The following is a 461373-nucleotide window of genomic DNA, read 5'->3' as shown; positions in this document are numbered from 1 at the left end:
CCAGTTGTGTGCGACGAACTGCTGCAGCGAGCTCTGGTGGCCGTTGGTCACCATCAGGGACGCCAGGTCCTTGATCGGGGTGTCCAGGTCGAAGACGGAGAAGTCGATGTCCGTCGCGTAGCCCATTCCGGCGAGGCGCGTCACCGGGTTGGCTGCCGCCTCCTCCTGGGCCTGCCGTCGACGGTCCACGGCCGCCTGATGGGTCTCGCCCAGGATCGGTGACACCAGGAACAGCACCTTCACGGAGTCCGGGTCGCGACCGTGCGCCTCGGCACGGGCTCGGACGTCGTCGCGGTACGCCTTCATCTGCTCGACCGTGGTCGCCGAGGCGATGATCGAGTCGGCGTACTTCGACGCGTAGGCCCGGCCCTTGTCCGATCCGCCCGCCTGGACGATGACCGACCTGCCCTGCGGGGAGCGAGCCGAGTTGATGGGTCCCCGCGACTTGTAGAACTCCCCGTGGAAGTCGACCGGGTGCACCTTGGCCGGGTCCGCGAAGATCCCGTCCTGGTCGACCACCATTGAGCCCGGCCCCCAGGACTCCCAGAGCTTGATGACCAGCTCGGTGAACTCCTCGGCCATGTCGTAGCGGATGTCGTGATCAGGCTGGGCGTCGTGGCCGTAGTTCTGTGCCGCACGGTCCGAGCTTGCGGTCACCATGTTCCACCCGGCCCGGCCCCGGGAGACATGGTCCATCGTCGAGACGAGCCGTGCGAGCAGGTACGGGGGGTACTCCGTGATCGCCAGCGTCGCGACGATCCCCAGGCGCGAGGTGTTCTGGGTGAGGATCGAGGCCAGGACCGACGGGTCGAACTTGGGGACCGCGTACGCGTTCTCCAGGTAGAAGTCGTGCTTGCCCTGCCAGGCGTCGGGCACGAACGACGAATCCTCGATGATGAAGTAGTCGAAGCACGCGCGCTCCAAGGAGCGCGCCATGTCGACGTAGAAGTCCGGGAGCATTCCCTCGGACTTGTGGGTGCCGATCCACTGGTCCTGCCAGCCGTGCACGCGGTAGCCGTTCATGAACCAACCCAGGTGGAACTTCTTGGCTTGCAACCCGGCCTCCCGATCTCTCCATGCGACGACGGCGTCCGGTGCTGCCGCCGACCTTGGTAACGGGAAACTAGACAGGCAGCGTGACACCGGCGGATCACGACCGTTCCGCGGCGATTGCGCCGTCCGGGCAGTTCTGTCGACGGGGTCGCAGCGGCGCAATGGAGGGTTTACTGCGCGAACCTGACCGGGAAATCCGCCGCTTCTTGACTGAGGGAGTCAGCATTCGTCTGCTGCTGTGGAGGACTAATCATGACGGTCGTTGTTGTCGGTAACCCCAAGCCGATGTCGCGTACCCGAGCTGCCGCCGAGCTGATCGCTCGCGAGCTCAGCGGGAGCGCGCCGGTTGCAGTTGTCGACGTGGTGGATCTCGGGGCCGGGCTGCTCGGATGGGGTGACCCCAAGGTGGCCGCGGCCAAGGCCACGGTGCTGGGTGCCGACTCGCTCGTGGTGGCGTCACCGACGTTCAAGGCCACGTACACGGGTCTCCTCAAGCTGTTTCTCGACCAGTTCGGGCAAGGCGAGCTCGGCGGGATCCCGACGTTCCCCGTAATGCTCGGGGCCGGACTTCAGCATGCGCTCGCGCCTGAACTGACCCTGCGTCCGGTACTGGTTGAGATCGGAGCCAGCTGTCCCGCGCCGAGCCTGTACCTGATCGACTCGGAGTACGCGACCTCGCCGGACCTGGCCACGTGGCTCGAGTCGGCCAGGAAGTACGTCCCGGCGGTGACGCCGTGATCCGAGCATCCGACAGGCGGTTCGACGACGTCTTGCTTCGGCAGGCGTTCGGCTGCTTCCCCAGTGGCGTGACCGCCTTCTGCGGGATGTTGGACGGCGTCCCGGAGGGGATGGCCGCCAGCTCGTTCACCTCCGTCTCGCTGGATCCGGCACTGGTATCCGTCTGCGTGGCGAACACGTCCTCGACCTGGCCGCGGCTGGCCGAGGCAAGTCGCCTGGGGCTGAGTGTGTTGGCCAGCGAGCATCGTTCGGTGGCGCGTTCGCTCGCATCGAAGAACGGTCACCGCTTCGACACCGTCGACTGGGTCGCGACCGACAGTGGGGCAGTTTTCGTGCACGGCGCCACGCTGTGGCTGGAGTGCTCCATCTACGACGTCGTCGTGGCAGGCGATCACGCGATTGTGCTGCTGAAGATCGAGGCGCTCGACATTTACCCCGATGTCCCCCCGATCGTCTTCCACCGCAGCAACTTCCACGAGCTCACATCGAGCGCATGAAAGCGGGGACGCCGATTCGGCGCCCTGCCGGTCCGGGCATGTGACGACGGACCAAGCGACGCCTCCAGGATTGCCGTCCTGGAGGCTTTCGTATGCCTGAGAGCGGACCGGGTCGAATCGGGGTCGAAACCCGGTGGTTGGCTCCCACTGCCTCCTATAGCCTCTGAAGCCCGTCCTAGCAGGTCACAGTCGTTTCAACCCCGCGTAAGCAAAGGCCAAGAGGTGCGTCGGATGTTCCTGACGATCAGTACGAGCGGTACCCCAGAACGTCCCGCCACCGACCTCGGCTTTCTGCTGCACAAGCACCCCGACAAGGCGCAGACGTTCTCCACCTCGCACGGCACGGCGCATGTCTTCTACCCCGAGGCATCCGCCGAGCGCTGCACGGCCGCCCTGCTGCTGGAGGTGGATCCGGTGGCGCTGGTGCGGCGCGGCAAGGGCAAGGGCCGCGGCGGCGCGCCCGATTCGGCGCTCGCGCAGTACGTCAACGACCGGCCGTACGCCGCGTCCTCGTTGCTGTCCGTCGCCATGAGCACCGTCTTCAAGAGCGCCCTGCGGGGTGTCTGCGCCGCGCTGCCCGAGCGGGCCGAGGCCGCGATACCTCTGCGTATCGAGGTGCCCGCGCTGCCCGCGCGCGGTGGCGCCGAGCTGGTCCACAAGCTCTTCGGGCCGCTGGGCTGGACATCGGTGCAGGCGCAGCCGGTGGCGCTGGACGAGCAGTTCCCCGAGTGGGGCGACTCGCGTTACGTACACCTGGTGCTGGAGGGGGAGCTGCGGCTCGCCGACGCGCTGCGCCAGCTGTACGTCCTGCTGCCGGTGCTCGATGACGCCAAGCACTACTGGGTCGCGCCCGACGAGGTGGACAAGCTGCTGCGGGCGGGCGAGGGCTGGCTGGCCGAGCACCCCGAGCAGAAGCTGATCACGAGCCGCTATCTGTCCCGGCGCTGGGGGCTGACCCGGCAGGCGATGGAGCGGCTCGAGCTGGTGCGGCTCGCGGAGTCCGACGACCTCGAGGTCGAGGACGTGGACAACGCCGTGGACGAGACGACCGACACCGAGGAGAAGCCGGTGCCGCTCGCCGAGCAGCGGCGGGAGGCGATTCTTCAGGCACTGCACGGTGCCGGGGCGAGCCGCGTGCTCGATCTGGGCTGCGGTCAGGGCCAGTTGGTGCAGGCGCTGCTGAAGGACGTGCGCTTCACCGAGATCGTCGGAGTCGATGTGTCGGTACGCGCGCTGACCATCGCCGGGCGCCGGCTGAAACTGGACCGGATGGGCGAGCGGCAGGCCGCACGGGTCAAGCTGCTGCAGGGCTCACTCACCTACACCGACAAGCGACTGGCCGGATACGACGCCGCCGTGCTCAGCGAGGTCATCGAGCACCTCGATCTGCCGCGGCTGCCCGCCCTGGAGTACGCCGTGTTCGGGTCGGCCCGGCCGCGGACGGTGATCGTCACCACGCCCAACGTCGAGTACAACGTCCGCTGGGAGACGCTGCCCGCCGGGCATGTGCGCCACGGCGACCACCGCTTCGAGTGGACGCGCGCCGAGTTCCGCGCCTGGGCGCAGACCATCGCTACGCGGGACGGCTACGGCGTCGAGTTCGTCCCCGTGGGGGCCGACGACCCCGAGGTGGGGCCGCCGACCCAGATGGCCGTGTTCACCAGGACCGACAAGACCGAAGCCGTGAAGGAGGCGAAGGCAGCATGACCAGTACCACCACGAACACCGCGCCGGCGAGGCGCACGCTCCCGGTGACCGACCTGTCCCTGGTCGTCCTCATCGGCGCCACCGGATCCGGCAAGTCCACCTTCGCCCGTAAACACTTCAAGCCCACCGAGGTCATCTCCTCGGACTTCTGCCGCGGCCTCGTCGCCGATGACGAGAACGACCAGAGCGCGAGCGGCGACGCCTTCGACGTACTGCACTACATCGCGGGCAAGCGGCTCGCGGCCGGGCGGCTGACCGTCGTCGACGCCACCAGCGTGCAGCCGGAGAGCCGCAGGCAGCTGGTGCAGTTGGCCCGCCAGTACGACGTGCTGCCGATCGCGATCGTCCTCGACCTGCCGGAAGAGGTGTGTGCCGAGCGCAACGCCGCACGTCCCGACCGGGCCGGCATGCCCCGCCATGTCATCCAGCGCCACCGCCGCGAACTGCGCCGCTCACTGCGCGGACTGGAGCGCGAGGGCTTCCGCAAGGTCCACATTCTGCGCAGCGTGGAGGAGACCGAGGCCGCCGAGGTGGTCCTGGAGCGCCGCTATAACGACCTCACCCACCTCACGGGGCCGTTCGACATCATCGGTGACGTCCATGGCTGCCGTTCCGAGCTGGAGACCCTGCTCGCCACGCTCGGCTATGTGGACGGCGCACACCCCGAGGGGCGTACGGCTGTGTTCGTCGGTGACCTCGTCGACCGGGGGCCGGACAGCCCCGGCGTACTGCGGCGGGTGATGAGCATGGTCGCGTCCGGCAACGCGCTGTGCGTGCCCGGCAACCACGAGAACAAGCTCGGACGCTGGCTCAAGGGCAGAAACGTCCAGCACTCGCACGGACTCGCCGAGACCATCGAGCAGTTGGAGAAGGAGGACGACGCCTTCCGCGAGCAGGTGCGGGAGTTCATCGACTCACTCGTCAGTCACTACGTCCTCGACGGGGGCAAGCTGGTCGTCTGCCACGCGGGCCTGCCCGAGAAGTACCACGGGCGCACCTCCGGCCGGGTCCGCTCGCACGCGCTGTACGGCGACACCACCGGCGAGACGGACGAGTTCGGCCTGCCCGTGCGCTACCCCTGGGCGGAGGACTACCGAGGACGGGCCGCCGTGGTCTACGGCCACACACCCGTGCCCAACACCTCATGGATCAACAACACCATCTGCCTGGACACGGGGGCGGTCTTCGGCGGAAAGATGACCGCGCTGCGCTGGCCGGAGCGCGAGCTCGTCGACGTACCGGCCGAGAAGGTCTGGTACGAGCCGGCCAAGCCCCTCGTCACCGAGGCGCCCGGCGGCCGTGAGGGCCGGCCGCTGGACCTCGCCGACGTGCAGGGGCGGCGGGTCGTGGAGACCCGGCACATGGCCCGCATCGGCGTGCGCGAGGAGAACGCCGCTGCGGCGCTCGAAGTCATGAGCCGTTTCGCGATCGACCCCCGGCTGCTCGCCTACCTGCCGCCGACGATGTCGCCGACCGCGACATCGAAGGGGGACGCCCGCGGCCCAGCCGCTCATGGACCCTTTCTGGAGCATCCGGCCGAGGCCTTCGCGCAGTACCGCGCGGACGGCGTCGCGAAGGTGGTGTGCGAGGAGAAGCACATGGGCTCGCGGGCGGTGGCGCTCGTCTGCCGTGATGCCGAGGCGGCGCGCGAGCGCTTCGGGGTCGAAGGACCGACAGGCGCGCTGCACACCCGTACCGGGCGGCCTTTCTTCGACGACCCGGCCGTGACCGAGGAGATCCTCGCCCGGCTGCGTACGGCTGTTACCGAGGCCGGTCTGTGGCAGGAACTCGACACTGACTGGCTGCTCCTGGACGCCGAGCTGATGCCTTGGTCGCTCAAGGCGTCCGGGCTGTTGCGCTCGCAGTACGCAGCGGTCGGCGCCGCATCCGGCGCGGTCCTGCCGAGCGCCACCGCGGCCCTCGAAGCAGCGGTCGCGCGCGGCGTCCCGGTGGACGGACTGCTGGCCAAGCAGCGCGAACGCGCAGGTGACGCGGCCGCGTTCACCGATGCGTACCGGCGCTACTGCTGGACGACCGAAGGGCTGGACGGGGTGCGGCTCGCTCCGTTCCAGATCCTCGCCGTGCAGGGGCGTTCGCTCGCCGCTGTGCCGCACGACGAGCAACTGGCGTGGCTGGACCGGCTGGTGGAGCACGACCCCACGGGCCTGCTCCAGGTCACCCGCCGCCTGATCGTCGAGACCGGCGACGATGCCTCGGTCGCGTCCGGTGTCGACTGGTGGCTGGAGATGACCGGCAGGGGCGGCGAAGGCATGGTCGTCAAGCCGCTCCAGGCCCTCGCTCGGGACGAGAAGGGCCGGCTCGTACAGCCCGGCATCAAGGTCCGCGGCCGGGAGTACCTGCGGATCATCTACGGTCCCGAGTACACCCGCCCGGAGAACCTGGAGCGCCTGCGCAACCGGTTCCTCAACCACAAGCGCTCGCTCGCGCTGCGCGAGTACACGCTGGGGCTCGAGGCCCTGGACCGGCTGGCCGAGGGGGAGCCGCTGTGGCGGATCCACGAAGCCGTCTTCGCGGTGCTGGCACTGGAGTCGGAGCCGGTCGACCCCCGGCTGTGAACCCGCCGCACGGCTTGCGGGGAGGCACTGCCGGCGCCTCCCCGCGGGCAGGGCGCGGCGGGCTCGCGGGTGCGGGTCGTCGCGCCTCCCGGGCAACCCGCCCGGGCGGACGCGGCTCGCCGATGGGCGGGACGACTCCGGCTGCCACGGGCGCCGCGCAGGCCGGACGATCGCTGCGCCGGGCCGACCCGACGCGCCCCGCAGACGGGGCGATCCCGTCCCGGTCGGGCCGGCGAGTGCCGCCGGGTGGGCCGTTCCGGGGCCCGTGGCCGGGACCCGCGGAGCTCGTCCCGTACTCCCGGCGGCGGATTCGGCAGATGAGTGGGCCATTCGCCGGGTGAACCGGGCTCCGCGCGGCGAGTATGGGGGCATGGGATTCCATGTTGACTCCGAGACCGGGCGGCTGCGCCAGGTCATACTGCACCGGCCCGATCTTGAGCTGAAGCGCCTCACTCCGAGCAACAAGGACGCTCTGCTCTTCGACGATGTGCTGTGGGTGCGCCGTGCCCGGGCGGAGCACGACGGCTTCGCGGACGTACTGCGCGACCGCGGCGTCGAGGTGCACCTGTTCGGCGACCTGCTGCGCGAGTCGCTGGAGATCCCGGAAGCCAGAAAGCTCGTTCTGGACCGGGTCTTCGCCGAGAAGGAGTACGGGCCGCTCGCCACCGATCACCTCCGGGCCGCGTTCGACGAGCTGCCCACTCAGGAGCTGGTCGAGGCGCTGGTCGGCGGGATGACCAAGCGGGAGTTCCTCGCCGGTCACACCGAGCCGACATCCGTCCGCTTCCATGTGATGGACCTGGACGACTTTCTCCTGCGCCCCCTCCCCAACCACCTGTTCACCCGCGACACCTCCGCCTGGATCTACGACGGCGTCTCCATCAACGCGATGCGCTGGCCGGCCAGGCAGCGCGAGACCGTCCACTTCGAGGCGATCTACAAGCACCACCCCCACTTCACCGGCCCGCTGGCGGGAGATTTCCACCACTGGTCGGAGGGACAGGACGACTACCCCTCCACCATTGAGGGCGGTGACGTCCTGGTCATCGGCAACGGCGCGGTGCTGATCGGGATGAGCGAGCGCACCACTCCGCAGGCCGTGGAGATGCTGGCGCGCGGGCTGTTCGCCGCCGGTTCGGCCCGGACCATCGTGGCGCTGGACATGCCCAAGCGGCGGGCTCTCATGCATCTCGACACCGTGATGACGATGGTCGACCGCGACACCTTCACCCAGTACGGGGGGCTCGGCATGCTCCGCTCGTACACCATCGAACCGGCCGAAGGCCCCATGGCGCTCAGGGTCTCCGACCATCCGCCGGAGCAGATGCACAGCGCGATCGCCGCCGCGCTGGGCCTGAAGGAGATCAGGGTGCTCACGGCCACCCAGGACGTGCATGCGGCGGAGCGCGAGCAGTGGGACGACGGCTGCAACGTCCTCGCCGTGGAGCCCGGCGTCGTCGTCGCATACGAGCGCAATGTCACCACCAACACCCATCTGCGCAAACAGGGCATCGAAGTGATAGAGATCCCCGGCAGCGAACTGGGGCGTGGCCGGGGAGGCCCCCGCTGTATGAGCTGTCCGATCGAGCGTGATGCCGTCTAGCGGTCCCGGGGGCAGGCAGTCCCTGGGCTCCGTATAGCAATGCAGGGCCTCGTATATACTTCCACGGTCATCGCGTCCGCGACCCAGGAGCAGCCACCATGGCGATACATCTCGAAGGCCGCCACTTCCTCAAGGAGCTGGACTTCACCGCCGAGGAGTTCCGCGGCCTGATCGACCTGTCCGCCGAGCTGAAGGCTGCCAAGCGGGCGGGTGCCGAGGTACAGCGGCTGCGCGGCAGGAACATCGCGCTGATCTTCGAGAAGACCTCCACCCGCACCCGCTGCGCCTTCGAGGTCGCGGCCGCCGACCAGGGCGCGTCGACCACCTATCTCGATCCGTTCGGCTCGCAGATAGGGCACAAGGAGTCGGTGAAGGACACCGCGCGCGTGCTCGGCCGGATGTACGACGCCATCGAGTACCGCGGGCACGGCCAGGGTGTTCTGGAGGAGCTGGCCACGCACGCCGGAGTCCCCGTCTACAACGGGCTCACCGATGAGTGGCATCCCACCCAGATGCTCGCCGATGTGCTGACGATGACCGAGCACACCGACAAGCCGTTGGACCGGGTCGCGTACGCCTATCTCGGTGACGCCCGCTACAACATGGGCAACTCCTACCTGGTCACCGGCGCGCTGCTGGGTATGGACGTACGGATCGTCGCGCCCCGACTGTTGTGGCCGGACGAGACGATCGTGGCGCTCGCGCGCAGGCTGGCCGCCGTGTCGGGCGCCCGCGTCACGCTCACCGAGGACGTCAAGGAGGGCGTGCGCGGGGCGGACTTCGTCGCCACCGACGTGTGGGTCTCGATGGGGGAGCCGAAGGAGGTGTGGGACGAGCGGATAGCGCTGCTCGGCCCGTATGCGGTGACGATGGACGTGCTGCGCGCCACCGGCACTGCGGATGTGAAGTTCCTGCACTGCCTGCCGGCCTTCCACGATCTGGGCACCAAGGTCGGCCGCGAGATTCATGAGCGGCACGGCCTGACCGAGCTCGAAGTCACCGACGAGGTCTTCGAGTCGGACCACTCCGTCGTCTTCGACGAGGCGGAGAACCGTATGCACACGATCAAGGCGATCATGGTCGCCACCCTCGCCGGGCCGGCCGCCGGGGAGCCTGCCGACGCGTCCGCCGACGTACCCGCCGAGACGCGGCAGCCGTAATTCCGACGCCGATGAGTGGGGTTCGGGCTCGCATGCCCGAGCCCCGCTTTTCGGTCGTCAGCTCCGTGACGGGAGTGTGAACCAGACCGCCTTGCCGCCGTCGGTGGGGCGGTGCCCGCAGGCCGAGCTCAGCGCGCGGATCAGCAGCAGACCGCGGCCGTGCTCCTGCCAGGGGCCGGGCCCGGAGTCGTGCGCGGACCGGGTCAGATTCCCCGGCGGGGCCGGGTCGCCGTCGTGGACCTCCACCTGGCAGCCCGTCGGCAGCAGCTCCACCACCAGCTTGATGGGGGTGCCGATGTGGGTGTGCTCGACCGCATTGGCGACGAGCTCCGCCGTCAGCAGCTCGGCCGTGTCGCTGTCCGGGGACACCTCGATGTCCGCCAGCGCCGTACGGATCAGGGCGCGGGCGATCGGCACGGCGGCCGTGGTGTGCGGCAGGGCGATGCGCCAGGAGGCGGGGCCGGAGGCTTCGAGCAAGGTGCGGGGTTTCCGTTCGACGGTGCGGGGCGTGGTCCTGTCTTCAACCATATGAAGCACAAGCGGGCAAACAAGGTGCTGAGGCCCGACCTGGGTGCGACCTGTGCCACAACTGGGACGGGAACTTTGCCCGGATACAAGTCGGCTACAACCTGCGTATCGCGCACTCGTGACGGAAGTCACGTATGAGTGATAACTTCAAGAGGCAGGCAGCCGACCGCCCGCTGAAGGAGGCCACACTCCATGAGCCCCTTTTCCGGCTCCGCACAGCGCACCCAGGAATGGCGCCATCTGCGGCTCACCACGGACGACGGGGTCGCGACCGTCACACTCGCCCGCCCCGAGAAGCTCAACGCGCTCACCTTCGGTGCCTACGCCGACCTCCGCGATCTGCTGGCCGAGCTGGCGCGGGACCGTTCCGTCCGGGCGCTGGTGCTGGGCGGGGAAGGGCGCGGATTCTGCTCGGGCGGCGACGTCGACGAGATCATCGGCGCGACGCTCTCGATGGACACGGCCCAGCTTCTCGACTTCAACCGAATGACGGGACAGGTCGTACGGGCGCTGCGTGAGTGCCCGTTCCCGGTGATCGCGGCCGTGCACGGCGTGGCGGCGGGCGCCGGTGCGGTTCTGGCGCTGGCCGCGGATTTCCGTATCGCGGACCCGTCCGCGCGGTTCGCGTTCCTCTTCACGAAGGTGGGGCTGTCGGGCGGCGACATGGGGGCGGCGTATCTGCTCCCGAGGGTCGTCGGGCTCGGCCATGCCACCCGGCTCCTGATGCTCGGCGAACCGGTCCGCGCGCCCGAGGCCGAAAGGATCGGCCTGCTCAGCGAGCTGACTGAGGAGGGCCGGGCGGACGCCCGCGCAGCCGAACTGGCCCGCCGCCTGGCGGACGGCCCGGCCCTTGCGTACGCCCAGACGAAGGCGCTGCTCACGGCCGAACTCGACATGCCGCTGGCCGCGTCGGTCGAGCTGGACGCGGCGACGCAGGCGCTGCTGATGAACGGCGAGGACTACGCGGAGTTCCACGCGGCGTTCACGGAGAAGCGCACGCCGAAGTGGCGGGGGCGCTGACGATGTCACGCCGTCCGACCGTTCCCCACCCCGCCCCATCCCGTAACCGGGGGCAAGCCCCCAGACCCCCGGACGCCCTTCGGGCGGGTCCTCAATCGCCGGACGCGCTGGAAAATCCAGCCCCGCCGGCGTTTGAGGGGTGGGGGTCCCCCCACGCCCGCAGGGCGTTGGGGGAGGGTCCGGGGCGGAGCCCCGGTTACGGGAAGAAGCGGGGTGGGGAAACGCCCACCGCGCCCCGGGCGGCCACGACCACCCGCTCCCCGGCCGAGCAGGGGATCCGGGTCCCCGAGCCCGGCCGGACGACGGCCACCGCGGCCGAGGCACGCCGACGCGCCCTCCGCGTCGCCGTCATCGGCGGCGGACCCGGCGGGCTCTACGCCGCGGCACTTCTGAAACGGCTCGACCCCCAGCGCGAGATCACCGTCTGGGAGCGCAACGCCCCCGAGGACACCTTCGGCTTCGGTGTCGTCCTCTCCGACGAGACCCTCGGCGGGATCGAGCACGCCGACCCCGTCATCTACCGCGCGCTCCAGGAGCAGTTCGTCCGCTGGGACGACATCGACATCGTCCACCGCGGCCGCACCCTCACCTCCGGCGGGCACGGCTTCGCCGCGCTCGGGCGGCGCAGGCTCCTGCACGTACTGCACCAGCGTTGCGCCGAGCTCGGCGTGCGGATCCTCTTCCGCACCCCCGCCCCGCCCGCCGCCGCGCTCGCCGCCTCGTACGACCTGGTCATCGCCGCGGACGGAGTGAACAGCCTCACCCGCGAGGCACACGCCGACGCTTTCGCGCCGCACATCACCACCCACCGCTGCCGCTACATCTGGCTCGCCGCCGACTTCGCCTTCAACGCCTTCCGCTTCGAGATCGCCGAGACCGAGTACGGCGCGATGCAGCTGCACGGCTACCCCTTCTCCTCCCACGAAAGCACCGTCATCGTCGAGATGCGCGAGGAGGTCTGGCGCGCGGCCGGGCTCGACGCCTGCGACGAGCAGGAGTCGGCCGACCGCTGCGCCAAGACCTTCTCCGACGCCCTCGGGGGCCGGCCGCTCCGTGGCAACAACTCCAGCTGGATCGCCTTCCGTACCGTCGTCAACGACCGCTGGTCCCACGGCAATACGGTCCTGATCGGCGACGCGGCCCACACCGCCCACTTCTCCATCGGCTCCGGCACCAAGCTCGCCGTCGAGGATGCCCTCGCGCTCGCCGCCTGCATCCAGGAGCAGCCGACGCTGGACGAGGCCCTCGCCGCGTACGAAGCCGAGCGCCGCCCGGTCGTCGAGTCGACGCAGCGCGCGGCCGCCGCCAGCCTGCGCTGGTTCGAGGAGGTCGCCACCTGCCTCGACCAGCCGGCCCGGCAGTTCGCCTTCAACCTGCTCACCCGCAGCCGCCGCGTCACCCACGACAATCTGCGGCTGCGCGACCCGGCGTTCACCGACTCCGTCGAGCGCGACTTCGGCTGCCCGCCCGGCACACCCCCGATGTTCACGCCCTTCCGGCTGCGCGGACTGACCCTGCGCAACCGGGTCGTCGTCTCGCCCATGGACATGTACTCGGCCATGGACGGCGTCCCCGGCGACTTCCACCTCGTCCACCTGGGCGCACGGGCTCTCGGCGGCGCCGGCCTGGTGATGACCGAGATGGTCTGTGTGAGCGCCGAGGGCCGTATCACCCCCGGCTGCACCGGCCTCTACACCCCGCAGCAGGGCGCGGCCTGGCGTCGCGTCACCGACTTCGTGCACCAGCAGTCGCCCGGCACGGCGATCGGCGTCCAGCTCGGCCACTCCGGCCGCAAGGGTTCCACCAAGCTGATGTGGGAGGGGATCGACGAACCACTCCCCGAGGGCAACTGGGCCGTCTCGGCCGCCTCACCTCTCCCGTACCGCCCCGGCGTCAACCAGGTCCCGCAGGAGCTCGGTAGCGCGGGACTCGACGAGATCCGCGAACAGTTCGCCGCCGCGACCCGGCGGGCCATGCACAGCGGCTTCGACCTCCTCGAACTGCACTGCGCCCACGGCTATCTGCTCTCCGGCTTCCTCTCTCCCCTCACCAACCGGCGGACCGACGCCTACGGCGGCCCGCTCGCCAATCGCCTGCGCTTCCCCCTCGAAGTCTTCGACACGATCCGGGACATCTGGCCCGACGACCGGCCCATGACCGTCCGCATCTCCGCCACCGACTGGGCGGCGGGCGGCACCACCGCCGACGACGCGGTCGAGATCGCCCGAGCCTTCGCCGCCCATGGCGCCGACGCGATCGACGTGTCCACGGGGCAGGTCGTGCCGGACGAACAGCCGGAGTACGGCCGCTCGTACCAGACCCCGTACGCCGACCGGATCCGCAACACCCTCTCCGTCCCCGTCATCGCGGTCGGCGCGATCTCCTCCTGGGACGACGTCAACTCGCTCCTGCTCGCGGGCCGCGCCGACCTCTGCGCGCTGGCGAGGCCGCATCTGTACGACCCGCACTGGACGTTGCACGCGGCGGCCGAGCAGGACTACGCGGGACCGGGGGCGATCTGGCCGGATCAGTACCGGGCAGGCAGCCGCAGACCCCCGACCGGTCGCACGGACGCGCCCAGGCCCCGGCTCACTCTGGACTGAGGCACTCGTGACAGCGGCACGGATCGGGATGCGGGCCGCCGTGATACGTACGCCGCCCGTCCGCGGCGATCCGCTCCAGCATCGCGGCGTGCTCCTTGGCCTGCTCCCGCGTCATCGGCGGTGCGTACGCGAATTCCGCGTACCGGCGCAGCACGGCAGGGCTGTGGATGAGCTTGGCGCGGAAGGAGTGCAGATGCCGGGTCGCCGTGTCGATGGTGATCCAGCGGCCGTTGTGCCGCCCCCGCCCGACCGTGGTCAGCTGTTCGTGCCCCATGCCCGGATAGGTGGACACGACATACACCTTCGCCCCGCCCTTGTACGCCTTGGTGCCCGGTCGCAGCTCCTGGCCGCCGTCGCCGTAGCGCCGCCACAGCACGACATTGGCGACAACCAGCCACCGCGGCTCCGGTATGCCGGCAGGTGTGCCGGGTATGTCCTCCGGGGTCTCGCTCATGCCCGAATACGACGCGGGCGCACCGTTTCCGGTTGCACGACGGCACGGTTGTACGAAGCCACGGTTGTAAGAAGGCCGCACCGTTCACGGTTGTACGAAGGCCGCGCCCGCGTCCCGCAGCAGCGCGTGCAGGCGCGCGAAGACCTCCGCGGACCGGCCGCCCGGCCAGCCCTGCGGCAGCAGTTCGGGCGGCAGCCCCGGATCGATGTACGGCAGCCGCCGCCAGGAGTCCAGCGCCGGCAGATAGTCCCGGTACGCCTCCCGCGCGGGCACCTCGTCGCGCGCCTCCCACGCCCGCAGCACCGGCTCGTGCAGATCCAGGAACTCCTCGTGCTCCTTGGCGATCGCGCCGAGGTCCCACCAGCGCGCCACCGCCTCCGCCGTCGCCGCGAAACCGAGATGCTCGCCGCGGAACAGCTCGACATACGGGTCGAGTTGGAGCCGGTGCAGCGTGTGCCGTGTCTCCTCGTACAGCCGCGCGGGCGCGATCCACACCCCCGGTGCCGCCGACCCGAAGCCGAGCCGCCCCAGCCGTGAACGCATCAGATGGCGCTTGTGGCGCTCGGCCTCGGGCACCGAGAAGACGGCGAGCACCCAGCCGTCGGAGAGCAGCGGGGACTCACGGGTGTAGATCCGCCGGTCGCCGTCGTCGAGCAGCTGACGGGCGTCGGCCGACAGGGCGTAGCCGGCCGCACCGTCCGGCGTGCGCTCGGGCACCAGCAGGCCGCGGCGTTTGAGCCGGGAGACCGATGAGCGCACGGACGGCGCGTCGACGCCGAGTACCGCAAGCAGACGGATCAGTTCGGCCACGGGAAGGGGACCCGGCCGCCTGCGTCCGTACGCGCCGTAGAGGGTGACGATCAGGGAACGGGGAGTGTGCTGCTCGGCCACGTGATCACTTTAGGGCCCGTAGGCGGAAGCGTTGCAGCTTGCCGGTGGGGGTGCGCGGAAGGGCGTCGAGGAAGACGATCTCGCGCGGGCATTTGTACGGTGTCAGCCGTTGCTTGACCGCTTCGGTGAGCGCGGTGACGGTGTCCTCGCCGGCCGGGATTCCTTCGCGCAGGACGACGTACGCCACCGCGATCTGTCCTCGCAACTCGTCGGGGTGGCCGACGACCGCGGCCTCCGCCACGTCCGGATGCTGCAGCAGCGCGTCCTCCACCTCCGGGCCCGCGATGTTGTAGCCGGCCGAGATGATCATGTCGTCGGCGCGGGCGACATAGCGGAAATAGCCATCGGGTTCACGCACATACGTGTCACCGGTGAGATTCCAGCCGTCGTGCACGTACTCCAGCTGTCGGGGGTCGGTCAGATAGCGGCAGCCGACCGGGCCACGCACGGCCAGCAGCCCCGGCTCTCCGTCCGCGACCGGGTTGCCGGTGCGGTCCACCACGCGCGCCTGCCACCCCGGCACCGGAATCCCGGTGGTCCCCGGTCTGATCGCCTCGTCCGCCGCCGAGATGAAGATGTGCAGCAGCTCGGTGGCGCCGATGCCGTTGATGATGCGCAGCCCCGTCCGCTCCTGCCACTCCTGCCAGGTGGCGGCCGGCAGATTCTCACCGGCCGACACGCAGCGGCGCAGCGAGCGGATGTCGTGCTCGTGGAGGCTGCCCAGCATCACGCGGTACGCGGTCGGCGCGGTGAACAGAACGGACACCCGGTGCGGGGCGATCGCGGACAACAGCTGGCTGGGGCCCGCCTGTTCGAGCAGCAGCGCCGATGCCCCGGCCCGCATGGGGAAGACGACCAGACCGCCGAGCCCGAAGGTGAACCCGAGCGGCGGGCTGCCTGCGAAGACATCGTCGGGCTCGGGCCGCAGCACGTGGGCGGAGAAGGTGTCGGCGACGGCCAGCACATCCCGGTGGAAGTGCATACACCCCTTGGGGCGGCCGGTCGTGCCCGAGGTGAACGCGATCAGCGCAACGTCGTCGGCCGCCGTCCGGACCGCTTCGTACGGTTGCGGCGCAGCGGCGGCGGCAAGCTGCACCAGATCGTCGGGGGAGTCGCCGCCGTACGCCGTGATCCGCAGCCCCGGCACCTCGGCCTTCGCCAGGTCGTCGAGCGAGCGGATGTCGCACAGGGCATGGCTCACGGCGGCGATCTCGCACACCGTGGCCAGCTCCTTGGCCCGCTGCTGGGCCAGGACGGTGACCGCCACCGCACCCGCCTTCATCACGGCCAGCCAGCAGGCCGCGAGCCATGGCGTGGTGGGCCCGCGCAGCAGGACACGGTTTCCGGGGACGACGCCCAGGCCCGAGGTGAGCACATGCGCTATGCGGTCGACCTGGTCGCGCAGCTCTCCGTACGTCCAGACCTCGCCGCCGCCGGTGCGGAAGACGGGCCGGTCCGCGCCGAAGCGCTCGATCGTACGGTCCAGCAGCTCGGCGCCGCAGTTGAGGCGTTGCGGGTAGTGCAGATCGGGCAGCTCGAAGAGAAGTTCCGGCCACTGCCCGGCGGGCGGGAGATGGTCGCGCGCGAATGTGTCGAGGTGGGCCGAGGGTGACAGCTCCATGGTTCGCCCCCTTGTCGTGGTGGGGTCGCGAATCGAGCGTATCGTGAAGGTGACGACAGTCAACAGTCCGCGATACTGTGCTTTCCCAGGGGCACCCACGGGCCCCCGGCCGCACGAAATGGGGGCACGTATGCCCGTATTTTCGCTCGATCCGGCACAGACCGCCTGGTGTGCGCAGCTGCGCACCCTGGCCCGCGAGCGGCTGCGACCGCTCGCGGAGAAGGCGGAGCCGGGCCGCGTCAACCGCCCCTTGGTCGCCGCGCTCGGTGAACTGGGCCTGCTGCGGCGCCTGTTCGGGGCCGGTGCGCTCGAGCTGTGCCTGCTGCGCGAATCGCTGGCATACGGCTGTACGGAGGCCGAGACCGCCCTCGCCCTCCAGGGTCTGGGCAGCTACCCCATCGTCCAGGCGGGCACGGCCGCGCAGCAGGAGCGCTGGCTGCCCGAGGTGATCGCCGGGCGCGCCGTCGCAGCCTTCGCGCTCAGCGAGCCGGACGCAGGCTCGGACGCAGCGGCCCTCGCCCTCAAGGCCCTTCCGGATCAGGGGGGTTGGCGGCTGAGCGGCGAGAAGTGCTGGATCTCCAACGCCCCCGAGGCGGACTTCTACAGCGTCTTCGCGCGTACGACCGAGGGCGTGGGCGCGCGCGGCGTGACCGCCTTCCTCGTCCCCGCCGACCGGCCGGGGCTGACCGGAACCGCCCTGGACATGCTCTCGCCGCATCCCATCGGCGCACTGACCTTCGACGGCACCCCCGTGACCAGGGACGATGTGCTCGGTGAGATCGACGGCGGCTTCCGCGTCGCCATGAACACCCTCAACCTGTTCCGCCCGAGCGTTGGCGCTTTCGCCGTCGGCATGGCCCAGGCGGCGCTCGATGCGGCCATCGCCCACACCGCCCGCCGCACCGCCTTCGGCGGCCCGCTCAAGGACCTCCAGTCCGTCGCCCACCAGGTCGCCGAGATGGCCACCCGCACGGAAGCCGCCCGGCTGCTCGTCCACGCGGCGGCCGCCGCATACGACGAAGGGGCCGCCGATGTGCCGAAGCGGTCCGCGATGGCGAAGCTCCTGGCGACCGAGACCGCCCAGTACGTCGTGGACGCCGCGGTCCAGCTGCACGGCGCCCGTGCGCTCCAGCGCGGCCACTTGCTGGAGCATCTGTACCGGGAGGTGCGCGCCCCGCGGATCTATGAGGGCGCAACGGAGGTCCAGCGCACGATCATCGCCAAGGAGCTGTACAAGGAGCTGTACGCGAAGGAGTCGCACGCGTCGTCGCACGCAACCGCCGAGGAGCCCAACGCATGAGCCTGCACCGCCACAATCCGGCCGAGCTCTCGCCGCCCACCGGCTTCTCGCACGCCGTCACCGCCACCGGATCGAGGCTGGTGTTCCTGGCCGGGCAGACCGCGCTGGACACCGGCGGGAAGGTGGTCGGCAAGACCCTGCCCGAGCAGTTCGAGACGGCGCTGGCGAATCTGCTGTCCGCGCTCGCGGCCGCCGGGGGAGCACCGCAGGACCTCGCCCGCGTCACCATCTATGCGACCGACGTCGCCGACTACCGCGCCAACGCCCCTGAACTGGGCCGTATCTGGCGGCGGTTGGCGGGCCGCGACTATCCCGCGATGGCGGTGATCGGTGTCGTACGGCTCTGGGACGAAGAGGCCCTGGTGGAGCTGGACGGCACCGCCGTGCTCCCCTGACCGTGCCCCCGCTCACTGATCCGGCCTGAGCGACCGGACAGGACCTATGGCATAACATCGTTATTCCGCGAGGGGAGCCGCCATGCCGGACATCGAGCTCAGCGCAGGGACGATCGCGTACGAGGACACGGGCGGCCCGGGGCCCGTCGTCGTCCTGCTGCACGGGCTGGTCCACGACGCCACTGTCTGGCGCAAGGTGATCGCGGACCTGGGGCGCGATCACCGCTGTATCGCCCCGACCCTGCCCTACGGCGCTCACCGCACCCCCATGCGCCCCGACGTCCCGCTCAGTCCCGACTCCGTCAACGAGCTGATTGCCGAGTTTCTGGACCGCCTGGACCTGAGCGAGGTGACCCTCGTCGAGAACGACTGCGGCCGCGCCCAGACCGTCGCAGGACGGCACCCCGCCCGGCTCGCCCGGCTCGTGCTCATCTCCTGCGAAGCCTTCGACAACTACCCACCGGGCGCCCCCGGCAAGATGATCTCGCTTGTGTGCAAGGTGCCCGGCGGCATCGGGCTGATGGCCCGCATCCTCGCGCTGAAGGCGCTGCGCCGGCTGCCCATCGGGCTCGGCGCGCTCACCAAACGACCCGTACCCGACGAGATCGCCGGCGGCTGGCTGCGTCCGCTGCTGACCGACAAGGCCATCAGGGCCGACTTCAAGGGCTACAACGCGGGCGTACGCAAGACCGAACTCCTCGAGGCGGTCGAGGGGCTGCGGAAGTTCGACCGGCCCGCGCTGGTCGTGTGGGCGACGGAGGACCGGATGATGCCGCGCGAACACGGCAGGCGGCTGGCCGAACTGCTGCCGCGGGGGCGGCTGCTGGAGATCGAGGACAGCTGCACGCTCATCGCGGAGGACCAGCCCGAGGCGCTGGCCACGGCGCTGCGCGAGTTTGTCGCGCAGGGGACGGGCGGCGGGTCCTGAGCGACGGCGGCGAGATGGCCGGGCGGCGGGTCCTGAGCGACGGCGGCGAGATGGCCGGGAGGCGGGTCCTGAGCGACGGCGGCGCAGACAGCCCGCTGCGGGGCGTGAGCGGTTGGCCGCGACGCCGACCGGCTGCGTGGCGTGACCGGTTGCCCGCGAAACGACCGGCTGCGGGACGCGATCGGCCGGTGCGTGATCGACTGGTGGCGTGTCTGTGCCGGGTTTACCGTCGATGAGTGGACGGAACCGTCTACTGACCCTCGTGTGAGGGCACGATGCGCCATGGCGACCCCGCAGCCGACACCCACACCCCCCGCCCCCGCCGCGAAGAAGAAGAGCGGCGGCAACGGTATCGCCCTTCTCGTCATCGCCTCGTGCCAGTTGATGGTGGTCCTCGACATCACCATCGTGAACATCGCGCTCCCGCACATCCAGAGCGCGCTGGACTTCTCCACCACGAGCCTGTCCTGGGTGGTCAACGCCTATACGCTCACCTTCGGCGGCCTGTTGCTGCTCGGCGGCCGCACCGGTGACATCCTGGGACGCCGCAGGGTCTTCATCTTCGGTGTGCTGCTGTTCGCGCTCGCCTCCCTGCTCGGCGGCCTCTCGCAGAACGAGGGCCAGCTTCTCGCCTCCCGTGCCCTGCAGGGCGTCGGAGGCGCCATCGCGTCACCGACATCACTGGCTCTGATCACCACCACCTTCACCGAAGGCCCGGCACGCAACCGGGCGTTCGGCGTCTTCGCCGCGGTCTCCGCGGGCGGCGGCGCGATCGGTCTGGTGGCGGGTGGCATCCTCGTCGAATGGCTCGACTGGCGCTGGGTGTTCTTCGTCAATGTGCCGATCGCCGCGCTCATCGTGCTGGCGACGCCGCGTCACATCAAGGAGTCCGAGCGCCATCCCGGCCACTTCGACCTGGCCGGCGCGCTGACGTCGACGCTCGGCATGGTCGCGCTGGTCTACGGCTTCATCAGGGCTGCGCAGGAAGGCTGGCGGGACCCGTGGACAATCGCGTCGTTCTGCGCCGCGATCGTGCTCCTGTCCACGTTCATCCTGGTCGAGCGGCGTTCCAGCCAGCCGATCACGCCGCTGCACATGTTCGCCGACCGTAACCGGTCGGGCACATACGGAATCATGCTGAGCCTCGCTGCGGCGATCTTCGGCATGTTCTTCTTCCTGACGCTCTTCGTGCAGAACGTCCTCAACTTCAGCCCCCTGCAAGCCGGACTCGGCTTCCTGCCGGTGAGCGCGATCATCGCGGTCGGCGCCGGCACCGCTTCCCAACTCCTGCCCAGGTACGGCCCGAAACCCTTCATGGTGACCGGCTCGATCCTGGCCGCGGCGGGCCTGTCCTGGCTGACCCTGACCGACATCAACTCCACCTATCTGGGCAGCATCCTCGGACCGATACTGGTCTTCGGCCTCGGTATGGGCTTCAACTTCGTCTCGCTGACGCTGATGGCCGTCTCCGGAGTGCCCAGGGAAGAGTCGGGCGCGGCATCCGCCATGCTCAACACCACGCAGCAGGTGGGCGGTTCGCTCGGCCTGTCCATCCTGGTCACGGTGTTCGGCACGGCCAGCCGCAACGAGGCCCACGACCAGGTCCCGCAGTTCCTCGCTCAGGCCACCCCGGCGGAACGCCTGCGCTTCGAACGCACCGGCGTGCTCCCACCGCCCTTCAGCGACGAGGTCCTCACCTCCGGAGTCTCGTCCGCATTCATCGTGGCCGCCATCTTCGCGGTGATCGCCCTGGTGATCGCCGTCCTGGCGATCCAGGTGCGCCCCTCGGACCTGGAACGCCTGAAGGGCGGCGTCACCCCCGGCCAGGCCTGAGCCCCGTGCCCGCAGGGTGCGCACCGCTGCGTCACGGCGGGAGGTGATCGTGTGCGTGCCGACTCCCTTTCGGCGGGGCTCGCTGTTCTTGGTACGGACACGAGGTACCTCTTCGCGGACCCGGCCTACTGCCGGATCTCCGGCGAGGCGTGGGCGGGTCTCGAGGGCCGGCCCATCGGCCCGCGGGCCGAGCTGAGCGTGGGACCGGCGGCACTGCTGGCCGCGGTCCTCGCCGACGGGCACCCGCGTACGCATGTGACGCCCGTCAGCCGTTGCACCTGGTACCGGCTGGTGACGCACGGGGAGGTGGCCGGCCTTGCAGGGCTGCTCACCGAGACCGTTTCCACAGCGGACCGGATCGGAACGACGCTCGACGAGCAGACCACGTGCCAGGAGGCCGTCAACTACCTGCACGCGTCGGTTGCCGACGCCGTAGCGATCGATCTGCTCCCCGAGCCGACGCACCGCGCCGCCGTGGCCGGCCGCGGCGACCTCCTTCCCGCCCATCCGTTTCGTACCGCTCTGAGCGGCCGCCCTTTCCTGGACGACCGGACGCTCGCGGTACCGCTCATGGTTCACGGCCGCGTCCTGGGCGCCGTGCACCTCGTACGGAGCCACGGCGGCTTCTCCGAACGCGACCTGCTGATCACCCGGGCGGCGGTCTATCGGGCCGCCGTCGGCATCGACCATGCCCGCATCCTCGCCGAGGCGCAGCGGACCGGTGTCGAGCTGCAGCGTGCCCTGCTGACCGACCCCGGACTGCCGCACCCGAACCTCGAGTTGGCCACCCGCTATCTGCCCTCCGGCTCGAGCACCCTGGTCGGCGGGGACTGGTTCGAGACCGTACGTCTCCACTTCGGCCGGACGCTGCTGGTGATGGGCGACGTGATGGGCCACGGCGTGGAGGCCGCGGTCGACATGAACAGCTACCGCTCGACCCTTCGCAGCGTCGCGGCCGCCGACCTCCCGCCGCACCGGGTGCTCAGCCAGCTCGACCTCAACATCGCCGAGGCCATCGCCCGCCGCCCGGCCACCTGCCTCCTCGTTCGCGTGGACCCGGCCCGCGGCCTGTGCTCCTTCTCCAGCGCCGGCCATCTGCCCCCGGCCCTGTTCAGCCGCGAAGGCAGCGCGGAGCTGATCGACGTCCCGGTCGGCCCACCCCTCGGGACGGGCCTCGGAGGCTACGGGATCGCCTCCCGCAGCCTCGGCCCCGGCGACACGCTCCTCCTGTTCACCGACGGCCTGATCGAACGCCGCGGCGAGGACATCGACTCCTCCCTGGCCCGCCTCGCGCGCGTCCGCCCCGACCTCTCCGGAACGGCCGACGATCTGGTGGACGAGGTGCTGGCGGCCCTGGACGCATCCCATGCGGAGGACGATGTCGCCGTGATGGCGGCCCGCATCCGCAGACGGCCACCGCCGGACGGTGGCTGACGGCTCCGCCGGCCTGAAATTGCGTCAGGAAGAGCCAAACCCGGCTCGGCGTGGCGTGCCGCCCAACGGGTGATCATTGGCCCCCAAGCCACTCGAAGAGCCCATCATGTCGCCCGAATGCTGTGCTCTCCGCTGGTGCGAAGTCCAAATCGGGCTGACGGTGGATCACGTCGCCACTGCGATCCGATGAGCCGACGATGTGTCAGCCAGCGCAGTAGCGGCGAAAGGAATACGTCCCCATGCGCTCAGCTCGCACCCTGTTCGCCACAGCAGCCGTTACCGCGGTCATCGCCGCCTCCGCCCCCGTTGCGAACGCCATCATCTCCGAGGACTACGGGCAGGACAGCTCCTCAAGCAGTGGCTACGAGAAGTCCGACAAGGAGGACTCCGACAAGTCAGAGAAGGGTGGCTACGAGAAGTCCGACAAGGAGGACTCCGAGAAGTCGGAGAAGGGTGGCTACGAGAAGTCCGACAAGGAGGACTCCGAGAAGTCGGAGAAGGGTGGCTACGAGAAGTCCGACAAGGAGGACTCCGAGAAGTCGGACAAGGGAGACCACGAGGAGTCGGCCAAGGAGGACCACGAGGAGTCGGCCAAGGAGGACCACGAGAAGTCGGACAAGGAAGACCACGGAAAGCACGAGAAGCCGTGGGGTGGTGTCCACACCGGTGGTGGCGCCCTGGCCATGACCAACGACTACGGGCATGACGACTCATCCGACAGTGAGAAGTCCGACAAGGGAGACCACGAGAAGTCGGACAAGGAAGACCACGGCAAGCACGAGAAGCCGCACGGTGGTGTCCACACCGGTGGTGGCGCCCTGGCCATGACCGTGTCCGAGGACTGGGGGCAGGGCGAGAAGTCCGACAAGGGTGGTCACGACTCCTGGAAGAAGGAGAAGCCGCACGGCGGTGTCCACGCCGGTGGTGGCGCCATGGCGCTGTCCGGCAGCAGCCTCGCGGCCGGTTCTCTGCTGATGCTCGGTGGTCTGGGTGCTGGGGCGTACATGCTGCGCCGCCGCAACGCGACGGGTGGTGCCGCGGCCTGACGGGCGCGACCCACCAGCAGGTCGCGCAGTGTCGCGGCCGCCGTCTGCCAAGGACGGCGGCCGCGGCGCTGCCGTTTTCCGCCACCGCGGCCCGCGCCCCACAGCCCCGCACGGCAGCGCGCCCCGCAGCCCGTTCAGCCGCCCGCCCACTCGCGCCCACTGGTGCCCCTACGAGAAAGACGCGCTCCCATGGCCGCCCCGCAGCCTTCCAGTCCTCTCGCGCCCCGGACCACATTCGCCTCCCGCAGCCTCGGCCGCGCCCTGCTGTGGCCCGCCGCAGCGGTCGGGCTGGGCTTCCTCATGATCTACAACACCTTCGACCCTTCGGCGGAGAGCAGGCCGACGGCCCCTCCTGTGGTGTCCGCGCCCACCACCCCCGGACCTGCCGCCGCCCCCGCCGCTGCTCAGCTGGCACTGCCGCCGTCCCCTCCGACGCGGCTGTCGATCCCGGACATTGCCGTCGACGCGCCCTTCATCGCTTTGGGCATCGGCGCGACCGGACAACTCAACGCACCACCGGTCAACGACACCAACCTGGTCGGCTGGTTCCTGGGCGGAGCGACACCGGGCGAGCGCGGCACCTCGGTCGTCGCGGGCCACGTCGACACCATGACCGGCCCGGCCGTGTTCTTGCAGCTCAGCACCCTTAAGCCGGGCAGCAAGGTGGACATCACGCGCGCGGACGGCAACGTCGCCACCTTCAAGGTCGACTCGGTCGAAAGCTTCAGCAAGGCGAACTTCCCCGACCAGCGGGTCTACGCCGACACCCCGGCCCCCCAGCTTCGCCTGATCACCTGCGGGGGCGACTACGACAGGAAGGCGAAGGACTACAAGGAGAACGTGGTGGCGTTCGCCCACCTGGATTCCGTCAAGCGCGCCGCTCCCTAGGTCCCGTCCGGCCGGGAAATGCCGCTTCCTAGATGTCCCGGAAAATCTCGATCTGCGCGCCCACCGAGTTCAGCCGCTCCGCCAGCTCCTCGTAACCCCGGTTGATCACATAGACATTGCGCAGCACCGATGTGCCCTCCGCCGCCATCATCGCCAGCAGGACCACCACCGCGGGGCGCAGCGCCGGCGGGCACATCATCTCTGCCGCGCGCCACCGGGTGGGGCCCTCGACCAGGACGCGGTGGGGGTCCAGCAGTTGCAGGCGGCCGCCCAGGCGGTTGAGGTCCGTCAGGTAGATCGCGCGGTTGTCGTAGACCCAGTCGTGGATCAGCGTCTTGCCCTGGGCGACCGCCGCGATGGCCGCGAAGAACGGGACGTTGTCGATGTTCAGGCCCGGGAAGGGCATGGGGTGGATCTTGTCGATCGGCGCCTCCAGCTTGGAGGGGCGCACGGTCAGGTCCACCAGGCGGGTGCGTCCGTTGTCCGCCGCGTACTCGGGGGAGCGGTCGTGGTCGAGGCCCATCTCCTCCAGGACCGCGAGCTCGATCTCCATGAACTCGATCGGGACGCGACGGATGGTGAGTTCGGACTCGGTGACCACGGCCGCGGCGAGCAGGCTCATCGCCTCGACCGGGTCCTCGGAGGGGGAGTAGTCGACGTCCACGTCGATCGTGGGGACGCCGTGGACGGTGAGCGTGGTGGTGCCGACGCCCTCGACCTTGACCCCCAGCGCCTCCAGGAAGAAGCACAGGTCCTGGACCATGTAGTTGGAGGAGGCGTTGCGGATGACGGTCACTCCGTCGTGCCGGGCGGCGGCCAGCAGCGCGTTCTCGGTCACCGTGTCGCCGCGTTCGGTCAGCACGATCGGGCGGTCGGGCGCGATCGATGGCTCCACCTTCGCGTGGTAGATGCCCTCGGTCGCCGTGATGTCCAGTCCGAACCGGCGCAGCGCGATCATGTGCGGCTCGATCGTCCGCGTGCCCAGGTCGCAGCCGCCCGCGTACGGCAGCCGGAAGCCGTCCATCCGGTGCAGCAGCGGACCGAGGAACATGATGATCGAACGGGTACGGCGCGCGGCCTCCGCGTCGATCGCGTCCATGTCGAGCTGCGCGGGCGGCACGATCTCCAGGTCGAGGCCCTCGTTGATCCAGCGGGTGCGCACCCCGATGGAGTTCAGCACCTCCAGCAGGCGGAAGACCTCTTCGATGCGGGCCACCCGGCGCAGCACCGTACGGCCCTTGTTGAGCAGTGAGCCGCAGAGCAGCGCCACGCACGCGTTCTTGCTCGTCTTGACGTCGATGGTGCCGGAGAGCCGGCGCCCGCCGACCACCCGCAGATGCATGGGACCGGCGTAGCCGAGCGAAACGATTTCACTGTCGAGCGCCTCGCCGATGCGTGCGATCATCTCAAGGCTGATGTTCTGGTTGCCGCGCTCGATGCGGTTCACCGCGCTCTGACTGGTGCCGAGTGCATCCGCGAGTTGCGTCTGTGTCCAGCCCCGGTGCTGACGGGCGTCACGGATGAGCTTGCCGATGCGTACGAGGTAGTCGTCTGCCATGGGTGCACGCTATCTCAGATATGAGATGGCGGTGTTGGTGGGATGGACCGGATGGGTGAGACCTTGGACGGGTGATGTCCGACGGTGTGTCAGATCTGTCGGAAGGTCAGCCGGGTGATCCGCGCCAGGCTGCCGCGTCCTCGCCGGGCCGCGTCGGCCGCCTCCCGCGGCGACGCGGGCGGCATGGCAAACCCTTGCGTGACGTCTAACACGGGAGTGACCTGTCTCACTGAAGGTAGAGCTCGTCTCATCGAAGTTGGAGCGATCCGGATCAGGATGCCTTCGCGCTGTCAGGGGGAGAGCCGCCGCTGCTGGTTCTGAGCCGTGCGGCGTTGCTTGCTGGCCATGATCTGCAGGTTTGCGATCGACACCGAGATGTCGTGGATGTCCATGAGCTCGGTCCAGATCTCCTTGGCGCCTATGCCCTTGTTGATCATTGCGGCGATCAGTTCCTGGGCCTGGTCGTCGAGGGCGGTGCGTCGTCGGCGTGTGCTGCGAGCGGGGAAGATTGAGGAGTTCAGGACGCGGCGAACCAGCCAGCGGGGGACCTCCCATTCTGCCGAGATGGCGCGGACGGTCATGTTCCCGTCCAGCGCATCGTGCTGGATGAGAACTGTTTGGTCGACCCGGTGACGGGTGAGAGCTTTGTGCTGGTGGAGGCGGAGGGTGCGAGGACTCGGCTTAGCCCGGCCTCGGGGAGAACTGGCATCTGAGAGTGCGTGCTGCAGGGCTGCCGTGGAGCGTCCTGAGACAGCAGCGAGCCGTTCGATTTGGGGTTTCCCGACCCAGAAGGGCGGTCCGCAGAGGAAACAGTGCAGGTAGCTGGGCTTGAGGTGGTTAGCTCGGGCCAGCCGTCGGATGTATGGGTCGGTCATCTCGCCGAGCTGCGGGCGGACATTGACGGGGAGCCGGGCGATGCGGTCGGGCAGCTCAGATGTCACCGACTGGTCGCCGTCGACAGAGCTGAAGCGTTCTGGGCGGTGTGGTCCAGTGGAATCGCTTCCAGGGACTTCTTGGTGATCTTCTCGGTGCCGGTGAGGATCGCGTCGATCGCAGCCCCGCGGATGGCATGGGAGAGCGCCCCGATCATGCCGCCAGTCCGTTCGTGCAGGTAGCGGTCGAGCGTGACGAGTGTTCCGGGGCGATGTTGGTGCAGCAACAAGGTGTTCTCCAGGGTTGCGACCAAGCCCTGCCACTCGGTGCCGTAAGGGAACGCGTGGGTGGGGATGAGCGTGAAGCGTCCAGCGATCTGGGCCCCGCGAGTTCCGGAGAGCAGGTTGCCGTGCTCGATGTTGATGCCGGCATAGATGAAGGTCGCGGGGATGCGTTCAGAGAAGTACTTGAGGGTGTCGGCGACTTCGGCTCCGGTGCGGCTGGTCAGCGAGACGTTGTGCAGTTCGTCGACCAGGACCAGGCCGGTCCGAGCGTCGGTGCAGACGCCGACGACAGCCTCGATGAGGTCGGTGATGTTCGAACGGCGGTGGACTGGAAGACCGAGGAAGCGGGCGAACTCGGCGGCGACCATGCGGGCGGTCGCGGCGGGCGGGACGGTGATATAGATGACCGGGATCCGGCCAGGGGCATGTGGGTGGCGGGCGCGGTCCAGGAGTTCGTGGGAGCGCCCGAGCTGGGTGATGGCGATGGTTTTGCCGGTTCCGGCGGGCCCGGAGACGATCAGCCCGCGGCGGGCGCTGATCGCGTGCCGGTTCAGCAGCACCAGACGTCGCCCGCAGGTCACGGTGTGGCGGACGATGGAAGTGGCGACCACGAGCAGCCGGGCGTGGTGATCGAGCCGGGCCTCGTGGTCGATGTCCCGTTCAAGATCCGAGAGTGCGGCGCGCGCATCGGCGGTCAACAGCATTGGCGGGGAGGGTGGTTCGGCGGTGAAGCGGTGCCAACCTTCGCGCGTGGTCAGGTGGAGCCCGGCTTCGTCGTCCGCAGTCTCCAGAGCCGTGCCTGCTGCGGGGCTCGGATCGGTCACTTTCGCCTCCATGGATCTTCCAGCGGATCAAACAACCCCAGCGGGATCACCTCGGCGAGTGGTTCGTTCCCGGCCGTGGATGTCTCCGGCTCGGCGGGCGGTGCAGGATCCGGCCGGGGAACGGAGGTACTGGGACCTGCGGCCCGGGTGCGGGCGGCGACCCGCTTCTCCCGGGCAGTACGTTTCGGATTCGCCGGCTGATCGGGCCCGGCATGGGCCTTGGCCAGGAGGGCGGAAACCGCGTCGGCGATCTCGGCTTCGGTGGCCTTGGGCAAGCCTTGGCTGGCGTGGTCCCAGGCCAGTTCGCCGAAGGGGACGGGAACCCGCCGCAGGTGCTTCCAGGTGGCCTGGATCCACTTGCCGTCGGCGTGATGGTTGCGTACCCAGATCCGGGACACGTCGTAGGGGTCGTGATGGATCTCCCAGAGCCCCTTCTTCGCTGTGACGCCGGAGTGCTGCCGACGGAAGGGGGTCAGCTCAGGGCTGTCGTAGGTGCGGCGCTTGATCTTGATCCCGTAGTCGTTGACCACCCGCCAGACGGCAGGCAGCAGTTCGACGTAGTCGTCACCGCTGAGCGCGACCGGAACGTAGCCGCAGGCCTCGACGAGGGCCGCGTACTTCTCGTTCGGCGTGAACGACCTGCCCGGGTGGGACGGATCGCGCAGCCCATCATGCTGGCGGTTTTGCCACTTGGCGACGAGCCACTCGTCCAGCAGCTCCTGCAGTTCCAGCAGAGACCACAGCGGCTGCTTGTCCAGGTTCCGGCCGCGGCGATCGGTGTTGCGCCCCGTGAAGCCCGAGAGGAACTGAGTGAACAGAGTGCCCACTGAGTTCAGCATCTTCTCGATGTGCCCCTTCTCGAAGGGCGAACCCTTGTGAGCAGGCTGGACATCGATCTCCAGGAACCGGCAGGAGGCGAGGAAGTTGCGGGAGATGAAGGCCTTGCCGTGATCGCAGACAATCATCTCCGGCACGATCACCGGCCGCGCAGCCGCGTGCTCCAGACGCTCGTCGATACTCAACAACCGCCGGTGCGGCAGCACCGAACGGGACATCCGCAGAGCATCGATCCAGCCCGGCCGCATCACCTCCGGCGTGACCGTGCGAGCCAGCAGCACGCTTGCATCCACCGACTTCGTCGTGGGCCGCAGCACCGCTGCGGTCACTGTTCGCGTCGCGACATCGATCATGCCGGTGAGCTCGACCTTGCCCGTGACGCCATCGTCGAGGCGGACCAGCACATCCAACGGTGTGGAGTCGATCTGCATCACCTCGCCGGGTGCGAAGGCCGGCAATTCGCCGAACGGAGCTTTCGCCCCGTGCGCCCGTGACCTGCGGGTCACAGCGGAACCGGTGTCGGCGTACACGTGAACGTCCCCACCCGCGTACGGATGAAAAGGGACAGTTGTTGATGCGGTGAGACCTGTTGCCCGCCACTCTGCTGCTTGATCGATGTGGGATGGCGGAGGGCGGTTGACGGTGGTCTTGGATCCGCATCGCTGGCTGGAACTGCGGCGTTTCCGTGGCCTGTTGGAGTCCGGGGCGATAAGTCTGTCGGAGATCGCCAGGGAGACGGGGCTGGACAGGAAGACGGTCCGCAAGTACCTCTCTGCACCTGGTCCGGCGACTCCTCCGAGGCGGTCGGCGAACGGGCGGTCACGGGCGAGGGCAATCGACGAGTTCGCGCCGCTGGTCGACTCGATGCTGCGGGCCGAGGTCCTGATGAAAGCGGCGGTCATCCACGAACGGCTTGCCAGCGAGTACGGGTTCACCGGCAACTACCAGCGGACGAAGCTCTACGTCCAGGATGCCCGTCCCAGGATCGCCGAGGAACTCGGCATCACGCCGAAGGAACTGGCGGGCATGCACCGCCGCTTCGAGGTCATCCCGGGCGCCCAGGCCCAGGTGGACTGGGGCGACGAGGGAAGGACCCTCGCCCACATGGGCATCGGCAAGGTCTACTCCTTCCACATGACGCTGTCGTACTCCCGTGACCCGTTCTGCTGCTTCACCACCAGCCAAGACCTGCAGTCGTTCTTCGACTGCCACCGCCGGGCGTTTTCCCACTTCGGCGGGGTGCCCATGACGATCGTTTACGACCGCACCAAGACCGTCGTCCGCCGGCATGTCGCCCCCGGCGAGGCGGTCCCGCTGCATCCGGAGGCGGTCGGCTTCGCCGGCCACTACGACTTCGACATCGATGTCCTGGCCGCCTACCGGCCCACCGGCAAAGGCCGCGTCGAACGCCAGGTGCTGATCGTCCGAGATCACGTGCTGTCCGGCCGGGCTTTCTGCTCCGTCGAGGAGATGGACGCCGCGTTCGCCGCGTGGGTGCCGCTCCGGCGGGCTCAGATCCACAAGACACACCGGGAGGTCATCGGCGAGCGGGCGGCCCGCGACCACGCGGCCCTCAAACCGCTGCCGCCGACCCCCTATCTGGTGGCCGAGCGGCACCTGCGGCCGGTCGGCAAGGACTGCCTGGTCGCCTTCGGCGGCAACCTCTACTCGGTGCCCGCCCGGCGCGTCCGCCCGCGCCAGCTGGTGGAGATCCGGGCCACGAAGTCGCAGGTCATGCTGCACTCCACCGTCCCCGGCACCGACGGCGACACGCTGCTGGCCATGCATGCGCGGGTGGTCGGCCGCGGTGTCCGCGTTGTCGAGGAACAGCACTGGGACGGCCTGCCCACCGGCAAGGGACGCCGAACCACCACCGGCGACATCCCGCCCCGGCCCCGCCCGCAGCCCCGAGGTGAAGAAGCCGGCCCGTTGCAGGCCCTGCTGAACCGGGCCGCCGCCACCCGGATCGAGGTCGGCCGCCGTCCGCTGTCGGTCTATGACGAACTGACCGGCACCCGCCCCTTCACCACCAGCCGACCGACGAAGGAATCCTCTTGAGCGAGCTGACCGGCAACCGCATCCGCACCACGGCCGGCAAGCTCGGCCTGCCCCACCTGGCGGAAACCATCAACGAGTTCACCCGGCGCGCGGACGAGGCGAAGATGGGCTACCTCGACTTCCTCGACCTGGTCCTCTCCGAAGAACTCGCCGTCCGTGACGACCGCCGCTTCCGCACCTGCCTGCGGACCTCAAAGCTGCCGCACCACAAGACGCTCGACGAATACGACTTTTCCTTCCAGCCCGAACTCGACCCGCGCAAGGTCAAGGACTTGGCCACCTTGTCCTTCGTCGAGGCCAAGGCGAACGCGGCCCTGCTCGGTCCGCCCGGGGTCGGCAAGACGCATATCGCCGTCGCTCTCGCGGTCGCGGCCTGCCGGGCCGGCTACTCGATCTACTTCACCAGTCTCGACGACATGGTCCGCAACCTCAAAGCCGCCGAAGCGACGGGCCGGCTGACCAGCAAGCTCGGTTCCTACCTTCGGCCGAGCGTCCTGGTGGTCGATGAGGTCGGCTACCAGCCCCTCGAACGAGCGGAAGCGAACCTGGTCTTCCAGGTCATCTCCAAGCGCTACGAGAAGGGCTCGATCATCCTCACCTCGAACAAGACCTTCAGCGAATGGGGCCAGGTCTTCGGCGACGAAGTCCTCGCCACCGCCATCCTCGACCGCCTCCTGCACCACTGCGAAGTGATCGCCATCAACGGCCCCAGCTACCGACTCAAGAACCGACTCAAGGCCATCGAGCGAGAGAACGAAGTGGCCTGACAGCTGGGGACGTTCATCTGTACGCGGCTGGGGAGCTGAGGCCGTACGCCGACAACCGGTGGTGTGGGTGCCGGAAGTGAGTTTGTCCAGCAACCGGTAGAGCGTGGCGCGGGAGGGCAGCTGGGTCCCCCGGCCCTCGTCACTGCCCTTGAGGATTTCGCCGGTCCGCCACAGAAGGAACGTGCCCGTGCGGGTGGAGGCGTCCACGGCCTCGCTGATCGCCTGTCGCATCGCCGCGACCACCGCATCATCCACGGTCCCGTACTTGGGCGTCTTGCGCACTGGACGATGATCCGCCAGTCCGAGAACCCCGCTCGTTTCGTAGCGACGACGCTTCTTGCCGACGGTGCTTGCACTCACCTTGTGCCCGCCGACAGTCAGTTCGGAGGCCTTGGCCCACTCCCGCGCGGTGAGCGACCGGGTAGGGCTGTACTCCGGTTTCGCCTCCGTGCCCTGCGGGGCATCCGGCGGCAGCCCGTGCAGGACCTCCAGGATGTGGCCCTCCCACCACAAGGCCTTCTCCAACACCGGCTGCGGCAACGTCTCTAGCAGGGACACCGGCGGCAGGGGCATTCGGCCGGAACTGTCGACGACCACGAAGTCGTCGTCGGCGAACAGCAAAGCCGGCGGCACTGCCCGAGGCTCGCCGCACATGTCCGAGAGAGTGATCGAGCGGCCCGAGACCGCCAGCACCACGCGGATCTGCCCGTCGAAACGCACCCGTTCACCGACCGCGAGACCTTCTGGGCGAAGCAAATGGCCCATCATCGCCCCTTTGCCGTCTGAACCACGCTGTCCGACGCCAGCAGCTGCGAGGCCACATCCGCCTCCAGCACGCGGTGCCACAGCAGGTGGAACAACACCGGCAGCACCAGGAGAGGGTCGCCGGCCTCCACGGCTCCCGCCAGCAGCGGAGTCGGTTCGTCGAAGACACAGACCAGCCGGTCGGCAACATCCCGACGCTGACCACACCGACGCCTGCGATAGCGCGACAGCCATCGCATGTTCGCCATCAGCACCGGATCCGGGACACCGACGTGTACGAACTGCCAGCCCACTGCCCGACAGGCCCGCTCCGTCGCCTCGAAGGCACCCGCGGTTGCTTCGTCGATCCGGTCACCGGCGCGGACATCGACGACCTGGCCACGGCCGTCCGCGAGCCGCACGAAGTAATCCGGGGCATGACGACGCTTGCGTGAGCCGTCATTCCAGTGCAGCCAGAAGGGTTGTGAGGCGATCCCCCTCACATCCGGATCGGCGTCGAGGAGGATCAGCCGGTCGCGCTCCAACCACGACTCGTACCCGATGTGGTCACCCGTCGTCGCCGACCAGTGCCAGCCCGCGAAGCTCTCCCCGCCTTTGGCCCATCGGAACGAACGCACCGGGTCCACCCGCTCGAAGCGCGAGTTCCAGCTGGCCCTCAGAGGACGACGAACCCGCGTGTCGCCCTCGTAGAAGTCCAGGTCAAACGAACCCAATGCCGAATCCGCGTACGCATCCGCGAGCTCTCCCACCAGCCACCCCTGCCAACCCCGTATCCACTCACACTGTGAAGAGTCAGACTCTCCAGGCCTTGTGGGATCCAGCCAGGTCAGATGCAGTGGAACCCCTCGCGCGAGTGAAGGGCCACTCAAACTTCGGTGAGACGAAACCGTCAGTCATCCGTGTTCGATGAGATCGATCAGCCTTCGATGAGACAGCACAGGGAGGTCCGGGCATGACCGGACAGCGGTCATGTACTAGAGTTATCTCGACATCGAGATATCTGCCGAAAGGCGTACCGCAGCCGCCATCCGGTAAGGGTTACCTAACTAAGTCTTACCTTAGCGGATCGGCGAAGAGCCGTGGCGGCAGCATTGAGGTAGTACGCGCACATTGATGAAGGAGACTGTCGTGTCGGCGAACAGCTTCGACGCCCGCAGCACGCTGCGCGTGGGCGACGAGTCGTACGAGATCTTCAAGCTGGACAAGGTCGAGGGCTCCGCCCGCCTCCCTTACAGCCTCAAGGTTCTGCTGGAGAACCTTCTCCGCACCGAGGACGGTGCGAACATCACCGCCGACCACATCCGGGCGCTCGGCGGCTGGGACTCCCAGGCGCAGCCCAGCCAGGAGATCCAGTTCACGCCCGCCCGCGTGATCATGCAGGACTTCACCGGTGTTCCCTGTGTCGTGGACCTCGCCACCATGCGTGAGGCCGTGAAGGAGCTCGGCGGCGACCCGGCGAAGATCAACCCGCTGGCCCCGGCCGAGCTGGTCATCGACCACTCCGTCATCGCCGACAAGTTCGGCACCAACGACGCCTTCGCGCAGAACGTCGAGCTGGAGTACGGCCGCAACAAGGAGCGTTACCAGTTCCTGCGCTGGGGCCAGACCGCGTTCGACGAGTTCAAGGTCGTCCCGCCCGGCACGGGCATCGTCCACCAGGTCAACATCGAGCACCTGGCGCGCACGATCATGGTCCGCGGTGGCCAGGCCTACCCCGACACCCTCGTCGGCACCGACTCGCACACCACCATGGTCAACGGTCTCGGTGTGCTCGGCTGGGGCGTCGGCGGCATCGAGGCCGAGGCCGCGATGCTCGGCCAGCCGGTCTCCATGCTCATCCCGCGCGTCGTCGGCTTCAAGCTGACCGGTGAGCTCAAGCCCGGCACCACCGCCACCGACCTGGTGCTCACGATCACCGAGATGCTGCGCAAGCACGGCGTCGTCGGCAAGTTCGTCGAGTTCTACGGTGAGGGCGTCGCCGCCACCTCGCTCGCCAACCGCGCCACCATCGGCAACATGTCGCCGGAGTTCGGCTCGACCGCCGCGATCTTCCCGATCGACGACGAAACGATCAAGTACCTGAAGCTGACCGGCCGCAGTGAGCAGCAGCTCGCGCTGGTCGAGGCGTACGCCAAGGAGCAGGGCCTCTGGCTCGACCCGGCCGCGGAGCCCGACTTCTCCGAGAAGCTCGAGCTGGACCTGTCGACGGTCGTCCCGTCCATCGCCGGCCCGAAGCGCCCGCAGGACCGCATCATCCTGGCCAACGCCGCCGAGCAGTTCACGCAGGACGTACGCAACTACGTCGACGACGCCGACGAGGCGGGCATGGAGTCCTTCCCGGCTTCCGACGCCCCGGCCGCCACCAACGGTGTGCCGACCCGGCCCACCCTGGTCACGGCCCCCGACGGTTCGACGTACGAGATCGACCACGGCGCCGTCACCGTCGCCGCGATCACCTCCTGCACCAACACCTCGAACCCGTATGTCATGGTCGCCGCCGCGCTGGTGGCCAAGAAGGCGGTCGAGAAGGGCCTGACCCGCAAGCCGTGGGTCAAGACCACGCTCGCCCCTGGCTCCAAGGTCGTCACCGACTACTTCGACAAGGCGGGGCTGACCCCTTACCTCGACAAGGTCGGCTTCAACCTCGTCGGCTACGGCTGCACCACCTGCATCGGCAACTCCGGCCCGCTGCCGGAGGAGGTCTCCAAGGCCGTCAACGAGCACGACCTGGCCGTGACGTCGGTCCTCTCGGGCAACCGCAACTTCGAGGGCCGTATCAACCCCGACGTCAAGATGAACTACCTGGCCTCCCCGCCGCTGGTCGTCGCGTACGCCCTCGCGGGCTCCATGAAGGTGGACATCACCAAGGACGCGCTGGGCACCGACCAGGACGGCAAGCCGGTCTTCCTGCAGGACATCTGGCCGACCGAGGCCGAGGTCAACGACGTCGTGGCCAACGCCATCGGCGAGGACATGTTCAACAAGTCCTACCAGGACGTCTTCGCGGGCGACGCGCAGTGGCAGGCGCTGCCGATCCCGACCGGCAACACCTTCGAGTGGGACCCGCAGTCGACCTACGTCCGTAAGCCCCCTTACTTCGAGGGCATGACGATGGAGACCACCCCGGTCTCGGACATCAGCGGCGCCCGCGTGCTGGCCAAGCTGGGCGACTCGGTCACCACCGACCACATCTCCCCGGCCGGTGCGATCAAGGCCGACACCCCGGCCGGCAAGTACCTCACGGAGCACGGCGTCCAGCGTCGCGACTTCAACTCGTACGGCTCGCGCCGAGGCAACCACGAGGTGATGATCCGCGGCACCTTCGCCAACATCCGCCTGCGCAACCAGATCGCGCCGGGCACCGAGGGCGGCTACACCCGCGACTTCACCGTCGAGGGCGGCCCGGTCTCCTTCATCTACGACGCGTCGCAGAACTACCAGGCCGCCGGCCTCCCGCTGGTGATCCTGGCGGGCAAGGAGTACGGCTCGGGCTCGTCCCGCGACTGGGCCGCGAAGGGCACGGCGCTGCTCGGCGTCAAGGCCGTCATTGCCGAGTCGTACGAGCGCATCCACCGCTCGAACCTCATCGGCATGGGCGTCCTGCCGCTGCAGTTCCCGGAGGGCGCTTCCGCGGAGACTCTCGGCCTGACCGGCGAGGAGACCTTCTCCGTCTCCGGCGTGACCGAGCTCAACGACGGCTCCACGCCGCGTACGGTCAAGGTCAGCACCGACACCGGTGTGGAGTTCGACGCGGTGGTCCGCATCGACACCCCCGGTGAGGCGGACTACTACCGCAACGGCGGCATCATGCAGTACGTGCTGCGGAATCTGATCCGCAAGTAAGCACGGCAGTGCGGCAGAAGGGCCGCACCCCCGGTGACGGGGGTGCGGCCCTTCCGTATGCGCCGGCCGATCGGTTACCGGATCAGAACAGCTTGTTGTAGATGTTGAAGCCGGAGCCGACCTTGGTGCGGGCGCTGAACGGGGCGGCGGCGTTGCCGGTGCCCTTGTACAGCCACAGGGCGCCCGCGGCGTCGCGCGCGACGACGTCCGCGCGGCCGTCCAGGTTCAGGTCACCGTTGGCGATGATCTTGTTGTAGGTGTTCCAGCCGGAGCCGACCTTGGTGCGGGCACTGAACGGGGCGGCGGCGTTGCCCGTGCCCTTGTACAGCCACAGCACGCCGGACGCGTCCTTCGCGAGAATGTCCGCGCGGCCGTCACCGGACAGGTCGCCCTTGCCGGTGATGTGCGTGTAGATGTTCCAGCCGGAACCGGCCTTCACACGCGTGGACAGGGTGCCGGTGCTGGTTCCCTTGTACAGCCAGAGCACACCGGACTTGTCCCGGGCGAGGACGTCGTCCGACGAGGTGCCACCGAGGTTGCTCGGGGTCAGCACCAGGTTGTAGATGTTCCAGCCCTTGCCCACCAGCTTGCTGCCGGTGTCGTTGCCGAAAGCGACGTAGCCGGCGTTGTCCCAGGTCCAGGCGCCGTCGGACTGGCCGTCGGCGTTGAGGTCGATCGCCGCGGCGAGCCTGATCGCGTCCCAGCCCCCGTCGATGAAGCTGCGGGTGGCGAAGCCCCCGCTGCCGTTCGGGCCGTAGACGTAGGCGTTGGTGTTCTTGTCCACACCCCAGAGGAGGAACACCGGGGCGGTGCCGGCCTGCGCCGCGGCGGGCGCGTTCGACGGCTCGACCGCGGAAGCGGCGATGTCGGCGCTCTTCGGCGCGGGCGCCGAGGTGTCGGCCACGGCGGACCCGGCGGACGTGCCGACCAGGGCAGCGGCTATGGCTGCGACGGTGAGACGCGACAGGACACGCCCGCGCTTACGGCCGGGAAGATTGGCCACGTATTTTCTCCATGTGCGTGATGAGGCGCGATGAACCTCACGAGTTCACCGCTGGATCATCGAGATCTTTGCACAATCTCTTTACCCGTCAATCGGTTTGAAGTGGAGTCAAGGCGTCCAGTGCCGTCACGGAAGGTGCAAACAGCCCCGCACTCGGCAAAACCGGGCGCGGGGCTGCGTCAGTCTGTGACGAACCCGTCGGTGTCAGGAGATCAGCTCCACCTCCGCGAGCGTCGCCGAACTCGTAGCCACCAGCCGGTACTTGGCGTACGAGCCGGGCGCGGCCACCGTGAAGACGCGCGTCTGCCGGTCCCAGGCGAAGCTCTGTCCGGACCGCTTGTCCAGGTCCTTCCAGACCGTCCCGTCCTGCGAGCCCTGCAGCACCCAGCCGGCCGGGGCCTTGGCCCGCGCCGACGAGGTGAGCGTGTACTGCACCGCCCGGGTCTTCGACGCCACCGGCAGCTCAACCGTCTCGAACGTGGCCTCCGTCGCGGAGGCGTTGTCGAAGAGCGGACCGCCGGTCGTGATCGCATCGTGGCGCGGCGACGGAGCCTTGTCGTCCTGGGTGATGGAGACCGGGGCGGCGTTCTTGCCCGTGCCCCACGAGGACGGCTTCGAGCCCATCGTGAACTCCAGCGTGCCGCCCCGCGCGATCAGCTGATGCGGCAGGGCAGTGGAGTTCCAGGACCTGCCGTTCACCTTCAGCCCCTGGACGTAGACGTTCTTCGCGCTGTTCCCGGGAGCCTTGATCACCAGGTCGCGGCCGCTGTCCAGATGGACGGTCGCCTTGGTGAAGAGCGGCGACCCGATCGTGTACTCGCCGCTGCCCATCACCAGCGGGTAGAAGCCGAGCGCGGAGAAGAGGTACCAGGCCGACTGCTCGCCGTTGTCCTCGTCGCCGTGGTAGCCCTGCCCGATCTCGCTGCCGGTGTAGAGGCGGGAGAGCACCTCGCGCACCTTCTCCTGGGTCTTCCAGGGCTGCGACGCCGCGTTGTACATGTATGTGACGTGGTGGGCGACCTGGTTGGAGTGGCCGTACATGCCCATCCGGACATCGCGGGCCTCCGTCATCTCATGGATGACGCTGCCGTACGAACCGACGAAGTCGGGCGAGGCCGTCTCGGGGGTGGAGAAGTAGGTGTCGAGCTTCTCGCCGAGTGCGGAGCGGCCGCCGTAGAGATTGGCGAGGCCCCGGCTGTCCTGAGGTGCGGTGAAGGCGTAACCCCAGCCATTGGTCTCGGTGTAGTCATAGCCCCACACCCGCGGGTCGTACGTGCCGGACGGGACCCGCCAGTCGCCCTTCAGGTCGCGGCCCTGGAAGAAACCGGCCTTGGAGTCGAAGAGCTTGACGTAGTTCCGGGCCCGGTTGAGGAAGTACTCGGACTCCTCCTGGTAGCGGGCCTTCTTGGTCTTCTTGTAGAGGGCCTGGCCCATCTTCGCCAGTCCGTAGTCATTGAGGTAGCCCTCCAGCGACCAGGACAGCCCCTCATGGGTCTCGGTGGAGGCGTAGCCGAGGAACGGCGAGGTCTCCATGCCCTTGCGGCCGACGCCCGAGGTGGGCGGCACCACCGTCGCGTTCTTCAGCGCCGCCTCGTACGCGGCCTCGGCGTCGAAGTCCACACCCTTGACGTACGCGTCGGCGAAGGCCACGTCCGAGCTCGTGCCGGTCATCAGGTCGGCATAGCCGGGCGAGGACCAGCGCGAGATCCAGCCGCCGTCCTTGTACTGCTGGACGAAGCCGTCCACCAGCTCGCCCGCCTTCTCGGGGGTGAGGAAGGAGTACGCGGGCCAGGTCGTCCGGTAGGTGTCCCAGAAGCCGTTGTTGACGTACACCTTGCCGTCGACGATCTTCGCGCCGGTACGGGTCGGGGTGTCGGGCCCGGTCATCGGCGAGAACGGGCTCGCGTACTGGTGCTTGGGGTCCGCCTTGGTGCCGGTGTTCTCGAATCCGGAGTTGGGATAGAGGTACAGGCGGTACAGGCTGGAGTAGAGCGTGGTCAGCTGGTCGCGGTTCGCGCCCTCGACCTCCACCCGGCCGAGCAGCTCGTCCCAGGCGTCCCGCGCCCGTTCCTTCACCCGGTCGAAGCCGGTGCCCGCCGGGATCTCGTCGGCGAGGTTCTTCTTCGCCTGGTCGACGCTGATGAGCGAGGTGGCCAGCCGGAGACCGACCGTGCGGTCCTTGCCCGCGTCGAAGCGGAGATGGCCGCTGACCCCTTCGGCGGCCGACCCGGTGACCGGCGCGTCGAAGACGCCGTACACGAAGAGCCGCGTCGCACCCGTGGACAGCCCGCTCTTCACGTCCGAGAAGCCGGTGAAGGAGCTGGTGGCCGGGTCGAGGGTGAGTCCGCCTTCCTTGGTGACGTTGTCGAAGATGACGCTCGCGTCGTCACCGGGATAGGTGAAGCGCATCATCGCCGCATGGTCGGCCGGGGTGATCTCGGCCTTGAGGCCGTTCTCGAAGGTGACCCCGTAGTAGTGCGGACGCGCGGTCTCCTTCTCGTGCCGGAAGGGCAGGGCGCGCTTTGTCCGGTCGGTCTCCGGGGTGCCTGCCGCCGCGGACGGCATCAGCTGGAAGGTCTGCCGGTCGCCCATCCACGGGCTCGGCTCATGGCTGGCGCTGAAGGCCTGCAGGGTCGGCAGATTGTCCGCGTTGTTACCCCGCGCGTACTCGTACAGCCAGCTCTTGGACCCGGCACTGGTCACCGGGGTCCAGAAGTTGAAGCCGTGCGGCACGGCGGTCGCCGGGAAGGTGTTGCCGCGGGAGAAGGAGCCGCTGGAGTTGGTGCCGCGGACGGTCGAGGCGTAGTCCGAAAGATGGGCCAGTCGCTTCTGAGGAGCTTTGGGCGCGATCGCGATGTCGTCGATCCAGCCCTGGAACTTGCCCGGACCCTTGGGGGAGTCGTACGCGACCAGGATCCGGTCGACCGTCTTGCCGGCCGCGACCGTACCGATCCTGGACGCGACCTGGTTCCACTGGTTGACGTAGAGCCGCTTGGCGGCGCCCTGGCCCTGAGGGGTCAGCAGCCCGCCGTGCGAGTCGAGAGCCCGCAGATCACTCAGATAGGTGCCATCGGTGAAGGCCAGGTCCACCGACACATTCGTGGCCGGGTAGTTGAGATCCGTCTCCGGCAGGGACGGGAAGATCCGGTACGAGAGCTCGGTGTCGCGGCGGACTGCCGTATTGACGTCGAAGACCTTGTTGTACGAGTAGGCCCGGCCGGCCGGCTTGTGGGTGCCGGCGTACCTCAGGGCGCGCTTTCCGGTGAATCCGGCGTTGGACTTGGCGGTGGGGGAGCCGTTGGGTCCGCGGTCGACCAGGCTGCGCATGTCGTCGGGCGTGGGCGTGCTGGTGTCGCCGTTGGAGAACTGCACATCGGCGAGCTGGGTGATGTCCGCGCCGTTGTTCTTGGTGATCTCCAGCCGGTAGTGCGCGTACGCCGTGGCGTTGGCCCCGTCGGCGATGTCGTACGGCTTGGTCTGAAAGCGCTTGTCGAAGGTCTCGCCCTCCCGGGTGTCGAGCACCTTCCAGTCCTTGCCGTCGGCCGAGCCCTTGAGGGTCCAGTCCTTCGGGTCGCGCGAGTCGTAGTCGTTCGCCGAGGTCAGGGCATAGGTGACCACCTTGACCGGAGTGTCCGTGTCGAACTCGATCCACGCCGTCGGCTGGAACCCCAGCCATTTGGTGCCCGGTTGCAGATCGACCAGGTTCTCCTTGGTCTCGCCCGCGCCGGTGTTCTCGTCGCTGGCGCGGAGGTCTATCACCTTATCGGTGACATTGCCCGGTATGCCGCTTGCGAAGCCGCCGTCGACGCCGGACGAGCGCTTCGTGCCGTCGGCGCCGACCTCCACGGTATTGCGCCAGTCCGGCTGGGCTTCGTCCGCCTCGAACGACGAGGTGAATTCCGGGTCCGCCGAGGGGGATTGGGCGGACTGTGCGGGCAGGGCGACGGCCGCCGACTGGGCCGTCATCACGAGCAGTGAGGCGGCCGCCACCAGGGCCGCCGCGTGGATTTGTCTCTGCCGAGGTCGGGGTCTGGGCTGCATCCCGGGCCTTTCCTCCAGTTGGGAGCCGTTGGAAAACCGCGTTGGACAACGTTGTCAGGCGCATGCGCAGGCTCCAGTAGGGAGGTAAGTGCCAGACGGTGTCAAGGGTGTTGACGGGGTGGGGCGGCCGGATTCAGTCGTTCAGGGAAAGGACTGTGATCGGATGGGCGCGCGCGAGGCTCAGATATCCGCGAGGTCTCAACTCGGGAAAGACTGCCGTCCAACCTTGCTTTCGATCTTGCTCCGTCGGCGGGAAGTGGACTATACCTGTCGGCACCCGCATAGCTCTTCCACAAGGCAGCGGGCCAGGGGGGACGACAACGACGGGCAGGCGTGTGCACCGACTGCCTGCCGTCCGCGTTCCGTTCCCGCTGCCAACCGTGCACGACCCAAGCTTCACTGAGTTTCCCCCCGGGAAAACACAGCAACTGACCGCGGTGGCGGGGCCCTTCGCTGAGGCGAGAAGGACGGGCGACCGGTACACCGCCTGAGTCCTGTAGAAGGCGAGGACTTGAGCATGGGATCCACCTCCGCCCCCGACAATGAGGGCCTCGGCCGTCGTGATCTGATCAAGCGGTCTGCCGCACTCGGTTTGATCACCGTTCCGACGATGAGCTTCCTGTCCGCGTGTGCCTCCGGCGGCGGGGGCGGCGAAGACGGCGCTGCCAAGGGGAAGGTCAGCAAGGACAACCCGTTCGGTGTGGCCAAGGGCAGCAAGGTCGACGTCGTCGTCTTCAAGGGCGGCTACGGAGACGACTACGCCAAGGCGTGGGAAGCAGCTTTCGACAAGAAGTGGGGGACCAAGTCCTCCCACCTGGGAACCCAGGAGATCACCGGGAAGCTGCAGCCGCGCTTCAACGGAGGCAACCCGCCGGACGTCGTCGACGACTCCGGCGCTCAGCAGATCAAGCTGGACGTGCTCTTCAAGAGCGGCCAACTCTCCGATCTGGCGGCGGTCCTGGACTCGCCCTCCATCGACGACCCGAGCAAAAAGGTCCGGGACACCCTGATCGCGGGCACCGCCGAACAGGGACTCCAGGGCGGCAAGATCGTCTCGCTCAACTACGTCTACACCGTCTGGGGGCTGTGGTACTCGGGCAAGCTCTTCAAGGAGAAGGGCTGGACGGCGCCCAAGACCTGGGACGAGTTCCTCGCCGTCTGTAAGTCGGCCAAGGACGCGGGCATCGGCGGTCTCGCCCACCAGGGCAAGTTCCCGTACTACATCAACGTCGCCATCATGGACCTGATCGCCAAGCTCGGTGGTCTGGACGCGATGAAGGCGATCGACAATCTCGACCCCAAGGCGTTCGTCGGCAGCAATGTCGCCAAGCAGGCCGTCGAAGCGGTCTACGAAGTGGTCGAGAAGGGCTATCTCATGCCCGGCACCAACGGCCTGACGCACACCGAGTCGCAGACCCGCTGGAACCAGTACAAGGCCGCGTTCATCACCTCGGGTTCGTGGCTGGAGAACGAGCAGCTCAAGCAGACTCCGGAGGACTTCGACATGAAGTTCCTGCCGATGCCGGTGCTGCCCGGCAGCAAGCTGCCCTTCGAGGCGATCCGGGCCGGAGCCGGCGAGCCCTTCATTGTCCCGGAAAAGGCGAAGAACAAGGCCGCGGGCCAGCAGTTCCTGCGCTCCATGCTCTCCAAGGAATGGTCGACGATCTTCGCCCAGAAGGCGAACTCGCTGACCATCCTCAAGGACGGTGTGGACCCGAACGTCCAGCTTCGCCCGGGCACCAAGTCAGCCGTGGACGCCGTGAAGGCGGCGGCCGACAACACCTTCAACTACCTCTACCCCAACTGGTACAGCCAGATGGACACCGACATCCAGAACGCATCCAACGAGCTCATGGCCAAGCGAATCCAGCCGGCGGAATGGCTGAAGCGGGCCCAGGCAGCGGTCGACAAGGCGGCGAAGGACCCGAACGCCAAGAACAACCGCCGCGACTGAGCAGCCTCACCCCGCTCACCCCGGAACACCAGGGACAGGACGCCATGCGAAAAGGGCAGTACCGGTTCGTCACAGGGTTTCTTCTGGCACCCTTGGCGCTGTATCTGATCTTCGTGATCTGGCCGTATGTGCAGACGATCGGGTACTCGTTCACCGACTGGAAGGGCCAGTCGCAGACCTTCGGATTCGTCGGTATCGACAACTACACCGCTCTGTTCGATGACGACGTTTTCCTGAGCGCGATCTGGCACAACATCGTGTTCCTGGTGTTCATTCCGGTGATCACCATCCTGCTCGCCCTCTTCTTCGCCTTTATGGTGAATGCCGGCGGGCGGGGTGGTGCCGGAGGCGTCAAGGGCGTCCGGGGGTCCGGCGTCTACAAAATCGTCTACTTCTTTCCCCAGGTCCTGTCCCTGGCGATTCTCGCGGTGCTCTTCGGCGCCGTCTACCGGAGTGACGAAGGCGGCCTGCTCAACGGTCTTCTGGTCAAGGCCGGACTGGTGGACGCCGCGAGCCCGATCGAGTGGCTCAACGAGCCGGACCTCGTGCTCTGGTGCCTGATGGCCGTGGTTGTCTGGCACGGCGTGGGCTTCTATCTCGTCCTCTTCTCGGCGGCCATGCAGTCCATCCCCAGGGACATCTACGAAGCGGCGCTGCTGGACGGCGCGGGCCGGGCCCAGACCTTCTTCCGGGTCACCCTCCCGCTGCTGTGGGATTCGGTGCAGACGTCCTGGGTCTACCTCGGCATCACGGTCATGGACCTGTTCGTGCTGGTGTCGACGATGACCTCGGGGCAGTACGGAGGCGGCCCCGACCACCACAGCGAGGTCATGGCCACCGTACTGATGCGCAACTTCCTCTACTTCGGCAACAGCGGCTACGCCTGCGCCATGGGTGTCGTCATGCTCTTGCTGACCTTGATCCTTTCCGTCGTCACGCTGCGCGCCACCCGCCGCGAGCGCATCGAGTTCTGAGCAGGGGACGAGCGATGACCACACCCACCAAAGAGCCCGCGTCGACGGGCCAGGTGCCCCGGCAGCGCGCCGGAGGGCGGTCCGTCCCGCACGGCGCCCCCGCCAACGAGGGCATCACCCTCAAAGTGTTCTCCCACGGCTTCCTGGCCCTGTGGGCCGTGATGATCGTGCTGCCGCTGCTCTGGCTCGTACTGAGCTCGTTCAAGACGGACGCACAGATCGGCGGATCAGCCCTCAGCTGGCCGAGTGAATGGTCCCTGGACGTCTTCGGGCGGGCCTGGGACAAGGGCATCGGCGACTACTTCACCAACACCCTCATCGTGCTGGTCTTCTCGGTGCCCTTGACGATGCTCTTCGGCTCCATGGCCGCGTACGTCCTCGCGCGGTACGAGTTCCCGGGCAACCGGCTCATCTACTACTTCTTCGTCGGCGGGGCCATGTTCCCCGTGTTCCTCGCACTCGTACCGCTCTACTTCATGGTGCAGCGGTTCGGCATGCTGAACACGTATCAGGGCTTGATCCTCGTCTACGTCGCCTACTCGATGCCGTTCACCGTCTTCTTCATGCACTCCTTCTTCCGCACGCTTCCGACGGCTGTGCACGAGGCGGCGGTGATCGACGGAGCCTCGCACACCCGGGTGTTCTTCCAGGTCATGCTGCCGATGGCGAAGCCGGGACTGCTCAGCGTGGGGATATTCAACACACTGGGCCAATGGAATCAGTACATCCTCCCCATGGTGCTGATGCAGCCCAAGGACAACGCTGATCCGGAGCGCTATCTGCTCACGCAGGGCCTGGTCCAGCTCCAGCAGCAGCAGGGATATGCGACGGATCTGCCCGTGCTGTTCGCGGGTGTCACGATCGCCATGGTCCCGATGCTGGTGGTCTATCTCTCCTTCCAGCGGCAGGTTCAGGCCGGTCTGACGTCGGCGACGCTCAAGTAGGCCCCCGAACCCCGGCCCGTGACGGGCCGGGGTTCCATGCGGATTTATAGTAGCCATGTACATAGTAGCCATGTACTGTATCTGTCATGAGTGCAGCATCCGAGGGCCCCACGCCCGGCTTCCTGGTCTGGCGACTGTCGATGAAATGGCGGGTCGCCGTGGACCGGGCCGTCGCGCCGCTGGGTCTGACCCACGCGCAGTACTCACTGGTCGCGTCCCTGCTCGGCATGCAGCGCTCCGGGCTGCGGCCCAGCCAGCGTCAACTGGCCGACCACACCGGCCTGGAACCGCTCTATGTCTCGAAGCTGGCGCGCACTCTGGAGACCGCCGGTCTCGTGGAGCGCGTCCCGGACCCTGCCGACACGCGCGCCGTCCAGCTGTCGCTCACCTCCGAGGGGCGTGAGGTCACGCGTCGTGCGATCACCGTCGTCCAGCAGCTGCTCGATCAGCTCATGGAGCCCCTGGGGGGACTGCACGGTTCACGTGCCGAAGCCTTCTCGCGCGAACTGGCGCTCCTGCTCGACGCACCACTCGACCTTCTGACCGAGGAGTAACGATGTCCACAGCCCCGACCCTCAACGGCCAGGTCATAGGCCAGGCCCACTATGCGACGCGAGCCCTGCTGGAGAGCGTGCTGGCTCCCACCGGCACCACGTTCAATCAGTCGGTGGCGCTGAACGCCGTCGCGGGCGGCGGTGCGGCCGTCGAGCACGGCGCCCTCGTCGCCCGGATGACCGGAACATTGAAGATCGACGAGTCGGCGGTCCTGGCGACCATCGGCGAGCTCGCCGAGTCGCAGCTGCTTCAGACCCTGCCCGGTGACACGTCCCGCCTTCGCCTCACGGAAGCGGGCCGGGCGCTGAACGGGCGGATCCGGGCGGCCGTCGCCGAGATCACCGAACGGCTCTACGGCGGCCTGCCGGCCGAGGACCTGCAGACCGCGGGCCGACTGCTGACCCTGGTCACGGCCCGGGCCAACGCCGCGCTCGCCGACGCTTAGTAGTGCTTCGTGAACTCTGCCGATCTTGCCGGGCTCGCGTGCCCAGACCCCGCTCACTGATCCGGCCTGATCCGAAAGGCAGGCCCCCGGGGGATGTCCGGGGCGGCGGCGCGCGGATGCCCGCGCCCGTCGCGCCGGCACCGCGCCGGGCTGGGCGGCGCTGCGTGCCTCGACGTGTGCCTGCCGTCGCGCCGCACGTCCGGGTGCCCGCGTGCACCGCCACCGTGCGCCTGTCCCGCCCTTCCCGTGCGCCCGCTGCGCGCCCCCGCCGTGCGCCTCCCGCCCACCCGCGCCATCCTGAATTCACCCCCCGGATGGCCCCACGCCCCCACCCCGCTCATCCGTGGTTGTCACCGCTCAAGGTCTTGACGCGATAAGCCCCGGGCATTGAGCTTAGAGTTCACAAGTTGGAGAAACGTCGGGGTCTCTTCGTAGTGACCCCGACCGGGGGCGGTCGTCGCGCCGCCCACCGGGGGCAGGAGTGGATGAGTCGATGGAGACTCCGGGATCGCAGACATCTCTGCACCGGGCCAACCTTGAGCGGGTCGTGCGCGCCGTGCGCATGGCCGGCTCGCTCACGCAGGCGGAGATCGCGAGGAGTACCGGCCTCTCCGCGGCCACGGTCTCCAACATTGTTCGCGAATTGAAGGACGGCGGAACCGTCGAGGTGACGCCCACCTCCGCAGGCGGCCGCCGGGCCCGCAGCGTCTCCCTCAGCGGTGACGCCGGCGTCGTCATCGGCGTCGACTTCGGCCACACCCACCTGCGCGTCGCCGTCGGCAACCTCGCCCACCAGGTGCTGGCCGAGGAGTCCGAGCCGCTCGATGTGGACGCCTCCTCCGCGCAGGGCTTCGGCCGGGCGGAACAGCTGGTCAACCGGCTGATCGCAGAGACCGGCATCGGCCCGGACAAGGTGATCGGCGTCGGCCTCGGCGTGCCGGGCCCCATCGACGTGGAATCGGGCACGCTCGGCTCCACATCGATTCTGCCGGGCTGGACCGGCATCAACCCCAGCGAGGAGCTCTCCGGGCGGCTCGGCGTGCCCGTGTACGTCGACAACGACGCGAATCTCGGCGCCTTGGGCGAGCTGGTCTGGGGCAGCGGCCGAGGGGTGCGCGACCTCGCATACATCAAGGTCGCCAGCGGTGTCGGCGCCGGTCTGGTGATAGACGGCCAGATCTACCGCGGCCCCGGCGGCACCGCCGGCGAGATCGGCCACATCACGCTGGACGAGTCGGGCCCGGTCTGCCGCTGCGGCAACCGCGGCTGCCTGGAGACCTTCACCGCGGCCCGCTATGTACTGCCGCTGCTGCAGTCCAGTCACGGCGCCGATCTGACCATGGAGCGCGTGGTCCAGCTGGCCCGTGAGGGCGACCCAGGCTGCCGCCGGGTGATCGCCGACGTCGGACGGCACATCGGCAGCGGCGTGGCAAATCTGTGCAATCTGCTCAACCCGAGTCGCGTCGTGCTGGGCGGAAATCTCGCCGAAGCGGGAGAATTGGTTCTCGGACCGATCCGAGAGTCGGTATCCCGGTACGCGATTCCCAGCGCGGCACGCCAGTTGTCCGTCCTCCCCGGGGCGCTCGGAGGGCGTGCCGAGGTACTGGGCTCACTGGCCCTCGTACTCAGCGAAATGGGCGATTCGACCCTTCTGGACAGCTCGCTCCCAGCCGGGGCACCTGTCTTCACTTAGATAACGAATGGCACCGTTGTCATCTCGTTAAGGATTTACTCCTTGACGCTGGCGGCGGGGCCGAGTTGACTTCCAGCCACCTCGGCCGCAGCGACGCGGCCTCGTCAGGGAGGTTTCGAAGATGAACACGCGTATGCGTCGTGCCGCCGTAGCTGTAGCCGCCACCACGATGGCTGTGTCCCTCGCCGCCTGTGGCAGCGCCAAGGAGTCGGGCGAGACGACGAAGTCGAGCGGCGCGGCCAAGGGCGACAACATCAAGATCGGTCTGCTCCTGCCCGAGAACCAGACCGCGCGCTACGAGCAGTTCGACAAGCCGCTCATCGAGAAGAAGATCAGCGAGCTGACCAACGGCAAGGCCCAGGTCGTCTACGCCAACGCCAAGCAGGACGCCACCCTGCAGACGCAGCAGATCGACACGATGATCACCAACAAGGTGGACGCCCTCATCGTCGACTCGGTCGACTCCAAGGCCATCGCCGGCGGCATCAAGAAGGCCAAGGAGGCCGGCATCCCCGTCGTCGCCTACGACCGCCTGGCCGAGGGCCCGATCAACGCCTACACCTCGTTCGACAACGAAGAGGTCGGCCACGTCCAGGGCAAGGCCCTGCTGGCGGCCCTGGGTGCCAAGGCCAAGGACGGCCAGATCGTGATGATGAACGGCGCGATCACCGACCCGAACGCCGCCCTGTTCAAGAAGGGCGCGCTGGCCGAGCTCAACGGCAAGGTGAACGTCGGCAAGTCGTACGACACCAAGGAGTGGAAGCCGGAGAACGCCAACGCCAACATGGAGGCCGCGATCTCGGCCCTCGGCAAGGACAAGATCATCGGCGTCTACTCCGCCAACGACGGCATGGCGGGCGGCATCATCACCGCCCTCAAGGCCGCCGGCTTCTCCCCGCTCCCGCCGGTCACCGGCCAGGACGCCGAGCTCGCCGGTGTGCAGCGCATCGTCGCGGGTGAGCAGTACATGAGCGTCTACAAGCCGTACGCCCCGGAGGCCGCCGCGGCCGCGCAGATGGCCGTTCTGCTCGCCAAGGGCGAGAAGCTCGACTCCGTCGCCCAGGCGGACGTCGACAGCCCGACCACCAAGAAGATCCCCTCGGTGCTCGTCCCGGTCGTCTCGCTGACCAAGGACAACATCAAGGACACGGTCGTCAAGGACGGCGTCTACACCGTCGCCCAGATCTGCACCCCGAAGTACAAGGCCGCCTGCGACGCGATCGGCCTGAAGTAGGTTCCCCCGGCCCGGAGGGTCTCATCGCCCTCGGGGTCGCACGGGACTTACCACCCCTGGAAGCCTGTCCGGCGTTCCGCCCCTTCCAGCCCCCGCTATCGAGGCGGGGCGCCGGACAGAAACGCTTCTCCACAACTGTTCGCTTCTGCTCAGCCTCCGCGCCCGGTCCCCCGGCGCGGAATCCCCGCCGGTCAGGCGGCGAAGGAGATGGTTCACGTGTCCGCTACGCCCGTGCTGGCGTTGCGCGGGGTCTCCAAGCGATTCGGTGCCGTTCAGGCGCTCACCGACGTAGAGCTTGAGGTCCACTCCGGTGAAGTGGTCGCCCTGGTGGGCGACAACGGCGCCGGAAAGTCCACGCTGGTCAAGACGATCGCCGGCGTGCATCCCATCGATGAGGGCGTCATCGAGTGGGACGGAGACGCCGTTTCGATCAACAGGCCGCACGACGCCCAGAACCTGGGTATCGCGACCGTCTACCAGGACCTCGCGCTGTGCGACAACATCGACGTCGTCGGAAACCTCTACCTCGGCCGGGAGATCCGCAAGCGCGGCGTCCTCAACGAGGTGGAGATGGAGCGCCGCGCCCGGGAGCTCCTCAACACGCTGTCGATCCGCATCCCCAGCGTCCGTATCCCGATCGCCTCGCTCTCCGGCGGTCAGCGCCAGACGGTGGCCATCGCGCGTTCCATGCTCGGTGAGCCCAAGCTCGTCATCCTCGACGAGCCCACCGCCGCCCTCGGTGTCGAGCAGACCGCCCAGGTCCTCGACCTCGTCGAGCGGCTGCGCGAGCGTGGCCACGCCGTGATCCTGATCAGCCACAACATGGCGGACGTCAAGGCCGTCGCGGACAAGGTCGCCGTGCTGCGCCTCGGCCGCAACAACGGTGTCTTCGACGTCAAGTCCACCTCGCAGGAAGAGATCATCTCCGCCATCACCGGCGCCACGGACAACGCCGTGACCCGTCGTGCGGCGCGCAGCACGGAGGTTTCGAAGTGAACACCGAAAAGACCTCCACCCCCACCGACGCGCCCGTCGTGAACCCGGAGGCCGCGCACGACGCGGTCACGGCGGTCGACCCCCGGCTGCTCGTACGTGAGCAGGGCCTGAAGGGCTACGTCTCGGAGTTCCGGCGCAAGCTGCACGCCGGTGATCTCGGCTCGATCCCCGTGGTCATCGGCCTGATCATCATCTGCATCATCTTCCAGAGCCTGAACTCCAACTTCCTCTCGGCGCAGAACCTCAGCAACATCGCCGTGACGATGGTCGCCACCGGCATGATGGCCGTCGGCATCATCTTCGTGCTGCTGCTCGGCGAGATCGACCTGTCGGTCGGCTCGGTCAGCGGTGTCTCCGGCGCGATCGTCGCGGTGCTGACCGTCACCCACGGGATGAACGAGTGGCTCGCGGTGATCATCGCGATCGCGAGCGGCGCGGCCATCGGCGCCGTCCACGGCTTCTTCTTCGCCAGGATCGGTGCGCCCGCGTTCGCCGTCACCCTGGCCGGTCTGCTGTTCTGGCTGGGCTTCATGCTCCAGCTGCTCGGCGAGAACGGCACCATCAACCTGGACAGCGACGGCGTGGTCGGCAAGCTGACCACGTACTACTTCTCGGACGTTGCGGCCGCCTACGGCCTTGCCGCGGTCGCGGTCGCGGGCTTCTTCCTGTCGTCCTACTTCGACAACCGCCGGCGCGCGGAGGCGGGCATCCCGTCCCGGCCGCTGAGCGACACCATCTTCCGTACGGTGGTGCTCGGCGTGATCGCGTTCGCCGCGGCGGTCATGTTCAACCAGTACAAGGGCCTGCCGCTGGCGCTGGTCCTGTTCCTGGCGGTGCTGGTTCTCACGGACTTCGTGCTCCGCCGCACCACGTACGGCCGCAAGATCTTCGCGCTCGGCGGCAGCGTCGAGGCCTCCCGGCGTGCGGGTATCAACGTCACGGCCGTCCGTATCTCGGTCTTCGCGATCGCGGGCACCTTCGCCGCCATCGGCGGCCTGTTCTGGGCCTCGAAGATCGCGGCGGCCAACCAGAGCGCCGGCGCCGGCGACCTGCTGATGAACGTCATCGCGGCGGCCGTCATCGGCGGCACCAGCCTCTTCGGCGGACGCGGCCGGACCTGGAACGCGCTGCTCGGTGTCATGGTGATCGTCTCGATCCAGTACGGGCTCGCGCTGGAGGGCATCGCAACGCCGATCCAGTACATGATCACCGGCGGCGTGCTGCTGGCGACCGTGGTGATCGACTCCATCACCCGCAAGACCCAGAAGACCGCGGGCCGCGCCTGACCACGGCTCCGCAGGAGTGCCCGGCACCGTTCGCGGTGCCGGGCACCTCTGTGTTTCACCCGATGGCGTGATCGTGATGTAGATCGCACCGCCCGCCGACCGGGGTAGCAGGCGGAACATTAGACTCGGCAGACCGGCAAGCTGGACCGCACAACTGCAAGGAGGCACGGGTGGCGTTGCTGACCCGCATCACGGGACCGCGCGATCTGGACCGGCTCGGCCCGGAGCAGCTGGAACGGCTGGCAGCCGAGATCCGGACCTTCCTCGTCGACGCGGTCTCCAAGACCGGCGGTCACCTCGGTCCCAACCTCGGTGTGGTCGAGCTGACCATCGCCCTGCACCGTGTCTTCGACTCGCCGAAGGACAAGGTCCTCTTCGACACCGGCCACCAGAGCTACGTCCACAAGCTGCTCACCGGCCGCCAGGACTTCTCCAGGCTCAAGATGAAGGGCGGCCTCTCCGGCTACCCAGCGCGTGCCGAGTCCGAGCACGACATCATCGAGAACTCCCATGCATCCACCGTCCTCGGCTGGGCCGACGGCCTCGCCAAGGCCAACGAGGTGCTGAAGAAGGACGATCACGTCGTCGCCGTCATCGGCGACGGTGCGCTCACCGGCGGCATGGCCTGGGAGGCGCTGAACAACATCGCGGCCGCCAAGGACCGCCCGCTGGTGATCGTCGTCAACGACAACGAGCGCTCGTACGCCCCGACGATCGGCGGCCTTGCCAACCACCTCGCCACGCTGCGTACAACCGACGGCTACGAGCGTTTCCTGGCCCGCGGCAAGGACATCCTGGAGCGCACTCCCGTCGTCGGGAAGCCGCTGTACGAGACCCTGCACGGCGCCAAGAAGGGCCTGAAGGACTTCATCGCCCCGCAGGGCATGTTCGAGGACCTCGGCCTGAAGTACGTGGGCCCCATCGACGGCCACGACATCGAGGCCCTGGAGTCCGCCCTGGCCCGCGCCAAGCGCTTCGGCGGCCCCGTCATCGTCCACTGCCTCACCGAGAAGGGCCGCGGCTACCAGCCCGCCCTCCAGGACGAGGCGGACCGCTTCCACGCCGTCGGCAAGATCCACCCCGACACCGGCCTGCCGATCGCCAGCTCCGGCCTCGACTGGACCTCGGTCTTCGGCGAGGAGATGGTCGAGCTCGGCAAGGAGCGCAAGGACATCGTCGCGATCACCGCCGCGATGCTGCAGCCGGTCGGTCTCGACAAGTTCGCCAAGGCGTTCCCGGACCGCGTCTACGACGTCGGCATCGCCGAGCAGCACGGCGCGGTCTCCGCCGCCGGCCTCGCCACCGGCGGACTGCACCCCGTCTTCGCCGTGTACGCCACGTTCCTCAACCGCGCCTTCGACCAAGTGCTGATGGATGTGGCCCTGCACCAGTGCGGCGTCACCTTCGTACTGGACCGCGCGGGCGTCACCGGCACCGACGGCGCCTCGCACAACGGCATGTGGGACATGTCGATCCTGCAGGTCGTCCCCGGGCTGCGGATCGCCGCCCCGCGCGACGCCGACCAGGTCCGCTCCCAGCTGCGTGAGGCCGTGGAGGTGGACGACGCGCCCACCGTGGTGCGCTTCTCCAAGGGCGCGGTCGGCCCGGCCGTGAAGGCCCTGGGCAGGGTCGGCGGCATGGACGTCCTGCGCAACGCGGACACCGACCGGCCCGACGTCCTGCTCGTCTCCGTCGGCGCGCTCGCCCCGATGTGCCTGGAGATCGCCGACCTGCTCGACGCCCAGGGCATCTCGACCACCGTCGTCGACCCGCGCTGGGTCAAGCCGGTCGACGAGGCGCTCGCGCCGCTCGCCGAGCAGCACCGCGTCGTCGTCACCGTCGAGGACAACAGCCGTGTCGGCGGCGTCGGTTCCGCGGTCTCACAGGCCCTGCGCGACGCGGGCGTCGACGTACCGCTGCGCGACTTCGGCATCCCGCCGCGCTTCCTCGACCACGCCTCCCGCAAGGAGGTCATGGCGGAGATCGGCCTGACCGCCCCGGACATCGCCCGGCAGGTCACCGGCCTGGTCTCCAAGCTGGACGGGCGGTTCGAGAACGAGGCCGTGGAGCCCGCGCGCGACTGAGCGGAAGCCACCGGGCCCGGTTTCCTGTCGCCGATGGGCCGGTCGGTCACCCTGTATGGGTGGTCCGACCGGCCCATTCGCGTGAAATCCACCCGTACGGAGCTCAGTCGGGCCGCCAATGTCCGAATCATGGCGTTCACGACGAGTGCGTGGAGGTACGCCGGTGAGTACGCAGCAGGACACGGGCCCGCGCGGGAACGGGCTGTTCAGGACCAAGACGGTCGAGCAGTCGATCCGCGACACCGAAGAACCGGAGCACGCCCTCAAGAAGTCCCTCTCGGCATGGGATCTGACGGTCTTCGGCGTCGGTGTCATCATCGGCACCGGCATCTTCGTCCTCACCGGGAAGGTGGCCAAGGAGAACGCGGGACCCGCGACCGCCCTCGCCTTCGTCGCCGCCGGCATCGTCTGTGCGCTGGCGGCCCTGTGCTACGCCGAGTTCGCCTCAACCGTCCCGGTGGCCGGGTCGGCGTACACCTTCGCGTACGCCTCCATCGGTGAGCTGCCCGCCTGGATCATCGGCTGGGACCTCGTCCTCGAATTCGCGCTGGGCACGGCCGTCGTCGCGGTCGGCTGGTCCGGCTATGTGCGCTCTCTGATGGACAATGCGGGCTGGCATCTGGCGAATGCGCTGGAAGGCCCCGACGTACCAGGCGGGACCTTCGACCTCCTGGCCTTCCTGCTGGTCCTGGTGCTGACCGCGATCCTGGTGGTCGGCATGAAGCTGTCCGCCAACATCACCACGGTTGTCGTGGCCATCAAGGTGACGGTGGTCATGATCGTGATCATCGCGGGGCTGTTCTTCATCGTGGGCGACAACTACTCGCCGTTCATCCCCGAGGCGGTGACCCCGAAGGGCGGGCTGGGCTGGGAAGACGCCCCCATGGTGCAGCTGATTTTCGGTTACAAAGCCACCAACTTCGGCGTCATGGGCATCTTCACCGCCGCCTCCGTCGTCTTCTTCGCCTTCATCGGCTTCGACGTCGTGGCCACCGCCGCCGAGGAGACCAAGTTCCCGCAGCGCGACATGCCACGCGGCATCCTCGGCTCGCTCCTCATCTGCACGGTGCTGTACGTGGCCGTCTCGCTCGTGGTCACCGGCATGCAGCACTACACCAAGCTGTCGGTCAGCGCGCCCCTCGCCGACGCCTTCAAGGCCACCGGTCACCCCTGGTACGCCGGCGCCATCAGCTTCGGCGCCGCCGTCGGCCTCACCACCGTGTGTCTCATCCTGCTGCTCGGGCAGACGCGCGTGTTCTTCGCGATGAGCCGCGACGGTCTGCTGCCCCGCTTCTTCTCCATCACACACCCGCGCTTCAGGACCCCGTACCGCCCGACCATCCTGCTGGGCGTCCTCATCGCCGTCATCGCGGGCTTCACCAGCATCAACGAGCTCGCGACCCTGGTGAACATCGGCACTCTCTTCGCGTTCGTCGTCGTGGCCGTCGGTGTGATGGTCCTGCGCCGCACCCGCCCCGATCTGCCCCGCTCGTTCCGCACGCCGTGGGTGCCGTTCATCCCGATCCTGTCGATCGCCGCATCGTTCTGGCTGATGCTGAACCTGCCGGGCGAGACGTGGCTCCGCTTCGCCGTCTGGATGCTGATCGGCTTCGTCGTGTACTTCCTCTACGGGCGCAGGAACAGCCGCCTCGGCAAAGTGGGCCAAGAGGCCACGTACTGACCGGCGTCCGGCTCCCGGACCGTTTTGCCCGGCCCCGTGCATCTCGCTGCGACGAGGTGTACGGGGCCGGAGACTGCGTCCCGCCGCGCGAGTGGCCCATGTCGGCGCCTCTCTATGTGCGTTCGCCCCGCGGCTGAGGGGTGGACGCCCGCACGCTCCGCGGCCCCACGCACTCGGCGCCGTACGCCTCCACCCGCCGTCTCAGCTCCCTGTCGGCGGTGACCACCACACACGGCCGGCCCGGCTCGCGCTCTGCCACGAGCTCCACGATCCGGTCGTCGCCGCTGCCCGGCGCGGACTCGACCCGTACGCCCGGCACACTCTCGACTCCGCGGGCGGCCCCCTCCACGACCAGGACGATCTCGGCAGGGCCGGGATGCCCGGGGAGCCCGGAAGCCTCGAATCCGGCCAGCCGGTCCCGCAGCCGCTCGGCGGCCCCGCGGCGGTCGCGCCACCACCCGTCAGGGACCGAACCGATCACATTCGCCGCGTCGACGATCACCAGTGTTCGCATCAGAAATCCCCAAAAATTCCCTGCCCGGCTGGGTGTTATTGTCGCAGGACTTCATGGAGCGTTGTACTCGGCCGCTCAGTGCGGTTCTCATCAGGAAAGGTGGCCGGTGAGCCATGGCGTTGGGGCCTGCGCGAAGATCCAGGCGAGAAGCGGGCCGGACTCGCGAGGTTTCCACCCCACTGCGGAAGCACGTCCCGGTCAGCACTGCGGAGGACGGCAGTCCGACGGCCACCGGCTGGCTGCTGCTCGGCAAGGACGGCCGGCTTACGGCGTACGCACCCACCCCGGGCGGTGTGCTGCGCTGGACCGAGACCAGGCCGGCCGGTCCCCAGTGGTCGGGACCCGAGCTGGTCGCCAAGGCTGAGGGCCTGCTGCCGTATCTCTCGCTCGCCCAGGGCGCGGACGGCTATGTGCACCTCTTCGGTGTGCTGCAGACCCCGGCCGGCGGTGGCCAGGTCCGTACGGACGTCGTCCACTCGATCCAGTACCAGTCGGCCCGTCCGGTCAAGGAGTGGCAGCCGCTGGGCACCCCCTATCCGAATGACCTGGGGCTCGCCGCGCAGATAGGCCGTCCGGCGGCGGTCGTTGACGGCGTGGGCAATGTCCATGTCTTCGTACGCAACGCCGGTGGCGGGGTGTGCGGACGCAGCCAGACCACCACCGGCGCGTGGAATCCCTGGGCCGACCTCAAGGGCAGCGGGGCCCACGGCCGACTGGCCGCCGGCGCGGCCGCCGGAGGCCGCGCCGAGATTCTCGCGCCCGCCCGCGACGGCATCATGCGCTGGGTGCAGGACGGCGACGAGCCCCTGTTCACCAGGGACGCCGACATCCCCTCGCAGGTCCAGGACGGCTCGGTGTCCGCCGTGCCGACCGGCGACGGCCGGCTCACGTTCTTCTGGCGCGACGACAAGTCCGCCGAGGTGCACGCCTGGCGGCAGGACAATGTGCCCGAGCCACTGGGCGGCGGCACGGGGTCAGGGCCGGTCGCGCTGCTGCGGGCCTCCGTGGACGGTCACGACTGCACGCTCATGGCCCACCGGGACGCCGACGGTCGGCCCGCCCTGGCCGCCTACCCGACGGAGACCGAGTCCGCGGGTGCGGTCTGGACCGGCACCGGAGAGGCGTGCGTGGGCGCTCCGGCGCTCGCCGTCGATGCGGACGGGCGCGTGGTGCTCGCCGCGTTCGGCCCGGACGGCAGCCTGCGGATCACCCGGCAGAAGACGAACGAGTCCGGTCTGGCCATGGAGGCCTGGACGAGGCACTGAGCCGGACCAGGCGATGAGCCGGACCAGGCACTGAGCACACAGCAGGCGGCCCCGGCACCGATATCGGTGCCGGGGCCGCCTGTTTGACGCGTTACGCCGGGACGCTCGCGACGCCCTGCGCCAGGAACGGCTTGCCGTTCACCCGCTGGGAGACACCCTCACGGTCCAGGTACGGCGTGATGCCGCCCAGGTGGAAGGGCCAGCCGGCACCCGTGATCAGGCAGAGGTCGATGTCCTGGGGCTCGGCCACGACACCCTCGTCCAGCATCAGACCGATCTCCTGCGCGACCGCGTTCAGCACGCGCTCGCGGGTCTCCTCCTCGGTCAGGACGACATCGCCCTGCTTGAGGAGGGCGGAGACCTCCGGGTCCAGCTCCGGCTTGAAGTTGTTCTCCGCGGAGTAGACGTAGAAGCCGCGCTTGCCCGCCTTGACGACGGCGGCCAGGTTCTCGGAGACCGTGAAACGGTCCGGGAAGGCCCGGTTGAGGGTCTCGGAGACGTGCAGGCCGATCGCCGGGCCCACCAGCTCCAGCAGAACCAGCGGCGACATCGGCAGACCCAGCGGCTCGACGGCCTTCTCGGCGACCTCGACGGGGGTGCCCTCGTCGATGACGTTCTGGATCTCGCCCATGAAGCGCGTCAGGACGCGGTTGACCACGAAGGCCGGGGCGTCCTTGACCAGCACTGCGGTCTTCTTCAGCTTCTTCGCGACACCGAAGGCGGTGGCGAGGGACGCGTCGTCCGTCTTCTCACCGCGGACGATCTCCAGCAGCGGGAGGACCGCGACCGGGTTGAAGAAGTGGAAGCCGACCACGCGCTCCGGGTGGTTCAGCTTCGATGCCATCTCGGTGACCGACAGCGAGGAGGTGTTGGTGGCGAGGATCGCGTGCGCCGGGGCGACCGCCTCGACCTCCGCGAACACCTGCTGCTTGACGCCGATCTCCTCGAAGACGGCCTCAATGATGAAGTCGGCGTCAAAGAAGCCCTCGGCCTTGTCCAGCACACCGGTGACCAGGGCCTTGAGGCGGTTGGCCTTGTCCTGGTTGATACGGCCCTTGCCGAGCAGCTTCTCGATCTCGGCGTGGACGTAGCCCACACCCTTGTCGACGCGCTCCTGGTCGATGTCGGTCAGCACGACCGGCACCTCGAGGCGGCGCAGGAAGAGCAGCGCCAGCTGCGAGGCCATCAGACCTGCGCCGACGACGCCGACCTTGGTGACCGGGCGGGCGAGCGACTTGTCCGGCGCACCGGCCGGGCGCTTGCCGCGCTTCTGCACCAGGTTGAAGGCGTAGATGCCGCTGCGCAGCTCGCCGCCCATGATCAGGTCCGCGAGGGCGGCGTCCTCGGCGTCGAAGCCCGCCTGCAGGTCGCCGTTCTTGGCGGCGGCGATGATGTCCAGCGCGCGGTAGGCGGCCGGGGCCGCGCCGTGCACCTTGGAGTCGGCGATGAAGCGGCCGCGCGCGACGGCCTGGTCCCAGGCCTCGCCACGGTCGACCTCGGGACGCTCGACCGCGATGTCGCCCTTGAGGACGGACGCCGTCCAGATCAGCGACTGCTCCAGGAAGTCCGCGCCCTCGAAGATCGCGTCGGCGATGCCGAGCTCGAAGACCTGGGCGCCCCTCAGCTGCCTGTTCTGGTTGAGCGAGTTCTCGATGATCACCGAGACCGCGCGGTCCGCGCCGATCAGGTTCGGCAGGATCGCGCAGCCGCCCCAGCCGGGGACGAGGCCGAGGAAGACCTCGGGCAGCGAGAAGGCCGGGATCGCCTTGGAGATGGTGCGGTACGAGCAGTGCAGGCCGACCTCGACGCCGCCGCCCATCGCCGCGCCGTTGTAGTACGCGAACGTCGGGACCGCGAGAGCGGACAGCCGCTTGAAGACGTCGTGGCCGCCCTTGCCGATGGCGAGCGCGTCTTCGTGCCGCTTCAGCAGTTCGACGCCCTTGAGGTCGGCGCCGACGGCGAAGATGAACGGCTTGCCGGTGATGCCGACGCCGACGATCGCGCCCTCAGCCGCTTCCTTCTCGACCTGGTCGATGGCGGCGTTCAGGTTGGCCAGCGACTGGGGGCCGAAGGTGGTCGGCTTGGTGTGGTCCAGGCCGTTGTCCAGCGTGATGAGCGCGAACTTGCCCGCGCCCGCGGGGAGGTCGAGGTGGCGTACATGCGCCTGCGTGACGACCTCGTCCGGGAACAGCTCGGCCGCGCCCTTCAGGAGTTCAGTGGTGCTCACTTGTTGCCTCCGTCGAAGTGCGGGTTCTCCCAGATGACCGTCGCGCCCATGCCGAAGCCGACGCACATGGTGGTGAGGCCGTAGCGGACCTCCGGCTGCTCCTCGAACTGCCGCGCCAGCTGCGTCATCAGACGCACACCGGAGGAGGCGAGCGGGTGGCCGAACGCGATGGCGCCGCCGTACTGGTTGACGCGCGCGTCGTCGTCCGCGATGCCGTAGTGGTCCAGGAACGCCAGGACCTGGACGGCGAACGCCTCGTTGACCTCGAAGAGGTTGATGTCCTCGATCGACAGGCCCGCCTTGGCGAGGGCCTTCTCGGTCGCGGGGATCGGGCCGTAGCCCATCACCTCGGGCTCGACGCCCGCGAAGGCGTACGAGACCAGGCGCATCTTGACCGGCAGGTTGTTCTCGCGCGCGAAGTCCTCGGAGGCGATGATCGACGCGGTGGCACCGTCGTTGAGACCGGCGGCGTTACCGGCGGTGACGCGGCCGTGCACACGGAACGGCGTCTTCAGACCGGCCAGGCTCTCCAGCGTCGTGCCCGGGCGCATCGGCTCGTCGGCGGTGACCAGGCCCCAGCCGGTCTCGCCGGCCTCGGGGTTGGTCCGGCGTACGGAGATCGGCACCAGGTCCTGCTGGATCTTGCCGTTGGCGTACGCCTTGGCGGCCTTCTCCTGCGAGCGCACGGCGTACTCGTCGGCGCGCTGCTTGGTGATGTGCGGGTAGCGGTCGTGCAGGTTCTCCGCGGTCATGCCCATGAAGAGGGCGGACTCGTCGACCAGCTTCTCCGACACGAAGCGGGGGTTCGGGTCGACGCCCTCACCCATGGGGTGGCGGCCCATGTGCTCGACACCACCGGCGATGGCGACGTCGTACGCACCGAAGGCCACGCCGCCCGCCACCGCGGTCACGGCGGTCAGGGCGCCGGCACACATACGGTCGATGGAGTAGCCCGGCACCGACTGCGGCAGACCCGCGAGGATGCCCGCGGTCCGGCCGATGGTCAGACCCTGGTCACCGATCTGCGTGGTCGCGGCGATGGCGACCTCGTCGATCTGCTGGGGGTCGAGGTCCGGGTTGCGCCGCAGCAGCTCCCGGATGGCCTTCACGACGAGATCGTCGGCACGGGTCTCGTGGTAAATGCCCTTCGGGCCCGCCTTGCCGAACGGGGTGCGGACGCCGTCGACGAAGACGACGTCCCTGACGGTACGAGGCACGATGGCTCTCCTCCAGGGTGCGGGGTGGCACTGCTGCGGGCGCGCGGCTAAGCGCGCGCTTCCTGGACTCATGCTACTTGCGGGTAACCAGCCTGCACACCCCTGGGGACGGGAGCGGTACGTCACACGTACCGAGGGCAAGCCCCAAGACCCCCGGACGGGCTCAGAGTGGGCCCCTCCGGCGGATTGAGGCGCTGGGGGTCCCCCACGCCCGCAGGGCGTAGGGGGCTGGTCCGGGGGCGGAGCCCCCCGGGAACAGCCGTCAACCCGGGCCCCGTTACGCAGGCGTCGCCGTCAGCGCGTCCGTCAGCAGCGGGGCCACCAGCTCGATCTGCCACGCGCGTGCGCCATGCCCCGCCAGCGCCTCCGACACCGCCTCCAGCGTCGGCTCGAACGGCGGCTCCCAGCAGACCCGGCGCACCGTGTCGGGCGTGATCAGGTTCTCCTGCGGCATGCTCAGCTCCTCGGCGAGTGCGGAGACCGCCGCGCGCGCCGCGGAGAGGCGGGCCGCGGCCGCCGGGTCCTTGTCGGCCCAGGAGCGCGGCGGCGGCGGGCCGTTGAGCGGCTGGCCGGGCTGCGGGAGTTCGGCGTCGGCCAGTGCCCTGGCCCGGTCGACGGCCGCCTGCCACTGCTCCAGCTGACGCCGCCCCATCCGGTGGCCGAACCCGGGCAGCGCGGTCAGCGCGTGCACAGTCGCCGGCACGGTAAGCGCCGCCTCGACGATCGCGGCGTCGCTCAGCACCTTGCCCGGCGATACATCGCGTCGCTGCGCCACCTTGTCGCGGGCCGTCCACAGCTCCCGTACGACCGCCATCTGACGGCGACGGCGCACCTTGTGCATCCCGGACGTACGACGCCAGGGGTCCTTGCGCGGGGGCGGCGGCGGGGCCGAGGCGATCGCCTCGAACTCCTGGCGGGCCCACTCCAGCTTGCCCTGCCGGTCCAGCTCCTTCTCCAGCGCGTCGCGCAGATCGATCAGCAGCTCCACGTCGAGCGCGGCATAGCGCAGCCACGGCTCGGGAAGCGGACGGGTGGACCAGTCGACCGCCGAGTGGCCCTTCTCCAGGGCGTACCCGAGGACGGACTCCACCATCGCGCCGAGCCCCACCCGCGGAAAGCCCGCGAGCCGCCCGGCCAGCTCGGTGTCGAAGAGCCGGGTGGGGACCATGCCTATTTCGCGCAGGCACGGCAGGTCCTGGGTGGCCGCGTGCAGGATCCACTCCGTACCGGCGAGGGCTTCGCCGAGCCCGGACAGGTCGGGGCAGCCGACCGGATCGATGAGCGCGCTGCCTGCGCCCTCGCGGCGCAGCTGTACGAGATAGGCCCGCTGCCCGTAGCGATAACCGGAGGCACGCTCGGCGTCAACGGCGACGGGGCCGCTGCCGGCGGCGAAGGCGGCGATCACTTCGGCAAGCGCGTCGTCGTCGGCGACCACCGGCGGAATGCCTTCACGGGGCTCCAACAAAGGGATCGGCGCCGATTCGACGTCGTCCGGGGGAGCGCCCCCGGTGGTTCGCAGTGCGGTCTCTGCTGCGGTCTCTTGGGCGTCGGTCACGTGTCAAGGGTATCCGTGAACTGACGGCGCCCGTCGACGGAACGTTCCGTCGACGGGCGCGAATGGGCAGGGGAACGATTCAGTGGATGATGCCGGTGCGCAGGGCGACGGCCACCATCCCGGCGCGGTCGCCCGTGCCGAGCTTGCGTGCGATACGGGCGAGGTGGCTCTTGACGGTCAGCGCGGACAGGCCCATCGAGACGCCGATCGCCTTGTTGGACTGGCCCTCCGCAACCAGACGGAGCACCTCGACCTCACGGCCGGAGAGCTCGCGGTAGCCGCCCGGGTGGCTCGGGGCACCCGGGGGGCGGCGGTGCATCCGGCCGGCCGCGGCGCCGATGGGGGCGGCGCCGGGACGGGTCGGGTGTCCGATGTTCGTACGCGTGCCGGTGACGACATAACCCTTGACGCCGCCCGCGAGTGCGTTGCGAACGGCGCCGATGTCGTCGGCCGCGGAGAGGGCGAGGCCGTTGGGCCAGCCCGCGGCTCGGGTCTCGGACAGCAGGGTCAGCCCGGAACCGTCGGGCAGGTGGACGTCGGCAACGCAGATGTCGCGCGGGTTGCCGACGCGGGGACGGGCCTCCGCGATGGACGAAGCCTCGATGACGTCACGTACTCCGAGTGCCCACAGGTGGCGGGTGACGGTGGAGCGGACGCGCGGGTCGGCCACGACGACCATGGCCGTCGGCTTGTTCGGGCGGTAGGCGACCAGGCTTGCGGGCTGCTCGAGAAGAACGGACACCAGGCCTCCTGGGGGGAAGGTGCGGGACGGAGCCGGCTCGGGGAAAGCCGGGGGCGAACCGTGCAGTTAGGGTCACAGACCTCTTCGGCAGCGAACCCGCCCGCCTTTAGAGAATGATCACGATTTGGTTAGTAACAATTGGGGCAATTAGGACGCGTGATCGATCATCCTACGAACGAGCTGTCTGGCGGACGCGCGCGAGGCGCGCCGACGGGCGTGCGCGCCCGCGTGCGCGCGGCGGCCGAGGTGGCCGCGACCGGGCGACCGCGGTCGACGGCGTTCCCCCGCTCAGTCTCCCCGTTGTTGCCCCGGGTCTTCGGTCACGGACGCTGCGGACCCCGCCGCTGCGGAAGCGAGACCACACCCGTCCCCGCGTCCGCAGGACCGGCCGGCGACGGCGGCAGCCCCGCGATCTGACAGAGCAGATCGCACCAGGCCGCAAGGTGCGCGGCCGAGTCGGGAACCCCACCCCGGCCCTCGCGCGGCGTCCATGACGCCCGGATCTCGATCTGCGTCGCCGGGCGGCGCTCGGCGAGTCCACCGAAATAGTGAGACCCCGCGCGGGTGACGGTGCCGCTCGGCTCCCCGTACGAAAGACCGCGCGCCTCCAGCGCGCCCGTCAGCCAGGACCAGCAGACCTCGGGAAGCAGTGGATCGGCCGCCATCTCCGGCTCCAGCTCCGCGCGCACCAGCGTCACCAGCCGGAAGGTGCCCTGCCAGGCCTCATGACCGGCCGGATCGTGCAGCAGCACCAGACGCCCGTCCGCCAGATCGTCGTCACCGTCGACGACCGCTGCCTCAAGGGCGTACGCATGCGGGGCGAGCCGTTGCGGCGGGCGCGTAGGGTCCACCTCGATCTCCGGGCGCAACCGCGCTGCCCGCAGCGCCTCGACCGCCAGCCGGAACGCGCGCGGGACGGTATTCCCCTCCGCGCTGTCCGTGTCCTCAGCGCCGTTGGAATGATCGGAAAAATGTCCCTGAGCCGCAGCCATGCGGGGAAGAGTAGGCGGAACGGGGGCTTCGCGCAGGGAGGGACACCCGGCCCGGGGCGGCCACTTCAGGTGTACGTGCGAAGATTCTGGACGTGAGCGCGAACGACAGCCCAACGGGCCAGCCGACAAAGACGTACGACTCCGCCTTCATGAAGGCGTGCAGGCGTGAACCGGTGTCGCACACGCCGGTCTGGTTCATGCGTCAGGCGGGGCGCTCACTGCCCGAGTACCTCAAGGTCCGCGAGGGCATCCCGATGCTCGAGTCCTGCATGCGGCCCGAGCTCGTCACCGAGATCACGCTCCAGCCGGTGCGCCGGCACAAGGTCGACGCCGCGATCTACTTCAGCGACATCGTCGTACCGCTCAAGGCCATCGGCATCGACCTCGACATCAAGCCGGGCGTCGGCCCGGTCGTCGCCGAGCCGATCCGCAGCCGCGCCGACCTGGCGCGCCTGCGAGATCTGACGCCCGGGGACGTCTCGTACGTCACCGAGGCCATCGGGATGCTCACCGGAGAGCTGGGCCCCACGCCGCTCATCGGTTTCGCGGGCGCGCCCTTCACCCTCGCGAGCTACCTCGTCGAGGGCGGCCCCTCGCGCAACCACGAGCACACCAAGGCACTGATGTACGGCGACCCGCAGCTCTGGGCCGACCTGCTCGACCGGCTCGCCGAGATCACCTCCGCCTTCCTCAAGGTGCAGATCGAGGCGGGCGCGAGCGCCGTCCAGCTCTTCGACTCGTGGGTGGGTGCGCTGGCCCCCGCCGACTACCGCCGCTCGGTGCTGCCCGCCTCCGCCAAGGTCTTCGACGCGGTGGCCTCGTACGGAGTGCCGCGCATCCACTTCGGCGTGGGGACCGGCGAACTGCTCGGCCCGATGGGCGAGGCGGGCGCGGACGTCGTCGGCGTCGACTGGCGCGTTCCGCTGGACGAGGCCGCGCGCCGGGTCGGCCCGGGCAAGGCGCTCCAGGGCAACCTGGACCCGGCGGTCCTCTTCTCCTCGACCCGGGCGGTTCAGGCCAAGACCCGCGAGGTGCTGGACGCCGCGGCCGGGCTCGAGGGGCACATCTTCAACCTGGGCCACGGCGTCCTGCCGACGACCGACCCGGACGCGCTGACGCGTCTCGTCGAGTACGTCCACGCGCAGACCGCGCGCTGAGGGGCCAACCACTGGGGGGCGGTGCCCCGCAACGCGCATGCCGGTGGCAGGGTGCACAGAAAATTTACGACCCCTGATGAAACGCCGCGGGTGGGTCAGGCCGTCAAGTAAGTGAAGGAATGACCACGGGAGGGAGCCGCGTGCGGGGCTTGTTGGGACGGGGAATCGTGAAGCGGGCCACAAAAGAGGTAACGGGGGCGAACCCTTGCACGTGCAAGACTCCCCGACACTGACGCTGCCCCGTGTGCGGCCTGCGCCGGCGCCGGCTCCCACCACGGCGCCCCGGCGCGTCGGCCGGTTGTCCGCTCTGGACGGCATGCGGTTGCTGGCCGCGCTGATGGTGGTGGCCTACCACTACATGGCGCTCTACGGGGGCTGGACGACCCGCGGGGAAGCACTCTTCCCGGGCGCGTTCCCCTATACCGCCTACGGCTGGCTGGGCGTCGAGCTCTTCTTCCTGATAAGCGGCTTCGTCATATGCATGAGCTGCTGGGGCAGGTCGCTGGGGGACTTCTTCGTCTCCCGGGTGAGCCGGCTGTACCCCGCCTACTGGTTCGCCGTCCTGGCCACCACCGCCGTACTGCTGCTCATACCCGGTGGCGGGAATCCGCTGCCCGTGGCGGACGTGCTGACCAACCTCACCATGCTTGAGGAGCCGCTCGGCGTCCGCAAGGTCGACGGGGTGTACTGGACGCTCTTCGCCGAACTGCGCTTCTATCTCCTGTTCGCGCTGATGGCGTGGCGGGGCCTGACCTACCGACGCGTGCTGGCCTTCTGCAGCGTCTGGGCCGCGGCGGGCATGCTCTTCGCCAAGTCAGACGACTCGGTGGTCCGGCTGCTGATCATGCCGGACTACTGCTGGTACTTCATCGCCGGAATGGCCTTCTTCCTGATGTACCGCTTCCGGCCCAGCCTGCTGCTCACCGGCATTGTGCTGGTGTGCTTCGGAGCGGCCCTGCCCTCCGCGCACGACACCTGGAGCCGAAGCCTCGGCTACTTCAAGCAGAGCATCCCCTTCTGGCCGGTCGTCGCCGTCCTTGCCGTCTGCTTCGGAGTGATGGCCCTGGTCGCGACCGGGAAGCTGGACTGGATGAAGTGGCGCTGGCTGCCGTACGCCGGGGCGATCACCTACCCGCTCTACCTGCTGCACCAGTACGCCGGCTGGGAGCTCATCAGAGCGCTGGGACACCGGCTGCCGCCGTACACCGTGCTCGCGCTGGTGACCGGAGGCATGCTGGTGGCCTCCTGGCTGCTGCACCGGCTGATCGAACGACCGGTGAGCCGGCTGCTGCGCCGTCGGCTCACCGGCGCGCTGTCCGAGGCGACCGCGCGCGGCGAGAGACGGCTGGGCCCGGCGGGGCGCTGACCTGCTCTTCCCCCCTGCCCGTAACTCGGGCTGCCGCAGTTACCCGTGGACCGCCCTCGTCGCCCTGCGCGCAGCCACCAGTACCGGGTCCCAGACCGGCGAGAACGGCGGCGCGTAGCCGAGGTCCAGCGCCGTCATCTGCTCCACCGTCATGCCTGCGGTCAGGGCGACGGCCGCGATGTCCACCCGCTTCGCGGAGCCTTCGCGGCCGACGATCTGGACGCCAAGCAGCCGGCCCGTACGCCGCTCCGCGAGCATCTTCACCGTCATCAGGGCGGCACCGGGGTAGTAGCCGGCGCTGTTCGTCGACTCGATGGTGGCGGTGACGTACTGCAGGCCCACCTCGCGGGCGTCCTTCTCGCGCAGCCCGGTGCGGGCGATCTCCAGCTCGCAGACCTTGCTGACGGCGGTGCCCACGACGCCCGGGAAGGTGCCGTAGCCGCCGCCCACGTTCGCGCCGATGACCTGGCCGTGTTTATTGGCGTGCGTGCCCAGTGGAACATGGCGCTCGCGGCCGGAGACCAGGTCGAGTACCTCCACACAGTCGCCGCCCGCCCAGATGTTCTCGTGCCCGCGCACCCGCATCGCGAGGTCGGTGAGCAGCCCGCCGTACACCCCGAGAGGCAGACCGGCGGCGTCGGCGAGGGTGGTCTCCGGCTCCACACCGATGCCGAGGACCACGACGTCCGCCGGGTACTCCGCGTCCTCGGTCGCCACCGCGCGGACCCGGCCGTCCTCGGCGGTGAGGATCTTGGTGACCTCGGCGCCGGTGACCGTCGTGATGCCGAGGCCGTCCATCGCCTCGTGCACCAGGCGGCCCATGTCCGGGTCGAGGGTGGCCATCGGCTGTTCGCCGCGGTTGAGGACGGTCACCTCGTAGCCGCGCTTCAGCATCGCCTCGGCCATCTCGACGCCGATGTAGCCCGCGCCCACGACGACCGCGCGCCGGCCCTGCGTACGCGCCAGGCTGTCAAGCAGCGCCTGGCCGTCGTCGAGCGTCTGCACACCGTGCACGCCCGGCGCGTCCATGCCCGGCAGCGGCGGACGGACCGGTCGCGCGCCGGTCGCGATCACCAGCTTGTCGTAGCCCGTCCACGTCTCGTCGCCGCTCTCCAGGTCGCGGGAGCGCACCCGGCCGCGCGCGGTGTCGATCTCCGTCACCTCCGTGCGCATGCGGAGGTCGATCACGCGCTCGCGGTGCTCGGCAGGCGTACGGGCGATCAGATCGTCGCGCTCGGGCACGTCGCCGCCCACCCAGTACGGAATCCCGCAGGCGGAGTACGAGCTGAAGTGGCTGCGCTCGAACGCGACGATCTCCAGCTCGTCCGGGCCCTTGAGCCTGCGTGCCTGCGATGCGGCGGACATGCCCGCCGCATCGCCCCCGATGACCACCAGTCGCTCTGCTCCCATGGGGAACACGCTACGGGGGAGCGGCCGTTCAGTCCTGCTCGGGACCCGGTGCGGGGGCCGGCGCCGCAGCTGCGACCCGGCGCTTCGGCAGCCGGGGCCGCAGCACCCAGCGCCACAGCGCGTACAGCGCGGCGATGACCGCGGCGAACGGCGCCACCGCGCCTATCGCCACCGCGATCCACCGGCCGGTCGCCAGCAGTGCGTCCCAGCCGCCGCCCAGCGCGTCCAGGAAGCCCGGACCGTCGTCCTCCTTCGTGTGGCCCTTGTTCTCGCTCTCGGAGAGCGACAGGGTGATCGTCGCCAGCGTCGTACGGTCCTTGAGCGCCGCCTGCTGCGCCAGCAGCGACTCCAACTGCGCCTGGCGGCTGCTCAGTTGACCCTCCAGGGTGACGACGTCGCTGAGCTTGTCCGCCCGGTCCATCAGCGCCCGCACCCGGGCCACGCTCGCCCGCTGCGTCGCGATACGGCTCTCCACATCGACGACCTGGTCGGTCACGTCCTTGGCGTCCGCCTTGCGGGAGATCAGTTTTCCGGCGCCCGCCAGCTCGGCAAGGACCACGTCGTACTTCTCCTGCGGGACGCGCAGCACGATTCGCGAGGTCACGTGGGTGTCGTCGAGCCGCTCGGTGGACTCGTTGGAGACATGGCCGCCCGCGGTCTCGGCCGTCCTGCGCGCCGCGGCGAGAGCCTTCGAGCCGTCCTTGACCTCCACCTCGAGCTCGGCGGTGCGGATGATGTGAGTCGGCAGCAGCGGCTGCTTCGGCGGTGTCTGCCGCGCGCCGGAGTTCTGGTCGGCGGCGTAGCCGGAGCCCGCGCCGCCCTCCATGGCGGGCTTCGCGGCGCTCTTGGCGTCCGCGGTGGACTGGGCGTCGTCCGCACTGCAGCCGGCGAGGGCGAGTGAGGCGGTGAGAAACAGCGCTGCGACCGTACGACGTGCACGCATACAGGCCCCCCGGGGACAGGTGGTGAGTGTTGCCGGTTCGACGTACGAGTCCACGGCGTGGGTTGCCGACTTTCGATCCCGAAGCGGTCACGGTCAGGACTCGGTACGGGGTTTGAGAGAGTTGGCGCATGAACGCGGACACACGTACGGGTCATGTCGTCGTCATCGGCGGCGGCATCGCCGGCCTCGCGGCCGCCCACCGGCTGGTCTCCGCAGGGGTGCGTGTCACCCTGCTGGAGGCCACCGACCGCCTCGGCGGCAAACTTCAGGCAGGCGAGATCGAGGGCGCCCCCGTCGACCTCGGCGCCGAGTCGATGCTCGCCCGGCGCCCGGAGGGCGTCGAACTGGCCCGCGCCGTCGGCCTCGCCGACCGGCTCCAGCCGCCCGCCGCCACCACCGCGTCGGTCTGGACGCGCGACGCCCTGCGCCCCATGCCCAAGGGGCACGTCATGGGCGTGCCTGCCGACCCGGCGGCGCTCGCCGGACTGATCTCGCCGGAGGGCGTCGCCCGCATCGAGCAGGAGCGCGACCTCCCGCCGGCCGAGCTCGGCGACGACGTCGCGGTCGGCGCGTATGTCGCGGAGCGCCTCGGCCGCGAGGTCGTCGACCGGCTGGTGGAGCCGTTGCTCGGCGGGGTGTACGCGGGCGACGCCTACCGCATCTCGATGCGCGCCGCCGTCCCCAAGCTCTTCGAGGCGGCGAAGACCCATGACTCGCTGCTCGCGGGAGTACGTGACATCCAGGCGCAGGCCGCCGCCGAGCCGCAGAGCGCCGGGCCCGTCTTCATGGGCATCGAGGGTGGCATCGGCGTGCTGCCGGGCGCCGTCGCCGACGCCGTACGCGAACGGGGCGGCGAGATCCTCATGGAGACGCCCGTCCTCGGTCTCACCCGCGGCGCCGACGGCTGGCAGATCCGCACCGACCAGCTCGTCATCGCCGCCGACGGCGTGGTGCTCGCGGCCCCCACCTGGTCCGCCGCCGCGTTGCTGGCCGCCGAGTGTCCGGCCGCGGCGGCCGAGCTCGGCCAGGTCGAGTACGCCTCGATGGCGCTGGTCACGATGGCCTTCCGGCGCAGCGACCTGGCCGGGATGCCGGACGCCAGCGGGTTCCTGGTACCGCCCGTGGACGGCCGCACCATCAAGGCGTCCACGTTCTCGACCCGGAAGTGGGGCTGGGTCGACAAGAGCGCGTCCGGCCTCTTCGTACTGCGCACCTCGATCGGGCGCTACGGCGAGGAGGAGTGGCTGCACCGCGAGGACAGCGAGCTCGTCGGCGTATCGCTGAGCGACCTCGGTGCGGCCACCGGGCTCGCGGCCAGACCCGTGGCCACCGAGGTGACACGGTGGATCGGCGGGCTGCCGCAGTACCCCGTCGGGCATCTCGCCCGGGTCGCCCGGATCCGTGACGAGGTCGCCAAACTCCCCGGTCTCAGGGTCTGCGGGGCCGCGTACGACGGCGTCGGCATCCCCGCCTGCATCGCGAGCGCGCGGCGCGCGGCCGACGAGATCATCGCCACGGCCACCCTGGTGCGGGGCACCGGGGACGACGCGGGAGAATAGCCTCATGAGTGCGCCCGAAAAGATTCCGAACGCAGGCAAGAAGGCCAAGGACCTCAACGAGGTCATCCGGTACACCCTGTGGTCCGTCTTCAAGCTGCGCGACGTGCTGCCCGAGGACCGGGCCGGTTACGCCGACGAGGTCCAGGAGCTGTTCGACCAGCTCGCCGCCAAGGACGTCACCGTGCGTGGTACGTACGACGTCTCGGGGCTGCGCGCCGACGCCGACCTCATGATCTGGTGGCACGCCGAGACCGCGGACGAGCTGCAGGAGGCGTACAACCTCTTCCGCCGCACCAAGCTGGGGCGCGCGCTCGAGCCGGTCTGGTCGAACATGGCGCTGCACCGCCCCGCCGAGTTCAACAAGTCGCACATCCCGGCCTTCCTGGCCGACGAGACGCCGCGCAACTATGTCTCGGTCTACCCCTTTGTGCGCTCCTACGACTGGTACCTGCTGCCCGACGAGGACCGCCGGCGGATGCTGGCCGACCACGGCAAGATGGCGCGCGGCTACCCGGACGTGCGGGCCAACACGGTGGCGTCGTTCTCGCTCGGCGACTACGAGTGGATCCTGGCCTTCGAGGCGGACGAGCTGTACCGCATCGTCGACCTCATGCGCCATCTGCGCGCCTCCGAGGCGCGTATGCACGTCCGCGAAGAGGTCCCGTTCTACACGGGGCGGCGCAGGTCGGTTGCGGAGCTGGTGGCGGGGCTCGCCTGAGCGACTCCCGGCCGGGGGTCCGGGGGTTGTCCCCCGGGGGATGCAGCACCGGGCGGCGCAGGTCGGTTGCGGAGCTGGTGGCGCGGCTCGCCTGAGCCACGAAAAGCCTGACGGCCGGGTCCGCGCAGTGCGGACCCGGCCGTCCCCGACCCGGAAGATCAGACGGTGTGCGGCAGCTTCGGCCGAGCCGCACGCCGGTCCAGCGACACCGGGTCCGGCTCCGGGTGCGGCGCGCATGCAGCGCGCCGCACCGGCGTCTCACCGCGCAGCAGATAGTTCTCCAGGTAGGCGTTGACGCACTCGTTGCTGCCGCCGCCGATGCCGTGCGTGCCGGCGTCCTCCTCCGTGATCAGCACGGAACCCTTCAGCCGGTGGGCCAGCTCGAGCGCCCCTTTGTACGGCGTCGCCGCGTCCCGCTCGGCAGCCAGGATCAACGTCCGCGGCAGCGCACCCTTCTTCGTACGGACGTCCAGCGGCTGCTGCCGGGGCGCGGGCCAGAAGGCGCACGGCAGATTCATCCAGGCGTTGTCCCAGGTCTCGAACGGCGCCCGGCGCGCGAGCTTGGTGTTGTCGTGGTCCCAGATCTCCCACGCGGTGGGCCAGGGCGCGTCGTTGCACTCGACCGCGGTGTAGACGGCGTTGCCGTTCTCCGCTTCCGGTGCCTCCTCCGGCCGCGGCGCGGCCTGCGCGATCAGCGGCTTCTCATTGCCCTTCAGATACTCGGTGAGCGCGGTGGCCCGCGACACCCAGTAGTCGTCGTAGTAGCCGGCGCCCAGGAAGGCCGCGTGCAGCTGGCCCGGACCGACCGTGCCGCCCGCCGGCTTCAGCGCGAGCTGTGCCCGCGCCTTCTCGTAGCTGCTCGCCACCGCCTCGGCCGTCGCGCCCAGGTGGAACGTCTTGTCGTGCTTGGCGACCCAGGTGCGGAAGTCCGCCCAGCGCCTCTCGAAGAAGAGCGACTGGTCGAGATTGTTGCGGTACCAGACGCGGCCCGGCTCGGGGTTCACCGCCGAGTCGAAGACCATGCGGCGCACATGCGAGGGGAAGAGGGTTGCGTACAGAGCCCCGAAGTAGGTTCCGTACGAGGCGCCCATGAAGGTCAGCCGCTGCTGGCCGAGAGCCGCGCGGAGCACATCGAGGTCGCGGGCGTTGTTGAGCGAGGTGTAGTGGCGCAGCGCCGGACCCGCGGTGCGCGCGCAGCCCTGCGCGTACGCCTTCGCCTGCGCGATCCGCTCCAGCTTGTACGAGGACGACGGATACACCGGAGCCAGGGTCGGCGCCTTGGCGAAGTCGGCCGGGTCCTGGCAGGACAGCGGGGCGGAGCGGGCGACGCCGCGCGGCGAGTAGCCCACGATGTCGTAGGCCCGGGCAATCCGGCTCCACTCGGGGAGCTGCGCGGCGAGCGGGAAGCTCATGCTGGAGGCGCCGGGGCCGCCGGGGTTGTAGACGAACGCGCCCTGGTACTCGGCCGGCTTGCCGCTCGCCTTCACCCGGCTGACGGTCAGGGAGATCTGACGGCCCGACGGATCGGCGTAGTCGAGCGGGACCTCGACCGAGCCGCACTGGATGGGAGAGGGCAGCATCTCTGTTTTGGGGCAGTTGCCGAATGTGATGCCCGCGGCGGCGGCGCGCTCGGCGGCGACGGCGGTGCCGTGCGACTGGGCGTTCGCGTTGGTCGTGCCGCCGGCGGGCGCGACGGCCAGGGCGGAGATGACCAAGGAACTGAGGCTCGTCACGGCCCCGTACATCGCAACTGCTCTCATCGGGTTCCCTTCGTGCGCACGGCGGCCGTATGGCCACAGGACAAAGGGATCCTTGGCGGATCAGTTGATCATGTAAAGGACAAATGTCCGGTGTCGAAGTCAATGACTCCGATGCGCCATGCGCGCCCTGCGGCCGCTGGCGAGTGCCGCTCGCAGGTGCGGATCGTCGAGGGCGGCGACGCCGCGCAGCGCGACGGCGGTGAGCGTGCCCCGGGTGGTGGAGAGCGTGCCGAGGAGGCGCTGGCCGTCGGGTGAGGCCCAGCGGGAGTACGGATGTACCTCGATCCGCGCGATGGCCAGACAGCCCAGGGTGAGGAGGAGGGGAAGCGCGAACCAGCCGAGGAGCGGTGCGTTCGCGCTCTGCTCCAGTGGGAGGAGCAGCGCGGCGGCCGCGAGCGCGACGGTGAGCGCGGCCGCGCCCTGTACGGCACGCACGGCGGAGGCCACCGAGGCCCTGGCAGGGTCCGGGACGGCGAGCCCGGCGCTGACGAGCCGGTCGGCCAGGGCCCGTACCGCGTCGGCGGCGGATGCGGCGGCCCGTACGGCACCTATCCGGGCCTGACCCGCGGGCCCTATCGCGCCGATGACCGAGCGCTCCAGGTCGTCCTCGCCGTCCGGGACGACGACCGTGGCCCAGCCGGTGTGCGCGAGCAGCAGCGTGCGGCGGCGGTGCATCGAGACGAGGGTGAGCTCGGTGACCCGGTGCGGGCCGCCGGCCAGGAAGGCCGCTTCGTACAGGTTCAACTGCCGCTCGTGCACCGACCCTTCGGGTGGGCCGGGGCGAGCGGCTTCGGCGGCGGCGAGGCAGAGCCGGGCGCAGCTGATGCCCGCCGCGACCCAGGCCACCAGCAGTAAGGGAACCCAGAGCATGGCCGAGTTCTACGCGAGATGTCCGCACCAGTGCCATGGGCTGTTCACCATGCGGACCGTGGCGTTATGGGTTCGTGACGCCGGCGCGGGGGCGGGAGGCCGCGGGCGGCAACGAGAAGGAGGGGGCCGGGGTGGGTGTGACGGCGTCGGCGGGCGACGGCGTCACCCCCGGTACGGGCGGCGGCGGTCCGGTGGGGCTCGCGGTCCCGGTGCCGGCCGCCTGGGCCGCGATGGCGTCGAAGTCGACGAGCCCGGTCGCCTCCAGGATCTTGATGTGGTCGAGCACAGTGGTGTTGGCGTCGTCGGCGAGAGCGCGCACGAGCGTGTTGCGGGTGCTGTTGCGGATGTCGGCGACGAGCGAGAAGACCTTGCCGTGGGCGCGGCGCAGGACATTGGCGAACTTGGTCTCGTATTCCTGGCCGCGCGCGGCGGAGAACTCCCTGAGCCAGCCCTGCTGTTGGGTGTTCGGCTGGTTGGGCAGCTCCATGTTGAGCCGGGCCGCGACCTCGCGGACGCGGGCGTCGAGGTAGGTGTGCCCCTCGACGAGATGCTCACCGGCCGCCTTGATCGCGACCGTGGGGGCGCGGCCCACGGCCTGCTGGCCCGCGGGGAGTTCCCACAGGCCGGCGAGTCTGACACGGACGATGAAGTCCCGGTCGGCGGCGGAGAGCGGGCCCCAGGGGGTGGGGACGGAACCGGCCCGGAGATTGGCCTGGGCGGTGCTGGAACGGTCGTCGTAGGACCAGATGGGGAACAGGATCGCGGCGATGGTCGCCGTCAGGGCGACGACGATCAGGCCGGTGCCGGCGAGGGAACGCATGGTGCCTCCTGCGTGCGGTCCGCACGCTAGTCGGCACCGGGGTGATCCTGTGGGCTGTTGGGCGAAGTACGGGGTCTAGGAGCTGCTGCCGCCACCGCAGCTGGATCCGCTGGAGCTGGAGCAGCTCGATCCACTCGACCCGCCGCAGCTCGATCCGGACGACCCGCCGCAGCTGGACCCGCTGGAGCAGCTCGATCCGGAGGAGCCGCCACAGCTGGATCCGGAGGAGCCGCCGCAGCTGGAGCTGCCGCAGCCGGATCCCGGGCTCGAGCCCGCGCACCACGCGGCGGTGGAGTCCGTGTACGACGACGAGGAGCTGTCGCCGGACACCGGGAATCGTGCCGCCGCGATCAGCTGCGCCTGGAGCGCGGGGTCCGGCACTCCGCGCAGACCGTGCGCGGCGACGAGATGGGCCGGCGAGAACACCTGGGCGTGCTGCACCCCGTACGAGCGCAGGGCGTCCCGCCCGGCCGGAGTGATCCGGCGCTTGGAGCGCTTCGCCATGGCGAAGCCGATCACGATGCCCGCGATCAGTGCGGGGAAGACCATGGCGAAGAACGGCGGGGAGAAGTCGTCCGCGCCGCCCACGGCGTCGTCGATGAAGGAGACGACGGTGAGAACGATGGAGACGGGGAACGCCAGCAGGCTCAGGATGCCCTGGGTCAGACCCCACACCGTCAGTGCGCGGTTCTGTCCCGGCGGCGTCATCAGCCCGCGAGCGGCGAGACCGTCGCCGACCTCCTGCACGGCGGGGTGGCGCATCACCGCGCGCCGCAGTGCGTGCAGTGCGCCCGTCGGCGCGGCGGCCAGCTGCTCGAACACGGCGCGTTCCACGGGGTCGTGGGCGAGGGCGTGGCGCACGGAGACGATGCCCGGGCCCCCGATGACCAGCCGGCCGTCCGCGTGCAGAGCGGCGAGCGCGGAGTCGGTGACGCGGGCGGGGCCGCCGCTGAGGAAGGCGGCCTCGTAGACGTGCTGGATCTGGGTGGTGGCGGGGTGGCGGGGGCGGGGTGAGGACGTGGCGGAGCGGATGATCAGGGCGGCGGACGAGGCGCCGATGGCGACATAGACGAGTACGGCGAGCAGGACCATCGGGGTTCACCTTCTGACGAGCGCGGCGCGGGCCGCGCGTACGATCCGTGCGGAGCGCCGCGGGGGGTGCGGGGCGGCGCGCTCCTCCCACCAACGGGTCAGCGCGCGCCGGGCACTGTCGTCCTCGGGACGCCCGGCGACAAGCAACTGCTCGGCGAAGTCGAGCGCGTCCTGGCGGTAACCGGCGCGCATGGGGCGGGTCTTGGCGTATCCGAGGAAGGCGTTCCGGTACCCCGTGCCGAGGATCTCGGGCAGCTCGGGGGCGACCTTGGCGACGACGTCGGCGCGCTTGGCGGCGAGGGCGCGGATCTGTACGCGCAGGCGCCCGGGATTGAAGCCTTCGGGGGCGGGGGTGCCGGCGACGAGAGCGGAGAGCAGCGCGGCCTGCGCGAGCGCGACCCGCTCGCGGGCACCGGGTGAGCTGTCCGCCGCCTCTCCCTGGACCTGGGGGCGGGCCTCCGGCCCCGCACTTGCGCCGGCTTCGCCGCGCGGTCCGCTGTCCGTGCCTTCAGCGGCGCGGGCTTCGCCGTGCGGGACAGCCGTCGGTGCGGTGCCGCGTGACCCCGCCGTCACCGTCTCGCGGATCGTACGCAGTTCCGTCGCCAGTTCGGCCGCGGGCGGGAAGTCGTCGTCCCGCTCCAGCAGGACGCCCGGCGGAGACACCCGCGACCGGAGTTCCCGCAGGACGTCGAGGACCGGCTCCGTCACCGGGTGGGCGTGCGTGTCGTGCCAGACGCCGTCGCGTTCGACACCGCCCGCGACGTGGACGTACGCGATCGCCTCGACCGGGAGTTCGTCCAGCGCCTTCGACGGGTCCTCGCCGAAGTTCACGTGGTTCGTGTGGAGGTTGGCCACGTCGATCAGCAGGCCGACGCCCGTCCGCTCGACCAGTTCCGCAAGGAACTGGCCCTGGGTGAGTTCCTCGTCCGGCCAGGAGATCAGCGCCGCGATGTTCTCCAGCGCCAGCGGCACCGGCAGCGAGTCCTGGGCGATGCGGACGTTCTCGCAGAGGACCTTCAGCGCGTCCCAGGTTCGGGGGACGGGGAGAAGGTGACCCGCCTCCAGTTGGGGGGACGCGGTGAGCACGCCTCCGGCACGTACGAACGCAATGTGTTCCGTGACCAGCGGCGCGTCCAGCGCCACCGCCCGCTCCGCCAGGTCCGCGAGCCGCTGCTGCGACGGGCGGTCCGCGCCGCCCAGGCCGAGCGAGACGCCGTGCGGTATGACGCGGGTGCCGCGGGAGCGCAGCCGGGCCAGCGCGGCGGGCAGATGGCCCGGGCAGATGTTCTCCGCGACGACCTCGACCCAGTCGACGCCTTGCAGCTCCTCGACCGCGTCCGCGATTTCGGGCCGCCAGCCGATGCCGATTCCGAGTTCCATGTGTCCCCTCCCCCTGCGCCGTGTGACGGTGCGTGCAGGGCTCATGGCCCCGCCGCACGGCGGTGAATCCAGGGGAGGGGACGTTCAGAGGTTGATTTGAGGTTCCGCAGGCGTCCGGCGAGCCGGAGCGGGCCCTCTGCTACGGACGGTTGGTATTGATCGCTGTCGGTGCTCCGGGCTGCGTCGAGGGCCGGGACGTGTACGACTGGTCCTGCCCGGTCGGCGTCGCGGGCGCCGGGGCGGGCGGCAGATTCCCGTTCGGCGGCGGCGGACCGGTCGGGCTGGCCGTCGCACCGCCCGCGGCCTCGTTGGCCATGGCGTCGAAGTCGACGAGACCGGTCGCCTCCAGCATGGTGATGTGGTCGAGCACCGTCTGGTTCGCGTCCGTCGCCAGCTGACGTACCAGCGTGTTCCGCGTGGTGTGCCGGACCTGTGCGACCAGCGCGAAGACCTTGCCGTGCGCATTGCGCAGCAGGTTCGCGAACTTGCGCTCGTAGTCCTGGCCACTCGCCGCCGACAGCTCCCGCAGCCAGCCCTGCTGCTGCTCGTTCGGCTGGTTCGGCAGCTCCACGCCGAGCTTCGCCGCCACGTCGCGCACCCGCTTGTCCAGGTCGGTGTGGCCGACGACGAGATGGTCACCCGCGTCCTTGATCGCCTTCGTCGGCGCGCGCTCGATCGCCTGCTGTCCCGCGGGTAGCTCCCAGAGCCCGGCCAGCCGGACCCTCACGAGGAAGTCGCGGTCCGTGGCCGACAGCGGCCCCCATTGTGTCGCCACGCTTGCGGCATTGAGGTTGTCCTGACCGGTGCCGGAACGGTCCGCGTATGACCACACGGGAAACGCGAGCGCCCCCACCGTGGCGACCAGAGCCGCGATGATGAGTGCTGTTCCGTTGATGCGCCGCAACAATGTGCCTCCAGAGCCGAGATGCGTTTCACGGCAACCAACCGCCGACCGAAACGGCGTTCAACCTAATCGGCGGTACTGGAGGGTACGTAACGGGGGGTCGCTTTGTTCAGCCGCGCAGCGAAGGATGATCCGCGACCACCGTGCAGGACCCCGGAGCGATCTCGTTCGGGGCCAGGATTTCGCATTGTGCTCTCACCTGCTTACATTCCGTGTTCGGTCCTGGCTGCCGCGGACTCCACGGGGTGTGACGCTGGTGCCTCGGATGGGGACGCGCTCTGAACCCGAGCCCCTGTGACTGGGTGCTTCAGGAGCCCCCTTGGCTTCCTGATGGAGACGTCAAGCGCGGGAGTCAGGCAGTTCGGTCCGGCCGTTTCCCGTTCGACGCACGGGTGACAGGCAGGGGAAGCCCCCGGGTGGCTGTGCCGACAGCAAGCGCGACCGAAACGGCCGATGGAGAGCGCAGCGCCTCACGTTTCCGCGCCGCAGGTCAGACAGTGACCGGCGATCTCCAGCACGGCGCCCCGTCCCGATCCCAGCGCCTCCACCACCGTGGCGAGCCGGGCAGTCACTCATGACACAACCGCGAGGCGTGGCTCGATGGCGCGGGCCACCTCATGGCCGTACGTCGCGTCGATGCGGGCGATCAGGTCCGAAGGGAGCAGCTTGTACTCCTGCGTACCGACCGACTCGAGGACGGTGGTGGCCAGGGCGCAGCCGAGCTGTGCGGCCTGCTCCTGCGGCAACTCCCATGCCAGGCCGGCGAGGAAACCGGCCCGGAAGGCGTCGCCCGCGCCCGTGGGGTCGGCGATCTCGTCCGTGGGTACGGCCGGTACGTACAGTCGGGGCTCGCCGGAGCGGGCCAGCGACACCCCGTCCGCGCCCAGCGTGGTGATCCAGGTGCCGACCTGGCCGAGGAGGTCCTGCTCACTCCAGCCGGTGCGCTCGAGCAGCAGGGCGGCCTCGTACTCGTTGGTGAACAACAACCGTGCCCCGTCGACCAGTTGACGGGCCTGATCCCGGTCGAGCCGGGCCAGCTGCTGGGAGGGGTCGGCGGCGACGGGGACACCGAGACGGTGGGCCGTGGCGGTGTGCCGCAGCATGGCCGCGGGGTCGTCTGCCCCGACCAGGACGAGCGCGGGCTCCCCGGTCTGTGCGGCGATCTCCGCCAGATCGATCCGGGGGGCCTCGGCCATGGCGCCGGCGTAGAAGGTGGCGATCTGGTTCTGGTCCTCGTCGGTGGTGCACACGAAGCGCGCGGTGTGCAGGGTTTCGCTGACCCGCACCGCGGACGTGTCGACGCCGTTCGCCCGCAGCCAGGCGCCGTACTCGGCGAAGTCCAGGCCCGCCGCGCCGACCAGGACCGGGTTGAGGCCCAGCAGGCCGAGGCCGAGGGAGATATTGGCCGCGACACCGCCTCGGTGCACCTCGAGCCGGTCAGCGAGGAACGACAGGGAGACCCGCTCCAGTTGCTCCTTGAGCAGCTGCTCGGCGAAGCGTCCGGGAAACACCATCAGATGGTCGGTCGCTATCGATCCGGTGACGGCGATACGCACGGAAAGCACTCCTTGAATCTGGGTCCGGGGTGGGGGACGGAACGGCTCAGGTGGCAGGCGCCGCGCGGGGAAGCGATGTGCGGCTTCCCCGACCGCACACCGCTGGTTGTTGTCGCCGGGGCTTCCCGGCGACGCTTGGGCCATCAGCCCGCGTCAGCCGCCTTGCGCAGGGCGTCGGCGCGGTTGGTGCGCTCCCAGGTGAAGTCCGGCAGCTCACGGCCGAAGTGACCGTACGCGGCGGTCTGGGCGTAGATCGGGCGCCGGTGACGCGGCCCTCTGGTGACCACCAGAGGGCCGCGCGTTTCTGACGCTTGGTGTTCGCGCCCTGTTACTGCACCGATCCGGTCTTGCGGAAGACCCAGTAATCGGCCCCCTCTTCCGCGAGGTAATTGGCATCCTTCAGCTTGAATTCCAGCGAGGCCACCTTGCTGACCTCTTGCGACCGAGCGAAATCCTCAAAGCCGGTCTCAGCGGCGTAAGTTCCGCGGGTGGACACCACGATCAGCCCATCTGGCCGGGCATACTCGATCAGCGTGAGCAGCGCTGTGGGGCGGACATGGCCAAGAGTGAACACGCCGCTGCTGACGACAATGTCGTACTGGTCGTCCAGACGCTCATCGCGCACGGGAGTCGACAGGTCCACGCCGCCGTAGACCTTCCGGTACGCATTGGTCTTCGCGGCCTCCTCGGCCATGTTCTCCGACAGATCGACGCCATCGATCAGGTAATTGCCCTGGGTGCTCAGGACCCTGCCGACAAGACCCGTACCGCAGCCGGCGTCGAGAATGGTCGCTGCCGGTGCTGCCGGTGATCCATAGGCAGAGGCGAGCAGGTGCACGAAATTGGCTGCAATCTTTGGTGCAACCCACTTCTGATCCGCCAGGTCCACGTCGTACTGCGTCGCCCAGTCCTCGTAGTAATTCTTCAGCCCGGGAGCATCGTCGAAGAAAACGTGAGACTGCTTGATCATATCGAAGGAGCTACTCATTGGAATTGCCTCCCTTTCAGATTGGTCAGTCAAGGTGACTGTTCTTGCCTCGTGCCGTTACGTCACTACGGGCACGTCTGATGATTCTGGTCTTTCCATGCTGCCGGCGCTGCTGCCGCCGCCGCTTCGGCCGCTGTCTCTCGATCGTGAATTCCTCACATCGAACACCATGTACAGCCCGAGCCCGGCGAGAATGCAAAGGCAGCCGCCGATCTCCGTCCAGGTGGGTATCCTCTGCTCCACCAGCAGACTCAGGATGGCGCCGAAAATCGACTCCGTGGCGAGCAAAGGCCCGACCAAAGGCACCGGAATTCCCTTTGCTGCCTTCACCCAGATGTAAGTGCCCCACCATGAGCCGATGACGCCCAGGAAGATGCACCACATGATGATCTTGAAGAGAGGGTACGGAGCGAAGGTCTCATCCGGCGTGGAGGCAATGGCGAAGGGAAGCAACAGCATGGAACCGCCGCCTGCCCCCATCGCCACCAGAGCCGCCCAAATGGTGGGGTCCGGCTTGGTCGCCCAGGTTCGCTGTGACTGGGCGTTGCGGACCACGAAGTAGGACCAGGTCAGCATGGCCAGAATAGCCAGAACCACCCCGACCATCGAGCCATCCGAAGGCTCACCCTGGATGAAATCGGAGGCGCTGAGCAGAATAATGCCGGAGAGAATCAGAACGACCGGGGCTACGAGCTCACGCCACGCCAGGCGCTTTTCCGCAAAGTTACCGGCAATCGCGATCGTGATCGGTGACGATCCGACGATCATCGCAGTGATGAAGCCGCTGTCCATGGTTGCGGAATAGGAGACGCAGATATAGAAGACGAAATACCCCACGAAACCTATATGCAGACCGAAGAGGATCCTCCGGATCGGCATCAGCTTGAGCTCGCTCCAGCCTCTGCACAGGACGTAGAGGCCGCACAGGCCGAACAAGCTATACCGGCCGGTGACCAGTAGCAGCTCACTCGCAGGCTTGACGGCGGCTGGGGCGATAAAGGCGAAGGCCCAGAGTAAGGCGGCCGTCAGCGCGGCGATTACATTATTGCGTGAGCTTCCCACTACGGTGCCGCTTCCAGTGTGCGAGCTTCACCGAACTTGAAGCCGTTCTGCGACAGCCACTCCGGGTTGTATATTTTGGAAATGTACTTGTTTCCGCTGTCCGGCAGGACCGTGACGATCGTTGCCGGCTTCGTCATCGATCGGGCTACCTGTACAGCGCCCCACACATTCGCCCCCGAGGTGCCGCCGCAGATGAGCCCCTCGCGTTGCGCCAAGTGCTGACACGTGTCGAAGGCATCGGCATCGGTGAACTGAATCACGTCATCAACGACCGAAAAATCCATGCATTTCGCTAGATGATCCTCACCTGCGCCCTCGACGAAGTAAGGCGCGATCTGCGAAGGATCAACAACGCCCTCGTGGAAGTAGCGGTGATAAATCGAACCAACCGGATCAAGCAGGACGGACTTCACGGCCGAGTTCTTCAGCTTCAGGAACCTCGAAGTGCCGGAGAGCGTGCCCCCTGTGCTTCCTGACGCAACGAATGCCGTCACCGACCGCCCGAGCGCAGACCATATCTCAGGGCCTGTCGAATTGAAATGGGCCTCCGCGTTGAGTGGGTTGTCGTACTGATTGAGCATGAATGAATTCGGCGTCTCGGCGTGGATGCGTCTCGCGTGCGTCACGTAATGCTCTGCCGTATCCGGTGGAGCTGAAGTCGGGCAGACGATCAGCTGCGCTCCCATCGCGCGCAGTGCGCCCTGTTTTTCCTTGCTCACCTTGTCCGGCATGGTCAAGATCGCACGGTAGCCACGCGTTGCCGCCAGTGCAGCAATCGCTGCGCCCGTATTGCCGGAGGTATTCTCGACGATCGTTGCCCCCGGCTTGAGAAGACCGTGGCGCTCGGCATCGTCAATAATGTAGCTAACGATTCGATCCTTGATGCTACCGCTCGGACTGAAGAATTCGAGCTTTGCAAGTATTCGAACATCGGCCGGAACATCGAAGGTCTTCAGTTCAACAAGCGGTGTGTTGCCAATGAACGATTGGATCTTCATGCCAGCTCCTTACTGCGTGCGACTCGGGCGAGAATGTGGCCAAGCATGACGGACGACGCGAAGGAGTTCGGATCGGTCGATCTCCCTCGCGTCCTGAACGTCACTTTCGAGATTTCTTCGACGCCATCGGCGGAGCAGTGTCAATTAACAGAGTCCGGAATCCTCACAGAATCAAGTATGGCGACCGTGTGGCCGACCCTTTCGCCCTTCTCCACCAGAGCCAGAGCCTCCACTGCTGATATCTCGTAAGGCACCAGCGACTTTTCAATCTCCAGAGCCTGCGCACCGGCTGCCGCGGCCGAGATGCCCTTGAAGGTGTCGCGCAAAATGCTCACCGGGTAGAAATGGAACGGTCCCAGTCCTTCCCGCTCCCACTTGGCGTAGCCGCCGACCACCTCGTGCGGCTCAGACTGAACCTTCCACGTGTAGGTCAGGATGCTGCCGTTGTAGCCGGCGGCTCCGGCCAGGGCCAAAGCTTCCGACAACGGAATACGCCCACCAATGGACGACAGTAGGCGACCTCCAACCCGAAGGATCGACCGTGCTTGCTGGAGAGCCAGATAGTGCAGCGTGATGAGGTTCTTCTCGACGAAGCTCGGAATCTCCTCGCTCCGCTTGGCAATGAATGTCGAACTGGTTTGGCCATCAGAAAGATCGCCGCTATCCGACATGGGGATATTCGGGAGGTTTTCGTAGATCACATCGACATTCGACAGCTTGTCTGCAACAGGGGAGAGGATGTCTCCTGCTCCGCCGATCAGTTCGACGTCTTGGTCCAAGAGGTTGCTCTGAATGTTTTCACGTGCATGCGCAAGAACGTCCTCGTGGAGATCGGTGAAACCAACGGTGCGTGCCTTCAGAATTTCCACGGCAGCCAGCACATCCAGGCCTGCACCCGTTCCGACGGTGCAGAATCGCGGCGCAAAGACACCCATCTCTGCAAGCGTCTTGAAAGCCGGTACAGCAACGCTCGCGACCCAATCGGCGCGTGGCTCGTCCGCCTTGGGCAGATATGAATGATCCGAGAGCTTGAGTCCGATGGATGACCTGATCCGTGCCGTCTCCTCGAGCTGGAAGAACTCGGTCGGCGACACTACCAGTTCGGCAAGGCCGGTTTGGATGCCCATCTGTTCTCCTTCGACGTGACTGCAGCAGCTATCTCTACAAGAAATCCCGGTCCTCATGTCAGGGAACAACCGGCGGACCCAAGAACCGGTCGGCACCGGAGGCCGGATCAGCGGCAAATGACATCAGTCGAGGCTGACCCGGACATGGGGAATTCTGTCCCTTTTGGCGGACAGCGCCCTTGCTGCGGAAGTGACTTCACTATCGTCGGCGTCGGCAAAGCTGTACAGGGCTGCCCTGTTGTCTATCGCAAGGCAACAGGACCGCGGTTTGACGTCGTGGACGTCCGTACGTCAGCGCTTCCGGGCCGGATCAACGCTGAGTGCCGCACCGTCGGGGCCCGGGAGGTGGAGCAGCCAGGTCTCCTCGGTGCCCTCGACGGCAGGGGCTGGGGATGCTGCAGCGGGCTCGTCATGAGGGCTGTTGGATTCAACCCCTTCGGTGTCGCTGGATTCGCTCACGTTGTGAAGCTCCCTGCAGGAGGTGAGGGGGGAGATGGATCGGCCTGCTGCAAGTCTATGCGGTCGACAGTGGTGTCGATCAGTGATCTCCAGGGGGAAGACTGCTAGAACTTCCCCTCAAAATCGGGGATTTGCCCCGACTGTGATCACGCTCGCTGTCGCTCCGACTGCTTGATGTGTACGGTGATTGGAATCTTCATGCAACGCGCCGGGCTGCTGGTCACTGTGGCTCGTGTCACTCGGGAGGGATGCCGATATGGGGCCCAAGGTGCCGCAGGGCTTTCGTGGTCTGGCCATGAACATGGGGCTCAAGGATGTCGACGACGACTTCACCGTCGTCGTCTCCGAAGTGCCCGCACGGTCTGCGGCGGTCTTCACACGGTCGCGGTTCGCGGGCCCGAGCGTCGTGCTGAGCCGCGGGGACGCGCCCTTGCAGCGCAGCCGGGGCATGGTCGTGCTCTCTCGGAATGCCAACGTGGCGACGGGCAGCGCCGGGGCCTCGCACGCCGCCGAGGTGCGCAGCAAGGTTGCCGCAGCCGTGGGGATCGCTCCCGAAGAGCTCGTCATCGGCTCCACCGGAGTGATCGGCCGGCCCTACCCCATGGAGAGCATCCGTGCGGGACTGTCCACCTTGACGTGGCCGTTCCCCGATGCGGACTACGCCGCCGCCGCCAAGGCGATCATGACGACCGACACCCGGCCGAAGTACAAGACGGTCCCCTGCGGCGATGCGGTACTCACCGGCATCGCCAAGGGCGTTGGCATGATCGAGCCCAATATGGCCACCCTGCTCACGTTCTTCTTCACCGACGCGGACATCCCGGCCGACCAGCTCGACGCCCTGTTCCGGCGGGTGATGGACAAGACGTTCAACGCGCTGAGCATCGACACGGACACCTCGACCAGCGACACCGCGGCGATCTTCGCCAATGGCCTGGCCGGCCCGGTCGATCTGGAGGAGTTCGAGCAGGCGCTGTACGAGTGCGCCCTCCATCTCGTCCGCGACATCGCCTCGGACGGTGAAGGCGCGTCCAAGCTCATCGAGGTCCACGTCACCGGAGCCCGCGATGACGCTCAGGCCAAGCGCGTCGCCAAGAGCGTGGTCAACTCGCCCTTGGTCAAGGCGGCGGTCCACGGCGCGGACCCGAACTGGGGCCGGGTCGCGATGGCGATCGGCAAGCTCGATGAGGAGTTCGACATCGAGCCGCCACGGGTGCGTATCCAGTTCGGTGATCTGGTCATGCACCCGGAGGAGCCGAGTGACGCCCTCCTGGAGCAGGCCGCCCGCTACCTCTCCGCCGATGAGGTGGCCATCCGGTGCGACCTCGGCATCGCAGACGGGGCGTTCACCGTCTACGGCTGCGATCTCACCGAGGGCTACGTAAAGATCAACTCTGACTACACGAGCTGAGCTGTCGTGCCAAGGGCCCGCGGGGCGCCTTCGATCGATGTGCGGAGCCGACACGCCCCGCGGCCGCGGGGCGATCCATCCGATGCCCGGACCTTCGGTCGTCCGCGGGCAGATCCCGACGCAGCAGTTGCATCAGGTAAGAGCTCAGGGGGGAGCTTTATGACCAACCAAAGCCAAGGGAAGTGGTGTTGCCGGCTGCCGTGTGGCAGGGCTGCCACCGCACGGCAGGTGAAGTGCGACGGAGCAGTGCCCCGTCGCACGGGGCGGGCTGCCGCCCTTGCCGCCGGACAGCGGCTGAGATCCTTCGCGGCCGGCCCGGCCCGCGGTGCCGGGCGGACGGCGGTCCGGGCATGACGATCTCCAGGAACGGGGCGGAAACCGCCGAGAGCCTGCGCCTGCGGGCCGAGGACCTCTTCAGGTCGGGCAGTGCGGACGAGGCCCAGGTGTTGTTGATCAGAGCTCTCGCCGAGGCCGACCGCGAAGCCGGCACTTCCAGGGCGGTACTCCTGGAGCGCATGGGGCGCTATCTCGATGCCGCCAGCACCAGTTGGGCCCACGACTACTTCGAGCAGGCGCTGGCCGAACTGCACGAGGACGAGCCGTTCCACAGCCGGATCAAGGTGTTGTGCTCGGCGGGCTTCGCCTATGTGCAGCAGGGGCGCCCGGACGACGGAATGCGGCTGCTGAACGAAGCGATCGCCCTGACCAAGGGAGCCGGCGACGCGGAGCTGGAGACGACCGTCTACACGATCGCTGCCGAGACGCTGATGGCGCTCGGCAGCCTGGACGAGTCGCTCGACTGCACCCGTCGGGCCCGCCGCGCGGGCATGGACTCCGGGCACCACCACCTGGTGATCCGCTCCTATTTCAATGAGGCCCGCGCCACGTATCTGCGTACCGGCAGTGTCAGTGATGCGATGCGCATTCGCAGAGTCGGTCTCAAGTACGCGGCCGGGCTTGGGCAATTGGAGACCGAAGAGGGCAACACCCTGCGCCTGGCGCTGATCGAGGACCTCATCGAGGCGGCCAACTGGCCCGAGGCGGACAAGCTGCTCGGACCGGAGATGAGCAGTGGCCACGGCTCGCTCAATGAGGTCGAGGAGACTCTCGTACGCTGCTGGCTTTCGACCTGGCAGGGCCGACGGCCCGCGACGGTGCCGCCCTTCACCGAGCTCGTCGAGTCCAGCAGTCCGCTGCATCAGGCCTATCTGCTGTGTCTCGCACTCTCCGGCGCGGCTCGGCTGAAGGACTACCGGAGCGTGGAGGAGCTGACCGGACGGGCTCTGAGACACGCCGAAGGCTTCCTCGCTCCACCCAGCAGCGGTCTCTACATCATCGACGCCCTGGCCTCGGCGATCGAGGCGCAGAGCGGCCGACGGCACACTGTGATGCACCCCGAGTGCGCTCCGCAGCGGCTGCTCGACGTGGTGGAGCGGATCTACCCGGAGACCCGTCGTCGTGTGGCCGCTCGCTACGAACTCACCGACGGGGTGGTGTCCCAGGCGCGCGCTCTGGTGGCCGCACCCGACGAAGCGGCACAGCACTGGGATCACGCGATCCTCGTGTTCCGGCGCACTCATGCGTGCGCCCGCCTCGTCCCCGCCTTGCTGGGCCGGGCCGCGCTGTGCGAGCCGGGTGATCCGCATGCCGAGATGCTGCTGGACGAGGCCGAGCGCATCGCCGAATGGATGCAGGCCAGGCCGTATCTCGAACGGATCACCCAGCTGCGGGGCGCGGCAGGCCGGTCCGAGCCGACAGCCGCGGCGCTGACGGGGCGGCAGCTCGAGGTCGTCGTGCTGCTGGCAGACGGGCACACCGACCGGGAGATCGCCGAGGGGCTCGGGCTCAGCGTGCGCACGGTGAATGCGCATGTCGTGCAGATCCTCACGCGGCTCGGAGTGCGTAACCGGGCCGAGGCCGCGGCGTGGTACTACCGGGCCGGCCCGACTCGGGAAGCCTGACCGCTGCGCAACTGATCAGGCTGGAAATCGCCTGGGGCATGGACGGTTCTCCTCCAAGTAGGACGGTTCCTCTCCAAGCCGAGGGAATTCTCTCCCATGTTGACGGGGATTCCCGGATACGACGAGGCGGGCGGCACAAGGCCCGGCAAATGGCGTGCCGCGCGCGGGGACTGAAAGCGAGCCGAAAGCGAAGGGGAAGCGGTATTCGCGGCTCGTCACCCCTCTGACCTGCGGTCCGACAGAATCACATCCTCCGCAGAGGCGCAAGCACTTTCCCACACTCCGAGACGTGGGGTCGGGCTAGGTAGAACTACCGATGTGGCTTTGCCCGTTGGTCGGATAGAACTTCGTTGTGTTGCCGTGATGTCGCAACGGGGCCGGTGTCCGCCGTATCAACATGGATTGCGGAGGCGTTGTTCCGCTCCTGGGTGTCGCTGACGCCCCGTGGGCGATTCTCTGCCCAGGCCCGAGCCGGCCGGCATGAGGGCGGCACATTTCTCACCGATTCTCCTGGCGTCACCTCCTCGGCATGCATTCACCGAGAGTGCGATTCACCGCGCCCGAGCCACTGTTTCCACGGATTTCCTGAAGAAGAATTGGAGTGTCATGTCCCGCATTTCCACCGCCCCTGGTGACCAGCCGACCGCCGCGCACGCCCTGCTGAAGAGGCTGAGCGAGCACGGGGTGGAGAAGGTGTTCGGGGTCGTCGGCCGTGAGGCCGCGTCGATCCTGTTCGACGAGCAGGACGGGGTGGAGTTCGTCCTGACCCGGCACGAGTTCACCGCGGGCGTCGCGGCCGACGTACTGGCCCGCATCACGGGCCGCCCGCAGGCCTGCTGGGCCACCCTGGGCCCGGGCATGACCAACCTGTCCACCGGTATGGCCACTTCGATGCTGGACCGGTCCCCGGTCATTGCGCTGGCCGCGCAGTCGGAGTCGCACGACATCTTCCCCAACGACACCCACCAGTGCCTTGACCTGGTGAAGATCGCCGAGCCGATGTCCAAATACGCGGCCGAGCTGGAGCGCCCCGCGGAGATCACCGACCTGGTCGACTCCGCGGTGGCCGCCGCGATGACCGAACCCGTCGGCCCGTCGTTCATCTCGCTCCCGGTCGACCTGCTCGGCTCCGCCGACGGTGTGGACCTGACGCAGGATCACGGGCCCGCCCGCACCCCGCAGAAGCCGATCGGTGCGGTCCAGCCGGGCTGGGAGCAGGACGCCGACCGTGCCGCCGAGCTGCTGTCCGGCGCCGAGCACCCGGTGTTCGTGGTGGGTGCGGCCGCGATCCGCTCCGGCGCGGTGGACGCCATCCGCGCGCTGGCAGAGCGGCTCAACGTCCCGGTCATCACGACCTACATCGCCAAGGGAGTGCTGCAGCACGGCCACGACCTCAACTACGGCGCGGTCACCGGCTACATGGACGGCATCCTCGGCTTCCCGGCCCTGGAGACCCTGTTCGGCCCGGCCGACGTCATCCTTACCCTGGGCTACGACTACGCCGAGGACCTGCGCCCCTCAATGTGGGAGCGCGGCCTCGAGAAGAAGACGGTGCGTGTCTCCCCGACCGTCAACCCGGTACCGCGCGTCTACCGTCCCAGCGTTGACGTGGTCACCGATGTACTGGCCTTCGTCGAGCACATCGACGCCGCGACCGCCGACCTGCCGGCCAAGGTTCGCCACGACATCACGCCGCTGCGCGAGCGCATCGCCGAGTTCCTCGCCGACCCGCAGGAGTACGAGGACGGCATGCGCGTGCACCAGGTCATGGACTCCATGAACACGGTCATGGCGGAGACCGCGGCACCCGGTGAGGGCACGATCGTGTCCGACATCGGCTTCTTCCGGCACTACGGCGTCCTGTTCGCCCGCGCCGACCAGCCCTTCGGCTTCCTCACCTCTGCCGGCTGCTCCAGCTTCGGCTACGGCATCCCGGCCGCGATCGGCGCGCAGTTGGCCCGCCCCGGACAGCCCACCTTCCTCATCGCCGGGGACGGCGGCTTCCACTCCAACAGCGCGGACCTGGAGACCATCGCGCGTCTGGGCCTGCCGATCGTCACCGTGGTCGTCAACAACGACACCAACGGCCTGATCGAGCTGTACCAGAACATGGGACACCAGCGCAGCCACGACCCGGCCATCAAGTTCACCGGCGTCGACTTCGTCGCCCTGGCCGAGGCCAACGGTGTGGAGGCCACCAAAGTCGCCGGCCGTGAGGAGCTCCTTGCCGCGCTGCGCAAGGGCGCCGAACTGGGCCGCCCCTACCTCATCGAGGTGCCCATCAACTACGACTTCACCACGGGCGGCTTCGGCGCCCTGAAGATCTGATGGCTCACCACGGCACACTCCCGCCCGCCCTGGGCTTCCTGGCCGCCGCTCACGCGGGCGGCGGCCGGGCCCCCGAGGGCCCCGTCGCCACCCGGGCGCTGCGCGCCGAGGTCGGCGAGGCGCTGTCCGTCCAAGCGTTCTCGGCGACCGTGCTGCACGGCCCCGGCGCCGACCCGGGCCGCGCCTGGACCCGGGTCGGCGACACCGTCGTCGTGGTCGCGGGGGAGTTCTACAACCAGGACGAGCTGCGCTCCGTCCTGCCCGACGGCGATGCGCCCGACGGCGACGCCGGGCTCCTTGCCGCGCTCTTCGACCGCTACGACCTGCACGCCTTCCGGCTGGTCAACGGACGATTCGCGGCCGTGGTGGCGAGCGGTGCCCGGCTGTGCGCGGCCACCGATCATGCGGGCTCCGTCCCGCTGTATCTGCGGCCCGCTCCCGGGGACATCCACATCGCCACGGAGGCCAAGGCGCTGGCAACAGAGGCCACGCCCAAGGGTGCCTCGCTGCCCGGGACGCGCCGGGTGCCCGGACTGCCCGGCGTGCACCAGGTGCCGGCCGGGACGGTCCTGGAACTGGCGGTGGACTCCGCCGGCGCAACCCTCCACCGCACCTGGCAACCCCCCAGCGCGCGCCGGATCCTTCCCGAGGATGAGGCACGCCGGGCCGTTCGCAGCGCCCTGGAACTGGCCGTCGGACGCCGACTGGCCGCGGGGGTCAAGCCGTTGGCCGTGCTGTCCGGGGGCATCGACTCCTCCGCGGTGGCCGCTCTCGCCGCCGCCCGCGGCCCGATCGACTCCCTGTCCATGGGGACCGACCTCTCGGACGAGTTCCCGCAGGCCCAGGTGGTGGCCAGGCACCTGGCCACGGACCACAGCGAACTCGTCATCCCCATGGACGAGTTGCTGCGCCAGCTGCCGCACACGGTGTGGGCGGCGGAGACCCTCGACGCGGACATCATCGAGTACCTGCTGCCTCTGGTCGGCCTGTACGGCAGACTGCCGAACACACCCCGGCGCATCCTCACCGGTTACGGGGCCGACATCCCCCTCGCCGGCATGCACCGCGAGGACCGGCTGCCGCAGCTGGACAACGCCGTGGCCCACGACATGGCCACCTTCGACGGACTCAACGAGATGTCGCCGGTGCTCGCCGCCGTCCACGGTCACTGGACCAGCCACCCCTACTGGGACCGGGACGTCCTCGATCTGCTGGTCGGCCTGGAAGCCGGACTGAAACGCCGTTACGGACACGACAAGTGGGTCCTCAGAAGCGCCATGACGGACCTGCTTCCCGAGGAGACAGTGGCCCGCCCCAAGCTGGGCGTGCACGAAGGCTCCGGGGTCTCGGTCGCGTTCACCCGGCTGCTGTCCGACAACGGCGTACCCGACCGGGACATCGCCACGGCGAAGGCGCTCGTGGTCCGCGAACTGTTCGACCGGACCGTGGCCGACGGCGGCCACCCCGACCACGTGAGCACCGAGGGCGCGATCCGCACCGCTCTGCACCGGCTGCGTCAAGGAGCGGCATGACCGAACCCACCCAGCGCATCGACTCACACGTCTCCCCGCGCTACGCGCAGATCCCCACCTTCATGCGGCTCCCGCTCGATCCGGCCCCGCGCGGCAAGGACGTCGTCGTCATCGGAGCGCCGTACGACGGGGGCACCAGCTACCGGCCGGGAGCCCGCTTCGGACCCCGCGCGATCAGGGCCGAATCGGGTCTCATCCACGGAGTCGGCATCGACCGGGGGCCGGGCACCTTCGACCTCATCGACTGCGTCGACGCGGGTGACATCGACCTCACGCCGTTCAACATGCACATCGCCATGGAGACCGCGCAACTCCACCTCACGCGGCTGCTCGAGCACAACGGCGCATTCCTCATGCTCGGCGGCGACCACTCGCTCACCCTGGCGGGCCTGCGTGCCGTCGCCGACAAGCACGGGCCGGTGGCGGTGCTGCACCTCGACGCGCACTCCGACACCAACCCGGCGTTCTACGGCGGCGAATACCACCACGGCACCCCCTTCCGGCACGGCATGGACGAGAAACTCATCGACGCCGAGGCGATGGTGCAGATCGGCATCCGCGGACACAATCCGCGGCCCGACTCACTCGACTACGCACGCGGCCACGGCGTACGCGTGGTGACCGCCGACGAGTTCGCCGACACCGGCGTCCGCGGCATCGCCGAGCTCGTGCGCGAACGCGTGGGACAGCGCCCCGTGTACGTCTCGGTGGACGTCGACGTCCTCGACCCCGCCTTCGCCCCGGGCACCGGAACGCCCGCGCCCGGCGGCCTGACCTCGCGCGAGCTGCTCGGGCTGCTGCGCTGCATCGGAGACCTCACCCCGGTGGGCTTCGACGTGATGGAGGTGGCGCCGGCCTACGACCACGCGGGCATCACCTCCGTGGTCGCCACGGAGATCGGCGCGGAACTCCTCCACCAGTACGCGCGGGCCCACGCCCCTGTCCCCACGACGAACGAGAACAACCGGGAGACACCCCGATGAACGAACCGAACGCGCCCGTGCTCGACTGCAGCGCCCACCAGGACGTCCTGCGGGAACTCGCCCGTGAGCTCCCGCGGACACCCCGGGCGGACCTGCCCGCCTTCTTCACCGCGGCCGAGCAGATCACCGACCGCCTCCCGGCCGAACTCACCGCCAGATTGGTGGAGTTCAACGACAAGGGCCACCAGCGCGGCTTCCTGCTGCTGCGCGGCCTGCCGGTCGAGGACGACGCCGACCTGCCCGCTACGCCGACCTCCTCGCCGGTGCCCGAGGACCGCCCCCTGCTCGCCATGGAGGCGATGCTCGCGCTGGTCGGCCGCGTCCTGGGACTGCACACCGGCTATGCGGAGCTGCGCGCCGGTACCGTCTACCACGACGTGTACCCGGCGCCCGGCGCCCATGACCTGTCCTCGGAGTCCTCCGAGACCCTGCTGGATTTCCACACGGAGATGGCGTACCACGCACTGCAGCCCAACTATGTGATGCTCGCCTGCTCCCGCGCCGACCACGAGCGCAGGGCCGCCACGCTGGTGGCCTCCGTACGCAACGCACTGCCGCTGCTCAGCGACGAGGCGAAGGCCGGCCTGTACGAGGTCAAGATGCCCTGCTGCGTCGACCTGGCGTTCCGGGGCGGCGTCGAGGACCCCGGAGCGATCGCGAACGTCACCCCGCTGTACGGCGACGAGAACGATCCGCTGCTCGGCTACGACTGTGAGCTGCTCGCGCCGGTCGAGCCCGCACATCACGAGGCCCTTGCCGCCCTGTCCAAGGCGCTGGACGAGGTCACCGAGGCCGTGCACCTTGAGCCGGGCGACCTGCTGATCGTGGACAACTTCCGTACCACGCACGCACGGACGCCCTTCACTCCGCGCTGGGACGGCAAGGACCGCTGGCTGCACCGCAACTACATCCGCACCGACCGGTACGGACAGCTGTCCGGCGGTGAACACGCCGGAGACGTAGTGGCGTTCAGCCCGCGCCGCTAGGCCCTGTCCGGCCGATCTTGCCGGGCTCGCGTGCCTGGCACGCACTCCCCCGTAGCCCTTCGGGCACGGGAGGTGCCCCCATCGCATGGGCTCCATCCTCCGCCTTGCATCTGACGCACCAGACCTCGCTCACTGATCCGGCCTGATCGACCGGACAGTAGGGCCTGTGTCGGAAATGACCGCACCGGCTTCCCCCTGTCCTGCTCCGCAGGAGTCCGACCCCTTCCCCCGCCCGAAGGCGGGGCCATCCACGGAAGTAGCCCGATGAGCACCGAGCGGATCACCCTGCACACCTACGTGCAGTCGGCGGACGTCCCATACGCCGCATGGGCGCGACTCCTGCGGCCGGAGGACCTCTACCTCGACGAGCACTGGCTGCGCGTCGCGGAACGCACCGCCGGCTGTCCGATGCGCTACGCGCTGCTCCACCGAGGCGGGGTACCCGTCGCCGGGCTGGCCACCGCCCTCGCCGACAAGAGGGCGCCCTGGGTGCTGGCCCGCCCCGACACCTTGCTGGAGTTCAGCGCGAAGGACGGGCGCCCCGGGGCCGGGGAACTCCTCGAGGCGCTGCCGGGCACCCCCGCCGACGCCCTGCTCCCCACCCTGGTGTGCGGCGGGCGGCACATGGGGCGCAGCCGGGTCGTCGCTCGGCCGGAGGTGACGCACCCGGACGTGGAAGCCCTGGTCGCCTGGGCGGAGGAGCTCGCCGTCGAGCAAGGCGCCGCCTCGGTGGCGTACCCCTTCGTCGAGGAGAGCGACAAGGTGTTGCGGCAGGTGTTGCGCGAACGCGGGTACCTGTCCCACGAGTCCGGCCGCTACAGCATGCTGAGCGTGCCCCCAGGCGGCTTCGACGACTACCTGCTTCAGGTGTCCGCGCACCGCCGCAGTCGCATCCTGACCGAGCGGCGCCGGATCAGTGAGGCCGGCATCCGTATGCGGATCGAGCTGCTGCGCGCCGAACTGATTCCGCGGCTGGGCGAGTTGGAGTACCAGTTGATGGAGAAGTACGGCGTCGCCTGGTCGCCCGAGCAGACCGGACAGGTGCTCGGCGAGATGCTCGCCGAGTTCGGCGAGGACGTACGGGTGGTCCTGGCCGAGGGAGACGGGGAAGTGCGCGGCTTCGCGACGATCCTGCAGTTCCGCGGCCACTGGTACGCACGTCAGAGCGGCTTCGACTATGCGTACCAGGACAAGCTCGGCAAGCTCCCGCTCTACTTCGAGACGGTCTACTACTTCCCGGTCGAGGAAGCGGCCCGGCTCGGCATCTCCACCATCCACTACGGACTGGGCAGCGAGGGGGCCAAGCTGTCCCGCGGCTGCACTGCCGAGCCCCAGTACTCCTATCTGCTCCCCGTCGGCCCGCTGGGCAAGACCCTCCGAGGATGACCATGCCTGACAGTCCCGTGTTCGCCTTCGTCGAGACCGGCAGAGGGGCCGTCGGCCTCCAACCCTTGCTGTGTGCAGCCGAGTTGGGCCTGCGTCCACTGCTGGTGACCGCCGACGTCAGCCGCTACGCCACCTCCGATCAGGCCCGAGCGCTCATCGACCGCACCGTGCACGCGATCGTGCCCGCCGACACCGCGGACAGCGCCTCGGTGACCGAGGCCTTGCGCCCGTATGCCGAACGCAGCGAGCTCGCCGGTGTGATGGCGGTCATCGACTATCACGTCCCCGTCGTCGCCGAGACGGCGCGGGCGCTGAGCCTGCCCGGCCTGTCTCCGCAGGCGGCGCACATTGCCCGCAACAAGCTGCGCACTCGCCGGACCTGCGCCGAACTCGGCGTCCCCACACCGAAGTTCAGCCACGTCCTCTCGGCCGGCGAGGCCGTGCGGGCCGCCGGCTCGATCGGCTTTCCCTGCGTCGTCAAGCCGCTCACCGAGTCCGCCAGCATCGGCGTACGACTGTGCCGCACCGCCGACGAGGTGGCTGAGCACTATGTCGCCCTTACCGCGGACGCCCTCGATGCGCGCGGTGGAGCCAAGCCGGACGGCGTACTCGTGGAGGAGTATCTGATCGGCTACGAGCTGAGCGTCGAGGTCCTCGTCACGGCCGAGGGTCCGCAGCTCATCGGCGTGACCGACAAATCGCTCGACGCGCACCCGCACTTCGCGGAAATCGGGGAGACCTTTCCCACCCAACTACCCGACGCGGTCAGGGATGAGGCCGCACAGGCCGCGCTCGACGCCCTCAAGGCGATCGGCCACGACTTCGGTGCCGCGCACGTCGAGATCAAGGTGACCGCCGACGGTCCCCGTCTGGTCGAGATCAACGCCCGCATGGGCGGTGCACAGATCGGACGGGTCATCCACGAGGCGTCCGGGATCGACCTGGTGCGGGAGGTGATCCGGCTGCATCTGGGCCGGCGGCCGGACCTGACCGTGCGCCGCCGCGCCGCCGCGGCCTCCCGCTACCTGACGGCCCCGGCCGACGGCGTACTGCGCGGCTTCGCGGGCCAGGAGCTGGTGGAGCGGTTGCCAGGCGTATGCGCCGTCGACCTGTACGTCACCGCCGGCGCCGTGGTGCGCCGGGTGCGGAACAACGCCGATGTGCTCGGGCACCTCGTCGTACGCGCCGACACCCCGGCCGAGGCGGCCCGCTGGGCGGACACGGCCGCGCTCATGCTGACGGCGGAGGTCGAGCAAACGCCATGCTGACCTCACTGCGCGCAGCCTTGCCGAAGGGCCGGTCGGTGCCCTGGTTCGCGGGGGCGACCTTCGCCAACTCCCTGGGCATGGGCATCTATTACCCCTTCTCGTTGCTCTTCTTCCAGTCGGTCCTCGATACGTCGCTCACCCGGATCGGCCTCGCCCTCACCCTGTCCGCGCTGCTCGTCCTGCCGCTGCTGCCGTACGTGGGGCGGCTGATCGACCGGATCGGGCCGCGTCGTGTGCTGTTCGCGAGCACGGCGGTCCGAGCGGCCGCCTTCGCGGGCTATCTGTGGGTGGACTCGTTCGCGCTGTTCGCCGTGTTGAGCGTGCTGGTCGCGCTGAGCATGCGGGCCGAGCAGACCGCCACCCCTGTCCTCGCGACGGTGCTCGCGGGCGATGAACCGCCGGGCCGCTGGATGGCCCTGTCCCGGGCCCTGTTCAATGCCGGGTTCGGGCTCGGCGCGCTGGCCGTCGGGCTGACCGCGTCGGCGTCGCCGGAGATCCTGCAGCGGGTCGGCATCGCCAACGCCCTGTGCATCGCACTCGCTTGTCTGCTCTACCTTCGGCTGCCGCGCTCCGGGACGTCCGCTCCCCAGGGACGGGCGGCTCTCGGCAAGGCCCGTCCATGGCGCAGTCGCCCGTTCTGCCTGACCGTCGTGGCCGGCGCCGGGCTGTGGATCGTTGCGGTGAGCGTGGAGACGGCGCTGCCCGTCCATCTGCTGCGCGGCGTGGGCGCTCCGCCCTGGATGGCCGGCGTGCTGTTCACCCTCAACACCGTGCTCCTCGCCGTCTTCCAGGTTCCCGTGGCCCACCGCACGGAGCGCGTGCGGCCGCAGACGCTGGTGGCGGTCGGCGCCGTACTGCACATCGCCCTGCTTGCCGCACTGGCCGTCGCGGGCCACTTCGCCCCGGGCGCCCTGACCGCGCTCCTGGTCACGGCGATGGCGCTGTACTCGTTGGGTGAACTCCTTGCGTCACAGGCCGTGTTGACGCTGCTGACGGCACTCGCCCCGGTGGGGCAGCGGGGCGCCTATCTGGCGTTCAACCAGATGTTCATCGGCCTGGCCAACGCGCTGACACCATTGTTGGTGACCTCAACCCTGGACCGTGGCCCCGGCACGCTGTGGTGGGTGCTCACTGCCTGCTCGCTGCTGGTCGCCTGCCTGATGGCGGGGACGGTGCGGGCGGGATCCTCGGGAAGCGAGCAGGCCGGGGAAGATGCCGGTCGAAAAGCGGCCGACAGGGACTCGGCCTCTGCCGCGATCTGAACCGTTTCCGCGCGGAGCCGGGCGGTGAGGCCCCACCGGACTACCGTGTCGGCCCGACTCGGGAAGCCTGAGCGGTCGGCTCCGTGTTCACCTGGCAGCTCTGTGCGGTCGGTTCCGTGTCCCCCGAGGAGGCCTGCGTGGTCGGCTCCGTGTCCCCCCGGGGAGCCGCCTCCGCCTGGCGGGCGCCACCGCGGCATGCTGCGATTCCCGCCACGCAGACCAGCACCACCCCGAACAGCTGTTGGGGATCGGGTATTTGGGCCAGGGCGATCGCTCCGATACCGGTACCGACGGCTGGTTCCAGGCTCATCAGGGTCCCGAAAGCCCCTGCGGTGAGCCGACGCAGGGCCAGGGTCTCAAGGACGTGCGGGATGATCGGCAGCAGCACCGCGGCCGCGGCCGAGATCAGCAGTGCCCGAGGGCTCCACCAGCTGCCCTCGGCACCCCAGCCAACGGCCAGACCGGTGAACAGGGCGGCCCCGGTGGTGGACAGGGCAATGCCCTGCTGACCCGTGAAACGGTCGGCGACCTTCTGCGTCAGGACGATGTAGCCGGCCAGGCCGACCGCCGCTCCGAGGGCGAAGCCGATGCCGACCCAGTTGGCGTCGGCGGCCCACGGCCGGGTCAGGAGGAGGACGCCGGCCAGCGCGATGACCGGCCACAGCAGGTCGGCGGGACGCCGTGAGCCGAACAGTGCGACGGTCAGGGGCCCGAGGAACTCCACTGCGCTGACCGTGCCCAGCGGCAGCGAGTCGATCGCCTGGAAGGAACAGAGCGTCATGGCGGCACTGGCGGCGCCGAGCGCGGCGGCGGCCCCCAGATCCCGCGCGGGCAGGGAGCGGGCCCACGGCCGGGTCCACAACAGCAGGAGCAGGGCGCCGAAGCTCAGTCGCAGCCAGGCCGTCCCCGCGGGCGGCACCTGGTCGAAGAGCAGGACCGCGACGGCCGCCCCGGACTGGACGCTGATCATCGCGCACAGCGTCGCGGCGGCCGCGGGCAGTACCGATGAGGTGGCGGACTTACCGGCGAGCGCCCTGCCCGGCGCGGGATCCGTCACTGTTCCGTAGCCGTCGCCCGCACCAGGAACGCGGTCTCCGCGTAGAAGAACTCGCCCACGCGCGCGGACTCCTGGACGGAGGCGACCCAGCGGTCGATGTCCGCGACGGAAAGTGGTCCGGTGCGGTTCTCGGCACGCTCGCGCAGGGCGCCGGATATCTGCTCGATGCGGTGCCGGGCGAACCCTGTCAGCTCGGTCGCCGTCGTCACATGGGTGTCCAGGCCGGCCACCGTCAGCGGGCTGTACTGCACGAGGGAGGCTACCTTCCGCCCCATCCACGCATCGCTGAACTCCATCCACTCCTCGGGGAATTCGGCCCAGCCGTGGCAGACGGCACGGGTGAGTTCCCGGTCTCCGCCGTGGATGATCAGCGCGTCGTAGTCGGTGTGCGAGAACACCGCGGAGCCCCCGGGCCGCAGCAGCCGCGCGGCTTCACTGATCAGGGCGGCGGGGCTCTCCAGGAACTCCAGGACGTCGTGGCAGACGACCGCGTCCAGCTCGCCGGGCTTGTGCGCGGTCGGCTTGTTCAAGTCGTGCACCGTGATGTCGGCGGTCGGACCGAGCAGCTCCCGTGCGGCTGCGACGGCCTCCGGGTCGACGTCGCAGCCGAGCAGCTGGGCCGTCGGCTCGAGTTCAGCGATCGCCCGCAGTGTCCCACCCATGCCGCACCCCAGGTCCAGGACGCGTTGTCCGGCCCGCGGCGCAAGACTCGTAGCCAGCGCGCGGTGAATTGAGTGGCCAGGCAAAGGCATACCGAAGGGCTCCGCTCATGAGGTTCAGAAAGGGGGACCGGCACAGTTCTACGGGCTGAAGTGCCTTTCGTGCATCGGTAGTTCTACCTAGTCATGCGGGTATCTCGACATGTGGAACAATCTTGCGTGGCCAAGGGTGCTGTGATTTCGTCACATCGCTCGTCGGGCCGCGAACGACACTCGGACCTGTGGGCCTTTGTCTTGGGTTTCCTGCCAAATTCGACTACGTAGCAATTATGTGGATGACGTGTGAGCAAACCCTCGTTGTCGCCGGTGAATGAGCTGGTAATTCGCCGTCTCTGAATTGATGATGGGTTCGGTCAGTGCTGCCTGAACCCTCTTGATGCGCGACCTAATTGCCATGAGTTTCTTCAAAATTTGACCGCTGTCCATCGGGGGATGCGGCGCGGGAGGGGGGGAAGAATTGTGGACAGCCATGCAGGAGGTCGGCACGCACCCGCGGACCACGTGCACGCATCCGTGGACCACGGCGTGGTGTACGCCGGTTTCCGGGCCGTCGCACTGAGGCAGCCCGACGCGACGGCGGTGATCGGACCCGACGGGACCGCGGCGACGTACGCGACGCTGCTCGGCGCGGTTGAGGCCGCGGCCGGGAAGCTCACCGCGGAGCTCGACCCCGGTGAGGTGCTGGGTCTCGCAGTCGAGGACTCGTTAACCTTCGTCGCCGCATACCTGGCCGCCGCCAAGCTGAACGTGGTGACGGTCCTGCTGGACAGCAAGCTTTCCGCCGAGGAACTGGCGTACAGCACCGGCAAGTTCGACTTGACCCGGCTGGCCGTGAACGGCACCGGCCCCGGCGCCTTCACGCTCGCGCCGGTCCAGGGCGCACGGCCGGCTGCCGCGCGTGCCGCGAACGGCTACGCACCCGGCGACTTCGTGGTGCACTGCACGTCCGGCTCGACCGGCCGGCCCAAGGGCATCGTGATGAGCCAGGCAGCCATCGAGGCCAGAGTCCACCTGTGGGCCGGCGAAATGGAACTGGATCCGGCCGACGTGGTGCTGTGCGCCCTGCCGCTGTGGCACTGCCACGGCATCGACGTCCTGACCCTGCCGGCTCTCCTGACAGGTGCCACGGTCGTGTTCGCGCACGGTGGCCGACTGACCGGCCGAGGTCTGGCCCGGTGCATCGAGCGCCATGGGGTCACCGTGATGAGCGGCCTGCCGGTCATGTACCAGATGCTCACCGAGGCGCGCGGGATACCCGCCCCGGCGCTGAGCTCGCTGCGGCTCGCCATCTCCGGCAGCGCCCCGTTGGCCACGTACACCCAAGAGAGCTTCAAGGAGCGCTACGGGCTGCCGCTGCGGCAGGTGTACGGCCTCTCGGAGATCGCCGTCATCTGCTTCGACCGGCAGTACGTCGGCAACGGCTCCATCGGCAAGCCCATCACCGGTGTGGAGTACCGGCTCGACCCGGTGACCACACAGGACGCGACCGGACCCGCGTACGAGCTCTCCGTACGCGGCCCAGCACTCGCCCGGGGCTACTACCGCGATGCCGATGCCACCGAGGAGATGTTCGACGACGGATGGCTGCGCACCCGCGACCTCATCCGGGCCGAGCCGGACGGCTGGTACGTGCTCGGCCGGCACTCGACCTTCATCAACGTCGCCGGGAACAAGGTCGGCCCGCTCGAGGTCGAGGCCGCCCTGCGCGAGTGTCCCGGGGTGCAGGAGAGCGCCGTGGTCGGCATCCCGGACGCCCGGACCACCGAACACATCGCCGCTCTGCTGGTCACCGGCCAGGGATTCGAGCTGGACGCGGTGCGACGACGGCTCAGCGAGCGACTGCGCTCCTACCAGCTGCCCCAGCGGTACGCGATCGCCGCGACGTTGCCACGGACGCCGCTCGGCAAGACCGACTACGCCGCGGTGCGGCGGCTCATGGACAGTGAAGAGAGGGATGCCAAGTGACCAGTGGCGTAACGGAGGACGCCGTGCTCGACGGTGTGTGGGAAGAGGTGCTGGTCGACGTCCCGGAACGGCTCGACGCGACAGCGGACGGACTGCATGCCGCGCTGGTGGCCAAGTCGGCGGTGGAGTACGAACAGGACGCGAGCCCCGTGTTCGCGCTGCTCAAGCAGGCCCGCGCCACCACAATGCTGATCCCGTCGGCCTGCGGGGGCCGTGGGGCGTCGGCCGTGGACGCGGTACGTTTCCAGGCCGCGCTCGGCGCGCTCGCGCCCTCCGCGGCCATCGCGACGACCATGCACCACTACAAGATCGCCTCCCTCGGCCAGGTGGCCGCCGCCGGGGACGAGCGGGCCGGCACCATCCTCGCGGAGCTCGCCAGGGACGCCCAGCTCATCGCCTCGGGCGGCGCGGAGTCCATGCCCGGACGGGATCTGCGGAGTCTGGGCAGCCAGGCCGTGCGCGGCGCAGACGGGTATCGCATCACCGGTCTGAAGCGCCCCTGCTCGCTGTCCACCAGCATGGACACGATGTCCCTGATGGTCGAGCTGCGTGCCCCCGACGGCGCGCCCGAGGGCTATGCACAGGCCTTTGTGGACGCCCGCGCGCAGGGGGTGGCGCGCGAGCCGTTCTGGCACAGCCCCATCTTCCGGGCGGCGGAGAGCCACGCCGTGCAACTGACCGACGTCCGGGTGCCGCAGGAGCGGGTGTTCCCGCTGGTCGGCGAGACCGGCCGCCGCTTCGCCACCGACTGCTACACCTGGTTCCAGCTGCTGATCAGCGCCTCGTACCTGGGCGTTGCCTGCTGCCTGGCCGAGGCCACGCCGAAGGAACGACGGGCCGGCTCCCGAGCCTGGACCGAAGCCGCCGCGGGGATCCGCCGCCTCGAAGCCGGGCTGCTCGACGCGGCACGCGCCATCGACGACGGTGCACCCGCCGCCGAGCAGCTCAACCTCGCTATGCAGGCGCGCGATCAGGTCGAGGACGAACTCGCCGGACTCGGCAACCTCCTGCTGCGCGCGGCCGGCGGCGGAGTGTTCGCTCGCACCTGCTTCTACGCCATGCTCGCCGGCGCACTCAACGCGATCGCCTTCCACCCGCCGCAGCGCGGTGCCCGGGAGGGCATCGGCCTGGAACTGCTGACCCCGGACGTAAAGGGCCGCGACTGAGATGTACACCCGAGACCACTTCAGCCTCCCGCTGCCGGCCATGCGCGAGTTCGTACAGGCCAAGTCCTTCGGCGTACTGGCCACTTACCACGCAGGGGAGGTCTTCACCTCTCCACTGCCCATCGACCTGCGCTCCACCGACGAAGGGGAGCTGTTCGTCGCCGGACACGTAGCCCGGGCCAACGGCATGGCCGCGGCCTTCGGGACCGGCGCTCCCGCCACGATCACCGTGCTCGGACCGGACACCTACGTCCCCGCCGAGTGGTTCGGCACCCGCAGCCGGATCCCGACCTGGCTGTACTGCGCCGTGGAGATCAGCGGCAGCTTCGAGCTCAGCGACGGGGCGCAGACCCGTGCCGACGTGGAGCTGCTGATCGACCGGCTGCAGAAGCGCGCCGTCGAGGGCTCGACCTGGACGCTGGACGAGATCCCCGCGAACCTCAGCGAGGGATACCTCAAGAACATCGTCGGCTTCCGGCTGCGCGACCTGCGCCTCAAGTCGTGCTTCCGGCTCAACCAGCGCAAGGGCGGCATGGACACCCTGGCCGCGGCGCTGCGGGCCGACGGCGACAGCGCCGTCCGGGAGCTGGCGCAGCTGGTTCTGGAGCCGCCGACCGTCAACGGCGGGTGTCCGGTCTCATGACGGAACAGGACTCTCTGGGGCGACTGCTTGCCCTCGAACCGAGCGGCCGCGTCGCCATCGAATGGTGCGGACAGCGGCTGACGTACGCAGAACTCGCCGCGGCCGTCGACGATCTCGCGGGTACCCTCGTGGAGCGCGGCGCGGCACGGACCCATGTGCTGGTCTTCGGTCCACTGAGTCCGGCCTACGTCGTCGGGCTGCTCGCCGCCCTGCGGTGCGGCGCGGTCCCCGTGCCGGTCGACGCCGGTCTGACGCCCGGCCAGTACGCGTGGGCCGAGCAGCTGGCACAGCCGTTGGTCATCGTCAGCAGCGATGTCTCCACGGTCGCGCACTACCAAGGGGCCGTCGAGCCCGGTGAGTTGCTGCTCGAGGCGGCGACCGGCCGGGTCGTCATGGACGTCGCCGCCCGGCGCGAGCCGCGCGGCGCACGGCGCTACGCGAGCTCCGATGCCGGCTACCTCATACCGACGTCCGGATCGACGGGCGCCCCCAAGGCGATCGTGGGCAGCCGCACTGGTCTGCACGCCTTCCTCTCCTGGTTCACGGCAGAGTTCGGGCTCGGCGGCGAGGACGTCTGCGCCGCGCTCACCCGGGTGAACTTCGACCCGTCACTGCGCGAGCTACTCGCGGTGCTCAGTGTCGGCGGAAGGCTCTGTCTGCCCGCTCCCGACGCCCAGTTGGACCTGCGGGAACTCGCCCGGCACCTGGTGGCGAGCAAGGCCACGACGGCGTTCCTCGTCCCCTCGCTCGCGCGGCGGATCGCCCACGTCCTGCACACCGAGTCGCTCCGCCTCGACCAGCTGCGGCTGGGCTTCTTCGCCGGTGAGGTGCTGCCGCCCCGGGTCGTCGCACAGTGGGCCGAACTGGCTCCGCAGGCCGAGCTCGTGAACCTGTACGGCATGACCGAGGGGACCTTGGCCCAGCTGTTCCGGCGCGACGTCCAGGGCACCGCCGACAGCCCCACGCAGGGGCTGCCGGTCGGGCGTCCCCGGCCGGGGATATCGGTGGCCATCGACCGGCCCGACGCCGACGGGCGCGGAGAGGTGCTCATCACCTCTCCGGCGCCGGCGCTGGGGGCCCTCGGCGAAGGCGTCGGCCCGGAACCCGGGACGTTCCAGGTGGTTCCCATGGGCACGGTGCTGCGCACCGGCGACAGCGGATTCCTCACGTCCCAGGGGGAGTTGATCATCGCGGGCAGGCTCGGAAACGACCTGAAGGTGTCCGGCCGGCGCGTCTCCTTCCACCGGTTCGTGGACGAAGTGGAGACATTGCCGGACGTACGCCAGTGCGTGGTCGTCGACCGCGACGGGCCGCAGGCCTTCCTCTCCGTCGCCGATCCGGCTGCCGGGCGGGCGACGTCGCTCACCGCGGCCGTGCACGAGATCGCCCAGCGCCTCGGGCTGCCCCGGCCCGGTGTCCATCCGCGGGGGGAGCTACCGCTCCTGCGCAGCGGGAAGGTGGACCGGGTGGCGCTGGCCGCGTCGCTGACCGATGTGGCGGGCACCGCGAGGGACGAGGCCCCCGGGAACACCACGGCCCAGCAGGAGGCCGATGTCACCGAGACCCTGCGCGTCCTGCTCGGCCTCGATGCCGGTATCCCCGCGACGACGCCCTTCGTCGACGCGGGCCTCACCTCGCTGGACCTGATGGAGTTCGTCCTGGAGGTCAACCAGCGCCTCGGGGTGAACCTTTCGGTCCAGGACTGCTTCAGCCACCGCGACATCGCCTCGCTCGCCCGGGTGATCGAGCGGGCGCGCGGAGCGGTCGTGCCCGCCGGCCCGCCCCCCGGCCCGCGTACCGGCACCCGTACCGACCCCGCCGAGGACTCCGGCAGCCATCCGCTGTCCACGCGGCAGCAGGCGTACCGGTCCTTGTGCATGACGGACGGCAACGCCAACTGGTGCAACATCTCACGGGAGATACGGTTTGACCGGACCGTGACGCCGGCCGAAGTGCAGGCCGCCGCCGATGTGCTGCTGACCCGGCACGACGTGCTCGGCCTTGCGCTCACCTCGGACTGGACACGGCAGACGCACACGCCGGCGGCCGGCCTGAGCTGCCCGGTCACGCTGTACCGCGGCGCACGGCCGGACGGCTCGACCGCGGTGGATCACCGGGCGCGGGTCCAGCAGGCGCGGGTCGAGGCCGTGTCGGAACTCCTCGACCCCACCGCCGCACCGCCCCTGCGCGCCGTCGTCGTCCAGGGCGCCGAAAGCACCTCCGTCCTGGTGGTGGCGCACCACTTCTTCATCGATGGCCTGAGTCTGGACCTGCTCGCCGGTGAGCTCCGCTCGATCCTGTGCGGACAGCCGCTCGGCGACGCCCCACCACCTCGGGGCTACCGCGACTACTGCCGGGCGACCGAGCGGGTCGAGGAGGCGCACGCACCCGAGGCCGACTACTGGAACGACCTCCTCAACGGCGCCGCACAGGTCGAACTGCCCGCGGCGCGCGGCACGGACGCACGCGTCGGAGCGCTGGTCTCCCGCCCGTTCGGGCTCACCGGCAGCCGCGCCGCCCACCGGATCGCGGCGGCGAGCGGCGTCTCGGTCTTCGCCGTCATGCTGGCCGCCTTCGAGGCGGCCGTCGCGCGGACCTTCGGGCTCGACGCGCCAACCGTGATCGTGCCCGTTCAGGTGCGCCAGGGCGCCCGCACCAGCACCACCGGCATGTTCACCAGCCAGCTCATCGTCCGCGCCGAGGGGCCGGACGGACTGCCCGAGCGGACACGGGAGTTCGCCCGCCAACTGGACGCCGGTACGGCCGCCAGTTCCTGGGAGTTCGACCAGCGGGCGGCCGGCGCCGGCCTCGCCGACGCGGACTGGTTCCCGTTCTCGACCGTGCTCTTCAACCAGCACCCCAAACAGCGTGGCCTGCGTGTCCGCGACCTGGGGGACTGGCAACCGCGTTCGCTCGGACGGGAGTTGCGCTACCAGCTGCAGGGCGAACTGCAGATGTCGGCCGCCGAAATGGCGCTGACCTACTACTACCGGCAGGAAATCGCCATGGACCGGCCCGATGTGATCGACCGGGTGCACGCGAACGTCCTCGCCGCGCTGTGCGAAGCAGAGCTGTGCGAAGCAGAGGGGACCACGGGTGCGTAAGGACATCGTCACACCGACCGATCGCGAGGCACAGCTGCTCGCCCGGCGGGCCGGCCGGACACCGGTGTACGTCTACAGCCGCGAGGCCCTGCGCGCCACCGTCGAGCGCGTCCGCGCGGCCTCGGTGCCGGGAGCGGGCCTGTACTACTCGCTGAAGGCCAACCCGCATCCGGGAGTCGTACAGACGCTGGCCACGCTGGTGGACGGCTTCGACGTCTGCTCGCTCGCGGAGCTGGAGACGGCCCTGAACGCCGGCATGGCGCCGCACAAGGTGCTGTTCACCGGCCCCGCGAAGTCCGGTGAGGAGGCCGCCGCGGCACTCGCGGCGGACGTCATGGTGAGTGTCGAATCACCCCGCCAGGCAGGGCTGTTCGCCAGGACGGCGGCCGAGCTCGGTGTCACCGGCCGGGCCGTCATCCGGCTGAACACGCCCTATCCGGGGCGCACTGCGGGTGCCGACCCGTCGCAGAACCAGTTCGGTGTGGCGCACCAGGACCTCGCCGAGGTCGTGGACATCCTGCGTGCCTCGCCGCTGTCCGTCGCCGGGCTGCAGTTGTTCTGGGGCTCGCAGTACGCGGACGCCGACGTCATCCTCGCCGCGCGCAAGACCATGGAGGAGCAGGCACGGGCGTGCGTGGACCGGTTCGGTCTGCAGGTCGAGTTCGTGTCCATCGGCGGCGGTATCGCCATGCCGTGGTGCGACGCCGACCCGGAGGTGGACTGGGCGGGGCTGGCCGCGGCCGGCCTCGACGCGGTCGCGGTGGACGGAGCGGACGCCGAGGACCGGCTGCCCCTCGTCTGCGAGTACGGGCGGTCCATCGTCGGGCCCGCCGGAAGCCTGCTGACCACGGTGCTCGACATCAAGACCATCGGCGACCGCCGCTACGTCCTCGTCGACGCCGGGATCAACCACGTGTTCATCGCGAGCCGTCTGATCGCCGGGGCCGGCCGGGGTGAACCGCGGGTCCGGATGGTGGGTGCGCGGCCCGACGCGGCGACCAGCCCGGCCTGGGTCACCGGCCCGCTCTGCTCGCAGCTCGACGTGCTGGCCGAGGACGTCCTGCTGCCCGAGGTGGAGGTCGGTGACCTGCTGCTGTTCGAGGGCGTCGGCGCGTACGGCCCGACGTTCAGCCCCAGCGGATTCCTGAGCCGCGACAAGGTGAGAGAGATCGTCTTCTGACATGCGCGACACCATGACGCAGACTTCTCCGGTGGGGCCCGCGCAGCCGGCACTGAGCCCGATCCAGCGCGCCTACCTGGTGGGCGGCCAGGACGGTCTGGAACTGAGCGGGCCCGCACGCTACTACCTGAGCTGTGACCTGAGCACGGACCGTGTCGCCCAGGTCGGTGCCCGGCTGCGCAGGCTGGTGCGGGACAACGACATCCTGCGCATCGGCGCGTCTGCCGGTCTCTCCCTGCATGCCCTGCCGCAGGACGCCGCGCGGCACGTCGACGCGGACGTCCGCTGGGTCGAGACCGCCGACTTCGACACCGCGAACGACGCGGTCCGCCGGGCTTGCACGGCTGAGGACTTCGCCTTCGGTGACTGGCCGCAGCTCGAGGTCACGGTGGTGCGCACAGTGGACCGGGCCCGGCTGCACCTCGTCTACTCGCTGTGGCTGATGGACGCGGCGTCGCTCGCGGTGTTCCTCACCGAACTGGTCGCCGACCACGCCGGTGCCGGCGCCCAGGGCGCGCGGACCCCGGCGGTCCGGGAGCAGACGTCGCGGCGGCCGCGGCGTGACCGCTCGCCACGCGACGAACGCTTCTGGCGCGAGCGGGCGGCGGCACTTCCCGACCCCGCGGAACTACCCCTTGGACCCGAGTGGCGCCAGGCCGGGCCACGGGTGACCCATCGCATGGTCACGGTCGACGCCACGGCGGGGCAGCGCGTCTGCGACCGGGCGAGTGCCCACGGGCTGACCCCCGCGATGGTCTACCTCGCGGTCTACGGCGTCGTCCTGGGCCGGCTCGGCGGCGGATGCCCCCACACGATCACGGTGCTGCGCACCCGGCAGACCGCCCCGCCGACCGCCGCCACCCTGGGCAATCGGGGCACCACCATGCCGTTGGAGATCCCGGCCACGACCGGCCGGAGCTTCGCGGACATCGCGCGGGCCGTGCAGAGCAGCTACCTCACGCAGGCGATGCACGGGTCGCTCAGTGGCGCAGAGATCGCACGGCTTGCCGACCCCGCGGCCGACCTGCGCCGGCTCACCCACCCCTTCGCCTTCACCGCCATCGAGGCCGACGGCGCGGGCGAGGCCGCCCTGGGGCTGCGCCGCCGCTGGGACGAGGTCCAGTTGCGGGTGCCGCAAGTGCTCATCGACCACCAGGTGATCAGGGAGTCCGACGGCACCGTCCGGCTCGGCTTCGACTGGCGGGCGGACGCCTTCGACCCCGGCTTCGCCGAGGACTTCGTGGCGCGGTGCGCGGACTTCGTGGGCGAGCTGGCCGCGTCGGACGAGAGCTGGACAAGTCCTCCGGTACGCACCCCGGTGCCCGCAACGGCCCGAACTGCCGTCGCCGTACCGGCCGTTGGTGTCCCGGTGGCCGAGACCTTGCAGGGCCGCTTCCTGCAGTGCGCCGCCGCCAGCCCCGAAGCACCCGCGGTCCACGACGCGCTGGGCAGCCTGAGCTATGCCGAACTGGCCGACCGGGCCACAGCGGTCGCGGATCTCCTGAGCGCCACTGGTGCCGAGAGTGGGGACCGGGTCGCCGTCCAACTGCCGCGGGGTCGCGGTCAGGTGATCGCCATCCTGGGCAGCCTGCTCGCCGGGTGCGTCTACATTCCGCTGGACCACGGCACGCCGCACGGCCGCCTCGACAGCATCGCGCGCCGCGGCGACATCCGGTTCGCGATCACCGAAGGGCAGCCGGCCACCGACGAGCGCTGGACCGCACGCGGGGTGCACCCCTTGCCGCTGCCGTCCGGCCCGGCCGCGCCCCGGGAACGTACGGGATACGCGGCCCCCGGTCCCACGGCCTATGTCATCTTCACCTCGGGCTCGACCGGCGAACCGAAGGGCGTGGTCCTTTCGCACGCGGCGGTCCTCAACACGATCGACGCAGTGAACGAGGAGTTCGGTGTCGCGCGGACCGACCGGGTGCTCTCCGTGTCCTCGATCGGCTTCGACCTGTCCGTGTACGACGTCTTCGGCCCGCTGCTGCGCGGCGGCTCCGTGGTGATGCTTTCGGAGGAGAGCGCCAAGAGCCCCGCACAGTGGGCCGACCTCGTCGAGCGGCACGGGGTGACCCTGTGGAACTCGGCGCCGGCGCTGGCCTCGCTCTTCGCGGAGGAGGGGCGCGCCGTACCGTCGGTGCGGGCCTTCCTGCTGAGCGGGGACTGGATCCCGCTGACCCTGCCGGGGGCCCTCGAGCAACTTGCGCCCGGCTCGGCGGTGGTCAGTCTGGGCGGGGCGACGGAGGGGGCGATCTGGTCGATCTCCCACCGGGTGACCGAGGCGGACCGCGCGGGCCGCTCCATCCCCTATGGCAGGGCCCTGCCGGGCCAGGACATCCTGGTCCTCGACGCCGAGCGGAACGTCTGTCCGGCCTGGCAGATCGGCGAGATCCACATCGCCGGGGCCGGGGTCGCCGACGGCTACGCCAACGACCCCGTGAAGACCGCGGCCGCCTTCCTCGCCGACCCGGTGTTCGGCAGGATCTACCGCACGGGTGACCGCGGCCGGCGCCAGCCCGACGGGGTGGTCGAATTCCTGGGGCGCACCGACAACCAGGTCAAGCTGAACGGCCACCGGGTGGAACTCGGGGAGATCGAGCACCGCCTGGAAGGCGCACCCGGCATCCGCCGCTGCGCCGTGTGCGTCCGGGGCGACGGACGCCGCAAGAAGCTCGTCGCCTACGTCACCCTCGCCGCCGACGCCCCGGACAGCTGGCGCGACGACGTGTCCGCGATGATCAAGGACACGCTGCCGCACTACATGCTGCCCGACGCCCTGGTCCCGCTCGACAAACTCCCGCTGAACGGCAACGGCAAGCTGGACCGCCGCAGGCTGGCGGCGCTGCCGCTCGCGGACACCGCGGTGGGCGGGTCAACTCCCTTGGCCCAGACCGCCGTTGCGCAGGACGTGCTCGGCCAGGACCTGTACAGCCATGACGTCGCCCGCTGCTGGCAGGAAGTCCTCGGCGAGACCCCCGGCCAGGAGTCCTTCTTCGAGGCGGGCGGCGGTTCGTACGACGCCATCCGGCTGCTCTCGCTGCTGCGCAGCAGGTTCGGTCATACGGTGCCGTTCGGGGACTTCATGGCACACCCCACGGTGGCGGGCCTGGCCGGCCTCTGCCGGGGAACCCGCGCCGCGGGAACGCCGGGCATCTGGACGCACCAGCCGCGGGCCGGCGCCACACCCCGGCTCCGGCTGGTCCTCTTCCCGCCGGTGGGTGGCGGTGTCACCTGCTACTCCGACCTGATCCGGGAGCTCACGGGCGATATCGACGTGCATGTCGTGGGCCTGGACGCGCCGTTGCCCACCGCCGCCGAGGGCGGCGACTCGCTCGCCGGGCTCGCCCGGCGCTGTCTGCGGGAGCTGCCCGGGCAGGCCCTGACCGACGGCGTGCCTCTCGTCTTCGCCGGGTGGTCCTTCGGCGGTGCCCTGGCATTCGAGGCCGCCCGGGCCTGTGACAGGGCCGTGGCGCGCGTGGTGGTGGTGGACACCCCCGCCTCCGGGGCGACCCACCGCCGGGCCGCCGGGCCGGGCGAACCGGCGATCGAGGGGTTCCTGAGGGACGTACAGGAGACCAGCGGCGTACGCATCGATCCCGCGCAGGCGGCCGAGGACCCGGAGCTCAGGACCAGGTTCGCGGTCTACCGGCAGAACCTGACGCTGCTGCGCGAGTGGACACCGCTCCCCGCCGACGTGCCGCTCGTCGAGTTCCGGGCCGCCGAGGCGCCCGCGGAACCGGACGACGCCGCCTGGGCCGAGATCGCGCACCGGGCGGAGGTCGCGGTCCTGGCCGGTGGGCACTTCGACATGTTCCGCGGCAACCACACCCACCGGGTCACAGACGCGATCGAAGGAGCGAAGAGCAATGACCGGATCTGATGTACGCGCCGCGATCCACGAGGAGTTGGCGGCACACGGCTTCCCGTCTCTGACCGACCGGCCCGAGCTGGACCTGATCAGCGCCGGGGTCAACTCGGCCGCCCTGATCCAGATCCTGTCCGCCCTGGAGGACAGGTTCGACATCGACCTGGAGATGGAGCCCCTGTTCGCCCAGCCGGCGACGGTGGCCCGCCTCGAGGCCGAGATCACCCGCATCGCCCGGCTCACCCGCCCGTCCGGCTGATATCAGGCCGTCCGGCGAGCCCGCACCAACTCACCCAGAAGGAAAGCAGCATGTCCGAAGACCTCGCACACCAGCAGCTGACCCCGTCCGGTTTGGGCGCACTGCTCCCCTGGAACCCGGAGACCTCCGTCCAGGACCTCGCCCGGCAGGCGAGGCGGGCCGCGCTCGACAGCGGCTGCGCCCTGGTCAGGGGAATGGACCTGGACGAGGACGACTTCAAGCTGCTCGTTCGCTCGCTCGGCGACCGCGTCGACCACAAGTTCGGCGAGGGGCAGGCCGACCTGCTCAAGCTCAACGCCTCCCGGGACAAGGGGAAGGTGGTGACGGGCCGCGGGCCGCTGCCCATCCACACGGACGGCCTGCTGGTGGGCGAGCGCGTCGACCTGATCATTCTGTACGCGGCCGACTTCTCCGACGCCCCGGGCTCCGGCGAGACATACGTCAGCGACCAGCTGACCGCGTGGGACGAGATGCCCGAGCATCTGCGCCAGGTCCTCGAGGAGCACGAGCTCGAATATCTGGTGACGGAGCGCGGGTACTTCCCCAACGTTCCCGAGGACTGGTACACGATCCCGGCGACCCGCGACTACGGCCGGGTGAAGTCCCTGAACCTCGCGACGGCCTTCCCCCGGGACATCGAACAGCGCTCCTGGGAGGTCCGGGTCAAGGGCATGGCGCCGGAGCGGTCCGAGGAGTTCTTCGCCGAGCTCGACGCCTTCCTGCGCTCCGAGCGCTATGCCTACACGCACCGCTGGCAGGTGGGGGACCTGCTGGTCATCGACAACCAGCGGACGCTGCACGGCCGTACCGCCATCGGTGAGGGCGGCACCCGCGTCCTGTTCCGCGGGCAGCTGACCCTGTCCGACGCGGCCTAGGACCCGGCCCGTGCGACAGACCGTGAAAGTGGTGGGCGTCGGTGGCTCACCGAGGCCCGGATCGACGGCCGAGCAGGCGCTGCGCGTGGTGCTGACCGCCGCCGAGCGGCTCGGCGCCGAGGTCCGGCTCATCGGTGGAGTGGAGCTGATGATGCCGCTCTACGCCGGGCAGCGGGCGCCGAGGTGATCGAGGAGGTGCTGTGCGCTCCGCACGAGGTCGCCGAGTCCTTCGGGGACCCGTCGGCGGCGGTCACGCTGTTCCCGGAGGAGGAGCGCGGCCTGGCCGCGGCGGTGCCGGCGCGCCGCCGGGAGTTCGCCGCCGTACGCGTCTGCGCCCGGGCGGCGCTGGCGCGGCTGGGGGAGACGGCCGGGCCGATCCCGCCCGGTACCCGGGGCGCGCCGGTCTGGCCGGGGGCCACGGTCGGGAGCATGACCCACTGCCCGGGTTACCGGGCGGCCGTCGTGGCCCGGTCCGCGGACGTGCGCGCGGTGGGCGTGGACGCCGAGCCCAACCTGCCGCTGGCCAGCGAGCAAGTACTGGATCTTGTGACCATCCCTCAGGAACGCTCCTGGATCGCGGACTTGTCTGCGGCCCGGCCCGAGGTGTGCTGGGACCGGCTCGTGTTCAGCGCCAAGGAGAGCGTCTACAAGGCGTGGTATCCGCTCACCGGCCTGTGGCTGGGGTTCGAGCAAGTACGGGTCGAAGTCGACGCCCGCGCAAGGACCTTCACGGCGCACGTGCTGCGGTCCGGCCTGTCGGCCGGTGGCCGGTGGCCAGGTCCGTTCCGGGGGAGCTGGACCGTGCGTCGCGGCCTGCTGCTCACCGCGGTCTCGGTGCCGGGGCCGGCGGCTGCCCGGCCGCTCCCCTGGTGCAAGTCGCCTGAACCGACCAGCAGTTCCCGCTAGATCCATCCGTCCCGGTTCGCCTTGAGCCGGGCTCCCGTCGGACCCGGCAGCCCGCCGGGCCCACCGTTGTCTCTCCTGGAGGAGTCGTCCGTGCTCAAGCCCCGACAGCCCGTGCCCGTTCTGGATGTACCCCTGGTCGGAGGGGGCCGGTGGGTCCTCGCCGACCAGCAGCCGGACAAGTTCAGCCTGGTGGTCTTCTACCGGGGGGTGCACTGCCCCATGTGCCGGGCCCATGTGACGGAACTCGACGGTCTCATCGACCAGTTCGCCGAGGTCGGCGTGGACCGGGTCCTCGCGGTGAGCGGAGACGACGCGGGCCGCGCCCAGCGGGCCGTCCAGGAGTGGAACATCACCCGGGTGCCGATCGGCTACGGGCTCGGCATGGAGTCGATGCGGGAGTGGGGCCTGCACCTCTCGAAGGCCATCAAGGAGGGCCAGCCCAACGAGTTCAATGAGCCCGGCCTGTTCCTCGTCCGCCCGGACGGCACCTTGTACGCGGCGGTGCAGACCACCATGCCCTTCCTGCGCCCGCACCTCGACGAGGTCGTCGAGACGGTCCGCTGGATCAATGAGAACGACTATCCGGCCCGGGGCGAGCTGTGAGCCGCGGCGAACAGGCACCGGCCGCCGCGACCCCCGCGATCGCCCCGACCGAACTCAAGGAGCTGCTCGACCGGGACGCCCCGATCGACCTCGTCGACGTCCGTGAGCCCCACGAATGGGAGATCGTGCGCATCCCCGGCGCCCGCCTGGTGCCCAAGGCCGCCTGGCTGGACGGGTCGGCACTGGCGTCCTTGAGCGCGGACCGCAGGCCCGTCTTCTACTGCAGGACCGGGGTACGCACCCGCGCGGTACTGGCCGCGGTGCTCGCGGCCGGCTTCACCGATGCCGTCCACCTGGAGGGCGGCGTCATCGCCTGGGCGCGGCAGATCGACCCCGGCCTGCCCGAGTACTGAGCCCCGGAGCCGCGACGCGCACGCTTGATATCCGATGAATACCCCTGTTTTGCCGTCAGTTGTACAAGGAGAAGACGTGACGACGACTGAGGTTGTGACGCAGAGCATCGCCTGTGAGGTGCTGCCCGGAGCGGTGGCCCTGGTGGAGTTCTCGCAGGCGCATGAACAGAACCCGTTCAGCCGGGCGAGGATGCGCGAGCTGACCCGGCTGATGCTGGACCTGGACGGCGACGACGGCGTGCGCTGTGTCGTCCTGTACGGCGGAGCAGGCCGGTCCTTCGGCGCCGGTGGTGACTTCAATGAGGTGTCGGAGTTCTCCGGCGGCGACGAGGTCGATGCCTGGATCGACGACATCACGGACCTGTACAGCACCATCGCCGGGATATCCAAGCCCGTGGTGGCCGCCATCGACGGCTTCGCCATCGGCGTCGGGCTGCAGATCGCGCTCTGCTGCGACCTGCGCATCGGCAGCAGCGCGTCGAAGCTCGTGATGCCAGAGTTCAAGGTGGGTATCGCCTGCAACTTCGGCGGCTACATGCTGGAGACGGTGGTGGGCCGCAGCGTGATGCAGGACATGCTCTACACCTGCGCCGAATGGCCCGCCGAGCGGGCCCTGGCCGACCGTCTCCTGCACGAAGTGACGCCCCCCGAAGAGCTCTTGGAGCGCGCCCTCGACCACGGCCGGCGCATCGCCCAGTACACCGCGGCCGCGGTCCAGTCGACCCGCGGCCGGGTCAACGGCCCCTACGTCCAGGGCCTTCGACGCGTGCGTGAAGAGGGCAAGCGATCCCACCGCACCGCGTTCTCGGCGGGCGAAGCCCAGCAGCGCATGCGCCGCATCATCGGAAAGGCCTGACCATGGCTCCGCTCAGCAAGTGGTGCGTCGTCACCAATGCCTCCGCGCCCGACCTGGCCGCGGCGGCGGTCCACGCCGAACTCGGCGATCTGCACGTGTACCACCGGGGACCCGCGGGGACGGCCCTCCCCGACAATCCGCCGTTCGTCCTCGACGTCGGCACCCTGACGCCGCAGGCCGGCAGCCGGGACCCCATGACGTCCTGCACCCTGCGCATCGACCCGGATGCCGTCACCGTCCGTGTGTCCGCACTCAACGAGAACCCGGTCTACTACGCGGCCAACCGGATGCGGGGCCTGTTCGCGTACTTCACCGACCTGCTGCTCGCGCCGCTCGTCCTGCCCGCGCTCGGCCTGCCCGTCGTGCTGACCGGCGCCGCCGCCGGCCACGAGCGCGGCACGCTGCTGCGCGGCGTGAGCCGACTGCCGGACGGCATCGTGTCCCGGACCCGGTACACCGCCGGCCAGTGGCTGACGGACGCCGCCGACACCCACGACCCGCTCGGCGACTTCCGCGACCCGTACCGCGACGATCCACTGACCGCGGGCGAGGCCCAACTCGAAGCCCTGACCGCAGAGATCGAGCGCATCGACGCGACCACCCCGGCGGGCACGGGCTACGCCACCCTGCTGTCCGGTGGCATCGACTCCGGCACGGTGACCCATCTCGCGGCCACCGCCGGGCTGTCCGTCACCCCGTACAGCGTGGGCACCCCGTGGGGCGACGAGCTCGCCGATGCGGCCGAGCTCTGCACGGAGCTCGGCATCGGGCTCGAGCCGGTGCACCTGACCGAGGACGACATCATCGCCTCGATCCCGGAGGCCGTCCGCTGGCTGGGCGTCACCGAACCCGAGGTGGTGGAGGTCGCGTTGACGGCCACCTCGGTGCAGCGCCTCGGCGCCGTCCCGGCCGACCGGGTGCTTCTGACCGGCTATGGCAGCGACCTGATCAACGCGGGGCTCTACCGCCCCTTCGACCACCACGACGAGCTGATCGACCAGGTCCTGTCGGCGGTCGACCGCACCCGCCGCAGCAACGAGCTCTCCAACCGGATGCCGCTCGCCTACGGCACCCGTGCCCATCACCCCTTCTGGGCCTGGCCCGTGATGCGGGTGGCGCTGGAGACCACGCCCGAGTGCAAGGTGCGGGCGGGCCGGGAGAAGTACCACCTGCGCACCGCGATGGGCCGCCGCGTGCCCGAGCCGATCGCCTGGCGCAAGAAGATCGCCGTCCACCACGGCGGCGGTCTGCAGGACGGCGTGATGCGACGCCTCGAGAAGGAGACGGGCAGCACGGACCGGCAGGCCGTGTACCAGGCCTGCTTCGCCGAACTCCTGGACCGGGCGGCACAGGGAGAATTGGAGCCCACCGATCCCTGGGCGCTTTTCGAACGGGCCGTACGTCGTTTCCGTGAATTTTCTCCGAATACTCGCGGTTGAGTGAATCCTGGAATGTGGGATTCACCGAGGCTCATGGGACAGGCACCTCAACTCCCTTGAGATGCAGTAATGTTGACGCTAAATTCCCCGGTGAGCAATTTCACATGAGGGTTAGATTAGTTGCTCGGCTGTGGCAGGATTCTCGGCCGGAGTGCCTCTGGTGCATTCCGAAATACGAGATGTGAATCCACCGCATGCGAATCCATCGCTTAATTCAGTGGGAAGGGCCTAAAGGGCCCTGACGAGTCTCCTTCGTGACCGATTCAAGGAAGACACAGCTATGCCGTATTCAGTAAGGGAAGCCAAGGCCTCGCCGATTCCGCTCCGGGCGGACGACCTCGCGCAAGGAGCCCTCGGCGAGTTCGAGTTGCAGCGCCGGCCGCTCACCCGGTACGAGGCCGCCGAGATCATGCGCCAGATCAAGGACTCGCCCGACATCACCGGCTACAGCGCCGCCGAGTGGACCGGGCGCAGAGACATATTCGCTCTGGTCAGCCCCAAGACCGGCAAGCTGGCCGGCGCACTGCTCGTGCACCATCTCGTAGGCCGCTGGAGCGAGATAGCCGTGGTCTTCCTTTTCGAGGAGTACCGCGGCCGGGGCCTCGGGCGCCAGCTGCTGCAGGGTGCCCTGCGCACCCTGAAGTCGGCCGACCGCAAGCTCCTGCTGTTCTTCTGCTCGCCGGGCATGGGGCGGCTCTCCGCGGAAGCGGGGTTCGACATCCTCGCGGACGAGGCCGAGTTCACCCGCGGTTCGCTGCGGCGAAAGCTCTTCCTCTCCGTCCTGTACAAGGCGCAATGGCTGTGCAGCGCCTACCGACTGCGTGAAATCCGCCGGAAGCGGCGGGAGTTCGCCTGCTCCTTCGAGTTCAAGGTGGCCGTACTGATGCGACAAGGAGCCCGGTGAAGATGACCGACACCACGCGCGAGGACCAGGTCTGGGAGGGCTGGCTCACCGGTGGCAGCTCGCTCCTGGAGGAGATCAACGCCTCGGTCCGCTTCGACTACCGGCTGGCCCAGCAGGACATCGACGGCTCGATCGCACACGCCCACATGCTCGCCAAGTGCGAGGTGATCTCCCCGGCGGAGGCGGAGCAGATCGTCGCGGGTCTGGAGCAGATCAGGGGTGAGATCAAGTCGGGCGACTTCACCTTCGACCCCGGTCTCGAAGACGTCCACATGAACGTGGAGGCCCGGCTGCGGGACCTCATCGGGCCGACGGCGGGCCGGCTGCACACCGCCCGCTCCCGCAATGACCAGGTCGCGGTCGACGCCAGGCTGTGGGTGCGGGACGCGATCGACCGCCTTGACGCACTCCTGGTCCGGGTGATCGAGGTCATCGCGGACCGGGCCGAGGCTCATCACGCCGATGTCATGCCGGGCTTCACCCACCTCCAGTGCGCGCAGCCGGTGACCATCGGGCACCATCTCCTCGCCTACGGGGAGATGTTCCTCCGGGACCGCGACCGGCTTCGCTCGGCCCGCCGCCGCCTCGACGAGTCGCCCCTGGGAGCGGCTGCCCTCGCCGGCACGGGCTATCCGATCGACCCGTACGACACCGCGCGCCGGCTCGGCTTCCGGGGCGTGACCCACAACTCGCTCGACGCCGTCTCGGACCGGGACTTCATCCTCGACTACCTGTCCGCAGGAGCCACGCTCGCCGTGCACGTCTCGCGGCTCGGCGAAGAGATGGTCATCTGGAGCACTCCGCAGTTCGGATTCATCAAGCTTCCCGAGGACCTCTGCGCCGGATCGTCGATCATGCCGCAGAAGCGCAACCCGGACCTGCCCGAACTGATGCGGGCGAAGTCCGGCCGGATCTTCGGCGATCTGATGGCGCTGCTCACCGTCATGAAGGGGCTGCCGCTCGCGTACAGCCGGGACATGCAGGAGGACAAGGAAGCCCTCTTCGACGCGGCCGACAACCTCGAACTGAGCGTGCGGGCGGTCGAGGCGATGCTGCGCGGCATCACCTTCCGGCCGGAGAAGACCCGCAGCGACGCGGCCCTCGGCAACACGGTGGCCACCGATGTCGCCGACTGGCTGGTGGCGGAGCGGGGCCTGCCGTTCCGTGAAGCGCACAGCGTCGTCGGCGGTCTCGTCAAGTGGCTGGGCGTCCAGGGCCGCGAGCTCAAGGACTCCTCGCCGGCCGAACTGGCTGACTTCGACGCCCTGTTCGAGGCCCTGCCCGCCGAGGTGCTCACCGTCGAGTACGCCGTCGCACGCCGTACCTCCCCGGGTGGCACGTCCCCCGTCCTCGTACGCAAAGCAGCTGTGGAACTGCGTCGGCGCAACGCCGAGATCAACTAAAGGAGCTTTCATGTCCAAGCGTGTTGTGCTGGCCTACTCGGGCGGCGTGGACACCACCGCCTGCATCCCCTACCTGCGCCATGAGATGGGCGCCGACTTCATCGTGGCGATGGCCGCGGACCTGGGACAGGGCGACGAGCTGGCACCGATCCGGGAGAAGGCCCTGGTGGCGGGCGCCGACGTCTCGATCGTCGTGGACGCGAAGGAGCGCTTCGTCAGCGAGTTCGGCTTTCCCGCGATCCAGGCGAACGCCCTCTACGACGGGCAGTACCCGCTCTCGTCGGCGCTGGGCCGCCCGCTCATCGGCGAACTCCTCGTGGAGACGGCCCACGAGTACGACTGCAACGCCGTCGCGCACGGCTGCACCGGCAAGGGCAACGACCAGGTCCGGCTCGACCTGACGGTGGGTCTCCTGGACTCCGGCCTGGAGATCCTCGCACCGGCCCGGGTGTGGTCCTTCAGCCGAGCCGACACCATCGCCTACTCGGAGAAGTACGGCATCGAGCCGCACGTCTCCAAGGAGAAGCCCTGGGCCATCGATCTGAACATCCTCGGCCGCAATGTCGAGGCCGGCCTGATCGAGGACCTCTCCTGGGAGCCGACCGAGGAGGTCTGGTCCCTGACGACGGCTCCCGAGGCGGCCCCGGACACCGCGGGCTACGTCACCATCGGCTTCGAGGGCGGCATCCCCGTCACGCTCGACGGTGAACGCTTCGCACCGCTGGAGCTCCTCGGCCGGCTCAACACGCTCGGCGGCCGGCACGCCGTGGGGCGGATCGACATGCTGGAGAACCGCGTGGTGGGCGTCAAGTCACGGGAGCTGTACGAGGCCCCGGGCATGCTGCTGCTCATCCGGGCCCATCAGGAGCTGGAGAACCTCACGCTACCGGTGGACGTGCTCAACCAGAAGCGTCAGCTGGAGGCGACGTACAGCAAGACCGTGTACGACGGCCTGTGGCACGGCCCGCTGCGCGCGGCCCTGGACGCCTTCGTCGGCTCGACCCAGCGCACGGTCACCGGTGAGATCACCCTGAAGCTCTACAAGGGTGGCATGTCCGTCGCCGCGCGGTCCGCCGAACGCTCCATGTACCGCCATGAGTTGGTCACGTACGGCAATGACTGCACGTTCGACCAGAGCAGCGCGGAAGGGTTCATCGACATCTTCAGCCTGCCCAGCCGGGTGTGGAACAAAGTGAACGGCTGACGTGGTGGGTTCACTCTCTACGCTGCCCCGTGAGCAGAACACCGGCGCGTTCCGTGCCGCGGTGGGGCCCATCGTCATCATCGGCGTCTTCGGAATGACGCTGGGCATCACCTACCCCCTGTTGTCCCGCATGCTGGAGGAGCGGGGCGCGTCGGGCACCGTGATCGGGCTGAACGGGGCGATGACCCCGCTGGGCATGGTCCTCACCGCCGCGTTGATCCCCGCACTGGTGCGCCGGCTGGGGGCCCGGCGGCTGATGGTGGCCGCAGCGGTCGGCAGCTCGGCGATCCTGGGCCTGTTCGCCGTGACGGACAGCCTGGCGCTGTGGTTCATCCTCCGTGCGGTGCTTGGCAGTTGCGCGGTCGCCATGTTCATCCTGAGCGAGACATGGATCAGCGAGAACGCGGACGTCACCCATCGCGGCCGGCTGCTCACCGCGTACACCTCGGTGCTCGCCCTGGGGTTCTGTGTCGGCCCGGCGATCCTCAGCGCCTCGGACAACTCCGAGGCGCTGGCCCTCACCGTGGCGGTGGTCTGCCCACTGGTCGCGCTGTGGCCGCTGTGGACCGAGAAGGCCCGGGTGCCGGACATGGGCGCCTCGGGCCGGGTGCCGGTGGGATCGTTGACGCGGCAGCTGTCGGTCCTGCTGGTGGCGGTCCTGGCGATCTCCGTCTTCGACGCCGTCACGCTCCAGTTCCTGCCCTTGTACGCGGACTCGGCGGGCCTCCCGGCCGGACAGGGCGAGCTGGCCCTCACGGTGCTGCTCGTCGGCCAGATGACCCTGCAGTTCCCGCTGGGCTGGCTGGCCGACCGCCTCGGCGGCCGCACCGCGCTGCTGCTCTCCCTCACGGTGGGCACGGCGGGCGCGCTGCTGCTGCCCGCGGCCATGGGCTGGGGGATCTGGCTGTGGCCGATGGTGGCGGTGTGGGGCGGCATCGCCTTCTCGGGCTACCCCCTGGTGCTGAGCATCCTGGGCGCCAACCTCGACGGGGAGAGCCTGCTCCTCGGCAACACGGCGTTCGCCATCGTCTGGGGAATCGGCGGCATCCTCGGACCCCCTTATGCCGGTGCGGCCATGGATGTGTGGGGCTCCCACGGCATGCCCTGGTCGCTGGCGGCGCTGTGGGTCCTGGCCATGATCACCACGGTGGCTGCCTTCCTGCGGCGGGCCCAGGTGCGCTGAGGCCCGGGTGGGCGAAGGCGTGTCTTTGGGGCCGGCCGCTTGGAAGCTATCCACGGATCGAGAGGTATGGACAATCATGCGAGAAACAGCGCAGAGCTCTGAAGCAGCCCAGCTTTCCCCCAGGGGTACCGACCGCAGACCGGCCGTTGGCGCTCCGGCGACGTTCGGACAGCTGCTGCGGGCTCGCCGTCAGCACCTGGGGCTGTCGCTCGCCCAGCTGGCCTCTCGGGTGCACTTCGACCGAGGTCACGTCAGCAAGGTCGAGACGGACAAGCGATCGCCGTCGGTGAACTTCGCGGAGGCCTGCGACCGAGCGCTGAACGTCGGCGATACGTTCACCACCATCGCCACGGCTCTGGAAGCAGCCGCTCGGCAACAGCAAGGATGGGTTCATCCCGCCCAACTACCCGCAACGAAGCACAACTTCGTCGGACGACAGCATTACCTGAACCGGCTCGACAAGGTGCTGCGTGCCGATGAGCAGTCCCTTGCGGTACCTGTCGCGGTCATCGATGGACCACCGGGCGTGGGGAAGACCGCACTGGCGGTTCAGTCGGCACACCGGGCCGTCAACGACGGGCACTTCGCCGACGGGCAGCTGTTCGTCGACCTGCAGGGCCCCGGGTCAGGAACCGCGGCCGCACCGTTCGACGTCCTGGCGGACCTGCTTCGCGCTCTGGGCGTGCCCACCGAGCACATCCCGGCGGATCTGGAGCAAAGAGCCGCCACCTTCCGTTCGGTCCTGCACGGCCGCGAGGTGCTGCTGGTACTGGACAACGCCGCGGACGCCCAGCAGATCCTCCCCCTGCTGCCCGGCTCTCCGGGATGCGCCGTCGTGGTGACCAGCCGCTCGCGACTGCCCGGGTTGATATCCCTGGTGGGCGCCGTCACGCTGACCTTGCCGGAGCTGTCGCGGCCGGAGGCGGCCCTGCTGATCCGTTCGATCATCGGCGACGTGAGCGCCGAAGCCGACCCCGCCGCCGTGGCCGTGCTGGCCGAACGCTGTGGGCATCTCCCGCTGGCGCTGGTGCTGGCCGGCGAGCACGTCGTGAGCCATCGCCACAACACCGCCGGCACTCTTGCCACCGATCTGAAACCTGAGCAGGCCCGGCTGGACCTCGCCGCGGGCGACGTCGTGCTTCGTCATGCGTTCGACGCCTCCTACATCACGCTCGACGAGTCAACTGCTCGCATGTTCCGGCTCCTTGGCCTGCTCCCCAGCCATGCGATCAACGCCGCCGCTGCCGCGGCGACTGCGGGTGTCGGCCAGGATGAGGCTTCGCTGTTGCTGCGCAATCTCGCCGGTGCACACCTGATTCGGCAGCATGACGAGCGCCACTATCAGTTGCCTGACCTGCTGCGCGCGTACGCAACTGGGCTGGCGCAACACCTGGATTCCGAGTCCGAACGCACGAAGGCGCTGCGCCGGGCGGCTGATTTCCAGGGAAAGCCGGCGTTCGTGGGTTCCAAGCAGCATGCGTACGAGCCCGAGTTCCGAGAGGTGCTGTACGCAATGTGATCGAGACCGGGAAGCCGGCTGAAGCGTGGTCGCGGCTGCAACCCGGTCACCGTTCTCGCAGCCGAGCGCGGATGCGGGCACGACCGACGCGCGCCGAGGCAGGTTCGGTTACTTGTCGCTGCGGCGCGTCCTGGGCTGGTGGAGGAGTGGGTCACGCCCGTGGTGGATGCGGCAGAGACCTGATGCGCTCGATCCCCTCGACTGCAACCGTTTTCCCGGGCGCGATCTCCGTGAAACCCGCGTCCCGCACCACCGGCAGCCCGCTGACCGTGAGTTTTCCCCACCGCGCGGGCTCGGCGGTGCGTACGGACAGCGGAAAACCGGCCTCCCGCCACGCCTTGCGGTCCGCCTCCGACAGTTCCCACCAGGCCAGTTGCGCACCGTGCCCGGCCTGCGCCATCGCCTTGCCGGCCGACATGTCGACATCGGGGCTCAGCCAGAGGACCGGCCCCGCGAGGTCGGGCGCGGCCGGCGGCTCGGGGTCGTCCAGGTCCGTGCCCGAGACCTGCAGCTTGGCCAGCTCCTTGGGCCAGCCGTCCAGCGGGACGGGCGGGAAGACCCGTACCTCGGCGGCCTCACCCGTCACCGTGATGCCCTCCAGCGCCGACGCCTTGCGCCACTCGGCGCCCCGCGCCCGCCGCACCACCTTGCGGATCCGGGCGTCCTGCCAGTCCCGCATCGCCTGCGACCACTGGCCGTCGCCCAGCGATCGCTCGTCGCTGAGGATTTCGAGCACCGCGCGGGCCGCGGTCTCCAGCGCGTCGGTACGCGCCGGGGGTTCGGCCTTCTCGATGCGCACCACCAGCGGAAGCACAAACTGGGGGGCCTCGTCGCGCGCGATGTTCTCGTGCCGGAAAGGGCTGTCGGACGGACCGCCGGAAGGACCGCCGGAAGGACCGTCGGACGGACTGGCGGAGGGGCTGCCCGGGCGGGTTTCTTCGCTGCTCACACCAGCCAGTCTGCCAGCCGCCCTGTCCCGCTCTGCCGGGACTGTTGGCGGAACGAATCCCTCCGGGCCACGATGCACCCCATGAAAAGTGATCTCTTCGCCACTGAGAACATGGCGCAGCAGGCGACCGCGCCCGGCATGACCCTGCAGAACGCCAAGTCGATCAAGTACGCCGTCAACGGCGAGATGCACGCGCGACAGGGATCGATGATCGCCTTCCGCGGAAATCTCCAGTTCGAGCGCAAGGGCCAGGGCATCGGGGGCATGCTCAAGCGCGCCGTCACCGGCGAGGGCCTGCCGTTGATGGCGGTCCGCGGCCAGGGTGAGGCGTGGTTCGCGCACGAGGCCGCCAACTGCTTCATCGTCGACATCGACCAGGGCGACGCCCTGACCGTCAACGGCCGCAACGTCCTCTGTTTCGACGCCAGCCTCTCGTACGAGATCAAGATGGTGAAGGGCGCCGGCATGACCGGCGGCGGCCTCTTCAACAGCGTCTTCACCGGCTACGGAAAGCTTGCTGTCATCTGCGAGGGCAACCCCATCGTCATACCCGTCACCGCCCAGCAGCCCGTGTACGTCGACACGGACGCGGTCGTCGGCTGGAGCGCCCAGCTGAACACCTCGCTGCACCGCTCGCAGTCCATCGGCTCGATGATCCGCGGTGGCTCGGGCGAGGCCGTCCAGCTGATGCTCCAGGGCGAGGGATTTGTGATCGTACGTCCCAGCGAGCTCACCCCGCAGAAGGCGTCTGCCAACTGAAACTCCGCCGCCGCGGGCGCCCTGGCCTGTGCGCGCTCCGCGGCGCGGACGTCTCGTCGGACGCGAGTTAACCTCGTACACATGGACGAGCCGTACTGCGAGACAACGGCCCCCGCGCCCGTAGCGGCCGGTGGCCCGCCGTGGGCCGAATGCGTGCTCTGCCGGAAGCCGACGGAGTATCCGGAGTCGGTCAGGGGCGCGACGCTCTGCCCCGTCTGCGAGTGGCAGGAGGCCCAGCGGACGGCGTGCTCGGGCTAGCGGGCCGAGCGGGAAGTAAGCCGCCGGCCGACCCTAGCCCCGCATAAGGTCCGAGACCTTCACAAAGCGATAGCCCCGCTTGCGCAGTTCGGGGACGATCCTCCGCACCGCCTGCTCGGTGACAGGTGCCGCGCTGCGCGTGCAGTGCATGACCACCAGCGACCCCGGCCGGACCCCCGCGAGCACCTGCTCGGCAACCGCGTCGGCGTCCGTCGCGAAGGCGTCGCCACTGACCACGTCCCACTGGACCGCCGTCACCTGCACGGGGGCGAGAGCGCGCAGGGCGGCGTCGCTGTAACAGCCGCCGGGGAAGCGGAAGTACGGCACCACATTGCGCACCCCGGCCTTCTTGAACGCGGCGAAGGCCCGCTCCACGTCGGCCCGCATGCTGTTCTTCTCGACGACCGGCAGGCCGTAGCAGGGGGACTTGAAGGCGTAGTGGCTGTACGAGTGATTGGCGATCTCGAAGAGCGGGTCGTTGCCGATCGCCTTCGCCTGGTCGGGGTACTCCTCGGCCCAGCGGCCGGTCATGAAGACGGTCGACGGGACGTTCAGCTTCCGCAGCGAGGCGATCAGGCCGGGGTTGTCGAAGCGCTCGCCGCGCGCCGCCCGCGGCCCCTGGCCGGCGGTCATATCGGCGTCGAAGGTGAGCGCGACGGTCTTCGGCGCCGTATTACTCGTCGCCTTGGGGGCGCGCTCGAAGACGGGCGTCATCCCACTGGGCCCGGGTGCGATCGTGGGAACCTTCTTCTTCGTTGGCTTCTCGATAGGCTTCCCCGGCTGCGGCGCTGCCGGAGCGGCGGCCGTGCTGCCGGGTGCTGCCGTGGATGCGGGGTTGGCTTCGCTGCCGACGCCGCTTCCGCAGCCGACGAGTACGGCTCCCATGGTGGTCACGGCAGTAATTCGTACGAAAAAGGTCACAGGCGGAACGTATCCGATCAATCCGACTATCGGAGCGCGGCTCTCCCGCGTCGGGTCCGGGTTCCTCCGGGTGTGTGAAAGGAAGGACATGGCTGTGCCCCCTGCGGCCGGTGTGCTCGCCCGTATCGCGGAGCTGCTTCACGATGTGCCGGACGACCGGGGAGGGGCGCTGTGGCGGCTCTCCGAGGAAGGGCGGCAGCTGGACGCGAACATCATCCGCATGCCGGCAGGCGCCCGGGTCGCCGGTCATTCGGACCCGGAACTCGATGTGCTGCTGTGCGTGCTCAGCGGCAGCGGACGGCTGGAAACGGACGGCGGGCAGCAGCCGTTGGAGCCCGGCTGTGTGGCCTGGCTGCCGCACCGCACCCGGCGTTCACTGTTCGCCGACGAAAACGGACTGGTGTATGTGACGGTGCACAGCCGTCGTCCGGGGCTCTCCATCCGCAGCGCCGCCGGGCCCGAGGGCGGCGAAGCGGCCTGTCTGCTGAACCGGATCTGCCCGGGCTGTGACCGTCCCGCCGAGGACATCGCTGCACGTTACTGCAGCCGTTGCGGCACCCAACTGCCCTTGTAGGGCTCTGGCTTACGGTCCGTCAGAGGATTTTTTCCACACCGTTGATGAGTACAACTCACGCCCCATCCGTATCAAGGGTCGGACGCGTTTCCCGGTTTCCGTCGGCAACCGGTCTCCGTACCCCCCTACAGGAGGCGACGAGTTGAGTCACAGGAGAATTTCGAAGCGGAAGGCAATTCTCGCGGGAGCAGGAGCGGTGGGCGTCGCCGCCGCGGCCATCCTGCTGCCGAACGCGAACGCCTCGCAGTCCGGATCCGGATCGGGATCCGAAGCACGGTCGGCCCCCGAGAAGCTGAGCGCCGCATCGGCGGCACAACTCGTCCAGCAGCTGGGTGAGAAGCTCGGCGAGGCATACGGCGGGGCGTACTACGACGCCGACAAGCAGCAGCTCGTCGTGAACGTCGTGGGCAACGACAACGACCTGGTCGTCCAGGTCAAGAAGGCCGGCGCGGTGGCGCGGAGCGTCGAGAACAGCGTGGGCGAGCTGAAGGCCGCCGCCGGCACGCTGGCCCAGAAGGCCACCATCCCCGGAACGGCGTGGGCCGTCGACCCCAAGACCAACCAGATCCTCGTCACGGCGGACCGTACGGTCTCCGGCGGCAAGTGGGACAGACTCGAGACGGCAGTGAAGTCCCTGGGCGACGGTATGGCCCGGATCAAGAAGTCCGCGGGTGAGTTCAAGCCCCTCCTCGAAGGCGGCGACGCCATCTTCGGCGGTGGCGCCCGCTGCTCGCTCGGCTTCAATGTGACGACTCAGGACGGCAGCCCCGGCTTCCTGACCGCGGGCCACTGCGGGGTCGCGGCGAAGCAGTGGTCGGAGGCCGCGAACGGCCAGCCCATCGCTACGGTCGAGGCGGCGACGTTCCCGGGCGACGGCGACTTCGCCCTCGTCAAGTACGACGACCCGGCGACCCAGGCCGCGAGCGCGGTCGACGTCGGCAACGGGCAGACGGTGCAGATCAAGCAGGCGGCGGACGCGGCGGTCGGGCAGCAGGTCTTCCGGATGGGCAGCACCACCGGTCTGAAGGATGGCTCGGTGACCGGGCTCAACGCCACGGTGAACTACCCGGAGGGCACCGTCACCGGGCTCATCCAGACCGATGTCTGCGCGGAGCCGGGTGACAGCGGCGGCTCGCTCTTCACCCAGGACGGCAGCGCGGTCGGCCTCACCTCGGGCGGCAGCGGTGACTGCACCCAGGGCGGCGAGACGTTCTTCCAGCCCGTGACGACGGCATTGGCGGCGGTCGGCGCCCAGATCGGCGACGGCGCCGGTCAGGGCAACGGCGGCGGTCAGGGCAACGGCGGCGGTCAGGACAACGCTGCCGGTGGCGCCGATGACAACGCCGCCGGTGGCGCGGCGGACGACAACGGTGGCGGTGCTGCGGACAACAACGCTGCCGGTGGCGCCGACGACAACGGCGGCGCGGCCGACAACAACGGCGGCGGTGCCGCGGACAACAACGGCGGCGCGGCGGACGCGGGCGCCGGCGGTGACCACAACGGCGGCGCGGCCGACGACGGCCTGGGCCAGATCAGCCCGAGCGACAACAGCGGCCAGAGCGGCTGACGCCGACAGCAGCGAGAGGCCCCGGACGTCGGCGGATGTCCGGGGCCTCGTGGTGCGTCGGCGTCAGGCCGGCGCCCTGCCCGTCTCGGCCGGCCGTGACCGTCAGTCGTCCTCGGTCGCGCAGTCGGGAGTGTCCAGGCCCGCGCCGTCCAGAGTGGCGGTCAGCGCTTCGAGGTCGGCGCGCAGCTCACGGATGCGCTCCAGGGGCATGCCGGTGGCCGCGGCGATCCGGCGCGGTACGCCCAGCGCCTTCTCGCGCAGCTCGGTGCCGGCGGCCGTGGGCCGGGCGGTGACGGAGCGCTCGTCATCCGGGCTGCGCCTGCGCTCCACGTAGCCCGCCGCCTCCAGGCGCTTGAGCAGAGGCGACAGGGTGCCCGAGTCGAGGCGCAGATGCTCGCCGATCTGCTTCACCGGCAGCTCGCCGTGCTCCCACAGCACCAGCATCACCAGGTACTGCGGATAGGTGAGGCGCAGATCCTTCAGCACGGTCCGGTAGACGCTGTTGAAGGCGCGGGACGCGGCGTGCAGCGTGAAGCAGATCTGGTAGTCGAGGCGGAGGAAGTCCTCGTCCGGCACGGTCGTCAACGTCGTCTTCTCCATGAGGCCAGCGTACTCCGCGCGCCATTAAGTTGTGCACAACTGAATTGTGTGCTGTAGTAGTGGCAACGGTTCTCCACGGACGCAGAGGAATGCAACTCATGGACGCGCTCTACACCGCTGTCGCCACTGCCAACGGTCGCGAAGGCCGCGCCGTCAGCTCCGACGGCCACATCGACCTGCCGCTCGCCCACCCCCAGGCGCTGGGCGGCAATGGACAGGGCACCAACCCCGAGCAGCTCTTCGCCGCCGGGTACGCCGCCTGCTTCGCCAGCGCGATGGGCGCCATAGGCCGCCAGGAGAAGATCGACGTCAAGGACGCCTCGGTGACCGCCGAGGTCAGCATCGGCAAGGACACCGACGGCGGCTTCGGCCTCTCCGTGATCATGCGGGTCGAGCTGCCCGACCACCTGCAGGGCGAGGCGGGCCGCGACCTGCTGGAGAAGACCCACGCGTACTGCCCCTACTCCAAGGCGACCCGCGGCAACCTGCCGGTCGAGCTCGTCATCGAGTAGTCACTCGTCATCGAGTGGTCAGTGGCGGCTGCCCGGGTGGGACTCCCGGGTGGCCGCTTTCTGCTTCACGTCCCTCCAGCGGCCGCCGCGTGTACGCGGCAGCTGCCCAGCGCCTGCCCGTCCAGCGCGTCGGAGAGGCGGCGGATGCCGCTGAGGCCGTGCTGTACGTCGCGGGCAACAGGTATTCAACCGGCACCACGGTGTACGTCGACGGTGGAGGAACCATCGCCTGACAAGGGACTCGCTCGGAGTTCCAGGTTTCCGCTCTCTTCAGCGGCGCGGCGGGCTGTTTCGTACCAGCCCCGGGAGCCGCGGTCGTCGCCGAGCTTCATCAGGGAGTCGGCGATGAGCGCGGCAAGCATGGCGGTCATCTCGGTCAGCCGAATCTGAACCGACGTGGTCTGCCTCTCCGTGGAGTGGCCCTCCACCTCAGCTAGTTCGAGCAGAAGCTGGGCGAGCATCTCCGCGGCGTGTGCTTGTGCGGCGCCCTTGCCGCTGGTGTCCGTGCCCTGGAGCACAAGGAGGAGGCCGCGGCGGTCGCGCTTGCTGCTCGCCGCGTACAGGCGGTCCTGGAGAGCGGCGAGACGTTCACCCATACGGGCGATCTCCGCCAGGCCGGTGGCCTTGTCGGCGGGACCGCCCGGGGTGGCGTCGGTGGGCGTACGACCCGACGTCGATGTGTTCGCCGTCCGAGATGCGCCCCAGCGCTGGCGGGGGACGATCTGCGGGAGCGCTCAGCACCACGGCCCGGTGACCGCGAACGTCGTACCGGGCGTATAGCAGTTGACGTACATGGTGTTTTCGTCCGGCGAGAAGGTGACGCCCGCGAACTCGCCCCACTCCGGCTCCTCGGGCGTACCGATGTTCTGAGCGCCCCGCGCCATCGGGTAGACCTCGCCGCGCTTCGTCAGCCCGAACACATGCTGCGCGCCGTTCCCGTCCTCGCACACCATCAGCCCGCCGCTGGGCGCGAGGCAGATGTTGTCGGGCGACTCGCCGGGCAGCTGGATGTCCGTATCCGGACCGAAGACGATCACCAGCGTGAGCCGGCGCCGGTGCGGCTCGTACTTCCAGACCTGCCCGAAGTGGTCGGCCGCCGAGCCCGCCTTGCTCACGGCGAAGCTGGAGACGAAGTACACCGAGCTGCCGCCCCAGTAGCAGCCCTCCAGTTTCTGCGCGTGCGTGATGCCCTTCGGGCCGAAGTCCTGCAGCCTGATGGGCGTCTGCTTCGCCTGGCTGTCCGGTACGGGCACCCACTCGACGCGGTCGAAGCTCGCGCCGGTCTCCTGGATCGCCGACAGATCGGGCACGCCCGGCACTCGCATCGCCTCCAGGGCGCCGCCCGCGCGCAGTGAACCGGTGCCGCCCAGCGGTTTGTCGGGCAGGAAGCGGTAGAAGAGCCCGAACGGCCGGTCGAAGGCGTCCTCCGTCTCGTACACGATCCCGTGCCTCGGATCGACGGCGATCGCCTCGTGCTGGAAGCGGCCCATGGCGGTGAGCGGCACGGCTCCGGTACGGCGTGGATCGGCGCCGTCGACCTCGAAGATGAAGCCGTGGTCCTTGGTGTAGCCGTTGGTACCCGCTCGGTCCTCGGTCTCCTCGCAGGTGAGCCAGGTGCCCCACGGGGTTGGCCCGCCCGCGCAGTTGACGGCTGTGCCGGCGATGGCGACCCGCTCGGACAGGACGCTGTTACGGCCGTCCAGCTCGAGTGTCGTACAGCCGCCCTTGCCCATCGGGTCGTAGGTCAGGCCCTCGACCGTCGGGACGCCGATCTTGGCAGTGACGCGGTTCTCGTGGTTGCGGACGAGGTGCACGCGCCCACGGCTGCCCGCGAAAGCACCCATGCCGTCGTGGTTGCTGGGGACCTTTCCTTCGCCGGAGCGCAGCTGATCACCCTCGCGGGAAAGGACCCGATAGCGGAAACCTTTCGGCAGATCGAGCAGCCCGGCCGGGTCGGGGACGAGCGGGCCGTACCCGCTGTGGCCGCGGGCCGCAGCAGTGCCCGCGAAGAGTTCGGAGAAGGCGCCGGTGAAGGCGATTCCGGCGCTCAGCGCACCGGTGCGTGCGAGGACTTGACGTCGTGTTGCGGACTCTTCGGAACGTGAAGACATGAGGCAACTCCCTGTGGGGTACCTCCCATGCCGAAGGCTATGGGGGGGAGGACAGGAGATGTGACCCGCACGTGTGTATCACGCACATCGGTGACACGTAACCATGCGGGCCACTGCGCCTCGTGTTGTGGCCGGGCCGTGCGAGGGCCGGGTGTCAGGCGAGTTCGGCGCTCAGGGTGATCGTCGTACCGGCGAGCGCCTGGCTCACGGGGCAGTTCTTCTTGGCGTCCTCGGCCAGCTCGAGAAAACGGTCCTTGTCCAGGCCCGGGACCTCGCCGCGCACGGTGATGTGGCTGCCGGTGATGCCCTCGCCCGGCACGAAGGTGACGTCGGCCTTGGTCTCCAGGCGGGTCGGCGCGTGGCCGGCCTTGGCCAGGATGTTGGAGAACGCCATCGAGTAGCAGCTGGAGTGGGCGGCCGCGATCAGTTCCTCCGGGCTGGTCTTGCCGCCGGGCTGCTCGGTGCGGGCCGGCCACGAGACGGCGAAGGTGCCGTTGCCGGAGGAGTCGAGGGTGACCTCGCCCGAGCCCTTGAGGAGATCGCCCTCCCAGATGGTGTGGGCGGTACGCGTAGCGGCCATGATGCTTCCCTTCGGTCGGGGTGACGGCCCCAAACCTACTGCGCCACCAGACCCTTTGCGTCCCGAGCCAGCGCCGTCAGCCGGGAGATTGCCCGGAAGTACTTCTTCCGGTAGCCGCCGTTCAGCATCTCTTCGCTGAAGAGCCGGTCGAAGGCCATCCCGGAGGCCAGCACGGGCACCTCGCGGTCGTACAGCCGATCGGCGAGTACCACCAAGCGCAGTGCGGTCGACTGGTCGGGAATGGGCTGCACATCGGTGAGGCAGACGGCGCGCAGACCGTCGGTGAGCGCCCCGTACCGGCTCGGATGCACCTTCGCGAGATGCTCCAGCAGCTGCGGGAAGTCGTCCAGGGACGCGCCGTCGGTGGCGTACGCGGTCTTGGTGACCTGTTCGTCGGAGTACGGGGGAGGGGCCTCGGGCAGCCCCCGGTGGCGGTAGTCCTCGCCGTCGATCCGCAGCGGGCGGAAGCGCGCCGAGAGCCCCTGGATCTCGCGCAGGAAGTCGGCGGAGGCGAAGCGGCCCTCGCCCAGCTTGCCGGGCAGCGTGTTGGACGTGGCCGCCAGCGCGACGCCCGCGTCGACGAGCTTTCCGAGGAGCGTCGATACGAGGACGGTGTCGCCCGGGTCGTCCAGTTCGAATTCGTCGATGCAGAGCAGCCGGTGTCCGCTCAGGGTCTGCACGGTCTGCTGGAAGCCGAGCGCGCCGACCAGATTCGTCAGCTCGACGAACGTGCCGAAGGCCTTGAGCGAAGGCTCTGCCGGGGTGGCGTGCCAGAGGGAGGCGAGCAGATGCGTCTTGCCGACGCCGTAGCCGCCGTCCAGATAGACGCCGCGCGGGGCGGCGGGGGCCGTGGGCTTCTTGGCGAACCACCTGCGCCGGCCGGAGCCGCTCGCGTGCGCCCCGCCCAGGCCCGAGGCGAAGGAACTCAGGACCGTGACAGCCTCGCGCTGGCTGGGCCGGTTCGGGTCGGGGACGTAGGTCTCGAAGCGCACCGAGTCGAAGCGCGGCGGCGGCACCATCTCGGCCACCAGCCGCTCGGCGGGGACATGCGGCTCGCGGGCGCAGAGGGAGAGCGGGGCCGCTTCGGTTATGGCACTGGTCGACACAGTTCCCAACTGTAAGGGCCGTGGAAGACTGCATCGCATGCGACGCCTGCTCCCTGTGACCGACCAGACAGCCGCCGAGGACCGCGAGTGGTCCGTGGACGAGCTGGCCGACGCCTATACGTATCCGGAGGGCACCGGGTCCACCGGCCCGGCCTGGCTGCGGGCGAACATGGTCTCCACGCTGGACGGGGCCGCCCAGCACGAGGGCCGCTCGCAGGCCATCTCCTCCGAGACGGACATGCGGATCTTCGGTGTACTGCGCGGGCTCGCCGATGTGGTCGTGGTCGGCGCCGAAACGGTCCGGCTGGAGGGCTATCGTCCCGCTCGTGCCCGCGAGGTCTTCGCGGAGCGGCGGGCCGCGGCCGGTCAGGGCCCCGCGCCCGCGATCGCCGTGGTCAGCGCCTCGCTCGACCTCGACTTCTCGCTGCCGCTGTTCGCCGAGCCGCTGGTGCCGACGTTGGTGCTGACCGGGGCCGCGGCGCCCCCGGACCGTATCCGCACCGCCGAGAAGGCGGGCGCGGAGGTGGTGATCGCCGGGGACGGACCCGGCGTGGAGCCGGCCAGGGCGGTCCGGGCGCTGGCGGAGCGCGGCCTGGTGCGGCTGCTCACCGAGGGCGGGCCGCGGCTGCTGGGCCAGTTCGTTGCGGCCGGGGTGCTGGACGAGCTGTGTCTGACGCTGTCGCCGACGATGACGGCGGGGGAGGCACAGCGCATCGCCGGCGGCCCGGCGCTGGCCGTTCCGGAGAGGTTTGCCGTGGCTTCGGTGCTGGAGGAGGCGGGGTTCCTCTTCACCCGCTACCGTCACATCTGACAATCGGCGGAATTGGTCGTTCCGGTTAGCTTCGGCCGGGCACACTTAGTCTCGCAGACCCCCGTCAGGCACGGGGCAGGATGGTTTCCGCAGAAGGGCTCCTGACGTGTTCACAAGCGTATTGATGATCGAGAAGCCCCTGACCTCCGAAGACGTGGAATTCGTCACCACCCTGCACGGCCGCGAGGCCGTCTCTTTCGTCGTGCTGATGCAGCCCCGCGGGGACCAGGATGTGCTGCTGCGCGCCATTGACGACGTGGCGCTCGGCGAACTGAAGGAGGCCGTGCGCGAGGGCGAGGAACCTGAAGGCGTGGCGGCGAAGGCCCCCGCCGAGCGCGCCCTGGACCACTCCGTCGCCGCCCTGCGAGCCGCGGGCTCCGAGGCCGTGGGCCGGATCGTCGAGGACCATCCGCTGGACATGCTCAAGTCCGTGGTGGACGAGGTGGGCGCCGACGAGGTGATCGTGCTGACCGCGCCGCACTATGTGGAGGAGTTCTTCCACCGGGACTGGGCCTCCAGAGCCCGTCACAAGGTCGGCGTACCGGTGCTCAAGCTCTTCGCGCACAGCGAATAGGCTGGAGCCTCGCACGTACTCGCAGCGCACCACTCGTACATCTTGGGGAGACACACGCATGGCACCCGCCGTCCCTAGCGCCATGGAACGCCCGCACTTCATCGGCATCGGGGGCGCCGGAATGTCGGGCATCGCGAAGATCCTCGCGCAGCGTGGTGCGAAGGTCGCGGGCAGCGACGCCAAGGAGTCGGCGACCGCTCAGGCGCTGCGGGAGCTGGGCGCCACCGTCCACATCGGGCACGCGGCCGAGCACCTGGCGTCCGACGCCAGCTGCGTCGTCGTCTCCAGCGCCATCCGCGCCGACAACCCGGAGCTGGCGCGCGCCGCCGAGCTGTCCGTCCCGGTCGTGCACCGCTCCGACGCGCTGGCCTCCCTGATGACCGGCCTGCGCTCGATCGCCGTCGCGGGCACGCACGGCAAGACGACCACCACCTCGATGCTGGCCGTGGCCCTGACGGAGCTGGGCCTCGACCCCTCGTACGCGATCGGCGGCGACCTCGCCGGGCCCGGGACGAACGCCCGCCACGGCGAGGGCGAGATCTTTGTGGCCGAGGCCGACGAGAGCGACCGCAGCTTCCAGAAGTACGACCCCGAGGTCGCGATCGTCCTCAATGTGGAGCTCGACCACCACGCCAACTACGCCTCGATGGACGAGATCTACGACTCCTTCGAGACCTTCGTCGGCAAGGTCGTCCCCGGCGGCACGCTGGTGATCTCCGCGGACCAGCCGGGCGCTGTGGAGCTGACGCAGCGCGTCCGTGACCTCTCCACGCTGAAGGTCGTCACCTACGGCGACTCCGCGACGGCGGACGTCCGCGTCCACAAGATCACCCCGCGCGGCCTCACCAGCGAGGTCACCGTCCTGCTCGACAACCGCTTCCTGACCTTCACGGTCTCGGTCCCCGGCAGCCATTACGCCCACAATGCCGTGGCCGCCCTCGCCGCCGGCGTCGCCCTGGGCATCCCGGCGCACAACCTCGCCTCGGCGATCGGCAAGTACACCGGCGTCAAGCGCCGCCTCCAGCTCAAGGGCGAGGCCGCGGACGTCCAGGTCATCGACTCGTACGCCCACCACCCCACCGAGATGACCGCCGACCTGGAGGCGATGCGCGGCGCGGCGGCGGACTCCCGGCTGCTGGTCGTCTTCCAGCCGCACCTCTTCTCCCGCACCCAGGAACTGGGCACGGAGATGGGCCAGGCCCTCGCACTGGCCGACGCGTCGGTGGTCCTCGACATCTACCCGGCCCGCGAGGACCCGATCCCCGGCATCACCAGCGCCCTGATCATCGACGCCGCACGGGCCGCGGGCGCGGACGTGACACCCGTCCACGACAAAGCGACCGTCCCCGACGTGATCGCGGGAATGGCGAAGCCCGGTGATCTCGTTCTCACCATGGGCGCGGGCGATGTCACGGACCTCGGTCCGGCGATCCTGGCCCGCCTGTCGAACTGAGGCGAACCGAGGGAGCCGTTCTCATGACGTACGACGTCGAAAAGCCGGACGAGCAGTGGCGCGTGGAGCTGTCGCCCGCGGAGTACAAGGTGCTGCGGCAGGCCGGCACGGAGCCCGCGTTCGTCGGTGAGTACACGGACACCAAGACGGCGGGCGTCTACTCCTGCCGCGCCTGCGGTGCCGAGCTCTTCCGCTCCGACACAAAGTTCGAGTCGCACTGCGGCTGGCCGTCCTTCTACGACCCGAAGGACACGGACGCGGTCGAACTGATCGAGGACCGCACACACGGGATGGTCCGCACGGAGGTGCGGTGCGCGCGGTGCGGGTCGCACTTGGGGCATGTCTTCGAGGGGGAGGGCTACCCGACGCCGACGGATCAGCGGTACTGCATCAACTCGATCTCGCTGCGGCTGGCGCCGGACGAGGGCTGAGGTCCGCGCTTCTCCACGCGCAGAGCGAATGGCCGGCCCTGACGTATGAGGTGCACAGGGCCGGCTCACCGCCGTCGGCGCCCCGTGCGGAGACGTACATGAATGTGGCTAAACTGCACGCGACCACACTGCGTACGCGCCAGTAACAAGACACTTTCTGTCACGGGGAACGAGGGGCTGCCGCTACCGGAGGTAACGCGGCTCCTTGAGCAAGGAATTCATGTACCACAACCTCAAATCGAGAATCGCGACGATCATCGTCGCGCTGTGCCTCCTGCTCGCAGGAGGCGCGGGAACCGCCGGCAATGCTGCCGCCGCGGAACGTGAGGACAAGCCGAGTCTGGCGGAGATCGCGGCGAAGGTTTCGCGATACGCGAACTGTGACCGCCTGCCGCTGCTGGAAAGGCCGGGCTGCCTCAAGGACTTCGCCGGGAAGGCCGTCAAACTCGGCATCGGCACGGCCCTGTTCCTGTACATCACGCAGGACGCCATGAAGGACCACGGTGCGAGCTTCACGGCTCTGAACAAAGAGCTGAAGGCTCTCGGCGAACTGAAGCCGGGCGACCTGGCGGACCCCACCAAGGCCCCCGATCCGGAGCAGCAGTTGAAGCTCCTGGAGCAGGCGGTCAAGACTTTCAAGGCCGCCAAGCCGCACCTCGACGGCCTCGGCTCCGACATGGCCAAGGCCGACCGGCTGCTGGGCGCCCAGAGCGATTCCCTCCTGGCGCTGGCCATCCTGACCATCACGGTGGGCGACCACTACCCGGACTACGAGCCGAAGAAGTACCCGGCCGCCAAGCCGGTGTTCGACTTCAAGAAGGACCTCGCGGACATCAACGCGGCCTTCGACAAGATGAACCGGGGCTTCGCCCAGATGGACCGCGGCCTGAAGGAGATGAACGCGGGCGTCGCCGAGGTCAACAAGGGGCTGAAGCAGGCCAACAAGGGCGTCTCCAAGGCCAACAAGGGCATGAAGGAGCTCAACGAGGGCATCGCTCAGGCCAACAAGGGCGTGCAGGAGGCGAACAAGCACGTCGCCGGTATCAAGAAGGGCGCAGAGAAGCTGCGCGAGATGCCAGGCATCGACTTCGACTTCTCCCACATCGGTGACACCTGGGGCTCGGGCTCGTCGGACGACGCCGAGCAACAGCGAAGGATGTCACTGCTGCTGGATCTGCTGCCCGGCATCGGCGACGGCAAGGGCATCGTCGACGCGATCACCGGCAAGGATCTCGTGACCGGTGAGAAGTTGAGCACGCAGGAGCGGGTGCTCGGTTCGCTGTCGGTGCTGCACTGGCTCAGGGCGGGCGGCAAGGCCCTCACGGCGGAAGAGGTCGGCAAGGCCCGCAAGAGCGGCGGCGCCGTCCCCTGCAACAGCTTCCCAGGTGGCACCCCGGTGCTCCTGGCGGACGGTTCCCATGTGCCCATCGAGCAGGTGCGGGTGGGTGATGAGGTCCTCGCCACCGACCCGGACACCGGCCGTACGGAGGCCGAACCGGTTACCGCTCTGATCACCGGAGAGGGCGCGAAGAACCTCGTCAAGGTTGATGTGAAGGCCGACGACGGCAAGAGTGACGGCACGTCCTCCGTCACCGCCACCGACGGTCACCCCTTCTGGGCCGAGGACCTCGGGGAATGGACCACCGCGCACGACCTCAAGGCCGGCATGTGGCTGCGTACGAGCGCAGGCACGCACGTGCAGATCAGCGCCGTCGCGGCGTGGACCGCGCAGAACCAGAAGGTTCACAACCTCACCGTCGCCGATCTGCACACCTACTACGTGCTGGCGGGCAACACCCCGGTCCTGGTGCACAACACGGGCCCTGGCTGCCGTGTGACGACGGAGACTCTCGATGAGGCCTGGTCGACGTGGAACACTCCGGCGAATCTTGAGCATGTAATCGACCCGCCCAAGCACGGGTTCGGGGCCTTGGTCGCGAAAGCCGGAGGGCGTGAAGAAGCGCTGCGTGGGATCCTGGACAGCCTTCGCGGTGCGACAGACCTCCCGGTCGCGGGAAAATACGAGGTGAACCGACTCATCGCGGGCGAGGTGGTCACGATCCGAGGAGCCGTGGTGAACGGAGTACCCCGGCTCGGCACGGCCTTCATTCCCGCGAAGTTCACGGGCAACTAGCGTCCGCTCTATCCGAAGGCACTGTGCCATGCCGATCGCAATGGATCCCCGCCCCCTGACCCCGGGGGAGAGGGCTGTCATCAATCTGATCCTCGCCAACGAGTTCCCCGGAGCGGCCGAACTGCGAACCCAGGTCGGCTTCGCGCGGGTGGTTGCGCAATGGGCAGCGGATTCGGCGAGCGTCGACCTGGAGGTGCTGGAAGGCGCTCCTCGTTCGCCGGCTGCCGCGGGCGTCATCCCTGTGGACGCGACCGTCGTGGACGAGTCGGGATCACTCTTCGGCGAGATCCTGCTGTGGGCCACCGATGGATACCTGTCGGCGATCGAATACGCCTGGTACGGCGATGAGCCGCCCAGCGCGCTCCCGGATATCGGGCTCATCTCCACTGAAGCCCGCGCTTAGGCTCCTGTCCGGCCGGGCTCCCGGCTCACATGCCGGGCCCGGCCGCGTGCCGCTTGGCTTTCTGCCGGTGTCGCCGGACGAGGGCTAAGGGGCGGGCTGCCCGGCGTCAGGTCCGGGTCCCCGGTACCACCAGGCCCGATTCGTACGCTGTCACCACCGCCTGGGTGCGGTCGCGCAGGCCCAGTTCTGCCAGGACGCGGCTGACGTACGTCTTCCGTGTCTCGTCGCTCACGTGGAGACGGGGCGCGATCTCCGGGTTCGACGCTGTGCGCCTTCCCGCTCCTCACCCAGCTGATCTCGGACCCCCACTGGCAGGAGCGCGCCCAGCGCTACGGCCCGGCGTCGGCGGGGTGGCGCGCTGCTCAGGTGGGACGCCTGAGAGCGACGCGCGGTGAGCGGAGGTTCTCCACGAGCCAGAAAATCAACCTTCCCTTACACTGAGTGACAAAGGGTGGTCGCGAGAGACCGGACATTCCGTGCGCTATCAGCGGTTTTTGGTACCAGTACTCATCCTGTTCCTTGTGATGCTGCCCGCGGTCAACGCGTCGGCACAGGGTGATGAGGTCCCGCGCGGCCCGACGTTCGGTGCACGCTTCCTGCAGGCTCTGATCGAGGGTATTCAGTTCGGCGTCATCATCGCGATCTGCGCGGTCGGGCTCTCCCTGATCTTCGGCACCGTCCATCTGATCAACTTCGCGCACGGTGAGCTCGTCACGATCGGCGCCACTTTCGCCTTCTTCCTCAATGTCTCCGCGTCCGGTCCGGGGTGGCACCTGATCCCCGCCACCCTCGCCGCCGTCGTCTTCGGGGCCCTGCTGGGCGGGGCCATCGAGCGGGGCGTCATGAGGCCGCTGCGGGCCCGGGGCACTGGGCTGATCAACCTGTTCATCGTCACCATCGGACTGTCGCTGCTGCTGCGGCACGTCGTACTCGTGGTCTACGGAGCGCGGCCCGGCTCCTACGCCCAGTACGACGTCCAAAAGGCGTACGACCTCGGTCCCGTCGGCATCACCCCGCGGGATCTCACCGTCACCCTGCTCTCGGTGGCGGTGCTGCTCGCCGTCGCCGCGATGCTGCAGAAGACGCGCATCGGCACGGCCATCCGTGCCGTCTCCGTCAACCGGGACCTCGCAGAGGCCTCGGGCATCGACGTACAGCGCGTGGTGCTCGTGGTGTGGATGCTCGGCGGTGGTCTCGCGGCCCTCGGCGGAGTCTTCTTCGGGCTGGAAGAGGTCGTCACCTGGGACATGGGCTTCAAGCTGCTGCTGCTCATGTTCGCCGGGATCATCCTCGGTGGACTGGGCTCGGCGTACGGAGCCATGCTGGGCAGCATTGTCATCGGCATCGTCGCCCAGATGTCCACCCTGTGGTTCCCGATCGACCTGCAGTACGCCTGGGCGCTGCTGACGCTCATCATCGTGCTGCTCATCCGTCCGCAGGGGATCCTCGGACAGCGGGAACGGGTCGGGTGAGGGGTGCGCCATGGACTTCTCGGTAATCTTCTCCGACGCCATCCGGTCCGGCATCGGGCCCATCGCCGCCATCTACGCGCTCGCCGCGATCGGGCTCAACCTGCACTTCGGCTACACCGGACTGCTGAACTTCGGTCAGGTCGGTTTCATGCTTGTCGGCGGGTACGGGCTCGCGATCACCGTGGCGACCTGGGGCGGCCCCATGTGGCTCGGCATCCTGGTCGGGCTGGCCTCCGCCGTCGTGCTGGCCCTGCTGCTCGGCCTGCCCACCCTGAGGCTGCGTGCCGACTATCTCGCCATCACCACGATCGCCGCCGGGGAAACACTGCGGCTGTTCTACCGCTCCAGCTGGGCCGAGCCGACCACCGGCGGTGTGTTCGGCCTGCAGCGGTTCGCCAACGACTTCTACGACTTGAACCCGATCCCGCGCGGCAGCTACGGCTTCTGGCTGGTGAAGTTCAATACCCGGGACCTGTGGGTGCTGATCGTCGTATGGGGCCTGGTGGTGGTTGTCGCAGCGCTGCTCGCCCTGCTGATCCACAGCCCGTGGGGCCGGATCATCCGGTCCATCCGCGACGACGAGGACGCCGTACGCAGCCTCGGCAAGAACGTCTACGCGTACAAGATGCAGAGCCTGATCATCGGCGGCGTGATCGGTGCGGCGGCCGGCATGATGCAGACGATCCAGGTGCAGTCGGCGAGCGCGGACAGTTTCGATCCCGGCGTCACCTTCTTCCTCTACACCATCCTGGTGCTGGGCGGAGCCGGGCGGATCATGGGCCCGATCGTCGGCTCGGTCCTGTTCTGGTTCGTACTGACCTTCCTGGACAGCGGGCTGCGGCAGGCCATCGACGCGGGCTACGTCTCGGCCGACGTGATCAGCCCGGCGGAGGTCGGCGCCGTGCGCTTCGCCCTGGTCGGGCTCGCCCTCATCCTGCTGGTCGCGTTCAGACCGCAGGGCATTCTCGGCAGCAAGAAGGAGATGTTGCTCAGTGCCCGCTGACACCTCCCCCATGCCCCGGAAGCCGCCGCCGCCCCCCGCGGTTCCCTCTGCGGTCGGCAGCCGGCTCGCCGGGCTCCGGCCCGAGCCCGGGGTGCACAAGCCCGACCCGCTGCTCGTCATGGACGACGTGACCCGCACCTTCGGCGGACTCGCCGCGGTACGGGTCGACCATCTCGAGGTGCAGCGGGGAACCATCACCGCGCTCATCGGCCCCAACGGTGCCGGAAAGACAACGCTGTTCAACGTGATCAGCGGTTTCGACCGGGCCAGCTCAGGCCGCTGGTCGTTCGACGGACAGCCGCTCGCCGGCCGCCCGGCACACAAGGTGGCGCGCACGGGTCTGGTCCGTACGTTTCAGCTGACCCGGACGCTCGCCCGGCTCAGCGTGCTGGAGAACATGCTGCTTGCCGCGACCGGGCAGCGCGGCGAGCGGGTGATGACGGCACTGCTGCGGCCGATGTGGCGAGGGCAGGAGCGCGAGATCGTGGGGAGGGCCGACGAGCTGCTCGAACGGTTCAGGCTCGCGCGTCTGCGCGACGACTATGCAGGCACGCTCTCCGGCGGACAGCGCAAACTGCTGGAACTGGCGCGTGCACTGATGGCCCGGCCGGTCATGGTTCTGCTCGACGAGCCGATGGCCGGCGTGAACCCCGCCCTGACCCAGTCGTTGCTCGGACACATCACCCAGCTGCGGGACGAGGGGCTGACCGTGTGCTTCGTCGAGCACGACATGGACGTGGTGATGGGCATCAGTGACTGGGTGGCCGTGATGGCCGACGGCCGCCTGGTGGCCGAGGGACCGCCCTACACGATCGGCAGGAACACCGCCGTCGTGGACGCCTATCTGGGCAAGCGGCACGACGAACCGGGGGCAACCGGGTAGGAGGAGTGGCCGATGTCCGCGAACGAGGAAGGCCCGGTGCTGGTGGCCGACGAAATCGTCGCCGGGTACCTGGCCGGAGTCGACGTGCTGCGCGGGTGCAATATCGAGGTGCGGCCCGGCGAGCTGGTCGGCGTGATCGGGCCCAACGGCGCCGGCAAGTCGACCCTGATCAAGACGGTCTTCGGCCTGCTGCGGGTACGCACCGGGACGGTACGGCTGCACGGTGAGGACGTCACCAACCGGCCGGCGCACCAGCTGGTCAGCCGGGGCGTGGGGTATGTACCGCAGCTGCAGAACGTCTTTCCCGCGCTGACTGTCGAGGAGAACCTGCGGATGGGCTGCTATCTGCGGCCCAAGGCCTTTGACCGGCGTACCGGGGCGGTGGAGGAGCTCTTCCCGTTGCTGGCCCAGCGCCGCAAACAGAAGGCCGGCTCGATGTCCGGCGGCGAGCGGCAGATGCTCGCCATGGCGCGCGCGCTCATGATGGAACCGGAGCTGCTGCTGCTGGACGAGCCGTCGGCCGGCCTGTCCCCGATCCATCAGGACCATGTGTTCGAGCGGGTCAAGGAGATCAACGACGCGGGCGTCGCCGTGCTGATGGTCGAGCAGAACGCCCGCAGGTGCCTGCAGATCTGCGACCGTGGCTATGTGCTCGACCAGGGCCGCAACGCGTACACCGGCACAGGCATGTCTCTGCTGCACGACGAGAAGGTGATCGAGTTGTACCTCGGCACCCTCGCCCGCGTCCGCTGAATCCTCCTCGGAGGGCTTGTTGGTGCTTGGGTCACTGCTGGCCCTTGCTCACTTCGGTGCGCAGAGTCTGCAGCTGGCCCTTGTCGTTGTAGGTGTACACCTCGATCGTCGCCTGACCGGGTTCGCCGGCGTCGGTGAAGTCGAGCGGACCGCTCACGCCGTCGTAGTCGATGTCCTTGCCGGCTGCGATCAGCTTCTTGCACGTGGCGAAACTGTTGCACTTCTCGCCGTCCTTGGTGACGCCGACCATCTCCTTCGCGAACTTGCCCGGGTCGTCGGACTTCGCCTGCTCGGCGGCGAGCGCGATGGTCGTCACACAGTCGAAGACCTGCGGTGCGAACTGCAGCTCCTTCAGACTCGGTGCAAACTTCTTCAGCTCCGTCACGAACTGCTTGTTGGCCGCCGATGCCGGTGCTGTGCCCTTCATCCCGGCGAGCCTGGCGGGATCCTTCGGGGAGACCAGTGAGGGCAGCTCCTCGCTGCGCAGCCCGTCGGCTCCGTACACGCCGATCTGATCGGGCCCGAGACCTGCCTCAATGAGACCCTGCAGGATCTGCGCGCCCTCCTCGAAGGAGATCACCACGGTGGCATCCGGCTTGGAGTCCTTCACCTTCTGCACGACCTGGTCGTAGTTCGTCGCCTTCGGGTCGTAGGTCTCGGAGACCACCACGGTCGCGCCGCCCTTCTCGAGCGCCTTCTTGGTGGCGTCGAGCAGTCCCTTGCCGTAGTCGTCGGCACGTGCCACCAGGGCCACCCGCTTATGGCCGTCCCCGAGGACGGTCTTCGCCAGGATCGGCCCCTGCAGCGCGTCGCTCGGCGCGGTACGGAAGTAGAACCCGCCGTCGTCGTAGTCGGTGAACGTGGGCGCGGTGTTCGACCCCGAACACTGGACCACGCCGTCTCCGGTCACCCGGTCGATGAACGCCAGGGACATGCCGGAGGCCGCCGCGCCGATGATCGCGTCCACGCCGGAGTTGAGGACCCGGTCGGCGGATTGTGCGGCAACTGCTTCCTGCCCGGCCTCGTCGCCCGAGACCACAGCCGGTATCGGCTTCCCGAGCACTCCGCCGTCGGCGTTGATCGCTGCGATCGCGAACTTCATCGACTGGATCTGCGGTGGGCCGAGAAAGGCCAGCGGTCCCGTCTCCGGCAGGACGTAGCCGAACTTGAGCTGACCGTCCCCGTCCTTCTCGGGGGCAGCCGCCCCGGAACTGCCACTCGTGCCGCAGGCCGCCAGCAGGAGCACGGCCGCGCTGGTGAAGATCGCGGACCGCCGTATCGACGTCTTCATGTCCGCCTCCTCTCAGTAGAGGCTGGCGGCCGACAGGCCGGCCTTCCGCCCGCCTTCTGATACGAGAGTAGAACGATCAGGGCCATGGGGCAGCCGGGGCGGGAGAGGAGGCCGAGAAGGGTGAAGCGTCAACGTTCTGCGGCGCCCCGTCGAGCACGTCGGAGGCCCGGACGAAGTCCGGGGGAGGCGGACGACAGCCCGGCCTGAGCCCGCACCGCTACGAGCGCTTCAGCCCGGCGACGGCCCACTTCGCCTCCGTGGACAAGGGGCTGAGCTCCTTGCGGAATCGTTTGCCGATCAGCTTCAGGAGGGTCTTGCCGTGTGCCATCGCCACCCTGGCGAGCTCCACGTCGCCCGACCCGACCGCGGCCAGGGCGAGCCGCAGGTGCTCCTCGGTGATCATCCCGCCGAGGCCGCGGCGGTGCCAGTGCTCCGCGGACGTGTCCTCGGCCGGCCCCTCGACCCCCAGGTCGAACACGAGCTGCTCCGGAACGGGTTCCGGCTCGGGCTTGTCCAGGCCGAGCGCTGCCCGGACCCGCTCCAGCGTTCGCCAGGCCCCCGCGAGGTCACCCGAACTCCGCTCCAGCCGGGCCAGGGTCTGGCCCGTGGCTGCCCGGTCCCACGCCGTGTCCTGCAGGGACACCAGATTGCGTTGCGCCCGCGCGGCCTGGGCGAAGTCACCGGTCAGCTCCAGCTCACGGCTCAGCGCGCGCAGCCGTTCCGCGTCCGGTCCCGTGTCGTCCAGCATACGGATCAGCGCGACCCGTACATGCTCCGTCAGACCCTGACGGCGAGCCAGGCCGATCCAGGTGAACTCCGGCTCACTCGCCACGTCCTGGCCGAAGCACTCGGCGTCCAGCGAGCGTGCCCACTCCGCGGCCCCGGCGGCATCCTGCGGCAGTTCCCACAGTTCACAGCGGGTGTGCAGACTCGTCTCTCGGACCGCGTGCAGCAGCGGCACATCCTCCGCAAGGCCGTGCACGGCCACCAGCACGACCGCGAGCCGCAGCTCCTCGCTCATCGATCCGCCCCCGGCCTGATGCGTCAACAGGCAGCGCAGCAGCGGGAGATCGTCGTCCCGGCGGTCGTATTGCGCGGCCCGTAGCACCGTTGCCCGGCGCACCTCGTCCCCGGCCACGTCTTCCCACGCCGCGCGATCCGACCGCATGCGTGCCAGATCGGACCGGCCCGGCGCGAGGACGGTCTCCCCCAGCGGCGTACGCGCCCGCGGGTCGAGCAGTTCGTACGCCAGCAACTCATCGGCGTTGAGGAGCACATGGCCGGGTTCGGTACGCAGCAGAGCGCCGCGCAGCCGGGCGATCAGCTCGACGGGGGAGCGCGCCTCAAAGCCCAGTCCAGCACGCAACTCCGCGCGCTCGGCGTCCAGTTCGGGTGCGTACGAGGAGCGCATCTCCTCCTCGGTCTCGCCGATCTGGGCAAGAAGCCGCTCCTCGCCGTCGTCGTCCGGCGCCAGATCCACGTAGTCGTACCAGCCGGGCAGTCCGACGATCACCTCCAGCGCCTCGTCGACGCTGTCGCCGAGCAGCCCGGCCCGGCCCTCCGACGAGGCGTAGAGCACGGGGCCGCCGCCGCAGACGAAGAAGGTCCCGCCGGTGTCGTCCCCGGCTATCGGCTCCAGTGACGCACCGGACGCGAGCCGGACCTCCTCGCAGTGACGGGCCCGCCGAAGGTCGAAGTTGAAGGTGAACGCGGCCAGTTCGGCCAGACGCTGCTGCTGCCGCAGCAGCTCAAGGGCACGTTCGGTCATGCGCCCAGAGACTACTTGGGCTGCAGCAGATCCCAGCGGTTGCCGTAAAGGTCCTCGAAGACCGCGACCGAGCCGTACGGCTCGTGCCGCGGCTCCTCCAGGAAGCGGACGCCCGCCGCCGTCATCCGGGCGTGGTCGGCCGCGAAGTCCTCGGTGTGCAGGAAGAAGCCGACCCGGCCGCCCGTCTGTGCGCCCACGCTCGAGCGCTGGATCTCGTCCTTGGCGCGGGCCAGCAGCAGCGCGGTGCCGTGCTCCGTCCCGCGCGGGCGGACCACCACCCAGCGCGAGCCGTCCCCGCGGTCGGTGTCCTCGACGAGTTCGAAACCGAGGGCGTCGGTGTAGAAGGCGATGGCCTCGTCGTAGTCGCGGACGACGAGGGTGACCAGGGCGATGAACGACATGCGCTCCACGTTATACGTATGACCATGATCGATCAATGCGATGGAACAATGCGGCCCATGCATGCGCCACCGCCCCCGCAGTACCCACCGCACGTCCTGTACCGCGCCCGCGCCCTGGCCGTCCCCGGCCGCCGCGTCATCCTGGGCATCACAGGAGCCCCAGGTGCCGGGAAGTCGACCCTCGCCGCGCATATCGTCGACTCCCTCGACGGCCTCGCCGTCCTCGTCCCCATGGACGGCTTCCACCTCGCCCAGGCCGAGCTCGAGCGCCTCGGCCGGGCCGGCCGCAAGGGCGCCCCCGACACCTTCGACGCCGCCGGGTACGCCGCCCTGCTCGCCCGGCTGCGGACCCCCGCCCCGGACACCACGGTTTACGCCCCCGCCTTCGACCGCGCCCTGGAGGAAGCGGTGGCCGGCAGCATTGCGGTCGCCCCCGACGTCCCTCTCGTCGTCACCGAGGGCAATTACCTTCTCCACGACGAAGGCCCCTGGGCGCAGGTCCGCCCGCTCCTCGACGAGGTCTGGTACCTGGAGATCGACGACGCCGTACGCGTACGCCGCCTGGTCGACCGGCATGTGCGGTTCGGCAAGCAGCGCCCGTACGCCGAGCGCTGGGTCCACGACTCCGACGAGCCCAACGCCCGGCTGGTCGCCCGCGGCCGCAACCGCGCCGATTTCGTGGTCACGCAGGCCCTGTAGGGGGGAGTTGGCCGACCGGTTGCGTACAGTGCCCGACTCCTTGGTACGCGGTCTGTACGCTCGAATCCTCGAAGTCCTGGCACGCGAGCGGAAGGCGGCTGACGTGGGGTTGTTCCGGCGAGGGCCGAAGCGCGACGGACGCGATGCGCCCCGGGACCCGGAGTTCTCGTTCTTCTCGGTCGCCGAGGGCACCCGCTTCCGCGCCCAGGTACGGGAGGCATTCGCCGAACAGGGCCTTGAGGTGACCGTCTACGCGGACGTGGTCTCCGACAGCGCGGGGCGCCAGTTCGGACTCGTCAATCTCGCCGCGGTCCTGCACAACGACGACCGCGGGCCGCGGGCCTGGCCCGAGCTCGTCCGTCAGCACGTCGGGATGGTCCTGCGCACCATGGACGCGCCCTCCGCCCTGGACACCCTGCCCACCGAGCAGATCCGTGCTCAGCTCTACCCGCGCGTCGTCGGCCCCGACGGCTTCGACGCCAAGAACTTCGGCTACGCACGCACCCTTGCCCCCGGCCTGTACGAGATCATCGCGCTCGACCTCCCGGAGAGCGTCATGATGCTCACCGACGAGGCCCTGGAACCCCTCGGGGACCTCCAGTACCTGCGCGACCAGGCGCTGTACAACCTCAGGGGCCTGCCCGTCGAGGGCCACGAGACCGTCAAGGACTCCGGCGGCATGCGCTTCGAGGTGGTCCTCGGCGACTCCTTCTACACCGCAAGCCGGGTACTGGCACTCGACAGCCTCGTAGGTCAGGTCACCGGCCAGCCGCTGACCGCCGACGGGGCGCTGGTGGCGATGCCGTTCCGGCACCAGCTCGCCTTCCACGCCATCCACGACGCCGGCGTGATCCCCGCGCTCAACGCGATGGCCTCCTTCGCAGCCTCCGGATACGCCGACACGCCCGGCGCGATCAGCCCGTACGTCTACTGGTGGCGTGACGGCACGCTCACCCAGCTCAGCGACCGCGACGAGGACGGCGAGAGCCTGCGGATCGTGGTCGGCGAGGAGTTCCAGGAGCTGCTGGAGCGGTTGGTGGCCAGGGGGCAGGACTGAGCCCGCGGCAATGGAAACTGAGCCCGGGGGGCCGGCTCGCGCGCCCCGTTGCCTGCGGGCAGGATGGCCCCATGCCGACCACACCCCCGCCCTTCACCGCCGACGACTACCGGGCCCGGATGGCCCGCGCCGCCGACTCCGCAGCCGCTGCGGGGCTCGCGGGAGTGCTCGTCGCGCCCGGCCCCGACCTGGTGTATCTCACCGGCTACCGGCCCGCTGCCACCGAGCGGCTCACCCTCCTCGTCCTCGCCTCCGGCCAGGACCCGGTGCTCGTCGTGCCGACCCTGGAGGCCCCGGACGCGGAGCGCGCGCCAGGCGCGTCCGCCCTCACCCTGCGGGACTGGACCGACGGCAAGGACCCGTACGCCGCCGCCGCGCCACTCCTCGACGTGGAGGGGCGGTTCGGGATCAGCGACAACGCCTGGGCGATGCATCTGCTCGGTCTGCAGCAGGAGCTGCCGGAGACCTCGTACGTATCGCTGACCGAGGCGCTGCCGATGCTGCGGGCGGTGAAGGACGCGGCCGAGCTGGAACGCCTCGCCGCGGCCGGCGCCGCCGCCGACGCGACGTACGGGGAGATTCTCAAGGTCCGCTTCTCGGGGCGCAAGGAGACGGACGTCGCGGCCGATCTCGCCGCGCTGCTGGGGCAGTTCGGCCACTCGCAGGTGGACTTCACGATCGTCGGCTCCGGTCCGAACGGCGCCAATCCGCACCACGAGGCCGGTGACCGGATCATCGAGCGGGGCGACATGGTCGTACTCGACTTCGGCGGCCTCAAGGACGGCTACGGCTCGGACACCTCCCGTACGGTCCACGTCGGCGAGCCGACCCCCGCCGAGCAGCACATCCATGACGTCGTGCAGGAGGCGCAGCGGGCCGGAGTCGAGGCGGTGAAGCCGGGCGCGGCCTGCCAGGAGGTCGACCGGGCGGCGCGCGAGATCATCGACGAGGCGGGGTACGGCGACCTGTTCATCCACCGCACCGGTCACGGCATCGGCGTCACGACGCACGAGCCGCCGTACATGATCGAGGGCGAGACGCGGCTGATGGTGCCAGGGATGTGCTTCTCGGTGGAGCCGGGGATCTATCTGCCGGGGCGCCTCGGCGTGCGGATCGAGGACATTGTGACGGTGACGGGGGAGGGTGGGCGCCGCCTGAACACGACGTCGCGCGAGATGGCGATCGTGGCGTAGCGGAGGGTGGGGGCGCTAGGCGCCTGCGGCGGGCCCACGCGGCGGAGCCGCAGAATCGGACACAGCCCCCGACCCGCCCTCCCCCAGAGTTTCGCCCCAGACCCTGCGCCTCAATCGCCGGCGGAAAACAAGCCCCGCCGGCGATTGAGGACACGCGGCCGAAGATCGCGTTCGGGGGTCTGGGGGCTTGCCCCCAGTTCGGGAAGCGGCGGGGCGGGGAAACGTCAGCCGTCCGCCAGGACCACGCATGACTCCGGCGGCAGGCGCAGCAAACCGTCCGCGCCCGGCGGTTGGACCCCCTCCCACGCCGCCAGTACCCGCCCGCCCCCGCCCAGCGGAATCGCCGCCGGCTCCTTCGCGAGGTTGACCGCGACCCGTAGGTCCCCGCGCCGGTACGCCAGCCAGCGCGCCTGTTCGTCGTACGCCACCTTCACCGCGGCCAGATCCGGATCGGTCAGATCGGGCTGCGTGCGGCGCAGCGCGATCAGCTCGCGGTACCAGGACAGCAGCCGCGCATGCGGCTCCCGCTCCCGTTCGGAACGGTCCAGGCAGGAGCGGTCCCGGGTCGCCGGGTCCTGCGGGTCCGGGATCTCCTCGGCCGCCCAGCCGTGCGCCGCGAACTCCCGCCGTCTGCCGTTGCGTACGGCCTGTGCGAGCTCAGGATCCGTGTGGTCGGTGAAGAACTGCCAGGGCGTACGCGCGCCCCACTCCTCGCCCATGAACAGCATCGGGATGAACGGACCGGTCAGTACCAGCGCGGCCGCGCACGCCAGCAGCCCGGGGGAGAGCGTGGCCGAGAGCCGGTCGCCCAGCGCGCGGTTGCCGATCTGGTCGTGCGTCTGGGCATAGCCGAGGAAGCGGTGCGCGGGGGTGCCCGTCACCTCGACGGGGCGGCCGTGGCTGCGGCCGCGGAAGCTCGAGTACGTACCGTCGTGGAAGAAGACATGGGTGAGGGTCTTGGCGAAGGCGGCGAGGGGGGCGGCCGCGAAGTCGGCGTAGTAGCCCTGGGACTCGCCGGTCAGCACGGTGTGCAAGGCATGGTGGAAGTCGTCGTTCCACTGCGCGTGCAGTCCCAGGCCACCCGCCTGGCGCGGCGTCGTCGTCCGTGGGTCGCACAGATCCGACTCGGCGATCAGGAACAGCGGCCGCCCGAGCTCATCGGAGAGCGTGTCGACGGCCGCCGACAGCTCCTCCAGGAACGACAGCGCCCGTGTGTCGGCAAGGGCGTGCACCGCGTCGAGCCGCAGCCCGTCAAGACGGTGGTCGCGCAGCCACGCCAGCGCGCTGCCCAGCAGATACGCGCGGACATCGTCCGAGCCGGGGGCGTCGAGGTTGACCGCCGAGCCCCACGGAGTGTGATGGGTGTCGGTGAAGTACGGGCCGAAGGCGGGCAGATGGTTCCCGGACGGCCCGAGGTGGTTGTGGACCACGTCCAGGACCACGCCGAGGCCATGGCCGTGCGCCGTGTCGACAAAGCGCTTGAGCGCCTCGGGCCCGCCGTACGGCTCATGGACCGCCCACAGCGACACGCCCTCGTAGCCCCAGCCGTGCACTCCGGGGAAGGGGCACAGCGGCATCAGCTCGATATGGGTGATCCCCAACTCGGCCAGTTCACCCAGCCGTTCGGCCGCCGCGTCCAGGGTGCCCTCGGGGGTGTACGTGCCGATGTGCAGCTCGTACAGCACCGCGCCGCCGAGCCCCCGCCCCGCCCACGCGTGCCGCCACTCGTACGCGCCCTGGTCGACGACCGCGCTGGTGCCGTCCGGGCCGTCCGGCTGGCGCCGCGACCGCGGATCGGGCAGCACCGCCCCGCCGTCCAGCGCGAAGCCGTACCGCGCCCCGTCGCCCGCATCGGCCTCCGCGCTCCACCAGCCCGGGCGCCCTTCCTCGCGCGCCATCGGGCGCTCCGTCCCGTCCAGCCACAGCGCGACCCGGTCCTCGGCCTGTGGCGCCCACACTTCGAAAAGCACTGGCGGTCCCCTCGTCGTCGATGCCGACTCCCATCCTGGCAAGATCCGGGTCTAGAGGAGGTGTCGTCAGGGCCATTAAGGTCACGGGCCATGACCATGCCGCCGCTGCCCGCCTTCCCGCCCGGCTTCCTCTGGGGCGCGTCCGCCTCCGCGTTCCAGACCGAGGGAGCCGCCGACACCGACGGCAAGGGGCCTTCCGGTTGGGACGCCTTCGCAGCCCAGGGCCGGATCAAGGACGGTGCCGACGCCTCGCGCGGCACCGGCTTCCACGCCCGCTATCGCGAGGACGTCGCGCTGCTCGCGGGGCTCGGCGCGGACGCCTTCCGTTTCTCGGTCAGCTGGCCGCGTGTGATCCCCGGCGGCAGCGGCCCGGTGAACGCCGCCGGGCTCGACTTCTACGACCGGCTCGTCGACGAGCTGTGCGCCCACGGCATCACGCCCGCGCCCACGCTCTACCACTGGGACACCCCGCTCCCCCTGGACGAGCAAGGCGGCTGGCTCAACCGGGACACGGCCGCCCGTTTCGCCGAGTACGCCTGCGTCGTCGCCGAACGGCTCGCCGACCGCGTACCGATGTGGATCACCATCAACGAGCCGGCCGAGGTCACCCTCCTCGGCTATGCCCTCGGCGAGCACGCACCCGGTAAGCAGCTTCTCTTCGACGCGCTGCCCGCGGCCCACCATCAGCTGCTCGCCCACGGCCTCGCCGTCCAGGCGCTGCGCGCCGCCGGCGCCGAGAACATCGGCATCGCCGTCTCCCACTCGCCCGTACGCACCGCGGGGACGAGCGAGGAGGACCGCTTCGGCGCCGAGCTGTACGACACCATCACCAACTGGATGTTCGCCGATCCGATCCTCACCGGCCGCTACCCCGACGAGAACTTCGCCGCCCTGATGCCGGGCCCGGTCGCCGAGGACCTCGCCGTCATCTCCGGCCCGCTCGACTGGTACGGCGTGAACTACTACCAGCCGATGCTCGTCGGCGCACCCTCCACGGACGCCCTCGGAGACTTCGCCGGTGTCGGCCTGCCCGCCGAACTTCCCTTCGGGGTGCGGGAGATCGAGGCCGACGAGCGCACGGCCTTCGGCTGGCCGGTGGTCCCCGACGGACTGCGCGAACAGCTCGTCCTGCTGAAGGACCGCTTCGGCGACCGGCTGCCGTCGCTCTACATCACCGAGAACGGCTGCTCGTACGACGGAATCGAGGACCGGCGCCGTATCGACTTCCTCGATGCCCATCTGCGCTCGCTGCACCAGGCAATCGACGCGGGTGTCGACGTACGCGGCTACTTCACCTGGTCGCTGACCGACAACATCGAGTGGGTCGAGGGCGCCTCCCAGCGCTTCGGGCTGGTGCATGTCGACTACGAGAGCCTGGAGCGCACGCCGAAGGCCTCGTACGGCTGGTACCGGGACGCCATCGCCGCCCAGAAGTCACGGCACTGAACGGTCACGGCACTGAGCGGATCTTCCAGACCAGCACCCCACCCAGGACCGTCACGACGGCGGAGGTCAGATACAGCCCCCCGTATCCGCCCGCGTACGTCACGATCGGCGCGGCCAGCGCCGGACCGAGGACCTGGGGGGCCGAGTTGGCGATATTGATGACGCCCAGGTCCTTGGCGCGGTCCCCGGCGCGCGGCAGCACCTGGGTGATCAGCGCCTGGTCGACCCCGATGTACACGCCGAAACCAAGACCCAGCAGCAGTGCGGCGCCCATGGCCACCGGCCAGGTGTGCGACAACGCCAGCAGCAGTGAGGCCATGGCCATCACCACCGAACTCACCGACACGAGCGCCCTGCGCCGCCCCCACCGGTCCGAGACCACTCCGCCCCCGATCGCCGTCACCACCGCACCCGCCGTGTAGAGCAGCGTCAGAATCAGCACACCCTCGTCCGGATCGGCGTAATGCACCGCGTCCTTGAGGAAATACAGCAGATAGAGCGTGCCGGTCGCGTTGCCGAGCATCACCAGGAAACGGGTCACCCATGCCCAGGCGAAGTCCGGGTTGGCCCGCGGGCTCACCCAGAAGTCCGCCGCCCGCACCGACTCCCGTGCGGACGGCGGCACTTGAGGGTCGTGGGTGAGCAGGACGAACGGCAGCGCGCAGAGCACCGTCAGCGCGGCCAGCAGCAGATAGCCCGCCGCAGTGCCCGTCACCACCATCGTCACCAGCAGCGCTCCGACCACCAGGCCCAGTGTCGGGGGTATCCCGATGAACCCGGAGACCGCGGCCCGCTGCCCGATCGGTACCTGGTCGGGGACGACGGCACTGGCGCCGGCGAGCATCGCATTCAGCCCGAGCTGCGCCAGACACCAGCCGATCGTCACCCCTACCACCGTGGTCTGCGCCGCCGTCACCGCGAGCCCGGCCGCTCCGGCCGCCGCCCCGCCCAGAATCCAGGGGCGACGGCGGCCGAAACGGCTGCCCGTACGGTCCGACAGCGCGCCCGCCAGCGGATTGGCGACGACGGCGACAAGCGCACCGATGCCGGTGGTCCAGCCGAGCGCGATCTCCTTGCCCGACGGGTCGATCGCGTCGATCTGCTCGGCGAGAAGGACCTGGATCGGGGTGAGGAAGGCCATGAACAGACCGAGGTTGGCCAGCACCAGAGCGGATATCCAGCCGCCGCCGACGCGGACCTGTGGCTCGGAGTGCAGCTCTTGCGTTGTCATCGGGGCTCGCCATTTCAGCTCGGGGGTGTCCGGAGCTTACGGACACCCCCGCTCCTGATCAATGCGGCCGTAGGACCTAACCGGCGATGAAGTTGATCCGCTCACGGACGATCGGATGACCGGCCTTCGCGAAGTTCGCGGCCATCGGGAAATTGCCCTGATCGGTGGCACCCCCGATGAACTGTGCGCCCCGCTCGGCCAGGAAGTGCGTGCACTCCACGAGCAGGTCGTACGCATAGCCGTGGCCGCGCTGCTCCGGCACGACGCCGATGAAGCCGATGCACGGCCCCGACGGATTGTGCGCCGGGATGTGCAGGCCGACCAGCTCCCCCTCCGGCGTGCAGGCGAGCTGCCACCACTCGCGCGGCGACGGGTACCAGTGGAAGAAGTCCAGCTCCTCCTGTGCCGCCTGGTCCACACCCCCTTCGGCGATGGCGTGCAGCGCGTGCGCGTCGAGTGTCGCGGAGTGGACCCGGCGCAGCACGTCGAGAATTACGGCGTCGTCGGGCTCGGTCCTGAACCGGAGCCGCCCCGGCCGCTTCGGCAGTCCGCAGTCCGGCGTCCACCGGTACTGATATCGCTCCACCAGGATCTTCATCCCGGCCGCGGCCGCGGCCCGCATCCTGGCCTCACCGGCTGCCAGGGTCACCGGGTCGGCACGCCAGCCGGCGGGCAGGTTCAGTTCGTACTCGACCTGGCGAGGGGAGGTGCGCAGCAGCTCGGCGCCCGCCTCCTCCTCGCCCTCGGCGAAGTCGAACCAGTTGATGTTGACGGGGGATTCGTCATCGGGTCCGCCCCACCAGGCGCCCCGTGCGACGACTTTGCCGTCGCGCAGCGCAATCCGCTTCCATTCGGGCCGGTGCGTGGCGAGCGCCAGGGCGCGGCCCACATCCAGCGGGTCGGGCAGGGTGTCGAAGAGATGCGCGTCGCTCTCGGAGAGCGCGCGGATGACCAGTTCGGTCATGAGAGAAGTCCTCCGGAATGAGATCTCGGACGAGATCTGCGGTGTGCGCTCCCGGTCAGACTGTGAACGCGCGGTGGACGGGGCGGGAGCGCGGGGATCGGGTCATCTGCACTGCTCTCGCCTCCTTCCGTCGGGTCCGTGGCGTCGCGATCACGCTAGAGGATCACTGAGGAACCGTCCAGTGCTCATCTCGCGACCACGGCAGGCGAAACTGCGCTTCGGCGCAGGTCACGCAGTCGCTCGGGACGGAAGGAACGCCGGTTGTTCTGGACACCCATGGCCCTTCGGCCCGACAATCGCGTACGTGACGTCCTCCTACGAGTTCAACACGTATCCCGCGCGGCTCTCGGATGCCGAGCGCGACCGTGTGCTCGGTGTGCTCAGAGAGGGCGCGGCCCAGGGGAAGTTGTCGCACGACACCTTCATACGGCGGATGGAACTCGCCCTGGTCGCCCGCCGGTCCGACGAACTGCGGGCGCTCACCGCGGACCTCGGCACCGATGGCCGCTGGTCACAGCATCTGTACCGGGCGGTGGGCAGGGTGTCCGCCTTCTCCGAACGGCTCCGCCGGGCCTGGCAGGCCGAGAAGCTGCCGCCGCTGCTGCTGCCGGAACCCGGCCCGTACCCCCTGCGGATCGGCCGCGACCCCGGCAACGGGCTGCGGCTGAGCCATGACACCGTCTCGCGCCTGCACGCCGAGCTCGGCAGGCAGGGCAACCTGTGGATCCTGCGCGATCTGGGCTCGACCAACGGCACCACGGTCAACGGGCGCCGGGTGACCGGATCGGTCGTCGTGCACGACGGCGACATGGTGGGCTTCGGCCGGATGAGCTTCCGCCTCACGGCCCGCTGAATCCCGCCCCGCAGCACCGGAAACACCTAGGTGCGCTCAACCTGCCCTGCGGCTGAGCAGCGCCACCGGGCGGTCGGCGAACAGCTCGGCCAGCGGCACGGACCCGCCCCCGAACTCCCGCTCCGGAGCGAGCAGATCGGCCCATCGGCCGTCCGGCAGTGACAGTTCGGTGTCCGCCCAGCCGCCCGCCTGCGCCAGTCGTCGTGAAAGCCGCGTCACGGCCGTGACCACCTCGCCCGTGCGGCAGAACGCCACACAGTGGTCGGCCGCGGGGCCGCTCGCGCTGAGCGGTGCGTACGTCCCCGACTCGCCGAAGACCTCGGGCCGTTCCCCGCGCAGCCGCAGCGCCGCCTCCGTGACCGCGGTCTTCTCGGTCGGCGGACCCTCGCGGAACGGCCGCCGGTTGTCCGGGTCCACCAGGGCCAGATACTCGCGCTCCGTGTCCTGGTACAGGTCCGGCACCCCCGGCATCGTCAGGTGCAGCAGCGTCGCGCCGAGCGAATTGGCCCGGGTGTACGGATCCAGCTCACGGGCGAAGAGCGCGACCGAGTACAGGGGCGGCCCCGCGGGCCCCGCGCCCACGAACTCGGTGACGGCCCGCTCGTACGCCGGGTCCGGCTCGGTCCAGGTGGTGTGCAGCGCCGCTTCGCGCACGGCCTTGAGCAGCGCCGTCTGCAGCCTTTCGCCGTACGGGATACCGAAACCGACCGCCGTCTGCCAGGTCACCCACGCCAGATGCGGATCCGGCGCGCTGCCGCCCTCCACGCGTCCCGACTCCGCCGTGATCTGCCCCAGGAAGTCCGCCCACCGCTCCGGGCACTCGGAGAGCACGGCGATCCTGGCCCGCACATCGGAGCTGCGCTTGGTGTCATGCGTCGTCAGCACCGTCCCGGTGGCGGGCCAGTCGCGCGCGATCCGGGTGCAGTACGCATGGAACCGCTCCGGATCCACCGCCGGACTGCCCGGGTCCCCGCCCACCTCGTTCGCCGAGATCAGCGGCGCGTAGCGGTAGAAGGCCGTGTCCTCGACGGACTTGGCGCGCAGGGCGGACGACGTCTGGGCGAAGCGGGCCCGGAAGGCGGCATGGTCGGGACCGTCGCCGAGCCGCCCCAGCGCCAGGTCCCGCACCACCTCGACGGCCGAGGACTCCTCGGCGACCGCGAACGCCGCCTTCGCTCCGGCGGCCGCCCGCAGCGGCAGCGCGTCCTCGCCGCCGACGCGGTACGGCCGGTAGACGGGCACCCGCACCAGCAGCTCGCGCACCGCTGCCCGCAGCGCCCACGGCGCGTGGTCGCGCAGGGTGGGATCCGCCGCGCAGACGCGTTCCGCGAGGCGGGTGAGCGTCGCGGTCTCGGCGGCCAGATCATGGGTCACCACCTTGTACGCGGCGCGGCGCACCGTAGCCTCCCAGTAGCCGCCCCGGTCGCCTGCCGGACCCGCGAACTCCCGGTACAGGCGAACCAGTTCGGCCGACCCCGTCGGGTCGACGAACAGTCCGTCGAGGTGCCGCAGCGCGTCGTATCCCGTCGTGCCGGCCACCGGCCAGCCCGCCGGCAGATGCTCCTCACCCGTGAGGATCTTCTCGACGACTGTCCAGCACGCCCCGTCCGTCGCCTCGTCGAGCCGCCGCAGATACCCCTCGGGGTCGGCCAGCCCGTCCGGGTGGTCCACCCGCAGGCCGTCCACGACCCCGTCCCGTACCAGCTCAAGGATCTTGGCATGGGTGGCTTCGAAGACCTCCGGGTCCTCCACCCGTACCCCGATCAGGTCCGAAATGGTGAAAAAACGCCGGTAGTTGAGCTCTGTACGGGCGAGCCGCCACCAGCCGAGCCGGTACCACTGGGCGTCGAGCAGTTCGGGCAGCGGCAGCTTCGCGGTGGACTCGCGCAGCGGGAAGCTCTGCTCCCCGTAGTGCAGCACATCCCCCTCGACCCACAGCGACTCCAGCTCGTCCCCGAACCGGCCGGCGAGCACCGGCAGCAGGACCTTCCCGCCGCCCGCCTCCCAGTCGATGTCGAACCAGCGCGCGTACGGGGAGAGCGGACCCTCGCGCAGCACCTCCCACAGGGCCCGGTTGTGACGCGGCACGGCGGCCATGTGGTTCGGGACGATGTCCAGGACGAGCCCAAGACCGTGGCCACGTGCCGTGCGGGCCAGCTCCCGCAGGCCCGCCTCGCCGCCCAGCTCCTCGCGCACCCGCGTCGGGTCGACGACGTCGTAGCCGTGCGTCGACCCCGGCACCGCCTCGAGGACGGGCGACAGATGCAGATGCGAGACCCCGAGCTCGGCGAGGTACGGCACCGCCAGCGCGGCGGCCGCGAACGGAAAGTCCGGCTGCAGCTGCAGCCGGTAGGTGGCGGTGGGCGTCATGCGAACGTACGTACCCACCTTGAGGGCATCTGTGTCATCGGCCCGTGCGCCGGTACCCGCCGTTCGGGCTAGGGCCCGTCTTTTGGATCAGGCCGGATCAGTGAGTGGGGGTTCCCCCCACGCCCCCAGGGGCGTAGGGGGAGGGTCTGGTGCATGCAGACGCAAGGCGGAGGATGGAGCCCACGCGATGGGGGCACCTCCCGTGCCCGAAGGGCTACGGGGGAGTCGGCGACTGACGACAACGCAGCAGATGCCGGGTGTCCTGACGACCGGACGGGGACCTACGCGGGTCGCCGCAGCACCGTCAGACTCCGGCCCACCAGCCGCACCCGATCCCCGGCCGCCACCTTCGGGCCCTGGCCCGGCGGGACGCCTTCCTTCTGTGCCGTGTCCACGACGACCTGCCACTGCCGCCCGTGATTCACCGGCACCGCGAAGTCCAGGTCCTCGGCGCTCGCATTGAACATCAGCAGGAACGAGTCGTCGGAGATCCGCTCACCCCGGGGCCCGGGCTCCGAAATCGCATGCCCGTTCAAAAACACCGACAGCGCCTTGGCGTGCGCCGCCTGCCAGTCCCGCTGGACCATCTCTTCACCCTCGGGGGTGAACCACGCGATGTCGGAGAGCTCGTCGTGCGTCCCCTCCACCGGGCGCCCGTGGAAGAAGCGCCGCCGCCGGAACACCGGGTGGTCGCGCCGCAGCCACACCATCGCGCGGGTGAAGTCCAGCAGCGTGCCGTCCTCGTCCGCGCCCGGCTCCGGCCAGCGCACCCAGGACACCTCGTTGTCCTGGCAGTAGGCGTTGTTGTTGCCGCCCTGCGTACGCGCGAACTCGTCGCCGTGGCTGAGCATCGGCACGCCCTGCGAGAGCATCAGCGTCGCGATGAAGTTGCGCATCTGCCGGTCCCGCAGATCGACCACTTCGGGGTCGTCCGTGTCGCCCTCGACGCCACAGTTCCAGGACCGGTTGTGGCTCTCGCCGTCGCGGTTTCCCTCGCCGTTCGCCTCATTGTGCTTCTCGTTGTACGAGACCAGATCGTGCAGCGTAAAACCGTCGTGGCAGGTGGTGAAGTTGATGGAGGCCAGCGGGCGCCGGCCGTCGTCCTGGTAGAGATCGGACGAGCCGGTCAGCCGCGAAGCGAACTCCGCGAGCGTCCGCGGTTCGCCCCGCCACAGGTCCCGTACGGTGTCGCGGTACTTGCCGTTCCACTCGGTCCACAGCGGCGGGAAGTTCCCCACCTGGTAGCCGCCCTCGCCCACGTCCCACGGCTCGGCGATCAGCTTCACCTGGCTGACCACCGGATCCTGCTGCACCAGGTCGAAGAACGACGACAGCCGGTCCACCTCATGGAACTGCCGGGCCAGTGTCGCGGCGAGGTCGAAGCGGAAGCCGTCCACATGCATCTCGGTCACCCAGTACCGCAGCGAGTCCATGATCAGCTGCAGCACATGGGGGCTGCGCATCAGCAGCGAGTTCCCGGTGCCCGTGGTGTCCGTGTAGTAGCGGGGATCCTCGGACAGCCGGTAGTACGAGGCGTTGTCCAGGCCCCGGAAGGAGAGCGTGGGGCCCAGGTGGTTGCCCTCGGCGGTGTGGTTGTAGACCACGTCGAGAATGACCTCGATGCCCGCCTGGTGCAGGGCCCGCACCGCCTGCTTGAACTCCAGCACCTGCTCGCCGCGGTCGCCCCAGGAGGCATAGGCGTTGTGCGGTGCGAAGAACCCGATGGTGTTGTAGCCCCAGTAGTTGTTCAGCTTGGAGTCCACCAGACGGTGGTCGTTGACGAACTGGTGGACCGGCATCAACTCGAGCGTCGTGACGCCCAGTTCGGTCAGATGGGAGATCACGGAGGGGTGCGCCAGACCGGCGTAGGTGCCCCGCAGCTCCGGCGGCAGCTCCTGGTGCAGCATCGTCAGGCCCTTCACATGGGCCTCGTAGATCACCGTGCGGTGATAGTCGGTACGCGGCGGACGGTCGTCGCCCCAGTCGAAGTACGGATTGACCACGACCGATGTCATCGTGTGCGGCGCCGAGTCCAGGTCGTTGCGCGAGTCCGGCTTGCCGAAGTGGTAGCCGTACACCGACTCGCCCCAGTCGATGGAGCCGCTGACCGCACGTGCGTACGGATCGAGGAGCAGCTTGGCGGAGTTGCACCGCTGCCCGCGCTCGGGCTCGTACGGGCCGTGGACCCGGAATCCGTACCGCTGACCCGGCATCACGCCCGGCAGATAGGCATGCCGCACGAAAGCGTCGGTCTCACGCAGCTCCACCGCGGTCTCCGAGCCGTCGTCGTGCAGCAAGCACAGCTCGATGCGCCGCGCGGCTTCGGAGTACACCGCGAAGTTGGTTCCGGCGCCGTCGTACGTGGCACCGAGGGGATACGCCTGTCCCGGCCAGACCTGCATAGATATGACTCTTCCACTTCTGATCCGGGTGCTGGGGGGCACTTGGCCCAGATCCTCACCGAAAGTATTGCCGCTAAGTGGCCTCGGTGACCGCGGACGACGCGGTCAACATCGGGTTCCTTGATTCGCCCCCGCATCGACCGTGGCAGCAACCACTATGAATCCGCTCACTCCGGCAGATCTCGCCTGGCAGAACGGTAGGAATTGGCAAGGGAGTTGGGAAAGTACACTGCCCATCCTGCTGCACCGCCTCCCACAGGCGGAGTAGTCTTCCTTGATCGTTGGGTGGGGGCGGAGAAGGCGGTGCACGGGTGAGCTCGGGAGGGCTGGAGCTACCCCCAGGTGACGCAGGTCACGAGGGGGGCTCCGCCGATGTGCCGCCCGGAGCGGTATCCCTCGCCAGACCGATGGAGATCGGGGCGGAACTGGACTGGGGCGCGGACGCCTGGAGCGAGGTCCGTACGCGCGCGCAGCGTGCCGGGCGGGCCTACATCTGGCTGAACCTGGTGGAGCAGCGGCTGCGGGCGGTGGTGGCCGCGGTGCTCCGCCCGATCTACGAACCGGTGCACGGCGACGACTGGGTGGTGGCCGCGGCGGGCCCGGCCGGGCAGGAGTGGGTGCAGCGGGCGGTCGCGGTGCGGGAGGTCTCGCGCCGCAAGGGCTATCTGCTCGACCCGGCGGACGACAATGTCCTGTCCTTTCTGACCCTTCCTCAGCTGCGTGAGCTGATGGTCCAGCACTGGCCGTGCTTCGAGCCGTACTTCGACGACCGGCGTGATGTGGAGCTGGCGCTGGACGAGCTGGAGGTCGCGCGCAATGTGGTCTCCCGCAACCGTGCGCTGAACGAGACGGTCCTCGCGCAGGCGGAGCGGGCCTCCGCGCGGCTGCTCGAGATACTCGGCAGCGGTGCGGGTGTCGCCGCAGCGGACCGGCTGCCGGTCGACGCGGTGGAGGATCTCGTCGGCGACCGCTACGCGGACGTGGTCTCGGTCCACCCCGACCGGGTCAGGCTGCAACGGCAGCTCCCGGCCGAAGACCTGTTCGGGGGCGCGCGGCGCCTCGACGCGATCGGCATCGGCCTGAACCTCCTGGTCCAGAACTTCTCCGGCCGCCGGCTGGTCCGGCTCGCGGAGTCCGGCTGCCGGGTCCGCCTCATCTTCCTCAACCCGGCGAGCAGCGCGGTCAAGCGGCGTGAGCGGGAACTGGGCCTCAAAAAGGGCGAGTTGAGCCGCACGGTGGAGATGAACATCCTCCATATGCGCCGGGTCCGCTCCAAGCTGCGGGACCCGGGGGCCTTCGAGATCCAGGTCTTCGACGAGACCCCGCGCTTCACGGCCTATCTGGTCGACGGCGACGGCCCGGACGGCCTCGCCGTCATCCAGTCCTATCTGCGCCGGGCCCGTGGCATGGAGGCGCCGGTGCTGGTACTGCGGGGCGGCGGTCGGGCGGTCGTGCGTGCGGGCCACGACAGCGAGCACGGGCTGTTCCAGACATATCGCGAAGAGTTCGAGTCCGTGTGGGCGGACTCGCGGCCGGTTTCCTGAGTTGTCAGTGGCGCGTGGGAGGGTGAATACCCACGGGGGATGCACCACGGGGAGCACCACAAGGGAGGGGGCCACGATGGCTTGGCACGGGGAACCGCTGGTCGGCTTCGATCTGGAGACGACGGGTACGGAGCCGCTGGAGGCACGGATCGTGACGGCCGCGATCGTCGGGGTCCGGCCGGGGGAGCCGGTGCGGCGGCTCGGATGGCTGGCGGACCCGGGGATCCGCATCCCGGCGCAGGCGTCCGCGATCCACGGCATCAGCAGCGAGCGCGCGACGGCGGAGGGCCGTCCGGCGCGGGACGTGGCGGACGAGATCGCTCAGACGCTGACGGGGTACTGGGCGCAGGGCGTGCCGGTCGTGGCGTACAACGCGGCCTTCGATCTGACCCTGCTGACGGCCGAGTTGCAGCGACACGGCCTGCCGTCGCTGAGCGCCCGCCTGGGCGGCCGCGAGATCGGCCCGGTGATCGACCCCTACACGATCGACCGGGCAGTCGACCGCTACCGCAGGGGCAAGCGGACGCTGGAGGCGGTCTGCACGGAATACGGCGTGGTACTGGAGTCGGCCCACGACGCGAGCGCGGACGCACTGGCGGCGGTCCGGGTGGCGTGTGCGATAGCGGAACGGCACGAGGCGGTGGCCTCGCTGACACCGGCGGAGCTGCATGAGCGCCAGATCTCGTGGTACGCGGAGTGGGCGACGGACTTCCAGCGCTTTCTGCGCCGCAAGGGCAGCGCGGACGCGGTGGTGGACGCGTCGTGGCCGGTGCGGGAGCGGGTGCCGTCGGCGGGCTGAGGGTGCCTTGCGCCTGCGGCGGGCTTTCAAGCCCCGCCGCAGGCTTCCGCCCTCGCACCGTCAGAACGCTTGCCAGCGCACCCTCTCCGCACCCTCACGCAGTGACCCGACCCGCCGAGCGAACTCCTCCCGCGCCGCCGGGTTCGTCGGGGCATGTTGCGCCACCCACGCGCAGCTCGCCGTTTCGCGCGCGCCCCGCAGGACCCCGCAGCCCTCCCACTCGCGCACGTCCCACCCGTACGCCGCCGTGAACGACTCGTACGCGTCCGGCGCAAGGCCGTACCGGTCGCGCGTCAGCGCCATGACCACCAGGTCGTGCTCCCGGAAGTCCGACGAGAACGTCTCGAGGTCGACCAGGACAGGCCCGTCCGGGCCCACGTGAACGTTGCGGGGGAGCGCGTCGCCGTGGATCGGGCCCGGTGGGAGGTGGGGCGTCAGCGCGGACGCCGCCGCCGCGAAACCGTCGCGGCGGGCGCGCAGATACGCCGCGTCCGCCGGATCGATCGCGTCCCCCGCCAGCCGCAGCCACCGCTCCACACCCCCCAGCAACTCTCGCCGCGGAAGCGGGAAGGCAGGGGACGGCAGCGCATGAACCAGCCGCAGCAGCCGCGCCAGGTCTGCCGGCTCCGCCGCCCTCACCGCGTCCGGCAGCCGGTGCCACACCGTCACCGGGTGCCCCCCGACCAGGCGCGCCTTCGGCTCCGCAGGCCGGACCGCCGGCACACCCGCCTCGGCCAGCCACGCCCCGACCGCCAGCTCGCGGTCCGCCCGCGCCAGCAGGTCCGCGTCCCGGCCGACTTTGACGACCACCTCGCCCGCCCCGAACACCGCGTTCTCGCCCAGCGCCAGCAGCGTCGCGCCGACAGGCAGTCCCGCAGCGGCCAGTACGTCGCGGGCCTGTGTCTCATCCATGGCGACAGAGTCTCGCATTCATGCAGGTTGCCTTGACGAACCGACGGACCGTCAGCACGATGACGGGGGCCGCCGGGGCCGGAACAGGATGAGCCGCCCGAAGGAGTCGAATCCGTGACATTGGCGAGCCTCACACCACGGTCCGGAAAGCCAAGGCCCGCAAGGGCCCGCTCTACGAGGCCAGGGCCACGGGCCGGAAGGCAGCCGGATCACGGAACCTGGTTCCTCGTACTCCCCGCCCTGATCCCGATCCTCGTCCTCAGCGTCGGCCCCCTGCTCTACGGCATCTCACTCGCCTTCACCGACTCCCAGGCCGGCCGCACCGAACCCACCGAGTGGATCGGGGCGCTCAACTTCCAGGACCTGGTCCACGACACCCTCTTCTGGGACTCGTTCAGGATCGGCCTGCTCTGGGCGCTCGGCGTGACCGTCCCCCAGTTCGCGCTGGCCCTCGGCCTCGCCCTGCTGCTCAACCAGAACCTCCGATTACGCTTTCTCGCCCGCGCCCTCGCGATCATCCCCTGGGCCATGCCGGAGGTCGTCGTCGGCATCATGTGGCGGCTCGTCTACAACCCGGACGCGGGCATCCTCAACGAGACCATCCGCGACCTCGGCCTCGGCGACGGACGCGACTGGCTCTCCGGACTTGCCACCGCCCTGCCCGCAGTCGTCCTCGTCGGCATCTGGGCCGGTATGCCGCAGACCACCGTCGCCCTCCTCGCGGGGCTCCAGAACACCCCGCACGAACTCCATGAAGCCGCCGCCCTCGACGGCGCCGGCACCTGGCGCCGCTTCCGCACGGTCACCTGGCCCGCCCTCAGACCCGTCGCCCTCGCCATCACCGCGCTCAACTTCATCTGGAACTTCAACTCCTTCGCCCTGGTCTATGTGCTCACGGGCGGCGGACCCGGCGGCCGCACCCGCCTGCCCATGCTCTTCGCCTACGAAGAGGCCTTCCGCTACGGCCAGTTCGGCTACGCCGCCGCCATGGGCTGCGTCATGGTCGCGGTCATCTCGGTGATGCTCGCCCTCTATCTCGTAGGACGGCTCAAGGGAGGCGATGAGAAGTGACGGCCCTCCGCACCAGCAGGTCCGCCCGCGCAGGCCAGTACCTCGCGCTCCTGTGCTATCTCGTCTTCCTCGCCTTCCCCTTCCTGTGGTTGCTGTCCACCGCCTTCAAGCCGCCGCGCGAACTGGGTTCGCTGCACCCGGCCTGGATCCCCGAGGACCCGACCCTCGACAACTTCCGGCAGGCCTTCGACGAACAGCCCCTTCTCCAGGCTGCCGCCAACAGCCTCGTCGCGGCTCTGGCCGCGGCCATCGTCGCCGTGGTGATCGCGACCCCCATGGCCTACGTCATGGCCCGCAACCGCACCAAGCTCTCCACAGCCGCCACCGGCTGGGTCGTGGTCAGCCAGGCGTTCCCGTTCGTCCTGGTGATCATTCCGCTGTTCCTGGTCCTGAAGAATCTGCAGCTGATCAACACCCTGTCCGGCCTGATCATGGTGTACGTGGTGTGGGCGCTGCCGTTCGCGCTCTGGATGCTGGTCGGGTACGTACGGGCCGTGCCCCGCGAGTTGGAGGAGGCCGCGGCCGTCGACGGCGCGAGCCGGGTCCGCACCCTTGTCTCGGTCACCGCGCCGCTGCTCGCGCCCGGCATCGTCGCGACCGCACTGTTCGCCTTCATCACCGCATGGAACGAGTTCTTCTTCGCGCTCGTCCTGCTCAAGACCCCCGAGAAGCAGACCCTGCCGGTCGTCCTCACCCACTTCCTCGGCGCGGAGGGCGTCGCCGACCTCGGGCCCCTCGCGGCGGCCGCGTTCCTCGCGACGCTGCCCTCGCTCGTCATCTTCGCCGTCATCCAGCGGCGGATCACGGGCGGGATGCTGGCCGGGGCGGTGAAGAGCTGATGCGGGTACGACTGCTCACGGCCGCGGCCGCCGCCCTCACCCTGCTGCTGACCGGCTGTTCGGACGACGGCAGGGACACCGATGGGAGAGTCACGCTCCGCTTCCAGTCGCTGGCTTGGCAGAAGGAGTACGTCGACGCCAACAGGGAGCTGGTGGCGGAGTGGAACGCGCGTCATCCCGACATCCAAGTGAAGTACGTCCAGGGCAGCTGGGACAGCGTCCATGACCAGCTGCTGACCGCCTTCGAGGGCGGCGAGGCGCCGGACATCATCCACGACGCCTCCGACGACCTCGCCGACTTCGCCTACGGCGGCCATCTCGCCGATATCGGCGAGCTGCTGCCCCAGCGCCTCAGGTCCGACATCCCGCGGCAGAGCTGGCAGACGGCGACTTTCGGCAAGGGGGTCTACGGCGTGCCCTTCCTCCAGGAACCGCGCGTCCTCATCGCCAACAAGAAGATCCTTCACTCCTCCGGGGTGCGGGTGCCGACCGCTCGGCAGCCGTGGAGCTGGGAGGAGTTCCGGCAGGTCACCAAGGCAATGACGCAGAAGATGGGGGAGGGGAAGTACGGCATCGCCTGGCCGCTCAAGGAGCCGGTCTCGGCCACTCTCAATCTCTCGCTCTCCACCGGCGGCCAGGTCTTCCACCGCGGCGCGGACGGCAAGGTCCAGGTCCGCTTCGAGGTGGCCGACCAGGTGGTGCCCCGAACCATCAACGCACAGGTCAACACCGACGGTAGCGCATCGCGCACCACTCTCGGCTCGGGCGGCTCCGACACCCTGCCCGGCTTCTTCGGCGGCAAGTACGCGATGGTCCCGCTCGGCTTCTCGTACCGGCAGCAGATCGTGCAGCAGGCGCCCAAGGGCTTCGAGTGGACGGTGCTGCCCGCCCCGGCCGGGGACGGAGGTCTGGCTCAGGGGGTGAGCCCGCAGACGCTCTCGATCGCGGAGGACAGTCCGTACAAGAAGGAGGCTGTGCGGTTCATCGACTTCATGCTGGAGCCGCAGAACATGGTGCGGCTCGCGAAGGGCGACTGGATGCTGCCGACCGGCACGCGCGCGCTGGCGGACCCCGCGCTGCACACCGAGAAGGACGGCTGGGCCACCGGCGCGGCGCTCGCACGGGATCTGCGGTCCGCGCCCGCGCAGTCGGTGCGGGGCTATCCGGAGTGGAAGGACAAGGTGGCGACGCCCGCGCTGCAGGAGTACTACAGCGGCGCGATCGACGAGAGCGAGCTGCGTAGACGGCTTGTGAAGGACGGGAATCACGTGCTGGCGCGGTATCAGCGCTGACTGCAATCGCCGGAGGGGCTGGAAAATCCAGCCCCTCCGGCGATTGAGGAGCGGGGCGGAGCCCCCGCAGTCAAGCCTCGCCGGCGAATGAGGAGCGGGGCGGAGCCCCGACACCGGGCCCCGCCCCCTCACCCCCGTGTCAGACCCGCACCGGGTCCGGGCGGTCGTCGTCGTGGCGTGGCCCCGCCACCGGGACCGGAGCCGCCGCCGACTCGTCGTGCGTCAGATCCGGCAGCCACCGCAGCCACTTCGGGAAGTACCAGTTCTTCTCGCCCAGCAGCGCCATGATCGCCGGCAGCAGCACCCCGCGGATGACCGTCGCGTCGATCAGGACCGCCGCCGCGAGGCCGACGCCCATCTGCTTCATCGACTGCATCGACAGCGTGCCGAAGATCGCGAACACCGCGACCATGATGACCGCCGCGCTCGTCACCACGCCCGCCGTCGTCACCACGCCATGGGTGATCGCATCCCGCGTGTCACGCCCCTGCACCTTCGCTTCGCGGATCCGGGACACCACGAACACGTGGTAGTCCATCGAGAGTCCGAACAGGATGACGAAGAGGAACAGCGGCAGCCACGTGATGATGGCGCCCACGCCCTCGGCGCCGACCAGCGACGCTCCCCAGCCGTGCTGGAAGACCGCGGTGAGGATGCCGTACGCCGCGCCCACAGACAGCAGGTTGAGCACGATCGATGTGATCGCGATCGTCAGCGACCGGAACGACAGCAGCATCAGGATGAAGGCGAACACCACCACAAAGGCGAAGACGGGTGTCACGGCCCCGGTGAGCTGGTCATTGAAGTCCTTCGAGCCCGCGACCTGACCGGTGATCGGCGCCTGGAGCCCGTCGATCTTGCCGAGTGTCGCCGGACGAACCTCCTTGCGCAGGATGTCCAGGCTCTTCTCCGCCTTGTCCTGGTCGGAGCCGCCCACCAGCGGAACGTATACAAATGCGATGCCCTGCGCGTCGTGCCGGACGACTTCGATGGGCCCCCGGGACGCGCCCGAACTCACCGCCTGCTTACGGAAGTCGTCGATCCCCTGCTTCACCGGCCCCGCGTTGATGTCGTCCGCCTTGACGATGACCACCGCCGGGTCCGCACCGCCCGGGAACGCCTCGTTGATCCGCCCGTAGGTCGCTACGATCGGCACCGAGTCGCCGAACTCCTGGTCCAGCGTGAGGTTCTGCGTCTTCATGCCGAGAGCGGGCAGTGCGATGGCGACCAGCGCTCCCGCGGCCACCACCAGCGACACCGCGGGACGCTTCAGTACGCTGCGAAGGACCCGGGTCCACACGCGGCTGCCGTTGTCGGTGCCGTTGCCGCCACGCTTCTTGCGGTTCAGGAACGGGATGCGCCCCTTCTCCACCCGCTCGCCGAGCAGCGAAAGCAGCGCCGGCAGCACCGTGACCGAGCCGACCATCGCCACGGCCACCACGATCAGCGAGGCCAGGCCCATCGACTCGAACGTGCCGATGCCGGTGAAGAGCATGCCGGCCATAGCCACGCACACTGTCACACCGGAGACGATGACCGCCCGGCCACTGGTCGCCGCGGCGATCTGCATCGCGGTGTGCGCGTCGTGTCCCGCGGCCCGCTCCTCACGCTCGCGCCGCAGATAGAACAGGCAGTAGTCGACGCCGACCGCCAGACCCACCAGCAGCATCACGGAGCTTGCGCTGTCGCTCATCGGCTGGAAGTGGCTGACGACGCCCATCAGCCCCGTCGTCGCCATGATCGCGGTGATGGCCAGAGCCACCGGCAGCAGTGCGGCCACGAGCGCACCGAAGGCGATCAGCAGAATGCCGAGCGCGACCGGCACCGCCGAGAGCTCCGCCTGCTGGAAGTCGTCGCCGAAAGCGTCATCGAAGGTCTTTCGCATGCTGGCGCCGCCGATCTCCTCGATCCGCAGCTCCTTGTGCTTGTCCTGGACCTTGGCAACGGCCTTGAGTACGGGCTCGATCCGGTCACCCGCCGTCTCGGGGTCCCCGCGCACATCGAACTGGACGAGCGCGCTGCGCCCGTCCTTCGAGATGCTCTTGGTGTCGTACGGAGACGTCACCGCGGTGACCGCACCCGTGTCGCCGACCGCTTTGACCACCTCGTCGACGGCCGTGCGGAATCCCGCGTCGGTGGCTTTCACCGAGCCGTTGCGCGCCTGGACGAGCACCGTCTCGCCGGCCGGCTCCTCGACACCCGCCTTCGCCGTGATCTTCGCGGCCTGGGTGGTCTCACCCTTCAGCTGTTCGTCGTCCTTGAGCTTGACGGTGCCCACAGCCGAACCGGCCACCATGGCAAGAAGGACGAACAGCACCCAGATCCCCACGGCGGCCCAGCGGTGCTGCGCGCTCCATCCGCCTGCCCGTGCGGCTACTCCGCGCGGACCCCCTCCTGCATTCCCCATGACAGCCTTGCCCCCTCGAGCGTGACGTCGGTCAGGCACCGTCGTCTCCGCTAAGAAACTACGGGCACATTCAGGCCGTCTCCTCCTGCTCGCCGGTGACCTCTCGGGTCGCTCTCTACTCCTTTGGGACCGGTCGCATCCCCGAAAAGAAGGATCGAAGCCCCTTACATCTAAAGGTGGTTGGGGGGTGAAGTCGGATATGTGAGGCCCTGGCCGATTTCTTATTACGAAACCTTGTTGAGTAAGTCACAGCTGTATGAAGGTCTTGATCTGCGCGCGTCAATCGGTCAGGGTTTCGAGTCGGCCCCCGGAATTATTTCGTCCGCGAGCCATTCCCCCCACAAAAACTGAATGACGAGGAGTCCCCTCTTCATGGCAACTCACAAGCGCGCGAGCAGGATCAAGCTGACCGCGGCCATAACTGCCGTGGCTGCCGCAGCCGGAGTGACCGTACTCGGCACGTCCTTCGCGGGAGCCGCGACTCCCGCCGAGGGCACCGTCTACGGCGCGAACGCCGAAGGCGCCGTCGCCGGCAGCTACATCGTGATGCTGGACCAGAAGGCCGACAAGCAGGACCTGGCCGAGGAGTACGGCGGCAAGCTGCAGCGCAACTACAACTCCGCCATCAACGGCTTCTCCGCCAGCGGCCTTTCGGAGACCGAGGCCAAGCGCCTCGCCGCCGACCCGGCCGTCGCCAAGGTCGTCCAGAACAAGAAGTTCTCGATCAACGAAACCCAGGACAACCCGCCGTCGTGGGGCCTGGACCGGATCGACCAGGCCGACACCGCAGGCGACAAGAAGTACACCTACCCGGACAGCGCCGGTGAAGGTGTGACGGCGTACGTCATCGACACCGGAGTCCGCATCTCCCACAAGGACTTCGGCGGCCGCGCCGCGCACGGCTTCGACGCCGTCGACAACGACGACTCCGCGGACGACGGCAACGGCCACGGCACCCATGTCGCGGGCACCATCGCCGGGTCCACGTACGGTGTCGCCAAGAAGGCGAAGATCGTTGCCGTCCGCGTCCTCGACGACAACGGTTCCGGCACCACGGAGCAGGTCGTCGCGGGCATCGACTGGGTCACCAAGAACCACAAGGGCCCGTCCGTCGCCAACATGAGCCTCGGCGGCGGCGCCGACGAGGCGCTCGACGAGGCCGTCCGCAAGGCGATCGCGTCCGGCGTCACCTTCGCCGTCGCGGCGGGCAACGAGTCCACGGACGCGAGCCAGGGCTCCCCGGCGCGCGTCAAGGAGGCCATCACCGTGGCGTCCTCCACCGAGGACGACAAGCAGTCGGACTTCTCCAACTTCGGCGAGATCGTGGACATCTACGCTCCCGGCTCGGAGATCACCTCGGCCTGGAACGACAGCGACGAGGGCACCAAGACCATCTCCGGCACCTCCATGGCGACGCCGCACGTCGTCGGCGCCGCGGCGGTCTACCTCGGCGCCCACCAGGACGCGACCCCGGAGCAGGTGTCCAAGGCGCTGACCGACGGCGCCACGCCCGACAAGATCAGCAACCCCAGCGCGGGCACGCCCAACAAGCTGCTGAAGGTCGTCGAGTAACCCAAGGAGCGAGTCGCTGAGCCGGCGGTCGCCGTGCCCTCCCCCACGGGGCACGGCGGCCGCCTTATGGTGTGCCGATGACCACGAGGTATGCGGCACTCCTGCGCGGGATCAACGTCGGTGGCCACAAGAGGGTCCCGATGGCCGAACTCCGCGAACTGCTGAAGGAACTGGGCCACGGTGACGTGGCCACGTATCTGCAGAGCGGCAACGCCGTCTTCTCCAGCGAGTCGGACGACGAGAAGGCGCTCGGCAGGGCTCTGGAGCGGGCTATCGAGAAGCGCTTCGGCTTCGCCGTCGACACTCTGGTGCGCAGCCACGAGTATCTGAGAGCGGTGGCCGACGACTGCCCCTTCCCGGCCGCCTCGCTGGAGGGCAAGCAGCTGCATGTCACGTACTTCTCGGAGCCGGTCGGCCCCGAGCGGCTCGCGTCGATCGACCCGGCGGCATTTGTGCCGGAGGAGTTCCGGCTCGGCGACCGCGCGCTGTATCTGTACGCGCCGAACGGCCTCGGCCGCTCCAAACTCGCGGAGGCGCTGGGAAGGCCGAGCCTGTTCAAGGGCATCGTCGCGACCAGCCGCAACTGGAACACCGTGGTGAAACTGGTGGAGCTGACCCGTGACTGACCCCACGGAAGCCGTCAGCGCCGCCATGGAGGCGGAACTGAGCCTCCTCGACCCGGCGGTGCGCCTGTCGCCCAAGCGGCTGGCCGGCCTGCTCCACCCGGACTACCGGGAGTTCGGCACCTCGGGCCGGATCTGGGACCGCGACTCGATCATCGCGGCCGTCACCGGGCTGGACTCACCATCGCCGCGGCCGGTCACCACATCAGGTATGAAGGGCGCCCAGCTCGCGCCCGATGTGGTGCATCTGACCTTCGACACCGACTCGGGCACGCATCGGGCCCACCGCAGCTCCCTGTGGCGGCTGACGATGGACGGCTGGCTGCTCTATTTCCACCAGGGCACGCGGTTCACGGGCGAGGCCGGCATCATCCAAGGGCTCTGACGTCCTCATCGGTGAGCCGGACCGACGCCGCCCGCAGGTTCTCCTCCAGATGTCCGACGCAACCGGTGCCCGGCGTCGGACACAGCACAGGCGAACGGTGCAGCAGCCAGGCCGGCGCGATCTGCCCCCTGCTCGTACCCGGGCCCGGTCAGCTGGACCGTACCCACGTCTCGTACACATGTGCTCCACGGCGGCGAGGCGACCGCGCTGTCGCGTTCTTTCAAGACCGGCCGGGACTCCCGGGCATAGCTTCCCGGGCATGAACAGCATCCACTCGCACCTGACCGTCTGCGCCGCCGAAGCGGCCCGCGTAGCCCGCGGCGTCCGCGCCGAGTCGCTGTCCGAGCCCTCCGTCTGCGCGGACTGGAAGGTCTGGGACCTCGTCAACCACCTCGTCCTGTACTCCTCGCACGGCCTGGAGCACCGCGCGCTGCGCAAGCAGCTCCCCGAAGAGCTCACACAGCACGACTTCACCGCGGACTCCGACTGGGCACGGCAGTACGCCACCCAGCTCGACCGTGCCCTCGCCGCCTGGCGGGACCCGGCGGCCTGGGAGGGCGAGGTGGACCTCGGCTTCACGAGGATGCCGGCCTCCGAGATCGCCTCGCTCATCGTCAAGGAACTCGCCCTGCACGGCTGGGATCTGGCCCGCTCCACGGGCCAGGACTTCAAGGTTCCTGACGAGACGGGCGAGTTCGTCCTCGCTGTCGTCGACGAACACGCCGAGGTCTATCGCCAGTACGACGGCTTCGCGGACCCGGTGGCGACGGCGGACGGCGCGACCGCCTTCGAACGGGCCCTGGCGAGGAGCGGCCGCGACCCCAAGGGCGCCGACCCGAAGGCCTGGGCCTAGGCGCCTAGGCCGACGCCGCGACGAGCGTCCGCGTCCGCGCCTCGTCGTAGCGCTCCAGCAGCAGCCGCGCCAGCTCAGGGGCGGGACCGAGGACATCGGCCAGTACATCGGCGTCCCGGGCGCCCTGAGCGATGCGGTCCGGGAGGCGGCCCGGCGCGATGACGTAAGGGGCCACCGCCACCCGCTCGCAGCCCTCGGCCCGCAGTTGCCGCACGGCGTCCTCGGTGCGAGGAAGAGATGCGGAGGCGAACGCAGGCCGCACGGCGCACCAACCGGTGTGCCGCAGCTCCCGCGCGATTTCAGCGATCACTGCGATCGCCTCCGGGTCTGTGGAGCCCGCCGAGGCCAGGACCAGCCCCGTCGAGCGCTTCTGGGCCGGGCCGAGCCCGGCCTCGTACAGCCGCCGCTCCAGCGCGGACAGGAGAAGCGGGGACGGGCCGAGCACCTTGGCCTGATGGATACGCAGGACCGGGGGAGCGGCCCGCAGCACCGCGGGGATGTCGGCCTTGGCGTGGAAGGCGCGGGTCAGCAGCAGCGGCAGCGCCACCACGTCCCGTACCCCCTCGGCCGCAAGACGCTCCAGCACCCTCGGCACGGACGGCGCGTTGAAGTCCAGGAAGCCCCTCTCCACGCGCAGCCCCGGCCGCAGCGACCGGGCACGCTCCACCAGGGCGTGCACGGTCGCTGCGTGCCGCGGGTCGCGGCTGCCGTGGGCGATGACGAGGAGGACGGGGTTGTGCATGAGGTGGCTCAGTTCTTGACCAGGAGTCCGCGACTGCGCAGGACGCGTCGCTCCAGCGGGGCGAAGAGGAGCAGCTCGATTCCGATGCCGACGACGAGGATCAGCAGGATCGCGCTGAGGACCCAGGACATGTCCTGGAGTTCGCGGCCCTGTTCCAGCAGCTGCCCGAGCCCCACGCCCAGATCGGCGGCGTTGACGATGAGTTCGGCGGCCATCAGCGAGCGCCAGGAGAACGCCCAGCCCTGCTTGAGGCCCGCGATGTACCCGGGCAGCGCGGCGGGGAGCAGCACATGGCGTACGCCCTGGATTCCGGTCGCACCGATCACCCGTCCCGCCCGGAGGTACAGCGGCGGGATCTGGTCGACACCCGAGACGAGGCCGTTGGCGATCGACGGCACGGCACCGAGCAGCACGACGGCGTAGATCGTGGCGTCGGTCAGGCCGAACCAGATGATCGCGGCAGGCACCCAGGCGACGGACGGCAAGGACTGCAGGCCGGACAGGATCGGCCCGATCGCGGCCCGTACGACCCTCACCCTGGCCACGATCAGCCCCAGCGGCGTGCCGACCGCGACGGAGATGAGGAAACCGAGCGCGCCGCGGGACAGGCTCGTCCACACATAGCCGAGGAGTGTGCCGTCGAGCCACTTGTCCTGGAGCGTGCGGCCCACATCCGCCGGGCTCGGGAGCAGATAGTGCTCCTTCACCTCGAAGTGGTAGGCGAGCTGCCAGGCCACCAGCACGATCGCGATGGCCACGATCGGCGGTACGGCCTTGGACAGCAGCGTCTTGCCCAGCGGCACACGCTGGGTGGCCTGTGTGTCCAGGGCGTCGAGCCCCGCCTCCAGACCGGCGAGCTGGTCGGGTTCGGTGTCGGTCGGCTGCTGCTTCATGTCAGTGCTGGCCATGTCGGCGGATCTCCCCCCGGAGCTGTTCAGTGATCTCGACGGAGAGATCGGCGACTGCGGAATCCTCGATTCGGCGGGGGTGCGGGATGCCGACCTCCCATTCGCGGGCGATGCGGCCCGGGCGGGACGAGAGCAGTACGACCCGCTGCGCGAGCCGGACTGCCTCACGCACGTTGTGGGTGACGAAGAGGACGGACAGGTTCGTCTCCCGCCAGATGCGGGTCAGTTCGTCGTGCAGGACGTCACGGGTGATGGCGTCGAGTGCCGCGAACGGCTCGTCCATCAGCAGCAGCTGACTGGCCTGCGCAATTGCGCGGGCCATGGCCACACGCTGGCGCATGCCGCCCGAAAGCTCGTGCACCCGCTTGCCGTACGCGCCCTTGAGGCGTACGAGCTCCAGCAGCCGTTCGGCCTCGGTCCGCCGCTCCGCCTTCGGCAGACCGCGCATCTTCAGTGCGAGTTCGATGTTCTTCCCGGCGGTGAGCCAGGGGAACAGCGCGTGCTCCTGGAACATCAGGGCCGGACGGCCGCCGGGGACGTCGATCTCCCCGGCGGACGGCCGGTCGAGCCCCGCGACCAGGTTGAGCAGGGTCGACTTTCCGCAACCGGAGGCCCCCAGGAGGGTGACGAACTCGCCGGGTGCGACATCGATGCTGATGTCGTCCAGTACGAGCTGCTGGGCGCCCGGACGGCCGAAGGACTTGGAGACATGGGTGATACGCGCGGCGTATGACACCGCGATCTCGTCGTCGACGGCCTTGGTGAGCGTGCTGGCCATGAGCGTCACCTCCTGAGAGCGTGCGGTTGCTTGCTTACTTGGCGCCGAGACCGGCGTCGTCGACCTCGGGCTGTCCGGCAGCCTTCAGCACCTTGTTGAGCAGGCGCAGGTCGTAGATGCCGTCCAGGGCCGGCTCCTTCAGCAGCCCCGCCTTGACCGCGTGGTCGGCCTCACTGCGCAGCGTGGAGGCCAGCGGGTCGTTGAGGATGTCGACGTTCTTGAACGCGGGGTCGAGGACCTCGGCCGGCAGCGCCTTGCCCGTCTCCTTCTCCAGTGCGGCGTTGACCGCCTTCTTGGCGTCCTCGGGATTGGCCTTGATCCAGGCGTTGGTCTTGACCGAGCCGCGCAGCACGGCCTCGACGACGTCCGGGTGCTCCTTGAGGAACTTCTGGGAGACGATCAGGTTCGTGATGACGAACTTCTTGTCCGGCCAGAGGGTCTTCTCGTCGAGCAGGACCTTGCCGCCCTCGGCGACCAGCTTGGAGGCGGTGGGCTCGGGGACCCAGGCGCCGTCGATGTCGCCCGACTTGAAGGCGACCGGGGTCACCTTGTTGTCCGTACGGGCGATGGAGACGTCGCCCTTGCCGGACGTCGCGTCGACCTTGTAGCCCTTCTCGGCCAGGTAGTTGAGAAGCGCGACATCCTGGGTGTTGCCGAGCTGCGGCGTCGCGATCTTCTTGCCCTTGAGATCGTCCAGGGACTTGATCTTCTTCGGGTTCACGACGAGCGAGACACCGCCGGAGGCGGAGCCGCCGATGATGCGCAGGCTCTTGCCCTTGGACTTGGTGTAGCCGTTGATCGAGGGCGAGGGGCCGATCCAGCCGATGTCGATGGCACCGGAGTTGAGCGCCTCGATCTCGGCGGGGCCGGCGTTGAAGACGGCGGGCTTGACGGTCGTGCCGCCGAGCTCCTTCTGGATCAGGCCGTCCTTGCCCAGACCGACCAGGGCGGTGGCGTGCGTGACGTTGGCGAAGTAGCCGATCTTCACTTCGGAGGCCGAGAGCTTCTTGGCGTCCGCGTTGGCGGCCGGGGCGGCGTCGTCGTCCTTCTTGGCCTCGGAGCCGTAGCCGCAGGCGGTGAGCGCCACGGCGAGCAGCGGCAGGGCGGCGGCAGCGGCGAGACTGCGGCGCAGGGTCGTACGGGTGGCAGGCACGGGAGGCATTTCCTCTCGGAGGCCCGGTTCTTACGTCACGTCGGACGCGGCCGGGATGTCGGCGGTCTTCGTTTGTGCAGGGCGCGGGGGGTGAGGGCGCGCAGGCAGTGCGCGTACGTCATCGCGCACATCGCGCCACCCCGCCCGTGCCCGCGCCGAGGGCGCCGCTGCCGACGCGGCCGCCCTCCTTCGCGAACGTCGCGTAGAAGTCCGTGGTCATCAGAAGTCCCAGCCCTCGTCGTCGGCCTCGTCCTTGACCGGCTCGGGGCTGGCGAAGGACTCGCCGACCATGCCCGCGGTGAGCGTGGTGCCGTCGGCCGGGTCGATCAGGATGAACGAGCCGGTGCGGCGGGAGTCGGCGTACGAGTCGAGCGGCAGCGGCTCGGCGGTACGGATCTTGACGCGGCCGATGTCGTTGGCGACCAGCTGCCCGGGGTGCGGGTGCAGGGACAGGTCGTCGAGGGTCAGCCGGGACGGGATGTCCTTGACGATCGCCTTGACCGTGCGGGTGCCGTGCTTGAGCAGCACCCGGTGGCCGACGGTGAGCGGCTGGTCGGCGACGTGGCAGACGGTCGCCTCGACGTCCTGGGTGGTCGGGGGCGCGTCCTTGCTCGGCACGATCAGGTCGCCGCGCGAGATGTCGATGTCGTCCTCGAGCAGGAGGGTCACCGACTGCGGGGTCCAGGCGACGTCGACCCGCTTGCCCAGCAGGTCGATCCCGGCGAGCTTCGTCGTGCGGCCGGACGGCAGCACGGTCACGCTCTCGCCGACCCGGAACGTACCGGCCGCGATCTGACCTGCGTATCCCCGGTAGTCGGGGTGCTCGGCGGTCTGCGGGCGGATCACGTACTGCACGGGAAAGCGCGCGTGGCAGTGGGCCAGGTCGTGGCTGACCGGCACGGTCTCCAGGTGCTCCAGGACCGTGGGGCCGCCGTACCAGTCCATGTTCGCGGAGGCGTCCACCACGTTGTCACCGGCGAGCGCCGAGATCGGGATCGCGGTGATCTCAGGGACGCCGAGCTCGGAGGCGTACGCCGTGAACTCCTCGGCGATCGCGGCGAAGACGGACTCCTTGTAGTCGACGAGGTCCATCTTGTTGACGGCGAGGACGACGTGCGGGACGCGCAGCAGTGCGGCGACGGCGGCGTGGCGGCGGGTCTGCTCGATGACACCGTTGCGGGCGTCCACGAGGACTACGGCCAGGTCGGCGGTCGAGGCGCCGGTGACCATGTTCCGCGTGTACTGCACGTGGCCGGGGGTGTCGGCGAGGATGAACCGGCGGCGCGCGGTCGCGAAGTACCGGTACGCCACGTCGATGGTGATGCCCTGCTCGCGCTCTGCGCGCAGGCCGTCGGTGAGGAGGGCGAGGTCGGGGGCGTCCTGGCCGCGGCTCTGGGAGACACGCTCGACGGCCTCCAGCTGGTCGGTCAGGACCGACTTGGAGTCGTGCAGCAGCCGCCCGACAAGGGTGGACTTGCCGTCGTCGACAGAGCCCGCGGTGGCGAAGCGCAGCAGGGTGGTCGCCGACAACTGCTCGACCGACAGCGGCTCGGTGGGTTCGGTGGTGCTCGTCATGACTAGAAGTACCCCTCGCGCTTGCGGTCTTCCATCGCGGCCTCGGACATCTTGTCGTCGGCGCGGGTTGCGCCTCGCTCGGTGAGACGCGAGGCGGCGATCTCGGCGATGACGGCGTCCAGCGTGGTCGCGTCGGAGTCGACGGCGCCCGTGCAGGACATGTCGCCGACCGTGCGGTAGCGGACGAGCCGTTTTTCGACGACCTCGTTCTCGCGCGGGCCGCCCCACTCACCGGCGGTCAGCCACATGCTGGACCGCTTGAAGACCTCACGCTCGTGCGCGAAGTAGATCTCCGGCAGCTCGATGTTCTCGCGGGCGATGTACTGCCAGACGTCCAGCTCGGTCCAGTTGGACAGCGGGAAGACGCGCACATGCTCGCCCGGCGCGTGCCGGCCGTTGTAGAGCTGCCACAGCTCCGGGCGCTGGCGGCGCGGGTCCCACTGCGAGAACTCGTCCCGCAGCGAGAACACCCGCTCCTTGGCGCGGGCCTTCTCCTCGTCCCGGCGGCCGCCGCCGAACACCGCGTCGAAGCGGTGGTGCTGGATGGCCTCGGTCAGCGGCACGGTCTGCAGCGGGTTGCGGGTGCCGTCGGGACGCTCGCGCAGCTTTCCGCTGTCGATGTAGTCCTGTACGGAGGCGACATGGAGCCGGAGCCCATGTGCGGCCACCGTACGGTCGCGGTACTCCAGCACCTCGGGGAAATTGTGTCCGGTGTCGACATGCAGCAGCGAGAAGGGGATCGCGGCGGGCGCGAACGCCTTCAGCGCGAGATGCAGCATGACGATCGAGTCCTTGCCGCCGGAGAAGAGAATCACCGGCCGCTCGAACTCGCCCGCCACCTCGCGGAAGATGTGCACCGCCTCGGACTCCAGAGCGTCCAGGTGTGACAGGGCGTACGGGCTGTCGGTGCCTTCGCTCACAACGTTGACGCTGGTCGTCATCCGGCGCACCTTTCGTTCGCTTCTCCGCCCGCGCGGCGCAGAGGCGCGGCTTTCGTCTGAATCTGCGGCCCGGCGGCCGCCCCGCCGCGGTAGCGGCTGATGTCACGGCCGTCGCTCACAGGAGACCCCTCTCGGTGAGCAGCGCATGCAGCGCCGACGCGGACTCCTGAACGCTCTGCTGGTGCGACTCGATCCGCAGATCCGGGTTCTGCGGCTCCTCGTACGGGTCGTCGACACCGGTGAGACCACTGATCTCGCCGGCCGCCTGCTTGGCGTACAGGCCCTTCACATCGCGTACGGAGCAGACCTCCACCGGAGTCGCGACATGCACCTCCACATACGGCGTGCCCTCAGCGGCGTGGCGCTTGCGGACGGCCTCGCGGCTGTCCTCGTACGGGGCGATCACCGGGACCAGCGCCTTGACGCCGTTGGACGCCAGCAGTTCGGCCACGAAGCCGATCCGCTGGACGTTGGTGTGCCGGTCCTCGCGGCTGAAGCCGAGGCCCGCCGAGAGGAACTCGCGGATCTCGTCGCCGTCGAGCACCTCGGTCCGGTGGCCGTCGGCGCGCAGCCGCTCCGCCAGCTCGTAGGCGATGGTGGTCTTGCCGGCGCTCGGCAGCCCGGTGAGCCAGATGGTGGCCCCAGTCACGCGCTTGTCTCCCAGAATCGTCATCCGTGCAGCCCGCATTCGGTCTTGCCCCGCCCGGCCCAGCGGCCGGCCCGGGCGTCCTCGCCCTCCAGCACCCGGCGGGTGCAGGGTGCGCAGCCCACGGAGGCGTAACCGTCCATCAGCAGCGGGTTGGTGAGGACACCGTGCTCGGCGACATAGGCGTCCACGTCGTCCTGCGTCCAGCGGGCGATCGGCGAGATCTTGACCTTCTGCCGCTTCTCGTCCCAGCCGACGACCGGGGTGTTCGCCCGGGTCGGGGACTCGTCACGGCGCAGACCGGTCGCCCATGCGTCGTACGACGTCAGGCCCTCTTCGAGGGGCTTGACCTTGCGCAGGGCGCAGCACAGGTCGGGGTCGCGGTCGTGCAGCTTCGGGCCGTACTCGGCATCCTGCTCGGCCACCGACTGGCGGGGCGTGAGCGTGATGAGGTTGACGTCCATCACGGCCTCGACGGCGTCCCGGGTCCCGATGGTCTCGGGGAAGTGGTAGCCGGTGTCGAGGAAGACGACGTCGACGCCGGGCAGTACACGGGAGGCGAGATGGGCGACCACCGCGTCCTCCATCGATGAGGTGACGCAGAAGCGCGGGCCGAACGTGTCGGCCGCCCACTTCAGGATCTCCAGTGCGGAGGCGTCCTCGAGGTCCCGCCCTGCCTGCTCGGCGAGCTTCCGCAGATCGGTTGCCTGAGTCGTCGTCATATCTCCTGCCCTCCACCGTCGTTGCGCTGAAGTCCGCGGGTCAGCAGCCCGAGGAACTTCAACTGGAAGGCTCGATTGCAGGCTGCGCATTCCCAGGCGCCGTGGCCCTGCTCGTTCGGACGCAGGTCCTCGTCGCCGCAGTACGGGCAGTAGAAGGGCGCGGCACGCTCGCTCACGACAGTGCCTCCTCGGACGCGCGAGCGGCCCAGGTGGCGAAGCGTTCGCCGTCCTCGCGCTGCTCCTGGAAGCGGTTGAGGACCCGCTCGACGTAGTCCGGAAGCTCATCGGCGGTCACCTTCAGACCGCGGACCTTGCGGCCGAAGCCGGGCTCCAGACCGAGCGCGCCGCCCAGGTGCACCTGGTAGCCCTCGACCTGCTCGCCCTTGTCGTCCAGGACCAGCTGGCCCTTGAGACCGATGTCCGCGACCTGGATACGGGCACAGGCGTTGGGGCAGCCGTTGATGTTGATGGTGATCGGCTGGTCGAACTCGGGGATCCGGCGCTCGAGTTCGTCGATCAGCGAGGCGCCGCGCGCCTTCGTCTCGACGATCGCCAGCTTGCAGAACTCGATACCGGTGCAGGCCATCGTGCCCCGGCGGAACGGCGACGGCTTGACCTGAAGGTCCAGCGCCTCGAGACCGGAGACGAGCGAGTCGACCTGTGCCTCGTCGACATCCAGCACGATCATCTTCTGCTCGACGGTGGTGCGCAGCCGGCCCGAGCCGTGCGCGGCCGCCAGCTCGGCGATCTTGGTGAGCGTGGCGCCGTCCACCCGTCCGACACGCGGCGCGAACCCGACGTAGAAACGTCCGTCCTTCTGCCGGTGCACGCCGACGTGGTCGCGCCACTGCTGTACGGGCTGCTCCGGGGCGGGTCCGTCCACCAGCTTGCGCTGGAGGTACTCGTCCTGAAGGACCTGGCGGAACTTCTCCGCGCCCCAGTCGGCGACCAGGAACTTCAGCCGGGCGCGGGTGCGCAGCCGGCGGTAGCCGTAGTCGCGGAAGATCGAGATGACGCCCTCGTAGACGTCGGGCACCTCGTCGAGGGGGACCCAGGCGCCCAGCCGCACACCGATCTTGGGGTTGGTGGAGAGACCGCCGCCGACCCACAGGTCGAAGCCGGGGCCGTGCTCGGGGTGGTTCACGCCGACGAAGGCGATGTCGTTGATCTCGTGCGCGACATCCAGCAGCGGCGACCCGGAGATCGCGGACTTGAACTTGCGCGGCAGGTTGGAGAAGTCCTTGTTGCCGATGATGCGGCGGTGGATCTCGTCGACGGCGGGGGTGCCGTCGATGATCTCGTCCTCGGCGATCCCGGCGACGGGCGAGCCGAGTATGACGCGGGGGGTGTCACCACAGGCCTCGGTCGTCGAGAGACCGACCTCTTCGAGCCGCCGCCAGATCTCCGGGACGTCCTCGATCCGGATCCAGTGGTACTGGACGTTCTGCCGGTCGGTGATGTCGGCGGTGCCGCGCGCGAACTCCTGCGAGATCTCGCCGATGACCCGCAGCTGCTCGGTGGTCAGCCGGCCACCGTCGATGCGGACGCGCAGCATGAAGTACTTGTCGTCCAGTTCCTCCGGCTCCAGAATCGCCGTCTTGCCGCCGTCGATACCGGGCTTGCGCTGGGTGTAGAGCCCCCACCAGCGCATCCTGCCGCGCAGGTCGGCGCCGTCGATCGAGTCGAAGCCACGGTGCGCGTAGATCGTCTCAATGCGTGTCCGCACATTGAGACCGTCGTCGTCCTTCTTGGTCTGCTCGTTGGCGTTCAGCGGCGTCATATGGCCAACAGCCCACTGGCCCTCGCCGCGGTGGCGTCCGGCCTTGCGGCGGGGCGTGGCGGGGGCGGGCTTTTCGGTGGCGGCCATGGGTGTACGTCCTTCGAGACTGCAGGAGGGCGGCTCTGAGCTGCACACTCGCGCTGAGGCGCGGCGGTGCGCAGGGGGATTGGGGGGTCCGGAATGCTCGGCTGTGCTGGGCTGTCAGCAGGCCGGACAGATGGCGCTGGACATGCGGCCGAGATCGACGTGTCGCCGACTCACCAAGGCAATTCCAGTTCCAGACATGACGGAAGCGTGTCACGGCGATCCGACGACAGTCCACCGCAATCCATAATGTGGACAACACTGTCCCGCATCGCGAGACAGTGTGTTGTCCGTCACTCAGGTCCGCTTCAGCGGTGGGCGCCGGGCCAGGGTCCGGGAGTGGGAGTCTCGGGCTCCTCTTCCACCTTGGTGTCGAAGAGAGTGAAGCCGCGCCGCAGATAGTTGTCCATCGCGTGCGGGCCGTCCTTGGAGCAGGTGTGCAGCCACACCCGCTTCGTCGGCGGCAGCCCCGGCCAGCGCTCCCCGAGGTCCCAGGCCCTGGCGACTGAGTACGACAGGAGATGACCGCCGATCCGGCGGCCCCGGAAGGAGGGGATCAGCCCGAAGTAGACGATCTCGACGGAGCCCGCGTCCTGTGCCTGAAGCTCCACATAGCCCGCCGGGGTGCCCTTCTCGTACGCCACCCAGGTCTCGGTGCCCGGCCTGGCGAGCTCCTGCTCCCACTGCGCACGGGTCATGCCGAGCCGGTCGTTCCAGTGGATGTCGCCACCGACGGCCGTATAAAGAAACCGGCTGAACTCGGGCGAAGGCACCTCGGCGCGGACGATGCGCAGATTTCCGCCGGGCTCGGCGGCAGGCCGCTGATCCGCGGGCGAGGTCTGTTCCAGGGACCAGGTCGTGACAGTGATGCTCATGAGCCCCAGGGAATCATGACGTCACGATCCGGCCAATGCCGAGCCTCGGTTCCCTCGGCGTCGGGCGCGAGCTGGGGCCGGTGTCCGGGGGCGGGGCCGGCCCTGGCCGGGCAAGGTTCATCGGCACCCGGTGCGGCCAGCCACCGCCGGGTGGCATGCGGCGTGCCCGCACCCGTCGGCGTCAGTCCGCGTCGGTGCGCTTCAGCCCGCGTCAGTCCGCGTCCCCGCGGGCGGTCCGTACCGCCGGGGCCATGGAGTCGGGGAGCAGGTCGTCGGGCCGCTCCGGACGTACCAGCTCCACCTCCACCTCCTCGGTGAAACGGTACGGGCGGTGCGCGAGTACCTGGGCCAGATGACGCCGCAGGCGCGACATCTCGGCCCGTACCGTCACCGTCCGCGTCGGGTCTCCGAAGACGTCCTGCGCCAGTTGCGCGGCGCTGCGCCCGTCCCGGTGCACGGCCAGGACGTACAGCAGCTCGGCATGGCGGGGGCTGAGCTCCTTCACCCAGCTGCCCGCCTCGCCCGACACCGTGAGCGACGGGGACCGCTGCCCGCTCAGATCGAGCACGACGCGGGTCGCGACCGCGGAGTGCTCCGTCACCCGCAGCAGCCAGCCGCCGGGCAGCGGCTCGGCCGTGCACATGCCGAGCGCCGGCAGCCAGAGCCGGCCGGAGCCGATGGACTTCGGCAGTGCAAGACGCCCGGGCGGCTGCATGCCGATCACCGCGGCCGGCCAGCCGTTCACATCCACCGCCAGCGCCTGGCCGGTCAGCCGGCCGAGCAGCGGCGACGCCACGCTGCGCAGCCTGTCGAGCGCCGCGAAGTGCCGGTTGCGCAGCTCGGCCTCGGCGAGCCGGGTGACCGACGTGACGAGCGTGAGCGTCGCCGGGTGCATCGCCGAGAGCGGCCCGCTGACATCGACAACCCCGATCAGCCGCCCGTCGCGAGGATCCGTGACCGGGGCCCCGGCACAGGTCCAGGTGTGATGGCTGGAGACGAAATGCTCGGCGGAGTGCACCTGCACCGGCCGCCGGGACACCAGCGGAGTGCCCACGCCGTTCGTGCCGACCTGGCCCTCGTTCCAGTCGGCGCCGAGTACGAAGCCGTGCGAGTCGCCCTTCCGCAGCACGCTCGACTTGCCCTCGCGCCACAGCAGCCGCCCCTCGGGGTCCGCCACCACCATGATGTGCTGCGCCGAATCCGCGATCGAGACCAGGCCGTCCCGCAGCACGGGCAGCAGCTCCCGCAGCGGCGAGGCGTGCCTGCGGCGCTCTATCTCCTCCAGCGGCAGCAGCCCTGCCCTGCGGTCCCGGTCCGGATCCATACCGCCGCGCAGCATCCGCTGCCACGACTCCTCGATGTCCGCGCGCGGGCCGACCCGCGAACGGCGGCCGCTGAGCGCCGCATCCCGTACCCCCTTCAGCAGTCGGGTTGCCTCCGCGGTGTCCATGGCGGCGAGCCTGGCCATGTCGAGCGTTGTGTTCTGCACTGGGGTCCTCCTGGCGACGCCAGCGTCCAAAGCGGGGGGGCTGGCTCAATCCTGCCCCTCTCCGCCTGCCTTGCGTGGTGATACGGCAGACAAGGCTGCAACCCTTTGCAACCCTCGCGAACGCGTGTGCGTGTGTACGAAAGTGACGGTGCGCCGGTTCGCCGGTGAGTCATGCACCGCACTGCCCGCACTCCGGGGTGCATGACGGAGAGCGGGGTGGTGCCGTGTCGGCGCAGCACCACCCCGACATTCATCCAGGGGCCTCGGACAGGGGTCGGGCGGGGGTCTCAGACAGGGGTGTCAGACCACCGCCCGCGCCCGCTCCACGACCGACGCCAGATCGAGCGTGTCCGGCAGCGTCCCGAAGGCCGTGCCCCAGTCACGCCCCAGCCGTGACGCACAGAACGCGTCCGCGACCTCCGGCGGCGCCCAGCGCACCAGCAGCGAGCCCTGCAGCACCAGTGCCATCCGCTCCACCAGCCGGCGCGCCCGCGCCTCGACGCCGTTCAGATCGGCCAGCTCGGTCAGCAGGTCCTTGATCGCCCCGTCCAGCCGGTGATCGGCGCCACGGGCCTTGCCGACCTCCTGGAGGAAGGCGTTCAGCGCCTGCGGCTCCCTCTGGAGCGCGCGCAGGACATCCAGCGCCTGGACATTGCCCGAGCCCTCCCAGATCGAGTTGAGCGGCGACTCGCGCAGCAGTCGCGGCAGCCCCGACTCCTCGACGTAGCCATTGCCGCCCAGACACTCCAGGGCCTCCGCCACCGTCGGCGTACACCGTTTGGTCACCCAGTACTTGGCGGCGGGCACCGCGAGACGCAGAAAGGCCCGCTCCTCCTCCGTATCCGCGTCGTACGCGGCGGCGAGCCGCAGCCCCAGTGTCGTGGCCGCCTCCGACTCCAGCGCCAGATCGGCCAGTACGTTGCGCATCAACGGCTTGTCGATCAGCAGCCCGCCGAACGCGCTGCGGTACGCACTGTGGTGGATCGCCTGCGCCACCGACTGGCGCATCAGCGCGGCCGACCCGATGACACAGTCCAGCCGGGTCGCCGCCACCATCTCGATGATGGTGCGCACCCCGCGCCCCTCGTCGCCGACCCGGCGCGCCCACGTCCCGTCGAACTCCACCTCGCTCGACGCGTTCGACTTGTTGCCCAGCTTGTCCTTCAGCCGCTGGATCCGGAACACGTTCCTGGTCTCGTCCTCAAGCACCCGCGGCACCAGGAAACAGGTCAATCCTCCGGCCGCCTGGGCGAGTACCAGAAAACCGTCACTCATCGGAGCGGAACAGAACCACTTGTGACCGGTGAGCAGATACTCCCCGTGCCCGGCGAGCGGCTCGGCCCGCGTCGTGTTCGCCCTGACGTCGCTGCCGCCCTGCTTCTCCGTCATCCCCATCCCGAACAGGGACCCCGCCTTCGCCGCGGCGGGCCGCAGCCCCTCCTCGTACACCTGAGAGGTCAGCCGCGGCTCCCACTCGGCCGCCAGCGCCGGGTCCGTACGCAGCGCGGGTACCGAGGCGTGCGTCATCGAGACCGGACAGCCGTGCCCGGCCTCCGCCTGCGTCCAGAGCAGGAACCCGGCCGCACGCCGCACATGGCCGGCCGGCCGGCCCCAGGCGTTGGTCAGCCCGGAGGTGACGGCCTTGCCGAGGAGCCGGTGCCAGGCCGGATGGAAGTCCACCTCGTCGATCCGGTTGCCGTAGCGGTCGTGGGTCTTGAGTTTCGGCGGATTCTCATTGGCCTGCGTGCCCCACTCCTGGGCCTGGGCGGAGCCTGCGGTGGTGCCGAGTCCGGCGAGCTCCTCCTGTGCCTCGTCGAGGAGTTCGGGCGCGACGTGCCGCTCCACGGCCTCCGTCAGGGCCCGGTCGCTGGAGTAGACGTCGTACCCCACCAGGGGCGGAGCCTGGTTGGTCACTGTGTGGGTGGTAGCTGCCATGCCGATACGGTAAGGAGGTGCAGGCAGCAAATGAAACACCCGAGCGGCCATCGGGCCGACTCCACCGGGCCCGAGTCCTCTACCGCAACGTCTCCAAGCGGAAGATGGCATGGCTGCTGCTGAAGGACACGGTCAACTCCGCCATCGAGTACCGCATCCTGGGCCTCGCGGCCGAGGCGGCGTTCTTCACGCTGCTGTCGCTGCCGCCGCTGCTCCTCGGCATGATCGGCCTCCTCGGATATGTCGACGGCTGGACGAACACCAACACCGTCGCCTCCATCGAGGAGAACATCCTCAACGCCGCCCGCACGGTCCTGTCCGACCGAGGCGTCCACGACATCGCCGAACCGCTCCTGACGGACGTCACCAAGGGCAAGCGGCCCGAGCTCATCTCCATCGGCTTCGCCATCGCGCTCTGGTCGGGATCGCGGGCGGTGAACGTCTTCATCGACACCATCACCGTGATGTACGGGCTCGACGGGCAGCGGGGCATCGTCAAGACCCGGCTGCTCGCCTTCCTCCTCTACATCGTCGCGCTGCTGATCGGCGCGGTGGTGCTGCCGCTGGCGGTGGTCGGTCCCGACCGGGTGGTGGAGTTGCTTCCCTGGGGTACGGAAGTCGTCGCCGTCCTGTACTGGCCGGTCGTGATCCTGCTCTCGATCGCCTTCCTGACCACGCTGTACCACGTGTCGGTCCCGGTGCGGTCGCCGTGGATCGAGGACGTGCCGGGCGCGCTGGTGGCGCTCGGCATGTGGGTCCTCGGCAGCTTCCTGCTGCGCATCTACCTCACCAGCACGGTCGAGGGCCCGACGATCTACGGCTCCCTCGCCGCGCCCATCGCCGTCCTGTTGTGGATCGGGATCTCCGCCTTCGCGGTCCTGGTGGGCGCGGCGGTCAACGCCGCGATCGACCGCGTGTGGCCGTCGGTGGCCACGGCGGCGGCACGCGCGGCGAACGAGCGCGCGCGGGCCGCACATGCGGCGCAGCTCCTGGCACGGACCGAGGCGGTCAGGGTCTTCGGGGAAGGCGAGTCCGAGGACGAGGAGGGCGGGGACATGCCGTCGGAGTTCCCGGAGCGGTGGTCGCGCTTCCTGCCGCCGGACGATGTGAAGTCGAGGCTGCACACGGGGCGGGAGCAGGGCAAGGAGACGAAGGAGTAGGGGGCGGGGGAAGAGCCGGCGCGGGGTAGGCAATCCGGATCCATGCCCGGGGCGTACGGGAGCGATTAGCCTCGATGTCATGTACGAGGAACGGGCGTCGCGTCTCGAAGGCGCCGTCGTCTGGCCCCGGACGGAGGACGCCACGGCCGCCCGTACAGGTGCGGTACGCCCGGTCCTGCCCGACGGCTGTATGGATCTGCTCTGGGCCGACGGCCGCCTCCTCGTGGCGGGACCGGACACTCATGGGTACGTCCCCGACGTGTGGCGCGTGCGGTACGTGGGGGTGCGTTTCGCGCCCGGCACCGCGCCCGCCTTCCTCGGCGTACCGGCGTACGAGCTGCGTGACCGGCGGGTGGACCTTTCCGATCTGTGGGGCGCGGCCGAGGCGCGCCGCCTCACCGAGCGGATCGACGAGGCCGCGGACCGGGCGGCGGGACTGGAGGCCGTGGCGCTGCACAGGGCGGCGGCGGCCGGACCGCCGGACCCGCTGCTGGCCGAGGTGGTCCGCCGTCTGGACGCGGGCGGCACGGTCGCAGGCGCGGCCGACGCGGTCGGCGTCGGCGCCCGTCAGCTGCACCGCCGTTCCCTGGACGCCTTCGGCTACGGGCCCAAGACGCTGGCCCGGGTGCTGCGCCTGCAGCGGGCGCTGACGCTCGTACGGGACGGTGTGCCGTACGCCGAAGCGGCCCTCGGCGCGGGCTGTGCCGACCAGGCGCATCTCTCCCGTGAAATGCGCGATCTGGCCGGAATCACGCTCGGGACCTATGTGGCGTTGGCGAACAGCGACACGGCGCAGCCGTCGGGGTCCAGGACGAGCGCGTAACGCTGTCCCCAGTCGGCGTCCCAGGGCTCGAGGTGGCCCTTGTATCCGGCGCCGGTCAGCTCGGCGTAAAGGGAGTCCACCTCGGCGGGGCTGTCGCAGAGGAAGGCGAGCCCCACGCGTTCGCCACCGGTGGGCCGGGCCCACTCGGGGTCGAAGGAGCGGATGGTCTCCTCGGTGTCCCAAAGCACGCGCAGCCCGCTGGGAAGCGTGGTCTCGGCGTGGGGCGCGGTGTCGGCGTCGGCGGGGATGTCCAGGCCGAGGCGGCGGTAGAAGGCGAGAGAGGCGGCCATGTCGGCGACGACGAGGCCGATCGCGTCGAGTCGTGGAGTCATGACCTCACCGTAGGCAGGGCCGGGACCTGCGGTCTTGAACGAATCGGACGTCCGGGGTCTTGTACGACCCGGTTCTCGGGGGGCGTCACAGTTTCGTAAGGCGGGCCGGGCCGTGGACCGCGTGCCGTTCAGAGGACACTGGCGGTATGCACAACATTCTGGTCGTCGACGACGATCCGACCGTCGCCGAAGTCGTCACCGGCTATCTGGAACGCGCCGGCTTCACCGTGGACCGGGCCGCCGACGGGCCCCAGGCGCTCCGGATCGCCGCCGACCGCGCGCCGGATCTGGTCGTCCTCGATCTGATGCTGCCGGGCATGGACGGCCTCGAGGTGTGCCGCAGGCTCCGGGCGGGCACGCTCGCCGCCGTACCGGTGATCATGCTGACCGCGCGCGGCGACGAGGACGACCGGATCCTCGGGCTCGAAATCGGGGCGGACGACTATGTGACCAAGCCGTTCAGCCCGCGCGAGCTGGTGCTGCGTGTCGAGTCCGTGCTCCGCAGGGGCGGCGCGGCGGCCGAGCGGCGGACCGGGCCCCGGCTGGCCGCGGCGGGCATCGTGCTCGACCCGGCGGCCCGGCGGGCGACCAAGGATGGGCATGAACTGGGTCTGACCCTGCGGGAGTTCGACCTGCTCGCGCATCTGATGCGGCACCCGGGGCAGGCGATCGGCCGGGAGCGGCTGATGCAGGACGTATGGGGCTGGGAGTTCGGCGATCTGTCCACCGTCACCGTTCATGTACGGCGGCTGCGCGGCAAGATCGAGGACGATCCGGCCAAGCCGCGGCTGATCCAGACGGTGTGGGGTGTGGGCTACCGCTTCGACGTGCCGCAGAGCCGCAGCGCGCTGCCGCGGGAAGAGGCCTGATCACCGTGAGCGACATGCTTCTCATCGCCCTCTTCGCCTTCCTCGGGGCAGGCGCCGTCGGCCTCGTCGGCGCGCTGGTCCTGCGCCTGTTGCGCCATCGGTCCGTTGCCGTCTCCCTCACCGTGGTCGCCGCCGTCGCGGTCACCGCCATGCTCGCCGGGACCCTCGCCGTCGCCCAGGCCATGTTCCTGTCCGCGCACGACCTGACCGTGGTCACCACCGTCGTCGCGATGGCGGCGGTCGTATCGCTCGCCACGGCGCTGCTCCTCGGGCGCTGGGTGGTCGCGCGCAGCCGCGAACTCGCGCTGGCGGCACGTTCGTTCGGCGACGGCGGCGCCTTCGCCGCCCCCGACGGCGCGTCCACCGCCGAACTGGCCGCCCTCAGCCGCGAACTCGCCGCCACCAGCGACCGGCTCGCCGAGTCCCGCGAACGCGAACGCGCCCTGGAGACCTCCCGCCGCGAGCTCGTCGCCTGGATCTCGCACGACCTGCGCACCCCGCTGGCGGGGCTGCGAGCGATGTCCGAGGCCCTGGAGGACGGCGTCGTCCAGGAGCCGGAGCGCTACTTCCGCCAGATCCGTACCGAGGTCGACCGCCTCAACTCCATGGTCGGCGACCTCTTCGAGCTCTCCCGCATCCATGCGGGCACCCTGGCTCTCACCCCGACCCGGATGTCGGTGTACGACCTGGTGGGGGAGGCGCTGGCGGGCGCGGACCCGCTCGCGCGCGAGCACGGCGTACGCCTCGTGGGCGACCGGGTGGAGCCGGTCCCGGTCGAGGTGGACGGCAAGGAGATGACCCGCGTCCTGGCGAACCTTCTGGTCAACGCGATCCGCCGGACGCCTGCCGACGGCACGGTCGCCGTCGCCGCGGAGCGCCGCGAGGACCGGGTGGTCCTCTCCGTCACCGACGGCTGCGGCGGCATCCCCGAGGACGACCTCCCGCGCGTCTTCGACACCGGCTGGCGCGGCACCCAGGCCCGTACGCCCCCGGCAGGCGCGGGTCTTGGCCTCGCCATCGTCCGTGGCATCGTCGAGGCGCACGCCGGGCACGCCGACGTACGCAATGTCACGGGCGGCTGCCGCTTCGAGGTGTCGCTGCCCGCCGCTGCCGCCCAGAGCGGCTGAGAGCGGCTGAGATGGGCTGAGATCACATGCGAGAGCCCGCCGGTGATGCCCCGGCGGGCTCTGGCAGTGGTGGCGCTGTGCGTCAGCTCGCGGCAGCGGTCGTACGCGAGGCCGTGCCCGTCCCCTCGGCCGCCGTGCCCTTTCCTTCGGACGCCGCGACGGCGCCCGAAGGCAGAAGCCGCTCGGCGAGATGGCCGAAGGCCAGCCCGAACAGGGCCCAGAAGGTCACCTGGACGGCAAGCGTGGCCAGCCGGAACTCCCAGATCACGGTGGCCGGGAAGTCCTTCGGAACCTCGTTGAACGACGGCAGGAAGGCGAAGGCAAGACCGGTGGCGACCACGAATGCGGCCGCGGCGGCGGCGGTCGCATTCCAGTTGCCGAGCCGGGGAGCCAGCCGCTTGCCGAGGATCACCGCGGCGACCGCCAGCAGGACGCTGAGCAGGATCATCAGGAAGTACAGCGTTGTCCGTTGGCCGATCGTCTCGGGGTCACCGACGGCAGGCGGGTTCGGCGGGTACTTCAGATACGGCACGACGTACACGCTCAGCAGCGCGCCGAGCGCGACCAGCGCGGCCGTGGCGCGCGGTCCGAACCGGCCGATGCGGCCGAGCGCGACACAGAACGCGAGGGCGGCGATGCCGCCGATCGCGAGGCCGAAGACCAGCACACCGGTGGCGAGGCCGGCCGTGGACTGCATGGCACGGCTGACGAGTTCCTCGCCGCCGTGCTCATGGCTGTGGGACTCCTCGAAGGCGATGGCGGCGTCCACGGGGGACTCGCCGAGCGTGTACGCGACGGCCAGTGCGAAGACACCCGCGATCAGGCCCGCGATCATGCCGCGGACCAGCAGGGCTCTGACGGATATGGAGTTCATGAGTCTTCCCCGGGAGGTATCAGTGGCAGGGGAAGCCGAGCAGGTGGCGTCCGTCGTGGACCCACTCGTGCACGTTTTCACCGGAGATGACGGAGACGGCGCCCTGCTCGGCGCCGACGAAGTAGAGCAGAACCAGCATCAGAATGCCGAAGAAAAGTGCCCACGGGGCGATCGCCTTCAGCGAGATGGGGGTGATGACAGGTGCGGCGGTGGCGGGCGCGGCAGACTGTGCCATGGCAGAACCTCCTGGGGGAACACGCGTCCCGATCGTGGTGCCTCAGACGAAGGTGCTGGGTCTGACTTCCCGCTTTTCCCACAGGGGAACGGGTTCACAGTGGCGCGACCGTGCCGGATTCTCACCGGACTTCCGTCACACCGTCGTCATGTCCACGAGACCGTACCGCCTGCGGGCCCGCACCGCTACGGCGCACGGGGGCACGCGTGGGCGCCTGAACGGCCGTGATGTGCTTGCGTCATGGCCCACTTGGGGAGAGGAACGTACGCGATGACGGTACGGGTGATGTTGATCTCACCTGCGACGACCGCGGCGCTGCGGGAGGTCCGCTTCGAAGGTGACGGCCCGCTGGACGAGGCGGGGGTGCGCCGCGCCCGCGCCGCGGCGGGGGCGTTGCCGCGCGCGGACCGGGTCCTGAGCGGCCCGTCCGCGCGCTGCCGGGAGACGGCGGCGGAGCTGGGCGCGCAGCCGCAGGTCGCGGACGAACTCGGCGACTGGGACATGGGCCGTTGGCGCGGGCGCCGTCTTGAGGAAGTGAGCGCGAGCGAGCCCGAGGCGGTGTCCGCCTGGCTCGGTGACCCGTCGGCCGCGCCGCACGGCGGCGAATCGCTGGTGGCGCTGTGCGCGCGGGTTGGCGACTGGCTGGACTCGCTGGACGCGGGGCGGGTGCTGGCGGTGGTGGAGCCGACGGTGGTCCGGGCGGCGGTGGTGTGGGGCCTGGGCTTGGCGCCGGAGGCGTTCTGGCGCCTGGATGTGGCTCCGCTGACGCTGACGGAGCTGAGCGGGAGGGCGGGACGGTGGAACCTGCGGTGCGGACGGCGGCTGTCACCGGAGCCGGGGCCGCCCCTTCCCTGAACCCGGGGCTCCGCCCGGGACCCCCAACCGGGGCTCCGCCCCCGGCCCCCGCTCCTCGATCGCCGGAGGGGCTTGAAAATCAAGCCCCGTCCGGGGGTCCGGGGCGGAGCCCCGGTTGCAAGCCCGCCGCAGATGTCCACGCGGATGTCGAAGACCGCACACCCACCCGCCCCATCTCGTGAATGATGGCCCCGGCATGCCGCGAACCTTCCCTCCCCCCACCCGCAGCGCGCCCCGCGCCCGGTGGAGCGTGCGGAGCGCTCGAGCCGGTGTGTTCGCCATCGCGAGCGCGGGCCTCGCCGGGGCCGGGCACCATGTCGCCTCGGGCGAACCCGTCCCCTGGCGGCTGCTGTTCCTCGCCGCCGCCACCGCCTTCCTCGGCGCACTGCCCTGGACCGCGCGGCCCCGCTCCCTCGCCGCCGTCGTGAGCGCGACGTGCGCCGCCCAACTGGTCCTCCATGAGGTGCTGGCGCAGGCCGGACCCGACCGGCACGGCGCCCACGGCACCGGCCACCCCATTCCCGGCGAGCACGGCGTACACCCGGGCGCGGCCGTGATGCTCCTCGCTCACACGCTGGCCGCCGTGGCCGTGGCGGTGCTGCTCCAGCAGGCGGACGACCAACTCGACTCGCTCCCACGGCTCCTGGACCAGCTCGCGGCCACCGTCCGCGCCACGGTGGCACGTTGGCTCGGGCGGCTGCGTACGCATCCCCGCCCCGGCCATGACGCCACGCGCGCCGGAGGCCGGCGGCGCAAGGCCGCGGGGATGCCCGCGTATGCCGTCCTCGCGCATGTCATGGTCCGCCGCGGGCCTCCCGGTCATGGGCAGTTGCCGTCCCACCCATGACCGTTCGCTTCGAGGAGTTGACCCACGACCATGCCTACCTTCCCCCTGCGCGCCGCCACCCGGCGGACAGCGTTCGCGGCCACCGCGGCCCTCGCCACCGTGCTCGCCGTCGCCGGACCGGCCGCGGCCCACGTCGAGGTGAATGCCTCCGACCCCCGCGCCCTGGCGAAGAACGTGACCCTGACGTTCACCTCCGAGGCCGAGTCGGACACCGCCGGCATCGCCAAGCTCCAGATCGTCCTGCCCGCGGGCATCACCCCGGACGCGGTGAGCCTGAAGGAGGCTCCGGCGGGCTGGAAGCTGACGCCGTCCAAGGGCGGCTACACCGTCGGCGGCAAGGCGCTGGCCACCGGCACGGATGCCGTGCACAGCATTACGGTCACGCAGCTGCCCGATGCCAAGTCGCTCGCTTTCAAGACCATTGAGACCTACGGCGACGGCAAGATCGACCGCTGGATCGAGCTCCCCAGCGGCGGCGCGGAGCCGGAGAACCCGGCTCCGGTCCTGACCCTGAAGCCCGCGGCCCCGGGCGCGACCGCGAGCACGGCCGCGCCCTCCCCCTCATCGACTCCCCCTCCGCCGAAGGCCGCCCCGGCGCCGAGCCCGAAGACGGCCGAGAAGGCCGAGAAGGACGACGACGCCGGCAGCGGGGTCGTGATCGCGGTCGTCGCCGTGGTGGTCGTCGCCGCGGGCTTCACCGTGTGGTGGTTCAAGCGCCGCGCGGGCACCGGCTCCGCCTGACGTGCAGAAACGGGGGCCGGGCGCGGCACACTCCATGCCCGGCCCTCTGCTACGGCAGCGGCTGTTCCGTCCAGATGACCTTGCCGTCGGACGTGTACCGGGTGCCCCAGCGTTCCGCGAACTGCGCGACCAGGAACAGGCCCCGGCCTCCCTCGTCCGTGATCGCCGCCTGGCGCAGATGCGGTGATGTGCTGCTGTGGTCCGAGACCTCGCAGATCAGGCTGCGGTCACGGATCAGCCGTACGCGGATCGGGCCCGTGGCGTACCGGATCGCGTTGGTGACCAGCTCGCTGAGGATCAGCTCCGTCGTGAACGCCTCTTCGTCCAGGCCCCACTCGGCCAGCGTGGCGGTCACGGCCGCCCGGACCTGGCCCACCGCCGACGGGTCCGACGGCACCTCCCATTCGGCCACCCGGCCGGAGTCGAGTATCTGTGTACGGCCCACGAGCAGCGCGATGTCGTCGCGCGGGTTGTCCGGCAGGAGCGCCTTGAGGACCGCCTCGCAGGTTTCCTCCGGGGTCCGGTCGGCGTTGTCCGCCAGAGTGTCGCGGAGCAGCGCCAGACCGTCGTCTATGTCGCGGTCGCGGTCCTCGACGAGTCCGTCCGTGTACAGGACCAGACGGCTGTCCTCGGCCAGGTGCATGTCGAGGGTCTCGAAGGGCAGCCCGCCGAGTCCCAGCGGCGGGCCGCCGGGCACATCGGCGAAGACCGCGGCGCCATCCGACTGGACGATCACCGGAGGGAGGTGGCCGGCCCGCGCCATCGAGCAGCGGCCGCTGACCGGGTCGTAGATCGCGTAGAGGCAGGTCGCCCCGGTCACTCCCGCGTCCGTGGCTTCCCAGCCGTCGTCCGCCTCGTCCTGGTCGATGCGGGTGACCAGCTCGTCGAGGTGCCACAGCAGCTCGTCGGGCGGCAGATCCAGGCTGGAGAAGTTGTGGACCGCGGTGCGCAGCCGGCCCATGGTCGCCGCGGCGTGCAGACCGTGGCCCACGACATCGCCGACCACCAGCGCCACCCGCGCGCCCGGCAGCGGGATGATGTCGAACCAGTCCCCGCCGACGCCGCCGAGACCGCCCAGAACGGCCTGCGCGGGCCGGTAGCGGTAGGCGACGTCGATGGCGCTCTGCTCGGGCAGGACGCGCGGCAGCAGGCTGCGCTGCAGGGTCACCGCCATGGTGTGCTCGCGGGTGTACCGGCGGGCGTTGTCGACGCTCACGGCCGCCCGGGCGACCAGCTCCTCCGCGAGCGACAGGTCCTCCTCGTCGAACGGCTCGGGCTTCTGGGCGCGCCAGAACATCGCCACGCCCAGAATCACGCCACGCGCCCTCAGCGGCACGGCGATCATCGAGTGGATTCCGTGCTCGACGAGTCTGCGGGCCCGCTTCGGGTCCTGCTCCTGCCAGCCGGAGAAGGCGGCCAGATCCGGCTCCAGGACCGCCTCGCCATTGCCGATGCCGAAGGTCAGCCGGGTGGACGGCGCAAAGCGGATCAGCTTGCCCAGCGGGTAGAGCGCGGTGTCCTCCCGCAGACCGCTGAAGGCCATACGGCGCATCTCCGGGACGGCGTCCAAGGTCGGCGTCGGCTCCTCGCCCCGCAGCACCGCCTCCACCAGGTCGACGGTGACGAAGTCGGCGAACCGCGCTGCGGCGAACTCCGCCAGCTCCTCGCAGGTGCGCACCACATCGAGGGTGGTGCCGATCTCGGTGCCCGCGTCGTAGAGCAGCTTCAGCCGCGCCCGCGCCACATCCGCCCTGCCGCTCACTGCCTGCAGCTCGGTGGTGTCCCGCAGCGTCGCCACGCTGCCCGGCGGCCCGCCGTCCTGGTCGGTCGGACGCTGGTTCACGGCGAGCAGCCGGTCCCCGACCAGGTGCACCTCGTCGGTGACGACCCGTCCGGAGGCCATCAGCCGGGCCGTGGCCGGGTCGAGACCGAGATCGGTGACCGCGGTGCCTTCCACGTCCGCCGGCAGGTTCAGCAGCCTGCGCGCCTCGTCGTTGGCGAGCAGCAGCCGCCCGTCGCCGCCGACGATGAGCACGCCTTCCCGTACGGCGTGGAGCACCGCGTCGTGGTGCTCGTACATCCGGGTCATCTCGGCGGGGCCGAGTCCGTGGGTCTGGCGGCGCAGCCGCCGGCTCACCAGCGCCGTGCCTCCCGTGGTGACCAGCAGCACTGCCCCGGCGGCGCCGAACAGCAGCGGGAACTGGTCCTGGGCGACGCCGCTGACATGCTCGATGGTGATCCCGGCGGACACCAGGCCGACCACATCCCCGTTGCGGCCGATGACCGGCACGACGGCCTGCACGAGCGGCCCGATCGTCCCGTTGATCTTCTCGGTGACGATGCCGCCGCCCAGCGCGGGCTGCACATTGCCGACGAACTTCTTGCCGATGCGGTCGGGCTTGGGGTGGGTGTAGCGGATTGAATCGGTGTTGAGGACGACGATGAAGTCGACCTCGGAGCGTTTGCGGGCCTCTTCGGCGAGTGGCTGGAGCACCACGGTCGGGTTGGGACTCTTCAGTGCGGCCTCGATGCCGGGCGCATGGGCGAAGGTCTGGGCCACGGCGACCGACCGGTTGCGGGCCTCGCGCTCGCTGTCGGCCCGGGACTGCAGCACAAGGGCCACCATGGCGGCGGCGACCAGCAACACCACGATCGCCACCTGCAGGAGAAAGACCTGACCTGCGACAGTTCGCATCCTCAGAACCGAGCGCGGGCGGCCGTAGCGTGCGGCCATGTCCTCTTTCTACACCTCCCGCATACGCAGAGCTATCTGCGCACCGTAGAGCGCGGACGGCGCATGCGCGACGCGTTCGCGACAACTTTCGTCGCCGGGCCGGGTGTATTCCCCACATGAATGAGTCCCCTGCACCGCCTGGACGGCGCAGGGGACTCACGAAACCGGCTCCCGGAACCGGGTCTGGAAACGCGGGCTCAGAACGGGCTCAGGCCAGACGCAGCACCGTGCTCAGGACCTCGTGGAGCTCCCGCTCGGGATCGGCCACGGCCTCCTGCGACCGCCACGCCACAAAGCCGTCCGGACGCACCAGCAGCGCGCCGTCGGCCGTCGTGCCGTGCAGCTCGGCCCAGTCGACGTCGCCTTCGGGGACCAGATCGGCGTCGCGGCCCGTACCGATCGCGTATGCGTCCACTCGTACAGACAGCCGCTCGGCGACCTTCCGCGCCGCCGCCCGCCACGCCGTGCCCTCCGCGCTGAGCAGCACGAACGACCGCTCGTAGAGGTCGAGCGTGGACATCCGCCCGCCCGCCCTCGTCACCCACATGTGCGGGGACCGGGTGCCCGGGGCGCCCGTCAGCTGCATCTGCTCCGGCACGACCGGCAGACCGGGGTCGACGCCCAGGACCGCGCCGTGCGGATAGCCGTATCCCATCGCCACCGAGAGGATGCCGCCCGGCCGTCCGCCGCCGCCGGCGGGGGTGTTCGCGGGCGCGTAACCCGGGTGGCTGTGCTCTGCCGAGCGGACAGAGGCGCGCTCGCTCGTCACCCTGGCCACCGGCTGCCGCTCCTCGCCGTACGTGTCGAGCAGCCCGGGGGCCGCCGAGCCGTTCAGTACCATCGCCAGTTTCCAGGCCAGGTTGTGCGCGTCCTGGATGCCGGTGTTGGAGCCGAACGCCCCGGTCGGGGACATCTCGTGGGCCGAGTCGCCGGCCAGGAAGACCCGGCCGCCGGAGTAACTCTGCGCGACCCGCTCGGCGGCGTGCCACGGAGCCTTGCCGGTGATCTCGACGTCCAGTTCGGGCGCGCCGACCGCCCTGCGGATGTGCTCCGCACAGCGCTCGTCCGTGAAGTCCTCCAGCGTCTCGCCGCGGTCCGGGTGCCAGGGTGCGTGGAAGACCCACTGCTCCCGGTTGTCCACCGGCAGCAGCGCCCCGTCCGCGTCCGGCTTCGTCAGGTAGCAGACGATGAAGCGCCTTTCGCCCAGCACGTCGATGAGCTGCCGGGAACGGAAGGTGATGCTCACGTTGTGGAACAGGTCGCCGTGGCCACTCTGCCCGATCTGCAGTTGCTCTCTGACAGGGCTGCGCGGCCCGTCGGCCGCGACCAGATAGTCCGCCCGAATGGTGGTGTGCTCGCCGGTGTCCCGGTTCTTCACGACCGCGGTGACACCCGTCGCGTCCTGGTCGAACGAGAGCAGTTCGGTGGAGAACCGCAGGTCGGCGCCCTGCTCGCGGGAGCGGGCCATCAGCACGGGCTCGATGTCGTTCTGGCTGCACAGACACCAGGTGGTCGGGCTGAAACGCTTGAGCGCGCCGCCCGGGTCGATCTCCTTGAACAGCCACTCCTGGTCGTCGCCGGTCAGCGAGCCCGCCTGCAGGATTCCGTGATTGTCCGCCAGCACCGCCGCGGCCTGCCGGATCTCCAGCTCCACTCCGGCACCCCGGAACAGCTCCATCGTCCGTACGTTCATGCCGCGCCCGCGCGGGTGCGTCGAGGTGCCCGAATGCTTCTCGACCAGCAGAGGTCTGATGCCGTGGCGGCCCAGAAACACCGAGGTGGACAGGCCCACGAGGGACCCGCCCACGATGAGGACCGGTACGCGATCGGCACTTTCCGCGAATTCTCCGACGTGCTGTTCCATCCGTAGCTCCAGCTCCTGCCGCCCTTGGGGGATGAAACTTCCATGCCCTGTGCGGCACCGGTTGCCTCGCCCATTCACCCGCTTGGTTCTCAGCTCTCGCGCCAGTCGAAGTACCGGACCACGATCGTTTTCGTGAGCGCCCCCCGGTCTCGGGAGGCGGACCGTCCGTATCCGCAGGGCCGTTGACCCGCGCGGTGTCGCAAAGGAGTGTGAGAGATGACAACCCTGTCGGAACGGATATCGCAGTCCGCCTTCGACGGCTCCAGGCTTCGAGTCGTTCTGCTGCTGGACCTTCACGACGGTGCGCAGAAGGAGTTCCTCGAGGCATACGAGCATCTGCGCAATCAGGTCGCCTCGGTCCCCGGCCACATCAGCGACCAGCTGTGCCAGTCGATCGAGAACCCCTCGCAGTGGCTCATCACCAGCGAATGGGAGAGCGCACCGCCCTTCCTCGCCTGGGTGAACAGCGAGGAGCACGTCGAGACGGTCCAGCCGCTGCACAGCTGCGTACGGGACACCCGCTCGCTGCGCTTCAGCGTTCTGCGCGAGACCGGAAAGGCCCACGTCTCCTCACCCGAGGAGCTCAAGGGCCGTCTCCAGGCATCGCCCCGGCTCGGCGACGGAGTCGTCCGGCACGCCCTCACCTTCACGGTCAAGCCGGGCAGCGAGAAGAAGGTCGCGAAGATCCTCTCCGGGTACACCTCGCCGGCGGCCCGCGTCGACGAGAACACCCGGCTGCGCCGCACCTCGCTCTTCATGCACGGCAACCGAGTGGTACGGGCCATCGAGGTGCAGGGCGACCTCCTTGCGGCACTGCGCCATGTGGCCAGGCAGCCCGAGGTCAGGGAGGTGGAGGAGGCCATCAACCCGTATCTGGAGCAGGACCGGGACCTGCACGACCCCAACTCCGCCCGGATGTTCTTCACTCGGGCCGCACTGCCCGCCGTACACCATGTGGCGGCCGACGGGCCGTACTCGGCCGAGCTCAAGCGGCACGCGCTGTACTACCCGGCCAAGGAAGGCTGCGGCATGGCGCTGGCCCGGCTGCTCGCCAAGCAGGACGCGGCGGCGGCCGACAGCCCCGACAGCCCCATCGCGAGCAGCACGATCTTCCAGCGCGACGACATCGTCGTCCGGCTCATCGACGTGAACGGGCGGCTCGACGACCGGCCCGCCCTGGCGCTCGCGGTCTCCGGCCCCCGTAAGGCGGCCACCCTCGCCCGGCTGCTCGAAGGCGGAGCGGACGGTGTGCTCGGCAACGAGAAGGAGATGTCGCGATTCCTCGCGGACTCCGACATGCAACTGATCACCGACCGGAGCGCGCCGCCCGAGTCCTGAACGAAACGTCCGGCCCGGCCGCGCGGCGAAGCCGTCGGGAGCACTGCACCAGGAGGAACCAGTCATGACCACGCATCCCCCACGCATCGTGGATCTCAGTGAGACCCAGCCCAACCGCAGACGCGGCGGAGACCTGCGCGCCATGCTCACCCCCACCGCGGTGGGCGCAACCAGCGGATTCATGGGCCTTGCCATCGTGCAGCCCGGTGAATTCATCGGCGAGCACTACCACCCGTACTCAGAGGAGTTCGTGTACGTCGTGAGGGGGCTCCTCGAGGTGGATCTGGATGGCGAGACGCACCCGATGCGGCCCGACCAGGGCCTCCTGATCCCCATCAATGTGCGCCACCGGTTCCGCAACGTCGGTGACGTGGAGGCCCGCATGGTCTTCCATCTCGGCCCGCTCGCCCCGCGCCCCGAGCTCGGGCATGTCGACACCGAGGTCACCGAGCCCTCGGAAAGCGCCGAGCAGGGCAGGCCGCCGGAACGGACTGGGGCCGTTTCGTGAACCGGCGGGTGGCGGTGACCGGGGTCGGTATCGTCGCCCCCGGAGGAGTAGGCGCCCCGGCGTTCTGGGACCTGCTCGCAGCCGGCCGTACGGCGACGCGCGGGATCACGCTCTTCAACCCGGAGGGCTTCCGCTCGCGCATCGCCGCCGAGGTCGACTTCGACCCCGCGGCCCACGGTCTCGACGAGGACCAGGTGGCGCGCCAGGACCGGTACATCCAGTTCGCGCTGGTGGCTGCCCAGGAGGCGATACGCGACGCCGGCATCGACCCGGAGAAGGAAGACCCCTGGCGGATCGGGGTGTCTCTGGGCACCGCGGTCGGCGGCACCACTCGCCTTGAGAACGACTACGTCAAGGTCAGCGCGTCCGGCGCCCGTTGGGACGTGGACCACCGCCCGGCGGGAGCGCATCTGCACCGCGCGTTCTCGCCGAGCTCCCTGGCATCCGCGGTGGCCGAACAGGTCGGCGCGCACGGCCCGGTGCAGACCGTCTCGACGGGCTGCACCTCGGGACTCGACGCGGTCGGCTACGCCTTCCAGTCCATCGAGGAGGGCCGGGTCGACGTGTGCATAGCCGGCGCGTCGGACTCGCCCATCTCCCCGATCACGGTGGCGTGCTTCGACGCGATCAAGGCGACCTCGCCCAACAATGACGACCCCGCCCATGCCTCCAGGCCGTTCGACGCCAACCGGGACGGGTTCGTCATGGGCGAGGGCGGCGCCGTCCTGGTCCTGGAGGAGCTGGAACACGCCCTCGCCCGCGGCGCGCGGGTGTACTGCGAACTCGGGGGCTACGCCACCTTCGGCAACGCCTACCACATGACGGGACTGACCCCCGAGGGCCTGGAGATGGCCCGGGCCATCGACACCGCGCTCGACCACGCCCGTATCGACCGTACGGAGATCGACTACGTCAACGCGCACGGCTCGGGCACCAAGCAGAACGACCGGCACGAGACGGCCGCGGTGAAACGCTCACTGGGCGACCACGCCTACAAGACGCCCATGAGTTCGATCAAGTCCATGGTGGGCCACTCGCTGGGCGCCATCGGAGCCATCGAACTCGTCGCCTGCGTCCTGGCGATGGCGCATCAGGTGGTGCCGCCGACAGCGAACTACGAGACCCCCGACCCCGAGTGCGACCTGGACTATGTGCCGCGCACCGCCCGCCCGCGGAAGCTGCGCAGCGTGCTCTCCGTCGGCAGCGGCTTCGGCGGATTCCAGTCCGCGGTTGTCATGACCCGACCCCAAGGGAGGACATCATGAGCTCCCGACAAGCCCGGCAGACGGTCGTCACAGGCATAGGTGTCATAGCCCCCAACGGGGCAGGCACCGAGGTCTTCTGGAAGTCGACACAGGCCGGCATCAGCGTCCTGGACCGGGTCACCCGCGAGGGATGCGAGCAGCTGCCCCTCAAGGTCGCGGGTGAGGTGCGCGACTTCGATCCCGGTGCGCTCATCGAGGAGCGCTATCTCGTCCAGACCGACCGGTTCACGCACTTCGCCATGGCCGCGGCCGATCTCGCGCTCGACGACGCCCGGCTCAGCCGCGCGGACTGCGAGGACTCACCGTTCGCGGTGGGTGTGGTGACCGCCGCCGGATCCGGCGGCGGCGAGTTCGGACAGCGCGAACTGCAGCGGCTGTGGGGCCAGGGCTCACGATTCGTCGGCCCGTACCAGTCCATCGCCTGGTTCTACGCCGCGAGCACCGGCCAGATATCCATCCGGGCCGGCTTCAAAGGCCCCTGCGGCGTCGTGGCCAGCGACGAAGCAGGCGGACTCGACGCGTTCGCCCATGCCGCGCGGGCGATACGGCGCGGAACCGACGCGGTTGTGGTCGGCTCGGCCGAAGCGCCGCTCGCGCCGTACTCGGTCGTCTGCCAGCTCGGCTACGAGGACCTGAGCACCTGCGAGGACCCGGCGCGCGCCTACCGGCCCTTCACTCCCGACGCCTGTGGCTTCGTGCCCGCCGAGGGCGGCGCGATGTTCGTGGTCGAGGAGGAGAGCTCGGCGCGCCGGCGCGGCGCCAGGGTCCGTGCCCTGGTGGCGGGCCACGCCGCGACCTTCACCGGGCCCTCCCGGTGGGAGCAGTCCCGGGAGGGACTCGCCCAGGCGATCCGGGGGGCACTGGCCGAGGCCCGCTGCGCGCCGGAGGAGATCGACGTGGTCTTCGCGGACGCGCTCGGCGTGCCGGAGGCCGACCGCGCCGAGGCGCTGGCGATCGCGGACGCGCTGGGGACACACGGCAGGCGCGTACCCGTGACTGCGCCCAAGACCGGTACCGGACGGGCGTACTGCGGAGGGCCCGTGCTCGACACGGCAGCCGCGGTGCTGGCCATGGAACACGGTCTCCTGCCCCCCACGCCCAACGTCTTCGACGTCTGCCACGACCTCAACGTCGTGACCGACCGGGCCCGTCCGGCGGAGCTGCGCACGGCACTGGTGCTCAGCCGCGGCCTCATGGGCTCCAACGCGGCGCTGGTGCTGCGCGGCACCACCGACACACCCGAGTAGAAGGAGAGTCCCTCATGTCCGACCGACTGACCATCGAAGAGCTGGCATCCCTGATGAAGAAGGGCGCCGGCCTCACCGTCGACCCCATCGACCTCGCAAGCCGGCCCACCTCCCGCTTCGACGAGTTCGGCCTCGACTCGCTGGGCCTGCTCGGCATCGTCGGCGAGCTGGAGAACCGGCACGGCCGCCCGCTGCCCCCCGACGCGGACCGCTGCAAGACCCCGCAGGAGTTCCTCGACCTCGTCAACAACACCCTCATGAGCGGAGCCTGACGTGCCCGGACACACCGAGAACGAGATCACCGTCGCAGCCCCCCTGGACCTCGTCTGGGACATCACCAACGACATCGAGAGCTGGCCCAGCCTGTTCACCGAGTACGCGTCGGTGGAGATCCTTAAGCGCCGGGGAGAGACCACCACCTTCCGTCTCACCATGCACCCCGACGACAACGGCACGGTCTGGAGCTGGGTCTCGGAGCGTACGACCGACCGCCCGGGCCGGAGCGTACGCGCCCGCCGGGTCGAGACGGGCCCCTTCCAGCACATGGAGATTCACTGGGAGTACTCGGAGGTCCCGGGCGGCACGCGCATGCACTGGACGCAGGACTTCGCGATGAAGCCGGACGCCCCGGTCGACGACGACTGGATGACCGACAACATCAACCGCAACTCCAAGATCCAGATGGCGCTCATCCGGGACAAGATCGAGCAGCGCGACCGGGAGAGCCGCGCCGCCGGCGTCACCGCCAACTGAGCCGATTGAAGGAAAGGAAGGAAGCCCCACGATGCACCAAGCTCTGATCGTCGCCCGTATGGCGCCGGAGTCGGCCCCGGACATCGCCAAGCTGTTCGCGGCCTCCGACAGCGGCGAACTGCCGCACCTCGTCGGGGTCACCCGGCGCAGTCTCTTCCAGTTCGGCGATGTGTATCTGCATCTGATCGAGGCCGAGCAGCCTGCCGGCCCCGCGATCGCGAAGGTGACGGAGCATCCCGCGTTCAAGGACATCAGCGACCGGCTCCAGGCCTTCGTCAGCCCGTACGACCCGGAGACCTGGCGCAGCCCGAAGGATGCGATGGCCCGTCAGTTCTACAGCTGGAAGCGTGACTGACCCGCCTGACGCCCTGACCGACGAACGCCCCGGGCCCGGCTCTTCAGCCGGGCCCGGGGCGTTCGCTCCCTTTCGTACGTGCGCTCACTCCCGCTCAGCCGCGCACGACGGCCTCGAAGGCGTGCAGATACGGGTTCACCGGACGGATGTCGCCGACCAGCAGACCCGCCTTCGTCATCCGGTCCACCATGCTTGCCCTGGAGTGCTTCGCACCGCCCACATTGAGCAGCAGAAGCAGGTCCATGGCCGTGGTGAACTTCATCGAGGGGGTGTCGTCGACGAGGTTCTCGATGACGACCACCCTGGCGCCGGGACGGGCCACCGCGACGATGTTCCCCAGGGTCCTGCGGGTGGACTCGTCGTCCCACTCCAGGATGTTCTTGATGATGTACAGATCGGCCTCGACCGGGATGTCCTCGCGGCAGTCCCCGGGGACGATACGCACCCGCTCGGCCAGCGAGCCGCCGGTACGCAGCCGCGGGTCCGCCTTCGCCACCACGTCGGGCAGATCGAGCAGGGTGCCCCGGACGTCCGGGTGTTTCTCCAGCAGGCTTGCCAGCACATGCCCCTGCCCGCCGCCGATGTCCGCGACCACGCGGACCCCGGTGAGGTCGAGGAGCTCGGCGACATCCAGCGCCGACTGCATGCTGGAGGTGGTCATGGCCCGGTTGAAGACATGGGCCGACTCATGGGCGTCCTGGTGCAGATACTCGAAGAAGCCCTTGCCGTACAGCTCCTGGAAGACGCTGCCGCCGGAACGTACCGCCTCGTCGAGCCGCGGCCACGCGTCCCAGGTCCACGGTTCCGTGCACCACAGGGCGATGTAGCGCAGGCTGCCCGGATCGTCCTCGCGGAGCATGCGGGACATGTCCGTGTGGGCGAAGGTCCCGTCCTCGGTCTCGACGAAGACGCCGTAGCAGGACAGGGTGCGCAGCAGCCGGCGCAGGGGCTGGGCCTCGGTGTTCAGCGCGGCCGCGAGCTTCTCGGCCGTGGTGGGGGTCTCGCCGAGCGCGTCGGCGACGCCGAGCCGGGCGGCAGCCCGTACGGCGGCCGCGCCGGCCGCCCCGAAGACGAGCTCCCGCAGGCGCATGGCCGGCTGATGGGTGGCCACCGCCTCGGGGGGCGACCCGACGAGTGTCTCGGGTCTGGGACTTACGGTGGTCATACCGCCTCGATTCTCCTGGTGAAGGGGAACACCGGTCAGCACATCCCTGTGGGTTCGGAGGCCTCGCACATGTTGTCGAGGAACGTGTTGCCCGTGCCGCCGCCCTGGTTGACCAGGTCCGCCGTCTTGTTGCCGCGCACGTCGTTGTGCCTGATGACGTTGTCGGTGTTCGTGGCGCCCACGAAGCTCTGGAACAGCACGATTCCGCCGGAGAGCGGGGACGCGCCCACGTTGTTCAGGACCGTGTTGTCGCGCACGACGGTCGCCTCGGCACCGGTGAGGACGATGCCGGAGCCCTGAATGGCGGGGAGACGGGGGGTGGCAGGACAGAACTTGTTGTTCTGGTTGATCGCGTTGCCACGAACGGTCATGTCGCCGGCCGCGGGCTTCGACTCGTCACCGACCACGAACAGTCCGGCGCAGTTGCCGGTCATCTCGTTGCCGCGGACGGTGAGGTTGCGGACCCGCCTGACGGTGGCTCCGATCCGGTTGCCCGTCAGCAGGTTGTTCGCGACCTTGCTGCCGTGGGTGTCGGTGGCTCCGCCTTCCTCCTCGACCGTGTTCGCGATGAAGATACCGGCGTCGCCGTTGTCCCGGACGGCGTTGTTACGGAACGTCGCCCGGGTGGAGTGCTGCTGGCCGATGCCCCAGACGCCGTTCTTCTCGGCGGTCACCTGCCGGACGGTCAGCCGGTCGGTGTAGGAGGACCAGATGGCCGTCTTCGTGAAGCCCGAGACGGTGAGCGAGCGGATGGTGACGCCGTCGACGGACTGGGCCGCCGTGCCCGTCACGCAGATGCCGTTTCCGGCCTGGGCGCAGGTGTTCGCGGCGGCCGTGGTGGCCGGCGCCGGCATGATGACGGTTGCCCCGCCGCCAAACCCGCGCAGAGTCAGATTCGCCTTGGTCACAAGGACACTTTCACGGTATGTGCCGGGCGAGATCACAATGGTGTCTCCCGGCTGTGCGGCGTTCACCGCTTCCTGGATCGATTCGCCCGGATGCACCGCGTGCCTGGCCGCGCCGTAGGACGGGGCGGCCGCGCCCAGCCCGGAGACCATGACGACTGCGATGCATGTGAGGCATCTGATCTGTCGTTTCGTCATGAGGCGAAGTTATGGGCGATCTTCGGCGCTCGCCACACGGGGTGAGCATATGGATACATCCCGTGCGCGAGTGGCCCAACCCGAGGCCGTTTCAGCGCCTCCTCTAGGGTTGCCTCCCATGTGGCCAGGAGAGCAGGGCCCCGGGGGCGGGCAGCAGATCAATCCGTACCAGCAGCAGGGGCAGGCGCCTTGGGGTGCCCCGACCGCCCCGATGGGTACGCCGCCAACTCCTCCCGGCGGCCGCGGGAGAACAGCGCTCGTCGCCGTCGCCGCGGCCACCGTGGTCGTCATCGCCGCAGCTGTCACCGGCTTCCTGGTCCTGGGCGGCGACAAGGACGACACGGCGGACCCGGACCCGGCCAAGTCCACCTCGGCCGCCCCGCCGACCGGCCCGACCGGCGACAACCCGCGCGGCGTCGAGGACGCCAAGCCGCTCGTGCCCGGCTGGAAGGTCGTGGTGAACCCCAGGAGCGGCATCGCCTTCGACGTGCCCCCGGAATGGGGACTCAAGTCGCGCGACTGGGCCAGCTATGTCGCGGACGAGAAGGACCCGGAGGAGAAGCCCCTGGTCGGCTTCTCGGGCCCGGCGATGCTCAAGGAGAAGTGGTGCACGTCCGACGACAACAAGGACGGCAGTCCGGAGGACACGCCTCTGGCCAGCGCCGGCTCCAGGAGTGAACGGGGCGCCAGGACCCTCGACGAGGCGGCCCGCGACAACGCGTCCCTGTGGGTCTACGGCGCCTACACCCAGCCGGACAAGGCGAAGGTGAGGACGGGCGCGGTGGAGCCGTACACCACCAAGTCCGGCATCACGGGCAGCCTGGCGTCGGCCGAGTCCTCCGGCGTGGCGAAGAAGGGCAAGTGCGACACCGACGGCAAGGCCACGGCCTTCGCCTTCAAGGACCCCAAAGGCGACTTCAAGTCGTGGACCTTCCTCGGCGCGAAGGGCGTTCAGGGCGAGGTGCCGGACGCGACGGTGCGCCGGATCCTGAGCACGGTACGCCTGGTCGCCGGTTCGTCCACGTCCTGAGCTCGTTCATGCCGTGACCTCGTGCCATGAGCCTGTCCGTGAGCTCGTCCGTGCCGTGAGCTCGCGCAGGGCAGCACGGACGGCGGAAGAGATGTTGCCGCCCTGATCGCCCGGGGAGACGCTGACGAGGATGCCGCCCGGTCTCAGCGTGCGTGGGCTCGACCGCGCCGGTCGTGGTGTGCGGAAGGAGCCCGTGGGATGAGGGTCATGCTGAGAGCCATTCTGGATACTCCGGCGGCAAACGAAGCGATCAAGAACGGCACGATCACGCAGCTCCTGGACTCGGCGATCGAACAACTCAAGCCCGAGGCCGCGTACTTCAACCCCAGCCATGGCTGCCGGTCGTGCACCCTCGTCTTCGACATGCAGGACAGCTCACAGCTGCCGCTCATCACGGAAGCCCTCTTCATGGAGCTCGGCGCCGAGATCGAGATCCAGCCGGCGATGAACCGCGAAGACCTGAGGAAGGGGCTGGAGGCACTGCAACGGCAGAGCTGACGAGGTGGACAGCGGTGCGGCGCACGCTTGGAAAGAATCCGCGCCCAACGCGCGTCAGTCAACGGCACGCCAGGTCAACGATCAGATGATCTCAAAGAGACTGCCTAGTCGCCTATCTCGACGCGTACCAGGAGGTCGCCCCGGCCGCCCCCTCTGAGATGGGCGACACCGAGGTTCGCGAGGCGGAGCGTCTGGCCGTCGCGGACGCCCTCGGGAATGCGGACCGTCTTCCGGCCGTCCAGAGTCTCCAGAGGAAGCGTTCCGCCCGTCGTCGCCGTAGCCCTCGGGATCGTTAGGGTGCAGTACAGGTCGTCGTTGATGCGCTGGAAGACCTGGTGGGGGAGCTCCACGACTTCGACATACAGGTCGCCCGCCGGGCCGCCGCCGGGACCGACCTCTCCCTCGCCGGCCAACTGGATCCTGGTTCCGTTCTCGACACCCGCCGGGATCCTGACGGTGAGCGTGCGGCGGACGCGGACGCGGCCGCCGCCGTCGCACCCGGAGCAGGGGCGAGGCAGGCGTGTGCCGTAACCCTGGCACTTCTCGCAAGGATGTGTTGCGGGAAGTCGGCCGCGAAAGCCCCGAGTTTCTGTCGCGAGGCCAGTGCCACCGCAGGTGTTGCACTGTCTCGGCAGTGTCCCTTTCGCCGTGCCCACGCCCGAACAAGTCGGGCACACGGCCGCGGTGTCGAGCTCTATGTCCTTCGTCGTGCCGAGCGAGGCCTCCTTCAGTTCGAGTTCGAGCCGGATCAAGGCGTCGTGGCCTCGGCGAGTACGTGACCGGGGATAGCTCTCCTTCGTCTGGAGACCGGCGTCAGCGCCGCTCTCCGGTACTTCGTGCGGCTCGGTCGTCGGCGGCTCGGTCCTCGCGCGCCCGAAGAGCCCGCCCAAGCGGTCCCTGATGGTCCTGCCCTCGGTGCCGGTCGTCTCCCCGGCGGGCGGAGCCTGTGGCCGGGGCGGGACGGGTGGGTCCTGCACGGGCACCACCTCGGCGTCCCCGGCGCGCTCGCGCACCCCCATCGCCCGGGCGATGGTGACGTGGTACTCCATGTTCGCCCACATCTGCGGGCGCTGGTTCACTCCGGCGCGCTGCAGGGACTCGTACACGTAGTCATAAAGCTCGGTGACCGTGATCCGGCCGTCCCGGTTCAGGTCCGCCGCTCCCGTGCGGAGTCCCTCAATCACGGCCCCCGTGAAAAGGGACAACTGCGGCCCTTTGGACCTGAGGCCCTCACCCTCCCAGGCGTACTCGGTCCGGCCGCTCGCGGTCAGGACAGCCCTGCCGCGGCCGCCGAGTTCGTCGCGTACGTGGATCTGGCCGTCTTGCTTCGCGCCGGGCAGGAAAGCTCCGCTGAAGCTGCAGTCGAGCAGGACGACGATGGTGCGGGCCCGGCAACGTTCCATGCGGTCGTGTAGGAAGGCGGCCGGGATCGCGGTGGAGGCGAGCAGGTTGCGGTCCGTGTCGCGCGCGGCGAAGTACAGGTGGCCGGCCTCGTCCTTGATGCCGTGGCAGGACACGTAAAGCAGGAGTAGGTCGTCGGGGCTGCGGTTCAGAAAGAAGCGTTCCACCGCGCGCATCACTTGATGGGCTGGGGCGTCCCTCACCTGCTCGGTGCCGAAACCCCCGATGCGGGGGTCGGCGAGCACGTCGGAGAGGGCCGCGCAGTCCTGTCCGGGGGAGTTCAGCGTACTGAGCGCTCGGTCGTCGTACGTTCCGGTCGCGATGAGGAGAGCGTCCCTGTTGCCCGTGCCGAGGACATTGTCGGTCATGTGAGGCCCACCGGCAGGATGGAGCTGCGCTTGCATGTCCCGATCGATCTGGTCGCCGACACCCGATGCGCTCGAATCGACAGTGACATCGACGTCCGAGCCTCCCACCGGAGCCTCCGCCGCCGGAGCCGAAGCCACCCGCACCGCCGTACTCCGCAACACCTCCAACGCCTCCGTGCTCACCAGAGCGAACGGCTCCCCCGACCCGCCGAGCCCCCAATCCCCCACGCCGTCTGCCACGGGCACCAACGCCCGGAACGCCCGCGTCGTCGCTCCCGCCCGGGCTTTGATCCCCTCCCCGATCCGGCTCAGCATCTCCGCCGCCTCCAGCGATTCCGTCCGCGGCAGGGTCTCCAGCAGAGCCCGCCTCGCCCCCGGCACGAACGCGTACAGACCCTCCGCGACCGAGACCGGTTCCAGCAGACCGCTCAGCAGCACCTCGGCGAGATCGCTGGGACGTGACGTCATGGTGATGTGCTGCTGGATCAGCCGCATCACGGGCAACGCCGGCGCCGACAACGCGACGTGTGCCGCCAGGTCGACCGCTCCGGGCGAGGCCGCCGACTGGAAGCGCAGCAGTCGCTCGGTGATGGGCAGGTGGCCCTCGGCAGTGAGGGGCTCTTCGTGCGGTGTCGGGTGCGCGCTCACATGTACGACGGCCGTGTCACGACGGCGCCCTCCCGACGCCATGAGCAGTCGCGCCCAGTCGCCGAGCCATTCCGGTGCCAACTCCAGGACCGGGACGGGGACATGGCCCGGTTGCCTTGGGGGCCGGCCGTCGTGCGGCATGAACCGCAACGCCGTGTTGGGTGCAGCCGGGTGGGACAGCACGGCCGTGCCGGGAGTCGCCGGTGCCGCCGTGCGCCGCCAGAGGCGTTCGGGAAGCGGCTGCAGGATCGCGGTGGGGCTGCAGCGGGCCCACCGATGTAGTAGGGGGGCGGTGTGGCCGGCCCACCAGTGCGGGCCCGCGCAGTCGCTGAGTACCAGCACCACTTGCCGTCCGGTCGGGTCGAGCAGGGCCGCCGGGTTCCGCACCGGGCTGCTCGGGCCCGAGCGGATTCCTAGGTGCATCCCGTTGTCAGTGAGGTGCCACACACGTAGGTCCCGGAACGCGCCCGTCCGCTGCATCGCCTCGTGCAGCTCCGACACCAGAGGATCCCAGATCGTCATGGTCGGCCCTGCGTCCACGACCAGGGCGAGGCTCAGGAAACGCTCGCTGCCGGGGACCATGACCGGCGCCCAAGGACGCAGCCCCGGGTGCCGTGCCGCCAGCGCGGCGGTGGCGTCCTCGTTGAGAATCAGGCGGCGTCGGTCGGGGACGCGCCGCTTGAGCGGGCGCAGTGCCCGCTGGATCGCCAGCTCCCCCCGTAACACCTGTGCGGCGGGGACCAGGACCTCCTCGGCATCGACTCCGGCCCTCCTGCGTGAGACGTGCAGGGGACGACGAGCTTCGTCGACAGGAGCCGGGGCCGCCGCCTCGGTCTCGGGCGTCGGCTCTTCCACTCTCGGTGTGCCAGCCCTCGTGGCGCACGGCGCCCCCTGCGCAGGACCCAGGAGCATCCCAGTGCCGACGTCCCCGGAGTTCGGCCCGTCGGGCGCCTCCGATGGCGTCCCGCCGCCCGGAATCCGCTCGGCGAGCCAGAGCATCTCCGCCAGCTCTAGAGGCGTGACGGGCGGGCCCAGCGCTTCGAGGGCGTTTCTCAGGCGGTCAAGCGTCATCGCCCGGTGCCGTCTCACCGCTCAGGAACGGCATCACCTGGTCCGCCAGTTCCATCACGCTCTCGGGCCGGTCGTGCAGGGCGGCGTGGTGGCACATGTAGATCGCGTTGAGGAGCTGGTCGTTGGCCAGCAAGCCGGTGCCGCGCCGCTGGAAGAAGTGTTCGATGATCTGCTGAGTGGTTTCGGGTAGTTCGTCGTCCCCGTCGAGGACACCGCCCAGGTGTTCCCGCACGATCGCCGTGAGCTCTTCGATGTCGGCGGGCTGCTTCATTTGGAGGGACACGCAGCGGCGGAGGAAAGCGGGAGGGAACTCCCGTTCGCCGTTACTGGTCATGATGACGACCGGGAAGGCGCGGCAGGTGACCGTACCCTCGCGGATCTCCACGCGGTCCCTCGTGCTGTCGGCCGTCATCACCTTGGCTGAGGGGTTCGCACGCCGGGCCAGCTCGACGATGTCGTACGACCCCTTCTCGAAGATCGTCAGGAGGTCGTTCGGAAGGTCGATGTCACTCTTGTCGATCTCGTCGACAAGGAGCACGCGTGGACGGTCGTACGGCAGCAGGGCCGTACCGAGGGGGCCCAAGCGAAGGTAGTCGCCGATGTCGTTGTCCGTGTCGATTTGCGGGTGTCGGCCGGAACTCCCCGTGCCGCGCGAGCGTTCGGCGGCGAAGAGCCGGGTCAGAGGGTCGTACTCGTAGAGGCCCTCGCGCAGGGTCGCCCGGCTCGTGATAGGCCAGTGCAGCACCTTGCCGAGGCCAAGTTCGTGGGCCACCGCGTAGGCGAGAGACGACTTTCCCGTGCCGGGTGCCCCGGTCACCAGCAGGGGCCTCCGCAGATAGAGCGCCGCGTTGACCTGGCGGATGGCCTCCACACCGGGCCGGTAGCTGACTGCGGCGTGCTGGTTGCCGGTGTCGGCGGCTGGGCGAGGCAGCGGCTCGCCGCCATGGAAGGCGCGCCAGGGCGGTGGGGCAGGCAGTCGGTCGATCCCGTCGTGCGGGGTCCGCGTGCCGGTGTAAATGAGCCAGTCGTCAGGCGTGGCCGGGCCGTTCGACCGTTTCGGGGTCTCGTAGGTGTCGGGCATGTCATGCGCTCCCCATGGCCAGCGGAGGATCGGGCCTCCGCTCCGGGTCGTCCCAGAACAGTGTCAGCCGCAGCCCGCAGTGGTTGGGGTGTCCCGCCTGCGGGGAACGGGCTTCCTTGCGCAACTTCATCACTTCGAACGGGAGTTGATCCGCGGCGATCGAGCCCACCGTCGCCGTGAGCCGGTCCAGGAAGTCCTCGGGTTCGCAGTGCGTGTGGACACCGCCACAGTCGTGCCGACGCCACAGCATGATGGGAATCCCCGTGTCCAGCGCGGCCGAGAGCCAGTCGGCGCGGGGCGAGGCGGCGTAGGCGAAGGCGCACAGATCGTCGTCATCCTCGATCCAGTCGTAGAACTCCTGGTAGCCATAAGGCAGTCCGCAGCCGACCTGCTCCGGGCGGGTCTCACCGCGTGTCCGCAGCGTCGACCAGCGTTTGCGCGTCAGCCGGGACACGGTCAGCGGCTTGAGACGGTCCATGTGACGGATTACGACGGGCACGGAGCGCATGGGGCGAGGCCGGGGAGCGCCTGGCTCGTGAATGTGCCATTCCTCGAAAGGCTCGTTCATCAGCCCCTCGGGCACGACGAACTCGAGCATCCACTCGAAGTCGTGGACGTTCCGCATCTGCTCGGCCAGGTGGGTCTCGACCTTGGTGCGCACCTGATCGCGGCGGACTCTGACGGGCCCGGTCTGGCCGATCTGCGTGCCGTCGACCACTGTACATACGGTCAGTTCGAGGCTCGCGCCACGAGTCATGGGGTCCAAGCGCACCATGACTGAACCGGTCGGTGGGCCCGGCCGTGCGAGGGGTTCGCCCCAGTCTGCCGCCTCCTGCGGCACCCAACGGCGTACCCAGGTGTCGATCCGTGCTCCGATTCGTGACGGGACACTCGCCCTGATCTCGCGCAGTAGGCGCAGCAGCCGGTCTTCGCCCGTCATCTCCTCGCCCACGAAACGGATCGCCGCCCAGACAGATCCGAAGGGCGGAAGTGGCCGTATGAAGGTCGGGAAGGCGCGCTTGACGGCCAGCTTCGCCCGGCCCTCGTCGACCTGCACGTGCTCGAAAACACGTCGCAGTTCGCGTCGTGGCCGACTCGGCAGCCAGTCGAGCTCCAGCAGGTCGTCGAGTTCCTCCCAATGGCGGCGGATCGTGTCGAGAGGCAGCATCCGGCCGAGGTACCCCTGCTGCTCACCCCCGAGCACCGCATCAGCGACCAAGCCCACTACGAGGCCGGTCACGGGGTCGTAGACTGCGGCACCGCTGAATCCCTCGTCGAGACGCTGCAAGTGGGCCTGCGCGACGTCCATCTCCAGCCACTCCTCGCCCTGAAGGCGGTCCTGACTTGTGTGCAGGGTGACGTGAGTGCCGACGTCCTCGTGGCCGAAGGGGAAGCCCAGCGCCCGGAGTTCGTAAGTGGCGCGCCCGTCCCTCGGACGCAGCATGTCGAGCGGAGCGAACGGGCAGGCAGGGACGGACAGCGGCGCCTCGAGTTCGAGTACCGCTATGTCGCCGCGGTCCCCGAGGCGTTGCCAGTCGCCGGACCACGCAACGGAAGCAGGGAGAGAGTCAATCACTCCGGGAAACGTCACCGAGACCTTAGCCAGACCCTGGACGACATGGGCGCAGGTGATCAGCCGCGTTGCGTCGACCAGAAGGCCCGCGCCAAGAGGTCTGCCGTCCGTCGCTCCGATCCGGGCACGCCATTGCATACTCGTCATTATTCGCCCTGCGAAGCCCCTTGTGACCAGGTCAGCTTGACGATCAGGTGGCCCTCTGCGGTGGTTTTGGCGATGACGGCGCCCGCCGCAGCACTGAGTTTGACGCCGAACTCCAAGGCGATCTCGTCGGGGTGGAGTGCCTCGTCGCGGAAGGTCCGAAGGGCGGACACGGCGGCACCTCGCACGTTGTTCAACGCCGACTCGAAGCGTCCCTCGACGTCGTGGACCTCTCCTTCACCGCGGCGCGCCACAGACCTGAAACCGGGGTCACGGGAGTCCACTTCCACCACGACCGGGCCCTCGTCGGAATCCCAGCGCATCAGTTCACTCATGGTGCCCGACTCCCCTTGTCGACTCGTGCGGGAGAAAGGAACGTAACAGCCGGTGTCGTCGCGGGTGGCGGGGTTCGATCAATCAAGGTTCAGAGAAGGGAATTTGATGGGCAGGAACCGAGTGGCCGACCCCTTCTCGGCCTGTCGTGTTGGTCAACTCAACTGATACCTCCTGCAGTTGATCCAGCACCTTTGCCAGCACCGGATCACCGCCCGACCCCATCCGTACGGCCCGAAGACGTTCCGCGACGGCGGCTCACCCTCGGCCGCCAGCAGGTCCAGGCGGCGGTGGGGGTACAGCGGCTGGTCCAGTAGGGCTTTGTCGGGTGGTGTCGTAGGGGTGCCATGGAGCGGGTTCTCGGCAGGCACGGGCGGGGATGTCGGCGAGCAGGTTCGACTCCGTGCGAGCCGCTGTCAGGTGCGCCGCAATTCCATTGCGTCGCCGGCCCGTGGACCCCTAGAGTCGGTGCTGTTCGAGCGGCGACCCGCGGTTGCCGGGGGTGACTTGGCTTGGTTTGGGAGGTGTGTCTGATGACTGTCATTGCGATGGGCGCTGTCCTCATCCAGAAGTTCATCAATTCCACTCCCGTGGTCTCCGGCTGACCTCCCGTTTCCCTTCCGCGCCCGTGTGCGCGTGCCGGGGCCACCCTTGTGAAGGGTCACCCCTTGTCTTTCTCCTCTCTTCAGGCATCCCCGCACCCGCTGTCCGGCTACGGCTGGGACGAGGGCTGGGACGCCGCATTCGCTCCGTACGCCGAGCAGGGGCTGCTGCCCGGCCGGGTTGTACGGGTCGACCGCGGTCAGTGTGATGTCGTCACCGCCGACGGGCTGATCCGCGCCGACACCGCGTTTGTCACCCCGCACGATCCGCTGCGGGTCATCTGCACCGGGGACTGGGCAGCCGTCGACCCGGACGGCGACCCCCTTTTCGTACGGACGTATCTGCCGCGCCGTACCGCCTTTGTTCGCTCCACCTCGTCGAACCGCTCCGAGGGGCAGATCCTCGCCGCCAACGTCGACCACTCGATCATCGCGGTCTCGCTCGCCGTAGAGCTGGACCTCGGACGCATCGAGCGGTTCCTTGCGCTGGCGTGGGAGAGCGGTGCGCAGCCGGTCGTCGTGCTGACCAAGGCGGATCTGGTGCCGGACGCCACCGGACTCTCGTATCTCGTACAGGACGTGGAGGCGACGGCGCCGGGAGTGCAGGTGCTGCCGGTCAGTTCGGCGACGGGCGAGGGCATCGACGTGCTCGCGGCGGTCGTCTCGGGCGGGACGAGTGTGCTGCTCGGCGTCTCCGGCGCGGGCAAGTCGACGCTCGCGAACGCGCTGCTCGGCGAGGACGTGATGGATGTGCAGGCCACCCGCGACATCGACGGCAAGGGCCGGCACACCACCACGACCCGCAACCTCCTCGCCCTGCCCGGCGGAGGCGTGCTCATCGACACGCCCGGGCTGCGCGGGGTGGGCCTGTGGGACGCGGAGGTCGGCGTGGGCCAGGTCTTCTCGGAGATCGAGGAGCTCGCGGAGAAGTGCCGCTTCCAGGACTGCGCGCACGAGTCGGAGCCGGGGTGCGCGGTGCTCGGCGCGATCGAGGACGGTTCGCTGCCGGAGCGCCGGCTGGAGAGCTACCGCAAGCTGCTGCGGGAGAACCAGCGCATCGTGGCGAAGACGGACGCGAGGGTGCGTGCCGAGATCCGCCGTGACTGGAAGCGCAAGGGCGCGGAGGGCCGCGCCGCGATGCAGGCCAAACGCGGCCAGGTGCGCTGATACGGGGATAGCACTTCAATCGCCGGACGGGCTGGGGTTCAGCGCGTCCGGCGATTGATGCCGGGGACCTGGCACGGAGCCCCGGCACGGAGCCCCGGTTACAGGAACGGCCGCTACTCCAGGCCCCAGCTGTGGATCTTCTTCGGACGGATGCGGATCAGCTCCTCGCTGAAGTGCGGGCCCAGTTCGTGCGGGCCCGTCAGCAGTTCCGCCTCGCCACGGATGTCCACGCCGCGGACCTTCCACGGGCGCAGGCTCACGATGTCGTCGACCACCAGCGCCACCTTCGGGTTGGCCTGCAGGTTGCGCCATTTCTTCGTCGTGCCCAGGGCGTAGCCGCCGATCAGGATCGTCCCGTCGGCCTGCGGGAAGAACCCGACCGGGTTCGCCTGCGGCTGGCCGCTCGGGTCGACTGTCGCCAGCCTGCCCAGTCGTTGGGACGAGAGATACGCGCGCTCGGCCTCGCTGAATTCGGTCATGCGCCAAGCCAAACACGCGCACCTCGCGGCCCGCATCGGATCATCGACCTAGGACAGGCGACCACCCCGTACAGCGGGGGCGCCAGGATCGGCGCAGCCCCAGAGGCCAGCCACCAGAGGTCAGCCCCCGATCACCGCACCCACCCACGCCCCCACGACCAGCAGACAGGCGAACAGCTCCGCCAGCACACTCGTCCCCACGGCACGCATCACCGCCCGGGTGGAGGCCACCGCTGGCCCGTGCTCACCGAGCCGCCGCCGTTCGGAGCCGTAGATCCCCCCGATGAATCCCGGTATCGCCCCCACCACGGGCACCAGCAGAAAGCCGATCAGCGCCCCCGCCCCCGCGGACACCACCATCCGCCGGGTGACGCCGACGCCGCGCGGCCGGCGCGGCGGCAGCTCCCACACCACCACCTGATCGATCAGCAGCAGCACCGTCGAGCCCACCAGCAGCGCCCAGGCGAGCCCGGACTGCTCATGCATCGACCACCAAAGGATTGCTGCCCACACCAGCCAGCGTCCCGGCACACCGGGAACGAGCACTCCGAACAGGCCCAGCAGCATCACCAGGCCCACCAGCAGGAGCTGCCACACGCCCATCTGCCAAGGGTGCAGGATCCGGCTCATTCCCGCAGGTCGCGAGCCACCCAACCCTGTGCGTACGCATGCCAGCCGAGCTGCAGCCTGGTCGTCACACCGGTGAGTTCCATCAGACCCTTCACCCGGCGCTGAACCGTCCGCAACCCCACGTCCAGCTGCTTGGCCACGCTTGCGTCCGTCATCCCGGCGAGCAACAGCGAAAGGATCTCCAGATCCGTCGCGTCGGGCCCCGGTGCCGCCTCCTGGGACACGCGGCCGCCCGCGCTGAGCCGCAGCGGCAGGGCATCTCGCCACACCGCCTCGAACAGGCCCGTCAGCGACTCGAGAAGCCCGCTCGCATGGACGACGAGAGCCGCTGGCTCGGCCCCGTGCCCGGTCAGCGGCACCATGGCGAGCGCCCGGTCCGCGACGACGAGCTTGGTCGGCACGCGGTCAACCACCCGCACCTGTTCGTCACGGCCCAGCGCCGCGGTCAGCTCGGTGATCCCGGCGGGCAGCGAGAGCACCTCGCGCTCGACCACCACGCGGTACGTCACGCCGCGCGTCGCCGCCTTCACCTCCGCCTCGTTGTCCGTCAACGTGACCACGACCGGTTTGCCGGTGACGAGCGCGCAGACCTCCTCGGTCGCGCCCAGCTGGAGCTGTACGAAACGGTGCGCGACCGCCCTCGCGCCGGTCACCAGCTCGACCAGATCGTGCACGGCCGGCTCGGCGGCCTCCGCCCGGTACTCCTGCGCCAGCACAGCGGCCGCCAGCTCTGCCTGCTCCAGCTCATGCCGCTGCTGCGTCAGCAGCGCACCCAGCGCCACGCCGGGCGGCGCCGCCACCCAGCGCCCGGTGCGTGCCGGGGATTGTGCGGCAAGTCCCTGCTGTTCCAGTCGGCGCAGCGCGCGCTCCGTGTCCGTCTCCGGCAGGGCGAGCCGGTGCGCGAGATCGGTGACCTCGGCCGCCCCGAGCGCGACGAGCGCGCGGTACGCGGACTCCTGTCTTTCATCGAGGCCAATCGCTCCGAGCATCTGACGCCACCCCTCCCCGGACGTGCGCTTCTTCGGCCGCAGTCGGCCGCACTGGCGGAAACCGGCCACGGCGCCTTTCCGCCGCGCACATCATCCCTGCTCCGCCGGTCTCTCTGCCAATGGCCTGGCACCCTCAAGACCGAACTGGCCTACACGAACGGCAATTCCGTCACCCGGCAGACCTCTTGCCGCACGTATGTCTTTTGGGTTGCCCCGTTTTCTTCCCGCCCGTGCGGTGGACAATAAGGGCATGAGTCAGCAGGGGGAGAGGCCGCCCACCGAGGACGACTGGTGGAACCGGCTGTATGACGAATCCGCCCCGGACACGGGTCCCGCGGCCTCCGGGGGTGACACGCTGGACGACCGATTCGACTCCGCGTCGGACGCGGTGACCTCGGACGACACGGCGGCCCCACCGAAACCGACCCCGGACGAGCGGCGTGCCCGGGCCTGGTGGGAGGCCTACCCGAAGGCCCCGCCGGGCACCCCGACGCCGGGCACGCAGGGCACTGCGCATACGCCGGGCACGCCCCGCACTCCGGACGCGCCGGACCGGCAGACCGCCTCCGGCACCGCGAACCCCTCCGGTCGGCGCCCCGCGCCGGCGCGGCAGCGTGCCCCCTGGGAGCCACCGGACGCCCCCGATCGGCCACCCGCCTTCCCGCCGGCTCCGCCGCGCCCCGCTGCCCCACCCGCTCAAAGCCCCGCTCCGGACCCGGAGTCGGCACCAGCACCCGCGCGTCCCCACGTCGCGTACGTCGGCGACGGCCCGCCCACCTACGACGCCGAGCCCACCGCCCTGCCCCCGGCCCAGCCCCAGGAGTTGGACGAGCTCGTCGCCGACACCGTGCTCGACGGCGCCCGCTACGGCACGTACACCCTGCGCGCCGCCTCCATCCGCGGCGACTCCGCCCGCTACCGCGGCCAGCCGCGCCGCGACGCACTGCTCACCGCCCGCTTCGGCACCGGCGACGCCGCCCTCGTCCTGGTCGCCGTCGCCAGCGGCGCCCGCGCCGCCGAAGGCGCCCATCTGGCCGCCGCCGACGCCTGCCGCTGGATCGGCGGAGCCGTCGGCCGCAGCCACGCCCGCCTCTCCGAGGACATAAGGGCGGGCCGCCGCGGCGATCTCAAGTCGGGGCTGAACCGGCTCACCGACCGCAGTCTCGGCAAACTGCGCGCCAGCGCCGCCGAGCTCGGCGTGGAGCCGGAGGAGTACACCGCCGATCTGCGCTGTCTGCTGCTCTCCGCCGACCCGGAGTGCCGCACCCGCGTGTTCTTCGGCGTCGGCCGCGGCGGTCTCTTCCGTCTCCGCGACGGCGCCTGGCAGGACCTGGAGCCCGCGGTCCCCGAGCCCGCGGCCGTCACGGGCGCCCCCGTCGTGGGGTTCGGATCGCCGCCCGCCGAGACCTCAGAGGGCGACCGCCTCACCATGGACCTGGGGATCGCGACGCCCCCGTCCCCGTACATCGAGGCGCCGCCCCCGCCACCCGCCGAAGCCTTCCGCTTCCGCGCCTCGGTGGCCCGTCCGGGAGACGCGCTGCTGCTGTGCAGCACCGGCCTGGCCGAGCCACTGCGGGGCGAGCCCGCGCTCGCCGACGAGCTGGCGGGGCGCTGGGCCACGAACGAGCCGCCGGGCCTGGCCACGTTTCTCGCCGACACTCAGCTGCGGGTGAAGGGCTACGCCGACGACCGTACGGCTGTCGCAGTCTGGGAGGCGTAACCACTCCGGCCATGGGTTGATGGATGAGCAGGCCCCGTAGCCGAGAAGGGTACGCATTCCATGGCAAAGCAGAGTGTGGCGGAGCAGTTCGTCGACATCCTCGTCCGCGCCGGCGTGCAGCGGCTGTACGGAGTCGTCGGCGACAGCCTCAACCCCGTCGTCGACGCGATCCGGCGCAACTCCGCCATCGACTGGATCCAGGTCAGGCACGAGGAGGTCGCCGCCTTCGCGGCCGGCGCGGAGGCCCAGCTCACCGGAAAGCTCGCGGCCTGCGCCGGCTCCTGCGGCCCCGGCAACCTCCACCTCATCAACGGGCTGTACGACGCCCACCGCTCCATGGCGCCCGTGCTCGCCCTCGCCTCGCACATTCCCTCCAGCGAGATCGGCCTCGGCTACTTCCAGGAGACCCACCCCGACCAGCTGTTCCGCGAGTGCAGTCACTACTGCGAGCTGATCTCCAACCCGCAGCAGATGCCGCGCCTGCTGCAGACCGCCATCCAGCACGCGATCGGCCAGGGGGGCGTCAGCGTCGTTTCGCTCCCGGGCGACATCGCATCGCAGTCCGCCCCCGAGAAGTCCATCGAGCACGCTCTGGTCACCTCCAGGCCGACGGTCCGGCCGGGCGACGCCGAGATCGACAAGCTGGTGCGCATGATCGACGAGGCGGACCGGGTCACCCTCTTCTGCGGCAGCGGCACGGCGGGCGCACACGCCGAGGTCATGGAGTTCGCCGAGCGCATCAAGTCCCCGGTCGGGCACGCGCTGCGCGGCAAGGAGTGGATTCAGTACGACAACAAGTTCGACGTCGGCATGAGCGGTCTGCTCGGCTACGGCGCGGCCTACGAGGCCACCCATGAGTGCGATCTGCTGATCCTGCTGGGCACGGACTTCCCGTACAACGCCTTCCTCCCCGACGACGTCAAGATCGCCCAGGTCGACGTCAGGCCCGAGCACCTCGGCCGCCGCTCCAAGCTGGACCTCGCCGTCTGGGGCGACGTACGCGAGACGCTGCGCTGTCTGACCCCGCGCGTGCGCCCCAAGACGGACCGCAGGTTCCTCGACAAGATGCTGAAGAAGCACGCCGAGGCACTGGAGGGCGTCATCAAGGCGTACACCCGCAAGGTGGAGAAGCACATCCCGATCCACCCCGAGTACGTAGCCTCGGTACTGGACGAACTCGCCGACGAGGACGCGGTGTTCACCGTGGACACCGGCATGTGCAATGTGTGGGCGGCCCGCTACATCTCACCGAACGGCCGCCGCCGGATCATCGGCTCCTTCAGCCACGGCTCGATGGCGAACGCCCTGCCGCAGGCGATCGGCGCGCAGTTCATCGACCGCAACCGCCAGGTCGTCTCGATGTCGGGCGACGGCGGCTTCACCATGCTGATGGGCGACTTCCTCACCCTCGTCCAGTACGAACTGCCGGTGAAGATCGTGCTGTTCAACAACTCCTCGCTGAGCATGGTGGAGCTGGAGATGCTGGTCGCGGGCCTTCCGTCGTACGGAACCAGCAACAAGAACCCGGATTTCGCGGCGATCGCGCGGGCGGCGGGGGCGTACGGGGTGCGCGTCGAGAAGCCCAGGCAACTGGCGGGCGCGCTCAAGGACGCCTTCCGGCACAAGGGCCCTGCCCTGGTGGATGTGGTCACCGACCCGAACGCCCTGTCCATCCCGCCCCGGATCAGCGCCGAGATGGTGACCGGATTCGCTCTCTCCGCCAGCAAGATCGTGCTGGACGGTGGCGTAGGCAGGATGGTCCAGCTGGCTCGCTCGAACCTGCGGAACGTGCCGAGGCCTTGACACCTCCTCCGTTGGTTCACATTTCGACATGAGTGACGCTCCGCGGTCGGGGCATGCATTTCTGTGAACGTGTGCTACATAAGGGGTCTTTCCGGAGAAGGGGCTGTTTCGACGTGCGGGTGGGGATGATGACTGGGCGTCAGGGAGGGGCCGGGCCTGACGCGAGCGCGCAGGGCGGGGAACCTGGGGCGGCGGAGGGAGCACCGTGCGGTCAGCTGCGCCGCAGGCTGGGCTGCGCGGATCTCACGGCTGTTCCTGAAGTACGACGTGCTTTACGGGAGTTGTTACGGCACTGGGGGAAGCAGGACACGACGGACGTGGCGGAGTTGCTGGCCAGCGAGCTGGTGACCAACGCTCTGGTGCACACCGCTCATGGCGCGGTCGTCACGGCCACCGTCGCGGCTTCCACGCTGAGGGTGGAGGTACGGGACTTCATGGCCGGGTTGCCGGTGCCGCATGTGCCGCCCGCGCATCTGGACACCCACGGCAGGGGGCTCATCCTGGTGCAGAGCCTCGCCGACGCGTGGGGCGTACGAACGCATGGAGTGGGCAAGGTGGTCTGGTTCGAGCTGCACGAAAGGCCGGCCTGACAGTCGCAGGCCGGCCTTCGCGTGAGTCTTGCTGACCGCGCGCCTTCGCGGGAATCTTCCTGACCGGGATCTTCCTGACCGGGATCTTCCTGACCGGAATCTCCTGACCGTGCGCTCAGCCGAACTGCCGCTCCAGATCTGTGAGCTTCTGCTCCAGCGAGTCCAGCCGCGGCAGCGCCTGGGTGTCGTCCTCGGCGGTGAGGTCGATCGTACGCGGCTTGGCGTTATCGCCCATCTTCACGGCCTGGAGGGAGGGCCGGGAACGAAGCGGCAGCTGTCCCGGCTCGGTTATGGCAGGCTCCGCAACGGACCCGACGCCACCGGAGAGGGCCTGCGTCGAACCGCTTGCGGAGCCCAGGGCGGGAAGCTCCGAGGGCAGCTCGGTCATACGGTGGCGCCCGCGTCCCCAGGCCCGGTGCTGCCGGTTGAGCGCCCTGATCTGCGCCCGTTCCATCTTCTCCCGGTCCCGCCTGCGCAGGCGGTTCTGCTCCTTCAGCTGCCGGTCCTCGCGGACCTCCTCAACCGCCTCGTCAAGGGTGCGTACGCCTTCGAGGAGCATCAACGACCAGGCGCCGAAGGTCTCCCGGGGAGCGCGCAGCCAGCGCACGACGCGGATCTGCGGCAGCGGCCGGGGCACCAGGCCCTGCTCGCGCAGCGCCGCCCGGCGGGTCTGCTTGAGCGCCCGATCGAACAGGACCGCGGCCGACAGCGACATCCCGGAGAAGAACTGCGGGGCGCCGTCATGGCCGAACCCCCGTGGCGCGTGTACCCAGTTGAACCACGCGGCCGCGCCGGCGAAGAGCCACACCAGCAGCCGCGAGCCGAGCGCCGCGTCGCCGTGGCTGGCCTCGCGCACCGCGAGCACCGAGCAGAACATGGCCGCGCCGTCGAGGCCGAAGGGGACCAGATACTCCCAGCCCCCGGTGAGGTTGAGATTCTGCTGGCCGAAGCCGACGAGGCCGTGGAAGGAGAGTGCCGCGGCCACCGCGGCACAGCAGAACAGGAGCACATAGGAGGCCGTGCCGTAGATCGCCTCCTTGCGCCTTCGGCGCTCCTCGCTGCGTTCCCAGGAATCCTCGGACGAGGCCTTGTCGTCGGCGCGCTTGCCGCGCGCGAGCACCGTCACCGCGACCAGGCACCCCAGGAGCATCACGCCGCCAGGAAGCAGCCACAGCGATATGTCGGTCAGTCTCATGGGCGGTGTCCCTTGCATCGCTTGCGTCGCGGTAGAGCGTTTCGGCCGCCATATTGGCCGAAGTCGTAGCGCGCTCAAGGGGTTTCGGGGCAAGAGAACGCCAATGGGGCCACATGGCATACGGATAGGTGCGATCTCGTCGAACTACCGTGTGAATAAAGGGAGTTGGTTCGATTTTCTCACCCGGTCGGGTGGCGTGACGCAGGTGTGCTGGAGATCAGTTGCCCGGCCGCAGCCGACTCACCCGGTCGGCGTCACAGGTGCGCGGACAGGTGAGGCAGGTGTCCTCGGGGCGCACGGTGTAGAAGAGGCAGCAGCCGGCCCGGTCCCGGGTCGGCAGCAGCTCACCGTCCGGCCCGCTGAGCTCACGGAAGCCGGGCGTTCCGACGTACGGCTTGGTGGCGCCCGGCAGCAGCCGCTCAAGCTCCGTAATGGCCCGCGGCTCCTCGCCGAGGCGGTGTGCGATGTGCCACAGGCCCTCGACGACCTCGTCGGTCGCCATGCCCCACACCGCGCGCCTGCCGCGCCGCATCCGTGAGCCGAAGCCGCCCAGGACGGGCGCGATGTGCTCGGCGACGGCGCTTCGCACCTCGGCGCGCAGGGCCTCCTCATGCGGTACGACCCGGGCGCCCGGCAGCTGAGCGGCGGGGTCGCCGGGCAGACAGGTGAACTCCGTCACTCGTACCGCCATCCGGCCCGTTGCGCGCTGGATGGAGACGTCGTGGGCGGGCAGGCGCGGCACCCGGCGGTGCAGAAACCAGGGGACCGTGAAGAGCAGGCAGGCGGGCCACGCATAGCGGTGCAGACCCATGCTGGCGATCACATCGGGGCGGGCCTGCCGGCCGTGGTCCCGCAGGATCTGAGCGTGGTCCCAGTCGAGAAAGGCATCGAGGGCGGGCCCGCCGTCCGCGAGCTCCCCGGCGCTCACCCAGCCGCCGCCGACCGGCGCCCGCTCCCCGTCGCCGAGCTCCTGAATACGCAGCCCCGGATGGACCTCGGTCAGGCGCGCATAGGTGTCCCCGACGGGCGAGGCAAGGGCGGGCAACAGGGCAGGAACGGTCATGCTGGGGACCACCGAATCGCGATCGTTAGCAGGTTAGCCTTACCTTACCCGACGCATTCCATGTTTGAACTGCGGCCCCGCCCGCCTATGGTGCACAGGGGCCCCGCGCACGCGAGCCGGGCCCGGCACCTGGCCGGAGGAGGACCCGAGTGGAGCAGGCCCGAGCGCGCGATGCCGCGACGCCGCTGCCGTACGCGTCCGCGCACGTCCCCGAAAAAGGGGGCCGCGGGCAGCCCGCCCGTCCCCTCATCCCGGAACAGGCCCGCGGCGAACACACCCACAGCGAGCCGCCCGCGCCCCGCACGGTTCAGCGCCACTCGGTCCGCGGCCAGATCCTTAAAGCCCTGCGCACCGCACTCGTCGACGGCGAGCTGGTCCCGGGCGAGGTCTACTCCGCCCCGGTCCTCGGCGAGCGCTTCGGCGTCTCGGCTACTCCGGTACGCGAGGCGATGCAGCAGCTGGCGATCGAGGGCGCGGTCGAGGTGGTCCCCAACCGCGGCTTCCGCGTCGCGGTACGCAGCGCCCGCGAACTGGCCGAGCTCGCCGAGGTCCGCGCCATGATCGAGGTCCCGGTCATGCTCCGCCTGGCCCGCACGGTCCCCGCAGCCCGCTGGGCGGCGCTGCGCCCCCTGGCCGACGCGACGGCAGCAGCGGCGGCGACGGGCGACCGCGCGGCGTATGCGGAGACGGACCGCGCCTTCCACCGCGCGGTGCTCACGCTGTCCGGCAACCAACAGCTGGTGATGGTGGCGGACGACCTGCACCGCCGCTCCCAGTGGCCTCTGACGAGCGCCCCGGTGGTGCGGAGGGCGGACCTGGTGGCGGACGCGGCGGAACACATGGCGCTGCTGGAGGCGTTGGTGGCACAGGACGTGGCGGTGGTGCAGTCGCTGGTGCGGGAGCACTTCACGGGCGCGGAGGCCTGACGGCTAAGGTCGGTTGTGCCCGTCAACCGACCGTCTTCGTGAGGTAGTCCATGTCGTCCCCTTATCCAGACCAGCTGGTCCAGCACTTCGGCCGGGACGGACTGCGACGGTTCGGGCGGGGCAGTACGCAGGGCGCGCGGCTGCCGGAGGTGTCACGGACTCTGCTCGAGGAGACGGGGGTCCCGCGGAGCGTGGCCCCGTACTTCCTTGCACCGGATGCCGATGAGCCGGTCGCGCTGGGCGTCGTCGCCGCTCGTATGGAGCTGCCGCGGCCTCCGGTGGAGCTGGAGGACTGGCCGCGGGTCGGCGGCGACGGCCTGGCACATCTGTGCGTACGGCCGGACGGGGCGGTGCAGGCGGTCGTGCTCCAGGACGTCTGTGACGACATGTTCGTCAATACGGATGTGTCCACGCTGAATGCCTCGCTCCTCGCGCTGGACCGGGCGCTGCCCGCGATCGCGGCTTCGTCCGGGCTGTCGGATGCCGCCGGAGTCTTCCGCGAACTGTCCACGGAACTGCGACGGATCGACGCGGCAGCCTTCGCCGAGCGGGAGAGCTGGTGGCCCCGAGTCCTCGACGACGTCCGGCACACACTCAACTTCCCCTTCTCCGCGGCCTTCGAGTACCTCGACAAGGCAGGCAACAAGCAGATCGTCACTGAGGCGACAGGGCCGGGGCAGCCGCATCCGGAGGAATTGATCTGGCGGCGGCTGTCCGGGGACGGCGTGACGTCGGGCCAGGTGCGCCGTGTGTACTGCGAGCTGGAGCCCTGCCTGATGCCCGGCCACTACTGCGCGGTCTGGCTCCAGGAAACCTTCCCCGACGCCGAGTTCACGCACAGCTTCGACTACGGCGACACCGCCGAGTCCCGTGAGGAGGGACTGAAGGAGCTGATCACATACTCGGCAGAGCAGGCGAGGGGCCAGTGACCCGCTGGGAGCGACCTGCGGCCGGCCGTGAACCCGCAGCAGCGGCCCTGCTGGGCTGGTTGGCCGACCCTCACGCGCCGCGCCTGTGCCTGATATCAGGCGGTGCCGGGTGCGGTAAGTCGGCGCTCCTGGCCTGGCTGGTCCACCATGGCCGCAGGCTTGGTACGCCGGCGGAGCGCGCAATCCACGCGGTGGTCCCGCTTGAGGGGCAGAGCGTACGGGGAACGGTGTGGGCGCTCGCTGACCAGCTAGGGGTGGTGGCCCGGGCCCCGGGGGAGCTGGTGGAGGCGCTGGGGGCCGACACTCGCCGTACCGTGGTAGTTCTGCCTGACCTGGACTCGAGCCACTCGCCCGAGGCCTTGACCGAACTGGTCCTCATGCTGGCTGAGTTGGCTCATGCCCGGCTGATCGTCGAGGTGCGTTCAGGGAGCCGCGCTCATGAACTCCTCACAGGAAATCGGGCCGCGGAGCTCGACCTGGACCTGGAGCAGTGGACGGACTGGGCGCGCTATGAGGCGTGGCGGGCGGAGTCGGGGGAGAACCGGGCTCCGGCTCCTGAACCCCATGAACCTCTTCGGGTGGACCTGGACGACCCGGCGGCGGTCTGCGCGGCCGACGCTTTGCTTGTCAGCGCTGCTTACGAAAACGAATCGGACGACCACGGGGGTCTCCGTGCAGCGTGGTTGAGGGCGGGCCAGTCCCTGATCCGCGACCAGGCCCCGCCGGACCGCGCGCTGGTCCTGCTCACCGCACTGGGCGACGGCGCCGACCCGCGCCTGGGACCTGCTCTTGCCTCACTCGCCGAAGCCGCGCCATGGCGTGCGGTGTGGTCGCGCGGTCGGGGCGATCTCACTCCGCCCTGGCCGGGCCCGGTAGCCGCGCTGGCAAGTGGCTCCGGCCCCCTCGACGGCCAACTGCTGACGGCCGATCACCTTGGCACCGTCCGCCTGCTGAATGCGGCTGACGCATCGGCGAACGACCGCCGGACGCCGCTTTCGGGACGGATCGCGGCGATGGCAGAACTGCCGGACGGCTCGGTCCTGGTGCTGGATGGGTCAGGCCGAGTACGCGCGGAACGCGCCTGGGTGGCCCGCCCGGCGGGATCCGGCATCGAGGCGTTACTGAACGATGGCCCCACGCAGACGGAGCGCCTCACCGAGGCAATGGAGAAGTACGAGGTCACGGCGTTGACCGCGGTCGGGGGAATGGCGGCCGTGGGCGACGCAACGGGCACGGTGCGCGCCTTCGACGACGGCAGCGCAGCTGTCCGCATGCACAAGGGACGCGTCACGGCTCTCGCCGCGCTTGAAGTGCCGCTCGGCGAGAACGGGACAACGGCACCTCTGATCTACAGCGGGGGAGCGGATGGGACGGTGCGCGTCTGGTCGCCGGGTGACGAACCTCTTGCGACGCCAGTCACCGAAGCCCCGTGCCCGGTGGTCGCCCTGGCAGCAGCGTTCACACCGGACGGTCCGGTGCTGGCAGTTGGCTGGCGCGACGGCCGGGTCGAGTACCGCGCCCTCGAGTCGGGCAGGACATCGACCTTTTGCCCGGGTTCACCAGTGAGGGCTCTATCGGCAACAGCCCGAGGAGACCTGATGATCGGCACGGACGAGTCCTTGATCTGCCTACGGCCCCAGTAGGTGGCTCGTCCGACACCCTTGCAGTCACTCAAAGTTGACGATCACTCATTCGATTGCAAGAGTGAAGGGAGTTGACTGCGAGGGGGGCGTGTCACGTGGGGAAGCAGCTGCCTGACGAACTCGTCGAGGTCCTCGATCTCATAGGTATCGAGTGGCCTCAGATCGACGAGGACGAGATCAAGGCGTCGGCGAAGGACTACCGGCATCTGGCGGAGGGCATCCGCGACGCGGTCAAGGAAGGCAACAACGCCTGCTCGAACATCGTCGCCGGCAAGAGCAAGGGCAAGACGGTCACGGCGATCGACAAGCGCTGGGGCAAACTCACCACGAAGGACCTAACGACCTTCGCCAAGGGCTGCGACGACCTGGCGGGGGCGCTCGACGACTGCGCGGACCTGATCGTCGGCTGCAAGATCGCGGTCATCACCGAACTCAGCACGACCGCCGCTGCCGCCACCGCAGGGGTCATCGGCATGTTCTTTACGGCCGGCCTCAGCGGGCTCCTGAGTGCGGCTGCGATCGCAGCCGCGCGCATCGCGATCCACGAGGCCATCGACTACGCGATCGACGAGATCACGACGATCGTCTCCGAGAAGATCGAAGCCAAGATTCTCTCGGAGATCGAGAAGCTCTTCACGGACCGACTCGGCTCGGACGATGACGCGGACGTGAAGGCTGTGGGAAGCGCCCTCATGGCCCAGGACCTGGTCATCGAGTTCGACGAGTTCGACAAGGCGTCCGGCGACTACAAGAAGACCGCCAAGAACTTCGACGAGAAGAAAGGTTCCTTCAAGGAGGGTGGCGGCAAGCGCCGTTCGTCTCTCAAGAAGGACAGCCGCTTCGCCAAGCTGGGCACCGCCATGGACAAGGCGGAGGACGCGGTCGAGAAGAAGTCCGACGAGATGGTCAAGACGCTGGAGGACCACGGCGGCAAGATCGACAAGAGCAAGCGGAGCCACGAGGAGCACGAGAAGCGGCGCAAGCGGGAGTTCGAGAAGTGCGGGGACGGCAAAGAAGTCCCGATGTATCTTCTCAACGCTGACGGAAGCGTCAAGGAACTGCTCCCCAACGGACAAACGCGAAACCTGTCTCCCAATGATTCATCGGGAATTAAGGACATACTTGAAGGAGGGACTGCCGCCTGGCGGCCTCAGACCCCGAAGGAGAAGAAGGAGTATCCGGTTCCCCTTGGCCGTAAGGGGCCCAAGACTGTCTCCCAAAAGATCGCACCGGGAAGTACGGATCTCTCGCGGGCCACTGAGATTGCTCGCTTCGCCAAGGGTGACTACAAAGGGACAAATTTCGCGGCGGGTAGGTATGTAAGCCCTGACACAGGGAAGGAGATGATCCTGGTTGGGGATAGTGGAGGGCCGCATTCGGAGAGGTCGATCGGGTATCCGCTGCTCAAGCATAATCGGGAGTCTGGACTTAAGGAGATTTATACGGAGCGGGAACCGTGCCAACTTTCACCGAAATGTGACCAATGGTTAAATATGTATTTTGACCCCGACCTGAAGGTAACTCACTCTGCTGATTATGATCAATCGGAGAAGAACCTCTACAGGCGGGACAGAGAGCATAGGGAGTACATGGGAGAGCTTGAGAAGCGGCATAAGAGCCAGGGCGCTCCCTGACGAGCTCGGCGTGAATGGGTGGGTGAAGTGAATGCTGGCGAATTTGTCTCCAGAGGAAGTGCGAAATACCTTCGGTCTTCTCGGAGTTGTCTACTATGCGGAGCCTGCTGGCTCTGGCTTGCATGCGGATACGGCCGATTTCCTCGCACGGATAGGGCTTCCGGATAATTCAATGTTCTCTCCCAAGGCAGACATTGATGATGTCGAGCGCAGCATGAAGATGCTGCCTAGCCTGAAAGAGGTCTTTGGAGCGGATGGGCCTGATTGTCCACCAGAGTCGGAGGGTTGGGAGGTCCTGGGGAGGTTTGTGTACGCGCTGGTAGCCATTGATCCGCAGGACGGAAGAGTCTACGCCTTCCCGGAAGGTGAGGAGTTCTATGTTCCCTTGCATGCTGACGTCTCGTCGTTCGTTCATTCGCTGATTGTTCTTGAACAGGGAGGGTACAAGGGGATCCCGAATGATGAAGAATATAGATCGCGGGCTGCCGTGGTGAATCGCATGCAGGAGCGGATCGTTGCAGTCGACCCAACTCCCTTCGGTACTGCGGAGAGTGAATGGGTAAGAATCTTCGAGGAAATCACCATGGGGATGTGGGGCTGATCCAGGCTCACAGCTCGATCCGGTCGCGGATCCAGCGGGCGAGGTCGGCCTCCTCCTTGGGTAACTCCTCGCCATCCGGCCATGGGTGGAGCGCGAGTACTCCCATGGTGAGGTTGCCATACGGGCCGTTGTCCGGGGCGTGGCCGACGACGAGGCCGTGGTTGTTCCAGCGCCAGATGGTGTAGGGCGGGTCCGTTGCCAAACAGTGGTCACCGTCGCGGGCTGTGCGCAGGGGCGGACCCAGTTCGGCAGTGACGACGGACACTGCCTCGGCGAAAACCGCTTCGCCCTGTGCCGTCGTCGGGGCGGTCGCGAAGAGCCAGTCGGGCTGCTCACCCCACTCCTGCATGAGGTCCGCCCAGTCATCACTGCCGTCCGCGTTTTCCGGGTATGTGTTCGCGAAGGTCAGGACGAAGGTCGACTCCGGGTCACCCATCGAGGCGAAGTAGTTGCTGGCCCACAGGACATGACCGCTTCTGGTGCGCTCGGCGCAGTCCACGAGGTCCGAGGACTTCCAGCCGAGTTGCTTGGCGACCTCGTTCAAGCCGTCCTTGGGGATCGGCTCCATGCAGGGGAGGCTGAGCAACTCCTGTATCGCCGCTGGGGTCAGCGGCAGCCAGGCCATGGACTTCAGGGCGGGCTCAGGCACCGGCGGTGTGGGTGATGAAGGCGGTCCAGGCGGTGGGGGAGAGGGCGAGCTGGGGGCCCGTGGTGTTCTTGGAGTCGCGGATGTGGATCGTGGTGGGGCAGGTGGCGACCTCTACGCAGTCGTCTCCGTCGCCGCTGCTGTGGCTCGACTTGTGCCAGGCGAGGGCGACTTCGACGCAGTCTCCGTCGCCGCCGCTACTGTAGCTGCTCTTGAACCAGGCCAGTTCGGTGGTGTTCACAGCGCTCCTCGCAGTCGCTCCAACAGGCCCACGGAATCCTCGGAAGTGAGGGCCTGTGAGCGCAGTTTCGCATACCGCATCTGGAGCACACTGATCTCTTTTGGGTCGGAGAGGAACTGGCCGCCGCGCTGGCCCTCGCAGTACCCGAACCACTGGTTGTCTGGAGTCTCTAGCAACCGAATAGGGCCGCCCATCCCTGCGTGTGCCTCCCGCGCCAGCGGCATCAGCTGGATCTCGATGTTCCGCAGTCCGCCGACGCTGAGTACATGGTCAATGAGGTCGCAGGTGGCATCGACCCCGCCTGTGCGGCGCAGGAAGATATGTTCTTCGAGGATGAAACTGAACGCTGTGTTCGGCCTGTCCCTGAGCAGGCGTTGGCGTTCCTGACGTGCCTCCATCTGGGCATCGACCTGTTCGTCGGCGAGTGGCGGGACCCGGTTCTCGAACAACGTCCGCGCGTACGCCTCCGTCTGCAACAAGCCGGGAATCAACCGGCACTCGTACGTATCGAGGCTGATCGCCAGCCCCTCCAGCCCCGCCCACTGCCGGAACCACGACGCCAGTCCCGGATTGCGCGACAGATGCCGGGCCATCGCCCGCAGCACCCCGAACGCCTCCAGTTCGGCCTCCGCCCGGTCGATCAGCAGCTTCGGCGGAAAGCGTCTGCCCTGCTCCACCGAGCCGAGGAAGCTCGGCGAGTACCGGACCTTCGGGGCCAGTGACTCCTGCGTGTACCCCGCGTGCTTGCGGAAGGTCTTGAACGCGGCGCCGAACGCCTTCAGGCTGTCGGACGGTTCGGGTTCGGTGTAGTCGGCCGTCATGCACCTTATGGTCACGGTCAGTTACTGGCCCTGTCCATACCGCGAACTCGTACGCTCACTCAGCGTACGAGTTGCGTCGCTGGTCATCCGGGGTACGCGCCCGGCACGGTGACCGCATGCCTGCTCAGACGAAGCCTCAAAACCCCGTCACCGTACGTGTGTTCGCGCAACGGTTCAGCTCCACGCGGCTCGGCGCCCGGCTCGCGCGGCATCTCGCCGTGCAGCGGCTCGACGCCTGGGGGATTCCGTACGACACCGACCTGTCGGACGCCGCCGCCCTCATCGTCGCCGAGCTCGCCGCGAACGCCGTCACCCATGGCCGCGTGCCCGGACGGGACTTCGAGCTGCGGCTCACGCTGACGGCGGACACTCTGCGGATCGAGGTCTCCGACGCCCGCGGTGAGAGACGGCCGAGAGAGGTGCAGCCCGAGGGGGAGTCGGGGCGTGGGCTTCTCCTGGTCGCGGCCCTGGCCGACCGGTGGAGCGTGCACGATCGCGTGCCCGTCGGTAAGACCGTGCGCGCGGATGTCTGCCTGCTGGACTAATCTGTACGGCCATTGACGAAGTCCGAACAAATGGGGGCCGTTCATGTCCGCGGAGTTGCCGGAGTCGTCCATACCCGACGAGGCGTGGGAGAGGTTCCAGCGGGAGAGCGAGGGGCCCGCGCGGCTCGCGGCGCCCAAGGAGCCGTCTGCGCGGGCGCGGATGGTGGCCGAGCGGCTGCGCAGGGCGGACGAGGAAGCCGCGCGGCAGCAGGGGAGGGCGCGCGGCCGGGGGAGGAAGGCGCCTCTGCGGGCCGAGCCGGACGCCTGGCGGGCCTGGCAGACGCGAGGGACGCGGCGCCCGCGGCGGAGCAGGGTTCCGGGGATCGCCTGGGTGGTCGTGGCGGTCGTCGTCGTACTTCTCGTCATGAACCCGCAGCGGACGCTCTGGTGGCTTTACTGAGCCCGGTGCTCAGCTCGGCGGTGGCTCCAGGCCCGTCAGCAGCGAGGCGACGTCCAGGCCGGTCATGAGGTACTGCTCGAATGCCGGGTTGTGCAAGGCCCACGGCGAGCGCCGGAGCCTGACCCGGTCGATCGCCCCCTCGCTGTCGTGGCCAAGCTCGATCAGCGTCTGCGCGGCCACCAGGCCCGAGCGGTTGTAGCCGGAGTAGCAGCGTACGAGCACGGTGCGCCGGGCGCGTATGGCATCGGCGGCCAGCACCGCCAGCCGGCGGACGCTGTCGATCTCATCGGCCGTCAGCCAGCTGTCGGGGATGGGCGCGATGTGGTGCTCGACGCCCCCGGGCGGGCCGTGGCCCTCGCGTGTGTACAGGCTGATCACCATGTCGAACTCGCGGTCCACGACGACATCCTGGTGCCGCTGGTCACCGTCCGACCAGACGTGGCCGCCCATCCACAGACCGGTTGTGATCTCGTCCCAGCGCGAGTGCGGCTCCGGAACGTGACCTTCCCTGCGGCGCGTTCTCATGGTGCCTTCGTTCCGCTCATGCCGCCGGTTCCGGCTGCGCCGAGGACGTCTGGACCGGCACCGTCGGGGCCAGTTGCGCGCCCAGCCACACCGGTACGCCACCCAGCAGCCGGAACAGTCGGCCCGCCTCGGCCCGCAGGCGGCTTGCCTCGGGTTCCGGTTCGCAGTCGGCCAGCGCGGCGAGCGCGGGGGCCGTACCGATGAGATAGCCCAACTCCTCGCGGATCCGCAGCGACTCGGAGAAGCCGTGCCGGGCCTCCGCCAACTCGCCTTCCCGCAGGGCGAGTCCGGCCTGGTGGTGCCAGGTGAAGGAGAGCAGCAGCGCATCGCCCTGGGCGGTCGCCCCCTCGTGCGCGCGGCGGTAGGCGGCGAGGGCGGCCTGCGGGGAATCGGCGATGTGCTCGGCGACGAGGCCGCGGCGGAAGTCGAGCAGCGGGCGGCCGGGCGAGGTGGGGGCGAGTAGCGCCGCGGCGCGGCCGAGCGCGGCACTGGCCTCGTCGGCGCGGTCGCGCACGCCGAGCCGGGTCGCGGCGTACGCCAGCCGCCCGCGCTCGCAGGCCGCGCCGCCGCGTTCGTCGTCGTCCCTCGCCACCGCCTCGGCGTTGCGCAGCGCGTCCTCGGCCTCCGCCCAGCCCTCGCCGGTGAACAGACAGCGCTCGACGAGCAGTCCGGCGCGTTCCAGCGCGGCGGCGGGATCTGGGGCATGGGGTTCGAGCAGGGCCGCTGCGTCGGTCCAACAGCCGCGCGAGCGCAGCCGCCATACCGCGGTCTGGAGGGGATCGTCACCTGCAGTGGTTCCGGAACCAGACATGGCGGTATGCGCCACTTGCCCTCCCCGAGCACGCCATTGAGCTGTTGAGTCTGTCGCATCTCAGCATGGATAGGTATGCCTGGCCAAGGGGTCAGGTGAATGAATTCACAATCGAGGGGCCGGGGGGACACTTGTTCGGCCCGGCCGATGGCTTCGCGTGCGAGTGCTCCACCCGTCAGTCGTCGAAGCGGTGCCGGGAGGCCTCGATGTGACCGAGGTACTGGTGGGTCCAATCGCACAGTCCGTCGATCGTCACCCGCAGGGCCTGGCCCGGCTCGGTGAGGGCATACTCGACCCGCGGCGGCACGACGGGGTGCACCGTCCGCTCGACCAGGCCGTTGCGCTCCAGCATGCGCAGGTTCTGGGTGAGCATCTTGTGACTGACGCCCTCGATCTCGTTCCGCAACTCGCTGAAGCGCAAGGTGCGTTCACCAAGAGACTCGATGATCAGGAGCGCCCACTTGTTGGCGACGTCCGAGAAGATCTCCCGCGCCAGAGAGTCCGCACGCCTCAGGTCCGCATCCTCGGGCGAGCCGCTGAACTGCTTGGTCACCATCAGGTTCCCCAGTCACCGAAAAGTGCGTTCTTCCATGTCAGCGGTCACTCTCCTACGGTTCCTGAGTAACCACAAGAGAGCGGCACTCATGCCAATGGAGGCAGGCAGCATGGCCATCACCCTGGTAAACCCCAGCGGACTGCCGGAAATCGACGCCTACCGGCAGGTGTCGATCGCGACCGGGTCGAAGCTGGTCTTCATCGCCGGGCAGGTCGCCTGGGACGTCGACGGTGTCACGGTCGGGGAAGGCGACCTCGCCGCTCAGGTCGAGCAGTGCTACCAAAACATCGGCACCGCCCTGGCCGAGGTCGGCGGCTGTTTCGACGACGTGGCGAAACTGACTGTCTACGTCGTCGACTGGACCCCCGACAAGATGCCCCTGCTCATGGAGGGGCTCGGTCGGGCGGCCGCGAAGCTGAGGGTCACCGCGACTCCCCCTGCCTCGCTGCTGGGCGTTGCGGCACTGGACGTACCCGAGCATCTGGTCGAGGTCGAAGCGACCGCGGTCATCGACTGAACAGGACGCGGTCCCGGGGCGCCGCCCGTCTCAGCTCATCCGCAGTGCCAGGAAGAAGTCCAGCTTGTCCTCCAGGCGCGACAAGTCGCGGCCGGTCAGCTGCTCGATCCGCCCCACCCGGTACCGCAGCGTGTTCACATGCAGATGCAGCCGCGTCGCGCACCTCGTCCACGACCCGTCGCAGTCCAAGAACGCCTCCAGCGTCGGAATCAGCTCCGCCCGGTGCCGCCGGTCGTAGTCGCGCAGCGGGTCCAGCAGCCGGGCCGTGAAAGCGCGCCGCACATCGTCCGGGACGAACGGCAGCAGCAGTACGTGCGAGGCCAGCTCATGGTGGCCGGCCGCGCAGACCCGGCCGGGGCGGGCCGCCGCCACCCGGCGGGCGTGGCGGGCCTCCTCCAGCGCCCCGCGCAGGCCCTCCGCCGAGCTGACGGCCGCGCTGACGCCCAGCGTGAGCCGCCCGTCGTCGGCGAGACCGGCCGAGAGGGGGGCGCGTACGGAGGCGAGCAGCGCGTCCGCGTGCAGTCCGGCTTCGGTGGACTCGATGTCGGGCGCGTCCGGGTCGGCGGGGTCGACGGGTACGGCGGGCAGCGGTACCAGCGCGATCGCCTCGTCGCCCGTGTGGGCCACCGCGATCCGGTCGGCGGAGTCGGTTCCGGGCGACGCCGGATCGACCAGGATCTCCTCGAGCAGTGACTGCGCGACCGGTCCGGCCTCGATCCTCGTGCCCGCCGTGGCTCCGGCGGTGGTGTCCTGGGCCCAGTCCACCCGGGCCACCACGACCTGCCAGTGCGGCGCGGTGCCGAGGCCGGGCAGCAGTACCGGAGCCGCGACCCGCAGCCGGGCCGCGATCTCGGCCGGTGCCGCACCTGTCTGGACCAGTTCCAGTACCTCCTGGGCGAGCCGTCGCCGTACCGTACGGGCCGCCTCGCGCCGGTCCCGCTCGACGGCGATCAGCTGGGTGACGCCCTGCAGCAGATCGAGCCGGGCGGCCGGCCAGTCGCCCGCGTCCGCCTCCACCGCCAGCAGCCAGTCCGACAGGACGCTCTCGCGTACATCCCGGGCGGCGGGGGCGGCTCCACGGCCGGTGTTACGGATCGGGAAGAGGGAGTACGTGGCTGAGCCCACGGTCGTCCGGTGCGGTCCGCGGCGGCCGGTGCGGATGGCGGCCAGATGCTCGCCCGCGAGCCTGGCGCCCGCCCCGGCGGGCAGCGGTTCGCCCGCGCCCGCGATCTGGCGTCCGGTGGGGGAGAGCACCCAGGCCCGAAGGTCCAGGTCGGAGCCGAGGAGGTCGAGCACGACCTCGGGGCCGCCGCCCGCCGGTCCCGATGTCATCAGCCGTCTGTGCCTGTCCACAACCGCCGCGAGATCCCCGGCCCGCTCGCCCGAGACCTGGCGTACGACATACTCTGTGATCGTCGCGAATGCAACGGACTCATTAACTGCAAAGAGTGGCAGTCGATGGCGCGAACACGCCTCGATCAGATCTCCGGGAATGTCCCCCAGCTCGGCCTCGCCGGCTGCCAGACCGGCCACCCCGGCGCCCGCCAGGATCCGGACGAACGGCTCGGAGTCGGCGGCGCTGCGCCGCCAGGCGAGCCCGGTCAGCACAAGTTCGCCGCCCGAGAGATAGCGGCTCGGGTCCCGCAGGTCGGTCGTCATCACGCCACGTACGCCGCGGTCCAGCTCGTCGTCGCCGCCGAGCAGCCGCAGTCCCAGCGCATCGGTTTCCAGAAGTGCGCGCAGCCGCATCTCGTCGCCGCCGATCTGTCTCGTTGTTGCCGGTGGCCTGTGGCCATGGTTTTCATGGGAAAACGGTGAGGTTACTGAGCCTCGCCTTTCGTTCGAATCTACAAGACAGGACAGGCGACCAGCCAACTCCTTCATGGTTTCGGTGACTGCACCGGGCGCGACACGGCTTGTGTACTGGGGCCACAGAGCGTTAACGGCACATGAATAACCAGTCGAGGGCCGACCGTCCGGGCCCGTTGCGACGAACGACCCCCGATTCAGAAGAAGTGAGAGCCACTCATGGACTTCCTTCGCCCCGCCAGCTGGGAGGAGGCGCTCGCCGCCAAGGCTGAGCACCCCACCGCTGTACCCATCGCGGGCGGCACCGATGTGATGGTCGAGATCAACTTCGACCACCGCCGGCCCGAGTACCTCCTGGACCTGAACCACATCGGCGAGCTGAACGAGTGGCAGGTCGGTGACGACACCGTCCGCCTGGGCGCCTCCGTTCCGTACACGCAGATCATGGAGAATCTCCGGGCCGAGCTGCCGGGTCTGGCGCTGGCGTCGCACACTGTGGCCTCCCCGCAGATCCGCAACCGCGGCGGCGTCGGCGGCAACCTCGGCACCGCGTCCCCCGCCGGTGACGCCCACCCGGCGCTGCTCGCCGCAGGCGCCGAGGTCGAGGCCGAGTCCGTGCGGGGCAGCCGCCTCATCCCCATCGACGAGTTCTACACCGGCGTGAAGCGCAACGCGCTCGCGGCGGACGAGCTGATCCGCGCCGTCCACATCAAGAAGGCCGACGGACCGCAGCAGTACTCCAAGGTCGGCACCCGCAACGCGATGGTCATCGCGGTCTGCGCCTTCGGCCTGGCCCTGCACCCCGAGACCCGCACGGTACGCACCGGCATCGGCTCCGCGGCCCCGACCCCGGTCCGCGCGAAGGCGGCTGAGGAGTTCCTGAACGCCGCGCTCGAAGAGGGCGGTTTCTGGGACAGCAAGAAGATCATCACCCCGTCGATCGCCAAGCAGTTCGCGGAGCTCGCCTCCGGCGGCTGCAACCCGATCGACGACGTGCGCGGCACCGCGAGCTACCGCCGCCACGCGGTCGGCATCATGGCCCGCCGGACCCTCGGCTGGACCTGGGAGGCCTTCCGCGGCAACGAGAGGAGCGCACAGTGCGCGTGAACTTCACGGTCAACGGTCGTCAGCAGGAAGCCGACGACGTGTGGGAGGGCGAGAGCCTTCTCTACGTACTGCGCGAGCGCATGGGCCTGCCGGGCTCCAAGAACGCGTGCGAGCAGGGCGAGTGCGGTTCCTGCACGGTCCGCCTGGACGGTGTCCCGGTCTGTTCCTGCCTCGTTGCCGCGGGTCAGGTCGAGGGCCGCGAGGTCGTGACGGTCGAGGGCCTGGCGGACTTCGCGAAGCAGCGTGCGGAGCAATCGGGTTGTGCGACCGGCGCCTGTGGCACCTCGCTCCAGGAGGCCCAGCAGTGGAGCGCGCAGGGCACCGACTCGCAGACCGGTGAGGGCACGGAACTCTCCCCGATCCAGCAGGCGTTCATCGACGCAGGAGCTGTCCAGTGCGGCTTCTGCACCCCCGGTCTCCTGGTCGCCGCCGACGAGCTGCTTGAGAGCAACGCCGAGCCGTCCGACGCGGACATCCGCGAGGCGCTCTCCGGCAACCTCTGCCGCTGCACCGGTTACGAGAAGATCCTCGACGCGGTCCGCCTCGCGGCCGCCCGTCAGGAAGAGGCGGTCTGACGATGGCGCAGCATCCACGAGTCGCCGCCGTTCCGGCCGGCACTCCCACCAGCATCTCCCAGGGTTCCAACACCAAGGGCGGCATCGGCGAGTCGACGCTCCGACCCGACGGCACCCTCAAGGTCACCGGTGAGTTCGCGTACTCCTCGGACATGTGGCACGAGGACATGCTCTGGGGCCAGACGCTCCGTTCCACCGTGGCGCACGCCGAGATCAAGTCCATCGACATCTCCGAAGCCGTGGCCATGCCCGGCGTGTACGCGGTGCTGACGTACGACGATCTGCCGGCCGCGATGAAGAACTACGGCCTGGAGATCCAGGACACCCCGGTTCTCGCGCACAAGAAGGTCCGCCACCACGGCGAGCCGGTGGCCCTGGTCGCCGCCGACCATCCGGAGACCGCGCGCCGGGCCGCCGCCAAGATCAAGATCGAGTACGTCGAGCTGCCGCTCATCACGGACGAAGCCTCGGCCACCGCGCCGGACGCGATCCTGGTTCACGAGGGCCGCGACGACCACCACATCGGTCATGTCCCGCACCCGAACATCGTGCACCGCCAGCCGATCGTCCGGGGCAACGCCGACGAGGCCGCCCGGCGTGCCGACGTGATCGTCAAGGGCGAGTACACCTTCGGCATGCAGGACCAGGCCTTCCTCGGCCCGGAGTCCGGCCTGGCCGTGCCTTCCGAGGACGGCGGCGTCGAGTTGTATGTCGCCACCCAGTGGCTGCACTCCGACCTCCGCCAGATCGCCCCGGTCCTCGGCCTGCCCGAGGAGAAGGTGCGGATGACGCTCTCCGGCGTCGGGGGCGCGTTCGGCGGCCGCGAGGACCTGTCGATGCAGATCCACGCCTGCCTCCTGGCGCTGCGCACCGGCAAGCCGGTCAAGATCGTCTACAACCGGTTCGAGTCCTTCTTCGGACACGTCCACCGGCACCCGGCGAAGCTCTACTACGAGCACGGCGCCACCAAGGACGGCAAGCTCACGCACATGAAGTGCAGGATCGTCCTGGACGGCGGCGCATACGCGTCGGCCTCCCCGGCGGTCGTGGGCAACGCCGCGTCCCTGAGCGTCGGCCCGTACGTCCTCGACGACGTCGACATCGAGTCGATCGCGCTCTACACCAACAACCCGCCCTGCGGCGCCATGCGCGGCTTCGGCGCGGTCCAGGCGTGCTTCGCCTACGAGGCCCAGATGGACAAGCTCGCGGCGAAGCTGGGCATCGACCCGGTCGAGTTCCGTCAGCTGAACGCCATGGAGCAGGGCACGATCATGCCGACCGGCCAGCCGGTCGACTCCCCGGCCCCGGTTGCCGAGTTGCTGCGCCGCGTCAAGGCCAGGCCGCTGCCGCCCGAGCAGCAGTGGCTGGCCGCCGGCGAGGAGGCGGACGTGCGCGCCCTGCCGGGCGGCCTGTCCAACACCACGCACGGCGAAGGCGTCGTACGAGGCGTCGGCTACGCGGTCGGCATCAAGAACGTCGGCTTCTCCGAGGGCTTCGACGACTACTCCACCGCGCGGGTGCGCATGGAGGTCGTGGGCGGCCAGCCGGTCGCGACCGTGCACACCGCGATGGCGGAGGTCGGCCAGGGCGGTGTCACAGTCCACGCGCAGATTGCCCGCACCGAGCTCGGCGTCACGCAGGTGACGATCGCACCGGCCGACACCCAGGTCGGCTCCGCCGGTTCGACGTCGGCATCGCGCCAGACGTACGTCACCGGCGGCGCGGTGAAGCACACCTGCGAGAACGTCCGCGAGAAGGTCCTGGAGATCGGCCGCCGCAAGTTCGGCTCGTACCACCCCGCCTGGGCCACCGCCGAGCTGCTGCTCGAAGGCGGCAAGGTCGTCACCGACGGCGGCGAGGTTCTCGCCGACCTGGTGGACGTCCTTGAGGACGAGGCGGTCGACCTGGAACTCGAGTGGCGCCACCGCCCCACCGAGGCCTTCGACCTGGTCACCGGCCAGGGCCACGGCCACGTCCAGTACTCCTTCGCCGCGCACCGCGCGGTGGTGGAGGTGGACACCGAGCTCGGCCTCGTCAAGGTCGTCGAGCTGGCCTGCGCCCAGGACGTCGGCAAGGCGCTCAACCCGCTGTCCGTCGTCGGCCAGATCCAGGGTGGCACCACCCAGGGCCTGGGCGTGGCGGTCATGGAGGAGATCATCGTCGACCCCAAGACCGCGAAGGTGCGCAACCCCTCCTTCACGGACTATCTGATCCCCACCATCCTCGACACGCCGACCATCCCCGTCGATGTGCTCGAACTGGCCGATGACCACGCGCCGTACGGACTGCGCGGCATCGGCGAGGCCCCGACCCTCTCCTCGACCCCGGCCGTCCTCGCGGCGATCCGGAACGCGACGGGTCTGGAGCTCAACAGGACGCCGGTACGCCCCGAGCACCTCACCGGCACCTGATCCACAAGCTCTCCGGGCGGTGCGCCGCGCCACGGAACGTCACTCCCCTGGCCTTCGGCATGGGGAACCCCACCCACCGCCCGTCCGCGCCGCCCGGAGAAACCAAGTACCGCACCGCTCGCGGTCCTTGCCGCAGTACCGCGCAGTACCCCAGCACCACAACCCAGTTCGTCTCGGGCCGTCCCCCGGGTCGTGCAGCAATGCAAGATCCCAAATCCCGCAGCCTCGTTGCTCACGCGGGTGCCCCTGTGAACCTTGGGAGTAGGCACCATGACCCAGCAGTCCCTTGAGACCAAGACAACGGCGGAGGACGCCGGCGCAGGTACCCGCCAGCCCGCCGGCAGGTCTTGGCTCGACCGGTATTTCCACATAACCCAGCGCGGGTCGACCATCGGTCAGGAGGTACGTGGCGGCATCACCACCTTCATGGCGATGGCGTACATCATCCTTCTCAACCCGGTGATTCTGTCGGTGCCTGATGCGACCGGCCACAAGCTCGACGGCGATCAGCTGACCACAGCCACCGTCTTCGCCGCGGCCGCCACCACCATCGTGATGGGCTTCATCGGCAATGTGCCGCTGGCCCTCGCCGCGGGACTGAGCGTCTCCGCCGTCATGGCATTCCAGGTCGCGCCCGAGATGACCTGGGAAAACGCGATGGGCATGTGCGTCATCTACGGCGCCATCATCGTTCTGCTCGTCGTCACCGGCCTGCGCGAACTCATCATGAACGCCATCCCCCTGGCGCTGAAGCACGCCATCACCATGGGGATCGGCCTGTTCGTGTGCCTCATCGGCCTGGTCCAGGCCGGCTTCGTCACCTCCATGCCGGGCCCCGGCGGCATCTCGGGCGCCAAGCCGATCCAGCTCGGCACGAGCGACATGCTCACCGGCTGGCCGGTGCTCTGCTTCGCGGTCACCGTCCTGCTGATCTTCCTGCTGCAGGTGCGCAAGGTCCCCGGCGCGATCCTCATCGGCATCGTCGGCGGCACCGTCTTCGCCGCACTGGTCCACCAGTTCGCCGGACTCGACAAGAAGGCCTGGGGCGGACTGAACGCCCCGGAGATCTCCGGCTCCATCGTCAGCACCCCTGACTTCGGCCTCTTCGGCAGCGTCTCCTTCGACGGCATCGGCAGCGTCGGTGGGATCACCGTCGGCGTCATCGTCTTCACCCTGGTGTTGGCCGGCTTCTTCGACGCCATGGGCACGATCATCGGCATCGGCCAGCAGGCCAACCTCGCCGACGACAAGGGCAAGATGCCCGGCCTCAACAAGGCCCTGGCCATCGACGGTGCGGGCGGCGCGTTCGGCGGCCTGGCCGGCGCTTCCGGCCAGACCGTGTTCGTCGAGTCCACCGCGGGCGTCGGCGACGGTGCGCGCACCGGCTTCGCGAGCGTGGTCACCGGCCTCGCCTTCACGCTCTGCCTGTTCTTCACCCCGCTGGCCCAGATCATCCCGACGCAGGTGGCCGCCGGTGCGCTCGTCGTCATCGGATCGATGATGCTGACGAATGCCAAGCACATCGACTGGAACGACCAGGCGACCTCGATCCCGGTCTTCCTGACCACCGTGCTGATGCCCTTCACGTACTCGATCACCGCGGGCATCGCGGCGGGTGTCATCGCCCACGTCCTGATCAAGACCGTGCAGGGCAAGGCGCGGGACGTCGGCTGGCTGATGTGGGTGCTGTCCATCGTGTTCCTGGCGTACTTCGCCCTTCACCCGATCGAGGGCTGGCTGGGAGTCAAGTAGGGCCTGGCTCTCGGATCAGCCCGGCAAGATCCGGAAGACAGGCCCTGAGTCCCGCCGCCCACCCACACCCCCTGAGGAGACCGACATGCTGGACATCGCCGACGAGCTGAACCGGTGGGTCGAGCAGGGCCGTGAGTTCGCCGTCGCCACCGTGGTGGCCGTCGGCGGCAGCGCGCCCCGGCAGCCGGGCGCCGCACTCGCCGTGGACAGCGAGGGCACGGCGATCGGGTCGGTCTCCGGAGGGTGTGTGGAGGGGGCGGTGTACGAGTTGTGCCAACAGGCGCTCGAGGACGGCGAGAGTGTCCTCGAGCGGTTCGGGTACAGCGACGAGGACGCCTTCGCGGTCGGCCTGACCTGCGGCGGCATCATCGACATCCTCGTCACGCCGGTACGCGGCGGGGTCTTCCCCGCCGCGCTGGCGGCCGCCGCGGGCGGGGAGGCGGCGGCCCTCGCCAGAATCACGGACGGCCCGTCCGATGTGATGGGCAGCGCCCTGCTGGTCCGCCCCGACGGTTCGTACGAGGGATCGCTGGGCGGCCACCCGGAACTGGACCGCACGGCGGCGGCCGAGGCGGGCGCGATGCTCGACGCGGGCCGCACGGGCACGCGGGTCATCGGCGAGGACGGCAGCCGTTGCGGTCAGCCGCTGACGCTCCTTGTGGAGTCCTCGGTGCCCGCCCCGCGGATGATCGTCTTCGGCGCCATCGACTTCGCGTCGGCGCTGGTACGGGTCGGGAAGTTCCTCGGATACCACGTCACCGTGTGCGACGCCCGTCCCGTCTTCGCGACGCGGACGCGCTTCCCGGAGGCGGACGAGATCGTCGTCGACTGGCCGCACCGGTATCTGGAGTCGACGGAGGTGGACGGCCGTACGGTCCTCTGCGTTCTGACCCACGACGCGAAGTTCGACGTGCCGCTGCTCGAACTGGCGTTGAAGCTTCCCGTCGCATACGTGGGAGCGATGGGCTCGCGCCGCACCCACGAGGACCGCAACAAGCGCCTGCGCGACGTCGGCGTCACCGAGCTGGAACTGGCCCGGCTGCGCAGCCCGATAGGCCTCGACCTGGGCGCGCGTACGCCGGAGGAGACGGCGCTGTCGATCGCGGCGGAGATCGTGGCAAACCGCCGTGGTGGCTCCGGGGTCTCCCTGACGGGAGCGCACACCCCGATCCATCACGACGGCCAGGACCCGCCGACGGGCCGGATAGCCTCGGTGGCCTGATCCGCGTGAGCCGTGCACGAACCTGATGGCGTACGAACCCAGTTGCACCTGAACCTGATCCGCGTACGGCCGCAGCTGCACCCGAACCCGATCCGCGTAGGCACCGCTTGCACCCGAACTCAGACGATCGGGAGATCCGCCAGCAGCCGCTCGCCAAGGTCCGTACGCGCGTACAGCACCACCCGTCCCACCCGCGACCGGCTCACCAGCCCTGTGCGGTGGAGGACCGCCAGATGGTGCGAGACGGCACTCGGGGTGACGCCTGTGCGGCGGGCGAGTTCCGTCGTGGACGCAGGGCCTGTCAGGAGTGTGAGCAGCTCCGCTTTCGGGCGGCCGATCAGGTCCGGCAGCGCACCGGACGAGCGCGGCGGGCGGGTCTCCCAGAGCGTGCCCACACCGCGGGCCGGATACGAGACCGTCGGCGGCTCGTCGGGGCCGACCGGGCTGATGGCGTGCCGGGCGAACAGCGTCGGCACCAGCCACAGCCCGCGCCCGGCCACCGACGTCGCCAGGTGCAGATCCCGGTGGACGAACATGCTCAGTTCGCCGTCCCGCCACACCGCCGTGGCATCGAGCGAGGTGAGCACCGCGGCCGCGCCGTCGCGGGCCAGCATCTGGGCCCGGTGCAGCATGTCCGCCTCCAGGACGGCGCGCATCCGCGGCCAGTGCGGGGCGATCGCCAGCTGCCAGTACGCCTCGACCGTGTCCGCGATCGCATCGCGCAACCGGGCCGGGTGGTGCGCCAGTTCGGCGATACGGGGCGCCAGCGGGCGGTCCGCGTAGGCGGCGCGCACATCCGCAAGGGCTTTGCCGGAGTCGGTGGCGCGTACCCGGCGAAGTTCGTCGGCCACGTCCGGCAGTGGCGAGGTGGGACGGGGAGTGATGAAGTCCGGGATCCAGCCGCTGCCGCCGACCGCCAGTTCACCCAGCAGATCTCCGTCGAGGTCGTCCGCAGCATCGAGCGCGGCGCGCGTCTGCCGTACCCAGGGCAAATGCAGCACGTACCTCTCGGGACGCCGCAGCGCCCACAGGCTGGTGGCCGTCTCCAGCAGTGGTGAGCACGCGAAGCGCATGTCGGCGAGGTCGTCGACCTCCAGGCGGTAATTGAGCATTGAGCCCCAGCCTAAATGTGTGTCGGAGGCGGACCGGACCGCGTTGGGTGGGAGCCATGCCCTCGACACTCTCCCGGGCGGCGACCGTGCTGCCGCCCCGCGGTCCGCTGCGCCCCTACGCGGCCACCACCCTCGCCGACTGGTTCGGCAACGGCCTCTTCCTCACCGGCGCTGCCCTGTTCTTCACCCGCGTCGTCGGGCTCACCCCCGCCCAGGTCGGCATAGGTCTGACCACCGCCGCGCTGCTGGGCCCCGCCGTGTCGGTGCCGGCCGGACGGTTCGGCGACCGCTATGGCCAGCGCCGCGTCTGGATGGCCACCGCCCTTGTCGAAGCGGGCTGTTTCGCCTGCTACATGGCCGTCGACTCCTTCGCCGGGTACCTCGCCGTCGTCTGCGTCATCGGGCTCGCCCAGAGCGCCTCACGCCCCGTCAAGAGCGCATACCTCGCCCGGATCGCCGACAAGGCGGCCCTGGTCGCGGCCAGCGCGTACAGCAGGGTGATGGTCAACATCGGTTTCTCGCTGGGCAGTCTGAGTGCGGGCGTCGCACTCGTCCTCGACACTCGTGCCGCCTACACCGCGCTGGTAGTGGGCAACAGCCTCTCGTACTTGGTCGTCGCCGCGGTACTCGCACGGATGCCGGACGGCCATCCGGTCGCCGCGGGGACGCCGGGCGCGCGCGGGCGGGCCGCCCTGCGCGACGGGCGCTACCTCGTCCTCGCCGCGCTCTCCGGGCTGCTGTACATCCAGGCGGAGGTGCTCAACCTCGGCGTGCCGCTGTGGATCGCCGAGCACACCCGCGCGCCGCGCTGGTCCTTCGCCGCGCTCATGCTCCTCAACACGGCCCTCGCGATCCTGTTCCAGATCAGGGCGGCGCGCGGCTCCGACACCGTGGCAGGAGCCGCCCTCGCGGGCCGCCGGGCCGGATGGGCGCTGCTGGGGGCGTGCGCCGTATTCGCCTGCACGGCGACGCTGCCGCCCGGCTGGGCCGTGGCGGTACTCGCGGTCGGCGTCGTGCTGCTGACCGCCGGCGAACTGCTCTCCTCGGCGAGCGGTTGGGGGTTGTCGTACGGACTGGCCGACCCGGCACGTCAGGGGGAGTACCTCGGCGCCTGGAGCTTCGGCCAGGACCTGGCCAGGGCGACGGGTCCGCTGGTGGTGGCGGTGCTGGTCACGGGCGGTGGCCCGGCGGGCTGGCTGCTGATCGGTACGGCCTTCCTGGCGGTGGGCACCGCGATGGTCCCGATCGGCCGCCGGGCCGCTGCCGCACCCGTTGCCCTGCCCTGAATCAATTCGCGTGGGTTCACTCGCGGCGGGTGGCGACCACCAGCCGGCAGCGAGGACTTCCGTCCGCCCGCCGTCCGAACTCCGCCAGCGGCTCCAGCTCCACCGAGAACCCCGCGCGGCCGAGGTCGGCCAGCACGTCCCCAAGCCGCCACGTGCGGTAGTACATGACAAACTGCGGCCGCCACAGCAGATTCCGTACGCGCATCGCCGCGTCGAACCCCCAGAGCTCCCAGTACGGCAATGAGCCGATCCGCGGCGGGGCCGGCACGGGGAAGACGAAGCGGCCGCCGGGCCGCAGCGCCTTGTGGACCTGGGCGAACAGCTCCGGCCGCTCCTTGGGCAGGAAATGGCCGAACGCCCCGAAGCTCGCGGCCAGGTCGAAGGCCCGCTCGAACGGGAGGGCGCGGGCGTCGGCCCGTACCCAGCTCACCGTCACGCCGTCCGGCACGTCCGGCAGGGACCGCGCTGCCTCGGCGAGCATGCCCGCGCTGAAGTCGACGCCGGTGACCTCCTCCTCGCACAGCTGCCGCAGTACACCCACTCCTGCGCCGGTGCCGCAGCAGACGTCGAGACCCGCCCGGAAGGGGCCCAGCGGCTTGACGGCACGTGCCACCGCGCCGAGAAGCCGGTCCGGCGTACGGAAGGGAGTCTCGTCGAACTTGGGCGCCAGCAGGTCGTAACCGTGCTCGGTGGAAGAGAGCGCCTGAGCGGCCAGTTCGCGGAAGGTGGGGCCCGAGGGAGTGAACATCACTCCATCTTCCTCCGTATACGTGGGGGGTCCGTACGCATCCGGTACGGGGCCTTGGCAGGCAGGGGAGGCAGCTTCATGGCCGGCAGTAATGTCACCGCACTCTTTCGTGCATCCACCGCTCACAGCCCGTCGTACTTCACGCTGAACCGGGCGGGCGGCGGGGCGGCCGGCGAGATCACCGACTTCTGCATCCCCTGCAACCCGTACTTCCCGACCCCCGCGATGTTCGACCAGCTGGGTCGCAGTCTGCGCGAGATCCTCACCTACTACCCCAGCAGCGCGGACACCATCACCGCCGAGCTCTGCCAGGTCCTCGGACTCAATCCGCAGACCGTCGCCATGGGCAACGGCTCCACCGAACTGATCACCTGGATCGACCACTTGCTGGTCCGCGAGTCCCTCGCCGTGCCGGTGCCGACCTTCGGGAGATGGACCGACCAGCCGATGGAGACCGGTAAGCGCGTCGACATGCTGCTGCTGCCGGAGGCACACGGCTTCGGCCTGGACCCGGCATCCTTCGTGCAGTTCGTACGCAGCCGTGGCTCGCGGACCGCGGTCATCTGCAACCCCAACAACCCCGACGGCGGCCTGCTGCCCAAGCAGCAGGTGATCGCGCTGCTCGACTCCCTCCAGGATCTGGACCTGGTCGTCGTCGACGAGTCCTTCCTCGAGTTCGCGGACGCGGAGCAGGAGGCGAGCGTCGCCGCCGAGGCCGTCATGCGGACGAATGTGATCGTGCTGCGCAGTCTGGGCAAGAACTTCGGGCTGCACGGGGTCCGCTTCGGCTATCTCGTCTCCAATCCGACCCTCGCCGGGAAGATCCGGTCCGCGCTGCCCAAGTGGAACCTCAACTCCTTCGCCGAGACCGTGGTGTTCATGCTGAAGGAGCACCGGCAGGAGTATGCCGAGAGTCTGCACCAGGCCCGCCGGGACCGGCAGGAGATGACCATGCGGCTCTCCCAGCTGCCGGGCCTGACCGTGTACCCGTCGCAGGGCAACTTCCTCTACGTACGCCTGCCGGAGGGTGTGGACGGGACGGTCCTGCGGGACCGGCTGCTCGCCGAGCACGGCGTGCTGGTGCGTGAGTGCAGCAACAAGGTGGGCAGTTCCAGCCGCTTCATGCGGCTGGTGGTGCGGCCGCAGCAGGACCAGATGCGGCTGATGTCGGCGATGGAGCAGGTGCTGTACGGGCGCGCCCCGGTGCCGGAGCCGCGGCCGGAGCCGCTGGCGCCGATGCTCGCACAGACGCCTGAGCCGCAGCCGCAGCCGCAACTGCGGGCACAGGTGCAGCAGCCGGGGCCGATGCCGATGCTGGCGCTGGCCCAGGAGCCGGTCTCGGCACGGGGGCTCGGCCCGGTCCCGTCCGCCGAGCGGCCCGCCGCGAGCGCCCTGACCGGGGTGCCGGCCGGCGGGATGGCCGGCGGGATGGCCGGTGGGATGGCCGGTGGGATGGTCGGCAGTGCGGGCGGCGGGATGGTCGGGGCGGCCAGGGCGGCGGTGGGGGGCTACACGTCAGGGACGGCGGCGGTGGACCGGCTGATCGCCGGAGCGTAGGGGTTGTGACGCCCTTCGGGCGTGTCCTCAATGGCCGGACGGGCTGGAAATTCAGCCCCTCCGGCGATTGAGGAGCGGAGGTTCGGGGCGGAGCCCCGACAACGGCCCGGGCAAATCAAGCCCCGTGGGGGTCCCCCGGACGAAGTCTGGGGGAGATTGAGGCGCCGGGGGTCCCCCACGCCCGCAGGGCGTAGGGGGCGGGTCCGGGGGCGGAGCCCCCGCCCGGGGTCCGGGGCCGAGCCCCGGTGGGAGTCACCGGCCCCGTGGCTAGAGACGGAACGTCGGGTTCTGGGACCGGACCTTGTGCACAGTGGAGCAGGACCCGACCGCCCCACCGCCCCTAGCCTCGCCCCAACAGCAGCCTTGGCAGCAACGAGGGGCGGTCCCGGTGAACTGGCTCATCCACGACTACCGCGAGAGCGATCTCGCGGCAGTGGTCCACCTGATCGACACCACGGCCGAGCTCGGGCAGGAGTCGGTCTTCTCGCTCGCCGAGTGCATCGGCGCGCTCACCTCCCGGCAGCCCGCCGTCGTAGCCGTCCACCAGGGCGTCCCGATCGGCGCTGCGCTCGCCTGCGTGGCCGGTGAACGCGCCTGGGTGATGCGTATCGCCATTTCCTCCGCCTGGCGCGGCCGGGGTCTCGCCAGCGCCCTGCTGGTCGAACTGGAGCGACGGCTCGTCGCCGCCCGGGTCGGTCGTATCGCCTATGTGCTGCCCGAGGAGGAACTGCTCGGCGAGGGACTGCTCAACGCGGGCTACACCCGGCAGCCCGCCGTCGCCTACTTCGAGAAGGTCGAGCCGCTGCACGGACCCGCGGCCAGTCTGCTCGAAGACCTCGGCGGCCGGTTCCTGCCGAGCGACCTGTGGGCCGAGGTGGCGGGCATGGAGGCGGAGAAGGACCTGATCGAACGGCGCGTCGTACTGCCGCTGGCGCAGCCGGAGCGGGCCGCCAGGCACGGGGTCAGGCCGCCGCGGGCCATCGCCCTGTTCGGTCCGCCCGGGACCGGCAAGACGACCTTCGCCCGGGGCATCGCCGCCAAGCTGGGCTGGCCCTTCGTTGAACTGCTCCCGTCCCGGCTGGCCGACGAGGGCAATCTCGCGGCCGCCCTGCGAAGCGCCTTCGCCAGGATCGCGGAGCTCGAGCGGGTCCTCGTCTTCATCGACGAGGTCGAGGAGATCGCACCCGTGCGCACCGAGCCCGCGCAGCCCGGCGGGATGCACGGGGTGACCAATGAACTGCTCAAGCTCATACCGGGTTTCCGGGAGCGGGACGAGCGGCTGCTGGTGTGTGCCACCAACTCCGTACGCTCGCTCGACCCGGCGTTCCTGCGCCCCGGCAGATTCGACTATCTGATCCCGATCGGCACCCCGGACACGGCGGCGCGGGCGGCGATCTGGTCCCGGTACACCGGTGGCCGGCCCGATGCGGATGTGTCGGTGCTGGTGGCGGCCAGTGAGCTGTTCACTCCGGCCGATATCGAGCATGCGGCCCGGATCGCGGCCCAGGCCGCCTTCGAGCGGGACCTGGAGACGCTCGGGACCTCGTCCCGGGCCACCGGCGAGGCACGGGTGCTCGGCGCGAGCACCGAGGACTATCTGGCGGCCATCGCCCAGTGCCGGCCGACGGTGACGCCCGCGATGATCGAGGAGTTCGGCGCGGACATCACGGCCCACGCCCGGGTCTGACGTAAGACTTCCGTCATCGACCGGGCCGCCTTTCGCGGCGCGAAGTCCCGTTGAATGGACGGGCCCGGGCACACCGCCCGGGCGGACATCGGGAGGACGTCGTGGGACGCGTGCGGTTGTTGCTGAAGAGGCCCGTGGTCATCTCGGTGCTGGTCGTCGGTGTGATGGCGCTGGGCCTCGGGCTCTATTGGTTCCAGCCGTGGAAGTTGTGGGTCGACGAGACGGTACGGGACGAACTCCCCGCTGCCGCCGCGGCTGAGGCGGCCGGGGTGCCGGGGACCGCGGCGACGGCCGCCTCCGACCCGCAGACCCTGGCGTCCGGCACGCTCATAAGCCATGAGCACAACACCTCGGGCTCGGCCCGGATCGTCCGGCTGCCCGACGGCTCCCGCATTCTGCGGCTGGAGAACCTGGACACCAGCAACGGTCCTGATCTCCGGGTGTTGCTGACGGACGCCCCCGTGAAGCGGGGCACGGCGGGCTGGCGGGTCTTCGACGACGGCAAGCACGTCAGCCTCGGCAAGCTCAAGGGCAACAAGGGCGACCAGAACTACGCCCTGCCCCGGGACCTCGATCTGGCCGGCTACACGAGCGTCAGCATCTGGTGCGGCCGCTTCGACGTCTCCTTCGGCGCCGCCGAGCTTGCCCCGCCCGCGTAGTCCTGCGTCCCCAACTTCCCTGATTCCGGGCCGAGTTGTTCGCCGGCATGGTGCTGTCCGACTACCCCCTGCTGCTGCTCGACCCCGCCAAGCGTGCCGCGTACGACAAGCTCGTGGACTGGCTCAAGAGCGAACCGGTTCAGAGGAAGATCATGGAGCGTACGCAGCGCCGGCCGGTCGATCTCGCCGTGCCACGGGACCCGCGGCTGCGCGAGCCGGTCGGCAATGCGCTGTACTTCCCGGACAAGCCGGCGGTCGTCGACCGTCAGGTTCTACCGGGGCGAGTCGCTCACGGTGATGCGGTTCGGCGGACGCGTACTCGCCGAGCGCAGTGTCACCTACGACGGGCAGCGCGACCTGGACCGCCTGCGCGGATTTGTGGCCGCGGACGACTTCGGTGACAGCACCGCCATCTGGTCCACGCTCGACCACGCCTACCAGGAGGTGGCCACCGTCGTACACGACCGGCCGGGGCAGGCCGTCTCCATCGTGTTGATGACGGACGGCGAGAACAACGCCGGGATGGACCTCGACGCCTTCATCCGCCGGTACGGCGCACGGCCGCAGGCGGCTCGCGCGGTGCGCCCGGCGCGGAGCGCACGCGTCCGGGTCACGTGCGCGACGGAAGGCCTGCGCAACCAGGTCCCGCAGCGGGCGTTCTCGGCCCGCTGCCTCGGCAAGGTCCAGGACTGGAACGCCGAGGACGCGGTCCTGGAGGTACAGGCCATGGCGATCTTCCGGTAGCGGCCCGGTCCGCGCGCTCTCCTGAGGCGCACACGGCGGGCGTGAGTGACGATGGACCGGGAGGCCGCCATGGACCAGAGCTACGAACTTGTATTTCAGGCGCCCGCCGGGGAGGACGACGTGGTGATCGTCCGGAGCACCGGACGGTCGGGCGCGGGCGGATATCCGATCTACCAGGACGAGACGGGAATCGTACGCGCGGAGATCAGCGACCGCGGAGAGGTACGGATGCTGGCCAGCGGAGGCCACCAGGTGCCCGGGACTCCGGTGAAGGTGCGCTCACTCAGCTCGTGACCCGGAGCCCCCCGGTCGGGTGGGGCGCAGCCCGATGCATCGCCCCTCACTCCAGCCGGCAGCCCGGAGTGGGTGGTGACCGGCGGTACCAGCCTGTCCTCACCGCTGATCACCCCCGTTTGCGCCCTGGCGCCCTGGCCGGCCACCCGGGCCCGAACCGACTGCGTCGGACTCCTCAAAGGCTCCAGCGCAGCACCGCTCCCAGCCCGCCCGCCGGGCCGGGCATGCCCTCGGGGACCAGCAGCACTTCGGCGTCGGCCGCCGCGGCGGACCGCAGCAGCGCGTCGTCCGCGCGTGCCTGCATGGGCTTGGCGACGCCCATCGCCTGCGCCTGGCCACGCTGCACGGCGACCTCGTCGACGCCGGGGCCGATCCACACGTCGCGGCCCGCGTCGGATGCGTCCTGTGCGAGCAGCAGCGTCGCCACCTGGTGGCTGCGGGCCGCGTCCACCACGGCGGGAATCCCTTCAGCGGCTTCTCCGCGACCGGTGTCGACAGAGGCCTCGCGGTGCTCGCCCGGCCTGCCGCGTCCGAAGCGGAAGCGATCGAGCGCGTTCTGGAGCCGGTCGCGCGCGTAGTTCTCGCAGGCCTCGGCGATCTGCCGGTCGAGCACGTCCTTCGAGGCGCCGGGGGACCTGCTGCCGTTCTCGGCCTCGACGGTCACGGCCCGGATGCGCTCCGGCAGCCGGTTGTGCACGGCCCTGCGCTCGCGGGCGTCGCCGGCCAGCACCAGCAGCTGTGCGCCGCTCTCGGGCCACTGCCTGGCAAGCTCGCCCGCGATGACGTCGGCGGTCTCGTTCCAGCTGTTCTCGACCTTGTTCCGGTAGTGCCACTCGTACCGGTCCGCCGGGATGCTGCGGTGTCCTCGGCCCTGCCCCTCCTTGCCGTTCGCCTGGCCCACGCTCTCCCGGCCGTGCGCATCGCGCAGCTCCAGATCGGCGCCGGTGCGGTCGATGTACGCCACCATGCACGGCGGCGCGTCACCCCGCAGGCCGGTCAGCGGCGCAACGTGCGGCAGGATCGACCAGCTCGCCTCGATGCTGGTCGGCGACATGGCGAGCGGAATGTCGAGCACGACCTCGGCGCCTGCGGCGAAGACCGCGCGGCCGGGAGGTGCCCCGGAGACCGGCTGGTCGGCGAGCCTGCCGATCACGGCCCTGACGGTGTAGGGATCGGCACCGGCGTCTATGAGCTGCGATGCCACCGAGCGCTCGCGGAGCTTCTGCAGCTTCGCCGCGTCCTCGGTCGTGCGCGTGGTCTCAATGAAGACGGAGGCCCATGGGCCTGGACGATCGAAGAGCGGCTTGAGAAAACCGAGTTCCATGATCTCCCCCAAGCTCGGGGCTGGTGGGTACTACCAGATTACGGCCATGTGTCCGTAGTGCCCTCCTGGTCGCCGAAGTGCGAGGTGGTCTCCGCCCGGTCGAAGACGGGTCGGCCCGGGCGGCGTACCTGCGCAGCGGCGAGTGATCGGCTCAGGTCCCGTCGGCCGGGGAAGTGTCGAGTTCCGCCCAGATGATCTTGCCTTCGGTGGTGTAGCGGGTGCCCCAGCGTCGGGCCAACTGCGCCACGAGGAACAGTCCGCGCCCACCCTCATCGGTGGTGCGCGCATGACGCAGCCGCGGGGAGGTGCTGCTGCTGTCGAAGACCTCGCAGATCAGCACGTCCTGCCTGATCAGGCGTAGCCGGATGGGTCCAGGCGCGTAGCGGATGGCATTGGTGACCAGCTCGCTGACGATCAGCTCGACGGTGAAGGCCAGATCACCGAGCCCCCATTCCCCGAGGCAGCGCATGGCCAGGGCGCGGGCCTCGGCAACGACCGCGGGATCGGACGGCAGATCCCAGGAGGCCACCTGATCCGCGCCGAGAGCGTGCGTACGGGCGAGAAGCAGTGCGATGTCATCGTCGGCAGGACCTTTGAGCATCGTGTCCAGGACAGTCGCGCACAGTCCGTCCAGTGGCAGGTCCGGACTGGCCAGCGCCGCGCTCAGCCGCGCAAGACCGACGTCCACGTCCCGGTCGCGGGCCTCGATCAGGCCGTCGGTGTACAGCGCGAGGACACTCCCCTCCGCCAACTCGAATTCGGCGGACTCGAACGGCAGACCTCCCAGTCCGAGCGGCGGGCCCGGCGGCAGGTCGGGGAAGGTCACCGACCCCTCCGGAGAGACGACCGCGGGCGGAGGGTGGCCGGCCCGGGCCATGGTGCATCTGCGGGTGGCCGGATCGTAGACGGCGTACAGACAGGTGGCACCGAGTACGGCGGAGGCCGGACTGTCCTCCTGCGACGGCTCCTCGCCGATGAGACTGAGCATCTGGTCGTCCAGATGGGCCAGCAGCTCCTCGGGCGGCAGGTCCAGGTCGGCGAGGGTGCGGACGGCGGTGCGGAACGGGCCCATGGAGGCGGCGGCGTGGATTCCGTGCCCCACCACGTCACCCACGACCAGGGCAACCCGCGCTCCGGACAGCGGGATCACATCGAACCAGTCGCCGCCCACCCCGCCGGCGTGGGCAGGGAGGTAGCGCGATGCCACCTCAAGGCTGCTCCGCGTGGACAGTTTCCTTGGCAGCAGGAAGCGTTGCAGGGCAAGCGCCGTGTTGTGCTCCCGGGTGAACCGGCGTGCGTTGTCGATGCCGACGGCCGCTCGCGCGACGACATCCTCGGCGAGGAGCAGGTCATCCTGTTCGAAGGGGCCGCGGCTCGGCCCGCGGACGAAGGTGGCGACGCCCAGCGCGTGGCCACGGGCGTCGGCTCTGACCAGCATCAGCGAACACTGGCCGAGTCCGTGGTTCTCCCCGGCGGCGCGCGGGTCGCCGGCGAGCCATCCGCCGGTGTCGTCGTCCAGGGCGGGGCACAGGTACGACGTGCCGTCAACAAGGCAGCCTGCGCCGGGCGAAGACGGCAAAAAGGCCACGGTATGCCCGGTCTCCGCGATCGGCCCCCGCAGGTCCGCGGTGGAAACGCGCCTGCCCGCCCGGCGCAGCGTTTGCGTGCCGGGAAGAGGTCCGCGGCGCAGGGACTCACCCCACAGCACCGGGTCCAGCAGGTCCACGGCGACGAAGTCGGCGAGCCCGGGTACGCAGCTGTTCGCCAGCGCCTGTGCGATGTGGATGACATCCAGGCTTTTGCCGGTCTGTGTACTGACCTCGTTCACCAGGGCGAGCCGCTGCCGAGCCCGCCAGCGGTCGGTGACATCGATGACCATGTAGCAGACCCCCCGTACCCGGCCGAGCGTGTCGTCGAGCCGGAAGAACGAGGTCGAGTAGGCGTGCTCACGCTCCGGATCGGCCCGGGTACGCCCCCGGTACTCGATGTCCACCGCGGGCTTGCCCGTGTCCAGGACCTCCTGCATACAGGCTTCGATCGCCTCGGCGTCCAGTTTCGGCAGCACGTCGCGGAGCCGCTTCCCCAACCGCTCCTCACGAGCGACTCCGCCGATGCGCTCCAGCGCGTCGTTGATCCAGACGTAGCGCAGCTCCGGACTCATCACGGCCATGCCCACCGGCGAACGGGCGAGGAACTGCCCCACGAGCGAATGGTCCACCTCCCACCACGGCTCCTCATCGGCGTTGTTGCCCTGGAGCGTGGCGAAGGGGGCCAGGCCGTCCTGCCCGGCGGTGTCGTCGGAGGTGTTCATCAGCCACCTCATCCATGAGAGGCCGGCGCCTGCGTAAGCGCATTCGTGCGACTCCTCCAGCATCTCACCGCGGTACGGGTCTCGGCCCGCATCGAGGACGCACGTTCACGCCATGGCATGGTGTGAACTCTGACGGTCACCTCGTACAGGTCGGACGGCTTGGCCGCTGGGCGGTTTCCACCCGGGCGCAGCCCGCCGTCCGCGCGAGAACGGGCGGTTCAGTACCGAAAAATGGCCATAAAAAGAGCTAAATTTCGGGTCCATGACGCAGCAGCAGACCGGCCTCGTCGGCAGCACCTCCGCCCCGGAGCGCGGCCCGGCCACAGACGGCCCCCAGCGGCACGACCCCTCGCCCGTCGAATCTCGCGCAACAGCCCGCGCCCTCGCCTGGGCGGCACGCCGCGCCGGCAGCTGGACGGCAAAGAAATCGATCGTCGTGCTCTACGCGGTCTGGACCCTCACCCGGCTCGGCATGCTGCATCTGCTCATCCAGGACAGCATCGGCGTCAGCAATGTCTCGGACGAGGCCAACTTCCTCTACCCGCACTGGTACCAGCAGCTCACCGACGGCTCCTTCCCCGTCAACGATGTCACCTGGCAATATCCGCCGGGCGCGGGGCTGGTGTTCTTGTTCCCCGCACTGCTGCCGTTCCTCGGCTACTTCCAGGCGTTCCTCGTCCTCACGCTCGCCACCGACGCGATCGTCACCCTGGCGCTGGCCCGCAAGGGCCGAGGTCTCGCCGGGGCATGGCTGTGGACCGGCGGACTGCCACTTCTGCTGAATGTGCCGCACGGACGGTTCGACATCCAGGTCACGGCCCTCGCCGTGCTGGCCCTGCTCAGCGCCCGGCGCCGCCCGCGCCTCGGCGGGGTGTTCGCCGCGCTCGGCGCCATGGTCAAGGTCTGGCCGGTGCTCACCCTGATCGGCATGGAACGCGGGCGCACCAGCCGGCAGGTCTGGCTGTCCGCTGCCGCCGCGGCGGGCGCGCTGCTCGCCGTACTCGCCCTCGGCTTCCGGCACAGCCTCGGCTTCCTGCAGCAACAGGGCGCCAGGGGTGTGCAGATCGAGTCGCTGGGCGGCACCGTGCTGTCACTGATGCGGGCGTCGGGCATGCCCATCTGGATCGAATCCCGCTACGGCGCCCTGGAGTTCAACGGCATGCACGTGGCGACCGTTGCTCAGCTGTCCATGATGCTCACCGCCGCCGCCTTCGGCTGGCTGATGCTCTGGCGGGGCAGGGCCACGCGGTGGACCACCGCGACACCGTTCGACGCCGCACTCGCCGCCGTCCTGCTGTTCACGGTCACCAGCAGGGTGATCAGCCCGCAGTATCTGGTCTGGCTGATCGGCCTGGCCGCGGTCTGCCTCACCTCCCGGCACACCACGCAGCGCCCGGTGGCGTTCGCGCTGCTGGCAGCGGCGGCCGTGACCGCGCTGGCCTTTCCGACCTACTACCTGGAGGTCATGGACGGCTCGGTGCTGGGCAACACACTGATGGTCGTACGCAACGGACTGCTCGTCGGCGCGGCGCTGCTGTCCTGCCGCCGCTTGTGGAAGGCCACGACTGGCGCGAGCGGCACGACGGACGCGACCGGTACCGAAGACGTAGCTGTAGCTCTTCCTCCCGCCCGGGTTGACACTCAAAAAGAGTGAGTGGTTAAGTACTCACATGAAGACGGAACGACAGCGCCATCTCTCCACAGCGGAGGAACGTCGCGAAACGGTGTTGCGCACCGCCATCGGGGCCTTCGCGGCACGGGGCTACTTCGGCACCACCACCACGGAAGTGGCCAAGGCGGCCGGCATCTCCCAGGCGTATGTCTACCGGCTCTTTCCCAACAAGGAGTCGCTGTTCACCGCGGTCGTCGACCACTGCTTCGTCAGGGTCAGGGCGGCACTGGAGGGCGGCGCCGCCGAAGCCAAAGGCAGTGCGCCCGAGGTGGTACTCGCTGCCATGGGTGACGCGTACGCCCGCCTGATCAGCGACAACGACCTCATGCTGGTGCAGCTGCACGCCCAGGCTGCCGCAGTCTCCGAACCCGCGATCCGCGAGGCCGTACGAGCGGGATACGCCCGCACGGTCGAGTACGTCCGCGGGGCCTCGGGGGGCAGTGAGCAGCAGGTCCAGGAGTTCTTCGCCGTCGGCATGCTCTGTCACCTGATCGTTTCCATCCGCGTCGATGAAGTGGACGCGCCCTGGACGCGCACGCTCGCGGCGGGGATCACGCACTACTGACAGTCGCCCTGCAGGGCGGCCACCTTGCCAAGCGCGGTCCGGTGGCCGCCTGTTTTCAGACCACAAGAGTGAGTGGTTAACCACACATAGGAGGGGTCGTGAAGTCGACCATCCCGGACAGGCCCCCCACGGGGGCCGGCGCCCCGTCGGCCGCGCGCAGCGGGGCCGCCCTTGCGGTCCTGGCCGGTGCGCAGTTCGTGATCACGCTGAGCACGTCCGTCGTCAACGTCGCCCTGCCCCCGATCCGTGACGGGGTCGGTCTGTCCGACAGCGGCATGTCCTGGGTCGTCAACTCCTACGGACTCGCCTTCGGAGCACTTCTTCTGCTGGGCGGGAGGGCCGCCGACCTGGTCGGCCGGCGCCGGGTCCTGCTCGCGGGCCTCACGCTCTTCACCGTGCCTCGCTCGCCGCGGGCCTGGCCACCACGCCGTGGCTGCTGATCGGTGCCCGCACGCTCCAGGGCATCGGAGCCGCTGCCGTGGCGCCTGCCGCACTCGCCCTGGTCATGCAGCTCTTCCCGCCCGGTCCTGGCCGCGGCAGAGCGCTGGGGGTGTGGGGCGCGGTCTCCGGCGCCGGCGGCGCGGCCGGAGTCCTGGCGGGCGGACTGCTCACCGAGAGCCTGGGCTGGCCCTGGATCTTCTACGTGTCCGGGCTGGGCGCCGCCGCCGTGCTCGCCGCAACCGCTGTGCTGGTGCCCACCTCACAGCCTCCCGCCCAGGCCGCAAGGCGTCTCGACCTCGCCGGAACGCTCGCCGTCACCATCGGGCTCGTCACCCTCGTCCACGGCCTCACCTCCGCCCGGCGCGCCGGCTGGAGCGATCCCGTCGTGCTGGGCTTCCTCATCGCCGCAGCCGTCCTGCTCTCACTCTTCGTCCTGGTCGAACGGCGCCACCCCGCCCCCCTGATGCCGCCGCGGCTGCTCTCCGAAGGACTTGTCGCACCAGCCAACCTCGTCATGACGCTGCTCGGCGCCGTGTGGGTCGGACTGTTCTTCTTCCTCCCCCTCTACCAGCAGCAAGTGCTCGGCGCCGGTCCGCTGGAGGCAGGACTGTCACAACTCCCGCTCGCAGCAGCGAACATGCTCGGCTCGTCCCTCGCCCCCCGCCTCGCCCGCCGGCTGGGACCGCATGTCACCCTCGCCGCCGGTCTGCTGACTCAGGCCGCCGGGCTGCTGTGGCTGGCCCGTATCTCCGCGCAGGGCACCTTTGTCACCGATCTGCTCGGTCCCACCCTCGTGATCGGCCTCGGCCTGGGAATCGCCTTCGTCCAGCTCACCGGCGCCGCTGTCACCGGTGTGCGGCCCGCCGACGCCGGCCTGGCCAGCGGCCTCGTCAACACCACTCGGCAGATCGGCGGCGCCGTGGGCCTGGCGGTACTGAGCACCCTCGCCGCCTCGACCACAGCCACCGCCCGGCACCACCACACCTACGCCCAGGCGCTCACCGAGGGCTACCGGACCGCGTTCCTCGTCTCGGCGGCCCTCATCGCCGCCGCGGCCGCACTCACCCCCCTCCTCGCACGCCGATCGACCCGACAGGCCGACGCGGACGACAAGCCGGCGGCGCCCGGTCCCGCTCTGCCGCACTCCGAGCCCCGGAGTTCGCGGTGAACCACCGCGAACCCGAACCACCGCAAGAACACCTCGATTCACCTCGAAACACCGATGAAGGAGAACGCACCATGAGCACGCACCCGCCCGGCGACACGCCCGCCCACACCATCGACGAGAACGCCCCCGTCATCGTCCGTCTCTCGACGACGATCAACGCCTCGCTCGCGGACCTCTGGGACCTGCACACGGACATCGGCTCCTGGGCCGAGTGGCACCCGGACATCGACCGGGCCGACTTCGAGGGCCCGCTCGCCCCTGGCGCGTCCTTCACATGGCTGACCGCGGGCCTCGACATCACCTCCACCGTCCACGAGGTCGTGCCTGGCCGGCGCATCGTCTGGGGCGGCCCCGCGCACGGCATCGACGGTGTCCACCTGTGGACCTTCGAGGAGACCGACGGCGTGGTGACCGTCCGCACCGAGGAGTCCTGGAGCGGCGCACCGGTCGAAGCCCAGCCCGTCGCCCTGGAGCAGGCGCTCAGGCAGTCCCTGGAGAGCTGGCCCGGCCACCTGAAGGCCGAGGCCGAACGCCGGTAGCAGCGCGGCGGCTTCGGTCCGGAGCGGTCCGGAGCGGTTCCGGCCGCGGTCGTCCCGCCCGCGCACAACACCGCACCACCACCATCACCGAGAGACGAGGTCTTCACGATGACCAGCAAGCCCTACCTGACCGGCCACTACACCCCCGTCACCGACGAGATCACCGCCACCGACCTCACCGTCGAGGGCAACCTGCCCCCCGAGCTGACCGGCCGGCTGATCCGCAACAGCCACAACCCGAAGCCGGGCATCACCCCGACCCACTGGTTCAAGGGCAGCGGCATGGTCCACGGGATCCGGCTGCGCGAGGGCCGCGCCGAGTGGTACCGCAACCGCTGGGTGCACACCCCCGCCCTGGACGGCGCCCCGTACATGACGGAGAGGGGCCCCGACCTGACCGCCAGCACGGCCGGAACGCACGTCATCGAGCACGGCGGACGGCTGCTCGCGCTGTGCGAGTCGAACCTTCCCTTCGAGCTGACGGCGGATCTGGAGACCGTCGGCGCCTACGACTTCGGCGGCAAGCTGACCTCCGCCATGACCGCGCACCCCAAGGAGGACCCGGCCACCGGCGAGCTCCACTTCTTCGCCTCTTCGCCGTTCCCGCCCTTCCTCATCCACCACGTCGCCTCGCCGGACGGCCAGGTCCTCCAGAGCCAGGAGGTCCCCGGGGCGAGCGCCGCGCTCAAGCACGACTTCGCCATCACGGAGCACTACGTCGTGTTCCTGGAGGGCTCGGTCACCTTCGACATGTCCGAGCACTCGGGCATCCCGTACAGCTGGAGCGACAGCCAGGAGGCGCGCATCGGCGTCATGCCGCGCGGCGTCGGCGGCGCGGACAAGGTCCGCTGGTTCGACATCCTCCCGGGGTACGGGATGCACTTCGCCAACGCCTACGAGGACGCGAACGGGCGCATCGTCGTCGAGGGCCCGACCGTGGGCCGCGAGGGCTGGCAGCGCTCCTGGAACTGGTGGGTCGGCGCCCCGGACCGCGGCGCCGAGCCCAACTCCGGCTCCCGCACCCGGCGCTGGACTGTCGACCTCGCGGCGGGCCGGGTCAAGGAGGAGCAGATCGACGACCTGACCGTGGAGTTCCCGACCATCAACGAGGCGTACACCGGCCGAGAGCACCGCTACCAGTACGCGCTCTCCTTCCCCGACGACCTCGGCATCGGCAACCACACCCTCGTCAAGTACGACCGCCGCACCGGAGGCCGCCAGCTGCTGCCCGTCGGCAACGGACAACTCCCCAGCGAGGCCGTCTTCGTCCAGGCCGAGGGTGCCACCGACGAGGACAACGGCTATCTGCTGACCGTGGTCAGCGACCTGAAGGCGAACGCGTCGAAGATGCTCGTCCTGGACGCCTCCGACCTGTCCGTCCCGCCGATCGCCACCATCCATCTGCCCCGCCGCGTCCCGGCCATGATCCACGGCTCGTGGATCCCCGACACCGCTGGCTGACCCGCCCGTCACCGAAGCAAGGCAGGCGTCGGACGCTGCGAAGCATCCGGCGCCTGCTTCCTGTCGGCGCCGGGCCGCTACGGACCCGTCGGCGGCCTGAGCGCGGCGTATGTTCCCGCGCTTGCCGCCAGCAGCATCACGCAGCCCGTGAAAATCAGCCCGGCTTCGCGCAGCCCGAGCCAGGTGGCCATGGCGCCGACACCGACCACGGGCAGCGAGATCCCGGCGTAGGCGACGACGAAGAACGCCGAAATGGTGCCGCCCCGATGCTGTGCCGGGGCCGCGCCGCTGATCAGGGTGAGTGCCGCGCGAAAGGCCAGTCCCTGGCCTGCGCCGCCGAACAGGGCGCCCAGGACGAGCAGAGCCAACGATTCGGCGATCAGTGAAGACGCCACCAACATCAGGCCCACGACGAGGATGGCGCACCCCACGGGGAGCGCGAGGCGCGCGCCGATCCGCTGCGTCAGGGACTGCCCGACGGTCGAAGCGAGGAACACGGAGAACACCACCGCGCCCGTAACAGCCAGGTTGTGCACGCCCAGCGTCTGCGAGGCAAAGCTCGGCGCGACCGCCGTGAACAGCCCGAGAAGCGCGAAGCCGGCGAAGGCTGCCACCGCCGCGGGTGCGAACACACCCTTCACCTCTGGCGGCACCCTGACTCCCTGCGGCTGCAGAGGCGGCCATCGCTTCGGCTCCGCCACGGTCTCCGGCAGGAACCAGGTGATTCCAGAGGCCACCGCCACCAGCCCCAGGTGGACCCAGAACGGCAGCATCAGCGGCCAGGGCGCGTACTGCGCGAGCAGCCCGGAGAGCAGTGGCCCGCAGCCCAGACCGCCCATGTTCGCGGCGGTGGCGGCGAACCCGGCCCGCGCCTTCTGCCCGGGACCGGCCAGCTCGATGACGGCCGCTGTCGCCGCGCCGCTCAACAGGCCGGCCGCGAAGCCGGAAAACAGCCGCCCTGCGAAGAGCAGCGGCAGACCGCTCTCCAGGAGGAAGCATCCCGCGCTCGCGGCCGACGAGGCCATGGCGATCAGGAGCACCGTTCGGCGGCCGACCTCGTCCGAGTAGTTTCCCGCCACCAGCAGCACGGTGATGACCGCGACGGCGTACACGGCGAAGACAACGGTCACCATCAGCTCGGAGAAGCCGATTTGTTCCTGGTAGAGCCCGTACAACGGTGTGGGCAGGGTGGTCCCGGCCATCCCGATGGCGAACACCACGGCCGCTGCCACATAGCCCGGTCGCCGACCACCGCCTGCGTTCACTGCGCCCTTGCGAACGATCACGCGCTCACCCTACGAGCGCCCCCTGGCTGCCGTCGCCAGGCACGAGGCGGCGCGCGCCCGAGTGGAACGGCCCCGCCCCGGATCCGCCCAGCGGATCCGGGGCAGGGCCGTGTTCAGGCCGCCTCGGGGAAGTGGCAGGCGACCTCCCGCGGCTCGCCCGGTGTGGCGATCCGCAGCAGTGGCGCCTCGGTGCGGCAGATGGACTGGGCCTTGGTACAGCGCGGGTGGAAGGTGCAGCCCGGTGGGGGAGCGGCCGGGCTGGGCGGGTCGCCCAGCAGCGTGATGCGTTCACGGGCCCGCTCGGCCGCGGGGTCGGGCAGGGGCACCGCGGAGAGCAGCGCCCGGGTGTAGGGGTGGGCCGGGGCGGCGTACACCCGTTCCTTGTCGCCGATTTCGACGATCCGGCCGAGGTACATGACGGCGACCCGGTCGCAGACCCGCTTGACGACGGAGAGGTCGTGGGCGATGAAGAGGTAGGCCAGGCCGAGCTCCTGCTGGAGGCGTTCCATGAGGTTGACGATCTGGGCCTGTACGGAGACATCGAGGGCGGAGACGGGCTCGTCGGCGACGACCAGCCGGGGGCTGGTGGCGAGCGAGCGGGCGATGCCGATGCGCTGTGCCTGGCCGCCGGAGAACTCGTGCGGATAGCGGTCGATGTGCTCGGGGATGAGTCCGACCAGGTCCATCAGCTCGGCCGCCCGCTTGCGTGCGTCCGTCGACGAACTCCCTTGCGCCAGCAGGGGGTCCGAGATGATCCGGGCCACGGTCTGGCGCGGGTTGAGGGAGGAGTGCGGGTCCTGGAAGACCATCTGGAGTTCGCGGCGCAGTGGCTTGAGTTCGCGCTGGGACAGATGGCTGATGTCGTGGCCGTCGAAGGTGATCGAGCCGGTGGTGGGTTCGAGGAGCCGTACGATCATGCGGCCGGTGGTGGACTTGCCGCAGCCGGACTCCCCGACCAGGCCCAGCGTTTCCCCGGCGGCCACGTCGAAGCTGATGCCGTCGACGGCTCGCACGGGATCCCTGCCGCGGCGCTTTCCCGGGAAGGCCATCGTCACGTCCCGCACGCTGAGGAGTGGCCGCACGTTGAGGAGTGGCTGAGCTGTACTGGTCATGAGGCGACGCCTTCGTATGCGGGGAGGTGGCAGGCAGCCGGATGCTCGGCCGGTCCGGAGAGCAGGGGCCGTTCGGTCTCGCAGCGCAGCCGCTCGCTCTCCGAGGCGCCTGCCGCCCGGGGGCAGCGGGGCGCGAACGCACAGCCGGGGGCGGGTGCCAGCAGGGACGGCGGGCTGCCGGGGATGGCCCGTAGCGGTTCGTCGTCGCTGTCGTCGAGCCGGGGCAGGGAGTCGAGCAGCCCGCGGGTGTAGGGGTGGGCGGGGGTTGCGAACAGGGCGTCCACCGGGGCTTGTTCGGCCGCGCGCCCGCCGTACATCACCAGCACCTCGTGGGCGACCCGGGCGACCACCCCGAGATCGTGGGTGATCATGACGACGGCGAGTCCGCGCTCCTCCTGCAGCCGGGCGATCAGCTCCAGGATCTGGGCCTGGACGGTGACGTCGAGGGCGGTGGTCGGCTCATCCGCGATGAGGAGTTCGGGCTCGCAGGCCAGCGCCATGGCGATCATCACGCGCTGGCGCATCCCGCCGGAGAACTGGTGCGGATACTCGCCCGCCCGGCGTTCCGGCTCGGGGATGCCGACCTCGGCGAGCATCTCCACGGCTCGCCTGTGGGCCACCGCACGGCGGGAGTTGAAGTGAACCCGGTGGTGTTCGGCGATCTGCTCGCCGACCGTGTAGTACGGGTGGAGGCTGGAGAGCGGATCCTGGAAGATCATGGCCATCCGGCGGCCCCGCAGCCGGTTCAACTCCCGTTCCCCGAGTCCCAGCAGCTCCTGTCCTTCGAGGCTGATCGAGCCGGTGACCTCGGCGGCGGTGTGCAGCCCGAGCACCGCCATCGAGGTGACGGACTTGCCCGAACCGGACTCGCCGACGATGCCCAGGGTGCGGCCCCGGTGGACGTCGAAGCTGAGCGAGTCCACGGCCCGCACCGGCCCCCGCTTGGTCGCGAAGGTGACACTCAAGTCCCTTACGCTCAGCAGAGATTGGCTTGAGCTCATCAGAACCTCACCCTCGGGTCGACGACGGCGTACAGCAGGTCGACGGCCAGGTTGGCGACGACGATGAAGGTGGCGGCGAGCAGCGTGACCCCGAGGATGACCGGCTGGTCCCCACTGGAGAGCGCGCCGTAGAAGAGCCGGCCGATGCCCGGGAGTCCGAAGATGGACTCGGTGATGACGGCGCCCGCGAGGAGCCCGCCCAGGTCCATGCCGAAGATGGTGAGGATCGGCGTCATGCCGGCCCGCAACCCGTGCTTGACGACGACCGTGCGACGCGGCAGGCCCTTGGCGCGGGCAGTGCGGATGAACGGCTCCGCCATCGTCTCGATCATCGAACTGCGGCTCTGGCGTGCGTACATGGCCGCGTACAGAATGGCGAGCGCCAGCCACGGCAGGAGCAGGTTGGTCGCCCAGTGGACGGGGTCGCTCCCGAAGGACACGTACTGCGGATAGGGGAACAGCCCCGCCACCCGGATCAGCCCGTAGATGAGCATCATCGAGGTGAAGTACACGGGCATTGAGGCGGCGCCGACCGCGCCGACCATCAGGACCCGGTCGAGCAGGGTGTCCTTGCGCAGGGCGGCGGTGACTCCGGCGGTCAGACCGAGCAGCAGCCACAGCACCGCCGCGCCGAACGCCAGCGAGGCGGAGACCGGAAGCCGGTCCATCAGCAGGCCCCAGACGGACTCGCTGTTCTCGTACGAGTAGCCGAGGCAGGGAAAGCCGCAGTGCAGCGCGTACTGGCCGCTGCCCAGGGTGCGGCCGGTGAAGATGCCGCTGAGGAAGTCCCAGAACTGCACCCAGATCGGCTGGTCCAGGCCCATGTGGGCGCGGATCGCCGTCAGGCGTTCGGCGCTGCACGACTTGCCGCAGGCCGCGGCGGCCGGATCGGAGGGCAGGACGTAGAAGATGGTGAAGGTGACGGCGGCGATCGCGATCAGCACGCCGACCACGCCGAGCAGCCGGCGGCCGAGGTAGCGGGTCATGTGCGGCTTCCTCTCGGGTCGAGGATGTCCCGCAACGCGTCTCCGAGGAGGGTGAAGGCGAGCACGGCGAGGAAGAGGCAGATGCTCGGGATGACGAAGTACATGGGATCCGTGTCGTAGAACGCGACGCTCTCGGCGATCATCTGGCCCCAGGACGGGGTGGGCGGGCGGACGCCGACGCCCAGATAGCTCAGCGCCGCTTCGGTGGCGATCATCCCTGGGATGATCAGGGTGGTGTACGCGATGACGGGCCCGGCGACGCCCGGGAGGATGTCGCGGGTGAGGATCCGCCAGGACCCCGATCCGCCCACCCGCGCGGCGTCGACGTACTCGCGGTGCTTGAGCGAGAGCGTCTGGCCGCGGACCACGCGGGCGATGCCGGGCCAGCCGAACAGCCCGATCACCGCGGTCATCAGCACGATCCGGTTGACGTCCTTGGCCACCGACATCATCGCGATCATGAAGATGAGGGAGGGGAAGGACATGGTCAGGTCCATGATCCGGCTGAGGACCGCGTCGGTGCGGCCGCCGAAGTAGCCGGCCGCGATCCCGGCCGCCGTGCCCGCGATCACGACGATCGCGGTCGCGGTGAAGGCGATCAGGAGGGAGACCTGGGCGCCGTGCACGACCCGGGCGAACAGGTCGCGGCCGGTGACGGGTTCGACGCCCAGCCAGTGGTCGGCGGAGATCCCGCCGAGCGGTCCGAGCGGCAGCCCGCCCAGGTAGGGGTCGACGGCGGACTTGTCGAACTCCTCGGGCGACCAGCCGCCCAGTGCGCTCAGCAGGGGCGCGGCTGCCGCCATGACGACGAAGAGCACGACAATGACGAGGGAGATCTTGACGGAGGTGCGGCGGCGTAGTTCCGCGCGGGCCAGCTGCCAGGGGCCGCTGCCCGCCGGAACCTCCACCGGTGTGGTTGCGAGGGCCATGATCTTTACGAGCCCTCAGCCCTGGCTCTTGGACGGGTCCTTGAGGCCGACTGTGGCGTAGTCGAGCTGACCGCCGAAGGAGGTCTGACCGTAGGCGCCGGCGATGTTGCTGCCGAGCACCAGGGGCCAGCGGCGGACCAGGACCGGTACGGCGGGGGCCTTGGCGAGGATCTCGCCGTCCAGCTGCTGCCAGGCGGTGTTGGCCTGCTTGGCGTCGGTCATGGCGGCGATTTCGTCCATCCGCTTCATGGTCGGCTCGTCGCGGAAGAGCGAGTGGTTGCCGGAGTTGCCCTTCTCCTTGATGTAGCGGCCGTCGAAGACGAACGGCAGGAACGTGGAGCCGGACGGGTAGTCGGGGCACCAGCCCGTGTACGCGATGTCGGTGCGGTTCTTGGTGTCGCCGATCGTCGCGTAGAACGCCGACGGGTCGACGGTCTCGATGGTGACCTTGATCCCGGCCTTGCCCAGCGACTGCTGGATCGCCTCGGCCCGCCCCTTGTCCCCGGTCGAGACGGTCATCTTCGTCTCGAACCCGTCCGGCTTGCCCGCCTCCTTCAGCAGCTGCTTCGCCTTCTCGACGTCACCGGTCGCGGGGATCTTCAGAGTGTCCGGTTCCTTGCCGGCGAAGAGGGTGGCCGGCATGTAGGCGGTGGACAGGTCGTTGAAGGCGGGGCCGCCCGAGGCGGTGAGCACCGAGTCCCTGTCGAGCGCGTACTGCACGGCCTGACGGACCTTCACATCGTTGAACGGGGCCCGCCCGGTGTGCATTTGGACCATGTCCGTGCAGTTGGTCGACTCGGCGATCAGCCGCTTGCGTACCTCCGCGTCGGGCAGCACCTTGGCCGCGCTCTCCGGCCGCAGTGCACCCCAGGAGACGGCGGAGGCGTCGGCGCCCTGGCTGGCGATCAGCCGGTCGTCGATCTGGTTCGCCTTGAGGCCCATCACCATGACCAGCTTGTCCGGGTACGCCTTGCGCACCTGGTCGGTCGAAGCGTCCCAGCTGGTGTTGCGCACCAGCACCAGCTTCTTGCCGCGCTGGTACGACTCGATCTTGTACGGGCCCGAGGAGAACGGCCGGTTGTCGTACTGAGGCCCCTTGTCCTTGCCCTTGGGCACCGGGGCGAAGGTCGGCATGACGGTGGCGTTGGGGAACTCCGCGAAGGGCTTGCGGAGTTCGAAGACGATCGTGTGGTCGTCGGGCGTCTTGATGGAGGCGAGGTGCTTGCCCTCGGCCGGACCCTGGTAGCCCTCGGCGCCGGCCAGGTAGCGGGCGGCGTAGTCGGCGCCGCCGGGCAGGTCGGGGGAGAAGGACCGCTCGACGTTGTACTTGATGTCCTGTGCGGTGACGGGCGTGCCGTCCTCGTACTTGACTCCCTGCTTGAGATGGAAGGTCCAGGTCTTGGCACCGTTGGAGGAGGTGCCGAGGTCGGTCGCGAGGTCCGGGACGAGTTCACCGCCCGCCGTGCCGGGGGCTGCCTTGTAGGTGACCAGGGTGCGGTAGAGCAGCCGGGTCCCGAACTCCATATCGCTCATCACCCAGTTGCGGGCCGGATCGAGATGGGTGAAGTCCTGGTTGGACAGGACCGTGAGGGTGCCGCCCTTCTGCGGAGTGCCGCCGACCACGGCGCCCTGGTTGGCGGTCGCCGGATTCTTGCCGTTGGTGCTTTGGCCGCCGGCCGGGTGCTTGGAGCCGGAACAGCCGGCTGCGCCGAGTGTGATCGTCGCCGCCAGGGCGGTTGCGACGGCGGTAAGGGTGCGCTTGTTCATCTGGTCACTCCGAGAGAGAACAGTCGGCCAGCCGAGAGCTGGAATGTGACCGGTAAAATAGTAATGTGAAATTGCACTGACAAGGTGTTGGCGAGTCCGTTACGCACCTGTGTCCGAATTGGGGGCCGCTGGAGGGGTCAGCGGGTCCCTGGTTTCGGGCGGATCGCGCGAAGCCTCTTGGCAACGTCAGTGCAATGTGAAATATTACTGCCGTGCCCACGAGAAACACCTCCGACGTCATCGTTGTCGGTGCGGGCGTGGTCGGCGCGGCCTGCGCCTACTACGCAGCCCGCGCCGGCCTCTCCGTCACCGTCATCGACCGCGGCCCCGTCGCGGGCGGCAGCACCGGTGCCGGCGAGGGCAACCTCCTGGTCTCCGACAAGGAACCCGGACCCGAACTCGAACTCGCGCTGCTGTCCACCGGGTTGTGGCGGGAGCTGGCCGAACTGCTCCCGCAGATCGAGTACGAACCCAAGGGCGGCCTCGTCGTCGCCTCCGGGGAGGCCGGGATGCGCGCCCTGCGCGACTTCGCGGCAAGACAGGAGAAGGCCGGTGTGCAGTCGGAGGAAGTCCCGGGGGACCGGTTGAAGGACCTGGAGCCGCAGCTGGCCACCGGCCTGGCGGGTGGCTTCCACTACCCGCAGGATGCGCAGGTCATGCCGGCCCTGGCGGCCGCGCACCTGCTGCGCGAGGGCGGCGGGCGGGTGCGCCTCAGGCTCGGCGAGGAGGTCACCGGCCTGCTCACCACGGCGGACGGACGGGTACGGGGGGTGCGTACGGTGGCCGGCGACGTGCATGCCCCGTACGTGGTCAACGCCGCCGGCACCTGGGGTGGCGAACTGGCCAGGCTTGCGGGCGTCGAGCTTCCCGTGCTGCCCCGCCGCGGTTTCGTTCTCGTCACGGAACCGCTGCCCCGTGTGGTGCGGCACAAGGTGTACGCGGCGGACTATGTCGCCGATGTCGCGAGCGGTTCCGCCGAGCTGCAGACCTCGGCCGTGGTCGAGGGCACTCCGGCGGGCCCGGTCCTGATCGGTGCCAGCCGGGAACGGGTCGGCTTCGACGTCACGTTGTCGACCGAGGTGCTGCGCCGCCTGGCGGCGCAGGCCACCGCACTGTTCCCGGTGCTGGCCGGGGTACGGGCGATGCGGACGTATGTGGGGTTCCGCCCCTACCTGCCCGACCATCTCCCTGCCATCGGCCCCGATCCGCGAGTGCCCGGCCTGCTGCACGCCTGCGGTCACGAAGGCGCGGGGATCGGGCTTGCCCCGGCCACCGGGCTGCTTGTCGCGCGCTCCTTGGACGGCGGTGAACTGCCGCTGGACATGGGCCCGTTCCATCCCGGCCGCTTCGAATCCGCCGCTTGACCCATCTGCTACGAGAGGAGGCCCGCAGTGGCCCGTACCCCCGCCGACCTGGTCGGGGCGAACCCCGGCCCGTCGTTCGAGATCACGATGGACGGCAGTCCGCTCACCGCCCTTCCCGGGCAGTCCGTCGCCGCAGCCCTGTGGTCCGCGGGCATCCTCGCCTGGCGCACCACGCGCAACGCCGGCCGCCCGCGGGGTGTCTTCTGCGGCATCGGGCAGTGTTACGACTGCCTCGCCACCATCAACGGGGAGCCCAACCGCAGGGCCTGTCTGGTGCCGGCCCGTCCCGGCGACGTGATCACCACCCAGGAGGGACACGGCCATGCCCGCCTCAGCGTCTGACCCGTACGACCTCGTGGTGATCGGAGCGGGATCGGCCGGTCTCGCGGGGGCCGTCACCGCCGCTGAACTCGGCCTGTCCGTCGCCCTGTTGGACGCATCGCCGCAGCACGGCGGACAGTTCTACCGGCATCCGGCGCCCAGCCTGGCGGCGGCGCGGCCCGAGGCCCTGCACCACGACTGGGCTGCCTTCGCCGAACTGCGCAGACGTCTGGAGCAGAGCGACGTCAGCCACCTGTCCGGACACCATGTCTGGGCGGTCACCAAGGAGGACCACGGTCTGTGGGCGGTGCACGCCGTCACCGGGGCCGACGGCACCGCGGAGCGGTCGGCGCGGGTGCGGGCCCGTACGGTCCTGCTCGCGACCGGGGCGTACGAGCGCCAACTGCCCTTTCCCGGCTGGACCTTGCCGGGTGTCGTGGGGGCCGGGGGGGCGCAGGCCATGCTCAAGTCCGGCCTGGTGCTGCCCGGTAAGCGCGTTGTCGTGGCGGGCAGTGGCCCCCTCTTGCTCGCGGTCGCCTCAGCGCTGGCCGCCGCGGGCGCGCGAGTGCCGGCCGTGGTCGAGGCATCCGGCTATCTGCGGTACGCCCGCCGCCCCGGTGCGCTCGTCACCAACCCGCACAAGCTGGCGGAGGCGGCGGTCCACGGTGCGGCTCTGCTGCGGCACCGGGTGCGGCTGCGGCTGCGCAGCGCGATCACCCAGGTGCATGGCGCCGACCGGGTGGAGGCCGTCACCGTCGCCCGGCTCGACCGCGACTGGCGTCCCGCAGGAGAGGCGGGCCGGCGGATCGAGTGCGACGCGCTCGCTGTGGGGCACGGCCTGGCCCCGCAGATCGAACTGGCCACCGCACTCGGCTGCGCCACCCGCCCGCTGGCTGACGGGACATCCGCCCTGGCCCTGGACGGCCTTCAGGAAACCTCGGTGCGTGGCCTGTGGGCGGCGGGGGAGACCGGGGGAGTCGGTGGCGCGCAACTCGCCCGCGCGGAAGGGGAGCTGGCCGGTCTGGCGGCAGCCGCCAGACTGTACGGGCATGCCATCCGCGAGGGGCGCGTCCGCGAGCTGCAACGCCGCCGGGACCGGATGCGCGCCTTCGCCGACGCGATGACCCTCGCCCATGCCCCGGCACCGGGCTGGACGGGCTGGCTGACCGACGACACGGACGTGTGCCGCTGCGAGGAGGTATCCGCCGGAAGCATCCGCGAAGCCGTCACCGACCTCGGGGCCCGGGACGCACGTACCGTCAAACTCCTCACCCGGGCCGGTATGGGCTGGTGCCAGGGGCGTATGTGCGGGACGGCCGTAGCGTGCCTCGCGGCCCGTGAGGGTGACGTGGAACCATCCGCTGAACGCCGTCCGTTCGCCGTGCCTGTCCCGCTCTCGGCACTCGCCTCGCTCGAAGAGCCCGCCGAGACGGGGCCCGCCGAGATCCGGCCCGATACCGCCCCGGCCGCCGGCCACTGACCCGCGGTCCGCCCCCTTGTGGGCGCCGCATCCCCACCAGTAAAATGTCACACATTACAGAAAGGCTACCGGCATGACCGCCACCTCCTGGAACAGCACCCGCCCTTGGCGCGGGATCATGGTCGCCACCGCGCTGCCCCTGCGTGACGACCTGTCCGTCGACTACGACGCGTACGCCGAGCATGTCGCCTGGCTGATCGAGAACGGCTGCGACGGCGTCGTGCCGAACGGTTCGCTCGGCGAGTACCAGACCCTCACCGACGAGGAGCGGACCCGGGTGGTCCGTACCGCCGTCGAGGCGGCGGGCGACGGCGCGCGGGTGATGCCCGGTGTCGCCGCCTACGGCAGCGCCGAGGCCCGCCGCTGGGCCGAGCAGGCCGCCGAAGCCGGCTGCGGCTCGGTCCTGCTGCTGCCCCCGAACGCCTACCGCGCCGACGAGCAGGCCGTCCGCGCCCACTACGCCCAGACCGCCAAGGCCGGGGTGCCGGTCGTCGCGTACAACAACCCCATCGACACCAAGGTGGATCTGACACCCGCGCTGCTGGCCGAGCTGCACGCCGGCGGGCACATCGTCGCGGTCAAGGAATTCACCGGCGATGTCCGCCGGGCCTACGAGATCGCCGAACTCGCCCCGGAACTCGACCTGCTCATCGGCGCGGACGACGTCCTGCTGGAGCTTGCCCTGGCCGGCGCGGTCGGCTGGATCGCCGGCTATCCCAACGCCTTCCCCGCCAGCTGCGCCGAGCTCTACCACGCCGCCGTCGCCGGCGACCTCGACACCGCCCTGCCGCTCTACAGGTCCCTGCACTCGCTGCTGCGCTGGGACTCCAAGGTCGAGTTCGTCCAGTCCATCAAGCTGTCCATGGACATCGCCGGCCGCCGTGGCGGCCCGGTCCGCCCGCCGCGCGTTCCGCTCACGGGAGAGATCGAGGCCGGAGTCCGGGCCGCCACCGAGAAGGCCGTCGCCGACGGTCACCACTGACCACGGGAGCCCACGCATGCGTACCCGCCACGTCTTCCACGCCGTCGACTCCCACACCCTCGATCCGGACGACCCCTTCCCCGGAGGTTTCCTCCTGTGACCAGCCTCGTCTCCCGTAACCCGGCCGACCCCACCGACATACTCGTCAACATCCCGACTCCGGGCGCGTTCGCGGCGGTTGACGCCGTCGAGCGGGCCCGTGCCGCCCAGCCCGGCTGGCTGATCGGTGGCGCGGCCGCCCGTTCGGCGGCGCTCACCGCGGTCGCCGCCGGCATCGAGGCCGCTGCGGACGAGCTTGCCGAACTCGCCGTGCGCGAGGTGGGCAAGCCGCTCGCCGAGGCCCGCGCCGAGGTCGCGCGGACCGCCGCGATCTGGCGGTACTACGCCCAGGCCCCGTACGAACCCACCGGCGCCGTCCACGAACCCGCCGCCGGCCCCGGACTCCTCCTCACCCGTCGGCGCCCGCACGGCGTCGCGGGCCTCATCACACCCTGGAACTTCCCCTTCGCCATCCCGAGCTGGAAGGCCGCCCCGGCGCTCGCGGTGGGCAACGCGGTCGTCCTCAAGCCCGCTCCGGAAGCGACGGCGTGTGCGCAGCGCCTGGCCGAGATCGTCCAGCAGAGCCTGCCGGCAGGGGAGTTCACCGTGCTGCCCGGCGGGGCGACCGAGGGCAACGCCCTCGTCTCCGCCGCCGATGTCGTCTCCTTCACCGGCTCGACAGCCGTCGGCCAGGCAGTTGCACGTGGCGCCACGGCCCGGGGCATCCCGGTCCAGGCGGAGATGGGCGGCCTGAACGCTGCTCTCGTCCTTCCGGACGCCGACATCGAGCAGGCCGCGGCCCACATCGCCGCCTCCATCGCCGGATACGCGGGCCAGAAGTGCACCGCCACCAGCCGCGTGATCGCCGTCGGCGCGGCCATCGACCCGCTGCGCGAGGCACTCTCCGAGGCGCTGCGGACCGTCCAGGTCGGCGACCCGGCCGACCCGTCCACCGTGTGCGGACCGCTCATCGACGAACGTGCTCGCGATCAGGTCAGCAGTGCCTGGGGCGGACCCTCGGTACTCGCGGGCGGCACCGTGCCCGACGGCCCGGGCTGGTACGCGGCCCCGACCCTGGTCGAGAAGGTGTCCCCGGGCCACCGGCTGCTGCGTGAGGAGGTCTTCGGGCCCATCGCGACCCTGCTGCCCGCCGACGACCTCGCCCATGCCGTACGGATCACCAACTCGGTCCCGTACGGCCTGGTCACCTCGGTCCACACCGCGGATCTGGACACGGCCCTGAACGGACTGGATCAGCTGGACACCGGGATGATCCGGATCAACGCCCCGTCCACCGGCGTCGACTTCCACCTGCCTTTCGGCGGCGCCAAGGCCTCCAGCCACGGGCCGCGCGAACAGGGTCACGCGGCTTTGGAGTTCTACACCTCCAGCCGCACGTACACCCTGTCACCTGTGAAAACCACGTGACATTGTACGGTGGTGATCGGCTCCGGGATGAAGGGATCACCACCGTTATGGGTCACCTGAAGCAGCGCGACCTCAACGCCACCCGCGAGCGGCTGCGCGACCAGGTCGCCCACGCCCTGCGGGCCGCCCTGATCTCCGGCGAACTGCGGCCGGGCGAGGTGTACTCCGCGCCGGGGCTCGCGGAGGACTTCGGCATCTCCGCGACGCCCGTGCGCGAGGCGATGCTCGACCTGGCCCGGGAGGGCCTGGTCGAGCCCGTCCGCAACAAGGGGTTCCGGGTCACCGAGGTCAACGAGCGCGATCTCGACCAGTACACCGAGATCCGTGCCCTGATCGAGATCCCCACGGTCGGCCGGATCACCCGGTCCGCCGCTCATGAGGAACTTCAGGCGTTGCGGCCGGTCGCCGAGGAGATCGTCCGGGCCGCGCGAGACCACGACCTCATCGGCTACCTGGAGGCCGACCGGCAGTTCCACCTCTCGCTCCTCGCCCTCTCCGGCAACGAGAGGCTCGTCGAAACCGTCGGCGACCTGCGCAAGCGATCCCGCCTGTACGGACTCACCGCCCTCGACGAGCGAGGCGGGCTGATCCCCTCCGCCGAGGAACACCTGGAACTCCTCGACCTGATGCTCGCCGGCGACGCGAAGGGAGCGGAGAAGTGCATGGCCAAGCACCTGGGCCATGTCCGCTCCCTCTGGGCCAAGAGCGAGGCCGCGGCGAAGTCCGCCCGCCGCGGCTGAGCCGAGGACAGCCCTCGGCTGAGCCGGGGGCACAGCCCTTCATAACGTGGAGTTATGCGGACCTGGGGGCTCCCCGCCGGCAGCCGGCCGTCCCATGCTGATCGGTGCAATGTCACACGTCATACGTCAGGCCGCGCCCCTGGGCTGTGAAAGGGATCCATGAACCCCGCGTACGCGACCGTCGACCACGTCTTCACCGTCCCCCTGGACCACTCCGCCCCGGGCGGGCCGGACATCCAGGTCTTCGCCCGTGAGGTCGTCGACCCGGCCCGCGTCGGCGAGGGACTTCCCTGGCTGCTCTATCTGCAGGGCGGCCCGGGCGGCAAGTCACCCCGTCCGTCGGCCGGTTCACCCAGCTGGCTGCCCCAGGCGCTCAAGACCCACCGGGTGCTCCTGCTGGACCAGCGCGGCACCGGCCGCTCCACCCCCGTCACCGCCAGGTCCGCCGCCCGCTTCGCTTCCCCCGCCCAACTCGCCGCGCATCTGAGCCACTTCCGTGCGGACTCCGTGGTTGCCGACGCGGAACTGATCCGCCGTCAACTCTGCGGTGAACAGCCCTGGGAGACACTCGGCCAGAGCTACGGCGGCTTCCTCACCCTCACCTACCTCTCCCAGGCGCCCGAGGGACTGCGGGCCTGCTACGTGACCGGTGGCCTGGCCGGACTCACCGCCACCGCCGACGACGTGTACGCCCGCACCTACCCGCGGGTGCGGGACCGCGTTCTCGACTTCTACGCCCGCTACCCCGACGACGCCCCCCGCCTCCGCAAGATCGCCGATCTCCTCGCGACCACCGAGGTCCATCTGCCCAATGGAGACCGCCTCACCACCCGCCGCCTGCGCACCCTCGGACTCGCCCTCGGCATGGGCGACGGATTCGAGCGGATCCACTGGCTGCTCGACGAATCCCTGGATGCCGACGGCGAGCCGAGCGACACCTTCCTCCACCAGGTGATGGCCCTCACCGGCTTCACCGACAATCCGCTGTTCGCCGTGATGCAGGAGACGCTCTACGGCCAGGGCGCGGGTTCGAGCGGCTGGGCCGCCTCGCGGGCGCTCGCGGGCCTCCCCGAATTCGCCGAGGACGCGGATCCGCTCCTCCTCACCGGAGAAATGATCTACCCGTGGATGTTCCGCGACATCACGGGTCTGCGCCCCTTCGCGGACGCCGCCGACCTGCTGGCCGAACGTGCCGACTGGCCGCCGCTGTACGACGTCCAGCGCCTCGCCGACAACCGGGTCCCCCTCGCCGCGATCGTCTACCACGACGACATGTACGTGGACGCCGCACTCTCCCTGCGCACCGCGCGCGAGGTCGGTGCCACCCGTGTCTGGGTCACCAATGAATGGGAGCACGACGGCGTCACCGCCTCGGGCGGCCGGGTGCTGGCCCGCCTGATGGACCTGGCCGGGGGCCGCGCATAGGGCCGCGCGGGCCCGCTCCGAAGCCGCTGAAGTGCGAGCCGGCCCTGGATGGTCGAGATTGGGCAGGGCGGCGCGCAGCGGGACCGCGGGGGCGAGCGGGACCGTAAGGAAGGAGCGGCGGATGAGCCGGAACGCAACGGGCGCCCAGTGGCAGATGCGCTACGGCGACCAGACCGCCGTCGTGGTCGAACTGGGCGGCGCGCTCCGCCACTACGCGGTGGGTGCGCGAACGGTGCTGGACGGGTTCGACGCCGACACGCGGATTACCGGCGGCCGTGGACAACTCCTCGTGCCCTGGCCCAACAGGGTGGGCGGCGGCCGCTACACCTGGAAGGGACAGGAGCTGCAACTTCCGCCGACCGAGCCGGACAGTGGCAACGCGATCCACGGTCTGCTCCGCTGGTCGGCATGGCGGCTGCTCGACCAGCAGGAGGACCGGGTGACGACGGGCACCACACTCTTCCCGCAGCCCGGCTACCCCTTCCTTCTGGGAGTGTCCGCCGAGTACCAGCTGGGTCCCGAGGGGCTGGCTGTCGCCGTCACCGCGACGAACCTGGGGGAGGCGGTGGCACCCTATGGAGCAGGGCAACACCCCTACCTGACGGTGGGAACCGACCTGGTGGACGAAGCGCTGCTGACCGTGCCCGCACGGTACCGGCTGCGCACCGACGAGCAAGGTCTGCCGGTCGGCAGCGAACCGGTCCAGGGCACGCCCTATGACTTCCGGGCACCCCGGCCCATCGGCGAGCAGCCGCTGGATACGGCGTTCACCGAACTCGACCGGGACGCCTCCGGTCGCGCAGTCGTCCGCCTGGCGCATCCCTCCGGACAACACGGGATCGACGTATGGCTCGGCGAAGGCACCGGATTCGTACAGGTGTACACCGGCGACACGCTCCCCGAGCCCGAGCGGCGACGCCGCGGTATCGCCGTCGAAGCCATGTCCTGCCCGGCGGACGCCTTCCGCAGCGGCAGAGCGGTGACCGCTCTGGGCCCGGGCGCCCAGCACGTGCTCCGTTGGGGCCTCACCCCCTGGGGGCCCACGACATGAGGCCGACAGGTGCTCATCGCCATCTGCCTCTACGGCTGGCGGCAAGCCTGGGGGTCGCCCAGCGCCACTCCCTCATGAGTACGGCCCAAGACGCCTGTGACTGACGACGAGATCCTCCTCGGCATCGGTTTGACCGTCGTCCTCGCCGTCGGCTCGCAGATCCTGGCGAGCCGGCTGCGCATCCCCGCCCTGATCGTGCTGCTGCCGGCCGGATTCACCGCGGGCGCCCTGACCCACGTCATCCACCCGGACCAGTTGCTGGGGCCGGACTTCTCCGCTCTGGTGTCGCTTTCCGTGGCGGTGATCCTCTACGACGCCGGTCTCGGACTCGACCTACGACATCTCGCCGGTCGCACCCGGGGGGTCGTGGTCAGGCTGCTGTTGCTCGGTGTGGTCATCACCTGGGCGGCCACCGCAGGAATCGCCCCGGTAATGTTCGGCATGCCACTCGAGGTGGCTGTGATGCTGGGCGTGATCCTCGTCGTCTCAGGTCCGACCGTCGTCGGTCCGCTGCTCGAGCATGTGCGGCCGACGGAAAAGATGCGGCGCATCCTGATCTGGGAAGGGTCGCTGATCGACCCGATCGGCGGCATCCTCGGGGCACTCGTCTTCCACGCCATCGCCGCGAGCCAGATCGAAATCGGTAAGGGATTCCAGCTCGGACAGCTCCTCATCAGCCTGGCCGTAGGCCTGGTGGGGGGCGTGGTGGGAACCGCGCTCCTGTGGCTGACGCTGCGCACTCTTCGCCTCGGCGAGACGCTCGGCACGCTGGCGCAACTGGCCACAGTGATCGCCGTGTCGGCGGGCTGCGACATCGTCCGCGACGACACAGGCCTCATCGCCGCGATCGTCGCCGGGCTGGCCGTCACCAACCTCCGCGGCTTCGACATGCCCACACGCAGGCCCTTCTTCGAGACGCTGGTCCAGCTGATCATCGGCCTGCTGTTCATTTCCATCGCGGCCACCGTCACCCCGGCCTCCCTCAAGCCCGTACTCCTTCCCTCACTCGGGCTCATCGCCGTCCTCGTGCTCCTGGTGAGGCCGCTCGTTGCCTACGCCTCCACCCACCGGATGGGCCTCACCGGAGGGGAACGTGCCTTCCTCGGGTGGATGGCCCCGCGCGGCATCGTCGCGGCCGCTACCGCGTCGACCTTCTCCGCCAGCCTCGTCGACAAGGGGCTGGACGGTGCCTCCAAGATCCTTCCGACCACCTTCCTTGTCATCGTGGGGACGGTCCTGCTGTACGGGCTGACTGCCGGGCCGGTGGCCGAGCGACTCGGAGTCGTCAGATCGGCACGTGCACGGCCTCTGCTGGTGGGGGGCGATCCATGGGTGATCGACCTGGGGAGGGCCCTGCGCTCCGCGGGGCTCGACGTGCTGATGTGGGCAGGACAGGAGCAGCAGCGGGAGTCGATCAGCCGGGCCGGGATCGAGCTTGCGCCGGGTGAGCTACTGGCGGCGGCGACCGACCCCGAGGCGCGGCTCGAGGGGGTCACCGCAGTGTTCCTGCTCACCGAAGACGACGATTTCAATGCGCTCGCCTCGGTCGTCGTGCGGGACATGGCCGAGGGCCGGGTCTACCGTGTCGGCCCGCCCCACGAAAGTCATGCCGTCCTGGCCCCCTACACGGGCGGCGACATCCTCTTCGGCCGGGGACTGGTCCGCCACACGCTGGCCGAGTGGTACGAGCAAGGCGCCCGGTTCGCCGTGGAGTCCGCCGGGGATGCCCCACCGTCCGGGCGCAGCACTCTTTTCGTGGTGCGGGCCGACGGTCGGCTGGACCCCGTCACTGAGGCTCACGTACCCATTGCGGCCGCAGGGGACAGTGTCGTGCTCCTCGGCCCCGCGCCGGCGATGCCGGTGCACGGCGACCCGAGCACCGGCAAGTGACCGTCGGAGAAGGGGGTGGATCCGCTACGTGGCACCCGGCGGAGCCGAAGTCCCGTTTCCGCCCGCCCGGTTCAAGGCCGCGTCCAGGGTGATGGCCGCGTCGATAAGAGCGAGATGCGTGAAGGCCTGGGGAAAATTGCCCAGCTGCCGCCCGGTCAGGTCGATCTCCTCGGAGTACAGGCCGAGGTGGTTGGCGTACGTCAGCATCTTCTCGAGGACGAGCCTGGCCTGGTCGATCCGTCCGGCCCGCGCGAGTGCGTCGACGTACATGAACGTACACAGGGAGAAGGTTCCTTCGGAGCCGCGCAGGCCGTCGGGCGACGCCTCGGGGTTGTACCGGTACACGAGACTGTCGGACACCAGCTCCTGGTCCATGGCGTCCAGTGTGGAGATCCACATGGGGTCGTCCGGGGTGATGAAGCCGACGGTGGGCATGCGCAGCAGCGACGAGTCCAGCACGTCACTGCCGTAGTGCTGGACGAAGGCGCGCCGCCCGGAGTCCCAGCCCCGTGTCAGGATCTGCGCGTAGATCCTGTCGCGTTCGCTGCTCCAGCGCTCGAGTTCGGCCGGCCTGCCACTTGCACGGGCGAGCCGCACCGCCCGGTCGAAGGCGACCCAGGACATCACCCGCCCGTAGGTGAAGTGCTTGCGGCCTCCGCGGGTCTCCCACAGGCCCTCTCCGGCCTCGTCCCAGTGATCGGAGAGCCAGTCGAGAAGCGTGCGCAAGGACGTCCAGCCGCCGTGACCCAGCTGGATGCCGCGCTGATGGGCGAAGTAGATACTGTCCAGCGCCTCGCCATAGATGTCGAGTTGAAGCTGCGTCGCCGCACCATTGCCTATCCGCACCGGACTTGAACCCTGGTATCCCTCCCAGTGTTCGAGGACCTCCTCGCTGAGATCGGCGGAACCGTCGACCCGGTACATGATGTTGAGCGGCCCCGTGCCGCTGTCACTGCCGGACTTCTCCTGGACCCGGTCGCGCAGCCAGCCGATGAACGCTGTTGCCTCCTCGGTGAAGCCGAGCCCCAGGAGGGCGTACACGGAGAAGGAGGCGTCCCGGATCCAGGTGAACCGGTAATCCCAGTTCCGCTCGCCTCCCAGCTGCTCCGGCAGCCCGGCGGTGGGTGCCGCCACCAGGGCTCCGCTGGGGGCGTAGGTCATCAGTTTCAGCGTCACCGCCGAACGTTCCACCGCCTCCCGCCATCGGCCGGAGTAGCGGGACTGGCGTAGCCAGAGGCGCCAGTACCGGACGGCATCGTCGAAGAGTTGCTGGAACTCGGCGGCGCTGATCACCCGGGGCGGGCCGTCAGCGGCGGACTCCAGGACGACGCCACGCTGCTGGCCGGCCTCCAGGGTGAGTGAGAACTGCAGGTCCTGGTCGGTCATGCGGATGTTCCCCAGGCGTGGGTCATCCGGTTCGCGGACGACGTGGATCGTCAGCTCCGTACCGTCAGTGGCGAATACGGCCCCGTTCTCGGTGATGCGCAGCTCGTGCGGGGTACGGCCGTAGTCGAATCGCGGAGCTATGTCCACGTCGAACGTCATGCTTCCCCGCACACATCGCAGCATGCGCACCAGCCGGTGGCGACGGGTGGCCGTCTGCCCGGTCACCGGCATGAAGTCGATCACCTCGCCCGCTCCCGCCTCGGTCATGAACCGGGTGACGAGGACGGCGGTGTCGGGCAGGTACAGCTGCTTGGTGGCATAGGTCCGGTGCACCGGGGCGACCTTGAAGTGCCCGCCCTTGCGCCGGTCCAGCAGAGCGCCGAATACGCTCGGAGAGTCGAAGCGCGGGCAGCAGTACCAGTCGATCGTTCCCTCGGTGGTAACCAGTGCTGCGGTCTGCAGGTCCCCGATCAGACCGTGGTTCTCGATCAGCGCGTATTCGTCCATGGCGGGCCCTTCCGGCCCGAGCGGGCCTGCTTGGCCTGACGTGGACCCCCGGAATATCTCGGGACGGATCGGGATGTGTGAAACCGTTCCGCCGTTTCGGGAATCCGGTGCACTCCAACAGCTTATGCAGAGACTTCGTCGTGGGCTCGTTGGGCCATGGCCGGTTGAAGCGTGTGAGGAATACTGGACGCCGTTCAGAATTCAGGAGCAGAGTATCGACGACCGTGCAGCGGACTAGAACCCGAATACCTGCGTCCAGGTCCAGTCGTCGGTGACCAGGCCGAGGCCCATGGTGGTCAGGGAGCAGTTGAGGATGTTGTCGCGGTGGCCCTGCGAGTTCATCCACGACTCCATCACGTGCTCAGCGGAGTTCTGCCCGCGGGCGATGTTCTCTGCGCCGGGGGACGTGTAGCCCTGTGCGCGGGCCCTGTCGGCGAAGTTGCGGCCGTCCTGGCTGCGGTGGTCGAAGTAGTGGTTGGCCGACATGTCCTCGCTGTGCAGCTGGGCGGCGCGGGCGAGGCGGTCGTCGAGCTTCACGGGCCGGCAGCCTGCTTCGGCCCGCTCGGCGTTGACGATCGCCAGGACCTTCTCGGCCGGGGTGTTCGCGGGATTGGCCTTCGGCTGCTGCTTCGGCGGCATCGGACGTGGCTTGGCGGTGGTCGGCGCCGGAGAGGACTTCCTGGGCGACGCGCTGGGACTCGGCGAGGCGGACTTGCTCGGCGAGGGGGATGGGGACGCCGTGGCAGTGGGCGACGAGGAGGTGGCGGGTGCCGAGGGCGTTGCGGACTCCGACTCGGCGGCGGACGCCGACCGCACCGTATCCCGCTCCTCGTCCGGCGACAGCATGGTCATCCCGGCGACCGTGCCTCCCGTGACCAGCAGGGCGACAGCGGCGGCCACGGCAGTAGCACGCCGCCGCGTCTGGGTTCGGCTTTGTATTCGGCGGCTCTGGCGATCGTGCAGCCGGCCTCCGCCCACCATCCCGATGACGGCGGCGCCGGTGCCAGGTGCTCCGGACCCTCCGCCAGCGCCCGTGTGGCCCGCCATGCCCCTGTGCAGGCCCGCGCCCGGGTGGCCGACCGGAGCCGCGTGGCCGACCGTGCCGAAGACCGCCGTCTCGCTGGGCGCCCCAGCACCCCCGAAGAGGCCCAGGCCCGCGAGACCCCCCAGCACCCCCGCCACCGGCACCAGGCCGAAGCCCACCAGCAGCCCCTCGGCAGGCACCAGTCCTGCTTCGAACCCCGAACAGACCGTGCAGTCACGCGCGTGCCGCGCGATCCGCTTGCGCCACAGCGCCGACGGGATGCCGTCCCAGGCCAAGATCACCTCGTCGAGGAGCACACAGCGGGGCACCGCGGACAGCGCCCGTACCACCACCCGGGCCGTCTCCAACTGCGCCTTCATCCGCTGCACGCGCACCGCGGTGTGCTGCCGCGACAGCTCCAGCGCGGCGGCCACCTCGGCCCGCCCCAGCTCGCCCGCAGCCTCCAGCCACCACAGCGACAGCAGCGCACAGTCCTCGGCATCCAGCCACCGGGTGGCCTGCGCCACTTCCCGCCGCTGACCCTCCAGACCGAGCCGCACGATCGTCAGGTCCACGAAGTCCGCGCCCGGGTCGGCCAGGTCGTACGCGTCCTGCAGACCCGAACTCGCCGGCACGGCACGGTGCTTCTGCCAGTGGCCGCGTATCTGGTTCATCGTGATGGCCACCAGCCAGGACCGGAAGCCGTCCGGGTCACGCAGCGATCCGAGACCGCCGAGCGCGCGGATCATGGTCTCCTGCACCACGTCGTCGACGTCGGCATGCCCGTTCAGCGCCCGGCCCACGATGTTGTACACCAGCGGCAGATACGCGGCGACAAGCTCGTCCTGTGCATGTTGGTCGCCCCGCCGCGCCGCCTCGACCATCGCGCCGTCGTGTTCCCTGCTCACGCCCACGGCTGTCCACTCCCCTTCACGGTCCTTGCTTTTCCCGTCTGACACAGGGGAGACCGTCGGCCCGGGCGCGCGATAACAGAAAGTGCGCCGAGAGCCCGGGCGCACGCTACTCGAACGAGTCCCGAACGGGTAACGAGAGGCGGAGGATGTGACGCAGTCGTACACACTCCGCGGCTGTCCGACGGCGGTTTGCCGCGACCCGATTGTTGGTTAGGGTCACAAGTAAAGGCTTACGGCTCCCGCGGAGTCCTACAGGCCAGGAGCGGGTGTCCGCGGGGCAGTTGTGGTCGCTGGAGGGTGGGTCGGACACGGACGGGGGGCTCGCGTTGGATCGCCTGGCCGGAGCGGACCTGGAAGTCGGCCCAGCCCAGTTCGTGCTTGACGGGTTTGTAATCTTGCTCGGTCCAGCCGCGCAGCCCGTACAGGCTGACGATCCCGGCCCGGTGGGCGTGTGACCGGCCGACCGGCGCCCGCGGTGCTGCCCCCATCGCTGCGCGTGTGGCTCGTGCTGATCGCGGCCCTCGCCGCGCTGGTGGTCGTCGTGCTCGGGGTCCTGTACGCCGGCCACAGCGAGCCCGGCACGGTGGACAGGTGGATCATCCGGCCGACGGCGGACAGTGTGGGGCCGCCGTGGCGGGACGTAGCTCTGGCCACGGACTTCTTGGGGGAGCCCGTGGGAGCGGCGACGCTGGTCGTGGCCGCCGTGACGGGCTGCCTGCTGTTGCGGCGTCCTCGCGCAGCTGTGCTCATCGTTGCCGGCGTCAGCCTGACCGTGGGGGCGTCGACGCTGCTCAAGTCCCAGGTGGGACGCACCATCCACGGCGAAGACAACCTGTCCTACCCGAGCGGGCACACCGCCTTCTTCACCGCGCTCGCCCTCATAGTGGCGCTGCTCGCGACCGGACGGCTCTGCCTCGGCAGGACGGCCGGCATGTTACTCGTGCTCGCCACGGCGCTGGTTGCCGGCGCCGCCATGGGCTGGGCGCAGGTCGCCCTGGGCGCGCACTACCCGACCGACGTCCTCGGCGGCTGGTGCACCGCGTTGGCGGTGATACCGGCGACCGCATGGTTGGTCGACCGGATGGCCGACCGGCTGGTCGATCGGATGGCCGACGCCGGTCGGCGGGAGCGCCGCTGACGTTACGTCACGTCACGCCAAGCGGCGGAATACGGGCTTCACCGGCCGCCCGGCCAGCCAGGGGGTGGGGTCAGCGGCGTCCAGTGCCTTCCGGTACACCGCACATGCCTGGGCCACCACGTCGACGGTGTGATCGATGTCGGCGTCGTCGAGCGCGCTGCTCACCACGAACGACGGGGCCAGCACCCCGCCCGCGAGGAGCCGACGCAGGAACAGGGTGCGGTACTGCTGCGACGGCTGCCGGTTCTCGTCGAGGGTGGCGAAGACCAGGTTGCTGGCCCGGCCCCGGACGACGATGTGGTCGCCGACGCCCATGCCGGCCGCGGCCTCGCGGACACCGGCGGCCAATCGCTCGCCAAGGGCGTGCAGCCGCGCGGTGATGCCCTCCTCGACGTAGGTGGTGAGCACGGCCATCGCGGCGGCCAGCGAGTGCGTTTCCGCACCGTGCGTGGTGGACAGCAGGAACACCCGGTCGCCGGAGTGACGCAGCCCGCCCCGCTCCATCAGGTCGCGGCGCCCGGCCAGCGCGGAGACGGCGAACCCGTTGCCCAGCGCCTTGCCGAACGTGGAGAGGTCGGGGACGACGCCGTACAGGCCCTGGGCGCCCGCCTCGGACCAGCGGAAGCCGGTGATCATCTCATCGAAGATCAGTACGCATCCGTGCCGGTCGGCCAGCTCGCGCAGACCGGCGAGGTACCCGGGCGGCGGCTCGGTGTGGCCGGCAGGTTCGAGGATCAGGCAGGCGACCTCGTCCTGGTACCGGGTGAGCAGCTCCTGAGTGGCGGCCAGATCCCCGTAAGGGAACGCCACGGTGAGCTCGGTGGTCGCCGCCGGAACACCGGCGGACATCGGCGTGGTGCCGATGAACCAGTCGTCGACGGAAAAGAACGGATGGTCGCCGCAGATGGCCACCCGCGGGCGCCCGGTGACGGCGCGGGCGAGTCGCACCGCGGCGGTGGTGGCGTCGGAGCCGTTCTTCGCGAACTTCACCATCTCGGCGGTCGGCACCGTGGCCAGGAAGCGTTCCGCGGCTTCGACCTCCACGATGGACGGCCGGACGAAGTTGCTGCCGCGGTCGAGTTGCCGCCGCACCGCCTCGAGCACACGTGGGTGGGCGTGGCCGAGGCTGACCGACCGCAGGCCGGAGCCGTACTCGACGTAGCGGTTGCCGTCGATGTCCCACACGTGGGCACCGCGGCCGTGGCTGATGACCGGGGCCAGGTTTTCGGGGTACTGGTCGTCGCCCTTGGCGTAGGTGTGCGCGCCCCCGGGGATCATGGCGTGCAGCCGCTCGTTCGCCATCCGCGACCGGGGCAGGAGGAGCTCTTCGGTGTCTTCGGTGTCCACGCCAACCTCAACTCTCTTTTTGCTGCAGGACCTCGGCGAGGCTCGGTGCCTCCCGGTCCCGCTTGGACATCGATATGACCGGCAGCGGCCAGGGGATGGCGAGCTCCGGGTCGTCGAAGGCGATCGTCACGTCCTCGGCCGGATCGTGCGGGCGGTCGATCTGATACGAGACGTCGGCGGTTTCGGTCAGCGCCTGGAAGCCGTGCACGCACCCCGCCGGGACGTACAGGGTCACCTGCGTCTCGCCGGACAGCTCGAAGAAGGCCAGGCTGCGGTATGTCGGAGAGTCCGTCCGCAGGTCCACGACGACGTCGAAGACCCTCCCGTACGAGCACCGCACCAGCTTGGCCTCGCCGGCGCCGGAGCGCAGGTGCAGGCCGCGCAGCACACCCTGGGCCGAGCGGGACACGCTGTGCTGGACGAAGGCGTCCGGGTCGAGGCCCACCGAGCGGACCACGTCGGCGTCGAAGGTGCGGCAGAAGAAGCCGCGCTCGTCGGCGTACGGCGTTGGCTCGAACAGGTACGCGCCGACGATCGCCGGGACTTCGACCGCTTTCATGGAGCCTCCCGCATGGCGTGGGCGTGGGCGTGGTCGGCCGCCGGGAAGAGGGCCGTGGTCAAGGCGGTGAACTGGTGCTCGAGGCGCCGGGCGGCGACCAGGTTCCGCTCGGTGAGGGTCCGCCGCAGCTCCGCCGATCGCTGCTCCAGCGCCCGGAACTGCTCGAGCAGCAAGTCGGCGTCGACCTCGCGAGCCGGGTGGCAGTACGCGTCCAGCCCCATCTGAGCCATGAGCGCGTCGCTCTTCGCCGCATAGCTGAGGGCGAGCGTCGGCGTGCCGACCTTCAGCGCGCAAATCAGGTTGTGGTACCGGGTCGCCACCACGGTGTCGGCAGCCGCCATCTCCTTCATCAGGTCGGCCAGCGAGGCCGCCTCGGCAGCGGTGACCAGCGGCGAGTCCACCGCGTTGAGGATCGCGGCGACCACCGGCACGTCGACCTCGTCGCCGGTGAGCAGCCGGACCGGCCTGCCGTCCTCGACCAGCGCGCGGACGAAGCGGGTCGTCCCGTGGAGGTAGCGCCGGTGGATCTCCTCCGCCCGGGCGCGGTCGTCGTTGCCGCCGTGGAAGGCCATGACGCCGACGCAGACTTGGCCCGGCGGGGCTGAGAGCTTGTCGGGTCCGCTCGCCGGCAGCGTCGGCAGGGCGAATGCGAGGTCCGGGTAGACCTCGTCGCGCGCGGTGTCCACGCCCATCGCCCGCATCGCGTCGCGGGACAGGGCGTCCCGGTACGACCGGTAGGTGGCCAGCCGCGCCGACCAGCGCACCAGGGTTCGGGTCGGCCGGTTGCCGATCGCGGCGGCGCCGACGCCGACCAGCGCGACCCGGGTGCCGAACAGCCGGCCGGTCGCGCACAGCAGGAACAGCGAGTACGGGAAGCCCCACGGCCGCAGCGGCAGCGTGGCCTCCAGGACGCCCATGCCCGGCACGATCACCACGTCGTGCCGGCGCACCCAGGCAGCGGTGCGGAAGACATCGACGAGTTTGCCCAGGCCCTTGCCCGCGATCGCGCCCGCACGCGACGCGGTCCGGTACTCCCCGCGGTACCAGTGCAGCCGCGTCGCGGGGATCGCGTACCGGGTCGCGACGACCTCGGGTCCACCGCACAGCGCGTCCACGACCGCCTGCGGGTGCTCGGCGCGGAGGTACCCGAGCACGGCCTCGAGCGACCCGTCGTTGCCGAGGTTGCCGGAGCCGAGCAGGCCGAACACCCCCACGCGCAGCGGAGTTCCGTCCGCGGACGTCATGCCTGCCTCCCCTCGCGTCCCGCGACGAGGGCGTCGACGCAGACGGTGTGCCGGCCCGGGTCGACCGGGGCGCGGTCCTCGACGCGCTCGCCGGCGCCCGGCCGGACCCGGCTGGTCATCCATGCGGCCAGGTGGCCGTAACACGCGCGCCGGTCGGCCGGGGACAACGGCGCCCGCCGGATCGCCGAGGCGAAGCCCCAGACGTACTCGGCGAGCAGCCGGGGCGTCGGGTGCAGCGGGCCCGCCCGGCGCGGGTCCAGGTTGACGCAACGGGAGCGCTTGGAAGGGTTCGCCCGCTCGGCGCGGGTGGGGTGGTCGCGGCGGAAGTAGAGCAGCTCCGGCACCTGGTGGAAGGGCCCGTGCAGGGTGATCTCGGCGACGAACGTGCGGTCCGCGTGGTGGTAGCTGTCGTGCGGCTTCACCCGGCGCAGCACGTCGGCCCGCATCACCCCGTAGAAGTCGTCGCCACCGGGCTCGAGCAGCAGGCTGCGGAAGCGCTCCGGCGCGTGCGGCGAGTCGGTGGCCAGCCCGTACTCGTAAGGGACCTTCACCTGGCCGGCACCGTCGATGACCGCCTGGCCGCTGTGCGCGAGGATCACGTCCGGCCGCTCGTCCAGCGCCGATACGCAGCGCCGCAGCAGGTCGCGGGCGTAAAGGTCGTCGTGCGAGGCCCACTTGAACAGCGCGCCGCGGCACTCGGTGAACACGTAATTGTGGTTCGGGGCGGCGCCGATGTTGCGGGGCAGCCGGATGTAGCGGATACGCGGGTCCTGCGCGGCGTACTTGCGGCAGATCTCCTGAGTCCCGTCGGCCGAGGCGTTGTCGGAGATGACCAGCTCGAAGTCCTCGTAGGTCTGGCCGAGCAGGGCGTCGAGCGACTCGGCCAGGTACTCCTCGCCGTTGTACACGGGCAGGCCGATGCTCAGCCTGGGTTGGGCGGTCATGGCGTCCTCACTTCGGGGATGGGGTTGTGGTGGCGCTCGCGGAGGGCGGACCGCAGCTGCAGCCACCACACGGCCGAGGCGCAGACGGTCGCGGCGGCGACGCCCCAGGCCGAGCCGACCGTGCCTGCCACGGCCGCGCCGCCGAGCCCGCCGCCGACGTAGCAGGCGGAGGCGAACAGCTGGCAGCGCAGGCTGCGCCGGGCCGCGGCGAGCGCGCGCAGCCCGGCCGCCGCGCCGGTGCCGAGTCCGGCGCCCGCAACGCCGAGCGTGGCCGGCACGATGAGTGCCGAGGCGGACTGCCAGACGCCGCCGAGCACCAGCTCGCCGGCCCGGTCCGGCACCAGCAGCAGCGCCGCGCCCCAGAGCAGTGCGGCGGCGGCCTGCCCGCCGCCGAGCACGAGGCAGAACCTGGCAAGGCGGTGCGGGGCTCGCTGCAGCACCCGTGCCGCCTCCGCGACGGTGACCAGTGAAAGCCCCATCAGCACGGCGAGGAACGGGCCGAGCAGCAGCTCCGCGCCCCGGACCGCACCCACCGCGCCGACCCCGACGATCGCGCCGAGCCCGTACGCCCGCAGCTGGCTCGCGCCGCTGAGACTGACGTTCTCGACCAGGTAGCGGTAGCCGAGATCGCGCTGCTCGCGAAGCCACCCGGGCGCCCCGGTCAGCCGGGGCAGGATGCCGGACTGGAGACAGCCGTACACCGCGGCCACCGCGGCGGACGCGCCCCAGGCGAGCACGAAGGCGGCCACGCTGCCCACGCGGGCCGCCAGGAGCATGGCCGGGACGAGCGCGACGCCCCACACGAGATCGTTGACGAACGCCTTCCGCCCGGTGCCGGCGGCGAAGAACGCGAACCGCCAGGCGTCCTGCAGCAGCAGCGCCGGCAGTACGACGCCGAGGCAGGCGAACGCAGGCCCCACCCGGCCGCCGAGGCCGAGCCCGATCAGCAGACACACGGCGCCGAGGGCGGCACCGACGCCGAGGGCGGCACCCGACGACCGGGCCGCCGCCGCGCGCCAGGACTCCTCCGGCACGCCGCTGAAGCGGACCACGAGCGGGTCGGTGGCCAGCCCGCGGGCGACGTTGAGCACCACGCCGTAGGTCAGCCAGGCCAGGCTGAACACGCCGAACGCGGTCAGCCCCAGCGAGCGTGCCACGTAGAGCCCCACCGCGAAGTTGGTCATGCTGGAGGCCGCCTGGTCGGCCAGTCCCCAGGACAGCCGGCCGACCATGGCCCGCTTGGCGGTGGGCCGGGCGCGCCTGGCCCGGCCCACCGCGGTCGTCGGCTTCTCCCTCCCGGTGGTCATCGGCGTCATGCCTTGATCAGCCCGGCACCGTGCAGGGCACCGGCCGCGACGGCGACGGTGTCGAACGGCAGCCCGGACCGCTCGGCGACGTCCAGCAGACTGTGCTCGCCGTCGGAGAGGCTGAGCACCCAGAGCATGGCCATCTGGGCCTGCTTCGCGTCACTGCGCCCGCCGAGCGAGTCGTACAACCCCCGTCGGCCCAGCTGTGGTTCGCCGTAGGGGCTGAGGTTGACGTACTGCCGGTTGCGGTCAAGGACGGCAAACGCCTCGCGGCAGACGGCGAGCGTGTCCGCCATCGCCTCCGGGGAGACGAAGTCCAGGTTGTCCGCCGAGGTGTGGTATTCGGGGTAGCCGGCGTACGGGGTCCGGCTGAGCGAGCCCACGCCGAGATCGAACCCGGGCGAGCAGAACTGCCGCTCGTCGTAGCCGTACGGAGTGAACTCGGCGACGCGGTGCGGGCGTTCGGATGCGGCCAGCACATGCCGCATCACCCGGTCGATCTCCGCGTCGCCGCGCCTGCTCTGCTTGTACGTCAGCCGGCCCGAGTCGCCGGCGCAGGCCAGCACAAGCCCGTGCCTGACCCGCTCGACCCGCTCCGCGTTGCGGGCCAGCCAGGTGATCGCCCCGATGGTGCCGGGCGCGAACAGGAACCGGTAGGTGTACCACGGCGTCTCCTGCGCCAGCGCCCTGGCCAGGAACGTCGCCACCGCGATGCCGGCCAGGTTGTCGTTGGCCAGTGACGGGTGGCAGACGTGGCAGGAGACGATCACCTCGTCGGGGACCTGCCCGGGGATCACATGCTCGGCGTAGGTGAGGTGGCCGTCCGCGAGTGTGGAGTCGATGCGCACCTCGTACTCGCCGTCCGGCAGCGCGTCCAAGGTCTCCTGGGCCAGGCAGAACCCCCATTCCGGCGTGTAGTAGCTGGTGCGGTACGGCACCCAGGCCGGGTGGTCCGGCAGGGTGTGCAGGTGCGCGCGAAGCTCGGCCAGCGGCATGGTCGCCGCCACCGGCACGCTGTAGCCGAGCACGTGCAGGCTGGACGCGGCGAAGTCGACGACCCGGTTGCCGGCGGTGTCGGCGATGTACGCGCCTTGGATGTTCCACTCCTGCGGCACCGTCCAGTCGAGCACTTGCGTCCCGGTAGGCACCTCGTGCACCTGCAGCGGAACGTATTCGCCGACGATCTCCAGGGTGGCGCGCACACCGTCGCCGGTGATGCTCCGGCACAGCGGGTACAGCCGCTCCACCAGCGCGTACATCTCTTCGCCGGCCTCGGTCATCGGCGCCACCGCAGGGTGTCGTCGACGGCGCCGGCGTCGGACGCCGCGCGCAGCACGGCAAGGCGGGTGAAGCGCCGCTCGAAGTCCTCCCGGGTCAGCCCGAACTTCCGGTAGGCGTCGGCGAGTTCGAGCGCGCCCTGCTTCACCGTCCACTCGCAGTCGAAGCCGGGCACTGCGGCGCGGAACCGGGAGAAGTCCACCCGGTACGACCGCGGATCGGCGCCGGCCTCTCCGGTGATCACCACCTTCGAGCCGGACACCGCCGCGGCAACCTGCTCGGCGATCTCGGCGACCGTGACGTTGTTGATCTCGCTGCCGATGTTGAACGCCCGGTCGTGCACGGCCTCGCGCGGCGCGGTCAGCGCGGCCGTGAAGGCCCGTGCGATGTCGGCGGCGTGCACCAGCGGGCGCCAGGGGGTGCCGTCGGACAGCACAAGCACCTCGCCGGACAGGAGCGCGTGGCCCACCAGGTTGTTCAGCACGATGTCGGCGCGCAGCCGGGGTGAGTAGCCGAAGGCGGTGGCGTTGCGCATGAACACCGGGCTGAAGTCGCCGTCGGAGAGGGCGTGCAGGTCGTCCTCCACCCGCACCTTGGACTCCGCGTACGGCGTCACCGGGCGCAGCGGGGCGTCCTCGGTGACCAGACCGTCGCCGCCGGCGGCGCCGTAGACCGAGCAGGTCGACGCGTACAGGAAGCGCCGCACTCCGGCGTCGCGGGCCAGCCGGGCAAGGCGTACGGACGCGTGGTGGTTGATGTCGTAGGTGAGGTCCGGCGCCAGCGATCCCAGCGGGTCGTTGGACAGCGCCGCCAGGTGGATCACGGCTTCCACCCCGGCCACGTGTTCGGCCGTGACGTCGCGCAGGTCCACCCGGTGCCCGGACGGGTCCGCGGGCGGATCGCCCAGCACGCAGTCGGCGAACAGACCGGCGTCGAGGCCGACGACCTCGTGCCCGGCGGAGCCAAGGACCGGGGCCATCACGGTGCCCAGGTAGCCCTGGTGTCCGGTCAGTAGTACGCGCAAGGTTCAGTCCCCCAGATCGAGCGTGAGTTTGGTGACGGCGAACGCCTCGGCGTAGCGCGCGTGGCATTCGATGCCGCGGATCCGTGCAAGGCCGAGGAAGGCCTCCCGGTCGTACCAGGGCCGGTGCCGCTGCGAGGCGTAGTGCTCCTGCAGCAGCCGCACCTTCAGTTCGGCGATCTCGGGCGACAGCGGCTGGTACGCCGACGGACGGCCGAGATCGCCGTCCCACTTGACGATCTCGTAGCCGAGGACCAGGTGGTCGCGGAACGCGGTGGGTATCAGCTTCGCCAGGCCACGGTGATCCTGGTGCGCGTCGTCGGTACGCGGGGCAAGGACGAGATCCGGCTCGGTCTGTCCCCGCAGTTCCTCGACCGCGGCCTTGGCCTCGTCCCAGTGCACGGGCAGTCGGCCGTCCGGCAACTTGAGCACGGTCAGCCGCAGGTCGGCGCCCGGGCAGAAGGCGGCGAGCGCGGCCCGCTCCTCCTGCTCCCGCTCGCTGCCACCGCCACAGAGCACCAGCGCGTCGATACGGATACCCGGCCGCGCCAGGCACATCGTCAGCAGCGTGCCGCCGGCGCCGATGGCGATGTCGTCGCAGTGCGCGCCCACCGCGACGATCCGGTTCAGGGGCCCGGCCCCGAGCCGGATCACGCCCTCACTCCGGCACTCGCCGCCGCGCCGTCCCGTTCCCACACGGCCCACGGGCGGTCGCCCCGGGCGTAGGCGTCGTCGAGTGCGGCCCGCTCCTTCACCGTGTCGGTCGGCTTCCAGAATCCGCGGTGCTGGTGCGCCACCAGCCGGCCGTGCTTGGCCAGTTGGGCACATCCGTCAGCGACCAGGTCCCCGTTCTCCGGAATGTGGTCGAAGACCTCCTGGCGGAGCACGAAGTAGCCGCCGTTCTCCCACATCGGCAGTTCGCTCACCGCGGTGATGCCCCCCACCAGGCCGTCCTCGCCCAACTCCACGCAGTGGAACGACGACTGCGGCGGCACCACCATCATCGAGGCACCCACGTCGCGCCGCGCGAACCGGTCGATCATCTCCGGCAGCGGGGCGTCGGTGAGCACGTCGGCGTAGTTGGCGAGGAACATCTCGTCGCCGTCCAGGTGGTGCCGCACCCGGCGCAGCCGCTCCCCGATCGGCGACTCGATGCCGGTCTGCGCGAACGTGATCGTCCAGGAGGCGATGTCGGTGGACAGCAACTCGGTCTGCCCGCCCCGCAGCACGAAGTCGTTGGACGTCGTCTCCTCGTAGTTGAGGAAGAAGTTCTTGATGTGGTGAGCCCCGTACCCGAGACACAGGATGAACTCCGTGTGCCCGAAGTACGCGTAGTAGCGCATGACGTGCCAGATCAGCGGCCGCGGGCCGACCATCGCCATCGGCTTGGGCATGTCGTCGGAGGCTCCGCTGCGCATCCGCAGCCCGTAACCGCCGCAGAACAGAACGACCTTCATGACTTGACCTCGACAATGCTCAGTTCCGGGATGGGAAAGACAAGGCGGCCGCCCCAGTCGTGCACGAAGGACAGCTGCTCGACCAGCTCGGCCCGCAGATTCCACGGGAGGACGAGGACGTAGTCCGGCTTGTCGGCGGCTATCTGCTCGGGCGGCAGGATCGGGATGCGGGTGCCGGGGGTGAACCTGCCGTGCTTGTAGGGGTTGCGGTCGACCGTGTACGGGAGCAGGTCGGGCCGGATGCCGCAGTGGTTGAGCAGGGTGTTGCCCTTGCCCGGGGCGCCGTAGCCGACGACCGTCTCGCCGCGCTCGGCCGCCTCGATGAGGAACCGCAGCAGGTCCCGGCGCACCTTGGCCACCCGGGCGGAGAACTCGGTGTACCCGGACAGCTCCTGCAGCCCGGCGGCCTTCTCCCGGTCCAGTACGTCGGCCACCCGCCCGGTCGGCTCGCCGGCCACCTCGGCCGGCCGGGCCCACAGCCGGATGGAGCCGCCGTGCGTGGGCAGCAACTCGACGTCCACGAGCGCGAGTCCGCCGCTCGCAAGGGCCCGGGTCGCGGACGCGACCGTGTAGTACTGGAAGTGCTCGTGGTAGATCGTGTCGTACTGGTTCTCCTCGATCAGGGTCAGCAGGTGCTGCACCTCGATGGAGACCCAGCCGTCGTCGGCGACCAGGGCGCGCAGCCCCTGGGTGAACCCGACCACGTCCGGGATGTGCGCGTACACGTTGTTGGCCACGACCAGGTCCGCCGGTCCGCGCTCGGCGCGGACGGCCGAGCCGGTGTCCGGGTCCAGGAACTCCGTGAGCGTAGGCACGCCCGCGTCCCGCGCCGCGGCGCCGACGTTCACCGACGGCTCGATGCCGAGGCAGCGGATCCCCCGGTCCACCATGTGCCTGAGCAGGTACCCGTCGTTGCTCGCGACCTCGACGACGAAGGCGTCGGGGCCGAGAGCAAGGCGCGCTGCGGCGTCGGCGACGAACGTGCGTGCGTGCTCCACCCAGGAGGTCGAGTAGGAGGAGAAGTACGCGTACTGCGTGAACGTCTCCTCCGGCGTGATCAGCGGAGGGATCTGCGCCAGCCAGCAGTCGGTGCAGACCCGCAGATGCAGCGGGTACGCCGGCTCCGGCTGGTCCAGTTGGTCCGCGGCGAGAAAGCTCTCACACGGCGGGGTCGCCCCCAGATCGACGACGCTCCCCATCGCCGCCGAGCCGCAGAGTCGGCATCGTGTCATCTACTGCCCCCATCCCTGCTCGCGCGGGTGCCCCGCCGCGAGCCAGCGTTTTTGTTCCCTGCCGGCGGCGCGCTGTCCCCGCCGCCGGACCGCCCCGCGATTGCGGTGCGGTACCCCTCCACCAGGCGCTCAAGGCCAATGGCCGGGCTGAACCCCTGCTCGTAACGGCGCCGGGCCGCCTCGCCCATCTCCCGGTTGCGGGCCGGCTCGGCCGTGATCCGGCGCAGGCAGGACGCGAGCGAGGCGGGCTCGCCCGGCCGGTGCAGCAGCCCGGTCACCCCGTCCTCGACGAGTTCGACGAAGGCGCCGTGACCGGCGGCGACGGTCGGGACCCCTGCCGCCATCGCCTCCACGACCACCAGGCCGAACGCCTCCAGCCACGTCGAGGGAGCCACCACGGCGACCGACCGCGCGACGGCCTGACGGCACTGGGCCGGGTCGTACAGGCCGACGTACCGCACGTCGTCCCGGCCCGCCGCCCAGGCGTTCACCTCCGGCTCCAGCGGCCCCGCGCCGGCGATCACGAGCGGTACGCCCACACCGCCGTCAGCGGCGATCTCGTCCCACGCGGCCATGAGCAGCCGCACGCCCTTGGCCTCCGCGAGCCGGCCGAGATAGAGCAGATGCTCGCCGGCGCCCGTTCGGCAGGCGCCCGGGTCGGGCACGAAGTTGTGCTTCACCGCCAGTCGCTCGGCCGGCATACCGGCCCCCACCAGGACGTCGCGCTGTGCCGCGGAGATGCAGAAGAACCGCTCCACGCCGGACCACCACCGCCGCCGGTTGACCGACATGCTGACCGCGAGCGGCACCGTCGCCAGCCGGGAGTTTCGGTAACAGCCGTGCCGTACGGCGGGCAGCGGCGCGGACCCGACGCACTCGGTGCACGGCCGGCCGTCCCGCTGCAGCGTGCCGGGCGGGCAGACCTGGGTGTAGTTGTGCAGCGTGGCGACGGCGGGCACGCCGGCGTCGGCGCAGGCGGCCAGCACCGCGGGCGACAGGAGCGGGAAGACGTTGTGGACGTGCACCACGTCCGGCCGCTCGGTGCGAAGCCGGGCGGCGAGCTCCGAGCGGACCGCCGGGTTCCACGGCACAAGGAGTGGCACCGCGGCCTTGCCAAGGAGGGACCGGGCGGCGATGTCGTCGCTGCGCCGCTCGAACACCTCGACCCGGTGGCCGGCCTCGCGCAGCAGCCCCACCTCCTGGTCGACGACCTTGTTCTCCCCGCTCGGCTGCGCCGAGGCGTAGCGGTTGTGCACTACGAGAACGTGAATGCCGTGCATGCTCAGGTCACCTCCGATCTCTGGGCCCATCGCGGTATGCGTCGTCGGGGGACTTCGGGCGTCGAGAAGGGAGTGGCCGCGGCAGGTGCCGCAAGCAGCGAGGCGGCCAGGGCCAGATGCAGCAGATACGGCGAGGCGTCGCCAAGGCCGGCCTCGGTGTACGACGCGATCGCGCAGTAGCTGATCAGGAAGATCGCGCAGGCCCTCGGCAGCGACGGTGGCCGCAGCAACGCGACGCCGCCCAGCACGATGATGATCGCCGCCACCAAGGCGACGCCGGTCATACCCTGCTCGTGGTAAACGGCCAGCCAGCTGTTGTCGATCGGCAGTCCGCCGAACGACTTGTCGCCCAGGCCCGCGCCGAACAGGTACTCCGAGGTCGTCCGGGGTGCTGCCAGCAGGGCGTCCCAGACCTTGGCCCGACCGGTGAGGTTCGTGAAGTTTTCCTGGCTCTGTCCGCGCAGGAACCACGCCTGCAGCGCGGAGGCGAAACCCACCGCGGCCACAGCGGCGCACAGCACCGCCCAGGCGAAGAACCGGCGGGCGGCGGCGCTGGTCAGGATGAGCGAGCCGATCGCCAACGCCAGCCCGATGAGCAGGCCGAGCGTGGCCGTCCGGGTATGGGTCAGCGCGAGCAGGACGAGTGACGGCACGATGACCACCGCGGCGCTGGCCCGGTCGGTCCGGCGGCCCAGTACGAGCAGCATGGTGAGCCCGATGATCACCGCGGCGTACTGTCCGATCTGCGGCGGGGTGAGCGGCCACAACGCGCCGACCAGCCGCCCGCCGTAGAGCTCGGGCATGGCCGCGCCCGGTGAGACGACCAGGCCGGCGGCCACCGACCCGAGCACCGCGAAGTACATCCGGATGTGGTGCCGGACGAACGTCAGGCTGCCGTCCCACCAGCGGCTGAGCAGCCACAGCGTGCCGATGAAGAGAGCCAGCCGGGCGCAGCGGAACAGCGCGCCGAACCCGGACTCCAGGTTCGCGCTGGAGATCACGCTCGGCACCAGCAGCAGGGTGAGCAGGAACACGAAGGCGCTGGGTCGGATGCGCAGCCGGAGATTGACTGTGAGCGCCAGCGCGAACGCGGCGACCAGCGCGCCCATGGTGACCATCTGGATGAGGGAGCGGGGCAGCGGGATGATGGTCTTCGCCCCGGCGGAGCCGAGCGTGTTGAGGACCAGCAGCCCCCAGACCGTCCCGACGATCTTGGACGTGTGGTCTGTGCGGTCCGGGCTCATCTCAACCACCGTCCCGTGCGCGGAAGGTGCTGCCCGCGTCCTGCTGGTACGGCGTGCCCTGCCACTGCCCGGAGTCGAGTATCCGGCTCGGGTCGTGGGCGACGAATTTCCATGGTCCGAGGTAGACGTTGTCGTGCCAGCGGTTGTGCTGCTCGCGGGTGATCGCGTCGGCCACCCGCTCGCCCTGGTACGGCGACCAGTCCGGATAGGTGCCGTAGTTGGCCAGCACCGCCATTCGGTCGCACTTCACCGTGCAGTCGACGACGGACGTGTCCAGCACGAAGCGGTTGCCGTGGATGTCCACCCGCTGGGTCTTCCACCGGCAGTCGGCGTAGAGCGGTGCGGTGGCGATCGCCGGCCGTGCGCAGCGGTCGGTGTTCTTCACCAGCAACGTGCAGTCACCGGACGAGGTGTTGGCCGGGCTGTTGCAGAACCGGTCGGCGTTTTCCCACAGGGTGATCCCGGACCAGTTGTTCTCCAGCAGGTTGCCGTAGATCTCGATCTTGTCGGTGCGGGCTCGGATCCGTGGTTCGCCGCCGGACTCGGACAGATAGATGGTCGCGAACGGGAAGCTGTCGCCGCGGTCGGCGTACCTGCGGCCCTCGACCCAGTTGTTCCGCCGGATCGTGTTTTTCCGGATGACCGCGTTGTAGCTGGCCTCGTAGATCAGCGCGGCACCGTCGTTGGCCTCGAGCACGTTGCTCTCGATGCGGAAGTCGTTGTTGTTGGTGTCCGCCCATAACCCTGTTCCGCGGTTGTCGTGCACCCAGTTGCCGCGTACGTCGGCGCCGTTGACGGCCCAGAACTTGACGCCTCCGGTGCAGCCGCAGCCCGGCCGCCGCCGTTCCCAGTCGCCGGTGTTGTTGCCCACGATCTCGTTGCCCTCGACCACCAGGCCGCGGATGGGGTCGCCGGCCTTGTACGCGTTCATGCCGTACTGTCCGTTGGCGCGCAGGCAGCTGGCGCGGACCTGCTGGCGGGCACCGGCCATCAGCCCGGCGCCGGAGTTGTTCTGGATCGTCGCGTGCTCGATCACCCACCCGTCGGCCGAGTCATGGTTGACCACGCCCTCGTTGTGCGGCGCGACGAAGCCCTGCACGGTCAGGTGGCGGATGGTGACGTTGTGGGCGTTACCGCTGAACGCGTACTGGTTCTTCTTCCGGCCGTCGAGCACCGCGCCTGGCGCACCGAGGTAGCGGTTCCCCTCCTTGGGGATGACCTGGGCGTAGCGGTCCGGGGCGAGCCTGTGCTTGCCCGGCCGAAGCCAGAACGTGGTGTTCGGGGGGCTGCTCTTGGTCTTCGCTGCCAGGTCACCGACCACCGCGGGGTCGACCGTCACCGCGCCCGTCGGCGCCTTCGCCGACCCGGCCGCGGGCTCGGCGCACACCCGGGCCACCGATCGGGCCGCGGACGTGGCGGACGTGGATGGCGCGGCCTTCGGCTCCGCCTTGGTTCCCGGCGTACTCTCGCAGCCGGTCGCTGTCAGCAGGGCCAGCGCCAGCGGTGCCGCCGCCAACGCCCAGTGCCGCCTCTTGATGCCCACTCGCCCCCCTAGCCGCGGAACCTGAGCACAGTGGTGAACTCCGCCAACAGCACAGAGCCATCGGCGAACCCGGTGCCGACCAGCGTGGTGGCGGGTTCCTTGCGCCCGAAGCCGGCGGAGTACCAGCCCAGCGGCGGATCGGTCTCGCCGCGATGCGCCCGCCAGGACAGCTGCCCGGGCAGGTCGAGCACCGCGGAGCGGTCCTCGCCGTCCCGGGTCCAGGTGAGCTGTGCCCGGTTGCCCGCCAGGTCCGCGGCGATCGCCGGGCCGAGGTGGAACGCCAGGTGCACGGCCCGGCGCGGGCTGTGTTGGCCGCGGACCTCGTCGACCACCCTCAGCTCCTGGCTCGCGGCCGTCAGCTCCACCCGGCGGCGGTGCACGGAGCGCTGGTAACCGTCGTGCTCGGCACACCAGCGGGCCACGCCCTCGTCGGATGTGTCCACAGCCAGGACGCGGCTGCGGGCGTGCCGGGTCCACAGGAACGGGCCGCCCGAGACGGACTGGTCACTGCCGTCCAGTTGCAGGGTGTTGTGGCCGAGGGTCGACCGGAAGTACTGCCGCCACTCGGGTTGCCCGTGGTAGCAGTACGTCCCCGGGTCGGCGAGCACGTCGACCCCGTCGTGCCGGACCTCCACGGACAGCGCGTCTGCGTGGCCGTGCGCGGCGATGGACAGGAAGCCGTGCGGACCACCGTCGCAGCGGCACCAGATCTCTGCCGGACCGCGCAGGATGGTCATGCCCGCGTCGGCGAAATGGGCCGGTCGGCTTGCGGGGCGGGTCACGGCCGGTTCAGTTCCATTTTTCGAGTACGGCCGGATGAGCGCGGCCAGGAGCGGGGTGCGCACATCGGTGCCACCCGCCGCCGGCCACCAGGCGAGCCGACCGAACACGGCGTCGCCGGTGGCCAGCAGCGAGGCCCAGCGGTCGGTGCCCGAGCCGTCCACGATCAGACCGTGCCCGTCGTCCGCGTCACCTTGGCGCGGCGGCCGTAACCGGCTGTCCACGATGGCCGCGAGCGCGTCCGTCATCCGCAGCAGTACCAGCCGGATCGACGCGGGGACCGGCACGTCGGCGGCATCCGCCTCGGCCACCGCGGCCAGGCCGAGCTCCAGCACCAGTCCGTGATACTCGGTGGCCAGCTCGCGGTTGAGGCCGGAGTCGAAGGTGTTGCCGCGCAGATGCCGCTCCAGCGACCGCAGCGCGACGGCTCGCCAACGCGCAGAGGAGGGGAACCAGCCGAACGCGCAGGCTGCGGCGAACTGCCCGGCGGCCTCGGCGATGACGTGGTTGTTCGCCGAGGACCCCCGGCTGGGGAAGGCCGCCAGCCAGCGCTGGTGGTGCCAGATCTGGTTCAGTGCCACCGGGTTGTCCTCGAACAGCCCGGCCGCGCCCGGCCAGCCGTCGAGCAGTCGGCGGATCCACACCCAGGACAGCAGTCGGATGCCCAGCTCGATGCCGCTGATCCAGTGCACGCCGCGCAGCGGTGGGTTGGCTGTCCACCACGACCGCAGGTGCTCGGCCACGCGCTCGGCGTATCGCTCGTTGCCGGTGATCGCATAAGCGGCGGCGAGCACGGTGAGGTACTGATGCCGGGACAGCTCCCAGATCTGCTTGATGTCCCCGACCGCGTCCTCATTGCGGTACGGCACGTCGAAGGCGTAGCCCCACGGAGCCCGGCGCCCGGTCTTCGGGTCGCACCACCAGTCCGGGTCGACCAGGTCGTCGCGGACCACCCCGAAATACTCGGCGTGCCCGTACATCAGCCGGTCCGCCTCGGCGATGAGACGTTTCGCGGCGTCCGGAGGCAGTGCGGCGATCGTCCCGGCGGGCAGTACCGCGGTGAACCGGGCGCCGGTCACGCTCGGGCAGTTGGGCCGCGCCCACCGCCACCGCCGTCTGCGCATCGCGTCGCCTGTCCGGCCGCCGACCTCCCGCGGCCCCATCCGGGACAGCCGGCGCAGGTACCAGCCCGCGCTCATGGTCATCGTGCCCTCGTCAGCGTCACCGGCGCGCCGCCGACCAGGCCGGCCTGCACCGCGAGGGTGGCCGACGTGGTGGCGACCAGCGACTCCAGCGGCACCGGCATCGGTCCTCCGGTCCGCACGGCCTTGATGAACGCGGCCAGCTCGGCGGACTGGCCCTTGTCCCGGGCTTTGGGCAGCCGCGAGCTGACCCACCGCTTGCGGCGGCCATCGTAAACAGCGGCACGGACGAAGTCGTCGAGCCGCAGCACCTTGCCGTCCGCGACAAGGTCCAGCGTCTCCTTGGGGAAGCTGGCCGGGCCGGTGGTGACGTAGCTGATGGTGGCGGTGGACCCGTCCGGGTAGCGCAGCACAATCTGAATGTCACTGCCGCCCTCGTTGCCGGACGTGGCGACCGCGTACACCGAGACCGGGTCGGCCTCGAGCAGCCAGCTCGCCGTGTCGATGAAGTGTCCGCCCTCGCCGGCGAACCGCGAGCCCTCGGTGCCCTGCCGGAGGTACCAGCTGCCGTGCTGCAGCCGGCCCGCGTTGACCAGGTAGCGGAGGCTCGCCGGGCCGGTCCGGGCGCCGAACCGCTTCCTGGCCTCCTGCAACAGCGGCGCGAACCGGCGGTTGAAGCCCACCTGCAGCCGGTCGTTGCCGGACTCCTCCACCGCTGTGAGCACGCCGGCCAAGTCGTCCTCGGTGAGCGCCAACGGCTTCTCCACGAACACCGTCTTGCCGGCCAGCAGGGCCTTCCGGGTCAGTTCGGCGTGCGAGCTGTGCCGGGTGACCACGAACACCGCGTCGATGGACGGGTCACCGAGCACGGCGTCGAGGTCGGTGGTCGCCTCGGCGAAGCCGAACTTCCGCTTGGCGTTGGCCGCGGACAGCGCCGTCGTGGTGACGACTGTCGACAACGTGACGCCGTCGCGCTCTGCCAGGTGCGGCAGCAGCATCGACGTCGCGTAGTTTCCCGCGCCGACGAACGCGAGCCGCACCGGCGCATTGGCGGACCGGGCGGGGGTGGACGCTCCGCCGCTGCGTCGCACCGCGGGCACGGTCACGGCCGGGGCCTCCGCTTCCTCCTTCTGTTCGGGGTACCGGAACAGCACGGCCACGGCCTTCAGGTCGCCGTCCTTCAGGCTCTGGTACGTCTCGACGGCGTCGTCGAAGTCGGCGATGTGGGAGACCAAGGGCTCCACGTCGACGCTGCCACGGGCGAGGAGATCGAGGAAGCACGCCAGGTTGCGGCGCTCGGTCCAGCGCACGTAGCCGATCGGGTAGTCCCGCCCCTCGAGCTCGTACTCCGGGTCGTAGCGCCCGGGGCCGTAACTGCGCGAGAACCGGACGTCGAGCTCTTTCTCGTAGTACGCGTTCCACGGCAGGTCCAGGCGGCACTTGCCGATGTCGACGACCCGGCCGCGGTCCCGGCAGAGCCGGGCGGCCAGTTCGACGGGCTGGTTGCTGCCGCCGCCGGCGGCCAGGTACACCTGGTCCACGCCGTGACCTTCGGTGAGTTCGGCGACGGCGGCTTCCACAGCGGCGGACGCGGGGTCGCCGCAGGCCTTGGCGCCCAGGCGCTCGGCGAGCTCGCAGCGCACCGGGTCGGGGTCGACCCCGACGACGCGGACCCCCGAGGCGGCGAGGAGCTGCACCACCAGCTGCCCGATCAGCCCGAGGCCGATGACCAGCGCCACGTCGCCGAGTTGCGGCTCGCCTCGGCGGACGCCCTGCATCGCGATCGACCCGACAGTGCCGAAGGCCGCGTGCCGCGGCGCGAGGCCGTCCCGCACCGGTGCGTAGAGGTTCTTCGGCACCCAGTTCAGCTCGGCGTGCAACGCGTGCTCGTTGCCGGCGCAGGCCACGAGGTCGCCGACCTTCACATCGTCGATCCCGGTGCCGACCTGCTCGACCACCCCGCACAGCGAGTAGCCCAGCGGCGTGTAGGAGTCGAGCTTGCCCATCACCTTGCGGTAGGTGGCGGGCACCCCGTTGGTGGCCACGCTCTGCATGACCTTGGCCACCTGGTCCGGACGGGAGCGGGCCTTGCCCAACATCGACATGCCGGCCTCGGACACCTTCATGAGCTCGGTCCCGGTGGATATCAGCGAGTAGGAGGTGCGGACCAGCACACCGCCAGGCTTGCACCCCGGCACCGGCACATCGAGCACCGCCAGCTCGCCGCTCTTGTAGTTCTGAACAACCTGTTTCACCCGAAGTCCTCTTGTCTCTACGCCGTCAAGGACGAGTTCTGGCCGGCCCCGGAGATCGCGTTGCGATACCAGTACTCGAGGGTCAGCACGTGCCAAAGATGCTTGGAGAAGTCCCGCTGCCCGGCGGCGTCCTCGGCGACCATGCGCGCCAGCGCGTCGCGGCGCAGGAACCCGGAATTGACGAGCACGCCGTCGTTGACCACCTCGCGCACCAGCGGTGCCAGATCCCGGCTCATCCAGGCCCGCAGCGGGGCGCTGAACAGGCCCTTGGGCCGGTACACGATCTCCCGGGGCAGGATCGAGGTGGCCGCCTCCTTGAGGACGGCCTTGCCCTGTCGTCCGACGATCTTGCGATCGCCGGGCACGGCGAACGCCGCCTTGACCACCTCGACGTCCACGTACGGCACCCGCACCTCGGTCGAGGCGGCCATGCTGGAGCGGTCCGTGTACGTGAGGTTCAGGCCCGGCAGGAACATCCGGGCGTCGCTCAGGCACATGCGGTTGACGAAGTCGTCGAGGTCGTTGTCCTGGTAGATGTCCGCATGTTCGGTCAGTACGTCGTCGACCGTTCCGGCCAGGTCCGGATCGATCAGGGCGAGCAGCTCGTCCTGGTCGTACATGGTGTAGCTGCGCCGGAAAGCGGTCTCCTCCGGCAGGTCGGCGAAGGAGAGGAACCGCTTCGCGAAGCGCACCGACCGGTACCCCCGGCGGGACGTGGCGACCGGAAGCCGGTTCACGGCCCTGGACAGGCCGCGGCGCAGGGGCCGCGGGACGCGCTGGTAGCGCAGCGCGATCAGGTTGGCCAGGTGCTTGCGGTACCCGGCGAACAGCTCGTCGGCGCCCATCCCCGAGAGCATCACCTTGACCCCGGCCTCTCGGGCGGCCGAGCAGATCAGGAAGGTGTTGATCGCGGCGGGGTCGCCGATCGGCTCGTCCAGGTGGTACGTCATCTGCGGCAGCAGGTCGAGCACGTTCGGAGCGATCTCGATCTCGTGCAGGTCGACGCCGAACTGCTCGGCCACCCGCCGGGCATAGCGCAGGTCGTCCGGCATCGCCTCGAACTTGGCGTCCTCGGCGCGGAATCCGATCGTGTAAGCGGAGATCCCGGGTTGGTCGCGGGCCGCCAGCGCGGTCAGGTAGCTGGAGTCAAGGCCGCCGGAGAGGAAGGTCGCCACGGGTACGTCGGAGAGCAGGTGGAGCCGAGTCGACTCCTCGACGATGGCGGCGACATCCGGCCGCTCGCCACTCCGGGCCCGCTCCCGGCCCTCGGCGGCGACGTCCCTGAGGTGCCAGTACCGGCCGCGCTCCACCCGGCCGTCGGGCCGGCACCTCAGCCAGCTCCCCGGCGGCAGCTTCTCCACTTCGCGGAACGCGCACCGTGAGTCCGGCACCCAGTAGTACAGCAGCGAGGCCACCAGCGCCGCATGGTCCACCTGCAGCGACCCGCCGGTGGCGGCGAGCGACTTGAGCTCGGAGGCGAACGCCAGGCCCGCACCGCGCCGGAGCAGGAACAGCGGCTTGATGCCGAGCTGGTCGCGGGCGAGCACTAAGTCACCGGTTCGCTCATCGAAGATCCCGAACGCGAACATGCCGCGCAGCCGGGGCAGGCAGTCCGTGCCCCAGCGCCGCCAGGCCTCCAGGAGCACCTCGGTGTCGGAGGTACCGCGAAAGCGCACCCCAGCGGCTGCCAGCTCGGCACGCAGCTCGGGCGCGTTGTACAGCTCGCCGTTGTATGTGAGGGCGAGGCCGCCCGAGACCATCGGCTGGGCGCCGGTCTCGGACAGGTCGATGATGGCCAGCCGGCGGTGCCCGAGCTGCACTTCGCCGTCACCGACGGGGTGGCCGTACCGGCCCGCCCCGTCCGGACCGCGGTGGGCGAGGGTATCGGTGAGCCGGTCGGTGACGACCTTCCCGTCCGGCCATCGGTAAGTCCCTGCGATGCCACACATGTCCTACCGCGCCTCCTGGTCGTTGTCCGGGACCTGTGCGGCCCACATCGGCAGCCGCTCCGTCCGCCGCGGGCCCGTCCCGTTCTGCCGGTCCGGCCGCTCGGTGCGGCCGCGCAGCGCGGTGTGCAGCCCGTCCCACAGCGTGCCGTCGGTCCGGTCACGCGGATCGGGGTCGATCAGCACCACACCGATCACCGGAATGCGCTGGTCCGCGAGCTGCCGCGCCACGGTGTGCAGCCATGCGGCGCTGCCGTGCCCGGCACGCACGACGAGCACGGTCTGGGTGCCGAGGTATTGGAGGTCGGTCCACGCCGCGCCGGGTGCCACCGAGCCGACGCCGAGCCGGTGCTCCTGATGCGACACGGCCGCGGCACGCTCGCCGCTGACCACGGTTGGGTCTCCTGGCTTCGGGCGGCGGCCTGCGAGCTGCGGTCCGGGCAGACCATCGACGATGACCACTGGCCCCTCCGCCGCCAGCGCCCTGGCGACGTCCAGGGCGATCACGATCGTGCTGCGCGCACAGCCCAGTTCCAGCAGTGACACCGGCTCCGCGGAGCCGCGCACGGTTCGGGCCAGGGTCCCGGTGAGCCTTGTCCGTGCCGCCCGGGTCCGTCGGCGCTGCCACAGCCTGCCCGACCGGCGGGGCAGTTCCGCGATGACCGAGGCGCCCAGGTTCGCCGCGATGTCCCGGCGCAACACGGGGCGGTCCGCCACCACCGTGCCGACCGCGGCCAGCGCGAGCCCGACGACGAGCCCGAGGACGAGCCCGATCGCGGCGTTGGTGACAGCGGCCTTGGGCAGGGAGTGTCGCACCGCGCGCGGGGCGTCCACGATCTGCGTGCCGGCGATGACCTTGGGCGTGCCGGTGCGCGCCTCCGCGGCGCGCTGGTCGAAATCGGCGATCCGCGATGTGAGCGCGGCCCGGCGGGCGAAGAGCGACTCCATGCTCGCCGACGCCTTCGGGCCGCTCTCCGGCGATCTGTCTCCGATCGCCTCGTTGACCTGGGCGAGTTCCTTCTGCATACGGTCACGCTGGTCGAGCAGGGCCTTGGCCTCGGCCTTCGCGGCCTCCCGCATCCGCCTCACATGGTCCGCGACGAACGCGTCGGCCAGCGCCTTGGCCCGGGCCACCGCTTCCGCGTCGCTGTCACCTGTCACATCGATCTGCAGCAGGTTGTTGGTCAAGCCGGTACCCCGGTAGTCCCGCATGAAGTCTTCCGGGTCTTCCGGGGACTTGAGGGACTGCAGGGCCTTGACGGCGATCCGCGTGGTCCCCAGCAGCTCCACGTCGGTGCGGATCAGCGTTCCGGTGTCGTTCGGCTGGTCCTCCTGATGCGCGACCAGCACCTTGGTCACCGCGGCCGGCGGTGGTGGCCGCAGGACCGCCACCGCCGCGCCGACCAGCAGCCCCAGCAGCGCCACGGAGCACCAGAGGCGGCGGCGCCTGCGCACCGCCACCACCAGCGCCTGCAGGTCCAGCAGCGGAGTGGCGGCCGACGACTCCGCAGTCTTGCTCGTCGTCACACTGAACCTCCCGTCGCGTGGCCGCGAACCGCGAGCGCCCGAGTGGCCTCATCCGCAGGACGGCCGGCAGTCCGCGTCGAACGGGCTCGGACCGTGCCGGCGACGACGATGCCGACGACCTCATGCCCTGCGTCCGCACACGCCTCGGCGATGTCGGCGAGCTCCTCTGCGGTCCAGTTGCCCACGCTGAGCACGACCAGGGCACCGGACTCGGTGTCGCGGTCCGGCACCAGCGGCCGGGACACGGAAACCCCCACCACCCGCAGCATGGGGTATCCCCTGCTCGAAGAGCCTGGGGAAGGATCGTTATTGGCCTCGGCGACGAGCTGCCCGGCGGCCCTGCGGGCGATCTCGTCGCCGTCCGGTACGACAACGAGCAGCCGCCGGGGGGCCGGCAGCTGGTCCCGGAGGCGAGCGCACACCCGCCGGTAGCGGATCTGGCTGCCGGCCTCGCCGCCGGACGGCCGCGGGGTCGGTATGTCCCACCGGGTGTCGACATCCAGCAGCCGGCGGATCCAGGCCCGCGGGTCACGGCCTTGTGACCGGTGCGCGGGTCGTTCACCGGGCACGTCGACGCTACCCAGCAGCGTCGAGCCCAGCGCCGCGGCGATCTCCGCTTCGGTGCGCAGTCGGCGATTCAGCCGTGCGGCGGCGAGATGGCCGATGACCGTGAGCAGGAAGAACAGCAGCGCCCCGGCGACGATGAGCTGCATCCTCGTCGGAGCTGCCTCGCCGGTCGGCCGGGCCGCCGGCCCCATGACGACCATGTTGGCCTTGTTGGTCGCCGGGTCGGCCTCGTCCAGCTTCTTCATGGCCTCCTGCAGCGCGGTGCGCAGCTGCTCGAGCTCGGTGCGGGCCTGCACGCTCTCCACGGTCTGCCCCGGATCGGCCGCATTGGCCAGGTCGGTGATGCGGCGGCTGGTCTGCGCCACCTTCTGCCGCAGTGCCTCGGGCCCCGCCGCCGCGTCGGGGTCGGTGCTGTCGCCTGCGAGCCGCGCGGCGAATGTGACGAATTGCTGGGCCACCTGGTCGGAGAGCTGCTGCGCGCGCTCCGGGGTGTCGGCTGTACCCGAGATCTTGATGATGTTCCCGTCGGCGGCCTTGGCGCTCACTCGATCCCGCAGCTCGCCGCCGCTGACGCCCGTCCAGTCGAGCGTGGCAGCCGCGCGGTCGACCACCGCGGAACTGGTCGCGATGTCCACCTGAGTCAGCAGCCCGCGCTCGTCCCACTGCCCCGGCAGCAGTACCGATGCCGACGCCGTGTAACGCGGCGGGAGCAGCACCGAGGTGCCGTAGCCGACGAGCGCGCCCACCACGGTGAGGACGGCGAGAAGCCGCCACCGCCGACGGAGAATCCGCCCGATCGTAACCAGGCGGATCGTGTCATCGCTCAACGGCGCGGCCTCCTCGCTGACCGGTCCGGGTCGCCCGCCGGCACCGGAGCGTGGTTACGGCAGGCAGCGGCGTAGGCGGCGAGCAGCGACGCTTGCGAGTTCCGCCAGGAGAGCGGCCCGCTGATCCGCTCCTGGCCGATCTTGCCCATCCGGGCCCGCTTCTCCGGATCGTCCAGCAGCAGCGCGATGAGCTTGGCGAACTGAGCCTCGTCGTTGGCGGGCGCGTAGACGGCGGCGTCACCGGCGGAGACGCGCGCCTCCCGGAGGTCGAACGAGACGATCGGCCGCCCCATCGCCATGTACTCCAGGACCTTGTTCATGGTCGACACGTCGTTGAGCGGATTGCGCGGGTCGGGGGAAAGGCACACGTCCGCGGTGGACAGGTAGCGCACCAGGTCGGCGTCCGGAATGCGCCCGGTGAACTGCACCTGCTCGGAGAGACCGAGCCGCCGGGACAGCTCCACCATCGCGTCGAAGGCGTCGCCGGCGCCGACGAACACGGCATGCCAGTCGGTCCGCCCGAACTCGTCGCGCAGCTTCGCGAGGGCCCGCAAGGCGTAGTCGACGCCGTCCTGCGGGCCCATGACGCCGAGGTAGCACAACAGATGAGGCTTGCCGCGCTTCAACTCCGGCTCCGGCTGCACCGGTTGGAAACGGTCGATCGCGGGCGCGCTGCGCACCACGAAGACGTCCTCCGGCCGCCGGCCGCCACGGCGCAGCGCTACGTCCCGGTAGCTCTCGTTCGTGGCGAGCACGACGTCCGCGGCCCGGTAGGTCCGCCGTTCCAGCGCGCACACGGCGCGGTAGAGCAGATCCTCGCCGCGGTCGAACCGGGAGAGGTACAGCTCGGGTACCAGGTCGTGTTGGTCGAAGACGAACCGCGCCCCGCGCCGCTTCAGCCACAGTGCCGGCAGGAACAGCAGGTCGGGCGGGTTGCAGGCGTGGACCACGTCGACCGGTCCGACCCTGCGGGCCAGCCGGACCGTGTGCCACAACGCCGATCCGTACTCCCGCAGGTAGCCGGCCGGCCCTCCGGTGGCCGCGCGCAACGGGTAGCGGTGGATCCGCACCCCGTCGATCTCTGCCTCCGGCTCGGTGTCCCGCGTTGTCCCCCGGGGGCAGATGACGTGCACCGTCCAGCCCGCGTCGCGCAGCGTCGTGCACTCCTGCCACACCCGCCGGTCGAACGGCACCGACAGGTTCTCCACCAGGATCAGCGCGCGCCGGGCCGGCCCGGCGCCGCTGGTTATGTCACCAGACAAGGCCCACGTACCCCGGTTCGGCCCGGCGCGCCTCGGCGTCGGGAAGGCGGATGAGGTCGACAATCACCGGGCCGTCGCCATGGGGCAGCGCCGACAGCACGGCCGGATCCCTCGTCCCGACCAGGCACACCTCGGCATGCTCGAGCACCTCGTCGACGGACTCCGCAAGCAGCTGCGCGAGGTGCGGCAGCCGGGTCTCGATGTACTCGCGGTTCGCGCCGAGCAGCCGGGAGAGGTTCACGTTGGGGTCGTAGATCTTCAGGTCGTAACCCTTGCCGAAGAGCCTCTCCGCCAGCTCGACGAGCGGGCTCTCGCGGAGGTCGTCGGTGCCGGGTTTGAAGGACAACCCGAACAGACCCACCCGACGCTTGCCGGTGCGCTCGACCAGCTCCACCGCGCGCTGCAGATGTTCGGAGTTGGAGGGCAGCACGTGGGCGAGGATGGGCACCGAGACGTCGGCCCGCCGCGCCGCGTGGATCAGACTGCGTAGGTCCTTGGGGAGACAGGAGCCACCGAAGGCGAAGCCGGGCCGCAGGTAGGCGGGGCTGATGTTCAGCTTGCGGTCGGCCAGGAACACGTCCATCACCTGGTGCGAGTCCACCCCGAGCGCCTGGCACACCGCGCCCAGCTCGTTCGCGAAGCCGATCTTGAGGCCGTGGAACGCGTTGTCCGCATATTTGATCGCCTCGGCCGTCGGGATCGGCACCCGGAACACTTCGCTGGGCAATCCGTCGTACAGTGCCGCCACCACGTCGCCGCTTGCCGGGTCGAGCTCGCCGATGACGGTCTTGGGCGGGTCGAAGAAGTCCTGCACGCTCGTGCCCTCGCGCAGGAACTCCGGGTTGACCGCGACCCCGAAGTCCACCCCGGCCGTGCCGCCGACGTACTTCTCCAGGATCGGTACCAGCAGGTTCAGGCAGGTGCCCGGGAGCATGGTGCTGCGGAACACGACGGTCTGCCGCCCACCGCGCTCGGCTACCGCGGCACCGATCTGCTCGGTGACCCGCTCCAGGTACGTGGTGCACAGGCTGCCGTTGGGCTCCGACGGCGTACCCACGCAGATGAGCGACACCTCGCTGCCCATGATTGCCTCGCGGACGTCGCCGGTAGCGCGTAACGCTCCGGTCCGCACGACCTCGGCGATGAGCTCGCCGATCCGCTCCTCGACCACCGGGGCCTTGCCGTCGTTGACCAGGTCGACCTTCACCTGGCTCACATCCACCCCGATGACCTCGTGACCCAGGCTGGCCAGGCACGCGGCCGACACGCAGCCCACGTAGCCGAGCCCAAAGACGCTGACCCTCATGACCCGTTCCTTCCCCCAGACAGGCCCTTTTGGCCTGCCATCCGCGCGCCGACGAGACCTTTGAACTGCAGCCCCCCGCGCATCAGTAGGCCCCCTGCCCCTGAAGCACCGCACGCAGCGTCTTCCACAAGATCACTGTGTCCAGGGCGAGCGACCAGTCCTCCACGTACCGCAGATCCAGCCGGACCGCCTCGTCCCACGGCAGGTCGCTGCGTCCGCTGATCTGCCACAGGCCGGTGAGCCCGGGCTTGACCAGTAGCCGCCGCCGGATGTCCGGGCCGTACGCAGCGGACTCCTCCGGTAACGGAGGCCGCGGACCGACGAGCGACATCGAGCCGCTGAGCACGTTGAAAAGCTGCGGGAGCTCGTCGATCGAGTACCGGCGCAGCACCGCTCCCAACCGGGTCACCCGCGGATCCCGGCGGAGCTTGAACAGCAGGCCGGCGCCCTCGTTGCGGCCGGCCAGTCCGGCACGTGCCCCGTCGGCCCCGGCGACCATGGTGCGGAACTTGACTATGGTGAACTCGCGGCCGTCCTTGCCGACCCTGCGCTGGCGGTAGAAGACCCCACCCCGGCTGTCCACCAGCACGAGCAGCCCGATGAGCACCATCAGCGGCGCGAACAGCATCAGCAGGACCGCCGCGCCCATCCGGTCGACGACCTCTTTGACCGCCCGGCGGCCCCCGGTGAAGGCCGGCATGCTGACCCGCAGCAGCGGGATCCCGAGCACCGCGTCGACGTGCAGCCGCGGGCCGGCCACTTCCATCAGCACGGGCGCCACGACCATCTCGGCATCGCTGCCTTCGAGGTTCCAAGCCAGGCGCTGCAGCCGGTCCGGTGACCAGTGCGGGTCCGGTGTGACCGCGACGACACGGTAGCCGTCGAGGCGGACGTGGCCCGCGACGTCCGCCAGTCGGCCGACGACCGGCACTCCGTCCAGTTGGTCACCCTCGAGCCCGAGACCGTCCACCGTGCACACCGCATCCACCCGCCAGCCGAGGTGCGGGAACTTACGGACTCGGGTGATCAGGTCGCGCACGGTGGCCGGGCTCCCGGCAGCGAGCACCGGTCGCAGGCACCGTCCTTCCTTGCGCTGTTTGTGCAGCCAGAGACGCAGCAGATACCGCTCGGTCATGGTGGCGAGCGCGATCGCCGGGATCGCGACGAAGATCCAGAGCTTGATGTTGCGCGAGGTGAGGGCGATCCCGCCGAGCGACAGCACGACGACCGCCGTGAACAGTGAGCGTCCGAGCCGGCGGAATTCCTCGGCGCCCTGGCCGAGTACGGCCGGAGCCCACGACCGGCTCACCGCAAGCGCTCCCAGCACCAGCAGCTCGGTGCCGAAGGCGAGAATTCCCCATTTCTCGTGCCAGTTGGCCGCGTCCCGGGCCCCGAAGAAGTTGCCGATCGCCGCCACCACGAAGGCGGTGGCCACGGTATCGCTGGTGATCACCGTACGGCGGTACCGCTGCTCCCAGTCGATCGCGGGCTGGCTGATTGCCGCGTTCACCGGACGCTCGCGCGCCGATATGAGCGGGCTGACTAGTCCCCCTTGCCGCACAGAACCCCCCAGGTCCCCAGTGGTTCGACGTGTTCGCCTAACACTGCCCCTCCCCTCGGGAGGCCCCCGCCCCCCGCACTGTTCCTGCTCTCGGGAGGCCCCCGCCCCCCGCGCCGCGCTGTTCCTCCCTCCGGGAGGACCCTGCCCTCCGCGAATGACATACCGGCTATTGCAGCGCTACTTGAACACCCCACGCAGGCGGCAGCGGACTCGCATGTCCTGCCGGAGTCTCGAGGTGCGCGGGAACCCGTCGAAACCTCGGGTGCTCCCCACACCCAAGGCCCCTGATCACCCCCAAGTCTGGCGCCGGGGACGCGACTGCTGGCTCTCCGTAGCGCCGGACCTATAGATCATCATTTGTCGCCTCGTGTCCAAGCATCTGAAGCGAAGCACGGTCAATCTAGACCATCGGGGCCCGCCTGAAGAGGGGTGTGTGTGCAATTTGTGCGCAAGCTTTGAAGGTGCATCCACCGATGGGTGGCCGCCTGCGGGGCCTTGACGACGGAGACGTGCCTTGTGACCTGTGATGACGGGATTTCTCCGGGCTGCCGGCACCGGTAACCCCGAGGCGTCCCGGCACTGCCGGCTGGGGCGCGCACAGGGCATGTGGCGCCGTGCGCCGAGGGTGCGTGCCGGGCGGCGCGCAACCCGGCACGTGCACCGTCGTGCCGTGAACTCTTCGGGGCGGTGAGCCGGTTGTGATGGAGCTCAACCTGGGGCGAAGCCGTCTGTCAGCCCTCCCGGATGAAGCCCTCCCGCACCAGCCAGTCCTTCGCCACCTCGTGCGGGTCCTCCCCGTCCACGTCCACCCGCGCGTTCAGCCGCTGGGCCTCCGCCCCCGTCAGCCGCTTGGTGATCGGGGCGAGGACTTCGGCGATGGCGGGGTACTTTCTCATCGTGGCGCTGTTCATCTCGGGTGCCGCGTTGTAGTTGGGGAAGAAGTGCCGGTCGTCCTCCAGCACCTTCAGCTCGAGTTCCGGAATGCGGCCGTCGGTGGTGGCCGCCACGCCGAGGGTGCAGGCGGCGCCCTTGGCGACCTGAATGTAGACGATGCCGTCGTCCATCTTTTTGAAGTTCCCGCGCCGGAGGGCGAATCCGTACGTCTTCGCCACGCCCGGCAGGCCGTCCTCGCGCACCGAGAACTCGCTTCCGCCGCAGATCGTCGCCGCGCCCGGGTCCTTCTTCGTCAGACGTGCCACGTCGGAGAGAGTGCGCAGCCGGTACTTCTGCGCATTCGCCCGGTTCGCGACCAGCGCGTAGGTGTTGTTGAGCGCGGCGGCGGGCAGCCAGGTGATGCCGTTGCGGCGGTCCTCCTCGCGTACGGCCTCCCACTGCTCGTACGGGTCGACGACCGGCTTGGTGTGACCGAGGTAGGTGATCCAGGCCGTGCCCGTGTACTCGTACATCCCGTCCGCCGCACCGGACTTGACCGCCTCGCGGGCACCGATCGAGCCCTGGATGTTCGTCCGGTCCAGGACTTCCGCGCCGGCCGCTTTGAAGGCCAGCCCCATGATCTGGCCCAGGATGATCTGCTCGGTGAACTCCTTGGAGGTCACGGTCAGTTGGGCACCCTCCAGCGGTCGCCCCTTCCCGATGGAGCCGGGCTGCACCGAGTCGGCCAGCGGGCTGCCGCTGGTCAGTCCGCAGCCGCTCAGGCCCCCGGCGGCGAGCAGCAGGGCGCCCGCGCCCGCGACGGCCGTCCGTACCCGGGTCAGGCGCATCAGTCCACCTCCAGGCCGCGTGGGCGCAGCAGCAACTCGACGAGCATCCCCAGCCAGTCGACGATCAGCGCCATGGCGACCGTCAGTACGGAGCCGAGCACCAGCACCGGCATGCGCTGGTTGGTGATGCCGGAGGAGATCAGGTCCCCGAGTCCTCCTCCGCCGCCGAAGGTGGCCAGCGTCGCGGTGCCGACGTTCAGCACGAGCGCGGTCCGTACGCCCGCCAGGATCAGCGGTACGGCCAGGGGCAGTTCGACCCGGAACAGCACCAGCAGCGGCGACATCCCGATGCCGCGCGCCGCCTCCACGAGTGCCGGGTCGGTGGCCCTCAGGCCGGCCACGGTGTTGCTCAGCACCGGCAGCACCGCGAATGCCACGATGCCGACCAGGGCGGCTCGTTGGCCGATGCCGAGCCAGATCACCAGCAGCGCCAGCAGGCCAAGGGCCGGGGTCGCCTGGCCGATGTTGGCCGCCGCGACGAACGGCGGTGCGGCCCGGCGCAGGACCCCGCGCGTCAGCGCGATGCCCAGCGGGATCGCGATGATGAGCACGAAGAAGGTCGAGATCGCGACGAGTTCGGTCTGCTGGAGGAGTGCGGTGCGCACGGCGCCGTCTGCGAGGGCGTTCCTGGCGATCGAGTCCAGCTCGGTGGTGCGGAGATACAGCGCGGTGGCGCCGAGGACGACCGCGACGAAGGCCGGCAGCGTCACCAGCTTCTGCCAGGTGATACGGGGCGGGACCCGGTCCAGTGCGGCGAGCCGGGTCACGGGCTCGTCATCCCCTGGCCCTGGAGCCGGCCCCGGGGCCGGGGACCCGTAACGGGCCTCGGGAGCGGCTCCACCACCGGCCCCGACATCGACCTCGCTCCGGCTCACGCGGGCTCACCCCGGCCGGTCGGCCGAGCCTTCTCGGCTCCCCGCTCGCCCGGCGCCCCGTGCATCGCGTTCAGCAGTGTCGACATGTCCACCACGCCGGTGTACGCGCCGTCCTGTCCTGTGACCGCGACGCGGCCCGCACCGTCGGCCAGCAGCGCCTCCAGCGCGTCCCGCAGCGTCATGTCCAACCCGATCCGGCTCCGTACGGGGGTGCCCGCCGACAACGGCAGTGGCTCTCCGGCGGGTTGCGCACTCCGGGCGCGTGTCAGATCCTCGCGTCGCAGCCAGGAGCGCGGGCGCCGCTCCCGGTCCAGTAGCAGCAGGTGGTCGGCGGAGGCGGAGCCCGCGTCCAGCAGGTGCAGGGCGGTCTCGAGCGGGTCGTCGACGGTGGCGGTCGGGACGTCGGCGAGCTCCACCTCCCGTACGCGCTTGAGGTGCAGCCGCTTCACCCCGGCTCCCGCGCCCACGAAACCGGCGACGAAGTCGTCCGCCGGACTGGCCAGGATCGCTTCCGGAGTGTCGAACTGGGCGATGTGCGACCGGTCGCGCAGCACCGCGATCCGGTCGCCGACCTTGATGGCCTCGTCGAAGTCGTGCGTGACGAAGACGATCGTCTTGCGTAACTCGCGCTGCAACCGGATGAGTTGGTCCTGCAGGCGCTCGCGGGTGATGGGGTCGACGGCCCCGAACGGCTCGTCCATCAGCAGCACGGGCGGGTCGGCCGCGAGCGCCCGCGCCACCCCCACCCGCTGCTGCTGGCCGCCGGAGAGCTGGCGCGGATAGCGGCCGCGGAACTCCCCGGGATCCAGCCCGACCAGTTCGAGCATCTCCTCGACCCGGTCCCGTACCTTCGCCCGCGGCCAGCCGGCCATCTTCGGTACGAGCGCGATGTTCTGGGCGACGGTCATGTGCGGGAAGAGGCCCGTGGCCTGGATGGCGTAGCCGATGGTGCGGCGGAGCGCCACGGGGTCGATACCGGTGACGTCCTCGCCGCCGATGGTGATCCGCCCCGAGGTCGGCTCGATCAGCCGGTTGATCATCTTGAGGGTGGTGCTCTTGCCGCAGCCCGAGGGCCCCACAAGGATCACGGTTTCGCCGGCCGCGACATCCAGGGTCACGTCCTCCACGGCCGGGGCTTGGCTGTCCCGATAGCGCTTGGTGAGGTTGTCCAGCCGGATACTCGCGCCGGCGGCGGCCGGCCGGTCGGGCCCGGCGGATCGGGCGGATCCGCCGGGGCCTGCGGCGCCGGACGTAGGGGAGGTCGGTTCGACGATTTCGGCAGAGTCAGCCACGGATCCCCCGTGAGATGGTGAGCCGTCCGATCAGCACGTACCCGGCGTCGAACAGCAGGGCCAGGACGACGATTCCGAGCGTCCCCGAAAGTACTTCGTTGAGCGCGTTCGCACTGCCCAGGCTGGAGATCCCACGGAAGATCTGGTTGCCGAGCCCGGGCCCCGAGGCGAAGGCCGCGATCGCCGCGATGCCCATCAGCATCTGGGTCGCCACCCGGACACCGGTGAGGATCGGCGGCCAGGCGAGGGGCAGTTCGACCCTGAGCAGCTGGGCGAACCGTGACATCCCCATGCCCTTGGCGGCCTCGACGAGGGCCGGGTCGACTCCGCGCAACCCGACGACCGCGTTACGGACCACGGGCAGCAGCCCGTACAGCGTCAGCGCGATGACGGTCGGCGCGACGCCGAGGCCGACGACCGGGACGAGCAGGCCGAGCAGAGCCAGGGAGGGGACGGTGAGGATGCTTGCGGTCGTGGTGATCGCGAGGTTTCCCGCCCACTCGGTGCGGTAGGTGAGGACGCCGATCAAGACCCCGAGCACCGTGGCGACGACCATGCACTGGAAGACGGCGCTGGCGTGCTGACAGGCGTCCACCAGCAGCTGCTGGTAGCGGGTGCCCAGATACTCCCAGAAGCTCACTTCTCGGTCCCTTCCTCAAGGCCGGTCCTCCAGCGGTCAGCGGTCCATACGGCGCCTGCCGCGACGCCTGGCGCACCAGTGGGGTGATCCGGAGCGGCACCGGATTCTCCAACGTGATCGCCGTCGAGGCCCGCACGATGCCATCGAACCCCACCATCCTGTCGATCACGCGCTGCAAGTCGGCATTCGAGCGTGCCACCAAACGGCACAGCATGTCACCACCGCGTCGGCGGCGAGGAGTACTTGGGCCGCGCCCGACGGGCGATGTCGAAGGCCAGGACGGCCCGTTGCCGTGCCGCCCGGGTGACCGCCCGCCCGTTCGGGGGTGCCCGACACCGTCCGCCCGAGTTAGGGTCGGGGGCTGGGTGATGGCTGACGGCCGCACCCTGGCCTCCCGGCCCTTGTGAGGGCACATGCGTACGTGGTCTTTCCGGCCCCACCCGGGAAGGGCGCATGGCATGCGCACGTACGGGAACCCTCCGTACGCGCCGGGCACCGGGATGCGGCTCCGACGTCTCACGGGCACTACAGCGGACCCCGGGTCCGTACCCCCCACACAAAGAGTCGCGCGTGCGCGGCCGCAGATCAGGAGCACCAGTGCAGGGCATCCCCCACATAGCCAGCACACCACACGGCGGGCGATTGTCGTCCGTACCCCCTGCCCGCAGGGAGCAGCACACGGGGCGGGACATGACGCAGCGCATGCCGCACCGGGTGGCGCCTCGCGTGACCTCGGTGGCACAACGTCCCCAGGCCGTCGCCCCCCAACTCCCCATCTTCATCGACCAGTCGGGCTGGCGCAGGCGGACGCTGCAAGGGGTGGCGCTGGCCGTGGGCTGCGCCTGCCTCGGGTATCTGCTGTTCGTCGGCACGCTGATCAGCGGACTCCGGCAGCCCGTCGGCACGCACCCGCCGAGTACGAACGGACCAGCGCCTTCCGGCCCGGACACCGGCAAGGCGCCGCACGGCCCCGGCGCACCGGCCCGAGCAGAGGCCCACCGGCCAGCGGCCAGGGCCCACGCGGACCGGGACGACCGCCGCCGCCCGCCGGCCGGCAGATCCGTTCCGTCGGCCGGAGGCCTGAAGCAGTGAGCCGGCGCGCCGCTGTTCGCCGCCCGCCGCGCGGACACTGGCTCGTCCTCCTGCTGGTTCTCCTGGTGGTCGCCGTCACTCTCCTCTTCGAGGGCTGGACGACGCACCAGGTCGACGCCGCGCGCGCCAAGCCGCCGTGCACCCGGCCGATCCCGCGCGAGGCGGACGACGGGAAACCGCTGCTGCGGTTCGGCCCAACGGGGGTCACCACCGCGGCCATGCCGCCGGGGACCGCCGCGCTCACTTTCGACGGCGGGCCCGACCCGGTGTGGACGCCGCGCCTGCTCGACCTGCTGCGCAGGCACCACGCGCGGGCGACCTTCTTCGTCTACGGGAAGGACGCGGCCCGGCACCCGGAGCTGATGCGGCGGATCCTGTACGAGGGCCACGAGATCGGCTCGTACACCTACAGCGGCGGCGACCTCGGTGTCGCCTCGCCGCTGCGCGCGCGCCTTGAACTGTCGCTCACCCAGACCGCTTTCGCGGGTGCGGTCGGCATCAACACCACCCTGCTGCGGCTGCCGCACACCACGGCCGCGGAAACGCTCTGCGGCGCCGAGTGGCCGGCCGCGAAGCGCGCGGCGGCGCAGGGGTACCTGGTGGTCGCCTCGGACCACAAGGACCGCAAGCCGTGGCGGGGCGTGGTGACGCAGCACAGCCAGACCGATCTGGGCTACCACGAGGCCGAGGAACTGCTGCGGGACCGCAGCGTGAAACGGTTCACCACCGTCAGCGGCGGCCTTGAACGTCCCTCCTTCATCGACCAGGTCCCGGTCGCCCAGGAGATCAAGGGCGAGGGCCTGATCTGGTCACAGCGACTCGGGCACGCCTTCCTCACCGTGATGGTGTGGACGCTGACCCTCACGGGCGTGCTCGGCGTCCTGCGGATGCTCCTGTTCTCGGTGTTCGCCCGGCTCCACGTGCGCAGGCTGCACCGGTACCGGCCCGGCGCACCACGGCTGCGCGAGGTGCGGGAGCCGGTGACGGTCCTGGTGCCCGCGTACAACGAGGAGGCCGGCATCGCCTCCACCGTGTACTCGCTGCTCGCCTCCACCCACCCGCACGTGCAGATCATCGTGATCGACGACGGCTCGACCGACGCCACCGCCGACATCGCTGAGGACATCGACGACCCGCGGGTGACGGTGATCCGGCAGCCCAACGGCGGCAAGCCCAGCGCCCTCAACACCGGCCTGGCGCACGCCGGGCACGACATCGTCGTCATGGTCGATGCGGACACCATCTTCGAACCCGAGGCGCTGGCCCGGCTGGTCCAGCCGCTCGCCCACCCGGCGGTCGGTGCGGTCAGCGGCAACACCAAGGTCGGCAACCGGCGCCGCCTGCTGGGTAAATGGCAGCACTTGGAGTACGTCCTCGGCTTCAACCTCGACCGGCGGATGTTCGAGGTCCTGGAGTGCATGCCGACGGTGCCGGGGGCGATCGGCGCCTTCCGCAGGGACGCGCTGATGGGCGTCGGCGGCGTCAGCGACGAGACCCTGGCCGAGGACACCGACCTCACGATGGCGCTCTGGCGGGCCGGCTGGCGCGTCGTCTACGAGGAGTCGGCGGTCGCCTGGACCGAAGTGCCCAGTACCGTGCGGCAGTTGTGGCGTCAGCGCTACCGCTGGTGCTACGGCACCCTCCAGTCGATGTGGAAGCACCGTCACGCGGTGACGGAGGTCGGCCCCGCCGGACGCTTCGGCCGTCGTGTGCTGCTCTACGTCACGCTGTTCCAGATCGTGCTGCCGCTGTGTGCACCGGTTGTGGACATGTTCGCCCTGTTCGGGGCGCTGTTCCGCGACCCCTTGGAGGCCGCCCTCGTCTGGTTCGGGTTCCTCGCCGTCCAGTTGGTCACCGCCGCGTACGCGCTGCGGCTCGACCGCGAACGGCTGCGCGTGCTGTGGGTGCTGCCGCTCCAGCAGTTCGTCTACCGGCAGTTGATGTACCTGGTGGTCATCCACTCCATGACCACGGCGCTGCTCGGCACCCGACTGAAGTGGCACAGCATGAAGCGCACCGGAACCGCCGACCCCTATCTGCTCGAAATGCCGTCCGGGGAGACGTCCGGAGATCCGCTCGACGAGCCGCCCCCGCGGCGGAGCCTGTCGTCGCAGTGATCCAGGTGTGGGATGGGACGGGAGGGGCGGGAGGCGGCGGGAGGGGAACCGGCGAGCGGCCGCGCGAGTCGGACCTGGGACATGACCAAGGGAGTTGACCATGACAGACCCGCTTGACCAGCGGGCCGGACGCACCATACCCACGGGGGAGTACGGCTGGAACGGCGACGCCGGGAGCCGTCCCGTGCGCCGGGGGCGGGTGCAGATGACGGGCGAGCTGTGGCGCCCGGAGCCAGGGGCCGGGCGGGGGCCGACACCCGGCCCGGAGTCGTACGCTGCGCCGGATCCGTACGCCGGCCAGGGGCCGTACGCCGATCCGGAGCTGTACGCCGATCCGGATCCGTACGCGGCCCGGGAAGGCTCCACCGCTCGTGAGCGGTTCGCCGAACGCCCCAGCTCCCGCTACGGGCCCCGGCGCGCCCACGCCCGGCGGCCGAAGAAGCGCAGGAGGCTGCGGCGGGCGGTGTTCGTCCTGCTGGCCGTTGTGGTCGTCGCGGTGGGCGGCACGTACGGCTGGGCCGACACCCGGCTCCAACGTGACGTCGACCTCGGAGCGTACGGGGACCGTCCGCCGCCCGGCGAGGGCACCAACTACCTCATCGTGGGCTCGGACAGCCGCGACGGGCTCTCGCCGGACGACGTGAAGGACCTGCACGCCGGCGGGGGCGGCGGGCGGCGCACCGACTCGATGATGCTGCTGCACACCGGGGCCCACGGAACCAGCATGGTCAGCCTGCCGCGCGACTCCTGGATCACCGTGCCCGGCCGCCTCGACACATCGACGGGCAAGACCAAGCGGCCCGAGGGGGACAAACTGAACGCCGCTTTCTCCTACGGCGGCCCCGAACTGCTGGTGCACACCGTCGAGAAGAACACCGGGCTGCGCATCGACCACTATGCGGAGATCGGCTTCGCCGGGTTCGTGAACATCGTTGACGCCATCGGCGGCGTTCGCATGTGCCTGGACCGGGACATCAAGGACGAGAAGTCGGGCGCCGACCTGCGCAAGGGCTGTCACACCCTGAACGGCAAGCAGGCGCTCGCCTTCGTCCGCCAGCGGCACCAGGAGAAGGAGGGCGATCTGGGCCGGTCGAGGAACCAGCAGAAGTTCCTGTCGACCCTCGCCCACCAGGCCGCCCGTCCCGGCACCCTCTTCGACCCGCTGGAGATCGGTCCGGCCATGCAGGCCGGGCTCGACACGCTCATCGTCGACAAGGGCATGAGCCTGCGCGATCTCAGCAGGGTGTTCCGCGCCGTGCAGAGCGTCTCGGGCGGACTCGGCAAGCAGATCAACGTGCCCGTGTCCGGCATCGGCGTCCCCACGCCCAAGGGCAACGTACTGAAGTGGGACGCCAAGAAGTCGTCCCGGCTCTTCGACGACCTGCGGCACGACCGGCCGGTGACGGAGACGGGGGAGACGTCCCGGCACCGCCAGCGGCACCCGTCCTCCGGAGCGGCGAGGCCGGTGCCGTAGGTCCTGTCGTCAGGCGTTCCGTGGCACCGGGGCGGGGCCGTCAGCCGCGCGCCGTCGCGTGACGACCGCTCGCGGAATCCGTCGAGGTCCGGGCTGCTGACCGCAGCCCGGAGTTCGGGGAAGACGGGAACGGCCATGGCCAGATGGAGCGTCAGGGGGGAGGACGGTCAGAGGGGAGGCGGCGACACGGTCGGTCGGCCGCCACCCGGGCGCGAAGATCATGGACAGTCAGACTACGGCTGGGACCGATGGTCCGACATCCCTGCGCTCTGCGCGACGGACCCCGACGATGCCCTCGACCTCTACGGCACCTGCCTGTGCTGCTGCGCGGTCAAGCGCATCGCGTGGACGTGAGGAAGGAGGCGGGGAAAGTTCGCCTTGTGCGGGCCGTGTGCTCGGAACACGGGCGTCTGGCTCTCACCGCTGCCTCCCGCCCGGGGTCTGCCGCGGGGCAGGCGGGTGATCGTCCGTCAAGCTCCGTTGTCAGTGCCTCCTCATAGTGTGGATACATCACTCGGGGAGCCTCGGAGAAGGAGCAGAAACGTGTCCGCCAACAAGATCCAGCACAAGGTGAATCACGTCGCGCTGGTAGTGGACTGTTCGGGTTCCATGCATCAGCACCAGAGTCAACTCATCCGCGTCGTGGACGAGTTCGTGGCGGGCTTGAAGGCCGAGTCGGACAGCCTCGGTCATGAGACCCGGATCAGCCTCTACTCCTTCGACCACAAGGTGGAGAACCTGGTCTGGGACATGGACGTGAAGCATCTGCCGTCCATGCGGGGTCTGTACAAGGTCAACAATGGCGCTACGGCCCTCATCGAAGCCTCTCTGAAGTCACTGGACGACCTGGGCCACATCTGGGAGGCGTACGGCGAGCATAGTTTCCTCCAGATCGTGGTGACGGACGGCGAGGAGAACGCCTCCGGCGGCGACAGACGACACGACGGCGACATGGCCATCCTCGGCCCCTGGCTCGACAGGATCGCGGCGAAGATGGGTGCGCTTCCGGGCCACTGGACTTCCGCGATCCTCGTTCCCAACTCCCTGGCGAAGCGAACCGCCCAGAACTACGGCTTCCCGGCCGGAAACATCGCCATCTGGGATGCGGATTCCCAGGAGGGTGTCGAGGAGGCGATCGATACCGTGCGCGCTGCCGCCACCAGCTTCCTCCGTGGCCGCGAGCAGGGCGTGCGCGGCACGAAGAACCTGTTCGCGGTCGGCCAGGACATATCGGTCGACGACGTGCGAGCGAACCTCGAACCGGTCCCGGCCGACAAGTATCGACTCCTGAAGGTCGACACGGAGGTCGAGATTCGATCCTTCGTTGATTCGCATCCGGGCGTGACGTACGAACGCGGGTCGTGTTACTACCAGCTGGGCACCCGGGTTCAGGTTCAGCCCGACAAGGAAGTCATCGTGGTCGAGAAGGACACTGACCGCGCATACACGGGCGACGCGGCACGCAGTCTTCTGTTCGGCACAGGTATCCAGGGGACCGTCTCAGTGAAGGCGGGGCGTAATCCCAAGTTGGAGGTATACGTGCAGAGTCGTTCGGTGAACAGAAAGCTCAAGCCGAAGACGCGTCTGCTCATCATGCTCTGAAATTCACGAGAAGGGCGTAGAGCAGGTGGTCCAGGACCAGTTGCGAAGGTCGGCCAGTCGTGGACCTCACCCAATGTCGGTTCCGCGAGCACGGTCGTGCACGGCCTGGCCGCCATCCTGGCGGAGATCAAGGCAATCGCCGCGAGCGGCACCAACCGAACCGGCAGCCCATTGTGTCCACCCAGCTTGCAGAGGTAGGCAGTGGCGGGGACCACTAGAACTCCTCACAGAATGGACCGCCGTCCGATCTGCGCGCGGTAGGGCAAGGCGCGTGGGAAGGAAGATCACTACTCTGAACGAGTGCTCTCATACGACGAGTTGACTTCACCGGAGCGCGAGCTGTGGGATCTGTTCCCCGAGGGACGCCGCGTGGACCTGCGCACGGGTGTGCCCGAGGACGACCGTGTCGCCGAGGGTGGGCAGTGGAGCCCCGGGCGGACGGTTCGGGCCGCCGTGATCGTGGCGCTCCTCCAGGGCGCGAACACCGCGCAGCCAGGCGCCGTCGCGTGCCTGAGGCTCGCCGGGGCGCGGATATCCGGACACCTCAACCTGGCCGGCGCGCAGATCGCTCACGCCCTCTGGCTCGAGGACTGCTGGTTCGAGGAGGGCGTGGACCTCTCCGGAGCGTCGACCCGGTCGATTGCGATCGTGGGCAGCCGAGTGCCGGGCGTGGAAGCCGGCTTGATCCGTATCGAGGGACGCCTCGACCTGCGGCGCTCTCGCCTGGAAAGCGGCTATGCCTCGCCCTTCCACCGCAGGATCAGCGCCTTGTCGCTCATCAACGCCCACGTGAGCGGTGCCGTGAATCTCAGCGGCGCCGAGATCACCGCACCCGAGCAATGGGCGGTGTCCGCCGGCGGACTGGTCGCGGAGGGCGGCGTTTACTGCGTGGACGGATTCGTCGCGCACGGTGAAGTCCGTCTCATGGGGGCACAGTTGCCAGGCGGACTGCACATGCGGGGCGCACTACTGGAACGCCCCGGCCAGCGTGGGGTGGCGCTCGCCCTGGACAACGCCGTGGCCTCGAGGCTCGACTTCTCCGACGGGTTCATCGCGAACGGGACCGTACGGCTGCGGGGTGCCCGGATCTCAGACAACCTGACCTTTGAAGGCGCGGTCCTGAACGGGCCGCCCGACGGCCACGGCCCGTCATTGGTCGCCCTGCTGATGCAGGCCGTCGACTTCGACTTCACCCTCGCCCGGCCACCGTCCGGCACCGTGGACCTGCGGGGCGCGCAGGTGTCCTACCTCCACGACAGCGACCACAGCTGGCCGGACGTGGTGGAGCTGGACGGCTTCGTCTACGGCTCCATCAAGGTGGACGAAGCAGGCGAGCGGCGGGAGGCAGTGGGGCGGCGGGACTCCGTGGCCCGCCGCGTGGCGTGGATACGACGCGGCCCGGGCTACAACCCTCAGCCCTATGAGCAGTTGGCGAGCTGGTACCGGAAGGCCGGCCACGACGACGACGCCCGCCGCGTACTCCTGGCCAAACAGCGCCATCGGCGTCAAACTCTGCCCCCGGCCGCGCGTGTGTGGGGGCACCTGCTCGACGTGACCGTCGGCTATGGCTATCGCCCCTGGCTGGCCGGCGTCTGGCTCCTCGCACTGACCTTGCTGGGCACACTGTCTTTCGGCACTCACTCCCCCAACCCTGTCAAACCAGGCGAAGGCGCCCCGTTCCAGCCCCTCGTCTACACACTCGACCTCTTGATCCCCATCGGTGGTCTGGCTCAGCGCACGGCCTGGTTCTGGTCGAACCACAGCCTCCAGTGGCTGGCCTACCTCCTGATCGCCTTCGGCTGGGTGCTGACGACCGCCGTCATCGCGGGTGTCACCCGCACCCTGCAGAAAAACTAGCGGGCGACAGCTGAGCTCAGGCGGCGCCAGCAGAGCAGTGCGCATCCGACGGTGAGGAAGGCTTCGCGGATGTCGTCGCGTATCTCCTGAAGGCGGCGGTGATGTGGAGGTTGACTACTACCGAGAGTGACTATGCCCTCGGCGAGCCGGAAGGGCTCCGGGGGGCTGTACTTGAGGGTCCAGCCGTTGCCATCGGAAGGTAGAAGAGATCACGAGCGCTGAGTCTCCCCGGATTCTCCCCAGCGGTTGCAGAGTCTCGTGGTCGCATGTGCGCGATCGCAAATCCAGCTCCGCTGAGGAGGGCTGTGGTGATGCACTAAAGCCAGTCCCGTCGCTTGAAGATGAAGTACAAACTAACGCAAACTACGGCCATTAGGGCCACGGCGAAGGGGTATCCGAACGCCCAGCGTAGTTCCGGCATCGACTCGAAGTTCATGCCGTAAATCGTTCCCACGAGCGTGGGAGCAAAGAGGATGGCGGCCCACGAGGAGATCTTCTTGATCTCTTCGTTCTGCTCGAAGCCCGCCTCCGCCATCGCCCGCATCTCCTCGTTCTGCTGCTGCGTCACGAGCGTCGCGTTCACCGTGAGGATGTCCGCCAGTGCCTGGCGGAAGCCGTCCACGCGCTCGCTCGTGTGCGTCACGTGGTCGGCGACATCGCGCAGGTAGCTCTGCAGCTCCTCGTCCGTGCCGTACTTGGCGAAGCCCGCCATCAGGGCGTGCAGCATGCCGACGAGGGGGCGGGTCGCGCGCTGGAACTCCACCATTTCGCGGGCGAGTTCGTAGATACGGCGCGAGACCGCCGGGTCGCCGCCGAAGACCTCGGTCTCGATTTCGTCGATGTCGTTCTGCACGCCCGCGACGACCGGGGCATAGCCGTCGACGACGGCGTCCAGGATCGCGTACAGCACCGCCTCCGGGCCCAGCGCCAACAGCTCCGGGCTCTTCTCCATGCGTTGGCGGACCGCGGAGAGGTCGGGAGCCGCGCCGTGGCGGACCGTGATCAGGAAGTCCCTGCCGACGAAGACATGCAGCTCGCCGAATTCGACCTCCTCCTGGGCGTCGAGGTAGCGGGCGGCACGGAGGACGACGAAGAGCGTGTCGCCGTACCGTTCCAGCTTGGGGCGCTGGTGGGCCTCCAGCGCGTCCTCGACCGCGAGTTCATGCAGGTCGAACTCCGCGGCGAGGGAGAGGACTTCGGCCTCGGTCGGGCGGTGCAGTCCGATCCAGGCCATGCCGTCCGGGTACTCACGCAGCTGGCGGAAGGTCTCGGCGAGCGAGTCGGGCGTCGAGACGCGGCGGCCGTCGCGGTACAGCGCGGCCTGGACGACGCTGCCCTGGTCCTTGTGTACGGGGGAGGCGGCGGCGGGGTCGCCGGACGCGGGGGTGGGCGGCGGCGAACCCCCGGGAGGCAGGGGGCGACGGCGCCACTGGTTTCGCCTCGGCGACAGCGACATCGCGCGTCTCACCTCCCGCCTCGCAGTGGATCGGAGTAGTTCGGATCAGTACGACCCCGAAGCAGGATATCCGCGTCGAATTGGCCCGGCATGACGGGCGGCAGCACGGGTTCCCCCCCGTAGTTGCGGACAGAGGTTGTCCGCAATGCTGGGTAGCGTGTGGGACATGGCCTCGAAGACGACGTACCCCGTAATCGGCAACCGCGCCCTCAACCGCGCCACCCTGGACCGTCAGCTCCTGCTGCGCCGTGTACCCCGTTCCGCGATGTCCGTCAAAGGCGCCGTCGAGCACCTCGTCGGTCTCCAGGCGCAGAACGTGAAGCCGCCGTACTACGCGCTCGCCGCCCGCCTGGAGGGCTTCGACCCCGAGGAGCTGTCCGCGCTGATGGCATCGCGCGAGGTCGCGCGTCTGGTCACGATGCGTTCCACCATTCATACGCACTCCGCCGACGACTGCCTGACCCTGCGGCCGCTCGTCCAGGCGGCGCGCGACCGGGAACTGGGGCAGTTCAGGACCGGCCTTCTCGGGGTCGATCTGGAGCGGCTCGGCGCCGTCGCCCGCGAGCTGGTCGAGGAGCGGCCCCGGACCATGAAGGAGCTGCGCGAGGCGCTGCTGAACCAGTGGCCGGACGCCGATCCCTTCTCGCTGTCCGTCGCCGCCCGCTGCGTACTGCCGCTGGTGCAGGTCACCCCGCGCGGACTGTGGGGCCGCAGCGGCCAGGTCGCGCTCACCACCGCCGAGCACTGGTTCGGCCGCCCGGCGCAGCCGGCGCCCGTGCCCGACGCCACGGTGCTGCGCTACCTCGGGGCCTTCGGTCCCGCCTCGGTCAAGGACATGCAGAAGTGGTCCGGACTGACCCGGTTGCGGGAGACCTTCGAGCGGCTGCGCCCGCAGCTGGCCGTCTTCCAGGACGAGAACGGCGTCGAGCTCTTCGACATCCCGGGCGCGCCCCGGCCCGCCGCCGACACCCCGGCGCCGCCCCGCTTCCTGCCCGAGTTCGACAATCTGCTGCTCTCGCACGCCGACCGCACCCGCGTCGTGCCCGAGGAGTACAGAATGCGCACCTGGAAGGGCAACATGGCCTACTGCACCTTCCTCGTCGACGGCTACCTCGCCGGCATCTGGCGGCTGACCGAGTCGGACGCGACCGCGACCATGACCGTGCAGGCCTTCGGCACGCTGACCCGGGCTCAGCGTGACGCGCTGGCCGAGGAGGGGGACCGGATGCTCACGGTCCTGTCCTCGGCCACCGCGCACGACATCCGCTTCGGAACGGTGAGCGAGTAGACCTCAGTCCGCGCGGCCCGTCGCCGCCACCGTCACGCCCAGGCCGATCATCGCGAAGCCGCCCGCGCCGCCCACCATGGAGAGCCGGCGCTCCGAGCGGGCGAACCAGTTGCGGGCCGCCGCCGCGCCCAGGCCCCAGAGCGTGTCCGTGACCAGGCCGATCGAGATCGGGACCAGGCCGAGGAGCAGCATCTGCGTGGGCAGGTTGCCCGCCGCGTGGTCCACGAACTGCGGCAGCACCGCGGCGAAGAACACGATCCCCTTGGGGTTGGTGACGCCCACCAGGATGCCGTCCACGACCGTCCGGGCATCGCCGCGCGGGGGCCCCGCCGGGGCCGCCATGTCCGAGACCTTCATGTCCTTCCGGTGCCGGAATGCCTGCACCCCCAGGAAGACCAGATACGCCGCGCCCGCCAGCTTCACCGCCATGAAGACCATCGCCGACCGCTCGACCAGCGAGCCGACGCCGAGCGCGACAGCCACCACCAGGACGTACGAGCCGAAGACATTGCCCAGGGCGGTGGCCACGGCGGTGCGGCGGCCGTGGGCGAGGGCGCGGCCGATCACGAAGAGCACGCTCGGGCCCGGGATCACGATCACCAGCAGCGACATCGCGGCGAATGCGAGGAAGCGGTCTGTCGACACCATGGGCTCATTCAACCTGACTGTTTGGGGGCGCTGCCAGAGCCGCGGACGCCTCAAACGCCGGCGAGGCTGCTTTCGGGGCGAAGCCCCCGGCTACGGCAGCAGCCCCGCCCGCCGCGCCGCCACCACCGCCTCCAGCCGCGTATGCGCCCCCAGCTTCCGCATCGCCGCCCGCAGATACGCCTTCACCGTCTCCGGCTTCAGGCCCAGCCGCTCCGCCGCCACCGCGTTCGTCGAGCCCGCCGCGACACAGGTCAGGACATCCAGCTCGCGCGGCGCCAGCGCGACCGCCTGCTCGCACGGCGGGCCGGCCGTCGCGGCCGCCAGCCGGCCGCAGACCGCGAGCAGCGTCTCGCGCAGCGAGTCGTCGTCGATGCGCGGGGCCAGCGCCCGCAGCTCGCCGTGCGCCTCGCGGACCTCCTCCCACGCCCCGCCATCCGCCACCGGCTCCCGCGTCGCCGCCAGCAGCCGCTGCACCTCGTCCCGCACGACAAGCGCCTGCTCCACATCGCGCGCCGCCGCCACCGCCGCGTCGAAGGTCCGGTCGCCGACCGCCGTCGGTGACCGCAGCGCGCCGTACAGCACGCCCCGCACCCTGCGGTGTACGACCACCGGCACCGCGAGCACCGAGCGCAGCCCTTCCGTCGCCACCGCCGCGTCGTACTCGTGGCTGATGTGCCGGGCCGAGGGATAGTCCGTGACCGCGCACGGCCGCGACAGCGCGATGCACTTGCCCCCGAGGCCGTTCCCCGCGCTTATGGACAGGCCGCGCAGCGCCCCCGTCGCCGTCCCGCTCAGCTCGGCGATCCGCAGTTGCCGCGCATCGTGCAGCAGTCCGCCGAAGGCGACCGGCAGTCCGGTCGCACGGCGCAGGCGCAGCAGCGCCGCTCTCATCTGAACCGTGTCGACGGGCTCGGGCACGCGCTCTTCCCTCTCGGGGTGTCACCCCCGTACGGGGGTAGTGAGACCTCGGTCACTGATTACACGATGTCAGTAGCCGGTCCCGCAATGAGGAGGACACATGACGTCAGGCAGTGCGACGGAGAAGTTCCGGGCAGCCAGGGACTTTCTGCTGCAGTACCGGGAGGACTACGCAACGGCCTACGAAGGCTTCGCCTGGCCGCGGCCGGAGCGCTTCAACTGGGCGCTGGACTGGTTCGACGTCATCGCCGAAGGTAACGCCGGCACCGCGTTGCACATCGTGGAGGAGGACGGCCGCGAGATCACTGTCTCGTACGGTGAGATGTCCGTCCGGTCCGGCCAGGTCGCCAACTGGCTGCGGGCACAGGGAGTCCGGGCGGGCGACCGCGTCGTCGTGATGCTCGGGAACCAGCAGGAACTGTGGATGATCGCGCTGGCCGCGATGAAGCTGCGGGCGGTCGTCATCCCCGCCACCCCGTTGCTCGGCCCGGCGGATCTTCGGGACCGTATCGACCGCGGCCACGCCCGGCAGGTGATCGTGCGGGACGCGGACATCGCCAAGTTCGACGACGTGCCCGGCGACTACACCCGGATCGCGGTCAAGGCGCCCGGCGCCGACCCCGTACCGGGCTGGCTCGACTTCGACGAGGCGTTCTGTTCATCCGCCGACTTCGAGCCGGACGGGGTCACCCTGGCCGACGACCCGCTGATGCTGTACTTCACCTCCGGTACGACCGCCCGCCCCAAGCTCGTCGAGCACACCCATGTGTCCTACCCCGTCGGCCACTTGGCGACGATGTACTGGATCGGCCTCAAGCCCGGCGATGTGCATCTGAACATCTCCTCGCCCGGCTGGGCCAAGCACGCCTGGTCCAATCTCTTCGCGCCGTGGAACGCCGAGGCGACCGTCTTCATCCACAACTACACGCGCTTCGACCCGGCCAGGCTGATGGCGGAGATGGACCGCGCGGGCGTCACCAGCTTCTGCGCCCCGCCCACCGTCTGGCGGATGCTGATCCAGGCGGACCTCGGCCAGCTGCGTACGCCGCCGCGCGAGGTCGTCGCCGCCGGGGAGCCGCTCAATCCGGAGGTCATCGAGACCGTACGGCGCGAATGGGGCGTCACCATCAGGGACGGCTTCGGGCAGACCGAGACGGCAGTACAGGTCGCCAACAGCCCGGGCCAGCTCCTCAAGGCCGGGTCGATGGGCCGTCCCAGCCCCGGCTACCGGGTGGTGCTGCTCGACCCGGTCACGGGGGAGCCGGGCGCCGCCGAGGGCGAGATCTCACTGGACCTGTCCGCCCACCCGGTCGGCCTGATGACCGGGTACCACGGGGACCCGGACCGTACGGCCGAGGCAATGGCCGGCGGCTACTACCGCACCGGCGACATCGGCGCGCGCGACGCGGACGGATACATCACCTACGTCGGGCGCTCCGACGATGTCTTCAAGGCGTCCGACTACAAGATCTCGCCGTTCGAGCTGGAGAGCGCGCTCCTGGAGCACGAGGCGGTGGCCGAGGCCGCGGTGGTGCCGGCGCCGGACCCGGTGCGGCTCGCCGTGCCGAAGGCGTACATCGTGCTCGCCGAGGGCTGGGAGCCCGGGCCGGACACGGCGAAGCTGCTCTTCGAGCACTCGCGCTCGGTCCTCGCCCCGTACAAGCGCATCCGGCGGCTGGAGTTCGGCGAGCTGCCGAAGACCGTTTCGGGGAAGATCCGCCGGATCGAGCTGCGCGAGGCCACGGCCGGTGGCTCGGCGGCCGAGTATGTCGAGGGGGATCTGCGATGACGCTCTCGTACGCGCACGGCACGGGCCGGGCCGCGCTGCTCGGCGACACCATCGGCCGCAATCTCGACCGGGCGATCGCCGCGTATCCCGACCGTGAGGCGCTGGTCGACGTGCCCGCCGGCACCCGCTGGACGTATGCCGAATTCGGCGCGGCGGTGGATCAGCTGGCGCGGGGGCTGCTCGGGACCGGCGTCGCCAAGGGCGACCGGGTGGGGATCTGGGCGATCAACTGCGCCGAATGGGTGCTCGTCCAGTACGCCACCGCCCGGATCGGCGCGGTCATGGTGAACATCAACCCCGCGTACCGGGCGCACGAGCTGGAGTACGTACTGGGGCAGGCCGGGGTCTCGGTGCTGTGCGCCTCGCAGCGGCACAAGACGAGCGACTACCGGGCGCTGGTGGAGCAGGTGCGCCCCGGCTGCCCCGAGCTGCGGTCCGTCCACTACATCGAGGACGGCTCCTGGGACGTGCTCCTGGACGCGGCCCAGGCCGTCACGGACGAGGAACTGGCCGCCCGCGAGGCGCAGTTGTCCTGCGACGACCCGGTCAACATCCAGTACACCTCCGGCACCACCGGCTTCCCCAAGGGAGCCACCCTCTCGCACCACAACATCCTCAACAACGGCTATTTCGTGGGGGAGTCGATCGCCTACACCGAGCGGGACCGGATCTGTCTGCCGGTGCCCTTCTACCACTGCTTCGGCATGGTCATGGGCAACCTCGCCGCCACCTCGCACGGCGCGTGCATGGTCATCCCGGCGCCGTCCTTCGACCCGGCGGCGACCCTGCGCGCGGTCGAGGACGAACGCTGCACCTCCCTGTACGGCGTTCCGACGATGTTCATCGCCGAGCTGAACCTCCCCGACTTCGCCTCGTACGACCTGTCCACACTGCGTACCGGCATCATGGCGGGCTCGCCCTGTCCGGTGGAGGTGATGAAGCGGGTCGTCGCCGAGATGCACATGGCGGAGGTGTCGATCTGCTACGGAATGACGGAGACTTCGCCGGTCTCGACGCAGACGCGGCGGGACGACGATCTGGAGCGGCGTACCGGCACCGTGGGCCGGGTGCTGCCGCATATCGAGGTGAAGATCACGGACCCGGTCTCGAAGGTCACCGTCCCGCGCGGCGAGGCGGGGGAGCTGTGCACCCGCGGATACAGCGTGATGCTCGGGTACTGGGACGAGCCGGCGAAGACCGCGGAGGCGATCGACGCCGGCCGCTGGATGCACACGGGCGATCTTGCGGTGATGCGCGAGGACGGCTACGTCCAGATCGTCGGCCGGATCAAGGACATGATCATCAGGGGCGGCGAGAACGTCTATCCGCGGGAGATCGAGGAGTTTCTCTACACCCACCCCAAGATTGCGGACGTGCAGGTGGTCGGTGTCCCCGATGAGCGGTACGGGGAGGAGATCCTGGCCTGTGTCATCCCCCGCGACCCGGCCGACCCGCCGACTCTGGAGGACATCTCCGCGTTCTGCCGGGAGCAGCTGGCGCACTACAAGATCCCGCGTCGCGTCGAGATCCTCACGGACTTCCCGATGACGGTGAGCGGCAAGGTCAGAAAGGTGGAGCTGCGGCGGCGCTACGGCTCCCCAGAGGGAAGCTAGTGCACGTCAGGCCCCGGTGGAGATGAGCTCGTCGGCCGGTCCGTTGACCGGCTGCGGGCGGCCCGTGAGGTCCATGACGAAGAGCGGGATGCCCAGGTCGTCCGCGCGGGACCGGGCGTCGTCCGCGTATCCCGCGAGTGAGAAGAAGACGCTCGCCGCCGAGGTGGTCAGCCCGTTCAGCCACAGGCATTCGACGTCGCGCAGGGTGGCGGGGCGGGTGGACGGGTCGACCTGGGCGATCAGGCCCGGGCCGCGCAGATCGATTCCGGACGGGCGCCGGATCTCGGTCCTGACGACGTCCCGGAACCCCAGCCATGTGAGATAGAGCGCCGCCGCGGTCACCGCGTCGCGCTCGGTGCGGATCGTGACCGGGCGGAACGAGGGGCGTGGCACGGTCGCCGTGCGCGGCAGTGGGATGCGCGCCGGGCGAGCGGGGGAGGGCGGCGCCTCGGGCGGGGTGGGGGCGCTCACCGGGCGCACGAGGATACGGAGCACCGTGCCGCAGGGGCAGCCGAGCTCCGGCTGCGGCCAGTGGTCCTGGCGGCCGCAATGAAGACAGCGGACCATGACCCAGTCGTCCGTCCAGGTGCGGTGGGTTATCGGCTCCGGCCGGGCGGCACGCAGCAGCGGCGGGGCCAGCGGGGCGCCGCAGGCGCAGGGATAGACCGGCGACGCGAACAGATGATCGCGACGGCAGGCCGGACAGCGCACCGGCACGGTATCGGCCATCGCTCTCCCTCCCCATTTCCTTTCGTACCGCCGTCCTTCCATTCGTACTGCCGTCCATCGTCCACCAAGCGGGATGCCTTGGGGGCGACTTCTGTCATCCCTTGACGCCGCAGAGCACGCGTCCTACATTGCTTCCGTATAGCAGAACAATACTTCCGCATTACGGAATCGAAGCTCTGGAGTGACGCGAAGGAGCCCGACTCCGCCCGGCCGAAGCAGGAGCACCCATGCCCCGTATGACCGCTGCCAGAGCGGCAGTTGAGATCCTCAAGCGCGAAGGCGTCACGAACGCGTTCGGTGTGCCCGGCGCGGCGATCAACCCCTTCTACAAGGCCCTCCAGGCCGGCGGCGGCATCGACCACACCCTCGCCCGGCACGTCGAAGGCGCCTCCCACATGGCGGAGGGCTACACCCGCTCCGCGCCCGGCAACATCGGTGTCTGCATCGGTACCTCGGGCCCGGCGGGCACCGACATGATCACCGGCCTGTACTCGGCCATCGGTGATTCGATTCCGATCCTGTGCATCACCGGCCAGGCGCCGACCTCGGTGATCCACAAGGAGGACTTCCAGGCGGTCGACATCGCCTCGATCGCCAAGCCGGTCACCAAGGCCGCGACGACCGTCCTGGAGGCCGCGCAGGTCCCGGGCGTCTTCCAGCAGGCCTTCCACCTGATGCGCTCGGGCCGCCCGGGCCCGGTCCTGATCGACCTGCCCATCGACGTCCAGCTCACCGAGATCGACTTCGACCCGGAGACGTACGAGCCGCTGCCGGTCTACAAGCCGTCCGCGACCCGCGCCCAGATCGAGAAGGCGCTCTCCTTCCTCCTGGAGTCCGAGCGCCCGCTGATCGTCGCCGGCGGCGGCATCATCAACGCCGACGCCTCCGACCTGCTGGTGGAGTTCGCCGAGGTCACGGGCACTCCGGTCGTCCCGACCCTGATGGGCTGGGGCACCATTCCGGACGACCACGAGCTGAACGCGGGCATGGTCGGCCTGCAGACCTCGCACCGCTACGGCAACGCGAACTTCCTTCAGTCCGACTTCGTCCTGGGCATCGGCAACCGCTGGGCCAACCGCCACACCGGCTACAAGCTGGACGTCTACACCAAGGGCCGGAAGTTCGTCCACGTCGACATCGAGCCCACCCAGATCGGCAAGATCTTCGCCCCGGACTACGGAATCGCCTCCGACGCCAAGGCCGCGCTGGAGCTCTTCGTCGAGGTGGCGCGCGAGCTCAAGGCGGCGGGCAGACTGCCGGACCGCAGCGAGTGGGTCGCGGCCGCGAACGAGCGCAGGGCGACGCTGCAGCGCCGTACGCACTTCGACAACGTGCCGCTGAAGCCGCAGCGCGTGTACGAGGAGATGAACAAGGCCTTCGGCCCGCAGACGCGTTACGTCACCACCATCGGCCTCTCCCAGATCGCCGGCGCGCAGATGCTGCACGTCTACAAGCCGCGCCACTGGATCAACTGCGGCCAGGCGGGCCCGCTGGGCTGGACGATCCCGGCAGCGCTGGGCGCGGTCACGGCCGACCCCGAGACGCCGGTCGTGGCGCTCTCCGGCGACTACGACTTCCAGTTCATGATCGAGGAACTGGCGGTCGGCGCACAGCACCGGATCCCGTACGTCCACGTCCTGGTCAACAACTCCTACCTGGGCCTGATCCGCCAGGCCCAGCTCGGCCTGGACATCAACTTCCAGGTCAACCTGGAGTTCGAGAACATCAACGCCCCGGAGCTGGGCGTCTACGGCGTCGACCACGTCAAGGTCGTCGAGGGCCTCGGCTGCAAGGCGATCCGGGTCACCGAGCCGGACCAGCTGCTGCCGGCCTTCGAGGAGGCCAAGAAACTGGCCGCGGAGTTCCGGGTGCCGGTCGTCGTCGAGGCGATCCTGGAGCGCGTCACGAACATCTCGATGAGCACGACGGCGGACATCAGCAATGTGGTCGAGTTCGAGGAACTGGCGACGGAGCCGGGCCACGCGCCGACGGCCATCAAGCCGCTGAAGGTCTGACCCTCTAGGGAACCCCCGAGGTCAGCGCTTCAAGGCCCGGTTCTGCAGCCGCAGACCGGGCCTTTTTCATGCCTCTCGGTCTCGCAAAGGTCCTGCGGCGCAGACGGGCCGGCGGCCGTGCCGAAGGCGAACGCAACCAGGGCCCGGCCTCTGTGCGAAGGCCGGACCCTGGTCGTCGAGCGCCCGGTTCGGAATGGTAGACCGAACCAGGCGCTCTGGCTGTGAAGTTGATACCACCCGACGGCGCGAGGCTGGACGACAGGACATTCGTGCCGCCGGGCGGGGATGGTGGGCCGGTGTACGTCCCGGCGGACGGAGTCTGCGCATGCGGCTGGGACCGCGGCGGCGGCGATTGGTTCCCGGAGCCGCTTCCTTCAGGTCAAGAAGCGGGTCCCGGAGCCTTCACCACCGCACTGGCATCGCACTGCCGCCGCGGTCTCGGCCTGCCCGTACCGTGTGACCACCCCTCATGCGGGTCCACGGCGCGGGCTCGGCGCCCGGATCCTGACCCCACGTCAGGTACCCGGGCGCAGCCTGGTTGTCGTCAGTCCTCGCGCAGGGCGCGGACCGCCTCTTCGACGCGCTTGCCGTAGTCGGCGTCGGCGGCGTGGAAGTGGGCGAGGTTCTTCTCGATCACGTCGTCGCGGGTGACCTGGGACAGGCCGCCGGCGATGTTCGCGACGAGGCGGGACTTCTCCTCCGCCGACATGAGGCGGTACAGCTCACCCGCCTGGAAGAAGTCGTCGTCCTTGGTGTGCAGGGGCGCCTCGTGCGTGCCCGTGTGGCCGTGGACGGCCAGCGGTGCGGAGAGCGCGGAGTCCGTCTGCACGGGACCGGCGTACGAGTTGGGCTCGTAGTTCTTCTCGTGGCGCGAGCCGTTGCGCGTGGCCATGAAGCCGTCGCGGCCGTAGTTCTGCGCGGTCGTCGCCTTCGGCGCGTTCACCGGCAGCTGGGTGTGGTTGACGCCCAGACGGTAGCGGTGCGCGTCCGCGTAGGCGAACAGCCGGCCCTGGAGCATCTTGTCCGGCGAAGGGCCGATGCCCGGCACGAAGTTGTTCGGCGAGAACGCGGCCTGCTCGACCTCGGCGAAGACGTTCTCGGGGTTGCGGTCCAGGACCAGACGGCCCACGCGCTGCAGCGGGTAGTCGCTGTGCGGCCACACCTTGGTCAGGTCGAACGGGTTGAAGCGGTAGTCAGCGGCCTCAGCGGCCGGCATGAGCTGGACATACAGCGTCCAGGACGGGTTCACGCCGCGCTCGATCGCCTGCAGCAGGTCCGTCTGGTGCGAGTTCGCGTCCTTGCCGACGAGCTCGGCGGCCTGCTCCGAGGACAGCGAACGGACACCCTGGTTGGTCTTGAAGTGGTACTTGACGAAGAATGCCTCGCCCGCGGTGTTGGTCCACTGGTAGGTGTGCGAGCCGTAGCCGTTCATGTGGCGGTACGACGCGGGAATGCCGCGGTCACCCATCAGCCAGGTGATCTGGTGCGTCGCCTCCGGGGCGTGCGCCCAGAAGTCCCAGACGTTGTCCGGCTCCTGGCGGCCCGTGAACGGGTCGCGCTTCTGCGAGTGGATGAAGTCGGGGAACTTGACCGGGTCCTTGATGAAGAACACCGGGGTGTTGTTGCCGACGAGGTCGTAGTTGCCCTCTTCGGTGTAGAACTTCAGCGCAAAGCCGCGAGGGTCGCGGACCGCGTCCGCGCCGCCGAGCGAGTCGGCGACCGTGGAGAAGCGGATGAACGTCTGCGTGCGCTTGCCGACCTCGGACAGGAAGTCCGCCCTGGTGAAGCCGGTGACGTCGTCGGTCACTTCGAAGTAGCCGTACGCGCCGCTGCCGCGGGCGTGCACGACGCGCTCCGGGATGCGCTCCCGGTTGAAGCGGGCGAGCTTCTCCAGCAGGTGCTGGTCCTGCAGGAGGAGCGGGCCACCGACGCCGGCGGTGGCGGAGTTCTGGTTGTCGGCGACCGGGGCGCCTGACTCGGTCGTAAGCACACGCTGCGTCATGGTGGCGGGATTGACCTTCCGTGCTGAAGCTGCTGAAAGCTGCTGGCGGTGCGAGGAGCGTAAATTCGCCTCGAACATCACGTCAACAGTTTGTTGAAATCGAAGTGTGGTGTTCCGGACGGCGCCGGCGCCTGGGCGCGACAGGACAGGTGTCAGCGCCGGCGCCGCCCGGAAATCTGGGGCCCGGTCCGGGCCGGGGTCAGGCCTGTCGGCCGGAGAGGCGCTCGACGGAGCGCAGCAGGGCGGAGTGGTCCAGGCCGCCGTCGCCCTGCGCACGCAGCGAGGCGACCAGCTGGGCCACGACGGCGCCGACGGGCAGCGCGGCACCGACATTGCGGGCGGCGTCTGTGACGATGCCCATGTCCTTGTGGTGCAGGTCGATCCGGAAGCCGGGCTTGAAGTCCCGGTTCAGGAAGTTGTCCTTCTTGCGGGTCAGCACGGTCGAACCGGCCAGACCGCCGTTGAGGACGTCCAGCGCCGCCTGGAGGTTCACGCCGGACTTCTCCAGGAAGACCACGGCCTCGGCGCACGCCTGGATGTTGACCGCGACGATCAGCTGGTTGGCGGCCTTCACCGTCTGGCCGGAGCCGTGCGGGCCGCACAGGACGATGGTCTTGCCCAGCGCATCGAGGATCGGCCTGGCGCTGTCGAAGTCGGCCTGCTCGCCGCCGACCATGATGGACAGTACGGCCTCGATCGCGCCGGCCTCGCCGCCGGAGACCGGGGCGTCCAGCACGCGGATGCCCTTGTCGGCCGCGGCCTTGGCAAGGTCCACGGAGGTCTGCGGGGTGATCGAGGACATGTCGATCAGGAGGGCGCCGGACCTTGCGTTCTCCAGGATGCCCTCGGGGCCGTAGGCGATGGCCTCGACCTGGGGGGAGGCGGGCACCATCGTGATGACCACGTCGGCGTCGCTGACGGCCTCGGCGATCGAGGACGCCACGGTGCCGCCGGCGGCCGCGAGGCGGTCCAGCTTGTCCTGCTCCAGGGTGAAGCCGGTGACCTGGTATCCCGCCTTGATCAGGTTCTCGGACATGGGGGAGCCCATGATGCCGAGGCCGATCCAGGCGATCCTGGGCAGGGCCGGGCGGGAAGAATCTGCGAGGTTGCTCATGAGGGTGCCTCTCTAACTGCTGTGTTACGTCGGTGGGTTGCCACTCACCGCGGGTGCTCAGTGCGCGGCGAGGCCGCGAGCCGGTGCGCCTCGAGCGCGGCCGCGTATCGGCTTCGCCGATCGCGCCGTCGCGGCGTCAGGCGGCGTCAGGCGGCGCCGGGGAGTGCCGCTGCCCGGGTGCCGTCCTGCGGCGCCCGGGCAGCCGCGGTCAGCGCGCCGCGCGGGCCTCGGCGGGCAGCCAGTCGAACGACTCGGCGCTCGGGCGGTCGCCGGCCTTGTACTCCAGGCCGACCCAGCCGTCGTAGCCGGCCTTCTTCAGCTCGTCGAGGAGCTGCTCCAGCGGCAGAGCACCGGTGCCCGGCGCGCCACGGCCCGGGTTGTCCGCGATCTGGACGTGGCCGGTCTTGTCGGCGTACGCCGCGATGACCTGGCTGACGTCCTCGCCGTTCATGGACAGGTGGTAGATGTCGAGCAGGAACTTGGCGTTGTCGAGACCGGTGGCCGCATTGACCTTGTCGACGACCTCGATCGCGGCCGGGGCGCTCACCAGCGGGTAGCGCGGGGACTCCGGCTTGTTGAGGGTCTCGACGAGCAGGATCGCGCCCACCCGGTCGGCCGCGCGCGCGGCAAGTACCAGGTTCTCCAGGGCGATGCTGTCCTGGGTCTGCGGGTCGACGCCGTCGACGCGGTTGCCGTAGAGCGCGTTGAGCGCCTTGCAGCCGACCGAGGCGGCGAACTGAGCGGCCACCTCGATGTTGGCGCGGAAGCGGTCCGACTCCTGGCCGGGCACGGACAGCGCGCCGCGGTCGGGGCCCGGCAGCCGGCCGGCGTAGAAGTTCAGTCCCACCAGCTGGGTGCCGGCGTCGTCGAGCGCCTTCTTCAGGGCGTCGAGCTCGGCCCGCGGCGGGGTGGGGGTCTCGATCCAGGGCCACCACAGCTCGACCGCGGTGAAGCCCGCCGCGGCGGCGGCCGCGGGGCGCTGAAGAAGCGGGAGTTCCGTGAAGAGGATCGAAAGGTTCACATCGAAGCGCTGGTCCGTGACTGCGCCTTCCGAGAAGCGGGCCATGAGGGGCGGCGCTCCTTCCGTATTGCGGAAGTTAGTTTCTGCTTAACGGAAGACTGCCTGGCAGGGGGTTGAGCTGTCAAGACCGGGCAACAAAAAAGCGCCCCCCGAGCCGGGGGACAGAGGGCCTGTTCAGGCGTCTGTCGCCGCGGCTCGGGGGGCGCTTCGGACTGCGTTGGGGCGCAATCCTGGTGATATGGCTACAGCGCGTCCACCGCGCTCACTTTCCAGCCGGCGTCGGTACGCGTCAGCGTCATCCGCACCCGGTTCAGGTCGACGCGTGGCCCCGTCACCTGGGTGCTGGTGGTCACCTGGTTGACGAAGAGCAGTACGACCGCCTTGTCGGGCGAGGCCGAAACCACCGAGGCGGCCGGTGCGCCGCCCGCGGGCGGCTTCACCACCGTCGCCTTGACCACGCCGTGGTACTTCGCCGCGGTCGGCGCCACCACCGTCGTCGTGGTCCTGCGGTACTCGTCACGGAACTTGCCGGTCAGATGGTCGCGCGCCGCCGCGAAATCCTTCTCCAGCCGCCGGTAGTCGTACGACAGCACGATCGGCGCCGCCTGCGTCGCCGCGGCGAGCGCCTGCACCCGCGCGCCGTCCGCGCGCCTGCCGTCCCCGTACGTGGATCCGAGCACGCCGACCGCGACCAGCATCGCCGCCACCAGCACGGCCAGCAGGGCGCAGATCCGGCCACGCCGCCGCCCGCGGGCCGCGACGGCCACCGAGTCGTCGGCGCACAAAACCGGGCCGGCCTGCTGATCGTCGGGCCGCCGCGCCTGGCTCGCGTCGTCCGGCGCCTCCGGCTTGATCACGTCCGGCGCCGCAGTGCCCGCTTCAGGGCCGACCCGCTCCGTGCGCCTGGCCGCCGCGCGGGCGGCAGCGGCCATCGAGCGGCGGCCGGGGGATGCGACGCCGGGGCCTCGTACAGTCGAGTTCGCCACGGTCCTGCTCCTCACTGCTGGTATTACGGGTGTGTGCTCTGGCGTGCTCAGCCGACGAACTCGACATCGGACGTCAGCCAGCGGCCGTGCTCGAGTACGAGATCGAGCTGCAGCCGGTAGGTGCGGGCCTGTCCCCCCGGGGCGGCGGAATTGGTCACCTTGCTGTCGGCGACCACCAGCACGCGGGCGGTGCGCTCGTCGGAACGCGTGATGCCCGCTTCGAGCACCTGCCCCTGCGACACCGACTTGTTCGCCGCCACCAGCTTCGTCAACTCGGCGGTCTGCGCGGAGAACTGGTCCTTGAAATCACCGGTGGCACCCTTCAGGACGTTTGCGCTGTCCTGCTCGTAGTGCCGGTAGTCGAGCGAGGTGAAGTTCAGCGCGGACTGCCGGGCCGCGGCCAGGATGTCCTGCCTTCGGTGCTCCTCGGTGCGCTGTTCGTACACCTGGAGGCAGAGCCAGCCGCTCAGCGCCGTCGTCACGAGGGTCGCGAGCGCCAGCGTCGCCGGCAGTGCCCTGCCGCGCCGGGCCGCGGCCACTGTTCTGGTGCCGAGCAGGCGCAGCGACCGGGTCAGGCCCGCGAGGATGCTCCCGTTCATGCCATGGGTCCAACGAGCAGCCATTGCCACGAGTCCTTTCCGAGCAGGCTCTGTTCGCCGCCCGTCGAGCCGATCTCGACGAACGTTCCGTCCGGTCCCGCGGCGAGGCCGGTCTCCGGGTCGTACGGGGTGACATACGCGGCGCGGCCCGCCCCGGCGGATGCCGAGGGGCCGGGCGCGTTCTGGGCGCCGCGGACCGAGGTGGCGCTGCCGCGCGGGGCCGCGCAGTGTGCGCCCGTGTTCGCGGAGCGCTGGGAGGTGTCCGCGGGATCGCGCCGCTGGGTGCCGTAACCCTGGCGGCACGGCGGCGGGTCGTCGGCGCCGGCGACCATGCCGAAGTGGGTGGTGCCGTCGCCCGGGATCACGGTGAAGCTGCCGGCGACGACCAGCGGGAAGGTCACCAGGGCCTGCTCCACGCCGGGCAGCCGGGCCACCGTGATCTGGCCGCCGCTGATCAGATTCCCGAGCAGTACGGGCAGATGGGTCTCGTTCGCCTTCAGCAGCGAGTTCACCTCCTGCGCGGCCGGCGTGGACGAGCCGATCAGCCTGCGCAGATCCGTGTCACTGGACTTCAGCTGAGCGGTCAGTGAGGCAAGGTCACGTGAGAACGACTTGATCGCCGAACCCTTGTCGACCTGCGTCTTGAGGACCGTGCGCGAGTCCTCGATCAGCGAGACGGTCTGCGGCAGTGACGCGGACGCCGACTCCACCAGGTTGTTTCCCGAGTCCACCAGACGGCTCAGATGCGGGCCGGTCCCGGCGAAGGCCTTGCCGAGTTCGTCGACGGTGATCCGCAGATCGTCCTTGCCCACGGAGTTGACCAGCCGGTCCAGGCTGAGCACGAGATCCGTGGTGGGCAGCGGCACCCGGGTGTCACCGCGGGCGATCACACTGCCGTCCTTCAGATACGGGCCGCTGGTGCCCCGTGGCTGCAGATCGACGTACTGCTCACCGACTGCCGAACGGTTCGCCACCACCGCCAGCGTGTCCGCCGGGATCTGCGCCCCGTCCTCGATGTCCAGCCCCACCGACACCCCGTCGCCGCCCCCGAGACGCAGCTCACCGACCCGGCCCACCGGCACCCCGCGATAGGTGACCTCGGCACCCGGGAAGATGCCGCCGGATTCGGCGAACTCGGCGCGTACGGTGTAACCGCGGTCGAGAAGAAGATCCGCCAGGCCCGTGTACCGGGCGCCGACATAGGACACGCCGACGGCGGTGACCGCGGCGAAGGCGAGCAACTGGGCTCTGACCGCACGAGTGATCACGGTTGCATCCCCTTCAGCATGAGCTCGGCGAGGGCGAGAGAGACCCCGGGTGCAAAGCGGGCCCCGTCGCCGCCCCCGCCTGCGTAGGCGGCGTAACTGCCGGTACACACCGGCGGACACAGCGGGTCCCCGGCGTCCGGCGGGGCGGAAGGCGCGCTGGGCGCGTTCGGCGCGCCCGGGTGCGGCAGCGAGGTGGGCAGCGGTACGCCGGGCACTTCGGGAAGCTTCGGCAACTCGGGCTTGTCCGGCGTGCCCGGCTTCTTGGGCTTCTCGGCGAGATTGCCGTAGATGCTCGCCAGGTCGAGATCGGCCGTGATCTTGAGGTTGACGTAGTCGCCCTTGATCGCATCCGTCACATTGCGCGGGAACGGATAGGTCGTCAGCAGCTCAAGGGCGTTGGGCAGATCGCTGCCCGCCTTGTTCAACTGCGCCAGAATCGGCTGCAGATTGCGCAGATTGGCGACCAGGTCGGCCCGCGAGGCATTGACCACCTTGGTGCCCGCCGAGCCGAGCTTCGAGAGCGAGGTGAGCATCGCGGTGAGGTTGCGGCGCTGGTCGGCCAGCACCTTCAAGGCGTCCGGCATGGTGTCGAGTGCCGTGGCGATGGTCTTCTTCTCGCCGGCGAGCCGCTTGGCCAGCCGGTCGATGCCCTCGAGCGCGCGGACGATCTCCTTGCGCTGCCCGTCCAGAGAGCCCATGAACGTGTCCAGCTCGCCGAGCAGCGACTTCACCCGGTTCTCACGGCCTTCCAAGGCCTTGTTGAGCTCCGTGGTGATCGTCTTCAGCTGGGCGACACCGCCGCCGTTGAGCAGCGCCGACAGCGCGGAGAGCACTTCCTCGATCTCCGGGTTGCGCCCGCTGCGGGACAGCGGGATGCGGTCGCCGTCGCGGAGACTGCCCGTGGGGGCGGAGTCCACCGGGGCGGACAGCGCCACGTACTTCTCGCCGAGCATGCTGGTCTGCCGAATGCCGGCGATCGCGTTGCCGGGCAGCTTCACCGAGCGGTCTACCCGCAGCCGCACCCGGGCGTGCCAGCCGACCAGCTCCACCTTCTCGACGGCGCCCACCGTGACGTTGTTGACCTTCACGGCCGACTGCGGCACCAGATCGAGTACGTCCCTGAACTCGACGGTGACCCGGTAGGCGTTGCCGTCGTTGGCGGCGCCGCCCGGCAGCCCCACGTCGTACAGACCGTTGAACTCGCAGCCGGTGAGCACGACCGAGCCCAGCGCCGTCCACACGGCCGCAGCCCTGCCCCTGCGCAGCACTGAATTGATCCTCATGCACCGGCCTCCAGGATTCCGCCGAGCGTCCGGTCCACCGGGCCCGTGCCCGACACCGGTGCGATGCGCGACAGTTTCGGCAGCGTGTCGAAGAGCTCCTGGAGCTCGTTGCAGTCGGGGTTCTTGCCTCCGGCGTCCCCGGTCGTCCGCAGCAGCGAGCACAGCAGCGCGGCCGGATCCTGCGGCTGGTCGGTGTTGTTGCGGGTGTCGAGGGTGCCGGATACGGGGTTGTAGGCGTTCTGCAGATTGGAGATACCGGTCGGCGCGACCTCGAGCAGTTCCGCCAGCGCCGCACGCTGGGTGACCAGAACCTTGGTGACCTTGCTGAGTCCCTTCACATCGGAGGTCAGCGTCTTCTTGTTGTTCCGTACGAACGCCGACACATCACCGAGGGCCACGCCCAGATTCTTCAGAGCCGCCGCCAGGTCCTTGCGCTCGCCCGAGAGCTGGGCGGCGACCTGGGAGAGGCTGTCGTTGAACGAACGCACATTCTTGTCGTCCGCGGCCAGCGCCGCGGTGAACACCTGGAGATTCCGGATGGTGCCGAACAGGTCCTTCCTGCCATCGGACAGGGTGGTGACCGCCAGCGACAGGTCCTCGACCGTCTGGTGCATCTGCGCGCCCTGGCCTTCGAGGTTGTCCGCGCTCACCCCCAGCAGCCGCGACAGGGACCCGTCCGCGTTGGCTCCGCGCGGTCCGAACGCCTCTGCCGTCGTGTGCAGACTGTCGAAGATCCGGTCCAGCTCGACCGGCACGGCCGTACGGCTCTCGGGTATGACCGCGCCGTCCTGCATCGCGGGACCGCCGCGATAGACCGGCAGCATCTGTACGTAACGGTCGCTGACGACCGAGGAGTTGATGATCGCGGCCTGGGCGCCTGCGGGGATACGGCGTCCGGAGTCGTACTCCAGCTCCACCCGCACCCGGCGGCCCTCCGGCGTGATCTTTCTGACCTCGCCGACGCGGACCCCCAGTACCCGTACGTCCGAACCGGGGTGGATGCCGACCGTGCGCGGGAAATACGCGGTGACATGGACCGGGGACTCCCGGGGCCACAGGACGACCGCCGTCGTGCCCGCCACGAGGGCAAGCGCGAGGACCAGCGCCAGCCGCCGGGCGAGTCGTCCCCTCGGTATGACGAGTCGTCCCCTCGGTATGAAACGGGCGTTCATCGCGAGTCTCCCGTCCGCGGAACCACCGGAGTGGCGACCAAGTTCTGGATGTAGCTGTCGAACCACCGCCCGTTGCCGAGGGTGTTGGTGAAGACCCGGACATAGGGCGCGAGCAGCTTGATGCTCCGGTCGAGGCTCGCCTGATTGCGTTCGAGCATCGCGACGACAGAGCCAAGTCCCTTCAGCGCCGGACCGATCTCCTTGCGGTTGTCCGCCACCAGACCGGAGAGCTGGACGCCGAGCGCGGCCGAGCTCTTGAGCAGCGAGTGGATGGCCTCCCGCCGAGCGGCGATCTCCTTGAACAGCTTGTCGCCGTCCTTGACCAGTACGGAGAACTCCTTGGAGCGGTCCGACAGCACACCGGTGACCCCATTGGCGTGATCCAGCAGGTCCCGCAGCGCCTGGTCGCGGGAGGCGACGCTCCGGGAGATCTTCGACAGGCCCTTGATGGAGGCCCGCACCTCGGCCGGTGAATCCTCGAAGGTGGTGGAGATGGTGTCCATGGCCTTCGCCAGCCGGGCCGTGTCGACCTTCTCCGAGGTGGTCGTCAGATCGCTGAACGCCGCCACGACGTCGTACGCGGGAGTCGTCCGGTTCAGCGGGATCTCGGCCCCGGACCGCAACTGCCCCGGCCCCTTCGGCTGCAGCGCCAGGTACTTGGCGCCCAGGATCGTCTTGACCCTGATGGCCGCTCCGGTCCTGGTGCCGAAGTCCGGCTCACCCTTGACCCGGAAGGTCACCTTCACATGGTCACCGTCCAGGTCGACCTCGTCGACCTTGCCGACCTTGACCCCGGCGATCCGTACCTCGTCGCCCGGCTTGAGTCCGCCCGCCTCGGAGAAGGCCGCGCTGTAGGTGTCACCGTCGCCGATCAACGGCAGGCTGTCGGCGTTGAAAGCGGCCACCGCGAACAGCGCGAGCGTGGAGATGCCCACGGCTCCGATGAGCACGGGATTGCGGTCGCGGAAGGGAATCATGCGCACCTCGCTCGGGCGACATGCAGCTCCGGGCTGATGACCTGCCGGGTCTTCGGCAGCACGATCCGGCCGTCGAAGTCACAGAGGTAGAAGTTGAACCAGGAGCCGTACGAGGCGGTGCCCGTCAGCTTGTTGAGCTTGTTCGGCAGCCGTTTCAGCACGCCCTCCACGGTCTTCTCGTTGTCGTTCAGCGTTCCGGTGAGCTCGGCCAGACCGGCGATGTCGTCGCGCAGCGCGGGCCGGGCGTCCTCGAGCAGACCCGAGGTGGCCTCGGTCAGTCCGTCGATGCCCACGAGGGACGCACCGATGGGCTTGCGATCCGCGGACAGACCGGAGATCAGCCGCTGCAACTGCTTGAGCAGGCCGGAGAAGCGGGCGTCCCGCTTGTCCAGGGTTCCCAGCACCGTGTTGAGGTTGTCGATCACCGACCCGATGAGCTCGTCACGGTCGGCGAGCGTCGTGGTGAGCGACGCGGTGTGCGCGAGCAGGCTGTTGACCGTCCCGCCCTCACCCTGCAGGGTCTTGATGATCTCCGTGGCGAGCTGGTTGACGTCGTTCGGGCTGAGTGCGGCGAACAGCGGCTTGAACCCGCCGAGGAGCGCGTTCAGATCGAGCGCGGGCTTGGTCCTGGACAGCGGGATCGTCCCGCCGGGCGCAAGGCGCGTGCCGTCGCCCGCGCCCTCGGTCAGGGCGACATAGCGCGACCCCACCAGGCTGCGGTAGCGGACGACCGCGCCGGTGCTGGTCAGCAGCGGGCGGTCATGGGCGACGGTGAACGTGACCTCGGCCAGCGTACGGTCCTTGATCGCGATGTCCTTGACCTCGCCGACCCGCACGCCGGCCACCCTGATGTCGTCGCCCTCCTCCAGGCTGGTCACATCACTGAAGACCGCCCGGTAGGTGTCCTCGGGGGTGAAGGTGATATTGACGATGGTCGCCGCGAGCAGCGTGGTCGCCAGCACGGTCACCACCGCGAACAGGCTGAACTTGACCAGCGGCGCCGCGGTTTCGGTGGCTCGGGTCCCCTTCATGCGACACTCACCGCCGTTCCGCGGGCCATCGGGCCGAACAGCAGCGTCGCGACCGCGGGCACCCGGTCGGCCGGCATCCCGAGGACGGGGGCCACCAGCGTGCCGATGGCCCGCTGCTCGGCCGCGGTGGCCGACACGCCTGCTCCGCCGGGCAGACCGCTCGCGGCACTCCGCGACGTTCCGTCGTTGAGATGGACGTCCGGTGCGGGGACATGGGGGTTGGGCAGGCCTCTGCAGTCGGGCCCTGAGCGCTCTGCATAGCGCGGTTCCTCACCGGGTCGGTACGCGGGTCGGGGACGGACGAATTCGAGCGTGATCCGCATCTCCCCGCCCCTGAAGGCTTTTTCGGATGCCGCTTCCTGCTTCACCAGGCCGTCGAGGACGCACGGGTATTCCGGCGCGTAGCGGGCGAACAGCGCCAGCGTGGGCCGCGAGACACGGCCGAGCGTGATCATCCGGTCGCCGTTGTCGTCGAAGAACTTCTCCGCGGTGCCGGCGACCGACGTGGTCGCCTTGAGGGCCTCGGCCAGCTGGTCCTTCTTCTCGACGAGGGTGCGGCTGGTGGTGACGGAGTTGCGCAGCACCCGCATCAGATCGGGCGCGGCGTCCCCGTACACCTTCGCCACATCGGCGAAGCGCGTGATGTCCTCCTTGATGGAGGGCATATGGGGGTTGAGCTCGCGCAGATACTTCTCGACGCGGGTCAGATTGGAGCCGATGCGGTCGCCGCGCCCCTCGAGCGCGGTGGAGAACGCCGAGAGTGTGGCGTTGAGGTCCGCGGGCCGCACGGTGCGCAGCAGCGGCAGCAGGTCGTTCATCAGCTGCTGCACCTCGATGCCGACCTTGGTGCGGTCCTGGGTGATGACATCGCCGGCCCGGATGTGCCGGGTCCGGCTCCCGCGCGGCGGCACGAGATCGACGAACTTCTCGCCGAACAGCGTCTTGGGCAGCAGCCGGGCCTCGACATCGGCGGGGATACGGGAGACATGCTGCGGCTTGAGCGCGATGTCGACCGTCGCCATGCGGCCGTCGGCCCGTACCGCGCGCACCTCGCCGACCAGCAGCCCGCGCAGCTTGACGTCGGCCCGCGGATCCAGCTGGTTGCCGATCGTGTCGGCCTCCAGAGTGATCCGTACGACCGAGGTGAACATCTGCTGGTACACGGCCACGGACAGCGACAGCAGCAGCGCCATGACGACGAGGAAGGCGATGCCGTACAGCCGCAGCCTGGTGCTTCGTGCCAGGGCAGGTCCTGGAATGCGCATCGGCGCTACCCCGCAATCCGTACGGTCGTGTTGGCGCCCCAGATCGCGAGACTGAGGAAGAAATCGAGGATGTTGATGGCGACGATGGAGGTGCGCACCGCGCGGCCGACCGCCACGCCGACGCCCGCCGGACCGCCGCTCGCGTAATAGCCGTAGTAGCAGTGCACGAGAATGATCACGACGGCGAAGACGATCACCTTGCCGAAGGACCAGAACACGTCGACCGGCGGCAGATACTGGTGGAAGTAGTGGTCGTAGGTGCCGGTGGACTGTCCGTAGTAGCCGGTGGTGATGGTGCGCGCGGCGAAGTACGAGGACAGCAGCCCGATGACATAGAGCGGGATCACGGCGACGAAACCGGCGATCATGCGGGTGGTCACCAGGAACGGCAGCGAGGGAACGCCCATGACCTCCAGCGCATCGGTCTCCTCGCTGATCCGCATCGCGCCCAGCTGGGCGGTGAATCCGGCGCCGACCGTCGCTGACAGGGCGAGGCCCGCCACCAGCGGTGCGATCTCACGGGTGTTGAAGTATGCAGAGAGGAACGCCACGAAATTCGAGGTGCCCAGCTGGTTCAGCGCCGCGTAGCCCTGCAGGCCCACCTCGGTGCCGGTGAAGAAGGACAGGAAGGCGATGACGCCGACGGTGCCGCCGATGACGGCCAGCGCCCCGCGGCCGAAGCTCACCTCCGCGAGCAGCCGCAGAGTCTCCTTCTTGTAGCGGCGCAGCGTCCGCCCGGTCCACGCCAGCGAGCGTCCGTAGAAGGTCAGTTGGGTGCCCAGCTCCTCGAGCCGGTCCAGCACCAGACGATTCATCAGTGCCATCCGTCAACCCCTCTGCGGAACGACTTGGAAGTACACCGCCGTCATCACGAAGTTCGTCACGAACAGCAACATGAAAGTGATCACCACCGACTGGTTCACCGCGTCGCCGACGCCCTTCGGCCCGCCCTTGGCGGTCAGCCCCTTGTAGGAGGCGACGATCGCGGCGATCGCGCCGAACACCAGGGCCTTGAGCTCGGCCGCCCACAGGTCGGAGAGCTGGGCGAGCGTGGTGAAGGAGGCGAGATACGCGCCGGGCGTGCCGTGCTGCAGGATCACGTTGAAGAAGTAGCCGCCGGCCACGCCGACCACCGACACAAGACCGTTGAGCAGGACCGCCACCACCATCGTGGCCAGCACCCTCGGCACCACGAGCCGGTGGATCGGGTCGATGCCCAGCACCTGCATCGCGTCGATCTCCTCGCGGATCTTGCGCGCTCCGAGATCCGCGCAGATCGCCGTGCCGCCCGCCCCCGCGATCAGCAGCGCGGTGACGATCGGCGAGGCCTCCCTGAGGACCGCGAGCACCGAGGCCGCACCCGAGAACGACTGGGCGCCCAGCTGACGCGTCAGGCTGCCGATCTGCAGGGCGATGACCGCCCCGAAGGGGATGGAGACCAGCGCGGTGGGCAGGATCGTGACACTGGCGACGAACCAGGCCTGCTGGATGAACTCCCGTGCCTGAAAAGGGCGTTTGGGCATCGTCCGCAGGACGTCGAGCCCCATGGCGAACAGGCTGCCGGTATGCCTCAGAGCTCCGACGGGGGACAGGCTCATTTGCCCCACACCTCCTCGCCGCGCAGCGCCCGCACCCCGCGCAGCCTCTCCCGGTCGGCGATGGCCTCCCAGCGCGGTGGCCGGGTGATGCCCGAGGACGGCAGCAGCCGCGGAGTGACCTCCTGTACGGCCTCGGTGCCGGGGCGTTCCCCGTAGCCGAGCTGCGCCAGCTCCTGCTCGACCTGGGCCGCGTCCTTCTCCTCGGCCATTCCGATCGGGCCCTGCATGCGGCCGTTGAGGAACTGCCGTACCACCGGCTCCTCGCTGGTCAGCAGCTTCTCCCGGGGACCGAACATCACCAGCTCGCGGCGGAACAGCAGCCCGATGTTGTCCGGGACCTGCCGCGCCGAGGCGATGTCGTGGGTGACGATCAGGAAGGTGGCGTCGATCTGCGCGTTGAGGTCGACGATCAGCTGGTTGAGATAGGCCACCCGGACCGGGTCGAGCCCGGAGTCCGGCTCGTCGAAGAGAATGATCTCCGGGTCGAGCACCAGGGCACGCGCGAGACCGGCCCGTTTGCGCATACCTCCGGATATCTCGCCGGGCAGCTTGTCCTCGGCGCCGATCAGCCCGACCATGTCCATCTTCTCGAGCACGATCCGTCTGATCTCGCTCTCCGACTTGCGGGTGTGCTCCCGCAGCGGGAAGGCGATGTTGTCGTAGAGATTCATCGACCCGAACAGCGCGCCGTCCTGGAACAGCACGCCGAACAGCTTCCGTACCTCGTACAGATCGTGTTCGCGCAGGGAGGTGATGTCCGTGCCGTCGATCCGTATCGACCCGCGTTCGGGCTTGAGCAGCCCGACGAGCGTCTTGAGGAACACCGACTTGCCCGTGCCCGAAGGGCCGAGCATCACGGAGACCTCCCCGGCCGGCAACGTCAGAGAGACGTCCTGCCAGATGACCTGGTGGCCGAAGGACTTGGTCAGTCCTTCCACACAGATCTCGACACCCATACGGTTCACCCTTCGCCGTGGAGCGGTCCGACATCTGCTCTACGGGGAGGGCGGCCCCGTCCGTCGCTGCGAGGGGAAGATTTTTTTACGGGCCTGGAATGAGGGCGGAATCAGGGTGGAACAGGAGATGCACGCTGGTGCGCCAGGTCCTGTCCGTCGGTGTTCGTGAAGGTGGCGGTCACGCGGTGTTCGTGAAGGTGGCGGTCACGGCGGTCACCCGTTCCGCGGCCGACCCGAGCCCCCGTCGCGTTCCTGCCACGATCTCTCTGTCACGGACGGCCCAGAACCGTGGTGTGATGGCGCCGTGAGCCGCGCTGCAGAAGAGAGCAACCGCCGCATGCTTCGGGCGCGGGACGCGATGGACCGCGCCTACGCGCAGCCGCTGGATGTCCCGGCCCTGGCCCGGATCGCCCATGTGTCGCAGGCGCACTTCACGCGCACCTTCCGGGCCACGTTCGGGGAGACGCCGCACCGCTACCTGCAGCGCCGCCGTGTCGAGCGTGCGATGTTCCTGCTGCGGGAGACCGACCACAGTGTGACGGACATCTGCTTCCAGGTCGGCTTCGGCAGCCCGGGAACCTTCAGCCGCACGTTCCGCGACATCGTCGGCCGGTCACCGAGGACGTACCGCAAGGAGGCGGCGGCCACGGGCGTACCGACGTGCTTCACGATGGCGTGGACGCGGCCGAGCGCCTGACCGTCCGCGCTGCCCGTACCCTCCGTCGTCTGAGCAGTTTTGGATAAGTTTTCGTCCGGCTTGCGCAGTAGCGTGATGCACATGTTCAACGCCATCACGCACTCACAGATTTACGTCCTCGACCAGGACGAGGCCCTCGACTTCTACGTCGGCAAGCTTGGTCTGGAGGTCAACGCCGACGTCGACATGGGCTTCATGCGCTGGCTGACCGTCAGCGTCCCTGGTCACCCTGAGCGCCAGATCCTGCTCGAGAAGCCGGGCGCTCCGGCGATGTCCGAGGAGACGGCGCAGCAGGTCCGCGAACTGGTGACCAAGGGGGTGATGGGTGGCCATCTCATCTTCAGCACGGACGACTGCCGCAAGACGTACGAGACGCTGCTGGGCCGGGGCGTCGAGTTCACCGAGGAACCCACCGATCGCCCGTACGGAACCGACTGCGGCCTCCGCGATCCCTTCGGCAACCACATCCGCTTCACCCAGCCGAAGGCCTGAGGACTGTTCTACGGGTTCTCCGGAAGGTGCCTACGGCTGGCTCGGCACCTGCGGTACGGACGTGTTCGCCTCCGGCGCGTCCGTGGGAAGCGGCGGCTTCGGCAGGGGCGTGGACGACAGGTCCGACGCCGTCGGCAGGTCGGGTACGGCCGGAACGTCCGGTACGGCGGGAAGGTCCGGCGCCGACGAGAGGTGGGGCACGGTCAGGTCTGGGACCGGGACCTTCGGCACGGGCGACACGTCCGGAATGTCGGGTGTGGGCAGCGGCAGTTCCGGCAGCGCGGGCAGCGAGGGCACGGTGAGCCCCGGGCCGCCGTACCGCTTCGTCCCGGTCGGGCCGGCATCCTGCCCGGCATCCGTGCTGCCGGGGGCCGGCGACTCGCCACCCGCCGTCGGCGAGGGCACGTCCGCGGACCCCGAGACGGCGGGGACCGCCGGCCGCGAGCGGTCCGGCCCGTCCCAGTCGTGGGCGTACGGCAGGATCATCCCCGCGACCGCCAGCGTCGCCGCCGTCGAGGCCACCGCCACCGCGTGGGCGTTCCCGCCCCGTGGGCGGCCACGGCCGATCAGCCACAGCGCAAGACCGAGCGTGGCGGCCAGTGAATTGCGCAGTGTCCGACGGGCCCGGGCCAGCAGCGACTCGACGGTCCGGTAGCTCAGCCCCATCTTCACGGCGACCTGGCCGACGTCCAGGTCCTCGGACTTCAGCCACAGGGCCTCGGCCTGGCGGGCGGGCAGCTCCCCGCTGCGGCGCGCCAGCCACCTCGCCTCGGCCCGGTCGCAGACCGCCTCCTCGACCGGCACCGGGACGGGGGTGAGCAGCGGGGGATTGCTGCGCACCTCGGTCTCGCGGTTGACCTGCCGGTATCGGTCCACGCACAGCCGCATCGTGACCGTCGTCAGCCAGGCGCCCAGCCGCTCGTCGTCCAGATGCGGGTTCTCGGCAGCGCGCACCATCGCCTCGTGCACCGCGTCCTCGGCGTCCTCCAGGCTCATGGACCTGCGCCGGGCCACCTTGAGCAGCTGCTCGCGGTGGCTCCATGCCCGCTGCCACCGTTCGTAGGCCGCTTCCGCGTCCGTCGTCATGAGGGCCCCTTCGCGCTCACCCGGCCGGACAGAGTGCAGGCCCGGCGCGGGGGAGATTACCGCCCAGTATCCGGGCTTGTGGAGGGGGAGGCCCGGATCGATTCCTTTCCGTTGCTGGTCAGCGGATCGACCTTGGGCAGCTCGGGAAGGGCGCTCGGGACCGGAATCAGCGGCGCCGGGGGCTCGGAGCCGCCGCCCGCACTCTTGGCGGGCGAAGGTGAAGGGGTGGGCGTGGGGGAGGAGTTGGACCCGCCGCCGTGGCCGGCCGGGCGGGAAGGAGCCGGGGAGGACGCCCCCGGCCGTGGCGTGTCCGACGGCTTCGACTTCGGGCGGACGGCCGGTCCGGCGCCCTGGTCCGGCACGACCCGGTGACCTTCGAGGTAGTACGCGAACCAAGCCCTGACCGTGCGCAGATACGCAGAGGAGTGGTTGTAGCCGAGGATCGCGCGGTCCAGGTCCGCCGCGTCGGAGAGATCCCGCCCGCCCGCGCACAGATAGTGCCCGGCCGCGAGGGCCGCGTCGTAGATGTTGCCGGGATCGCGGCGTCCGTCACCGTTGCCGTCGGCGCCCCACACGGCCCAGGTCGAAGGGATGAACTGCATCGGGCCGACGGCACGGTCGTACAGGGTGTCGCCGTCGTAGAGTCCGCCGTCGGTGTCCCCGATGGCGGCAAACCCGTTGCCGTCCAGCCGCGGGCCCAGGATCGGTGAGAGCGTCGTGCCGTCAGCGCTCACCCGGCCGCCGCGCGCCTGCCCGGACTCCACCTGGCCGATCGCGGCGAGCAACGGCCAGCGCAGCCGGCAGCCCGGCCTGTTGTCGGCGAGATCGTCCTCGGCCTCGCGGTACGCCGCCAGCACGGTGGCCGGCAATGCGCCGCCGACCGGGGCGCCGGAGCCCTGCGCACCCTCCCTGCTCTGCGTACCGGCCTCCGCTCCGGGCGCCCGCAGCGGTGGAAGCTCCGTGCGGTACGCGGTGTCGCCGGAGACGCTCGGCCCCGCGGGGGCAGACTGGCGCTTCGCCTGGGCCGGGGCCTGTGCTGTCGCCCCTGGTGCCTGCGAAGCGGTCAGTGCCGCCATGGCCGCTGTAATGACCGCCGTCGCCTTGACACCTTTGCGCGTGCGCCCTGTCATGATGCAGACCCCTCCCAGTGCCGCTGTCCGCGGTGTTTCTTCACCTGCTCTACGCGGCACCGGCGCAGTTCCGTCGCAAGGACCCGCAACTTTCTCGGGTCTTTTCCGGGTCTGTGCCGGGCCGGGAGGTGCAGGCAGGGCCAAGGACGGCGCCGGAGGGCGCGGCTAACGTGGGGGCATGGTGCGACTGAGAGTGGAGTTCACGACCGAGCCGTTCGACCTGGACGAGCCGCCGGCGCACGCGCTGGCCGTCCGCGAGGTCGTCCAGAGCGCGGAACTGGACAAGGTGGATGTCGGTCCGTTCGGCAACACCGCCGAGGGGGGCGCCGACGAGGTGCTGAACGCGGTCGACGCGCTGCTGCGCAAGGCCCTCGCGACCGGTGCCACCCGGGTCTCCCTGCAGCTCAACGTCCTGGAGGGCGAGGAATGACCGTGCCCGCCGACCACGCACTCGCCCAGGCGGTCAAGCCGCTCGTGGACGCCATGGGCGGCGTCCTGCTCGCACCCGGTGAGGCACGCGAGGACGACGTGATACTCAGCTGGGAGGGCGAGGAGGTCGTCGCCGTACGCCTCCCGCAGCTGGCGGACTCACTGGAACACATCCTGGCGGCGCTGGAGCGGCAGCACGGCAAGCCGCTCGCCGAGCTGGACCGCAAGACCAAGCAATCGGTCGTCAGAACGCTCGAGGCGCGCGGCGCGTTTTCCGTACGGCACGGCGTGGAGACGGTCGCCGGCGCGCTCGGCGTCAGCCGCTTCACCGTCTACAACTACCTGAACAGGGAAAACGCCGCGAAGAACGGCTGAGAGCCCGCGGTCGTGTGCCGCCGTCCGGACGTCCGGACAGCGGCTTGTGCGTCGCCGAGTTTTCAACAAAGTGTTGACGTTATGTTGCCCGAGGGCGTTAGCTGTCCGCAGACCTTCCATGCACAGCGAAAAACAGCCACGGAGGCTCCCGTGACTTCGAGTCCACAGCGCTTGCCGGGGGAGGCCCCCGGCCCCCCGGCGGGTCTCACCCGGTTCAACACCTCACAGGACGGCGCGGCCCTGGCCGCACTCCACGAGGTGTGCGCCAGTTCGGCGTGGGGGAGCAAGCTGCTCGCCCAGCGTCCGTACGCCACCGTGGAGGCCCTCTTCGACGCCAGTGACGCCGCCATGGCCGAGCTGAGCGCCGAGGATCTGGCCGAGGCGATGGCCGGGCACCCGCCGATCGGCCGGCCGAAGCCCGGGGACCCGACGTCGTCGCGCGAACAGAGCGGGATGGCCGGTGCCTCCGAGCAGCTCAAGGCCGAAATGCTCGAACTGAACCTGTCCTACCAGGACAAGTTCGGGCACGTCTTTCTGATCTGTGCCACCGGCCGGACCGGTGAGCAGATGCGTGACGCGGTCCGCGAGCGGATCGGGAACTCGCCCGAGCAGGAGCGGGAAATCGTCCGCGCCGAACTGGGCAAGATCAACCGCATCCGGCTGACCCGGCTCGTAGAGCTCGTTGAGCTCGTTGAGCTCGTGGAGGAAGAAAGCGCATGAGCACGGAAACCACCGCCTCGGTGTCCACGCACATCCTGGACACCAGCATCGGACGCCCCGCCGAGGGCGTGGCCATCTCGCTCGCGGCCCGCGGCGGCTTCGACGCGCAGTGGGTCGCGCTCGGCGGCTCCACGACCGATGCGGACGGGCGCTGCAAGGACCTGCCGGCGCTGCCGGAAGGAACGACCCATGTACGTCTCGACTTCGAGACCGAGGCGTACTTCTCAGACAAGCACGGTGCCAACAAGCAAGCCGAGGCGCAGCAGGACGCCCCCCGCGTAAGGGACAGCGGTGCGTTCTTCCCGGAGGTGGCGATCACTTTCGCCGTCACACCGGGCGAGCACTATCACGTACCGCTGCTGCTCAACCCGTTCGGCTACTCCGTTTACCGAGGGAGCTAGCAGACATGCCCACGATTCTCGGCCAGAACCAGTACGGCAAAGCAGAGAACCGCGTCGTCAAGATCACGCGGGACGGCGACACCCACCACATCAAGGACCTGAACGTCTCGGTCGCCCTCTCCGGCGACATGGACGACGTCCACTACTCCGGCTCCAACGCCAACGTCCTGCCGACCGACACCACCAAGAACACGGTGTACGCGTTCGCCAAGGAGTACGGCATCGAGTCGGCCGAGCAGTTCGGCATCCACCTGGCCCGTCACTTCGTGACGAGCCAGGAGCCGATCCACCGGGCGCGCATCCGCATCGAGGAATACGCCTGGGAGCGCATCGAGACCTCGGACAACAACTCCCGGTTCATCGGGGCGGACGAGGTGAAGCACTCCTTCGTACGCAAGGGCCAGGAGACCCGCGTCACCCAGATCACCTTCGACGGTGAGAAGTGGCAGGTCATCTCCGGTCTCAAGGACCTCGTCGTGATGAACTCGACGAACTCCGAGTTCTGGGGCTACGTCAAGGACAAGTACACGACGCTCCCGGAGGCGTACGACCGTATCCTCGCGACCCAGGTGTCCGCCAAGTGGCGCTACAGCTGGTCCTCGGACGAGGAGCGGATGCCGAACTGGGAGAAGTCCTACGAGCAGGCCAGGAAGCACATGCTCCAGGCCTTCGCCGAGACGTACTCCCTCTCGCTCCAGCAGACCCTGTACCAAATGGGTTCGCGCATCATCAACAGCCGCAGCGAGATCGACGAGATCCGCTTCTCGCTGCCGAACAAGCACCACTTCCTGGTGGACCTCGAGCCGTTCGGGCTCAAGAACGATACCGCCGACGGAGCTGTCTACTTCGCGGCCGACCGCCCGTACGGCCTGATCGAGGCCACCATCCTGCGGGACGGCGTCGAGCCGCAGATCCCGCTCGACATGACCAACCTCTAGCAGTTCTGCCGTACCCCCGACGTGCGCGCCGGCGTCAGGTCCCAGGGGGAGAGCGGGGGCATCTGCGCAACAACAGCACCGCGGACCCGGTCGTCACCCCGCTCGACCCCCGGGTCCGTTCCACCAATGGGAAGAACTGAGGACCCACCATGGCGGCTTCGCGCATCGTCATCGAGAACTGTTCCATCGCGACCGTGGACGCGAACGACACCGAGTACGCCACCGGCCACATTGTCGTCGCGGACAACCGGATCGAGTCGGTCGGAGCGGGCAAGGCTCCCGCCGGCCTGGAGAACGTGGTCCGCCGCATCGACGGCACCGGCCATCTCGCGACCCCCGGCCTGATCAACACGCACCACCACTTCTACCAGTGGATCACCAGGGGCCTGGCCACCGACCACAACCTCTTCAACTGGCTGGTCGCGCTCTACCCGACGTGGGCGCGCATCGACGAGCCGATGGCGCGTGCGGCGGCCCAGGGATCCCTCGCCATGATGGCCCGCGGCGGTGTCACCACCGCGATGGACCACCACTACGTCTACCCGCAGGGCTCCGGCGACCTGTCCGGTGCGATCATCGGTGCCGCTTCGGACATGGGTGTGCGGTTCACCCTCGCCCGCGGCTCCATGGACCGCGGAAAGTCGGACGGCGGCCTGCCGCCGGACTTCGCCGTCGAGTCGCTCGAAGGCGCGCTGGCCGCCACCGAGGCGACCATCGACAAGCACCACGACGCCTCCTTCGACGCGATGACCCAGATCGCCGTCGCGCCCTGCTCGCCCTTCTCCGTATCCACCGAACTGATGCGCCAGGGCGCGGAGCTGGCCCGCCGCAAGGGCGTACGGCTGCACACCCACGGCTCGGAGACCGTCGAGGAGGAGGAGTTCTGCAAGGAGCTCTTCAGGATGGGGCCGACCGACTACTTCGAGTCGACCGGCTGGCTCGGCTCGGACGTGTGGATGGCCCACTGCGTCCACATGAACGACTCGGACATCGCCGCCTTCGCCCGTACGGGCACGGGCGTCGCGCACTGCCCGTCCTCCAACGCCCGCCTGGCAGCGGGCATCGCCCGCGTCCCCGACATGCTGAAGGCGGGCGTCCCGGTCGGCCTCGGCGTCGACGGCACCGCCTCCAACGAGTCGGGCGAGCTGCACACCGAGCTGCGCAACGCGCTCCTCATCAACCGGCTCGGGGCACACCGCGAAGCCGCCCTGAACGCGCGGCAGGCGCTGCGCCTCGGCACGTACGGCGGTGCCCAGGTCCTCGGCCGCGCCGAGCAGATCGGCTCCCTGGAGGCCGGCAAGCTCGCCGACCTGGTGCTGTGGAAGCTGGACACGCTCGCGCACTCCTCCATCGCCGACCCGGTGATCGCGCTCGTCTTCGGCGCGGCCGCCCCCGTCTCGCTCTCCCTCGTCAACGGCAAGGCCATCGTCGAGGCGGGCCGTCTGACCACGGTGGACGAGGACGCCATCGCCCGCTCCGCGCGGGACGAGGCACAGCGCCTGGCGCGCATCGCCGCGCAGGCCTGATCCGAAGGAAGTCCGGTCGAGGGGGACGGCCCTCGACCGGCGGCCGTGGACCCGAGCGGGGCCCATGGCAGCCGTGACCGGGGAGTGCGGCACCGCCAATCGGTGGCGCACCCCCCGGGGCGGTGATCTCCGGTCCACCCACCTGCATGACTCGCACCACCTCCCAGACACCCGCGTCACCGCCGACGTGTAACCGACCGGAGGAACCTCCCGTGGCTACGCCCAGCTTTCGGAAAGATGCAGACGCAGTACAAGTAGACGCAGCGCAAGCAGCTGAGGAGGGGAAGCATCCGGTCGATGAGACCCTGCCTCCGCTGAAAATGTTCACCAGCGGACTGCAGCATGTGGCCGCGATGTACGCGGGCGTGGTGGCCCCGCCCATGATCGTGGGGCCCGCGGTGGGCCTCAGCGCCAAAGACACCGCGTTCTTGATGGGGGCCAGCCTGTTCACGGCGGGCCTGGCCACCCTGTTGCAGACCCTCGGCTTCTGGAAGGTCGGCGCCAGGCTTCCGTTCGTCAACGGTGTCTCGTTCGCCGGTGTGACCCCGATGATCGCCATCGGCAAGGACCGTGGCGCCGACGGAATCGCGGTCATCTTCGGCGCGATCATCGTCGCCAGCGTGCTGGGCTTCGTACTCACTCCTTACTTCTCGAAGCTCGTCCGCTTCTTCCCACCCGTCGTCACCGGCACCGTCATCACCCTGATCGGAGTCTCCCTGTTGCCGGTCGCCTTCCGCTGGTCGCAGGGCGGCAACTCCACGGCCTCCGACTACGGTTCGATGAAGAACATCGGCATGGCGGCCCTGACCTTGGTGATCGTGCTGGCCCTGCGCAAACTGCTGCGCGGCTTCCTCCAGCAGATCGCGATCCTGCTCGGTCTTGTCGCCGGTACGGTCATCGCCGTTCCGCTGGGGATGACCAGCTTCGACGCCCTGAAGAACGCCGGCGCGGTCGGCTTCCCGACGCCGTTCCACTTCGGCGCCCCGCAGTTCGAGATCGCCGCGATCGTCTCGATGTGCATCGTGATGCTGGTCTGCATGACCGAGTCCACCGCCGACATGCTCGCGCTCGGCAAGATCGTCGACCGGCCGGCCGATGAGCGGACCATCGAGGGCGGACTGCGCGCCGACACCCTCGGCAGCGCGCTCAGCCCGCTCTTCAACGGCTTCATGTGCAGCGCCTTCGCGCAGAACATCGGCCTGGTCGCGATGACGAAGGTGCGCAGCCGGTTCGTCGTCGCAGCTGGCGGCGGCATTCTGATCCTGCTCGGTCTGTGTCCGGTGGCGGCTTCCGTGATCGCGCTCGTCCCGCTGCCGGTACTCGGCGGCGCGGGCATCGTGCTCTTCGGCTCGGTCGCCGCCAGCGGCATCCAGACGCTGGCCTCGGCCGCCCTGGAGAAGGGGGAGAACTCCCTGATCGTCGCGGCGTCCGTCGGCGTCGGGCTGATCCCGATCGCCGCGCCGGAGTTCTACCACGCCTTCCCCAAGGATGCGCTCGTCGTACTCGACTCGGGCATCTCGACCGGGTGCATCGTGGCCATCGTCCTCAACCTGGCCTTCAACCACCTGGGGAAGAAGGGGAGTTCGGGGACGGAACCGGGGGCGGAGCCGGTGGAGACCGCGACCGGTTCGGAAGCGGTCGCGGTGCACTGAGCGGCTGTTCCTGCTGATGCTGCATGCGAAAGGGCCGAGCCTTTGTGAGGCTCGGCCCTTTCGCGGCAGGAGCGCGGTGCGGACTCAGTCGATGTGGAAGCTCTCCCCGTACACCTTCCAGTCCAGCGGGGTGTTGAGGTTGAAGTTGTTCTTCTTGACGAAGACTCGCTGGGCCGTGTCGACCCGGCTGGTGTCCTCGTGCGCCTCCTCCTGCTTCATCGCCCAGACCCGGGCGTCGAGGAAGGCGTTCAGATACGTCTTCTCGTCACCGCCCTGCGCCGGCGTCTTGGCCTTGGCGAGCGCCTTCTTGCGGATGCTGCTGAAGCTGGTGCTGTCGCTGCCGTCGCCGTGCATGACGATCGCGTCGTAGTAGATGAACTGGCCGAGGACGCCGATGCCGTCCTGCTTGCCGCGGCCCACCGCCGGGTTGAAGTAGACCCGGTCGCGCTCGTCGTTCTGGGCCTTCTTGAACTCGGAGTCCTGGGCCGCCTTCTTCCAGTCCTTGGTGAAGTTCGGGTCGAGCCCCGCGTGCGAGTCGCTGCCGTCGACCTTGCGCAGTGCGGGCAGGTACTTGGCGAGGACGTTTCCGGGCTTGCGGTCGGTGTAGAGCTCGACCAGATCCAGCATGTCGCCGGTGCCGGAACAGAAGCCGATGATGCCGGCGGTGTAGCCGCGGCCGTCGTCGATGTCCTCGATGTACTTGTACTGCGCCTTCCAGTCCAGCGAGGAGTTCTCCGCGCTGGACACGATCTGCATGGCGATCTCCTTCTTCGCCGGGTCGTCGAGCCCGATGGCAGCGGGAGCCACGGTCGCGCGGGAGGGCTCCGCGGGCTCGTCGGACGTGGCCGCCATGGCGGTGGCCGGCACCGCGAGGAGGGCCACGCCGAGCGCGATGCGGGGGAGGAACTTGAGCGGACGTGCAGGGCGTGCGTGGGGGGCGGGCACGGTGCCTCCAGGGGGAGTTCGTCGGTCCGTGTTCTGTTAGGAAGCTTTCCTATCAGAGTGCGGAAGTGGCGTACACCCCTTCGCCATGGGCAAGTTCAGCCCTGGAGGTCGGCTCAGGAGTTCAGTCCAGGAGTTCGGCCGAGGCGTTCAGCCCAGGAGTTCGGCGCTGCTCGCCGGTTCCACACGCGCCTGCCCGTTGATGCGGTGCCGCTCGATCGAGGAGCGGCGGTACACCTCCTCGCGCACCCGCTGGATCTCGCCGATCGGCCGGTGGTCCTCACGGGTGCGCCACGGCGTGATCGACGTGGTGTCCGCGGCGGCCAGGTTCTCCAAGCCGGCGATGTCCTGGCGCGGGATGGCGATCGTCGCGACCGTGACCCACGGCGAGAGCTGTTCGGGCCACTCGATGGAGGTGTTGTCCACCGGCATCCGGGTCAGATCGGTGTTGAGCTGCACCTGGAGCTCGAAAACGTGGTCCCGCTCGGCCGCCTCCGCCACCAGCGTGTTGCGGAACGACTCGCCGTCCGCCTGCACATCGACCGCAAGATGCGTGACGGGCGTGACCGGCACCGTCCGCACCTTGGCGATGTGGTCGCCGTAACGGAAGGCGCCCATGCTGTTGTACGTGTACGAGAGCAGGTTCTGCCGCGGGACCTGGGTGAACGAGAGCATCGCGAACAGCTCGTCCCACAGCCACTCGTCCGCGGTCTCCAAGGTCCCGCGCCTGGTGAGGAATTCACCCATCCACGACTTCCGCCGCGCCGGGTTCACCAGTGCGTCGGGCAGCTCGGCGAACAGCTCCTCGATGACCATGTAGTCGTACGCCGTATTGGCGAAGAACACCCGGTTGTTGATCAGGTTGAGGTCGAAGGTCGTCGCCTCTGCCTCGTCGGAGAGCAGTGAGTCGCCGGGCACCCCGAACATCTTGATGCCCATGCCGCAGGCCGCGCCGAGCAGTGAGTCGGCGCGCAGGTGCCCGAGGCCGTTGGAGTAGCGGACGACGGCGTCGTAGGCGCCGGGGGTGGCGAAGATCCCTTGCGCGTACGACGCCGGCACCTCACCCACCGTGACCGTGGCCTTCACCAGTCCGTACGTCTTGCCGTGTGCCGTACGGACCGCGCGGCCCACGCCCTGCCGCTCGACGGACTCTCGGGTACGCCGGGCGACATTGCCGACGACCTCGTCCAGCTCCTGCTGATAGGTGGGTCGCTCGACGGGGGCGTATGTCTCGTACCTGACGAATTCCATGGCGGGCCTCTCCTCTGCCGTGCTCTGTGGCATGTCCTATTGAGAAAGATAGCCTGCAATTAAATTGTGCACGATGTAACTGGGTGTGAGGATCCCCACTCGGAATCGCCTCTGCGCTGCGGCCTGGCGGCTCTGGCCCGGCGCGCCGGCCCTGCGGCTGCGGCCCCCTGCCCTCGGTCCGGCGCGTAGACCGCCCTGCACTGCGGCTCGGCGTCTCCGGCTGGGCGCTCAGCTCAGCCGGTCGACCAGTTCACGCAGCTGGTCCCGGAGCCGGCCCGCCTCGTCCGCGGTCAACCCGTACCGCCGGCCCATCGCCGTAGGCACCTGCTCGGCCCGCTCCCGCAGCGCCTCACCCCGCTCCGTCGCCGCCACCATGACCAGCCGCTCGTCCTCCGGCTGCCGCACGCGCCGCAGCAGCCCGGCCGACTCCAGCCGCTTCACCAGCGGCGACAGCGTGCCGTAGTCCAGGCCCAGAACCGTGCCGAGATCCTTCATCGGGACCTCCCCGCGCTCCCAGAGCGCGAGCATCACCAGATACTGCGGATAGGTCAGTTCCAGCTCCGCAAGGACCGGCCGGTATGCCGCCGTCACCGCCCGGGAAGCGGAGTACAGCGCGAAGCACAGCTGGTCGTCGAGCGCGGTCGGGCCCGTGCGGTTGTCACCCATGGCCCTATTCTGCGTCGATGCGGTGGCTGTCGCCGTACGCCGGTCACGGACCCACCGGGCAGCCCCCTCCCGGACTCAGCGCCCCGGCCACGCCATGAGGTTGCTGAACAGCTCCGCCTGCTCGATCGCGTCGTCGAGAGCGTGATGAGTGTGCCGCCGCCGTGAAAGCAGCTCGCGCGGCATCGTGCCCTTGGCAACGGCACGCAGCGGGAGCCCCGCCTTGGTCGCGTAGAGCGTCTTCATGTCCAGACAGCCGGAGTGCCCGAAGGGGCTCGCTCCGGTGAAGCGCAGCAGATACCAGTACAGGAAGGTCCAGTCGTACGAGGCCGGATAGCCGCACATCACGGGCTGCGCGCCCACGCTCACCTCGCGCACCCAGGCGCTGAACTCCCCCATCGCGGCCGCCGGTTCACTGCCCTCGGCGATCAGCCTGTCCCGGTCGAGCCCGCTGACCGCCAGCGCCTCGGGCACGAAGTCCTCGCTGATGGGACGCAGTTCACGATAGAAGGTGTGCGCCTCGGGGTCGGCCGCCGCATAACTGTCGGCATCCTGGCGCCCGGCCACCGCCGCGCCGAAGCTGATCATCGAGTAGGGGCCGGGGATCGGACCGTCGGCCTCGATGTCGACGGAGATGTAGAGACTGGGTTCGTACGACGTGCCATGCCGGGAGCATCGCATCGGGGCTGCTCCCGGCACATCCGGTTTTGTTGGCGGACCGGGCCCTGCTTCGGGCGCGCCGCTGCCGTCAGCCGCGTTGCTTCGGGCCGATCACCAGCTCGTGCTCCTGCTCACCGTGGCCAACTGTGAAGTGAGCCTGGAGGCCGGCAACGAGTCGCTTGATGTCCTTCGGGCGGCCGAAGGCGAGCGCGTGGACGGCTTCGCTGAGCAGGACCGGCTCGCTGAGAGGGTGCTGCCGGCGTACGTCGAAGGACCTGGTGGACACCACCGGGCCGCCGTCCGGGACGATCCGACCGGCCCCGGGCAGGGCAGGAGCGAAGATCGCGCTCAGCGCCTCGTAAACGAGGCCCCCGGCCAGAGTGGGGTCGATGTGCACCCCGACCGTTCCAGCCTCGCGGTGGCGGGCGGGCGTCCTTCCCCTGAGTCGATGCGGCATGTCTTCAGCATCCGGCCGACGGCGCCAATCCGCCTGCCGAGCAGCGCCGGAAAGGACCGCTGTGCCCGAATCAAGGGGACAGACGCGGCGGCAGGAACTGGCTGGGGCTGCCGTGCCAGAAGATGTCGTGGTCACCGTGGTGCCGGATGCCAACGGCGAGCCCAAGGTCGGCCCCGACTACCAGGCCAACGCCTGGGACCGCTACAACTGGGACAAGGGCCCGACGAGCCGGGGCGTGCGGGCGGGCGTACGGATCCCGGGCGCGAACAGCAGGAAGGCCGGTAGAGGTCCACCCATGAACAGCCCCAGTAGTGAATCCTGCCGCGAGCGGACTGCACGTCGCCGCCTGCAGGTTCTGGGTGTCGTGGTGCTGGCGGTAATCGCCTGCGTTGCTGCGGCAGTCGGAGGGTTCGCGTACCTCGCCGACGAAGTGTCGTCGGACCAGACCGACGAGGAGATGAACTGCTGCTGGGAAAGCGGCGCCACTCCTGCCTGGATGAGCGAGAAGATCGGCATCCGCATCCCGGAGGCGGCTGCGGACCGGCGGGCCGGATACAAGACCGGCAGCCGCTACGACACGGGGTTGCTCTCGTTCACCCTTCGCAGCCAGGAGGCGGACGCGTACACGTCCCGGCTGATTCGGAAGGGTACGAAGATGATCCGGAACTTCCATCCCGAGAAGAAGGACTACCGCCCGGCGGCCGCCTTCGCCCACCTCAAACTGCCCGAGCCGGAGACCTTCGTCGAGGGGCTGCGCCAGGTCAGCCTTTGCCCTGATGACCTCAACACCCCTGAAGGCCGGTACCTCCAGCGTTGCGTCGACCTCTTTGCGCACGAATACAAGCCGGGCAGTACCCGGATCTACGTCAGGTCGACCATCGAGCCGGGCCTGACGCCACCGCCGGCGACCACCAAGTAGTAGATGGGGGCGAGGCATGCCTCGGCGAAGGTCAGCACCGACTTGCCCCACTCTGCCGTCCGCGTCAACCTCCCGGTTTCCGCCTGATGTGCGCGATCCGGAAGGCGCCCTCCTCGCGCACGGACCAGAAATGCAGCCGACCGGTGCCTGGAGTGAAGCGGCCGTGCAGGTCGAAGCAGCGGTCCACGCCGACACACCACACGTCCCTGATCCTTGTTCGGGAACAATCCACCTCGGTCCCTGGTTCCGCAGGTCATGACGACGAAGCACGCTGTCCTGCGCTACACCGCCTTCTCCGGCGACCCCGAGGGAGGCAACCCCGCCGGGGTCGTCCTCGATGCTTCCGGGCTCGATGATGCCGACATGCTCTCCATCGCCGCCGACCTCGGGTACAGCGAGTCCGCGTTCCTGTCCGCCCCGCCCGAGGGGCTCGGCGGGGAGCCCGGACGGGCCTTCACCATCCGGTACTTCAGCCCCAAGGCGGAGGTGCCGTTCTGCGGGCACGCCACTGTCGCTACCGCCATCGCCCTCGGCGAGCGCATCGGGACCGGCGACCTGGTGTTCGCGACGCGGGCCGGGACGGTGCCGGTGACGGTCAGCGAGGAGGGCGGGGCGCTGCGGGCCACACTCACTACGGTCGAGCCGCACAGCGAGGACATCGGGGAGGCCGACCTAGCCGAGGCGCTGGCCGCGCTCAACTGGCCGGCCGCCGATCTGGATCCCGCGCTGCCGCCCCGCATCGCCTTCGCCGGCGCCCGGCATCTGGTGCTCGCCGCCGCGACCCGTCAGCGGCTCGCGGATCTGGCGTACGACTTCGAACGCCTCGAAGCCCTGATGCACCGCCTCGATCTGACCACGGTGCAGTTGGTGTGGCGGGAGTCGGAGAGCGTCTTCCACGTCCGCGACCCGTTCCCGGTGGGCGGCGTGGTGGAGGACCCGGCCACGGGCGCGGCGGCAGGCGCGTTCGGCGCGTACGCCCGCGAACTCGGCCTGGTCCCCGAGGCGGTGGTGATCACCCTCCACCAGGGCGAGGACATGGGGCGTCCGGGCGTGCTGACCGTGGAACTGCGTGCGGGCGACAAGCGGGTGCGGGTGAGTGGGACGGGCACACGGATCGTTTGACGAGGACCGGCCGCCCCTTCTCCCCGGAACCAGCGGTGTCCTCCCTCCAGGCTCAGTTGGCTGACCGGCGCCAGCGCTTGGACCGCAGCGGCACCGTGATCCACCGAGGCCGTCTGCCGAAGTTCCGGCGTATGTCCGTGCCCTGCCCTTTCAGGAGCAGTCGAACCAGTGGCCAACGGGGCGGTCGGGACACGACCGGCACTCGAAGATGTACACGCCGCCCGCGTCTCCCAGCATCAGCCCGGCCGCTTCCTGCGCGGCGAGACCTTGCTCGGAGCGGAACGATTCCTGTCCGTCGATGACGGCCCGGTCCTCCAAGGGCAGCCATGTGCGCCAGGACTCTCCGTCGTACTCCCAACTGGACACGGTGAGCAGGTGTTCCATGCGCTGCCCGCATCCCTCGCAGTCGGGCCACCAGGGTTCCTGCGTCCAGCCCGGGTAGCCGCCGAGCTTGATGCCCGGGGCGTCGGCAAGGTGGTACTGGTACAGCCAGCCCGTTTCCTGTTCCACGTGAGTGAACCGATCCCGGAGCAAGTCGAGCAGGTGGCGCGGCAGGTCCCCACTGGGGTACTCCGTCACCGGCTCCGGGTGGACGACGCAGGGGTTGGGCACGTAGTGCTCGGGCGCTTCGGAGGGCGGGGGAGGGGTGGGCCCCACACTGGTGACGGCAGCTGCGCTTCGCCAGTGGACCTGGGGGAGCGGGTAGCAGAACTCGCCGTGGTCGAAGGGGCACCAGAGGACCTGGAGCAGGTCGCGGCCGGGCGGGAAGGGCACGCCGGGGGCGTCGGCCTGATGGACCTGCACGATGGGGACGAGAGGTGTCGGCCCGTCGTGGACGGTTCCGAAGTCGTCGTCCCCGCCGCACATGGGCCACGGTTCGTCGGCCGGCCATAGCAACGGGCCGCCGACCGAGCTGTCCCGGTACGTCGGTTGGCCGGCGCGGGGGTGGAGCCGTATCGCCTCCTTGCGGAACGGACCCACCTCCGGGAAGAGCTGCTCGACGTCGAGGGGGCGTGGCGGGGTGGTGCGGGTCACCTGTGGCTCCGGCGGGTCTGCGGTACGGGACGGGCAGGACTCTACGGCCGAGGTCTGACACCTGACCGCCTGCCTGTGCGCGGAGCTCTCATGGAGGCGTCGGGCTGGGGCGGGCGCGCGGGTGGTGCTGGTGTCGCGCGTAGGGGGCAATTATCGGCATCTCGGCCGAACTGGGGTATGTCGTACGTAGCGTTGATCGGGGGCGAAGAGACGATCGATGAACGTGTCATCGCTCGCCTGGCTCGGCAGGACATCTTCGCACGGAAGCCGTTGCCCACCATCAGTTTCGCGATTGAGGAGTCAGTACTTACCCGTCCCGTGGGCGGTGAGGGCGTGATGCGTGGACAGCTTGAGCAGCTTCTGCTCTGTGGCGAGCGTAGAAGCGTTGATATCCAGGTGATGCCGAACAAGCGCGAGGAGCACGCTGGGCTTGCTGGGCCGTTCACCTTGATCGAGACGAAGGAAGGGCGGAGGATCGCCTATGTGGAGGCATACAAGCACAGCCGTCTCTACACGGATCGGAGGACTGTCCGGGAGCTCGAAGAGCAGTACGGTCTCCTCCGGGCCCAGGCACTCACCCCGCGCGAATCGCTCGCCCTCATCGAGAAGTTGCTTGGAGAGACATGAACATCGAAGAGTCTGTGTCAACTGCGCCTGGTCTGACGTGGTCCAAGAGCAGTTACAGCAGCGGTGAGGGCGGTCAGTGCGTGGAGGTCGCGGCCCGCCCTGGGGTTGTGCACGTACGCGATTCCAAGGACACCACAGTTCCGATGCTCACCGTGCAGCCCCACGCGTGGGACACCTTCGTAGGCTTCGCGGCGGAGAGCGGTACCGCGTAGGTACGTGGTCGGCGCTATAAGGGCGCGGTACACGCCCGGCGGCGGGGCGGTGACGGGGCCGGCCAGGGGCGGCGGCTGCAGGCCGGCCGCCTGCATCGCGCAACTGCCTGCTGCGAGTCGACTTCGCAGTCTTCGCAGCGCCGGGCTGAGTTGAGGGGCTGAAGCGGATCCGATGCCCTGACTAAGGCGAGCCTTATCGTCTCAATGACGAGATTGAGGTGGAGTGATTGTCCGAGTAACCACCGGAAGGGCGTGTGATGACGACGGGCGAAGGGGCCGCCGCTGATCCGGGCGGCGGGGAGCAGCCGGAATTGGACTTCGAGGCGTACCTCGTGCTCTGACCGTGAAAGTTCGCCGGGTACAGGCTCCGACCGATCACCCAATACACTCCGTGCGATTCGCTGTTCGAGTACTGGGAGTGTTATGTCGTCCTACCGGTGTAGTCGATCCCTCCTTGTCGCTGCCGTCGGCGCTGTGCTCTCTCTCGTCGGGGGCTGTGCTTCAGGTGGGGAAAACACGGCTGCCGAGTCGGCGTCGTCCGCTCCTGTATCGCCGACGACCGTGCGACCGCTCAATGCTGCAGAGTTGGCGGGGGCACTTCCCAAAGAAGGGGCTCTGCCGGGCTACAGCGTCGAAAACGCACCTGAGTCAAAGACCGGCGGTGGCACTCCCGATCAGAGCGTACGACCTGCGGCATGCCAGCCGCTCCAGGATGCTCGCTCTGGCGTCCCTGCCACCTCGGTGGCCAGTGCCTGGGTCCATATATCCGCTTCGGTGTTCGCTCCGCCGACCGAGACCCTTACCTTCTCCAGCTATCGTCTCCGGGGTGCCGGTGCCTATCTTGCCTCCGTGGACAAGGCGCTCGACGCCTGTCCGTCGCTGTCCTTCCTGAACCGATATGGCGACCGAGTGAGAGTAGACAGCGAGCGGGTTGCGGACCACGTAGCTGTGGGCGATGCCTCGGTGAGTTTCCGGATGCACTGGGTCTCGGATGTCGGCGGGTTCAAGACGGACACGTATTCCTTGATCACAACTGTCCGCTCGGGGGAGGCGACCGTTACTGTCGTATCGGACAGCATGGTCGGCAGCCAACTCTCGGCCGTGAAGAAACGTGTGTTTCTCCCGAAGCTGGACCAGCACCTGCTGCAACGCCAAGCCGACGCCCTCCGCGAAGCACAACACAGCTGAGCTCCGAGCGCGTTCAGCTTGTTCTACGACTGGGATCATCAGCCGGCTTGATCAGGGTGCGCTTGTCCGTGCCTGCCCGCCCTAGCACGCCGCGGACTGCAGGCCTTGCTGTCAGGGCACCTTGCCCTCAGTCCGTGATGTCGACGCCGAAGCCACGGGCCAGGGAGGCAAGCCCATAGTCGTATCCCTGGCCTACCGCTCTCGCACGCCAGATGGGTCCTCGCCGGTAGAGCTCGGCGAGGACCAGGCTGCGTTCGGTAGTGGCTGCGTCCAGGGTGGCCTCGGCCACGGCCCTCTCACTGGTGCCGGGGGCAATGGTGATCTCGATAGCCCCGACATCTGCGAAGGTCGCGGAGCCGTCGATTGCAGCAGCAATGACAACCTTGCGGGCCGCGTCCGGCAGCGCAGCCAGGTCCACGGTAATGGCCTGTTCGCAAGGTCCTTCGGTGGCGAGCCGAACGGTGCCGTTAGGGCTCTCGGGGGCTCCATAGAAGACGAAGTCTTCGTCATAGGAGACCTGTTCGTCCTCGTCGACGATGAAGGCGACAACGTCGATCTGGCAGGAGGTCTGATGTCCCCAGCTGGCGGCAACACTCCAACGGGACGGGGGCTTGGAGTGGGGAAGGTCGATGACGCCACCGCGCGGCAGCACCGACACGATCTCTGGCGGCTGGGGCGCCGCCGACTGGCCGAGGGCGGGGGCCGGGGCGGGGGTAAGGCTCTGAAGCCATGAGGCGTCGCGGAGGGGCAGGTTCCGTGCGGTGATGCGGGGCATCCGACGGTCGTTCTCCCCTCCGGGGAGCACGACGGCATCGGTGACGCTGGTGGAGAGGTTTACGGCGACAGAGCCGCCCAGCTCGGCGATCTGTGTGCGGATGAGGGCTGCGTCATCGTGTTGACCGCCGAGTACGAGGAAACGCCGCCCGATGAAAGGCCCCGCAGCGCCCTGGGCGCAGCTGCGAGGCCCTGGAAACGGGGTTCCCTGCGGGTCATGGACTGGCGAAGTCTTGTGCGAGGTACCCGGCAGGACGTCGGCCAGCATCTCGATGAAGGCGGTTTCCGTAGTCATCGGAACGCCGTTCTCCTGCGCAGCTCGTGTCTTGGCGGTGTCGCCGTCTCGCTCGTTGGTCACCACCGCGCTCGTGTGCCGGCTGACCGATCCGACGACGTTGAGGCCTGCGGCGACCGCACGGGCCACCAGTTCCTCGCGGGAGACCCGCGTATCGCCTGTGAAGGCGATCTTCATGCCCTGCATCAGCGGGCCTCCTGCGGGAAGCCGTCCGGGGTTCATGTAGGCGCACGGAGTCTTGGGGACGCGCGGCGGGTAGCCCGAGCCCTGCTTCGGCGGGCAGGGCATCAGCGGCAGTTCCAGACCCAATCCTTCAGCGGCCAGCAGGGAACCGCGCAGCACCCCTGCCAGGACACGGGCATCGTCCAGGGCGTCGTGCGCCTGCTGCTGCCGCACCCCGTAGTGGGCTGCCAGGGTGGCCAGTTTCAGATCATCGGTGGCCGGCGACACCCGACGGTTCAGGGCCAGCGTGCAAAGGCGCTGCGAAACCGGGAGCCAGGAGCGGGCTCGTGCGAACTCGTGCGCCAAGAAGTCGTAGTCGAACTGCGCGTTGTGCGCCACCATGACCCGGCCCGTGAGCAACGCACCGATCTGGTCGGCGACCTCCTCGAAGGCCGGTGCCCCACTCAGGCGCTTCGAAGTGAGACCGTGGATATGTACCGGGCCAGGATCGCAGCCTGGGTCGAGCAGGGTGGAGAACTCCTCGAGCAGCTCTCCTGAACTACTCAACGTCAGCACCGCCACGGATAAAACCCGATGTTGCCAAGGACGCAGTCCCGATGTCTCCACATCCACAACTGCCCACTCGGGCCGTCCTGCGAGTCTGCGAGGCAGGGCGACAGGAGTGGGCAGTAGGTCCATGGCCTCAGCATGGTGCCAGAACCCGTGACCACTCAACCCTCCGCGCATCTCGAGGCATTAGATCCGACCTCGCTCCGGCGTCGGCACCTCCACTCGCACAGGTCGTGCAACGGGATTTCATACTCAGCTCAGTTGGCGGATACGCGCTGTCAGCAGGGCGCAACTGTCTTCGCGCGACAGGGGCTACGAGCATGCGGTGGCGTCTGACCGGGGACCGCGGACGAGGCGGTCGCCGTGCTCGCCGGAGTTCTGGCGGACGCGCTTGCGGAGCGCGACCTGCGAGTGGTGACCGCCGACCTGGAGCCCGAAATGATCCGCACCGACGAACGAATAGGCGAGCAGGCCAGGGCGGCCCCTGGTCAGGCCCCGGGCCTCCAGTCCGGCCGCCGGCCGTTGACGGCCACAACCCGGTCGAGCAGCGGCGCGCTCTCAGGTACCTCGACGACCGGGCCGAACAACCCGCCCCGGCTCTCCTCGTCGCCCGTCGGCTTCATCAGCTCGTACGCCACCTGAAGGCTCGCGTCATCGGGGGAGTACGCCTGCCCCGTGGCGCGAGCCAGGTCCCAGCCGTGGACCACGAGCTCGTTCACGGCGACGCGGCCGGCGATCGCTGCCGGGAGGGTGACGCCCCCCGCCTGGGTATGGCCGTCCCACGCTTCGGGACTGGCCCAGGACTCCACCAGCTCGTCCAGCCGCTGGGGAAGCACGGTGCGCCAGTCGTCGTGCAGGACCGGCAGTACGGAACTGGGGTCGGTGTTCGTCGACGGTCCGAGATCCTTCCGCGCGGCGTCCCGGAAGGCGGTGGCCAGCCCGACGATATGGCCCAGCAGCTCGCGTACGGCGTACTTGGGGCAGGGTGTCGGGTCGGCAAGCCGTGCGTCGTCGACGGCGGCGGTCAGCTGTGCCACGGCTCGGGCGGCGGGGCGGAGGTCGAGGGACGGGATATGCGATGTGTTGTCCATACAGGGGCAGACCGGCCCGGTCGCCGAAACTCATCGCCCAAGGTCTCGACGACCGAGCTCGGCCCGGTGGCGGTCCAGGTCGGATTTTCCGCCACGATCCGACGTGAGGACGCCCTCAGAAAGACGTCTCCCGCACACTGGCCCGGTCCGAGGGCACGGTCGTCGCCGTGATCTCCGAGCGGTGCCGGTCACCCTCGAAAGTCACCGTCAGGGTGTCGGGCGCGCTCTGTGTGGTGCTCGCCGTGAAGCCCTGGTTCGGCACCGCCGAGATGAGGCACACCCCGCCGCTGCCGTAGCGCACGGTGGCCTTCCCGCCCTGGGACGAGATGGTGTGCACACCCGAACCGCCCTGTTCGCATCCCTCGCCGCCCGAGTTCGCCCCGGAGGGCTCCTCGGGAGGCTGAGGAGTCGTGCGGGCCGCGGGGGTTGGCGACGCCGTACGGGGCCTGTCGGTCTTCCGGGGCGGCGTCGGCCTGGGCGCGGAGGGGCTCGGGGTGGGCTTGGGGCTCGGGGACGCGCTGGGGCGCGCAGTCACCGAGGCCTGCGGCGAGGCGGCGGCGAAGTCCGTCGGCGCCGACTTCGCGACCGGCGCCGTCGGTCTGGTCGAACCCACCACGAAATGGACCGTGATCATGACGGCCGTCACGCTGGCTGTCGTGCAGGACAGCCAGATGAGCACGTAGCGCAGGTACCGGGGCACGACACCATCTTGGCGGACCCGCTAACGTGCCTGCTCATGGCCTCCGTACTTGTCGTCGAGGACGACCCAGTCATCCGGGCCGCGCTGATCGATGTCCTCACCGGACACGGATACGCGGTGAAGACCGCTCACCAGGGTTTCGAGGCGCTGCGGCAGATCACCCAGGGCCCGCCCGACATCGTCGTGCTCGACCTCGGGCTGCCCGACCTGGACGGTCTCGACGTGCTGCGGATGATCCGGGGCATCTCGCGCGTACCCGTACTGGTCGCCACGGCCCGCGACGACGACACGGAGATCATCAGGCTCCTCAACGCCGGAGCCGACGACTACATGGTCAAGCCCTTCTCGGGCGGCCAGCTCGCCGCCCGGCTCGCCGCCGTACTGCGGCGGTCCGGGCCGGCGACGGACGACGGCGACCGGCAGCCGGTCCTGCAGGTCGCAGGACTCAGGATCGACCCGCTCGCCCGGACCGCGCATCTCGACGGGGACGAGCTCTCCCTGACCCGGCGGGAGTTCGACCTGCTCGCCTATCTTGCGCAAAACGCCGACCAGGTCATATCCCGCCAGCGCATACTCGCCGAGGTATGGCAGCAGCCGTACCTCGAGGACCAGACGGTCGACGTCCACCTCTCGGCACTGCGCAGGAAGCTGGGTGAAAAGGCCGCGGATCCGCGCTATCTGCACACCGTGCGCGGTATCGGGATCAAACTGGTCGCCTCGCCCTCATGAGACGCGCCCTCGCCGGAATCTCCCTCGCCGCGACGCTGATGGTCGCGCTGTCTTTTCTCATCCCGCTCGCCCTGCTCGTACGCGAACAGGCCCGGGACCGGGTGACCACAGCCGCCGAACAGCGCGCGGCCGCCCTCTCGCCGGTACTCGCCCTGACCACCCGACCCGCCGATGTGCAGCAGGCGGTCTCGGGCCTCGGCTCGGACGACCAGCTCGCCGTACGGCTCCCGGACGGCCGGCTCGTCGGCACGCTGCATGCGCCGAAGGAGGCGCTGGAGCGCGCGGTGGGCAAACGGGAGACGCGGGTGCTCGACACCGCCGACGGATGGGTCTATCTCCAGCCCGTCGTCCTCGCCCAGAACCGGGTGGCGGTCGTGGAGGCGTATGTACCGGCCGGGGACCTGACCCGGGGCGTGTGGGAATCGTGGGGCGTCATGTCGCTGCTCGCGCTCGGCCTCGTGGGCGGCTCGGTACTGGTCGCCGACCGGCTGGGCGCCCGGGTCGTCCGCTCCTCCCGGAGCCTGAAGCGTGCCTCGCTGGCCCTGGGATCGGGAGATCTCGACATACGGGTGGAACCGGACGGTCCGCCGGAGTTGCAGGAGGCAGGCGCCGCGTTCAACACCATGGCCGACCGGGTCGTGGAGCTGCTGGCCATCGAGCGTGAGATGGTCGCGGACCTCTCGCACCGGCTCAGGACCCCGCTGACCGCGCTGTACCTGGAGGCGGACCTGCTGGGCGGTTCACCGGGCGCCCGGCGGATCACGGAGGCCGTCGCGCAGTTGGAGAGCGAACTGGACTCCATCATCACCGCCGCCCGCACCCCGCTGGCCGCCGGCCCGGCGAACGGGACGATTCCGGCACGCCCGAGCGAGGTGACCGAGGTGGTGGCGATGCGGCTCGACTTCTGGTCGGTCCTCGCCACCCAGCAGGACCGGCTGTACGAACGCTCGTTCACGCCGCGCCCGACGCCCGTACGGTTCCCGGAGGACGACCTCGCCGCGGTCGTGGACGCGCTGATCGGGAACGTCTTCCGGCACACTCCGCAGGGCACCGCCTTCGCCGTACGGGTGGAGCGCACCGTTCGGCACGTCGTGCTGACCGTGGAGGACGCGGGCCCCGGCGTTGCCGACCCGGACGCCGCGCTCACCCGGGGCGTCAGCATCGGCGGCTCCACGGGCCTCGGCCTGGACATCGTGGCGCGTGCGGCCCGCGCGGCGGGCGGGGAGCTGGAGATCAGCGGCGCGCCGATGGGCGGGGCCCGGGTGCGGGTGTCGTTCGGGCTGGCGGGCGAGGCGCGGTAGCGGGTCCTACCGGCTTGCGCCGAAGTCCTGTGTCCACCAGGGGCCGCCGTCCCCGAAGTGCACGCCGATGCCTATCTCCTTGAAGGAGCAGTTGAGTATGTTGGCGCGGTGGCCGGGGCTGTGCATCCACGCGTCCATGACGGCGGCCGCGTCGGACTGCCCGCGGGCTATGTTCTCGCCCAGCGTGGACCATTGATACCCGGCGGCCTCGACGCGGCTGGTCATCGTGGACCCGTCGGGCCCGGTGTGGGACATCACGCCGCTGCGGGCCATGACATCGCTGTAGTCGTCCGCGGCCTCGGTCAGCTTCGAGTTCGAGGAGAGCGGCGAGCAACCGGCCGACGCGCGCTCCTTGTTGACGAGCGAGAGGACCTGGGCCTCGGCACCGCTCGAGGACCCCGACCCCGACCCGGACCCGGATCCGCCGGAGGACGAGGTGGATCCGCCACCGCCGGTGGACCCACCCGTACCGCTTCCGCTCTTCGTCGTGACCCTGGGCTTCGGCGCGGCCTTCGGACTCACCGTCCGCTTCGGCTTGGCGGCGGCGGAGAGGGAAGCGGACGGGCTCGGCGATGCGCTCGCCTTCGCGCTCCCCGAAGGGGAGGCAAGCGGCGACGCGCTGCCCGCCGCGACATCGTCATCGCCCGGCCCGGCGAGGTCACCGGCGGCGTTCGTCTCCACCCGGCCTGCCGGTCCGCCGTCGTCCCCGCCGCCCATGGCGAGGGTCACTCCGACACCCGCGGTGACGGTGATCACGCCCAGCGCCAGCGCGGCGCTGCGTGCCCGCAGCCCGCCCTTGGGGCGCGCGTGAGAACGGGAGTTCGAGCCAGCGATTCCTCGGGAACCCATACGTGCAACACCTCGGATGGAAGACGGCTGAGCAAGCGGGATCCCGGCAGACGCAGCCGCGCCCACCGGGATCACGGTGGGGGGTTGACGAGAGCGTAAGCCGGTTCGTGTGCCGAAAGGCCCCAGGGAAGGGCTTCTTCAAGAAGCCATAAGAATGCCATCAGGCTCAGGCAAGGTACGCCGGGCAGGAGGCCGTGCCATGACGGGGCACAACGGCCTTCAGGGGACTTACTGTCGCACGAAGTGCACCTCGCGCAGAGCGTTCGGGCCTCCCCTCCCGCGTGCCTCGCAGCCCGTACGGCGAAGGTTGCCATGGCCGTTCTGTCCGTCCGGATGGCGAAGGTCTTGCCGCAGGGCCGCGGGCTGTGTCATATAGGTCTGGACCATTGCCGTCCTCTGCGGAGGTCCGACCGTGCAACGTCCCCCCACAATCCCCGCGTTGGCCTGTGCCGCCGCTCTCCTGCTGACCGCCTGCGGAGGCGAGGACAAGGACACCGAGAACCCTTCGACCCCCGCCCGCGTGACCGCTCAAGCAGGCAGTGCCACCTCCGTGCACGTCATGTGGGAGCAGGCCACCGACAACAAGGCCGTCATCGGATACGAGGTGTTTCAGCAGGGCACCAGGGTCAAGTCCCTGCCCGCCACCAGGCACATGGTCGACATCGACCGGCTGAGTCCGCAGACCGCCTACAGCTTCACCGTCCGGGCCCGGGACGCGGCGGGCAACCTCTCGACGCCGAGCGCCGCCGTGCCCGTCACCACCCCGGCCCCCACGCCGGAGGACCACCAGGCGCCCTCGCGGCCCCTGAAGCTGCGGGGCCGGGCCGAGGGGAGCCGCGAGGCCGTTCTGTCCTGGGCGCGCGCCGCGGACGACGTCGGCGTTACCTCGTACGACATCTACCAGGAGGATTCGCGCATCCACAGCGTGAGCGGCACCGAGACCACCGCCCGTGTCACCGGCCTGCGGCCCGGCACCGTTTACACCTTCACCGTGCGGGCACGTGACGCCGCCGAGAAATCCTCACCGGACAGCAACGCCGTGGACCTCACCACCGCGTCGGCACCCGGGAAGGGGCCCAGCACGGCCCCCACCGATCTCAAGGCGACCACCCGCAAGGGGAACGTCGATCTGAGCTGGACGCCGCCGCCGACGGGCGGACCGGTCAAGGAGCATCAGCTGTTCCTGAACGGGAAGTTGGCCACCACCATCGTCTGGGGTGCCGCGCCACCGACCGGGAAGGCGACGTACACCTTCATGGTCACGGACAAGCCCGGCACTCGTTACAGCGTCAAGCTCCGGGCCAAGCTGCCCGACGGGAAGTGGGGTGACTTCTCGGCGCAGCGCACGGTCGTGGTCCGCTAGACCTGCGCGGCGAACTCCACGAATGCCGCCCAGCCCCGTGAAGCCACGCGCAGGGTCGGCCCCGCGTTGTCCTTCGAGTCGCGGATGTGGATGGTGCCGGTGCGGGCCGCGACCTCAACGCACTCGCCGCCCGATCCCGTGCTGTAGCTGCTCTTGAACCAGGCCGACTCGGGCACAGCCTGTGCGGGCTCTTCGACGTTCATGCCTCTCCCAGCAACTTCTCGACGAGTTCCAGCGATTCACGTGGAGTGAGCGCCTGCGCCCGGAGGATCCCGTACTGCTCCTCGATCTCCCGGACCGACGGCCGATCCGTGTAGAGGCGGCTGTCCTTGTACGCCTCCACGTACGCGATCCTCTGTCCTTCCCTCGTCTCGATCAAGGTGAAGGGGCCTTCGAGTCCAGCATGCTCCTCGCGCTCGATCGGCATCACCTGGATTTCGACGTTGCGACGATGTCCGTGCAACAGGATCTGCTCCAGTTGCCCCCTCATCACAGCACGTCCTCCCAGAGGGCGGCGCAGCACGAACTCCTCGATGACGAAACTGATTGTGGGCATCGGCATGCGGGAGAAGGTCTCCTGACGGGCCAGTCGTGCGGCGACCCGCTGACCGACGGTGTCCTCGTTGAGCAGCGGCCGCCACATTGTGAACACGGCCCGTGCGTAGTCCTCAGTCTGCAAGAGCCCGGGTACGGCCTTGGTCGCGTACACATGCAGTGCTACCGCCTGCGCCTCCAACCGCGCCGCGTCCCGGAAGAACGCCGGATACTGCGCCCTCGCCACCTCCTCCTTGCTCGCGCGCAGTAACCCGCCCGCGTCCAGTACCTCGTCCGCCTTGTCGATGAACATCGGTGGCGGAATCCGACGTCCCTGCTCGAACGAGGCGATCGTCGACGCCGAGTACCCGGTCATCGACCCGAACTCCGGCCGTTCCAGCCCCGCGCGTACCCGGCTCAGCTTCAACTGCTGCCCGAAGACGTGCAGGATGCCCGACCCCGTCTCGTACTCGTGCTCCGGCTGCGGCTGATCGCCCATGCCCCCGCACCTCCCGCGTACATCCCTAACCGGGACGCGTACACCCCGTACCCGTCAGCGCGTCCCTCCTGGTCAACGCTACGCACGCACCGCCAGCGTTTTCCTCATGAACCGAGCAATTACCCCTCACGTGGCACCCCAGCAACAGCCAGCCCCCGCCCACGAGTTCTCGATGCAGTTCACCTCCACCCCGCGCGGTGCCCGCCTCGCCCGCCGGCTCGTCTCGCACCGGCTCCACGACTGGGGTTATCCGTACGACTCCACCCCCAACGAGACGCTCACCCTCGTCGCCGCCGAGCTCACCGCGAACGCCGTGCGCCACGGACACGTCACCGGCCGGGACTTCCACCTCCGCCTCACCGCAACCGCCACCGCCCTCCGGATCGAGGTCGCCGACACCCGTAACGAGCGACGTCCTTCAGCCGGTGAACTCACCGCCCCACCCACCGACGCAGAATCGGGACGAGGCCTGTACCTCGTCGCCCAGCTCGCCGACCAATGGGGCGTCGCACCCCGCGCGGGCGCCCCCGGAAAGCATGTGTGGGCGGAGCTGCGCCTACCGCAATGATCTTCCGCCCGCGGCCTCAGGCGACGGGCGGGACGGACGCGTGGCGCGTCTGCTGGATCAGCACCGTGGTAGCTCGTTCCAGGAGTTCGCAGAGTGCGGTGTGTTCGGAGGGCGTGAACGCATCGGTGAGTGCGCGCTCAAGGATGATCACCTCCTGGAAGGCGCCGTCCAGGAGAGCCCGGCCCTCATCGGTGAGGGTGGCGATCTGCACCTTGGCGTGCACCGGGGACGTCTGGCGGCGGATGAGCTCCTTGGTCTCCATGTTGGTCAGCACGCTGCTCATGCTCTGCTGGGTCACCCCGCAGGAGCGGGCCAGTTGAGAGCCGGACATGCCGCCCTCGCGCGAGAGGACCAGCAGCACGGTGTACTGCGTCATGGTCAGCCCGTAGGCGCGCAACACCGCCTCGTGATGCGCCATCAGCGCCTGCTCCGACCGCCTGATCCGGGTGCAGAGGTCATCCTCGACCGGGGCTTCCACCATGTACTCCCACTCCATTGACAGGTTCATGGGTTGACTCAGGAACCTGATACACCTACGGTCCTATAACTGTAAGGATACTGACTCAACACAGGGGGCTGTAATCATGAAGGCCGTTCTTCTCGACACCGAGGACCACTACGGCATCGCCGAACTCGACGAGCCCACCCCGGGCCCCGGTCAGGTGGCGATCCGCGTCGCCTACGCCGGGATCCAGTGGGGCGACACCATGGTCCGGGACGGCCACTTCCCCGTGCCGCGCCCCTTCGTCCCCGGCTTCGAAGCGACCGGGCACATCGTCGCGGTCGGCGAGGGCATCGACCCAGGCCGTATCGGTGAGCCCGTCGCCGCGCTGACCACCGCGGGCGCCTGCGCCGAGGTGGCCGTGGCGCCCGCCGTGCTCGCGCTGGGCATCGGCGACATGCCGCTGCGGACGGCCGCAGGTCTTGGCTGGGGCGCACCGACCGCCTATGACCTGATCAACACCACCTCGCGTGTCCGGCCCGGCGAGAGCGTGCTGGTCCACGCCGCCGCCGGCTCGGTCGGCACGCTGGCCGCCCAGTTCGCCCGACTGGCCGGAGCCGGTCGGATCGTCGGAGTGGCCGGCAGCGCCGCCAGGGCCGACTACGCCGCCCAGTTCGGCTACGACGAGGTCTTGCTGCGCGGGGAGTTCCCGGCCGCACTAGGCGACGAGAAGTTCGACGTGATCCTCGACCCGGTCGGCGGCTCGACCCGTCAGGCCGGCGTGGAGCAGCTCGCAGCCCACGGCCGACTGGCGGCGTACGGCAACCTCAGCACCTACGAACCCGTCCTGGCCAACACCAACGACCTCCTCATGCAGGGCAAATCCCTCATGACCTACAACAGCAACCTGCTCAGCCAGACCCACCCGGAGCGACTCGCCGACAGCGCCAGCCGCGCACTCGGCCTCGTCGCCGATGGTCACGTGCGCGTGGACATCACCGCCGAATACGACCTGACAGACGTGGCCATTGCCGTACAGCGGCTCGCCGACGGTTCCACCCAGGGCAAGAGCATCCTCCGGGTCGCCTGACAGGGCGCTCGAAGAGATTGACAGGTGGTTCCCTCCGTGCGGGCAGCACTCCGCCCCCGGCCGCTGTGCGGTGTGCCGGGGGCGGCGCGGGAACAGTAACGGCAGCGGTCAGCCGACCAGTTGCTCGTACGCCGACAGTGTGAGGAAGTCCTCGTAGTTCTCGTCCAGTGCCACCTTCAGCAACAGATCGTGCGCCTGCTGCCAGTTGCCCGCCGTGAACGCCTCCTCGCCGATCTCCTCGCGGATTGCCGCCAGTTCCTCAGCCGCGACCTTGCGAGCCAGGTCCGCGGTGGCGAGCTCGCCGTTCTCGAAGACGACTCCCGCGTTGATCCACTGCCAGATCTGGGAGCGGGAGATCTCCGCGGTCGCCGCGTCCTCCATCAGGTTGAAGATCGCGACGGCGCCGAGGCCGCGCAGCCATGCCTCGATGTAGCGGATGCCGACCTGGACGGCGTTGCGCAGGCCCTCGTACGTCGGCTTCGCGTCCAGTGAGTCGATGGCGATCAGATCGCCGGCCGCCACCGAGACGTCCTCGCGGAGGCGGTCCTTCTGGTTGGGCTTGGAACCCAGCACCGCGTCGAACGAAGCCATGGCGATCGGGACCAGGTCCGGGTGCGCGACCCAGGAGCCGTCGAAGCCGTCGCCCGCCTCGCGGTCCTTGTCGGCCTTGACCTTCTCGAACGCGACCTTGTTGACCGCGGCGTCGCGCCGGGAGGGGATGAAGGCCGCCATGCCGCCGATGGCGTGCGCGCCGCGCTTGTGGCACGTGCGGACCAGGAGTTCGGTGTAGGCGCGCATGAAGGGCGCGGTCATCGTCACCGCGTTGCGGTCCGGGAGCACGAATTTCCCGCCGCCGTCACGGAAGTTCTTGACGATCGAGAAGAGATAGTCCCAGCGGCCGGCGTTCAGCCCGGCCGCGTGGTCGCGCAGCTCGTAGAGGATCTCCTCCATCTCGTACGCCGCCGTGATCGTCTCGATCAGGACGGTCGCGCGGACGGTGCCTTGCGGGATGCCGATGTAGTCCTGGGCGAAGACGAAGATGTCGTTCCAGAGGCGGGCCTCAAGGTGCGACTCCGTCTTCGGGAGGTAGAAGTACGGGCCCTTGCCGAGGTCGATGAGCCGCTTGGCGTTGTGGAAGAAGTACAGGCCGAAGTCGACCAGCGCACCCGGCACCGGGCGGCCGTCGAACTGCAGGTGGCGCTCCTCCAGGTGCCAGCCGCGTGGGCGCATCACGACGGTCGCGAGTTCGTCGGCGGACTTCAGGGCGTACGACTTCCCGGACTTCGGGTCGGTGAAGTCGATCCGGCGCTCATAGGCGTCGATCAGATTGAGCTGGCCGAGGACGACATTCTCCCAGGTGGGAGCGGATGCGTCCTCGAAGTCGGCGAGCCAGACCTTCGCGCCCGAGTTCAGGGCGTTGATGGTCATCTTGCGGTCGGTGGGTCCGGTGATCTCCACCCTGCGGTCGTTGAGGGCCGCGGGGGCCGGAGCGACCTTCCAGGAGTCGTCCGCGCGGATGGCGGCGGTCTCCGGGAGGAAGTCCAGCGCGGAGGTGCGGGCGATCTCGGCGCGGCGCTCGGAGCGACGGGCAAGAAGCTCGTCACGGCGCGGTGTGAACCGCTGGTGCAGCTCGGCCACAAAGGCGAGGGCCGCGTCGGTCAGGACCTCTTCCTGCCGCGGCAGGGGCTCGGCTTCGACGATGGCCAGCGGGGACGGCGCTGGTGCGGACATGAGCTGTCACTTCCTTCAGCGGGCGGTGCCTGGCGGCCGCCGGCATCACAGATACGGCACTCGGTGCCGCAGGTGCCGAGATGCGGTCGCGGGCGCCGTCTGGGGATCGGGCGCTTCTGACCAGTGGATAGTAGTTTCCTCATGGTGGAAGTTCAATGGTTTGTTGATGTCGAGATTCTCCGGGTCGACACACCATGGCTCTGAGTGCCACGCCGTTCACTCAAGGTGCGCCAGATCCTCAGCGGTGTCGATGTCGTACGCCTCGGCGATGTCGCCGCACTCGATCAGAGTCAGCGAGGACTCGTGCTCCTTCAGATACGCGCGCGCCCCGCGGTCGCCGACCGCGCTCGCCACGATCGCCGTCCAGTGGTCCGCGCCGAAGAGGACAGGATGGCCGCGCTCACCTCCGTACGCGGCGGCCAGGAGCGAATCCCGGGAGCGGTACGCGGCCCTGATGCGGGAGACCGCCGGTGCGCCGATCCCCGGCTGGTCGACGAGAGAGACCAGCGCGGCGTCCGCGTCCGTGGCGGCCAGGGACTCAAGACCCGCGCGCAGTGAGGAGCCCATGCCCTCCTGCCAGCCAGGGTTGTCGACCAGTACGCAGCCGGACAGTTCTGCCTCCGCGCGTACCCGGTCGGCCGCGGCGCCCAGCACCACATGCACCGGGGCGCAGCCGGCCTCGCGCAGGACGCGCACCGCGTGTTCGACCAGCGGCCGGCCACGGTGCGTCAACAGGGCCTTCGGGCGACCGCCGAGGCGGCGTCCGCCGCCCGCCGCGAGCAGCAGTCCGGCGACAATCGGTTCCTTCGGTGGTTGTGCCATAAGGACTCCTTACCTCAAATCCGGTCGAAGCGCTGCGCCGTCCGGGAGTCGTCCGCACGGCTCTGCAACCGCCCGGCGCATGCCCGTCGTCCGACGTGGAGAGCGGGTCGCGACCTTGGATAAGGTGCTTCTCCGATACTGAAGTTGGCTATGGGGGACGAGAGTCGATGAGTGGGCGCGCACACGAGGGAACGGTCTTCCAGCCGCTGGGCGAAGAGGATCCGCAACACGTCGCCGGATACAAGATTGCCGCTCGGCTCGGCGCCGGTGGCATGGGCAAGGTCTATCTGTCGTACACGCCCGGCGGCCGTGCCGTCGCCATCAAGGTGATCAGGCCCGACTTCGCCCAGGACGCCGAATTCCGCCGCCGTTTCGCGCAGGAGGTGCAGGCCGCGCAGCGTGTGCAGGGCCTGTACACCGCGCCGGTCATCGACGCCGATGCGGAGGCCCAGCAGCCCTGGCTCGCCACGGCCTACGTCCCCGGGCCCTCACTCGCCGACGCGGTCAGCCAGCACGGCAAGCTGCCGGTGGAGACAGTGCTGCTGCTGGTCGCCGGGATCGCCGAGGCGCTGCATGTCATCCACGGCGCAGGCATCGTCCACCGCGACCTCAAGCCGGCCAACGTGCTGCTCGCCTCGGACGGGCCGCGCGTCATCGACTTCGGCATCGCCCGCGCCGCCGACGCCACTTCGCTCACCAGCAGCGGCGTCACCATCGGCACGCCGTCCTTCATGGCCCCGGAGCAGGCGGCCGGCAGCCAGGTCACCCCGGCCACCGACATCTTCGCGCTCGGCCAGGTGGCGGCGTACGCGGCCACCGGCCGGGCTGCCTTCGGTGAGGGCACCTCGCACGGCGTGCTCTACCGGATCGTGCACGAGGAGCCAGATCTCGCGGAACTGCCGGAGCAGCTGCGTGAGTTGGTGACCCGCTGTCTCACGAAGGAGCCGGAGGGCCGGCCGTCGGTCGCCGAGCTGCTTGCCATCTGCCAGGCAGCCAACGGGGAAACGGTGCTGCGGCGGCCGGAGGAGTGGCTGCCGGGTGCGGTCGCCGCGGAGATCACCACGCGCAACGCGGCCCCGGCGCCGCCCGTGACGCCGCCGGCCGGACAGGCCCCGGCTCCGGTGCAGCCTCCGCACCACCCGCCCACGCAGGCCGCTCCTCAGGCTCCCGTGCAGCCGCCGCACTACGCGCCCACGCAGACCGCCGGCCAAGCCCAGATGCACGCGCCCGCGCCGGTTCCGCCGCCCACCGCGGTCTCCGGACCGGCGACTCCGCCGCCCGGCTTCGGACCGTCGGCCCAGACACCGACGTACGCCTACCCGCACCCGCAGGCGGCCCCGCAGCAGCATCCGTACACCCATCCGGTGCAGCCGTATACCGGCGCCACACCCACAGCGCCGACGAAGAAGAAGGGACGCAATCTGGCCATCGCCGTCGTCGCCACGCTGGCGTTCGGCGCACTGGCGGGAGGCGGCGTGTACTTCGCGCTGGCCGACAAGGACGACGAGAAAAGCAATCAGTCGCAGGGCCAGGACAAGGCCGACAGCTCGAAGGACAGCGCTCAGGACCCGGCCGCCACGGGCAGCCCGGGGAGCAACCAGTCCTCCAAGCCCGCCGAACCGGTCGCGGACCCGACGCCCAAGACGTACAACGGTCTCAACGTCACGGACGATTACGGCATCAACCTCGGCGACGAGCCGGTCAAGCCGATTTCGAGCGAATCCAGCACCGGCGACCTTGAGCACGAGTACTACCTCGGCACGATCGAGGCCCGGAACGGAAAGCTGATCCTGCTGCGCCCCGGCCAGAACGCCGACTTGGAGACCTGCCGAACCGAGACACGGTTCGCCACTGTGCTCAAGGTCGAAAACCTGTCGAAGGGCGCGAAGTTCTGTGTACTGAGCGAAACGGGGAACGTGGGCGTGGTGACCTTTCAGGGAAGGTCGCCCGAATCGGACCCCAGTCACTACATCACCCTGGACGTGACGGTCTGGCGCGGCGCCATCGACTCCGTACAGCCGTCGTCCTGAATTCGGTACGCGGAGTGGCGCGCACCGCGTCGGATGGCGTTAACTTGCCCGCGACCCAGGGCTGCTGACGATCGCCGTGGGTCGTCGGGCCGGCACAACGGTGTGCGAGGGGAAGAGGCTTTGTTGCGGAGCGTGGGGCAGACGCGGGTGACAGAGAGCGGCGAGGACCCTAGGGCGACGGAGCTGCGCACGGCCGTCTCCCGGCTCCGCCGCGAACTGGCCGGCCACCCGGCGGAGTTCCCCGACCGGGGCATCGCCGAGGACGAACTGGCCGTACTGGCCGCGATGGTGGCCGGCGGAGACCCTGAGATCCCGCGGATGCGGCGCTCGTTGCTGCTGATTGCCGGGGCGATCGGCTCGGTGAGTGCGTTGGCGCCTGCGCTGATGGGGGTACGGAACGCGGTGGATCTGTTCGGGGAAGTGCCGCCGCGGGTCTGAAGGCGCGGGGGAGCATTTCCCCTACCCGCCCTCCCGCAGAGCTTCGCCTGGGAGGTACCCCCATCCCGAAATCAGGGGCAAGCCCCCGGACCCCCGGTCGAAGCCGGGGCTGCGCCCGGGTCCCCGCGTGCCGGCTTCGCGGCGCGGACGGGCTGAAATTCAGCCCGTCCGGCGATTGAGGACTGGGGCGCCACGCCCGCAGGGCGTGGGGCGGGGCCGGGCGGAGCCCCGGGTGTCAGCCTTGCGCGGACGTGTTCGCCAGCGCCGCCGAGAGGTCCTTGGCGACTTCCTGCAGGACCGGAACGATCTTCTCGGTGGCCGCCTCGGTGACCCGGCCCGCCGGGCCCGAGATCGACACTGCCGCCGCCGTGGGGGAGTTGGGCACCGAGACCGCGAGGCAGCGGACCCCTATCTCCTGCTCGTTGTCGTCCACCGCGTACCCGGCGCGCCGCACCTGCTCCAGCGCCTCCAGGAAGCCCTCGGGCGTCGTGATCGTCTTCTCGGTGGCCGCGGGCATACCGGTCCTGGCCAGCAGTGCCCGCACCTCCTCCGGCGGGGTGTGCGCGAGCAGCGCCTTGCCCACGCCGGTGGAGTGCGGCAGGACCCGTCGGCCGACCTCGGTGAACATGCGCATGGAGTGCTTGGAGGGCACCTGTGCCACGTACACGATCTCGTCGCCGTCGAGCAGCGCCATGTTCGCCGTCTCGCCGGTCTCCTCGACCAGGCGGGCCAGATAGGGGCGGGCCCAGGTGCCGAGCAGCCGGGATGCGGACTCGCCGAGGCGGATCAGACGGGGGCCGAGGGCATAGCGGCGATTGGGCTGCTGGCGTACGTAACCGCAGGCCACGAGCGTGCGCATCAGGCGGTGGATCGTGGGCAGCGGCAGACCGCTGCTGACGGAGAGTTCGCTGAGCCCGACCTCGCCGCCGGCGTCGGCCATTCTCTCGAGCAGGTCGAAGGCGCGCTCCAGGGACTGCACGCCACCGCTGGATGCGGTCTTGGCGGCGTCGGTGGCGCTGGCGCTGGACGTCGGCACGTCAACGGTCCTTTCGGGCAGGCAGACAAGTGAGCAGCCTACCGGGCGACTGCGCCCGGCACACCGCACTCGGCACGGCGTCTTTGCCGGTCAGGGGGTGTTTGTCCCTGTGTTGGCGGTCATCTCCGGCGATCTCTCGGTGCTCGCCTCGGCGAGGACTACGTTCTGCTTTGTGAAAGTCTACTTTCACTACGCGGAAATATCTAGCCAGGGTTCGACCTTGCCCTGCCCGCCGGGGCGGGTCTTGACGGACCGGACTCCGGAGTGAAGACTCCTTCAACAGTTCGTTGAATTTCGCTGTACGTGACGGAAGTGAGGGGCACGGGTGTCCAATGTGGACGTGAACCTGGTACTGCGCTCGACTCGCGTGGTCACCCCGGAAGGGACGCGCGCCGCATCGGTCGCCGTCGCCGCCGGGAAGATCGCGTCGGTGCTGCCGTACGACGCCGAGCGGCCGGCCGGAGCCCGGCTGGAGGACTTCGGGGACGATGTCGTACTCCCCGGTCTCGTCGACACCCATGTCCATGTGAACGACCCCGGCCGCACCGAATGGGAGGGCTTCTGGACCGCCACTCGCGCGGCCGCCGCCGGTGGCATCACCACCCTGCTGGACATGCCCCTCAACTCCCTCCCGCCGACCACCACCGTCGGCAACCTCGCCACCAAGCAGGACGTGGCCCGCAGCAAGGCGCACATCGACGTCGGCTTCTGGGGCGGAGCCGTCCCGTCCAATGTGAAGGACCTGCGGCCGCTGTACGACGCCGGAGTCTTCGGCTTCAAGTGCTTCCTCTCGCCGTCCGGCGTCGAGGAGTTCCCCGAGCTCGACCAGGACCAGCTGGCCCGGTCGATGGCTGAGATCGCCGGCTTCGGCGGACTGCTGATCGTGCACGCCGAGGACCCGCACCAGCTGGCCGCCGCGCCTCAGCAGCCCGGTCCCCGGTACGCGAACTTCCTCGCCTCCCGGCCGCGCGACGCCGAGAACACCGCGATCGAGAGCCTGATCGCGCACGCCCGCCGCCTCAATGCCCGTGTGCACGTACTGCATCTTTCATCCTCCGACGCGCTGCCGCTGATCGCGGCCGCCAAGCGGGAGGGCGTCAGGATCTCCGTCGAGTCCTCTCCGCACTTCCTCACTCTCACGGCCGAGGAAGTCCCGGACGGGGCAACCGAGTTCAAGTGCTGCCCGCCGATCCGTGAGGCGTCCAACCAGGACGCCCTGTGGGAGGGACTGGCCGACGGGACGATCGACTGCATCGTCTCCGACCACTCGCCCTGCACCACCGACCTCAAGACCCCGGACTTCGCCTCCGCCTGGGGTGGCATCTCCTCCCTCCAGCTGGGCCTCCCGGCGATCTGGACCGAGGCCCGTGAGCGTGGCCACACCCTCGAGGACGTCGTCCGCTGGATGTCCGAGGCCCCCGCCAGGCTCGCGGGACTGAGCCAGAAGGGTGCGATCGAGGCGGGCCGCGACGCAGACTTCGCCGTCCTCGCGCCCGACGAGACCTTCACCGTCGACCCGGCCGAGCTCCACCACCGCAACCAGGTGACGGCATACGCGGGCAAGACCCTGCGCGGAGTCGTCAGGTCGACCTGGCTGCGCGGCGAACGCATCGTGGAGAACGGCACCCTGGCCGAGCCGACCGGCCGACTGCTCGAAAGGAACAACTGATCGTGTCCATCCCTTCCTTCACCGGTGACGCCAGCCCGTTCGGCGGCGGCGACCCGTATGCCGACTACCGCACGGCCGAGTTTCCGTTCGAGCACCACGCAGACCTGGCCGACCGGCGGCTCGGCGCGGGCGTGATCGCCGCCAACGACGAGTTCTTCGCTGAGCGCGAGAACCTGCTGAAGCCTCAGGCCGCGGAGTTCGACCCGGAACACTTCGGCCACAAGGGCAAGATCATGGACGGCTGGGAGACCCGCCGTCGCCGTGGCGTGAGCGCCGCACAGCCGCACCCGACCGACGACGACCACGACTGGGCTCTCGTACGGCTCGGCGCGCCCGGCGTCGTACGCGGCATCGTCGTCGACACCGCCCACTTCCGCGGCAACTACCCGCAGGCGGTCTCCATCGAGGCCACCGCCGTCGCCGGTTCTCCCTCGCCCGAGGATCTGCTCGCCGACGACGTGAAGTGGGTGACGCTCGTCCCGCGTACGGCCATCGGCGGCCATGCGGCGAACGGCTTCGCGGTCGACGTGGAGCAGCGCTTCACACATCTGCGCGTCAACCAGCACCCCGACGGCGGCATCGCCCGGCTGCGGGTCTACGGCGAGGTCGCACCCGATCCGGCGTGGCTCGGCGCCCTCGGCACCTTCGACCTCGTCGCGCTGGAGAACGGCGGCCGGGTCGAGGACGCGTCCGACCGCTTCTACTCCCCGGCCACCAACACCATCCAGCCTGGCCGCTCCCGCAAGATGGACGACGGCTGGGAGACCCGCCGGCGCCGGGACAAGGGCAACGACTGGATCCGCTACCAGCTGGTGGCGCAGTCCGAGATCCGTGCGGTGGAGATCGACACGGCGTATCTGAAGGGCAACAGCGCGGGCTGGGCGGCGGTTTCGCTCCGCGACGGTGAGAGCGGGGAGTGGGCGGAGATCCTTCCGCGGACCCGTCTGCAGCCGGACACGAATCACCGTTTCGTGCCGGCTGCCCCTGTGGTCGGCACGCATGTGCGGGTGGACATCTACCCGGACGGCGGCATTTCGCGCCTGCGGCTGTTCGGCTCGCTGACGGCGGACGGCGCGGCGGGTCTGCGGGCGCGGCACCAGGAACTGGGCGGCTGACCCGGGGCTCCGCGCCCGTGATGTACGCAGCCTCGTCACTCGCCGAGTACGCGCCGGTCGACGGGGCGGCGCCGGCCCGTGAGCTGTCCGAGCTCGAGGAAACCGGCCCTGCCTCCTCGGCGCGGGCGGCAAAGGGACGTTGAATGTCGATGAATTCCCGGCGTGAGGGGGGTCTCAGTTGATGACCGGAACACCGCAACCCAAGGAATCCACGAAATCCCCGGAATCCCCGAAAGAGGCATCGCCATGGCACAGCTCTCGATCACCACTTTCGTCACCCTCGACGGAGTGATGCAGGCCCCCGGCGGACCGAACGAGGACACAAGCGGCGGCTTCGGCCTGGGCGGCTGGTCCGTCCCGTACGGGGACGACGACTTCGGCCGTTTCATGACCGAGGTCTTCGAACGGGCCGGTGCCTTTCTGCTCGGCCGCCGTACGTACGAGATCTTCGCCGGCTACTGGCCCAAGGTGACCGACCCCGACGACCCGATCGCGTCGCGGCTCAACTCCCTTCCGAAGTACGTCGCGTCGAACAAACTCAAGAAGGCCGACTGGGAAGGAAGCACCGTCATCGACGGCGACCTCGCCGAGGAGATCACCGCGCTGAAGGAGCGCACGAACGGCGAGCTCCAGGTCCATGGCAGCGGCGCCCTGGCCCACTTCCTCATGGCGCACGACCTGATCGACATTTACAACCTGCTCATCTTTCCGGTCGTCCTGGGCACGGGCCGCCGCCTCTTCGCGAGCGGCGCGGTCCCGACCGCCTTCCGGCACACCTCGGCCCGCACCACGCCCGCCGGTGTGGCCATCCACACGTACGAGTTGGCAGGCCGTCCCGAGTACGGCACCTACGAGGCCGAATAACGAAAGGGCGTACGGCGGCGGCGCAGCAGGTGCGCGGCCGGGCGCGACCGGCCGGAACTGCTCGGGGTTCTCGGTCTGCCTCAGGCCTTCCGGAGTTGGTCCGCGATCATCAGCACCGCGAAGCCGACCACCGCGATCACGATGTTCGCGAAGAGCTCCCGGCCGTGCAGAAAGCCGAGGTACTCCGTGAACCAGCGCGTGAAGCCGATGAAGCGGAACCAGCCGGTCAGCTCGTGCAGCACGCCGCAGCCGCCCACCACCAGCAGCACCGTGCCGACGCCCTCGAGAATCTTCTTCATGCGCCGATCGTCGTCGGGTCCGCCGCGGCTCCGCGTCCGACCTCGGGATGCGCCGCTGCTCCGAAGGTCTCGGGCCGCGCGACTTTGGTAGCTTCCCGCCGCCGAAGTGGGGTCCCACGCCGCTCACCTGCGTAAATTTGTCGATATGACGCGTACGGAGTACCCCTGGCTGCTGCCGTCGGCCATGGCCGAGTCCCTTGACCCGGACCTCCCGGGCGACCGGGCAAAGGCCGGGCGGCCGCGGCGGACCGTGCGTGACTGGGTCGTCGACACCCTCGCCTTCCTCATCGCCGCGCTCATCGGGCTGCTCACCTCGGAGGCGAGCGCGCAGGCGGGCAACTCCGAACTCGTCGTCTTCGCCGACCAGCTGGTGGGCGCGGCCGCCTGCTGCGCGCTGTGGGCGCGGCGGCGCGTACCCCTCGGGCTCGCGATCGGCCTGATCGTCGTGAGCGTGGTGGATCCGGTCGCCGCGGGTGCGCTTCTGGTGAGCCTGTTCAGCCTCGCCGTACACCGCCCCTTCAAGCCCGTCGCGATCGTCGGTGCCCTTGCCATCGGAGGTTCGGCCGCACAGGCCGCCATCCGTCCCGACCCGGGCATGTCCTTCCTGGCGTCGGTCGTCACCGGGCTCATCCTGATCCTGCTGGTCATCGGCTGGGGCATGCTCGTACGAGCCCGCCGCCAGCTCTTCATCGCGCTCCGCGAGCGCGCCCTGCGGGCCGAGACGGAGGCGGAGCTCCGCGCCGAACAGGCCCAGCGGCTGGCCCGCGAGGCCATCGCCCGGGAGATGCACGATGTGCTCGCCCATCGGCTGACCCTGCTCAGCGTGCATGCGGGCGCCCTCGAATTCCGGCCGGACGCGCCCCCGGCACAGGTCGCAAGGGCCGCCGGAGTGATCCGCGACAGTGCGCACGACGCACTGGAGGATCTGCGCGAGATCATCGGCGTGCTGCGTGCACCGGGCGACTCCGACGGGCCCGACCGGCCGCAGCCCACCCTCGCGAGCCTCGACGCACTGGTCGCCGAGTCCCGGGAGGCAGGCATGAAGGTCACCCTCGACAACCGCCTCACCGACCCGGCCGCCGTCCCCGCCGCCACCGGACGCACCGTCTACCGCATCGCGCAGGAGGGCCTGACCAACGCCCGTAAACACGCGCCCGGTACGGAAGTCACGGTCGTCGTCACAGGCGGCCCCGGCAGCGGCCTCACCGTCGAGGTCGACAACCCCGCCCCGCTCGGCGAGGTCGAGAAGGTCCCCGGCTCCGGACAGGGGCTGATCGGCCTCACCGAACGCGCCACGCTCGCCGGCGGCAGGCTGGACCATCGAGCGACGGACGACGGCGGATTCCACGTCCGGGCCTGGCTACCGTGGGCCGCATGACTATCCGGTTGCTCGTCGTCGATGACGACCCCCTCGTACGGGCTGGGCTCTCCTTCATGCTCGGCGGGGCCGACGACCTCGAAATCGTGGGGGAGGGGGCCGACGGCTCCGAGGCCGCCGAGCTCGTCGACAGACTCGCGCCCGATGTGGTGCTGATGGACATCCGGATGCCGACGATGGACGGCCTCACCGCCACCGAGCTGCTGCGCGCACGCCAGGACGCCCCCGAAGTCGTCGTCCTCACCACCTTCCACGCCGACGAACAGGTGCTGCGGGCGCTGCGCGCGGGCGCCGCCGGATTCGTACTGAAGGACACCCCGCCCGCCGAGATCGTCGCCGCGGTACGACGCGTCGCGGCGGGCGATCCGGTGCTCTCCCCGGCCGTCACCCGACAGTTGATGACCCATGTCGCCGACCGCACCCCCGGTACCCGCCGCAGCACGGCGGCGGAGCGGCTCAGCTCGCTCGCCGAGCGCGAGCGGGAGGTGGCGGTCGCCGTCGGCCGCGGTCAGTCCAACGCCGAGATCGCCGCGACCCTCTATATGAGCGTGCCGACCGTCAAGACGCATGTCTCCCGGATTCTGGCAAAACTGGACCTCAACAACCGTGTCCAGATCGCACTGTTGGCACATGACGCCGGCCTGCTCGACGAGGAGGAACAGCCGTAGGCTGACGCGATGCGACTTGATCTCGAAGCGGCCCGGAAGGTACTCGACAGCCAGCCTTTCAGCAGACTGCTCAAAGCGCGGATCACCGCCTTCGGCGACGGCGAGGCCACGCTCGAGGTCGACATCCGGGAGGAGCTGCACCAGCAGAACGGCTATCTGCACGGGGGAGTCCTCGCCTACGCGGCCGACAACTCGATCACCTTCGCCGCCGGTACGACGCTCGGGGCCGCGGTGCTGACCAGCGGCTTCTCCGTGCAGTACCTCCGTCCCGCCACTGGAGTGAAACTGGTCGCCCGCGCCGCCGCCGTGCACACGGGCCGCCGGCAGGCCGTCGTCCGCTGCGACCTGTTCGCGGTGAAGGCGGACGGCGAAGAGACGCTCTGTGCCGTCGCGCAGGGCACCGTACTGTCCGCGCAACAGTCCTGAGAAGGAGACCGTGCCGTGACCACCGAAGCAGCGATCGTGGATCTCGCCGCGCTCGGCGAGGACTTCACTCGCGATCCCTATCCCCTCTACGCCGAGTTACGCGCCAGGGGACCGCTCCACCGCATACGCATGCCCGAAGGCCCCGAGGCCTGGCTGGTCGTCGGACACGAGGCGGGCCGGGCCGCGCTCGCCGATCCGCGGCTGTCCAAGGACTGGCGCAATGTCTCGCCGGAGCTCGGCATCGGCCGGCTCGCCCCCGGCCTCACCATGCTCAGCTCCGACCCGCCCCTGCACCCGCGGCTGCGCAAGCTGGTGGCGCGGGAGTTCACGATGCGGCGCGTGCAGCAACTCGCCCCGCGCGTCCAGCAGATCACCGACCGGCTGCTGGACGAGATGCTGCCGGCCGGGCAGGCGGACCTTGTCGACGCGCTCTCCTTCCCGCTGCCCATCGCCGTCATCTGCGAACTGCTCGGAGTGCCCTTCCTCGACCAGGACGCCTTCCGCGTCTGGTCGAACACGGCGCTCGGCGCGGGCGACCACGAGCAGCGGAGGGATGCGGCGGCCCAGATGAACGAGTACCTGGGCCGGCTGCTGGCCGACAAGCGCGAGCAGCCCGGCGAGGACCTGATGAGCGCGCTGATCAACACGGCCGACGAGGACGGCGACCGGCTCAGCGGCGAGGAACTGCTCGGCATGGCCTGGCTGCTGCTGGTCGCCGGGCACGAGACCACGGTCAATCTGATCTCCAACGGCGTACTCGCCCTGCTCACCCACCCCGGCGAACTCGCCGCCCTGCGCGCCGACTTCTCGCTCATGGAGGGCGCGGTCGAGGAGATGCTGCGCTACGAAGGCCCGCTGGAGACGCCGACGTACCGCTTCACCGTCGAGCCCCTGGAGATCGGCGGCACGGTGATTCCGGGCGGCGGTCAGCTGGTGCTGATCGCGCTGGCCGACGCCGACCGGGACCCGACGCGCTTCCCCGACCCGGAGCGCTTCGAAATCCGACGGGACACGCGCGGGCATCTGGCCTTCGGGCACGGCATCCACTACTGCCTGGGTGCGCCGCTGGCCCGGCTGGAGGCCCGCATCGCGATCCGATCGCTGCTGGAACGCTGCCCGGAACTGGCGCTGGACGGACATCCCGCGGCGCTGACCTGGCGCACCGGCATGCTCATCCGGGGGCCGGAGCGCCTGCCGGTGCGGTGGTGAACTTCAGCCCCTGCGGCGTTCGAGGAGGACCCCCACGCCCGCCAGGGGCGTAGGGGGTCGGGGCGGAGCCCCGGCTCGGACCCGAACCGCGGCCCTCAGTCCGCCGGGATCTCCTCCAGTCGCACCGGCCGGTGCTCCCGCCGTGACAGCTCGCACGCCTCCGCGATCCGCAGCGCCGTCAGCGCCTCCCGTCCGTCGCACGGGTTCTCGGCCTCGCCCTGCACCATCCGGACGAAGGTGTCCAGCTCCGCCTCGTACGCCGGGGCGAACCGCTCCAGGAACCCGGGCCACGGCTTGGTGGCCGGTGGCGGCCCCTGCGGCTCGGTGGAGGTGATCGGTGTGCAGTCGTCCAGCCCGACCGCGACCTGGTCCAGTTCGCCGGCCAGTTCCATGCGTACGTCATAGCCCGCGCCGTTGCAGCGGGTGGCCGTCGCCGTGGCCAGCGTCCCGTCGTCCAGGGTGAGCAGCGCGGCGGCCGTGTCGACGTCGCCCGCCTCGCGGAACATCGCGGGACCCGCGTCCGAGCCGGTCGCGTACACCTCGACGACCTCGCGGCCGGTCACCCAGCGCAGGATGTCGAAGTCATGGACCAGACAGTCCCGGTAGAGGCCGCCGGAGAGCGGCAGATACGCGGCGGGCGGCGGGGCCGGGTCGGAGGTGATGGCCCGTACGGTGTGCAGCCGGCCGAGCCGTCCGGAGCGCACCAGTTCCCGGGCGGTGGTGTACCCCGCGTCGAAGCGGCGCATAAAGCCCAGCTGGAGCAGCGTCCCCGCCGCCTCGACCTCCCGCAGGGCGCCGAGCGTGCCCGGCAGATCCAGGGCGATCGGTTTCTCGCAGAAGGCGGGAAGGCCGGCCCGGGCGGCCCTGCCGATGAGTTCGGCATGGGCGGCGGTGGCCGATGCGATCACCACGGCGTCCACGCCCCACTTGAAGATCTCGTCCGCGCTGGGCGCGGCGGTGGAGCCGGTGTGCTCGGCGACCTCGGCCGCCCGTGCCGGGTCGGCGTCCGCCACGACCAGAGATCCCACCTCCCGGTGGCGGCTGAGCACGCCCGCGTGAAAGGTGCCGATACGTCCCGTTCCGATGAGTCCGATGCGCATGGCCCAAAGGTGGCGGCGGGCCAGGCACGATGTCAAGACTTTGTCCTGACAACCGAACTTCACGACTTCCCGTCAACAATCCGTGCGACTACGCTCACCCCGTGCCCAAGCAGCCCAGACACGTGACGGACTCGTCCCTGTCTCTCCAGCTGAGCGTGGACCGCACCAGTCCGGTCCCGCTCTACTTCCAGCTGTCGCAGCAGCTGGAAGCGGCCATCGAGAGAGGGACCCTCACCCCCGGCAGCCTGCTCGGCAACGAGATCGAGCTGGCGGGCAGGCTCGGCCTGTCCCGCCCGACCGTCCGCCAGGCCATCCAGTCGCTCGTAGACAAGGGCCTGCTGGTGCGCCGGCGGGGGGTGGGCACCCAGGTGGTGCACAGCCAGGTCAAGCGACCGCTGGAGCTCAGCAGCCTGTACGACGACCTGGAGGCGGCCGGCCAGCGGCCCGCCACCATCGTGCTGCGCAATGCCGTCGAGCAGGCGAGTGCCGAGGTCGCGGCCGCCCTTGGGGTGGCCGAGGGCAGCAACGTCCAGCTGATCGAGCGGCTGCGGTACGCGCACGGCGAGCCCATGGCGCTGCTGCGCAACCATCTGCCGGCCGGGCTCTTCGACTGCGACACCGAGCGCCTCGAGGCCACCGGTCTGTACCGGATGATGCGGGCCGCCGGGATCACGCTGCACAGCGCCCGCCAGTCGGTCGGGGCGCGGGCCGCCACCGCCACGGAGGCCGAGCAGCTCACCGAGGCGACCGGGGCTCCGGTGCTGACCATGGAGCGCACGACGTTCGACGACACCGGCCGGGCTGTCGAATTCGGCTCGCACATCTATCGCGCCTCGCGCTACGCCTTCGAGTTCCAGCTTCTTGTCCGGCCCTGAAGGCCGTCCTGAAGGCCGTCCTGAAGCCGCCCGGAAGCGGTCCGGAAGCCGTCCGGAACCCGCCCCGAAGCCGCCCTGAGGCCCTACTGAAGGGCCGAGGGCAGGTCACGTAAGAATGTCATTCGCGTAAGAATGTTCGGACAAAGTCTTGACGGGGTTGCGCGGCCGCCGTAGAAACGCTCCCAGCCGCAACCGGGCGGCCGGGAGAGAAGGCGGACCCAGCATGCGTACCACCCGCACGGCAGCAGCCCTGCTCGCCGCAAGTGCCCTGGTCGTCGTCGCCGGATGCAGCAGTTCCGGTGGCAAGGAGGCGAAGGACAGCCCCTCCAAGGGCGGCGGAGGCGGAGTGGCCGCCACCACCCAGCGCCTGAAGATCGCGATGGTCACCCACTCCGGCGAGGGCGACACCTTCTGGGACATCGTCCAGAGCGGCGCCAAGGTCGCGGCCAAGAAGGACAACGTCGAGTTCCTCTACGCCGCCAACAAGGAGGGCAAGGAACAGGCCCAGCTAGTCCAGACCTACATCGACCAGAAGGTCGACGGCATCGTGGTGACCCTCGCCAAGCCGGAGGCCGTCAAGGAGGTCGTCAAGAAGGCCGTCGCCGCCGGCATACCCGTCGTGACGATCAACTCCGGCGCCGAGTTCGCCAAGGAGGTCGGCGCGCTCAGCCACATAGGCCAGGACGAGTCCGTGGCCGGCGAGGCCGTCGGCGAGGAGCTCAACAAGCGCGGCAAGAAGAAGGCCATCTGCGTCATCCACGAGCAGGGCAATGTCTCGCTCGAAGCGCGCTGCGCGGGTGTGAAGAAGACGTTCAAGGGGACCGTCGAGAACCTCAACGTGGACGGCACCAACACGCCTGCCTCCACCTCCTCCATCGAGGCAAAGCTCCAGAGCGGCAAGGACATTGACGCCGTCGTCACGCTCGGCGCACCCCTGGCCGCCGCGTCGGTCAAGGCCAAGGAGGGTGCCGGCTCCAAGGCCGAGGTCGACACCTTCGACCTCAACGCCGAGGTGGTCAAGCAGCTCAAGGCCAAGCAGATCGGCTTCGCCGTCGACCAGCAGCCCTACCTCCAGGGCTACTTGGCCATCGACGAGCTCTGGCTCAACAAGGTCAACGGCAATGTGATCGGCGGCGGAAAGCCGATCCTCACCGGCCCGGCCCTCGTCACCGAGAAGGACGTGCCCGCCCTCGAGAAGCTGACCGCCGACGGCACCCGATGACGTACGCGGTGTACCCGATGCCCACCCTCCGACCTGCTGTGACACATACTTGGGCGGCCGGGGCGCGAAGATCAGCCCCCCGGCCGCACCGAGAAGCGCAGCGGGTTCGGCAAGAAGGGCACGGCGTCGTGGCAAGGGCATGGACAGGGGTACGCGCGCTCGGCGCGGTGCTGGCGGCGGTACTCGGAGCCTCCCTCGCGGGATGCAGCAGCACGGGCGGCAAGCGCGCGGAGGACGCGCGCAAGGCGCAGGCCGCGGCCGGCAGGGCCGCGGTCACCACCCCCCGCTGGACCTTCGCGATGGTCACCCACTCCGGCGACGGCGACACCTTCTGGGACATCGTCCAGAAGGGCGCCGAGCAGGCCGCGGCCAAGGACAACATCAACTTCCTGTACTCCCACAACGACGAGGGCCAGCAGCAGGCCCAGCTCGTCCAGACGGCCATCGACAAGAAGGTCGACGGACTGATCGTCTCGCTCGCCAAGCCCGACGCGATGAAGGACGTCGTCGCCAGGGCCGAGAAGGCCGGCATCCCGGTGATCACCGTCAACTCGGGGTCCGAGCAGTCCAAGGCGTACGGGGCACTCACCCACATCGGCCAGGACGAGTCGATCGCCGGTGAGGCCGTGGGCGACGAACTCGACAGGCGCGGCCGCAAGAAGGCCCTGTGTGTGCTGCACGAGCAGGGCAACGTCGGCCATGAGCAGCGCTGTGCCGGAGCGAAGAAGACCTTCGGCGGCGAGCTGCAGAACCTCTACGTCGACGGCACCAACATGCCCGACGTCCAGGCGTCCATCGAGGCGAAGCTGCAGTCCGACCGCTCCATCGACGCCGTCGTCACGCTCGGCGCGCCCTTCGCGGACGCCGCCGTGCAGGCGAGGAGGACCGCGCAGAGCAAGGCCGAGGTCGACACCTTCGACCTGAATGCCAAGGTCGCCACCGCACTCAAGGCCGGGACGCTCGGCTTCGCCGTCGACCAGCAGCCCTACCTCCAGGGCTACCAGGCCGTGGACCTGCTGTGGCTCTACAAGTACAACGCCGATGTGCTCGGCGGCGGGCGGCCCGTCCTCACCGGGCCGCAGATCATCACCAGGACGGACGCCGCCGAGCTGCAGGACTACACAGAGCGGGGGACCCGATGAGTGCGACCGCACCACCTGCTGCATCGCAGAAGACCGACGAACGGCTGCTGCGCACCTCACCCCTGCGCAAGCTGATGGGCCGGCCCGAGCTGGGGTCGGTCGTCGGCGCCGCGGCGGTCTTCATCTTCTTCTCGATCGTCGCGGACTCCTTCCTGCGGGCGTCCAGTTTCTCCACCGTGCTGTACGCGGCATCGACGATCGGCATCATGGCGGTGCCGGTGGCGCTGCTGATGATCGGCGGCGAGTTCGACCTCTCGGCCGGTGTCCTGGTGACCAGCTCCGCGCTGATCTCCGCGATGTTCAGCTATCAGATGACGGCGAACGTCTGGGCCGGTGTTCTCGTCTCGCTGGTGGTCACACTCGCCATCGGTCTCTTCAACGGCTTCATGCTGACCCGTACGAAACTGCCCAGCTTCATCATCACGCTCGGCACGTTCCTGATGCTGACGGGCCTCAACCTCGGCTTCACCAAGCTGATCAGCGGCACGGTCTCCACCAAGTCCATCGCCGACATGGACGGCTTCGAATCGGCCAAGAAGCTCTTCGCCTCCGAGCTCACCCTCGGTGACGTCACCCTGAAGGTGACCATCCTGTGGTGGTTCGGCCTGGTCGCCCTGGCCACCTGGATCCTGCTGCGCACCCGCTTCGGCAACTGGATCTTCGCGGTCGGCGGCGGCGCGGACGCGGCCCGCGCGGTCGGCGTCCCGGTCAACAAGACCAAGATCGGCCTGTACATGGGCGTCGCGTTCGCCGCCTGGGTCTCCGGACAGCATCTGCTCTTCTCGTTCGACGTGGTGCAGTCCGGGGAGGGCGTCGGCAACGAGCTGACGTACATCATCGCGGCCGTCATCGGCGGCTGTCTGATCACCGGCGGCTACGGCTCCGCGATCGGCTCGGCGGTCGGCGCGTTCATCTTCGGCATGACCAGCAAGGGCATCGTGTACGCGGAGTGGAACCCGGACTGGTTCAAGTTCTTCCTCGGAGCGATGCTCCTTCTGGCGACCCTGCTGAACGCCTGGGTCCGCAAGCGTGCGGAGGCGACACGGTGACATCTGTGAAGACCGGGACGGTGGAGACCGGGACGGCCCTCGTCGAGCTCGACAACGTCAGTAAGTACTACGGCAACATCCGAGCGCTGGAAGGTGTCTCCCTCGAGGTGCACGCGGGCGAGATCACCTGCGTGCTCGGCGACAACGGCGCGGGCAAGTCCACGCTGATCAAGATCATCGCCGGGCTGCACCGGCATGACGCGGGCACCTTCCTGATCGAGGGCGAGCAGACGAGCCTGGCCAGCCCGCGCGAGTCCCTGGACCGCGGTATTGCCACGGTCTACCAGGATCTCGCCGTCGTACCGCTGATGCCTGTCTGGCGGAACTTCTTCCTCGGCTCCGAGCCGACGAAGGGGGCCGGCCCCTTCAAGCGCCTCGACGTCGAGCTGATGCGCGAGACCACCCGGTCCGAGCTGCTGCGCATGGGCATCGACCTGCGCGATGTCGACCAGCCGATCGGGACGCTGTCGGGCGGCGAGCGCCAGTGCGTGGCGATCGCGCGGGCCGTCTACTTCGGGGCGAAGGTCCTGGTCCTGGACGAGCCGACCGCGGCGCTCGGGGTGAAGCAGTCGGGTGTGGTGCTGAAGTATGTGGCGGCGGCACGGGATGCGGGACTGGGTGTCGTACTGATCACACACAACCCGCACCATGCGTATCTGGTCGGCGACCGATTTGTACTGCTCAAGCGCGGCACGATGTCGGCGAGCCATACGAAGGGCTCGGTCACGCTTGATGAGCTCACGCGGCAGATGGCGGGGGGCAGTGAGCTGGAGGACTTGCGGCACGAGCTGGAGAGGGCGCCGGTGCCGACGCATCTGGGCGGTCATCCGGTGAAGGGCGAACCGCGCGGGTCCTAGTCACCGGGGCTCCGCCCCGGACCGCGGTCCTCAACGGGGCTCCGCCCCGGACCCCGTCCTCAAACGCCGGACGGGCTGAAAAGTCAGCGCCGCCGACGATTGAGGCGCGGGGTCCGGGGCGGGAGCCCCGGTTCGGGTGACCCCGCACCGCACCCCGTCGGGTGGCAGAATCGGCCCCGGTGGGCGCCGCCCACCCCGGGCCGTGACATCACCCGGCCCCCGACACCCCGCAGGGACATGAGCACGTACCGCGACTTCGCCCACCGTGGCTCCGCCCGCGCCACCGTCCTGAAGACCGTCGGCACCCGCGAGCGGCGCTCGCACCTCACCGCGCCCCGCGTCCCGACCGTCGGTATCGACATCGGCGGTACGAAGGTGATGGCCGGGGTCGTCGACGCCGACGGGATCATCCTGGAGAAGGTCCGCACCGAGACGCCGGACAAGTCCAAGAGCCCCAAGGTCGTCGAGGACACCATCTGCGAGCTGGTCCTCGATCTCTCCGACCGGCACGATGTGCACGCCGTGGGCATCGGCGCGGCCGGCTGGGTCGACGCCGACCGCTCCAAGGTCCTGTTCGCGCCCCATCTCGCCTGGCGTAACGAGCCCCTGCGCGATGCGCTCTCGGCCCGGCTCGCCGTCCCCGTCCTGGTGGACAACGACGCCAACACCGCCGCCTGGGCGGAGTGGCGCTTCGGCGCTGGCCGCGGCGAGGACCACCTCGTGATGATCACCCTCGGTACCGGCATCGGCGGCGCGATCCTGGAGGACGGCCAGGTCAAGCGCGGCAAGTACGGCGTCGCGGGTGAGTTCGGTCATATGCAGGTCGTGCCCGGCGGCCACCGCTGCCCCTGCGGCAACCGCGGCTGCTGGGAGCAGTACAGCTCCGGCAACGCACTCGTCCGCGAGGCCCGCGAGCTCGCCGCCGCCGACTCCCCGGTCGCGCACAGCCTCATCGACCGGGTCGGCGGCAATATCGGCGACATCACCGGGCCGATCATCACCGAACTCGCCCGCGAGGGCGACGCCATGTGCGTCGAACTGTTCCAGGACATCGGTCAGTGGCTCGGCATCGGCATCGCCAATCTCGCCGCCGCCCTCGACCCCTCCTGCTTTGTCATCGGCGGTGGCGTCAGCGCGGCCGACGACCTGCTCATCGGCCCCGCCCGGGACGCCTTCCGGCGGCATCTCACCGGCCGCGGCTACCGGCCCGAGGCCCGGATCGCCAAAGCGCAGCTCGGCCCCGAAGCCGGTATGGTCGGCGCGGCCGACCTCGCGCGGCTGGTGGCCCGACGCTTCCGCCGGGCCAACCGCCGTCGGGTGGAGCGGCACGAGCGGTACGAGCGCTATGCCCAGGCCATCCGCAACTCCAGCACTGCCCGCACCACCCAGGAACCGTAGCCATGACCGTGCCCCGCCAGTCAACGCCTGTGGACGAGAGCGTCCGTCCCCCCGAGGACCACCGCCATATGATCCGCCGCCGCTGGCTGACGGCGATCATCATTGTGCTGCTCGTCGGCATCCCGGCCGGCTATCTGGTGATCTCCGCCGAGCAGAGCCGCGACAGCGGCCGCGACAAGGAGGCGGAGTCCTCGGCCACCGGTCTGCGGGACTCCTGGCCCTCCCAGATGAAGCGCCGGGTCTTCGAGGTGCCGATCCCCTCGAAGGCCACGGACGTCGCCTACTACGAGACGAGCAATTGGAAGACCAGTCGGCTCTATGCGCAGTTCCGCACCACGTCCGAGGGGCTCGACCGGTTCCTGGAAGGCGTCGGGACGAGCCGCGCCCGGCTCGAGGACGGCGCGGTGACCATCAGCGAGCGGGATGCCGAGACGGTGGGCTGGGACTTCGGCGCGGGGCAGGGCGACTGGTGGGGCACCAGCCACCCGCAGAAGGACCCGCGGCCCAGCCAGGACATTATTGTCGACCTGACCTACAGATCCCGCCCTGTGGTGTACGTCGTCTCGACGGCGACCCCCTGACCGGAGGCGTTACTTCCAGTCACTACCGTGGAGCGGGTGAGTGAGACGCAGACGCCCCCGAAGACCCTGCAGTACCGGATCGACGGTCCGGACGACGCCCCCGTGCTCATCCTCGGTCCCTCCCTGGGCACCACCTGGCACATGTGGGACCGCCAGATCGCCGAACTGTCCCGCCAGTGGCGGGTGTTCCGCTTCGATCTGCCGGGCCACGGCGGTGCCCCGGCCCACCCCGCAACCGCCGTTGCCGAGCTCGCCGACCGGCTGCTGGGAGCCCTCGACGAGCTGGGCATCCAGCGCTTCGGCTATGTGGGCTGTTCCATCGGCGGCGCGATCGGCATCGAGCTGGCGCTGCGCCATCCGCACCGGATGGCCTCCCTCGCCCTGGTCGCCGCGTCGCCGCGGTTCGGGACCGCCGACGAGTTCCGTCAACGCGGCGTGATCGTTCGTACCAACGGCCTGGACCCGATGGCACGCAGCGCGCCCGAGCGCTGGTTCACCCAGGGCTTCGCCGCCGCTCAGCCCGCGATCGTCGAGTGGGCCGTCCAGATGGTGCGCACCACCGACCCGGGCTGCTACATCGCCGCCTGCGAGGCACTCGCGGCCTTCGACGTACGCGCCGAACTGGGCAGGATCGGTGTGCCCACCCTCGTCCTGGTCGGTTCCGAGGACCAGGTCACCGGGCCCGCCGAGGCCCGCACCCTGGTGGCCGGCATACCCGACGCCAGGCTGGCGCTGGTGCCGGGCGCCTCCCACCTCGCACCCGTCGAGCAGCCCGCCGCGGTCACCGACCTTCTCGTACGCCACTTCTCCACCGCCTGGCAGACGGCATCCGACTCGACCACGGGTCTCACCGCGATCCCCGCCCCGCCGGTCGCGCCCGGCGTCTCCGCCCCGGTGGGGCCGCTCGCCGAGATCGCCCCGGCCTCGCCCGTACAGCCCGAAGCGGTGCAGCAAGGACGCCCGGATCCGTATGCGGCAGGGATGAAGGTGCGGCGCGAGGTCCTCGGCGACGCGCATGTGGACGGGGCGACTGCCGCGGCCGACGACTTCACCGGCGACTTCCAGGAGCTGATCACCCGCTATGCGTGGGGCGAGGTCTGGACCCGCGAGGGTCTCGACAGACGCACTCGCAGCGTGGTGACACTGACCGCGCTGGTGGCGGGCGGACACCTGGACGAGCTGGCCTTCCACACCCGCGCCGCCCTGCGCAACGGACTGACCCCCGCCGAGATCAAGGAAGTTCTGATCCACACGGCCGTCTACTGCGGGGTCCCCGCGGCGAACTCCGCCTTCAGGGTCGCCCAAGCCGTCATCCAGGAGGAGACCACCCCCAGGGCCTGACCCCGCCGGACAGGCCCTCCGTAGCAGGATGGGGGCATGAGGCTCACGAAGAGGAAGCACGCCTGCATCCGTCTCGAGAAGGACGGGCAGACGCTCGTCATCGATCCCGGCACCTTCAGCGAGGAGGACGCCGCCGTCGGTGCGGACGTCATCCTGGTGACGCACGAGCATCTCGACCACTTCAACGAGGACCGGCTGCGGGCGGCGCTCGAAGCCAACCCGGCCGCCGGGATCTGGACCCTGCGGAGCGTCGCCGAGAAGATCTCGGCGGCGTTCCCCGGCCGCGTCCACACCGTCGGCCACGGCGACACGTTCAGCGCGGCCGGCTTCGACGTCCAGGTCCACGGCGAGCTGCACGCGGTGATCCACCCGGACATCCCCCGGATCACCAACGTCGGCTATCTGGTGGACGGTTCCGTTTTCCACCCCGGCGACGCACTCACCGTCCCCGACCACCCTGTCGAGACGCTGATGCTCCCCGTGCACGCGCCCTGGAACAAGATCTCCGAGGTGATCGACTACGTACGAGAGGTTAAGCCGCGGCGCGCCATCGACATCCACGACGCTCTGCTCACCGATCTCGCCCGGCCGATCTACGACAGGCAGATCGGCGCGCTCGCCGGCGCCGAGCACGACCGGCTGACCCCGGGCGAGGGCACTGACGTATGACGGCCGCATCCGTGACTGTCAGACCCCGCGGATAGTCTTCTCCCCATGCGCATTGCCACCTGGAACGTCAATTCGATCACCGCTCGGCTGCCCCGGTTGCTGGCCTGGCTGGAGAGCACCGGCACGGACGTGCTGTGCCTCCAGGAGACCAAGTGCACCGAGGAGCAGTTCCCGGCCGACGAGCTGCGCGAGCTCGGCTACGAATCCGCGATCCATGCCTCCGGCAGGTGGAACGGCGTGGCTCTGATCTCCAAGGCAGGCCTCGACGATGTCGTCAAGGGCCTGCCGGGCGGCCCGGAGTACGAGGGCGCGCTGGAGCCGCGGGCGATCTCCGCGACCTGTGGCCCGGTCCGCGTCTGGTCGGTCTATGTGCCCAACGGCCGCGAGGTCGCCCATGCGCACTACGCCTACAAGCTGAGCTGGCTGGAAGCGCTCCGGCGCTCGGTCGTCGAGGACGCGGCGGGCGACCGCCCGTTCGCGGTCCTCGGCGACTTCAACATCGCGCCCACCGACGACGATGTGTGGGACCCGTCGTTCTTCGAGGGGCTGACCCATGTCACCCCCACCGAGCGGGCGGCGCTGGAGGCGCTGCGCGGGACCGGTCTGTCCGACGTGGTGCCGCGCCCCCTCAAGTACGACCACCCCTTCACGTACTGGGACTACCGCCAGCTGTCCTTCCCGAAGAACAAGGGCATGCGCATCGACCTGGTCTACGGCAACGAACCCTTCGCCAAGGCGGTCAAGGACAGCTATGTCGACCGCGAGGAGCGCAAGGGCAAGGGCGCCTCGGATCACGCCCCGGTCGTTGTGGATCTGGACATCTGATGTTGGTTGACGCGCGCCCTGTGGTGCGTTCGGCGGCCGGGATGCGAGGCTGAGCGGTATGAACATCCCTTTCTTGGACAACTGGCTCAAGCGGCACGGCGCCGAGCAGGAGGAGGACGACACCGCCGCCGAGTACGACCCGGAGCGTGCCGCGGCTGTCGCCGAGCTGCTCTCCGAGTGTGAGCTGCTGCGTGTCCGGGCGGGGCAGGCCGGGCTCGAACTGGACGACTCCCCGGGCTCGTTGTCGGCCCTCGATCAGTTGCCGCCGCGCTGGCGCGACGACGCCGAGGAGCTGCCGTGGCTGGGCAATGACGCGGGTCTCTACCTCGGCACCGTGATCGTTCGGACCGTGCCCGGCGCGGTCTGGCACATCTGGCCGGGTGGCCATCCGGTGGTGCGGCTCGCCTCCGGCCGCGAGATCAGCGTGGTGGAGGCGGGCCTGGAGTGGGCGGTCAACGGAGCGCCCCAGCTCTCCCAGGTCTACGCAGAGGCCGCCGAGGCCTGACCAGGTCAGCTGTACTTAATACGGCTTATGCCCCTTTTTGCGTGTCGGGTGTGAAGCCCCTTATCGGACTGGATAGTTTGCGCTGACCTCGACACAGCGAAGAGGGGGTAGGGCACTGTATGGTCGTCGATCCGTTGATCGATCGGGGGGTGCAGAACCTATGAGGCGTACAAGAGGCACCGGATGCGCGAGACCTGCGCTCGCCCCGGCCGATCCAGGGACGCTGCTGCCGGGTGTGCAGTAGCTCGTAGAGCCATTCCCGCCCGGCAGCAGCCGGTGATCACTCCTTGCGCAGCGGGACCGACAGATATGACGGGTCGGCTGAGGACGAGGAGAAGGTCAGCTGCGCGCCGGTCGGGTTGTGCTCGATGTAGAGCGGGTCGACAGTGTCCACGACCAGGGCGAGACGGTGGCCGGCCGGGACGTCGTAGGCGGTGGAGAACAGCTCCAGGTCGACGGCGAACGGCTTTCCGGGCGTCTCGCCGTGGAAGGTGTACGGCGCATTGCTGACCAGCTTGCCGAGGCCGAGCGGGCCCACGTCGTAGAGGTAGGCGACGAGGGTGCCGCTCTCCTTGGTACTGGTGAGCGTGGTGTGCAGCCTGGCGGTGCCGCGGACGTGTTGCTCGGAGCCGTAGCGCTCGGACTTCCAGACTGCGGCGAAGAGGCGCGGCAGCAGCGGGATCGACGCCATCGGAGGCAGCTTGGCGAACTGGTCCAGGATGCTGGAGAGGAAGATGACCCCGCCGTTGGCGCCCGAGTCGATGTTGGCGTAGATCTTCTTGGTGCCGTCCAGATTGATCTTGCGCTCGGTCGCGGCCACCGACTTCCAGTCGGGATAGCTCTCGTACGCACCCGTGGAGCGGGACTTGATGCGGACCGGCTGTTCGCGGTCGACGCCGTTGTCGGCGCCCTTGAGGTAGTGGTCGAGCCAGCGACGGGTGCTGGTCCAGGTGTCGTTGGGCAGGCCGAGCAGACCACTGCCCTCGGCCGTGGCGTGGTCGCCGGGGCGGAACTCCAGCCGCTTGGGGCCGGTGAGCTTCTCGTAGAAGTCTGCGTACTGGTTGGGCGGGAAGATGGTGTCGCCCCAGGCGTTGCCGAGCATGATGGCGGCGCCGTTGGCGTTGATCCGGTCCAGATAGGTGAGGGGGGAGCGCTTCTTCCCCCAGGCGATCAGTGCCGGCTCCTTGCTGACGTCGGAGGAGAAGAAGTCCGCCGTGATCCGCTGGAACTCCTCGCTCGGCCGGCCGGTGAGATACCCCGCTCCGGCGAGCATCGCCGTTGCCTGCAGATGCTGGGTGCGGCGGCTGTAGATGGACTCGACGAGGTCGGCCCAGCCGCTGAGCGCCGCGACCGCCTTGATCCGCTTGTCGTGGCCGGCGGCCAGCAGACAGATGCCCGCGCCGTACGACATCCCGGCCATGCCCACCTTGGCGGGGTCGGCGGGGGTGTTTGCCAGCGCCCAGTCGATCACCTTGGACGCGTCCGCGATGTCCGGCGGACCGGCCACCTCGATAGTGCCGCCGGACTGCCAGAACCCGCGGACGTTGTAACTCACCACGACATAGCCCGAGTCGGCGAGCTGCTTGGCCTGGGTGAGGTATTCGATCTGGGGCAGGCCCCAGCTCGTGGGCAGCACGATCACGGGGTACTTCCGCGTGCCGTCCGCGTCGGCGGGTGTAACGACATTGGCCTTGAGTACGGTGCCGCCGTCGCCCTCGATGTCGACGAACTGTACGTCCGGGGCGGCGGATTGGGCCTGGATGCCGGCCACCGGGGCGGCGGGTGCCACTCCGACGGCCGGTCCGGCGAGAAGCGCTGCGGAAACGGTACCGATCGCGGTCGTGCGCAGAATCTTGCGCGTCTGTCCCACGGGTCCCCCTCACTCGTGTCAACAAAGTGACCCGACGGTAACCGGATGGACTTACTTGAGGTAACTCCTCGGTAAGTTACGCGAGGGTAACGATTGTTGGACATCGCGTCAGTTGGCGCGGGCACGACCCCGGCGCCGGGAGACGGGGTGGCCCGCGCGGCAACCGGGCTCTGTTTCGAGACACGGGTCTTTGATCCGGATCCGGATCCGGCCGAACTCCTCGGCGCCATTGGCCAATACGCGCCGGTGGGGCTCGCGTTCGCAGTCGAAACGCGCCAGTAAGCAACCGCAGGCCCCCTGTTCACACTTGCTCGGTGGGGCAGTTGACACCAACGTGGTGGGGTAGGCCTGCCTGTGCCGGCGAACGGAGATGCCGTGGCCCCCTTCCTCCTGCCCCATTCGCTGCACGGATCGGGCCCCCACCGGATCATCGCCGTGCACGGCTGGCTCGCCGACCGCGCCGCCTACTCCGCGACGCTGCCCGACCTCGACCGGGAGAACTTCAGCTACCTCTTCGTCGATCTACGCGGCTATGGAGAGGCGATGGCCGCGCCCGGCGCGTACACCACGAGCGAGGGCGCCGCCGACATCCTCGCGCTCGCCGACAGGCTCGGCTGGGACTCCTTCTCGCTCATCGGGCACTCGATGGGCGGAGCGGTCGTGCAGCGCGTGCTGGCCGCTGCGCCGCACCGGGTGCGTAGGCTGGTCGGCATCTCGCCGGTGCCCGCGAGCGGTCTGAAGATGCCGCCGGAGCAGTGGGAGCTGTTCGCCTCCGCCGCCGAGAAGCCGGAGAGCCGCCGCGTCATCATCGACACCACCACCGGGTCGGTACGGCCGGCCGCCTGGCTGGACCGGATGGTCGACCGGTCCATGGCCCGCAGCGAGCCCACGGCCTTGCGCGCCTGGCTGGACTCCTGGGCCGGTGAGGACTTCACCGTCGAGGTGGCGGGCTCCGAAACACCGGCGCTGGCGGTGACGGGGGCCCTGGACCCGGCGATCAGCGCGGAGTTCATGCGGCAGACCTGGTTGCGCTGCTACCGGCGCGGCGAGGTGGTCGAACTGGCGTGCGCAGGACACCACGCGATGGACGAGTCACCGCTCCAGCTGATCCGTACCGTCGAGGACTTCCTCCGGGCGGGCGCCCGCGTATGACGCCGCGATGACCATGCGTAAGACAATGCCTGCATGACGAGGCCCGAACAGAACGTGCCGGATCAGCGGCCGGAGCGGATTGCGCCGGAGCGGAGTGCGCGCGAGCGGACTGCGCCCGAGCAGAGTGCGCCCGAGCGGACTGCGCCGGAACCGCGCGCGGCCGATCAGCGTGTGCCCGATGTCTTCGACCCGCGGATCTACGCCGCCGGACTGCCTCACGACGCCTTCCGCGAGCTGCGCGACCACCACCCGGTGGCCTGGCAGCAGGAGTACGAAGTCCTGGGCTGGCCCGCCGGACCCGGCTTCTGGGCGGTCACCCGGCACGCCGACGTCGTCCGCGTCCTCAAGGACTCGCAGACGTTCTCGTCCCACCTCGGGGCCACCCAGATCCGCGATCCGGACCCGGCCGACCTCCCCTTCATCCGGCGCATGATGCTCAACCAGGACCCGCCAGGACACGGGAGACTTCGCCGGCTGGTCAGCCGCGCCTTCACCCCGGGACGCATCGACCGGTTCGCCGCGGCCGCCCGCGCGCGGGCCCGTCAACTCCTCGCCGCCACCCGTGACATGGGCCCCGTCATCGATCTCGTCAGCGCCGTCACCGACGACTACGCCCTGCTCAACCTCGCCGATCTGCTCGGTGTCCCCACGAGTGACCGGAGCCTGCTGCTGAAGTGGACCGAGCGCGTCATCGCCTACCAGGACCCGGACGAGCCGCCGGTGCTCGGACCCGACGGCCTGCCCGTCAACCCCCGCTCGCCGGCCATGCTGCAGGAGATGTTCACGTACGCCCAGGAGCTCGCCGCGTACAAGCGACGCAGTCCCGCCGACGACGTGATGACCTCGCTCGCGCAGTCGGAACTCTCGGGCGCCGAGCTGGAGATGTTCTTCTTCCTGCTGACGGTCGCGGGCAACGACACCGTGCGAAGCGCGGCCCCCGGCGGCTTTCTGACACTCGCCCAGCACCCGGACGAGCAGCGCAGGCTGCGCGCGGGCGAGGCGGACCTGGACCGGGCCGTCGACGAGCTGCTGCGCCGCCATCCGCCCGTCCTCAGCTTCCGCCGGACCGCGACCCGCGACACTCAGCTGGCCGGGCAGCAGATCCCTACGGGAGACAAGGTCGTCGTCTTCCACGCCTCCGCCAACTACGACGAGCGGGTCTTCGATGCGCCGTACGGGCTCGACCTCGGCCGTTCGCCGAATCCGCATGTCTCCTTCGGGGACGGGCCGCATGTCTGCCTCGGCGCCCACTTCGCCAGGCTCCAGCTGCGCGTCCTGTACGAGGAGGCGAGGGAACTGCTGCCGCCGCTGGTGACCGCCGGCCCGCCCAGGCGGCTGGTCTCCAACTTCATCAACGGCATCAAGTCGCTGCCGCTGACGGCGGCCTGACCGGCCGGGCGGGTCAGCTCGCGGAGCGGTGGGAGCTGCGTGCGGCGGGGGCCGGGGCCTGCGCCGTCCGGGTCACATCGGCGACCAGCTCGACCACATCGGGGCCGTAGGCCGCGGAGTTGACGACCTTGAGCAGCAGGCAGAAGGAGTTGGCGCCGTGCTTGCGCGCGAGCTTCTCGTGGTTGCGGGCCAGATAGCGGGTGGCCGCCTGGTTGGTGATGGCGCGCTGGCCGCAGAAGAGGAAGACGGGCCGGGCGTCCTGCCCCGCCGTGAGCCGCGCCAGCATGACGTACTCGGCGAGGCCCGGCTCCATGCGGTAGCGCTCCGAGCCGATTTGGAACGCGCCCTGGTCGGGGCCCGGCTCAGGGTCCGTGTTGACCTTCACGCCGGGGAGCAGCGAGTGCAGATGCGCGGCCATCCGGCGATTGGAGAAGGGGCCGCCCACACAGAATTCCGTACGCTCGCCGAAGCCCTGCTGGGCTATGTCGTGCCAGATGATCTGGGCGTTCGCCCCGCAGTCCTTGATCAGAGCGGAGAGCTCGATCAGCGCGAAGACGTCGAAGCGGTGCACGGAGCCGTCCCGGCCGGCCTCACGGTTGACGACAAGCAGCGATTCGGAGTTTCCCGGCAGCCCGAAGAAGGCCTGCTTGCGGCGGAGTCTGCGCTTCCACAGGTATGTGCGGGCGAGCCAGCCGAGCGTGGCGCTGATACCGGCGGCCAGCACGCCGAGCACGATGTTGCGTACGTCGTCAGTCATGGGCGCGCATGTTAGCGGGGTTGTCGGAACATTGTTCGAGGTGGCCCTGACGAGGCGGCGGTGGTGAAGTTACGCTGCGCGGACGTACGTTGACTGGAGGTACGGATGCGTCGCTCCACCGCACGGTATGTGTCGGTTATTGCCGTTTCGGCGGCCGTGGTCTCGATCGGCGCGGCCGCGCCGCCGGCGGATTCCCTGCCGGTCAGCACTCCCGCGAAAACGCCGGTGGCGGCCGGATACGGCGGCGCGGTCGCGAGCGTCGACGCGGACGCCTCCGCCGCCGGGATCGAGGTGCTGCGGCGCGGCGGCAACGCCGTGGACGCGGCGGTGGCGACGGCCGCCGCCCTCGGGGTCACCGAGCCGTACTCCGCGGGCATCGGCGGTGGCGGCTACTTCGTCTACTACGACGCCAAGTCCCGTACCGTCCACACCATCGACGGCCGCGAGACCGCGCCCCGCTCCGCCGACGCCTCCCTCTTCCTGGAGAACGGCAAGCCGATCCCCTTCGAGGAGGGCGTGACGAGCGGTCTCGGCGTCGGCACTCCCGGCACCCCGGCGACGTGGGACACGGCGCTCGACGCATGGGGCTCCAAGCCACTGCGACAGCTGCTGAAGCCGGCCGAGCGCCTTGCGGACGACGGCTTCACCGTCGACGCCACCTTCCGCTCCCAGACCCAGGCCAACCAGGCGCGCTTCGCGGACTTCCCGGACACCGCGAAGCTCTTCCTGCCGGGCGGACAGCTGCCGGTGGTCGGCTCGGTCTTCAAGAACCCGGACCTGGCGCGTACGTACAAGGAACTGGGCCGCAAGGGCGTCGGCGCCCTGTACCGCGGTGACATCGCCAAGGACATCGTCAGCACCGTCCGCACACCACCCGTGGCCGCGGGCGCGCCGCGCAAGGTGCGGGCCGGCGATCTGACGGCGAAGGACCTGCGGTCGTACGAGACGGTGCGGCGCGCGCCCACCAAGGTGTCCTACCGCGGTCTCGACGTGTACAGCATGGCGCCGTCGTCGTCCGGCGGTACGAGTGTCGGTGAGGCGCTCAACATCCTGGAGCGGACCGACCTCTCGAAGGCGACCCAGGCGCAGTATCTGCACCGCTTCATCGAGGCCGGCCGGATCGCCTTCGCGGACCGCGGTCGCTGGGTCGGCGACCCGGCATTCGAGGACGTGCCGACGAAGGGGCTGCTGTCGCAGCGGTTCGCGGACTCGCGCGGCTGCCTCATCAAGGACGACGCGGTGCTCACCAGCCCGCTCGCACCTGGCGACCCGAGCAGCCCCGCCGCATGCGGAGGATCGGGTACCGCCGCCCCCACCACGTACGAGGGCGAGAACACCACCCATCTGACGGCCGCCGACAAGTGGGGCAACGTCGTCGCGTACACCCTGACCATCGAGTCCACCGGCGGCAGCGGCATCACCGTGCCGGGACGCGGCTTCCTGCTCAACAACGAGCTGACCGACTTCTCCTTCGCCCCGGCGAACCCGGCGGTCCACGACCCGAATCTGCCGGGCCCGGGCAAGCGCCCGCGCTCGTCCATTTCGCCGACGATCGTGCTCGAGCACGGCCGTCCGCTCCTGGCGGTCGGCTCACCGGGTGGCGCAACGATCATCACGACGGTGCTTCAGACGCTGACGGGCCGTCTGGATCGGGGTCTGCCGCTGGTCGAGGCGATCGCCGCGCCGCGTGCGAGCCAGCGCAACCAGACGACCACGGAGCTTGAGCCCGCCCTGTGGAACAGCCCGCTGCGCGCCGAGCTGGAGGCCATCGGTCACGCGTTCCGGCAGAACCCGGAGATCGGCGCCGCGACAGGGGTGGAGCGACTGCCCGACGGACGTTGGCTGGCGGCGGCCGAGAAGGTACGCAGGGGCGGGGGTTCGGCAATGGTCGTACATCCGTTCGGTAACCCGTACGGCGGCTGACGGGACGCGCACGGGCCGTGCGCGAGGGAGCCTTTCGGTACTTCTGAACAGAAAGGCTCCCTGTGCGAATACGACATGCCGCTTTCGCCGCGGCCGCCGGTTCCGCCCTGCTCGCGGCGGCTGTACAGCCGCCCGACGCCGTCGCCCGTCCGCGCTTGCGCGGCGCCGCTCGCGAGGACTTCGCGGTGAGGGAGGGCACGGTCGGCGCGGCCGCCCTGCTCGCCGAGGTCAAGGGCTGCTCGCAGATATCGAAGGGCAAATACCGCACGGACGATGGCCTCCGCCGCGGTCGCGCCCGCACGGCCGCGAGCGTCCCCGTCTGCAAGAAGAACGGGGCGGTGTTCTGGAAGGCCGACATGGACATCGACTGCGACGGTCAGCCCACCACCAAGTGCAACTCGACGACAGACGCGTACTTCCAGAATGCGACCGCGTTCCAGCAGTCCGACGGACGGCAGCTGAACTCCGAGAAGCTGCCGTTCATCGTGGTGCCGAGCTCCAGTTCGATCTGGAACTACCGCACGTCGGGCATCGTGGGCGGTACGGTCGCCGCCGTCATCTACAAAAACCGCGTCGTGTACGCCGTCGTGGGCGACATGGGCCCCAGCGGGATCATCGGCGAGGCTTCGTACGCCACCGCCAAGGCGCTCGGCATCAATCCCGACCCGACGTACGGCGGCGTCGAGTCGGGTGTCACGTACATCCTGTTCACCAACTCCCGGGTGTCGCCGATCGAGAGCCACAGCGGAGCCGTAGCTCTCGGTGATGAGCTGGCCAGGGAATTCGTGCAGAACAACGAGGATGCGCAACGGCAGAACCAGAGCGCCGACGGGGACACCTACGAGGGCAGGGACATCCCCGAGGGCGGGGACACCCCCGAGGATGGGGCCAATCCCTAGAGGGCCGTCAGGATGCGGGGGCCGTCGTCCGTGATCGCCACCGTGTGCTCCGCGTGCGAGGCCCGGCTGCCGTCCGCCGTACGGATCGTCCAGCCGTCGCGCGCCGTGTAGTGGCCGTCCTTGCCGCCTCCGATCACCATCGGCTCGATCGCCAGCACCATGCCGTGGCGCAACGGCATGCCACGACCCGGGCGGCCCTCGTTCGGCACGCCCGGGTCCTCGTGCATATGGCGGCCCACGCCGTGGCCGCCGAAACCGTCCGGGATGCCGTAACCCGCCGCGCGGCACACCCGGCCGACGGCGTGCGCGATGTCGCCGATGCGGTTGCCGACGGTGGCGGCCGCGATGCCCGCATCCAGTGCCTCTTCGGCCGTGGCGATCAGCGCTGCGTCCTCGGGGCGGGCGCGGCCGACGGTGAAGCTGACGGCCGCGTCGCCGACCCAGCCGCCGTGGATCGCACCGCAGTCGATGCTCACCAGGTCGCCGTCGCGCAGCCGGTGGTCGTCGGGGATGCCGTGCACGATCGCGTCGTTGACGGAGGTGCAGATGACGGCGGGGAAGGGGGTCGGCGCCCAGTTCGGGCGGTAGCCGAGGAAGGGCGATCCCGCGTCGGCATCGGCGAGCACCGCGCGGGCGGTCCGGTCCAGGTCACGGAGGCTGACGCCGACGGCCGCGGCCTCGCGAACCGCCGTGAGTGCCTGAGCCACGATGCGGCCCGCCACGCGCATCGCCTCGATCGATGTATCGGTTTTGATCTCCACCATGCCAATTACTATACCGCTACCGGTATTGGAATACCGGCATTAGAATAACGGCATGGTGCGCACCCCTCTCACCCCCGAAGAGCGCGAACGCGGCGAGCGGCTTGGTCAGTTGCTGCGCCGGGCGCGCGGCGAACGCAGCATGGTCGAAGTGGCCGCGGCCGCCGGAATCTCCGCCGAGACACTGCGCAAGATCGAGACGGGCCGTGCCCCGACCCCCGCGTTCTTCACTGTGGCCGCGCTCGCCGCGGTGCTGGGCCTGTCGATGGACGACCTGGTGGTGCGCTGCGCCCTGGCGCCGGCTGCCTGACCCCCTCTCTTGTCCGCTGGTCGGCGACCGCCGGCTGGATGCGGTGGTGGCGCGGGCTCTCGATCTCGTCCAGCAGGGCGACGGCCCATGGACGAGCGCGAGTAGTCTCGCGGCGTGACTCCCGAGGACTTCGCCGGTGCGAGCTATGTCAGCCTGACCACGTTCCGCAAGGACGGGACGGGCGTCTCCACGCCCGTCTGGTTCGCCGATGACGGCGGTGAGCTGTTCATCTGGACCCTGTCCGACTCCTGGAAGGTCAAGCGCCTGCGCAACGACAGCCGAGTCGTCGTGACCGTGTGCGACGCGCGGGGCCGGATCGCGGACGGCGCGGTGAGTGCGGAGGGTACGGCCCGGCTGCTCGACGAAACCGGCGCGATCCGCAAACTGCTGTCCCGCAAGTACACCTGGCGGTTTTGGCTGGTCGACTGGCCGGCCACGATCGTCCGGCTGGGGAAGCGGCCGCACACCGGCATCGCGGTGTCTATCTGAAAACACTGCGTAGCAGTGCCGTAACACGTCTAAGGTCGAATGCCTGCGGACTGGCAAGTTCCAGTGGGCGGCGGGCAGGGGCGGCGATGACGGTGCAGCAACTTCCGGTAGAGGCCGTAGTATTCGCGCGGTACCTCAAGGGGCTGACCGGGCTCCTCGACCGGGAAAGCGGCTGGTACGGCATCTTCTGGCAGCGTGACCCGGACGGGATGCGGGCCTGCCTCGACGGGGTCGAGATCCCGCCCTGGGACGTGGTGGAGTCGCTGCTCCAGGACTTCGCGGTGGGGCGCGGGGCGCTCTTCGCCGAGCCGGAGGCGATACGTGCGCGCCAGCTTCATGCGGCCGCGGCGGCGGCCCACGACCGCCGGCCGGGGGGCCGCGAGGCGCTGCAGGAACGCCTGGAGCTGATGCTCCGGGAGGAGACATACGCGACGGGCCGGTCGGAGCAGCTGCTGCGCCGCCTGTCGGGCGAGCCGGAGGGGTCCGCGACGGCCGAGCAACTGGCCCACGAGCTGGACTGGACGCGGGACGACTATGCGCGTGCGACGGCGCGTGTCACGGAACTGACCGCAAGGCTGCACGCGCTGGGAGGCGCGCCCGGGGGCGACTGGGCTGCCGCCCGGCGGGGGCCCGAGGCCTCGGTCTCGCCCCGCGCGGAGCACGAGCGTGAGCCGGACGGGGGGTCGTGGGGCGGCCCGGTCGCTGCGGTCCCGGACGAACTGGACGACTGGTTCCGACCCGGGAGCGACGACGGGACCGCGTCCCCTGACGGCCTGCGCGGTGCGGACGAGGGACGCTGGGAGCACGCCCCCGACGCCTACGCGTCGTCGGGCGGCCGGTACGGGGCGGAGGCAGGGCCTGACGTCCGCGGTGCGTACTCCACGTCGGGCGGCTCCGCGCCGGCCGAACCTGGGCTCGGCGCCCTCAGACCGGGCCTCGCTGAGCAGTTCCGCGACGCGTACTCCTCGCCGGGCGGGCCCGCGGTGAGCGGAGTTCCGGCCGCGCCCGGCCCGATGCGGCCCGCGGCGGGCGGCGGGGCCGCACCCGTGCGGGACCCGCACGACCTGCCCGGCGTCCCCGACGACTGGTTCCGGCCGGAACCCGCGCGCACCGGAGCCGTACGTCCCGAACCCGCGCGCACCGAGTCGCTGCGCCCCGAACCCGCCCCCGAGGTCGTCAAGAAGAAGCGGCGACCCCGCGGGGCCCGGTTCGCCGGCGTCGAGGACGTCGGGGACGAGGCCGTCGCCGTGCCCGTACTGCCCGTCGGCGGCGACGTGCCCCGTGGCGCCCGGTTCGGCGGCGCGGTGACCGACCACCAGCCCGCGCCCGCGCCCGAAGCCCCCGCCGGTGCGCAGCGGGCCGCACGCGAGACCGTCGCCGCGCTCGGGCGGCTGCGGGCCGAGGGGCGCAGCGGCGAGGCGCACGCCCTGCTCTGCGAGGCCGCCGCCCGCCCCGCCCCCTGGCTGCCCGTACTCGCCGCCGAACTGCACCGCGCCGGACTCGACGCAGACTGGGCCACCCTCCTGTGGGAGGTCGCCTCGCAGCCTTCCCTCAGGCTCTCGGCCGCCGCCGGCGCGCTCGCCGCGGCCGGCCGCATCCAGGACAGCCGGCAGCTGCTGCGACAGGGCGTGACCCGCCCGGCCGACGACATCGCGGCCGCCGTCCTCACCCTGGAGGACGAGGGCCAGGAGCCTGAAGCACGAGCTTTACTGACCGCATTCGTAGAGGTACACGCCGCCGAGGACGCCGCCCATCTTGCCGACAGAGATCCGCATCGCCTCGTGCCGCAACTGGTCGCCGCCGCCCGCACGATCTCCTCGGACCACGAGCGCGATCTCGTCCACGCGCTGCGCGTCGCCGGCCACCTCGGCGCCTGATCCGGGGCGGGCCCGCGCCTGATCCTGGGCGGGCCCGCGCCCGGTCCGGGGCAGGTCCGCGACCCATCCGCGGCGCGTTCGCGACCCATCCGCAGCGCTAGCCTTTCGGTGTGGACCGCTCGGGTGTGAAACATGATCGACTCTGCCGGTTAACGGCGATGGTCTTGCCCCAGTGTGTGACGGGGCTTACGTTCTCCTCCTACGCACAGAATCTACGTGCGTAGAGGCTCTCTGACCCCGCGTCCAAGGAGCAGCTCATGGCCAACGTCGTACGCGCCGCACTCGTCCAGGCGACCTGGACCGGCGACACCGAATCCATGATTGCCAAACATGAGGAACACGCCCGGGAGGCGGCCCGCCAAGGCGCCAAGGTCATCGGTTTCCAAGAGGTATTCAATGCCCCCTACTTCTGTCAGGTCCAGGAGCCGGAGCACTACCGCTGGGCCGAGCCCGTCCCGGACGGCCCCACCGTCCGCCGGATGCAGGAGCTCGCCCGCGAGACCGGCATGGTGATCGTGGTCCCGGTCTTCGAGATCGAGGACTCCGGCTTCTACTACAACACCGCCGCCGTGATCGACGCCGACGGCTCCTACCTGGGCAAATACCGAAAGCACCACATCCCCCAGGTCAAGGGCTTCTGGGAGAAGTACTACTTCAAGCCGGGCAACGCCGGCTGGCCCGTATTCGACACCGCCGTCGGCAAGGTCGGCGTCTATATCTGCTACGACCGCCACTTCCCCGAGGGCTGGCGCCAACTCGGCCTGCACGGCGCCCAGTTGGTCTACAACCCGTCCGCCACCTCGCGCGGTCTGTCCTCCTACCTGTGGCAGCTCGAGCAGCCCGCGGCCGCCGTCGCCAACGAGTACTACATTGCCGCGATCAACCGCGTCGGCCAGGAGGAGTACGGCGACAACGACTTCTACGGCACCAGCTACTTCGTCGACCCGCGCGGCCAGTTCGTCGGCGACGTCGCCAGCGACACGAAGGAGGAACTGCTCGTCCGGGACCTCGACTTCGACCTGATCGACGTCGTACGACAGCAGTGGGCGTTCTACCGCGACCGCCGCCCCGACGCCTACGAAGGGCTGGTGCAGCCGTGACCGATCTGCACGACCGCCACAAGGCCGTCATCCCCGACTGGGTCGCGCTCTACTACCAGCAGCCCATCGAGATCACCCACGGCGAGGGCCGCCATGTCTGGGACGCGGACGGCAACCGCTACCTGGACTTCTTCGGCGGCATCCTCACCACCATGACCGCCCATGCCCTCCCCGAGGTCACCAAGGCGGTGAGCGAGCAGGCCGGGCGGATCATCCACTCCTCCACGCTCTATCTCAACCGTCCGATGGTCGAGCTGGCCGAGCGGATCGCGACCCTCTCCGGCATCCCCGACGCCCGGGTCTTCTTCACCACGTCCGGCACCGAGGCCAACGACACCGCGCTGCTCCTGGCGACCGAATACCGCCGGTCCAACCAGATCCTGGCGATGCGCAACAGCTACCACGGCCGGTCCTTCTCGGCGGTCGCCATCACCGGTAATCGCAGCTGGTCGCCCACCACTCTCTCCCCGCTGCAGACGCTGTACGTGCACGGAGGCATCCGCACCCGCGGCCCCTACGCCCAGCTGTCCGACGCGCAGTTCATCGAGGCATGCGTCGCGGACCTGGAAGACCTGCTGGGCCACACCCGCGACCCCGCCGCGCTGATCGCCGAGCCCATCCAGGGCGTCGGCGGCTTCACCTCCCCGCCCGACGGCCTGTACGCCGCGTTCCGCGAAGTCCTCGACCGGCACGGCATTCTGTGGATTGCGGATGAGGTGCAGACCGGCTGGGGACGTACGGGGGAGCACTTCTGGGGCTGGCAGGCACACGCCGAGAACGGCCCACCGGACCTCCTCACCTTTGCCAAGGGCATCGGCAACGGCATGTCCATCGGCGGTGTCGTCGGCCGCGCCGAGATCATGAACTCCCTTGACGCCAACTCCATTTCGACCTTCGGCGGCTCCCCGGTCACCATGGCGGCGGGCCTCGCCAACCTCTCGTATCTGCTGGAGCACGACCTCCAGGGCAACGCCCGACGCGTGGGCGGACTGCTGATCGAGCGGCTGCGGGCCATCGGCGCGGGCGTCCCGGCCGTACGCGAAGTGCGCGGCCGCGGCCTGATGATCGGCATCGAGCTGGTCAGGCCCGGCACGGACGAGGCCAACCCGCAGGCGGCATCGGCCGTCCTGGAAGCCGCCCGCGAGGGCGGACTGCTGATCGGCAAGGGCGGCGGCCACAACACCAGCGCCCTGCGCATCGCCCCGCCGCTCTCACTGACCGTCGCCGAGGCGGAAGAGGGCGCATCGATCCTCGAACGGGCCCTGCGCAGCGTGTAGTTACGTAGGAGAGAGTACGAGAGGGAGCGCACCAGCATGAGCAGCACCCGCACCCTGATCCGCGGCGGTCTGGTCATCACCGCGGCGGACGAGATCCACGCGGACGTACTGATCGAGGACGGCCGGATCGTGGCGCTCGCGGCGCACGGCTCTGCCGTCGCCGAGGCGTGGACCGCCGACCGCACCATCGACGCCGCGAACAAGTACGTCATCCCGGGCGGCGTGGACGCGCACACCCATATGGAGCTGCCGTTCGGCGGGACCTTCGCGTCGGACTCCTTCGAGACCGGCACCCGGGCGGCCGCCTGGGGCGGCACCACCACCATCGTCGACTTCGCCGTGCAGTCGGTAGGACACGCCCTGCGCGAAGGGCTCGACGCCTGGTACGCCAAGGCCGACGGCAAATGCGCCATCGACTACGGCTTCCACATGATCCTCTCCGACGTGAACGAGTCGTCCCTGAAGGAGATGGACAAGCTGGTGGAGGAGGGCATCACCTCCTTCAAGCTCTTCATGGCCTACCCCGGCGTCTTCTACAGCGACGACGGCCAGATCCTGCGCGCCATGCAGCGCTCCGCCACCAACGGCGGGCTGATCATGATGCACGCCGAGAACGGCATCGCCATCGACGTCCTGGTGGAGCAGGCGCTCGCCGCGGGCCGCACCGATCCGCGCTACCACGGCGAGGTGCGCAGGGCCCTGCTCGAGGCGGAGGCCACCCACCGCGCCATCCAGCTCGCCCGGGTCGCCGGAGCCCCTCTCTACGTCGTCCATGTGTCGGCCGAGGAAGCCGTCGCCGAGCTGGCGGCCGCCCGCGACAAGGGACTCAACGTCTTCGGCGAGACCTGTCCGCAGTATCTGTTCCTGTCCACCGACAACCTCGCCGAGCCGGACTTCGAGGGCGCGAAGTACGTCTGCTCCACGCCGCTGCGGCCGCGCGAGCACCAGGCCGCACTCTGGCGCGGACTGCGGACCAACGACCTCCAGGTCGTCTCCACCGACCACTGCCCGTTCTGCTTCGTCGGCCAGAAGGAGCTCGGCCGCGGCGACTTCTCCAAGATCCCCAACGGCCTGCCCGGCGTGGAGAACCGGATGGACCTGCTCCATCAGGCGGTCGTCGACGGACACATCACCCGCCGCCGCTGGATCGAGATCGCCTGCGCCACACCGGCCCGGATGTTCGGCCTCTACCCGAAGAAGGGCACCATCGCCCCCGGCGCCGACGCCGATGTCGTCATCTACGACCCGCACGCCGAGCAGACCCTCTCCGTCGAGACCCACCACATGAACGTCGACTACTCCGCGTACGAGGGCAAGCAGATCACCGGCCAGGTGGAGACCGTGCTCTCGCGCGGCGATGTTGTCATCGACCAGCGCGAGTTCACCGGCCGGGCAGGGCACGGTCAGTACACCCCCCGAGGCACCTGTCAGTACCTCAACTAGTCAGTACCTCAACTAGTCGGCACATGAACGAGGAGCACTACGCATGGACTTCGGACTCGTCCTGCAGACCGACCCGCCGGCCTCGGCCGTCGTCTCGCTGATGCGACGCGCGGAACGCAACGGCTTCCGCTACGGGTGGACCTTCGACTCGGCGGTGCTCTGGCAGGAGCCCTTCGTCATCTACAGCCAGATCCTGGAACACACGCAGAAGATGCACGTCGGACCGATGGTGACCAATCCCGGGACCAGGACCTGGGAAGTCACCGCCTCCACCTTCGCGACGCTGAACGACATGTTCGGCAACCGCACGGTGTGCGGCATCGGGCGCGGCGATTCCGCGATGCGAGTCGCGGGCCGCAAGCCCAACACGCTGGCCAGGCTCAGCGAGGCGATCGGCGTCATCCGCGATCTCGCCGAGGGCCGGGAGGCCGAGGTCGACGGGCAGCCGCTGCGGATTCCCTGGGTGCGCGGCGGGAAACTGCCGGTGTGGATGGCGGCGTACGGACCCAAGGCGCTGGCGCTCGCGGGCCAGAAGGCCGACGGGTTCATCCTCCAGCTCGCCGACCCGTATCTGACCGCGTCGATGGTCAGTGCTGTACGGACGGCGGCATCCGACGCCGGGCGGGACCCCGACTCCGTCACCATCTGTGTGGCCGCGCCCGCGTATGTCGGTGACGACCTCGCGCACGCCCGCGAACAGTGCCGCTGGTTCGGCGGGATGGTCGGCAACCACGTCGCCGACCTGGTGAGCCGTTACGGCGAGCACTCCGACCTGGTGCCCGACGCCCTGACCTCGTACATCAAGTCGCGCGAGGGCTACGACTACAGCCACCACGGCCGTGCCGGGAATCCGTCGACGGACTTCGTCCCGGACGAGATCGTGGACCGCTTCTGTCTGCTCGGCCCGGCCGAGGCGCACATCGAGAAACTGAAGGAACTGCGCGAGCTGGGCGTCGACCAGTTCGCCGTCTACAACATGCACGACGCGAAGGAAGCGACCATCGACGCGTACGGCTCCGAGATCATCCCGGCACTCAACCGCTGAACACCGCTGAACACCGCTCAACACCGTTGAAGACTGCTGAAGGGGCCGCTACGCCATGACCGCGACCGTCCCGCCCGCGCCCTCAGAAGGACCGATCTCCGACACAGCGGGCCGCGTCGAGCTCGCGCCCGGCGCGGCCCCCGCCGACAACCGCTTCGTCAACGACGACCTGCTGCCCGTCCCGGTCGCCCAACGCCGCTGGACGACCTACAACTTCGCGGCTCTGTGGGTCGGCATGGCCCACAACATCCCGTCCTGGCTGCTCGCTTCAGGACTCGTCACCCTCGGCATGGACTGGAAGCAGGCGGTCTTCACCATTGCCCTGGCCAATCTCATAGTGCTGGCCCCCATGCTGCTGACCGGGCATGCGGGACCCAAGTACGGCATTCCCTTCCCCGTCCTCGCGCGGGCCTCCTTCGGTCTGCGTGGCGCGAACCTGCCGGCGCTGATCCGGGCCGGGGTGGCCTGCGCCTGGTTCGGCATCCAGACCTGGATCGGCGGGCAGGGCATCTTCATTCTGCTCGGCACGATCTTCGGCGGCTGGACGAACGCGTCCGAGGTCGGCGGGCAGCCGTGGACGCTGTGGGTCTGCTTCGTGCTCTTCTGGGCACTCGAACTCGCCATCATCTACCGGGGGATGGAGACCCTGCGGCGGTTCGAGAACTGGGCGGCGCCCTTTGTCATCGTCGGCGCGCTGGTGCTGCTGGTGTGGATATCCGCCAAGGCGGGCGGCCTCGGTCCGCTGCTCGACCAGCCCTCCAAGCTGGGCTGGGGCGCGGACTTCTGGCCGGTCTTCTTCCCCTCCCTGATGGGGATGATCGCCTTCTGGTCGACGCTGTCGCTGAACATCCCCGACTTCACCCGCTTCGGCGCGGGGCAGCGCGCCCAGATCTGGGGGCAGACGCTCGGTCTGCCGACCACGATGACGCTGTTCGCCCTGCTCTCGGTGTTCGTCACCTCCGGATCCCAGGCGGTGTACGGGGCGGCGGTCTGGGACCCGGTCGCACTCGCCGCCAAGACGGACAACGTCTTCGGACTGCTCTACGCGCTGGTGACGGTGCTGGTCGCGACGATCTCGGTGAACATCGCGGCGAACGTCGTGTCGCCCGCGTACGACCTGTCGAACCTGGCGCCGAAACTCATCAACTTCCGCACGGGAGCGCTGATCACGGGCGTGGTCGGCGTGCTGATCATGCCGTGGAAGCTGACCGGGACGCCCGAGCTGTACATCTTCACCTGGCTCGGTCTGGTCGGTGGACTGCTCGGCACGGTCGCGGGCATTCTCATTGCGGACTACTGGCTGATCCGCCGCACCGTCCTCGACCTGGCGGATCTCTACACCCCAGGCGGCCGCTACTGGTACGCCTCCGGCTGGAATCCGCGCGCGGTCGTGGCGTTCGGCGTAGGCGGCCTGCTGGCGGTGGGCGGCTCGCACTCGGCGAAGGGCAAGGGGCCGTTCCCCGAGGACGGGCTGATCCCCTTCCTGAAGCCGCTGGCCGACTACGGCTGGGCGGTGGGACTCGTGGCGTCGCTCGCGCTGTATGTGGGGCTGATGAAGGCCACAGGGCGTCGAACGGCGGTATGAGCGCCCGCACCCGCCGCTCCGGCTCGGCGGCCGGACCGGTCAACTCGGCGGCTGGGCCTGACCGGACCGGGCCGGACCGGCCGGCTCAGCGGCGGGAGCGCTGGGCCGCGACGATCTCGCGGACCGTCTTCTCGCCCGCTCCCCGCCGCTGCACCCGTTCGGCGAAGGCCGGGAACTGACCCGCGATCGCGCTCAGCAGTCTCAACTCCAGCGGCGCGACGTTGATTTCGGCGACATCGCGCTCGATGGCACGCAGCACCCCGTCCACGACCTGTCGCGGCGAGACCGTACGCATCCCTGCGGGCGCAGTCGCCCCGGTGGCGGCAAACATTCCTACGTCCCGTACGAAACCGGGCTGGACGATCGAGACGCCGACGCCGGTGCCGTGCAGATCCTGGCGGAAGCCCAGCGCGAAGCCGCGCAGCCCGAACTTCGTCGCGCTGTACAGGGACGTGGACTTGGTCGCTGCCTTGCCGGAGAGCGAGCCGACGAAAGCGATATGGCCCCGGCCCGCTTCGACCATGGCGGGGGCGAGCAGCCGGGCCAGCATGACGGGGGCGCGCAGGTTGACCGCGAGGGCGCGGTCCACCTGCTCCGGCGTGTAGTCGACATCACCGCTGGAGGGCAGCGCGGCGTTGGCGATCAGTATGGACGCGTCGGCCGCCTCGTCGGCGAGGTGCTCCACGTCCGAGGGGTCCGCGAGGTCGGCCAGGACCGTGCGCGCGCCATAGCGTTCGGCCAGCGGCTCCAGTGCCGCGCGGCGGCGGCCGGTCAGCACCAACTTCGCGCCCCTGGCGGACAGTTCGGCGGCGAGCGCGCCGCCGATGCCGCCGGTGACCCCGGTGAGCAGAACGGTTGCTCCGGTGATGCGCATCTGGTTACCCTCCAGTTCTGTTCGTTCGAACGAACAATAGGGAGGCGGGGCGGTCGTGTCCACAGAAGAATTCGGCGGACTGGCAGAGCACGTACGGCTGTTGAGCCAGGGGGCAGCATCGTCCGAGGAGCTGGTCACCCGCGCCATCGAGCGCATCGAGGCCAGCCAGTCCACCATCAACGCCTTCCGCTGGGTACGCGGCGAACGCGCCCTCGACGACGCCCGCGACGCCGACCGGCGACTGGCCGCGGGGGAGCGGCTGCCCCTCCTCGGCGTGCCGCTCGCCGTGAAGGACGACACCGATGTGGCCGGGCTGCCCACCCTCTTCGGCTGCTGCGGCGAACTCCCACCGGCCGAAAGGGACGGTGAGGCGGTACGCCGCCTCCGCGCCGCGGGAGCCGTGATCGTCGGCAAGACCAACTCCTGCGAGCTCGGCCAGTGGCCGTTCACCGAAGGACCGGCGTTCGGCGCCACCCGTAACCCGTGGTCCACCGACCACACCCCGGGCGGCTCGTCCGGCGGCTCCGCTGCCGCCGTCGCCGCGGGCCTCATACCTGCGGCGCTCGGCTCCGACGGCGCCGGATCGGTCCGCATCCCGGCCGCCTGGACCCATCTCGTCGGCATCAAACCCCAGCGCGGACGGGTCTCCCTGCACCCCTACGCGGACGCCTTCCAGGGCCTCGCCGTCAATGGCCCGCTCGCCCGGACCGTCGCCGACGCCGCCCTGCTGCTCGACGTGGTCCAGGGCCCGCACCCCGAGGACCTGCACCGCCCCGACGCGATCGAGGCCTCGGCCGCCGCCCGTCGCGACCCGGGCAGGCTGCGCATCGCCCTCGCCTGGCGGCCCCCGCTCACCCTCACCCGCACCATGCCCCACCCCGAGGTGCGTCGCGCCGTCACCGCGCTCGCCGAAGCGCTCGCCCGGCTCGGTCACCACGTCGAGGAGGCCCGGCCGCGCTACGGGTTGATCGGCCTCGCCTTCGTGCCGCGCGCCACCGCCGGGATCGCCGAGGTCGCGGCCTTGCACCCCGAACCCGCACTGCTCGACCCACGCACCCGCACCGCCATGAGCCACGGCCGAACCCTCGGCGGCCGCATCGTGCGCGCCGCCCGCGCCCGTGAGGCCCGCCAGCACGCCAGGATCGGCGCCATCTTCGACTCGTACGACGTGGTCCTCACCCCGACCACCGCAGCCCCGCCCCCGCGCATCGGCACCTTCGACGGGCTCAGCGCCTGGCGCACCGACGCGACCATGGCGGCCGCGTGCCCGTACGCCTGGCCCTGGAACGTACTCGGCTGGCCCGGCGTCAACGTCCCCGCCGGACTCACCTCCGACCAACTGCCCGTCGGCGCCCAGCTCCTCGGTCCCGCAGGCAGCGAGGAGCGGCTGATCTCGCTCGCCGCCCAACTGGAGGCGGACCAGCGGTGGTACGAGAAGCGGCCGCCCGCCCCCACGACGCGATCCGCCCCCGTGATCCCCGGGAGCGTGCCGGTGGAACAATGACCGTCATGTCCAATCCCGCCCGCTCGGCCGCGACCCGGCAGCGCATCATCACCGCCGTCCTGCAGATCATCGGCAAGGACGGGGTCGCGGCGGTCACCAACCGGCGGATCGCCAAGGAAGCCGGAGTCTCGCTCGGCTCGGTCACGTACCACTTCGAGACCCAGCACGAGCTGCTGCGCGAGAGCCTGCTGCACTTCGTGCGCGCGGAGACCCGCCGCTTCACCGAGCTCGCCGACCAGTGCCAGAGCGACGGCGTCGACATCGAGGGCGCCGCCGCGCTGGCGGGCCAGGTGGCGGGCGGCACCGCCTTCGACAGCGAGCACATCGCGCCCTTCGAGCTGTACGTCGAGGCCGGGCGCGACGAGCGGCTGCGGGAGGCCGCCGCCGAGGCCTTCGCGGCGTACGACCGGCTCGCGGCCCAGATCCTCACCGGCCTCGGCGTTCCGGACGCCGAACGCCTCGCCGCGACCACGGTCGCGCTGGTGATGGGCCTCCAGCTGCGCCGGCTGGCCACCGGCAGCTCCTCCGAGGACCTCGTCGACGCGCTGCTGCTGCTCGCGCGGGGAGCGATCAATCAGGAGACGGCCAGCCAGGAGGCCGGGCTCTGAACCCGGGGTCGGCCCAACTGCACGTGTCCGCCTGCGAGTCGGGACCTCTCGAGCCGCGTGACAAGCCTCGCTGAGGGGCACTCGTTGCTAGGCTTCTTAACGTCGGACTCGCGGGGAGTGTGCGGATGGTGCTGCGGCTGGTGGTCAGGGGAAAGCGCGCAGCGGGTCGATCCCGGACCGCCGGATGAGCACCTCCCGGCCGCGCCGCCATCTCCTTGTCGTCGCCCCCCAGTGCGATGCCATGCAGCCGCTCGCGCGACTCAAGAGTGCGGCGGCCGACCTGCACGACGTGCTGGCCGACTCGCAGCTCGGCGCCTGTGATCCGGGTCTTCCCGACGGCCGCTCCCTCGTCACGGGCGAGGGCCTGACGAGCAGCTCGATCCGCACAGTGGTCTCGGACGCCATCGACCACGCCGCCCACCGGGGCGCCGCGCTGATCCTCGCGCTGCTCGGCCACGGCTTCGTGCAGGGCAGCACGACGACTCTGTACCTGATGGGTTCGGACTCCAGGCAGGAGGCCACGGACCGAGCGGTGAACGTGAGTGAGCTGCTCAAAGCCGCGGCGAACCATGTGGACATCCCCAGTGTGCTGGGCGTCATCGACACCTGCCACGCGACCGGCGCGCTGCCCGCACCACAGGACCTGGCGGCCGGGACGCGGGGTGGCCGCAGCCGCCTCGCTCTCCTCATGGGGTCATCGGTGACCCAGCCTGCCTTCGACCTGTCGTTCTCGCGGGCGCTGACAGGGTTCATGCGTGCCGGTGTGCCGGGGGCGGGCGCCGTGCTGGGGGTCGAGGAAGCGGTACGGGAGCTGCGGAGCACGGTGGTCGGCCAGGACGTGACCGGTACCGTGCACGACGGAGACCCCTTCGCCCAGGAGCCGTTGTGGCTCACTCGCAACGCATGCCACCACGACGTACTTCCGGGGAGTCTGTGCGGGCCGCTGGCGCGCGAGGAGCTGGCATCGGCGCTCCCCTCGATTGAGCCGGGTGCCGGCCCGGAGCACACCGGGCTCCCTCTCGACCTCGCCGCGGCGACGGAACGGCGTGCCACTCTCCGTTCCCTCCCGCCCTCACTGCCACGCGATCGGGCCCTGCGCGCGGTTGACGGTGTCCTCGTCGCCATACGTACGCTCAATTTCATCCGGTCCTGGATGGGCGCCGAACTGACCACCGCCCGGATGCGCCACGCCCTGTACGCCGTGCTCGCAGCGCAGCAGCGCACACCCCCGTCGGTCGCGGAACTCACCGACGTCGCCATCGTCGACCGGCTGGTGTTCGACTATCCCGTCGCCGACGGCGACTGCCGCCGGTCGCTCGCCCACTTCGTCGTACTGCTCGCCCACGGGGCCGGGAAGCGATTGGGCGACGAGGAGTCCGAACGCTGGGCGCGGTCCATCGACGCCCAGGTGGCGGTGAATGACATGGCCGAACATGTCTCGGGTACGCAGGACGAACGCCGACTGCGGCTCGTGGTGACCTTGCACGCGTCCCTGACCGGGGACTGGCCCGAAGTGATCGAGGCATGGCTGCTGCAGGACGGCGGCCTGCTCCACCACGAGGAGTTTCACTGCGCGACGGTGGACAGACGAGGGGCGGAGAACGCGGTCGAAGCCGCCGTGGCCTGGGCCGAGGACCATGCCGAGGTGCTGGATCTGCCGCTGCGGCGGCTGGACATCGCCGCACCTGGCGGACTGCTGCTCGCCTGGCGTCCGGAGGAAGCCGGGCTCGGCCTCCGCCTCGGCGTGCAGTACGACGTCGTCCTGCACTGGAGCCGGCGCCTGACCCGGGACCAGCTGCTGCGGCGCATCCAGCGGGCGGTCAGCGACAGGTGGGATGCCATCGCGGCCTGCGACGCGGATGTTCCGGTCGACTGGCTCGCGGCAGAGGACACCGCTGACCGGCATCTGCTCCGGAGCCGGCTGCGTAACGGCAGGTATGCGCGAGGCATCGGACTGATGCACGGCGCCGGGCTCGACGACCAGCTGATGGAGACCCTGCTCGCCTACACCCCCGTCCTGCTGTGGCCGCACACCGCTGAGGGATTTCCCAAGGACCGGCACGGCTGCCTCGCGCAGCACTGGATGACCATGCCGGAGGGGCTCGTACGCGCCTATCGGCGTCGCTGGCGCGGTGAGGAAGCGGGGGACTTCGCCGACCTCCGCGCGGTCTGGGACGACCGTGAGTGGCTTCGTTTCTGCCGCCTTGTCAGGAGTTCAATTCCCCCTGCTCAGACTCCCTTTGAGGAAACCAAATGACGTGGAACGCGTACTACCGAGGGGACGGCGTCGTCAGGGAGGGAACGCGGCTGCCGCAACCGCCGCCGTGGCGCACCTTCCCGCGGCGCTCGGCAGCCCAGGTCTTCGAGCCTCCGGAGGGTCTGATCGACGCCGTCAACGCGGCGCTGGTGCTGCGGCGTCCCCTGCTGATCACCGGAGGCCCCGGCACAGGCAAGTCCACCGTGATCGAACAGGTCGCTCAGGAGCTGGAGCTGGGGCCGGTGCTTCGCTGGCACGTCACATCACGCAGCACGCTGAGCGATGCGCTCTACCGCTACGACGCACTGGGCCGCATTCACGCGCACCGGCTGCAACAGGAGAAGGCGCGAGCAGGCGGCGGCGATGCGGGCGAGGACGACATCGCGGCGTTCTTGCACCTCGGGCAGCTGGGGACCGCGCTGCTGCCATCCCCGCAGCCGCGTGCCCTGCTCATCGACGAGATCGACAAGGCGGATCTCGACCTTCCCGGCGACCTGCTCGACGTCCTGGAGAGGGGCGAGTACCGCATCGAGGAGTTGTTGCGCGAAGGGCAGGACGCCGCCGAGGTACGGATGTGGGACTCGGAGGAGAAACATCTCGTCGAGCGCGGCCATGTGCAGTGCACGGAGTTCCCCTTCATCGTGATGACCAGCAACGGGGAGCAGGAGCTGCCCGCGCCGTTCCTGCGCCGCTGTGTGCGCTTCAGCATGCCGACGCCCACCTCGTCCCTCGTACGTGAAGTGGTGCGCCGTCACCTTGAATTGGACGTCCCCGCAACCGGCCCCATGGCAGAGCTTGTCGACGACTTCGTCCGGCGCGTCGCCGCGGGCGAGAGCGTGGCCGTCGACCAGCTGCTCGGCACTCTCCATCTGCTCAACGGCGACGGCGGCAAGGACCTGGACGGCGGGGAACGCAGCAGGCTGATCGGCCTTCTGATGAAAGACCTCTCCAGTGCCTGATGCGGAGGCCGGCACCGATGCTCTGGGCAGGGTCGTCGACGCCCTGCACATGACCGACAGGGGCCTGGACGGTCTGTCGATCGCGGAACTGCTCTGGCTCGCTGCCGCCCGGGGCGAACACCTCGACGCGGGCGGGGCCGGGGAGGAGGCGGGCCGCCGGCCGCCGGATGATGAGGAACCGGAGAAGGTGGGCAGCCGGCCGCCGGGTGCCGAACCGGAGGAAGACGGCGAACGGCACAGTCGGGCGAGGACCGAGGACGGCAACCGGCTCGCGCTGTACGAGTCGACGGCGACCGAAGTCCGCACCACCGGTGAGCCCGCGGCGCCCGTGGCCGGCGTGCCGGCCGCGAGGAACGGCTCGCTGGCAAGGGTGAGGGAACTCGCCCGTGCGTTGAAGCCGTTCAAGCGGCCTTGGCCTCGTGGCCGCAGGCAGGAGCTGGACCTCGCCGCGACAGTCGCCGACTATGCCCGCAGCGGTGAACTCATTCCCGCGTTCCGCCCTGCTCCCGAGCGGTGGTTCGACGCGACAGTGGTGCTCGACCGGTCTCCCACGATGGCCGTGTGGAGCGGAACGGTCGACGCACTGCTGAGGCTGCTCACCCGGGCCGGAGTCTTCAGGACACTGAGGGTGCTGTATCTCGACAGCCATGAACTGGGCCCGAACTTGCGCGGTCCGCTCGGGCAGCGGGTCGTCGGGGGCGGCTCCCGCGCCGTTCAGCCGCGCCGTCTGACGCTCGTCGTCTCGGACTGCGTATCCATTGCCTGGGCCGGCGGAGAACTGTGGGACAGGGTCCACGGCTGGGCGCAGACCATGCCCGTGGCCCTTCTCAACCCGCTGCCACCGAAGATGTGGCGGTCCACGGGGCTGGACCTTCCGGCGGTCCGGGTGACCTCGCCCGGGCCGCCCGGGATGCCCAACAGCCGACTGCGCTTCACCACCCCGAGCCTGATGGAGGCCGCCTTCCCCGACGCCGTCGACCCGGCGAGCGGCTGGCAGCCGCTTCCCGTCATGTCGTTGACGCCACGAGCCGTGGGGGCCTGGTCCCGCATGCTCATGCGGTCGGACACGGACGGTTGCGGGGCGCTGCTGCTGCCCGGCCCCGGCATCGCCGACCGGCCGGCCGTGCCGGCCGACGCGGCTGTCGACGGAGAGTCGGTGGTGGAGGCGTTTTTGCATCGTGCCTCGCCGTCGGCGACGCGACTCGCCGTACTGTGCTCGCCCTATCCTCATGTGAACGTCGATCTGCTCCGGCTCCTCCAGAAGGAACTCGTCCCGGACGCGACGGCGGCCGACCTCGCGGAGTTCGTGGTGGGGGGCCTGGTCACCGTCGACAGCAGTACCCGGCCGGGCGGCCCCGTGCTGCGTTTCCGGCAGGGCGTGCGCCCGCAGCTCGAGTCCCGGCTGGGGGCGCGTGACGCCTGGCGGATGTACGACACACTGGAAAAGTTCATCGCCACCGAGGTTGCGGCGTCGCCCCGGCTGCCTGCGGCTGTCACCGGGCGGCAGCACACATCGCCCGCGTCCGTCGCTCTCGCTCCTTTCACGGAGGCATCCGCTCGGACTCTGCAAGCGCTGGGCGTGACTGTGGAGGAGCCGGCGGAGGTCAGGGCGGAAGAGCTGCTGGCGGAGGTCTGGACCGAGGAGCAGCCGGCGGAGGTCAGGACCGAGAACCTGCGGGCGGAGGTCAGGACCGAGGAGCAGCCGGCCCGTGACGAGCCGCTGGAAGCGTATCCGCGGCCCGGACCGCGGGGCTGGCCGTCCTCATCGCAGCGGGCGGCGGACCATCGGCCGTACTTCTTCTTGAGTTATGCGCACACGCCGCGGTACGGGGCAGGGGGCCCGGACCCGGACATGTGGGTGGAGCGGTTGTTCCGGGATCTGTGCGGCCATGTGATGGCCATGACCGATCTGCCGGCCGGGGCTCCCGCCGGGTTCATGGACCGGGAGATCCGCTCGGGGGAGGGCTGGTCGGAGCGGCTGGGTGAAGTTCTGGCCACCTGCCGGGTGTTCGTGCCGCTCTTCTCGCCGCGGTACTTCGCCAGCGAGATGTGTGGCAAGGAGTGGTACGCCTTCGCCCAGCGGGCGATCTATCACCAGGCCAAGAGCAACAGTCCGGCCGAGGCGATCGTCCCCGCGCTGTGGGTGCCGATGCCGCCCGCGCAACTTCCGGGCCCTGCCGAGCGGTTGCAGTTCAACCACCAGGCCATGGGCGACCGCTATGTCACCGACGGGCTGTACGGGCTCATCAAACTCCGCCTGTTCCAGGAGGAGTACGAAGCAGCCGTCTACGAACTCGCCAAACGCATCGTGAAGACGGCGGATGCGACCCGCATAGGCCCCGGCAATCCCGTCGACTACCGGCAGGCGCCCAGCGCCTTCGGCAGGCCCGGCGGCGGCCCCCGCCCGATGCATGTGACGGTCGCCGCGCCGACCCGCCACGACCTGCCCGAAGGCCGGGCGCCCGACTACTACGGTGAGGAGGCACAGGACTGGAATCCGTACCACCCGCACTCCGCACGGCCGTTGGCCTATGTCGCCCAGGACCTGGTGCGCTCGCTCAACTACCAGGCCACAGTCTCTTCTTTCGACCATGAAGCGTTGCCCGACAAGACTCGGCCGCCCACCCGGCCCGAGATCCTTCTTGTCGACCGCTGGGCCCTGGAGGACGATGACCGGCGCCGGCGGCTCGCCGCCCTGGACGCCGAGCCGCGCCCCTGGATGAGCATCGTCGTCCCGTGGAACCGCGACGACCCGCAGAGCCGGGTCGCCGAGGGGGAGCTGGTCGGGAAGCTGGAACGGATCTTGCCGAACCACATGAGCCAGGGCAGAGCCGCCTGCCGGGCCGCGGCCAGAGGAGTGCTCAGCATGGAGGCATTCGGCCAGATCCTGCCCCAGGTGGTGGAGTCGGCGGCCCAGGAGTATCTGCGGCACGCCGAGGTCTACCCGCCCGCGGCGCCGCCCGCTCCGGGAGTCAGCTCGTCCGAACGGCCCCGACTGAGGGGCCCGATGGCGGTCAGAGACACTGGACCTGTCATCGAGAGCGAAGACCGATAGAGGTTGCCTGCCCGCGGGCGCTGCCCTGCCGGGACTCGCTACCTCGCGATGGCGGCGGTCATCTTGCGCCGGATCGGGCCCACATTGCCCGCCAGCCGCAGGAAGGTGCGGAACCCGGCGAGGGCGAATCGGTTGTCCGCCACGCCCTGTTCCAGATTGCGGTTGGCGGCTGCGACCTTGGTGAAGGCGTGGTCCAGCATCGCCTTCTCGTACTCGCCGATCGCGTCGGTGAGTCGGCGGCCGTCGCCGACCGCCCGCAGCCCACGGCACAGCAGTTCGGCGTCGACGACGGCGGCGTTCGCGCCCGCTCCGGCGGTCGGCGGCATGGCGTGGATCGCGTCGCCGAGAACTGTCACATTGCTGGGCTGCCACGGCTCGGGCCTGCGCGAGGTGTACAGCGGGTGCACCGAGACGGTGCCCGTGTCGGACTCCTCGATCAGCCGCAGCAGGTTCGGATGCCAGCCGCCGACCGTCCGCAGTACAAGCGCCCGGATCTCTTCGGCGGACATCGCCGAAATCGCTTTGCGGTCACCGAACTTCTGCCATCTGGCGAGCACGTTCCACATGACGTAGTCCGTGGTGTTGTCGAGCAGCAGCTCCGGGTCGATGCCGTAGTCGGGCGACAGGCTGAGCGCCTGACCCCCCTCGTCGCGGCGGAACTCGTGCACGGCGAGGAAGCCGAAGTAGCCGTGCGGCGCCAGCACCATGGCTCCACCGGTGCTGAACGGGCGGGGGAGGAGCTGAGCCACCTCGCTCCCCAGCGGCACCTTGCCGGAGATGGCGACCGCGCCGGTGTCACTGTGCGCGGCCTGCGGCAGATACTGCGCGCGGACCGCGGAGTTGGTCCCGTCCGCGCCGACAAGAACGTCGCCGGTGGCCTGCGTGCCGTCGCTGAAGTGGGCCGTGACGAGACCGTCCGGCTCGTGCGTGTAGTGGGTGAAGGTCTTGCCGAACCGCACGACGTCGCCGAGGCCCGCGAGGAGGACCTCGCGGAAGGTGATGCGGCTGACCGACCGGAAGGTGTCCGTCAGATGGGCGGTGTCCATGCCGATTTCGGTGGTGTTCAGGGTGATCAGCTCGTCGAGCTTCTCGGTGAAGAAGGCGAGGGTGCTGTTGGCCTGGCCACTGGTGGACACGAACAGGTCGTAGACATCGGCGGGCAGACAGGCGTGCAGGGCGCGGCAGCCGTACGGGGCGATATGGATCCGGTAGCCCTGTAATCGTTCGGTACGGGTGCGGTCGCGCTCGTAGAGGGAGACGCTGACGCCGGCCCGCTTGAGGCCCTGCGCGAGGGTGAGACCGCCGATTCCGGCGCCAATGATCACAACGTGCATCGTCGCACTCCTTGATCTTCGGTCACGGCCCGTCATGGCGCAGCCCGGGTGGCGACAATCACCCGGTGGCGAGCAAGGCGTCAAGCGCCGCGTGGACGGCCTGGCCGGTTCCGGCCGCGTGACCGGATCAGGCGGAGTCGAGGACCAGATCCACGACCGGGCGGTACTCGCTCTCCGCGGCGTCGTCCAGTGTCTCGTGCGCAGCGATGCGGAAGATCAGGGCGCGGACGAGCAGTTGACGCCAGTCGGGCAGATGCGACCACCGCTCAAGGAGTGCGGGATCGGTCTCGTACCAGCACAGCGCGTCGACCGCGACGATCGCCGAGGCCCAGGCAGCGGGCCGCCAGTAGGGCGGCCAGTCGGTGATCGCGGGCGCGCGGCCGGGCTCGAAGAGGACCTTGCCCAGGAGGTCGCCGTGAACGATCTGCGCGGGGGCCGAGATGGGGCGGCATGCCGCGAGAAGCGGCTTGAGCAGCGCGAATTCCGGTGCCCGGTCGGTCTCTTGCCATGCCAGCCGGTCCGCGCGCGCCCACGGCGTGTCACGTACGCCGAGGAAGCGCGGCCTGGGCAGGTCCTTCAGCGTGGCGTGGAACTCCTCGCCCGCCCGGATGACGTCGTCGGCGCGGTGGGGATCGGGGGATCCGCCGATCAACTGCCATGCCTCCCATCCGTGCGCGGCCCAGGACCCGTCCGCCGACGGGACGGGCCGCGCCACCCGGAAATCGGTGACCTCCGGCAGATGGCACAGCACACCGGCCCGCCACACGGTCTCCTGCGACAGCGCGGTGGGCTTGAGCACCAGCTCGCCGGCGAGCCAGGCCGAGCCCGGTCCGCCGGGCAGCAGGACGGGCGCTTCGGTCGCCCCGAACGCTCTGAGCACGGAAGGGGGCGGGGCGGGGGACTGGGTCATGGGCGGAGCGTATGGGGCCGGCCTGCACGGACGTCGAAGTTCTTCTTCGCACGCGATGAATTCGCGGTGCCGGGCAGCGTGAGTGTCGAGTCCCGGACGGACCCGGCCGTGATCGACGGATTGCGTCGCCGCGTCATGACGTCACTGTCAGTGAACAGTGGTCCTAGGGCAGGCCCTGCGCGGTCGCCCGGTACCCGCGTACGGCTGTGCCCTCCGCGGCGGCGAACCTCAGGGGAAATGCAGGGTTACGCGGTGGGACGCCGAGGGGACAGCGCGATGTCAGCAGGCCGTGCTTAGCTGGACATATGATCGATGACTTCCTCAATGGTGATCTGTCCGACGTCGAGGAGGCGGTCCGCAAGGCGGCCGCCACCGAGATCATGCCGCGGTACCGGCAGCTCGCCGCGCACGAGATCGTCGAGAAGAATGGCCCGCACGATCTGGTGACCACGGCCGACCGCAATGCCGAGGAGCACCTGACCGAGTCCCTGACGGCTCTGCTGCCCGGCTCCGTCGTGGTCGGCGAGGAGGCGGTCCACGCAGACCCGTCGGTGTACGAGGCGCTGCAGGGCGACGCACCGGTCTGGATCGTCGACCCCGTGGACGGGACCCGGCAGTTCGTCCACGGCGAGCCGGGCTTTTGCACGCTGGTGGCTCTCGCACGGCATGGCGAGGTGTTTGCGTCGTGGACATACGCCCCCGCGCTGGACGAGATGGCGACGGCCGTCCGCGGCCGCGGCGCCGAGCTCAACGGCACGCCGCTGCGGGCCGGTTCGCCCGCGCCCGGGGCGGTGCTCGAGGTGGCGACGTCGCACCCGGACTTCACGACCCCGGACCAGAAGCGGGCCCTGCTGGGCCTGAACGTGGACGGCGTACACGCGCGCCCGTGCGGCTCGGCGGGCCTGGAGTACCTGTACGTGGCCCGGGGCGAGCTGGATGCGGTGGCCTTCTCCTGGGAGAATGCGTGGGACCACGCGGCGGGCCTGCTTCTGGTGGCGGAGGCGGGAGGGGCGCAGGTGACGGTGGCGGGGGTGCCGTTCCGTATCACGGGCGGGAATGCGCTGCCATTCACGGCGGCGAGGGACGCGGCGACGGCGGCGAGGATACGGGCCTTGCTGGCGGGCTGAGCCGCCCCCACCGTGCCCCGCGGCGCAGCGGCCGTCCCCAGCGGGTGCGGGGGCGCCGGCCCTCCCGCCCCGGGGGGTCTGGGGGCACCGCCCCCAGTTACGGGATGGGGGTACCTCCCACGGCCGCCAGGCCATAGGGGGAGGGCGGGGTGGGGAAAGCCCCCGCGCGCCGCCCGGCCATCCGTCCGACCCCGGAAAACATCGCGCCGGAATCCCCCTCCGCCCCCGCCACCCGCCCGCACCAATATCCTGGTTGCCTTGGCCATCGGCTGACAAAGGAGTCCGAAGGTGCCGTCGATGCTCGATGCCGTCGTCGTGGGGGCGGGACCCAACGGACTGACCGCCGCCGTCGAACTGGCCCGCCGTGGCTTCTCGGTGGCGGTGTACGAGGCCTTGGACACCATCGGCGGGGGAGCGAAAACCGAGGAGCTCACCCTCCCCGGCTTCCGCCACGACCCCTGCTCCGCGGTCCATCCGCTCGGCATCGGCTCGCCCGCCTTCGCCGCCATGCCACTCGCCCGGCACGGCCTTGAGTGGCTGCACCCCGAACTCCCCCTCGCCCACCCATTTCCGGACGGCACCGCCGCCGTGCTGAGCCGGTCGGTCGGCGAGACCGCCATGTCGCTGGGGGCCGGTGACGCCGGGGCGTACCGCCGGCTCGTCGCCCCTTACCTCGGCCACTGGAACACCTTCGCCGCCGACTTCCTGCGCACGCCCTGGGACGGCCTGCCTCGCGACCCGTACCGATATGTGCGCTTCGGGCTGACCGCGCTCCAGCCCGCCACCTGGATCTCGCGCCGTTTCGAGGGCGAGCGGGCCCGTGGCCTGCTCGCCGGGCTCGCAGCCCATGCCATCGCCCCGACCAGCGGCCTCGCCACCGGCGGCATCGCGCTGATGTTCGCCCTGGCCGCCCATGAGAAGGGCTGGCCGGTACCCCGCGGCGGCTCGCAGGCGATCTCCGACGCGCTGGCGTCGTATCTGAGGGAACAGGGCGGCACGATTCACACCGGCGCGGAGGTGAAGCGGCTCGACGAGCTGCCCCCGGCCCGCGCGTACATCTTCGACACCTCGCCGACCGCGCTCGCCCGGATCGCCGGACTCGGCCAGGCGTATCAGCACTATCGGTACGGCGCCGCGGCGTTCAAGATCGACTACGCCCTGTCGGGTCCGATGCCCTGGACCGCGCAGGAGGCCCGCACGGCCGGGACCGTGCACATCGGCCCCACGGCCGGTGAGATCGAGGCCGCCCTGCACGCCGCCGTCGCCGGCAGCGACCCCCGTGTGCCCTTCCTGATCACTTCCCAGCCCACCGTGATCGACCCCTCCCGCGCGCCGGCGGGCAAGCATGTCCTGTGGGCGTACGGCCATGTGCCCGCCGGCTGGGAAGGGGACGCCACCGAGGTCATCGAGCGGCAGCTGGAGCGCTTCGCGCCCGGTTTCCGCGACCTCGTACTGGCCCGCGCGGTCGCGGGCCCGCCCCAACTCGCCCGGCGCAACGCCAATTACGTCGGCGGGGACATCGCCTGCGGGGCGTTCGCCGGACTCCAGACGCTGATCCGTCCCAAGCTCGCCCGGGTGCCGTACGCGACCTCGCACCCCGCCGTCTTCATCTGCTCGGCCGCGACCCCGCCGGGCCCCGGCGTGCACGGCATGTCCGGCCACCACGCGGCGAAGGCGGTCTGGCGCCGGTTGCGCGCCACCCGCTGAGAGCCCCGGCCGAGGGGACCCGGTGACAGCCACCGGGCCGAGAGCCGCCGAGGGGACCCGGTGACAGCCACCCGCCGGGAGCCGCCGCGGAGGGTGATCGGCGCCGCCCACCCGCCGAGAGCCACCGCGCGCGATGATGGCCTCATGACCGATCAGCCCGCCGTCGTCCTCGTCCGCGGAGACATCACCCAGCAGCACGTCGACGCCATTGTCAACGCCGCCAACTCCTCGCTCCTCGGCGGCGGTGGCGTCGACGGGGCGATCCACCGGCGCGGCGGACCGGACATCCTGGCCGAGTGCCGCGCCCTGCGTGCCTCCCGGTACGGCAGGGGGCTGCCCACCGGCCAGGCCGTCGCCACCACCGCCGGCAACCTCGACGCCGGCCATGTGATTCACACGGTCGGACCCGTCTGGTCCGCCACCGAGGACCGTTCCGCGCTGCTGGCCTCGTGCTACCGCGAGTCGCTTCGAGTCGCCGACGAACTGGCCGCCCGCACCGTCGCGTTCCCCGCGATTTCCACCGGCATCTACGGCTGGCCGATCGACGACGGCGCACGCATCGCCGTCGAGACGGTGCGGGCCGCGGACACGGCCGTGGCGGAGGTGCGCTTCGTCCTCTTCGACGAGCCCGCGTACACGGCCTTCGCCGCGCAGGAGCACTGACAGGTCTTACTCCGGTGCGGCCTCGCTCTGTGCGACCTCGATGTTCTTCGGGACGGTCCTGGCAGATCAAGGATGATGTCGTTTTCTCGCCAGCCCCGGCTCTCGCGCTGCTGGATGCTTGTAGCCATGCACACCGACACCGAGCGCTGCGTACGCGCCGTCCAGTCGAAGGACGCCCGTTTCGACGGCTGGTTCTTCACGGCCGTACTGACCACGCGGATCTACTGCCGCCCCAGCTGCCCGGTGGTGCCGCCGAAGGTCGAGAACATGACCTTCTACCCGAGTGCCGCCGCCTGCCAGCAGGCCGGATTCCGGGCCTGCAAGCGCTGCCGCCCCGACACCAGCCCCGGCTCGCCGGAGTGGAACGCCCGCGCCGACGCCGTCGCCCGCGCCATGCGCCTCATCCGCGACGGCGTCGTCGACCGCGAGGGCGTGCCGGGCCTCGCCGCCCGGCTCGGCTACTCGACGCGCCAGATCGAGCGCCAGCTCCTCGCCGAACTGGGCGCGGGCCCGCTCGCCCTGGCCCGCGCCCAGCGCGCCCAGAGCGCCCGCGTCCTCATCGAAACCACCGGCCTCCCCCTGGCCGAGGTCGCCTTCGCGGCCGGTTTCTCCTCCATCCGCACCTTCAACGACACCGTCCGCGAGGTCTTCGCGCTCGCCCCGGGCCAACTGCGCACCCGCGCCGCCCGCAGCCGCTCCACACCGCCACAGACACCCGGCGTGATCGCCCTGCGGCTGCCCTACCGAGCACCGCTCAACCCGAGCAACCTCTTCGGGCACCTCGCGGCCACCGGCGTCCCGGGCGTCGAGGAGTGGCGGGACGGTGCGTACCGTCGCACCCTGAGCCTCCCGTACGGACACGGCATCGTCGCCCTCACCCCGCGGCCCGACCACATCGCCTGCCGGCTCTCGCTCACCGACCCGCGCGACCTCACCATCGCTATCAGCCGCTGCCGCTGGATGCTCGACCTGGACGCCGATCCGGTCGCGGTCGACGACCAGTTGCGCAGGGACGAACTGCTCGCCCCGCTGGTCGACAAGGCCCCGGGTCGACGGGTGCCGCGCACCGTCGACGCGGCGGAGTTCGCGGTACGGGCGGTGCTCGGCCAGCAGGTCTCGACGGCCGCCGCCCGCACCCACGCCGGTCGCCTGGTCACCGCCCACGGCCGGCCGGTCGAGGACCCCGAGGGCGGACTCACCCATCTGTTCCCTGCGCCCGCCGAACTCGCGGCGCTGGATCCCGAGACGCTGGCGCTGCCCCGCAGTCGCCGCACCACCCTCACGACCCTCGTCGGAGCGCTGGCCGACGGCTCGCTGCAGCTCGGCCTCGACAGCGACTGGGACAAGGCCCGCGCCCAGCTGACCGCACTGCCCGGCTTCGGCCCCTGGACGGTCGAGGTGATCGCCATGCGCGCACTCGGCGACCCCGACGCCTTCCTGCCGAGCGACCTCGGCATGCGGCGCGCGGCGGCGGAGCTCGGTCTGCCGTCGACCCCCGCAGCACTCACCGAACGCGCCGCGGCCTGGCGGCCCTGGCGTGCGTACGCCGTCCAGTACCTCTGGGCCACCGACGGCCATCCGATCAACCACCTCCCCGCGTAAGGAAGTTCAGCCATGACCAGGCAGCACACGGTTGTCGGCAGTCCGTACGGGCCGCTGACCCTCGTCGCCACGGACGGGGTGCTGAGCGGCCTCTACATGCCCCGGCAGCGCCACCGCCCGGACGAGGAGACCTTCGGCGAGGAGGACTCCGCGCCCTTCCGCGAGACGATCCGCCAGCTCGACGCGTACTTCGCCCGCGAGCTGACGGAGTTCGACCTGCCGATGCGGCTCGAGGGCACGCCCTTCCAACGGGGCGTCTGGGATCAGCTGCGGCAGATCCCGTACGGCGAGACGCGCACGTACGGCGAACTGGCCGAGGCGCTCGGCAACCGGGGCGCGTCGCGCGCGGTGGGGCTGGCGAACGGCAAGAACCCGATCGGGATCATCGTGCCGTGCCATCGGGTGATCGGTTCGTCGGGGAGTCTCGTCGGGTACGGCGGCGGGCTGGACCGCAAGCAGCGGCTGCTGGCATTCGAGTCCGGCACCCCGGACGACGCGCTGTTCTAGGGTCCGAGGCTCCGCCCCGGACGCCGCTGGGGTTTTGCCCAAGACCCCAGTTCTCAATCGCCGGACGGCTTGAATTCAGCCGCTTCAGCAGCGCCGGCACGCTCGTGCCGAGCGGGCATGGCAGCCGGTGCAGACCACGGACCGGTCAGCCTCATTCCAGCGCGAGTCGGCCGCTGGACGTGACGGACCAGCAGATCATCGAGGTCACGACCGCATGTTGAACAAGCACTGAGCCGCCGCCGGAAACGCGATGCGGGCCGGGACCTCCGGGGCCCCGGCCCTGAGCACGGCACTCGTGCTACTTGCCGTCCAGCGCCGCCACCAGCTGAGGCAGGTTGCCGCCGGCCACGATGAGAGCAAGGTGGTCGTGGTAGTCCCGGCTGCTGACGATCAGGCCGTCGCGGACCCGCAGCACCTGGATGTTGGCGGCCTCGAAAGTCCGCCCGGTCACCCTGTGGTGCACCTGGTAGTCGAACTCCGCGACGACCACCTCCGCGTCGTCGGTTTCCCGGACGACCACGTTCGCCGGGGTCAGCTCCACGGGCGAACTTGCGGAGACTTGCGCGAACCGCTCCTTGAGTGCGGCCCGCCCCTCGAACCGGCGCGGACCGACCGGCTCGAAGACGGTCTCCACTACGGCGTCCTCGGCGTAGAGCTCGGCCAGCTCCGTGAACCGCCCCGCGCTGATGCCCTCGATCAGCTTCTGGAAGACCTCGCGCGGTGACAGCGTTTCAGGCATGACAAACCTCCGGTGGGTCCATGGGTAGAATCGGACTAGCGACTCCGTTTTCACGATACGGACTGGAGACTCCGGTTGTCCAGGGTGGTTCTGCCGTCGACGGCGAAAGGTGGGAGACGGATGGGTGGCGCTCAGGAGCGCCCGCTGCGGGCGGACGCGGCCCGCAACCGGGCCAGGCTGCTGGATGTCGCCACGGAGGTGTTCACCACCCGCGGCGTCAGCGTGCCGACCGAGGAGATCGCCCGAGCCGCCGGGGTCGGAGTCGGCACGCTCTTCAGGCACTTCCCGACCAAGGAGGCACTGCTGGAGGCAGTGATGGTGCGCAGACTGGAGGAACTGGCAGCCCAGACAGCGCAGCTGGCCGCCGAGGCCGGGCCCGCCGAAGCCTTCTTCGCCTGCTTCCGTCTGGTGGTGGATCAGTCCGCGGGCAAGAACGAGTTCACCCAGGCTCTCGCTGCGGCCGGGGTGGACGTACACGCGTCCCTGCAGGAGCCGACCATGGAGATCCAGGCTCGGCTGGCCGATCTGCTGGCCGGGGCGCAACAGGCGGGGGCGGTCCGCCCGGAGCTGGGCCTGCCGGAGTTCATCGCCCTCCTGGCCGGTACTGGCAGGGCGATGGAACAGCTCGGAGCGGATCCGGCGCCCCGGGAGCGGATCTTCGAGGTGGTCTTCGACGGGTTGCGGCCACGCTGAACCGAAGGCGCACAAACCTCACCCGGAAGTTGCCGAACGGACTGCGAGGCACTACCGCCATCGCGAGCACCGGCGACACCCGACTGACCCCTTGGAATCAATCGTCTAGTAGCCGCTCTCGGTTCTCAGCCGACGCAACAGGGCGGGCAGGGCAGTGCTGATCGACTGGCGTACGACCTCGTCGGCGCGGTCGTCGTACGGGGTCGGCTCGGCGTTGACGATGATCAGCCGTGCTCCGTGGTCGGCGGCGATGCCGACGAGCCCGGCGGCGGGCTGGACCTGAAGGCTGGTCCCGACGGCGATGAACACCTGGCAGGCCTTACTGATGGCGAGCGCCTCGCCCAGCACCATCGGATCGAGTCGTTCCCCGAACATGACGGTCGCCGACTTCAGGATCCCGCCGCACTCCAGGCACGGCGGATCGTCCTCCCCGGCCTCGACCCGGGCGAGGGCATCCTCCATGGGCCCGCGGGTCTGGCATCGGGTACACACGACGCTCCGCGCGGTCCCGTGCAGTTCGAGCACCTTCCGGGCGGGCATCCCGGCGAGCTGGTGCAGCCCGTCCACGTTCTGCGTGATCACCCGCACCGGCACCCCGGACCGCTCCAGCTCCGCCACGGCCCGGTGCGCAGGGTTGGGCTCGGCCTGCAGCGTCCGGTTCTTCCGCCGCATCTGCCAGGACCGACGCCGGATCTCCGGATCGCCCATGTAGTACTCGTACGTCACGAGCTTCTCGGCCTCCGGATCCCGCCGCCACAGCCCGTTCGGGCCGCGATAATCAGGGATACCGGAATCGGTGGAGACACCGGCTCCGCTGAGGATGGCGACCAGAGGCTTGTTCATGGGCCGAGGGTAGGACGCCTGTCCGCACGGGGCGAACGGGTATCGGGGCGCGAGCGTCGCCAACTCCCGCTGGAGGGGAACTCCTGGCGTCCCCAATGAACACGCCAGGGTCTCCGGCTTCTTCGGGTGCACGGTCCCTTCGCCGGCCTTCAGCTGAGCTGTTCGGCCAGTCCGACGATGATGCCCTCGGGGCCGCGGACGTAGCAGAGCCGATAGCTGTCCTCGTACTGCGCCAGCTCGCCGACGAGTTCGGCGCCGTGGGAGGTGCGCAGGCGGGCAACGACTTCCTCGATGTCGTCGACGGCGAACATGATGCGACGAATGCCCAGCGTGTTCGACGGCGCGTCCTTCGGCTCGGTGCTGATCGCCTTGCCTGCGGGGTCGTGCACTGTTCGCGGCTTCCGCCACCGTGCCAGCGCCGCGAGGACAGGGAAGCCCCTGCTCGCAAGACATTGGTGGATGTAACACTTGGAAGCCTGATCGGGTCGAGCGCTACGCTGCATATGCGGCAGCCATTCGGGCCGTAGAAGGTGGGCGTGACCACGCCTCTTCTCGATGCACCGCTCTGATTCCGAACCCTTTCCGGCTGGCCATCGCCGCTTGATGGCCGAGGCGCCGTTCCCAAGAGGGCAGCCACCGGTCACGCTGTCCCTCGTGCAGCTCTTACAAGTTGAGATCTGGATCGGTGACGTATGGCAGCGAGTGGTCAAGCTGTCTTTGTGAACCCCCGAGTCTGCTCCACGACTTCGGGCAGGCGCTCGTCACAGGACCTGGCACATTGACGCTCTTGCCGATTTGTGCCGACGATACGCATCCGAAACTCTCACCAGAGTCTGCCTGCAGGAGGAGCGATCAGCAGTCATCCGGTTCACGGCACCGTCCGTTCATGGGACGACGAGTCCGGCTGGGGCGTATTGGCCTCACCCGATGTGCCGGGCGAGGTCTGGGCACACTTCTCGGCCGTTCACACCACGGATCCGGGCGCGTTCGCGTCCCTCGAACCGGGCGAGGCTGTGCTCTTCACCTGGGAGGAAGCCGACCAGGACGGCTACTCCTACCGCGCGTTGCGGGTGCGTCGTTCCGGCGACCCGGAGATCGACTGGGAAAGCGACGAGGACGAGGGGGATGACGAGGACTCAATGTCCGACGTCCGCATCGACTTCGACCCCGAGTGACCTCTGCCCACTCTTGACGACCTTGGGCCACTTGGTGCGTAGGCGTTCTCGAACGCGGTGATCGCCTTGAGCGCGTGGTCGCGGTCCATGCCAACTTGACACTCAGCCGGGCCAAGTAGATGCGAAACGGGCCAGGTAGACCGCTAATGAGCCAGGAGGGCGCTAGTAGTTACTCCCGGTGCTCAGTCGGAGTAGCAGCTCGAGCAGGGCGGTGCCTATGGGTTGCCGAATGACTTCGTCGGCGCGGTCGTCGTACGGCGTCGGCTGGGCATTTACGATGATCAGCCGTGCGGGTGCGTCCATCGCCAACCGTCCTGCCGGAAGGAGACACCTGGCGTCCCTTACGACCCGCCGGGGCATCCGGTTGGAGCCGCACCGCTCAGGTAGTGGCCTTCTCAGGGTGACTGGCGAGCGAGGGATTACTGACAGCCCGTGTCGTCGATCTCGAACCGTTGCTGATGGTCGACGCACACCCACCCCGCCCTACCCCACGGCTTTGTGACGCCTCCTGACGAGGACAGGGAAGCTCGTGTTCCGTGGAGATGCCGGCGCCGCTGAGAATCGCGGCGAGAGTCATACGGCGAGCCTACGCAGCGGGTCCCCCGCGGCGGCGAGCCGGTTTACCCGCCCGGCCGCTCAGGCAGGGCCCACCTGCTCAGGCAGGCGGCTGCCCGTTCTCCAGCTCCACCGTTCCGGTGCCGGCCTCCAGCGCGTCGAGCGCGGCCAGCACCCGGTGGCCCAGCGAGCCCAGCAGATGCGCGTGGATCTCGTCCCGGGGCACCAGCCGCCAGGAGACCAGTTCTTCCTCCTGCAGCTGGATCGCCTTGAACCGGTCCTCGGTCAGCACCCCGCCGTCGTACACATACGCGGCGATCGGCGGCCGCGCGACACCCGGCACCCAGTCGACCGCCAGCAGCGCGCCCAGCTCGAGATCCAGACCGATCTCTTCGAGGGTCTCCCTGCGGGCCGCCTGCCGTGGGGTTTCGCCCTCGTCCGACTCGACGGTGCCGCCGGGCAGCACCCAGCCTTCGCGGTAGTTGGGCTCGACGAGCAGCACGCGGCCCTGTTCGTCGCGGATGAGCGCGGCAGCGCCGGCGAGGATACGGGGGAGCGATGCGATGTACGTGGCGTAGTCAGAGGTGGTCACTCGGGGAAGCGTAACGGGGTGCGGGCGTCAGCCCTTGGTGCCCGGGCGGTGCTTGCCGGTCGGGGGGTTGCCGAGCTGGGCGTGGGCCTGGGCGGCATCGCGCTGCGCCGCCTGGGTGTCGGGGTGGGCCGTTCCCAGGACGCGCGCACGGGTCCTGGCCACGAAGTCGTACTCCTCCAGGGCTCGGGCCCACTGACCCGTGCGGGCCAGGAAGTGGCCCATCTCGTGGCGGGTCAGCAGGGTGTCGGGGTGCTCGGCGCCGAGTACGCCGATCCTGGCTGTGAGGACTTCGGCGGCCACGTGGAATGCCTCTTGGTGCCGGCCGAGGGCGCTCAGGGTGAATGCCACGTTGTGTTGACAGCGCAGGGTGTCGGGGTGCCGTCCCCCCTGCATCTGCAATCGCTGGTTCAGTACGTCGTTGTAGAGGGAGAGTGCCTCCTGGTGACGGCTCAGCAGTCCGAGGGTGAAGGCGGTCTGCTGGCGCGCGTCCAGAGTGTCGGGGTGGTACGGGCCGAAGGCCGCGGACCTGCGCTCGTCGACCGTCTGGAACTCGACCAGTGCCTCTCGGTACTGGCCGAGTCCGAGCAGCGCGAAACCCCGCTCGTACCGCGACATGAGGGTGGCCGGATGCTCCTGGCCCAGCAGCGCCAGCCGCGCGGAGGCGACGCCGCTGAGGACGGCGTGGGCCTCGGCCCACTCGCCCCGCCTCAGACGCTGGACGCCGCGGCCGTGCTCGATCTCGAGCTCGGCCACCTGCTCCGCGGCGGACAGCGGTGCGGGGCGGAACGGGACGGGCAGGGACACACCGTCGTCGAGAAGGCCCCGACGGACGCTGCTGAGTTGGATCCGGCAGGTCAGGGAGCCGATGCCCGGGCGTGGGGCGTGGCGGCCGGGAGGGTCCGCGACGAGGACGTGAATGCCCTGGTACCGAACGGCCGTGAGCGCCTCGACGATGTCCAACTCCGGTCCGGAACTCCCGATTTGGTCATAGTCGTCCAAAACAAGCACGAGCCGGGGCAGGGGCCGTGACCCAACTCGCTCGTACATCGCCGCACTCAGCAGGCCGCGCAGTTCCCGGAGAGCGTCCGGCCGTGCGGTGAGATCCTGCGCCCACTTCACCGTCGGCAGTGCGGCGAGCGCGGAGAGGTGGTCGGAGTAGCCGTGCCAGGCGCAGACGAAGGTGACGGCCTCCGCGGGATTCGCCTCCGCCAGACCGCGCACGATGGAGGCAAGCATCCGGTGCCGGTCTCGGGCTTGCCCGATCAGCAACGCGTGCGGGCCATCGCCGCCGAACTCCCGTTCGTTGAGGTCCAGGAGCACCGGTCGGCCGTCCTCGCCCACGCCGAGTCGGGCGGGCCTGAGCGGAGCGTCGGACTGTTGTTGGGCTCTGGAGTTGAAGGCCCGCAGCAGCTCGTCGGCGGTGGGCCTGTCGGCGGGATCGGGCAGGACGCAGCGTCGCAGGAGTTCGCGGACCACGCCGGGGCGGCGGTCGGGAGCCGGCCAGGGGAGGGTACGCAGTTCCTCGGCCGGGTCGTAGTCCCAACGGCCGGCTGCCGCCGCCAGCAGGATCCTTCCCAGGGCATACATGTCGGTCGCTTCGCTGGGCGGATCGTCGTCGCGGAGGAGTTCAGGTGCCCGGTACTCCTCCATCTGGCGCAGGATCGACCGGAAGGGGCTGTGCGCACCGTCCAGGGAGGCCGTCAGCCACCCGGTGATCTCGACCTCCTGGTCCACCAGAAGGGCGCAATTGGGAATCAGCGAGCCGTGGATGACGCCCTTGCGGTGGGCCCGTGCGAGACCGTTCGCCAGCTGCCTCCCGACGGACTCGAACTCCATACCGATCAGGGCACCCCGTTGTTTGACCACGGAGCGCAGATTGGGAGCCGGACCTGAGCCGTGCTTGTTCTGGGCGTATGAGGTGGCGATCCAGGCGGGCACTGCGGTGGCGTCATGGTCGAGCAGCCGTGGCGCGTAAACGCCGTCCATCCGGGACAGTGCTTCCGCCTCCGTCGTGATCAGCTCGGCGCTCCACGACTGTCGCATCTCCGGGATACGGATCACCGCGATCCCCGGCTGCTGCTCGGAGATCCCCAGGTACAGCCCCAGCTGCGGCCAGCCGTACGGGTTCCGCGCGAAGAGCCGGAAAGGGCCCGCCGTCCGGGGGTGCTCCGGGGCCGGCGACTGCCATCCGGAGTTCGGCGCGTCGACGAACGACAGCTGCGGAACCGGGGGCGGCGGCTGCGCCACGGCCGATTGGACCCCCAGCCGCCGAAGCAGCCGCTCGTCCATCCACCCGAAGGGGCGTCCGTCCGCGGGCAGCCGGTCCGTCCCGGAGGGATGGGGCAGCCAGGCGGGGAAGTCGGCGGCGCGGTCGGCGAGTTCGGCCAGCCGTGCGGTGACCGCGCGGGTGGTCCCTACGAGATCGCCTGCCGGCAGTGTGTCGAGCAGGATGCGCCGGGTGTCCTCCGCGAAGTCGAAGCCCCGGTGCTGCGGCAGCAGATCATCCCCGCCCGTACGGCGCATGAGCCCGCCCAGGAACACCTCAGCCAGATGACCCGTGTCGACCTCGGGGCCCAGCGCGGCCTGCACCAGTCGCATGGCCGGCACCGAGACCGGGGAGACCGCCGCGAGATGGGCCGCGAGACGGTATGCCTGCGGGGAGGCCACCTCACGGAAACGCAGCAGGCCGTCCCCGCCGGGTGCGCGTGTCGCGGCGTACGGTCGGGCAGGCGTCCGCGCGGCGAGCAGGGGCAGGACCGCCGATGTGCCGGGCGAGCCGACCAACCGGGCCCAGGCGCCTATGGATTCGGGGGTCGGCGCGAGCACCGGCACCGGAACCCCGTCGTACGGAGCGAGTTCGGGCGGCAGAACCGGGTCCGCGACCTGCCAGGTGTGGTTGGGCGCACCACGCCTGCGAGTGGTGACCTCCCACTCCTCGGCGCGGATGCCGGAGCCCTCCCACAGCCGCTCGGGCAGGGCGTGCAACACGGCCGTGGGACCGACCCGCGCCGCGCGCTCCAGTGCCGCGTGCATCCGGCCGTCCCGCCAGGCCGCCCCCACGCCGTCGCTGATGGCGAGCAGGAGTGTGTGGCCCGCCGGGTCCATGACGGCGGAAGCGGGCAGCGGGGCGCTGTCCTGCTCGTACGGGCGGCGGCCCAGCAGGGGAGCGGAGGGGCCCCGACTGTCCAGCCCGTACACCCGTACGTCGCGGAAGGCGCCGCTGCGCTCCATCAACTGCCGTGTCTCGCTCGCGAGCCGCTGCCACAGCAGCATCGAAACGCCGTCGTCGACGAGCAGCACCAGATCCAGCCAGCGGGCGCGGCCCGGACGTACGACCGCGTCGGGCAGCCCCGTCTCGGCCATCGCCGTTACGGTGGCGGGCTCGTCGAGCTCCCACTGTCTGCGGTCGGGACGCAGCTGCTTGAGCGGGCGCAGCGCGCGGCCGAGGCGCAGTTCGACGGAGCCCAGCACCTTTTCCTCGGGGGTGCGTACGGGGACGGCGGGCCGGTCATGCCGCGGGCGCCGCCGTCCGGCAGGCGCGCCGTGCACATCGGAACCGTGGCCCTCGGCAGGCCGCGCTGCCACTGGGTGCGGGGCGTCCGCCGACGCCGTGGGCGTGGTGCTCTGCGGCGCCTGCGGCCAGGGCGGGCCGGAGCCGGCGTGCGGGTTGTCGCGAGGAAGAGCGTCCTGCAGCGCAGGGGGTGGCCCGGCGACGGCGCCCGCCGCGGCCAGCGCCGCGGACGCTCCCGCCGGAAGGCGTCCGGCCAGCCACAGCGCATCCAGCAGCTCCTCGTGGGACAGTTCCGCCCCGCCGTCCGCCAGGATTCGCCGCAGCTCGCTCCACACCGGCGCTACACCGTCCCGCCGAGCCTGTGCAGTACGGCGTCGAGCAGCCCGTCGGCGTCCACGTCGACCCCGCCCTTGCGCAGGAACACCGCGTTCAACAGCTGGTCGGTGGCGAGTTCGCCACGGGCCCGCCGCGCGAGGAAGGCGCGCAGCAGCTCGTCGTTGCCGTCCAGATCCGCCGGACCGAGATGGGCGCGGACGATGGCGAGCAGCCTGTCCTCGTTCGGCTCCGGCAGGGCGAGCCGTACACAGCGGCGCAGAAACGCAGGCGGGAAGTCGCGTTCGCCGTTGCTGGTGATGACCACGACGGGGAATTCCGAGCAGCGCACCCGGCCCCTGAGTACCTCGGTCCAGGAGTCGGGGTCGGCCGTCAGTACCGGGACCGAGGCCTGGTCCTCGGGCAGCCGGGCCAGCTCGGGGATCTCGAACTCGCCCTCCTCGAAGACGTTCAGCAGATCGTTGGGGAGATCGATGTCCCCCTTGTCGAGCTCGTCGACGAGCAGAACGCGCGGGCGCGCGCCGGGCACCAGCGCCGTACCGAGCGGTCCGAGCCGTACGTACGAGCCGATGCCGAGATCGCCGGAGTCCTCGCCGGCCTCGCGCCGGAGGTTCGACTCACGGAGCCGGCCGATTGCGTCGTAGCGGTAGAGGGCGTCCTGCAGAGTGGCCCGGCTGTTGACCGGCCAGTGCAGCACCCGGCCGAGCCGCAGTTCGTGGGCGACGGCGTGCGCCAGGGACGACTTGCCGGTGCCGGGCTGGCCCGTCACGAGCAGGGGGCGGCGCAGATGCAGCGCGGCGTTGACGACATCGGCCTCGGCGCGCCCGATCAGATACGGCAGCGGCGCGCTCGCCGCCGTCGAGGAGCGGTTGTCGAAGCGGCGCCACGGCGGAGCCTCGGGAAAGTCGACCGTACGAGCCTGCCCGTCGCCGCGGAACAACCTCCAGTCGCCGGTGCCCTCGCTGTCATCGTGTGCGGGGTTCATCGGATGTCCGCTCCTTCCGCGGGGTCGAGCAGTTCGAGCCCACCCGGCAGGGGCAGCTCCGTGTTCTCCCACACCAGCGAGGGCCGGGCGGGCGAGGGCACGCTCGCTCCGTACTGTCCGGCTCTGAAGTGCTGGATGCGCTCGGGGAGTTGGTGCAGTGGTCCGGTGGGTGCGATGTCGTCGAGCCGGTGGGCGTGCTCATGGCTCTCCGCCTCCCGGTCCCACAGGACCACCGGGACGCCAAGGGCCAGACAGAGCTGGATCAGCGCCTCGCGCGGCGCCCTCGGGCCGTGCAGGACGACCTGCGCGGTGTCCCGGTGACTGGTCTCAAGGAGCGCGTAGACCTTCTCCGGCGACGCACAGCTCTCATCGACGACGAGTGGGCCGGTGTGGGCGCTCTCCCAGCGGCGGCGCAGCTCCGCCTCGCGGCGCGGTGCGCGAGTGCTCACCTCCGGGCAGCGCAGCGCGATACGGAACCTCACCCCGAGGGGGACCCTCGGCAGAAACTCCACCGAACTGGCCGCCTCCCACTCGTCGAAGGGCAGCTGCAGCCCGTCCCGGTCAACGACGATGTCCACATGGGTGACGCCTTGACCGCCGTCGTCCCGGAGGTTCTCGGCCGCCTCACGGATCAGCCGGGCGATCTCGGCCGCGCTGCGCGGCCGGTCCGCGGTGGCCAACGAGGCCGTCGCGCCGTCCTGGCGCACCTCCCACAGTGCGCACTGATACCGGTCGGGGGGACCGGAGATCTCGGCGACCAGACGGACGACGGGGGAGGGGCGGTACGCCGCCCAGGCTGTGGCGTCCGCGCGGCGCAGCTGCAGCGCGGCCGGGTGACTGCCGAGCCGTGCCGCGACCCGCTCCGACCAGGCCTGCAGGGCCTCGCGCACCGGCGGTGCGGTGGCCGCGGCCACGTATTCGACCAGGGTGAGCAGGGCGGGCACCGGCGAGATACCGTCTGCGGGCTGCCCGCCGTCGCGGTAGGCCTCCAGCTCCGTCACCACCGCATCGAGCTCCCGCGGATCCAGCCTGGTGCCGTTCAGGGAGCTCGGCGGGACTATGTAGCGCAGTGCCTCGCGGGCCGCCCGCGGCAGCAGCGCGGCGTCCGCGACGACGGCCGGTGTCAACTCCCGTAAGAGAAACCGGTGTTCGTCGAGTGAGAGCAGCCGGGCCGTACCGGTCAGCCTTCCCAGGGTGAGCAGTCGGTCGAGCCCGGCGCGGGCAGGGCCGCTTTGGACGGTGGGGGCCAGCGACTCGGTGAGCGTAGCGAGTGCACGTTCCTCCGAGGCGAGCAGCTGCGCCAACTCCTCCACGGACGGAGCGGATTCATCGGCCGGGTGCTCGTACCCGAGCCGGGCCGCCAGGGTTCGGGCGTGCTGTGCCCGGCGCGCCGGATCGCCGAGCAGCGACCACAGCTCGGCGGTGAAGCCGGCGGCCGGGGAGCCGTGTCCGCACACCGCCGCGCCGTAGGTCCCGTACTTCTCGCGCACCGTGCACTCGGCGACGGTGTCGGCCGCCCCCGCCCGCTCCAGCTCCTCCCGGATCGCCTGCCACGGCACGGCCCAGCTGCGCCGCACGGTGGTCTGCGGGCTCAACGGCCCCTCGCCCGGCATCACATGGGCCACGACCAGACCCACGACCGTGGCGTCGTCCGTCGCCCACAACGGGCCGCCGCTGAAGCCGGGGCCGATCGCGGCGCCGGACAGCTGACCGTCCAGATAGCCGAACCGGCCTTCCTGGAGCTTGACTTCGGTGTCCGCGAAGGCGATGGCCTCACCGCCGCCGTGCCACGCCCGCAACCTCTGCCCCTCGGCCATGTCACGCCAGACGACGGGACTCAGCCACTGCGGGGCGGGCTGGTCCAGTTCCAGTACGGCCAGATCGCCCTGCCAGACCATCGAGGACGCGCCCCACTGCGGCGGCACCCACACCGAGAGCCGGGCCGTGCGGTGCTGGGCCGCGCCCGGACCGTGGAAGGCGAGGCGCAGTGTATCGGCGGCGGGCGGCGCGGTGGTGTAGAGATCGCGGCCCAGCGCGTCATTGACGACATGCGCGCAGGTCATCACCCGCCGGGCGGAGAGCAGTGCTGCCCCGCCTGCCGCGGTCGACGCGCCGTCGTGCAGCACGGAAACGCGGGGCGCTGCGGCCGCCGGACTTCTGAACCAGCCCATCAGTGCCGCGGTGTCCCATTCTGCCAGGTGGCCGAAATACTCATGGTGGCCTTGCCGTTTGCCCCTACGATGCCCAGCTTCAGATCCTGGCCGATCTCGACGCCGAACGCGACAGTGATCTCCTGCGGTGGGTTCTCGGACGCCGACACCGCGCCATGGACCTCGTCCAGCAGCGGACCGAGCGGGCGCAGCGCCGTACGCAGCGCGTCCGCGGCGAGTGCCGCCGCCCGGCCGGAGCCGCTCGCCACGGGCCTGGCCGCACCGAAGCCTTCCGGCAGATCGGCCGTGCCGGTGCTCTGAGACGGTACGGCGAGCGGCTCTCCGGCCCCCGACAGTTCAAGGCGCACCTGTGAACCGTCCGACAGCGCAAGCTCCATGTACTCAGGCATCTGGCCATTGTGCCGATCAAGCACCCCCGGTGGCAGCGGTTTCGCGTCAAGCCGCGGAGATCGTGGCCAACCGCAGCGTGCGTTTTGCCAGTTCGCTGATCCGTACTCCGTCGAAGCCGAACACCGCGCTGCGCACCCGGTCCTCCAGCGGGTCCGTCCACTGCGTGGGGATGGCTGAGGCCCCGCACAGCACACCCGCGACCGAGCCCGCCGTCGCGCCGTTGGAGTCGGTGTCCAGACCGCCGCGGACCGTGAGGGCGATGGTGGGGGTGAAGTCACCGGCGCCGTACAGCAGTCCGGCGGTGATGACGGCGGCGTTGGGCACGGTGTGGATCCAGCCGAGGCGGCCCGTCTCCGACTCCAGCTCGGTCAGGGTGTCGGACCAGGACAGCCCGGAGTCGTACAGTGCGGCCGTACGGCGGACCGTGCGGGCGAGGCGGCTGCCTGCCGGGATGCGTTCCAGCGCGGCGTCGATCGCCTCGCGCGGGCTGTGCGCGGTGAAGGCGGCGGCGATCAGGGCGGCCGCCCACATCGCGCCGTACACGCCGTTGCCGGAGTGCGAGAGCACCGCGTCACGGCGGGCGAGCGCGGCGGCGCGGCGCGGGGCGCCCGGGGATGTCCAGCCGAAGATGTCGGCGCGGATGAGGGCGCCGATCCACTCCTGGTAGGGGTTGTCGTGGGTGGCGGTGAGCGGGGGCCCCAGGCCGTTGGCGAGATTGCGGTAGGCGGCCCGCTCGGCGGTGAACGTCTGCAGGATCGGCAGATGCAGCAGCCAGATCTCGCCCACCTGCTCGGTGGTGAAGTCGAAGCCGTGGGTCTCCAGGAGATGCAGGCCGAGGATCGCATAGTCCACGTCGTCGTCCCGGCAGCTGCCGTGGATCCGGCCGCGTACGCACTGGCGCCACTCGGGACGCAGCTCGAAGCCGGCTTGGTCAGCGCCGGGCGGGGGCTCGGGAAGGTAGTCGGTCAGCGGGAGGGCGTCGGCCTGGCGCAGATAGCGGTCGATGCGCTCGCGCGTCCAGTAGTCGCCGCGCTCGACGGGCTTGCCGAGCATGTTGCCGGCGACCCGGCCCAGCCAGCCGCCGAGGATGCGGTCGGCGAGGTCCGCGCGCTGTAGGCCCATACGTCCGGTTTACCGAATCGGCGGCCGAATCGCGCGGTGGTTGGCGCGGCTCGCTGCCCGGCATGACAGGTTGTGACGCTATAAGCGCCCTCACACGCCGTACGAGTGCTGTCGTGTCCGGGCGGTGCACCAGGTATGACGCCTCGCGCGCCGTGTCGGACGGGGTGGCACGTCCTCCGACAGGGCGGATAGGGTCGTGGCGGCGCGACTGCCTGTTCGATAGCAAGGGATGCAAGGTGACGAACGGAGCAGTTATTCAGTCCGCGTGCGTGCTCGTCGCGGCTGACAAATTCAAGGGCTCGCTCACGGCCGTGCAGGTCGCGGAGCGAGTGACGGCAGGTCTCCAGCGGGTCGTACCCGGTCTGGCTGTCGAGACCCTGCCCGTCGCGGACGGCGGCGACGGCACGGTTGCGGCGGCGGTGGCGGCCGGGTTCGAACGCCGCGAGGTCCGGGTGACCGGGCCGCTCGGTGAGCCCCTGACGGCGGCGTACGCACTGCGGGACGGCACCGCGGTGGTGGAGATGGCGGAGGCGTCCGGCCTCCAGCACCTCCCCGACGGGGTCTTCGCGCCGCTCACTTCGACGACGTACGGCTCGGGCGAGCTGCTGCGCGCCGCGCTCGACGCGGGGGCGCGGACGATCGTCTTCGGTGTTGGCGGCAGCGCGACGACGGACGGCGGCGCGGGCATGCTGGCGGCGCTCGGGGCGCGCTTCCTGGATGCGGACGGCGAGCCGGTCGGGCCGGGCGGCGGCGGGCTGCGCGACCTCGCCACGGCCGACCTGTCGGGGCTCGACCCGCGCCTCAAGGACGTGGAGCTGGTCCTCGCGAGCGACGTGGACAATCCGCTCACGGGGCCCAAGGGCGCTCCCGCGGTGTACGGCCCGCAGAAGGGCGCGACGCCCGAGGACGTGGCGACGCTGGACGCGGCGCTTGCGCACTACGCGTCCGTCCTCGGCCCCGAGCAGGCGGACCTGCCCGGCGCGGGGGCGGCGGGTGGTATCGGCTACGGCGCGCTCGTCGCGCTCGGGGCGCGATTCCGTCCCGGGATCGAGGTCATGCTCGACGTACTCGGCTTCGCAGCGGCGCTGGAGCGGGCGACGCTGGTGATCACGGGCGAGGGCTCGCTCGACGAGCAGACGCTGCACGGCAAGGCTCCGGCGGGCGTCGCGGCGGCGGCCCGCGCGCAGGGCATCGAGGTCGTGGCGGTCTGCGGCCGACTGGCCCTGCCCCCGGAGGCCCTGGGGCGCGCGGGCATCCGCCGTGCGTACGCCTTGACGGCGCTGGAGCCGGATCCGGCGAAGTGCATGGCGGAGGCGGGGCCGCTGCTGGAGCGGGCGGCGGAGAGCATTGCGCGGGACTTCCTGACCTGACCGGGATTTCCGACTCGACCGGGATTTCCTGAGCCGACAGGGATTTTCTGAGCCGACGGGGCCGGGGTGGGGGTGTTCTCCCTCACCCCGGCCGAAACGCATCCGGTGCCAGCATCATCTCGATCAGGTCCCGCGGGCGCGACAGTGACCGCGATGTCAGTTGTTCCAGGCGGCGCAGCCGGTTGAACACCGTGTTCCGGTGGCAGAACAGCCGCGTCGCTGCCCGGCCGGCCGAGCCCCCGCACTTCAGCCACGCGCTCCAGAAGCACCTGGGCGGCGCTCACCGGGACGGACCACTCACGCTCGGTGCGCTCTCTGCGGCCACCCATGACCTGTGAGGATGCCGGCCCTTGTGCCGGTGCACAATGCGCGCGCCGCACCGCTGGTCATCCGCAGCGATTCGGGCATACCGCCTGGACGGTACGTCCCGACCGGTGCTGACGTGTGCCCCCACAGGCAATTTCGAACAAGCCCGGAAAGGGGGTCTGCATGGCAGCCGCCTCACTCGAAGTGCGTGCGCTGTCCGTCGGCTACGGGCCGGTGCGGGCACTGCGCGACGTCACAGTCGATGTACCCGAGGGCGCGATCGTCGCCGTCCTCGGCGGCAACGGTGCCGGCAAATCGACCCTGCTGCGCGCCGTCTCCCGCACCCTCGGCTTTCAGCGCGGACACGTCACGTCCGGCAGCATCCACTTCGACGGCCGCCCGCTCGATGGACTGAGCGCCGCTCGGGTCGTCGCCGCGGGCGTCGTCCAGGTCCCGGAGGGACGGCAGGTCTTCGCGCGGATGACGGTCGCCGACAATCTCCGGGCGGGCGCCCTTGGCGCGACCGGCGGTCGCCGGTCGAGTGCCCAGGCCCTCGCCCGGGTGCATGAGCTCTTCCCCGTCCTCGCCGACCGCGCCCACCAGCGGGCCGGACTGCTGTCCGGCGGGGAGCAGCAAATGCTCGCGATGGGACGGGCGTTGATGGCCCGGCCACGGCTGCTGCTGCTCGACGAGCCGTCTCTCGGCCTCGCCCCGCTGATGGCGGCCCGGATCGCCGAGACGGTGCAGGAGATCAACGCCACCGGTACATCGGTCCTGCTGGTCGAGCAGAACGCCGCGATCGCGCTGCGGCTGGCCTCGTCGGCCTACGTACTCGACGTGGGCGAGGTCGTCCTCTCGGGCCCTGCGGACGAGCTCGCCGCCTCGGACGAAGTGCGCCGGCGGTATCTGGGTGTGGTGGACGAGGACGCGGCCGCGGATGCGTCCCGCGCGCAGGCGGCGGCGCAGACGCTGAGGAGGTGGCCGACATGAGCATTGTGGAATCCGGCCGACAGGCGAAGCGCGGGATCTGGGGCGCAGCCCCCGTCAGCGGGCTGCGGCCCGCATCCGGCAGGGGGCACCGATGACCGACACCGCATCCGGCGGCGCCGTGCCCGCCCTCGACGTCACCGACCTCACCGTCCGCTTCGCCGGGCTCACCGCCCTCGACTCCGTCTCCTTCACCGTCCAGCCCGGCAGCGTCCACGCCCTCATCGGCCCCAACGGCGCCGGCAAGTCCACCTCCTTCAACGTCCTGTCCGGCGTCTACCGGGCCACCTCCGGCAGCGTCCGCTTCGGCGAGGCGGAGCTGACCAAGCTCCCTCCCGACCGCATCGCCGCCCTCGGCATCGCCCGTACCTTCCAGAACCTCGCGCTCCCGCCGCACGCCACCGTCGCCGACAGCCTGCTGCTCGGCCGGCACCGGCTCACCCGCGCCGGGTTCCTCGCCGCCGGGCTGCGGCTGCCGTCCGCCGCTCGCGAGGCGAGGCAACACCTGGAGCGGGTACGGGAGATCGCGGAGTTCACCGGACTCGGCGGCGACCTGGACCGGCTCGCGGGAGCACTCCCGTACGGAAAGCAGAAGCTCGTCGAGCTCGGCCGCGCCCTGTGCATGGAGCCTCGGCTGCTGCTCCTCGACGAGCCCGTCGCCGGGATGACCGCGGACGAGCGGCGGCAGATCGCCTCCGTCATCGCGGGCGTACGCGACAGCCTCGGCATATCCATCGTGCTCGTCGAACACGACATGGGGATGGTGATGCGGCTCGCGGACGCCGTGACCGTACTCGACTTCGGGCGCCGGATCGCCGACGGCACCCCCGCACAGGTACAGAGCGACCCGGCCGTCGTACAGGCCTATCTAGGAACGGAGGCCCAGGTATGACGACCTTCACCGAACTACTCCTCGGCGGACTCTCCATTGGCGCCGTCTACGCGCTGATCGCGCTCGGCTTCGTCGTCATCTTCAAGGCCACCGAAGTCGTCAACTTCGCCCACGCCTCCCTGCTTCTCGCGGGCGGCTATGTCACCGCCGTACTCCACGACGACATCGGTTTCTGGGGCGCGCTGGCGGTCGGTATCGCGGGCGCTGCCCTCGTCGGCGCGGCCGTGGAATTTCTCGTCATGCGCCGCTACCGGGGCTCCGACCACAGCGTCCTGGCCATCGTCACCATCGGCGTCGACATCCTCCTGACCACCGAACTCACCCGCCGTATCGGCACGGACGTCCTTGCGCTCGGCGACCCGTGGGGCGACCGCGTCGTCACCATCGGGGACATCACCATCGCGCAGACCCGTATCGCAGCCTTCGTCTCGGCGGCCCTGCTGATCACCGCGTTCCTGCTCGCGTTCCGGTACACCTCGTGGGGCGTATCGATGCGTGCGGCGGCCGAGAATCCCGAGACCGCCGCGCTGATGGGAGTACGTCAGGGCCGGGTATCGCTCGCCGCCTGGGCGGTCGCGGGTGCGCTCGCCGCGGTCGCCGCGCTCTTCCTCACCGTGTTCCCGACCCCGGGGCTCGAACGCGCCACCTCGCTCGCCGCACTCAAGGCCTTCCCGGCGGCGATCCTCGGCGGGCTCGACTCCACCACCGGCGCGCTCGCGGGCGGTCTGATCGTCGGTGTCACCGAGTCCTTCGCCACCGGCTACCAGAGCGAACTGTCCTTCCTGGGCCGCGGGATCGGCGATCTCGCGCCGTATCTGGTGATGGTGCTCGTCCTGCTGCTCAGGCCGGCCGGACTCTTCGGCACAAAGGAGCCCGCCCGTGTCTGAGACGCTGAAGAACCCCGAGGCAGACGTGGCAACGAGCCTCAAGTCGTCCGTGAAGAGCCCCAGGGCGTACGTGAAGAGTCCCAAGGCGTACGCCTGGATAGCCGGCACCGTCCTGCTCCTCGCCCTGCCCTTCTACCTCGACCGCTTCTGGCTGCAGGCCGGTCTGTTCGCGATGGCCGCCGCTATCGGCGCGATCGGGATCAACCTCCTCACCGGCGCCACCGGGCAGCTGTCCATGGGGCACGCCTTCTTCCTCGCGGTGGGCGCCTACAGCTACTGCGTCCTGGCGGGCGACAGCGGCGTGGAGAACGGTCACCGCCTCGTCGGACTCGGACTCCCGACCTGGCTCGCCGCCGTACTGGCGGTCCTCGTCGCGGGCGCGGCGGGCGGCCTGTTCAGCCCCATCGCGGGACGGCTGCGCGGCGCGTATCTCGGCATCGCCACGCTCGCGCTGATCTTCATCGGCCAGCACGTCCTCTTCAACGCCCATGATCTGACAGGAGGGTTCAACGGCCGGGCGGTTCCGCCCCTCTCGCTCTTCGGCATCGACTTCGACGACAGCGAGACGGTCATCGCAGCAGTCCCCTTCCAGTCCGCCGAGAAGCTCTGGTACGTGGCACTGCTCGCCCTCATCGGCTGCGGCCTCTTCGCCCGCGGAGTGCTACGGGGCCGCCCCGGCCGCGCCATGAACGCCATCCGCGACCACCGCATCGCCGCGGGTGTCATGGGCGTCCCGGTCGCCCGCTACCGGGCAGCCGTCTTCGTCCTGTCCTCGATGTACGCGGGACTCGCCGGCGTACTGATCGCCCTGGTCTTCCAGCGGACCGTCCCCGAGTACTTCGGTGTGATCCTGTCGCTCGAATTCCTCGCGATGATCGTGATCGGGGGGCTCGGCACGGTCGCGGGCGCCGTCGTCGGCGCGGCCTTCGTCTCTCTGCTGCCCCAGCTCCTCACCCACTACAGCGACACCCTCCCGCTGGTCTCCGCCCCCGGCACGGGCGGCGTCTCACCCGGCGAGGCATCGCGCTATCTGTACGGCGCCGCGGTCGTCGCGGTCGTCCTCTTCCTGCCCGGCGGACTCACCCGTCTCATCACCTCACGCAAGACCCCACAGGAGTAGACAATGAAGTCACGTCTGTACGCGGCGGCGCTGGCCGCCGCCCTGACCCTCACCAGCGCCGGCCTCGCCGGATGCAGCTCGAAGGCCGCCGACGGCGGCGCGGGCGAGAAGGACGCCGGCGGAGTGAAGACCGGCGAAGGCGTCACGAACAAGACCATCACCCTCGGCGTGCTCACCGACATGACCGGCGTCTACGCCTCGCTCGGCAAGAGCGTCACCCAGGCGCAGCAGCTGTGGGCGAAGCAGACCAACGCAGCCGGCGGCATCTGCGGCCGCAACGTCGAGCTCACCGTTCGGGACCACGGCTACGACCCGCAGAAGGCCGTCGCGGCGTACACCGAGCTCGAACCGAAGGTGCTCGGCTTCTCCGAGTTCGTCGGCTCGCCCTTCGTCGCCGCGGTGAAGGGCCGTATCGACGGCCAGGACAAGGCACTCGTGGTGCCCCAGGCCTGGTCGGCATCGCTGCTGGGCAGCCCGTACATCCGGGTCGTGGGAGCGACGTACGACATCGAGACGATCAACGCGGTCGACTATCTGCTCAGCCAGAAGCGCATCGCCAAGGGCGACAAGATCGGTCATGTCTACTTCGAGGGCGACTTCGGGGAGAACGCGCTGAAGGGCTCGAAGTACGCGGCGAAGCAGGCGGGTCTGACCGTCGTCGAGCAGAAGATCAAGCCGACCGACAACGACATGTCCGCCCAGGTCGCCGCGCTCAAGAAGGCAGGCGTCAAGGCGGTCGTCATCAGCGCCGGACCGCGTCAGGCGGCCTCGCTGGTCGGCGTCGCCGCGGCGGGCGGCTTCAAGGTTCCCATGATCGGCAACAACTCGGCCTTCGCGCCGCAGCTGCTGGCCACCCCGGCGGCGCCCGCGCTGACGAAGGACTACTACGTCGCCGCCTCCACCCTCCCCATCGGCGACCCGGGCGCCGGCCCGGCCAAGCTCGCGAAGGAGTACAAGGCCGCCTACCCCAAGGACGGGCTCGACAACGGCGTGGTCGCGGGCTATACCGCCGCGAGCGTCTACGGAGAGGTGCTGATGAAGGCCTGCGCGTCCAAGGACCTCACACGAGAGGGCATCGACAAGGCGCTGCTCACCGTCTCCTCGTACGACAACGGCTTCGGCATCACGAACAACTTCTCCGACCCCGCGGCACCGTCGACCCGGCAGAGTCTGATCATGAAGCCGGACCTCAAGGTGCCGGGCGGTCTGAAGGTGGTGCGGCCGGCGGCGGTGTCCAAGTCGGCGGAGTCGTACAAGACGGGCGGCTGAGCTCGGGTCCGGGCGGGGCGGGGCTTTCCCCTCCCCGCCCTCCCCACTACGGCCTGGCGGCCGTGGGAGGTACCCCCCATCCCTGAACCGGGGCTGTGCCCCCGGACCCGCCCCCTACGCCCCGCGGGCGTGGGGGGACCCCCAGAACGCGACCTTCAGCCGCGTGTCCTCAATCGCCGGACGGGCTGAGGTTCAGCCCGTCCGGCGGAAAATCAAGCCCCTCTGGGGGTCCCCCCGGACGAAGCCTGGGGGAGATTGAGGAGCGGGGCTTGGGGCGGAGCCGCAGGGGGACGCCTAGGGTCGTCCCGTGTGGATACGTGACGCCCGCTCCGACGAGGCCGACGCCCTGACCGCCCTGGTCCTGCGCTCCAAAGCGCACTGGGGGTACGACGATGCGTTCCTGGCTGCATGCCGCGACGAACTCACCATCTCCGCCAGTGAGATCGCCGCACACCGGATCGTCGTGGCCGAGGACGACAACGTGGTCCTCGGCGTCGCCTCCCTCGAGGGCGAACCACCCCACGGCACCCTCGGCCTGCTCTTCGTCGAGCCCTCGGCGAGCGGGCGCGGCATCGGCCGAACACTGTATGCACATGTCCTCGACACCGCCCGCGAGTTGGGCTTCAAGCGCCTCACCATCGACTCCGACCCACACGCCGAGCCCTTCTACCGGACACTGGGCGCCCGCCCGGTCCCGACCAGGACGGGGGAGCTGCCGCGCCTGGAAGTCACGCTGACTGAGCGCCCCGGCTGGGCACACGCCTGGACGGGCGGCCAACACGCCGTACACATCGGCAATGTCGCGGAGTTCCAGGGCCAGTTCGGCGACGTGACCGACGACGCCCGGCAGGCGGCCGCGCACTACTCCTGCCTCGCCGCCTTCGCCAGCCCGCACCCCGCGGCGCTCGTCCTGCCCAGGTCCGTACCCCGCGAGTGGATCGCCCTGGTCGCCCGGCAACTGGGCTGGGGCCGGGTCGAGGTCTACGAGGGCCTCACCGGCCCCGACGTGATCGCCCGGCCCGCCCTCGTCGGCAGGCTGCGCGGCCTTCGGCTGCCGTTTGTGCCGTGGGGCCACACCAGGGCTTTCGGCGAGCTCTCCGGACGCCAACTGCCGCCGGACGCACTGCGATACGAGTCCAAACGGGCATCGCACGCCCTCTTCCGGCAACTGGCCCCTGAGCATCCGGGCATCGTGGTGCCCGAGAGATGGACGCCCGCCACCCGCCGCGAGGCGGCCCGGCTGATCGCCGCCCGGGCCCGCGCCGGTGCGGCCACCGTCGTCAAGACCGAGCACGGCGCCGGAGGTTCGGGCACGCGCGTGGTGACGGATCGCGTCCGGGCGGGCTCACTGCCGAGGGGCCCGCTGCTGATCGAGGAGTATGTGGCGGGTGACGGGAGGCCGAGCGATCCTACGTACGACGGGCTGATCGACGCCCAGGGGCAGGTGCACGATGTGGGCGTCGCGGCGATGGACGTCGAAGGCACGGTCTACCGTGGGGCGACGGTGGGTCCCGGAGCCGTGCCGGACGGCCTGGCCGGGCACGCCCTGCGGTTCGGCCACGCGGTCGGCCAACAGCTCGCCGCAGGCGGCTACCGGGGCTGGTACGACGTCGACTTCGTGACCGGCCCCGAGCGGCGGCTCGCCCCGACCGAGACCAATCTCCGGCTCACCGGACCCTCGGCGGCGTTCATG

At 69.8% G+C, this 461373-nt stretch carries 402 protein-coding genes, 12 pseudogenes and 1 riboswitch (2 of these 415 only partly in view); of the genes and pseudogenes, 228 read left to right on the top strand and 186 right to left on the bottom strand.

Going from position 1 to position 461373, the window contains the following annotated elements; genetic code table 11:
* Positions 1-1056 carry the 5' portion of an NtaA/DmoA family FMN-dependent monooxygenase gene (locus OG729_RS09270; RefSeq protein WP_405805448.1) on the bottom strand. 270 nt of this gene lie to the left of the window's left edge, so 1056 of the gene's 1326 nt are visible here — the first part of the coding sequence; the start codon lies at positions 1054-1056; the stop codon falls past the left edge of the window.
* 249 nt (positions 1057-1305) lie between these two features.
* Here OG729_RS09270 and OG729_RS09265 point away from each other — a divergent pair, with 249 nt between their 5' ends.
* The 6 genes from OG729_RS09265 (at position 1306) to argF (ending at position 9334) form a co-directional block, all read left to right on the top strand.
* A complete protein-coding gene (locus OG729_RS09265) occupies positions 1306-1791 on the top strand; it encodes an NAD(P)H-dependent oxidoreductase (protein ID WP_351457996.1) in 486 nt (161 codons plus the stop codon).
* On the top strand, positions 1788-2288 hold the full coding sequence (locus OG729_RS09260; RefSeq protein WP_360870452.1) for a flavin reductase family protein: 501 nt from the start codon (positions 1788-1790) through the stop codon (positions 2286-2288). Before OG729_RS09265 ends, OG729_RS09260 begins: the two co-directional genes overlap by 4 nt.
* 231 nt (positions 2289-2519) lie before the next feature.
* Entirely contained in the window at positions 2520-3995 is a 1476-nt protein-coding gene (locus OG729_RS09255) for a 3' terminal RNA ribose 2'-O-methyltransferase Hen1 (protein ID WP_405805445.1), read from the top strand.
* Positions 3992-6571 carry a polynucleotide kinase-phosphatase gene (locus OG729_RS09250; RefSeq protein WP_405805444.1) on the top strand — a complete coding sequence of 860 codons (2580 nt, stop codon included), beginning with the start codon at positions 3992-3994 and terminating at the stop codon, positions 6569-6571. Before OG729_RS09255 ends, OG729_RS09250 begins: the two co-directional genes overlap by 4 nt.
* Positions 6572-6941: 370 nt before the next feature.
* Positions 6942-8174 (top strand): arginine deiminase, encoded by a 1233-nt coding sequence (locus OG729_RS09245; RefSeq protein ID WP_360870460.1) that lies wholly within the window; start codon positions 6942-6944, stop codon positions 8172-8174.
* A gap of 98 nt (positions 8175-8272) precedes the next feature.
* Positions 8273-9334: an ornithine carbamoyltransferase gene (argF, locus tag OG729_RS09240; RefSeq protein WP_360870463.1), complete on the top strand. Its 1062-nt coding sequence runs from the start codon at positions 8273-8275 to the stop codon at positions 9332-9334.
* A 57-nt stretch (positions 9335-9391) separates the two neighbouring features.
* Here the strand turns inward: argF and OG729_RS09235 are convergent, their stop codons facing one another.
* Complete coding sequence (locus OG729_RS09235) at positions 9392-9862, bottom strand: ATP-binding protein (RefSeq protein WP_405805442.1); 471 nt, start codon at positions 9860-9862, stop codon at positions 9392-9394.
* A gap of 192 nt (positions 9863-10054) precedes the next feature.
* Here OG729_RS09235 and OG729_RS09230 point away from each other — a divergent pair, with 192 nt between their 5' ends.
* Entirely contained in the window at positions 10055-10882 is an 828-nt protein-coding gene (locus OG729_RS09230; RefSeq protein ID WP_360870471.1) for an enoyl-CoA hydratase family protein, read from the top strand.
* A gap of 350 nt (positions 10883-11232) precedes the next feature.
* Positions 11233-13485, top strand: a complete 2253-nt coding sequence (locus OG729_RS09225) for a bifunctional salicylyl-CoA 5-hydroxylase/oxidoreductase (RefSeq protein WP_405811093.1) — start codon at positions 11233-11235, stop codon at positions 13483-13485.
* Here the strand turns inward: OG729_RS09225 and OG729_RS09220 are convergent.
* The 3 genes from OG729_RS09220 to OG729_RS09210 form a co-directional block, all read right to left on the bottom strand.
* Positions 13472-13939, bottom strand: coding sequence for a hypothetical protein (locus OG729_RS09220; RefSeq protein WP_405805440.1), 468 nt, complete (start codon positions 13937-13939; stop codon positions 13472-13474). The genes OG729_RS09225 and OG729_RS09220 overlap by 14 nt on opposite strands.
* Before the next feature lie 84 nt (positions 13940-14023).
* Complete coding sequence (locus OG729_RS09215) at positions 14024-14830, bottom strand: PaaX family transcriptional regulator C-terminal domain-containing protein (RefSeq protein WP_405805439.1); 807 nt, start codon at positions 14828-14830, stop codon at positions 14024-14026.
* Between the two features lie 4 nt (positions 14831-14834).
* Entirely contained in the window at positions 14835-16451 is a 1617-nt protein-coding gene (locus OG729_RS09210; protein ID WP_360870480.1) for an AMP-binding protein, read from the bottom strand.
* Positions 16452-16581: 130 nt separating this feature from the next.
* On the opposite strand from OG729_RS09210, the gene OG729_RS09205 reads away from it, so the two are divergent.
* The 7 genes from OG729_RS09205 (at position 16582) to OG729_RS09175 (ending at position 24275) form a co-directional block, all read left to right on the top strand.
* A complete protein-coding gene (locus tag OG729_RS09205) occupies positions 16582-17751 on the top strand; it encodes an acyl-CoA dehydrogenase family protein (RefSeq protein ID WP_405805437.1) in 1170 nt (389 codons plus the stop codon).
* Positions 17748-18146, top strand: coding sequence for a RidA family protein (locus tag OG729_RS09200; RefSeq protein ID WP_360870486.1), 399 nt, complete (start codon positions 17748-17750; stop codon positions 18144-18146). Before OG729_RS09205 ends, OG729_RS09200 begins: the two co-directional genes overlap by 4 nt.
* An 82-nt stretch (positions 18147-18228) precedes the next feature.
* On the top strand, positions 18229-19074 hold the full coding sequence (locus tag OG729_RS09195; protein ID WP_405805436.1) for an alpha/beta fold hydrolase: 846 nt from the start codon (positions 18229-18231) through the stop codon (positions 19072-19074).
* Between the two features lie 282 nt (positions 19075-19356).
* Positions 19357-20907, top strand: coding sequence for an MFS transporter (locus OG729_RS09190; RefSeq protein WP_360870491.1), 1551 nt, complete (start codon positions 19357-19359; stop codon positions 20905-20907).
* Between the two features lie 51 nt (positions 20908-20958).
* Positions 20959-22341 (top strand): SpoIIE family protein phosphatase, encoded by a 1383-nt coding sequence (locus OG729_RS09185; protein WP_360870494.1) that lies wholly within the window; start codon positions 20959-20961, stop codon positions 22339-22341.
* A gap of 239 nt (positions 22342-22580) precedes the next feature.
* A complete protein-coding gene (locus tag OG729_RS09180) occupies positions 22581-23387 on the top strand; it encodes a hypothetical protein (protein ID WP_405805435.1) in 807 nt (268 codons plus the stop codon).
* 189 nt (positions 23388-23576) lie between these two features.
* Positions 23577-24275, top strand: a complete 699-nt coding sequence (locus tag OG729_RS09175) for a class F sortase (RefSeq protein ID WP_360870500.1) — start codon at positions 23577-23579, stop codon at positions 24273-24275.
* Positions 24276-24303: 28 nt separating this feature from the next.
* Here OG729_RS09175 and OG729_RS09170 read toward each other — a convergent pair whose 3' ends face one another.
* The 4 genes and pseudogenes from OG729_RS09170 to OG729_RS09155 form a co-directional block, all read right to left on the bottom strand.
* Complete coding sequence (locus OG729_RS09170; protein WP_405805433.1) at positions 24304-25833, bottom strand: helix-turn-helix domain-containing protein; 1530 nt, start codon at positions 25831-25833, stop codon at positions 24304-24306.
* A gap of 290 nt (positions 25834-26123) precedes the next feature.
* Positions 26124-26414: a hypothetical protein gene (locus tag OG729_RS09165; RefSeq protein ID WP_405805432.1), complete on the bottom strand. Its 291-nt coding sequence runs from the start codon at positions 26412-26414 to the stop codon at positions 26124-26126.
* A 356-nt stretch (positions 26415-26770) separates the two neighbouring features.
* Complete coding sequence (locus OG729_RS09160) at positions 26771-27814, bottom strand: AAA family ATPase (RefSeq protein ID WP_405805431.1); 1044 nt, start codon at positions 27812-27814, stop codon at positions 26771-26773.
* Positions 27811-29169, bottom strand: a pseudogene (locus tag OG729_RS09155) (Mu transposase C-terminal domain-containing protein); the annotation flags it as partial. The pseudogene OG729_RS09155 and the gene OG729_RS09160, both read right to left, overlap by 4 nt.
* 124 nt (positions 29170-29293) lie before the next feature.
* Here OG729_RS09155 and istA point away from each other — a divergent pair.
* Positions 29294-30709 (top strand): IS21 family transposase, encoded by a 1416-nt coding sequence (istA, locus tag OG729_RS09150; RefSeq protein WP_405811003.1) that lies wholly within the window; start codon positions 29294-29296, stop codon positions 30707-30709.
* Positions 30706-31476, top strand: a complete 771-nt coding sequence (gene istB, locus OG729_RS09145) for an IS21-like element helper ATPase IstB (protein ID WP_405803643.1) — start codon at positions 30706-30708, stop codon at positions 31474-31476. Before istA ends, istB begins: the two co-directional genes overlap by 4 nt.
* Before the next feature lie 764 nt (positions 31477-32240).
* On the opposite strand, the gene OG729_RS09140 is transcribed toward istB, so the two are convergent.
* Positions 32241-32990, bottom strand: a complete 750-nt coding sequence (locus OG729_RS09140) for a TnsA-like heteromeric transposase endonuclease subunit (RefSeq protein ID WP_405805429.1) — start codon at positions 32988-32990, stop codon at positions 32241-32243.
* Between the two features lie 379 nt (positions 32991-33369).
* On the opposite strand from OG729_RS09140, the gene acnA reads away from it, so the two are divergent.
* A complete protein-coding gene (gene acnA / locus OG729_RS09135; protein ID WP_405805428.1) occupies positions 33370-36084 on the top strand; it encodes an aconitate hydratase AcnA in 2715 nt (904 codons plus the stop codon).
* Between the two features lie 82 nt (positions 36085-36166).
* Here the strand turns inward: acnA and OG729_RS09130 are convergent, their stop codons facing one another.
* Complete coding sequence (locus OG729_RS09130) at positions 36167-37087, bottom strand: FG-GAP repeat domain-containing protein (protein ID WP_405805426.1); 921 nt, start codon at positions 37085-37087, stop codon at positions 36167-36169.
* A gap of 204 nt (positions 37088-37291) precedes the next feature.
* Positions 37292-41128 (bottom strand): GH92 family glycosyl hydrolase, encoded by a 3837-nt coding sequence (locus OG729_RS09125; RefSeq protein ID WP_360869390.1) that lies wholly within the window; start codon positions 41126-41128, stop codon positions 37292-37294.
* Between the two features lie 517 nt (positions 41129-41645).
* Between OG729_RS09125 and ngcE the strand changes: the two genes are divergently transcribed.
* From ngcE to OG729_RS09070, 11 genes are all read left to right on the top strand, one after another.
* On the top strand, positions 41646-43082 hold the full coding sequence (gene ngcE, locus OG729_RS09120) for an N-acetylglucosamine/diacetylchitobiose ABC transporter substrate-binding protein (protein WP_405805425.1): 1437 nt from the start codon (positions 41646-41648) through the stop codon (positions 43080-43082).
* A 44-nt stretch (positions 43083-43126) separates the two neighbouring features.
* Positions 43127-44056 carry a sugar ABC transporter permease gene (locus tag OG729_RS09115; protein ID WP_360869384.1) on the top strand — a complete coding sequence of 310 codons (930 nt, stop codon included), beginning with the start codon at positions 43127-43129 and terminating at the stop codon, positions 44054-44056.
* A 14-nt stretch (positions 44057-44070) separates the two neighbouring features.
* Positions 44071-45000, top strand: a complete 930-nt coding sequence (locus OG729_RS09110; RefSeq protein ID WP_405805422.1) for a carbohydrate ABC transporter permease — start codon at positions 44071-44073, stop codon at positions 44998-45000.
* A gap of 86 nt (positions 45001-45086) precedes the next feature.
* Entirely contained in the window at positions 45087-45554 is a 468-nt protein-coding gene (locus OG729_RS09105) for a MarR family winged helix-turn-helix transcriptional regulator (RefSeq protein WP_405805421.1), read from the top strand.
* 2 nt (positions 45555-45556) lie between these two features.
* Entirely contained in the window at positions 45557-46000 is a 444-nt protein-coding gene (locus OG729_RS09100) for a MarR family winged helix-turn-helix transcriptional regulator (RefSeq protein WP_405805419.1), read from the top strand.
* Positions 46001-46493: 493 nt separating this feature from the next.
* Entirely contained in the window at positions 46494-47693 is a 1200-nt protein-coding gene (locus OG729_RS09095; RefSeq protein ID WP_360869372.1) for an ROK family transcriptional regulator, read from the top strand.
* Between the two features lie 121 nt (positions 47694-47814).
* Entirely contained in the window at positions 47815-48927 is a 1113-nt protein-coding gene (locus tag OG729_RS09090; RefSeq protein WP_405805418.1) for a substrate-binding domain-containing protein, read from the top strand.
* A 207-nt stretch (positions 48928-49134) separates the two neighbouring features.
* Positions 49135-49923, top strand: a complete 789-nt coding sequence (locus OG729_RS09085) for an ATP-binding cassette domain-containing protein (RefSeq protein WP_405805417.1) — start codon at positions 49135-49137, stop codon at positions 49921-49923.
* The gene (locus tag OG729_RS09080; protein WP_405805416.1) at positions 49920-51209 is read left to right on the top strand and encodes a sugar ABC transporter permease; all 1290 of its coding nucleotides are present in this window, start codon (positions 49920-49922) and stop codon (positions 51207-51209) included. Before OG729_RS09085 ends, OG729_RS09080 begins: the two co-directional genes overlap by 4 nt.
* A 170-nt stretch (positions 51210-51379) precedes the next feature.
* A complete protein-coding gene (gene dxs / locus OG729_RS09075) occupies positions 51380-53293 on the top strand; it encodes a 1-deoxy-D-xylulose-5-phosphate synthase (RefSeq protein ID WP_360869359.1) in 1914 nt (637 codons plus the stop codon).
* A gap of 163 nt (positions 53294-53456) precedes the next feature.
* Entirely contained in the window at positions 53457-54974 is a 1518-nt protein-coding gene (locus OG729_RS09070; protein ID WP_360869357.1) for an amino acid permease, read from the top strand.
* Positions 54975-55086: 112 nt separating this feature from the next.
* Here the strand turns inward: OG729_RS09070 and OG729_RS09065 are convergent, their stop codons facing one another.
* Positions 55087-55488 (bottom strand): NTP pyrophosphohydrolase, encoded by a 402-nt coding sequence (locus OG729_RS09065; RefSeq protein ID WP_360869355.1) that lies wholly within the window; start codon positions 55486-55488, stop codon positions 55087-55089.
* Between the two features lie 113 nt (positions 55489-55601).
* Between OG729_RS09065 and OG729_RS09060 the strand changes: the two genes are divergently transcribed.
* Positions 55602-56753: a hypothetical protein gene (locus OG729_RS09060; RefSeq protein WP_405805414.1), complete on the top strand. Its 1152-nt coding sequence runs from the start codon at positions 55602-55604 to the stop codon at positions 56751-56753.
* A gap of 91 nt (positions 56754-56844) precedes the next feature.
* Here the strand turns inward: OG729_RS09060 and OG729_RS09055 are convergent, their stop codons facing one another.
* The 5 genes from OG729_RS09055 to OG729_RS09035 all read right to left on the bottom strand — a co-directional run bounded on the left by OG729_RS09055 (position 56845) and on the right by OG729_RS09035 (position 63486).
* Complete coding sequence (locus OG729_RS09055) at positions 56845-58980, bottom strand: 3-hydroxyacyl-CoA dehydrogenase NAD-binding domain-containing protein (RefSeq protein WP_360869350.1); 2136 nt, start codon at positions 58978-58980, stop codon at positions 56845-56847.
* Positions 58977-60197, bottom strand: a complete 1221-nt coding sequence (locus OG729_RS09050) for an acetyl-CoA C-acyltransferase (protein WP_360869347.1) — start codon at positions 60195-60197, stop codon at positions 58977-58979. Before OG729_RS09050 ends, OG729_RS09055 begins: the two co-directional genes overlap by 4 nt.
* A 277-nt stretch (positions 60198-60474) precedes the next feature.
* Positions 60475-61752: a ribonuclease D gene (locus OG729_RS09045; protein WP_360869344.1), complete on the bottom strand. Its 1278-nt coding sequence runs from the start codon at positions 61750-61752 to the stop codon at positions 60475-60477.
* Between the two features lie 79 nt (positions 61753-61831).
* Positions 61832-62494 carry a response regulator transcription factor gene (locus tag OG729_RS09040; RefSeq protein WP_108153209.1) on the bottom strand — a complete coding sequence of 221 codons (663 nt, stop codon included), beginning with the start codon at positions 62492-62494 and terminating at the stop codon, positions 61832-61834.
* Between the two features lie 320 nt (positions 62495-62814).
* The gene (locus tag OG729_RS09035) at positions 62815-63486 is read right to left on the bottom strand and encodes a DUF3000 domain-containing protein (RefSeq protein WP_360869342.1); all 672 of its coding nucleotides are present in this window, start codon (positions 63484-63486) and stop codon (positions 62815-62817) included.
* Between the two features lie 92 nt (positions 63487-63578).
* Here OG729_RS09035 and hemE point away from each other — a divergent pair, with 92 nt between their 5' ends.
* Together hemE and OG729_RS09025 are read left to right on the top strand one after the other, a co-directional pair.
* A complete protein-coding gene (hemE, locus tag OG729_RS09030; RefSeq protein ID WP_405805412.1) occupies positions 63579-64643 on the top strand; it encodes a uroporphyrinogen decarboxylase in 1065 nt (354 codons plus the stop codon).
* Positions 64644-64887: 244 nt separating this feature from the next.
* Entirely contained in the window at positions 64888-66009 is a 1122-nt protein-coding gene (locus OG729_RS09025; RefSeq protein WP_405805411.1) for an acyltransferase family protein, read from the top strand.
* Between the two features lie 39 nt (positions 66010-66048).
* Here the strand turns inward: OG729_RS09025 and OG729_RS09020 are convergent, their stop codons facing one another.
* Together OG729_RS09020 and OG729_RS09015 are read right to left on the bottom strand one after the other, a co-directional pair.
* Positions 66049-67419, bottom strand: coding sequence for an FAD-dependent oxidoreductase (locus OG729_RS09020; RefSeq protein WP_405805409.1), 1371 nt, complete (start codon positions 67417-67419; stop codon positions 66049-66051).
* A gap of 28 nt (positions 67420-67447) precedes the next feature.
* Positions 67448-68362 carry a DUF4349 domain-containing protein gene (locus OG729_RS09015; RefSeq protein WP_405805407.1) on the bottom strand — a complete coding sequence of 305 codons (915 nt, stop codon included), beginning with the start codon at positions 68360-68362 and terminating at the stop codon, positions 67448-67450.
* A 128-nt stretch (positions 68363-68490) separates the two neighbouring features.
* Here OG729_RS09015 and hemG point away from each other — a divergent pair, with 128 nt between their 5' ends.
* Both hemG and hemQ read left to right on the top strand, forming a co-directional pair.
* Entirely contained in the window at positions 68491-69921 is a 1431-nt protein-coding gene (gene hemG, locus OG729_RS09010; RefSeq protein ID WP_360869328.1) for a protoporphyrinogen oxidase, read from the top strand.
* A 4-nt stretch (positions 69922-69925) separates the two neighbouring features.
* The gene (hemQ, locus tag OG729_RS09005) at positions 69926-70639 is read left to right on the top strand and encodes a hydrogen peroxide-dependent heme synthase (RefSeq protein WP_360869326.1); all 714 of its coding nucleotides are present in this window, start codon (positions 69926-69928) and stop codon (positions 70637-70639) included.
* Between the two features lie 158 nt (positions 70640-70797).
* On the opposite strand, the gene OG729_RS09000 is transcribed toward hemQ, so the two are convergent.
* The 13 genes from OG729_RS09000 to OG729_RS08940 form a co-directional block, all read right to left on the bottom strand.
* Positions 70798-72399: an alpha/beta hydrolase gene (locus OG729_RS09000; RefSeq protein WP_405805404.1), complete on the bottom strand. Its 1602-nt coding sequence runs from the start codon at positions 72397-72399 to the stop codon at positions 70798-70800.
* 99 nt (positions 72400-72498) lie between these two features.
* Entirely contained in the window at positions 72499-73269 is a 771-nt protein-coding gene (locus OG729_RS08995; RefSeq protein WP_405805402.1) for a TIGR04222 domain-containing membrane protein, read from the bottom strand.
* 64 nt (positions 73270-73333) lie between these two features.
* The gene (locus OG729_RS08990) at positions 73334-74089 is read right to left on the bottom strand and encodes a DUF4142 domain-containing protein (protein WP_405805401.1); all 756 of its coding nucleotides are present in this window, start codon (positions 74087-74089) and stop codon (positions 73334-73336) included.
* Between the two features lie 75 nt (positions 74090-74164).
* Positions 74165-75181, bottom strand: a complete 1017-nt coding sequence (locus OG729_RS08985) for a TIGR04222 domain-containing membrane protein (protein ID WP_405805399.1) — start codon at positions 75179-75181, stop codon at positions 74165-74167.
* Between the two features lie 6 nt (positions 75182-75187).
* The gene (locus tag OG729_RS08980) at positions 75188-76561 is read right to left on the bottom strand and encodes a DUF692 domain-containing protein (protein WP_405805397.1); all 1374 of its coding nucleotides are present in this window, start codon (positions 76559-76561) and stop codon (positions 75188-75190) included.
* A gap of 139 nt (positions 76562-76700) precedes the next feature.
* Entirely contained in the window at positions 76701-77465 is a 765-nt protein-coding gene (locus tag OG729_RS08975) for a DUF4142 domain-containing protein (protein WP_405805395.1), read from the bottom strand.
* 572 nt (positions 77466-78037) lie between these two features.
* Positions 78038-79021 (bottom strand): carbohydrate kinase family protein, encoded by a 984-nt coding sequence (locus tag OG729_RS08970; RefSeq protein WP_405805393.1) that lies wholly within the window; start codon positions 79019-79021, stop codon positions 78038-78040.
* Positions 79022-79164: 143 nt separating this feature from the next.
* Positions 79165-79308 carry a hypothetical protein gene (locus tag OG729_RS08965; protein WP_360869410.1) on the bottom strand — a complete coding sequence of 48 codons (144 nt, stop codon included), beginning with the start codon at positions 79306-79308 and terminating at the stop codon, positions 79165-79167.
* A gap of 41 nt (positions 79309-79349) precedes the next feature.
* Positions 79350-80009, bottom strand: coding sequence for a class I SAM-dependent DNA methyltransferase (locus OG729_RS08960; RefSeq protein WP_405805392.1), 660 nt, complete (start codon positions 80007-80009; stop codon positions 79350-79352).
* A 57-nt stretch (positions 80010-80066) separates the two neighbouring features.
* Positions 80067-81071: a DMT family transporter gene (locus OG729_RS08955; RefSeq protein ID WP_405805390.1), complete on the bottom strand. Its 1005-nt coding sequence runs from the start codon at positions 81069-81071 to the stop codon at positions 80067-80069.
* Positions 81071-82069: a PLP-dependent cysteine synthase family protein gene (locus OG729_RS08950; RefSeq protein ID WP_405805388.1), complete on the bottom strand. Its 999-nt coding sequence runs from the start codon at positions 82067-82069 to the stop codon at positions 81071-81073. The genes OG729_RS08955 and OG729_RS08950 overlap by 1 nt, the downstream gene beginning before the upstream one ends.
* Before the next feature lie 140 nt (positions 82070-82209).
* Positions 82210-83196, bottom strand: coding sequence for a class I SAM-dependent methyltransferase (locus tag OG729_RS08945; RefSeq protein WP_405805386.1), 987 nt, complete (start codon positions 83194-83196; stop codon positions 82210-82212).
* 291 nt (positions 83197-83487) lie between these two features.
* The gene (locus OG729_RS08940; RefSeq protein ID WP_405805385.1) at positions 83488-83655 is read right to left on the bottom strand and encodes a hypothetical protein; all 168 of its coding nucleotides are present in this window, start codon (positions 83653-83655) and stop codon (positions 83488-83490) included.
* Positions 83656-83911: 256 nt separating this feature from the next.
* On the opposite strand from OG729_RS08940, the gene argJ reads away from it, so the two are divergent.
* The 9 genes from argJ (at position 83912) to OG729_RS08895 (ending at position 96772) form a co-directional block, all read left to right on the top strand.
* A complete protein-coding gene (argJ, locus tag OG729_RS08935; RefSeq protein WP_405805384.1) occupies positions 83912-85066 on the top strand; it encodes a bifunctional glutamate N-acetyltransferase/amino-acid acetyltransferase ArgJ in 1155 nt (384 codons plus the stop codon).
* A gap of 350 nt (positions 85067-85416) precedes the next feature.
* Positions 85417-87027, top strand: a complete 1611-nt coding sequence (locus OG729_RS08930) for a LuxR C-terminal-related transcriptional regulator (RefSeq protein ID WP_405805382.1) — start codon at positions 85417-85419, stop codon at positions 87025-87027.
* 606 nt (positions 87028-87633) lie between these two features.
* Entirely contained in the window at positions 87634-89355 is a 1722-nt protein-coding gene (locus OG729_RS08925) for a thiamine pyrophosphate-binding protein (RefSeq protein ID WP_360869286.1), read from the top strand.
* Positions 89355-90887, top strand: a complete 1533-nt coding sequence (locus OG729_RS08920; protein WP_405805381.1) for an asparagine synthase-related protein — start codon at positions 89355-89357, stop codon at positions 90885-90887. The genes OG729_RS08925 and OG729_RS08920 overlap by 1 nt, the downstream gene beginning before the upstream one ends.
* Complete coding sequence (speB, locus tag OG729_RS08915) at positions 90884-91870, top strand: agmatinase (RefSeq protein WP_360869281.1); 987 nt, start codon at positions 90884-90886, stop codon at positions 91868-91870. The genes OG729_RS08920 and speB overlap by 4 nt, the downstream gene beginning before the upstream one ends.
* Positions 91867-92856 carry a clavaminate synthase Cs1 gene (gene cs1, locus OG729_RS08910; RefSeq protein WP_405805379.1) on the top strand — a complete coding sequence of 330 codons (990 nt, stop codon included), beginning with the start codon at positions 91867-91869 and terminating at the stop codon, positions 92854-92856. The genes speB and cs1 overlap by 4 nt, the downstream gene beginning before the upstream one ends.
* Positions 92857-93120: 264 nt before the next feature.
* Positions 93121-94242, top strand: a complete 1122-nt coding sequence (locus OG729_RS08905) for a GNAT family N-acetyltransferase (RefSeq protein WP_405805377.1) — start codon at positions 93121-93123, stop codon at positions 94240-94242.
* A 2-nt stretch (positions 94243-94244) separates the two neighbouring features.
* Positions 94245-95510: an ATP-grasp domain-containing protein gene (locus OG729_RS08900; RefSeq protein WP_405805376.1), complete on the top strand. Its 1266-nt coding sequence runs from the start codon at positions 94245-94247 to the stop codon at positions 95508-95510.
* Complete coding sequence (locus tag OG729_RS08895) at positions 95504-96772, top strand: MFS transporter (protein ID WP_405805374.1); 1269 nt, start codon at positions 95504-95506, stop codon at positions 96770-96772. The genes OG729_RS08900 and OG729_RS08895 overlap by 7 nt, the downstream gene beginning before the upstream one ends.
* A gap of 40 nt (positions 96773-96812) precedes the next feature.
* Here the strand turns inward: OG729_RS08895 and OG729_RS08890 are convergent, their stop codons facing one another.
* Positions 96813-97829, bottom strand: coding sequence for an EamA family transporter (locus tag OG729_RS08890; RefSeq protein WP_405805372.1), 1017 nt, complete (start codon positions 97827-97829; stop codon positions 96813-96815).
* Positions 97826-98581 (bottom strand): methyltransferase, encoded by a 756-nt coding sequence (locus tag OG729_RS08885; RefSeq protein WP_405805371.1) that lies wholly within the window; start codon positions 98579-98581, stop codon positions 97826-97828. The genes OG729_RS08890 and OG729_RS08885 overlap by 4 nt, the downstream gene beginning before the upstream one ends.
* 468 nt (positions 98582-99049) lie before the next feature.
* Between OG729_RS08885 and OG729_RS08880 the strand changes: the two genes are divergently transcribed.
* From OG729_RS08880 to OG729_RS08790, 19 genes are all read left to right on the top strand, one after another.
* Entirely contained in the window at positions 99050-100513 is a 1464-nt protein-coding gene (locus tag OG729_RS08880) for a class I adenylate-forming enzyme family protein (RefSeq protein WP_405805369.1), read from the top strand.
* Entirely contained in the window at positions 100510-101679 is a 1170-nt protein-coding gene (locus tag OG729_RS08875) for an acyl-CoA dehydrogenase family protein (protein ID WP_360869257.1), read from the top strand. The genes OG729_RS08880 and OG729_RS08875 overlap by 4 nt, the downstream gene beginning before the upstream one ends.
* A gap of 1 nt (position 101680) precedes the next feature.
* Positions 101681-102322 (top strand): FMN-binding negative transcriptional regulator, encoded by a 642-nt coding sequence (locus tag OG729_RS08870; RefSeq protein ID WP_405805367.1) that lies wholly within the window; start codon positions 101681-101683, stop codon positions 102320-102322.
* On the top strand, positions 102319-105426 hold the full coding sequence (locus tag OG729_RS08865; RefSeq protein ID WP_405805365.1) for an AMP-binding protein: 3108 nt from the start codon (positions 102319-102321) through the stop codon (positions 105424-105426). The genes OG729_RS08870 and OG729_RS08865 overlap by 4 nt, the downstream gene beginning before the upstream one ends.
* A complete protein-coding gene (locus OG729_RS08860; protein ID WP_405805363.1) occupies positions 105419-106606 on the top strand; it encodes an alanine racemase in 1188 nt (395 codons plus the stop codon). Before OG729_RS08865 ends, OG729_RS08860 begins: the two co-directional genes overlap by 8 nt.
* A 13-nt stretch (positions 106607-106619) precedes the next feature.
* On the top strand, positions 106620-110489 hold the full coding sequence (locus OG729_RS08855; protein WP_405805361.1) for a non-ribosomal peptide synthetase: 3870 nt from the start codon (positions 106620-106622) through the stop codon (positions 110487-110489).
* Positions 110476-110733 carry an acyl carrier protein gene (locus OG729_RS08850; protein WP_360869242.1) on the top strand — a complete coding sequence of 86 codons (258 nt, stop codon included), beginning with the start codon at positions 110476-110478 and terminating at the stop codon, positions 110731-110733. Before OG729_RS08855 ends, OG729_RS08850 begins: the two co-directional genes overlap by 14 nt.
* Before the next feature lie 50 nt (positions 110734-110783).
* A complete protein-coding gene (locus OG729_RS08845) occupies positions 110784-111608 on the top strand; it encodes a TauD/TfdA family dioxygenase (RefSeq protein ID WP_405805360.1) in 825 nt (274 codons plus the stop codon).
* Between the two features lie 10 nt (positions 111609-111618).
* Complete coding sequence (locus OG729_RS08840; protein ID WP_360869236.1) at positions 111619-111795, top strand: NAD(P)H-dependent oxidoreductase; 177 nt, start codon at positions 111619-111621, stop codon at positions 111793-111795.
* Positions 111792-112514, top strand: coding sequence for a 4'-phosphopantetheinyl transferase (locus OG729_RS08835; protein ID WP_405805358.1), 723 nt, complete (start codon positions 111792-111794; stop codon positions 112512-112514). The genes OG729_RS08840 and OG729_RS08835 overlap by 4 nt, the downstream gene beginning before the upstream one ends.
* A gap of 90 nt (positions 112515-112604) precedes the next feature.
* Complete coding sequence (locus OG729_RS08830; protein WP_405805356.1) at positions 112605-113117, top strand: peroxiredoxin-like family protein; 513 nt, start codon at positions 112605-112607, stop codon at positions 113115-113117.
* Positions 113114-113470, top strand: a complete 357-nt coding sequence (locus OG729_RS08825; RefSeq protein WP_405805354.1) for a rhodanese-like domain-containing protein — start codon at positions 113114-113116, stop codon at positions 113468-113470. The genes OG729_RS08830 and OG729_RS08825 overlap by 4 nt, the downstream gene beginning before the upstream one ends.
* A 76-nt stretch (positions 113471-113546) precedes the next feature.
* Positions 113547-114326 carry an enoyl-CoA hydratase/isomerase family protein gene (locus OG729_RS08820; protein WP_405805353.1) on the top strand — a complete coding sequence of 260 codons (780 nt, stop codon included), beginning with the start codon at positions 113547-113549 and terminating at the stop codon, positions 114324-114326.
* Between the two features lie 2 nt (positions 114327-114328).
* Complete coding sequence (locus OG729_RS08815; protein ID WP_405805351.1) at positions 114329-115765, top strand: asparagine synthase C-terminal domain-containing protein; 1437 nt, start codon at positions 114329-114331, stop codon at positions 115763-115765.
* A 280-nt stretch (positions 115766-116045) separates the two neighbouring features.
* A complete protein-coding gene (locus OG729_RS08810; RefSeq protein WP_405805349.1) occupies positions 116046-116669 on the top strand; it encodes a GNAT family N-acetyltransferase in 624 nt (207 codons plus the stop codon).
* A gap of 2 nt (positions 116670-116671) precedes the next feature.
* Positions 116672-118072 (top strand): argininosuccinate lyase, encoded by a 1401-nt coding sequence (gene argH / locus OG729_RS08805; protein WP_405805347.1) that lies wholly within the window; start codon positions 116672-116674, stop codon positions 118070-118072.
* Between the two features lie 10 nt (positions 118073-118082).
* Complete coding sequence (locus OG729_RS08800) at positions 118083-119276, top strand: argininosuccinate synthase (RefSeq protein WP_360869215.1); 1194 nt, start codon at positions 118083-118085, stop codon at positions 119274-119276.
* A 4-nt stretch (positions 119277-119280) separates the two neighbouring features.
* Entirely contained in the window at positions 119281-120459 is a 1179-nt protein-coding gene (locus OG729_RS08795) for an MFS transporter (RefSeq protein ID WP_405805345.1), read from the top strand.
* A 76-nt stretch (positions 120460-120535) separates the two neighbouring features.
* A complete protein-coding gene (locus OG729_RS08790; protein ID WP_405811092.1) occupies positions 120536-121978 on the top strand; it encodes a helix-turn-helix domain-containing protein in 1443 nt (480 codons plus the stop codon).
* 151 nt (positions 121979-122129) lie between these two features.
* Here OG729_RS08790 and OG729_RS08785 read toward each other — a convergent pair whose 3' ends face one another.
* Positions 122130-122927, bottom strand: coding sequence for a peptidyl-tRNA hydrolase (locus OG729_RS08785; RefSeq protein ID WP_405805344.1), 798 nt, complete (start codon positions 122925-122927; stop codon positions 122130-122132).
* Between the two features lie 81 nt (positions 122928-123008).
* On the opposite strand from OG729_RS08785, the gene OG729_RS08780 reads away from it, so the two are divergent.
* Complete coding sequence (locus tag OG729_RS08780; RefSeq protein ID WP_360869207.1) at positions 123009-123686, top strand: AIM24 family protein; 678 nt, start codon at positions 123009-123011, stop codon at positions 123684-123686.
* Between the two features lie 81 nt (positions 123687-123767).
* The gene (locus OG729_RS08775) at positions 123768-123944 is read left to right on the top strand and encodes a hypothetical protein (protein WP_360869204.1); all 177 of its coding nucleotides are present in this window, start codon (positions 123768-123770) and stop codon (positions 123942-123944) included.
* A gap of 33 nt (positions 123945-123977) precedes the next feature.
* On the opposite strand, the gene OG729_RS08770 is transcribed toward OG729_RS08775, so the two are convergent.
* On the bottom strand, positions 123978-124829 hold the full coding sequence (locus tag OG729_RS08770; protein WP_360869404.1) for a polysaccharide deacetylase family protein: 852 nt from the start codon (positions 124827-124829) through the stop codon (positions 123978-123980).
* 124 nt (positions 124830-124953) lie between these two features.
* On the opposite strand from OG729_RS08770, the gene OG729_RS08765 reads away from it, so the two are divergent.
* The gene (locus OG729_RS08765) at positions 124954-125439 is read left to right on the top strand and encodes a cupin domain-containing protein (RefSeq protein WP_405805342.1); all 486 of its coding nucleotides are present in this window, start codon (positions 124954-124956) and stop codon (positions 125437-125439) included.
* A 142-nt stretch (positions 125440-125581) separates the two neighbouring features.
* Positions 125582-127006 (top strand): S1 family peptidase, encoded by a 1425-nt coding sequence (locus OG729_RS08760; RefSeq protein ID WP_405805340.1) that lies wholly within the window; start codon positions 125582-125584, stop codon positions 127004-127006.
* A gap of 102 nt (positions 127007-127108) precedes the next feature.
* Here the strand turns inward: OG729_RS08760 and OG729_RS08755 are convergent, their stop codons facing one another.
* Positions 127109-127606, bottom strand: coding sequence for a MarR family winged helix-turn-helix transcriptional regulator (locus OG729_RS08755; RefSeq protein WP_405805339.1), 498 nt, complete (start codon positions 127604-127606; stop codon positions 127109-127111).
* Between the two features lie 98 nt (positions 127607-127704).
* Between OG729_RS08755 and OG729_RS08750 the strand changes: the two genes are divergently transcribed.
* Entirely contained in the window at positions 127705-128118 is a 414-nt protein-coding gene (locus tag OG729_RS08750; protein WP_360869192.1) for an organic hydroperoxide resistance protein, read from the top strand.
* 185 nt (positions 128119-128303) lie between these two features.
* Here OG729_RS08750 and OG729_RS08745 read toward each other — a convergent pair whose 3' ends face one another.
* The 4 genes from OG729_RS08745 to zapE form a co-directional block, all read right to left on the bottom strand.
* Positions 128304-128714 carry a hypothetical protein gene (locus tag OG729_RS08745; protein ID WP_405805337.1) on the bottom strand — a complete coding sequence of 137 codons (411 nt, stop codon included), beginning with the start codon at positions 128712-128714 and terminating at the stop codon, positions 128304-128306.
* A gap of 138 nt (positions 128715-128852) precedes the next feature.
* On the bottom strand, positions 128853-130229 hold the full coding sequence (locus OG729_RS08740; RefSeq protein WP_360869187.1) for an alkaline phosphatase PhoX: 1377 nt from the start codon (positions 130227-130229) through the stop codon (positions 128853-128855).
* Between the two features lie 154 nt (positions 130230-130383).
* Positions 130384-130809 (bottom strand): OsmC family protein, encoded by a 426-nt coding sequence (locus OG729_RS08735; RefSeq protein WP_405805335.1) that lies wholly within the window; start codon positions 130807-130809, stop codon positions 130384-130386.
* A gap of 35 nt (positions 130810-130844) precedes the next feature.
* A complete protein-coding gene (zapE, locus tag OG729_RS08730; protein ID WP_405805334.1) occupies positions 130845-131954 on the bottom strand; it encodes a cell division protein ZapE in 1110 nt (369 codons plus the stop codon).
* Here zapE and OG729_RS08725 point away from each other — a divergent pair.
* The 6 genes from OG729_RS08725 (at position 131953) to OG729_RS08700 (ending at position 137721) form a co-directional block, all read left to right on the top strand.
* Entirely contained in the window at positions 131953-132726 is a 774-nt protein-coding gene (locus OG729_RS08725) for a pyrimidine reductase family protein (protein ID WP_405805332.1), read from the top strand. The two genes, zapE and OG729_RS08725, sit on opposite strands and share 2 nt — an antisense overlap.
* Positions 132727-132832: 106 nt before the next feature.
* Positions 132833-133300, top strand: a complete 468-nt coding sequence (locus tag OG729_RS08720) for an indole-3-glycerol phosphate synthase (RefSeq protein WP_360869178.1) — start codon at positions 132833-132835, stop codon at positions 133298-133300.
* Between the two features lie 58 nt (positions 133301-133358).
* On the top strand, positions 133359-134753 hold the full coding sequence (gene murC / locus OG729_RS08715) for a UDP-N-acetylmuramate--L-alanine ligase (protein WP_405805331.1): 1395 nt from the start codon (positions 133359-133361) through the stop codon (positions 134751-134753).
* Positions 134754-134776: 23 nt separating this feature from the next.
* Entirely contained in the window at positions 134777-135184 is a 408-nt protein-coding gene (msrB, locus tag OG729_RS08710) for a peptide-methionine (R)-S-oxide reductase MsrB (protein WP_360869173.1), read from the top strand.
* A 205-nt stretch (positions 135185-135389) separates the two neighbouring features.
* Positions 135390-137318 (top strand): polymorphic toxin-type HINT domain-containing protein, encoded by a 1929-nt coding sequence (locus OG729_RS08705; RefSeq protein ID WP_405805330.1) that lies wholly within the window; start codon positions 135390-135392, stop codon positions 137316-137318.
* A gap of 28 nt (positions 137319-137346) precedes the next feature.
* A complete protein-coding gene (locus tag OG729_RS08700) occupies positions 137347-137721 on the top strand; it encodes a hypothetical protein (protein ID WP_360869167.1) in 375 nt (124 codons plus the stop codon).
* A 106-nt stretch (positions 137722-137827) separates the two neighbouring features.
* Here OG729_RS08700 and OG729_RS08695 read toward each other — a convergent pair.
* A pseudogene (locus tag OG729_RS08695) lies at positions 137828-137983 on the bottom strand (response regulator transcription factor); the annotation flags it as partial.
* 232 nt (positions 137984-138215) lie between these two features.
* On the opposite strand from OG729_RS08695, the gene OG729_RS08690 reads away from it, so the two are divergent.
* The 4 genes from OG729_RS08690 to OG729_RS08675 are packed head-to-tail and all read left to right on the top strand — an operon-like array spanning position 138216 to position 141832.
* Positions 138216-139193: a branched-chain amino acid ABC transporter permease gene (locus OG729_RS08690; protein WP_405805328.1), complete on the top strand. Its 978-nt coding sequence runs from the start codon at positions 138216-138218 to the stop codon at positions 139191-139193.
* Positions 139194-139203: 10 nt separating this feature from the next.
* Complete coding sequence (locus OG729_RS08685) at positions 139204-140196, top strand: branched-chain amino acid ABC transporter permease (RefSeq protein ID WP_405805327.1); 993 nt, start codon at positions 139204-139206, stop codon at positions 140194-140196.
* Positions 140186-141079, top strand: coding sequence for an ABC transporter ATP-binding protein (locus tag OG729_RS08680; RefSeq protein WP_405805326.1), 894 nt, complete (start codon positions 140186-140188; stop codon positions 141077-141079). Before OG729_RS08685 ends, OG729_RS08680 begins: the two co-directional genes overlap by 11 nt.
* Positions 141080-141091: 12 nt before the next feature.
* On the top strand, positions 141092-141832 hold the full coding sequence (locus tag OG729_RS08675; protein WP_360869155.1) for an ABC transporter ATP-binding protein: 741 nt from the start codon (positions 141092-141094) through the stop codon (positions 141830-141832).
* Between the two features lie 31 nt (positions 141833-141863).
* On the opposite strand, the gene OG729_RS08670 is transcribed toward OG729_RS08675, so the two are convergent.
* The 3 genes from OG729_RS08670 to OG729_RS08660 all read right to left on the bottom strand — a co-directional run bounded on the left by OG729_RS08670 (position 141864) and on the right by OG729_RS08660 (position 145292).
* A complete protein-coding gene (locus tag OG729_RS08670) occupies positions 141864-143123 on the bottom strand; it encodes an ABC transporter substrate-binding protein (protein WP_405805325.1) in 1260 nt (419 codons plus the stop codon).
* Positions 143124-143340: 217 nt separating this feature from the next.
* A complete protein-coding gene (locus tag OG729_RS08665) occupies positions 143341-144891 on the bottom strand; it encodes a hypothetical protein (RefSeq protein WP_405805323.1) in 1551 nt (516 codons plus the stop codon).
* Positions 144892-144902: 11 nt separating this feature from the next.
* Complete coding sequence (locus tag OG729_RS08660) at positions 144903-145292, bottom strand: VOC family protein (RefSeq protein WP_405805321.1); 390 nt, start codon at positions 145290-145292, stop codon at positions 144903-144905.
* A gap of 57 nt (positions 145293-145349) precedes the next feature.
* On the opposite strand from OG729_RS08660, the gene OG729_RS08655 reads away from it, so the two are divergent.
* From OG729_RS08655 to OG729_RS08645, 3 genes are all read left to right on the top strand, one after another.
* Positions 145350-145991, top strand: coding sequence for a nucleoside/nucleotide kinase family protein (locus tag OG729_RS08655; protein WP_405805319.1), 642 nt, complete (start codon positions 145350-145352; stop codon positions 145989-145991).
* A gap of 103 nt (positions 145992-146094) precedes the next feature.
* A complete protein-coding gene (locus tag OG729_RS08650) occupies positions 146095-147048 on the top strand; it encodes a hypothetical protein (RefSeq protein ID WP_360869401.1) in 954 nt (317 codons plus the stop codon).
* Between the two features lie 71 nt (positions 147049-147119).
* The gene (locus OG729_RS08645) at positions 147120-148241 is read left to right on the top strand and encodes an aminopeptidase P family protein (RefSeq protein WP_405805317.1); all 1122 of its coding nucleotides are present in this window, start codon (positions 147120-147122) and stop codon (positions 148239-148241) included.
* Between the two features lie 224 nt (positions 148242-148465).
* Here the strand turns inward: OG729_RS08645 and treZ are convergent, their stop codons facing one another.
* Positions 148466-150211 carry a malto-oligosyltrehalose trehalohydrolase gene (gene treZ / locus OG729_RS08640; RefSeq protein ID WP_405805316.1) on the bottom strand — a complete coding sequence of 582 codons (1746 nt, stop codon included), beginning with the start codon at positions 150209-150211 and terminating at the stop codon, positions 148466-148468.
* A 90-nt stretch (positions 150212-150301) separates the two neighbouring features.
* Between treZ and OG729_RS08635 the strand changes: the two genes are divergently transcribed.
* Positions 150302-151657 carry a GH1 family beta-glucosidase gene (locus OG729_RS08635; RefSeq protein ID WP_405805315.1) on the top strand — a complete coding sequence of 452 codons (1356 nt, stop codon included), beginning with the start codon at positions 150302-150304 and terminating at the stop codon, positions 151655-151657.
* A 4-nt stretch (positions 151658-151661) separates the two neighbouring features.
* On the opposite strand, the gene OG729_RS08630 is transcribed toward OG729_RS08635, so the two are convergent.
* Both OG729_RS08630 and OG729_RS08625 read right to left on the bottom strand, forming a co-directional pair.
* Positions 151662-152888: an MFS transporter gene (locus tag OG729_RS08630; protein ID WP_405805313.1), complete on the bottom strand. Its 1227-nt coding sequence runs from the start codon at positions 152886-152888 to the stop codon at positions 151662-151664.
* A gap of 76 nt (positions 152889-152964) precedes the next feature.
* Positions 152965-153852: a GNAT family N-acetyltransferase gene (locus tag OG729_RS08625; protein ID WP_405805311.1), complete on the bottom strand. Its 888-nt coding sequence runs from the start codon at positions 153850-153852 to the stop codon at positions 152965-152967.
* A gap of 304 nt (positions 153853-154156) precedes the next feature.
* Between OG729_RS08625 and OG729_RS08620 the strand changes: the two genes are divergently transcribed.
* Positions 154157-154705 (top strand): FHA domain-containing protein, encoded by a 549-nt coding sequence (locus OG729_RS08620; protein ID WP_405805309.1) that lies wholly within the window; start codon positions 154157-154159, stop codon positions 154703-154705.
* A gap of 36 nt (positions 154706-154741) precedes the next feature.
* Here the strand turns inward: OG729_RS08620 and treY are convergent, their stop codons facing one another.
* Complete coding sequence (gene treY, locus OG729_RS08615) at positions 154742-157075, bottom strand: malto-oligosyltrehalose synthase (protein ID WP_360869124.1); 2334 nt, start codon at positions 157073-157075, stop codon at positions 154742-154744.
* Positions 157076-157356: 281 nt separating this feature from the next.
* Positions 157357-159477, bottom strand: coding sequence for a glycogen debranching protein GlgX (glgX, locus tag OG729_RS08610; RefSeq protein WP_405805308.1), 2121 nt, complete (start codon positions 159475-159477; stop codon positions 157357-157359).
* Positions 159478-159788: 311 nt separating this feature from the next.
* Between glgX and OG729_RS08605 the strand changes: the two genes are divergently transcribed.
* Together OG729_RS08605 and OG729_RS08600 are read left to right on the top strand one after the other, a co-directional pair.
* The gene (locus OG729_RS08605) at positions 159789-161021 is read left to right on the top strand and encodes an SAV2148 family HEPN domain-containing protein (RefSeq protein WP_360869118.1); all 1233 of its coding nucleotides are present in this window, start codon (positions 159789-159791) and stop codon (positions 161019-161021) included.
* A gap of 76 nt (positions 161022-161097) precedes the next feature.
* On the top strand, positions 161098-161820 hold the full coding sequence (locus OG729_RS08600; protein ID WP_405805306.1) for a 3'-5' exonuclease: 723 nt from the start codon (positions 161098-161100) through the stop codon (positions 161818-161820).
* Positions 161821-161880: 60 nt separating this feature from the next.
* On the opposite strand, the gene OG729_RS08595 is transcribed toward OG729_RS08600, so the two are convergent.
* Positions 161881-162732 carry a phosphotransferase enzyme family protein gene (locus tag OG729_RS08595; RefSeq protein WP_405805304.1) on the bottom strand — a complete coding sequence of 284 codons (852 nt, stop codon included), beginning with the start codon at positions 162730-162732 and terminating at the stop codon, positions 161881-161883.
* 114 nt (positions 162733-162846) lie between these two features.
* On the opposite strand from OG729_RS08595, the gene OG729_RS08590 reads away from it, so the two are divergent.
* Genes OG729_RS08590 through OG729_RS08580 form a run of 3 tightly spaced genes read left to right on the top strand, consistent with a single transcriptional unit; the run spans position 162847 to position 165934 of the window.
* A complete protein-coding gene (locus tag OG729_RS08590) occupies positions 162847-163803 on the top strand; it encodes a carbohydrate ABC transporter permease (RefSeq protein ID WP_405805303.1) in 957 nt (318 codons plus the stop codon).
* A complete protein-coding gene (locus tag OG729_RS08585) occupies positions 163800-164642 on the top strand; it encodes a carbohydrate ABC transporter permease (RefSeq protein WP_360869106.1) in 843 nt (280 codons plus the stop codon). The genes OG729_RS08590 and OG729_RS08585 overlap by 4 nt, the downstream gene beginning before the upstream one ends.
* A complete protein-coding gene (locus OG729_RS08580) occupies positions 164642-165934 on the top strand; it encodes an extracellular solute-binding protein (protein WP_405805301.1) in 1293 nt (430 codons plus the stop codon). The genes OG729_RS08585 and OG729_RS08580 overlap by 1 nt, the downstream gene beginning before the upstream one ends.
* 139 nt (positions 165935-166073) lie before the next feature.
* On the opposite strand, the gene OG729_RS08575 is transcribed toward OG729_RS08580, so the two are convergent.
* Positions 166074-168341 carry an MMPL family transporter gene (locus OG729_RS08575; protein ID WP_405805299.1) on the bottom strand — a complete coding sequence of 756 codons (2268 nt, stop codon included), beginning with the start codon at positions 168339-168341 and terminating at the stop codon, positions 166074-166076.
* A gap of 372 nt (positions 168342-168713) precedes the next feature.
* Between OG729_RS08575 and OG729_RS08570 the strand changes: the two genes are divergently transcribed.
* The 3 genes from OG729_RS08570 (at position 168714) to OG729_RS08560 (ending at position 170921) form a co-directional block, all read left to right on the top strand.
* Positions 168714-169913, top strand: a complete 1200-nt coding sequence (locus OG729_RS08570) for a S8 family peptidase (RefSeq protein WP_360869097.1) — start codon at positions 168714-168716, stop codon at positions 169911-169913.
* A gap of 77 nt (positions 169914-169990) precedes the next feature.
* A complete protein-coding gene (locus tag OG729_RS08565; protein ID WP_405805297.1) occupies positions 169991-170539 on the top strand; it encodes a DUF1697 domain-containing protein in 549 nt (182 codons plus the stop codon).
* The gene (locus OG729_RS08560) at positions 170532-170921 is read left to right on the top strand and encodes a nuclear transport factor 2 family protein (RefSeq protein WP_360869092.1); all 390 of its coding nucleotides are present in this window, start codon (positions 170532-170534) and stop codon (positions 170919-170921) included. The genes OG729_RS08565 and OG729_RS08560 overlap by 8 nt, the downstream gene beginning before the upstream one ends.
* Here the strand turns inward: OG729_RS08560 and OG729_RS08555 are convergent.
* Positions 170905-171009, bottom strand: a complete 105-nt coding sequence (locus OG729_RS08555; protein WP_405805295.1) for a hypothetical protein — start codon at positions 171007-171009, stop codon at positions 170905-170907. The genes OG729_RS08560 and OG729_RS08555 overlap by 17 nt on opposite strands.
* 171 nt (positions 171010-171180) lie before the next feature.
* On the opposite strand from OG729_RS08555, the gene OG729_RS08550 reads away from it, so the two are divergent.
* Positions 171181-171774 (top strand): TIGR03086 family metal-binding protein, encoded by a 594-nt coding sequence (locus OG729_RS08550; RefSeq protein ID WP_405805293.1) that lies wholly within the window; start codon positions 171181-171183, stop codon positions 171772-171774.
* Positions 171775-171778: 4 nt separating this feature from the next.
* Here the strand turns inward: OG729_RS08550 and OG729_RS08545 are convergent, their stop codons facing one another.
* From OG729_RS08545 to OG729_RS08480, 14 genes are all read right to left on the bottom strand, one after another.
* Positions 171779-172516 carry a sirohydrochlorin chelatase gene (locus OG729_RS08545; protein WP_405805291.1) on the bottom strand — a complete coding sequence of 246 codons (738 nt, stop codon included), beginning with the start codon at positions 172514-172516 and terminating at the stop codon, positions 171779-171781.
* Between the two features lie 8 nt (positions 172517-172524).
* Complete coding sequence (locus tag OG729_RS08540; RefSeq protein WP_360869083.1) at positions 172525-173424, bottom strand: ABC transporter permease; 900 nt, start codon at positions 173422-173424, stop codon at positions 172525-172527.
* The gene (locus tag OG729_RS08535; RefSeq protein ID WP_405805288.1) at positions 173411-174202 is read right to left on the bottom strand and encodes an ABC transporter ATP-binding protein; all 792 of its coding nucleotides are present in this window, start codon (positions 174200-174202) and stop codon (positions 173411-173413) included. The genes OG729_RS08540 and OG729_RS08535 overlap by 14 nt, the downstream gene beginning before the upstream one ends.
* Positions 174203-174236: 34 nt before the next feature.
* The gene (locus OG729_RS08530; protein WP_405805286.1) at positions 174237-175355 is read right to left on the bottom strand and encodes an aliphatic sulfonate ABC transporter substrate-binding protein; all 1119 of its coding nucleotides are present in this window, start codon (positions 175353-175355) and stop codon (positions 174237-174239) included.
* A 219-nt stretch (positions 175356-175574) separates the two neighbouring features.
* The gene (locus tag OG729_RS08525; protein WP_360869075.1) at positions 175575-176930 is read right to left on the bottom strand and encodes a GTP-binding protein; all 1356 of its coding nucleotides are present in this window, start codon (positions 176928-176930) and stop codon (positions 175575-175577) included.
* 2 nt (positions 176931-176932) lie between these two features.
* On the bottom strand, positions 176933-177871 hold the full coding sequence (cysD, locus tag OG729_RS08520) for a sulfate adenylyltransferase subunit CysD (protein ID WP_360869072.1): 939 nt from the start codon (positions 177869-177871) through the stop codon (positions 176933-176935).
* Between the two features lie 115 nt (positions 177872-177986).
* Positions 177987-178559 (bottom strand): adenylyl-sulfate kinase, encoded by a 573-nt coding sequence (gene cysC / locus OG729_RS08515; protein ID WP_405805283.1) that lies wholly within the window; start codon positions 178557-178559, stop codon positions 177987-177989.
* Positions 178541-179239 carry a phosphoadenylyl-sulfate reductase gene (locus tag OG729_RS08510; RefSeq protein ID WP_360869067.1) on the bottom strand — a complete coding sequence of 233 codons (699 nt, stop codon included), beginning with the start codon at positions 179237-179239 and terminating at the stop codon, positions 178541-178543. The genes cysC and OG729_RS08510 overlap by 19 nt, the downstream gene beginning before the upstream one ends.
* Entirely contained in the window at positions 179236-179415 is a 180-nt protein-coding gene (locus OG729_RS08505) for a hypothetical protein (RefSeq protein ID WP_360869064.1), read from the bottom strand. The genes OG729_RS08510 and OG729_RS08505 overlap by 4 nt, the downstream gene beginning before the upstream one ends.
* The gene (locus OG729_RS08500; RefSeq protein ID WP_360869062.1) at positions 179412-181106 is read right to left on the bottom strand and encodes a nitrite/sulfite reductase; all 1695 of its coding nucleotides are present in this window, start codon (positions 181104-181106) and stop codon (positions 179412-179414) included. The genes OG729_RS08505 and OG729_RS08500 overlap by 4 nt, the downstream gene beginning before the upstream one ends.
* Positions 181107-181220: 114 nt before the next feature.
* On the bottom strand, positions 181221-181304 hold the full coding sequence (locus OG729_RS08495; protein ID WP_313904670.1) for a putative leader peptide: 84 nt from the start codon (positions 181302-181304) through the stop codon (positions 181221-181223).
* Positions 181305-181411: 107 nt separating this feature from the next.
* On the bottom strand, positions 181412-181978 hold the full coding sequence (locus OG729_RS08490; RefSeq protein ID WP_405805280.1) for a GNAT family N-acetyltransferase: 567 nt from the start codon (positions 181976-181978) through the stop codon (positions 181412-181414).
* 211 nt (positions 181979-182189) lie between these two features.
* Entirely contained in the window at positions 182190-183467 is a 1278-nt protein-coding gene (locus tag OG729_RS08485; RefSeq protein WP_405805278.1) for a GAF domain-containing protein, read from the bottom strand.
* Positions 183468-183767: 300 nt separating this feature from the next.
* Positions 183768-185402, bottom strand: a complete 1635-nt coding sequence (locus OG729_RS08480) for an acyl-CoA dehydrogenase family protein (protein ID WP_360869054.1) — start codon at positions 185400-185402, stop codon at positions 183768-183770.
* A 17-nt stretch (positions 185403-185419) separates the two neighbouring features.
* Between OG729_RS08480 and OG729_RS08475 the strand changes: the two genes are divergently transcribed.
* Together OG729_RS08475 and OG729_RS08470 are read left to right on the top strand one after the other, a co-directional pair.
* Entirely contained in the window at positions 185420-186562 is a 1143-nt protein-coding gene (locus tag OG729_RS08475; RefSeq protein ID WP_360869051.1) for a YihY/virulence factor BrkB family protein, read from the top strand.
* A 79-nt stretch (positions 186563-186641) separates the two neighbouring features.
* Positions 186642-187385 carry a DUF6597 domain-containing transcriptional factor gene (locus tag OG729_RS08470; protein WP_405805275.1) on the top strand — a complete coding sequence of 248 codons (744 nt, stop codon included), beginning with the start codon at positions 186642-186644 and terminating at the stop codon, positions 187383-187385.
* On the opposite strand, the gene OG729_RS08465 is transcribed toward OG729_RS08470, so the two are convergent.
* On the bottom strand, positions 187325-187717 hold the full coding sequence (locus OG729_RS08465; RefSeq protein ID WP_405805273.1) for a VOC family protein: 393 nt from the start codon (positions 187715-187717) through the stop codon (positions 187325-187327). The genes OG729_RS08470 and OG729_RS08465 overlap by 61 nt on opposite strands.
* Positions 187718-187863: 146 nt before the next feature.
* Here OG729_RS08465 and OG729_RS08460 point away from each other — a divergent pair, with 146 nt between their 5' ends.
* Together OG729_RS08460 and OG729_RS08455 are read left to right on the top strand one after the other, a co-directional pair.
* Entirely contained in the window at positions 187864-188586 is a 723-nt protein-coding gene (locus OG729_RS08460; protein WP_405805271.1) for a response regulator transcription factor, read from the top strand.
* 5 nt (positions 188587-188591) lie between these two features.
* Positions 188592-189713 (top strand): sensor histidine kinase, encoded by a 1122-nt coding sequence (locus OG729_RS08455; protein ID WP_405805269.1) that lies wholly within the window; start codon positions 188592-188594, stop codon positions 189711-189713.
* Between the two features lie 82 nt (positions 189714-189795).
* Here the strand turns inward: OG729_RS08455 and OG729_RS08450 are convergent, their stop codons facing one another.
* Positions 189796-190587, bottom strand: coding sequence for a CbtA family protein (locus OG729_RS08450; protein WP_405805267.1), 792 nt, complete (start codon positions 190585-190587; stop codon positions 189796-189798).
* A 19-nt stretch (positions 190588-190606) separates the two neighbouring features.
* A complete protein-coding gene (locus OG729_RS08445) occupies positions 190607-190822 on the bottom strand; it encodes a CbtB domain-containing protein (RefSeq protein WP_360869036.1) in 216 nt (71 codons plus the stop codon).
* Positions 190823-190881: 59 nt separating this feature from the next.
* Positions 190882-190956, bottom strand: a riboswitch (cobalamin riboswitch).
* Positions 190957-191092: 136 nt separating this feature from the next.
* Between OG729_RS08445 and OG729_RS08440 the strand changes: the two genes are divergently transcribed.
* From OG729_RS08440 to OG729_RS08430, 3 genes are all read left to right on the top strand, one after another.
* Entirely contained in the window at positions 191093-191677 is a 585-nt protein-coding gene (locus tag OG729_RS08440) for a histidine phosphatase family protein (RefSeq protein WP_405805265.1), read from the top strand.
* Between the two features lie 250 nt (positions 191678-191927).
* Positions 191928-192524, top strand: coding sequence for a hypothetical protein (locus OG729_RS08435; protein ID WP_405805264.1), 597 nt, complete (start codon positions 191928-191930; stop codon positions 192522-192524).
* 30 nt (positions 192525-192554) lie between these two features.
* Positions 192555-193265 carry a DUF1775 domain-containing protein gene (locus OG729_RS08430; RefSeq protein WP_405805262.1) on the top strand — a complete coding sequence of 237 codons (711 nt, stop codon included), beginning with the start codon at positions 192555-192557 and terminating at the stop codon, positions 193263-193265.
* Positions 193266-193314: 49 nt separating this feature from the next.
* Here OG729_RS08430 and OG729_RS08425 read toward each other — a convergent pair whose 3' ends face one another.
* Entirely contained in the window at positions 193315-195999 is a 2685-nt protein-coding gene (locus OG729_RS08425) for a SpoIIE family protein phosphatase (protein WP_405805261.1), read from the bottom strand.
* A gap of 208 nt (positions 196000-196207) precedes the next feature.
* Positions 196208-197863: an FAD-dependent oxidoreductase gene (locus OG729_RS08420; protein WP_405805260.1), complete on the bottom strand. Its 1656-nt coding sequence runs from the start codon at positions 197861-197863 to the stop codon at positions 196208-196210.
* Positions 197864-198079: 216 nt separating this feature from the next.
* On the opposite strand from OG729_RS08420, the gene OG729_RS08415 reads away from it, so the two are divergent.
* The 7 genes from OG729_RS08415 (at position 198080) to OG729_RS08385 (ending at position 203329) form a co-directional block, all read left to right on the top strand.
* Positions 198080-199201, top strand: a complete 1122-nt coding sequence (locus OG729_RS08415) for a SchA/CurD-like domain-containing protein (RefSeq protein WP_405805258.1) — start codon at positions 198080-198082, stop codon at positions 199199-199201.
* A 64-nt stretch (positions 199202-199265) separates the two neighbouring features.
* Positions 199266-199709: a cupin domain-containing protein gene (locus OG729_RS08410; protein ID WP_360869016.1), complete on the top strand. Its 444-nt coding sequence runs from the start codon at positions 199266-199268 to the stop codon at positions 199707-199709.
* On the top strand, positions 199706-200974 hold the full coding sequence (locus OG729_RS08405) for a beta-ketoacyl-[acyl-carrier-protein] synthase family protein (protein ID WP_360869013.1): 1269 nt from the start codon (positions 199706-199708) through the stop codon (positions 200972-200974). The genes OG729_RS08410 and OG729_RS08405 overlap by 4 nt, the downstream gene beginning before the upstream one ends.
* Positions 200971-202221, top strand: coding sequence for a ketosynthase chain-length factor (locus OG729_RS08400; protein ID WP_360869010.1), 1251 nt, complete (start codon positions 200971-200973; stop codon positions 202219-202221). The genes OG729_RS08405 and OG729_RS08400 overlap by 4 nt, the downstream gene beginning before the upstream one ends.
* A 14-nt stretch (positions 202222-202235) precedes the next feature.
* Positions 202236-202493, top strand: a complete 258-nt coding sequence (locus OG729_RS08395; protein ID WP_360869007.1) for an acyl carrier protein — start codon at positions 202236-202238, stop codon at positions 202491-202493.
* 1 nt (position 202494) lies between these two features.
* Positions 202495-202974, top strand: coding sequence for an SRPBCC family protein (locus OG729_RS08390; protein WP_405805256.1), 480 nt, complete (start codon positions 202495-202497; stop codon positions 202972-202974).
* A 31-nt stretch (positions 202975-203005) separates the two neighbouring features.
* On the top strand, positions 203006-203329 hold the full coding sequence (locus OG729_RS08385) for a TcmI family type II polyketide cyclase (protein ID WP_360869001.1): 324 nt from the start codon (positions 203006-203008) through the stop codon (positions 203327-203329).
* Positions 203330-203423: 94 nt separating this feature from the next.
* Here OG729_RS08385 and OG729_RS08380 read toward each other — a convergent pair whose 3' ends face one another.
* Together OG729_RS08380 and OG729_RS08375 are read right to left on the bottom strand one after the other, a co-directional pair.
* Positions 203424-204494 carry a methyltransferase gene (locus OG729_RS08380; RefSeq protein WP_405805255.1) on the bottom strand — a complete coding sequence of 357 codons (1071 nt, stop codon included), beginning with the start codon at positions 204492-204494 and terminating at the stop codon, positions 203424-203426.
* A gap of 35 nt (positions 204495-204529) precedes the next feature.
* Complete coding sequence (locus OG729_RS08375) at positions 204530-205597, bottom strand: nitrous oxide reductase family maturation protein NosD (RefSeq protein WP_405805254.1); 1068 nt, start codon at positions 205595-205597, stop codon at positions 204530-204532.
* Between the two features lie 118 nt (positions 205598-205715).
* Here OG729_RS08375 and OG729_RS08370 point away from each other — a divergent pair, with 118 nt between their 5' ends.
* Together OG729_RS08370 and OG729_RS08365 are read left to right on the top strand one after the other, a co-directional pair.
* A complete protein-coding gene (locus tag OG729_RS08370) occupies positions 205716-206627 on the top strand; it encodes a hypothetical protein (protein ID WP_405805252.1) in 912 nt (303 codons plus the stop codon).
* Between the two features lie 198 nt (positions 206628-206825).
* On the top strand, positions 206826-207125 hold the full coding sequence (locus OG729_RS08365) for a hypothetical protein (RefSeq protein WP_360868988.1): 300 nt from the start codon (positions 206826-206828) through the stop codon (positions 207123-207125).
* 113 nt (positions 207126-207238) lie between these two features.
* On the opposite strand, the pseudogene OG729_RS08360 reads toward OG729_RS08365, so the two are convergent.
* The 5 genes and pseudogenes from OG729_RS08360 to OG729_RS08340 form a co-directional block, all read right to left on the bottom strand.
* Positions 207239-207910, bottom strand: a pseudogene (locus tag OG729_RS08360) (DnaJ C-terminal domain-containing protein); the annotation flags it as partial.
* 273 nt (positions 207911-208183) lie between these two features.
* Positions 208184-210613 (bottom strand): annotated as a pseudogene (locus OG729_RS08355) (SAV_2336 N-terminal domain-related protein); the annotation flags it as partial.
* On the bottom strand, positions 210603-211694 hold the full coding sequence (locus tag OG729_RS08350; RefSeq protein ID WP_405805251.1) for an AAA family ATPase: 1092 nt from the start codon (positions 211692-211694) through the stop codon (positions 210603-210605). The gene OG729_RS08350 and the pseudogene OG729_RS08355, both read right to left, overlap by 11 nt.
* 1 nt (position 211695) lies before the next feature.
* Positions 211696-213405: a trypsin-like peptidase domain-containing protein gene (locus OG729_RS08345; protein ID WP_405805250.1), complete on the bottom strand. Its 1710-nt coding sequence runs from the start codon at positions 213403-213405 to the stop codon at positions 211696-211698.
* Between the two features lie 8 nt (positions 213406-213413).
* Positions 213414-213746, bottom strand: coding sequence for a CU044_2847 family protein (locus tag OG729_RS08340; protein ID WP_405805249.1), 333 nt, complete (start codon positions 213744-213746; stop codon positions 213414-213416).
* Between the two features lie 666 nt (positions 213747-214412).
* On the opposite strand from OG729_RS08340, the gene rsgA reads away from it, so the two are divergent.
* Positions 214413-215513 (top strand): ribosome small subunit-dependent GTPase A, encoded by a 1101-nt coding sequence (rsgA, locus tag OG729_RS08335; RefSeq protein ID WP_360868976.1) that lies wholly within the window; start codon positions 214413-214415, stop codon positions 215511-215513.
* Between the two features lie 113 nt (positions 215514-215626).
* On the opposite strand, the gene OG729_RS08330 is transcribed toward rsgA, so the two are convergent.
* From OG729_RS08330 to OG729_RS08320, 3 genes are all read right to left on the bottom strand, one after another.
* Positions 215627-215992, bottom strand: coding sequence for a PPOX class F420-dependent oxidoreductase (locus OG729_RS08330; protein WP_360868973.1), 366 nt, complete (start codon positions 215990-215992; stop codon positions 215627-215629).
* A gap of 120 nt (positions 215993-216112) precedes the next feature.
* Positions 216113-216595, bottom strand: a complete 483-nt coding sequence (locus tag OG729_RS08325; RefSeq protein ID WP_405805246.1) for a DUF456 domain-containing protein — start codon at positions 216593-216595, stop codon at positions 216113-216115.
* 23 nt (positions 216596-216618) lie between these two features.
* Complete coding sequence (locus tag OG729_RS08320; RefSeq protein WP_360868968.1) at positions 216619-217611, bottom strand: helix-turn-helix domain-containing protein; 993 nt, start codon at positions 217609-217611, stop codon at positions 216619-216621.
* Positions 217612-217861: 250 nt separating this feature from the next.
* Between OG729_RS08320 and OG729_RS08315 the strand changes: the two genes are divergently transcribed.
* The 3 genes from OG729_RS08315 to OG729_RS08305 all read left to right on the top strand — a co-directional run bounded on the left by OG729_RS08315 (position 217862) and on the right by OG729_RS08305 (position 221724).
* Positions 217862-219331 carry a protein phosphatase 2C domain-containing protein gene (locus OG729_RS08315; protein ID WP_405805244.1) on the top strand — a complete coding sequence of 490 codons (1470 nt, stop codon included), beginning with the start codon at positions 217862-217864 and terminating at the stop codon, positions 219329-219331.
* Positions 219332-219391: 60 nt separating this feature from the next.
* The gene (locus OG729_RS08310; protein WP_405805243.1) at positions 219392-221134 is read left to right on the top strand and encodes a pyruvate dehydrogenase; all 1743 of its coding nucleotides are present in this window, start codon (positions 219392-219394) and stop codon (positions 221132-221134) included.
* A gap of 128 nt (positions 221135-221262) precedes the next feature.
* Positions 221263-221724, top strand: coding sequence for an ATP-binding protein (locus OG729_RS08305; RefSeq protein WP_405811090.1), 462 nt, complete (start codon positions 221263-221265; stop codon positions 221722-221724).
* Positions 221725-221839: 115 nt separating this feature from the next.
* Here the strand turns inward: OG729_RS08305 and OG729_RS08300 are convergent, their stop codons facing one another.
* Both OG729_RS08300 and OG729_RS08295 read right to left on the bottom strand, forming a co-directional pair.
* Positions 221840-222919: a DUF2637 domain-containing protein gene (locus OG729_RS08300; protein ID WP_360868959.1), complete on the bottom strand. Its 1080-nt coding sequence runs from the start codon at positions 222917-222919 to the stop codon at positions 221840-221842.
* A 217-nt stretch (positions 222920-223136) separates the two neighbouring features.
* The gene (locus tag OG729_RS08295; RefSeq protein ID WP_405805242.1) at positions 223137-223982 is read right to left on the bottom strand and encodes a (2Fe-2S)-binding protein; all 846 of its coding nucleotides are present in this window, start codon (positions 223980-223982) and stop codon (positions 223137-223139) included.
* 149 nt (positions 223983-224131) lie between these two features.
* Here OG729_RS08295 and OG729_RS08290 point away from each other — a divergent pair, with 149 nt between their 5' ends.
* The 5 genes from OG729_RS08290 (at position 224132) to OG729_RS08270 (ending at position 229715) form a co-directional block, all read left to right on the top strand.
* Positions 224132-224908, top strand: a complete 777-nt coding sequence (locus OG729_RS08290) for a GntR family transcriptional regulator (protein ID WP_405805241.1) — start codon at positions 224132-224134, stop codon at positions 224906-224908.
* Between the two features lie 50 nt (positions 224909-224958).
* Positions 224959-225837 carry a nucleic acid/nucleotide deaminase domain-containing protein gene (locus OG729_RS08285; RefSeq protein ID WP_360868950.1) on the top strand — a complete coding sequence of 293 codons (879 nt, stop codon included), beginning with the start codon at positions 224959-224961 and terminating at the stop codon, positions 225835-225837.
* Positions 225838-226028: 191 nt separating this feature from the next.
* Positions 226029-227480 carry a hypothetical protein gene (locus OG729_RS08280; protein ID WP_360868948.1) on the top strand — a complete coding sequence of 484 codons (1452 nt, stop codon included), beginning with the start codon at positions 226029-226031 and terminating at the stop codon, positions 227478-227480.
* Positions 227481-227575: 95 nt separating this feature from the next.
* Positions 227576-229114: a nucleic acid/nucleotide deaminase domain-containing protein gene (locus OG729_RS08275; protein ID WP_405805239.1), complete on the top strand. Its 1539-nt coding sequence runs from the start codon at positions 227576-227578 to the stop codon at positions 229112-229114.
* Positions 229115-229145: 31 nt separating this feature from the next.
* Positions 229146-229715: an SUKH-4 family immunity protein gene (locus OG729_RS08270; protein ID WP_405805238.1), complete on the top strand. Its 570-nt coding sequence runs from the start codon at positions 229146-229148 to the stop codon at positions 229713-229715.
* A gap of 7 nt (positions 229716-229722) precedes the next feature.
* Here OG729_RS08270 and OG729_RS08265 read toward each other — a convergent pair whose 3' ends face one another.
* The 3 genes from OG729_RS08265 to OG729_RS08255 are packed head-to-tail and all read right to left on the bottom strand — an operon-like array spanning position 229723 to position 231423.
* Positions 229723-230364: a hypothetical protein gene (locus OG729_RS08265; protein WP_360868940.1), complete on the bottom strand. Its 642-nt coding sequence runs from the start codon at positions 230362-230364 to the stop codon at positions 229723-229725.
* Entirely contained in the window at positions 230357-230602 is a 246-nt protein-coding gene (locus tag OG729_RS08260; RefSeq protein WP_405805237.1) for a DUF397 domain-containing protein, read from the bottom strand. The genes OG729_RS08265 and OG729_RS08260 overlap by 8 nt, the downstream gene beginning before the upstream one ends.
* Positions 230599-231423: a helix-turn-helix domain-containing protein gene (locus OG729_RS08255; RefSeq protein WP_405805236.1), complete on the bottom strand. Its 825-nt coding sequence runs from the start codon at positions 231421-231423 to the stop codon at positions 230599-230601. Before OG729_RS08255 ends, OG729_RS08260 begins: the two co-directional genes overlap by 4 nt.
* 116 nt (positions 231424-231539) lie before the next feature.
* Between OG729_RS08255 and OG729_RS08250 the strand changes: the two genes are divergently transcribed.
* Together OG729_RS08250 and OG729_RS08245 are read left to right on the top strand one after the other, a co-directional pair.
* A complete protein-coding gene (locus OG729_RS08250) occupies positions 231540-231968 on the top strand; it encodes an ATP-binding protein (RefSeq protein ID WP_405805234.1) in 429 nt (142 codons plus the stop codon).
* A gap of 43 nt (positions 231969-232011) precedes the next feature.
* Positions 232012-232368 carry a hypothetical protein gene (locus OG729_RS08245; RefSeq protein WP_405805232.1) on the top strand — a complete coding sequence of 119 codons (357 nt, stop codon included), beginning with the start codon at positions 232012-232014 and terminating at the stop codon, positions 232366-232368.
* Between the two features lie 9 nt (positions 232369-232377).
* Here the strand turns inward: OG729_RS08245 and OG729_RS08240 are convergent, their stop codons facing one another.
* From OG729_RS08240 to OG729_RS08230, 3 genes are all read right to left on the bottom strand, one after another.
* A complete protein-coding gene (locus OG729_RS08240) occupies positions 232378-232893 on the bottom strand; it encodes a protein phosphatase (RefSeq protein ID WP_360868927.1) in 516 nt (171 codons plus the stop codon).
* A 16-nt stretch (positions 232894-232909) separates the two neighbouring features.
* Positions 232910-233704, bottom strand: coding sequence for a hypothetical protein (locus OG729_RS08235; protein WP_405805231.1), 795 nt, complete (start codon positions 233702-233704; stop codon positions 232910-232912).
* A gap of 175 nt (positions 233705-233879) precedes the next feature.
* Positions 233880-234260: a winged helix-turn-helix transcriptional regulator gene (locus OG729_RS08230; RefSeq protein WP_405805229.1), complete on the bottom strand. Its 381-nt coding sequence runs from the start codon at positions 234258-234260 to the stop codon at positions 233880-233882.
* Positions 234261-234369: 109 nt separating this feature from the next.
* On the opposite strand from OG729_RS08230, the gene OG729_RS08225 reads away from it, so the two are divergent.
* A complete protein-coding gene (locus tag OG729_RS08225) occupies positions 234370-234777 on the top strand; it encodes a RidA family protein (protein ID WP_405805227.1) in 408 nt (135 codons plus the stop codon).
* Between the two features lie 30 nt (positions 234778-234807).
* Here OG729_RS08225 and OG729_RS08220 read toward each other — a convergent pair whose 3' ends face one another.
* The gene (locus OG729_RS08220; protein ID WP_405805226.1) at positions 234808-236526 is read right to left on the bottom strand and encodes a PucR family transcriptional regulator; all 1719 of its coding nucleotides are present in this window, start codon (positions 236524-236526) and stop codon (positions 234808-234810) included.
* A 279-nt stretch (positions 236527-236805) separates the two neighbouring features.
* Between OG729_RS08220 and OG729_RS08215 the strand changes: the two genes are divergently transcribed.
* From OG729_RS08215 to OG729_RS08195, 5 genes are all read left to right on the top strand, one after another.
* Positions 236806-237693 carry an FAD binding domain-containing protein gene (locus OG729_RS08215; RefSeq protein ID WP_405805224.1) on the top strand — a complete coding sequence of 296 codons (888 nt, stop codon included), beginning with the start codon at positions 236806-236808 and terminating at the stop codon, positions 237691-237693.
* Positions 237684-238268 carry a (2Fe-2S)-binding protein gene (locus tag OG729_RS08210; RefSeq protein ID WP_405805223.1) on the top strand — a complete coding sequence of 195 codons (585 nt, stop codon included), beginning with the start codon at positions 237684-237686 and terminating at the stop codon, positions 238266-238268. The genes OG729_RS08215 and OG729_RS08210 overlap by 10 nt, the downstream gene beginning before the upstream one ends.
* Before the next feature lie 2 nt (positions 238269-238270).
* Positions 238271-240679, top strand: a complete 2409-nt coding sequence (locus tag OG729_RS08205) for a xanthine dehydrogenase family protein molybdopterin-binding subunit (RefSeq protein WP_405805221.1) — start codon at positions 238271-238273, stop codon at positions 240677-240679.
* Between the two features lie 270 nt (positions 240680-240949).
* The gene (locus OG729_RS08200; RefSeq protein WP_405805220.1) at positions 240950-242431 is read left to right on the top strand and encodes an NCS2 family permease; all 1482 of its coding nucleotides are present in this window, start codon (positions 240950-240952) and stop codon (positions 242429-242431) included.
* Between the two features lie 85 nt (positions 242432-242516).
* On the top strand, positions 242517-243653 hold the full coding sequence (locus OG729_RS08195; protein WP_405805219.1) for an XdhC family protein: 1137 nt from the start codon (positions 242517-242519) through the stop codon (positions 243651-243653).
* 119 nt (positions 243654-243772) lie between these two features.
* Here OG729_RS08195 and OG729_RS08190 read toward each other — a convergent pair whose 3' ends face one another.
* Complete coding sequence (locus tag OG729_RS08190) at positions 243773-244765, bottom strand: DUF5937 family protein (RefSeq protein ID WP_405805217.1); 993 nt, start codon at positions 244763-244765, stop codon at positions 243773-243775.
* 56 nt (positions 244766-244821) lie between these two features.
* Between OG729_RS08190 and OG729_RS08185 the strand changes: the two genes are divergently transcribed.
* Positions 244822-246051, top strand: a complete 1230-nt coding sequence (locus tag OG729_RS08185) for an MFS transporter (protein WP_405805216.1) — start codon at positions 244822-244824, stop codon at positions 246049-246051.
* A gap of 16 nt (positions 246052-246067) precedes the next feature.
* Here OG729_RS08185 and OG729_RS08180 read toward each other — a convergent pair whose 3' ends face one another.
* Entirely contained in the window at positions 246068-246799 is a 732-nt protein-coding gene (locus OG729_RS08180) for a class I SAM-dependent methyltransferase (protein ID WP_405805215.1), read from the bottom strand.
* Positions 246800-246877: 78 nt separating this feature from the next.
* On the opposite strand from OG729_RS08180, the gene OG729_RS08175 reads away from it, so the two are divergent.
* The 5 genes from OG729_RS08175 (at position 246878) to OG729_RS08155 (ending at position 251740) form a co-directional block, all read left to right on the top strand.
* Complete coding sequence (locus OG729_RS08175; RefSeq protein ID WP_405805213.1) at positions 246878-248356, top strand: pyridoxal phosphate-dependent aminotransferase; 1479 nt, start codon at positions 246878-246880, stop codon at positions 248354-248356.
* 388 nt (positions 248357-248744) lie between these two features.
* Positions 248745-250043 carry a bifunctional GNAT family N-acetyltransferase/ATP-binding protein gene (locus tag OG729_RS08170; RefSeq protein ID WP_360868888.1) on the top strand — a complete coding sequence of 433 codons (1299 nt, stop codon included), beginning with the start codon at positions 248745-248747 and terminating at the stop codon, positions 250041-250043.
* Between the two features lie 101 nt (positions 250044-250144).
* Complete coding sequence (locus OG729_RS08165; RefSeq protein ID WP_405805211.1) at positions 250145-250702, top strand: DM13 domain-containing protein; 558 nt, start codon at positions 250145-250147, stop codon at positions 250700-250702.
* A gap of 225 nt (positions 250703-250927) precedes the next feature.
* Complete coding sequence (locus OG729_RS08160; RefSeq protein WP_405805209.1) at positions 250928-251446, top strand: hypothetical protein; 519 nt, start codon at positions 250928-250930, stop codon at positions 251444-251446.
* Positions 251447-251515: 69 nt separating this feature from the next.
* Positions 251516-251740, top strand: a complete 225-nt coding sequence (locus OG729_RS08155) for a DUF6296 family protein (RefSeq protein ID WP_360868880.1) — start codon at positions 251516-251518, stop codon at positions 251738-251740.
* 175 nt (positions 251741-251915) lie between these two features.
* On the opposite strand, the gene OG729_RS08150 is transcribed toward OG729_RS08155, so the two are convergent.
* Positions 251916-253064, bottom strand: a complete 1149-nt coding sequence (locus OG729_RS08150; RefSeq protein ID WP_360868877.1) for a hypothetical protein — start codon at positions 253062-253064, stop codon at positions 251916-251918.
* A 151-nt stretch (positions 253065-253215) separates the two neighbouring features.
* Positions 253216-255375, bottom strand: a complete 2160-nt coding sequence (locus OG729_RS08145; RefSeq protein WP_360868874.1) for a SpoIIE family protein phosphatase — start codon at positions 255373-255375, stop codon at positions 253216-253218.
* A 262-nt stretch (positions 255376-255637) separates the two neighbouring features.
* Between OG729_RS08145 and OG729_RS08140 the strand changes: the two genes are divergently transcribed.
* From OG729_RS08140 to OG729_RS08115, 6 genes are all read left to right on the top strand, one after another.
* Entirely contained in the window at positions 255638-257029 is a 1392-nt protein-coding gene (locus tag OG729_RS08140) for a glycosyltransferase 87 family protein (protein ID WP_405805207.1), read from the top strand.
* Positions 257030-257045: 16 nt separating this feature from the next.
* Entirely contained in the window at positions 257046-257612 is a 567-nt protein-coding gene (locus OG729_RS08135; RefSeq protein ID WP_360868868.1) for a TetR/AcrR family transcriptional regulator, read from the top strand.
* A 98-nt stretch (positions 257613-257710) separates the two neighbouring features.
* Positions 257711-258052, top strand: coding sequence for an MFS transporter (locus OG729_RS08130; RefSeq protein WP_405805206.1), 342 nt, complete (start codon positions 257711-257713; stop codon positions 258050-258052).
* A complete protein-coding gene (locus tag OG729_RS08125; protein WP_405811088.1) occupies positions 258028-259221 on the top strand; it encodes an MFS transporter in 1194 nt (397 codons plus the stop codon). Before OG729_RS08130 ends, OG729_RS08125 begins: the two co-directional genes overlap by 25 nt.
* Positions 259222-259292: 71 nt before the next feature.
* Positions 259293-259760, top strand: a complete 468-nt coding sequence (locus tag OG729_RS08120) for an SRPBCC family protein (protein ID WP_405805205.1) — start codon at positions 259293-259295, stop codon at positions 259758-259760.
* 108 nt (positions 259761-259868) lie between these two features.
* Entirely contained in the window at positions 259869-261221 is a 1353-nt protein-coding gene (locus OG729_RS08115) for a carotenoid oxygenase family protein (RefSeq protein WP_405805203.1), read from the top strand.
* 77 nt (positions 261222-261298) lie between these two features.
* Here the strand turns inward: OG729_RS08115 and OG729_RS08110 are convergent, their stop codons facing one another.
* From OG729_RS08110 to OG729_RS08085, 6 genes are all read right to left on the bottom strand, one after another.
* Entirely contained in the window at positions 261299-262507 is a 1209-nt protein-coding gene (locus OG729_RS08110; protein ID WP_360868857.1) for an MFS transporter, read from the bottom strand.
* 113 nt (positions 262508-262620) lie between these two features.
* Positions 262621-263619 carry an oligopeptide/dipeptide ABC transporter ATP-binding protein gene (locus OG729_RS08105; protein ID WP_360868854.1) on the bottom strand — a complete coding sequence of 333 codons (999 nt, stop codon included), beginning with the start codon at positions 263617-263619 and terminating at the stop codon, positions 262621-262623.
* Positions 263616-264620: an ABC transporter ATP-binding protein gene (locus tag OG729_RS08100; protein WP_405805201.1), complete on the bottom strand. Its 1005-nt coding sequence runs from the start codon at positions 264618-264620 to the stop codon at positions 263616-263618. Before OG729_RS08100 ends, OG729_RS08105 begins: the two co-directional genes overlap by 4 nt.
* Complete coding sequence (locus OG729_RS08095) at positions 264620-265606, bottom strand: ABC transporter permease (RefSeq protein WP_405805200.1); 987 nt, start codon at positions 265604-265606, stop codon at positions 264620-264622. The genes OG729_RS08100 and OG729_RS08095 overlap by 1 nt, the downstream gene beginning before the upstream one ends.
* On the bottom strand, positions 265603-266535 hold the full coding sequence (locus tag OG729_RS08090; protein WP_405805198.1) for an ABC transporter permease: 933 nt from the start codon (positions 266533-266535) through the stop codon (positions 265603-265605). The genes OG729_RS08095 and OG729_RS08090 overlap by 4 nt, the downstream gene beginning before the upstream one ends.
* A gap of 15 nt (positions 266536-266550) precedes the next feature.
* Positions 266551-268302 (bottom strand): ABC transporter substrate-binding protein, encoded by a 1752-nt coding sequence (locus OG729_RS08085; protein WP_405805196.1) that lies wholly within the window; start codon positions 268300-268302, stop codon positions 266551-266553.
* Between the two features lie 212 nt (positions 268303-268514).
* Here OG729_RS08085 and OG729_RS08080 point away from each other — a divergent pair, with 212 nt between their 5' ends.
* The 9 genes from OG729_RS08080 to OG729_RS08040 all read left to right on the top strand — a co-directional run bounded on the left by OG729_RS08080 (position 268515) and on the right by OG729_RS08040 (position 279022).
* Positions 268515-269666, top strand: coding sequence for an FAD-dependent oxidoreductase (locus tag OG729_RS08080; protein ID WP_360868835.1), 1152 nt, complete (start codon positions 268515-268517; stop codon positions 269664-269666).
* 27 nt (positions 269667-269693) lie between these two features.
* A complete protein-coding gene (locus OG729_RS08075) occupies positions 269694-270008 on the top strand; it encodes a (2Fe-2S)-binding protein (protein ID WP_405805194.1) in 315 nt (104 codons plus the stop codon).
* Positions 269989-271467: an FAD-dependent oxidoreductase gene (locus OG729_RS08070; protein WP_405805192.1), complete on the top strand. Its 1479-nt coding sequence runs from the start codon at positions 269989-269991 to the stop codon at positions 271465-271467. The genes OG729_RS08075 and OG729_RS08070 overlap by 20 nt, the downstream gene beginning before the upstream one ends.
* Before the next feature lie 73 nt (positions 271468-271540).
* Positions 271541-272449 carry a dihydrodipicolinate synthase family protein gene (locus OG729_RS08065; RefSeq protein ID WP_405805190.1) on the top strand — a complete coding sequence of 303 codons (909 nt, stop codon included), beginning with the start codon at positions 271541-271543 and terminating at the stop codon, positions 272447-272449.
* 96 nt (positions 272450-272545) lie between these two features.
* Complete coding sequence (locus OG729_RS08060) at positions 272546-273916, top strand: aldehyde dehydrogenase family protein (RefSeq protein ID WP_405805189.1); 1371 nt, start codon at positions 272546-272548, stop codon at positions 273914-273916.
* Between the two features lie 47 nt (positions 273917-273963).
* Positions 273964-274656: a GntR family transcriptional regulator gene (locus tag OG729_RS08055; RefSeq protein ID WP_360876342.1), complete on the top strand. Its 693-nt coding sequence runs from the start codon at positions 273964-273966 to the stop codon at positions 274654-274656.
* A 159-nt stretch (positions 274657-274815) separates the two neighbouring features.
* On the top strand, positions 274816-276081 hold the full coding sequence (locus tag OG729_RS08050) for an alpha/beta fold hydrolase (RefSeq protein WP_360876345.1): 1266 nt from the start codon (positions 274816-274818) through the stop codon (positions 276079-276081).
* A 121-nt stretch (positions 276082-276202) separates the two neighbouring features.
* The gene (locus tag OG729_RS08045; protein ID WP_405805188.1) at positions 276203-277132 is read left to right on the top strand and encodes an aldose 1-epimerase family protein; all 930 of its coding nucleotides are present in this window, start codon (positions 276203-276205) and stop codon (positions 277130-277132) included.
* Between the two features lie 96 nt (positions 277133-277228).
* Entirely contained in the window at positions 277229-279022 is a 1794-nt protein-coding gene (locus OG729_RS08040; protein WP_405805186.1) for a cation:proton antiporter, read from the top strand.
* A 24-nt stretch (positions 279023-279046) separates the two neighbouring features.
* Here OG729_RS08040 and OG729_RS08035 read toward each other — a convergent pair whose 3' ends face one another.
* Together OG729_RS08035 and OG729_RS08030 are read right to left on the bottom strand one after the other, a co-directional pair.
* Positions 279047-280915: a glycoside hydrolase family 15 protein gene (locus tag OG729_RS08035; protein ID WP_405805184.1), complete on the bottom strand. Its 1869-nt coding sequence runs from the start codon at positions 280913-280915 to the stop codon at positions 279047-279049.
* A 234-nt stretch (positions 280916-281149) separates the two neighbouring features.
* A complete protein-coding gene (locus tag OG729_RS08030) occupies positions 281150-282847 on the bottom strand; it encodes a sigma-70 family RNA polymerase sigma factor (protein WP_405805182.1) in 1698 nt (565 codons plus the stop codon).
* A gap of 457 nt (positions 282848-283304) precedes the next feature.
* On the opposite strand from OG729_RS08030, the gene OG729_RS08025 reads away from it, so the two are divergent.
* The gene (locus OG729_RS08025; protein ID WP_405805180.1) at positions 283305-283991 is read left to right on the top strand and encodes a phosphatase PAP2 family protein; all 687 of its coding nucleotides are present in this window, start codon (positions 283305-283307) and stop codon (positions 283989-283991) included.
* Positions 283992-284003: 12 nt separating this feature from the next.
* On the opposite strand, the gene OG729_RS08020 is transcribed toward OG729_RS08025, so the two are convergent.
* The 26 genes and pseudogenes from OG729_RS08020 to OG729_RS07895 form a co-directional block, all read right to left on the bottom strand.
* The gene (locus OG729_RS08020) at positions 284004-285338 is read right to left on the bottom strand and encodes a glutamate-1-semialdehyde 2,1-aminomutase (RefSeq protein ID WP_405805179.1); all 1335 of its coding nucleotides are present in this window, start codon (positions 285336-285338) and stop codon (positions 284004-284006) included.
* Between the two features lie 7 nt (positions 285339-285345).
* Complete coding sequence (locus OG729_RS08015) at positions 285346-285897, bottom strand: dTDP-4-dehydrorhamnose 3,5-epimerase family protein (RefSeq protein ID WP_360876366.1); 552 nt, start codon at positions 285895-285897, stop codon at positions 285346-285348.
* Entirely contained in the window at positions 285894-287141 is a 1248-nt protein-coding gene (locus OG729_RS08010) for a polysaccharide pyruvyl transferase family protein (protein ID WP_405805177.1), read from the bottom strand. Before OG729_RS08010 ends, OG729_RS08015 begins: the two co-directional genes overlap by 4 nt.
* Positions 287138-288085: a glycosyltransferase family 2 protein gene (locus tag OG729_RS08005; protein WP_405805175.1), complete on the bottom strand. Its 948-nt coding sequence runs from the start codon at positions 288083-288085 to the stop codon at positions 287138-287140. The genes OG729_RS08010 and OG729_RS08005 overlap by 4 nt, the downstream gene beginning before the upstream one ends.
* Entirely contained in the window at positions 288082-289401 is a 1320-nt protein-coding gene (locus OG729_RS08000; RefSeq protein WP_405805174.1) for a hypothetical protein, read from the bottom strand. The genes OG729_RS08005 and OG729_RS08000 overlap by 4 nt, the downstream gene beginning before the upstream one ends.
* The gene (locus OG729_RS07995) at positions 289398-290681 is read right to left on the bottom strand and encodes a DUF4910 domain-containing protein (protein WP_405805172.1); all 1284 of its coding nucleotides are present in this window, start codon (positions 290679-290681) and stop codon (positions 289398-289400) included. Before OG729_RS07995 ends, OG729_RS08000 begins: the two co-directional genes overlap by 4 nt.
* Positions 290669-291694 (bottom strand): NAD-dependent epimerase/dehydratase family protein, encoded by a 1026-nt coding sequence (locus tag OG729_RS07990; protein ID WP_405805170.1) that lies wholly within the window; start codon positions 291692-291694, stop codon positions 290669-290671. The genes OG729_RS07995 and OG729_RS07990 overlap by 13 nt, the downstream gene beginning before the upstream one ends.
* A 3-nt stretch (positions 291695-291697) precedes the next feature.
* Positions 291698-292345: a PIG-L deacetylase family protein gene (locus tag OG729_RS07985; protein ID WP_405805169.1), complete on the bottom strand. Its 648-nt coding sequence runs from the start codon at positions 292343-292345 to the stop codon at positions 291698-291700.
* Positions 292342-293148 carry a glucose-1-phosphate cytidylyltransferase gene (locus OG729_RS07980; protein ID WP_360876389.1) on the bottom strand — a complete coding sequence of 269 codons (807 nt, stop codon included), beginning with the start codon at positions 293146-293148 and terminating at the stop codon, positions 292342-292344. Before OG729_RS07980 ends, OG729_RS07985 begins: the two co-directional genes overlap by 4 nt.
* Positions 293145-294380: a class I SAM-dependent methyltransferase gene (locus tag OG729_RS07975; protein ID WP_405805167.1), complete on the bottom strand. Its 1236-nt coding sequence runs from the start codon at positions 294378-294380 to the stop codon at positions 293145-293147. Before OG729_RS07975 ends, OG729_RS07980 begins: the two co-directional genes overlap by 4 nt.
* Positions 294377-295651 carry a glycosyltransferase gene (locus OG729_RS07970; RefSeq protein WP_405811086.1) on the bottom strand — a complete coding sequence of 425 codons (1275 nt, stop codon included), beginning with the start codon at positions 295649-295651 and terminating at the stop codon, positions 294377-294379. The genes OG729_RS07975 and OG729_RS07970 overlap by 4 nt, the downstream gene beginning before the upstream one ends.
* An 11-nt stretch (positions 295652-295662) precedes the next feature.
* Positions 295663-296904: an O-antigen ligase domain-containing protein gene (locus OG729_RS07965; RefSeq protein ID WP_405805165.1), complete on the bottom strand. Its 1242-nt coding sequence runs from the start codon at positions 296902-296904 to the stop codon at positions 295663-295665.
* 1 nt (position 296905) lies between these two features.
* The gene (locus OG729_RS07960) at positions 296906-298447 is read right to left on the bottom strand and encodes a right-handed parallel beta-helix repeat-containing protein (protein ID WP_405805164.1); all 1542 of its coding nucleotides are present in this window, start codon (positions 298445-298447) and stop codon (positions 296906-296908) included.
* Between the two features lie 8 nt (positions 298448-298455).
* Positions 298456-300432, bottom strand: coding sequence for an alginate lyase family protein (locus tag OG729_RS07955; protein ID WP_405805162.1), 1977 nt, complete (start codon positions 300430-300432; stop codon positions 298456-298458).
* Positions 300429-302624, bottom strand: a complete 2196-nt coding sequence (locus OG729_RS07950; RefSeq protein ID WP_405805160.1) for a bi-domain-containing oxidoreductase — start codon at positions 302622-302624, stop codon at positions 300429-300431. Before OG729_RS07950 ends, OG729_RS07955 begins: the two co-directional genes overlap by 4 nt.
* 17 nt (positions 302625-302641) lie before the next feature.
* Positions 302642-304573 carry an asparagine synthase (glutamine-hydrolyzing) gene (gene asnB, locus OG729_RS07945; RefSeq protein ID WP_405805159.1) on the bottom strand — a complete coding sequence of 644 codons (1932 nt, stop codon included), beginning with the start codon at positions 304571-304573 and terminating at the stop codon, positions 302642-302644.
* A gap of 3 nt (positions 304574-304576) precedes the next feature.
* A complete protein-coding gene (locus OG729_RS07940) occupies positions 304577-306097 on the bottom strand; it encodes a Wzz/FepE/Etk N-terminal domain-containing protein (protein ID WP_360876412.1) in 1521 nt (506 codons plus the stop codon).
* Positions 306094-307491 (bottom strand): Wzz/FepE/Etk N-terminal domain-containing protein, encoded by a 1398-nt coding sequence (locus OG729_RS07935; protein WP_405805158.1) that lies wholly within the window; start codon positions 307489-307491, stop codon positions 306094-306096. The genes OG729_RS07940 and OG729_RS07935 overlap by 4 nt, the downstream gene beginning before the upstream one ends.
* Complete coding sequence (locus OG729_RS07930; protein WP_405805156.1) at positions 307488-308753, bottom strand: glycosyltransferase family 4 protein; 1266 nt, start codon at positions 308751-308753, stop codon at positions 307488-307490. The genes OG729_RS07935 and OG729_RS07930 overlap by 4 nt, the downstream gene beginning before the upstream one ends.
* Entirely contained in the window at positions 308743-310059 is a 1317-nt protein-coding gene (locus OG729_RS07925) for a nucleotide sugar dehydrogenase (RefSeq protein ID WP_405805155.1), read from the bottom strand. Before OG729_RS07925 ends, OG729_RS07930 begins: the two co-directional genes overlap by 11 nt.
* An 82-nt stretch (positions 310060-310141) precedes the next feature.
* Positions 310142-311620, bottom strand: coding sequence for a sugar transferase (locus OG729_RS07920; protein WP_405805153.1), 1479 nt, complete (start codon positions 311618-311620; stop codon positions 310142-310144).
* Positions 311621-312351: 731 nt separating this feature from the next.
* On the bottom strand, positions 312352-313341 hold the full coding sequence (locus OG729_RS07915; RefSeq protein WP_405805151.1) for a glycine betaine ABC transporter substrate-binding protein: 990 nt from the start codon (positions 313339-313341) through the stop codon (positions 312352-312354).
* A complete protein-coding gene (locus OG729_RS07910; RefSeq protein ID WP_405805149.1) occupies positions 313341-314216 on the bottom strand; it encodes an ABC transporter permease in 876 nt (291 codons plus the stop codon). Before OG729_RS07910 ends, OG729_RS07915 begins: the two co-directional genes overlap by 1 nt.
* Entirely contained in the window at positions 314213-315508 is a 1296-nt protein-coding gene (locus tag OG729_RS07905; protein WP_405805147.1) for a betaine/proline/choline family ABC transporter ATP-binding protein, read from the bottom strand. The genes OG729_RS07910 and OG729_RS07905 overlap by 4 nt, the downstream gene beginning before the upstream one ends.
* Positions 315501-316148, bottom strand: coding sequence for an ABC transporter permease (locus OG729_RS07900; protein WP_405805146.1), 648 nt, complete (start codon positions 316146-316148; stop codon positions 315501-315503). The genes OG729_RS07905 and OG729_RS07900 overlap by 8 nt, the downstream gene beginning before the upstream one ends.
* Before the next feature lie 58 nt (positions 316149-316206).
* A pseudogene (locus tag OG729_RS07895) lies at positions 316207-316368 on the bottom strand (Lrp/AsnC family transcriptional regulator); the annotation flags it as partial.
* Positions 316369-316838: 470 nt separating this feature from the next.
* Between OG729_RS07895 and OG729_RS07890 the strand changes: the two are divergent.
* The 3 genes from OG729_RS07890 to OG729_RS07880 all read left to right on the top strand — a co-directional run bounded on the left by OG729_RS07890 (position 316839) and on the right by OG729_RS07880 (position 320831).
* Positions 316839-317240 (top strand): hypothetical protein, encoded by a 402-nt coding sequence (locus OG729_RS07890; protein WP_405805144.1) that lies wholly within the window; start codon positions 316839-316841, stop codon positions 317238-317240.
* Complete coding sequence (locus OG729_RS07885; RefSeq protein ID WP_405805142.1) at positions 317237-319357, top strand: bifunctional polysaccharide deacetylase/glycosyltransferase family 2 protein; 2121 nt, start codon at positions 317237-317239, stop codon at positions 319355-319357. Before OG729_RS07890 ends, OG729_RS07885 begins: the two co-directional genes overlap by 4 nt.
* A 94-nt stretch (positions 319358-319451) precedes the next feature.
* Positions 319452-320831 (top strand): LCP family protein, encoded by a 1380-nt coding sequence (locus OG729_RS07880; protein ID WP_405805141.1) that lies wholly within the window; start codon positions 319452-319454, stop codon positions 320829-320831.
* 50 nt (positions 320832-320881) lie between these two features.
* On the opposite strand, the pseudogene OG729_RS07875 reads toward OG729_RS07880, so the two are convergent.
* A pseudogene (locus OG729_RS07875) lies at positions 320882-321053 on the bottom strand (abscisic acid-deficient protein Aba4 family protein); the annotation flags it as partial.
* A 321-nt stretch (positions 321054-321374) separates the two neighbouring features.
* Here OG729_RS07875 and OG729_RS07870 point away from each other — a divergent pair.
* Complete coding sequence (locus tag OG729_RS07870; RefSeq protein ID WP_360876446.1) at positions 321375-322433, top strand: vWA domain-containing protein; 1059 nt, start codon at positions 321375-321377, stop codon at positions 322431-322433.
* 300 nt (positions 322434-322733) lie between these two features.
* Positions 322734-324290 carry an oxidoreductase gene (locus OG729_RS07865; RefSeq protein WP_405805139.1) on the top strand — a complete coding sequence of 519 codons (1557 nt, stop codon included), beginning with the start codon at positions 322734-322736 and terminating at the stop codon, positions 324288-324290.
* A gap of 316 nt (positions 324291-324606) precedes the next feature.
* Here the strand turns inward: OG729_RS07865 and OG729_RS07860 are convergent, their stop codons facing one another.
* Entirely contained in the window at positions 324607-325746 is a 1140-nt protein-coding gene (locus tag OG729_RS07860; protein WP_405805137.1) for a magnesium and cobalt transport protein CorA, read from the bottom strand.
* A 166-nt stretch (positions 325747-325912) separates the two neighbouring features.
* On the opposite strand from OG729_RS07860, the gene OG729_RS07855 reads away from it, so the two are divergent.
* Positions 325913-327034, top strand: coding sequence for a winged helix DNA-binding domain-containing protein (locus tag OG729_RS07855; protein ID WP_405805135.1), 1122 nt, complete (start codon positions 325913-325915; stop codon positions 327032-327034).
* 3 nt (positions 327035-327037) lie between these two features.
* On the opposite strand, the gene OG729_RS07850 is transcribed toward OG729_RS07855, so the two are convergent.
* Positions 327038-327682, bottom strand: coding sequence for a LysE family translocator (locus OG729_RS07850; RefSeq protein WP_405805133.1), 645 nt, complete (start codon positions 327680-327682; stop codon positions 327038-327040).
* Between the two features lie 90 nt (positions 327683-327772).
* Positions 327773-328600 (bottom strand): response regulator transcription factor, encoded by an 828-nt coding sequence (locus tag OG729_RS07845; protein WP_405805132.1) that lies wholly within the window; start codon positions 328598-328600, stop codon positions 327773-327775.
* Between the two features lie 100 nt (positions 328601-328700).
* On the opposite strand from OG729_RS07845, the gene OG729_RS07840 reads away from it, so the two are divergent.
* Positions 328701-330389: an AMP-binding protein gene (locus OG729_RS07840; RefSeq protein WP_405805130.1), complete on the top strand. Its 1689-nt coding sequence runs from the start codon at positions 328701-328703 to the stop codon at positions 330387-330389.
* Entirely contained in the window at positions 330386-332002 is a 1617-nt protein-coding gene (locus OG729_RS07835; RefSeq protein WP_360876470.1) for an AMP-binding protein, read from the top strand. The genes OG729_RS07840 and OG729_RS07835 overlap by 4 nt, the downstream gene beginning before the upstream one ends.
* A gap of 6 nt (positions 332003-332008) precedes the next feature.
* Here the strand turns inward: OG729_RS07835 and OG729_RS07830 are convergent, their stop codons facing one another.
* Positions 332009-332731: a hypothetical protein gene (locus OG729_RS07830; protein WP_405805129.1), complete on the bottom strand. Its 723-nt coding sequence runs from the start codon at positions 332729-332731 to the stop codon at positions 332009-332011.
* 227 nt (positions 332732-332958) lie between these two features.
* Between OG729_RS07830 and gcl the strand changes: the two genes are divergently transcribed.
* On the top strand, positions 332959-334746 hold the full coding sequence (gene gcl, locus OG729_RS07825) for a glyoxylate carboligase (RefSeq protein ID WP_405805128.1): 1788 nt from the start codon (positions 332959-332961) through the stop codon (positions 334744-334746).
* Positions 334747-335290: 544 nt separating this feature from the next.
* Here the strand turns inward: gcl and OG729_RS07820 are convergent.
* From OG729_RS07820 to OG729_RS07755, 14 genes are all read right to left on the bottom strand, one after another.
* Positions 335291-336748, bottom strand: a complete 1458-nt coding sequence (locus tag OG729_RS07820; RefSeq protein ID WP_405805126.1) for a catalase — start codon at positions 336746-336748, stop codon at positions 335291-335293.
* Positions 336749-336947: 199 nt separating this feature from the next.
* Positions 336948-337862, bottom strand: a complete 915-nt coding sequence (locus tag OG729_RS07815; protein ID WP_405805125.1) for a 2-hydroxy-3-oxopropionate reductase — start codon at positions 337860-337862, stop codon at positions 336948-336950.
* A 208-nt stretch (positions 337863-338070) separates the two neighbouring features.
* Positions 338071-338928 (bottom strand): TIM barrel protein, encoded by an 858-nt coding sequence (locus OG729_RS07810; RefSeq protein ID WP_360876482.1) that lies wholly within the window; start codon positions 338926-338928, stop codon positions 338071-338073.
* A 197-nt stretch (positions 338929-339125) separates the two neighbouring features.
* A complete protein-coding gene (locus tag OG729_RS07805) occupies positions 339126-339869 on the bottom strand; it encodes a hypothetical protein (protein ID WP_405805123.1) in 744 nt (247 codons plus the stop codon).
* A gap of 47 nt (positions 339870-339916) precedes the next feature.
* Positions 339917-340468 carry a hypothetical protein gene (locus tag OG729_RS07800; RefSeq protein ID WP_360876487.1) on the bottom strand — a complete coding sequence of 184 codons (552 nt, stop codon included), beginning with the start codon at positions 340466-340468 and terminating at the stop codon, positions 339917-339919.
* The gene (locus tag OG729_RS07795; protein ID WP_405805122.1) at positions 340465-341736 is read right to left on the bottom strand and encodes an MCE family protein; all 1272 of its coding nucleotides are present in this window, start codon (positions 341734-341736) and stop codon (positions 340465-340467) included. The genes OG729_RS07800 and OG729_RS07795 overlap by 4 nt, the downstream gene beginning before the upstream one ends.
* A complete protein-coding gene (locus OG729_RS07790; RefSeq protein WP_405805121.1) occupies positions 341733-343019 on the bottom strand; it encodes an MCE family protein in 1287 nt (428 codons plus the stop codon). Before OG729_RS07790 ends, OG729_RS07795 begins: the two co-directional genes overlap by 4 nt.
* Complete coding sequence (locus tag OG729_RS07785; RefSeq protein ID WP_405811085.1) at positions 343016-344128, bottom strand: MCE family protein; 1113 nt, start codon at positions 344126-344128, stop codon at positions 343016-343018. Before OG729_RS07785 ends, OG729_RS07790 begins: the two co-directional genes overlap by 4 nt.
* 59 nt (positions 344129-344187) lie before the next feature.
* Entirely contained in the window at positions 344188-345168 is a 981-nt protein-coding gene (locus OG729_RS07780) for an MCE family protein (protein ID WP_405805119.1), read from the bottom strand.
* Positions 345165-346199 carry an MCE family protein gene (locus OG729_RS07775; protein WP_405805117.1) on the bottom strand — a complete coding sequence of 345 codons (1035 nt, stop codon included), beginning with the start codon at positions 346197-346199 and terminating at the stop codon, positions 345165-345167. Before OG729_RS07775 ends, OG729_RS07780 begins: the two co-directional genes overlap by 4 nt.
* Complete coding sequence (locus OG729_RS07770; protein WP_405805116.1) at positions 346196-347464, bottom strand: MCE family protein; 1269 nt, start codon at positions 347462-347464, stop codon at positions 346196-346198. Before OG729_RS07770 ends, OG729_RS07775 begins: the two co-directional genes overlap by 4 nt.
* A gap of 5 nt (positions 347465-347469) precedes the next feature.
* Entirely contained in the window at positions 347470-348288 is an 819-nt protein-coding gene (locus OG729_RS07765) for an ABC transporter permease (RefSeq protein ID WP_360876505.1), read from the bottom strand.
* A gap of 3 nt (positions 348289-348291) precedes the next feature.
* Positions 348292-349062, bottom strand: a complete 771-nt coding sequence (locus OG729_RS07760) for an MlaE family ABC transporter permease (protein ID WP_405805114.1) — start codon at positions 349060-349062, stop codon at positions 348292-348294.
* Entirely contained in the window at positions 349059-350018 is a 960-nt protein-coding gene (locus OG729_RS07755; protein ID WP_405805113.1) for an ABC transporter ATP-binding protein, read from the bottom strand. The genes OG729_RS07760 and OG729_RS07755 overlap by 4 nt, the downstream gene beginning before the upstream one ends.
* Positions 350019-350322: 304 nt before the next feature.
* Here OG729_RS07755 and OG729_RS07750 point away from each other — a divergent pair, with 304 nt between their 5' ends.
* Together OG729_RS07750 and OG729_RS07745 are read left to right on the top strand one after the other, a co-directional pair.
* A complete protein-coding gene (locus tag OG729_RS07750; protein ID WP_360876515.1) occupies positions 350323-350715 on the top strand; it encodes an AraC family transcriptional regulator in 393 nt (130 codons plus the stop codon).
* A gap of 81 nt (positions 350716-350796) precedes the next feature.
* Positions 350797-351207 (top strand): VOC family protein, encoded by a 411-nt coding sequence (locus OG729_RS07745; RefSeq protein WP_360876518.1) that lies wholly within the window; start codon positions 350797-350799, stop codon positions 351205-351207.
* 30 nt (positions 351208-351237) lie between these two features.
* On the opposite strand, the gene OG729_RS07740 is transcribed toward OG729_RS07745, so the two are convergent.
* Both OG729_RS07740 and OG729_RS07735 read right to left on the bottom strand, forming a co-directional pair.
* Positions 351238-352293 carry an RNA polymerase sigma factor gene (locus tag OG729_RS07740; RefSeq protein WP_405805110.1) on the bottom strand — a complete coding sequence of 352 codons (1056 nt, stop codon included), beginning with the start codon at positions 352291-352293 and terminating at the stop codon, positions 351238-351240.
* 56 nt (positions 352294-352349) lie between these two features.
* On the bottom strand, positions 352350-353423 hold the full coding sequence (locus OG729_RS07735; protein ID WP_405805108.1) for a lytic transglycosylase domain-containing protein: 1074 nt from the start codon (positions 353421-353423) through the stop codon (positions 352350-352352).
* 181 nt (positions 353424-353604) lie between these two features.
* Between OG729_RS07735 and OG729_RS07730 the strand changes: the two genes are divergently transcribed.
* From OG729_RS07730 to OG729_RS07700, 7 genes are all read left to right on the top strand, one after another.
* On the top strand, positions 353605-353853 hold the full coding sequence (locus tag OG729_RS07730) for a hypothetical protein (protein WP_360876625.1): 249 nt from the start codon (positions 353605-353607) through the stop codon (positions 353851-353853).
* Positions 353850-354227, top strand: coding sequence for a helix-turn-helix domain-containing protein (locus tag OG729_RS07725; RefSeq protein ID WP_360876528.1), 378 nt, complete (start codon positions 353850-353852; stop codon positions 354225-354227). Before OG729_RS07730 ends, OG729_RS07725 begins: the two co-directional genes overlap by 4 nt.
* 150 nt (positions 354228-354377) lie before the next feature.
* Positions 354378-354947: a 2-oxo-4-hydroxy-4-carboxy-5-ureidoimidazoline decarboxylase gene (gene uraD, locus OG729_RS07720; RefSeq protein WP_405805106.1), complete on the top strand. Its 570-nt coding sequence runs from the start codon at positions 354378-354380 to the stop codon at positions 354945-354947.
* Positions 354944-355348, top strand: a complete 405-nt coding sequence (gene uraH, locus OG729_RS07715) for a hydroxyisourate hydrolase (protein WP_405805104.1) — start codon at positions 354944-354946, stop codon at positions 355346-355348. Before uraD ends, uraH begins: the two co-directional genes overlap by 4 nt.
* 5 nt (positions 355349-355353) lie before the next feature.
* Positions 355354-356286 (top strand): factor-independent urate hydroxylase, encoded by a 933-nt coding sequence (gene pucL, locus OG729_RS07710; protein ID WP_360876537.1) that lies wholly within the window; start codon positions 355354-355356, stop codon positions 356284-356286.
* Positions 356287-356435: 149 nt separating this feature from the next.
* A complete protein-coding gene (locus OG729_RS07705) occupies positions 356436-357812 on the top strand; it encodes an 8-oxoguanine deaminase (RefSeq protein ID WP_405805103.1) in 1377 nt (458 codons plus the stop codon).
* A gap of 320 nt (positions 357813-358132) precedes the next feature.
* Positions 358133-359464 (top strand): nucleobase:cation symporter-2 family protein, encoded by a 1332-nt coding sequence (locus OG729_RS07700; RefSeq protein WP_405805102.1) that lies wholly within the window; start codon positions 358133-358135, stop codon positions 359462-359464.
* Between the two features lie 84 nt (positions 359465-359548).
* Here OG729_RS07700 and OG729_RS07695 read toward each other — a convergent pair whose 3' ends face one another.
* From OG729_RS07695 to OG729_RS07675, 5 genes are all read right to left on the bottom strand, one after another.
* On the bottom strand, positions 359549-360409 hold the full coding sequence (locus OG729_RS07695; RefSeq protein ID WP_405805101.1) for a chitosanase: 861 nt from the start codon (positions 360407-360409) through the stop codon (positions 359549-359551).
* Positions 360410-360556: 147 nt separating this feature from the next.
* Positions 360557-361657, bottom strand: coding sequence for a catalase family protein (locus tag OG729_RS07690; RefSeq protein WP_405805100.1), 1101 nt, complete (start codon positions 361655-361657; stop codon positions 360557-360559).
* Positions 361658-361885: 228 nt separating this feature from the next.
* Positions 361886-362323: a MarR family transcriptional regulator gene (locus OG729_RS07685; RefSeq protein ID WP_360876550.1), complete on the bottom strand. Its 438-nt coding sequence runs from the start codon at positions 362321-362323 to the stop codon at positions 361886-361888.
* Positions 362324-362398: 75 nt separating this feature from the next.
* Positions 362399-363001 (bottom strand): exonuclease, encoded by a 603-nt coding sequence (locus tag OG729_RS07680; RefSeq protein WP_405805098.1) that lies wholly within the window; start codon positions 362999-363001, stop codon positions 362399-362401.
* Positions 363002-363068: 67 nt separating this feature from the next.
* On the bottom strand, positions 363069-363437 hold the full coding sequence (locus OG729_RS07675; protein WP_405805096.1) for a hypothetical protein: 369 nt from the start codon (positions 363435-363437) through the stop codon (positions 363069-363071).
* 112 nt (positions 363438-363549) lie between these two features.
* Between OG729_RS07675 and OG729_RS07670 the strand changes: the two genes are divergently transcribed.
* Together OG729_RS07670 and OG729_RS07665 are read left to right on the top strand one after the other, a co-directional pair.
* Positions 363550-364356 (top strand): hypothetical protein, encoded by an 807-nt coding sequence (locus OG729_RS07670; RefSeq protein ID WP_405805094.1) that lies wholly within the window; start codon positions 363550-363552, stop codon positions 364354-364356.
* A 255-nt stretch (positions 364357-364611) separates the two neighbouring features.
* Complete coding sequence (locus tag OG729_RS07665) at positions 364612-365478, top strand: PhzF family phenazine biosynthesis protein (protein ID WP_405805093.1); 867 nt, start codon at positions 364612-364614, stop codon at positions 365476-365478.
* A 150-nt stretch (positions 365479-365628) separates the two neighbouring features.
* Here the strand turns inward: OG729_RS07665 and OG729_RS07660 are convergent, their stop codons facing one another.
* Positions 365629-366513 carry a DUF1963 domain-containing protein gene (locus tag OG729_RS07660; RefSeq protein ID WP_405805092.1) on the bottom strand — a complete coding sequence of 295 codons (885 nt, stop codon included), beginning with the start codon at positions 366511-366513 and terminating at the stop codon, positions 365629-365631.
* A gap of 204 nt (positions 366514-366717) precedes the next feature.
* On the opposite strand from OG729_RS07660, the pseudogene OG729_RS07655 reads away from it, so the two are divergent.
* The 3 genes and pseudogenes from OG729_RS07655 to OG729_RS07645 all read left to right on the top strand — a co-directional run.
* Positions 366718-367140 (top strand): annotated as a pseudogene (locus tag OG729_RS07655) (DUF5753 domain-containing protein); the annotation flags it as partial.
* Positions 367137-367352 carry a DUF397 domain-containing protein gene (locus tag OG729_RS07650; RefSeq protein WP_405805091.1) on the top strand — a complete coding sequence of 72 codons (216 nt, stop codon included), beginning with the start codon at positions 367137-367139 and terminating at the stop codon, positions 367350-367352. The pseudogene OG729_RS07655 and the gene OG729_RS07650, both read left to right, overlap by 4 nt.
* A gap of 849 nt (positions 367353-368201) precedes the next feature.
* The gene (locus OG729_RS07645) at positions 368202-368540 is read left to right on the top strand and encodes a hypothetical protein (RefSeq protein WP_405805089.1); all 339 of its coding nucleotides are present in this window, start codon (positions 368202-368204) and stop codon (positions 368538-368540) included.
* A gap of 127 nt (positions 368541-368667) precedes the next feature.
* Here the strand turns inward: OG729_RS07645 and OG729_RS07640 are convergent, their stop codons facing one another.
* The 3 genes from OG729_RS07640 to OG729_RS07630 form a co-directional block, all read right to left on the bottom strand.
* The gene (locus OG729_RS07640) at positions 368668-370470 is read right to left on the bottom strand and encodes a DEDDh family exonuclease (RefSeq protein WP_405805088.1); all 1803 of its coding nucleotides are present in this window, start codon (positions 370468-370470) and stop codon (positions 368668-368670) included.
* A gap of 359 nt (positions 370471-370829) precedes the next feature.
* Entirely contained in the window at positions 370830-371432 is a 603-nt protein-coding gene (locus tag OG729_RS07635; RefSeq protein ID WP_405805087.1) for a TIGR03086 family metal-binding protein, read from the bottom strand.
* A 115-nt stretch (positions 371433-371547) separates the two neighbouring features.
* Positions 371548-371769 carry a hypothetical protein gene (locus tag OG729_RS07630; protein ID WP_360876586.1) on the bottom strand — a complete coding sequence of 74 codons (222 nt, stop codon included), beginning with the start codon at positions 371767-371769 and terminating at the stop codon, positions 371548-371550.
* 73 nt (positions 371770-371842) lie between these two features.
* Here OG729_RS07630 and OG729_RS07625 point away from each other — a divergent pair, with 73 nt between their 5' ends.
* The 3 genes from OG729_RS07625 to OG729_RS07615 are packed head-to-tail and all read left to right on the top strand — an operon-like array spanning position 371843 to position 374162.
* On the top strand, positions 371843-372115 hold the full coding sequence (locus OG729_RS07625; protein WP_405805085.1) for a hypothetical protein: 273 nt from the start codon (positions 371843-371845) through the stop codon (positions 372113-372115).
* A gap of 53 nt (positions 372116-372168) precedes the next feature.
* On the top strand, positions 372169-372861 hold the full coding sequence (locus OG729_RS07620) for a response regulator transcription factor (protein ID WP_405805084.1): 693 nt from the start codon (positions 372169-372171) through the stop codon (positions 372859-372861).
* The gene (locus OG729_RS07615) at positions 372858-374162 is read left to right on the top strand and encodes an ATP-binding protein (RefSeq protein WP_405805083.1); all 1305 of its coding nucleotides are present in this window, start codon (positions 372858-372860) and stop codon (positions 374160-374162) included. The genes OG729_RS07620 and OG729_RS07615 overlap by 4 nt, the downstream gene beginning before the upstream one ends.
* Positions 374163-374168: 6 nt before the next feature.
* Here the strand turns inward: OG729_RS07615 and OG729_RS07610 are convergent, their stop codons facing one another.
* Positions 374169-375011, bottom strand: a complete 843-nt coding sequence (locus OG729_RS07610; protein ID WP_405805082.1) for a CAP domain-containing protein — start codon at positions 375009-375011, stop codon at positions 374169-374171.
* A 412-nt stretch (positions 375012-375423) separates the two neighbouring features.
* Between OG729_RS07610 and OG729_RS07605 the strand changes: the two genes are divergently transcribed.
* Entirely contained in the window at positions 375424-376374 is a 951-nt protein-coding gene (locus tag OG729_RS07605) for a fibronectin type III domain-containing protein (RefSeq protein WP_405805081.1), read from the top strand.
* On the opposite strand, the gene OG729_RS07600 is transcribed toward OG729_RS07605, so the two are convergent.
* Both OG729_RS07600 and OG729_RS07595 read right to left on the bottom strand, forming a co-directional pair.
* On the bottom strand, positions 376371-376577 hold the full coding sequence (locus OG729_RS07600) for a DUF397 domain-containing protein (protein WP_405805080.1): 207 nt from the start codon (positions 376575-376577) through the stop codon (positions 376371-376373). The genes OG729_RS07605 and OG729_RS07600 overlap by 4 nt on opposite strands.
* On the bottom strand, positions 376574-377407 hold the full coding sequence (locus OG729_RS07595; RefSeq protein ID WP_405805079.1) for a helix-turn-helix domain-containing protein: 834 nt from the start codon (positions 377405-377407) through the stop codon (positions 376574-376576). Before OG729_RS07595 ends, OG729_RS07600 begins: the two co-directional genes overlap by 4 nt.
* Before the next feature lie 106 nt (positions 377408-377513).
* Between OG729_RS07595 and OG729_RS07590 the strand changes: the two genes are divergently transcribed.
* On the top strand, positions 377514-377975 hold the full coding sequence (locus tag OG729_RS07590; RefSeq protein ID WP_405805078.1) for an ATP-binding protein: 462 nt from the start codon (positions 377514-377516) through the stop codon (positions 377973-377975).
* A 16-nt stretch (positions 377976-377991) separates the two neighbouring features.
* Here the strand turns inward: OG729_RS07590 and OG729_RS07585 are convergent, their stop codons facing one another.
* Positions 377992-378483 carry a MarR family winged helix-turn-helix transcriptional regulator gene (locus tag OG729_RS07585; RefSeq protein ID WP_405805077.1) on the bottom strand — a complete coding sequence of 164 codons (492 nt, stop codon included), beginning with the start codon at positions 378481-378483 and terminating at the stop codon, positions 377992-377994.
* Positions 378484-378559: 76 nt separating this feature from the next.
* On the opposite strand from OG729_RS07585, the gene OG729_RS07580 reads away from it, so the two are divergent.
* Positions 378560-379507, top strand: a complete 948-nt coding sequence (locus OG729_RS07580) for a zinc-binding alcohol dehydrogenase family protein (RefSeq protein WP_405805076.1) — start codon at positions 378560-378562, stop codon at positions 379505-379507.
* Between the two features lie 108 nt (positions 379508-379615).
* Here OG729_RS07580 and aceB read toward each other — a convergent pair whose 3' ends face one another.
* The gene (gene aceB / locus OG729_RS07575; RefSeq protein ID WP_405805075.1) at positions 379616-381238 is read right to left on the bottom strand and encodes a malate synthase A; all 1623 of its coding nucleotides are present in this window, start codon (positions 381236-381238) and stop codon (positions 379616-379618) included.
* 216 nt (positions 381239-381454) lie between these two features.
* On the bottom strand, positions 381455-382060 hold the full coding sequence (locus OG729_RS07570; RefSeq protein WP_405805074.1) for an NTP transferase domain-containing protein: 606 nt from the start codon (positions 382058-382060) through the stop codon (positions 381455-381457).
* A 167-nt stretch (positions 382061-382227) separates the two neighbouring features.
* On the opposite strand from OG729_RS07570, the gene OG729_RS07565 reads away from it, so the two are divergent.
* Together OG729_RS07565 and OG729_RS07560 are read left to right on the top strand one after the other, a co-directional pair.
* Complete coding sequence (locus tag OG729_RS07565; protein WP_405805073.1) at positions 382228-384090, top strand: protein kinase domain-containing protein; 1863 nt, start codon at positions 382228-382230, stop codon at positions 384088-384090.
* 120 nt (positions 384091-384210) lie between these two features.
* Positions 384211-384528, top strand: a complete 318-nt coding sequence (locus OG729_RS07560) for a DUF5955 family protein (protein ID WP_360879050.1) — start codon at positions 384211-384213, stop codon at positions 384526-384528.
* A gap of 235 nt (positions 384529-384763) precedes the next feature.
* On the opposite strand, the gene OG729_RS07555 is transcribed toward OG729_RS07560, so the two are convergent.
* Positions 384764-385564 carry an IclR family transcriptional regulator gene (locus OG729_RS07555; RefSeq protein ID WP_405805072.1) on the bottom strand — a complete coding sequence of 267 codons (801 nt, stop codon included), beginning with the start codon at positions 385562-385564 and terminating at the stop codon, positions 384764-384766.
* A gap of 325 nt (positions 385565-385889) precedes the next feature.
* On the opposite strand from OG729_RS07555, the gene allB reads away from it, so the two are divergent.
* The 3 genes from allB (at position 385890) to OG729_RS07540 (ending at position 389212) form a co-directional block, all read left to right on the top strand.
* A complete protein-coding gene (gene allB / locus OG729_RS07550; protein WP_405805071.1) occupies positions 385890-387233 on the top strand; it encodes an allantoinase AllB in 1344 nt (447 codons plus the stop codon).
* A complete protein-coding gene (gene alc / locus OG729_RS07545) occupies positions 387233-388348 on the top strand; it encodes an allantoicase (RefSeq protein WP_360879147.1) in 1116 nt (371 codons plus the stop codon). Before allB ends, alc begins: the two co-directional genes overlap by 1 nt.
* Positions 388349-388594: 246 nt before the next feature.
* Positions 388595-389212 (top strand): dihydrofolate reductase family protein, encoded by a 618-nt coding sequence (locus tag OG729_RS07540; protein ID WP_360879041.1) that lies wholly within the window; start codon positions 388595-388597, stop codon positions 389210-389212.
* Positions 389213-389292: 80 nt separating this feature from the next.
* On the opposite strand, the gene OG729_RS07535 is transcribed toward OG729_RS07540, so the two are convergent.
* The gene (locus OG729_RS07535) at positions 389293-389511 is read right to left on the bottom strand and encodes a hypothetical protein (RefSeq protein WP_405805069.1); all 219 of its coding nucleotides are present in this window, start codon (positions 389509-389511) and stop codon (positions 389293-389295) included.
* Positions 389512-389656: 145 nt separating this feature from the next.
* Here OG729_RS07535 and OG729_RS07530 point away from each other — a divergent pair, with 145 nt between their 5' ends.
* Genes OG729_RS07530 through OG729_RS07515 form a run of 4 tightly spaced genes read left to right on the top strand, consistent with a single transcriptional unit; the run spans position 389657 to position 393192 of the window.
* Positions 389657-390889, top strand: a complete 1233-nt coding sequence (locus tag OG729_RS07530; RefSeq protein ID WP_360879035.1) for a histidine kinase — start codon at positions 389657-389659, stop codon at positions 390887-390889.
* On the top strand, positions 390886-391557 hold the full coding sequence (locus tag OG729_RS07525; RefSeq protein WP_360879032.1) for a response regulator transcription factor: 672 nt from the start codon (positions 390886-390888) through the stop codon (positions 391555-391557). Before OG729_RS07530 ends, OG729_RS07525 begins: the two co-directional genes overlap by 4 nt.
* Before the next feature lie 9 nt (positions 391558-391566).
* Positions 391567-391983, top strand: coding sequence for a PaaI family thioesterase (locus tag OG729_RS07520; RefSeq protein ID WP_405805067.1), 417 nt, complete (start codon positions 391567-391569; stop codon positions 391981-391983).
* A gap of 15 nt (positions 391984-391998) precedes the next feature.
* A complete protein-coding gene (locus tag OG729_RS07515; RefSeq protein WP_405805065.1) occupies positions 391999-393192 on the top strand; it encodes a cytochrome P450 in 1194 nt (397 codons plus the stop codon).
* A 95-nt stretch (positions 393193-393287) separates the two neighbouring features.
* On the opposite strand, the gene OG729_RS07510 is transcribed toward OG729_RS07515, so the two are convergent.
* On the bottom strand, positions 393288-394292 hold the full coding sequence (locus OG729_RS07510; protein ID WP_360879022.1) for a Gfo/Idh/MocA family oxidoreductase: 1005 nt from the start codon (positions 394290-394292) through the stop codon (positions 393288-393290).
* A gap of 137 nt (positions 394293-394429) precedes the next feature.
* Here OG729_RS07510 and OG729_RS07505 point away from each other — a divergent pair, with 137 nt between their 5' ends.
* The 11 genes from OG729_RS07505 (at position 394430) to OG729_RS07455 (ending at position 404756) form a co-directional block, all read left to right on the top strand.
* Positions 394430-395167 (top strand): GntR family transcriptional regulator, encoded by a 738-nt coding sequence (locus OG729_RS07505; RefSeq protein ID WP_360879144.1) that lies wholly within the window; start codon positions 394430-394432, stop codon positions 395165-395167.
* A gap of 223 nt (positions 395168-395390) precedes the next feature.
* Complete coding sequence (locus tag OG729_RS07500; protein ID WP_360879019.1) at positions 395391-396389, top strand: sugar ABC transporter substrate-binding protein; 999 nt, start codon at positions 395391-395393, stop codon at positions 396387-396389.
* A gap of 128 nt (positions 396390-396517) precedes the next feature.
* Positions 396518-397531, top strand: coding sequence for a sugar ABC transporter substrate-binding protein (locus OG729_RS07495; RefSeq protein ID WP_405805062.1), 1014 nt, complete (start codon positions 396518-396520; stop codon positions 397529-397531).
* Positions 397528-398580, top strand: a complete 1053-nt coding sequence (locus OG729_RS07490; RefSeq protein ID WP_405805060.1) for an ABC transporter permease — start codon at positions 397528-397530, stop codon at positions 398578-398580. The genes OG729_RS07495 and OG729_RS07490 overlap by 4 nt, the downstream gene beginning before the upstream one ends.
* A gap of 20 nt (positions 398581-398600) precedes the next feature.
* Positions 398601-399437, top strand: coding sequence for an ATP-binding cassette domain-containing protein (locus tag OG729_RS07485; RefSeq protein WP_405811082.1), 837 nt, complete (start codon positions 398601-398603; stop codon positions 399435-399437).
* A gap of 237 nt (positions 399438-399674) precedes the next feature.
* On the top strand, positions 399675-400835 hold the full coding sequence (locus tag OG729_RS07480; RefSeq protein WP_360879010.1) for an ROK family glucokinase: 1161 nt from the start codon (positions 399675-399677) through the stop codon (positions 400833-400835).
* Positions 400836-400837: 2 nt separating this feature from the next.
* Complete coding sequence (locus OG729_RS07475) at positions 400838-401416, top strand: hypothetical protein (protein ID WP_360879007.1); 579 nt, start codon at positions 400838-400840, stop codon at positions 401414-401416.
* A 36-nt stretch (positions 401417-401452) separates the two neighbouring features.
* Positions 401453-402757: a 4-carboxymuconolactone decarboxylase gene (pcaC, locus tag OG729_RS07470; protein WP_405805058.1), complete on the top strand. Its 1305-nt coding sequence runs from the start codon at positions 401453-401455 to the stop codon at positions 402755-402757.
* Between the two features lie 36 nt (positions 402758-402793).
* Entirely contained in the window at positions 402794-403426 is a 633-nt protein-coding gene (locus OG729_RS07465) for an MBL fold metallo-hydrolase (protein ID WP_405805057.1), read from the top strand.
* A 45-nt stretch (positions 403427-403471) separates the two neighbouring features.
* Positions 403472-404251 (top strand): exodeoxyribonuclease III, encoded by a 780-nt coding sequence (locus OG729_RS07460; RefSeq protein WP_405805055.1) that lies wholly within the window; start codon positions 403472-403474, stop codon positions 404249-404251.
* 58 nt (positions 404252-404309) lie between these two features.
* The gene (locus tag OG729_RS07455) at positions 404310-404756 is read left to right on the top strand and encodes a DUF6278 family protein (RefSeq protein WP_405805053.1); all 447 of its coding nucleotides are present in this window, start codon (positions 404310-404312) and stop codon (positions 404754-404756) included.
* A gap of 280 nt (positions 404757-405036) precedes the next feature.
* Here the strand turns inward: OG729_RS07455 and OG729_RS07450 are convergent, their stop codons facing one another.
* Entirely contained in the window at positions 405037-406626 is a 1590-nt protein-coding gene (locus tag OG729_RS07450) for an alpha/beta fold hydrolase (RefSeq protein ID WP_405805052.1), read from the bottom strand.
* A gap of 375 nt (positions 406627-407001) precedes the next feature.
* Between OG729_RS07450 and OG729_RS07445 the strand changes: the two genes are divergently transcribed.
* Complete coding sequence (locus tag OG729_RS07445; RefSeq protein WP_360878989.1) at positions 407002-407778, top strand: alpha/beta hydrolase; 777 nt, start codon at positions 407002-407004, stop codon at positions 407776-407778.
* Positions 407779-407811: 33 nt separating this feature from the next.
* The gene (locus tag OG729_RS07440) at positions 407812-409167 is read left to right on the top strand and encodes a cytochrome P450 (protein WP_405805050.1); all 1356 of its coding nucleotides are present in this window, start codon (positions 407812-407814) and stop codon (positions 409165-409167) included.
* 13 nt (positions 409168-409180) lie between these two features.
* On the opposite strand, the gene OG729_RS07435 is transcribed toward OG729_RS07440, so the two are convergent.
* Positions 409181-409924 carry a hypothetical protein gene (locus OG729_RS07435; protein WP_360878983.1) on the bottom strand — a complete coding sequence of 248 codons (744 nt, stop codon included), beginning with the start codon at positions 409922-409924 and terminating at the stop codon, positions 409181-409183.
* 105 nt (positions 409925-410029) lie between these two features.
* Here OG729_RS07435 and ggt point away from each other — a divergent pair, with 105 nt between their 5' ends.
* Complete coding sequence (gene ggt / locus OG729_RS07430) at positions 410030-411847, top strand: gamma-glutamyltransferase (protein ID WP_405805049.1); 1818 nt, start codon at positions 410030-410032, stop codon at positions 411845-411847.
* A gap of 62 nt (positions 411848-411909) precedes the next feature.
* The gene (locus OG729_RS07425) at positions 411910-412746 is read left to right on the top strand and encodes a glycoside hydrolase family 75 protein (protein ID WP_405805047.1); all 837 of its coding nucleotides are present in this window, start codon (positions 411910-411912) and stop codon (positions 412744-412746) included.
* Here the strand turns inward: OG729_RS07425 and map are convergent.
* Positions 412743-413510, bottom strand: coding sequence for a type I methionyl aminopeptidase (gene map / locus OG729_RS07420; protein WP_405805046.1), 768 nt, complete (start codon positions 413508-413510; stop codon positions 412743-412745). The two genes, OG729_RS07425 and map, sit on opposite strands and share 4 nt — an antisense overlap.
* Before the next feature lie 52 nt (positions 413511-413562).
* On the opposite strand from map, the gene OG729_RS07415 reads away from it, so the two are divergent.
* The 8 genes from OG729_RS07415 (at position 413563) to OG729_RS07380 (ending at position 422633) form a co-directional block, all read left to right on the top strand.
* Positions 413563-413817, top strand: coding sequence for a helix-turn-helix transcriptional regulator (locus tag OG729_RS07415; RefSeq protein WP_360878971.1), 255 nt, complete (start codon positions 413563-413565; stop codon positions 413815-413817).
* A 114-nt stretch (positions 413818-413931) separates the two neighbouring features.
* On the top strand, positions 413932-414306 hold the full coding sequence (locus tag OG729_RS07410; RefSeq protein ID WP_360878968.1) for a PPOX class F420-dependent oxidoreductase: 375 nt from the start codon (positions 413932-413934) through the stop codon (positions 414304-414306).
* Positions 414307-414392: 86 nt separating this feature from the next.
* On the top strand, positions 414393-416183 hold the full coding sequence (locus tag OG729_RS07405; RefSeq protein ID WP_405805043.1) for a hypothetical protein: 1791 nt from the start codon (positions 414393-414395) through the stop codon (positions 416181-416183).
* Between the two features lie 257 nt (positions 416184-416440).
* Positions 416441-417283: a nitrilase-related carbon-nitrogen hydrolase gene (locus OG729_RS07400; protein WP_360878962.1), complete on the top strand. Its 843-nt coding sequence runs from the start codon at positions 416441-416443 to the stop codon at positions 417281-417283.
* A complete protein-coding gene (locus OG729_RS07395; RefSeq protein ID WP_405805041.1) occupies positions 417280-418560 on the top strand; it encodes an aspartate aminotransferase family protein in 1281 nt (426 codons plus the stop codon). Before OG729_RS07400 ends, OG729_RS07395 begins: the two co-directional genes overlap by 4 nt.
* A gap of 36 nt (positions 418561-418596) precedes the next feature.
* Entirely contained in the window at positions 418597-420003 is a 1407-nt protein-coding gene (hydA, locus tag OG729_RS07390) for a dihydropyrimidinase (protein ID WP_405805040.1), read from the top strand.
* Between the two features lie 43 nt (positions 420004-420046).
* Complete coding sequence (locus tag OG729_RS07385) at positions 420047-421048, top strand: TIGR03842 family LLM class F420-dependent oxidoreductase (protein ID WP_405805038.1); 1002 nt, start codon at positions 420047-420049, stop codon at positions 421046-421048.
* A gap of 55 nt (positions 421049-421103) precedes the next feature.
* A complete protein-coding gene (locus tag OG729_RS07380; RefSeq protein ID WP_405805036.1) occupies positions 421104-422633 on the top strand; it encodes an NCS1 family nucleobase:cation symporter-1 in 1530 nt (509 codons plus the stop codon).
* An 85-nt stretch (positions 422634-422718) separates the two neighbouring features.
* On the opposite strand, the gene OG729_RS07375 is transcribed toward OG729_RS07380, so the two are convergent.
* Positions 422719-423507 (bottom strand): SDR family NAD(P)-dependent oxidoreductase, encoded by a 789-nt coding sequence (locus tag OG729_RS07375; RefSeq protein ID WP_405805035.1) that lies wholly within the window; start codon positions 423505-423507, stop codon positions 422719-422721.
* Between the two features lie 55 nt (positions 423508-423562).
* Here OG729_RS07375 and OG729_RS07370 point away from each other — a divergent pair, with 55 nt between their 5' ends.
* From OG729_RS07370 to OG729_RS07345, 6 genes and pseudogenes are all read left to right on the top strand, one after another.
* Positions 423563-425011: an amidase gene (locus OG729_RS07370; RefSeq protein WP_405805033.1), complete on the top strand. Its 1449-nt coding sequence runs from the start codon at positions 423563-423565 to the stop codon at positions 425009-425011.
* 5 nt (positions 425012-425016) lie between these two features.
* Positions 425017-425619 carry a TetR/AcrR family transcriptional regulator gene (locus tag OG729_RS07365; protein ID WP_405805032.1) on the top strand — a complete coding sequence of 201 codons (603 nt, stop codon included), beginning with the start codon at positions 425017-425019 and terminating at the stop codon, positions 425617-425619.
* A 184-nt stretch (positions 425620-425803) separates the two neighbouring features.
* A complete protein-coding gene (locus tag OG729_RS07360; protein WP_360878937.1) occupies positions 425804-427876 on the top strand; it encodes a hypothetical protein in 2073 nt (690 codons plus the stop codon).
* Positions 427873-428835, top strand: coding sequence for an AAA family ATPase (locus tag OG729_RS07355; RefSeq protein ID WP_360878934.1), 963 nt, complete (start codon positions 427873-427875; stop codon positions 428833-428835). The genes OG729_RS07360 and OG729_RS07355 overlap by 4 nt, the downstream gene beginning before the upstream one ends.
* A gap of 49 nt (positions 428836-428884) precedes the next feature.
* Positions 428885-430285: pseudogene (locus tag OG729_RS07350) on the top strand (SAV_2336 N-terminal domain-related protein); the annotation flags it as partial.
* Positions 430286-430555: 270 nt separating this feature from the next.
* The gene (locus OG729_RS07345; RefSeq protein WP_405811081.1) at positions 430556-431890 is read left to right on the top strand and encodes a TIR-like protein FxsC; all 1335 of its coding nucleotides are present in this window, start codon (positions 430556-430558) and stop codon (positions 431888-431890) included.
* 38 nt (positions 431891-431928) lie between these two features.
* On the opposite strand, the gene OG729_RS07340 is transcribed toward OG729_RS07345, so the two are convergent.
* Together OG729_RS07340 and OG729_RS07335 are read right to left on the bottom strand one after the other, a co-directional pair.
* Entirely contained in the window at positions 431929-433224 is a 1296-nt protein-coding gene (locus OG729_RS07340; protein WP_405805030.1) for an FAD-dependent oxidoreductase, read from the bottom strand.
* Between the two features lie 127 nt (positions 433225-433351).
* Positions 433352-434134 (bottom strand): TIGR02569 family protein, encoded by a 783-nt coding sequence (locus OG729_RS07335; protein WP_405805029.1) that lies wholly within the window; start codon positions 434132-434134, stop codon positions 433352-433354.
* A 69-nt stretch (positions 434135-434203) separates the two neighbouring features.
* Between OG729_RS07335 and OG729_RS07330 the strand changes: the two are divergent.
* The 6 genes and pseudogenes from OG729_RS07330 to OG729_RS07305 all read left to right on the top strand — a co-directional run.
* Positions 434204-434431 (top strand): annotated as a pseudogene (locus tag OG729_RS07330) (hypothetical protein); the annotation flags it as partial.
* An 8-nt stretch (positions 434432-434439) separates the two neighbouring features.
* Positions 434440-435261 carry an inositol monophosphatase family protein gene (locus tag OG729_RS07325; protein ID WP_405805028.1) on the top strand — a complete coding sequence of 274 codons (822 nt, stop codon included), beginning with the start codon at positions 434440-434442 and terminating at the stop codon, positions 435259-435261.
* Positions 435262-435549: 288 nt separating this feature from the next.
* The gene (locus OG729_RS07320) at positions 435550-436968 is read left to right on the top strand and encodes an NAD(P)/FAD-dependent oxidoreductase (protein ID WP_360880813.1); all 1419 of its coding nucleotides are present in this window, start codon (positions 435550-435552) and stop codon (positions 436966-436968) included.
* Between the two features lie 144 nt (positions 436969-437112).
* Positions 437113-437631, top strand: coding sequence for an O-acetyl-ADP-ribose deacetylase (locus OG729_RS07315; protein ID WP_405805026.1), 519 nt, complete (start codon positions 437113-437115; stop codon positions 437629-437631).
* A gap of 126 nt (positions 437632-437757) precedes the next feature.
* Positions 437758-439233: an AlkA N-terminal domain-containing protein gene (locus OG729_RS07310; protein WP_405805024.1), complete on the top strand. Its 1476-nt coding sequence runs from the start codon at positions 437758-437760 to the stop codon at positions 439231-439233.
* 12 nt (positions 439234-439245) lie between these two features.
* On the top strand, positions 439246-439740 hold the full coding sequence (locus tag OG729_RS07305; protein ID WP_405805022.1) for a methylated-DNA--[protein]-cysteine S-methyltransferase: 495 nt from the start codon (positions 439246-439248) through the stop codon (positions 439738-439740).
* 298 nt (positions 439741-440038) lie between these two features.
* On the opposite strand, the gene OG729_RS07300 is transcribed toward OG729_RS07305, so the two are convergent.
* On the bottom strand, positions 440039-440479 hold the full coding sequence (locus tag OG729_RS07300; RefSeq protein WP_360880821.1) for a nuclear transport factor 2 family protein: 441 nt from the start codon (positions 440477-440479) through the stop codon (positions 440039-440041).
* Positions 440480-440599: 120 nt separating this feature from the next.
* Between OG729_RS07300 and OG729_RS07295 the strand changes: the two genes are divergently transcribed.
* On the top strand, positions 440600-441172 hold the full coding sequence (locus OG729_RS07295; protein ID WP_405805021.1) for a TetR/AcrR family transcriptional regulator: 573 nt from the start codon (positions 440600-440602) through the stop codon (positions 441170-441172).
* A gap of 105 nt (positions 441173-441277) precedes the next feature.
* Here the strand turns inward: OG729_RS07295 and OG729_RS07290 are convergent, their stop codons facing one another.
* Complete coding sequence (locus OG729_RS07290) at positions 441278-442015, bottom strand: SIR2 family NAD-dependent protein deacylase (protein WP_405805019.1); 738 nt, start codon at positions 442013-442015, stop codon at positions 441278-441280.
* 149 nt (positions 442016-442164) lie between these two features.
* A pseudogene (locus OG729_RS07285) lies at positions 442165-442431 on the bottom strand (hypothetical protein); the annotation flags it as partial.
* A 381-nt stretch (positions 442432-442812) separates the two neighbouring features.
* Between OG729_RS07285 and OG729_RS07280 the strand changes: the two are divergent.
* Positions 442813-443190, top strand: coding sequence for a cold-shock protein (locus OG729_RS07280; RefSeq protein WP_405805018.1), 378 nt, complete (start codon positions 442813-442815; stop codon positions 443188-443190).
* Positions 443191-443352: 162 nt separating this feature from the next.
* Here the strand turns inward: OG729_RS07280 and OG729_RS07275 are convergent.
* From OG729_RS07275 to OG729_RS07245, 7 genes and pseudogenes are all read right to left on the bottom strand, one after another.
* Positions 443353-443499, bottom strand: a pseudogene (locus tag OG729_RS07275) (NAD-dependent deacetylase); the annotation flags it as partial.
* A 346-nt stretch (positions 443500-443845) separates the two neighbouring features.
* A complete protein-coding gene (locus tag OG729_RS07270; RefSeq protein WP_405805016.1) occupies positions 443846-444337 on the bottom strand; it encodes an NUDIX domain-containing protein in 492 nt (163 codons plus the stop codon).
* 27 nt (positions 444338-444364) lie between these two features.
* Complete coding sequence (locus OG729_RS07265; protein WP_405805014.1) at positions 444365-448183, bottom strand: SAV_2336 N-terminal domain-related protein; 3819 nt, start codon at positions 448181-448183, stop codon at positions 444365-444367.
* A gap of 5 nt (positions 448184-448188) precedes the next feature.
* Positions 448189-449166: an AAA family ATPase gene (locus tag OG729_RS07260; RefSeq protein ID WP_405805013.1), complete on the bottom strand. Its 978-nt coding sequence runs from the start codon at positions 449164-449166 to the stop codon at positions 448189-448191.
* A complete protein-coding gene (locus tag OG729_RS07255; RefSeq protein ID WP_405805012.1) occupies positions 449163-451337 on the bottom strand; it encodes a trypsin-like peptidase domain-containing protein in 2175 nt (724 codons plus the stop codon). The genes OG729_RS07260 and OG729_RS07255 overlap by 4 nt, the downstream gene beginning before the upstream one ends.
* The gene (locus OG729_RS07250; protein WP_405805011.1) at positions 451337-451726 is read right to left on the bottom strand and encodes a CU044_2847 family protein; all 390 of its coding nucleotides are present in this window, start codon (positions 451724-451726) and stop codon (positions 451337-451339) included. Before OG729_RS07250 ends, OG729_RS07255 begins: the two co-directional genes overlap by 1 nt.
* A 46-nt stretch (positions 451727-451772) precedes the next feature.
* Positions 451773-452849 (bottom strand): ADP-ribosylglycohydrolase family protein, encoded by a 1077-nt coding sequence (locus OG729_RS07245; RefSeq protein WP_405805010.1) that lies wholly within the window; start codon positions 452847-452849, stop codon positions 451773-451775.
* A 254-nt stretch (positions 452850-453103) separates the two neighbouring features.
* Between OG729_RS07245 and OG729_RS07240 the strand changes: the two genes are divergently transcribed.
* Complete coding sequence (locus OG729_RS07240) at positions 453104-454219, top strand: glycerate kinase (RefSeq protein ID WP_405811079.1); 1116 nt, start codon at positions 453104-453106, stop codon at positions 454217-454219.
* 82 nt (positions 454220-454301) lie between these two features.
* Here OG729_RS07240 and OG729_RS07235 read toward each other — a convergent pair.
* A pseudogene (locus OG729_RS07235) lies at positions 454302-454475 on the bottom strand (helix-turn-helix domain-containing protein); the annotation flags it as partial.
* Positions 454476-454708: 233 nt separating this feature from the next.
* Between OG729_RS07235 and OG729_RS07230 the strand changes: the two are divergent.
* From OG729_RS07230 to OG729_RS07205, 6 genes are all read left to right on the top strand, one after another.
* The gene (locus OG729_RS07230; protein WP_405805009.1) at positions 454709-455515 is read left to right on the top strand and encodes an ABC transporter ATP-binding protein; all 807 of its coding nucleotides are present in this window, start codon (positions 454709-454711) and stop codon (positions 455513-455515) included.
* A 91-nt stretch (positions 455516-455606) separates the two neighbouring features.
* A complete protein-coding gene (locus tag OG729_RS07225; RefSeq protein WP_360880845.1) occupies positions 455607-456404 on the top strand; it encodes an ABC transporter ATP-binding protein in 798 nt (265 codons plus the stop codon).
* A complete protein-coding gene (locus OG729_RS07220) occupies positions 456401-457291 on the top strand; it encodes a branched-chain amino acid ABC transporter permease (RefSeq protein ID WP_360880847.1) in 891 nt (296 codons plus the stop codon). Before OG729_RS07225 ends, OG729_RS07220 begins: the two co-directional genes overlap by 4 nt.
* Positions 457292-457340: 49 nt before the next feature.
* On the top strand, positions 457341-458411 hold the full coding sequence (locus OG729_RS07215; RefSeq protein WP_360880918.1) for a branched-chain amino acid ABC transporter permease: 1071 nt from the start codon (positions 457341-457343) through the stop codon (positions 458409-458411).
* Positions 458412-458414: 3 nt separating this feature from the next.
* A complete protein-coding gene (locus OG729_RS07210) occupies positions 458415-459680 on the top strand; it encodes an ABC transporter substrate-binding protein (RefSeq protein ID WP_405805007.1) in 1266 nt (421 codons plus the stop codon).
* 307 nt (positions 459681-459987) lie between these two features.
* Positions 459988-461373, top strand: partial view of a GNAT family N-acetyltransferase gene (locus OG729_RS07205; RefSeq protein WP_405805005.1) — the 5' portion only. 291 nt of this gene lie beyond the right edge of the window; only the first 1386 of its 1677 coding nucleotides appear in the window; its start codon is at positions 459988-459990; its stop codon lies off the right edge, out of view.

The sequence above is a fragment of the Streptomyces sp. NBC_00210 genome (assembly GCF_045160975.1).
GTDB lineage: Bacteria > Actinomycetota > Actinomycetes > Streptomycetales > Streptomycetaceae > Streptomyces.
Note: the sequence above shows the minus strand (reverse complement) of the source record. Positions and strands in the feature narration are given on the sequence as shown.

Coding starts and splice junctions, on each gene's coding strand:
- OG729_RS08930 (WP_405805382.1), top strand. CDS start 85,417: ATGACGATCTCCAGGAACGGGGCGGAAACCGCCGAGAGCCTGCGCCTG.
- OG729_RS07815 (WP_405805125.1), bottom strand. CDS start 337,862: ATGAGCAACCTCGCAGATTCTTCCCGCCCGGCCCTGCCCAGGATCGCC.
- OG729_RS07585 (WP_405805077.1), bottom strand. CDS start 378,483: ATGAACCTGTCAATGGAGTGGGAGTACATGGTGGAAGCCCCGGTCGAG.
- OG729_RS08995 (WP_405805402.1), bottom strand. CDS start 73,269: ATGCTCTGGGTTCCCTTACTGCTGGTGGCCTGGGTCGCGGCGGGCATC.
- OG729_RS07650 (WP_405805091.1), top strand. CDS start 367,137: ATGAACATCGAAGAGTCTGTGTCAACTGCGCCTGGTCTGACGTGGTCC.
- OG729_RS08310 (WP_405805243.1), top strand. CDS start 219,392: ATGGCAAAGCAGAGTGTGGCGGAGCAGTTCGTCGACATCCTCGTCCGC.
- OG729_RS07755 (WP_405805113.1), bottom strand. CDS start 350,018: ATGGGTGTCGAGATCTGTGTGGAAGGACTGACCAAGTCCTTCGGCCAC.
- OG729_RS08870 (WP_405805367.1), top strand. CDS start 101,681: ATGTACACCCGAGACCACTTCAGCCTCCCGCTGCCGGCCATGCGCGAG.
- OG729_RS08255 (WP_405805236.1), bottom strand. CDS start 231,423: ATGACGGCCGACTACACCGAACCCGAACCGTCCGACAGCCTGAAGGCG.
- OG729_RS08950 (WP_405805388.1), bottom strand. CDS start 82,069: ATGAAGATCCAATCGTTCATTGGCAACACACCGCTTGTTGAACTGAAG.
- OG729_RS08750 (WP_360869192.1), top strand. CDS start 127,705: ATGGACGCGCTCTACACCGCTGTCGCCACTGCCAACGGTCGCGAAGGC.
- OG729_RS08445 (WP_360869036.1), bottom strand. CDS start 190,822: ATGGCACAGTCTGCCGCGCCCGCCACCGCCGCACCTGTCATCACCCCC.
- OG729_RS08845 (WP_405805360.1), top strand. CDS start 110,784: ATGTCCGAAGACCTCGCACACCAGCAGCTGACCCCGTCCGGTTTGGGC.
- OG729_RS08480 (WP_360869054.1), bottom strand. CDS start 185,402: ATGGCAGCTACCACCCACACAGTGACCAACCAGGCTCCGCCCCTGGTG.
- OG729_RS07590 (WP_405805078.1), top strand. CDS start 377,514: ATGAACCGAGCAATTACCCCTCACGTGGCACCCCAGCAACAGCCAGCC.
- OG729_RS08770 (WP_360869404.1), bottom strand. CDS start 124,829: ATGGGAGCCGTACTCGTCGGCTGCGGAAGCGGCGTCGGCAGCGAAGCC.
- OG729_RS08345 (WP_405805250.1), bottom strand. CDS start 213,405: ATGCAATGGCGTGCCCGGATCGGAGCGACGGACGGCAGACCTCTTGGC.
- OG729_RS07860 (WP_405805137.1), bottom strand. CDS start 325,746: ATGTCGCTGTCGCCGAGGCGAAACCAGTGGCGCCGTCGCCCCCTGCCT.
- OG729_RS08430 (WP_405805262.1), top strand. CDS start 192,555: ATGCCTACCTTCCCCCTGCGCGCCGCCACCCGGCGGACAGCGTTCGCG.
- OG729_RS09105 (WP_405805421.1), top strand. CDS start 45,087: ATGAGTGCAGCATCCGAGGGCCCCACGCCCGGCTTCCTGGTCTGGCGA.
- OG729_RS07385 (WP_405805038.1), top strand. CDS start 420,047: ATGGACTTCGGACTCGTCCTGCAGACCGACCCGCCGGCCTCGGCCGTC.
- OG729_RS08865 (WP_405805365.1), top strand. CDS start 102,319: ATGACGGAACAGGACTCTCTGGGGCGACTGCTTGCCCTCGAACCGAGC.
- OG729_RS08250 (WP_405805234.1), top strand. CDS start 231,540: ATGCCTGCTCAGACGAAGCCTCAAAACCCCGTCACCGTACGTGTGTTC.
- OG729_RS08625 (WP_405805311.1), bottom strand. CDS start 153,852: ATGACCGAACTGGTCATCCGCGCGCTCTCCGAGAGCGACGCGCATCTC.
- OG729_RS07770 (WP_405805116.1), bottom strand. CDS start 347,464: ATGCGCATTCCAGGACCTGCCCTGGCACGAAGCACCAGGCTGCGGCTG.
- OG729_RS09250 (WP_405805444.1), top strand. CDS start 3,992: ATGACCAGTACCACCACGAACACCGCGCCGGCGAGGCGCACGCTCCCG.
- OG729_RS07480 (WP_360879010.1), top strand. CDS start 399,675: ATGAGCACGTACCGCGACTTCGCCCACCGTGGCTCCGCCCGCGCCACC.
- OG729_RS07295 (WP_405805021.1), top strand. CDS start 440,600: ATGGGTGGCGCTCAGGAGCGCCCGCTGCGGGCGGACGCGGCCCGCAAC.
- OG729_RS09175 (WP_360870500.1), top strand. CDS start 23,577: ATGGCCGCCCCGCAGCCTTCCAGTCCTCTCGCGCCCCGGACCACATTC.
- OG729_RS08525 (WP_360869075.1), bottom strand. CDS start 176,930: ATGACGAGCACCACCGAACCCACCGAGCCGCTGTCGGTCGAGCAGTTG.
- OG729_RS08395 (WP_360869007.1), top strand. CDS start 202,236: ATGTCCGACCGACTGACCATCGAAGAGCTGGCATCCCTGATGAAGAAG.
- OG729_RS08135 (WP_360868868.1), top strand. CDS start 257,046: ATGAAGACGGAACGACAGCGCCATCTCTCCACAGCGGAGGAACGTCGC.
- OG729_RS08320 (WP_360868968.1), bottom strand. CDS start 217,611: ATGCTCGGAGCGATTGGCCTCGATGAAAGACAGGAGTCCGCGTACCGC.
- OG729_RS07255 (WP_405805012.1), bottom strand. CDS start 451,337: ATGGGCTGGTTCAGAAGTCCGGCGGCCGCAGCGCCCCGCGTTTCCGTG.
- argH (WP_405805347.1), top strand. CDS start 116,672: ATGACCGACACCACGCGCGAGGACCAGGTCTGGGAGGGCTGGCTCACC.
- speB (WP_360869281.1), top strand. CDS start 90,884: ATGACCGAACCCACCCAGCGCATCGACTCACACGTCTCCCCGCGCTAC.
- OG729_RS08365 (WP_360868988.1), top strand. CDS start 206,826: ATGAGGGTCATGCTGAGAGCCATTCTGGATACTCCGGCGGCAAACGAA.
- OG729_RS07230 (WP_405805009.1), top strand. CDS start 454,709: ATGGCAGCCGCCTCACTCGAAGTGCGTGCGCTGTCCGTCGGCTACGGG.
- OG729_RS08235 (WP_405805231.1), bottom strand. CDS start 233,704: ATGTCTGGTTCCGGAACCACTGCAGGTGACGATCCCCTCCAGACCGCG.
- OG729_RS07260 (WP_405805013.1), bottom strand. CDS start 449,166: ATGAACCCCGCACACGATGACAGCGAGGGCACCGGCGACTGGAGGTTG.
- OG729_RS07965 (WP_405805165.1), bottom strand. CDS start 296,904: ATGAGCCCGGACCGCACAGACCACACGTCCAAGATCGTCGGGACGGTC.
- OG729_RS08045 (WP_405805188.1), top strand. CDS start 276,203: ATGAGCCGGAACGCAACGGGCGCCCAGTGGCAGATGCGCTACGGCGAC.
- zapE (WP_405805334.1), bottom strand. CDS start 131,954: ATGCGATGCAGTCTTCCACGGCCCTTACAGTTGGGAACTGTGTCGACC.
- OG729_RS08725 (WP_405805332.1), top strand. CDS start 131,953: ATGCGACGCCTGCTCCCTGTGACCGACCAGACAGCCGCCGAGGACCGC.
- OG729_RS07460 (WP_405805055.1), top strand. CDS start 403,472: ATGCGCATTGCCACCTGGAACGTCAATTCGATCACCGCTCGGCTGCCC.
- OG729_RS07290 (WP_405805019.1), bottom strand. CDS start 442,015: ATGAACAAGCCTCTGGTCGCCATCCTCAGCGGAGCCGGTGTCTCCACC.
- OG729_RS09200 (WP_360870486.1), top strand. CDS start 17,748: ATGAGCCTGCACCGCCACAATCCGGCCGAGCTCTCGCCGCCCACCGGC.
- OG729_RS08295 (WP_405805242.1), bottom strand. CDS start 223,982: ATGACCGTTCCTGCCCTGTTGCCCGCCCTTGCCTCGCCCGTCGGGGAC.
- OG729_RS07820 (WP_405805126.1), bottom strand. CDS start 336,748: ATGACGCAGCGTGTGCTTACGACCGAGTCAGGCGCCCCGGTCGCCGAC.
- OG729_RS09020 (WP_405805409.1), bottom strand. CDS start 67,419: ATGGGAGCAGAGCGACTGGTGGTCATCGGGGGCGATGCGGCGGGCATG.
- ngcE (WP_405805425.1), top strand. CDS start 41,646: ATGGGATCCACCTCCGCCCCCGACAATGAGGGCCTCGGCCGTCGTGAT.
- OG729_RS08385 (WP_360869001.1), top strand. CDS start 203,006: ATGCACCAAGCTCTGATCGTCGCCCGTATGGCGCCGGAGTCGGCCCCG.
- OG729_RS08630 (WP_405805313.1), bottom strand. CDS start 152,888: ATGACAACGCAAGAGCTGCACTCCGAGCCACAGGTCCGCGTCGGCGGC.
- OG729_RS08150 (WP_360868877.1), bottom strand. CDS start 253,064: ATGGAACTCGGTTTTCTCAAGCCGCTCTTCGATCGTCCAGGCCCATGG.
- OG729_RS08535 (WP_405805288.1), bottom strand. CDS start 174,202: ATGGCCAGCACGCTCACCAAGGCCGTCGACGACGAGATCGCGGTGTCA.
- OG729_RS08100 (WP_405805201.1), bottom strand. CDS start 264,620: ATGAGCTCAAGCCAATCTCTGCTGAGCGTAAGGGACTTGAGTGTCACC.
- OG729_RS09255 (WP_405805445.1), top strand. CDS start 2,520: ATGTTCCTGACGATCAGTACGAGCGGTACCCCAGAACGTCCCGCCACC.
- OG729_RS08175 (WP_405805213.1), top strand. CDS start 246,878: ATGGCCGGCAGTAATGTCACCGCACTCTTTCGTGCATCCACCGCTCAC.
- OG729_RS09115 (WP_360869384.1), top strand. CDS start 43,127: ATGCGAAAAGGGCAGTACCGGTTCGTCACAGGGTTTCTTCTGGCACCC.
- OG729_RS08220 (WP_405805226.1), bottom strand. CDS start 236,526: ATGCGGCTGCGCGCACTTCTGGAAACCGATGCGCTGGGACTGCGGCTG.
- OG729_RS08420 (WP_405805260.1), bottom strand. CDS start 197,863: ATGGAACAGCACGTCGGAGAATTCGCGGAAAGTGCCGATCGCGTACCG.
- OG729_RS08090 (WP_405805198.1), bottom strand. CDS start 266,535: ATGGCCCTCGCAACCACACCGGTGGAGGTTCCGGCGGGCAGCGGCCCC.
- OG729_RS08980 (WP_405805397.1), bottom strand. CDS start 76,561: ATGGAACTCGGAATCGGCATCGGCTGGCGGCCCGAAATCGCGGACGCG.
- OG729_RS08700 (WP_360869167.1), top strand. CDS start 137,347: ATGCCGATCGCAATGGATCCCCGCCCCCTGACCCCGGGGGAGAGGGCT.
- OG729_RS07890 (WP_405805144.1), top strand. CDS start 316,839: ATGACGCAGCGCATGCCGCACCGGGTGGCGCCTCGCGTGACCTCGGTG.
- OG729_RS08350 (WP_405805251.1), bottom strand. CDS start 211,694: ATGCCCGACACCTACGAGACCCCGAAACGGTCGAACGGCCCGGCCACG.
- OG729_RS08765 (WP_405805342.1), top strand. CDS start 124,954: ATGGCTGTGCCCCCTGCGGCCGGTGTGCTCGCCCGTATCGCGGAGCTG.
- OG729_RS08655 (WP_405805319.1), top strand. CDS start 145,350: ATGCATGCGCCACCGCCCCCGCAGTACCCACCGCACGTCCTGTACCGC.
- OG729_RS09110 (WP_405805422.1), top strand. CDS start 44,071: ATGACCACACCCACCAAAGAGCCCGCGTCGACGGGCCAGGTGCCCCGG.
- OG729_RS07810 (WP_360876482.1), bottom strand. CDS start 338,928: ATGGCCCGCTTCTCGGAAGGCGCAGTCACGGACCAGCGCTTCGATGTG.
- OG729_RS08815 (WP_405805351.1), top strand. CDS start 114,329: ATGGCTCCGCTCAGCAAGTGGTGCGTCGTCACCAATGCCTCCGCGCCC.
- OG729_RS07665 (WP_405805093.1), top strand. CDS start 364,612: ATGACGACGAAGCACGCTGTCCTGCGCTACACCGCCTTCTCCGGCGAC.
- OG729_RS07580 (WP_405805076.1), top strand. CDS start 378,560: ATGAAGGCCGTTCTTCTCGACACCGAGGACCACTACGGCATCGCCGAA.
- argJ (WP_405805384.1), top strand. CDS start 83,912: ATGGGGCCCAAGGTGCCGCAGGGCTTTCGTGGTCTGGCCATGAACATG.
- OG729_RS09165 (WP_405805432.1), bottom strand. CDS start 26,414: ATGACCGTCCGCGCCATCTCGGCAGAATGGGAGGTCCCCCGCTGGCTG.
- OG729_RS08510 (WP_360869067.1), bottom strand. CDS start 179,239: ATGACGACGACTCAGGCAACCGATCTGCGGAAGCTCGCCGAGCAGGCA.
- OG729_RS08945 (WP_405805386.1), bottom strand. CDS start 83,196: ATGGGCATCCAAACCGGCCTTGCCGAACTGGTAGTGTCGCCGACCGAG.
- OG729_RS09090 (WP_405805418.1), top strand. CDS start 47,815: ATGAACACGCGTATGCGTCGTGCCGCCGTAGCTGTAGCCGCCACCACG.
- OG729_RS07250 (WP_405805011.1), bottom strand. CDS start 451,726: ATGCCTGAGTACATGGAGCTTGCGCTGTCGGACGGTTCACAGGTGCGC.
- OG729_RS08225 (WP_405805227.1), top strand. CDS start 234,370: ATGGCCATCACCCTGGTAAACCCCAGCGGACTGCCGGAAATCGACGCC.
- OG729_RS08990 (WP_405805401.1), bottom strand. CDS start 74,089: ATGCGTTCCCTCGCCGGCACCGGCCTGATCGTCGTCGCCCTGACGGCG.
- OG729_RS08645 (WP_405805317.1), top strand. CDS start 147,120: ATGCCGACCACACCCCCGCCCTTCACCGCCGACGACTACCGGGCCCGG.
- OG729_RS08180 (WP_405805215.1), bottom strand. CDS start 246,799: ATGTTCACTCCCTCGGGCCCCACCTTCCGCGAACTGGCCGCTCAGGCG.
- OG729_RS08495 (WP_313904670.1), bottom strand. CDS start 181,304: ATGTCTGGAACTGGAATTGCCTTGGTGAGTCGGCGACACGTCGATCTC.
- OG729_RS09190 (WP_360870491.1), top strand. CDS start 19,357: ATGGCGACCCCGCAGCCGACACCCACACCCCCCGCCCCCGCCGCGAAG.
- OG729_RS07300 (WP_360880821.1), bottom strand. CDS start 440,479: ATGCCTGAAACGCTGTCACCGCGCGAGGTCTTCCAGAAGCTGATCGAG.
- OG729_RS09220 (WP_405805440.1), bottom strand. CDS start 13,939: ATGAGCGAGACCCCGGAGGACATACCCGGCACACCTGCCGGCATACCG.
- OG729_RS07600 (WP_405805080.1), bottom strand. CDS start 376,577: ATGAACGTCGAAGAGCCCGCACAGGCTGTGCCCGAGTCGGCCTGGTTC.
- OG729_RS08190 (WP_405805217.1), bottom strand. CDS start 244,765: ATGCTCAATTACCGCCTGGAGGTCGACGACCTCGCCGACATGCGCTTC.
- OG729_RS08925 (WP_360869286.1), top strand. CDS start 87,634: ATGTCCCGCATTTCCACCGCCCCTGGTGACCAGCCGACCGCCGCGCAC.
- OG729_RS08055 (WP_360876342.1), top strand. CDS start 273,964: ATGGGTCACCTGAAGCAGCGCGACCTCAACGCCACCCGCGAGCGGCTG.
- OG729_RS07840 (WP_405805130.1), top strand. CDS start 328,701: ATGACGTCAGGCAGTGCGACGGAGAAGTTCCGGGCAGCCAGGGACTTT.
- OG729_RS09210 (WP_360870480.1), bottom strand. CDS start 16,451: ATGGAGCTGTCACCCTCGGCCCACCTCGACACATTCGCGCGCGACCAT.
- OG729_RS07535 (WP_405805069.1), bottom strand. CDS start 389,511: ATGAAGAAGATTCTCGAGGGCGTCGGCACGGTGCTGCTGGTGGTGGGC.
- OG729_RS07520 (WP_405805067.1), top strand. CDS start 391,567: ATGCGACTTGATCTCGAAGCGGCCCGGAAGGTACTCGACAGCCAGCCT.
- OG729_RS07380 (WP_405805036.1), top strand. CDS start 421,104: ATGACCGCGACCGTCCCGCCCGCGCCCTCAGAAGGACCGATCTCCGAC.
- OG729_RS07745 (WP_360876518.1), top strand. CDS start 350,797: ATGTTCAACGCCATCACGCACTCACAGATTTACGTCCTCGACCAGGAC.
- OG729_RS07220 (WP_360880847.1), top strand. CDS start 456,401: ATGACGACCTTCACCGAACTACTCCTCGGCGGACTCTCCATTGGCGCC.
- OG729_RS08985 (WP_405805399.1), bottom strand. CDS start 75,181: ATGGTCCTGCTCGCCGTACTCGTCTATGTCGCCATCGGCGCCTCGTCC.
- OG729_RS07700 (WP_405805102.1), top strand. CDS start 358,133: ATGTTCACCAGCGGACTGCAGCATGTGGCCGCGATGTACGCGGGCGTG.
- OG729_RS08810 (WP_405805349.1), top strand. CDS start 116,046: ATGCCGTATTCAGTAAGGGAAGCCAAGGCCTCGCCGATTCCGCTCCGG.
- OG729_RS07780 (WP_405805119.1), bottom strand. CDS start 345,168: ATGATTCCCTTCCGCGACCGCAATCCCGTGCTCATCGGAGCCGTGGGC.
- glgX (WP_405805308.1), bottom strand. CDS start 159,477: ATGCAGGTCTGGCCGGGACAGGCGTATCCCCTCGGTGCCACGTACGAC.
- hemQ (WP_360869326.1), top strand. CDS start 69,926: ATGAGTGCGCCCGAAAAGATTCCGAACGCAGGCAAGAAGGCCAAGGAC.
- OG729_RS09195 (WP_405805436.1), top strand. CDS start 18,229: ATGCCGGACATCGAGCTCAGCGCAGGGACGATCGCGTACGAGGACACG.
- OG729_RS08960 (WP_405805392.1), bottom strand. CDS start 80,009: ATGAGTAGCTCCTTCGATATGATCAAGCAGTCTCACGTTTTCTTCGAC.
- OG729_RS08375 (WP_405805254.1), bottom strand. CDS start 205,597: ATGACGAAACGACAGATCAGATGCCTCACATGCATCGCAGTCGTCATG.
- OG729_RS08540 (WP_360869083.1), bottom strand. CDS start 173,424: ATGGCCAGCACTGACATGAAGCAGCAGCCGACCGACACCGAACCCGAC.
- argF (WP_360870463.1), top strand. CDS start 8,273: ATGGCGATACATCTCGAAGGCCGCCACTTCCTCAAGGAGCTGGACTTC.
- OG729_RS09035 (WP_360869342.1), bottom strand. CDS start 63,486: ATGGCTGCGGCTCAGGGACATTTTTCCGATCATTCCAACGGCGCTGAG.
- OG729_RS09095 (WP_360869372.1), top strand. CDS start 46,494: ATGGAGACTCCGGGATCGCAGACATCTCTGCACCGGGCCAACCTTGAG.
- OG729_RS08920 (WP_405805381.1), top strand. CDS start 89,355: ATGGCTCACCACGGCACACTCCCGCCCGCCCTGGGCTTCCTGGCCGCC.
- OG729_RS08305 (WP_405811090.1), top strand. CDS start 221,263: ATGACTGGGCGTCAGGGAGGGGCCGGGCCTGACGCGAGCGCGCAGGGC.
- OG729_RS08895 (WP_405805374.1), top strand. CDS start 95,504: ATGCTGACCTCACTGCGCGCAGCCTTGCCGAAGGGCCGGTCGGTGCCC.
- OG729_RS09060 (WP_405805414.1), top strand. CDS start 55,602: ATGGCGTTGGGGCCTGCGCGAAGATCCAGGCGAGAAGCGGGCCGGACT.
- OG729_RS09015 (WP_405805407.1), bottom strand. CDS start 68,362: ATGCGTGCACGTCGTACGGTCGCAGCGCTGTTTCTCACCGCCTCACTC.
- OG729_RS07490 (WP_405805060.1), top strand. CDS start 397,528: ATGAGTGCGACCGCACCACCTGCTGCATCGCAGAAGACCGACGAACGG.
- OG729_RS08215 (WP_405805224.1), top strand. CDS start 236,806: ATGGACTTCCTTCGCCCCGCCAGCTGGGAGGAGGCGCTCGCCGCCAAG.
- OG729_RS08120 (WP_405805205.1), top strand. CDS start 259,293: ATGAGCACGCACCCGCCCGGCGACACGCCCGCCCACACCATCGACGAG.
- OG729_RS08545 (WP_405805291.1), bottom strand. CDS start 172,516: ATGCACAACCCCGTCCTCCTCGTCATCGCCCACGGCAGCCGCGACCCG.
- OG729_RS07510 (WP_360879022.1), bottom strand. CDS start 394,292: ATGCGCATCGGACTCATCGGAACGGGACGTATCGGCACCTTTCACGCG.
- OG729_RS08775 (WP_360869204.1), top strand. CDS start 123,768: ATGGACGAGCCGTACTGCGAGACAACGGCCCCCGCGCCCGTAGCGGCC.
- OG729_RS08660 (WP_405805321.1), bottom strand. CDS start 145,292: ATGTCGTTCATCGCCCTGGTCACCCTCGTCGTCCGCGACTACGACGAG.
- OG729_RS07635 (WP_405805087.1), bottom strand. CDS start 371,432: ATGGACAACACATCGCATATCCCGTCCCTCGACCTCCGCCCCGCCGCC.
- OG729_RS07680 (WP_405805098.1), bottom strand. CDS start 363,001: ATGCGATGCTCCCGGCATGGCACGTCGTACGAACCCAGTCTCTACATC.
- OG729_RS08550 (WP_405805293.1), top strand. CDS start 171,181: ATGAACAGCATCCACTCGCACCTGACCGTCTGCGCCGCCGAAGCGGCC.
- OG729_RS07405 (WP_405805043.1), top strand. CDS start 414,393: ATGACGGTGCAGCAACTTCCGGTAGAGGCCGTAGTATTCGCGCGGTAC.
- OG729_RS08085 (WP_405805196.1), bottom strand. CDS start 268,302: ATGAACAAGCGCACCCTTACCGCCGTCGCAACCGCCCTGGCGGCGACG.
- OG729_RS07915 (WP_405805151.1), bottom strand. CDS start 313,341: ATGCGCCTGACCCGGGTACGGACGGCCGTCGCGGGCGCGGGCGCCCTG.
- OG729_RS08065 (WP_405805190.1), top strand. CDS start 271,541: ATGACCGCCACCTCCTGGAACAGCACCCGCCCTTGGCGCGGGATCATG.
- OG729_RS08780 (WP_360869207.1), top strand. CDS start 123,009: ATGAAAAGTGATCTCTTCGCCACTGAGAACATGGCGCAGCAGGCGACC.
- OG729_RS09235 (WP_405805442.1), bottom strand. CDS start 9,862: ATGGTTGAAGACAGGACCACGCCCCGCACCGTCGAACGGAAACCCCGC.
- OG729_RS07245 (WP_405805010.1), bottom strand. CDS start 452,849: ATGGGCCTACAGCGCGCGGACCTCGCCGACCGCATCCTCGGCGGCTGG.
- OG729_RS09125 (WP_360869390.1), bottom strand. CDS start 41,128: ATGCAGCCCAGACCCCGACCTCGGCAGAGACAAATCCACGCGGCGGCC.
- OG729_RS08685 (WP_405805327.1), top strand. CDS start 139,204: ATGGACTTCTCGGTAATCTTCTCCGACGCCATCCGGTCCGGCATCGGG.
- OG729_RS07335 (WP_405805029.1), bottom strand. CDS start 434,134: ATGACCCAGTCCCCCGCCCCGCCCCCTTCCGTGCTCAGAGCGTTCGGG.
- cysD (WP_360869072.1), bottom strand. CDS start 177,871: ATGACGACCAGCGTCAACGTTGTGAGCGAAGGCACCGACAGCCCGTAC.
- OG729_RS08800 (WP_360869215.1), top strand. CDS start 118,083: ATGTCCAAGCGTGTTGTGCTGGCCTACTCGGGCGGCGTGGACACCACC.
- OG729_RS07310 (WP_405805024.1), top strand. CDS start 437,758: ATGCACACCGACACCGAGCGCTGCGTACGCGCCGTCCAGTCGAAGGAC.
- cysC (WP_405805283.1), bottom strand. CDS start 178,559: ATGCGGGCTGCACGGATGACGATTCTGGGAGACAAGCGCGTGACTGGG.
- OG729_RS09085 (WP_405805417.1), top strand. CDS start 49,135: ATGGTTCACGTGTCCGCTACGCCCGTGCTGGCGTTGCGCGGGGTCTCC.
- OG729_RS08325 (WP_405805246.1), bottom strand. CDS start 216,595: ATGGGCGTGTGGCAGCTCCTGCTGGTGGGCCTGGTGATGCTGCTGGGC.
- OG729_RS08005 (WP_405805175.1), bottom strand. CDS start 288,085: ATGACCGCCCAACCCAGGCTGAGCATCGGCCTGCCCGTGTACAACGGC.
- OG729_RS08095 (WP_405805200.1), bottom strand. CDS start 265,606: ATGACCCGCTACCTCGGCCGCCGGCTGCTCGGCGTGGTCGGCGTGCTG.
- OG729_RS08070 (WP_405805192.1), top strand. CDS start 269,989: ATGCCCGCCTCAGCGTCTGACCCGTACGACCTCGTGGTGATCGGAGCG.
- OG729_RS08145 (WP_360868874.1), bottom strand. CDS start 255,375: ATGAACACCTCCGACGACACCGCCGGGCAGGACGGCCTGGCCCCCTTC.
- OG729_RS07530 (WP_360879035.1), top strand. CDS start 389,657: ATGACGCGTACGGAGTACCCCTGGCTGCTGCCGTCGGCCATGGCCGAG.
- OG729_RS08400 (WP_360869010.1), top strand. CDS start 200,971: ATGAGCTCCCGACAAGCCCGGCAGACGGTCGTCACAGGCATAGGTGTC.
- OG729_RS09180 (WP_405805435.1), top strand. CDS start 22,581: ATGCGCTCAGCTCGCACCCTGTTCGCCACAGCAGCCGTTACCGCGGTC.
- map (WP_405805046.1), bottom strand. CDS start 413,510: ATGGTGGAGATCAAAACCGATACATCGATCGAGGCGATGCGCGTGGCG.
- asnB (WP_405805159.1), bottom strand. CDS start 304,573: ATGTGTGGCATCGCAGGGACTTACCGATGGCCGGACGGGAAGGTCGTC.
- OG729_RS08140 (WP_405805207.1), top strand. CDS start 255,638: ATGACGCAGCAGCAGACCGGCCTCGTCGGCAGCACCTCCGCCCCGGAG.
- OG729_RS08315 (WP_405805244.1), top strand. CDS start 217,862: ATGAGTCAGCAGGGGGAGAGGCCGCCCACCGAGGACGACTGGTGGAAC.
- OG729_RS07540 (WP_360879041.1), top strand. CDS start 388,595: ATGGCACAGCTCTCGATCACCACTTTCGTCACCCTCGACGGAGTGATG.
- OG729_RS09205 (WP_405805437.1), top strand. CDS start 16,582: ATGCCCGTATTTTCGCTCGATCCGGCACAGACCGCCTGGTGTGCGCAG.
- OG729_RS07640 (WP_405805088.1), bottom strand. CDS start 370,470: ATGGACCTACTGCCCACTCCTGTCGCCCTGCCTCGCAGACTCGCAGGA.
- OG729_RS08010 (WP_405805177.1), bottom strand. CDS start 287,141: ATGACGTCCGCGGACGGAACTCCGCTGCGCGTGGGGGTGTTCGGCCTG.
- OG729_RS08035 (WP_405805184.1), bottom strand. CDS start 280,915: ATGGACGAATACGCGCTGATCGAGAACCACGGTCTGATCGGGGACCTG.
- OG729_RS08015 (WP_360876366.1), bottom strand. CDS start 285,897: ATGAAAGCGGTCGAAGTCCCGGCGATCGTCGGCGCGTACCTGTTCGAG.
- OG729_RS07800 (WP_360876487.1), bottom strand. CDS start 340,468: ATGAACGGGAGCATCCTCGCGGGCCTGACCCGGTCGCTGCGCCTGCTC.
- OG729_RS08470 (WP_405805275.1), top strand. CDS start 186,642: ATGTACGAGGAACGGGCGTCGCGTCTCGAAGGCGCCGTCGTCTGGCCC.
- OG729_RS07835 (WP_360876470.1), top strand. CDS start 330,386: ATGACGCTCTCGTACGCGCACGGCACGGGCCGGGCCGCGCTGCTCGGC.
- OG729_RS07400 (WP_360878962.1), top strand. CDS start 416,441: ATGGCCAACGTCGTACGCGCCGCACTCGTCCAGGCGACCTGGACCGGC.
- OG729_RS07440 (WP_405805050.1), top strand. CDS start 407,812: ATGACGAGGCCCGAACAGAACGTGCCGGATCAGCGGCCGGAGCGGATT.
- OG729_RS07225 (WP_360880845.1), top strand. CDS start 455,607: ATGACCGACACCGCATCCGGCGGCGCCGTGCCCGCCCTCGACGTCACC.
- OG729_RS07690 (WP_405805100.1), bottom strand. CDS start 361,657: ATGGAATTCGTCAGGTACGAGACATACGCCCCCGTCGAGCGACCCACC.
- OG729_RS08415 (WP_405805258.1), top strand. CDS start 198,080: ATGACAACCCTGTCGGAACGGATATCGCAGTCCGCCTTCGACGGCTCC.
- OG729_RS07765 (WP_360876505.1), bottom strand. CDS start 348,288: ATGGCACTGATGAATCGTCTGGTGCTGGACCGGCTCGAGGAGCTGGGC.
- OG729_RS07760 (WP_405805114.1), bottom strand. CDS start 349,062: ATGAGCCTGTCCCCCGTCGGAGCTCTGAGGCATACCGGCAGCCTGTTC.
- OG729_RS09245 (WP_360870460.1), top strand. CDS start 6,942: ATGGGATTCCATGTTGACTCCGAGACCGGGCGGCTGCGCCAGGTCATA.
- OG729_RS07705 (WP_405805103.1), top strand. CDS start 356,436: ATGGCGGCTTCGCGCATCGTCATCGAGAACTGTTCCATCGCGACCGTG.
- OG729_RS08270 (WP_405805238.1), top strand. CDS start 229,146: ATGCTGGCGAATTTGTCTCCAGAGGAAGTGCGAAATACCTTCGGTCTT.
- OG729_RS09170 (WP_405805433.1), bottom strand. CDS start 25,833: ATGGCAGACGACTACCTCGTACGCATCGGCAAGCTCATCCGTGACGCC.
- OG729_RS08155 (WP_360868880.1), top strand. CDS start 251,516: ATGGACCAGAGCTACGAACTTGTATTTCAGGCGCCCGCCGGGGAGGAC.
- OG729_RS07735 (WP_405805108.1), bottom strand. CDS start 353,423: ATGACAGGGCGCACGCGCAAAGGTGTCAAGGCGACGGCGGTCATTACA.
- OG729_RS07360 (WP_360878937.1), top strand. CDS start 425,804: ATGAGCACCTCCCGGCCGCGCCGCCATCTCCTTGTCGTCGCCCCCCAG.
- hemG (WP_360869328.1), top strand. CDS start 68,491: ATGAACGCGGACACACGTACGGGTCATGTCGTCGTCATCGGCGGCGGC.
- OG729_RS09230 (WP_360870471.1), top strand. CDS start 10,055: ATGAGCCCCTTTTCCGGCTCCGCACAGCGCACCCAGGAATGGCGCCAT.
- OG729_RS09265 (WP_351457996.1), top strand. CDS start 1,306: ATGACGGTCGTTGTTGTCGGTAACCCCAAGCCGATGTCGCGTACCCGA.
- OG729_RS08755 (WP_405805339.1), bottom strand. CDS start 127,606: ATGGAGAAGACGACGTTGACGACCGTGCCGGACGAGGACTTCCTCCGC.
- OG729_RS08370 (WP_405805252.1), top strand. CDS start 205,716: ATGTGGCCAGGAGAGCAGGGCCCCGGGGGCGGGCAGCAGATCAATCCG.
- OG729_RS07475 (WP_360879007.1), top strand. CDS start 400,838: ATGACCGTGCCCCGCCAGTCAACGCCTGTGGACGAGAGCGTCCGTCCC.
- hydA (WP_405805040.1), top strand. CDS start 418,597: ATGAGCAGCACCCGCACCCTGATCCGCGGCGGTCTGGTCATCACCGCG.
- OG729_RS07830 (WP_405805129.1), bottom strand. CDS start 332,731: ATGGCCGATACCGTGCCGGTGCGCTGTCCGGCCTGCCGTCGCGATCAT.
- OG729_RS08240 (WP_360868927.1), bottom strand. CDS start 232,893: ATGAGAACGCGCCGCAGGGAAGGTCACGTTCCGGAGCCGCACTCGCGC.
- OG729_RS07435 (WP_360878983.1), bottom strand. CDS start 409,924: ATGACTGACGACGTACGCAACATCGTGCTCGGCGTGCTGGCCGCCGGT.
- OG729_RS07340 (WP_405805030.1), bottom strand. CDS start 433,224: ATGCACGTTGTGATCATTGGCGCCGGAATCGGCGGTCTCACCCTCGCG.
- OG729_RS07305 (WP_405805022.1), top strand. CDS start 439,246: ATGACCAGGCAGCACACGGTTGTCGGCAGTCCGTACGGGCCGCTGACC.
- OG729_RS07955 (WP_405805162.1), bottom strand. CDS start 300,432: ATGACCATGAGCGCGGGCTGGTACCTGCGCCGGCTGTCCCGGATGGGG.
- OG729_RS07685 (WP_360876550.1), bottom strand. CDS start 362,323: ATGGGTGACAACCGCACGGGCCCGACCGCGCTCGACGACCAGCTGTGC.
- OG729_RS08465 (WP_405805273.1), bottom strand. CDS start 187,717: ATGACTCCACGACTCGACGCGATCGGCCTCGTCGTCGCCGACATGGCC.
- msrB (WP_360869173.1), top strand. CDS start 134,777: ATGACGTACGACGTCGAAAAGCCGGACGAGCAGTGGCGCGTGGAGCTG.
- OG729_RS08285 (WP_360868950.1), top strand. CDS start 224,959: ATGTCGTCCCCTTATCCAGACCAGCTGGTCCAGCACTTCGGCCGGGAC.
- OG729_RS08670 (WP_405805325.1), bottom strand. CDS start 143,123: ATGAAGACGTCGATACGGCGGTCCGCGATCTTCACCAGCGCGGCCGTG.
- OG729_RS07375 (WP_405805035.1), bottom strand. CDS start 423,507: ATGCGCATCACCGGAGCAACCGTTCTGCTCACCGGGGTCACCGGCGGC.
- OG729_RS07355 (WP_360878934.1), top strand. CDS start 427,873: ATGACGTGGAACGCGTACTACCGAGGGGACGGCGTCGTCAGGGAGGGA.
- ggt (WP_405805049.1), top strand. CDS start 410,030: ATGCGTCGCTCCACCGCACGGTATGTGTCGGTTATTGCCGTTTCGGCG.
- OG729_RS08450 (WP_405805267.1), bottom strand. CDS start 190,587: ATGAACTCCATATCCGTCAGAGCCCTGCTGGTCCGCGGCATGATCGCG.
- OG729_RS07855 (WP_405805135.1), top strand. CDS start 325,913: ATGGCCTCGAAGACGACGTACCCCGTAATCGGCAACCGCGCCCTCAAC.
- uraH (WP_405805104.1), top strand. CDS start 354,944: ATGAGCACGGAAACCACCGCCTCGGTGTCCACGCACATCCTGGACACC.
- OG729_RS08635 (WP_405805315.1), top strand. CDS start 150,302: ATGACCATGCCGCCGCTGCCCGCCTTCCCGCCCGGCTTCCTCTGGGGC.
- OG729_RS08425 (WP_405805261.1), bottom strand. CDS start 195,999: ATGGCCGCACGCTACGGCCGCCCGCGCTCGGTTCTGAGGATGCGAACT.
- aceB (WP_405805075.1), bottom strand. CDS start 381,238: ATGTCCGCACCAGCGCCGTCCCCGCTGGCCATCGTCGAAGCCGAGCCC.
- OG729_RS09065 (WP_360869355.1), bottom strand. CDS start 55,488: ATGCGAACACTGGTGATCGTCGACGCGGCGAATGTGATCGGTTCGGTC.
- OG729_RS08160 (WP_405805209.1), top strand. CDS start 250,928: ATGCGCTGTACTTCCCGGACAAGCCGGCGGTCGTCGACCGTCAGGTTC.
- OG729_RS08205 (WP_405805221.1), top strand. CDS start 238,271: ATGGCGCAGCATCCACGAGTCGCCGCCGTTCCGGCCGGCACTCCCACC.
- OG729_RS08200 (WP_405805220.1), top strand. CDS start 240,950: ATGACCCAGCAGTCCCTTGAGACCAAGACAACGGCGGAGGACGCCGGC.
- OG729_RS08600 (WP_405805306.1), top strand. CDS start 161,098: ATGGCTTGGCACGGGGAACCGCTGGTCGGCTTCGATCTGGAGACGACG.
- OG729_RS08790 (WP_405811092.1), top strand. CDS start 120,536: ATGCGAGAAACAGCGCAGAGCTCTGAAGCAGCCCAGCTTTCCCCCAGG.
- OG729_RS07455 (WP_405805053.1), top strand. CDS start 404,310: ATGAACATCCCTTTCTTGGACAACTGGCTCAAGCGGCACGGCGCCGAG.
- gcl (WP_405805128.1), top strand. CDS start 332,959: ATGCCCCGTATGACCGCTGCCAGAGCGGCAGTTGAGATCCTCAAGCGC.
- OG729_RS08855 (WP_405805361.1), top strand. CDS start 106,620: ATGACGCAGACTTCTCCGGTGGGGCCCGCGCAGCCGGCACTGAGCCCG.
- OG729_RS07615 (WP_405805083.1), top strand. CDS start 372,858: ATGAGACGCGCCCTCGCCGGAATCTCCCTCGCCGCGACGCTGATGGTC.
- OG729_RS08300 (WP_360868959.1), bottom strand. CDS start 222,919: ATGAGACTGACCGACATATCGCTGTGGCTGCTTCCTGGCGGCGTGATG.
- OG729_RS07610 (WP_405805082.1), bottom strand. CDS start 375,011: ATGGGTTCCCGAGGAATCGCTGGCTCGAACTCCCGTTCTCACGCGCGC.
- OG729_RS08460 (WP_405805271.1), top strand. CDS start 187,864: ATGCACAACATTCTGGTCGTCGACGACGATCCGACCGTCGCCGAAGTC.
- OG729_RS08050 (WP_360876345.1), top strand. CDS start 274,816: ATGAACCCCGCGTACGCGACCGTCGACCACGTCTTCACCGTCCCCCTG.
- OG729_RS07675 (WP_405805096.1), bottom strand. CDS start 363,437: ATGCCGCATCGACTCAGGGGAAGGACGCCCGCCCGCCACCGCGAGGCT.
- OG729_RS08490 (WP_405805280.1), bottom strand. CDS start 181,978: ATGAGCATCACTGTCACGACCTGGTCCCTGGAACAGACCTCGCCCGCG.
- OG729_RS07365 (WP_405805032.1), top strand. CDS start 425,017: ATGTCCAATCCCGCCCGCTCGGCCGCGACCCGGCAGCGCATCATCACC.
- OG729_RS08410 (WP_360869016.1), top strand. CDS start 199,266: ATGACCACGCATCCCCCACGCATCGTGGATCTCAGTGAGACCCAGCCC.
- OG729_RS07925 (WP_405805155.1), bottom strand. CDS start 310,059: ATGAGGGTCAGCGTCTTTGGGCTCGGCTACGTGGGCTGCGTGTCGGCC.
- OG729_RS08570 (WP_360869097.1), top strand. CDS start 168,714: ATGGCAACTCACAAGCGCGCGAGCAGGATCAAGCTGACCGCGGCCATA.
- cs1 (WP_405805379.1), top strand. CDS start 91,867: ATGAACGAACCGAACGCGCCCGTGCTCGACTGCAGCGCCCACCAGGAC.
- OG729_RS08850 (WP_360869242.1), top strand. CDS start 110,476: ATGACCGGATCTGATGTACGCGCCGCGATCCACGAGGAGTTGGCGGCA.
- OG729_RS07740 (WP_405805110.1), bottom strand. CDS start 352,293: ATGACGACGGACGCGGAAGCGGCCTACGAACGGTGGCAGCGGGCATGG.
- OG729_RS08330 (WP_360868973.1), bottom strand. CDS start 215,992: ATGACCGAATTCAGCGAGGCCGAGCGCGCGTATCTCTCGTCCCAACGA.
- OG729_RS07790 (WP_405805121.1), bottom strand. CDS start 343,019: ATGAGGATCAATTCAGTGCTGCGCAGGGGCAGGGCTGCGGCCGTGTGG.
- OG729_RS07570 (WP_405805074.1), bottom strand. CDS start 382,060: ATGGCACAACCACCGAAGGAACCGATTGTCGCCGGACTGCTGCTCGCG.
- OG729_RS07980 (WP_360876389.1), bottom strand. CDS start 293,148: ATGAAGGTCGTTCTGTTCTGCGGCGGTTACGGGCTGCGGATGCGCAGC.
- OG729_RS08565 (WP_405805297.1), top strand. CDS start 169,991: ATGACCACGAGGTATGCGGCACTCCTGCGCGGGATCAACGTCGGTGGC.
- OG729_RS07975 (WP_405805167.1), bottom strand. CDS start 294,380: ATGACACGATGCCGACTCTGCGGCTCGGCGGCGATGGGGAGCGTCGTC.
- OG729_RS08105 (WP_360868854.1), bottom strand. CDS start 263,619: ATGACCAGTACAGCTCAGCCACTCCTCAACGTGCGGCCACTCCTCAGC.
- OG729_RS07210 (WP_405805007.1), top strand. CDS start 458,415: ATGAAGTCACGTCTGTACGCGGCGGCGCTGGCCGCCGCCCTGACCCTC.
- OG729_RS08885 (WP_405805371.1), bottom strand. CDS start 98,581: ATGCCTTTGCCTGGCCACTCAATTCACCGCGCGCTGGCTACGAGTCTT.
- OG729_RS07415 (WP_360878971.1), top strand. CDS start 413,563: ATGGTGCGCACCCCTCTCACCCCCGAAGAGCGCGAACGCGGCGAGCGG.
- OG729_RS08665 (WP_405805323.1), bottom strand. CDS start 144,891: ATGACCGAACGTGCCCTTGAGCTGCTGCGGCAGCAGCAGCGTCTGGCC.
- OG729_RS07725 (WP_360876528.1), top strand. CDS start 353,850: ATGACCGTGCCCGCCGACCACGCACTCGCCCAGGCGGTCAAGCCGCTC.
- OG729_RS07315 (WP_405805026.1), top strand. CDS start 437,113: ATGACCGATCAGCCCGCCGTCGTCCTCGTCCGCGGAGACATCACCCAG.
- OG729_RS08440 (WP_405805265.1), top strand. CDS start 191,093: ATGACGGTACGGGTGATGTTGATCTCACCTGCGACGACCGCGGCGCTG.
- OG729_RS07850 (WP_405805133.1), bottom strand. CDS start 327,682: ATGGTGTCGACAGACCGCTTCCTCGCATTCGCCGCGATGTCGCTGCTG.
- OG729_RS07500 (WP_360879019.1), top strand. CDS start 395,391: ATGCGTACCACCCGCACGGCAGCAGCCCTGCTCGCCGCAAGTGCCCTG.
- OG729_RS08115 (WP_405805203.1), top strand. CDS start 259,869: ATGACCAGCAAGCCCTACCTGACCGGCCACTACACCCCCGTCACCGAC.
- OG729_RS07775 (WP_405805117.1), bottom strand. CDS start 346,199: ATGAAGGGGACCCGAGCCACCGAAACCGCGGCGCCGCTGGTCAAGTTC.
- treY (WP_360869124.1), bottom strand. CDS start 157,075: ATGACGCCCACCGCCACCTACCGGCTGCAGCTGCAGCCGGACTTTCCG.
- pucL (WP_360876537.1), top strand. CDS start 355,354: ATGCCCACGATTCTCGGCCAGAACCAGTACGGCAAAGCAGAGAACCGC.
- OG729_RS08185 (WP_405805216.1), top strand. CDS start 244,822: ATGCCCTCGACACTCTCCCGGGCGGCGACCGTGCTGCCGCCCCGCGGT.
- OG729_RS08735 (WP_405805335.1), bottom strand. CDS start 130,809: ATGGCCGCTACGCGTACCGCCCACACCATCTGGGAGGGCGATCTCCTC.
- OG729_RS08340 (WP_405805249.1), bottom strand. CDS start 213,746: ATGAGTGAACTGATGCGCTGGGATTCCGACGAGGGCCCGGTCGTGGTG.
- OG729_RS07465 (WP_405805057.1), top strand. CDS start 402,794: ATGAGGCTCACGAAGAGGAAGCACGCCTGCATCCGTCTCGAGAAGGAC.
- OG729_RS08905 (WP_405805377.1), top strand. CDS start 93,121: ATGAGCACCGAGCGGATCACCCTGCACACCTACGTGCAGTCGGCGGAC.
- OG729_RS08000 (WP_405805174.1), bottom strand. CDS start 289,401: ATGACGCCGATGACCACCGGGAGGGAGAAGCCGACGACCGCGGTGGGC.
- OG729_RS08230 (WP_405805229.1), bottom strand. CDS start 234,260: ATGGTGACCAAGCAGTTCAGCGGCTCGCCCGAGGATGCGGACCTGAGG.
- OG729_RS08500 (WP_360869062.1), bottom strand. CDS start 181,106: ATGGCCGCCACCGAAAAGCCCGCCCCCGCCACGCCCCGCCGCAAGGCC.
- OG729_RS07565 (WP_405805073.1), top strand. CDS start 382,228: ATGAGTGGGCGCGCACACGAGGGAACGGTCTTCCAGCCGCTGGGCGAA.
- OG729_RS07525 (WP_360879032.1), top strand. CDS start 390,886: ATGACTATCCGGTTGCTCGTCGTCGATGACGACCCCCTCGTACGGGCT.
- OG729_RS08900 (WP_405805376.1), top strand. CDS start 94,245: ATGCCTGACAGTCCCGTGTTCGCCTTCGTCGAGACCGGCAGAGGGGCC.
- OG729_RS09100 (WP_405805419.1), top strand. CDS start 45,557: ATGTCCACAGCCCCGACCCTCAACGGCCAGGTCATAGGCCAGGCCCAC.
- OG729_RS08380 (WP_405805255.1), bottom strand. CDS start 204,494: ATGACCACCGTAAGTCCCAGACCCGAGACACTCGTCGGGTCGCCCCCC.
- OG729_RS08675 (WP_360869155.1), top strand. CDS start 141,092: ATGTCCGCGAACGAGGAAGGCCCGGTGCTGGTGGCCGACGAAATCGTC.
- OG729_RS08575 (WP_405805299.1), bottom strand. CDS start 168,341: ATGGGGAATGCAGGAGGGGGTCCGCGCGGAGTAGCCGCACGGGCAGGC.
- OG729_RS07620 (WP_405805084.1), top strand. CDS start 372,169: ATGGCCTCCGTACTTGTCGTCGAGGACGACCCAGTCATCCGGGCCGCG.
- OG729_RS08580 (WP_405805301.1), top strand. CDS start 164,642: ATGCGGGTACGACTGCTCACGGCCGCGGCCGCCGCCCTCACCCTGCTG.
- OG729_RS09000 (WP_405805404.1), bottom strand. CDS start 72,399: ATGAGAGCAGTTGCGATGTACGGGGCCGTGACGAGCCTCAGTTCCTTG.
- OG729_RS07325 (WP_405805028.1), top strand. CDS start 434,440: ATGATCGATGACTTCCTCAATGGTGATCTGTCCGACGTCGAGGAGGCG.
- OG729_RS07595 (WP_405805079.1), bottom strand. CDS start 377,407: ATGGGCGATCAGCCGCAGCCGGAGCACGAGTACGAGACGGGGTCGGGC.
- OG729_RS08745 (WP_405805337.1), bottom strand. CDS start 128,714: ATGGGTGAACGTCTCGCCGCTCTCCAGGACCGCCTGTACGCGGCGAGC.
- murC (WP_405805331.1), top strand. CDS start 133,359: ATGGCACCCGCCGTCCCTAGCGCCATGGAACGCCCGCACTTCATCGGC.
- OG729_RS08740 (WP_360869187.1), bottom strand. CDS start 130,229: ATGTCTTCACGTTCCGAAGAGTCCGCAACACGACGTCAAGTCCTCGCA.
- OG729_RS08245 (WP_405805232.1), top strand. CDS start 232,012: ATGTCCGCGGAGTTGCCGGAGTCGTCCATACCCGACGAGGCGTGGGAG.
- OG729_RS08195 (WP_405805219.1), top strand. CDS start 242,517: ATGCTGGACATCGCCGACGAGCTGAACCGGTGGGTCGAGCAGGGCCGT.
- OG729_RS08595 (WP_405805304.1), bottom strand. CDS start 162,732: ATGGATGAGACACAGGCCCGCGACGTACTGGCCGCTGCGGGACTGCCT.